This window comes from Streptomyces sp. TN58, assembly GCF_001941845.1.
Classification (GTDB): Bacteria; Actinomycetota; Actinomycetes; order Streptomycetales; family Streptomycetaceae; genus Streptomyces.
Map to the genome: position 1 here is coordinate 1,930,200 of NZ_CP018870.1, position 453,593 is coordinate 2,383,792.

A 453,593-nucleotide genomic window follows, 5' to 3' on the forward strand; every position below is an offset into this window, starting at 1 on the left:
CAAGATCGAGGTATCAGGACATGCGCAGGACCATCACCGCCGTGACGCTGTGCGCCGGGGCGGCGCTGCTGCTCGTCGGCTGCGGGGGCGCGGAGCCGAAGCCGGCCCCCGAGGGCGGGAAGCAGCAGCCTGCGGCGTCGCAGGACAAGGGCCAGGACCCCGCGCCGGCCCCGGCCGTCGGCGGTGGCGCGAAGCACGAGGTGGTCCTGGAGGTGGGTGGCACGGGCAGGACGGCCGTCATGTACAACGGCATCGGCAGCGGCTTCGAGCAGCAGACGCTGCCGTGGTCGAAGTCCGGCACCGCCGAACTCACCGCCGCGGAGCAGAAGGTGGGCTACCTGGTCAGCGTGGTCCCCGGCACGATCACGGGCGCCGACGGCAAGCTCCAGCAGGCCCCCTGCACGATCAAGGTCGACGGCAAGGTGGTCGCGGAGAGCGACGGCGTCACGAACGCCAAGGGCTGCTCCTACAAGATCAAGCAGTAGCGGGGGCTGCGGGGCCCTGCGCCGTCAGCTCCGGGAGCGGCGCAGGGAGATCCGCAGCAGGAGGGCGGTCTGGAGCAGCAGGAGGGCGGTCTGGAGCAGCAGGAGCGCGCCGTGACGGTCAGCCGCGCGCCGACGGCGGGGACCGGTCGGCCCGGCATGTACCCGGTGGGCCCGGTTCAGTCGATGGGTTTGCCGTCGTACTTCCCGTCGACGCAGATCCACGAGCCCCTGACGGACTCGTACTCCACGGTTCCGCCGCCGTCCACGCACATCTGCCCGCCGATCGCGGGTACGGCCGCCTGGGCGACGGGGAGCCCGGCACCGAGAGCGGCCAGTACGGCGGCGGCCATCAGCCCGACCAGTCGTGTACGCATCCGAACCTCCCACAAGGACGAGCGACACGGTCGCCACCACTCTCGGTCCGGACCGTGCCGAGGCGCGCACCCGGTTACTCCATTCGGGTGAAGGCTGTGCCCCCGCCATCGCACGGGAATCCCGCCTCGGACACGCCTTCCAGCGGCGTGTGCGCGGGAGCAGGCGCACGCTGGCGCCATGGACACCAAGCCCGATGTGGCCGTAGGGCCGCCGGACGACGACGGCCTGCGGAAGGTCGTGATCGACGGCAAGAACAGAGGCCGGGTCTGGAACCGCCGCGAACTGCAGAAGGTCCTGCGCCGCGCCGGTGTTTCGCCCAAATGCGACATCGACTGGCAGGGCGGAGACAGCGGAGTGTGGCCGGCTCACACCTGGGGGCGCCTCACGACGGGGGCCGTCATGGCGCTCGGCTTCCTGGCGACCGCAGCCATGTGCACCTGGATAGGGATGAAGGACTCCTTCGACGCCCTCACCTTCGCCGGTCGGATGACGGGCTTCATCTTCCTCCTCATGGCCATCGTGGAAGTGATCGCCCTCGCGGCCGGATTCGACTATTGGCGCAAGCGAAAAATGCCCTACTCCGGACCGACCCTTCTGCTCGGAGCGCTGGTCGAGTTCTTTGTCGGCGCGACACTGCTCGTGCTGTTCCTCGCCAACGAGGCCAGGTCGACATACGTGCTGTGCCTGCTGCTCTGGATAGGCCTCATAGCCTGTGCCACATGGTCCGTTTGGGTCCTCTGTCGCCGGCGGGTCTGGAAGGCGCTACGCAATCCCGGCCGCATCGCGATGGGGGCCGTCGTCTCCACCGTCCTCGTCACCACCAACTTGGCCTACACCCAGATCTACCTCCCCTCGATATCCCGGCCGCTCATGCAGGGCACGGCTGAGATCGGAACGGCGAGCCTCAACAAGGCAGGCACGAAGATGTACCTGCGGGTCCGTCTGCACCTCAAGAACTCCGGCGAGGTCCCTGTTCACATCCTCGGCAGCATCTATTGGATCCACGTCAAGCTCGCCAGCGATCCGAAGGACAGGTACAAACTGATCAAACCCGGCGAGCTGGTCAAACCACCGGGGCGGGAGTTGAGCCCGGGGGAGGAGGTTTCGACGGACGTTGTCGCCGAGATCGAAAACCCTGAGGATGTCGACTATGAAGCGGTAGCAGCCCGGGTGGAGGCGTACGCGTTCCGGCAGGACAGGATGAGACTGGACACCGATTTCGCCACCGGGAAATGGCGAGGAAAACTCAAAGAGGAAGAAAAAGACGACGACCCGCCGGGCCCGACGAAGAAAAAAGAATACTTCAGATACCAGTCAGACATATCCCAGAGCAGTGAACTCCTGAATCTGACGCGCGGGCGGGAACGTGTGACGGTCTGGTGGCTGTACCTTGGCCAACCTTTCGTCTATGTCGATGTCGGCAGTCCGGGCGACAAAAGGAAGGTCTTCATGTTCGACCAAATACGCCTGCAGCCACAGGCGATCGACCGGTACGGCCTCGCCCATATACGCGGCTCGCTGGTCCAGACTCCGTACGCGCAACTCCTCAAGGAGGCGCAGGCCAAGCGCCCGAAGTGACCGGGACCCGCGGCCTTCGGCATACCCTCGCCCCATGACGAGCAGCGCCATCAGCCTCCGCAAGGTCGAGGAGTCGGCTCCGGCCCTCGTGAACCTCTACAAGAGCGCCGGGATATCCCTGCGCAAGTACGGCCTGGAGGGCGGTCGCGCGGCGGTCTACCTGGTCCTGGACTACTCCGGGTCGATGCGCCCGTACTACCAGGACGGCAGCGTGCAGGCCCTCGCCGACCGGGTGCTGGGTTTGTCGGCACACCTGGACGACGACGCCCGTGTACCGGTGGTCTTCTTCTCCACCGAGGTCGACGCGGTGGAGGAGATCTCCCTGCCCGGGCACGAGGGCCGGGTCACCGAGATCGCCTCCCGCCTGGGGCACATGGGCAAGACGGCCTACCACGCGGCGATGGACGCGGTCATCGACCACTACCTCGACTCGGGCTCCACGGCACCCGCCCTGGTCGTCTTCCAGACCGACGGCGGCCCGATCAACAAGCTCGCGGCCGAGAAGTACCTGTGCAAGGCGGCCCGGCTGCCGATCTTCTGGCAGTTCGTGGGCTTCGGCAACACCCGCAGCACGCAGTTCGACTTCCTGCGCCGGCTGGACGAGCTGCCGGTCCCGGCGAAACGGCCCGTGGACAACGCGGGCTACTTCCACGCGGGCCTCGACCCGCGCGCCGTACCCGACGGCGAACTGTACGACCGCCTCGTCGGGGAGTTCCCCGCCTGGCTGGCGGCGGCACGCGGGGCGGGCATCGTGCGCGCCTGACCCGGGCCCGCCGGTGCCCGCGCTTTGATGGACGTATGACGCACACCAGCTGGGCAGCCTTCGAGAAGGCGGAACCGGAGTTCGCGGCGGCCGTCCAGGCCCGTTTCGCGCAGTACCCGCACCACGTCCTGGCCACCCTCCGCAAGGACGGCTCCCCCCGGGTGGCCGGGCTGAACGTCGACATCCGGGGCGGGGAGCTGTGGCTCGGCATGATGGCAGGCTCGATGAAGGCCAGGGACCTCCAGCGCGACCCGCGCTTCGCCCTGCACACCAATCCGGGCGAGGGCGAGACGATGCCGGACGGGGACGTACGGATCTCCGGGCGTGCGGTGGAGCTCGTGGACCCGCCGGAACTCCACCGGTACGCGGAGGAGACGGAGACCCCGCATCCCTTCCACCTCTTCTACGCCGACCTGACGGAGGTCGTCCGTATCACCGTGCAGGGCGACGACCTAGTGGTCCGCAGCTGGACCCCGGACCACGGCCTGCGCACCCAGCGGCGCGGCAACGACGACGAGCCGCCCAGGGAGGACCCGGCGCCGGGGGCCTGATGACGGAAGCATGGCATCCGTATGCGCGACCCGTAACGATCCCCCGTATGGCGTGAATCCGCTGCCGCACGGGGCATCCTGACCGCACCGAACCGCCACCCCACCGCACCGCACCGCACCGCACCGGACCGGACCGGACCGGACCGCAAGGGTCAGGTGGTGGAGTCGGTCGGCCGGCCACTCGGCCATTCATCCAGCGAGCCGCCACGGGGGACCACGATGCCCACTCACCGCAAGACTGCCGGACGCACCCGCACCCTCGCCTTCCTGGGCCTGACGGCCGCCGCGCTCCTCGCGACGACCACGGCCTGCGGGCCCACGGAGGAGGACGGCAAGGCGAGCGCCACGCCGACGCCGAAGCCCGCCGCCACCACGCCGGGTGCCGCCGACGGCACTCCCGCCCCCTCGGCCCCCTCCCCCTCCGCCTCATCCGTGCCCCGGCCTGGCGAGGCGGAGGGTGAGCCGGTGGGGAAGAACGGAAACTGCTCCGACGAGTACGCCCAGGTCTCCGTGGAGTGGGCCGTCCCGCCCACGAAGGACGACTCGAAGCTGCTGCTCACCGTGGTCAACACGGGCCCCAAGAGCTGCAAGCTGACCTCCTACCCGGTGCTCCGCATCAAGGACGGGAACGGCCGGCTGGTGGCCGTCTTCGAGAACTCCAGGCCCCAGACCCCGGTGGTCCTCGAACCCGGCAAGGAGGCCTACGCGGGCCTGCTCGCCCGGAAGGGCGGCAAGGAGGCCGGCACGCTCACGACAGACCTCGCGCTCGCCCCGCACGGCCAGCGCCCGCAGGAGAACACCGGCGAGGGATCACTCCTCCAACTGCCCTCCGGCGGCGTCCACATGGACGACAAGGCCCGCGTGACGTACTGGCAGAGCACATCGGAGAACGCGGCGTCGCCGCTGTTCACCCGCTGATCCCGCACGCCTGAGTACGCGCACTCAGGCGGATGTCGGTACCCCCGGGTAGCGTCACGACTGTCCGACGGACGGACGACACGAGCACCTGGGGGACGACATGAAGAAGCGCACCACAGCACTGACAGCCCTGGCACCGGTGTTGGCCCTGACCCTGGCGGCCGCGCCGGCCCAGGCCGCGCCGGCCCAGGCCGCGCCGACGGGCGAGATCATCGGCTACCCGGGCCCTGACGGCCTGATCTGGATCGCCGACCAGGCGGGCTCCAGCGGCTTCGTCTCGGGCGGCCTCTCCCCGTACCTGGACACGTACATCACGTTCGGCTGCGCCGAAGGCGGCAGCATCGAGGTGTCGTTCCGGCTCCAGGAGCACCCCGACCGCGACCCGGCCCCCTTCACCGTCGACTGCCCCGGCTCGGACCCGACGGTCGTCACGGTCCCCCTCGGCACCGGCCTGCACGGCGGATTCACCGCCTGGGTGACCGCCTCGACCCCGACCACCCACTGGGGCGCGACGGTCACCCAGCCGGAGTAGGCCCGACGCCGCGGTGCCGGAGCGGTTGCGGCGTGAGGTCAGACCTGAGCCTTCACGCCCTGCACGAATGAGGCCCATGCGGCGGCTGCGAAGGTCAGAACCGGGCCGGCGCCGGACTGCTTCGTGTCGCGGACCGGGACCAGGGCGGGGAGGAGTTCGCAGGCCACCTCTACGCAGCTGCCGCCGTCCCCATTGCTGTACGAAGACTTGCGCCAGGTCAGACCGTCCGCGTCTGCGCGCATGTCGCGTACTCCTCCGCCACCGACTCGATCAAGGTCAGGGACACTTCCGGCGACAAGGCAGCGGCCCTGGCAAGATCGTATGACCTCCAGTAGCGCTGAACCAGGGCCGGATAGTCGAGCAGCTGCCCCGCGTGGGGCCCCTCCGTAGGGGCCACGTCCGGCGCATGCCGAATGCCCGGGCCCCGCACCGCCGGTCGGAGGCCGGCGTAGCCGGGCGAAGCCCGGGAGGCCGCTCGCGGCCGAGCGGTGCGAGCACGGCGTCCGGGAGGAGTCGTACCGGGCGCTGTGCCGGCGCTCGGTTCAGCCGCTCGCGGTCTTGAACCCCGCTCGGGCAGACTTCCCGACCCCTTCGTCGCGGACCTCGAACTCGTCCGCCAGCGCCGTCACCAGCCACAACCCCCGACCTCGCTGAGCGTTGAGGTCAGCGTGCCGCACGACCGGACGGCCGGGGCCGCTGTCGCGCACCTCGATCCACAGCACCCCTTCGTCCAGCGACAGCCGCACGCAGAACTCGCGCCCCTCCGGCACCCCGTGCAGCACGGCGTTCGCCGCCAGTTCGGAGACGCAGAAGCGTATGTCGTCCCTGCGCTCGGAAACCCCCCACTCCGCGAGTGCGTCACCTGCGAACTGCCGAGCAGCGCGAACCGACGCGCGCTCGGGGAAACCGCTGCTGCCGGAAGACGGCCACCGCGCTCCACCCCTCTCACTCTGAGCTTCCGGGGACGCACAGAACGTATCGCTATTCGCGAAAAGCAGCAAGGTTGCGGGGCTGGGTTCCGTCGTCGGAGTCACTTAACGTGGGTACGGTCGGCGGGAATCCGGACGGGTGGGAGTCAGCGTGAGTGGCAGCGGGTGGACCAGCGTGTCGATGCCGTACCTGGCTCCGCGCGCGGCAGGGGCCGGAGACACGTGGGCCGAGGAGGCCGCCAGGGCGGGGCGCCGGGGCACCCAGCGCATCGTGCACGCGGGCGAGGCGGCGGCCACGGCCGGTGTCGCCGCGATGCTCGAACTGGCGGAGGGCAGCCCCGTGGTGGTGCGCCGCAGGCTCATCGAACTCGACGGCGAGCCGGTCGAGCTGACCGACACCTACTACCCCGTGGAGATCGCCGCTGGTACCGCACTGGCCGGAACGGCGAAGATCGCCGGCGGCGCTGTGACCCTGTTGGCGGCTCTGGGGCACACCGGCGTACGGGTCGTCGAGAACGTCACAGCGCGTACGCCGAGCAACGACGAACGCGAGCAACTGCGCCTCGGCGCGGGCGAACCGGTCCTCCGACTGGCCCGCATCACGTACGACGCGGCGGATCGGGCGATCCAGGCCGACGTGATGCTCATGCCCGCCGGGGGCCGGCAGTTGCAGTACGAGATCAGGATCGGATGACCGTGCCCACCCATGACACCGAGGGCGCCGACCCACGGCCGCTCCACGCCCGCATCGCTGCCGATCTCCGCGAGGAGATCATGAACGGTGATCTCGCCGTAGGAGGCAACCTGCCGTCGACGGCGCAGCTGAAGACCCGCTTCGACGCGTCCAACGCCACCATCCAGAAGGCCTTGCAACTACTCAAAGCCGAGGGTCTGGCCGTGGGACGAGCGGGCGCCGCCGTGACCGTACGCAAGAACCGGCAGCGGGCCGTGCACCCGGAGCGCTCCCTCACCCCGGCCCCGGCCGGTGCCGCGTACCCGTGGCTGGCCGAGATGGGGGAGGGACGCCCTGCCGCGCGCAGCACGTTGCTGTCTGTGGCGGAGGTCCCGGTGACTGGTGACGTGAGTGCGGCGCTCCGTCTGCCGGAAGGCCGTTCGGCGGTCTGCCGCCGTCAGTTGATCAGCATCGACGGCGAGCCGGCGGAGCTGGTGAACTCGCACTACCCGGTGGACATCGCCCGCGGCACCGCACTCGCCGAACCCCGCAGGATCAGTGGCGGGACACCCGCCCTGCTGCCGGAGCTCGGCCACCCGCCCCGGCGCAGCGTGGACCGGGTCTCGGCGCGTATCGCCACGCAGGAGCAGTACGCGGCACTGCGGCTGCCCGGCGACCTGCCCGTCCTGCGGACGCTCCGCACGGTGTACGGCGACGGCGACCGGCCCATCGAGGTCACCGTCATGGTGAAGGCGGGCCACCTCTACGAGCTGTGCTACGAGTTCACGCCCGGCACCTGACAACGAACACGCCACAGCGCCCGCCACCCCTGGTCGGGGACGTGGCGGGCGCTGTGCCGGGTGTTCCGTACGCCGTTGTACGGACCGTATGAGGGGTCCCGCCCTTCGCGAGGCGGGGGCGCTTGCCGAATGCCCGTACCCCGCACCGCCGGTCGGAGGCCGGCGCAGCCGGGCGAAGCCCGGGAGGCCGCCCGCGGCCGAGCGGTGCGAGCACGGCGTCCGGAAGGAGTCGTGGCGGGCGCTGTGCCGGGTGTTCCGTACGCCGTTGTACGGACCGTATGAGGGGTCCCGCCCTTCGCAAGGCGGGGGCGCTTGCCGAATGCCCGGGCCCCGCACCGCCGGTCGGAGGCCGGCGCAGCCGGGCGAAGCCCGGGAGGCCGCCCGCGGCCGAGCGGTGCGAGCACGGCGTCCGGAAGGAGTCGTGGCGGGCGCTGTGCCGGGTGTTCCGTACGCCGTTGTACGGACCGTATGAGGGGTCCCGCCCTTCGCGAGGCGGGGGCGCTTGCCGAATGCCCGTACCCCGCACCGCCGGTCGGAGGGGCCCCCGGCCGAGCAGTGCGGGCACGGCGCCCGGAAAGGCGGGCTACACCGTCAGCGAGCGGTCCGTCGGCTTGACCGGGTACGGGAGGGTGCTGCTGCCGGTCAGGAAGCGGTCCACGCCGCGGGCGGCGGAGCGGCCTTCCGCGATGGCCCAGACGATCAGCGACTGGCCGCGGCCGGCGTCGCCGGCGACGAAGACGCCGTCGACGTTGGTCGCGTAGGAGGCGTCGCGGTCGATGTTGCCGCGGGCGTCCAGCTCCACGCCGAACTGCTGGACCAGGCCGTTGGCCTGGTCGGTGCCCGTGAAGCCCATGGCCAGGGTCACCAGCTGCGCGGGGAGGACGCGCTCGGTGCCGGGCTTCTGGACGAGCTTGCCGTCGACGAACTCGACCTCGACCAGGTGCAGGGCCTGGACGTTGCCGTCCTCGTCGCCCTCGAAGTGGGTAGTGGAGACGGAGTAGACCCGCTCGCCGCCCTCCTCGTGGGCCGAGGTGACCTTGTACAGCATCGGGAAGGTCGGCCACGGCTGGTTGGCGCTGCGCTCCTCGCCCGGCTTCGGCATGATCTCCAGCTGGGTGACCGAGGCCGCGCCCTGGCGGTGGGCGGTGCCCACGCAGTCCGCGCCGGTGTCGCCGCCGCCGATGACGACCACGTGCTTGCCCTCGGCGGTGATCGGCGGGGTGAGGAAGTCGCCCTCCTGGACCTTGTTCGCGAGCGGCAGGTACTCCATCGCGAAGTGGATGCCCTTGAGTTCGCGGCCCGGGACCGGCAGGTCGCGGGAGACGGTGGCGCCGGCCGCGACGACCACCGCGTCGAACCGCTTGCGCAGGTCGGTGGCCGTGATGTCACGGCCGACCTCGACGCCGGTGCGGAACTTGGTGCCCTCCGCGCGCATCTGCTCGATGCGGCGGTTGATGTGCACCTTCTCCATCTTGAACTCGGGGATGCCGTAGCGCAGCAGGCCGCCGATGCGGTCGGCGCGCTCGTAGACGACGACGGTGTGGCCGGCCCGGGTCAGCTGCTGGGCGGCGGCCAGGCCGGCCGGGCCGGAGCCGATCACGGCGACGGTCTTGCCGGACAGGCGCTCGGGGGCCTGCGGGGTGACGTCCCCGTTGTCCCACGCCTTGTTGATGATCGAGACCTCGACGTTCTTGATGGTGACGGCCGGCTGGTTGATGCCGAGCACGCACGCCGACTCGCACGGGGCGGGGCACAGGCGGCCCGTGAACTCGGGGAAGTTGTTCGTGGCGTGCAGCCGTTCCGACGCCGCCGCCCAGTCGTCGCGGTAGGCGTAGTCGTTCCACTCGGGGATCAGGTTCCCCAGCGGGCAGCCGTTGTGGCAGAACGGGATGCCGCAGTCCATGCAGCGGCCGGCCTGCTTGCTGATGATCGGCAACAGCGAGCCCGGGACGTAGACCTCGTTCCAGTCCTTCAGCCGGTCGGCGACGGGACGGGAGCAGGCGGTCTCGCGGGTGGTGGTGAGGAAGCCCTTCGGGTCAGCCATGGGTCGCCGCCTCCATCATCTTCTCCGTGGTCTCGGATTCCGAGAGTCCGGCGAGCTCAGCGGCGTCCTTGGCGGCGAGCACTGCCTTGTACGTGGTCGGGATGATCTTGCTGAAGCGGTCCACCGCGACGGACCAGTCAGCCAGGAGCTTCGCGGCCACGGTCGAGCCGGTCTCCTCCTCGTGGCGGCGCACCACATCGTGCAGCCACTGCTTGTCCGCGTCGGACAGGGCCTCGACGGCGCCCGCGTTGCCGACGTTGACGTTGTTCGGGTCGAGGTCGACGACGTACGCGACGCCGCCCGACATGCCGGCCGCGAAGTTGCGGCCGGTCTCGCCCAGGACGACCGCGGTGCCGCCGGTCATGTACTCGCAGCCGTGGTCGCCCACGCCTTCCGAGACGACCAGGGCGCCGGAGTTGCGGACGCAGAAGCGTTCGCCGGTGCGGCCGCGCAGGAACATCTCGCCGCCGGTGGCTCCGTAGCCGATGGTGTTGCCGGCGATGGTGGAGTACTCGGCGAGGTGGTCGGCGGCGCGGTCCGGGCGGACCACGATGCGGCCGCCGGAGAGGCCCTTGCCGACGTAGTCGTTGGCGTCGCCCTCCAGGCGGAGGGTGATGCCCTTGGGGACGAAGGCGCCGAAGGACTGGCCGGCGCTTCCGGTGAAGGTGAGGTCGATGGTGTTGTCGGGCAGGCCCGCACCGCCGAACTTCTTCGTGACGTGGTGGCCGAGCATCGTGCCGACGGTCCGGTTGATGTTCCGGATGGCGACCTGGGCGCGGACCGGCTGGGCGGTCTCGGCGGACTCGGCGTTCAGGGCGTCGGCCGCGAGTTCGACGAGCTCGTTGTCGAGGGCCTTCTCCAGACCGTGGTCCTGCTCGATCAGGGCGTGGCGGACCGCGCCCTCGGGCAGCTCGGGCACGTAGAAGAGCGGCTCCAGGTCGAGACCCTGCGCCTTCCAGTGCGTGACGGCCTTGGTGGTGTCGAGGAGCTCGGCGTGGCCGACGGCCTCCTCGATCGTGCGGAAGCCCAGCTCGGCGAGGAGCTCGCGCACCTCCTCCGCGATGAACTCGAAGAAGTTCACGACGAATTCGGGCTTGCCGGAGAAGCGGTCGCGCAGGACCGGGTTCTGCGTGGCGATGCCGACGGGGCAGGTGTCCAGGTGGCAGACGCGCATCATGACGCAGCCGGAGACGACGAGCGGCGCGGTCGCGAAACCGAACTCCTCGGCGCCGAGCAGCGCGGCGATGACGACGTCGCGGCCGGTCTTGAGCTGGCCGTCGGTCTGGACGACGATGCGGTCGCGCAGGCCGTTGAGCAGCAGGGTCTGCTGGGTTTCGGCGAGGCCGAGCTCCCAGGGGCCGCCCGCGTGCTTGAGCGAGGTGAGCGGGGAGGCGCCCGTGCCGCCGTCGTGGCCGGAGATGAGGACGACGTCCGCGTGGGCCTTGGAGACGCCCGCCGCGACCGTGCCGACGCCGACTTCGGAGACCAGCTTCACGTGGATGCGGGCGACCGGGTTGGCGTTCTTGAGGTCGTGGATGAGCTGGGCGAGGTCCTCGATGGAGTAGATGTCGTGGTGCGGCGGCGGGGAGATCAGGCCGACGCCGGGGGTGGAGTGCCGGGTCTTGGCGACCCACGGGTAGACCTTGTGGCCGGGCAGCTGGCCGCCCTCGCCGGGCTTGGCGCCCTGCGCCATCTTGATCTGGATGTCGTCCGCGTTGACCAGGTACTCGCTGGTGACACCGAAGCGGCCGGAGGCGACCTGCTTGATGGAGGAGCGGCGCGCCGGGTCGTACAGGCGCTCCGGGTCCTCGCCGCCCTCACCGGTGTTGGACTTGGCGCCCAGCTGGTTCATGGCGATGGCGAGGGTTTCGTGCGCCTCCTTGGAGATGGAGCCGTACGACATGGCGCCGGTGGAGAAGCGCTTGACGATCTCGGAGACCGGCTCGACCTCGTCGATGGAGATCGACGGGCGGTCGCTCTTGAAGCCGAAGAGGCCGCGGAGCGTCATCAGGCGCTCGGACTGCTCGTTCACGCGGTCCGTGTACTGCCGGAAGATGTCGTACCGGCGGTTGCGGGTGGCGTGCTGGAGGCGGAAGACGGTCTCCGGGTCGAACAGGTGCGGTTCGCCCTCGCGGCGCCACTGGTACTCGCCGCCGATCTCCAGCGCGCGGTGCGTGGCGGCGACGCCGGAGGCCGGGTACGCCTTGGCGTGGCGGGCGGCGACCTCCTTGGCGATGACGTCCAGGCCGGCGCCGCCGATCTTGGTGGCGGTGCCGTTGAAGTAGGTCTCGACGAACTCCTCGTTCAGGCCGACGGCTTCGAAGACCTGGGCGCCGCGGTAGGAGGCGACGGTGGAGATGCCCATCTTGGACATGACCTTCAGGACGCCCTTGCCGAGGGCGTAGATCAGGTTCTTGATGGCCTGTTCCGGCTCCAGGCCGGAGAGGAAGGTGCCGGCGCGCAGCAGGTCCTCGACGGACTCCATGGCGAGGTACGGGTTGACCGCGGCGGCGCCGTAGCCGATGAGCAGGGCGACGTGGTGGACCTCGCGGACGTCGCCGGCCTCGACCAGCAGGCCCACCTGGGTGCGCTGCTTGGTGGCGATGAGGTGGTGGTGCACGGCGGCGGTGAGCAGCAGCGACGGGATCGGTGCGTGCTCGGCGTCGGAGTGCCGGTCCGAGAGGACGATCAGGCGGGCGCCGCCAGCGATGGCCGCGTCGGCTTCGGCGCGGATCTCCTCGATGCGGGCGGCGAGGGCGTCGCCGCCGCCGGAGACGCGGTAGAGGCCGGAGAGCGTGGCGGCCTTCATGCCGGGCATGTCGCCGTCGGCGTTGATGTGGATGAGCTTGGCCAGCTCGTCGTTGTCGATCACCGGGAAGGGCAGGGTGACGCTGCGGCAGGACGCGGCGGTCGGCTCCAGCAGGTTGGACTGCGGGCCGATCGAGGAGAGCAGCGAGGTGACGAGCTCTTCGCGGATGGCGTCCAGCGGCGGGTTGGTGACCTGTGCGAACAGCTGGGTGAAGTAGTCGAAGAGCAGTCGGGGGCGCTCGGAGAGGGCCGCGATCGGGGAGTCCGTGCCCATGGAGCCCAGGGGCTCGCCGGCCGTGCGGGCCATCGGCGCGAGGATGACGCGCAGTTCTTCCTCGGTGTAGCCGAAGGTCTGCTGGCGGCGGGTGACGGAGGCGTGCGTGTGCACGATGTGCTCGCGCTCGGGCAGGTCCGTCAGCTCGATCTCGCCGGTCTCCAGCCATTCGGCGTAGGGGGCGGCGGAGGCGAGCTCGTTCTTGATCTCGTCGTCCTCGACGATCCGCTTCTGGGCGGTGTCGACGAGGAACATCTTGCCGGGCTGGAGGCGGCCCTTGCGGACGACCTTGGCCGGGTCGATGTCGAGGACGCCGACCTCGGAGCCGAGGACGACGAGGCCGTCGTCGGTGACCCAGTAGCGGCCGGGGCGCAGGCCGTTGCGGTCGAGGACCGCGCCGACCTGGGTGCCGTCGGTGAAGGTGACGCAGGCGGGGCCGTCCCAGGGCTCCATCATCGTGGAGTGGTACTGGTAGAAGGCGCGGCGGGCCGGGTCCATGGAGGTGTGGTTCTCCCACGCCTCCGGGATCATCATCAGCACGCTGTGCGGCAGGGACCGGCCGCCGAGGTGGAGCAGTTCCAGGACCTCGTCGAAGGAGGCCGAGTCGGAGGCGTCCGGGGTGCAGATGGGGAAGATGCGGTCGAGTGCGCCCTCGCCGAAGGCGGTGGACGCGAGCTGGGACTCGCGGGCCTTCATCCAGTTGCGGTTGCCCTTGACCGTGTTGATCTCGCCGTTGTGGGCGACGAAGCGGTACGGGTGGGCGAGCGGCCACGACGGGAAGGTGTTGGTGGAGAACCGCGAGTGGACCAGGGCGAGCGCCGAGGCGAAGCGGCGGTCGGAGAGGTCGGGGAAGAAGGGCTCCAGCTGGCCGGTGGTCAGCATGCCCTTGTAGACGATGGTGCGGGCGGAGAGCGACGGGAAGTACACGCCGGCCTCGCGCTCGGCGCGCTTGCGCAGCACGAACGCCTTGCGGTCCAGCTCGATGCCCGTGGTGCCGTTGCCGACGAAGAGCTGGCGGAAGGCGGGCATGGTGGCGCGGGCGCCGTTGCCGAGCAGGTCGGGGGTGACCGGGACCTCGCGCCAGCCGAGGACCGTGAGGTTCTCCTCGGCGGCGATGGCCTCGATCTGCTCCGCGGCGACGGCCTGTGCGGTGCCGTCGGCGGGGAGGAAGGCGATGCCGACGGCGTAGGCGCCGGCTTCGGGGAGCTCGAATCCGGCGACGTCGCGCAGGAAGGCGTCCGGTACCTGGGAGAGGATTCCCGCGCCGTCACCGGAGTCCGGCTCGGAGCCGGTGGCGCCGCGGTGTTCGAGGTTCCGCAGGACGGTCAGGGCCTGCTCGACGAGGGTGTGGGTGGCCTCGCCGGTGAGGTTCGCCACGAATCCGACGCCGCAGGCGTCCTTCTCGTTGCGCGGGTCGTACATGCCCTGCTGGGCGGGGCGACCGTCCATGGGCGACCAGGCGGTGTTCAGGCCGGTCGCGGAGTGCGTGGATGCGGAACGCATCGGCTCTCCCGTCGTCGTCGTGGCATATGTGCATAGCCGAGGGACGACGTTGGCCCTCTGCGAAATTTCGTGCAGATTACATGATGACGACTATCCCGAGAAGCGGATATGCCATTCCAGCATGCGGACACTGCGCGAGGCAGAAAGAGGGGACTTTCACGGCGCTCTACGGGCGGGCTGCGGGGTGTCGCGGGGGTGTCGCGAGGTGACCCGGCTGTCGCGGCGTAGCGCGTGGGGCGAAGGTCCCGGTACAGGGCGGGCATCATTGCCCACCCGGAGTCCTGGAGTGATGCCCGGCGGACACACGATCGAAACCACCGGGTAACGGACTACTTATGTTGCGTTCTGCATAGTGTCTCACTCCCAGGCCGGTCAGCCTACGGCTCCGCCGATCCAGCTGCCCAGGATGTACGTCACACCGGCGGCCGCACCGCCGAGCAGCAGCTGGCGCAGGCCGCTGTACCACCAGGTCCGGGCGGTGACCCGGGCGACGACCGCGCCGCAGGCGAAGAGCCCGGCCAGTGCGAGCAGCACCGCGGGCCACAGGGCCGTGGCGCCGAGGAGGTACGGCAGTACGGGGAGCAGGGCGCCCAGCGCGAAGGAGCCGAAGGACGAGGCTGCGGCGACGAGCGGCGACGGCAGGTCGTCCGGGTCGATGCCGAGCTCCTCGCGGGCGTGGATCTCCAGGGCCTGCTCGGGGTCGCGGGAGAGCTGCATGGCGACCTCGCGGGCGAGCGCCGGCTCGACGCCTCGGGAGACGTAGAGCTCGGCCAGCTCCTCCATCTCGTCGACGGGGTGCTTGCGCAGCTGCTGGCGCTCGATGTCGAGCTCGGCGAGGACCAGCTCGCGCTGGGAGGCCACGGAGGTGTACTCGCCGGCGGCCATCGAGAAGGCTCCGGCGGCGAGTCCGGCGAGTCCGGTGATCACGACGGTCTGCGGGGCGACGGCTCCGCCGGCCACGCCGGTCATGAGGGCGAGGTTGGAGACGAGGCCGTCCATCGCGCCGAAGACGGCCGGCCGCAGCCATCCACCGTTGACGTCGCGGTGGGTGTGGTTGTCGCGGTGCGCGGTGTGCAGCGGTGCTTCGATGTCGATGATGGACATGCGCGGTATCTCCCCTTGTCTCCCCATTGGTGCGGGCGGACGCTGCGACACGTTCCGCTCCCCCTGGACTCCTCGAAACTACGCACGATTTTTGTCGCCCGCCAGCAAGGAAGGCCGTACTTACCTGCGGTTTTACGGGTCGGCGACCGGGTGACGCGGGCGTTCCCGGGGTGTTTCGCGGCGCGCGACAAACCACATGACATGGCACAAATCCCCCAAGGGCTCATGATGAGCACCATCCACGTGGGAGAGGCGCGCCATGGAGCCGGTGAAGCAGATTGCGTGCGATCCGCAGGTCCTCCTCGAACGGGCCAGGGGCGCACTCCTCGGACTCGCGGTGGGCGACGCGCTCGGCGCCCCCGCGGAGAACATGAAGCCCTCCGAGATCCGGGCGAGGTGGGGCCGCATCGAGGGCTTCGTGACGGAGGACCCGGCGGGCACGGACGACACCGAGTACGCGATCTTCTCCGGGCTGCTCCTGGCCCGCCACGGCTCGGCGCTCACCGTGTCCCACGTCGAGCGGGCGTGGCACCACTGGATCGCCGACCTCGACGAGGGCCCCTTCCGCGGGGCCGGGTTCTCCGAGCGCGGCACCCTGGAGAACCTCCGCCGGGGCCTGGCGGCCCCCATCTCGGCCCAGCACCGGCACGCGTGGTCGGACGGGCTGGCCATGCGGGCCGCGCCGTTCGGGGTGTTCGCGGCGGGCCGGCCCGCCGAGGCGGCGCGGCTGGTCGCCATCGACGGCACGGTCAGCCACGACGGCGAGGGCATCTACGGCGGCCAGGCGGTCGCGGCGGGCGTCGCCGCGGCCATGGCGGGCGGCAGCCCGGCCTCCGTGGTCTCCGCCGCCCTCTCGGTCATCCCGTCGGACTCCTGGACGGCCCGCTCCCTGCGCCGGGCGGTCACCGCGGCCCCGCGCGGGGAACGGGCCGTGCGCTCGGCGGTGGTCATCGGCGGCTACCCGTGGACGGACCTGGCGCCGGAGGCGGTGGGCCTCGCGTTCGGCGCGTTCGCCGCCGCCGGCGGGGACTTCGCCGCCTCCGTCCTCACCGCCGTGAACATGGGCCGCGACGCCGACACCACCGCCGCGGTGGCGGGCGCCCTGGCCGGCGCGGTGTCGGGGGCCGCGGCGATCCCCACCGCCTGGGGCTCGGCGATCGGCCCGGTGCGCGGCAGCTGCCTCCCGTCGATGCGGGGCTACCACGTCCTGGACATCGCGGACCTCCTCACCCCGGAATACGAGGCCGCCCGGTGACCCCGACCCCCGACCCCTCCCCGACCGACCCTGCCGGCAAGGGGAGCCCGCAGCCTCCGGCGACCGCCGCAGCCCCCGACACCGACCGGTCCCCCACGCCCCCGCGCCACCCGGCACCGGCAGGCCCCGGAACCGTCACCCGCCCGCCGGAACGAGCGCCGGAGCCGGTAGAGCCGCCTGCCGCTGCACCGAAGACCCGCGGCCTGCCGGCACCCGCGGACCCGGCCGCCCCGCCGGCGCCCCTGGCTGCCGCGGGACGCCTCGGGCACGTTCCCACAGGTCCGGCCGATCCGCCGAGCCCCGCCGAACGCGGCCCGGGCGCCCAGCCAGGGCCCCGAGCGGCCGCCACCGCCCTCGGCAGCGCCCCGGACGCGACCCGCCATCAGGAGATCCGGCGGCAACCGCGACCCGTACCGACCGCCCTGGCGGCCGGATCGGCGAGCCCCGGCCCAAGCCCGACCGCCCCCGGCCCCGACCGCGTGCCGGATCCCGCGCAGGCGCCCGACCCGGCCCCCGGAAGCCCCGGGCCCGTACCCCCGGGCGCGCCCGTACCGGCGGAGCGCTGGTCCGAAGCGGCCCCGGGACCACAGGCCCGGGCGGGTCTGGTCCCGGCAAGCCCGGCCGCCCTCGGCCCCGGGTCCTGGGCACCGCTGTCCGTACCGGCGGAGCTCCGGTCCGGGGCGGCTCGCGGGCCGCAGACCCGCGCAGAACCCCTACCGGCCGGCCCGGCCGTCCTCCACCCCGGCCCCGGCGCACCGCTGTCCGTACCGGCGGAGCTCCGGTCCGGGGCGGCTCGCGGGCCGCGGGCCCAGGCAGAGGCCGTACCGGCCGTACTCGGCCCGGGGCCCGGGGTGGCACACCCCGTACTGGCGAACCCCGGCTCCGCGGTCGCCCCGGCCGGACTTCACCCCGGCCCCCGGGCACCGCAGCCCGTACCGGCGGGCACCGGGGCCGAGGCCGTCCCAGGGGCGCAAGCCCGGCCGGCGGTCAGGGGGCTGCCCCTGCTTTCGGGGAGGGGCCGGGTGGGGCGGGACGACCGCCGCCCCATCGAAGGCCTCCTCCTCGGGCTCGCCGCAGGCGACGCGGCCGGCTGGCCGGCGGCCCGCCACCGCGCCAGCCGGATGCCCGAGTGGACCCGCCGCCTCACCCGCGAGCTCGACACCTTCGCCGAGCAGAACGCCACCACCACCCTCCCCGTCCCCATCGCCCTCAACCAGCCCCCGGAGCCGCTGCGCCTCGGCCCCTCCGACGACGCCGAATGGGCGGCCTTCGTGGCCGAGTCCGTACTCACCGCCGCCGGCGTCCTCCTCAGCGACCTCTCCCGCTCCCGCCGCATGCGCGCCGCCATCGACCTCGCCTGGAACGCCCTCGCCTCCGAAGTCGCCGCCGCGGCCGAACGCGCACCCGAAGTCGAGTCCGCCGTCCTGCCCCTGCGCGCACGGATCTCCGTACGAGCCGGCCTCGGCAACCTCGCCACCGGCCTGCGCCCGCCCGCAACCGGCCACGACAACCCGCACTACTTCGACGACGCCGCCTGCGTCCGCGCCTGCGTCCTCGCCGTCGTCCACCCCGGCGACGCCGGGGCCGCCGCCGACCTCGCCGAGTTCGACGCCCGCTACACCCAGGACGGCGACGGCGTGCACGGCGCCCGCGCCATGGCGGCCGCCGTCGCCACCGCCCTCACCACCGCCGACGTCGACGACGCCGTGGACGCCGCCCTCGCCCAGCTCCCCTCGGCCACCGAGATCGGCCGCAACGCCCGGCACGCCGTCGGGCTGGCCCGTGCCCACGCGGACGGAGGCGCTTTCGCCATCGTGCCCACCCTGGAACACGAGATCGTCGACCACGTCTACAGCTACGGCATCGCCGCCGCCGAGACCGTCCCCGTGGCCCTCGCCCTCGCGACCGCCGCCCGTGGCAGGGCGGCCGAGGCCGTGCCGGCCGCCGCGTGCCTGTCACGCGTCGCGGACTCCGCCCCCGCCCTCGTCGGCGCGCTCACCGGCGTGATCGGCGGCGGCGACTCGATCCCCGCCGCCTGGCGCCAGGCCTGCCGCACCCTCTCCGGCTGCGCCCTCCCCCGCCTCGCCGGCACCGACCTCGTGGAACTCGCCGCGCTCCTCGCCGGCACCGAGCTCACCTCGCCCAAGACGGCCCCGTGAACGGCGGCAGCCGGCCCCGCGAGCACGCTCGGTACGTGTCGACCGCGCCCGCGCGGGCTCCTTGGGGGCAAGGTGGTAGACCTCCCGCACGCACCGCCCGCACCGGCTGCGACCGGGGTTTCCGGACAAGGAGAGTGGCATGACGCTCACGTTGGAGGACCGGGCCTGCGGGGCCCTGGTCGGCGCCGCCGTCGGTGACGCGCTCGGCGGCCCCGTGGAGGGCTGGACCCCGGACCAGATCGTCGAACGGCACGGCGGCCGCGTCCACGGCATCGTCGGCCCGTGGCACGAGAACTGGCGCACGGCGCGCCCCATCGCCCCGTACCACAAGGGCGACGGACACGTCACGGACGACACCCTGATGACGCATGCGCTGGTACGGGTCTACGAGGCCGTGCGCGACCACCTCGACGCCTACGCCGTCGCCGAGCACCTGGTCCCCGACCTGATGTCCACCCCTCGCTGGATCCCCGAACTGGAGGCCGAGGCGCTGCCGTTGCAGCGGGTCTTCCTCGCGGAGAAGTGGATGGTGACCCGCCTGCACTACGCGCACGCCGACCCACGCGAGGCCGGCACCGGCAACATCGTCAACTGCGGTGCGGCCATGTACATGGCTCCGGTGGGCATCGCCAACGCGGGCAACCCGGCGGGCGCCTACGCGGAGGCCCTCGACATCGCCGGCGCGCACCAGTCCTCGTACGGGCGGGAGGCGGCGGGCGTGTTCGCGGCGGCCGTGGCGGCGGCGTGCATGCCGGGGGCGACGGCGGCGAGCGTGGTGGACACGGCGCTGTCCCTCGCGAAGGACGGCACCCGGACCGCGATCGCCGCCGTCCGCGAAGCGGCCCGCGCCCACCGGGACTTCGAGTCGGCGCTCACCCCGCTACGGGCGGCGGTGGCCCCGTACGACTCGGTCGGCCCGGACTACCGCAACCCCTCGCTCGACGCCCGCCGCCCGTCCCGCCTCCACGCCATCGAGGAACTTCCGATCGCGCTGGGGATGCTGCTCGTCGCGGACGGCCGGTACGAGGGGGCCGTGCTCGGAGCGGTGAACTACGGGCGGGACTGCGACTCCATCGCCACCATGGCGGGAGCGATCGCCGGTGCCCTGGGCGGCGAGGCCGCGGTCCCGGCCGTCTGGGCGAAGCAGGTCGCCGAGGCCAGCCGCCTGGACCTGCACGCCCCGGCCGTGGCGCTGGCCGCTGTGGCCCGGGAGATCTTCGCCCACGACCGTGCCCGCCGGCGCGCCCACGAGTCGGCCTTCGCCGCGATCGCCACCCCCCGATGACCTCCCCGACGCCCTCCTCCGCCGCCGGAGGGCCCTCCCGGCCCGAGCCCGCCACCACTGCCGGTCACCCGAAGCCTCCCCGGCGGGCGGCCGGCGCTCCGGCCCATGGCACCGCCCGGATGCCCGAAGGCTCGGCCCCCGGCCGCTCCGGCGCAGGCTCCCCGGCTGCCCCCGGGCCGGCCGGCCCGAACAGCACCGGCGCTCTCTCCGCCACCGGCCGGAACCCGTGCACGGGGCCGGCGGGGGCCGGTGCCGGCGCCCCCGCCCCGGGCCGGAGCCCGACACCGGCGGCCGGACCCGCCGTCGGCTCCCCCGCCGCGGAGGACCGGCCTCCCGGGCTCGTGCCGCGCGCGGCCACCGAATTCGGCGCTGCGACAACGCCTTCCGGCACGCCGGAACCGCCGATCGGAAGCTCCCCGTACGGGGCGGACCTCGTAGGGGGGTGCCGTCCGGCCGGACGGGCGGCGGAGGCGGACCGGGTGCGGCTGACCTGGGCTCAGCCCGAGGACCTGGTCGGGCACGAGTTGCGGCAGGCGGCCGAGGACGGCCGCGACCCGGGCCCCGCCCTGCGAGCCTGGACCGCCGCGGGCGGCCGGCCGGCGCCCGAGCGCGCCGGAGCCTCCCCCGCACCGGCACCCCCGCACCTGCGTGCGCTGGCGGCCCACCTGCTGGACGAACTCGCCTGCCTTCCCTCCCCGTTGACCGCCGCCGAGCCGACCTCCTGGGCCGACATCGTCGCCTCCCTGCCGCAGACCGCGGAGACGGTCGTATCCCCCGAACCACCGCACACCCGCCCCGGGCGTACGGCCACGGGCCGGAGGCCCCGGCCCGTGGGCCACGCCCCCGCCCCCTTGCCGGGCCACCCCTCCACGGGTCCGGTCCCGAGATCCGAGGCCAGGCCCGCCGCCCGCCCCGAACCGCAAAAGACCGCCCACCCCGCGCCCCAAGCCCCGCCGCACGGCATCGGCACCCCCACCGGCCCGCGACCTGCCGACCCGGGCCCGAACAGCGCCGGTCCCGAACCCAGGTGGCGACCGCAGGCCAAGGGCGAGGCCCGGCCCGCCGCCCGCCCCGGGCGGCACAAGCCCGCCGCCCCGGAGGCCCAGGTCCGTAACCAGGCGGCCAACGCCCATGGCCCGGCGCCCCAAGCCCCGCCGTGCGGCACCGGCCCGGGGCCGGACGACGCCCGCCCCGAACCCGGGTGGTGGCCGAAGGCCGGGGCAGAGCCGGCGGCAGGCCGAAAGGCAGGGACAGGGGCAAATGCGGCCTCGGAGCCCGGATCGGGGCTGCGGGAGCGGCTGGAAGCCGCATGGCTCGGCCGGGCCGTCGGGTGCCTGCTCGGCAAGCCCGTCGAGAAGCTGCCCCTCCACGGGATCCGGGCGCTGGCCCGCGCCGCGGGCAACTGGCCGCTGGACGACTGGTTCACCGCCCGTGGCGTCCCCGCGGAACTGCTGGCCGCCTACCCCTGGAACCGCCGCTCCGCCCCCACCTCACTCGCCGAGAACATCCACGGCATGCCCGAGGACGACGACCTCAACTACCCCCTCCTCAACCTCCTGCTGCTCCAGCGCCACGGAAAGGCCTTCACCACCGCCGACGTCGCCCGCCTGTGGCTCGACGAACTGCCCGCCGGCCGTACCTTCACCGCCGAGCGCGTCGCGTACCGCAACCTCCTCCTCGGCTGGGAGCCTCCCGCCACCGCCACCCACCACAACCCCTTCCGCGAGTGGATCGGCGCCCTCATCCGCGCCGACGTCCACGGCTGGACCAACCCCGGCGACCCGGCCGCCGCCGCGGCCCAGGCCTACCGCGACGCCTCCCTGACCCACACCGGCAACGGCGTCTACGCCGCCCTCTTCGTCGCCGCCGCCACCGCCCACGCCGCCACCGGGCGCGCGGACGTCCACACCGCCCTGGACGCCGGACTGGCCGCCGTACCGCGGCGCTCCCGCCTCGCCGAGGCGATCCGCTTCGGGATCCGCACTGCCACCGACGAGGCCGACTTCGACTCCGTCGTCGACCGGCTGCACGCCCGCTACGGGCACTACCACTGGGTCCACGCCGTCCCGAACACCGCACTGATCGCCGCCGCCCTTACCCACGCCGACGGCGACTTCACCCGTACCGTCTGCCGAGCGGTGTCCGGCGGCTGGGACACCGACTCCAACGGCGCCACCGCCGGCGCCCTCGCCGGACTGCTCGCCGGCTCCCCGCAGCGGATCCCGCACCGCTGGACCGCCCCACTCGCCAACCGCCTCGCCACCACCGTCCCCGGCTTCGACGGCATCGGCTTCGACACCCTGGCCCACCTCACCGCACAGGAGGCAGCACGCTCATGACGGCCATCGCCGTGCTCGGCAGTACGAACATGGACCTCGTCGCCTACGTCCCCAAGGCCCCTCTCCCCGGAGAGACGGTCACCGGCCGCGCCTTCCGGACCGTCCCCGGCGGCAAGGGCGCCAACCAGGCCGTCGCCGCCGCCCGCTCCGGCGGGAAGGTGGTGATGCTCGGCGCGGTCGGGGCCGACGAGTTCGGCGTACGGCTGCGCTCCGCGCTCACCGCCGCCGGCGTCGAGACGGCGGGCCTGCGCACCGTCGAGGGCCCCAGCGGCACCGCGCACATCACCGTGGACGACGAGGGCGGGAACCGCATCGTCGTCATCCCGGGCGCCAACGGCAGCGTCACCGGCCTGGAAGCGGGCGACGAGGCCCGGATCGCCGCCGCCGGCGCCCTCCTCCTCCAGCTCGAACTCCCCCTGCCCGCCGTCCTCGCCGGCGCCCGCGCCGCCCGCGCACACGGCGTACGTACGGTCCTCACCCCGGCCCCGGCACAGCCTCTGCCCGCCGAACTCCTCGCCGCCACCGACCTCCTGGTGCCCAACGAGCACGAGGCGGCCACCCTGACCGGCCTGACCGACCCCCGGCAGGCCGCCGAGGCACTGCTCGCCACCGTGCCCGAAGTCGTGATCACCCTCGGCGCGGCGGGGGTCCTCCACGCGGCCCGCGGCCACGAGCCACTGACGGTGCCCGCGCCCCGGGTCCGGGCCGTGGACACCACCGCGGCCGGCGACACCTTCGTCGGGGCCCTGGCCGTGGCCCTGGGCGAGGGCCGCCCGATGCCGGAGGCGCTGCGCTGGGCCTCGGCGGCGGCCGCGCTGTCGGTGCAGCGCCACGGCGCCCAGGACTCGATGCCGACCCGCGCCGAGACCGACGCCTTCGCCCTGGCCGGCTGGGAAGCGGAGCAGGCCGGAGCCACCTCGTGACCGCCGACCTACGTGCCGGGGGCGGGGGTGGGTCGGGGCGCTCCCCGCAGGGCGCCGAACGCACCACCGCCACACCTGCCGACCCCGAGAACCGTTCGGCGCCCGAGGAGACGCCCCGACCCACCCCCACCCCCACCCCCACCGAAGCCCCCGGCACGGGAACCGGCACCGCCCGGCCAGGGCCCCTGCACGGTCTGCGGGTGCTCGACCTCGCGACGCTCTTCGCCGGCCCCCTCGCCGCGACCCTGCTCGGCGACTTCGGCGCCGAGGTCGTCAAGGTCGAGCACCCGTCCCTCCCCGACCCCTCCCGCGGCCACGGCCCCGCCAAGGACGGCATCGGCCTGTGGTGGAAGCTGCTCGGCCGGAACAAGCGCACCATCACCCTGGACCTGTCCACCCCCGGCGGCCGGGCCACCCTGCTGCGGCTCGCCGCCACCGCCGACGTGGTCGTCGAGAACTTCCGCCCCGGCACGCTGGAGCGGTGGGGCCTGGGCTGGCCCGAGCTGTCCGCCGCCAACCCGCGCCTGATCCTGGCCCGCGTCACGGCCTTCGGCCAGCAGGGCCCGTACGCCCACCGCCCCGGCTTCGGCACCCTCGCCGAGGCCATGAGCGGCTTCGCCGCGGCCACCGGGGAGCCGGAGGGCCCGCCGACCCTGCCACCCTTCGGCCTCGCCGACTCGATCGCCGCGCTGACCTGCGCGTACGCGGTGATGACGGCGCTCGCCGGGCGTGACCGCACGGGACACGGGCAGGTCGTGGACCTGGCCATCGTCGAGCCGATCCTCACCGTGCTCGGCCCGCAGCCGCTCTGGTACGACCAGCTCGGCTACGTCCAGCCGCGCACCGGCAACCGCTCCGCCAACAACGCCCCCCGCAACACCTACCGCAGTGCCGACGGCCGCTGGCTGGCGGTCTCCGCCTCCGCCCAGTCCATCGCCGAGCGTGTGATGCGGCTGGTCGGCCGGCCGGAGCTGATCGCCGAGCCGTGGTTCTCGACCGGCACCGGGCGGGCCCGGCACGCCGACGTCCTCGACGAGGCGGTCGGCGGCTGGATCGCCCGCCACAAGGCGGAGGAGGTCGTCGACGCCTTCGAGGACGCCGAGGCGGCCGTCGCGCTGGTCTACGACGTCCGCGACGTGATGGACGATCCGCAGTTCGCGGCCCTGGACACGGTGACCGAGATCGAGGATCCGGAGCTGGGCCCCCTGCGGATGCAGAACGTCCTCTTCCGGCTGTCCGAGACTCCCGGCCAGATCCGCTGGGCGGGCCGCCCGCACGGCGCGGACACGGCCGAGGTGCTGACCGAGCTCGGTCTGACCGGGCCCGAGATCGCCGCGTTGCGCACCGAGGGGGCCCTGTGATCCTGACCTGGCTGTACGCGCCTGGCGACCGGCCCGCGGTGGTGGCGAAGGCGCTGGCCTGCGGGCCCGACGCGGTGATCGTCGACCTGGAGGACGCGGTGGCGGCGTCCCGCAAGGAGTACGCCCGGGCCGCCACCGTCGAACTGCTCGCGGAGCGGCCCGCGGTCCCCGTCCACGTCCGCGTCAACGCCCTGGACTCCCCGTGGGGCGGCGCCGACCTCACCGCGCTCGCCGGGCTGCGCGGCCTCGCGGGGTTGCGGCTGCCCAAGATCAGCGCCCCGGAGCAGATCGCCGTGGCCGCCGACCGCACCGGCGGGGTGGGGCTGCACGCCCTGCTGGAGTCGGCGCTGGGCGTGGAGCGCGCGTACGAGATCGCCCGCGCGCACCCGGCCCTGCGCGGGCTCTCCCTCGGTGAGGCGGACCTGCGGGCGGACCTCGCGGCCAGCGCGGAGGAGGGGCTCGACTGGTGCCGCTCCCGGGTGGTGGTCGCGGCGCGTGCCGCCGGGCTGGCGCCCCCGGCCCAGTCGGTGTTCCCCGACATCCGCGACGTGGAGGCGTTGGCGGTCTCCTGCGCGCGCGGCCGGTCCCTGGGCTTCCTCGGCCGGGCGGCTATCCACCCGCGCCAGCTGCCGGTGATCGAGCGGGCCTACCTCCCGGCGCCCGAGGAGGTGAGCGCCGCGGTGGAGGTGCTCAGCGCGGCCCGGGCCGCGCCCGGCGCACTGGCCCTGCCCGACGGCCGGTTCGTGGACCCGGCGGTCGTGGCGTCGGCGCACCGCACCCTCGCGCTCGCCGCGCGGATCCCGGTCCACTGAACCCCTGCGCCGACCGCGCGGCCACCCGCCGGAACCCGGGCGCCGGCCCCGGCGGCCGCCGCACCGCCGCGCGCTGCCGCGCGGGCCGATCCGCGCCGGGCGCCGACCCCGGCCCCGGTCCCGGCAAGCACGATCCGGCCGGTTCAGGCCACCGGCGTACCCCGCGCGCGCACCGTGGGGCGCGCACCGGCCCGCGCTCACCTCACGGGCGGATCGCTCCCGGCAGACGCGAAGGGGGTGCCGCGTGGTCCGCGGCACCCCCTCGTGACGTTTCCGCCGTCAGGCCTTGTCGGCCTCCGGGGCCTCGGCGTCTACGGCCGGCTTGCGCAGGTCGGCCTTGACGGCTCCCTCGCGCACTTCGGCGTCGGCTCGCTGTGCGCGGGTCGGCAGGGAGTCCCTGGGCTCGGCGCCGGCCTCGGCCGTGCCGTCCGACCCGTCCCCGGCCTTGTCACCGGCCTTGTCACCGGCTGCCTCGGCGGACGGGCCCTTGGTCGCGGACTTGTCCTTGCCGTCCCCGCCGGAGGCGTCCGGCTCGACGATCTCCTCGCGGCCCGGCCGCAGCTTCGCGGAGACGACGAGGTAGACGACGGCGAGCACGAACACGAAGATCGAGGTCCACACGTTCAGCCGGACGCCCAGGATGTGGTGCGCCTCGTCGACCCGCATGTACTCGATCCAGCCGCGGCCGACGCAGTACGCGGCCACGTACAGGGCGAACGCGCGGCCGTGCCCGAGCTTGAAGCGGCGGTCGGCCCAGATCACCAGGATGGCGACGCCGACGCACCACAGCGACTCGTACAGGAAGGTCGGGTGGTAGGTCCCGGCGTCCCGGTTCGGGCCGGCGCTGATCTCGACCGCCCACGGCAGGTCGGTGGCCCGGCCGTAGAGCTCCTGGTTGAACCAGTTGCCCCAGCGGCCGCAGGCCTGGGCCAGTGCGATGCCGGGGGCCAGGGCGTCGGCCCAGGCGGGCAGCGGGATGCCGCGCAGCCGGCAGCCGATCCAGGCACCCACCGCGCCCAGCGCGATCGCGCCCCAGATTCCGAGGCCGCCCTCCCAGATCTTGAAGGCGTCGACCCAGTTGCGGCCCTCGCCGAAGTAGAGCTGGTAGTCGGTGATCACGTGGTAGAGGCGACCGCCGACCAGCCCGAACGGCACCGCCCACACGGCGATGTCCGCGACCGTGCCCGGCTTTCCGCCGCGCGCGATCCAGCGCTTGTTGCCGAGCCAGACGGCGACGAAGACGCCGATGATGATGCAGAACGCGTAGCCGCGGAGCGGGATCGGTCCGAGATGGATCACGCCGGTCGACGGACTGGGGATGTAAGCAATGTCCATGGCAGACCTGACGCTACCCTGCCGGACGGTGCGTACCGCAACCCGCCCGGCAGGGTCGAAACCAAATCCAGACATGGATCGGCGGAAGTCAGTCCCCCGAGGACCCGTTCCCGGTGCCACTCCCGGTGCCGCTCCCCGGCCTGGTGCCGGAGCCGTTCGCGGTGCCGCTCACGGGACTGTCCGCGGTTCCCTTGGAGGTCGTGGACGCCGTCCTCGACGCCGACGGTGAGGCCTTCGCCCCGCCCTTCCCCGCGTCCTTCTCCCCGTCCTTCCCGGACCCCTTCTCCTTCTCCGCGTCCTTGGCGCCGGCTCCGCCGGTGCCCTTCGCGGCCGCCTCCACCCGCTGCTTCAGCTTCTGCGGGGTCAGCGGGTCGGCCTGGTCGGCGAAGATGTCCTTGCCGTCGAGCAGCACGGTCGGGGTGCCCCGGAAGTTCCCGGCGGCGAAGGCCTCGTGCGACTTGCCCACCCAGCTGTTGTGCGTACCGTCCTCGACGCACTGGCGGAACCGGGGGGTGTCCAGCCCCTCGACCTTGCCCGCCAGCTCCAGCAGCTTGGCGTTCTTGCCGAAGGCGTCGTCGACCTCCTGCGGCTGGTTCTGGAAGAGGACGTCGTGGTACTCGGCGAACTTTCCGGCGTCCTGCGCGCAGGCCGCCGCGTTGGCGCCCTTCAGGGAGCCGCTGCCGCCCATGTTCCCGTCGATGAGCGTGACCAGGTGGTAGTCCACCTTGAGCAGGCCCTTGGCCTCCAGCTCGTGGATGGTGTCCCGGTAGTTGTCCTCGAAGGACTTGCAGGCGGGGCAGCGGAAGTCCTCCCACACGGTGAGGGTGGACTTCGCCTCGGGTTTGCCCGTCTGGATGGCGAGAGCGTCCTTGCCGGTGGCGCCGGACGGGGCGACCACCGGGCCCGCCGAGTCGGACTTGTCGCCCTTGCCGGCGTTGGCCGCGATCACGCCCACGACCGTCGCCAGGCCCAGGACGCCGACCACCGCCGCCGCGACGATCAGGGTCCGCCGGCGCTTGTCCCGGCTCTTCTGCCGCTCGCGCTCCGCTTGGAGTCGCTCCCGGGCCGATCGTTTCGTCGCATCGCGGTTCGCACCGTCGTTCTTCTCGCTCACGCTCCGCCAAACGAAGCAGGGAGGCACTCGCGTGCCTCCCCGCCGACCATTCCACCCGATCGGACTACAGAACCCGATCGGGTGTCCGGTTTGTCTCAGCCTCTGCGTACGCCCTGCGCGAGTTCGCCCGCCAGCGCCCGTACGGCGTCCAGCCCGGCCGGCAGGTCCGGCGCGTCCAGCAGCAGCTTCACGAAGGCGGAGCCGACGATCACGCCGTCGGCGAAGCCCGCGACCTCCTTCGCCTGGGCGGCATTGGAGACGCCGAGGCCCACGCAGACGGGCAGCTCGGTCGTGGCCCGGGTACGGCGGACCAGGTCCTGGGCCTGGTCGCCGACCGATTCGCGGGTTCCGGTGACGCCCATCAGCGAGGCGGCGTAGACGAAGCCGGAGCCGGCCGCCGTGATGGTGGCCAGCCGCGCGTCCTTGCTGCTGGGTGCCACGACGAAGACGGTCGCCAGACCGTGCTTCTCCGCGTGCTCGCGCCACAGCGCGGACTCCTGGACCGGCAGGTCGGGCAGGATGCAGCCGGCCCCGCCCGCGGCCGCCAGCTCGGCGGTGAACCGCTCGACGCCGTAGCGGTCGATGGGGTTCCAGTAGGTCATCACCAGGATCGGGGCGCCGGTCGCCTCGTGGGCCTCGCGGACCGTGCGGAACACGTCGGCGATCTTGACGCCGCCGCGCAGGGCGATGTCGTCGGCGGTCTGGATGACCGGACCGTCGAGGACCGGGTCGCTGTGGGGCAGGCCGATCTCGACGACGTCCGCGCCGCCGGCGACGACGGCCTTGACGGCCTCGATGCCGCCGTCGACGGTCGGGAAGCCGGCGGGGAGGTAGGCGACGAGGGCCGCGCGGTCCTCGGACTTCGCCTTGGCGAGGGTGGCGCTCAGCAGCTCGATGTTGCCGCGTCCGTGCGTGGAGCTCACTTGTCGTCCCCCTCGGAGAACTCGTTGTCGGCGACTTCACCGTCGGTGTCGTACAGGCCGAAGTAGCGGGCGGCGGTGTCCATGTCCTTGTCGCCGCGGCCGGACAGGTTGACGACGAGCAGGCCGTCCCGGCCCAGTTCCCGGCCCAGGTCCAGGGCGCCGGCGAGGGCATGCGCCGACTCGATCGCCGGGATGATCCCCTCGGTGCGCGACAGCAGGCGCAGGGCCTGCATGGCGGCGTCGTCGGTGACCGCGCGGTACTCGCCGCGGCCGGTGTCCTTGAGGTAGGAGTGCTCCGGGCCGATGCCCGGGTAGTCCAGGCCGGCCGAGATGGAGTACGGCTCGGTGATCTGGCCCTCCTCGTCCTGGAGGACGTAGGAGCGGGAGCCGTGCAGGATGCCCGGCTCGCCCGCGGTCAGCGTGGCCGCGTGCTCGCCGGTCTCGACGCCGTGCCCGGCGGGCTCGAAGCCGACCAGGCGGACGTCCGCGTCCGGGATGAAGGCATGGAAGAGGCCGATGGCGTTGGAGCCGCCGCCGACGCAGGCGGCGACGGCGTCGGGCAGCCGGCCGGCGCGCTCCAGGATCTGGCGGCGGGCCTCGACGCCGATGACGCGGTGGAAGTCGCGGACCATCGCCGGGAAGGGGTGCGGCCCGGCGACCGTTCCGAAGAGGTAGTGGGTGCGGTCGACGTTGGCGACCCAGTCGCGGAACGCCTCGTTGATCGCGTCCTTCAGGGTGCGCGAGCCGGACTTCACCGCGATGACCTCGGCGCCCAGCATGCGCATGCGGGCGACGTTCAGCGCCTGGCGCTGGGTGTCGATCTCGCCCATGTACACGGTGCATTCGAGGCCGAAGAGGGCGCAGGCGGTGGCGGTGGCCACGCCGTGCTGGCCGGCGCCGGTCTCGGCGATGACGCGGGTCTTGCCCATGCGCTTGGTGAGCAGCGCCTGGCCCAGCACGTTGTTGATCTTGTGCGAGCCGGTGTGGTTCAGGTCCTCGCGCTTGAGGAAGATCCGCGCGCCGCCGGCGTGCTCGGCGAAGCGGGGCACCTCGGTGAGGGCGCTCGGGCGGCCGGTGTAGTTGACCATGAGGTCGCCCAGCTCGGCCGCGAAGGACGGGTCGCCCTTGGCCTTCTCGTACTCGACGGCGACCTCGTCCACGGCGGCGACGAGCGCCTCCGGGATGAACTTGCCGCCGAAGTCGCCGAAGTAGCCCTCGGCGTTGGGGACGTGACCCTCCGGGTCCGGGATGAAGAACTCGCTGGACATGATCCAGTGCTCCTACGGGTGCGAGATGCGGCGGGTGGTTTCACCGTATTGCGCCGCCCGCCCGTGCCGCGGACACCCCGCTGGGGATGTCGCCGCACGGTACGCGGGAACCCGCGCCCGGAGCCGGTCGGCCGGGGGCGTCAGGCTGTACGGGACCGCCTCGCGGCGCGGTACGTCTCGCGTACCGGGCCGCGGCAGCCCTCGTTACGGCGCGTCTCCGCGGCGCCATCGCATGCCGTTGACCTGGCCGGGCTCGGAGCCGATCACGTACCGGACCCGCCGCCCGTGGACGCGCCGGGCCGGTGCGCGGCAGCCGCGGGGGCGGCAGCCGCGCGCCAGGGGCGCGTACGCCGTCGGCACGCGGCGCGTGCGGACGGAGGGGCGGTCGTGGGCCATGGGACGGGTCAGCTCCGTCCGTGGCGCAGGGCGGGGTGGGCGCCGGCGGCGACGAGGTCGGCGACGGCCGCCTTCGGGTCGCGGCCGGTGACCAGGGACTCGCCGACGAGGACGGCGTCGGCGCCCTCGTTGGCGTAGGCGATCAGGTCGTGCGGCCCGCGGATGCCGGACTCGGCGACCTTGACGATGTGGGGCGGGATCTCGCCGACGACGCGCTCGAAGGTGGAGCGGTCGACCTTGAGGTCCTTGAGGTTGCGGGCGTTGACGCCGATGATCTTGGCGCCGGCGGCGACCGCGCGCTCCACCTCCTCCTCGTCGTGGACCTCGACGAGCGGGGTGAGGCCGATGGACTCGGCCCGCTCGATGAGGGAGACGAGGGCTTCCTGCTCCAGGGCGGCGACGATCAGCAGCGCGAGGTCGGCGCCGTAGGCGCGGGCCTCCCACAGCTGGTACGCCGTGACGATGAAGTCCTTGCGCAGGATCGGGATGTCCACGCGGGCGCGGACGGCCTCCAGGTCGGCCAGCGAGCCGCCGAACCGGCGCTGCTCGGTGAGGACGGAGATGACCGCCGCACCGCCCGCCTCGTAGTCCGCGGCGAGCCCGGCCGGATCGGCGATGGCGGCCAGCGCGCCCTTGGAGGGGCTGGAGCGCTTGACCTCGCAGATCACCTTGACGCCGTCGCCGCGCAGGGCCGCGACGCCGTCCTTGGCCTGGGGCGCCTTGGCGGCACGCTCCTTGAGCTCGTCGAGGCTCACTCGGGCCTGCCGTTCGGCAAGGTCTTCGCGGACCCCTTCGATGATCTCGTCGAGCACACTCACGCGAGCGGCCCCCTTCCGGGTCGATGACGGTCGGCCGCCCTGCAGACACGTACCACTGCAAGGTCGGCTATCAAATGGTATCCGGCGGAGGAGTCGCCCTCCGCACTCGGTTGACGTCGTCCCAGTAACTGGACATTCGGAATACGCCCTTCATCCCCGCTGCGTACGGGGCTCAGGGCGCCAGCGCCGACCCGAAAGAGAGATTTCGGACAACGGCGAAAACCAGTACCACCGCGCCCAGCGCCCACCACGAGGCCGGACGCAGGACGATCCTCGGGACGGGCCCGCCGCGCAAGGCGCGAACCAGCCACAGGGCCATGAACCCCGCGAAGACGAAGTAGCCGGCGACGGCCAGCGCGTTCGACCCGAAAGCGGCGGCCAGGTCCCCGTGGGCGAAGGCGTGCGCGCTGCGCAGCCCGCCGCAGCCGGGGCACAGGATGCCCGTCAGCCGCAGCAGCGGGCAGACCGGGTAGTGGCCCGGCTCGTTGGGGTCGACGGTGCCCACGTACGTGAACGCCGCGCCGGCCGCGGCCAGGTAGAGCGCCGGGGCCGCGAGCCGCCTGCCCAGGGACGCCCGCCTGGCGGACACCGCGGGTACGACCGGTCCGGCCGGCGGTCCGGACACGGCAGGCGGTCCGGACACGGCCTGCGGACCGGGCACGGCGTCGGGGGTACTGGAGGCGTCCACCTGCTGATTCTCTCCGCTCACGACAAAAGGCGCAGCCCGGCGGGGCCGCGCCTTTCGGCTCTCTTCCAGGACCGGCGCAGGTGACGCGCTCAGGCCTTGGCGGGGACCTTGTTCGCGGCGATGACCTCGGCGAGGTCCTTGTGGGCCGCCTTCGGCGCGCCCATGCCCGCGGCCTTCATCGCCAGGCCGACGACACCGCCGAGCGCGACGACGACCAGACCGGCCCAGAAGCCCAGCGGGTTCGCGAGCACCATGAAGGCGCCGGAGACGCAGAAACCGATGAAGGCGATGGTGACACCGGTCCAGGCGGCCGGGGTGTGTCCGTGGCTCGTGCCCGCCATGAGTTGCTCCTCGTTTGCTCTCTGTCGCGCTGCTGTGTCGAGCGTGCGGTCTGTGACGAACGCTCGGTGACATTGTCCCGTACCCGGCGGCTTCGCCGTCCAGGGGGGTCGGCTCAGGGGCCGGTTCGGCGGGTCCGGTCGCCGCCCGGGTCCGTGGTCGGGTCCTCGCCGCGGTCCAGAGCCTTCCACAGATCCTCCGGCCGGTCGGGATCCACCGCCGCGACGGCCCGCGGGCGGGGGCTGCCGTCACGCTCGTAGCGGCCTCCCATCGACGGCCAGCCGCGGCCGTAGCGCAGCGCCAGCAGTCCGGCGGCCAGGATCAGGGCCGCGCCGGCCGCCGTGACGTACGGCCACGTCGTCTGGGTCAGGCCGGCCACGTGGGCCGCGCTGTCCGCCGTCGTACGGGCGGCCTGCGCGTCCAGGGCGCTGCGGCCGTCGGAGCCGAAGAGCGCCGACAGCGCCGCGCCGAGGCCGCTGAGGGCGAGCAGGCCCGACACCAGCAGCCGGCCCTTGCCGCGTACGGCGAAGACGGCCACCAGGGCGGCCAGGCCCACGATGGCCAGGGCCGCCGGGAGGCCGGTCACGGCCCGCCCGTCGGCACTGAGCTGGAGCGAGTCGCTGCCGATGGCGGCGGTGCCCCGGGCCCACACCCGGCCGGAGGCGAGCAGGACGACGGTGGCGCCGAGCGCGCCGAGCAGCAGCGCGGCGGCCACGCTGCGGCGGCTGCCGCGGCTGTCGGCCGTCTCGGGCTCGGGCTCGGCGGGGGCGTCGGATCGGGGCGGGGGTACGGCACTCACGTACCCCACTATCCCCTACGCCTTCAGGAGCCGCTCAGGCGGTTCGCCGCCGCCACCGCGCGCAGCACGGCGGCGGCCTTGTTGCGGCACTCGTTGTCCTCCAGCTCGGGCACCGAGTCGGCGACGACCCCGGCGCCGGCCTGGACGTACGCCGTGCCGTCGCGCAGCAGGGCCGTCCGGATGGCGATGGCGGTGTCGGAGTCCCCGGCGAAGTCCAGGTAGCCGACGCAGCCGCCGTAGAGGCCTCGGCGGGAGGGCTCCAGCTCCTCGATGATCTGCATGGCGCGCGGCTTGGGCGCCCCGGAGAGGGTGCCGGCCGGGAAGCAGGCCGTGAGCACGTCGAAGGCGGTCCTGCCCTCGGCCACGCGGCCCGTCACGGTGGAGACGATGTGCATGACGTGGGAGTAGCGCTCGATCGACATGAAGTCGACGACCTCCACCGATCCCGGCTCGCAGACCCTGCCGAGGTCGTTGCGGCCCAGGTCGACGAGCATCAGGTGCTCGGCGCGCTCCTTGGGGTCGGCCAGCAGCTCCTCGGCGAGGTCGTTGTCCTCCTGCGGGGTCGCGCCGCGGTGGCGGGTGCCGGCGATGGGGTGGACCATGGCCCGGCCGTCCTCGACCTTGACCAGTGCCTCGGGGCTGGAGCCGACGACGTCGAAGCCGTTCTCGAAGCGGAAGAGGTACATGTACGGGGACGGGTTGGTGGCGCGCAGCACCCGGTAGACGTCCAGCGCGGAGGCCTCGCAGGAGGTCTCGAACCGCTGCGAGGGCACCACCTGGAAGGCCTCGCCGGCCCGGATCCGCTCCTTGATGTCCTCGACGGCCGCCTGGTACTCCTCGCCGCCCCACAGGGCGGAGAACTCGGGCAGCTCGGAGGCGGGCAGCGGGGCGGGAACGTAGGGCGCGGGCCGGGCCAGGTCCGCCTCCATGGCGTCCAGGCGGGCCACGGCGTCCGCGTAGGCCTCGTCGACCCCGGAGTCGAGGTCGTTGTGGTTGATGGCGTTGGCGATGAGCTGGACGGTGCCGTCCCAGTGGTCCAGCACGGCGAGGTCGGAGGTGAGCAGCATCGTCAGCTCGGGCAGCTTCAGGTCGTCGCTGCCGTGCTCGCCGATGCGCTCCAGGCGGCGCACGATGTCGTAGCCGAGGTAGCCGACCATGCCGCCGGTGAAGGGGGGCATGCCGGCCGCGAGGTCGCGGGGCGTGTGCAGGGCCTCGACGGTGGCGCGCAGGGCGTCGAGGGGGTCGCCGCCGGTGGGTACGCCGACGGGCGGGGTGCCGATCCAGTGCGCCTGGCCGTCCCGGACGGTCAGGGTCGCGTCGCTGCGGACCCCGACGAAGGAGTACCGGGACCAGGACCGGCCGTTCTCCGCGGACTCCAGGAGGAAGGTTCCGGGGCGTTCGGCGGCCAGCTTGCGGTAGAGCCCGACGGGCGTGTCCCCGTCGGCGAGCAGCTTGCGGCTCACGGGGATGACGCGGCGGTCGGCCGCGAGCTTGCGGAACGTCTCAAGATCCATTGAGGGGGTGCCCCTGACTAGTCGGCTGCGCGGAGGAGGACGTCTTCGTCGAAGCAGGTGCGGGCTCCGGTGTGGCAGGCGGCTCCGACCTGGTCGACCTGGACGAGCACGGTGTCTCCGTCGCAGTCGAGGGCGACGGACTTGACGTGCTGGAAGTGGCCGGAGGTGTCCCCCTTCACCCAGTACTCCTGGCGGCTGCGCGACCAGTAGGTGCAGCGGCCGGTGGTCAGGGTGCGGTGCAGGGCCTCGTCGTCCATCCACCCGAGCATGAGCACCTCACCGGTGTCGTACTGCTGGGCGATGGCCGGTACCAGCCCGTCGGCGGAGCGCTTGAGGCGCGCGGCGATGGCGGGGTCGAGGCTGCCGGGGCGGGGGGACGTACTCATGGAGCCATTGTGCCGGGCGGGGAGGGGCGCGTTGATCCATGTCCGCCTGATGGGCGGGCGTCCGGCGCGATCCGGCCGTAGGCTGGCTGGCATGTCTACCCATGCGAAGCGTGAACGCCTGCTGCTGGCGGACCTGTTGGAGGCGGCCGGTCCGGAGGCCCCCACGCTGTGCGACGGCTGGACCTGTCGCGACCTGGCCGCGCACGTGGTCGTCCGGGAACGGCGCCCGGACGCGGCGGGCGGGCTCCTGCTGAACGTCCTGAAGGCCCGCCTGGACAAGGCGATGGAGGAGTACACGGCCAAGCCGTACGAGGAACTCATCCAGCTGATCCGGACCGGGCCGCCGCGGATGTCGGTGTACGCGCTGAAGCAGATCGACGAGGCGGCGAACGCGGTGGAGTTCTACGTCCACGCGGAGGACGTCCGCCGCGCCCAGCCGGACTGGTCCCCGCGGGAGCTGGATGCGGTGTTCTCGGACGCGCTGTGGTCCCGCCTGGAGAAGATGGCCCGCCTGACGGGCCGCCGCTCGCCGGTGGGCCTGGTGCTGCGCCGTCCGAACGGGCAGACGGCGGTGGCGCACAAGGGCGCGCCGGTGGTGACGGTGACGGGCGAGCCGGGGGAGCTGACGCTGTTCTGCTTCGGCCGCCAGGCCGCTGCCGCGGTGTCGCTGGACGGCGAGAAGGACGCGATCGCGATGCTCACGGCTGCCGCCCTCGGCCTGTAGCAGGTACCCGTCCGCGTCCCGCTCCCGGCTGCGCCCCGGTGGCCGCGCCTCAAACGCCGGCGGGGCTGGGTCCGGTGCCCCCGGCCGGGGCCGGTCGCGGGGGCGCGGCCCCTGTTCCCCGGCTGCGGTCCGGTGGCCGCGCCTCAAACGCCGGCGGGGCTTGGTCTGGTGTCCCTGGTCGGGGTCGGTTGTGGGGGCGCTGCCCCTGTTCCCCGGCTGCGGGCCGGTGGCCGCGCCTCAATCGCCGGCGGGGCTGGGGTGGTGTCCCTGGTCGGGGTCGGTTGTGGGGGTGGGGGTGCGGGGCCGCCGGGGGGTGTCTCCTCGGCTCGCGCGGTGCCGCACCTCTCGGCCATACCCGGTGGTGCGCGCTCGTCCTGCGGGGACACCCCCCACCGTCCCCACACCCCCACCCCGGCCGCCCCGCCCGGCGTCCGGGCCGTGGGGTGGGGACACTCCGGGGGCTCCCCGCAGGCCGAGGCGCAACCACCGGGTACGACCGAGAAGTGCAGAACGCGCCGAACCGAGGAGAGCCCCCGGAGGGGCACCACCCCACCCCTGTGATCCCGATCAGGGGCACCACCCCCAAGCCCCGCCGGCGATTGAGGCGCGGCCACCCGGCCGCGCCCGGAGGGCAGGGGCAGCGCCCCGGGATCCGCCGGCCGCGCCGGAGGCGAAGGTCAGCGGACCGGGTGGCCCGCTTCGCGGAGGGCCGACTTCACTTCGGCGATCCGGAGGTCGCCGAAGTGGAACACCGACGCCGCCAGCACCGCATCCGCCCCCGCCTCGATCGCCGGGGCGAAATCGGCCAGGCGGCCCGCGCCGCCGGAGGCGATCACCGGCACGGTGACGTGCTTGCGGACCGCCGCGATCATCTCGGTGTCGTAGCCGTCCTTGGTGCCGTCCGCGTCCATGGAGTTGAGCAGGATCTCGCCCGCGCCCAGTTCCGCGGCCCGGTGGGCCCACTCGACGGCGTCGATGCCGGTGCCCTGCCGGCCGCCGTGGGTGGTGACCTCGAAGGTCCCGGCGGCGGTGCGGCGCGCGTCCACGGACAGCACGAGGACCTGCCGGCCGAACCGCTCCGCGATCTCCCGGATCAGTTCGGGGCGGGCGATGGCGGCGGTGTTCACGCCCACCTTGTCCGCTCCGGCGCGCAGCAGTCTGTCGACGTCGTCGGCGGTGCGGACGCCGCCGCCGACGGTCAGCGGGATGAAGACCTGCTCGGCGGTGCGCCGCACCACGTCGTAGGTGGTCTCGCGGTTCCCGGAGGAGGCGGTGATGTCGAGGAAGGTCAGCTCGTCGGCGCCTTCGGCGTCGTACAGCTTGGCCATCTCCACCGGGTCGCCGGCGTCGCGGAGGTTCTGGAAGTTGACGCCCTTGACGACCCGGCCGTTGTCCACGTCCAGGCAGGGGATCACGCGTACGGCGAGGCTCATGCGGGCACCGCCTTGTACGCCTCGACCTCCACCTCGACGACCATCGACGGGTCGACGAAGCCGGAGACGATGATCATCGAGGCGGCCGGGCGGACCGCGTCGAAGAGTTCCTTGTGGGCGCGGCCGACCTCGTCGACGTCGCGTGCGTGGGTGAGGTACATGCGGGTGCGGACGACGTCCTCGGGGCCGAGGCCGGCCTGGGCGAGGGCCTTGAAGGCGACGCCGAAGGCGGCGACGGCCTGGTCGTACGGGCCGCCCGCGTCGCCGGCGGTGCAGCCGGAGACGAGCACGAGGCCGTTCGGGAGCTGTACCGCGCGGGAGTAGCCGATGACGTCCTCGTAGGGGCCGCCGGAGGAGATGCGGCGTACGGCGCCGGTGTCGGGGGAGCTCATGCGGAGACCGCCTTCAGGGCTTCTTCCAGAGTGAAGGCCTTGGCGTACAGGGCCTTGCCGACGATGGCGCCCTCGACGCCGAGCGGCACCAGTTCGGACAGGGCCCGCAGGTCGTCCAGGGAGGAGACGCCTCCGGAGGCGACGACGGGCCGGTCGGTGGCGGCGCAGACGTTCTTCAGCAGCTCCAGGTTGGGGCCGGTGAGCGTGCCGTCCTTGCCGATGTCGGTGACGACGTAGCGGGCACAGCCCTCGGAGTCGAGGCGGGCGAGGGTCTCGTAGAGGTCGCCGCCCTCGCTGGTCCAGCCGCGGCCCTTGAGGGTGGTGCCGCGTACGTCGAGGCCGATGGCGATCTTGTCGCCGTGTTCGGCGATGGCCTTGGCGGCCCATTCGGGGGTTTCCAGGGCGGCGGTGCCGAGGTTGACGCGGGTGCAGCCGGTGGCGAGGGCCGCGGCGAGCGAGGCGTCGTCGCGGATGCCGCCGGACAGCTCGACCTTGATGTCCATGGCGCGGGTGATCTCGGCGACCAGGGCGCGGTTGTCGCCGGTGCCGAAGGCGGCGTCGAGGTCGACGAGGTGCAGCCATTCGGCGCCGGCGGCCTGCCAGGCGAGGGCGGCCTGGAGCGGGGAGCCGTAGGAGGTCTCGCTGCCGGAGACTCCGTGGACGAGGCGGACCGCCTGGCCGTCGCGGACATCCACGGCGGGGAGGAGTTCGAGCGTCTTCACGGTCATCAGAGGGTCTCGATCCAGTTGGTGAGGAGCTGGGCGCCGGCGTCGCCGGACTTCTCGGGGTGGAACTGGGTGGCCCACAGGGCCCCGTTCTCCACCGCCGCGACGAAGCGTTCGCCGTGGGTGGCCCAGGTGACCTTGGGGGCGCGGATCAGCGGGTTGGTGACTTCCAGGGTCCAGTCGTGGGCCGCGTAGGAGTGCACGAAGTAGAAGCGGGCGTCGGCGTCCAGTCCGGCGAAGGCCTGGCTGTCGGCGGGGGCGTCGACGGTGTTCCAGCCCATGTGGGGGACGACGGGGGCCTTGAGCGGGCCGACGGTGCCGGGCCACTCGTCGAGGCCTTCGGTCTCCACGCCGTGCTCGATGCCGCGTTCGAAGAGGATCTGCATGCCGACGCAGATGCCCATGACGGGGCGGCCGCCGGAGAGCCGGCGGCCGATGATCCAGTCGCCGCGGACGTCCTTGAGGCCCTGCATGCAGGCGGAGAAGGCGCCGACGCCGGGGACGAGGAGCCCGTCGGCGTCCATGGCCTTGTCGTAGTCGCGGGTGATCTCGACGTCCGCGCCGACGCGGGCGAGTGCGCGTTCGGCGGAGCGGACGTTGCCGAAGCCGTAGTCGAGGACGACGACCTTCTTGGTGGGGCGTGCTGTGCTCATTCCCAGATTCCTTGTATCCGCAGGACTCCGGCCGCCAGGCACATCGCGGAGGCGATGGCGAGCAGGACCACGACCGATTTGGGCATCTGCTGCTTCTGGAAGGAGTAGACGCCCCCGGCCAGGAACAGGCCGAGGACGATCAGGATGGTGTTCAGCCCGTTCACTGCTAGAGGGCGCCCTTCGTGGAGGGCAGGATGCCGACGGCCCGCGGGTCGAACTCGGCGGCGTAGCGCAGGGCCCGGGCGAGGGCCTTGAACTGGCATTCCACGATGTGGTGGGCGTTGCGGCCGTAGGGGACGTGGACGTGCAGGGCGATCTGGGCCTGGGCGACGAAGGACTCCAGGATGTGCCGGGTCATCGTCGTGTCGTAGGAGCCGATCATCGGTGCCATGTTCTCGGGCTCGGTGTGCACGAGGTAGGGGCGGCCGGACAGGTCGACGGTGACCTGGGCGAGGGACTCGTCGAGCGGGACGGTGCAGTTGCCGAAGCGGTAGATGCCCACCTTGTCGCCGAGGGCCTGCTTGAAGGCGGCGCCGAGTGCGAGGGCGGTGTCCTCGATGGTGTGGTGGGAGTCGATGTGCAGGTCGCCGTCGGTCTTGACGGTGAGGTCGAAGAGGCCGTGGCGGCCGAGCTGGTCGAGCATGTGGTCGTAGAAGCCCACGCCCGTCGAGACGTCGACCTGGCCGGTTCCGTCGAGGTTTATCTCGACGACGACGGAGGTCTCCTTGGTGGTCCGTTCGACCCGTCCGATGCGGCTCATGCGTGCTGCTCCTTCTTCAGTGCGCGAACCGCTTCCAGGAACGCGTCGTTCTCTGCCGGGGTGCCGGCGGTGACCCGCAGCCGGCCGGGTACGCCGTTGTCCCGGACCAGGACCCCGTGGTCGAGGATCTTCTGCCAGGCGGTGTGGGAGTCCTCGAACGTCCCGAACTGGATGAAGTTCGCGTCGGACTCGGTGACCTCGTAGCCGATGGCGCGCAGCTCGGTGACGAGGCGGTCCCGTTCGGCCTTGAGCTGCTCGACGTAGCCGAGCAGGGTGTCGGTGTGTTCCAGGGCGGCGAGTGCCGTGGCCTGGGTGACGGCGGACAGGTGGTACGGCAGGCGGACCAGCTGTACGGCGTCGACGACGGCGGGGTGCGCGGCCAGGTAGCCCAGGCGCAGGCCGGCCGCGCCGAAGGCCTTGGACATGGTCCGGGAGATCACCATGTTGGGGCGGCCCTCGATGAGGGGCAGCAGCGAGTCCCGGTGGCTGAACTCCACGTAGGCCTCGTCGACGATGACGAGGGAGGGCTTGGCCGCCTGGGCCGCCTCGTAGAGGGCCAGGACGGTCTCCGCGTCGACGGCGGTGCCCGTGGGGTTGTTGGGGGAGGTGATGAAGACGACGTCGGGTGCGTGCTCGGCGATCGCCCGTTCGGCCGCCTCCGTGTCGATGCGGAAGTCCTCGCGGCGGGGGCCGGAGATCCAGCCCGTGCCGGTGCCGCGGGAGATCAGCGCGTGCATGGAGTAGGAGGGTTCGAAGCCGATCGCGGTGCGGCCGGGCCCGCCGAAGGTCTGCAGCAGCTGCTGGATGACCTCGTTGGAGCCGTTGGCGGCCCATACGTTCTCCCGGGTGACCGGGTGTTTGCCCGTACGGGTGAGGTAGGCGGCCAGCTCCGTGCGCAGCTCGACCGCGTCCCGGTCCGGGTAGCGGTTGAGGGTGCGGGCGGCTTCGGCGACGCGCTCGGCGATGCGCGCGACGAGCTCGGCGGGCAGCTCGTAGGGGTTCTCGTTGGTGTTCAGCTGGACGGGCACGTCGAGCTGGGGGGCGCCGTACGGGCTCTTGCCGCGCAGTTCGTCCCGGATGGGGAGGTCGTCGATGCCGATGGCTCTGTCGGTCACTGGCCGGGCACCTTCCATCCGCTGTGCTTGTCGGGTACGGCTCCGCCAAAACGGGCCTTGAGGGCGGCGCCGTGCGCGGGCAGGTCCTCGGCCTCGGCGAGGGTCACCACGTGGTGGGTGACCTCGGCGAGGGCGTCGCGGGTGTAGTCGACGATGTGGATGCCGCGCAGGAAGGACTGCACGGACAGGCCCGAGGAGTGGCAGGCGCAGCCGCCGGTGGGCAGGACGTGGTTGGAGCCGGCGCAGTAGTCGCCGAGGGAGACCGGGGCCCAGGGGCCGACGAAGATCGCGCCGGCGTTGCGGACGCGGGCGGCCCAGGCGGCGGCGTCGGCGGTCTGGATCTCCAGGTGTTCGGCGCCGTAGGCGTCGACGACCTTGAGGCCGTCCTCCAGGCTGTCGACGAGCACGATCGCGGACTGCCTGCCGGCGAGGGCGGGCTTGATCCGGTCCTCGACGTGCTTGGTCGCGGCGACCTGCGGCTCCAGCTCCTTCTCGACGGCGTCCGCGAGCTCGGCGGAGTCCGTGACGAGGACGGCCGCGGCCAGCGGGTCGTGCTCGGCCTGGCTGATGAGGTCGGCGGCGACGTGCACCGGGTCGGCGGTGGAGTCGGCGAGGACGGCGATCTCGGTCGGGCCGGCCTCGGTGTCGATGCCGATCCGGCCGGTGAAGTAGCGCTTGGCGGCGGCGACCCAGATGTTGCCGGGGCCGGTGACCATGTTGGCGGGGCGGCAGTCCTCGGTGCCGTACGCGAACATCGCGACGGCCTGGGCGCCGCCGACCGCGTACACCTCGTCCACGCCGAGCAGCGCGCAGGCGGCCAGGATGGTGGGGTGCGGCAGTCCGCCGTGCTCCTTCTGCGGCGGGGACGCCAGCGCGACGGACTCGACGCCCGCCTCCTGGGCCGGTACGACGTTCATGACGACGGACGACGGGTACACCGAGCGGCCGCCCGGCGCGTACAGCCCGACGCGCTCCACCGGAACCCACTTCTCGGTCACGGTGCCGCCGGGGACCACCTGTGTGGTGTGCTCGGTGCGGCGCTGTGCGCGGTGCACGATCCGGGCGCGCCGGATCGACTCCTCCAGGGCTGCGCGGACGGCCGGGTCGAGCTCGTCGAGGGCGGCCTTGAGGGCCGCGGCGGGCACCCTGACCTGCTCCAGCGTCACCCCGTCGAACTTCTGCGCGTACTCGATCAGCGCCGCCGTGCCACGATGATGGACGTCCTCGCAGATGGGCCGCACCTTCTCCAGGGCGGCTTCCACGTCGAACTCGGCACGGGGCAGCAGGTCGCGCAGGGCGCCGCCCTCGGGGAGGGCGTCACCGCGCAGGTCGATACGAGAGATCACCTCACAATTCTCTCAGACCGTCCCGTGCCACCGTCCGCCCGTATCACTGGCTGATACACGCCACGGACGCCCCCGGATGTCACAGGTGCCCGTTAGCGTTCGTCTACACGTACATGACGGCGGAGGGGGCCGCGGTGGTCGAGGCGGAACCGGACGGGTGTCCGGCGGATCTCAGCGATTCCGAGCGCCGTATGTGGGACGCCTTCCGCACGGGCAGCGTCTGCGATCTCAGTGCGCGCGCCGCCGACGTGGACGATCCGCACGGCGACCACGTCTGGGGTGCGGGGCGCGGCGTCCGTGCCGGTGTGGTGGCGCTGCTGCTGCTCCACGGACCGCCGCCGGTGCCGGGCCGGGTGGCGTCGCTGAAGCTGCGCGGCGTACGGATCTCCGGGCGGCTGGATCTGTCCGGTGGGACGGTGGCTCCGTACGTGGAGCTGCAGTCCTGCCGCTTCGACAGCGAGATCCAGCTGTCGGAGGCCCGTTTCGGCACGTTGCGGCTGGTCAACTGTGCGATACCGCGGCTGGAGGCGGCCCGGCTGCACACGGAGGGGGACCTGCACCTGCCGCGCTGCCGGGTGGCGCGCGGGATCCGGCTGACCGACGCGCAGATCGGCACGGACCTGCTGGTCAGCCAGGCGGTGGTGCAGCGGGACAGCAAGGGCCGGGCGATCGCCGCCGACGGGTTGTCGGTCGCGCAGGACTTCCAGGGCGAGCTGCTGGAGACGTACGGGGAGGTGAGTCTGCGCGGCGCGAAGGTCGGCGTGTCGATGAACCTGCGCGGGGCCCGGCTGCGCAATCCGTCGGGGCGGTTCGCGCTGAACGCGCCGCAGCTGACCGTGGAGCGGACCCTGTACCTGACGGCGATCGCCATGGACTACGGGCGCGGCGGTACGGGCTCCTCCACTCCCCCGTACGGGCTGGGCCGCACGCCGGCGCGGGGCCGGCGGGCACGGCCGTTCGAGTGCCGGGGCGGGCTGCGGCTGGACGACGGCCGGTTCGGGGACGCCATCGACTTCTACGGCGCGCGGTTCGAGCTCACGGACGAGCAGGAGATATCCCTGCGCCGGATCCAGACGCCGGAGTTCCGCTTCGTCGGGGAGGGGCCGGAGCGCGGCCGGGTGGTGGTGTCGGGCGCCAAGGTGGTCAAGCTCGTCGACACGTCCACGAGCTGGCCGGGTCCGGGCGGGCTGTCCATCGAGGGTTTCGAGTACGAGGACATCGCGCCCCGCGGCCATTTCCCGCTGTCCCGCAGGCTGGCCTGGCTGGAGGCGGCCACTCCCGAGTACTCGCCGGGGCCGTACGAGCGGCTGGCGGCCGTACTGCGGGCCAGCGGCGAGGACGCGGACGCCCGCGAGGTGCTGCTGGCCAAGCAGCGGCGGCGCCGGGCCACGCTGCCGCCGGGGCCGAAGGCGTGGGGCTACCTGCAGGACTGGACGGTCGTCTACGGCTACCGGCCTGGCCGGGCCGCGCTGTGGATGGCGGTGCTGTGGGCGGCGGGGGCGCTGCTGTTCTCCCAGCTCGACCCGCCGGCGATCAAGGAGGGCGAGCATCCGGAGTGGAGCGCCCCGCTGTACGCCCTGGATCTGCTGCTCCCGGTGATCGACCTCGGCCAGCAGGGGCACTGGAAACTGGCGGGCGGCTGGCAGTGGGGGGCGGCGGGGCTCGTCGTCATGGGCTGGATCCTGGCCACGACGGTCGCGGCGGGGGCGTCCCGGCTGCTGCGGCGGGGGTGACGGGGCGCGTCTGCGGACGATTACCCTGTGCGTCGTGACCACCGTTCGCCTGCCCCTCTTCCCGCTGAACTCGGTGCTGTTCCCGGGACTCGTGCTCCCGCTGAACGTCTTCGAGGAGCGTTATCGCGCCATGATGCGCGAGCTGCTGAAGACGGGTGAGGACGAGCCGCGCCGTTTCGCGGTCGTCGCGATCCGCGACGGCCGGGAGGTCGCCCCGACCGCGCCCGGCCTGCCGGACCCGACGGCCGTACCCGAGCGGGGTCCGGCGGCCGGTTTCGGAGCGGACCCGATCCAGGCGTTCCACCGGGTGGGCTGCATCGCGGACGCGGCGACGATCCGGGAGCGGGAGGACGGCAGCTTCGAGGTCCTCGCGACCGGTACGACGCGCGTCCGGCTGCTGTCGGTCGACGCGTCGGGGCCCTTCCTGACGGCGGAGCTGGAAGAGCTCCCGGAGGACGCGGGCGACGGCGCCGGGGTCCTCGCGGAGGGCGTGCTGCGGGCCTTCCGCAACTACCAGAAGCGTCTGGCGGGTGCCCGCGAACGGTCCCTGACGGGCGCGGAGCTCCCCGACGAGCCGTCGGTGGTCTCCTACCTGGTGGCCGCGGCGGTGGTACTGGACATCCCGGCGCGGCAGCGGCTGCTGCAGGCGCCGGACACGGCGACGCGGCTGGCGGAGGAGCTGAAGCTGCTGCGCACGGAGACGGCAGTGATCCGCCACCTGCCGTCGCTGCCGGCGGTGGAACTGACCCGGGCTCCGACCAGCCCGAACTGACGAGCGAGAGCGACGGGGGACCGATGGCGAAGAAGACGAAACAGGCGGCCGGCACACCGGCGATCGTGGCGCTGACGGCGGCCGGGGTCGCCTTCACCACGCACGCGTACGAGCACGACCCGGCGCATCCCTCGTACGGCGAGGAGGCGGCGGAGGCCATGGGCGTCTCGCCGACGCAGGTCTTCAAGACGCTCGTGGCGGACGTGGACGGCGCCCTGACGGTGGCGGTGGTTCCGGTCTCGGGGTCGCTGGACCTGAAAGCGCTGGCGACGGCGGTGGGCGGCAAGCGGGCGGCGATGGCCGACCCGGCCCTGGCGGAGCGCACCACGGGCTACGTCCGCGGCGGCATCTCCCCGCTGGGGCAGCGCAAGCGGCTGCGCACGGTGATCGACGAGTCCGCCAGGGCCCACCCCACGATCTGCTGCTCGGCGGGCCGCCGCGGCCTGGAGGTCGAACTCTCCCCCACGGACCTGGCCACTCTCACCTCAGCCACCGTGGCCCCGATCGCGCGACCTTAGACCCACCCCGGCCGGGCTGGGGCTCCGCCCCAGACCCCGCGCCTCAAACGCCGGCGAGGCTTGTCTCGCAGCCCCCGCCGGCGTACGAGGCGCGGGCCGGGCAGCGCCCAACGGGGGTCCGGGGCGGAGCCCCCACCCCAGCCCCGCCGGCGTTTGAGGCGCGGGCCCGGGCAGCGCCCAACGGGGGTCCGGGGCGGAGCCCCCACCCCAGCCCCGCCGGCGTTTGAGGCGCGGGCCCGGGCAGCGCCCAACGGGGGTCCGGGGCGGAGCCCCCACCCCAGCCCCGCCAGCGTTTGAGGCGCGGGCCCAGGCAGCGCCCAACGGGGGTCCGGGGCGGAGCCCCCACCCCAGCCCCGCCGGCGTTTGAGGCGCGGGCCCGGGCAGCGCCCAACGGGGGTCCGGGGCGGAGTCCCCACCCCAGCCCCGCCGGCGTTTGAGGCGCGGGCCCGGGCAGCGCCCAACGGGGGTCCGGGGCGGAGCCCCCACCCCAGCCCCGCCAGCGTTTGAGGCGCGGGCCCGGGCAGCACCCGGCGGGGTCCGGGGCGGAGCCCCGGGAAACGGAGAAAGGGCGGGGCGGGGCCAGGCTCCGCGCAGCGGCGCAACCCGGCGGCCGACCACCCCGGAGGGGTCAGGCGCGCGGGGCCTCCGACGCAGTCGGCCCGGTGTCGGTCGGCGGCAGCGACCGCTCGGCCGACGGCGGCGCCGGCGACGACGCCCCCGCCGGCTGGTAGTACCCGCTCCACCCCGCCAGCGGATCCGGCTCCGGGTCCCGCGGCGTCCACAGCGCGGTGCACCCCAGGTGCAGCAGCACGGCGGTCATCGGCCAGACCAGCAGCGCCCCGTGCGCCACCAGCTCCAGCGGCGCGTCGAACGGCACCCCCTTGCCGGCCGCGGCCGCGGCGGCGGCCAGGTCGGACGACGACGCCCCGAGCCACAGCCCGAACCGCCACCCCGCGAGCGCGGCGAAGCCCGACCCGACGGCCAGCCCGATCACCAGCGGCACGCCGCCGGCCCGGCGCCACAGGAACGTGCCGACGGCGCTGAGCAGGCCCAGCCCCACCGACAGCAGGAAGAAGGTGCCGTCGGCGGCGATCCGCGCCTCGCTCTCGCTGTTGCGCAGGAACACCGCCTCCCCGTTGGAGACGTACTGCACGCGGGGCGCCAGCCACACCCACAGCAGTCCGAGGAGCAGCCCGGCCACCCCGACCGCCAGGGCCACGACGGCCCCGTCTCGGATGTCCGCGGGGGTGATGCCCGCGGCGGCGTCCGGCTTCTCGGGCGGCGACGACGGCGCCGGCGACGGCGGGTCGAACGGGGACTGCGGGGTCACGGCTTCGGTCACCCCCACATCGTGCCAGGTGTGTCCGGCCGCGGCGTCGCCGGACCGCGTCACGGACCGCGCCGGCGGACCGCGTCAGCGCACCGATGCCCGCCGGTACGCCCAGGTCGCGAGGGCCAGGGAGGCGACTCCGACGGCCGCGCACACCCCGAGGTCGACGGCGACGGCGGCCCAGTCCGGTTCCGCTTCGAAGGTCCGCGCGAACGCCTCCACCCCGTAGGTGGACGGCAGCAGGTCACGCGCCCACACGATGAGGGACGGCATCCGCTCGGGCGGCAGCACCCCGAGGAGCAGCGCCGCCGACATGCCGAGCTGTCCGGCGAGGGTGGCCAGCTCCTGGCGCGGTGCGAGCAGTCCCAGCGCGGCGCCGAGCCCGGCAAGCGCGGCTCCGGCCAGCGGTACGACGGCGGCCAGGATCCACAGGCCGCTCATCGGCAGGCCGAAGAGCAGGCAGCCGAAGACCGCGGTGACCAGCGTCCCCGGCAGGGTGAAGGAGGCGTACGCGGCGGCCGTGCCCAGGACCACCGAGGCGGGCGGCACCGGCAGGGTGGCGTAGTGGTCGAGTCCGCCGCCGGCCCGCAGCTGCCCGAAGTACTGGGCGAGCAGGTTCAGCGCGACGAAGGCGACGACGAGCACCGAGGAGCCGGCGACGACGGCGCGGGCCTCCGAGCCCCCGTCGACGACGCCCCGCATGAGGATCATGATGCCGACGGACTGGAAGGTGGCCACGAACAGCAGTGGTATCCGCGCGACCCGGGCCCGGGACAGCTGCGCCCGGTAGACGGCGGCCAGCGCGGGGAGGACCCGCGCGCGGGGCGCCAGCGGCGCGGGCTGGGCCTCGGGCCGGGGCTCGGGCCGGGATGCCGGGGCGCGGTCCGCGGCGGCGCCGGCCGGCGCCGTCTGCGGTGGGGACGGGGCCGCGGCGTCGGGTGCGAGCCCGGCCGCTCCCGCCGCCCCGGTCGAGCGGTCGCTCACGACTTCACCAGCCCTTTCGTCCTGCCGCCGAGGGCCAGGTACACGTCTTCGAGGCTGGGGGTGGCCAGGGTGAAGTCGTCGAGCGCTGCGAAGGCGGGCCCCCCGGTGACCGAGGCGACCGCCGCCCGCGCCTCGTCCGGCGCCAGCCGCAGTACCCAGCGGCGCCCCGACTCGGCGGCCCGGGCGTGCAGCCGGGCCACCTCCGGCACCTCCAGCGGAGCGCTGTCGCGCCACACCAGTTCCAGCCGGACCTCGCCCGAGACCTTGGCCTTCAGCGCGGCCGGTGTGTCGCAGGCGATGACCCTGCCCTGGTCGATGACGGCGACCCGGTCGAGGACGGTCTCGGCCTCGATGACGTTGTGGGTGACCAGCAGGACGGTCGCGCCGTGCTGTGCGCGGCGCCGGTCCACGGCCGCCCACACGGCCCGCCGGGCCACGGGGTCCATGCCGGTGGTGGGTTCGTCGAGGACGAGTACGGGCCGCTCCCCCACGAGTGCGGTGGCGAAGCACGCCAGGCGCCGCTGGCCGCCGGAGAGCTTCTTCAGGGGCCGGTCGGCGATGGCGGTCAGCCCGAGTTCGTCCAGTACGGCGTCCCGCGCGGTCCGGGCCGCGCGCACGTCGAGCCCGCGCAGCCGTCCGGTGGTCTCGGCGGCCAGTGCCACCGTGAGCTCGTCCAGCGCCGTGGACTCCTGCCCGAGGTAGGCGAGCAGGCGGGAGGCGCGTCCTGGGTGGCGTACGAGGTCGTGGCCGAGGAGGGTCACGGTGCCCGAGTCGGGCCGCATCAGGCCGGTGAGCTGGCGTACCAGGGTGGACTTGCCGGCGCCGTTGGGGCCGAGCAGGCCGAAGATCTCGCCGCGCCGGACGTCGAGGGTGACGCCGTCGTTGGCGCGGGTCTCGGGCAGGGCGGGGGCTCCGCGCCGGCCGCGTACCGCGGGGTACGTCTTGACCAGGTCACGTACCGCGCAGACCACGTCCGGCGCCGCTCCCGCGGCCGCCGCCGTGCTGTCCTGCGCCTGTGCTGTGCCCGTACTCACGAGGGAGCAGCCTACGGGGTTCCCGCCCCTACTCGGCCGCCGGGGTCAGCGGGGAGGGCAGGTCGGCGGGTGCGGTCGCGGGTGCGGCGGCCGGTACCGCGGCGACGTGTTCGGCGGCGGCGCGGACGTCGATCTCCCTCCAGAACCCGGCGCGGATGGCGTAGCGGTCGTGTTCGTCGATCTGGTCGTCCTTGTGCGCGAGCAGGCCGAATCGGGCGGCGTAGCGCAGCAGCTCGCCGTCGATCCGGTGCGGGATGCGCGGGTACATGGTGGCCAGTTTCTGCAGGTGCACGGTTTCGGGGAGGCGTTCCATCCAGCGCCGGGCGAACACCTGTCCCACCTCGAAGGGGTCGCCGCCGACGGTGGTGATGTCCTCCTCGCGGTCCGCCCAGCGCTGTTCGGCGCTGGTGAGCTGGGCGAGGGTGGGCAGGGAGGCGGTCTCGGCGGGTTCGCCGAGGGGTCCGGCGCGGTCGATCCAGCCTTTGTCGGATGACCAGCGCAGGGCGCTGGCGGGGGCGGGCGGGCTGCTCGCGGCGGCGTGCTGGCCGCCGTGTGCGCCGGGGGCGCGCAGGGCTCCGGCGAGGTCCTTGGGGGTGGGGACGCTCTTGCCGCCGGGGGTGGTGGGCGCCGGTACGGGGACCCCCTCGCGGTCGTCGTCCGCGGGGGCGGCGGCGCCGTTGCGGGCGGCCTCGGCGAGCGCGGCCTCGGGCAGCGGCGCCGAGAGGATGGCGGCGATGTCGGGGCGGGGTGCGGGCGGCGGGGAGCAGAGTCCGGTGAGGTCCTTGGCGCGGACGGCGCGGGTGATCCAGGCGCGGTCGAGGACGCGGCGTTCGTCGGCTTCGGCGACGAGGTCCTCGGACTGGTTGTAGTCGCCGTCGGCGGCCTGGACGGCCCACAGGTGGACGGCGACGCCGTGCTCCTTGGCGGACATCAGCCCGGGCAGCAGGTCGCCGTCGCCGGTGACGAGGACCACGTCGGAGCAGGCGCGGTTGCGGGCGAGCTCGGTGAGCTCGGCGTGCATGGCGGCGTCGACGCCCTTCTGGGCCCAGCGGCCGTCGCTGCGGGTCAGGGCGCCGAGGCGGACGGTGACGCGGGACATGACGCGCAGCCTGCGGTGTTCGGGCTGGGGCACCCGGTCGGGTGCGCCGTCGAACCAGTAGATGCGCAGCAGGGGCTGTTCGGTGTCGGCTTCGGCCCGCTCGCGCAGGCCCTGGATGAGGGCGGCATGGTCGACGGTGATCCGGGAGCGGGAGGGCTCCCCGGCGAGAAGGCTGGCGGCGGCGCCCAGCAGGTAGCCGGCGTCCACCAGGACGACGCAGCGGTCCACGCGTTCCACCCTCTTCCCTGGAGTCCCCATGGCGTTTTCCGGGGGTGCCCCGAGTCTGCCCGACCCCGTGGGTGTTGAAGGCCGGAACTCGATCATCGGCGTGGCGGATCTCACGCGGTGTCGGGCGGCCGTCTTCGGCCACGCGCAGTAATGATCCAAAATGCGCGGTTTCTGGCGCTGTGTGAGTGTGAAGGCGGTCCTGGCCCCTAGACCCTCACGGAGGCTCCCCCATGGCCAAGAACAAGAACCAGAAGCAGCCGGCGAAGCAGCAGACCCGCTCGTCCGGACAGGACGCGTCGCGCTCGTCGGATTCCCACGAGCAGACGTCCCAGGCGCCGAGTCCGATGGACCTGGCCCACAAGAGCAAGCAGAAGCGGTTCGGCCACAACTGACGCCTCCGCGTCGGTCTGTGCGACCGGAACCGGAAAGGGCCTGCCCGGCGGCATCGCCGGGCAGGCCCTTTCCGTACGCGTGGCGGCCGCGGCCGTCCCGCGAAGGCCGTGGCTATCCGGCCAGGCAGGACGGTCCGAGCAGTACCTTCAGGTCGCCGAAGAGGGCCGGGTCGGGCTGTACGCGGTGCCGGTCGAGGCGCAGCACGGTGGTGGTCCGGGGGCCCTGGAGCTTGATCCGCACCTCGGTGTTGCCCTTGTGGTGGCGCAGGATCTCCCCCAGACGGGTCACCATCGGGGGGGTGACCTTGACCGTGGGGATGGTGAGGACCACGGGTGCGTTGGTGCCGGCGGAGGAGAGGTCGGGGACCATCATCTCCATGGCGACCAGGCGGGGGACGTCCTCGCGCTTGTCGAGGCGGCCCTTGACGAAGACGACGGTGTCCTCGACCAGCTGGGTGGAGACGAGCTGGTAGGTCGCGGGGAAGAACATGCACTCGATGGAACCGGCCAGGTCCTCGACGGTGGCGATGGCCCAGGCGTTGCCCTGCTTGGTCATCTTGCGCTGGAGGCCGGAGATGATGCCGCCGATGGTGACCACGGCGCCGTCGGAGTGCTCGCCGCCGGTGAGCTGGGAGATGCCGGCGTCGGTCTTGTCGGAGAGGACGTGCTCCAGGCCGAAGAGCGGGTGGTCGGAGACGTAGAGGCCGAGCATCTCGCGTTCCTGGGCGAGGAGGTAGGACTTCTCCCACTCGACGTCGGAGAACTCCACGTCGAGGCCGAAGCCGGGTTCGTCGCCGCCGTCCTCGTCACCCATTCCGCCGAAGAGGTCGAACTGTCCCTCGGCCTCCTTGCGCTTGACGGCGACCACGTTGTCGATCATCGACTCGTGGTGGGCGACCAGGCCCTTGCGGGTGTGGCCCATCTCGTCGTAGGCGCCGGCCTTGATCAGCGACTCGATGGTGCGCTTGTTGCAGACGACGGCCTCGACCTTGTCGAGGAAGTCGGGGAAGGAGGAGTACTTCCCCTTGGCCTTCCTGGTCTTGATGATCGAGTCGACGACGTTCTGGCCGACGTTGCGGACGGCGGTGAGGCCGAAGAGGATCACGTCGTCGCCCTGGGCGGCGAAGTTCGACTCGGACTCGTTGACGTTCGGCGGGAGCACCTTGATGCCCATGCGGCGGCACTCGTTGAGGTAGATCGCGGACTTGTCCTTGTCGTCCTTGACCGAGGTGAGCAGGCCCGCCATGTACTCGGCGGGGTAGTTCGCCTTGAGGTAGGCGGTCCAGTAGGAGACCAGGCCGTAGGCGGCCGAGTGGGCCTTGTTGAAGGCGTAGCCGGCGAAGGGGACCAGGACGTCCCAGAGCTTCTGGATGGCCTCGTCGGAGTAGCCGTTCTTGCGGGCGCCCGCCTGGAAGATCGTGAAGTTCTTCGCCAGCTCCTCGGGCTTCTTCTTGCCCATGACGCGGCGCAGGATGTCGGCCTCGCCGAGCGAGTAGCCGGCGATGATCTGGGCGGCCTTCTGGACCTGCTCCTGGTAGACGATCAGGCCGTAGGTGACCGCGAGCACCTCTTCGAGCGGCTTCTCCAGCTCGGGGTGGATCGGGGTGATCTCCTGCTGCTTGTTCTTGCGCAGGGCGTAGTTGGTGTGCGAGTTCATGCCCATCGGGCCCGGTCGGTACAGGGCCGACACGGCGGAGATGTCTTCGAAGTTGTCGGGCTTCATCAGGCGCAGCAGGGAGCGCATGGGTCCGCCGTCGAACTGGAAGACGCCGAGGGTGTCGCCCCGGCCGAGGAGCTCGAAGGTCTTGGGGTCGTCGAGCGGGAGGGCCAGGAGGTCGATGTCGATCCCCTTGTTGGCCTTCACCATCTTGACGGCGTCGTCCATGATCGTGAGGTTGCGCAGGCCGAGGAAGTCCATCTTCAGCAGGCCGAGAGACTCGCAGCTCGGGTAGTCCCACTGGGTGATGGTGACGCCGTCGGTGTGCCGCACCCAGACGGGCACGTGGTCGGTGATCGTCTCGCTGGACATGATCACGCCGGCGGCGTGCACGCCCATCTGGCGGACCAGGCCTTCCACACCGCGGGCGGTGTCGATGACCTTCTTCACGTCGGGCTCGTTCTCGTACATCGAGCGGATCTCGCCGGCCTCGCTGTAGCGGGGGTGCGAGGGGTCGAGGATGCCGGAGAGCGGGATGCCCTTGCCGAGGACGTCGGCGGGCATGGCCTTGGTGAGGCGGTCGCCCATGGCGTACGGGTAGCCGAGGACGCGGGCCGAGTCCTTGATCGCGTTCTTGGCCTTGATGGTGCCGTAGGTGCCGATCATGGCGACCTTGTCCTGGCCGTACTTCTCCGTCACGTACCGGATCACCTCGACGCGCCGGCGCTCGTCGAAGTCGATGTCGACGTCGGGCATGGAGACGCGCTCGGGGTTGAGGAAGCGCTCGAAGATCAGGCCGTGCGGGATGGGGTCGAGGTCGGTGATGCCCATGGCGTAGGCGACGATCGAGCCGGCCGCGGAGCCTCGGCCGGGGCCGACCGCGATGCCCTGGTTCTTGGCCCACATGATGAAGTCGGCGACGACGAGGAAGTAGCCCGGAAAGCCCATCGAGATGATCGTGTCCATCTCGTACTCGACCTGCTTCATGCGGTCCTCGGGGATGCCCCCGGGGAAGCGGCGGTGCATGCCGCGCATGGTCTCCTCGCGGAACCAGGTGACCTCGGTGTAGCCCTCCGGGATGTCGAACTTCGGCATCAGGTTCCGGAACTTGAACATGCCCTCGGTGTCGATCTGGTCCGCGACCAGCTTGGTGTTGGCGCAGCCCTCCTGCCAGGCGTCCGAGGAGTCGATGGCGTACATCTCGTCGGTCGACTTCAGGTAGTAGCCGGAGCCGTCGAAGCGGAAGCGGTCGGGGTCCGAGAGGTTCTTGCCGGTCTGGATGCACAGCAGGGCGTCGTGGGCGGCGGCCTCGCTGGCGTAGGTGTAGTGCGAGTCGTTCGTCACCAGCGGGGGGATGCCGAGCTTCTTGCCGATCTCCAGCAGTCCGTCGCGGACCCGGCGCTCGATCTCGATGCCGTGGTCCATCAGCTCCAGGAAGTAGCGGTCCTTGCCGAAGATGTCCTGGTACTCGGAGGCCGACTTCAGGGCCTCGTCGAACTGGCCGAGGCGCAGCCGGGTCTGGAGCTCGCCGGAGGGGCAGCCGGTGGAGGCGATCAGGCCCTCGGACCACTTGCTGATGGTCTCCTTGTCCATGCGCGGCCACTTGGTGAGCCAGCCCTCGGCGTAGGCGTCGGAGGACAGCCGGAAGAGGTTGTGCAGGCCGGTGGCGTTCGCCGCCCAGATCGTCTTGTGGGTGTAGCCGCCGGAGCCGGAAACGTCGTCGCGCTTCTGGTGGGGCTGGCCCCACTGGATGCGGCGCTTGTTGCGCCGGGACTCGGGGGCGACGTACGCCTCGATGCCGATGATCGGCGTGATGCCCGCCTTCTGGGCGGAGTGGAAGAAGTCGTAGGCGCCGTGGAGGTTGCCGTGGTCGGACATGGCGATGTGCGTCATGCCCATCTCGTTGCACGCGTTGAACATGTCCTTCAGCCGCGCGGCACCGTCCAGCAGGGAGTACTGGGTGTGGACGTGCAGGTGCGTGAACGGCGTCTTGGTCACGGCGCTGGTCTCCTGGCGGCGGGGGGAGGGGGCAGCTTCGAATCCTACGTCCCACGGGTGACCAATCAGGGGCACGCGGCGGTACGGTCGGGCGTTGCAGAACCAGGGGCGCAGGTCCGGCGTCCAGTCCGGCAGAGCCCGTACCACCCGTGCACCAGGAGGAACCCGCCATGGCGGTCCCCGTGACGACCGACGAGCAGCGCGCCGAGGAGATCCTCGACGTGTTCGACACCGCGTTCGGTGAACTGCTCGCCGCAGACCCCGCTGCCTTCCAGGTCAAGTTCCGCAAGATGGCGGCCTCCGCCTTCGCCTTCTACCGAGGCACGGCCTGCCTCTTCTACTCCGACCTGGAGCGGGACCGGCACGGCGGTCCGTACCTGGACGAGCGGACGGGCCGGGTGTGGATCCACGGGGATCTGCACGCGGAGAACTTCGGCACGTACATGGACTCCAACGGCCGGCTGATCTTCAACGTCAACGACTTCGACGAGGCCTACGTCGGCCCCTTCACCTGGGACCTCAAGCGCTTCGCCGCCTCCGTGGCACTGATCGGCTACACCAAGGCGCTCAGCGACGGCCAGATAAGCGAGCTGGTGCGGATCTACGCGGGCGCCTACCGGGAGCGGATCCACCGGCTGGCCGTCGGGGGCGGGGCGCTCGACAAGGACGAGGTGCCCTCCTTCACCCTGGACACCGCCGAGGGCCCGCTGCTGGGCGCGCTGCGCTCGGCCCGTTCCCGCACGCGCTTCTCGCTGCTGGACTCGATGACGGAGATACGGGAGTACGAGCGCCGCTTCTCGTCCGGCGGCGGCTGCGTCGAGCTGGACGCGGCGACCCGCTACAAGGTGCTGGCCGCCTTCGACGGGTACCTGGAGACCCTGCCCGACGAGTCGCTGGTGCGCCCCGACTCCTACCGGGTCAAGGACGTGGTGGGCCGCCGGGGCGTCGGCATCGGCTCCGCGGGCCTGCCCTCCTACAACATCCTGCTGGAGGGGCACAGCGACGCCCTGGAGAACGACGTCGTGATCTACCTCAAGCAGGCACAGACCCCGGCGGTGTCCCGGCACATCACGGACCGGGCGGTACGGGAGTACTTCGAGCACGAGGGGCACCGCACGGTGATCTCCCAGCGTGCCCTCCAGGCGCACGCCGACCCGTGGCTGGGCTGGACCGAGCTGGACGGCACGGGCCAGCTCGTCGCGGAGGTCTCGCCCTACGCGGTGGACCTGGACTGGTCGGACCTGGACGACCCGGAGGAGATCGCGGCGGTCGTCGCGGACCTCGGCCGGGCCACGGCGACCATGCACGCGTCGGCCGACGAGGCGGAGAGCGGGCAGTCCCTGGTGCCGTTCTCCACCGAGCGGGCCATCGACGCGGCGATCGCGGCGGACGAGGCCGGCTTCGCGGAGCTGCTCGTGGACTTCGCGCACGCGTACGGGGCCCGGGCGCGCGCCGACCACCAGATCTTCGTGGACCTGTTCCGCAACGGGCGCCTCAGCCCCTGAACCGGCTCGCACAGGAACACGTGGCACACTCGCGAGGATGGATTTTTCCGGGACGGGACTCAGAGGGCTGCGGGCCGCGCTGTTCAGCGCGCTCGTCGTCCTGCTCTCGTCCGGCTCGCACGTCCTGATGTCCCAGGTCCCGCTGCCGCCCGCGCTGGTGGGCGGGGCCTTCGCGGGCGTCTTCGTGATCGCCTACGCCCTCGCGGGGCGCGAGCGGGGCTTCGGCCCCATCGCGGGGCTCCTGGTACCGCTGGAGCTGGCCGCCGACACCGTCTTCACCGCCGGCCAGCACCTCTGCTACGGCCCGGCGGGCGGCCCCGTCTCGGGGCCGCTGCGCGCCATGGGGCTGGAGGAGCTGTGCGGGGGCGCCCCGGTGGGCGGGCCGCTGACCGAGGTGGCCGGGCCCGCCGAGGCGGCCGCGCTGCTGGCCTCTCCGGGGCCGTTCACGCCCTGGCTGCTGCTCGGCGCACACGTCTCGGTGGGGCTGCTCGCCGCCGCCTGGCTGCGCCACGGCGAGCGGGCGCTGGGCCGGCTGCTGCGGGCGGTGGCGGCCTTCGCGTTCCGGCCGCTGCGGCTGGCGGCGGCTTCTGTCACGGCGGCCCGCGGTCGGGCCCGGCGGGCGCTGCGGCCGGTCCCGGCGGGCGCCGGGGCCCGTACGCGTTTCCCCGCACACTCCGTGGGACGGCGGGGACCGCCCGTGCCCGGCGCGCTCGCGCGCGCCTGACGCACGTACGGCAGTCCGTTCCCCCCGTCACACACCACGGAGACCATGATGAGTTCACGCAACAGCCAGGCGAACAAGGCGGCGGCCCGCGAGCGGCTTCGGGCCGAGCGCGAGGCGCAGGCCAAGAAGGACAAGCTCCGCCGCCAGGTCATAGTCGGCGTCGGCGTCGTCGCCGCACTGGGCCTGATCGGCGTCGTCACCTACGGGGTGATGAAGGCCAACGAGCCCGACTACTGGGAGAAGGCCGCCAAGGCCGAGCTGGTCAAGCCGAAGAACACCACCGGCGAGGACGGCACCACGGTCGTCGTCGGCAAGGCCGACGCGAAGAAGACCCTGGAGCTGTACGAGGACTCGCGCTGCCCGGCCTGTGCCTCCTTCGAGCAGGCGGCCGGCGAGCAGATCAAGAAGGACGTCGACGCGGGCAAGTACAAGCTCCAGTACGTCGGCGCGACCTTCATCGACAACGCGGTCAAGGGCGAGGGCTCGAAGAACGCGCTGAGCGCGCTGGGCGCGGCGCTGAACGTGAGCCCGGAGGCGTTCCTGGAGTTCAAGGGCGCCCTGTACTCCAAGGAGCAGCACCCCGAGGAGACCGTCGACAGCTTCGCCAAGGACGACTACCTGCTGAAGGTCGCCGACACCGTCCCGGCGCTCAAGGGCAACGCCGAGTTCAGGAAGGCCGTCGAGGACGGCACCTACGACCGGTGGGCGCTGGAGATGTCGAAGACCTTCGACAAGTCGGGCGTGAAGGGTACGCCGACCCTGAAGATGGACGGCAAGAAGATCGACACCCCGCAGACGGCGGAGCAGTTCACGGCGGCGATCGACAAGGCCCTGCAGGGCTGATCCCGAAAGGGCGGAAGTCACCCTTCCGCGCGGGCGGCCCGGCGATAGGGCGGACGAGCGGGCGAACTCCTGGAGTTCGCCCGCTCGTTGCGTTCCGACATCTGTTCCACATGCTGTACCCGTCGGTAATATGACCGGCCGTGACCAGTCATCTCATCCCTTCCCAGCCCGGGGCAACGCCCCGGCGCCGTACGGTCGTTCTCGCCGCGGCGGCCACGGCCACGCTGGCCCCCCTCACCTCGCTGGGCGCCGCGACCGCCCACGCGGCGGGCATCGCGCCCGCCTTCCTGCACGGCGTCGCCTCCGGCGACCCGCTGCCCGACGGCGTCCTGCTGTGGACCCGTGTCACCCCGACCCCCGAGGCCGTTCCCGGCTCGGGCGCCGGCCCGGCCGTCCAGGTGGGCTGGGAGGTGGCCTCCGACCGGGCCTTCTCCCGGATCGTCGCCGGGGGAACCGTCACGGCGAGCGCGGCCGCCGACCACACGGTCAAGGTTGACGTGCGGGGACTGCGGCCGCAGACGCCGTACTGGTACCGGTTCACGGCCGGCTCGGCCGTCTCCCCCGTCGGGCGGACGCTGACCACCCCCGCCCACGACGTGACGACCCCTTCGGTCCGGTTCGGCGTGGTCTCCTGCGCCAACTGGGAGTCCGGCTACTTCTCGGCCTACCGCCACCTGGCCGCCCGTACGGACCTGCACGCGGTCCTGCACCTGGGCGACTACATCTACGAGTACGCCTCCGGGGGCTATCCGGAGGCCGAGTACACCGTGCGCCGGCACGAGCCGGCACACGAGATCGTCTCGCTGGCCGATTACCGCACCCGGCACGGCAGGTACAAGACGGACGCCGACCTCCAGGCCCTGCACCACGCGCACCCGGTGATCGCCATCTGGGACGACCACGAGTTCGCGAACGACACGTGGTCCGGCGGAGCCGAGAACCACACCCCGGGCGCCGAGGGCGAGTGGGCGGCCCGCGCCGAGGCCGCCAAGCAGGCGTACTTCGAGTGGATGCCGGTACGGACCTCCACGGCGGGCACGGTCTACCGCAGGCTGCGCTTCGGCACCCTCGCCGACCTCCACCTGCTGGACCTGCGCTCCTTCCGCTCGCAGCAGGCCAAGATCGGCAGCGGCGCGGTGGACGACCCGGAGCGCACCATCACCGGGCGCGCCCAGCTGGACTGGCTCAAGGCGGGGCTCGCGGGCTCCGACGCGACCTGGAAGCTGGTCGGCACGTCGGTGATGATCTCACCGGTGGCCTTCGGCTCGCTGCCCGCGCACCTGCTGAAGCCGCTCGCCAAGCTGCTCGGCCTGCCCGAGGGCGGTATCGCGATCAACGTGGACCAGTGGGACGGGTACACGGACGACCGCAAGGAGCTGCTGGGCCACCTGAAGGAGCGCAACGTCAGGAACACGGTGTTCCTGACCGGTGACATCCACATGGCCTGGGCGAACGAGGTCCCGGTGAACATGGCCACGTACCCAGGCTCGGGCACGGCCGCGACCGAGTTCGTCGTCACGTCGGTGACGTCCGACAACCTGGACGAGATCCTGCACGTGCTGCCGGACACGCTCTCGCTGGTGGCCGAGTCCGCCATCAGGGCCGCCAACTGGCACGTGAAGTGGCTCGACATGGACGCGCACGGCTACGGCGTGCTGGACGTGACGCGGGAGCGCTCGCAGATGGACTACTACGTCATATCCGACAAGCGCCGTCCCGACGCCACGTCCGAATGGTCGCGTTCCTACCGGACGCTGAACGGCACCCAGAAGGTGGAGCGCGCCTACCAGCCCGTTCGCTGACTCACCTGACAAACGGTCAATTCTCTCGCCACAAGGGGCGTCTGGTACGTACCAGACGCCCCTTGTGCGTTTGAAGCAACAAATCTTTTACGTAAGACACTTGACCTGAATATGTCATGCACACATAAGCTTCGCGCCAGCTGAAGAAGATCCTTCAGGCCACCACCCCCCACGACCCCCCACCCGCGAGGAGCACACGTGCGCGCGAACGCCCGCATATCCCCCCTTCTCCGCCGCCGCCTGATGGGCACGGCGGTCCTGGCCGGAACCCTGGCCTTCACCCCGCTTGCCGCCCCCACCACGCTCGCGGCCGCCAAGACCCCCGCCGAGGTGTGCGCCGACCAGGCCGCCGCACCCGCCAACGCCCGCGTGACCCGCGCCCACGACGAGCACGCGGACGAGCCGAACGAGCTCACCGACGCGCAGGCCAAGGCCATGGACGCCGACCTGAAGTCGAAGCTGGACAAGGCCCTCAAGAACCAGCCGCAGCGCAGCCTCGCCGCCGCCGAGGCCGTGGTGAACATCCCGGTGTACTTCCACGTCATCCACTCCGGCACCACCGGCAAGCTCACGTCCACCGACGTCAGCAAGCAGCTCGCGGTCCTCAACGCGGCCTACGGCGGCCAGGGCACCGGAAACGTCAACACGAACTTCCAGTTCACCCTGGCGTCGACCGACTACACGGACAACGCGTCCTGGTACAACCTGGCTTCCGGCTCCCAGGCCGAGAAGGACATGAAGAACACCCTGCGCAAGGGCGGCCCCGGCGCGCTCAACTTCTACACCGCCAAGCTCTCCGGCGGCCTGCTGGGCTGGGCGACCTTCCCGACCTCCTACGCCTCCAGCCCCAAGATGGACGGCGTGGTCGTGCTGGACAGCTCGCTGCCCGGCGGCTCCTCCGCCAACTACAACGAGGGCGACACCGCCACCCACGAGGTCGGCCACTGGCTCGGGCTGTACCACACCTTCCAGGGCGGCTGTAACGGCAACGGCGACTACGTCTCCGACACCCCGGCCGAGAAGAGCCCCGCGTACGAGTGCCCGACCGGGCGCGACAGCTGCGCCAACAAGCCGGGCGCGGACCCGATCCGCAACTTCATGGACTACACGTACGACTCCTGCATGTACCAGTTCACCGCCGGCCAGGTGGCCCGCATGAGCAGCAACTGGACCGCCTACCGCGCGGGCTGACCCCAGCGACGGAAAGGGCCCGGACCGGCATCCGCCGGTCCGGGCCCTTTCCCATGCCCCGCGCCGCTACAGGCTGTCGAGGAAGCCGATCGCGGTCTTCCAGGCCTCCTCCGCCGCTTCTGCGTCGTAGTCGTCGAGGTCCGGGTCGGTGAACAGGTGCCCGGCGCCCGGGTAGCTGTGGACCTCGACGTCCGCCCCGGCCCGCTGCATCCGCAGGTACCAGGCCGTCAGCCAGTCGTGCGGCTCGAAGGGATCCGGGTCGGCGATGTGCAGCTGCACCGGGAGCTCGTCCACCGAGGCGTCCTCCTCCAGGTCCGCCGTCCCGTGCAGCAGGAGCAGCCCGCGCGCCTTCTCGTCGGCCAGCGCCAGGTGCTGGGCGAGGGAGCCGCCGAAGGAGAAGCCGGCGTAGACCAGGCCCCCGTCGGAGTGGGGGGCCGAGGCCAGCACCGCCCGCTTCAGCAGCTCGTCACGGCCGATCTCCTCCTGGTGGGCCATGCCCTCCTCGACGGTCTCGAAGGTACGCCCCTCGAAGAGGTCCGGCACCTGGACCTGGTGACCGGCCGCGCGCAGCCGGTCGGCCGCCGCGTGCACCGCGGGCCGCAGCCCGTACGTCGAATGGAAAAGCATGATGTTCATGCCTCCATCGTGCCAGCCGCCCCAGGCCCCGGTACGCCGCGACTCCTGGCGCCCGCCCCGCCCCTGTGGCGCATTTCACAGCCGGACGGCACGAGGACGGGCGCGCGACGGCGGCCCGTGCGTGACCGACACCACACACCGAGCGTCCCTTCACCGAGAGGAAGACACCGCTCATGGTGCGCGCAGGCTGCGTACGTCGAGGTGGCGCAGCACCCGGTCGACGACCTCCGGGTCGGAGCCCGGCTCGCTGCGGGCGGCCAGCACCTCGTGGCGGGCGGCCGACATCATCTCCCGCTGGATGCGCTGGACGTCGTGGAGCCGCTGCACGCGCTGCGCGTACGCCTCACGTCGCTCCTCGTCGACCATGTCCGGACTGATACGGGCGCCCATGTCGTACGCGCGCCGGCTCAGCTGCTCCAGCAGGTCCTCCGGCAGGTCCTCGGCCTCCTCGATCTCCTTCAGCCGCCGCTTCGCGGCCTTGGCGGCGCGGATCGCCAGCTGCCGCTCGGCCTCCCGCCGGGCGTCGGTGTCCTCCTCCACACCCAGGCGCCGCACCAGCCACGGCAGGGTCAGCCCCTGGCACACCAGGGTCACCATGATCACCGCGAAGGCGATGAAGACGATCTCGTCCCGGGCGGGGAAGGGCTCGCCGGAGTCCGTCTTCAGGGGGATGGCGAGGGCCAGGGCCACCGAGGCCACCCCGCGCATCCCGGCCCACCACATGACCACGCTCTCCCGCCAGCTGACCGGGATCTCCTCGTCGTAGTCGCGCCGCCGGTGCAGCTTCTTGGCGAGCCACCCGGCCGGCAGCAGCCAGACCAGCCGTACGCCGACCACCACCGCCACGACGGCCGCGGCCCATCCGACCATCTCGCCCAGCCGGTCCTGCGCCGTCCCGAAGACGTTGTGCAGCTCCAGTCCGATCAGCCCGAAGGCGACGCCGGTGACCAGCGTGTCCACGACCTCCCAGAAGGTGTGCCCGGCCAGGCGCCCCAGGACGTCGTCGGCGTCGGAGGCGTACTCGGCGAGGAACAGGGCCGTCGTCAGCACGGCCAGCACCCCGGAGCCGTGCAGCTCCTCGGCGAGCACGTACGACACGAACGGCACCAGCAGCGTCAGGCCGATCTGGAGGGTGGCGTCGCCGAGCCTGCCCATCAGCCGGTGCGTGGTCCAGCCGAGGGCCAGGCCGACGGCGACGGCCACGACGGCGGACAGCACGAACTCCGCGAGCGCGTCGGGCCAGGAGAAGCTGCCGCTGACGGCGGCGGCGATCGCCACGTGGTAGAGCACGATTGCCGTGACGTCGTTGAAGAGCCCCTCGCCCTCCAGGATCGACACCATGCGCCGGGGCAGCCCCAGCGATCCGGCGACGGCGGTGGCGGCGACCGGGTCGGGCGGCGCCACGAGCGCGCCGAGCGCGACGGCCGCGGCGAGCGGCAGCGCGGGCACCGCGGAGTAGGCGACGGCGGCCACGGCGGCCGTCGTGACGAAGACCAGGGCCACGGCCAGCAGCAGGATGGGCCGCACGTTGGCGGCGAACTGCCGCCACGAGGTCCGCTGTACGGAGGCGTACAGCAGCGGCGGCAGCACCAGCGGCAGGATGTACTCGGGCGGGACCTCGACGTCCGGCACCGCCGGCACCAGGGCGAGGACCGCCCCGCCGAGGGTCATCAGGACCGGCGCGGGCAGCCCCAGCCGGTCCCCGAGCGGCACCATGACCACGGCCCCGAGGAGGAGCACGAAGAGCAGAGCGAGCTGATCCACTCCCCCACCCTGCCAGGCCGCCTGGCCCGGCCTCGGCCGCGTCGTCGGGGCGCCGGCCGCGTGTCGGGCCGCGGCGCCCGCCCGGTGCGGCGGCCCGGGGGGCTGCTCCTACTCGCTCTCGGCGCGGATCACGTCGAGGGCGTGCTGGAGGTCGGCCGGGTAGGTGCTCTCGAACTCCACCCACTGCCCGTCCGCCGGGTGCTCGAAGCCCAGCCGGACCGCGTGCAGCCACTGGCGGGTCAGTCCGAGGCGCTTGGCGACGGTCGGGTCGGCGCCGTAGGTGAGGTCGCCGACGCACGGGTGGCGGTGCGCGGACATGTGCACGCGGATCTGGTGCGTACGGCCCGTCTCCAGCTTGACGTCCAGCAGCGAGGCGGCGCGGAAGGCCTCGATCAGGTCGTAGTGGGTGACGGACGGCTTGCCGTCCTGGGTCACCGCCCACTTGTAGTCGGCGCTCGGGTGACGGCCGATCGGCGCGTCGATCGTGCCGCTCATCGGGTCGGGGTGGCCCTGCACCAGCGTGTGGTAGCGCTTGTCGACCACCCGCTCGCGGAACTGGTTCTTCAGCGAGGTGTAGGCGCGCTCCGACTTGGCGACGGCCATCAGGCCGGACGTGCCGACGTCGAGGCGGTGCACGATGCCCTGCCGCTCGGACGCGCCGGAGGTGGAGATGCGGTAGCCGGCGGCGGCGAGACCGCCGATGACGGTGGTGCCGGTCCAGCCGGGGCTCGGGTGGGCGGCGACGCCCACGGGCTTCATGATGACGACGATGTCGTCGTCGTCATGGACGATCTCCATGCCCGGGACCGGCTCGGCCACGACCTCGACGGGCCGCGGGGGCGCGGGCATCTCGACCTCCAGCCAGGCCCCGCCGTGGACGCGCTCGGACTTCCCGACGACGCTGCCGTCGACCGACACCTTCCCCTCGGCCGCGAGCTCGGCCGCCTTGGTCCGGGAGAAACCGAACATACGGGCGATGGCGGCGTCGACGCGCTCGCCTTCGAGGCCATCGGGAACGGGCAGGGTGCGGATCTCGGGAATCGTACTCACCCGTCGAGTATGCAGGACTCGGCGCAGCGGCCGTCCCGCGATCAGTGCCGCGCTCAGTCCTTGTGGACGGTGCCGTCCGGGTCCAGGCCCTTGAAGGACAGGAGCACGATGAGGATGCCGCCGCACACGATCGCCGAGTCCGCGATGTTGAAGACGGCGAAGTGCGCCGGCGCGATGAAGTCGACGACCGCCCCGCGGAAGACTCCCGGCGAACGGAAGATCCGGTCGGTCAGGTTGCCCAGCGCGCCGCCCAGCAGCAGGCCCAGGGCGATGGCCCACGGCAGGCTGTAGAGCTTGCGGGCCAGGCGCACGATCACCACGATCACGGCCGCCGCGATGGCGGTGAAGATGATGGTGAAGGCCTCGCCGAACCCGAAGGCGGCGCCCGGGTTGCGGACCGCCTCGAACTTCAGCAGGTCGCCGATGATCTCGATCGGCGGCTGGTGCTCCAGCTTCGCCACGACCAGCATCTTGGTGCCGAGGTCCAGCAGGTAGGCGAGCACCGCCACGACGAGCAGCGCCGCGATGCGCCGGCGCCCCCTGGGCGCCGCCGACTCCGGCTGGGCGTCGTCCCCGACCTCCGGCGTACCGATGATGCGCTCCGCCTCTGCCACGTGAGTTCCCCGAACTAGCCGACCCAGGCTCCTCCTGGACCCTGACCAGACGAGGGTACGCCAGGGCCCCCGCACAGCGCCCGCGGCCGGGACCCCAGAGGTGTCTTCGACGTCCCGTCCGGGTGGCGGGGTCCGGCACCCCCGCCCTCACGGGCGGCCGACGCCGCTTCGACGACACCCCCTAGTGGCGCCGCTCCTGCTTCTGCTTGCAGTCCACGCAGAGGGTGGCCCGCGGGAAGGCCTGCATCCTGGCCTTGCCGATGGGCTGCCCGCAGTTCTCGCAGAGCCCGTAGGTGCCCGCCTCCAGGCGTTCCAGGGCCCGCTCGGTCTGCTCCAGCATCGAGCTGGCGTTGGCGGCGAGCGCCAGCTCCGACTCCCGCGTGATGTTCTTGGTGCCCGTGTCGGCCTGGTCGTCGCCGGCGCCGTCGCCCGAGTCCCGCATCAGGCCGGAGATGGCCACCTCGGAGGCGTCCAGCTCGGCGCGTAGCCGCAGCACCTCCGACGCCAGCTCCGCGCGGGCCTCCTCGACCTCCTGGGGCGTCCACGGGTCCTCCCCGGGCCGTACGGCGAGCTCGGCGGGGGCGGCGGGGGCCGTGACCCGGGTCTTGGGCAGCCCGCTCGTGGCGGCCGCAGCCGTCTTCCTCGCCGCACCGGTGCTCTTCTTGGCAACCACGTTCCGGACTCCCGTCTCCTTCGCGGCGTGCGCCGCCCCCTCGGCTCCGGCCTTCCTGGCCGTGGCCGTCCGCTTCTCGACGGCGGTCGTCTTCCTGACTGCGGTCGTCTTCCCACCGGCCGCCGACGCCTTCTCGGCCGCGGCCGTCTCGGCCGCCGACGCCTTCTTGGCCGGAGCCTTCTTCGTCGTCGCCTTCTTCGTCGTCGCCTTCGTCCTCGTGTTCGCCTGAGTCTTCTCGGCGGTCGCCTTGCGGGCCGCCGTCGCCTTCTCGGCGGGAGCCGGGTTCCCGGAGACCGCTGTCTTCTTCGCCACCATGGCCGCGGCCCCTTCACATACCGTGAGATTGCTAGCGAATCGTGCCGGAACGATAAATCGGCGCCGTCCCCGCGGCAACGGGGCACGCATCCTTCGAGGTCAACCTGCATCCGTTGTGCCCATCCGGAAGCCCGGTAATCCGCCACTCACGCCCCACCCGGTCCCACAGCGGCGCCGATGGCCCGTTCGGGTCACTCCCGCCCCGCCCCGGCCCCCGGGCCCGCGCCCCCGCCACGCCGCGGCCCCGGGCCCCGTACGGGCCCCCGTAAACCGGTCTGCCGCTCGCCCTCCCGGCCCTTACACTGGGCGCAGCGAAAGGCATGGACGGGGACGAGTAGCGTCGGACGCAGCCAGGAGCGACCCGGGGACGGTGAGAGCCCGGGGGCGAGCGCGACGTGAAGGATCACCCCTGAGCCGCCGGAAGAAAGCCGCGGGTCCCCCGCAGGGCGAGTAGAACCGGCTTCGCACCCCAATGAGGGGGCCACCGGACCCGTCCGGCGGCCAAGGAGGGTGGTACCGCGGGAGCAGCAGTCGGCTCTCGTCCCTCCGGACGGAAGTGACACCCCGCCGGAGGAAGAGTTCAGCCTCATGACCACACCGCCGCAGTACCGCCCGGTACCCGCCCAGGTCGACCTGCCTGCCCTTGAGCACGCGGTCCTCGACTTCTGGCGCGAGAGCAAGACCTTCGCCAAGACCCTGCAGCAGTCCGAGGGCCGCCCCGAGTGGGTCTTCTACGAGGGCCCGCCCACCGCGAACGGCATGCCCGGCGCGCACCACATCGAGGCCCGCGTCTTCAAGGACGTCTTCCCCCGCTTCCGCACGATGCGCGGCTACCACGTGGCCCGCAAGGCCGGCTGGGACTGCCACGGCCTGCCCGTCGAGCTCGCCGTCGAGAAGGAGCTGGGCTTCAACGGCAAGCAGGACATCGAGGCGTACGGCATCGCCGAGTTCAACGCCAAGTGCCGGGAGTCCGTGACCCGCCACACCGACGCGTTCGCCGAGCTCACGACCCGCATGGGCTACTGGGTCGACCTGGACGACGCCTACCGGACCATGGACCCCGAGTACGTCGAGTCCGTGTGGTGGTCGCTGAAGGAGATCTTCAACAAGGGGCTGCTCGCCCAGGACCACCGCGTCGCCCCCTGGTGCCCGCGCTGCGGCACCGGCCTGTCCGACCACGAGCTGGCCCAGGGCTACGAGACCGTCGTCGACCCCTCCGTCTACGTCCGCTTCCCGCTGACCTCCGGCCCGCTCGCGGGCGAGGCGGCGCTGCTGGTCTGGACGACCACCCCGTGGACCCTGGTGTCCAACACGGCCGTCGCGGCCCACCCGGAGGTCACGTACGTCGTGGCCACCGACGGGAACGAGAAGCTGGTCGTCGCCCGCCCGCTGCTGGAGAAGGCCCTCGGCGAGGGCTGGGACGCCACCGGCGAGTCCTTCACCGGCAAGGAGATGGAGCGCTGGACGTACGAGCGCCCCTTCGACCTCGTCGAGTTCCCCGAGCCCGCCCACTACGTGGTGAACGCCGAGTACGTCACGACCGAGGACGGCACCGGTCTGGTCCACCAGTCCCCCGCGTTCGGCGCCGACGACCTCGCGGTCTGCCGCGCGTACGGCCTGCCGGTCGTGAACCCGGTCCGTCCCGACGGCACCTTCGAGGAGGACGTGCCCCTGGTGGGCGGCGTCTTCTTCAAGAAGGCCGACGAGAAGCTGACCGCCGACCTCGACGCGCGCGGCAGGCTCTTCAAGCACATCGCCTACGAGCACAGCTACCCGCACTGCTGGCGCTGCCACACGGCCCTGCTCTACTACGCGCAGCCGTCCTGGTACATCCGCACCACCGCCGTCAAGGACGCGATGCTGCGGGAAAACGGGAAGACCAACTGGTTCCCGGACTCCGTCAAGCAGGGCCGCTTCGGCGACTGGCTGAACAACAACATCGACTGGGCGCTGTCGCGCAACCGCTACTGGGGCACCCCGCTGCCGATCTGGCGCTGCGAGGAGAACCACCTCACCTGCGTCGGCTCGCGGGCCGAGCTGAGCGAGCTGTCCGGCCGGGACCACTCGGACCTGGACCCGCACCGCCCGTACATCGACGACGTCACCTTCACCTGCACCCACGAGGGCTGCTCCCTCGAAGCGGTCCGCGTGCCGGAGGTCATCGACGCCTGGTACGACTCGGGCTCGATGCCGTTCGCGCAGTGGGGCTACCCGTACAAGAACAAGGAGATCTTCGAGAAGCGCTACCCGGCGCAGTTCATCTCGGAGGCCATCGACCAGACGCGCGGCTGGTTCTACACGCTGATGGCGGTCGGCACGCTCGTCTTCGACAAGTCGTCCTACGAGAACGTGGTCTGCCTGGGCCACATCCTCGCCGAGGACGGCCGCAAGATGTCCAAGCACCTGGGCAACATCCTCCAGCCGATCCCCCTCATGGACCAGCACGGCGCGGACGCGGTCCGCTGGTTCATGGCGGCCGGCGGCTCCCCGTGGGCGGCCCGCCGCGTGGGCCACGGCACGATCCAGGAGGTCGTCCGCAAGACCCTCCTCACGTACTGGAACACAGTCGCCTTCCAGGCGCTGTACGCCCGTACGTCGAACTGGGCGCCGTCCGCGGCCGACCCGGCCCCGGCGGACCGCACGGTCCTCGACCGCTGGCTGCTCTCGGAGCTGCACGCCCTCGTCGCCGAGGTCACCGACGCGATGGAGTCCTACGACACCCAGCGGGCCGGCAAGCTCCTGTCCGCCTTCGTGGACGACCTGTCCAACTGGTACGTCCGCCGTTCGCGCCGCCGCTTCTGGCAGGGCGACGCGGCCGCGCTGCGCACCCTGCACGACGTGGTCGAGACGGTGACCCGCCTCATGGCCCCCCTCACCCCCTTCATCACGGAGCGGGTCTGGCAGGACATGGTGGTCCCGGTCACCCCGGACGCCCCCGAGTCGGTGCACCTGTCGACGTGGCCGGTCGCGGACACGGCGGCGATCGACCCGGCGCTGTCGCAGCAGATGCTGCTGGTGCGCCGCCTGGTCGAGCTGGGCCGCGCCACGCGTGCCGAGTCGGGCGTGAAGACCCGCCAGCCGCTCTCGCGGGCGCTGGTCGGCGCGGCGGGCTTCGACGCGCTGTCCCCGGAGCTCCAGGCCCAGATCACGGAGGAGCTGAACGTCTCCTCCCTGGCCTCCCTCTCGGAGGTCGGCGGGTCCCTGGTGGACACCACGGCGAAGGCGAACTTCCGCGCGCTGGGCAAGCGCTTCGGCAAGGGCGTCCAGGACGTGGCCAAGGCGGTCGCCGCGGCCGACGCGGCAGCGCTGTCGCTGGCGCTCCGCTCCGGCGAGGCCTCGGTAGAGGTGAACGGCGAGCCGGTCACCCTCACCCCCGAGGAGGTCATCATCACGGAGACCCCGCGCGAGGGCTGGTCGGTGGCGTCCGACTCGGGCGCGACGGTGGCCCTGGACCTGGAGATCACCCCGGAGCTGCGGCTGGCGGGCCTGGCCCGTGACGCGATCCGCCTGATCCAGGAGGCCCGGAAGAACTCCGGCCTCGACGTCGCGGACCGGATCGCCCTGCGGTGGTCCTCCACGGAGCCGGAGGTCGTGACGGCCCTGACGGACCACGCGGGCCTCATCGCGGACGAGGTGCTCGCCACGGACTTCGCGTCCGGCGAGGCCGACGCGGAGTACGGCGACCCCTTCACGGACGACTCCCTGTCCCTGACGTTCCGCCTCCGCAAGGCGTAGCCCGACGCGGGGCGGGCCGTCCCCGCCGGCGGTCCTGGAGCGCCGCCCCTGCCCTCCGGGTGCGGGCCGGTGGCCGCGCCTCAAACGCCGGCGGGGCTGGGTCTGGTGCCCCCCGACCGGGGCCGGTCGCCGGGGCGCTGCCCCTGCCCTCCGGCTGCGGGCCGGTGGCCGCGCCTCAAACGCCGGCGGGGCTGGGTCTGATGCCCCCCGGCCGGGGTCGGTCGCTGGGGCGCTGCCCCTGTTCCCCGGCTGCGGGCCGGTGGCCGCGCCTCAAACGCCGGCGGGGCTGGTTTGGTGTCCCCGGCCGGGGTCGGTCGCGGGGGCGCGGCCCCTGTTCCCCGGCTGCGGGCCGGTGGCCGCGCCTCAAGCGCCGGCGGGGCTGGGGTGGTGTCCCTGGTCGGGGTCGGTTGGGGGGTGGGGGTGCGGGGCCGCCGGGGGGTGTCTCCTCGGCTCGCGCGGTGCCGCACCTCTCGGCCATACCCGGCGGTGCGCGCTCGTCCTGCGGGGACACCCCCCACCGTCCCCACACCCCCACCCCGGCCGCCCCGCCCGGCGTCCGGGCCGTGGGGTGGGGACACTCCGGGGGCTCCCCGCAGGCCGAGGCGCAACCACCGGGTACGACCGAGAAGTGCAGAACGCGCCGAACCGAGGAGAGCCCCCGGAGGGGCACCACCCCACCCCTGTGATCCCGATCAGGGGCACCACCCCCAAGCCCCGCCGGCGATTGAGGCGCGGCCACCCGCCCGCACCCGGAGGGCAGGGGCAGCGCCCCCAGACCTGAGGCACGGCCAGCGGGAGACGGGAACGGGCCGGGCCCGGTGCCCCCGTGGGGGAACCGGGCCCGGCCCGTGACTGCCGACTGCGCGGCGGCGCCTAGTTGTCGTCCTCGTCGATCAGGAAGCCCCGCATCGGCGACGGCGCCTGCATCGGCTGCGGCGCAGCCGGCCGCACCGGAGCCATCGGCTGGGTCATCGCCGGGGACATCTGCTGCTGGCCGCCGTAGGACGGACCGCCGCCCATCGGGGAGGGACCGCCCATGGACGGACCGCCCATGGTGTGGCCCATCGCACCGGCCGGAGCCATCGACGGAGACGGCGACGGGGGCAGCGCGGGACCGGCCGGGTTGCGCGGCGGGGCCAGCGAGTCGTCCGCCTGGGTCTCCAGCTGGCGCAGCTGCGACTCCAGGTAGGACTTCAGACGCGTACGGTACTCACGCTCGAAGCCCCGCAGGTCCTCGACCTTGCGCTCCAGCGTGGCGCGGGCGGACTCCAGGGAGCCCATCGCGACGCGGTGCTTCTCCTGCGCGTCCCGCTCCAGCGCGTCGGCCTTGGCGCGGGCGTCCCGCTCCAGGCCCTCGGCGCGCGACCGGGCCTCGCCGACGATCTTGTTGGCCTCGGAGCGGGCCTCCGCGATCGCCTGGTCGGCGGTCTGCTGCGCCAGCGACAGGACGCGGGCGGCGCTGTCGCCGCCGGGGCCCTGCTGCGGGAGCTGCGGCTGCTGCATCTGCTGCATGGGCTGGCCCATGGGCTGCATCTGCTGGCCCATCGGCTGCATCTGCTGCCCCATGGGCTGCATCTGCTGGCCGAGCGGGTTCTGGCCGCCCATCGACTGCTGCTGCTGCATCGGCTGCTGGCCCATGCCCTGCGGTCCGCCCATGGGGTGCTGCTGCATGGGTCCGCCCATGGGGCCGCCCATCGGGCCGGGGCCCTGCTGGCCCTGGCCGCCGGGGCCCGGCGGGAGCTGCGGTGCGCCGCCCGGCAGCTGGGGCGGGCCCATCTGCGGGTTCTGCTGCTGCGGCGGGCCGGATATGGCCGCGGGCACGGGGGCGCCGGGGCCGCGCTGGTCCTGGGGCTCGGGCTTACGCATGTTCTGCTGCTGCTGGTTCTGCGCGGCGGCACGCGTGGCGGCAGCCAGCTTGGCGCGCAGGTCCTCGTTCTCGCGCAGCAGGCGCGTCAGTTCGGACTCGACCTCGTCGAGGAAGGCATCGACCTCGTCCTCGTCATAGCCTTCTCGGAGGCGGACGGTCGTGAACTGCTTGTTCCGCACGTCCTCGGGAGTCAGCGGCATGTCTTCTTCACCTCTACGTAGTCGTCGGCAGTCGGCTGGACCGTATCGGGACCGTCCCCGCGCGTGCGGGGAAGCTCATCGTTCACACGCTTCTCGCAGCTGTGTTCACGAAGCTGATGAGGATGTAAACGATGATCATCAGAACGAAGAAGGACAGGTCGAGTGCCACGCCGCCGAGACGCAACGGCGGGATGAACCGCCGAAGGAGCTTGAGCGGTGGATCGGTGACAGTGTAGGTGGCCTCCAGGACGACCACCATCGCCTTGCCGGGTTGCCATGAACGTGCGAACTGGAACACATAGTCCATGACCAGTCGGAAGATCAGCACGATCAGGAAGCACATCAGCACGATGTAGACCACTTGCAGTGCGACGCCCATCCCGCGCTTCCCTCTCCCCGTTTCCCGATCTGTTCCCGGTCCCGTATCTGACGGATCGGTCTAGCTTTGGTTGAAGAACCCGCCCTCCGCGATGCGGGCCTTGTCCTCCGCCGTGACATCGACGTTAGCAGGCGACAGCAGGAACACCTTCTGTGTCACGCGTTCAATGCTGCCGTGCAGACCGAACACGAGTCCGGCGGCGAAGTCCACGAGACGCTTCGCGTCCGTGTCGTCCATCTCCGTGAGATTCATGATCACCGGAGTGCCCTCACGGAAGTGTTCCCCGATGGTACGGGCCTCGTTGTAGGTCCGGGGGTGCAGTGTCGTGATGCGGTACGGCTCCCGCTCGGAGACGACCTTGGGCATGATCACGGGGGCGTTCTTCTCCAGGTTCGTGCGATCAGGTGTGATGGATGCCACGGGGGCAATTCGCGCAGGACGTCCGTTTTCCACCGGAATTGGGATGGGTTCCCGCTGCGCCGGAGGCTGTACGGCTCGTACCGGTTCGTCCGATACGGGCGACTGGTGCACGGGCTGCTGTCGGCGATCCCGCTCCCGAGCCCGCTCCATCTCCGGCTCGGGCTCGAACTCGTCGTCGGGGTCGTACCCCGGGTTGTCGTACCGGTCGTCCTCCACGAGGCCGAGGTAGACCGCCATCTTGCGCATCGCGCCGGCCATTCTCCGAGTCCTCCGCTCTGTGGTGGATCGCCCTGTCGCAGGTGCCGCCGTGTCACGAATGTCACCAACTGCCCGCGATCCACGTGGTCTGCCCGCTCATCGGCGGGAATGACCATATTTTCTGCTGTGGTCCGACTTTCTTCGCGACGTTACCCGAGCCGGGGTCTCGCGCCGAGTACCGCAGTGCCGACGCGTACATGTGTCGCACCGGCCACAACGGCCTGTTCCAGGTCTGCGCTCATCCCGGCCGACACCATCGTGGCAGCCGGATGGTCCGCGCGCAGGCGGGATGACAATTCCATCAACCGCTCGAAGGCGGCCTGTTCGCGTCCCGCGTAGTGGCCGGACAGTGGTGCGACGGTCATCAGTCCGTCGATCCGCAGTCCGGGTGCCCCGGCGACGAGGTCCGCCAACTCCGCCAGCTGATCGGGTGCGGCGCCGCCCCGGTCCCCCCGCTCGCCCGACTCGGCGTCGAGGGCGATCTGGACGAGGCAGCCGAGTTCGCGGCCGGCGCCTGTCGCGGCCGCCGAGAGCGCGGTCACCAGCCGGGGCCGGTCGACGGACTGCACCACATGCGCGTATCCCGCCACGGAACGGACTTTGTTGGTCTGCAACTGGCCGACGAAGTGCCAGCTGAGCGGCAGATCCGCGCAGGCCGCGGCCTTGGGGGCGGCGTCCTGGTCGCGGTTCTCGGCGACATGGCGGACGCCCAGCTCCGCCAGCAGTCGTACGTCGCTCGCGGGGTAGGTCTTGGTGACCACGATGAGGGTCACCTCCTCCCGCCCCCGCCCCGCCGCGGCGCATGCGGACGAGATACGTTCCTCCACCCGCGCCAGGTTCTCGGCGAGCTCCGACTTACGGTCCGTCATTCTTCTTTTCCCCCGGGGTCCGGGGGTCCTCCCCCCGGGAAAGCTCCGTCAACCAGACATATCCGGCCAGTCGGCCGGTGACCCGGTCGCGGCGGTACGAGAAGTGGTCCCGCGACTCCAGTGTGCAGACCGGTGAACGCAGGCCGTTCACCACCCCCGCCTCTTCGAGCTGTGCGTGCACCCCCGCCACCACGTCGACCGCCGGCGTCCCCCAGCTGGTCTCGGCCCGCGCGGCGGGGACCGCCGCCGCCACCGACTCCCGCATCTCGGCCGGCACCTCGTAGCAGTGTCCGCAGACCGCGGGTCCGGTACGGGCGACGATCCGCCCCGGTTCGGCGCCGAGGGAGACCATCGCCTCCACGGCCGCGGGCACCACCCCGGCGACCAGTCCGGGCCGGCCGGCGTGGGCGGCCGCTGCGACCCCGGCGACGGGGTCGGCCAGCAGGACGGGGGTGCAGTCGGCGGTGAGGACGGCGAGGGCGAGTCCCCGACGGGCGGTCACCACCGCGTCCACGGCGGGGATCGCGGTGTCCGCCCCCCAGGGGCCGTCGACCACCGCGACGTCCCGGCCGTGCACCTGGTTCATCCAGACCACCAGGTCCGGATCGAGTCCCAGGGAACGCGCCGCCAGGGCCCGGTTCGCCAGAACGGCGGCCGGGTCGTCTCCGACCGCGCCGCCGAGGTTGAGCTCTTCGTACGGAACGGCGCTCACTCCGCCCCACCGGTCGGTGAAGGCGAAGTGGGCGCCGCCCACGTGGTGCTGCTCCGGTGTCACTTCAAGAAGTCCGGGACATCCAGTTCCTCGGCCGGGCTGTCCTGGTACGGCCGGGCCGTGGGGACCTGCGGCGCGGGGGCCTGGACCTCGACCGGGGCCGGCTCGGCGGGAGCCGGGGGCTCCTCGCGCGGCGGGACCGTGCCGAGTCCGCCGAAGGCCGGACGGACCGGCTCGGCGGCGCGGACCGGAGCCGGGGCCGGCTCCTCACGCTTGGTGGACGCGGCGCCGATGACGTTGTCCCGGCGGGCCGGGGGCTGTCCGCCGTCGAACCCGGCGGCGATGACGGTCACCCGTACCTCGTCGCCGAGCGCGTCGTCGATGACGGCGCCGAAGATGATGTTCGCCTCGGGGTGCGCGGCCTCGCTCACCAGCTGCGCGGCCTCGTTGATCTCGAAGAGACCGAGGTCCGAGCCGCCGGAGATGGAGAGCAGCACGCCGCGGGCGCCGTCGATGGAGGCCTCCAGCAGCGGGGAGGAGATCGCCATCTCGGCGGCGGCCACCGCGCGGTCGTCGCCGCGGGCGGAGCCGATGCCCATCAGGGCCGAGCCGGCCTCGGACATCACGGACTTGACGTCGGCGAAGTCGAGGTTGATCAGACCCGGGGTGGTGATGAGGTCGGTGATGCCCTGGACGCCGGAGAGCAGGACCTGGTCCGCCGACTTGAAGGCGTCCAGGACGCTGACCTGGCGGTCCGAGATGGACAGCAGGCGGTCGTTGGGGATGACGATGAGGGTGTCGACCTCTTCGCGGAGCTCGGCGATGCCGTCCTCCGCCTGGTTCGCGCGGCGCCGGCCCTCGAAGGTGAACGGCCGGGTGACCACACCGATCGTCAGGGCGCCGAGCGAGCGCGCGATGTTGGCGACGACGGGTGCGCCGCCGGTGCCGGTGCCGCCGCCCTCACCGGCGGTGACGAAGACCATGTCGGCCCCCTTGAGGACCTCCTCGATCTCCTCGCGGTGGTCCTCTGCCGCCTTGCGACCGACCGCCGGGTTGGCGCCGGCGCCGAGGCCGCGGGTGAGTTCGCGGCCGACGTCGAGCTTGACGTCGGCGTCGCTCATCAACAGCGCCTGCGCGTCCGTGTTGATGGCGATGAACTCGACGCCCTTGAGACCGACCTCGATCATTCGGTTGATGGCATTGACACCACCGCCGCCGACACCGATGACCTTGATGACTGCGAGGTAGTTCTGCGGTGCTGCCACGTCGAAGGCCTCTCGCCTCGAGTTACGTGTCGCCGCCTCGCGGGCCTGCGTTGCGACGACTGATGCCGAAATAGGGACGGTCCGAACGCGCCGACCCGAACCCTCACCCTAAAGTTTAGGGTTAGGGGTGTGTCTGTTCCCTGGACTCTTCCGAACAGGACACTAAGTCGACAAGTAGCGCGTGTTCAACGAACACGCCGAACCTCCCGTTTTTCTTTTCACCCTATGTGATCACCCGTATCGCTGGCCAACCAGGGTGCGCCGCTGTTCGACCTGACGTCAACTCCCGGCCGCGGCTGGGGCGGTGGGAACGCTCACGTCGAAGTGGGCGGCCTTCGGAGCGGCTTTCAGCAGAGCGGTCAGTGCACGCCCCTTCGCCTCGCTCTGCTCGCCGCTGCCCCACCGCACCGACCGGCCCCCGGTCAGCTCCAGCACGATGGAGTCGTAGGAACCCACCTTGACCTGCACGGTCTGCCCGGCGATCGGCGCCGGGAGGGATCCGGCGACGAGCACGGCCTCGTGCAGCAGCCGCTCTTCGTCGAAGCGGCGGGCGCTCGGAGAGCCGGCCGCGTTCAATTCGAGGACCGGAACACCCGCGGGTGCTTTCGCAACCGTGTCGAATCGCACACCCGATGCGTCCACTTCCACGAAGTTGGCGTCCTTTTTGATGAGCAGGACGGGTTTGCGCTCGGTCACCTTCAGTCCGATTCCGTGCGGCCAGGCCCGCACCGCATCAACCGAATCGATGCGGGGCAGACGCCCCCGCAGGCGGCTCTCGATCTCGTCCGTGTCGACGCTCACGAGGGGCGCGCCCACGGGCACGGCCGCGGCCGCGAGCACCTGCTCGGGGGTGAGCACGTCGGTGCCGGTGGCGGTGACCTTCTCGACGCGGAGCCAGGAGGAGCCGTAGAGGACCCAGCTGCCGCCCCCGACGAGGAGGACCGCGGCGGCCGCCCAGGCCAGCACGGGGCCCCGGCGCAGCTGCGTGCCGGAGCCCCGCGGGGCGGCCTTCTTCGGGGGCTTCGGGGGCTTGGCGGACTCGGGGCTTGCGGACGGCGCGGGAGAGCCGGCGCCCTTGCGGGGCGGCCGGCCGGGCCCGTCAGGAGACGGTGTTCCGCGCTGTGCGGTCGTCGCTCCGGCCACTGCTGTGCCTCCTGCGTCCGTGCTCCCGCGTCAGCGGGACCGGTGGGCTGCGATCGCCTCGTACACCATGCCGACCAGCAGCTCGTCGGCGTCCCGGCGGCCGAACTCACCGGCGGCGCGGGACATCTCGTACAGGCGGTGCGGGTCGGACAGCACCGGGAGGACCTGGCCGAGCACCCAGTCGGGCGTCAGTTCCGCGTCGTCCACGAGCAGGCCGCCGCCGGCCTTGACCACCGGCTGGGCGTTGAGCCGCTGTTCGCCGTTGCCGATCGGCAGCGGGACGTAGGCGGCGGGCAGCCCGACGGCGGACAGCTCGGCGACGGTCATCGCTCCCGCGCGGCACAGCATCATGTCGGCGGCGGCGTACGCGAGATCCATCCGGTCCACGTACGGTACCGGCACATAGGGCGGCATCCCGGGCATGTTGTCGACACGCGGCAGTTCGTTCTTCGGCCCGACCGCGTGCAGGATCTGCACGCCGGAGCGCTGGAGGGTCGGAGCGACCTGCTGGATGGTCTCGTTGAGGCGGCGTGCGCCCTGCGAGCCGCCGGAGACCAGCAGCGTGGGCAGGTTGGGGTCCAGGCCGAACGCGGCGCGCGCCTCGGGGCGTACGGCGGCCCGGTCGAGGGTGGAGATGGAGCGGCGCAGCGGGATGCCCACGTAGCGGGCGCCGCGCAGCTTGCTGTCGGGGGTGGAGACCGCGACGGCGTGCGCGTACCGGGAGCCGATCTTGTTGGCCAGTCCGGGCCGGGCGTTGGCCTCGTGGACGATGATCGGCACCCCGAGCCGCTTGGCCGCGAGGTAGCCGGGCAGGGCCACGTAGCCGCCGAAGCCGACGACGCAGTCCGCCTTGGTGCGCAGGAGGATCTCCTCCGCGGCCTTGATGGTGCCGCGCAGCCGTCCGGGGACGGTGATCAGCTCGGGGGTGGGCTTGCGGGGCAGCGGTACGGCGGGGATCAGCCCCAGTTCGTAGCCGCGCTCCGGCACCAGGCGGGTTTCGAGTCCGCGCTCGGTGCCCAGGGCGGTGATGCCCACTGAAGGGTCCTGCCTGCGCAGGGCGTCCGCGAGGGCGAGCGCCGGCTCGATGTGGCCGGCGGTCCCCCCACCGGCGAGTACGACATGCACCGAAATTCACCGCTCTCCGGACGGACGCTTCTTGACGCGCCGTCTCATCGACTTCCATCTCACCCCGGTCCGCCTCCAGCCGGTCTTCGGCTGTCGCATCGCGAGGGCCGCGCGCGCGGCGGGCTCCTCCCGCGCGAAGGCGATGAGCAGTCCGACCGCGAACATGGTCGGCAGCAGGGCCGACCCCCCGTAGGAGAACAGCGGGAGCGGGACTCCGGCGATCGGCAGCAGGCCGAGCACCGCACCGATGTTGATCACGGCCTGGGCCGTGATCCAGGTGGTCACGCCTCCCGCGGCAAACCGTACGAAGGAGTCCTCCGTGCGTCCGGCCACGCGGATACCCGCATAGCCTAGAGCCGCGAAGAGGGCGAGGACCGACAGCGTCCCCGCCAGTCCCAGTTCCTCCCCTGTGATGGCGAAGATGAAGTCGGTGTGTGCTTCGGGTAGTTGACCCCATTTTTCCACACTTGCGCCCAGGCCGGAACCGAACCAGCCGCCCGACGCGAGGGCGTAGATGCCGTGTACGGCCTGCCAGCAAAGGTCGTTCTTGCCCGGTTCTGTCGCGCCGATGCACTCCAGCCGGTCCATCCGGTGCGGACTGGTCTTGATGAGCAGGGCGACGATCGCAGCCGCGAAGGCCAGTACGCCGACGAACATCCGCGTCGGGGCGCCCGCGAGCCACAGCAGCCCGAACAGGATGGCGCCGAGGATCATCGCCGTGCCCATGTCCCCGCCCAGCATGATCAGGCCGAGCAGGAGGAAGGCCACGGGGACGAGCGGCACCAGGAGGTGCTTCCACTGGCTCAGCAGGCCCTTGCCGCCCTTGCGGGCCAGCAGGTCGGCGCCCCACAGGATCAGTGCCAGCTTGCCGAACTCGCTGGGCTGGAGCATGAACGGGCCGCCGAGCGAGATCCAGTTCTGGTTGCCGTTGATCGAGACCCCTATCCCGGGGACCTGGACCAGGACCATCAGGAACAGCGTGCCGGCGAGCACCGGGTAGGACAGGGCCCGGTGCAGCTTGACCGGCATCCGGGAGGCGGCCAGCAGCAGGACCCCGCCGATGAGCGCGGCCACGAACTGCTTCTTGAAGAAGTACGCGTCACCCAGCCCCAGCTGGAGCGCTTTGATCATGGAGGCGGAGTACACCATCACCAGGCCGAGCACGGTGATGAGCAGGGAACTGCCGAAAATCAGGTAATACGCCGTGAGGGGGCGGTCCCACGCCCTGCGCAACTGCTGCTGCGTACGCCGGAGACCGGCCAGCGGACCGCGCCCGGCGGGCCGCGCCGGGCGCTTCACACTCACGCCGGGGCGCTTGCGGCCCTGCGCCTTCACGGCGGACGGCCGCCGCCCCGGCAGCATCTGCTTGGCCGGCATCTGTGATCTTCCCCTCCACTCGTACGAGGCGAGCATCCGGCCGGAGGGAACCTGTCCCGGCGCCCCCGGCCTAGGCCGTGTCCGCGGCGCTCTCGGCGGCCAGTTCACGCACCGCGTCGGCGAACGCTTCCCCACGCTTGTTGTAGTTCGCGAACATGTCCATCGAGGCGCAGGCCGGTGCCAGCAGGACCGTGTCGCCGGGCTCGGCGAGCGCGGCCGCCTCCCGGACCGCTGCGAGCATCGCCCCAGTGTCGGTCCGGTCGAGGTCGACGACCGGGACCTCGGGGGCGTGTCGCGCCAGCGCCTCGGCGATGAGCGCCCGGTCGGCGCCGATCAGGACGGCGCCGCGCATCCGGTCGGCCGACTTCTGCACGAGTTCGTCGAAGGTCGCGCCCTTGGCGAGGCCGCCGGCGATCCAGACGACCTTGTCGAAGGAGGCGAGGGAGGCCTCCGCCGCGTGGGTGTTGGTGGCCTTGGAGTCGTCGACGTAGACGACGGAGCCGACCTCGTCCACCCGGGCGACCCGGTGGGCGTCGGGGCGGAAGTCGCGCAGCCCGTCGCGGACCGCGCGCGGCTCCACGCCGAAGGCGCGGGCCAGGGCCGCGGCGGCGAGCGCGTTGGCGATGTTGTGCGGGGCCGGCGGGTTGACGTCGCCGACCTCGGCGAGCTCCTGGGCGTTCTTCTGCCGGTTCTCCACGAAGGCCCGGTCGACGAGGATGCCGTCGACGACGCCGAGCATGGAGGGGCCGGGGGCGCCGAGGGTGAAGCCGATCGCGCGGCAGCCCTCTTCGACGTCGGCCTCGACGACGAGGTCCTCGGTCGCCTTGTCGGCCACGTTGTAGACGCAGGCCACCGTGTTGCCCTCGTAGATCCGGCCCTTGTCCGCGGCGTACGCCTGCATGGAGCCGTGCCAGTCGAGGTGGTCGGGGGCCAGGTTGAGGACGGCCGCCGAGTGGACGCGCAGCGAGGGCGCCCAGTGCAGCTGGTAGCTGGAGAGTTCGACGGCGAGTACGTCGTACTCCTGCTCGCCGAGGACCACGTCGATGATCGGGGTGCCGATGTTGCCGACGGCGGCGGTCCGCAGGCCGGCGGCCTTGAGGATCGACGCCAGCATCTGCGTGGTGGTGGTCTTGCCGTTGGTCCCGGTGATCGCGAGCCATTCGGCGGGCCCGGCAGGGGACCCTCCGCCGGCGTCCTGCCCCGCGGCCCGGCGGGCGGCGCGGAGTTCCGCGCCGGCTCCGCGCAGCCGCCATGCGACCTCGACGTCTCCGACGACGTCGACGCCCGCCGCGGCGGCGGCCAGGAAGAGCGGGCTCTGCGGCTGCCAGCCGGGCGAGGTGACGACCAGTTCGGTGCCCTCGGGCAGGGTCTCGCCGGCGCGGGCCCCGTCGGGCAGGTGGCCGAGGCGGACCTCGATGCCGGCTTCCGCCAGCTCGGCCGCCCTGGCCCGGTGCGCGTCACCGTCGCCGTTGTCGACGACGGTCACGCGGGCGCCCAGCGCGGCCAATGCCCGGGCGGCGCTGATGCCGCTGATGCCGAGCCCCGCCACGGTGATCCGGCCCGGCAGGCCGAACCGGCCCAGGGCGTCGGGGCCGAGCAGGCCGGCCAGGTCGGTGGCGCTCACTTGTCGGCTGCCCATCCCGCGTAGAAGAGACCGAGACCCACGATCACGCACATGCCCTGGATGATCCAGAAGCGGACCACGACCAGGACCTCGGACCAGCCCTTGAGCTCGAAGTGGTGCTGGAGCGGCGCCATCCGGAAGACGCGCTTCCCGGTCAGCTTGAAGGAGCCGACCTGGATGACGACCGACATCGTGATGAGGACGAAGAGGCCGCCGAGGAGAGCGATGAGGAACTCCGTGCGGGAGCAGATCGCGAGGCCGGCGAGCGCGCCGCCGAGGGCCAGCGAGCCGGTGTCGCCCATGAAGATCTTGGCGGGCGATGTGTTCCACCACAGGAAGCCGAAGCAGGCGCCCATGAGGGCGGAGGCGACGACGGCCAGGTCGAGGGGATCTCGCACCTCGAAGCAGGCGTTGGGGTTGGTGAGGTCGGCGGCCATCGCGCACGACTCCTGGAACTGCCAGACACCGATGAAGGTGTAGGCGCCGAAGACCATCACGGCGGCGCCGGTGGCCAGACCGTCCAGGCCGTCGGTCAGGTTCACACCGTTGGACATGGCCAGGATCATGAACAGCGCCCAGACCACGAAGAGCACCGGGCCGATCGACCAGCCGAAGTCCGTGACGAACGACAGCTTCATGGAGGCCGGGGTGAGTCCCCGCGAGTCCTTGAACTGCAGTGCGAGCACCGCGAAGGCGATACCGACGATCAGCTGGCCGGCCATCTTGGCCTTGGCCCGCAGACCCAGCGAACGCCGCTTGACGATCTTGATGTAGTCGTCGAGGTACCCGACGAGGCCCATGCCGGCCATCAGGAACAGCACGAGCAGACCGGAGAAGCTCGGCTCCTCCCCGGTGAGGACCTTCGTCAGCGCGTACGCGACGAGCGTGGCCAGGATGAAGGAGATGCCGCCCATGGTGGGCGTGCCCTTCTTCCCGGCGTGGCCGCGCGGGCCGTCGTCGCGGATGAACTGGCCGTAGCCCTTGCGGGCGAGCAGCTTGATCAGCAGCGGGGTGCCGACGACGGTCAGGAACATGCCGATGACACCGGCGAACAGGATCTGCCTCATCGGCCGGCGACCTCGCCCTCGACAGTGCCTTCGAGCAGGGCCTGCGCCACCCGCTCCAGACCGGCCGACCTGGAAGCCTTCACCAGCACGACGTCACCCGGGCGCAGTTCACTGCGCAACAGGTCGACCGCCGCCTGCGCGTCGGACACGAGCACCGACTCCTCACCCCACGAACCCTCGTTATATGCGCCCAGTTGCAGCCAGGAGGCTTCCCTGCCCCCGACCGCGACGAGCTTGCTCACGTTGAGCCGGACGACAAGCCGTCCGACCGCGTCGTGCTCGGCGAGAGCGTCGTCCCCGAGCTCGGCCATCGGGCCGAGCACCGCCCACGTCCGCCCCCCGTTCGCCCTGCCGCCACCGCCCATCGCGGCGAGCGCGCGCAGTGCGGCCCGCATGGACTCCGGGTTCGCGTTGTAGGCGTCGTTGACGATCGTCACACCGTCCGCGCGCTCGGTGACCTCCATCCGCCACCGCGACAGCGTGCCCGCTTCGGAGAGCGCGGTGGCGATCTCCAGGGCGGACATGCCCAGGACGTGGGCGACGGCGGCCGCGGCGAGCGCGTTCGACACGTGGTGCTCACCGTACAGCCGCAAGGTCACGTCGCTGCACCCGGTCGGTGTGTGCAGTGTGAAGGAAGGCTGCCCCCTGTCCGTCATGCGGACTTCCGTGGCCCGGATTTCGGCGTCGTCGGCCTCGCCGAACAGCACCGTACGGGCCTTCGTACGCCCGGCCATGGAACGAACCAGCAGGTCGTCGGCGTTGAGGATGGCGACGCCGCCCTCCGCCTCGGCCGGCAGGGCCTCGACGAGCTCGCCCTTGGCCTGCGCGATCTGCTCGCGGCCGCCGAACTCCCCGATGTGCGCGGTGCCGACGTTGAGGACCAGGCCGATCCGAGGAGGCGTCAGCCCGGTGAGGTAGCGGATGTGGCCGATGCCGCGGGCGCCCATCTCCAGGACGAGGTGCTGGGTGTCCTCGGTGACGCGCAGCGTCGTGATCGGCAGGCCGATCTCGTTGTTGAGGTTCCCGGGGGTCCACACGGTGGGGGCGTGGTGCTGGAGCACCTGCGCGATGAGGTCCTTGGTGGAGGTCTTGCCGGCGGACCCGGTGAGGGCGACGACGTCGGTGCCGAGGCGGCCGACGACGGCGCGGGCGAGCGCACCGAGGGCCGCCACCACGTCGGGGACGACGATGGCGGGGACGCCTACGGGCCGGGTCGCGAGGACGCCGACGGCGCCGGCGGCGACGGCGCCTTCGGCGTAGTCGTGGCCGTCGACCCGTTCGCCGACGAAGGCCGCGAACAGGCTTCCGGGCCGGACCTCGCGGGAGTCGTAGACGACGGGACCGGTGACCTGGAGGGACGGATCCGGTATGTCGTGGGGCCGCCCGCCGGTGATGTCGGCGATCTCGGCGAGGGAAAGGGCGATCACTGGTTCACCTCGGCCTGTCGGACCTGGGTCGTTCGATCGAGCAAGCGTTGGTGTTCGATCGCGGTGCGGAGCACCGTGCGGTCGTCGAAGGGCCGGACGACCCCTGCGGTGTCCTGGCCCTGCTCGTGGCCCTTGCCCGCCACCAGCACGGTGTCGCCGGGCTCGGCGCGCGCGACGGCGGCGGCGATGGCGGCCGCCCGGTCGGCGTCGACGAGGACGGCCGCTCGCTCGGCGGGCGGTACGGACACGGCGCCGCCGAGCATCGCCGCGAGGATCGCGAGCGGGTCCTCGGAGCGCGGGTTGTCGGAGGTCAGGACGGCCACGTCGGCGTACCGGGCGGCCGCGGCGCCCATCGGGGCGCGTTTGGTGGTGTCGCGGTCGCCGCCGCAGCCGAGGACGATGTGCAGCTTGCCGGTGGTGACTTCGCGCAGTGCGCGGAGCACCGACTCGACGGCGTCCGTCTTGTGCGCGTAGTCGACGACGGCGAGGTACGGCTGTCCGGCGTCCACGCGCTCCAGCCGGCCGGGGACTCCGGGGACCGCGGCGATGCCGTCGGCGGCGGTCTGCGGGTCGAGGCCGGCTGCGGCGAGCGTGACGACCGCGGCGACGGTGTTGGCGACGTTGAACGGGCCGGGCAGCGGGGCCTTGGCGCGCACGCGCTGTCCCTCGGGGCCGACCAGCGTGAGGGTGGAGTCCATGTGGCCGGTGACGACGTCCTCGGCGCGCCAGTCGGCGGCGGGGTCGCCCGCGGCCGAGAAGGTGACGACCGGGATCGTCGACTCCTTGGCCAGGCGGCGGCCGTACTCGTCGTCGAGGTTGACCACGCCCAGGCGGGCCCGGCGGGGGGTGAAGAGCCCCGCCTTGGCCTGGAAGTAGTCCTCCATGTCGGAGTGGAACTCCATGTGCTCGGGGCTCAGGTTGTTGAAGACGGCGACGTCGAAGACGCAGCCGTCGACGCGGCCGAGCACCAGGGCGTGGCTGGAGACCTCCATGGCCACGGCCTCGACGCCGCGTTCGCGCATGACCGCGAAGAGGGCCTGTAGGTCGGTGGCCTCGGGGGTGGTCCGCTCGGACTTGATGCGCTCGTCGCCGATGCGCATCTCGACGGTGCCGACCAGTCCGGTGCTGCGTCCGGCGGCGCGCAGGCCGCCTTCGACGAGGTACGCCGTGGTGGTCTTGCCGGAGGTTCCGGTGATGCCGATCTGGAGGAGGCCTTCGCCGGGGCTGCCGTAGATCGCCGCGGCGAGCTCGCCCATCCGGCCGCGCGGGTCGGCGACGGACAGCACCGGCAGGCCGGTGGCCGCGGCGCGCTCGGCGCCGGAGGGGTCGGTCAGCACGGCTGCGGCGCCGAGGGCCGCGGCCTGTGCGGCGAACTCGGCGCCGTGGGTGCGGGCTCCGGGCAGGGCCGCGTACAGGTCTCCGGGGCGGACCGCACGGGAGTCGTGCGTGATCCCGGTGATCTGCGCGGCGCCTGGTGACGGGATGCCCAGCAGCGTGGCCAGCTCGCCCAGCGGGCTCGGAGTGGCGGACGCGGGCCTGGGCGCTCCCGGCGGCGCTGCCGGGGCGTCTTGCTGGGTGGTTCGGGGCTGATCAGCGTGGGGCACGGCGGTGAGCGTACCGGGCCCGGCGGCCGGGCCGCGAAGTGAGGGCCCGGGCCCGGCTGGGGCGTCCGGTCGGTTCCCGGGTTTCGGGGTGATCGTTGTCACTGGTGGTGCCTCACGCTTTTCTTGCGGGCAGGCCGCGGCTTCGGGTCACCGGCCGGGCTGCGGACTGGGTTGCGGGGCGGGCGGCTGGGCGGCCTGCGGGCCGGGCTCGTAGGTGACCGGGAGCCCTGCGGGGGCGGTGCCGGTGGGGGCGATCTGGAGGGTCTTGAGGGCGAACTCCATGACCTTCTTGTAGATGGGGCCGCAGATCTGGCCGCCGAAGTAGCTGCCCTTGGTGGGGTTCTGGATGGCGCAGTAGACGGTGATGCGCGGCTTGTCGGCGGGGGCGAAGCCGGCGAAGGAGGCGGTGTAGCCCTTGTACCGGCCGGTGGCCGGATCCACCCGGTTGGAGGTGCCGGTCTTGCCGCCGACCCGGTAGCCGGGGATCTTCGCCTTGGTTCCGGTGCCCTCCTGGTCGTCGACGACGGATTCGAGCATCTCGGCGAGGGTCTTGGCGGTCTCCTCGCTGATCACACGGTTCTGTTCGGGGGCGGGGGCCGGGGTGAAGCGGCCGTCGGGGCCCTTGGTGCCGCGGACCAGCGTCGGCTCGATGCGGACCCCGCCGTTGGCGATGGTCGAGTACACGGAGGCCGCCTGCATGGCGTTGACGGACAGTCCCTGGCCGAAAGGGATCGTGTACTGCTGGGAGGTGGACCAGTCCTGCGGCTGGGCGAGGATGCCGCGGGACTCGCCGGGGTAGTTCAGGCCGGTGGGCCGGCCGATGCCGAACTTGGTCAGGTACGAGTGCAGGACCTCGTTGGACTTGGCCTGGGTGGGGCCGAGCTGGCCGGTGGCCAGGATGGTGCCGATGTTGGAGGACTTGGCGAGGACCCCGTTGAGGGTCAGGTACCAGGTCGGGTGGTCGATGTCGTCCTTGAACAGCCGGTCGCCGCGGTGCAGCCGGTTGGGGACCTCGACGCGGGTGTCGGGGGTCGCCTTCTTCTCCTCCAGCACGGCGGCCATCGACATCACCTTGGCGGTGGAGCCGGGCTCGTACACGTCCTGGAGCGCGGCGTTGCCCATGGCGGCGGAGCTGGCCCGGGTCAGGTCGTTGGGGTCGAAGCCGGGGGCGTTGGCCATGGCCAGCACCTCGCCGGTGCGGGTGTCCTGGACGATGACGTAGCCGCGGTCGGCCTCGGACTTCTGCACCTGTTCGGCGATGGCGCTCTGCGCCGCCCACTGGATGTCCCGGTCGATGGTCAGCTCGATGTCGTCGCCGGGGACGGCGGGCTTCTCGCTGGAGCCGGCCGTGGGGACCTTGCGGCCGCCGGACTGGGCGTAGGTGATCTCCCCGTCCTTGCCGGCGAGCTTCTTGTCGAGGGAGGACTCCAGCCCGCCGGCGCCCTTGCCCTCGGCGTTGACGTAGCCCAGTATCCCGGCGGCGAGGTCGCCGCCGGGGTACACGCGCTTGCTGCTGTCCTCCTTGAACACCCCGGCCAGGACGTTGGCTCCGGGGGCGTTGTTCTTCTTGTCGGCGGTCGCCTTCTCGGCGAAGACGCGCTTGAGGTCCTTGATCTGGTTCCAGACCTGGGGGGTCTGGCGCTGGGCGAGGACCACGTAGCGGCTGTTCTTGGTCCTGAGCTTGTCCGCGAGTTCCTTGGCGTCCTTGCCGAGGATGGGCGCCAGCAGCGCGGCGGCCTGCTCGGGGGCGTCCGGGGCCTTGCTCTCCTGCGGGGTGAACATCTTGGGGTCGGCGGTGATGTCGTACGCGTCGACGCTGGTGGCGAGTGCCACGCCCTTGCGGTCGGTGATCTCGCCGCGCTCGGCGGCCAGCTTGACGTTCGTGTAGCGGTTCTTGGACGCCGCCGCGGAGAAGGAGGAGGCGTCGACGGCCTGCACCTGGAGCAGCCGGACGACGAAGGCGAGCATGACGAGGGTCAGACCTACGCCGACCAGCCGCAGCCGGGGCCGGGGGCTGCCGAGCCGGATCGTGTGGGGCTTGCGGGGGCCGGCGGGGCGGCGGGTCGCCGGGCGTGTGGCCGGCCGGGCGGTGGCGCGGTTGCGGTCGCCGGGCCGCGGCGGCCTGGACGGTCCGGGCATCCGCCGTCGCGGCGGGTCCTGCGGGCTCACCCGGCCACCGTCCGCGGCGTGCCGGTGCGGGCGCCGGCGCCCGTGCCGGCACGGCGGCCGCGGTGCGGGGCCGCGGGCCCGGGCGTTCCGGGGCTCCGCCCCGGCCCCCGCGCCTCGAACGCCGGCGAGGCTGGTTCAGACGGGATCCGCGTCACGACGTCACCTTCCAGGGGTCTGGCTGGGCTGCGAACTGCCGGTGGGAGCGGGCTGGGCGGGAACCGGCGCCGGGGGCGCGGCCGGGGTCTGGCCCGGTCCGGCCTGCGCGGGCGGCGCCGCGGTCGGGGTCGGTGACGGCGGTGGCGGCGCCTCGGCCACCGAGACGCTGCCGGAGACCTTGCCGTCCGGGTCGATGAAGACGGGGCTGCCGCCCGGGACCAGGCCCAGTTCCCGGGCGCGGCGCTGGAGGGCGTCGGGCGCCGAGTGGGCGTCCACGTCGCGCTGGAGGGCCTGCTCCTCGTCGGTGAGGGTGGTGGTCTCCTTCTTCAGCCGGGTCAGCTGGAAGGAGCCCTCGTTGAGCGCGGAGTTCAGCAGCAGCAGGCTGATCAGCCCGCCGGCGAGCAGGGCCACGACCAGCAGGACGAACGGCATCCGCGCCGCCTGCCCGTCGGGGCGCGGCCCGGCCGGGCGGGCGCCGAGGGCCCTGCCGATGCGGGCCGCCTGCCCGCGGGTCAGCGTGGCGACCTTCCCGGCCTTGGTCACAGTCGCGCCTCCCGGATGCGTTCGACCCCCCGGAGTCTGGCCGGGGCGGCCCGCCGGTTCTCGGCGATCTCCTCCTCGGTCGGCAGTTCCGCGCCTCGTGTGAGCAGTTTGAGCTTCGGCTGGTACTTCTCCGGCACCACCGGCAGCCCGGGCGGGGCGGTGGAGGCGGCGCCCGCCGAGAAGACCTGCTTGACCAGGCGGTCCTCCAGCGAGTGGTACGAGAGCACCGCGATCCGGCCGCCGACCGCGATCCGGTCCACGGCGGCGGGGATGGCCCGCTCCAGTCCGGACAGTTCGCCGTTGACCTCGATCCGCAGCGCCTGGAAGGTGCGCTTGGCCGGGTTGCCGCCGGTCCGCTTCGCGGCCTGGGGCAGGGCGTCGCGGATAAGCTCGACCAGCCGGGCGCTGTTGCCGAAGGGGGCCTTCTCGCGTTCCCGGACGATCGCGGACACGATCCGCTTGGCCTGCTTCTCCTCGCCGTACTGGCGCAGGATGCGCACGAGCTCGCCCGGTGCGTAGGTGTTGAGGACCTCGGCGGCGCTGATGCCCGTCGTCTGGTCCATGCGCATGTCCAGCGGGGCGTCCTGGGCGTACGCGAACCCGCGGTCGGCCTCGTCCAACTGCATGGAGGAGACGCCCAGGTCGAAGAGGATGCCCTGGACGGCCGGGAGACCCAGCCCGTCGAGCACCTCGGCGAGGTCCGCGTAGATCGCGTGGACGAGGGTGGCCCGGTCGCCGAAGGGGGCGAGCCGTTCGCCGGAGAGCCGCAGGGCCTCCTTGTCGCGGTCGAGGCCGATCAGGCGGGCCTCGGGGAAGCGGGTCAGCAGGGCCTCGCTGTGGCCGCCGAGGCCGAGGGTGCAGTCGACGACGACGGCCCCGGGCCTCTCCAGCGCCGGGGCCAACAGGTCCAGGCACCGCTGGAGCATCACCGGGACATGTCGGGACTCGCTAGTCAAAGCGCCCTCTCAGATAACGGCGCGGCACGCGTACGCACCGCCCGCTCCCCCGGCCGGTGAGCGGAAGAGGGCCGGGCCGTACGTACGCGCCGCGCACGCGGAGTCTTCATCGGTGGCCGGCGGCCGGTCAGGGCCGGGCTCCGGCCGGTTCGCGTCACTTTAGTGCAACGGTCGCCGCGGTCAACGAACCGGCCCGCGCGCCGTACGCGCCTCTCGGACCGAAGCCGCGAATGCCCCCCGACCACCCGGACGGCCGACCTCCGCCCACCCCTGTGGATTAGCTCACAACAAGCCCCGTTGACGTTCTTTGTCCAATCTCACGCAAGGCCTTCGGCGCGCGTGACCACTAACGTCGTACCCATGACGACTTCCGCATCACTGCCTGCAGAGTCCGCGCCCGAGGCATCCGTCGGCGGATCCGTCACCGACCGGCTGGTCGAGGCGAATCAGCGCTACGCCGCCGAGTTCACCGACCCCGGCATGGACGCCCGTCCCGTCCTCCACGTGGCCGTCGTGGCCTGCATGGACGCCCGCCTGGACCTGCACAAGGCCCTCGGTCTGGAGCTCGGCGACTGCCACACCATCCGCAACGCGGGCGGTGTGGTCACCGACGACACCATCCGCTCCCTGACCATCAGCCAGCGGGCACTCGGCACCCGCACCGTGATACTGATCCATCACACCGGCTGTGGTCTGGAGAACCTGACCGAGGACTTCCGGCACGAGCTGGAGGACGAGGTCGGCCAGCGCCCCTCCTGGGCCGTCGAGGCGTTCCGGGACGTCGACCAGGACGTCCGCCAGTCCATGCAGCGGGTCCGCACCAACCCGTTCCTGCCGCACAAGGACGATGTGCGAGGCTTCGTCTTCGACGTGCACACCGGGCTGCTCCGGGAGATCGATCCCGGCTCCTGAGTGACACAAGGCCCTGACGCCGTCAAGAATGCGGGGATACACCGCCCGGGAGCCCCGGGTCCGGTGTCCGTGTTTTCGGGGTGGGCCGGTCATGCGCCAAGGGCGTCGGCCCTGGGAGATGGGCCGAGGAGAACCAGGTGACGACGTATGACGACCGAGCGAGCCTCGCGGATCTGACCAGCACGGCGGAGCGGGTCCGCCGGTCGGTCGAGAGCGTGATCGAGGGCAAGCCCGAGGTCGTCCGCCTCGCGCTGACCGTGCTCCTCGCCGAGGGGCACCTCCTCATCGAGGACGTGCCCGGTGTCGGCAAGACGATGCTCGCGAAGACGCTGGCCAAGTCCATCGACTGCTCGGTGCAGCGCATCCAGTTCACGCCGGACCTGCTGCCCTCCGACATCACGGGCGTCAGCATCTACGACCAGCAGCGCCGCGAGTTCGAGTTCAAGCCGGGCGCGATCTTCGCGCAGATCGTCATCGGCGACGAGATCAACCGGGCCTCCCCGAAGACCCAGTCGGCGCTGCTGGAGTCGATGGAGGAACGCCAGGTCACCATCGACGGCACCACCTACGCGCTGCCGAGCCCCTTCATGGTCGTCGCCACCCAGAACCCGGTGGAGATGGAGGGCACCTACCCGCTGCCCGAGGCGCAGCGCGACCGCTTCATGGCCCGCGTCTCCGTCGGCTACCCCAGCCCCGAGGCAGAGCTCCAGATGCTCGACGTGCACGGCGGGGTCAGTCCGCTCGACGACTTCCAGTCCGTCGCGCACGCCCACGACATCGTCAAGCTCATAGAGGCCGTGCGCGAGGTCTACGTCGCCGAGCCCGTCCGGCGCTACGTCGTCGACCTGGTCTCCGCCACCCGCAGCCACCCCGACCTGCGGCTCGGCGCCTCCCCCCGGGCCACCCTGCACCTGCTGCGCGCCGTGAAGGCCTCCGCCGCGCTCGCCGGCCGGGACTACGTGCTGCCCGACGACGTCCAGTCGCTGGCCGCGCCGGTCCTCGCGCACCGGCTGCTGCCCACGGCACAGGCCCAGCTGAACCGGCGCACCTCCGAGCAGGTCGTCGGCGAGATCCTGCAGCGCACTCCCGTCCCGGCCGCGCACCTCCGCGGCGAGATGCCGCCCGGCGCCGCCGCCCGGAGCTTCTGATGGGCGCCGGTGCCCCGCGCGGCGCCGGCGGCCCGGGAGAGGGCGGCGGACTGCGCGCCTCGCTGTCCGGGCTGACCACCCGCGGCCGCTCGTTCGTGGCCGCCGGGATCGCCGCGGCCGCGTGCGCCTACGTCCTCGGCCAGGGCGCACTGCTGCGCGTCGGCATGCTGCTCGCCCTCCTGCCGCTGATCTGCGTCTACGCCCTGCACCGCACCCGCTACCGGGTCTCCGGCAGCCGCCGGCTGACCCCGGGGCGGGTGCCCGCGGGCGCCGAGGCGCGGGTGCAGCTGCGCATGGACAACGTCTCGCGGCTGCCCACCGGACTGCTGATGCTCCAGGACCGGGTGCCCTACGTACTGGGCCCGCGCCCGCGGTTCGTCCTGGACCGGGTCGAGCCCGGCGGCCGCCGGGAGGTGTCCTACCGGGTCCGCTCCGACCTGCGCGGCCGCTACCCGCTGGGCCCGCTCCAGCTGCGGCTGACCGACCCCTTCGGGCTGGTCGAGCTGACCCGCTCCTTCAGCACCTACGACACCCTCACGGTGATACCGCGCACCGAACCCCTCCCGCCGGTCCGGCTGACCGGTGAGGCCAACGGTTACGGCGACGGCAGCCGCCGGTCCCTGGCCCTGGCCGGCGACGACGACGTGATCCCGCGCGGCTACCGGCGCGGCGACGACCTGCGCCGCGTCCACTGGCGCTCCACCGCCCGCTACGGCGAGCTGATGGTGCGCCGCGAGGAGCAGCCCCAGCGCAGCAGGGCCACCGTCCTGCTCGACACCCGCCGCCTCGCCTTCGACGGCGCGGGCCCGGACTCGGCCTTCGAATGGGCCGTCTCCGCGGCCGCCTCCAGCCTGGTGCACGTCCTGGAGCAGGGCTTCTCCACACGGCTGCTCACCGACACCGGGGACGCGGTGCCCGGCGAGGGCGGCGGCGGGTTCTCCGCCGGCGGGCAGGAGTCCGCGGAGGCCGCCGGGCTGATGATGGACACCCTCGCCGTGGTCGTGCACTCCGACGGTGCCGGGCTCTCCCGCGCCTACGACGCGGTGCGCGGCAGCGGCTTCGGCGAAGGCGGCGACGGGCTCCTCGTCGCCTTCTTCGGCGACCTGGACGACGCGCAGACCGAGATGGCGGCCAGGATGCGCCAGCGCACCTCGGGCGCGCTGGCCTTCGTACTGGACACCCGGGCCTGGGGCGGACAGCCCGCGCCCGGGCACGATGTCGTCCCGCTGGAGGAGCGGCTGCGCAGACTGCGCGACGCGGGCTGGACGGCGCTGGCCGCCAGGCCCGGGGAGGCCTTCGGTGAGCTCTGGCGGCAGGCCGGGGCCGGGCGCTTCGGTACGGGAACGAGCGGAGGCCGGGAATGAGCGGACGGGCGAGACTGACGGTGTTCGCGGCGCTCGCGACGCTGCTCACCGCGTGGTCGCTGAGCCCGCTGGTGGAGTCGCAGGCCTGGCTGTTGCAGGGCGCGCTGCTGCTGGCCGTGCAGAGCGCGGTGGGCGCGGGGGCCCGGCGGGTGCCGCTGGCGCGGTCGCTGACGGTGGCCGCGCAGCTGCTGGTGTCGCTGCTGCTGCTCGCGCTGCTCTTCGCCGGCAAGGTCGAGTCCACCGGCAGCGGGCCGCTGGCGTACTTCGTGACGGACTTCGGCTCGCTGTTCGCGCAGGGTGTCCACGACGTCGGCGAGTTCGCGATACCGGCACCGCTGACGGACGGCATCCAGCTGCTGCTGGTGTCCGGGGTGCTGCTGATCGGCCTGCTCGTGGACCTGCTGGCGGTGACGGCGCGCACGGCCGCCGCGGCCGGGCTGCCGCTGCTCGCGCTGTACTCGGTCGCGGCGGGCCTGTCGGGCGGCGGGGACGCCTCCTGGGTCTCCTTCCTGATGGCGGGCTGCGGTTACCTGATGCTGCTGCTCTGCGAGGGCCGTGACCGGCTCGCGCAGTGGGGGCGGGTCTTCGGCGCGGCACCGCGCGGACGCGGTGCGGCCGATTCCGGCATCAGCTCCGGCGGCGGCCGGGCCACGGCCCCGGTGCGGTTCGGCCGGCGGATCGGCGCCATGGCGCTGGGCCTGGCCCTGGTGGTGCCGGCGGCGCTGCCCGCCCTGGACGACGGGCTGCTCGGCGGTACCGCGGACGGCGAGGGCAGCGGCGGGTCCGGCGGCACGATCTCGGCGGTCAACCCGCTGGTCTCCCTGCAGAGCAACCTGAACGCACAGGACAACCGGGTGATCCTGCGGTACCGCACGGACAACCCGCAGCAGAGCGAGCAGTACCTGCGCATCCTGGCGCTGGACGAGTTCAACGGCGTCAAGTGGGAGGCGTCGGGGCGGGCGCTGACCGACGTGCCGCAGCAGATGCCCGTGCCTCCGGGCCTCGGTGACCAGGTCCGCCTCGGCGCGACCGAGGTGACCACGAACATCACGGCGTCGGACGGCTACAGCCAGCGCTACCTGCCCATGCCGTATCCGGCGACGGCGGTGGACATCCGCGGCAAGTGGCGCTTCGAGCCGGTCGGGCGGACCCTGGTCGGCGACCAGCTGGGCAGGGACAAGTACCAGACGGTCCAGGGCGCGGAGTACAAGGTGCGCAGCCTGCTGCTGAACCCGACCGCGCAGCAGCTGCAGAAGGCCCCGGCGCCGGACCCGGCGGTCCGGGAGGAGTACACGAAGGTCCCGGACAACCTGCCGGCGGTGGTCGCCGAGACGGCCCGCCAGGTGACGCAGGGGGCGAAGGACGACTACACGCGTGCGGTGAAGCTGCAGGACTTCTTCGCCGTGAGCGGCGGGTTCCGCTACGACACGCAGACCGCCTCGGGGACGGGTCCGCAGGCCGTGGCCCGGTTCCTCGCCGACAAGGAGGGATTCTGCATCCACTTCGCGTTCTCGATGGCGGCCATGTCCCGCACGCTGGGCATCCCGGCGCGTGTCGCGGTGGGCTTCACGCCCGGCGAGAAGCAGTCGGACGGCGTCGTGAACGTGTCGATGCGGGACGCCCACGCCTGGCCCGAGCTGTACTTCCAGGGTGTGGGCTGGACCCGGTTCGAGCCGACGCCCCGGTCCGGCCTCAACGTCCCGGACTACTCCCGCGCGCAGGCTCCGGCGGCCCAGCCGTCGGCGCCGGCGCCGCTTCCCTCGCAGGGCGCGGTGCAGCCGGCTCCGGCGCCGTCGGCGTCCGTGGAGTGCCCGCCGGCGCTGAAGCGGCTCGGCGAGTGCGGGCCGACGGCGCCGCAGCAGAGCGCGGCCGGCGACGGCGGGCCGTCCGTGACGACGGTTCTGGGATGGGCGGCGCTGGTGCTCGCGGTGCTGGGCCTGCCGCTGCTCCCGCTGCTGTGGCGCACCCGGCTGCGGGCGCGGCGGCTGGGCACCGGGGAGGTTCTGGCGGCCTGGCAGGAGCTGGGCGACGCCGCCTGGGACGTGGGCGTGGTTCCCGACGAGGCGCTGTCCCCGCGCCGGGCGGCGAGCCGTATCGCCGATCTGGGCCGCCTGGAGCCGGACGCCGCCGCGGCGGTGCACCGGGTGGCGGGCGCGGTGGAGCGGGCCCTGTACGCGCCGCCGGGTGCGGAGGTCTCGTACGCGGGCCTGGCCGACGACGTACGGGAGGCCCAGGCGGGCCTGCTGGCTGCGGCGGACCGCCTGCCGCGGCTGCGGGCCCTGCTGCTGCCGCGTTCGGCGGCCCGGGTCGCGTGGGCGGTCTCGTCCCGCTGGTCGGCCCTGGCCTCGACGGTCTCGTCCCGCCTCACAGCCCTCCGCCTCCGCCTCCCCCTCCGAGACCGCGGCTGATTCCAGCCCCGCCGCCCCCACCCAGCCCCGCCGCCCCATCCAGCCCCGCCGACGTTTGAGGCGCGGGGCCCGGGTCGGAGCCCCGCTCTTTTCAGCCCCGCCGGCGTTTGAGGCGCGGGGGTGCGGAGGCAGCGCCCCCGCCACGGCGCCGCACCGGCAGCGAAGACCCGCCGATCCCGCGGACGCGAGAACGCGGCGAGGCCCGATCCCCCCGGGCCCCGCCGCGTCCGCGCTTTTCCGACCGGGTCCCCCGTACGTCGTCCGTACTTCGTCCCGGTTCCGGAAGGAGGTACCCGGTCCGCTCCGCAGCCCCGTGTCGGCGGTGCGGACCGGGCCTCCTGTCCGTTGCTCCCAGTCTGGCGTCCGCGCAGGTGGGAGCCCATCCGCGTGGGTACTCATTTCCGCGCCTAGGTACGGGTACTCAGCGGCCGCGGCGGGCCCCACCAGTTGTACGGCCCGGCGCGGCCGCGCGGCACCGCCGACTGGGGGGGTGCCGCGTGTTTCAGCGGTTGCCGCTGACTCGGCCCCGCAGCAGCAGCGACAGCGCCGAGTGCACGTCGTCGAGGGACCGCTCCCGCTGGAAGGACTGCCAGTCCAGGGCGGCCACGAGCACCATGCCGACCATCGCGGCCGCGGTGAGCGGCACGTCGATCTCGGAGCTGAGTTCCCCCCGCTCGACTCCCTCGCGCAGCACCTTCTCCACGACGGTGACGGCCTCCTGGCGGACCACCATCAGGGTGGACTGCCAGGTGCGGTTGGTGCGCCACAGTTCGGCGACGTACAGCTGGGTGAAGGCGGGGTAGCGGTCGATGAAGACGAGGCCCGCCCGGATCATCGCGTCGAGCGCCTCGACGCGGGTGCCGCCGCGCGCCTCGGTCTCCTCGGCCGCCGTCCGCAGCGACGCCGTCAGCAGCCCGACGCCGTGCCGCAGGAGCTCCTCGAACAGCTCGTTCTTGCTCGCGAAGTTGTAGTAGACGGTGCCCTTCGCCACGCCCGCCCGCTCGGCGATCTCGTCGACGGTGGTCGCGGAGAAGCCCTTCTCGGCGATCAGGGTGACGGCCGCTTCGTAGAGCTTCTGCCGGGTGGCCTGGCGCCGGCCCCCGCCGGTACCGGTAGTGGTACTGCTGCTGTCCATGGCGCTGATTGTCACAGGTCGGCACATCCCTACAGGCTCAGTTCCGGGTGGAGTCGGTCCATGGTCCACACCTGCTTGCCGCGGGCGGCGAGCGCGGTCAGGGCGAGGGCTCCGACCGTGAAGGCCAGCAGGACCGCGCTGCCCTGCCAGACCGGGGTGAGGTCGCCGCCGGTGATGAGGCGGCGCAGGCTCTCCACGACGTAGGACATCGGCAGGTAGGGGTGGACGGCGTTGAAGAAGTCCGGGCTGGTCTGGACGGGGTAGGTGCCGCCGGCCGAGGTCAGCTGGAGCATCAGGACGGCGAGGACGAGGATCCGCCCGGCCGCTCCGAACTTGGCGTTGAGCCACTGGATGATCGCCGCGAAGCAGCCGGTGACCAGCAGCAGGAAGCCGATGGTGAGGGCCGGGTTGGCCATCTTGAGGCCGAGGTCCGGGGCCCAGTGCAGGACGGACATCAGCAGGGTGACCTGGGCGGCGCCGATCCCCATGACGGGCAGCCAGCCGGCGAGGGCGATCCGCCAGGGGGAGGCGCCGGAGGACAGGGCCCGCTTGTTCATCGGGGTGATCAGCATGTAGGCGACCATGGCGCCGACCCAGAGGGACAGCGGAATGAAGTAGGGCGCGAAGCCGGTGCCGTAGTTGGGCGCCTTGTGCAGGGACTGGTTGGCGAGCTTGATCGGGTCGGCCATGACCTCGGTGCGGGCGTCCCGCTGCTGCTGGTCGTAGTCGGGGATCTTGCCCGCGCCCTCGTGGAGGCCGCCGGCGAGTTCGCCGGTGCCGTCGACGAGCTTGTACATGCCGCCGTCGAGGCGGTGGGCGCCGTCGCCGAGCTTGCCGACGCCTTCGCTGAGGGCGCCGGAGCCGGTGGTGGCGGTGCCGAGGCCGGTGTGCAGTTCGGCCATGCCGGTGGCGACCTTGTGGGCGCCGGTGTTGAGGGCGTTGACCTTGGCGACGGCCGCGTCGAGGTCGGCGGCGAGGTGGGGCGCCTTGTCGGCGAGGTCGCGGGCCTTCTTCTCCAGGTCGGTCAGCTGGGTGCGGAGCTTGGAGACGTCACCGTTGGCGTTCTTGACCAGGGCGCTGACGTCACCGCTGAGTTCGGCGGCTTCCGCCGTGTCGTCCCTGACCTTCTTCAGGTCGGGGCACGAGGCGAGGTGCGGCGCGCCGCCGGGGGTGACGCAGTGCTTGGTGTAGTAGGCGTCGGCTCCGGTGGAGGCCCGCTTGGCGGCGGCCGCGGCGGCCGGGGCCTTCTCGGCGAACTTGTCGAGGTGGTTGTTGACCACCTTGGCGCTGTCGGCGACCAGCTCGGCGGCGGCCGCGAGGCTCTTGGGGTCCTTGACGAAGGGCCGGGCCTTGTCGGCCGCGCCGTTGACCTTGTCGGCGACGAGCTGGGTGCCGTTCGCGACGTCCCGCGTGCCGGTCTCCAGCTTGGCGGCGCCCGAGTTGAGCTTCTTCAGGCCGGCGGCGAGCTCGCCGCTCTTCTTCCCGGCGGTGTCGAGGCCGTCGGCGAGCTCCTTGGCGCCCTCCTGGGCCTTGCCGGCGCCGTCCTTGAGCTTGTCGGCGCCGTCGGCGGCCTCGGCGGTCTTGTCGTGCAGGTCGGAGAAGCTGACGAAAATCTTGTCGAGGAAGCCGCGGGAGGCGTTGGCGGACGCCGCCGAGCGGACCTCGGAGAAGACGCTGCGGGAGATGGAGCCGACGACGTAGTTGTTGGCGTCGTTGGTGCGGACCTGGAGCGCCCCGGTGGTGGGGTCCTCGCCGGAGCTGGAGGCGATCTTCTCGCTGAAGTCGGCGGGCATGGTCAGGGTCAGGTAGTACGTGCCGTCTTCCAGGCCCTCGGCCGCCTTCTCGGCGCTCACCTCCCGCCAGTCGAAGGTCTTGCTGTCGCGGAGCTTCCTGGTGATCTCGCCCCCCGCGTCCAGGTGCTTGCCGTCGACGGTCGCGCCCCGGTCGGAGTTGACGAGGGCGACGGGCACCTTGTCGAGGCGGCTGTAGGGGTCCCAGAAGGACCAGAGGTAGAGGGCTCCGTAGAGCAGTGGCAGCAGGAGCAGTGCGACGAGGGCGGCCCGGGGCAGCTTCCCCCGCCCGAACCGCTTCAGCTCAAGCGCGGCCAGCTTCGGCGAGCGCATCGTCCGCCCCCTTCGTGTCGTCGGTGTCGTTCTCGGTGTCGCTGTCGTTCTCGATGTCGTTCTCGATGTCGTTCGCGGCGTCGGTGCCGGTGCCCTCTTCGGCGCCGGCGGCCTCGCCGGCCTCCGCGGCCTCCGCATCCTTCTCGGCGTCCTTCTCCGGCGCGCCGCCGTCCGCCCGGGGGCCGGTCCGCACGACCACGGCGTCGGCGGGAGCCTCGCTGCACACCGCGAGGACCGTGGTCCCGCGGGCGGCGATCGAGCGCAGCAGGGCCCACACCTCGGTGCGCTCGGTGTCGGAGAGCTTGATGTCGAGGTCGTCGAGGGCGAGCAGCTGCGGGGTGCCGAGCAGGGCGATGGCCACCGACAGCCGTACGGCTTCCAGGCGTTCCAGGTCCCGGACGCTGGTGCGCTCCGCCTTGGGCAGCGTGGCGAGGTCCAGTCCGGCGGCGTCGAGGGCGGCCTCGATCCGGGCGGAGGCGGCGGCGCGGCGCTCGGCGCGGGGCCGCAGCAGGGAGCGGATCGGGGCGCCGTAGTGGCGCTGGAGCAGGGCGCCCTCGCGCAGCTGCTCCGCGACGGTGAGGGACTGGTCGAGGTCGTTGACCCCGGGGACCGGGCCGAGGGCGGCGATCCGGCGGACCGCGGCCATCTTCTTCGGCAGCCGGTGACGGCCGATCTCGGCGTGGCCCTCGGTGGGTTTCATCCGCCCGGTGAGGGCAAGGAGCAGGCAGGTCCGGCCGCTGCCGGAGGGGCCTTCGACCGCGACGAGCGAGCCGGGGGCCGCGTCGAGGCCGATTCCCCTGAAGGCCCAGCCGCGCGGTCCCTTGAGTCCGAAGTCCTCGGCCTTGACGGCCGCGCCGTGCGGGCTGTCCACGCCAACCCCCTCCTTTTGAACTGACCGGTCAGTTCAAAAACTATCATCCTCATGCGCACCAGGCGTGCAGCAGGGGGCAGTTGCTCTGCATTTGACGGAAAAGGTGCAGGTCAGGGCGATTGTCAGTGGGGCCCGTCACGATGGGGGCAACGCACGACGCATCGACAGGAGGTTCGTCATGGCCACACCGTCCCCGTCCCCTGTCCACCCCGTCCTACGGAAGTCGGCGGCCCCTCCGGCCGCCCTCGACCTCCTCGCCAAGGCACGCGGCGGCCTGGCCGAGGCCGCCCGGCTGACCCGGCCCAACGAGCGCTACGCGACGGCCCACCTCTCCGCGCTGCGCACCGCCGCGGCCGTGCTCGCCGCGCGCGGACGCCCCGAGCCGGTCTCCCCGCGGCGTCGGCCGCGGATCCGCAGCGCCTGGGAGGTGCTGCCGGAGCTGGCGCCGGAGCTCGCCGAGTGGAGCGCGCTCTTCGCCTCCGGCGCCGCCCGCCGGGCCCGGGCGGAGGCGGGGATACCGGACGCGGCGAGCGCCCGGGACGCGGACGACCTGGTGCGGGCCGCCTCGATGTTCCTGCGCCTGGTGGAGCGGATGCTCGCCGTACGGGTCCCCGCCCAGACCCTGCCCCAGCCGCGGCCGGAGCGTCCGGACGCGGGATGAGCTGCCCGGCTGCGGAAGGCAATAGGGTGGGGCACTGACCGCTCACCCTTACCGCGCCGAGGAGCCATCAGCCGTGTCGGACACTTCCCGCCCCCGTGCCTCCCTCCGCACCGCCGTGGTGTGGGAGGTCCTCAAGGAGGCGCTCGACCGCCGGGTGAAGGCGACCGGACGGGACGTGCTGGACGTGCTCGACACCGGCGGCGGCACCGGCAAGTTCGCCGTGCCGGTGGCCCACCTGGGCCACCGGGTCACCGTGGTGGATCCCAGCCCGAACGCGCTGTTCGGGCTGGAGCGCCGGGTGGCCGAGGCCGGTGTCGCCGACCTGGTGCGCGGTGTCCAGGGCGACGCCCAGGGCCTGTTGGACGTGGTGGAGCGGGGCGCCTACGACGTGGTGCTCTGCCACGGCGTCCTGGAGTACGTGGACGACCCGGCCGACGGCGTGGCCAACGCGGTGGCCGCGCTGCGCCCCGGCGGCACGCTCAGCCTGCTGGCCGCCGGCCTCGGCGGGGCCGTGCTGGCCCGTGCGCTGGCCGGGCACTTCACGGAGGCACGTACCGCTCTCGCCGACCCGGCGGGCCGCTGGGGCTCCGGCGATCCGGTACCGCGCCGCTTCACCGCCGAGCAGCTGTCCGAGCTGGTCGGCGGGGCCGGCCTGGCGGTCGGCGCGGTGCACGGGGTACGGATCTTCGCCGACCTCGTGCCGGGCGTCCTGGTGGACACCGAGCCGGGTGCGGTGGAGGCGCTGCTGCGCCTGGAGGAGGCGGCGGCGGAGCTGCCCGCCTTCCACGCGGTGGCCACGCAACTGCACGTCCTGGGCGAGAAGCAGGTCTGAACTGCAGCTCTTGCGCGCACGGAGTCTGCCGCCGACCCTCCGCTTCGCCGGTCGGCCCCGTATGATCGGGAGCAGCGACCGGCATGGCGATCGGGCCATTGGGGAATAACGGCCTCAGTGACCGCTCCCACGGCGGTACGGTTTCGCGCAGTGGCTTCACCGGCTGTTTCTTTCTGTGCTTTGTCAATTTGCAACGTACGTAGAGGGCGGGTGTCACGGGGGCGATTCCCCGCCTATCCTGAAGGGGACCCCTGGTCGCCACCCCCGCGACCGACGGATGAGGAGGACTCCCGTGCCGCTCTCGGAGCACGAGCAGCGAATGCTCGAGCAGATGGAGCGAGCGCTGTACGCCGAAGACCCCAAGTTCGCGACAGCGCTTGAGGGAAGCGGACTGCGTACGTACACCCGGCGACGGGTCTACCAGGCAGTCGCAGGCATTGTGGTGGGTATCGCGCTCCTCATGACCGGTGTGATCATTCCGAACGTGCTCTGGATCAGCGTGGTGGGCTTCCTCGTCATGCTGGGCTGCACGGTCCTGGTGGTCACCGGTTGGCGCAAGGCACCCAAGCCCGGCGAGCAGCCCGTCTCCGGAAGTACCGGCGGTTCGGCCCGCGGCCACAACCGGCAGCGTCGGTCGATGATGAACCGCATCGAGGACCGGTGGCAGCGCCGCCGTGACGAGCAGGGGCAGTAGCCCCCGGACTGCATGAGTGAGGGGACGGCCGCCGCCGCGCGGTGGCCGTCCCCTCACTGTTGTGCGCCACCCTGCGGCCCGCGGCGGCCCCCGTACGGCATGATGATCCGATGAGTGTGCTCCCCCTGGTCTTCACCAGCGGCTGGGCCAGTGGGATCAACGCATACGCCGTGGTCCTCCTGCTCGGCATCTTCGGCCGTACCGGCCTGACCGACGAGGTCCCCGCCTCGCTCCAGCGCACGGACGTGCTGATCGTCGCCGCCGTGCTGTTCCTCTGCGAGGCGGTCGCCGACAAGATCCCGTACGTCGACTCGATATGGGACACCGTCCACACGGTGATCCGTCCCGTGACGGGTGCGGTGATCGGTGCCCTGCTGGCCGGCCAGAGCGGCTCGCTCTCCGACATCACCGCCGGGGCGGTCGGCGGCACCACGGCGCTGGCCAGCCATTTCGTGAAGGCCGGCACCCGGATGGCGATCAACACCTCGCCCGAGCCGTTCAGCAACGTGGCGATGAGCATCGCCGAGGACCTGGGCGTGGCGGGCCTCGTCACCTTCGCGATCTTCTACCCGGTCGCCGCCGCCGCCATCGCGGGCTCCCTGCTGGTCGTCGGACTGGCCATACTCTTCTTCCTCTGGAGCCGGATCCGCCGCTTCCTGCGCCGGCGCGCCCAGCGCCGCGAGGAGAAGCGGCTGGCCACCGAGGCCCGTGAGGTGGCCGGCGCCCCACCCCGCTGACCGGGGGCGTCCGGTCGGGGCCATAGGCTCGCCCGCATGGCACGAATTGCGGTGATCGGCGCCGGCATGGGCGCGATGGCGACGGCGGCCCGGCTGGCAGTGGCGGGACACCGGGTGACGGTGTACGAGCGGGGCGCGACCTACGGCGGGGCCGTCGGCCGGTACGAGCGGGACGGTTTCGCCTTCGACACCGGACCCGGGCTGCTGCACCTGCCGGCCGTCTACCGCGACCTCTTCGTGAAGACCGGCAGGCGGCCGCTGGAGGACTGCGTCGAGATGACGCAGGCCGACCCGGCCGTCCGGCACGTCCTGCCCGCCCACGGCATCGACGCCACCCTGCCCGGCGCCTCGCACGGCGGGGTGGCCGCCGCCCTGGACGCCGCGTTCGGCCAGGGCTCCGGCGAGCGGTGGAACGGCGTGCTGGGCCGCGCCCGGGACGCCTGGGACCCCACCCGGCGCCCGCTGCTGGAGGAGCCCCTGCGCGAGGGGGCCCGGCAGGCGCTGGGCGGCGATCCGTACCCGGCCCTGCGGCGCAGCGGCCTGTTCCGCCGCCGTACGCCGACCCTCGCCGAGATGGCCGGGCGGGAGCTGGGCGGCCCCCTGGCGGAGGTGCTGACCGGGGTGGTCCGCGGCTACGGGGTCGACCCTGCCACGGCGCCCGCCTCGGCGGCCGTGCTGCCGTACATGGAGCAGACCTTCGGCAGCTGGTACGTGCGCGGCGGGATGCGGGCGCTGGCCACCGCCGTCCACGAGCGCTGCCTGGAGCGGAAGGTCGCCTTCGTCTTCGGGACGGAGGTGCGCGAGGTCCTGGTCCGGGACGGCCGGGCGGCCGGCCTGCTGCTGGCCGACGGCACCGAGGCGGCCGCCGACCACGTCGTCTGCGGCATCGACCCGCGGCGGCTGCCGGCCGCTTCGCTGCCGTGGCCCGCCGAGGCCGTGCCGGCCCGCGGCGACGGCGTGCCCGGCCGGATCACGCTGCTGCTCGCCCTGCGCGGGGCCCGCCCGGCGGGGACCGTCCACCGCACCCTCGTGCACTCCGCCGGGGCGCAGGTCACCGTCATGCGGCCGGACGATCCCGGCACGCGGCCCGACCCGGAGCACGAGGCGGTCACCGTGAGCGCCGTGCACGGTCCGGGGACCTCGGAGCCCGGGGAGCTGCTGAACCTCGCGGAGAAGGCCGTACAGGGCCTGCGGGAGCGGCTGTTGTGGCAGGAGGTGCGCACTCCGGCCGATGTGGAGGCGGCCACCGGTGCGGTGGGCGGCGCGGTGCCCCCGCCCGCCCTCGCGGGTGCGGGGGGCCGGCTGCTGTACCCGGCCAACTCCACGGCCGTGCCGGGGCTGTATCTGGCGGGCGGCTGGGCCCATCCCGGCGGCGGGCTCGCGCACGCCGGGATGACCGGGGCCCTGGTGGCCGGGCTGATCGTGGAGGGCGCGGACTTCCGCGGCTCCCGGTGACCCTGCGGCCGGCCCCGCTGCGGGGCCGGCGGCGGTTTCGGCGCCGGCAGGCTCAGTAGCGGTACTGCCCGTACTCCCCCTGCTGGGGGTACGGGTACTGCTGCGGCGGCTGCCCGCCCTGCCCGTCGGCCGGGTAGTGCTGGCCGGCCCCGTCGGTGGATCTCTGCTGTGGGACCCAGACGCCGCCGGGCGGGGTGTCGGTGGAGTACTGCTGCTGCCCGTAGTCGGCGTACGGGGTGTAGTCGTACGGCTGGGTCGGTACGACGCCTCCGCCGGTGCCGATGTACGGGTCGGAGTAGGCGGCGTAGACCTGCTGTTCGCCCGCCTGGTAGCCGCCGGAGTAGTCGTAGCCGCCCTGGCCGTGCTGGTCGTAGTACGCCGCGTACTGGTGGGCGTCCTGCTCGGCGGTGGTGAACGGGGAGGCGAAGGCCGCCGTCTGGCCGACCTCGGGGGCGGGCGTCGAGAAGCTCTGTATCCCGTAGGAGCCCGTGTCCTCGGGAACCGGCTCCGGGCTGTAGACCTCTTCGGCCTCGGCCCGCCGCGGACGCTCGTCCGGGGTCCCGTCCCCGTCGCCGTACTCCAGGGCGGTGACCTGGAGTGCCGGTTCCGGCGCCGCGGTACCTCCCCTGCGGCGCCTGGCCTGCCGTACGGGCTCCCCGCCGCGGCGCAGCGCCCAGCCGGCGACGAAGCCCTTGCGGAAGGAGAGCGTCACCAGGGTCTGGCCCACGGCGAACGCGGCGGCACCGGCGCCGATGACCGGCACCGAGGGCAGTATCACCCCGGCGACCACGCCGGCGAAGCCGGCGAAGGCGAGCAGGCGCCAGCGGAGCCGGGCCTTGTACTGCATCAGTACCTCGGCAAGCAGCCACAACGCGACGATTCCGAACGCGATGTAGAGGACCGTCATACCCATGCAAGGCCCCTCTCGGTACGGCCGTCACACGGGTACGGCCGGTCAGGCCCGCTGGTGCAGGCCCAGGTTCTCGTAGATTTCGAGAGTCGCCGTGGAATTGTTCAGCGTGATGAAGTGCAGTCCTGGTACACCTTCGGACAGCAGCCGCGCGCAGAACTCCGTGGCGAACTCGATGCCAATGGAGCGTACAGCGGCCGGGTCGTGCTTGACCGCGAGCATGCGCTCTTTCACGTCCGAGGGGAAGACCGCGGTGCTGAGCTGGGGCAGCCGGTCGAGCTGCTTGATGCCCACAACAGGCATGACCTCGGGGATGATCGGGGTCTCGCAGCCCGCCTTCTCGACGCTGTCACGCAGCCGCAGATAATTCTCGGGATCGAAGAACATCTGGGTGATCGCATAGTCCGCGCCCGCACGGCACTTGTCCACGAAGTGCCGGATGTCCGTATCCCAGTCGGTGGATCGCGGGTGCATCTCGGGGAACGCCGCGACGCCGACGCAGAAGTCCCCGGACTCCTTGAGCAGCCGCACCAGGTCGGCGGCGTAGTGCACGCCCTCGGGGTGGGCCACCCAGTCGGCCATCGGGTCGCCCGGCGGGTCGCCGCGCAGGGCGAGCATGTTGCGGATCCCGGCGTCGGCGAACTGGCCGATGACGTGGCGCAGCTCGGCGATGGAGTGGTCCACGGCGGTCAGGTGCGCGACCGGGGTCAGCGTGGTGTCCGCGGCGATCTCCTGGGTGGCCTTGACGGTGCCGCCCCGGGTGGAGCCGCCGGCTCCGTAGGTCACGGACACGAAGCTCGGGGATACCGCCTCGACCCTGCGCAGGGCGTTCCAGAGGTTGCGTTCGCCCTTCTCGGTCTTCGGGGCCCAGAACTCGAAGGAGTACGAGCGCCCGGACGCGAGGAGGTCGCGGACCGTGTGTGCACGGTCCGACCAGGTGGAAGCGGTACCAGAGGCCATGTGGGCAGGTTAGACGCGGCCCGGCGCTCCCCGAAGCGGCGTCCGCCTTTTGGACACGTTTTTGGACACTCGGGGTCTCACGTCTGGCCTGAAAAGGACTCCACGGGTCTGCGCGGCGCGGATTGCCAGGGGGTGCCGGGGGCGCCAGGGGTGTCCGGATACGTTCCTAGGGCCTGGCGCGGATGCGCTTGGCGAGGTCGGCGGCGGCGGCGCCGGGGTCGGACGCCTCGGTGAGCGCGCGGACGACCACGACGCGGGTGGCGCCGGCGTCCAGCACCTGGTCCAGGTTCGCGGCGTCGATGCCGCCGATGGCGAACCAGGGCCGGTCCTGCTCCCGGGAGGCGGCGTAGCGGACCAGGTCCAGGCCGGGGGCGTGGCGGCCGGGCTTGGTAGGGGTGGGCCAGCAGGGCCCGGTGCAGAAGTAGTCCACGCCCGGTTCGGCGACGGCGGCGTCGACCTCGTCCTCCGCGTGGCAGGAGCGGCCGACGATCACCTGGCCGCCGAGGATGGCGCGGGCGGCGGGGACGGGGATGTCGCCCTGTCCGAGGTGCAGGACGTCGGAGCCGATGGCGTGGGCGACGTCGGCGCGGTCGTTCACGGCGAGGAGCCTGCCGTGGCGGCGGGCGGCCTCGGCGAAGACCTGGAGGTGTTCGAGCTCCTCGCCCGCCTCCATGCCCTTGTCGCGGAGCTGGACGATGTCCACGCCCCCGGCGAGGACGGCGTCGAGGAACTCGGGGAGGTCACCCTGGCGCTTGCGGGCGTCCGTGCACAGGTAGAGCCGGGCGTCGGACAGCTGCATGGGTGTACCCCCCGTGATGGAGGCGGTGTACGGGCACGGGCCCGTACACCGCGGTGGAGCGGCTACTGCGGATCAGGTCAGAGGGCGAGCGCCTGAGCGCGGCGCTTCACCTCCGTGCCGCGATTCTCGCTCAGCGCCTGGGCGGGGGTGCCGGGCAGGGTCGGGTCGGCGGTGAAGAGCCACTCCAGGATCTCCTCGTCGGAGAAGCCGTCGTCGCGCAGGACGGTCAGCAGGCCGACGAGGCCCTTGACCACCTTGTCGCCGTCGATGAAGGGGGCCGGAACCTGCAGGGCCCTGTTCTCGCCCCGGCGTACGGCGATGAGCTGCCCTTCCTTGACCATCTGGCGGACCCGCGTCACCTCGACGTTCAGCATCTCCGCGATGTCGGGGAGGTACAGCCAGTCGGGGACGAGGGCATCGATCTTTGCGTCAATCTCGGTCACAGGCCAAGCCTGCCACCTCCCGCCGACAGCCGGTACCCGGGCGGACCGTCCGTGGCCCGCCCGGGCCGGGAGCTACGCGGTGGCCGATTTCAGGGGGGTGCCCGGGTCGGCGGCCTTCGCCGGGTCGACGGGGGCGCCCGTCTCGATGAGCTTGCGGCCCTGGGCCAGGTCCCGGGGCCGGCCGACCGCGAGGACCGCGGCCAGGGCGCCGTCCCGCAGCCAGCAAACCGACCAGGTGTCCTGGCCGGGGTCGCCGCGCCGGACCAGGGTGTCGGCCGCGGTGTGGTGGCCGGCGTACTGCACGAAGCGCCCGAACTGCTCGGACCAGAAGTACGGCACCGGGTCGTAGACCGCGGTGGGCCGCCCGGCCAGGATGTTCGCCGCGACCGTCCTGGGGCCCTGGAGGGCGTTGTCCCAGTGGTGCACGAGCAGCCGCGCCCCGTACCGCCGGGAGGGGAAGGAGGCGCAGTCGCCGACCGCGTACACCCCCGGCAGGGAGGTCAGCAGGTGCGCGTCCGCGGTGATCGAGCCGTCGGCGCCGCGTTCCACGCCGGACCCGGCCAGCCATCCGGTGGCGGGGCGGGCGCCGATCCCCACCACGACCGCGTCGGCGGGCAGGGCGCGCCCGTCGGCCAGGAGGACCCGCCCCTCCTCGACGCCGGCCACCCTCGCGCCGGTGATCAGCTCGGCGCCGGCCTGGCCGTACCAGCGCGCCATGGGCTCGGCGACCTCCGCGGGCAGTGCGCCCGCCAGGACCCGGTCGGCGGCCTCGACGACGGTGACGGCGCAGCCGGCCTCCCGGGCGGCGGTGGCGAACTCGGCTCCGATCCAGCCCGCGCCGACGACCACGACGCGGGCGGCGGCCGCCAGGACCGGGCGCAGCCGCGCCGCGTCGTCCAGGGTGCGCAGCAGGTGGACGCCGGGGACGCCCTCGGTGCCGGGCAGGGTCAGCGGCTGCGCGCCGGTCGCCAGGACGAGGACCCCGTACGGGACGGGTCCCGCCTCGGTGTCCAGCTCGTGGTCGGCGGCGCGCAGTCCGGTGACCTCCGTTCCGAGGCGGAGTTCGACGTCGAGGCCTTCGAAGTCCACGTCGAAGGCGGAGTCCTCGGCCTTGCCGAGCAGCACCGCCTTGGACAGCGGGGGCCGGTCGTAGGGCTGGTGGGGTTCGGCTCCCAGCAGGGTCACGGGGCCCGTGAAGCCCTGCTCGCGCAGGGCGACCGCGGTCTGCACCCCGGCCATTCCGGCGCCGACGATCACGACGCCGTGCTGATTGTGTTCCGTCTGCTCGCTCACGCGGCCACCCTAATCATCTGACGCTCCGTCAGGAACAGGTGCCGCCTTACCCGCCGTCCACGGCCGGGATAGTCTGGCCACCGTACCTATCGCGGGAGTCCGGCGCACCGGGCTGAGAGGGAGGCTGGCCGGCCTCCGACCGTACGAACCTGATCCGGGTCATGCCGGCGAAGGGAGGGGCTGGACGCCCATGCACTCATCTCGAAAGGGATCCGGTGGAGAGGGATCCGGCCGGGGATCCGACGTCCTCGTCATCGGGGGCGGGATCATCGGCCTGGTCACCGCGTGGCGGGCCGCGGAGCGCGGACTGGACACCGTACTCGCCGACCCGGCGCCTGGTGGCGGCGCCGCCCGGGTCGCGGCCGGAATGCTCGCTCCCGTCACCGAACTCCACTACGGCGAGGAAGCCCTCCTCGGCCTCGGCCTCGCCTCCGCCGAACGCTATCCGCGGTTCGCCGCCGAGCTGGCTGCCGCCTCGGGCGGCATGGACATCGGCTACCGCGCCTGCGGCACCCTCGCCGTCGCCCTGGACGCCGACGACCGCCTCCACCTGCGCGAACTCCACGCCCTCCAGCGCCGCTGCGGCCTGCAGTCCGAATGGCTCACCGGCCGCGAATGCCGCCGCCTGGAGCCCATGCTGGCCCCCGGCGTACGCGGCGGCCTGCGCGTCGACGGCGACCACCAGGTCGACCCCCGCCGGCTCGCGTCCGCGCTCCTCGCCGCCTGCGAAGGCGCCGGGGTCACCATCCACCGGGCGGGCGCCGAACAGCTGCTCACCACCGCGGACCGGGCGACGGGCGCCCTCCTCGACGACGGTACGGAGCTGCGCGCCGACCAGGTGGTCCTGGCCGCGGGCTCGCTCAGCGGCAGGCTGGCGGGCGTACCCGCCGAGGTGCTGCCTCCCGTACGGCCGGTCAAGGGGCAGGTGCTGCGGCTCGCGGTGCCCGCCGCGTACGCCCCCTTCCTCTCCCGCACCGTACGGGCGGTCGTGCGCGGCAGCCACGTCTACCTCGTGCCCCGCGAGAACGGCGAACTCGTCATCGGCGCCACCAGCGAGGAACTCGGCTGGGACACCACCGTCACCGCGGGCGGCGTCTACGAACTCCTGCGCGACGCCCACGAACTGGTACCCGGCATCACCGAACTCCCGCTGACCGAGACCCGGGCGGGACTGCGCCCCGGATCACCCGACAACGCCCCGCTGCTGGGGCCGACCGATCTGCCCGGCCTGCACCTGGCCACCGGCCACTACCGCAACGGGGTGCTGCTGACCCCGCTCACCGGCGAAGTGATGGCCGGGCTGCTGGCCACCGGGGAACTGCCCGAGATCGCGCGCCCCTTCACCCCCCGGCGCTTCTCCGCCGCACGTCAGGAGTCGTACGCATGACCATCTCCGTCAACGGCGAGCCGCGCGAGGTCGCGGCCGGCACCACCCTCGACACCGTCGTCGCCACGCTGACCGCGGCCCCCTCCGGGGTGGCCGCCGCGCTCAACGAGACAGTGGTCCCGCGCGGGCAGTGGCCGGCCACCCGCGTGGGCGACGGCGACCGCGTGGAGATCCTCACCGCGGTCCAGGGAGGCTGACCGGCATGGCCGACGACCTCTTCACCCTGGGCGGACGAACCTTCTCCTCCCGCCTGATCATGGGCACGGGCGGCGCCCCGAGCCTGGACGTGCTCGAACGCGCCCTCGTCGCGTCCGGTACCGAACTCACCACCGTGGCCATGCGCCGCCTGGACCCCACCGTGCAGGGCTCGGTCCTCTCCGTCCTCACCAAGCTCGGCATCGCCGTCCTGCCGAACACGGCCGGCTGCTTCACGGCGGGCGAGGCCGTCCTGACGGCCAGGCTCGCACGGGAGGCACTCGGCACCGACTGGATCAAGCTGGAGGTGGTCGCGGACGAACGGACCCTCCTGCCCGACGGCGTCGAACTGCTGGACGCCGCCGAGATCCTGGTGGACGAGGGCTTCACCGTCCTGCCGTACACCAACGACGACCCGGTGCTCGCGCGCAAGCTGGAGGACGTGGGCTGCGCGGCGATCATGCCGCTCGGCTCCCCCATCGGGTCGGGCATGGGCATCCGCAACCCGCACAACTTCGAGCTGATCACGGAGCGGGCGGGGGTCCCGGTGATCCTGGACGCCGGGGCGGGCACCGCGTCCGACGCCGCGCTGGCGATGGAACTGGGCTGCGCGGCGGTGATGCTGGCCTCGGCGGTGACCCGCGCACAGGAGCCGGTCCTCATGGCGTCCGCCATGAGGGACGCCGTCTCGGCGGGCCGCCTCGCCCACCGGGCGGGCCGCATCCCCCAACGCCGCTTCGCCGAAGCCTCGTCCCCCACGGAGGGCCGCGCAACCCTGGACCCGGAACGCCCGGCGTTCTGAGGGGGCGGGGGCTTCGGGGGGATCCGGGGGACTTCGGGGGGCCGCCGGGGCGGGGGCATCGAGAGGGGCGGCGGTGGCTTCGGGGGAGCGGGGGCCGCTGGGGCGGTGTCGGTGGGGTTCTGGGGGTTTCCCGTCAGTCCCATCGTCTCTCCGCGTCGGGCCGGTCCGTCAAGGGCGCTCCCTTCGGTCGCGTCACTTCGTGAGGGCCTTCGGCCCCCCTTGACTGACCGTCCCGCCACGGAAATCCGAAAGACTGCCGGGAAGCCCCCAGAGGAACGGGCCGGCCATCAAGAGACACCCAGGGCGGTCGGCGCCGCGCGCCCGGATCCAGGGGCGCCCCAAATCGCTACGCGCTCCTGCCAGACGGCGTCTGCGAGCCCCGTGGGCTGGGCATAGGCCGCCCCAGATCGCTACGCGCTTCTCCATCGCGCGTCCGCGAGCCTCTTGGGCTGGGCATAGGCCGCCATCGATCGCTACGCGCTTCTCGACGACGGCGTCCGGCCCTTGTTCGGGGCTGGGAGGGGCGAAATCGGGGGCGGGAAGGCGATTCATCGGCTTCGCCGAACCCAACCCCCAGCAAGGCCACGATGATATGCCACCCAGCGGCACAGACAGGGCAATTGGGGCGAAGCGAAGGGGGTCTGGGGTGCGCGCTCACCCAGACGTGGATGGGCATCACTTCAGCCGTCATCCGACGCTATTCCGGCTGCAGAGGGTGGCGCGCCGCTGCCACGATCCTCTCCAGCGCCGAGGCGTGCCGTTGGAGCGCCTGGCGCCCGTGCGGGGTGAGGCGGAGGTGTGTGTGGCGGCCCGTGGGGTTCCGCGTCTTGCGAACTTCGACATACCCGGCCTCCGCCAAGGCGGCGACCTGCTTGGACAGAGCCGAGTCGCTGGTGCCCACCGCGTCCCGGACGAAACCGAACTCCACCCAGTCCGCAGGAGCCAGCAGGGCGACGATCGACAGCCGCGCGGGAACATGCAGGAACTCGTCGAAGTCGGGGTCCATCAGCCCTGTCCGTTTCTGCGGATGATGCTCTCGACGGTCGGGCGCAAGGCGTAGGAGGCACCCACAGCCGCCAGCGCGGTGACGGCCGCGGCGAGCGTGTGCCGCGCCGACAGGCCGAGGAAGTGGGCGGCGATCGCCACTCCCCAGAAGAGTACGAGGAGGAGGACCCCCAGGGCCGCGTAGAGCAGTGCCTCCGAGCCGACGATCTTGCGGCGGACGGGAGTCCGACGCTGGTGCATGAACAGCCCGCCGAGGGTCAGAGCGTTCCCCGCCAGGACCGCGGCGGTATTCCAGGGGGTCGGCAGGTCGAAGGACGAGCAGACGGCGAACAGCCCCAGCGCCGCAAGGATCGCGTGGGGGCGCGAGTTGGCGTGGCGGAGGTACGCGTCAAGCGTCTGCTGCCGGTGGTGACGTATGGCGTCGAGGGCGGTCTGGGCGTCGTAAGCGGTCATGGGTGAGTCCTTGTCCTAGTACTTTCTCAGGAGGAAAGTACCACCTTCTTTCCGGAGAGGAAAGAAGCTTCCCCAATGGACAGCCTGTTCCCAGCCCAAGAGGCCTGCGGACGCGTGATCGAGGAGCGCGTAGCGATCGAGAGCGGCCTATGTCCAGCCCATGGGGCTCGCAGGCGCCGTCGGGCAGGAGCGCGTAGCGATTTGGGGCGCTCCTGGATCTGCCCGGGCGGCGCCGACCGCCCCGAGGGATGTCTTGATGGCCGGCCCGTTCCTCTGGGGGCTTCCCGGCAGTCTTTCGGATTTCCGTGGCGGGACGGTCGGTCAAGGGGGGCCGAAGGCCCTCACGAAGTGACGCGACCGAAGGGAGCGCCCTTGACGGACCGGCCCGACGCGGAGAGACGATGGGACTGACGGGAAACCCCCAGGACATCTCCGAACCCGCCCGAGTGGATCCCGCCCCCCGAAGCCGCCGCCGCGCCTCCCACCCCCGCCCCCGCGCCCGGCCCCCCGAAGCCCCCGCCCGCACCCCCACCCCCTGGTCACCGCCCTGCCGGCGGCAGGCCGAGGCGCCGGTTCGGTGGTCGTTCACGTCACAGCTGCGCTGCAAGGCGACCCGCACCCGCCGGGGTCCTCGCGTCGGCTCGTAGAATCGGCGGGTGGATACGACCTTGGAAGACCCTCTCGTCGGGCGCGTGCTCGACGGCCGCTACCGCATCGACGCCCGCATCGCGGCCGGCGGCATGGCCACGGTCTACCGGGCCGTCGACACCCGCCTGGACCGGATCCTCGCCCTGAAGGTGATGCATCCGGCGCTCGCCTCCGACGCCGCGTTCGTGGACCGGTTCATCCGCGAGGCGAAGTCCGTGGCGCGGCTCGCGCACCCCAACGTGGTCGCCGTGTTCGACCAGGGCACCGACGGGCCGTACGTCTATCTGGCGATGGAGTACGTCTCCGGCTGCACCCTGCGCGACGTGCTGCGCGAGCGCGGCGCGCTCCAGCCCCGGGCGGCCCTCGACATCCTCGAACCGGTGCTCGCCGCGCTCGGCGCCGCCCACCGGGCCGGCTTCGTACACCGTGACATGAAGCCCGAGAACGTCCTGATCGGCGACGACGGCCGGGTCAAGGTCGCCGACTTCGGGCTGGTCCGGTCCGTGGACTCGGTGACCAACACCACCGGCTCGGTCCTCGGCACCGTCTCCTACCTGGCCCCCGAGCAGATCGAGCACGGGACCGCCGACACCCGCGCGGACGTCTACGCCTGCGGTGTCGTCTTCTACGAGATGCTCACCGGCTCCAAGCCCCACCTCGGCGACTCCCCCGCGCAGGTGCTCTACCAGCACCTGCACGAGGACGTCCCGCCGCCGTCCGCCGTGGTCCCCGGCCTGCCCGTCGCCCTCGACGGGCTGGTGGCCTCCGCCACCGCCCGGAACCCCGAGCTGCGCCCCTACGACGCCGCCGCCCTGTTCGGCCTCGCCCGCGAGGCCCGCGCCGAGCTGACGGACGCCGAGCTGGACGCCGTACCGCCGCAGGCGCACGCCGTCGAGCGGTCGTCCGCGGAGGACCGCACCGGTGTGATCCCGCGCCCGGTGGCCGCGCAGCCGGTGAACCTCACGTCCCGGCTGGAGTCGCCGCCGCTGGACGAGCTGGATCCGCCCGCGCCGCCCGGGCGCCGCCCGGCGCCGTCCGCGCGCCCGCGCCGCGGCATGCTGCTGGTCGTCGTCGGCGTCCTGCTGGCGCTGGGGATCGGTACGGGCGTCTGGTACATCAACTCCGGCCAGTTCACCAAGGTCCCCAACATGCTCGGCAAGACCGAGGAGCAGGCGCGCGCCCAGCTGTCCGAGGCGGGGCTCGGCGTGAAGGGCGTCGACCGGAAGTTCAGCGACGCCTTCGAGCGCGGGACGGTGATGGACACCGATCCCCCGGGGGGCCGGCGGATCCGCGGCAACGGCGCGGTGACCATCACGATCTCCCGCGGCCCCGAGGTCGTCTCCGTGCCCAACCTCAAGGGCCGGACCCTGGAGGAGGCCAAGGCCGAGCTGACCCGGATCGGGCTGGCGCCCGGGATCGTCACGCAGGCCTTCAGCCAGGAGGTCGCCCAGGGCTCGGTGATCAGCACCAACCCGGCGGGCGGCGAGAAGAGGGCGCCCGACACGGCGGTCTCGATCGTCGTCAGCAAGGGCCGGCCGGTGCCGGTGCCGGGCGTGACCGGGCTCCCCTTCGAGCAGGCGAAGGCCACGCTGGAGGGTCTGGGCCTGAAGGTCGTCACGGCTCCCGACCAGGTCAACGCGCCGTCGGACCCGGGTACGGTCGCCAACCAGTCGATCGGTGCCGGCGCCCAGGCGGCGGCCGGGGACACGATCACGCTGACGGTGTCCAAGGGCCCGCGCCAGCTGCCGGTGCCGAACGTGATCGGCCAGGACGTGGACACGGCCCGCAGGACCCTGGAGGCGGCCGGCTTCAAGGTGAAGGTGGACCGGCCGCTGATCTCCTTCAGCAGGACCGTGGACGCGCAGTCGGTGCTGCCGGGGCAGACCGCCGCCGAGGGCCTCACGATCACCATCCGGACCAAGGGGCTGTAAGCGCACGTGGTACGCAATCCGGTGGGCGGACACGTCCCCGTCGCGGGCGGTCTCGCCTCGGTCGGGCTCACGTACGCCCGGGAGATGGGCGCCGAGGCCGTACAGGTCTTCGTCGCCAACCCGCGCGGCTGGGCCACCCCGGTCGGCAGTCCGGCGCAGGACGAGCGGTTCCGGGAGGAGTGCGCGCAGGAGGGCATCCCCGCGTACGTGCACGCGCCGTACCTGATCAACTTCGGCTCGCACACCGAGGCGACCGTGGAGAAGTCGGTGGAGTCGCTGCGCCACTCGCTGCGCCGGGCCCGGCGGATCGGCGCGCTCGGCGTGGTCGTCCACACCGGCTCGGCGACCGGCGGCCGCCCGCGGGAGGCGGCGTACGCGCAGGTCAGGGAGCACATGCTGCCGCTGCTGGACGAGCTGACGCATGACGACGATCCGTTCCTGCTGCTGGAGTCGACGGCCGGGCAGGGCTCCTCGCTGTGTTCGCGCACGTGGGACTTCGGCCCGTATTTCGACGCGCTGGACCACCATCCGAAGCTGGGGATCTGCCTGGACACCTGCCACATCTTCGCGGCCGGCCACGACCTGGCGGAGCCGGGCGGGACGAAGGTGATGCTGGACCTGCTGGTGGACACAGTGGGCGAGGGCCGGCTGAAGCTGGTCCACGCGAACGACTCCAAGGAGGGTGTGGGCGCTCACAAGGACCGGCACGCGAACGTCGGCCAGGGCCACATCGGCCGGGACGCCTTCGCCGAGCTGTTCTCGCACCCGGCGACGGACGGCGTACCGCTGATCATCGAGACGCCCGGCGGCAGAGAAGGGCATGCGGCGGACGTGGCGCTGCTGAAGGAGCTGCGCGGCCCGCAGTGATCCACTGATCCTTGAGGAATACCCTGGGGGGGTATACGGTTCGGTCATGTCGACGGACCGCTACCCGGCTTTTCCCATCACAGGGGGTTGTCATGGAGCACATGCACGAGGGGCACGGCCACCAGCAGCACCACAACCACGGCCCCGAGGGCGCCGGCACCGGTAGGGGCAAGGCGAGCTGGGCCATGGCCGCCCGGGCCACCCTGCACTGCCTGACCGGCTGCGCCATCGGCGAGGTGCTGGGCATGGTCATCGGTACCGCGCTGGGCTGGGGCAACGCCCCGACGATGATCCTGGCGATCGTCCTCGCGTTCTTCTTCGGCTACGCGCTCACCCTGCGCGGGCTTCTCGCCGCGGGCGTCGGTCTGCGTGCTGCCGTCCGGGTGGCGCTGGCCGCGGACACCCTTTCGATCGCCGTCATGGAGCTGATCGACAACGGGGTCATCGCGCTCTGGCCCGGAGCCATGGACGCGCACCTGTCGGACCCGATGTTCTGGATCGTCCTGGCCATCGCGCTGGCGGCCGCGTTCGTGATCACCACCCCGGTCAACAAGTGGATGATCGGCCGCGGCAAGGGCCACGCGGTCGTCCACCAGTACCACCATTGAGGGAATGACCCCGCAGAGCTCCAGGGCGTGTGGCGAAAGTGGCGCCGTCCGCCCGCAGGGCGAGCCCGACGGGACTTTCCCACACGCCTAGGGTCTGCATCGAGTTGCCCCGTGGAGCAAGGAGGTGCGTGCCGGGCGTCGCGACGCCGCGGGGCAACTCGATACAGACCCTAGAGCTCGGGGCCGTCCCCCGGCTCCTCCTGGTACGAGTAGCGCTGCTCGCGCCAGGGGTCGCCGATGTTGTGGTAGCCGCGCTCCTCCCAGAAGCCGCGGCGGTCGGCGGTCATGTACTCGATGCCGCGGACCCACTTGGGGCCCTTCCACGCGTAGAGGTGCGGGACCACCAGCCGGACGGGGAAACCGTGCTCGGCGGTGAGCAGTTCGCCCCCCTCATGGGTGGCGAAGACGGTCCGGTCTGAGGCGAAGTCGGCCAGTCGCAGGTTGGAGCTGAATCCGTACTCGGCCCACACCATCACGTGTGTGACCTGCGGCGCGGGCGGGGCGAGGGCCAGTACGTCGCGCGCGAGCACACCGCCCCATTCGGCGCCCCGCATGCTGAACTTCGTGACGCAGTGCAGGTCCGCCACGACGGTGGCGAACGGCAGGGCCGTGAACTGCTCGTGGTTCCAGCAGTGCTTGTCGCCGTCGGCGGTCGCGCCGAAGACGCGGAACTCCCAGCGGTCCGGCTTGAACTTGGGCACGGGACCGTAGTGGGTGACGGGCCAGCCCTTCTGCAGCCGCTGCCCCGGTGGAAGCTCCAGCTGCTCTGCTCCCGGAGATTCCCGGCTTTCCGGCTGACCCATGACTCCATGGTGACAGACTGGGCAGGGTGGTCATGACCAGGTCCGAGCCGATTCGGGCAAGTCACGGCAACTCCCACTAAGGAGGCACTTACTGGACGACCTTCAGCGGCGGTGCAAGGATGCGCGCAACTGCCCCGTCACATAGCTGACATTGCCTGGAAGGAGCCTCTGCGATGCAGGGCGACCCCGAGGTCCTTGAGTTTCTGAACGAGCAGCTGACCGGCGAGCTGACGGCCATCAACCAGTACTGGCTGCACTACCGCATCCAGGACAACAAGGGCTGGACCAAGCTCGCCAAGTACACGCGTGAAGAGTCCATCGACGAGATGAAGCACGCGGACAAGATCACCGAGCGCATCCTGATGCTCGACGGTCTGCCGAACTACCAGCGTCTCTTCCATGTGCGCGTCGGGCAGACGATCACCGAGATGTTCCAGGCGGACCGCCAGGTCGAGGTCGAGGCCATCGACCGGCTCAAGCGCGGCATCGAGGTCATGCGCGGCAAGGGCGACATCACGTCGGCCCGGCTGTTCGAGGAGATCCTGGAGGACGAGGAGCACCACATCGACTACCTCGACACCCAGCTGGAGCTCATCGAGTCCCTGGGCGAGGCGCTCTACATCGCGCAGCTCATCGAGCAGCCGAGCTGACCTCCGGCTCCCGGGCCGCCAGGCCGGCCGGTCCCTAGGCCGCTTCGGCCATCGCCGGCGAGCGGACCGCTTCCGTGTCGGCGGCGAGCACGGACACCGCGTCGCCCTTCTCCAGCAGCTCCCGGCGGGGGCAGGCGCCGCGGCCGAGGATGCCCTGGATGGTGCGTACGCAGGAGCCGCAGTCGGTGCCGGCCTTGGTGGCCGAGGCGATCTGGCGGGGCGTGCAGGCCCCGGCAGCCGCGTGTTCCTTGACCTGCTTGTCGGTGATCCCGAAGCAAGAGCAGACGTACACGCGGTTCACCTCCTGGCGCTGAGTGGTCCTGAGTGGTGCGGCGAGCCATCCCCTATTCGGTGAGGCTTACCTAACCGTACCCAAAGTTAGGGTGACCTAAAAGCCCCGGGAACGACAGTGGGGCGCGGATCACATCGATCCGCGCCCCACAGCCGTAGGAACGCACCTACTGATCGCGACGACTAGTCGCGGTACAGCTCCGCGACCAGGAATGCCAGGTCCAGCGACTGGCTGCGGTTGAGCCGCGGGTCGCAAGCCGTCTCGTAGCGCTGGTGCAGGTCGTCGACGAAGATCTCGTCGCCGCCGCCCACGCACTCGGTGACGTCGTCACCGGTGAGCTCGACGTGGATGCCGCCCGGGTGGGTGCCGAGGCCCTTGTGGACCTCGAAGAAGCCCTTGACCTCGTCGAGCACGTCGTCGAAGCGCCGCGTCTTGTGGCCCGAGGCCGCCTCGAAGGTGTTGCCGTGCATCGGGTCGCTGACCCAGCCGACGATCGCGCCGGAGGCGGTGACCTTCTCGACCAGCTCGGGAAGCTTGTCGCGGACCTTGTCGGCGCCCATGCGGACGACGAAGGTCAGCCGGCCCGGCTCGCGCTCGGGGTCCAGGCGGTCGATGTAGGTCAGCGCCTCGTCCACCGTGGTGGTGGGGCCGAGCTTGATGCCGATCGGGTTGGCGATCTGCGAGCAGAACTCGATGTGCGCGTGGTCCAGCTGGCGGGTGCGCTCACCGATCCACACCATGTGGCCGGAGGTGTCGTACAGCTTGCCGGTGCGCGAGTCGGTACGCGTCAGCGCGCCCTCGTAGTCGAGCAGCAGCGCCTCGTGGGAGGCGTAGAACTCGACGGCCTTGAACTCGGCCGGGTCGGTGCCACAGGCCTTCATGAAGTTCAGCGCGTTGTCGATCTCCCGCGCCAGCTGCTCGTAGCGCTGCCCGGAGGGGGAGGACTTCACGAAGTCCTGGTTCCAGGCGTGCACCTGGCGCAGGTCGGCGTAGCCGCCGGTGGTGAAGGCGCGCACCAGGTTGAGCGTGGAGGCGGAGGCGTTGTACATGCGCTTCAGCCGCTCGGGGTCCGGGACGCGGGCCTCTTCGGTGAAGGCGAAGCCGTTGACGGAGTCGCCGCGGTAGGTCGGCAGGGTGACGCCGTCGCGGGTCTCGGTGTCCTTGGAGCGCGGCTTGGAGTACTGGCCGGCGATGCGGCCGACCTTGACGACCGGCACGGAGGCCGCGTACGTCAGTACGGCACTCATCTGGAGCAGCGTCTTCAGCTTGGCTCGGATGTGGTCGGCGGAGACGCCGTCGAAGGCCTCGGCGCAGTCGCCGCCCTGAAGCAGGAACGCCTCGCCCTTGGCGACGGCTCCCAGACGGGCGCGCAGCTGGTCGCACTCACCCGCGAAAACGAGCGGAGGATACGACTCAAGGTCCGCGACGACAGCGCGCAGAGCCTCGGCATCGGGGTACGAAGGCTGCTGCGCCGCGGGAAGGTCTCGCCAGGTCGCCTTGGCGGCGGGGGCTTGGGTTTCAGCGTTCACGGTCACCTCGTACACATTACGGCGTCACGCGTGTCGTCCGGCCCCCCGCCCACAACGTGAGACGGATTTCTCGAAGGCGTCAGGGGTCCCAGCAGGCGGAATCCATGGTTCGGAGCGCGGTCTGTGGCGGAAGCGGCACCGGGCTCCCGGTCTGGGCTATGGTTCACCGCATGTACGCGCACACGAACCAGAACTGGTGGTGGCCCGCTCCCGGCGGCCCACTTCCTGCGCGTACCTGAAGACACGCACGACGCGAGAAGGCCGCCCCGAGGGGCGGCCTTTTCGCGTTCGACGGCCTCGGCGCCGGCAGCGAGAGCCGCTCCTCCCTCCGGAAGGACGCTCCGCCCATGGAACCCAGCCGCCAGGACATCCACAGCAACAGCCAGGACGGCCCGGACCACCCCCGGCACCCGCTCAGCCGGCTGCTCGACGACTCCTGCCCGCCCTTCGCCCTGCTGCGCCGGCGCACCCCCGGCCGCGACCACGACACCGTCGAGGTGCTCCTCGGGCCGGTCCACGAGGCCGGCCGCCTGGCCGACCTGCCCGTCGGCCCGCTGCCCACCCTCGCGCTGGTGCCCTTCCGGCAGATCCGCGAGCGCGGGTTCGACGTACGCGACGACGGCACGCCGCTGATCGCGCTCGTCGCCGAGGAGGTGTACGAGATCCCGCTCGCGCGGGCCCTGGCGGAGCTGCCCGCGCACGCGGTGCGGGTCGAGGGCGGCGGCTTCGACGTCCGCGACGAGGCGTACGCGGAGACGGTGGAGCGGGTGGTCCGGGACGAGATCGGCCGGGGCGAGGGGGCGAACTTCGTCATCCGGCGGACCTTCGGGGGCCGGATCGACGGCTTCGGCCGGGCGGACGCGCTCGCCCTGTTCCGGCGGCTGCTGGAGGGCGAGCGGGGCGCCTATTGGACGTACGTCGTCCACACGGGCGAGCGCACGCTGGTCGGGGCCAGCCCCGAGGTCCACGTACGGATGTCCGGGGGCACGGTCGTGATGAACCCGATCAGCGGGACGTACCGCCATCCGTCGACGGGGCCGACCGCCGAATCGCTGCTGTCCTTCCTCGGCGACCGCAAGGAGACCGAGGAGCTGTCGATGGTGGTCGACGAGGAGCTGAAGATGATGTGCACGGTCGGGGACCGTGGCGGGGTGGTCGTCGGACCGCGGCTCAAGGAGATGTCCCACCTCACGCACACCGAGTACGAGCTGCGCGGACGCTCCTCGCTGGACGTGCGGGAGGTGCTGCGGGAGACGATGTTCGCGGCGACGGTGACGGGATCGCCGGTGCAGAACGCCTGCCGCGTGATCGAACGGTACGAGGCGGGCGGGCGCGGATACTACGCGGGCGCGCTGGCGCTGCTGGGCCTGGACGCGGCCGGGGCGCAGACGCTCGACTCCCCCATTCTGATCCGGACCGCCGACATCGGCGCGGACGGGACCCTGCGGGTTCCGGTGGGCGCCACGCTGGTCCGGCACTCGGACCCGGCGGGCGAGGTGGCGGAGACGCACGCGAAGGCGGCGGGGGTGCTGGCGGCGCTCGGCGTCCGTCCGGCGGCGCCGCGGGCGGCCGCCGAGCGGGCGCGCCTGGCCGACGACCCGCGGGTGCGGGCGGCCCTCGCGGCCCGGCGGGCGGACCTGGCGCCCTTCTGGCTGCGGATGCAGGAGCGGCCGGCCGCTGCGACGGGCCGGGCGCTGGTGGTCGACGGGGAGGACACCTTCACGGCCATGCTGGCGCACGTGCTGCGGGTGGCCGGGCTGGAGGTGGCCGTACGGCGCTTCGACGAGCCGGGGCTGCGGGAGGCGGCCCTGGCCTGGGAGGGCCCGGTCGTGCTGGGTCCCGGCCCGGGCAATCCGGCGGACGGCGGCGACCCGAAGATGCGGATGCTGCGCGGGCTGGCGGCGGAGCTGCTGGCCGGGCACCGGCACGGGCTGCTCGGGGTCTGCCTCGGGCACGAGCTGCTCGCCGCCGAGCTGGGCCTGCCGCTGGTGCGCAAGGCGGAGCCGGCGCAGGGCGCGCAGACCCGGATCGGGCTGTTCGGGGCCGAGGAGGTGGTCGGCTTCTACAACACGTACACGGCGCACTGCGACGAGGCGGGCGCGGCGCGGCTGGCGCGGGCGGGCGTGGAGGTGTCCCGCGACCCGGTGACCGGAGAGGTGCACGCGCTCCGGTCGGCCGGCGGCGGCTTCGCGGGGGTGCAGTTCCACCCTGAGTCTGTGCTCACCCTGCGCGGCGCGGACCTGCTGCGCGACCTGCTCACAGCGGTCCGCACACCGGCCCCGGCGTAGCAGCGGGTGTCCTGCCGTTCGCCGCCGAGGCCCGGGCCGACCGGATCAGCTGCCAGGCCAGGACCGGGCCCGACACCGCCATCCCGCAGAGGAAGGCGGTGAGGTGGTCGGCTGCCAGGGCCACGGACACCGGCGCGCCGACGGCGGGGTCGGCGAACGCCAGCCATGCGTCCACCCGCTCTCCCGGCGCGGCCCGGAGAGCGGGTCGCAGGGCCCGGACCGCGTGCACGAGCTGCACGGCGGCCACGGCGAGCAGGAACCACCGGACTGCGGAAGGAATGTCCACGTGCCGAAGCTAGGTGGTGTCCGCGCCTCACGTGGGGCCGTCCGGTGAACTGCGGGTGAACTCGCGGTGCGAGGGCCGGGGGTCAGCCGAAGAAGACGCCGGCCTCCGCGTACAGGGCGGGGTCGACCGTCTTGAGCTTCGCCGTGGCGTCCGCGATCGGTACGCGGACGATGTCCGTGCCCTTCAGCGCGACCATCTTGCCGAAGTCCCCTTCGTGGACGGCGTCGATCGCGTGCAGCCCGAAGCGGGTGGCGAGCCAGCGGTCGAAGGCGCTGGGGGTGCCGCCGCGCTGGATGTGCCCGAGCACCGTCGTGCGGGCTTCCTTGCCGGTGCGCTCCTCGATCTCCTTGGCCAGCCACTCGCCGACGCCGGAGAGCCGGACGTGTCCGAAGGAGTCCCTGGTGCCGTCCTTGAGCACCATGTCCCCGTCCTTGGGCATCGCGCCTTCGGCGACCACGACGATCGGGGCGTAGCTGGCCCTGAACCGGGAGGTCACCCACGCGCACACCTGGTCGACGTCGAAGCGCTGTTCCGGGATGAGGATGACGTTGGCGCCGCCGGCGAGCCCGGAGTGCAGGGCGATCCATCCGGCGTGCCGGCCCATGACCTCGACGACGAGGACCCGCATGTGCGATTCGGCCGTGGTGTGCAGGCGGTCGATGGCCTCGGTCGCGATGCCGACGGCGGTGTCGAAGCCGAAGGTGTAGTCGGTGGCGGACAGGTCGTTGTCGATGGTCTTCGGGACGCCGACGCAGGGGATGCCGTACTCCTGGTGGAGGCGGGCGGCGACGCCGAGGGTGTCCTCGCCGCCGATCGCGATGAGGGCGTCGACCTCGTACTTGGCCAGGTTGTCCTTGATGTCGCGCACGCCGTGCTCCGTCTTGAACGGGTTGGTGCGCGAGGAGCCGAGGAGGGTGCCGCCGCGGGGCAGGATGCCGCGGACGGCGGGGATGTCGAGGGGGACCGTGCGCCCCTCGACCGCGCCCCGCCAGCCGTCCTTGAAGCCGATGAACTCGCAGCCGTACTCCTGGTGGCCCTTGCGGACGACGGCCCTGATCACCGCGTTGAGTCCGGGGCAGTCGCCGCCGCCGGTCAGTACTCCGACCTTCATTGCATCTCCCTTCGCCATGACGGTCACGCTAGTGGTGACCCAGGTCACATCAAGGGCTTGGAAGGCGGCAATTCAGGTGGAATCGCAGGGCGTTGCGTACGCCCCGTCACTCGTACGGGGACGTAAGTACGATCGACGCCGCGCGGGGTGGGGTCACGCGTCGTCGAGGCCCGCCTCTATGGCGTAGCGGACGAGCTCCACCCGGTTGTGCAACTGCAGCTTGCCCAGGGTGTTCTGGACGTGGTTCTGCACGGTGCGGTGCGAGATGACGAGCCGCTCCGCGATCTGCTTGTACGACAGCCCCTTGGCCACCAGGCGCAGCACCTCGGTCTCCCGGTCGGTGAGCTGAGGCGCCTTCGGCTCGTCGGAGGCGGTCGGCGCCGGGTCGGTGGCCAGCCGCCGGTACTCGCCGAGGACCAGCCCGGCCAGGCCCGGGGTGAAGACGGGGTCCCCGACCGCGGTGCGGCGGACGGCGTCGATCAGCTCCTCGGCGCCCGCGGACTTGAGCAGGTAGCCGGTCGCGCCGGACTTCACCGCCTCCAGGACGTCGGCGTGCTCACCGCTGGCCGACAGGACCAGGACCCGTAGCGCCGGGTTGGCGCCGACGAGCTCCTTGCAGACCTGTACGCCGGGCATGCCGGGGAGGTTGAGGTCGAGGACCAGGACGTCGGGGGTGACGGCGCGGGCCCGGCGTACCGCCTCGGGGCCGTCGCCGGCGGTGGCCACCACGTCGAGGCCGGCGGCGGCCAGGTCGCGGGCGACCGCGTCGCGCCACATGGGGTGGTCGTCGACGACCATCACCCTCGGCTCGCGCTGCTCCTGCGACTGCTGCGGGATGTTCACGTCGGTGTGCTCGCTCACTTCTTGTCCGTCCTGCCCCTGGGTACCTTCAGTTCCACTTCGGTGCCCTGCCCGGGGACGGACACCAGATCGGCGCTGCCGCCGAGGTCGCGCAGACGGCCCCGGATGGACAGGGCGACGCCCATCCGGCCCTCGCCCTCGGCCTGGTCGAGGCGGCCGGCCGGGATGCCGGGGCCGTCGTCGCGGACGGTCACGATCACCTCGTCGCCCCAGTCCTCCACCAGGATCCAGGCCCGGGCGCCTTCCCCGGCGTGCTTGCGCACGTTGTCGAGGGCCGCGCCGACGGCGGCGGCCAGTTCCTTCGCGGCGGGCACGGGCAGCGGTACGGGGGTGCCCGGCTCGGCGAAGCTCACCCGGGACCCGGCGTGCGGGGCGAGGAGCGAGCGCAGGTCCAGCTCGCCGTCGTCCGTGCCGGGCTCGTCGTCCTCGTACGTGTCCACCAGCGCGCCCCGCGACTCGTCGCGGCAGACCCGGGAGGGCTGCACCAGGCCGCTGGAGACCAGCGTGCGCAGCGCCACCTCCTGCTCCCCGGCCATCCTGCCCAGTTCCTCGGCCTCGCCGCCCAGTTCGGCGCCGCGGCGCTGGACCATGGCCAGGACCTGGAGGACGCCGTCGTGGATGTCGCGGGCGAGGCGCTCGCGTTCGCGGGTGGCGGCCTCGATCTCCAGGGCGCGGGCGAGGGTGTTCTCACTGGCGCGGGCGACCTCGACGACGTAGCCGATGGCGACGGAGGCGACCCAGACGAGCAGGACGTTGTGCAGGGTGTCGCGGGTGGGCTGGCCGCCGTGGATGACGATGTTGGCCATGGCCACGAAGGTGGAGGCGAAGCAGGCCCAGCGCCAGCCGCCCTTGATGGCGAAGCCGAGGACGGCGCCGGCCGTCCAGATGGTGGGGAGGGTGGGGCCGCCGGAGGCGATCCGCTCCTGGGTGTCGACGATCGGCGTGAGCAGGACACCGGCGATGGCCACGGCCAGGTCGGCGACGAGGAAGCCCTTGGTGCAGCTGGCGGCGTTGGAGACCTTGCGGAAGGTGGCGAGGGTCCACACGGCGAGGACGGTGAGGTAGCCGGCCGCGGGCCAGGGGTGCGGGAACAGCTTGTACGCCGAGGCGAACAGGAGTACCGCGTAGACCATGGTCAGCAGCCGGTACGCGGTCAGGGCGCGCCAGAGCGGCTGCTCGACCGACATGCGTACGACGCGTTCGCGTTTCGCCATCTCCCCCACCCGCCTGACGGCCGGTACCGCCCGCCGCTACTCGCTCTTGCCGCCGTTGTCGCCCTTGTCGTTCCTGGCCGCCTTGGCCGCTTTCTCGGCGTCCTTGGCGGCCTTCTCGGCGTCGGCGATCTGGCGCTTGGCCGCCGTCGCGTAGATGTCGACGTACTCCTGGCCGGAGAGCTTCATGATCTCGTACATGACCTCGTCGGTCACCGAGCGGAGGATGAAGCGGTCGTTGTCCATGCCGTGGTAGCGGCTGAAGTCCAGCGGCTTGCCGATCCGGATGCCCGGGCGCATGAGCTTGGGGATGACCTTGCCGGGCGGCTGGATCTTCTCCGTGTTGATCATCGCGACGGGGATCACGGGGGCTCCGGTGGCCAGCGCCACGCGCGCCAGGCCGCCCGGCTTGCCGCGGTAGAGGCGGCCGTCGGGTGAACGCGTGCCCTCGGGGTAGATACCGAACAGCTCACCGCGTTCGATGACCTCGATGCCGCTCCTGATGGCGGCCTCGCCGGCGCCGCGGGCGCCGGAGCGGTCCACCGGGAGCTGCCCGACGCCCTTGAAGAAGGCGGCGGTCAGCCTGCCCTTGACGCCCGGGGAGGTGAAGTACTCCGCCTTCGCGATGAAGGTGACCTTGCGGTCCAGCACGGCCGGGAGGAAGAGGGAGTCGGAAAAGGACAGGTGGTTGCTCGCGAGGATCGCCGGCCCCTCGGCGGGAACGTTCTCGATGCCCTCCACCCACGGCCTGAAGGCGAGCTTCAGAGAACCGCCGAGGGAGAACTTCATTGCGCCGTAGATCAACTCGAAAGCCTTCCTGTGTCTGTCGAACAGACCTTATCCCGTGGCCCCGCCGGTAGGAGCCCGACGACCCTGGCCGGTGCCACCCCCGTCGCGTACGGTGAAGTCACACAGAGCAACGCACCCGCCCGACGCACGTCATGATCAAGGAGACCCCTGGTGCCCGTCCTCCCTGGAGCCGAGCCGTTCCGCCACGAGGGCGGAGAGGTCGGCGTCCTCCTCTGCCACGGCTTCACCGGTTCCCCGCAGTCCCTGCGTCCCTGGGCCGAGTACCTCGCGGAGCGGGGCCTGACGGTGTCGCTGCCGCTGCTGCCCGGGCACGGGACGCGCTGGCAGGACATGCAGCTCACGGGCTGGCAGGACTGGTACGCCGAAGTGGACCGCGCCCTGCGGGAGCTGCTGGACCGGTGCGAGCAGGTCTTCGTCTTCGGACTGTCGATGGGCGGCGCTCTGACCCTGCGGCTGGCGGCCAAGCACGGCGACGCCATCAGCGGCATCGTCCTGGTCAACCCGGCGAACAAGGTGCACGACCCGCTGGCCTTCGCCCTTCCGGTGGCGCAGCACTTCGTCCGGTCGACGCCGGGCATCGTCAGCGACATCGCCAGGCCGGGCTCGGTGGAGGTCGGCTACGACCGGGTCCCGACGCGGGCCGCGCACTCGCTGCGCCGGTTCCTGCGGCTGGTGGACGCCGAGCTGCCGCAGGTGACGCAGCCGCTCCTGCTCCTGCACAGCCCGCAGGACCACGTGGTGCCGCCCGTCGACTCGGCGCGGGTGCTGGCCCGGGTCTCGTCGACGGACGTCACGGAGACCCTGCTGGAACAGAGCTACCACGTCGCGACGTTGGACCATGACGCGGAGCGGATCTTCGCGGACAGTTTTGCGTTCGTCGGCCGACTGGCGGAGAGCGTGGGCAGGGAGGGGGCGGAGGCCGGTGGCTGAGCACGAGGAGCAGTCGGGCGGTATCCCGCCGCTGGACGAGGAAGCGGCGTGGGCCGCGATCGTGGCCGGGTACGGGCAGGAGCCGCCGGACCCGCCGGGGTCCCGGCCGTTCCGGCCGATCGAGAACCTCGCGCTGCCGGAGGAGGACGTCAAGCCGCTGCCCGCGGAGCCGGGCGCGGCCCCCGAGCCGGAGCCCAAGCCGGAGCCGCCGGCCGCGCCGGCGCCGCCGCTGGGCAGCTCGGTGGTCTTCGCTCCGGGCGTGGGCATGGCGGGCCCCCGGGACCACTCGCTGGCGGAGCCCGACGACGAGGACCCGGCTGCGGCGGACGAAGGCCATTTCGTCCAGCCCGAGCCGGAGCTCCCGCCGGCGGACACCACGGCGAAGTTCGCGTGGCTCGCGGTGGTCGGCGGCCCGGTGCTCCTGCTGCTGGCGGTGCTGCTCCAGTGGGACATGACCTGGTGGCTGACGACGCTGGGCATCGGCGGCTTCCTGGGCGGCTTCGCGACGCTGGTCGCCCGCATGCAGCACGGCGACGACGAGGACGACGACCCGGGCCGCGGCGCGGTCGTCTGACAACGACCCCGGCGGGGCACCTCAGCCCCGCCGGGCACTTCTCAGCCCCGCGGGCACTTCTCAGCCCCGCCGGCGTTCGAGGCGCGGGGCCTGAGGCGGAGCCCCCGCTCTTCCGCCCCGCCGGGCACTTCTCAGCCCCGCCGGCGTTTGAGGCGCGGGGGTGCGGGGGCAGCGCCCCCGCCGCGGCGCCGCACCCGGACACCGCCCGCCGGGGCTACCCCGCAGCCGGCAGCCGCAGCACCGCCAGCACCGGCAGGTGGTCCGTCGCCGACCGCAGGTCACCGTCGGACACCCCCGCCAGCCCCGCAGGGACCCCGCAGGCCAGCACCTCCACCCCCGCCGTGGCGAACACCGCGTCGATCCGCCGGTCCGGCGCCACCGCCGGGAAGGTCCCCTCCCCGCCCCAGGGGGCGACCGCCCGGCAGTCCTGGAGCACGGCGGCGAGCCTCCCGAAGGCGGGGCCGTCCGGGCCCTCGTTCACATCCGCCGCGACGATCCCGTACGGGGTGTCCAGCGCGCTCAGCCCGTCGAGGACGAGGCCCGCCTGGGCCCGCCGCTGCTCCCGGTCCAGCGACAGGTGCGCCGAGACCACGCCCACCCGCACACCTCCGATGCGGACGACCGCGGTGGCCAGGCCCCGCCGGTGCAGCCCGGGCGTGTGCGGCAGCAGCACGTCCCGCGTCCGCTCCGCGAAGACCCGTAGCGAGCACAGCAGGAGCGGTCCGGTGGCCGTCGCGCCTCCGCCCAGCACCACCAGGTCGCACTTCCGGGCCAGCCGCGCCGCGTGCTTGCGCCACCGGAAGAACCGGGGCGCCTCCTGTACGAGGACCAGGTCCGGCTCGCAGGCCCGGATGACCCGGACCAGCGCCTCCTCGTCGTCGCGCAGCGAGCGGACGTTGTAGCCGAGGACGCGGATCACGGCAGAACCGTCGGGCTCCGTACGGGACTTCGGCAGCGGGGGCGGCAACTGGTCCATGTCCATGCACCGCAAGATACGCAGCCGCCCGCCGCTCCCCCAAGGGGCGCGACGGGCGGTACGGGTGGCGGGGTCAGCCCTGGCGGGCCAGGTCGGCCGCGCCGACGAGTCCGGCCTTGCCGCCGAGCTGGGCGGCGAGCACCTGTGCGTGGGGGCGCCAGGCGCCGCCCACGAGCCAGCGCTTGAAGGACTTGCGGATCGGGTCGAGGACGAGGTCGCCCTCGTCGGAGACTCCGCCGCCGACGATGAACGCCGACGGGTCGAAGAGGGAGGCGAGGTCGGCGAGGCCGGCGCCGGCCCAGCGGGCCAGCTCGCGGAAGGCGTCCACGGCCACCAGGTCGCCCTGTCGGGCGGCCTCGCTGATGTGCTTGCCCTCGATGCCGTCGGGGGTGCCGTCGCCGAGCGCGAGGAGGATCGTCGCGTTCTCGGGGGTGGCGTTGGCGCGCTGCTTGGCGTATCGGACGAGGGCGCGTCCGGAGGCGTACTGCTCCCAGCAGCCCTGGCTGCCGCAGCCGCACAGCAGGCCGTCCGGGACGACCCGGATGTGGCCGAACTCGGCGGCGACACCGAAGCGTCCGCGGCGCAGCTTGTTGCCGATGATGATGCCGCCGCCCAGGCCGGTGCCGAGGGTGATGCAGATGACGTCCTCGTGGCCCTGGCCGGCGCCGAAGCGGTATTCGCCCCAGGCGGCGCAGTTCGCGTCGTTCTCGACGACGACGGGCAGGCCGATGCGCTGCTCGACCTTGTCCTTGAGCGGCTCGTGGCGCCAGTTGATGTTCGGCGCGAAGAGTACGGTCGCGCGCTTGTCGTCCACGTATCCGGCGGCGCCGATGCCGACGGCCTCGATGGTGTGGTTGCTGCTGACCTCTGAGACGGCGGCGCAGATGGCCTCCGTCACTCCGTCCGCGGTCGGCGGCGTGGGCACCTTGTACGTCTCAAGGATCGTGCCCTCTTCGTCGACCACGCCGGCCGCGATCTTCGTGCCGCCGATGTCGACGCCGATGGTGAGTCCCATTAGTCCCTCGGTTTCCGGTCAAACCCCGCCACGGCCAAAGGTACCCGAGGGCGCCCGGGGTTCAGTCGAGATCGATCCGCTCGGCGGGGCCGTCGTCGGGGCCGTCCCTGCGCGGGTCGCGGTCGTCGGGGGCCTGGCGGGGTGCCCGGGGCTCGCCCCGGGTCCAGCGGCCCTCGTGGCCTTCGACGGCGGAGCGGTAGGCGGCGAGCAGTTCGGAGCCGGCTGCCGCGAGGTGGTCGAAGACCTCGGGGTTGCGTTCGACGACGGGCTTCGCCGCGGTTTTCGCCTGGTCGAAGATCTGGCGCACGGCGCCCTGTGCGGCGGCTCCGAACAGCGGGTTGTTCAGTCCGGATACCTTGTCGGCGACGGCCTCGAAGAGCTTGAACAGCTCCTCGGCCGCGGTTCCGGTGGCTCCGGTGCCGGTCCGGTCCTGTCCGCGCAGGCGCTCCTTCTCGGCGGCGAGGTCCTCGGCACAGGCCTTGGCCCAGGCGTCGTCGTCGGTGGGGCGGTCGGTGGCCTCGCTCATGGCGGACTCTCCTGCGGCGGCTGCTGGGCGTGCGTGCTGTCTACCTTCGACGGTACCCGAACGGGGGTACCGGGTTCAGCGCGTACGGGGCCACAGGCCGGGGTCCGGGGTGAAGCGGATGCGGAGCTCGCCTTCGGTGAGGGCGGCTCCGGAGACGGTGCAGCGGCGCAGCGCCGAGGGGAGGGTGACGATTCTGCGGTGGGGGCCGGCGGTGAGCAGCAGCTCGTCGCCGCGGCGGACGAGGTCGAGGTCGCGTTTGTGCGCGCCGGGCAGCGGAACCACCCAGACGAGGACCCCGTCGTCGGCGAGCCGGTCCTCGACGGTCCAGGCGCGGCGGGGTGCGGGGCGGTCCGGGAGGAGTGCGGCGGTGGCGCCGAGCCGGTCGAGGTCGTCCTGGCCCTGGGGGTCGGGGCCGAGGTGGGCGAGGGTGGTCACGGGTCCCTCGCCGGCCCATTCGGCGGCGTACTTCTCCTGCTGGGCGGCGAGCCCGGCGAGCCACGGGTCGGCGGAGCCGGGCGGGACCGTCCGGTTGGCGACGACGTCGTGGACGGGCAGCTGGTGGAGGGCGAGGCCGAGCCGTCCGAGGCGCAGGGCGTCGTCGGCGGCGGGTCCGGGCTCGGCGACGAGGCGTACCGCGGTGGTGTCGGCCTCGATGACGGCCTGGACGGCGGCGAGCTCCTGATCCCAGCGGGCTGCGGCCTCGTAGAGCCACTGGGCGGGCATGGGTACGCCGGCCAGCTGGGCCAGTACGGGGCGCAGGGCGCGGGCGGCCTGCTTCTCGGCGGGGAGCAGGCGGGCGAGGTAGCGGCGCAGCTGGGCGGGGAGGGCGAGGGTGGCGACGGCCTGGTGGATCGGGGGCAGGTCGGCGACGACGAGGTCGGCGGCGGGTGCGGTGGCGGCCCGTCGCAGGGCGCGGAGGAGGGCGAACTGTTCGGCTCCGGGCAGTTCGGTGAGTTCCTCGGCGGCGAGGGGGCGGGCGCCGACCATGGAGAGGAGGGCTGATCCGCGTTCCTGGAGGGTGACGAGTTCGTCGCGGAACTCCTGGCCGGAGTCGACGCGGGCGGTGCTCAGGCCGGGCGGGAGGGGATCGCCGAGCAGTGCGGCGAGCGGGTCGCCCGCGTCTCCGGTGAGCAGCAGCACCTGTCGGCCCCGGCGGGCGGCGGCGAGGGCGGTGGCGGCCGCCACGGTGGTCCGGCCGGCCCCGCCGGGGCCGGTGACGAGCAGGGTGTGCATGTGCGGGTGCTCCGGATCGGGGGGGGCGCGGCCGTGCGGGCGGGGTGTCGGGGCCCCGCGGGGTGCCGCGCCCGGCGGGGCGCGGCGTTCCCCGTGGTCAGACGGACTCGACGCGCTTCTTCAGGCCCGCGAGTGCGCGGTCGATGATGACCTTCTCGGCCTTGCGCTTGATCATGCCGAGCATGGGGATCTTGACGTCGACGGTCAGCTGGTAGGTGACCTCGGTGTGCGCGCCGCCGTCCACCGGGGTGAGCCGGTAGGAGCCGTCGAGCTGGCGCAGCATCTGGGACTTGTCCAGGGTCCAGCTGACCTCGTCGGTGCCCTTCCAGGTGTAGGCGAGGGTGTGGTCGTCCTTGATCGCGCCCGCGTCGAGCAGCAGCCGGACCTTCTCGGCCCGGCCGTCGGCGTTGGTGGCGAGGACTTCGGCCTCCTTCACCTCGCCGGTCCACTCGGGGTAGCGGGCGAAGTCGGCGATCACGGCCATCACGGCGCCGGGCGTGGCGTTGATCGTGATGCTTGAGCTGGTGTGTTCCGCCATCGCGGTCGCTCCTCCGGAGATTGTTCGAGGATGTGTACGGCCTCCGGCCGCCGCGTGAAGGCTACCGCGCGTGCGGGCGCCGCCACTCCAGAGGCTCCCCGGGTCCGGGGCGGGCGGTGCGGGAGCGGCTGGTTCTCACCACTCCATCGCCCAGGGGCGGCCGGTGGAGGCGAAGTGGCCGACGTTCACGCACTCGGTGGCGCCGATGCGCATCCGGCGGGTGAGGGGCTGGTGGACGTGGCCGAAGAGGGCGTAGCGGGGGCGGGTGCGGCGGATGGCGGCGAGCAGGGCCTCGCTGCCGCGTTCGAAGCGGCGGGCGACGGTGTCGTAGCAGAGCTCGGGGACTTCCGGCGGGATGTGCGAGCACAGGACGTCGACCTCGCCGAGGGCCTCGACCTTGGCGGCGTATTCCTCCACGTCCACTTCGTAGGGGGTGCGCATGGGGGAGGGCAGGCCGCCGCCGACGAAGCCGAAGACGCGGCCGGCGATCTCGACGCGTTGTCCGTCGAGGACGGTGAGGCCGTGGCGGTCGGCGTACTCGGGCCACAGGGTGGGGATGTCGACGTTGCCGTAGGTGGCGTAGGTGGGGCGGGGGAAGGCGGCGAACATCTGGGCGTACTGGCGGCGCACGGCGTCCTCGATGACCTGCTCGCGGTCGAGTCCGGCCCACAGCCGCCGGCCGAGGGCGTGGGCCTCGTCGAAGCGGCGCTGGGTGCGCAGCTCGACGATGAGGTCGGCGTTCTCGACGCCGAACAGGTCGGGGAAGATCCCGCGCGAGTGGTCGGCGTAGTCGAGGAAGAGGACGAGGTCGCCGAGGCAGATCAGGGCGTCGGCGCCGTCGCCGGCGCGCGCCAAGGCCTCGGTGTTGCCGTGCACGTCGCTGACGACGTGGACCCGTGTGCGGCTCGATCCGCTCGTGCCGTTCTTCCCGCCCCGCGTGCTGCCAGCCATGCGGACAACCCTAGGGGGGCTGGTGAGGGCTCGGTAGTGGCCTTGTGAAAGCGGGGCCTACCTGCGGTTACTTCCGCGTCCCCGAGGGGGTCGACTACTGTCGGCGCGTCGGGGTCGGACCGTGTGAGTGCAGAATGTGACGCACGGAACATCTGGCCGGTTCCCTCTATCGGGAACCCACTACCGGTGGGTAACGTCCGGTCGGTCCACATGGTGGCGATGGCGCCCAGAGGAGCAGCAGTCTTGCGCGAGTTCAGCCTTCCGGCCCTGTACGAGGTCCCGTCGGACGGGAACCTGACGGATCTCATCCGCCGCAACGCCGCCCAGCACCCAGACACCGCCGTCATGAGCCGCAAGGCCGACGGCCGGTGGCAGGACGTGACGGCGACCGAGTTCCTGGCCGAGGTGCGCGCCACGGCCAAGGGCCTGATCGCCGCCGGCGTGCGCCCCGGTGACCGGGTCGCCCTGATCTCCCGCACCCGCTACGAGTGGGTGCTGATCGACTTCGCGATCTGGAGCGCGGGCGGTGTCACCGTCCCCGTGTACGAAACCAGCTCCCCCGAGCAGATCCAGTGGATCCTCGGCGACTCCGGTGCCGTCGCCGCCGTCGTGGAGAGCCCCGGGCACTCCAAGGCCGTGGCCTCGCTGCGCGAGAGCCTGCCGGAGCTGCGCGACGTGTGGGAGATCGAGCAGGGCGCGCTGGACACGCTGAAGGCCGCGGGCGCGGCGGTCACCGACGCCGAGGTCGACGAGCGCAGCAGCCTGGCGAACGCCGACGACCCGGCCACCATCGTCTACACCTCGGGCACCACCGGCCGCCCCAAGGGCTGTGTGCTGAGCCACCGCAACTTCTTCGCGGAGTGCGGCAACGCGGTGGAGCGCCTGAGCCCGCTGTTCCGGACCGGCGAGTGCTCGGTGCTGCTGTTCCTGCCGGCCGCGCACGTGTTCGGGCGCCTGGTGGAGGTTGCGGCCGTGCTGGCGCCGATCCGCCTGGGCTGCGTACCGGACATCAAGAACCTCACCGAGGAGCTGCAGTCCTTCCGCCCCACGCTGATCCTCGGCGTCCCCCGGGTCTTCGAGAAGGTCTACAACTCGGCGCGCGCCAAGGCGCAGGCCGAGGGCAAGGGGAAGATCTTCGACGCGGCGGCGGACACGGCCATCGCCTACAGCCGTGCGCTGGACACGCCGCGCGGCCCGTCGTTCGGCCTGAAGCTCAAGCACAAGCTCTTCTCGAAGCTGGTCTACAGCAAGCTGCACGCGGTGCTCGGCGGGCGCGGCGAGTACGCGATCTCCGGTGGCGCGCCGCTGGGCGAGCGGCTGGGCCACTTCTTCCGCGGCATCGGTTTCACGGTCCTGGAGGGTTACGGCCTGACGGAGTCCTGTGCGGCGACCACCTTCAACCCGTGGGACAAGCAGAAGATCGGTACGGTCGGCCAGCCCATGCCGGGCTCCGTGGTGCGCATCGCGGACGACGGCGAGGTGCTGCTGCACGGCGAGCAGATCTTCACGGGCTACTGGAAGAACGAGGCCGCGACGGCCGAGGCGTTGACCGACGGCTGGTTCCACACCGGCGACGTCGGCACCCTCGACGAGGACGGCTACCTCACGATCACCGGCCGCAAGAAGGAGCTCATCGTCACGGCGGGCGGCAAGAACGTGGCCCCCGCGGTGATCGAGGACCGGATCCGGGCGCACGCGCTGGTCGCGGAGTGCATGGTGGTCGGCGACGCGAGGCCGTTCGTGGCCGCGCTGGTCACCATCGACGAGGAGTTCCTGGGCCGCTGGGCCGCGGAGAACGGCAAGCCGGCCGGGGTCACGGCGGCGGAGCTGCGTGAGGACGCCGACCTCGTCGCCGCCGTCCAGAAGGCGATCGACGACGGCAACGCGGCGGTGTCCAAGGCGGAATCGGTGCGCAAGTTCCGCATTCTGCCCTCCCAGTTCACGGAGGAGTCGGGGCACATCACGCCGTCACTGAAGCTGAAGCGCAACGTGGTGGCGAAGGACTACGCCGACGAGATCGAGGCGCTCTACCGCGGCTGATCCCGCCGCCGGCGTTGCACGCGTCCTCGCCGGTCCCCGCTGTCAGCGGGGGCCGGCGAGGACGCGTTCCGCGTTCCGCCCGGCGGGCGAGCGGGCGCCGCGGCCTCGTACGGCCCCGGCTACAGCAGTTCGCGCAGGCGTTCCGCCAGCAGGTCCCAGCGCCACTTCTCCTCGACCCAGGCGCGCCCGCGCTCGCCCATCCGGGCCCGCAGGCCGGGGTCCCGCAGCAGGGCCGTGATCCGGTCGGCCGCCTCCTCGGGCGCACCGCCCCGTACGACCCAGCCCGTCTCACCGTCCAGCACCGCGTCCGGCGCCCCGCCGGAGTCGCCCGCGACGACGGGCAGGCCCGTCGCCGAGGCCTCCAGGTAGACGATGCCGAGCCCCTCCACGTCGAGGCCGCCCCGCCGGGTCCGGCAGGGCATGGCGAAGACGTCGCCCGCGCCGTAGTGCGCGGGGAGCTCCGACCACGGGACCGCGCCCGTGAAGACCACCGAGCGGGCCACCCCCGTGGACGCCGCCAGCGCGCGCAGGTCGTCCTCGTAGGGGCCGCCGCCGACGATCAGCAGCACGGCGTCGGGCACGGCGGCCAGGATCCTCGGCATGGCCTCGATCAGCGTGTCCTGGCCCTTGCGCGGGACCAGCCGCGACACGCACACCACCACGGGCCGGTCCGTCAGGCCGAGCCGGGCCCGGACATCGTCGCCGCCGGACGCCGGGTGGAAGGTCTTCTCGTCGACTCCCGGGGGGAGTTGCACCATCCGCGCGGCCGCCCGGTCCGTGACCGCCGAGGCGATCCGGGAGCGGGTGTACTCCCCCAGGTACGTCAGCGTGTCCGTGCCCTCGCCGATCCGCCGCAGCAGCTGCCGCGCGGCCGGCAGCTGGGCCCAGCCCGCCTCGTGTCCGTGCGTGGTCGCCACGATCCGCCGGGCGCCCGCCCTGCGCAGCGCCGGGCCCATCAGCCCGAGCGGGGCGGCGGCGCCGAACCACACGGACTCGCAGCCGTGTTCGCGCAGCAGGCCGACGGCCCGCCGGGTGACGCGCGGGGTCGGCAGCAGCATCGTCGTACGGTCGCGGACCACCTGGAAGGGCTGCTCCGCGTCGAAGGCGGCGGTGGCCTCGCGGCCCTCCGCGCCGTGCTTCCACGTGGAGGCGTAGACGACGACCCGGTCGGGATCCAGCCGCAGCGCCATGTTGTGGAGGAAGGCCTGGATGCCGCCCGGCCGGGGCGGGAAGTCGTTGGTCACGATCAGGGTCTTGTGCATCGCCTGCCGACAGTACCCGCTCAGCGCAGCTCCTCGCGCAGGGAGTCCCGCCAGGCCTCGGTGAGCCCGGCCCGGTCCACTCCGAGGGTTTCGCGCAGTGCCGTCTCCAGGGGCTCGCGGCCCGCCCGTGCGTAGAGGTCCACCAGCGCCTTCTCGCCCCACTTCGCCGCGATCAGCCGGCACGCCAGCCATGCCCCCTCGTACGCGCGCGCGGCCGCCTCGGGGTCGCCGCCGAAGGCGAAGTCCTCCGTACCGGGCAGCTGCCCCGGCAGCGCGCCGTCCCGCACCGCCCGGGCGAGCGCCGGGGCGGCCTGCGCGGGGCTGGTGGACGCGCCCCGGTACGCCGCCCAGTCCGCGAAGCCCTCGGAGAGCCACAGCGGGGTGGCGGCGGCGGTCGCCGTGCGGGTGGCCACATGCGTGACCTCGTGGGCCAGGATGATCCGCCGGCCTTCCGCGCCGAGGCCCGCGTACCCCTCCGGATTGACCACGACCCGGTCGGCGGGGGCCGGGCCGTCGCCCACCCGGCCGGTGGTGACGGCGCCGAGGGCCCGGTAGGCGTCGGCGGGCCGGCCCAGCAGCCGCGCCATCGCGTCGAGGGAGCCGGGGACCAGGACGACGACCCGTCCCGCCCAGGGGCCGGGCCAGGCGGCGGTCGCGGCCGGTACCGCCCGGTCGGCCTCGGCGGCGATCTCCTCCAGCGTCGCCGTGCTCTGTCCGGCCCCGCCGAGGACCAGGGAGTGCGTGCCTGCGGCCACCGAGACCGCTCCCTGGTCCCACAGCTGCGGCAGGGCGCCCGGTGCGGGCCGGTCGGCGCTCACCCGCCAGGTCCCGCCCTGCCGGACCGCCTCGATCTCGCGGGCGGACTCCTCGGGGGCGGTGTCGTAGCCGGCCAGCCGGTAGCGCAGCCGGGCCCTTACGAGGGCCCGCTCGCCGTCGCGCCGGACCGAGGCGACCTCGTAGACCCGGTCGGCGAACGGGATCCCGGCGAGTGCGTCGGGCGTCTGGCGCGACCAGTCGGCGACGGCCCGGCGGACGTCCCGCTCGGCGGTGTCGGCGCCGCCGGCCGGCCCCGGACCGCATCCGGCGAGCAGCGCGCACAGCAGGACCGGCAGGACCGGCAGCAGCGGCCGGATGCGCGGCGGACGGCGGAGGCGGGGCATCCGCCGATCGTACGCAGCGCGCCGGGGGCGGCGCGGACTGCGGGGGTCAGGGGCGGGGGGTCAGGGGCGGGTGACCGCCGAGACCGGCATCATCCCGACCGGGTCGTAGCGCACCCGGGCGCCGGGGTAGGGGGCGTGGACGACCTGGCCGTTGCCGACGTACATGCCGACGTGGCTGGCGTCGGAGCGGTACGTCACCAGGTCGCCCGGGCGGGCCTGCGAGAGCGGCACCTGGCGGCCCGCGTGCCGCTGGGCCTGCGAGGTGCGCGGCAGCGACACTCCCGCCTGCCGGTAGGACCAGACCATCAGACCGGAGCAGTCGAAGCCGGAGGGGCCCGTGGAGCCCCACACGTACGGACGGCCGACGGCGGCGCGGGCCGCCATCACGGCGGCCGCGGCGCGGCCCGAGGGGGCGCCGCCGGCGTCCAGGGGGCCGAGGTCGGGCATTGCCTCGTGGCGCCCGCCGGAGCGCGAGGAGCGCTCGAAGTCGGCCCGTTCCTGGGACGGCATGGAGTTGAGCAGCCGCCTGGCCGCCGCGAGCTTCTCGGTGACGGACCGCTTGTGGCGGGCGACGTCGGAGCGCAGGGCGTCGAGCTCGGCGAGTTTGCGGGAGGCCTCCGCCCGCACCTGGCCGAGCCGGCGCTGCTCCTGGCGCAGTTCGTGGAGGTGGCGGGCCTGACGCTCGGTCAGCCGGTCGAGGGCCGCGGCCTGGGCCAGGTAGGCGTCGGGGTCCTCGGCGAGCATCAGTCCGACGGCGGGGTCGATGCCGCCGCTGCGGTACTGGGCTCCGGCGAAGGTGCCGAGGATGCCGCGCATGGTGTTGATGCGCTCCTGGCCGCGGGCCACCGCGTCCTGGGCCCGGTTGACCTCGGTGCGGAGCCTGGCGGCCTTCTCCCCGGCCTCGTTGAAGTGCTCGGTGGCCTGCTCGGCCTCTTCGAAGAGCCGGTCGACCTGGGCGCTGACACCGGATCTCGCGCCGCCGCCGGGCTCGTACGGGAGGCCCGGGGCCGCGTTGGCGGGTACGCCCGCCATGGCGACCGCGGCGGTCGCCGCGGCGGCGGTGAGGACGGTGGCCTTCGCGCTCCGGTCGAGGCCGCCGAGCCCGGACCGACGATGTGACGCCACGTGCACCGCTCCCTTCCGCTGAGCGGGGCCCGGGTCCGCCCCCCGTGGGCGGCCGTGTACCGGGTTCCGCGCTGGCAGACAGTAGCCGTGCGGCCACACATCCGACGAACGGCCGCCGGAGGGCACACACACCTGCGCCCCGCCGGAGACGCAGGTCACCGGCGGGGCGTGTGGTCAGGGCGGGGCCGCGGAATTCGCCCGGATGGGCGGTGTGCGGCGGGTCAGCCGATGCGGACGCCGAACTGGAACGGCATGTTGTCCATCGACTCGTACTTGACGCCGCCGCGCGGGTTCGAGGCGTGCAGCGTCATGTTGTTGCCGGCGTACAGGCCGACGTGGTGCAGGTCCCCGTAGAAGAAGACCAGGTCACCGGGCTGCAGTTGGCTGCGGCTGATGCGCGTGCCGTCGTTGGCCTGGGTGTAGGTGACGCGGCTGATGCTGACGTTGGCCTGCTTGTACGCCCACTGCGTCAGCCCGGAGCAGTCGAAGGAGTTGGGGCCCTCGTGGCCCGAGATGTAGGCGCTGCCGACCTTGGTCTTGGCGGCGGCCAGGGCGGCGCCCGCGCGGCCGGAGGCCTTGACGTTGCCGAGGTCGACGCGCTGGCTGTCGGCGCGGCTGGCGCGCGTCTCCTCGTCCTTGAGCGCGGCGCGTTCCTGCGCCGTGAGGGTGTTGAGGATGGCCTGGGCGGCGGCGAGCTTCTCGGACGAGACCTTCTTCTTCTCGGCCAGCTCCTTGCGGGTGGCGTCGAGGTCGGCGAGCTTGCCGGAGGCCTCCTGGCGCTGCTGCGCGAGGGTGCGCTGCTTCGCCTGGATCTTCTGGACCGCTTCGACCTGCTTGCCGCTCAGGTGCTCCAGGGTGGAGGCCTTGTCGAGGTAGCTGTCGGGGTCCTCGGAGAGGAGGAGGGCGAGCGAGGGGTCGATGCCGCCGTTGCGGTACTGGGCGCTCGCCATCGAACCGAGCGCGTTGCGGAGGTCGTTGAGCTCGCCCTGGCCGCGCGCGACCTGGTCCTGGATCTGCCCGATCTCCTTCTCCAGGGTCGCCTGGCGCTCCTTGGCCCCGTTGAACTTCTCGGTGGCCTGCTCGGCCTCTTCGTAGAGGGCGTCGACCTGGCTCTTGACCTCGTCCTTGCTCGGCTTCGCCGGCGCGGCGGAGGCGCTCTGCGCGGTGAGGGCGACGGCCGCGGCGGCGACCGAGGTGAGCACGGTCACACGAGCGCGGGTCGGCTGCTTGGGTCGACGGTGGGACGCCACGAAGGCGAGCTCCTTCTTCCTAGAGCCGCCGGAGAACGCAACTCGGCAGCACCTTCGCCGCCACCCCGAATGAGTGATCTACCGCACGAAGGTTTGAGCAGACCCTAGTGACCCTGCTGTGATCAGTTCAAATCCTGTCGGGAAAAAACTTGGCCCCCGACCAGCTTCTTTACCTTCACCGCACGCTCCGTGCCGGGTACTTGACGGTGCGTCCTCCACATGACCCACCAATTCAGGCATTAGGGCCGGGAGTTAGGAAACGCGCGAAAGCCGCTTCAGCAACAAAGCGGACGTTACGGGCCGCGCTCCGGCCTTGGCCACGCCGTCGGCGACCTCACGGTCCGTGGAGACCACCACGACCGGCCGGCCGGGCGGCTCCGCCCGCACCAGCTGGCGGATCAGCTCGTCGGCCGTCACCCCGGCCTTGGAGAACAGCACCCGCACACCCCGCGGCGGCGCGAGCAGCACGGGGGCCGCCAGCTCCGCACCGTCGAACACGCAGGTCATCTCCGCACCCGTCTGCGCGGCCAGCATCGACAGCCCGCCCAGCAGGCGCAGCCGCTGCTTCTCCAGCGGCATCGTCGGATACCCGGTCTTGGTCACGTTGTAGCCGTCGACCACGAGATGGGCCTGGGGCAGCGCCAACAACTGGTCCAGCAGAGCCGGATCCGTCTCCGACAGGGCCCGCGCCGCGATGTCCTTCGGCGTCATCCGGCCCGGCTCCACCGCGTCCACCGTGTCGGCCGGGCGGGTGTTCACCGGCGGCAGCGCCAGCTCCCGGCGCAGTCCCTGCGCCGCGTCCAGCACCGTGTCCAGCAGCAGCCGCAGCCGCATGTCCTCGATACTGCGCCCCTCACGGGTGGCCCGGCGGGACGTCTCCAGCGCCGTCTCCACCTCAGCGAGCCGGGACTTGAGCCGCCGCGTCTCGCTCTCGGCGGCCGCCACACGGGCCGCGGCCTCGCCGCGGATCCCGTCGATCTCGGCGGTCACCTTGCGCAGCGCCGCCTCACCGCGCTTGACGTCGCTCAGGGCGCTGCGCAGCCGGCGCTGAAGCGATTCCGCTTCCTTCCGCGCCGCCTCCAGCTCAGCCCGTACCTGCTCGCCGCCCGTGCGCTGCAGCTCCCGTACGTGCTCCAGCTCCTCGCGCAGCCGGTCCAGCTCGCGCCGGGTCTCCTCGCCCACCCGCTCGGCGTCGGCGCGCTGCGCCTCCTCGCCCGCCGCGGCCACGAGCTTGACCCATCCGGCGGGCCGCAGGACGAAGGCCGCGGCCGCCACGTCCAGCGGATCCGCCGCCGCCGGCGGCGCACCGGACTCCAGCGCGGCGGCCAGGTCGCTCTGCGCCTCGCGCAGCTTCTCCGCGACCCGGCTGCGGAACACCGGGTCCGTCTCGACCGCCGCGGCCATGGCGTTGCCGGCGAACTTGGCGCGCCGGGTCGGGGTGAAGCGCGCGTACTGGCGCAGCTGCGCCGGCAGGTCCGCGACCGTCAGCGCGCCGAAGGCGTCCGAGACGAGCGCGACGACCCGGCGCCGCACGCCTTCCGGCAGCGGGCGGTCGAGCGCCTCCGCGGCGTCGCCGGCCGCGTCGGCCGGCCCAGCGCCGCTTGCTGGCTCCACAATCCGTCACCCCTACCGTGATGGTCTACCTGCGTGCGGGGCTCCGTCAGGAGTCCGCGCCCGGCCTGTCCACGAGCTCGATCTGGTCCACCGCGTTGCACCAGCGGCAGCGGACCGACTCGATGGTCTCATTGACCACCTCCCGCTCCTCGACCTTGGGCTCCCCGGCGAGGTCCAGGTGGATGTACTCGACGACCTTCGACGACCGGGTGACGTCGAAGCGCGTGAGGTTGCCGCACAGGGTGCAGCGCCACCGGGTGGTGTCGGTCGGCAGGGGAACCGTCATCGGCCTGCTCACTCCTTCGTAGCTCATTCAATTAAAGCGGTCGTTCGGCTGTCCGCGTCGGCCCTCCGGACCGCAGCTCGTAACCCTACGGCCTGCCACCGCTTCAGGTGGGGCACGTTGCGTCATGCTCTGTCACATGATCGTAAGGTGGCAGGCTGTGCGCGAGGCCGCCCGGGGACCGGTGGTCACCCACGCGCTGATCGCGGGCTGCGCGGTGGTGTTCGTCCTGAGCCCCGCCTCCGGGCTCCATCCCGGATACGGGACCGGCGAGGAACTGCTGAGCGCGGGCACCGCGTACTTCCGGCGCTGGGGCGTGGTCCCCGACGAACTCCTCAGCGGCACCCCGCGCGCCTGGCTGACGCCGCTCACCGCGCTGTTCGTCCACGGCAGCTGGCTGCACCTGCTGGGGAACATGCTCTTCCTCTTCGTCTTCGGCGCGATGGCCGAGGAGCGGATGGGCCGTCCGGCGTTCCTCGTCTTCTACCTCTGTACGGGGTACCTGGCGCTGGCGGCGTACGCGGCGGCCAACGCGGAGTCCGCGCAGACGCTGGTGGGAGCGTCCGGGGCGATCTCTGCCGTCCTGGGGGCGTTCCTCTACCTGTTGCCGCGGGCGAGGGTGACGAGCCTGTTCCCGTTCCTCTTCTTCCTGCCGCTGCGGTTTCCGGCGTGGATGGTGCTGCTGTTCTGGTTCGCCCTCCAATGGGTGGCGGCACACCGCGCCGACAGCGGGCCCGGGGTCGCCTATCTGGCCCATCTGGTGGGGTTCTCGCTCGGCTTCCTCTACGCGTGGGCCCGCTATCGGGGTACGACTAGAGTGAGTCGACCAGCGACGGCCACCGAGGGAGACAGCCAGCCGTGATCACCGCGATCGTGCTCATCAAGACCAGCGTGGACCGCATCCCCGAGATCGCCGAGTCCATCGCCGCGCTGGACAGCGTCAGCGAGGTCTACTCCGTGACGGGGACCTACGACCTGATCGCGCTGGTCCGCGTGAACCGCCACGAGAACCTGGCCGACATCATCCCCGGCCGCATCAGCAAGATCCCGGGCGTCGAGGCGACGGACACGCACGTGGCGTTCCGCACGTACTCGCAGCACGACCTGGAGGCGGCGTTCGCGATCGGCCTGGACGCCTAGCGCTGGCTTCGGCGGGCCCCCGGTGCGTTGCCGGGCTCTGCCCGGCAACGGCGGCGAGCCAGCCGCCCGCAGGGCAACCCCGCGCGGGTCCGGGCGGAGCCCGGCAGCGGCGGCGAGACCTAGCCCTGCGGGACGCAGCGGCCTTGCTCCGTGCGGTACTGCCACTTCGCACCGTTCGCGACCAGTTCGCGCACCGCGCCCACGAAGCGGTCCACGTGCTCGTCCGGGGTGCCCGCGCCGAAGCTGACGCGGATCGCGTTCAGGGAGCGCTCGCCCGGGGCGGCCTCGGGGGCCCCGCACTCGCCCTGGGCCTGCGGCTCGCCGCCCAGCAGGGTCCGCACCAGCGGGTGGGCGCAGAACAGCCCGTCCCGTACGCCGATCCCGTACTCGGCGGAGAGCGCGGCGGCGAAGTGGGAGCTGTTCCAGCCGTCCACGACGAAGGAGATGACGCCGACCCGCGGGGCGTCGTCCCCGAAGAGGGACAGGACCCGGACGGCCGGGACCTCGGCCAGGCCTTCCCGCACCTTCGCGACGAGGCGCTGCTCGCGGGCGACGAGCGTCTCGAAGCCCGCTTCGGTCAGGGCCCGGCAGGCCGAGGCGATGGAGTAGACGCCGATGACGTTCGGGGAGCCGGCCTCGTGGCGGGCGGCCGTGGTGTGCCACTCGACGTCGACGCCGCCGTCCTCGCGCCGGGAGACCTTGCGGGAGGCGCCGCCGCCGGCCAGGTACGGGTCGGCCTGCCGGAGCCAGTCGGCGCGGCCGGCGAGGACTCCCGAGCCGAAGGGGGCGTACAGCTTGTGGCCGGAGAAGGCGACCCAGTCGACGTCGAGGTCCCGCACGGAGACGGGGTGGTGCGGGGCCAGTTGGGCGGCGTCCAGGACGATCCGCGCGCCGTGGGCGTGTGCGGCGGCGGCGAGTTCCTTCACCGGCCACAGCTCGCCGGTGACGTTGGACGCGCCGGTGACGCACACGAGCGCCGGGCCGTGGCCCTCTTCGATTGACGCAGTGCGGTCGGCGAGGGCCCGCTCCAGGACGGCGACGGCCTCGTCCGGGGTGCGCGGCGCGTCGAGGTAGGTGACGTGCGCGTTCGTCCACGGCAGGAGCGAGGCGTGGTGCTCGGTCTCGAAGACGAAGACCTGGCAGCCGGCCGGGAGCGCCGCGGCGAGCAGGTTCAGGGAGTCGGTGGTGGAGCGGGTGAAGACGACCTGGTCGTGGGGGCGGCAGTCGAGGAACTCGGCGACGGTGGCCCGGCTCTGCTCGAAGAGGTCGGTGGACAGCTGGGAGAGGTAGCCGGCGCCGCGGTGGACGCTGCCGTAGTACGGGGCGTAGGCGGCGACGTCGTCCCAGACCCGCTGGAGGGCGGGGGCGCTGGCCGCGTAGTCGAGGGCCGCGTAGCTGACCTCGCCTCCGGTGACCAGCGGGACGGTGACGTCGCGGCCGAGGACGGCGAGCGGTTCGGTGCGGGCGGGGTCCTGGGCGGTGGCGGTGGCGACGGCGTTCAGGGATGCGGACATGGCGGTATCTCCCGGCAGGCAGGGCTGAATGGCTTCGGTGTGCCCGTACGCGGGTACGGCGGTGCGGCCGTCCGGGGTACGGGAGGGGCCTCGGACGGGGTGCCGCGGTACGCGGAGGTGACCCTGGTCCGAGGGGGTGAAGTCGGGGCGTCGGTCGCCCTATCGCATTCGCTTGCTCACGGAAAACGCTCCTCGAAAGACCAGGACCCCTGGTGTCGAGGGATCCGCGCTTGCCGTAGGCCTTGCCGCCTACGACCTGGTCATCACCCGGGGCACCCCGCCACGGAAGGAGGGTTGCCGGACAGCAAGCCGGGGCCTGAACGCTGTCACTCGTGACCTTGCGAGCATCCTGCCACACGATGCGCCGCGCACAAGACCCCGGTCCGCCATGCGGACCGGGGTCTGGCGTGAACCGTGTGCCGGGTCAGGCGTTGCTGGCGCTCACCCAGCGCTCCAGGGCGGCCCGGGCGGCGCCCGAGTCGATGGACTCGGCCGCGCGGGTGATGCCGGCCGTGATCTGCTCCTCCAGGCTGCCCGTGCCCGGGTCGAGGGCGACGAGGGCGGCCGCGGAGTTCAGCAGTACGGCGTCGCGTACGGGTCCGGTCTCGCCGGCCAGCAGGCGGCGTGCCACGTCCGCGTTGAAGGAGGGGTCCCCGCCGGCCAGGGCGGAGACGTCGACCAGGGGGATGCCGACGTCGCGCGGGTCGAAGGACTGCTCGGTGACCTTCCCGTCGCGGACCCACCAGACGCGGGAGGTCGCCGTGGTGGTCAGTTCGTCGAGGCCGTCGTCCCCGCGGAAGACCAGCGCGGAGGAACCGCGCTCGGCGAGCACGCCGGCCACGATGGGCGCCATCCGGGGATCGGCCACGCCGGTGGCCTGGGCGCGTACGCGGGCCGGGTTGGTGAGCGGGCCGAGGATGTTGAAGGTGGTCCGGATGCCCAGCTCGCGGCGGGCTCCCGCGACGTGCCGCAGGGCGGGGTGGAACTTCACCGCGAAGCAGAAGGTGATGCCGGCCTCCTCGGCGACCTCGACGACGCGCGCGGTGCTCAGGTCGAGGTTGACGCCGAGCTTCTCCAGGACGTCGGAGGATCCGCTCGCGGAGGACGCGGCCCGGTTGCCGTGCTTGACGACCTTGGCGCCGGTCCCGGCGACCACGACCGCGGACATCGTGGAGATGTTGACCGTCTTGGCGCCGTCACCGCCGGTGCCGACGATGTCGACGGTGCGGCCGGGGACCTCGATGAGGTTGGCGTGCCCGTACATGGCCCGTACGAGGCCGTTGATCTCGGCGACCGTCTCCCCCTTGGCGCGCAGCGCGACCACGAAGCCGGCGATCTGGGCGTCGGTGGCCTCCCCTCGCATGATCCGGTCCATGGCCCAGGCGGTGTCGTCGGCGCTGAGGTCCTGGCCGGTGAGCAGGGCGTCGAGGACGCCCGGCCAACCGCGGGCCGCCACGCTGTCGCCGCCTGCCGGGGTCGCAACGTTCATGGTCCGCTCCTGCTGTTGATGGGGGTTCCACGTCTCATGGGTCGGAGATCAGCCTATCCAGCCCCGGTTACGGCAAAGAGCCCCGTCCGGACAGTGGACGGGGCTCTCGCCGTGGCGACACCAGGACTGACCGAAATCAGTCCCTCATGCGGTGGTGCGGGGGATCAGTGGTGGCCGTGGCCGGACTGGATCTCCTTGTACTCCTCCACCGTGGGCTTCGTGATCTGGTTGCCCTCGGCGTAGAAGCCCTTGCTGAGCTTCGCGCGCAGCTTCTCCATGGCCTTCACCTTGCGCTCGACGCCGTTCTCGTCGACCGTCGGGCCGATCTCGATCGGCTTGTACTGCTCGTGCGCGGTGAGGGTGTGCAGCTTGCCCTGCGGGAGCGGCTCGTGGACCTCGACGAACTCACCGTGCGGCAGGCGCTTGATGATGCCGGTCTCGCGACCGTGCAGCACCTTGTCGTGGTCCCGGCGCTGGAGGCCGAGGCAGATCCGCTTGGTGATGATGAAGGCGAGGACCGGGACGACGAAGAAGCCGATCCGGACGAACCACGTGATCGCGTTGATCGACAGGTGGAAGTACTGGGCGAACATGTCGTTGCCGCCGCCGATGAGGAGCACGATGTACTCCGCGATCCAGGCGACACCGAAGGCCGTACGGGTCGGGACGTTGCGCGGGCGGTCCAGGATGTGGTGCTCGCGCTTGTCGCCGGTGACCCAGGACTCGATGAACGGCCAGACGGCGATCGCGCCGAGGACCAGCGGGAAGAGGATCAGCGGGATGAACACGCCCAGGACGAGCGTGTGGCCCCACAGGTTGATCTCCCAGCCGGGCATGGCACGGATCAGGCCTTCCGGCATGCCCATGTACCAGTCGGGCTGCGCACCGGTGGACACGTGGTCCGGGCGGTACGGGCCGAGGGCCCAGATCGGGTTGATCGAGGCGACCGCGGCGACGACCGAGATGACACCGAAGACCAGGAAGAAGAAGCCTCCGGCCTTGGCCATGTAGACCGGCAGCAGCGGCATGCCGACGACGTTGTTGTTCGTCTTGCCGGGGCCCGCGTACTGGGTGTGCTTGTGGTAGAAGACCAGGATCAGGTGGGCCACGAGGAGGCCCATCATGATGCCGGGCAGCAGCAGGATGTGCACCGAGTAGAAGCGCGCGACGAAGTCGCCGCCCGGGAACTCCCCGCCGAACAGGAACATCGACAGGTACGTGCCGACGACCGGGACGGACAGGATGGCGCCCTGCATGAAGCGGACACCGGTACCCGAGAGCAGGTCGTCCGGCAGCGAGTAACCGGTGAAGCCGGTGAACATGCCGAGGACCAGCAGCAGGAAGCCGAAGATCCAGTTGACCTCGCGCGGCTTGCGGAACGCGCCGGTGAAGAAGACGCGCATCATGTGCACGATCATCGCCGCGACGAAGATCAGCGCCGCCCAGTGGTGGATCTGGCGGATCAGCAGGCCACCGCGGACGTCGAAGCTGATGTCGAGCGTCGAGGCGAAGGCCTCGGACATCAGCACGCCCTGCATCGGCACGTACGAGCCGTGGTACTCCACCTCGTTCATGCTCGGGTGGAAGAACAGCGTCAGGTACACACCCGTGAGGATGATGATGATGAAGCTGTAGAGGCAGATCTCACCGAGCATGAAGGACCAGTGGTCCGGGAAGATCTTGCGCATGTTGGCCTTGGCGAGGCTGTAGATGCCCAGGCGGCCGTCCGCCCAGTCCGCTACGCGCTCTCCGGCCGGCGCTTTGCGCGCCTTGGTGTCAGTGGCGGTGCTCATCCGCGCTCCCAGAATGCAGGACCGACGGGCTCTTCGAAGTCGCCGAGCGCTTCGAGGAAGCCTTCGTCATTCACGCCGATCCGCAGCTGCGGGAGGGCGTGACCGGCCGGGCCGAAGATGACGCGGGCGCCGTCGGAGAGGTCGAAGGTGGACTGGTGGCACGGGCAGAGCACGTGGTGCGTCTGCTGCTCGTACAGGCTGATCGGGCAGCCGACGTGGGTGCAGATCTTGGAGTAGGCCACGATTCCGTCGTGGGACCACTCCAGCTCCTGCTTGTCCTTGATGTCCTCCGGCTGGATGCGGACGATCATCAGGGCGGCCTTGGCGATCTGCGTCTGGAAGTCGTGCTGGTGCTCGTCCAGGCCCTCGGGCATGGCGAACGTCAGCGAACCGACGAGCACGTCCTCGGGACGCAGCGGCTCCATCGTGTTCTGGTTGATGAGCAGCTTGCCCTTGGCCCACATGGTGTGCCGGAGCTTCTCCTCGGGCAGCGGACCCAGGTCGCGCATGATCACGACGGCGGACAGCGGCAGCATGGCCAGCGCGCCCAGCATCGTGTTGCGGATCAGCGGACGGCGGCCGATGCCGGACTCGTTCGCGCCGTCGGCGAAGTCCTGCAGGACCTTCGCCTTGACCTCCGGCGAAGCGGCGATCTCGTGGCGGTCGTCGGCGACCTCGACGTCGGACATCAGGGTGCGGGCCCAGTGGACCGCGCCCGCGCCGATGCAGAAGAGGGCCGTGCCCAGCGTCATGCCCAGGGCGAAGTTGAGCGCGCTGACCTTCCCGAGCGGGAAGATGAAGACGATCTTGTCGACCGGGAAGATCACGTACGAGGCGATGAAGCCGATCGTGGCCAGCATCGACAGCGTGAACAGCATGGCGACGGTGCGCTCGGAGCGCTTCGCCGCCCGCTCGTCGATGTCCTGGATGCGCGGCTTGTGGACCGGCAGGCCCGGGTCGGCGAACGGGTCGTCCGCCACTGCTACGCCACCGTGGTGGGCGTCGCCCTGCTCGCTCGGCAGGTGCTTCTCTTCGGGAATCTCTTGGCTACTCATGACTTCTTGGCCTTAGCGGTGTGGGCCGCGACCCAGACGGCGACAGCGATCAGCGCACCCAGAGCGAAGATCCAGCCGAACAGACCCTCGGAGACGGGGCCGAGGCCGCCGAGCTTGAGACCACCGGGGTTGGTCGACTTCTCACCGTTCACGTTCTGGAGGTACGCGATGATGTCCTTCTTCTGCTTCTCCGGCATGGTGCTGTCGGGGAAGGAGGGCATGTTCTGCGGGCCGGTCTGCATGGCCTCGTAGATGTGCTTCGGCGAGACGTCCTCAAGGTTGGGGGCGTACTTGCCGTTGGTCAGCGCGCCGCCTTCACCGGTGAAGTTGTGGCACTGCGCGCAGTTGTTGCGGAACAGCTCACCACCGTTGGCGATGTCGGCGTCGGCCGGGTCGTACTGCTTCTCGGTCGGCGTGATCGGGCCGGCGCCGAGGGAGGCGATGTACGCGGCCAGCTGGTCGATCTGCGCCTGGGTGTAGATGACCGGCTTCTTCGGCACCTGGGCGCCGGGCTGCTGGGCGGGCATGCGGCCCGTGCTCACCTGGAAGTCGACGGCCGCGGAGCCGACGCCGACCAGGCTCGGGCCGTCAGAGGAACCCTGACCGCCGGTTCCGTGGCAGCTTGCGCAACCCACGGCGTAGAGCTTCTTGCCCTCCTCGATGGCGAGGGACTGGGCGGTTTCATCGGCCTGCGCCTTGCCCGCGGGAGCAAAGGCGGCGTACAGCCCCCCAGTGGCCGCCAGCGCGAGGAGTAGAACGACGACCGCCGCCAGCGGATGGCGTCGTCGTGCGGAGAGCTTTTTCACGGATTACCCCGGTGTCAGGATCTTCTGCGTCGGTGTGTCTGGATGGAGTGCCGGGTCGGACCCGGTGACGTGTTCGCTACTTGATCAGGTAGATCGTGGCGAAGAGGCCGATCCAGACGACATCGACGAAGTGCCAGTAGTAGGACACGACGATGGCCGACGTGGCCTGTTCGTGGGTGAACCTCTTGGCCGCGTACGTCCGGCCGAGGACCAGCAGGAAGGCGATGAGACCGCCCGTCACGTGCAGACCGTGGAAGCCGGTGGTCAGGTAGAAGACCGAGCCGTACGGACCGGACGAGAGGCTCATGCCCTCGTGCTTGACCAGCTCGGTGTACTCGAACACCTGGCCGCCAATGAAGATCGCACCCATGACGAACGTGATGATGAACCACGTCCGGAGCTTCTTCACGTCACCGCGCTCGGCGGCGAAGACGCCGAGCTGGCAGGTGAGGGAGGAAAGCACCAGGATCGTGGTGTTCGTCGCCGAGAAGGGCAGGTTCAAGGCCGAGGCCTGCTCTGTCCAGTACTCGGGACCCGTCACGGATCGCAGGGTGAAGTACATCGCGAAGAGGGCCGCGAAGAACATCAGCTCGGAACTCAACCAGATGATGGTTCCGACGCTGACGAGGTTCGGCCGGTTGACCGTCGGGTGCGCGTGCCCGGTATCTACTGTCGTTGCTGTCGCCACGACCGACATTATGTCGGTCGCTTATCCCGCCCTCACCCCGGGGGGTGCCGTTCGGAGTGTCAGGGGCGTGTGCAAGGCCCGAACGGCCCATCAGATCACCTCTCCGAACGGCCTCGCGCACATGTCCGAACCGATGTTGACGGAGCGGCGGGAGGAGTAGCATCCCGCGCAACATCAACGTGATTCATGGGACACGTGGAGGATCGATATGCGGGCGACTGCGCGGGTTCTGGTCTACAGCGACGACGCGGGCACCCGGGAGCAGGTGAGACTGGCGGCGGGCCGCCGCCCGGCCGCGGATCTGCCGCCGGTGGAGTTCCTGGAGTGCGCGACCCTGCCGGCGGTCCTGTCGGAGCTGGACGCGGGCGGCGTCGACGTGTGCGTGCTGGACGGCGAGGCGGTTCCGGCCGGGGGCATGGGTGTGTGCCGGCAGATCAAGGACGAGATCTTCCGGTGTCCCCCGGTGCTGCTGCTGATGGGGCGCCCGCAGGACGCCTGGCTGGCCACGTGGAGCCGCGCCGACGCCGCTGTGACCCTTCCGGTGGATCCGGTGGAGTTCGCGGACGCCCTGGCGGCCCTGCTGCGCGCCCGGCTGTCCTCCTCGGCGGCCTGACCGCCGCCCGCGGCAGGGCCCCCGGACCGGGTCCGGGGGCCCTGTACGCCCGGGCTTCAGACGGTGGGCCTGAGGCGGGCCTGGTCGATGTGGCTGCGGCCTTCCCGGGTGCCCTTGAGGAGGGCGCTGCCCTCGCGCCAGTCCTTCCAGTCCATGTTCCAGTCTCCGAACCCGTTGCCGAAGATGTCCATGTCGTCGCCGATGCTGTTGATCACTTCGACGATGTCGCCCTCGGTGATGTTCTCGTAGAACCAGGCGGCGTTGCCGGTGCTCATGCCGGTGCAGCCGTGGCTGACGTTCGCATATCCGTGGGAGCCGACGGACCACGGTGCGGCGTGGACGTATTCACCACTCCAGGTGACGCGTGTGGCGTAGTAGACGGGCAGGTTGTAGTACTCGCTGCCGCCGATGCCGACGGTGTCCCCGCGCATCTGTACGTAGTACTGCTTCCCCAGCACCACCTTGATGCCGTTGCGGGTGGAGAACCCGGGCTTGCCGGTGGTGACCGGGATGGAATTGATCACTTCGCCGTTGCGCTTGAAGGTGAGCCAGTGCGAGGCGGCGTCGGTGGTGACCTCGACGCGGTCGCCGATCTCCAGCTTCAGCGGCTTGGCGGCGGCTCCGTGGAGCTCGTCGGTGATCTTGATGCCCTCCAGGTTGCTCCGTACGGAGACGGTGGTGTTGGCGGGCCAGTAGTCCTTCGGGCGGTAGTGCAGGTTCTTGTCGTCGACCCAGTGCCATGCGCCCTCGACCCCGGGCGGGATGTCGACGACCAGACCGCGCTCGACGACGGCGCGGGCGGCCTTGTCCTTGACGGGCTCGTTGAGTTCGGCGGTGATGGGCTGTCCGACGCCGTACTTGCCCTCCTCCGGGCCGAATTCGACCTTCAGGACCCCTTTGGACGGTGTGGTGTCGAAGGCCATCGTGCGCCGGCCTGGCGTGCCCCGTTCGTCCTCCGTGCTCACGGTGACGGTGTAGCGGACGCCTGCGGCCATGGGGGCGGTGCTGTGCCAGCGGTCCCCCTTCGCGCTGAGTTCGCCCGCCAGGCGGCGGCCGCGGGTGTCGACGGCCATGACGTCGGTGATCCGGCTGCCCTTGGCCTTGGCGGTGATCTCCAGGGGCCGGTTGGGGTCGACGGGGCGGCTGCCTGCGGTCTGGTTGAAGGCGACCTGATCGCCCGCGTCGACCGGGCGGGCTGACAGCGGGTTGTCGCCGGACCCGCATGCGGTGGCGCCGGCCCCGAGGGACGCGACCAGCAGGGAGCAGCTGAGTACCGTCCAAAGACGCGGTGAGTGCTTCATGAGGCCAACGCTATGAAGATATGACAATTACGGCGCGCGGGGTGACTGCAAACGAGGGGCCCGGACTCCTCCGAAGAGGTGTCCGGGCCCCACGTGGTGCGCGGCCGGGGCCGCGCGGGTACCGCTTGTGTGCCTACTGGTTCGCGTTCTCACCGCGGTAGTACTCGTACACCCAGCCCCACAGGCCGATCAGGATGATCGGGGCCGAGAAGTACATGAGCCACCAGCCGAAGATGACGCCCATGAAGGCGAGCGCACCGCCGATGCCGAGCGAGAGCGGCTGCCAGCTGTGCGGGGAGAAGAACCCCAGCTCGCCCGCCTCGTCGGCGACGTCGGCCTCCAGGTTGTCCTGGGCCATCTCGTCCACGCGCTTGGCCGTGAAGGCCAGGTAGTAGCCGATCATGACGCTCAGGCCGAAGGCCAGGAAGAGCGCGGTGGTTCCGACGGGCTCCTTCGACCACACGCCGTACACGACGGCCATGATCAGGATGAAGAGGGAGAGCCAGAGGAACATCTTGCCCTGGATCTTCACTTGCCGGCCTCCTTGCCACCGGTGACGGCCGCCTTGGCGCCGTGGTCCTCAAGGTGGTCGAGCGCCGCGATCTCCGGGTGGTGGAGGTCGAAGGCGGGCGACTCGCTACGGATGCGCGGCAGCGTGAGGAAGTTGTGCCGCGGCGGCGGGCAGGACGTCGCCCATTCGAGCGAACGGCCGTAGCCCCACGGGTCGTCGACCTCGATCTTCTTGCCGTACTTGGCCGTCTTCCAGACGTTGTACATGAACGGCAGCATCGACAGGCCCAGCACGAAGGAGCTGATCGTGGAGATCGTGTTCAGCGTGGTGAAGCCGTCGGCCGCGAGGTAGTCCGCGTAACGACGCGGCATGCCCTCGGCGCCCAGCCAGTGCTGCACCAGGAAGGTGCCGTGGAAGCCGATGAACAGCGTCCAGAAGGTGATCTTGCCCAGACGCTCGTCCAGCATCTTGCCCGTGAACTTCGGCCACCAGAAGTGGAAGCCGGCGAACATCGCGAACACCACGGTGCCGAAGACGACGTAGTGGAAGTGCGCGACGACGAAGTACGAGTCGGAGACGTGGAAGTCCATCGGGGGCGAGGCCAGGATGACGCCGGTCAGACCACCGAAGGTGAAGGTGACCAGGAAGCCGATCGTCCAGAGCATCGGGGTCTCGAAGGACAGCGAGCCCTTCCACATGGTGCCGATCCAGTTGAAGAACTTCACACCGGTCGGTACCGCGATCAGGAAGGTCATGAAGGAGAAGAAGGGCAGCAGCACACCGCCGGTGACGTACATGTGGTGGGCCCACACGGTCACCGAGAGGCCGGCGATCGCGATCGTCGCGGCGATCAGGCCGATGTAACCGAACATCGGCTTGCGCGAGAAGACCGGGATGATCTCGGAGACGATGCCGAAGAACGGCAGCGCGATGATGTACACCTCTGGGTGTCCGAAGAACCAGAAGAGGTGCTGCCACAGCAGGGCGCCACCGTTGGCGGCGTCGAAGATGTGCGAGCCGAACTTGCGGTCGGCCTCCAGCGCGAAGAGCGCGGCGGCCAGCACCGGGAAGGCGAGCAGGACCAGGACACCGGTCAGCAGCACGTTCCAGGTGAAGATCGGCATGCGGAACATCGTCATGCCCGGAGCGCGCATGCAGATGATCGTGGTGATGAAGTTGACCGAGCCGAGGATCGTGCCGAAGCCGGAGAAGGCCAGACCCATGATCCACATGTCGGCGCCGATGCCCGGCGAGCGGACCGCGTCCGACAGCGGGGAGTAGGCGAACCAGCCGAAGTCGGCGGCGCCGTTCGGCGTCACGAAGCCGGCCACCGCGATGGTCGAGCCGAAGAGGTACAGCCAGTACGCGAACATGTTCAGCCGCGGGAACGCCACGTCGGGCGCGCCGATCTGCAGCGGCATGATCCAGTTGGCGAAGCCCGCGAACAGCGGGGTGGCGAACATCAGCAGCATGATCGTGCCATGCATGGTGAACGCCTGGTTGAACTGCTCGTTCGACATGATCTGCGTGCCCGGACGGGCCAGCTCGGCACGCATGAAGAGCGCGAGCAGACCGCCGATGAGGAAGAACACGAACGAGGTGACCAGGTACATCGTGCCGATGGTCTTGTGGTCGGTGGTGGTGAGCCACTTCACGACCACGTTGCCCGGCTGCTTGCGCCGCACCGGCAGCTCGTTCTCGTACGAGTCGGCTGCGGCGGCACCCTGGGATTCGTTGAGGATGCTCACAGTTTGTTCACTTCCGCATTCCGGGCCGGGTCGGTCTGCTGGATGCCGGCGGGGAGGAAGCCGGTCTGACCCTTCTCCGCCAGCTCCTTCAGGTACGCCTTGTACGCCTCGGGGGAGACGACCTTGACGTTGAAGAGCATCCGGGAGTGGTCGACGCCGCAGAGCTCGGCGCACTTGCCCATGAAGGTGCCCTCTTGGCTCGGGACGACCTCGAAGACGTTGGTGTGGCCCGGGATGACGTCCTGCTTGAACAGGAAGGGGACCACCCAGAAGGAGTGGATGACGTCGTTGGACGACAGGATGAAGCGGACCTTCTCACCCTTGGGGAGGACCAGGGTCGGACCCGGGTTGCCCGTCTGCGGGTTCCGGTCGCTCGGGACGCCCTTCTCGTAGACGCCCTCGGCGCCCGCCGGGAAGTCCTTGGTGAAGCGGTCCGGGATGGAGGCGAGCTCCTTGGGAACCGCTCCGGCCTTCGGGGTCGCCGCGTCGCCGTCGACGTTCTCGATGTAGTTGAAGCCCCAGCTCCACTGGAAGCCGATCACGTTGATCGTGTGCGCCGGCTTCGGGGTGAGGGCGAGGAGCTTCGACTCGTCACGCGCGGTGAAGTAGAAGAGCACCGAGACGATGATGAGCGGGACCACGGTGTACAGCGCCTCGATGGGCATGTTGTACCGGGTCTGCGCGGGGACCTCGATCTTCGTCCGGCTGCGCCGGTGGAAGATGACGCTCCAGATGATCAGGCCCCACACCAGGATGCCCGTGACGAGCGCGGCCGCCCAGGATCCCTGCCACAGGGAGAGGATGCGCGGCGCCTCCTCGGTTACCGGGGTCGGCATTCCGAGGCGGGGAAAGTCTTTCCATGTATACGAGCAACCAGTGGCGGTCGCCAGGACCACGCCCGCAGTCAGCGCCTGCAGCAGCTTCCGCCGCATCGGGCGCCGCGGCGAGCGGTCGGAGCCGTAGGGACTCACGTAGCGCCTTCCCGAGAGTCTCGGCCCGCGCGGCCGGCCGCGGCCGTGTTCGGGTCGGTCGCCGGCCCTGACGCAGGCAGGGGTTTGGATGTTTATGCGGACCAAACCCTACTGGACGCTATTTGGGGTCGCGCGGGGAGGGTGCCCAACGCGCCGCTACTGTCCCCGAAGGGATGGATCCGCCGTACGGGGGACGGTGGACAAGGCCCTGAACGGCGCGCTCCGGGGCGCATCTGACGCCCCCTGACCTCGAACGCGGCGGGGTCGGCGTTAGCGTGGCCGGATGCCGTACTTCGACAGCGCGTCCGCCGCTCCCCTGCACCCCGTGGCCCGGCAGGCGTTGCAGGCCTCCCTGGACGAGGGCTGGGCCGATCCGGCCCGGCTGTACCGGGAGGGCAGGCGCGCCCGGCTGCTGCTGGACGCCGCGCGGGAGGCCGCCGCGGAGGCGGTGGGATGCCGTGCCGACGAGCTCGCGTTCACTCCTTCGGGGACGCACGCTGTTCACGCGGGCGTCGCGGGCGTCCTCGCCGGGCGCCGGCGCGTCGGCGGCCATCTGGTCGTATCGGCGGTCGAACACAGTTCTGTACTCCACGCGGCGGCGGCGCACGAGGCGCACGGCGGAAGCGTCAGCGAGGTCCCGGTGGACCGGTTCGGCGCGGTGTCCGCCCCCGGGTACGCGGAAGCGCTGCTCCCGGCGACGGCCCTGGCCTGCCTGCAGTCGGCCAACCACGAGGTGGGCACGGTGCAGCCGGTGGCCGAGGTCGCCGAGGTGTGCGGGGCGGCCGGGGTGCCGCTGCTGGTGGACGCGGCGCAGTCGCTGGGCTGGGGTCCGGTGGAGGGCGCCTGGTCGGTCCTGGCGGCGAGTGCGCACAAATGGGGCGGCCCGCCCGGGGTGGGGCTGCTGGCGGTCCGCAAGGGGGTGCGCTACTCGCCCCAAGGCCCGGCGGACGAAAGGGAGTCGGGCCGCTCCCCCGGCTTCGTGAACCTTCCCGCGATCGTGGCGGCGGCGGCCTCGCTGCGGGCCGTACGGGCGGAGGCGGACGCTGAGGCGGCCCGGCTGCGGGTCCTGGTGGACCGGATCCGGCGGCGCGTGGTGCGGCTGGTCCCGGACGTGGAGGTGGTCGGCGACGCGGACCGGCGGCTGCCGCACCTGGTCACCTTCTCCTGTCTGTACGTCGACGGGGAGGCACTGCTGCACGAGCTGGACCGGGCGGGCTTCTCGGTCTCCTCGGGCTCCTCCTGCACCAGCTCTACGCTGACCCCCAGTCACGTGCTGCGGGCGATGGGGGTGCTGTCGGAGGGGAACGTACGGGTCTCCCTGCCTCCGGGCACCCGCGCCGAGGAGGTCAACGCCTTCCTTGAGGTGCTGCCGGGTGCGGTGGCGGGCGTACGGGAGCGGCTCGGCGTGGCGGAGGCACCGGCGGCGGCTCCGGAGGCGGACTCCCTGGAGCTCGACGCGCTCGGCCTGCGGTGCCCCCAGCCGGTGATCGAGCTGGCCCGGGCCATCACCCGGGTCCCGGTGGGCGGCACGGTGACCGTCCTGTCGGACGACGAGGTGGCGCGGCTGGACATCCCGGCGTGGTGCGCGATGCGGGGCCACGACTACCTGGGCGAGTCCCCCCGCCCCACCGGCACCGCCTACACGGTCCGCCGCCAGTCGTAACTCCCACACCCACCCGGCTGCACCGGCAACCCCAGCCTCGCCCGTTCCCGGCCCCGCCTCTTCCCGGCTGCGCCGGCAACAACTCCAGCCTCGCCCGTTCCCGGCCCCGCCTCTTCCCGGCTGCGCCGGCAACAAATCCAGCCTCGCCGGCGTTTGAGGCGCGGGTCCGGGCAGAGCCCGGTGCCCGGCGGAGCCGGGTTTCCTGGGGCGCCGCCCCAGACCCCGCGCCTCAAACGCCGGCGAGGCTGGACTTGCCGGCGCAGCCGGGAAGGGACCGGGCGCAGCCCCGGAAGGGGCCGGGCGCAGCCCCGGAAGGGGCCGGGCGCAGCCCGGGAAACGGAGAAAGGGCGGGGCGGGGAGAAAGAACCGCCCCGCCCCGGAAGGCGGCGTCACGCCAGGTGGGCACGGACCTCCGCCGCCGCGTCCTCGCCGTAGGCCTTGGTGAAGCGCTCCATGAAGTGGGCACGGGCCAGGGTGTACTCCTGCGTGCCCAGCGTCTCGATCACCAGGGTGGCGAGCATGCAGCCGACCTGCGCCGCGCGCTCCAGGCCGACGCCCCAGGCGAGCCCGGTCAGGAATCCGGCGCGGAAGGCGTCACCGACACCGGTCGGGTCGACCTTGGCGTTCTCCTCGGGGCAGCCCACGACGATCGTGTCCTCGCCGGCCCGCTCGATCTTGACGCCGCTGGAGCCCAGCGTGGTCACGCGGGTGCCGACCTTGGAGAGGATCTCCTCGTCCGACCAGCCGGACTTGGACTCGATGAGGCCCTTCTCGTACTCGTTCGAGAAGAGGTAGGTCGCGCCCTCCATCAGGGTGCGGATGTTCTCGCCGTCCATGCGGGCGATCTGCTGCGAGAAGTCGGCGGCGAAGGGGATCCCCCGCGTCCGGCACTCCTCCGTGTGGCGCAGCATCGCCTCGGGGTCGTCCGCGCCGATGAGGACGAGGTCGAGCCCGCCGACGCGGTCGGCCACGGACTTCAGCTCGATCAGGCGGGCCTCGCTCATCGCGCCCGTGTAGAAGGAGCCGATCTGGTTGTGGTCGGAGTCCGTGGTGCACACGAAGCGCGCGGTGTGCAGCACCTCGGAGATGCGGACGGAGTCGGTGTCGACGCCGTGGCGCTCCAGCCAGGCGCGGTACTCGTCGAAGTCGGATCCCGCGGCGCCGACGAGGATCGGGCGGCTGCCGAGCTGGCCCATGCCGAAGCAGATGTTCGGGCCGACACCGCCCCGCCGGACGTCGAGGTTGTCGACGAGGAAGGAGAGGGAGACCGTGTGCAGCTGGTCGGCGACCAGCTGGTCGGCGAAACGGCCGGGGAAGGTCATGAGGTGGTCGGTGGCGATGGAGCCGGTGACTGCGATGCGCACGGCGTGGACGCTCCTGCTGAGGACGGCGAGGGACAGTCAAAACTACCCGGTAAGTGGCTCCTGGCCGAACCCCGGAAACTACCCCTTAGTAGGTCTTTCTTCGCGAGAGCTCCGATGTCTACGGTGCCTCCATGACCTATACCGACGGTTACGGCTACTGCGAGTACACCGCTCAGGGGCGCGCGGCGGAAGGGCCGGGACGGCCCGGTTTCGCCCGCCTGCTCGGGGACTGCGCCCGGATGGCCCCGCACTGGGGCGTCGAGGAGGGTCCCCGGCCGGTCCGGGTGGCGCCCTCGCAGATCCACGGGGTACGGGTGCCGGCCGCCTCGGCGCGGCTGATCGCCTCCACCGCCGCCTACGGAGACCTGTAGGGGACCTGGCCGAGGCCGGGGGAACCGGCGGCGCCCCTGTTCCGTCACACCCGCATCAGGCACTGCGGGACCAGTGAAGGAGCGATGCGGTGACCAGCGAAGAACCCGGCACGACAAGCGGCACACGACGGCGGCCCGCGTGGGTCGTCGGCTCGATCGCGGCCGCCGTCCTCCTGGCGGGCGGCGGTACCGCCTACTGGGCGTCCGCGGCCCAGGGCGACGGCGCCGCGGCCCGGCGTACGGGCGACAGCGCGGCCTCCGCGCCCCGTGACGCGGGAGAACCCTCCGGTCCGGGCATCGCGCCCGGGGAGCCCGACCCGTCGGGCTCGGGCGTGGTCTACCGGGCCGACGTGAAGCTGCCCGAGGCCCCGGCGGCGGCGCCCGCCTACCGCGTGACCGGTGAGGTCGCGGAGGCCGACGTGGCCCGGCTCGCGGCGGCTCTGGGCATCTCGGGGACGCCACGGCTGGAGGGGGACGTCTGGCTGGCCGGGGAGGCCGCCGACGGCTCCGGGCCGCGCCTGACGGTGGCCCGTACGGCGCCTGGCACCTGGAACTTCAACCGCTTCCAGGCGGGCGGCGACGGCGCGGGCAGCGGCGCCGGGGACGACTGCGTACGGGGCAAGGACACCTGCGGCCCGGCCACCCTGCCCCGCGACGGGGGCGGTGCGGGAGGGAGCGGCAAGCCGGTGTCCGAGGAGGCGGCCAAGGCCGCCGCGGGCCCGGTGCTGGCCGCCCTGGGGCAGGGCGGCGCGAAGCTGGACGCGCGGCTCACCCAGGGATCGGTACGGGTGGTGACCGCGGACCCGGTGGTGGGCGGGCTGCCCACGCAGGGCTGGTCCACCAAGGTGAGCGTGGGCGCCGACGGCTCGGTGGTCGGCGGCAGCGGCGAGCTGAAGGCGCCGGTGAAGGCCGCCGATCAGCCGGTGGTCGGGGCCGTGGAGGCGCTGGCCCGGCTGAACGCGCGGTCGGGCGGCCAGGGCGGCAGCCCCGAGCCCAGCGGCTGTGCGAGCGCGGTGCCGCCGGCGGCGGACACCGCCGCGGGGGATGCCGTGGCGGGGGCCACGGACACGGTGCCGTGCAATCCGGAGCCGCGGCCCATGAAGCCGCCGCGTACGGAGACGGTGAAGGGCGCGGTGCTCGGACTGGCCCCGGGGACGGTCGAGGGGGCGCGGGGCCTGGTCCCGGCGTGGCTGTTCGAGGTGGCGGGCCGGAGCGGCGGGCCCGGCCACACGGTGGCCGAGCCGGCGTCGGCGGAGCAGGGCACGCCGGGCCCGAAGGACGGCCGTACGGTGCCCGGCTTCTCCTACAAGGAGGATGACCGGAAGCTGACGGTGAACTTCTGGGGCAGCGTGTGCAGCACCTACGCCGTGGAGGCGCGGGAGCAGGCGGAGTCGGTCATGGTGAAGATCACGGACACTCCGAACAAGCCCGGTCAGGCCTGCATCATGCTGGCGGAGGAGCGGTCCCTGTCGGTGACCCTGAAGGAGCCGCTCGGCGACCGGAAGGTGCTGGACGCCACGACGGGCAAGCCGCTGCCCCGGCAGTAGCGGCCCCTGGGGGGCGGAGACGGGCGAGGGCCCGTCCCCGGTCGGTAGCGACCGGGGACGGGCCCTCGCCGTGCGGGTGGTCCAGGCTTAGCTGAACGAGTCGCCGCAGGCGCAGGAGCCCGTGGCGTTGGGGTTGTCGATCGTGAAGCCCTGCTTCTCGATGGTGTCGACGAAGTCGATGGAGGCGCCGCCCAGGTACGGGGCGCTCATGCGGTCCGTGACGACCTTCACACCGTCGAAGTCCTTCACGACGTCGCCGTCGAGGGAGCGCTCGTCGAAGAAGAGCTGGTAGCGCAGGCCGGAGCAGCCGCCGGGCTGGACGGCGACGCGGAGCGCCAGGTCATCGCGGCCTTCCTGCTCCAGCAGGGTCCTGACCTTCTCGGCGGCGGCGTCGGACAGGAGGATGCCGTCGCTCACAGTGGTCTTGTCGTCCTGTACGGACATCTGCATTCACTCCCGAAGTGGGCGGCTCCCCGCCGGGGGCGGGGAAACGTCGGACTCTTGCCGTCGGTGGCAACGAGCGGGACCGCGGATTCATTCCGGGACCCGACGCTTGTTTCAGATATTCATGCTCGCACACCGCGCGCGGGCCCGGGCCCGGCGAATCGAGTGCTGATGCGTCACATTGACACTATCGGCATCGTCAAACTGACGTGAACCGGTTATGATAGATAGCGTCAAGTAGACGAGAAGTGTCGAAGCGATGATCCTTAAATCCCTCGTCGCAGAACAGAAAGGGTGCGTGTCGTGACCACCGCCCAGCCGTTGGACGTCCAGCCGACGCCCCTTGCCCTGCTGCTGCTCGGCCGTGAGGCCGACCCCAAGAGCGAGCGCGGGGTGGAGTGCCCCGGCGACCTGCCCTCGCCGTCGGACCCGGATCTCGTGGAGCGCGCCCGCGCGGCCAAGGAGAAGCTCGGGGACAAGGTCTTCATCCTCGGCCACCACTACCAGCGTGACGAGGTCATCGAGTTCGCCGACGTCACCGGTGACTCCTTCAAGCTGGCCAAGGACGCGGCCGCCAAGCCGGAGGCCGAGTACATCGTCTTCTGCGGCGTCCACTTCATGGCCGAGTCCGCGGACATCCTGACCTCGGACGACCAGAAGGTGGTCCTGCCGGACCTGGCCGCCGGCTGCTCGATGGCCGACATGGCCACCGCCGAGCAGGTCGCGGAGTGCTGGGACGTGCTGACCGAGGCGGGCGTGGCCGGCTCGACGGTCCCCGTCTCGTACATGAACTCCTCCGCCGACATCAAGGCCTTCACCGGCAAGCACGGCGGCACGATCTGCACCTCGTCCAACGCGAAGAAGGCCCTGGAGTGGGCGTTCGAGCAGGGCGAGAAGGTGCTCTTCCTCCCGGACCAGCACCTGGGCCGCAACACGGCCGTCCGCGACATGGGCATGTCCCTGGACGACTGCGTGCTCTACAACCCGCACAAGCCGAACGGCGGCCTGACCGCCGAGCAGCTGCGCGACGCCAAGATGATCCTGTGGCGGGGGCACTGCTCGGTCCACGGCCGGTTCTCGGTCGACTCGGTCAACGACGTCCGCGCCCGCATCCCCGGCGTGAACGTCCTGGTCCACCCCGAGTGCAAGCACGAGGTCGTGGCCGCCGCGGACTACGTCGGCTCGACGGAGTACATCATCAAGGCGCTGGAGGCGGCCCCGGCCGGCTCCAAGTGGGCCATCGGCACCGAGCTGAACCTCGTCCGCCGCCTGGCGAACCGATTCGCCGCCGAGGACAAGGAAGTCGTCTTCCTCGACAAGACGGTCTGCTTCTGCTCGACGATGAACCGCATCGACCTCCCGCACCTGGTGTGGACGCTGGAGTCCCTGGCCGAGGGCACCCTCGTCAACCAGATCCAGGTCGACAAGGAGACCGAGAGCTTCGCGAAGCTCGCGCTGGAGCGCATGCTCGCCCTCCCGTAGCCGGTAGGGAGCGGGACACGCGAAGAAGGGGCGCCCCCAGGCGGGGGCGCCCCTTCTTCGCGCTCCGGTTCTTCGTGTTGCGGCCGCCGGACGGCGCGGGCCCCGAGGGGCCCGCGCCACCGGTCAGACCTTGGCCGGGGACTCCTCCGCCGGCTCCTGCGGCGGGACCACCGTCAGGCGGGCGGCGCGCTTCGCGGAGCGCTTGGCCCGGCGGCGCTCCTTGCGCAGCTCCACCATCGTGTAGAGGGTCGGCACCAGGAGCAGCGTGAGCAGGGTCGAGCTGACCAGGCCGCCGATCACCACGACCGCGAGCGGCTGCGAGATGAAGCCGCCCTCGCCGGTGACGCCCAGCGCCATCGGCAGCAGCGCGAAGATCGTCGCCAGGGCCGTCATGAGGATCGGCCGCAGACGGTGCCGGCCGCCCTCGACGACCGCCTCGACGACGCCGAGGCCCTGGGCGCGGTACTGGTTGACGAGGTCGATCAGGACGATCGCGTTCGTCACGACGATGCCGATGAGCATCAGCATGCCGATCATCGCCGGGACGCCCATCGGGGTGCCGGTGACGAGGAGCAGGCCGAGCGCTCCGGTCGCCGCGAACGGGATGGAGACCAGCAGGATCAGCGGCTGGACGAGCGAGCGGAAGGTCGCCACCAGCAGCATGAACACGATCGCGATGGCCGCGAGCATGGCGAGGCCGAGCGAGCCGAACGCCTCGTCCTGGTCCTCGGAGACGCCGCCGATGGAGGCGGTCGCTCCCGCGGGCAGGTCCAGGGCCTTGAGCTTCGTCTGGAGCTCGGCGCTGACCGCGCCCGTGTTGTCGCCCTGCGGGCGCGCGGTGACGGTCGCGGCGCGGGCGCCGTCGATCCGGGTCATCGCGACCGGGCCGGGGACCTCCTTGACCTCGGCGATGTCGCCGAGCCTGACCGGGCCGACCGGGAGCGCCTGCAGTTCGGCGAGGGTGGTGGCCGGTTGCGCGGACCGGATGACGATGTCCCGCTCGGTGTCGTCCAGTACGGCCTTGCCCGCCGGGTTCCCGCGGACGGCCTGGGCGACGAGTGCGCCGAGCGCGGCCTGGTTCAGGCCCGCCTCCGCCGCCTTGGGGGTGGCGGTCACCGAGATCCGGGGCACGGACTGCGACAGGTCGCTCTGCACGTCGGTGACGTTGTCGAGCTTGGCCACCTCGGCGCGGACCTGCTCGGCGGCCTTGGCGAGGACCTCGCCGTCGCCGGCCTTGACGACCACGCTGAGGTTCTGGCTGCCGAAGGCGTCGCCCGCGGCGATGCGGGTCTCGCCGATGCCGTCGAGGGCGGCCAGCTGGTCCTCGATCCGCTTCTTCACGGCCTCGCCGTCGCCGGCGTCCGCGAGCGTGACCTGGTACGAGGCCTGGTTGGAGCCGGTGCCGCCGCCGAAGGCCGCGAGGAAGCCGGAGGAGCCGACGGTGACCTGGTAGCTCTTGACGCCGTCGACAGAGCCGAGGACCTTCTCGACCTTGCGGCTCGCCTCGTCGGCGGCGGCCAGCGAGGTGCCGGGGGCCAGTTCCTGCTTGACCGTCAGCAGGTCCTGCTCGCCCTGGTCGAAGAAGTTGGTCTTCAGCATCGGCGTCATGCCGAGGGTGCCGAGGAGGACGACCACCGCGATGGCCACACTGGTCAGGCGGCGCCGGGTGGCGAAGCCCAGGACGCGGACGTAGGCGCGCTGGAGGCGGCTGCGGGACTCCTTCTCCTCGGCCTCGCGCCGGACCTTCGCGGCGCTCTCGGCGTCCCCGGCGGTGATGCCCTTGGGGGCGCTGAGGAACCAGTACGACAGGACCGGAACGACCGTCAGGGAGACCAGCAGCGACGCCAGCAGGGCCGCGGTGACGGTGAGCGAGAAGGACCCGAAGAGCTCGCCGATCATGCCACCGGTGAGGCCGATGGGCAGGAACACGGCGACGGTGGTGAGGGTGGAGGAGGTGACCGCGCCGGCGACCTCCCTGACCGCGGCGATGATCGCGGCCTCCCGCTCCTCGCCGTAGCCGAGGTGGCGCTTGATGTTCTCCAGGACCACGATCGAGTCGTCGACGACGCGGCCGATGGCGATGGTCAGCGCGCCGAGGGTCAGCATGTTGAGCGACAGGTCGCGGGTCCACAGCACGATGAGCGCGAGGACCACGGACAGCGGGATGGACACCGCGGTGACCAGCGTCGAGCGCAGCGAGGCCAGGAAGACCAGGATCACGATCACCGCGAAGAGCAGGCCGAGCATGCCCTCGGTGGTGAGGCTGGAGATGGACTTCGCCACGGCCGGGCCCTGGTCGCTGACGACGGTCAGGTCGGCGCCGGAGCCGAGCGTGGAACGCAGCTCGGGCAGCTTGTCCTTGACGGCGTCGGAGATGGCGACGGCGCTGCCGTCCTTGTCCATGGTGAGGACGAGGGCGAGGCTGGGCTTGCCGTTGGTGCGGGTGATGGAGACGGCCTTGGCCGGCTCCTGCTTGACGGTGGCGACGTCGCCGAGGCGGACCGCGGGCCTGCCCGGGCCGGGGCTCAGCCGCAGGTCCTCGACCTGGGCGAGCGAGGTGAAGCCGTTGCCCACGCGGACGGTGCGGTTCTTGCCCGCCTCGTCGAAGGAGCCGGCGGGGACGGCGGCGCCGCCCGCCTGGAGGCCCTGTGCGAGGGCGGCGCCGTCGAGACCGGCGGCGGCGAGCTTGGCGTCGTCCGGGGTCACGGTGACCTGGAGCTCCTGGACGCCGTCGACGCTGACCTGGCCGACGCCCTCGATGTCCGACAGGACGGGCACGACGGACTTCTCCAGCTGGTCGGCGAGCGCCTGCTGGTCCTTGTCGGAGGTGACGGCGAGGATGACCGTCGGGATGTCGTCGGTGGAGCCGGCCACGACCTGCGGGTCCACGTCGGCGGGCAGCCGGACGCGGGCCCTGTTGACGGCCTGCTGGACGTCGGCGACGAGCTGCTTGGTGCCGCTGTCGCCGTAGTCGAAGGTGGCCATGATGAGGGCGTTGCCCTCGCTGGCGGTGGAGGTGATGCCGGTGATGCCGTCGACGCCCTTGAGCATGGCCTCGATCGGCTCGACGACCTGCTTCTCCACCACGTCGGGCGAGGCGCCCTGGTACGGCGCGAGCACGGACACCATCGGGAGTTCGATGGAGGGCAGCAGCTGCTGCTTGAGCTGCGGGATGGCTATGGCGCCGAAGAGGAGCGCGACGATCGACACGAGGCCGACCAACGCCCTTTGGGCAAGGCTGAAGCGGGACAGCCACGACATGGGTATGGGATCTCTCTGCAGTGACGAACGCGAGGGCACTCCCACCCTGTCCCACGGCGGCGGCCGGTTTCGTCGCTCGCAGGTCCTGTCCTTATGTGCGGCATACCGCGTCCGTAGTACGCGGTACTACTCCGCGGCTACTCCACGCGGGGCCGGACGAGTCCCGATTCGTAGGCGATGACCACCAGTTGCGCCCTGTCGCGGGCGCCGAGCTTGGCCATGGCCCGGTTCACGTGCGTCTTGACGGTGAGGGGGCTGACCTCCAGCCGGGCGGCGATGGCGTCGTTGGACAGGCCCGCGGCGACGTGTACGAGGACCTCGCGCTCCCGGACGGTCAGCGCGGCGAGCCGTTCCGCGTGGATCCCGGCCGCGGCGCCGGCCGCGGCCGGGTCGGCGCCGCCGCCCTGGGCGAGGAAGGTGGCGATGAGCCCCTTGGTGGCGGTCGGCGAGAGCAGGGCCTCGCCGGCGGCGGCGACGCGGATTGCGTTGAGCAGCTCGTCGGGCTCGGCGCCCTTGCCGAGGAAGCCGGAGGCGCCCGCCCGCAGGGCCGAGACCACGTACTCGTCGACCTCGAAGGTGGTCAGCATCACCACGCGCACGGCGGCGAGTTCGGGGTCGGCACTGATCATCCGGGTGGCGGCGAGACCGTCGGTGCCGGGCATCCGGATGTCCATCAGTACGACGTCGGGCCGCTCCCGCCGGGCGACGGCGAAGGCCTGCGCCCCGTCGGCGGCCTCCCCGACGACCTCCATGTCGGGCTCGGAGTCCACCAATACCCGGAAGGCGCTGCGCAGCAGGGCCTGGTCGTCGGCGAGCAGCACCTTGATGGGCGCGCCGGGCCCGGTGGGCGTCGCGGGGGGCAGGTCCGTCGGAGTGTGGTCCACGGGGTGAGGGTACGCGGGCCCGCCGGCGGCTCTGGCGGCCCCGGTGGCGCCGGCGGGCAGGACGGTCCTCAGCCGAGGGCGAGGACGACGAGGGCGGCGGTGGCGGCCACCTCGGCGAGGGCGCCGAACACGTCGCCGGTGACCCCGTCGAAGCGGCGTACGCAGCGGCGCAGCAGCACCTCCGCGGCGAGCAGGGCCGCGAGGACCGCCGCCGCGGACCGGGCTGCGGCGGGCAGGCCCGCCGGGAGGGCGGCGGCCGCGGCGGCCGCGGCGACGAGGATGGCGAGGGCGGCGGCCGCGGGGCGGGGGACGACACCGGCGACCGCGGCTCCGAGCCCTTCGGGGCGGGCGGCCGGGACGCCTTCGCGGGAGGCCAGGGTCATGGCGAGGCGGGCCGTGACGGCGGCGGTGACGGCGGCGAGCGCGCCGCGGATCCAGCTGTCGGCGTAGATCTCGCCGAGGGCGGCCGTCTGCACGAGCAGGACGACGACCAGGGCGATCACGCCGAAGGGTCCGATGTCGGACTTCTTCATGACGCGCAGGGCCTCGTCCGCCGGTTTGGCGCTGCCCAGCCCGTCGGCGGTGTCGGCCAGTCCGTCCAGGTGCAGGCCGCGGGTCAGGGCGGCCGGTACGGCGGCGGTGACGGCGGCGGCCAGCAGGGGACCGGCGCCGAGCAGCAGGAGCAGTACGCCGGGGGCGGCCGCGAGCACGCCGACGGCCAGTCCGGCGAGCGGGGCGCAGGCCATTCCGGTGCGGGCCGCGGGGCGGTCCCAGCGCGTGATGCGGGCCGGCAGCACGGTGAGGGTGCCGAAGGCGAAGCGCACGCCGTCGCGGAACGAGGCGCGTTCCGTGGGCGGCGTGGGGAGCGGATCGTCGAACGAATCTGTCATCGGCGCGAACGCTACCCGCTCGGAGTGGGCGGTAAATTACCCATTACCGTCCAAACAGGGAGTCAGTGGGATGGGTCACTGGTGGTATCGGAACATCCTTGAGCCGGGGAAGCTGCCCATGCTGCTCGCCCTGCTGTCCTTCGTGACGTCGTTCCTGGTCACCCGTGTGATCACCCGCATGATCCGGGCCGGCCGCGGCCCCTTCAAGAACGTCACTCCGGGCGGCCTGCACATCCACCACGTGGTGCCGGGCGTGATCCTCGTGATCATCGGCGGTTTCGGTGCGATCGGCAGCGCCCAGCACGGCTTCGGATCGGCCCTCTCGGCCGTGATCTTCGGTCTGGGCGCCGGCCTGGTCCTGGACGAGTTCGCGCTGATCCTGCACCTCGACGACGTCTACTGGAGCGAGCAGGGCCGCAAGAGCGTGGAGATCGTCGTCGTGACGGCCGCGGTGGTGGCCCTGGTCCTGGGCGGGTTCGTGCCGTTCGGGGTGAACGACCTGACGCCCGAGGAGCGTCAGAGCCGCGGTCTGGTGGTGATGAACGCGGCCGGCAACTTCTGCCTGGCCCTGATCGCCCTGTGGAAGGGCAAGGCGCGCACCGCGCTGTTCGGTGTCGTCATCCCCTTCGTGGCACTGGTCGGCGCGATCCGGCTGGCCCGGCCCGGCTCCCCGTACGCGAAGCGGTTCTATGCGAACCGGCCGCGCGCCCGGGCCAGGGCGGGGCTGCGGGCGTTCCACCACGACCGGCGCTGGACGCGGCGTCGGCGCAGGTTCGAGGAGTTCATCGGTGGCGCCCCGGATCCGCGGCCGGTGTCCATGGAGAAGCCGCCGCTGCCTCTGGAGAAGCCGCCCGAGCCGCGGGAGTGAAGGCGCGGGCCGCGAGCCCGGTACGCGCGGCCGCGAGCCCGGTACGCGACGGCGGGCCCTCCCCCTGCCCGGGGAAGGGCCCGCCGCGGTGTCGGCAACCGGTCTCGGGTCCGTCTGCTGCTCAGCCCGGGATCAGGCCGTCGTCGCTGAGCATCTCCCTGACCTCCTCCAGGCTCGCGTCGGGCGCCGGCAGGATCAGCTCGGACGGTTCCAGCGCGTCGTCCGGCAGCGGCGTACCCAGCCGCCGTACGGCGTCGAGGAGCGCACCCAGCGTCCGCCGGAAGCCCGCCTCGTCACCGGACTCCATCTCCGCGAGCAGTTCGTCGTCAAGCCTGTTCAGCTCGGGAAGGTGGCCGTCGGCCACCTCCACCTGGCCTTCCCCCATGATGCGGACGATCATGACGGGCCCCGTCCTACTGCTTGTCGAAGCGGTGCCGGCTCTGCGGCTGCTGGGCGTCGCCCTGGGCGCCGCCTTCGATGGCCTGCTGCTGCGCGGACGGGCCGCCGGCCAGCTCCGCCTTCATCCGCTGGAGCTCCAGCTCCACGTCCGTACCGCCCGACAGGCGGTCCAGCTCGGCCTGGATGTCGTCCTTGGAGCCGAGGCCGCTCTGGTCGTCGAGCGCGCCGGAGGCCAGCAGCTCGTCGATCGCGCCGGCGCGGGCCTGCAGCTGGGCGGTCTTGTCCTCGGCCCGCTGGATGGCCAGGCCGACGTCGCTCATCTCCTCGGAGATGCCGGAGAACGACTCCGCGATCCGGGTCTGGGCCTGCGCCGCGGTGTAGGTGGCCTTGATGGTCTCCTTCTTCGTGCGGAAGGCGTCCACCTTGGCCTGGAGGCGCTGTGCGGCCAGCGTCAGCTTCTCCTCCTCGCCCTGGAGGGTCTGGTGCTGCACCTCCAGGTCGCTCACCTGCTGCTGCAGCGAGGCGCGGCGGGACAGGGCCTCGCGCGCCAGGTCCTCGCGGCCCAGGGCGAGGGCCTTGCGGCCCTGGTCCTCCAGCTTGGCGGACTGGCCCTGCAGCTGGTTCAGCTGCAGTTCGAGGCGCTTGCGGGAGGTCGCCACGTCGGCGACGCCGCGCCGCACCTTCTGCAGCAGTTCGAGCTGCTTCTGGTACGAGTAGTCGAGGGTTTCGCGCGGGTCCTCGGCCCGGTCAAGGGCCTTGTTCGCCTTCGCGCGGAAGATCATCCCCATACGCTTCATGACACCGCTCATGGGCTTCGCGCGCCCCCTTCTAGACGGACTGTGCTCCAGGTCACCGACAGGACCCACAGTACGGGCCCTGTCTCCATTACCGCACTGTTCGAGGACGGATGCGCTCCTCCTCCAGGACGACTACGCCTCCGCCGTGTCAGGCGTGAGGAGTAGGTGGGTCCCCGACCGCGCGGAGGGGTGGCCGCCGCACGGACCGTGCACAGGGAAGGACGCCCGCCGTTGCCGGATCGTTCCCCGCCGGGGTGGGGGGCCGTGCCCGCAACCACGTAGGCTTGGGTTTTGTGTTTGGTAGCCGCTCCTCCAAGGAAGAGAAGGCCGCCGCCACCGACAAGGTGAGCGCCGACCTCTCGCAGCCCCGTGACCCGCAGGCCCCCAAGGGCCGCCCTACGCCGAAGCGCGCCGTGGCACAGTCGCAGCGCAGGTCCGTCGTGGCCTCGACCGGCAACCGCAAGGAGGACGCGAAGCGAGCCCGTGAGCGTCGCCGTGTGGAGATGGCCAAGCAGCGCGAGGCGCTGGCCAACGGCGACGAGCGCTATCTGCCGACCCGGGACAAGGGCCCCGTCCGCAGGTACGTCCGTGACTTCGTGGACTCCCGCTTCTCGGTCGCCGAGATGTTCCTGCCGCTGGCCGTCGTCATCCTCGTGCTCAGCATGGTGCGGCAGCCCGCGATCCAGAACATCGCGCTGCTGCTGTGGCTCGCCGTGATCGTGCTGATCGTCCTCGACTCCGTCGGCCTGGGCTTCCGCCTGCGCAAGGCGCTCAACCAGCGCTTCCCGAACGAGCCGCGCCGCGGCGCCGTCGCGTACGGCATCATGCGCACCCTGCAGATGCGCCGGCTGCGCCTGCCGAAGCCGCAGGTCAAGCGCGGGGAACGGCCCTGAGCGGAGGGACGCCCGGCGCGTCGGGGGAAGGCTTCGCCGAGGGGGCAAGGCTCTGGCTGGAGGGCCTGGGCGGACTGCGCAACGCGGTCCGTCAGGAGCTCGTGGGCCGTCAGGTCGACGAGCAGATCGCGCAGCGCTTCCCCGTGGGGCAGCGGCTGCGCGTCCTCGACGTCGGCATGGGCCAGGGAACCCAGGCGCTGCGCCTCGCGCGTGCCGGGCACAAGGTGACGGGCCTGGAGCAGGACCCGGGCATGCTGGCCGTCGCCCGTGAGGCGCTGGCCGCGGAGCCCGCGGGGATCCAGGACCGGGTCGAGCTGCGTGAGGGGGACGGGCGCGAGACCGGCGCCCACTTCCTCCCGGGCAGCTTCGACGTCGTTCTGTGCCACGGGGTACTGATGTACGTACCCGAGCCGGACGCCATGCTCGCCGGGCTGGCCCGGATGCTGGCCCCTGGCGGACTGCTGTCCCTCCTGGTGCGCAACGGCGACGCGCTCGCCATGCGGCCGGGCCTGGACGGCGACTGGAAGGCGGCACTGGCCGCCTTCGACAGCACCGACTACACCAACCGGCTGGGCCTGGACGTACGCGCCGACCGGCTGGCCGGGCTGACCGCGACGCTGTCGGGGATCGGTGCGCCGCTGCAGTCCTGGTACGGCGTACGCGTCTTCACCGACGGCACCGAGGCCGGCGAGACCCTGCCGCCCGACGAGGAGCTGGAGCGGCTGCTGGCCGCCGAGGACCGCGCGGGCCGCACGGACCCCTACCGGGGTGTCGCCGCGCTGCTGCACCTGTGCGGAGTCCGGGGCTGACAGCCCGGCCCGTGCGGCCCGCCGGAGGTCCGGCGGGCCGCACGGCCGTCAGGGCCGGCCGCCCCGCGGGGTCAGGCCTCCAGTGCGGAGCGCAGGCTCATCGTGTAGAGCTCGGTGCCGCTGTCGTCGGACAGCTTCACCTGTTCGGTACCGCCTTCCAGCAGGTCCTTCCAGTACTCGCCGATCCAGGACTCCGCGTCGCCCTGCGTGGTGAACTCCTCGGGTACCACCGACGGGCTCGCCTCCGCGCCGTCGGCCGTCTCGAACCGCCACGTCCACGCCATGTCCGCCTCCGTTGCTCGTCCGCTGCTCACACGCTTCTCGCCTTGAGTGTGCCCGCAGAGTAACCGGGCGCGCAGCAGTCTCCGCGACGCGGGAGGATCATCCTGTGGAACTCACTCTGCTCGGCACCGGCACCCCCGTGGGCCTGCCCCGCCCCGGCTGCCCCTGTGCGGCCTGCGCCGTCTCCGTCGGTCCGCGCTCCCGCGCGGCGACCGCGGTCCTCGTCGACGGCGCGCTGCTGCTCGACCTGACCCCCGGCGCGGTGCTGGCCGGCGCCCGGGCGGGGCATTCGCTGTCCGGGGTGCGGCAGGTGCTGCTGACCCACCCGCACGACGGGCCCGCGGTGGAGCTGCCGCCGGGGCTGCCGACCGCGGGGCGGGTGCCGGACGGGCAGGAGCTGTCGGTGATCTCCGGGCACCGGGTGCGTGCGGTGCCGATGGACGCGCCGGGCACCGGGTACGAGGTGGTGGGGCCGGACGGCGCCCGCCTGCTGTACCTGCCGCCGGGCGGGGCGCCCGCCGGGACCTCCGGGCAGAACGGGCAGCGCCCGTACGACGTGGTGCTGGCCGACGTGCCGGGCCGGCCGGAGGCGCTGGCGCGGCTGCGGGCGAGCGGGGCCGTCGGCCCGGCCACCGACGTGATCGCCGTCCACCTCGACCACGACGTGCCGCCGGGCCCGGAGCTGGCGCGCCGGCTGGCGGCCGCCGGGGCGCGGGCGGTGCCGGACGGGACGACCGTGCTCGTCGGGGAGTACGACGCGGTACCGGACCTGCCGCGGCGCACGCTGGTGCTGGGCGGGGCCCGCTCGGGCAAGTCGGTTGAGGCGGAGCGGCGGCTGGAGTCCTTCCCCGAGGTGGTCTACGCGGCCACCGGCGGCACCCGGGACGGGGACGCGGAGTGGGCGCGGCGGGTCGGTCTGCACCGGGAGCGCCGGCCGGCGGGCTGGCGGACGGTGGAGACGTGCGACCTGGTCCCGCTGCTCGCCGCCGACGGGCCTCCGCTGCTGGTCGACTGCCTGGCGCTGTGGCTGACCGACGCCATGGACCGGGCCGGGGCGTGGGACGACGAGGTGTGGGCCGAGCGGGGGCGGCGGCAGCTGGACGAGCGGACGGCCGATCTGGTGGCGGCCGTACGCGCGACCCGCCGCCAGGTGGTGCTGGTGAGCAACGAGGTCGGGTCGGGCGTCGTACCGGCGACCGCCTCGGGGCGGCGTTTCCGTGACGAGCTGGGCCGGCTGAACGCGCGGGTGGCGGGCGAGTGCGAGCACGTCCTGCTCGTCGTCGCGGGGCAGGCGAGCGTGCTGAAGGGGTAGGGAGTGTTGCGACAGTGGCGTCGTCCGCCCGCAGGGCGGTGCTCGCGGTCTCTGGTGCGGTGCCTCGCAGGGCGGAGGGTCGTCCGCGTACCGCGGTGGTACGCGGGCGACCCCGACAACGCCGCGAGGTGCCGTGCCAGGCGCCGCGAGCCGGACGGGACTTTCGCAACACGCCCCAGGCGACGCCGACTTCGCCCGGCCCACGACGCCCCCGAGGGGCCGGGTGCGGGTGGAGCCGCTGAGGCCTGAGGGAGGGCTTCACCGGCTGTACTCTCTGGCAGATGAGCACGCTGAATCTCGACGACTTCTCCGATCTGATCGAGCGCCCCGACGGGGGCGTCCGGCGTGACGCCGAGGAACACCGTCAGCGCCTCGCCGTGCCGCCCGGCGCGCTGGGGCGGCTCGACGAGCTCGCCGAGTGGCTCGCCGCCGCGCAGGGGCAGGTCCCGGTCAGGGCCGTCGAGCGGCCCCGCGTGGTGCTTTTCGCCGCCGACCACGGGATCGCCGCCCAGGGGGTGTCCGCCCGGGCCGCGTCCACCGCCCACGAGCTGGTGCGGTCCGTGCTCGACGGGTCCAGCCCGGTCGCGGTCCTGGCCCGCCGGTTCGGCGCCACGATACGGATCGTCGACGCCGGGCTCGACTGCGATCCGGGGCTGCTGCCCGAGGACGTGGTGGCGCACCGCGTGCGGCGCGGCAGCGGCCGGATCGACACCGAGGACGCGCTGACGGTCGAGGAGGCGCAGGCCGCGCTGCGGCTCGGCATGAGGATCGCCGACGAGGAGGCGGACTCCGGGACCGACCTGGTCGTCCTGGGCGACCTGAGCGTCGGCGGGACGACCGTCGCCGCGACCCTCGTCGCCGCCCTGTGCGGAACGGACTCGTCGGTGGTGACGGGCCGTGGCGGCCGGCCCATCGACGACCTGGCCTGGATGCGCAAGTGCGCCGCGATCCGCGACGCGCTGCGCCGGGCCCGCCCGGTGCTGGGCGACCAGGTCGCGCTGCTGGCCGCGGTCGGCGGCGCGGACGTGGCCGCCATCACCGGATTCCTGCTCCAGTGTGCGGTGCGCCGTACGCCCGTCATCCTCGACGGTGTTGTTTCGGCCGCGTGCGGACTGGTCGCGCAGCGGGCCGCGTTCCGGGCTCCTGACTGGTGGCTGGCGGGTCAGGCGAGCGGCGAGCCGGGTCAGGCGAAGGCACTTGACCGAATGGCGCTCAACCCCGTGCTCGATCACGGCGTCACAGTGGGTGAAGGCACCGGGGCATTGCTGGCTCTCCCCCTCGTCCAGGCGGCCGCCGCACTCGCGGCGGAGCTTCCTGAACGGGCGGCGGAGGAGCCGACGGAATGAGCCGCCGGGGGCCGCGGCCCTGACCAGGCCGCGGCCCCCGACCGCACCATCACGGACAGCGACGCCCCATATGATCGCTTTTTATGGGAGAGGTCCGTTTGACCAGCGCAGAGACCGACCGCACCGCCGCACCGGCGACCGGTCCGTCATCCGGCAGGAAAGAGACCGGCGGGGACTCCGCCGGCAAGGCGGCGGGGGGCGGCCGGGAGACCGGTCGGGGGAGCGCCCGCTCACAGCGCGGAGCCGCGTTCGCGGTCTGGTACCTGCGCGTCGTCACCTTCGTCAACTTCCTCAGCGCGGTGTGGGTTTCACTCGGGCAGGACCTGCGGCGCCACAACATCGAGGACTTCTACACCCCGTACATGCTCACCGCGGGCTTCGCGTCGGGCCTGTTCACGATGCTGCTGGCCGTCACCCTCGGCCGCCGCAAGCGGGCCTCCTGGATCCTCAACCTGGTCCTGAGCGGCCTCCTCGCGCTGCTGCTCGCCTACGCCCTCTTCGCGTACGAGGAGATCCGCGAGCACCCGCAGAACTGGGTCTCCCTGGCCCTGACCGCGGCCTTCACCGGCGCCCTGCTGCTGGGCCGCCGCGAGTTCTACGCCAAGGGCGACCGCTCGAACCCGGCGTTCGCCGCCGCCGTCGCCGCCGTCGGCCTTCTCGTCACCTCCCTGGTCGCCGCCCTCCTCGTGGGCGCCGCCAACACCTCCCCCGACAGCGCCCGCGTCTCCTTCCCGGAGCGCTGGAAGTACGGCGTGATGCGGCTGATCACCCTGGCGCCCGACGACCGGGCCTCCGCGGCGATCACCACACCCGGCTGGGTGGACGTCGTCGTCAACGTCATGTCGATGCTGCTGCTGCTCGCCGTGCTGTTCGCGGCGTTCCGCTCCCGCCGCGCCGTCGACCCGATCAGCGAGGAGGACGAGGAGCGGCTGCGGGCGCTGCTGGCCCGGCAGGGCGACCGCGACTCGCTCGGCTACTTCGCCCTGCGCCGCGAGAAGTCCGTCATCTGGTCCCCCACCGGCAAGGCCGCCGTCACCTACCGCGTCGTCGGCGGCGTCTCCCTCGCCTCCGGCGACCCGATCGGCGACCCGGAGGCCTGGCCCGGCGCCATCGACCCGTGGCTGGCCGAGGCCCGCGAGCACGGCTGGGTTCCGGCCGTGATGGGCGCGAGCGAGGAGGCCGGGCAGATCTACGCCCGGCACGGCCTGGACGCCCTCGAACTCGGCGACGAGGCGATCGTGGAGACCGCCGAGTTCACCCTGGAGGGCCGTGCCATGCGCACCGTCCGGCAGGCCTACAACCGCGTCAAGCGGGCCGGTTACACGGTCCGCATCCGCCGCCACGCCGACATCCCGGCCGAGGAGATGGCCGAGCTGGTGCGCCGCGCCGACGACTGGCGCGACGGCGCGACCGAGCGCGGCTTCTCCATGGCGCTGGGCCGCCTCGGCGACCCCGCCGACGGCCAGTGCGTGATGCTGGAGTGCACCGACGGCAACGGCGATCTGCGGGCCGTGCTGTCCTTCGTGCCGTGGGGGGCCAAGGGCCTGTCGCTGGACCTGATGCGCCGTGACCGGGACTCAGAGAACGGCCTGATGGAGTTCATGGTCATCGAACTCCTCGAACGGTCCAGGGAGATCGGGGTCACCCAGGTCTCGCTGAACTTCGCGATGTTCCGGTCGGTCTTCGAGCGCGGGTCCAGGCTCGGAGCGGGTCCGGTGCTGCGCATGTGGCGCTCGCTGCTGAGCTTCTTCTCCCGCTGGTGGCAGATCGAGTCCCTCTACCGGGCGAACGCCAAATACCGGCCGATCTGGGAACCGCGGTTCATGCTCTTCGAGAAGAGTTCGGACCTGCTGCGGATCGGTGTCGCGGCCGGACGGGCCGAAGGCTTCCTGGAGGCCCCCGGCCTTCCGAAGTGGCTGCACCGCAGACACCTGGAGACCCGCCGTTGACAGCGCGGAACACCACCCCACTGCGGCGGTTCGCCCGCCGCGAGTGGGGCCCCATGTTCTGGACCGTCCGTGACGCGCTCGTCCACGACACGTGGCGGGCCATCCCGATGACCCTGGGCGCGGTCTGCCTGACCGCGCTCTTCCAGGTCGTCCAGAACACCTCGTGGGGGTTCCGGCCGGTGCAGGACCTCGGGTCGGTCAAGGCCGCCGACCCGTTCTGGCTGGCCCTGCTGCGCACTCCCCTGTCGCTGTTCGTCCCGGCCCTCGACCTGCCGGTGTGGGGGGCGCTCGCCCAGATCCTGCTGGTCTTCGGCATCGCGGAGATCTGCATCGGCCGGCGGCGCACGCTGGTGATCGGCTACGTCGCCACCCTCGCCGGGACCACGTACGCGCGGGTCGGCCTCGCCCTGGGCCCGGAGCACCCGCTCGGCCTGCCGGTGTCCGACCGCGTCGTCAACGACACCGGGCCCTCGGCGGCGGTGGTCGGCCTCGCCGTCTACCTCTGCTGGCGCCACCGGGCGTACCTGACCGGCGCCCTGGTGATCCTCGCCATGATCGGCGAGGTGCTGGTCAAGAACAACCTCGCGGGCAAGGAGCACCTGGCGGCCATCGCCGTCGTCATGGCCGGGTGCGTGGTCCGGGCGCAGTGGGGCCCGGTGCGGTCCGGTGTTCCGCTAGGTCCTGTCCGGAGTTCCGGCGCGGGAGAAGGAGCCGCAACGCCGCGGGGGAATTCCAGACAGGACCCAGGGCAGGGCCCTCCGCCCTGATCCGCCGGACTGATCCGCCGGACGCGGCCCGGGGCCCGTCCCGGCAGGCCGTACCGTATCCGGGTGACGACAGACCTCGGGCGGTTCGCCCCCACCCGGCAGTGGATGCGGACCCATCCGCTGGCCACCGACGCCGTGCTGGCGTTCGGCGCGCTCGTCGCCATGGTCGTCGGCTCCTTCGCCGACCCGCATGGTCCGCACGGGCCGACCTTCGGGACGCGCACCCCCGATCCCTTCTCCCTGCTCCTGATGCTCCTCGGCTCGGCCGCGCTGGTGTTCCGGCGCCGACAGCCGCGGGCCGTGCTCGCCGTGACCTGCGGGCTGTCGCTGCTGGAGCTGACCACCGGGGAGCCCCGGGCGCCCGTCGCGATGTGCACGGTGATCGCCCTGTACACGGTCGCGGCTCTCACCGACCGGCCCACGACCTGGCGGATCGGCCTGCTCACCATGGCGGGCATGACCGGGGTGGCGATGCTCGCCGGGCCGCTGCCCTGGTACGCGCAGGAGAACATCGGGATCTTCGCCTGGACGGGCATGGCCGCGGCCGCCGGGGACGCCGTACGCAGCCGGCGGGCCTTCGTCGACGCCATCCGGGAGCGGGCGGACCGGGCCGAACGGACCCGCGACGAGGAGGCCCGCCGCCGGGTCGCGGAGGAACGGCTGCGGATCGCCCGGGACCTCCACGACGTGGTGGCCCACCACATCGCGCTGGTCAACGTGCAGGCGGGGGTGGCCGCGCACGTCATGGACAAGCGGCCCGACCAGGCCAAGGAGGCGCTGGCCCACGTACGGGACGCCAGCCGGTCCGCGCTGAACGAGCTGCGGGCGACCGTCGGCCTGCTGCGGCAGTCCGGCGACCCGGAGGCACCGACGGAGCCGGCGCCGGGACTGGCGGTCCTCGACGAACTGGTGGACACCTTCCGGCACGCCGGGCTGCCGGTGGAGGTGATCGTCCAGCTGGACTGCGGGACGGGGCCGCTGCCGGCCGCGGTGGACCTGGCGGCGTACCGGGTGATCCAGGAGGCGCTGACCAACGTACGCAAGCACGCGGGGCCCGACGCGCGGGCCGAGGTGAGCGTGGTCCGGGTCGGCCCGTCGGTGGAGGTGACCGTGCTGGACGACGGGGGCACGGAGCCCGGCGCCACCGAGCCGGGGGGAGGGCACGGGCTCCTCGGCATGCGGGAGCGGGCCTCCGCCCTGGGTGGCTCCTGCTCCACGGGCCCCCGCTTCGGCGGCGGCTACCGCGTCCACGCCGTCCTCCCCTGGTCCTGACCGCCGCCCCTCTCCCGGACTCCGCCCGACCCCGTCACCCCGGCTGCGCCCGACCCCCCTCTCCCGTCTCCCCGGCTGCGCCACATTGACCCTGGGGGCACATCCAGCCGGGGCCAGGCAACTCCAGCCTCGCCGGCGTTTGAGGCGCGGGGTCTGGGGCAGCGCCCCAGGAATCCCGGCTCCGCCGGGCACCGGGCTCCGCCCGGACCCGCGCCTCAAACGCCGGCGGGGCTGGAATTGCCGGCGCAGCCGGGAAGCAGGCGGGGCAGCCGGGAAGGCGCCGCGGCAGGCGGGCAGGCCGGAAGCAGGCAGGGCAGCGGCGCAGGCGGGCAGCCGGGAGCTCGGCGGGGTGCCGGCGGGGCTAGGGGCAGGTTTTGCGCCAGGCGTCCAGGTCGTACCTCTTCCGCAGCGAGCTCAGCCCCAGCTCGCGCGAGCGTTCGCAGAAGCGCGACGGGGACAGTTCGTACTCCGCGTGGAAGACCGCCTTGCCCGCTTCGACGAAGGGGGTCAGGCGCTCGCACTCCTCGTACTGCGCGCACTGCTCGTTGACCGCGAAGTCGAAGTCCCCGACGAGCTGCGGGATCTGGTCGAGGTCGTTCTTCAGGCCGACGGCCATGCCCCGGTCGTGGGCGAGTTTCGCGATCAGCCGGTTGTAGCGGAGCTGGTCGTCGGCGGTGAGCGGGAAGCCGGAGGTGTTCTGGTAGCCGTCCATGTTGTCCGGTTCGACCGCGTCGAAGCCCTTGTCCCGGCACATGTCGAACCGCTTGGCCATCAGCGGTTCCAGCTCCGCCGTCCGCCGGATGTCCAGCCAGCGCTCTCCCTCCCAGCCGTTGCCCTTGCCCAGCAGGTCCCGAGGGAACGCTTCTGCGTCGGGCCGCCAGTCCTCCCACGCCCCGGTCGAGAGGTAGCAGATGGTCTTGCGCCCGGCCTTCTTCAGGACCGCCACCTGCTCCTTGGTGGTGTTGAAGCCGTCGACGTCGTAGACGGGCGCCTTGACCGAGGTGTCGAGCCTTCCGGTGAGCTGCCACTGCCAGCCGGTGCCGGGCGGGGGCTGCCAGCGCTGTCCGGGGGCGAGTTCCGGCCAGCGGTACGGTTCGTCGTCGTCCTCACCGTCCGGTCCGGCCGTACAGGCGGCGAGCAGCAGCAGCGGCAGGACCAGCAGGAGCCGTAGCGGCCGCGGCGCCCTCATCCCGCCGCCTCCAGGGCGTACGGGAGGGTGCCCCACGGGTGCGGTCCGGTGCCCGGAACGGCGCAGTGCACGCCCGCGCCCCGCTCCGCCGCCAGCTCCCCGGCCAGCCGGGCGGCGAGTTCGCCGGGCGGGACGGCGTAGACGAGGTGGCAGAACCGCTGGGCCGGGTGGTCGGCCGTCCAGGGCGGCGGCGGCTCGGCGTCCCGGTAGGCGTCCCAGGGGCCCTCGAAGGTGACGAGCAGGTCGGCGAGTTCGGCGTAGCCGGGATGCGGGTGGGCGCCGTGGTTGAGGACGAGGGTCTGGGCGCCCGCGGCCCGGGCGGCGACCGTGAGCCGCCGGTAGTGCGGGAGGAGTTCGGGGTCGGCGCAGGCCTGGTCGAGGAAGGCCCCGTCGGTGGCGTACCAGTCGCGGTGGCGCAGCAGGTCCTGCACCACCGCGGCGTGCGGACGCCTTCCGTAGTCGGTGTCGGCGTAGCCGAGTACGGGTACCCCGGCCTCCCGGAGCCGCTCGGCGACGAGGGCGAACCGCTCGTCGCGGGCGGCGCCGGGCCCGCTGTCGGGGTTGAGCACCACCGAGTGCAGCCGGTCCGCGCAGCGGATGAGCCGCTCCCAGGCGTCGGGCCGGTCGGCGGGATGCTCGTAGAGGGGCACCAGCAGCATGGGGTCCTTCTTCTCGTCCGTGTCGTGCGTCTCGTGCGTCATCGGTGGGCGGTCGCGCGGCCGAGGAGCAGGCAGACCAGGGCGGCCAGGGCCGCCGCGGCGGTGCCGGCCACGGCCAGCTGGACGGCGCGGGGCTGGCCCAGCCCGGTCAGCAGGGCCACGCTCTGGGCGACGGCGGCCGAGGCGCAGACCACCGCCGCGGGCCGGACGGCTCCGAAGGACTGCAGCAGCAGTCCGCTCCACATCACCGCGCCGAGCAGCAGCAGGGTCGCGACGCGGACTCCGGTGAGCCCCGGGGCTCCGGGCCACAGCAGGGTTCCGGCCAGTCCGAGGGCCAGCAGCACCACCAGGTAGGTGCTCAGGCAGCGGGTCAGCGTGGTGAGCATCCTGGTCCGGAACTGCCGGGGCGAGCGGGCTCCCTGGAGTCCGGAGAGGCTGCCGCTGCGGAAGCGGTGCAGCAGCCACTCGGCGGGTCCCATGCTGAGGGTGAGGGCCACCGCCGACGGTGCGGCGACGGCCTCCGCGGGGCCTCCGGCGAGCACCTCGCCCAGGGCGGCGTAGAGCACGAGCAGGCCGGTGCCGAGGCCGAAGACCCCGAAGGGCACCGAGTCCCCGAGCCGGGGGCCGCGGGGGGTGTACTCCTCCTCGGCTCCGCGGAGCATCTGCCAGCGCACGGGTCCGACCCTGGCGGGCCGGCGGGTGGCCCGGCCCCGGATCCGGTGCGCGGCGCTCCGCAGGCCGTCGGCCAGCGGCAGTTCCCGTACGGCGAGGGTGCAGGCGGCCAGCAGGGACGCCACGAGCAGGGTCACCCGAACCGGCACGGGCAGGTCCACGAAGAGCACCGCCAGGGCGCCGGCGGCCATGGGGGCGAGGGCGGCGAGGAGCAGCCGCTCCCGGCCGAGGACCAGCAGGACGGTGGCGGCTCCGACGTAGAGGGCCTGTCCGGCGGCGAAGGCGTAGGAGAACGGCGGCCCGCCGGGCACGGCCAGGGCCGCGGCGGTGCCCAGTACGGCTCCGGCGGGGGCGCCGACGAGCAGGGTCCGCCCGGCGGCGCCCCGGTCGCCGAGGCCGAGCCAGGAGTAGGCGCGGTGGGACAGGGCCTGGTCCCAGACCCAGCCGATGAGCGCCCCCGCGAGCAGGGTCAGCGTCCCGGCGGGCAGGCCGAGCCGGTCCTGGGGGCCTTCGAGGAGGGGCGCTCCGAGGAGGTAGGCCAGGCCGGGCAGCGCGAAGATGACCCCGCGCAGCAGGCAGGCGGCGAGGGAGACCTTCCAGGGGTCGGGGGCGGGCCCCGGGTCCGGGAAGGAGCGGGGCACGCGGGCGTAGAGATCCTCGGCGAGGGCGAAGGAGTCGTGGCGGCCGTAGGTGAGGCGGATGTACTCGTCCGTCATGCCGTCGGATTCGAGGACGGCGGCGATCTCGTCGGGGTGGACGGCGGAGGCGATGAACACGTCGAGGCGTTCGGCCAGTTCGTCCATCGGGTCGGCGGCGGGCCCGGGGCCCCCGGGACGCGGCCGGGGGATCGCCGGGAGCGTGCCGGAGCCGGAGCCGGAGCCGGAGCCCGGGCCGGGGCCGGGCGGTTTGAGCCAGAGGGATCCGCTCACCACAGGCTCCCGTCGGCGGCGAGTTCGCGGTACCAGGGGTCGGCGAGCCGCTGGGTCCAGGCGTCGCCCGCGTGGACGGGCAGGACGGGCTGGCCGGCGAGTTCCCGGTAGATGTGGCGGAAGCCGTCCACGGACTGGTGGAGGGTGAACTTCTCCACCACCCTGCGGCGGGACATCCGGCCGAGCTCGGCGCGGCGCCGGTCGTCGCGGAGCAGGGCGAGGGTGGCGCGGGCCATGGTCTCGGGCTCTCGCGGGGGGACGACGAGACCGGTGTCGCCGACGGCCTCGCGGACTCCGCCGACGTCGGTGGAGACGGTGGTGCGGCCGCAGGACATGGCTTCGATGATGCTGAAGGGGAAGCCCTCGCTGATGGAGGAGAGCATGACGACGCTGCCGGCCGCATAGGCCTTGGCCACCTGTTCGATGCGGCCCTCGTAGGTGATGCCGTCGGTCACGCCGAGTTCGGCGGCGAGTTTCTCCAGGCGGAGCTTGTAGTCCTCGCAGCCGGCCGGCACGGGGCCGAAGAGGCGCAGCCGCAGGGCGGGCAGTTCCTCGCGCATGAAGGCGTAGGCGCGGATCAGGGTTTCGAGGTCCTTGATCGGGTCGATGCGGCCGCACCAGCTGAGGGTGGGCACGTCCGGTTCGGCGCCCGCCTCCGGGAAGGCGTGCGGGTCGACGCCGTTGTAGACGGTGCGGATCCGGGTCGAGTCGGCGCCGCCGCGCTCCTCCCACCGGCGGTTGTACTGGTTGCAGGGGGTGATGAGGTCGGCCTGGCGGTAGCCCTCGGTGTTGAGCTCCCGGTAGAAGGCGAGCATGAGCGCCTTGACGGGCCAGCGCTGCTCGGCGGTGCGGTAGCCGAGGTAGCGCTCGCGCAGGTAGATGCCGTGCTCGGTGAGGAGGAAGGGCACGCCGTCGAGGTGTTTGGCGGCGAGGGCGGGAAGGGTGGCGAGGCCGCTGCTGACGGCGTGCGCGACGCTGTCGGGCGGGATGCGTACCGCGAGCGGGCGCAGTGCGTGTTCCAGCAGGTCGGTCGCGGTGAGCGCGTCGTGGATGGTGGGCGCCGCCTGGGCGGTGGAGAGTCCGGGCCGGGTCCAGACGTTCATCAGGAGGCGCAGGACCGATTCGGAGCGCAGGGCCGGGGCGAGTTTCCCGGCGCGGGCCAGGACGGCCAGTTCGCGCAGGGCCTCGGAGAAGGTGCGGTCGGCGGGGTCGGCCGACGGGTGCAGCAGGGAGAGCAGGAAGCTCTCGTAGACCTGGGTGAAGCGGCGGTGGGCCCGGCCGCGTAAGGCCGACCGGCGTCCTCGTCCCGGCGGCGGGCCCCAGAGCGGGACGGCCGTGTGCCGGTAGACGTTGCGGGGCAGGTCCCAGGTGACCGGCTCGCGTCCGGAGCCGGTCAGGGCTATGACGTTGAAGTCGACCTCCGGCATGCCGCGGACCAGTTGGTCGCACCAGGTGCTGACGCCCCCGTGGACGTGTGGATAGGTGCCTTCGGTGAGCATGGTGACGTGACGCCCATGACTCATGCGGTGTGTCCCCCCAGGACGGAAAAGGGGCCGGCGCCCGTGGTTCGCGGAGCGCCGGCGCTGGGTGCTACTCGGTGGTGTCGAGCTGGACGGTCAGCTGGGCAGCGTGAGCTTGACGGCGCTCTGCAGCAGCTCGGGGGCGGTCCAGGTGGAACGGCTGCCGGCGTAGGCGGTGCCGAAGTCCGCCGAGCCGAGCAGCATCTGCTTCCTGGTGCCGTTGGGGGCGGTGACCGGGGCGACGACCCCGGACGGCGCCTTGATCGTGACGTCCTTGCCGATGCGGTAGGCGGTGACCTTGCCGTCGGCGAGGGCCTTGTCCCAGGCCGCGCGGCGCTGGAGCTCCACGCCGGTGTCCTTCATGGACTGGTTGACGATCGGCGCGCTGGGAGCGTAGAGGGCGCGGTAGGTGTCGAGGACCTGGTTGAGGACGGGGTAGAGGGTGCGGTCCTCGGCGAGGTTGGCCTGGTGGACGTAGTGCGGGCGGGGGTCGTTGGCCAGGACGTGGCGCAGGGCGGTGCGGGCCTCGGCGGGGACGATGTAGTCGAGGTAGCCGGTGTTGACGTCCAGCGGGGCGGGCAGGCAGGTGGAGGTCGCCGGGTTGTCCTCGCAGGCGCCGCTTCCGCCGTGGGCGCGGCTGGTGTAGATCCAGTTGTACTCGTCGGCCATCTCGGCGTTGGTGCCCGTGTTGTAGTAAACGTTCATCGGGTGCCGGGGGACGGTGAGGGCCGAGCCGACCGGCCGCTGGGCGGGTTCGCGGGAGTTGTCGCTGCCGGCCCACCTGACCCCGTTGTCGGCGAGGGCGCCCGCCAGGTTGGGGTTGTCCACGGGCTGCTGCGGAGCGGTCTTGAGGCCGGAGTGCTCGCCGGTGACGAGCTCGCTCCTGTCGAGGGTGATGCCCTTGGACGCGGCCCAGTTGTTGTTGTCGCGGATCTGGGCGGAGATCTCGGCGCGGCTCATGTACTGGATCGCGCCCTGGGCGTTCTTCGTGCAGGTCCACGGGATGACGGCGGCGTTCTGGACGCAGCCGAGGAACGGGTGGGTGTAGGTGTGGTTCATCCAGCGGTACTTGGCGCGGTCGGCGACCAGCTGGGCGGTCAGGTCGTCGACGCCGCCGTTCTCGGCCTTCCACTCCTCGCCGGCGCCGCCGTTGAAGAGCATGTCGAGCTTGAAGTTCTTGGAGGTCTGCCACTGCGCCGCGTACACGGCGTCGGCGGCGGACATCCGGATGGTGCTCTCCTTGCCCTCGCCGCCCTCGCAGGCGTAGTCGCCGGGCGTGCAGTTGAGTTCCTTGTTCCAGCGGGCGTCGGGGGCGAAGACGTCGTCGACGTGGACCGCGAAGTAGTTGCGGCTCTGGCCGAGGTGGATGCCCTGGGTCAGCCAGTCGACGATGCCGCGGGCGAGCAGCCGGAACTGCTGCTGGTGCTGGTTGTAGCCGAAGGTGACGACCAGTTCGCTGCGCCCGTCGTGCGTGTACTCGCCGACGAGGGAGGCACGTCCGGAGCCGACGGGGGCGTCGACGTAGCTGGTGTATCCGGCGCGGGGCTTGCCCATGTACCCGTAGCTCTCGGGGACCAGGGCGGAGTTGTCCTCGAAGGTGACCTGGCCCCCGAGGTAGGCGAACGGGCCGGCCTTGCCGGCGGTGGTGACGGCGGCCTGGGTGCCGTCGAGCTGTCCGCTGTAGCCGCCGTTGTCGGTGTACTCCAGCCCGACGCCCGGGTGCGCCCAGGTGTAGGCGTCGACCTGGCGGATTCCGTACGTCGTCTCGTACGCGGCGAGCGCGGCCATCTCGGCGGAGCCCTCGCCGAAGGGGTTCTCGTTGGGCAGGACCACGCCCTGGTACTTGGCGCGCGGCCGCCCGTCGACGGTGTCGCTGAGGAACGCCGCGTTGATGACCGGGCGGCCCGCGCTGCCCAGCTGGACGCGGGTGAAGGGCACTCCGGTGTCCCGGAGCTCCGCGGTGATCGCCTCGACCGAACTGCCGCCGTCGTCGACGACGAGCACCTTGAGGTCGATCCTCGGTGTCGTCACGGCCGCCTGGGCGGACGCGACGGGTACTGCCACGGACACCAGGGCGGCGGCCGCCATGACGGCGGCCAGCCTGTTCATCCGGTTCTTGTTGACCATTTCGGCCTTTCCCCCCGCAGGCGTCCCTCGACACGGCCCTAGGCGGTCGGCCGGGCCGGGGAGGCTCTGTGGAAATCATGCAAAAGGACCCCGCGTCCCCTTGCGAGAGTGGACCGAGTCTTTCGGACATCGTCAGGTCTACGGGGCAAACCTGGAGCAGAGTCCACGGATGGGTGAACCCGACGGCTGCTTGATCGAACAACTTGCCAAACCTTCGATTGGCGTACGGGCGAGTGGGTGCGCGTAGGCTCCCTTCAGGCGGCCGTCGGGCCCCGAATACGATCGCTACGGACGGCCGTCCACCCACTCGGCCCACACACACAAACGGAAGCGAGACTTCACCACCGTGACTGCTCTTACTCTCAGCACTGCCGGCGCGGCGACGCTGCGCGCCGACGCCCTCGTCGTCGGTGTCGCCAAGGGCCCCAAGGGCGCGATCGTCGCCGCGGGCGCCGAGGCCGTGGACAAGGCGTTCGACGGCAAGCTCGCCGGCGTCCTCGACGCGCTCGGCGCCTCGGGTGCCGAAGGCGAGGTCACCAAGCTGCCGGCCCCGGCGGGCCTCAAGGTCCCGGTCGTGCTGGCGGTGGGGCTCGGCTCCGTCCCGGAGAAGGACGAGTCGTTCGACGAGGAGGTGCTGCGCCGCGCCGCCGGCGCCGCCGCCCGCGCGCTGCACGGCAGCAAGAAGGCCGGCTTCGCCCTCCCCCTGGAAGACGCCTCCGCCGTGACGGCCGTCGCCGAGGGCGCGCTGCTGGGGGCGTACTCCTTCACCGCGTACCAGGGCGGCGAGAAGAAGGCCGGCAACGGCAAGGACTCCGGTCCGAAGCAGCCGCTCGCCGAGGTGGCGCTGCTGGGTGCCAAGCCGCGCGACAAGGAGCACAAGGCCGCCGCCGAGCGCGCCGCCGTCGTCGCGGCCGAGGTCAACGTCGCCCGTGACCTGGTGAACACCCCGCCGAACGACCTGACCCCCGAGGCCTTCGCCGCGGTCGCCTCGGCGGCCGCGAAGGAGAACGGCGTCAAGGTCCAGGTCCTGGACGAGAAGGCTCTGGTCAAGGGCGCCTACGGCGGCATCATGGGCGTCGGCAAGGGCTCCGAGAACCCGCCGCGCCTGGTGAAGCTCACCTACACGCACCCCAAGGCGGAGAAGACCCTCGCCTTCGTCGGCAAGGGCATCACCTACGACTCGGGCGGCATCTCCCTGAAGCCGGCCGGCCACAACGAGACGATGAAGTGCGACATGGCCGGCGCCGCCGCCGTCTTCGCCTCCGTCGTCGCGGCCGCGAAGCTGGGTCTGCGCGTCAACGTCACCGGCTGGCTCGCGCTCGCCGAGAACATGCCGTCCGGTTCCGCCACCAAGCCCGGTGACGTCCTGCGCATGTACAGCGGCAAGACGGTGGAGGTCCTCAACACGGACGCCGAGGGCCGCCTGGTCCTGGGTGACGCGCTGACCAAGGCCTCCGAGGACAACCCGGACGCGATCGTCGACGTCGCCACCCTGACCGGCGCGATGGTGCTGGCCCTCGGTGACCGCACCTTCGGGATCATGTCGAACGACGACGCCTTCCGTACGTCGATCCACGAGATCGCCGAGGAGGTCGGCGAGTCCTCCTGGCCGATGCCGCTCCCGGCGGAGCTGCGCAAGACCATGGACTCCCCCACCGCCGACATCGCCAACATGGGCGTCCGCATGGGCGGCGGCCTGGTCGCCGGCCTCTTCCTCCAGGAGTTCGTCGGCGAGGGCATCACCTGGGCGCACCTCGACATCGCCGGCCCCGCCTTCCACGAGGGCGCGCCGCACGGCTACACCCCCAAGGGCGGCACCGGCTCGGCCGTGCGCACCCTGGTGCGGCTGGCGGAGCGGACCGCCACGGGCGACCTGGGCTGACGCCCGCGGTGTGACGCGTACCGCACCCCGTGGCCCGACCGGGTCCCGGGGTGCGTTCTGCCGACGACGAAATCCGTAGGTTTCTACGCAGCGGTAACCCTCGCTTCGGAGAGAACGCCCTCTCACAACGTGGGCCCGGCGTCCCGCGTTCCCCCGACAAATGCGAAGATGGGTTCTCGGCAGGACAGGGCCCCCACCACAGGGCCGAAGAAACAGCGGCCGAATACCAGCCGCCGCCCGGTCACAGAGGACCGGTGCCCGGCGCACATGCATGGAGGACGTGACGTGGCGAACGACGCCAGCACCGTTTTCGACCTAGTGATCCTCGGCGGTGGCAGTGGCGGTTACGCCGCGGCGCTGCGCGCATCCCAGCTGGGTCTGGACGTTGCCCTGATCGAGAAGAACAAGCTCGGCGGCACCTGCCTGCACAACGGCTGCATCCCCACGAAGGCTCTGCTGCACGCGGGTGAGATCGCGGACCAGGCGCGCGAGGCCGCCCAGTTCGGTGTGAAGGCCACCTTCGAGGGCATCGACATCGCGGGTGTGCAGAAGTACAAGGACGAGGTCATCTCGGGCCTGTACAAGGGCCTGCAGGGCCTGGTCGCCTCCCGCAAGGTGACGTACATCGAGGGTGAGGGCCGCCTCTCCTCGCCGACCTCCGTCGACGTGAACGGCCGCCGCATCCAGGGCCGCCACGTCCTGCTGGCGACGGGCTCCGTGCCGAAGTCGCTGCCGGGCCTGAACATCGACGGCAACCGCATCATCTCCTCGGACCACGCGCTGGTCCTGGACCGCGTGCCCGAGTCCGCGATCGTCCTGGGCGGCGGCGTCATCGGCGTCGAGTTCGCCTCGGCGTGGAAGTCCTTCGGCTCCGACATCACCGTCATCGAGGGCCTGAAGCACCTCGTTCCGGTCGAGGACGAGAACAGCTCCAAGCTGCTGGAGCGGGCCTTCCGCAAGCGCGGCATCAAGTTCAACCTCGGCACCTTCTTCGACAAGGCCGAGTACACGGAGAACGGCGTCCGCGTGACGCTGGCCGACGGCAAGACCTTCGAGGCCGAGGTGCTGCTGGTCGCCGTCGGCCGCGGCCCCGTCTCGCAGGGCCTGGGCTACGAGGAGCAGGGCGTCGCGATGGACCGCGGCTACGTCCTGGTCGACGAGTACATGCAGACCAACGTGCCGACGATCTCGGCCGTGGGCGACCTCGTCCCGACCCTCCAGCTCGCGCACGTCGGCTTCGCCGAGGGCATCCTGGTCGCGGAGCGTCTGGCCGGTCTCAAGACCGTCCCGATCGACTACGACGGTGTCCCGCGCGTCACCTACTGCCACCCCGAGGTCGCTTCCGTCGGCATCACCGAGGCCAAGGCCAAGGAGATCTACGGCGCGGACAAGGTCGTGGCCCTGAAGTACAACCTGGCGGGCAACGGCAAGAGCAAGATCCTGAAGACCGCGGGCGAGATCAAGCTCGTCCAGGTCAAGGACGGTGCCGTGGTCGGCGTCCACATGGTCGGTGACCGGATGGGCGAGCAGGTCGGCGAGGCCCAGCTGATCTACAACTGGGAGGCCCTGCCGGCCGAGGTCGCGCAGCTCATCCACGCGCACCCGACCCAGAACGAGGCGCTCGGCGAGGCCCACCTGGCCCTGGCCGGCAAGCCGCTTCACTCCCACGACTAGTTCGTCCCGGGCGCGACGACCACTTCCGCACTTTCGTAAGGAGCAACAGAAACCATGTCGGTTTCCGTAACCCTTCCGGCGCTCGGCGAGAGCGTCACCGAGGGCACTGTCACCCGCTGGCTGAAGGCCGAGGGCGAGCGCGTCGAGGCTGACGAGCCGCTGCTCGAAGTCTCGACCGACAAGGTCGACACCGAGATCCCGTCGCCCGTCGCCGGCATCCTGGCGTCCATCAAGGTCGCCGAGGACGAGACCGTCGAGGTCGGCGCCGAGCTGGCCGTCATCGACGACGGCTCCGGTGCCGCGGCTCCGGCCGCGGAGCCCGCCGCCGCGGCGGCTCCGGCCGCCGCCGAGGCCCCGGCCGCCGAGGCCCCGCAGGCCGCCCCGTCCACCGAGGTCCCGGCCGGCGCCGAGGCCCCGGCGCCGACCGCCGACGCCGCCGCCGGCGGCGGCTCGGCCGAGGGCACCGACGTCGTACTGCCCGCCCTGGGCGAGTCCGTCACCGAGGGCACCGTCACCCGCTGGCTGAAGGCCGTCGGCGAGTCGGTCGAGGCCGACGAGCCGCTGCTTGAGGTCTCCACGGACAAGGTCGACACCGAGATCCCCGCGCCGGTCTCCGGCACCCTGCTGGAGATCCTGGTCGGCGAGGACGAGACCGCCGAGGTCGGCGCGCGTCTGGCCGTCATCGGTGTCGCCGGTGCCGCCCCCGCCGCCGCTCCGGCCGCCGCCCCGGCTCCGGCCGAGGCCGCTCCGGCCCCGGCCGCCGCCCCGGCTCCCGCCGCGGCCCCGGCTCCGGCTCCGGTGCAGCCCGCTCCGGCCGCTGCCGCTCCGGCTCCGGTCCAGGCCGCCGCCCCGGTGGCCGCTCCGGCTCCGGTGACCCCGGCTCCGGCCGCTGCCCCGGCCGCTCCGGCCGCCGCCCCCGCGTCCGCCGGTGACGAGGCCGCGTACGTGACCCCGCTGGTGCGCAAGCTCGCCTCGGAGTCCGGCGTGGACCTGTCCGCGGTCTCGGGCACCGGCGTCGGTGGCCGTATCCGCAAGCAGGACGTCCTGGCCGCCGCCGAGGCCGCCAAGGCCGCCGCCGCCCCGGCTCCGGCCGCCGCCCCGGCCGCCGCGAAGGCTCCGGCCGCCGCGGTGTCCGAGCTGCGCGGTCAGACGGTCAAGATGACCCGCATGCGCAAGGTCATCGGCGACAACATGATGAAGGCCCTGCACTCGCAGGCGCAGCTCAGCTCCGTGGTCGAGGTGGACATCACCAAGATCATGAAGCTGCGCGAGAAGGCCAAGGCCGGCTTCCTCGCCCGCGAGGGCGTCAAGCTGTCCCCGATGCCGTTCTTCGTCAAGGCCGCTGCCCAGGCGCTGAAGGCCCACGCGGTCGTCAACGCCCGGATCAACGAGGACGAGGGCACCATCACCTACTTCGACTCGGAGAACATCGGCATCGCCGTGGACTCCGAGAAGGGCCTGATGACCCCGGTCATCAAGGGTGCGGGCGACCTCAACCTGGCGGGCATCTCCAAGGCGACCGCCGACCTGGCCGCCAAGGTCCGCGGCAACAAGATCACGCCGGACGAGCTGTCGGGCGCGACCTTCACCATCAGCAACACCGGTTCGCGCGGTGCGCTGTTCGACACGGTCATCGTGCCGCCGAACCAGGTCGCCATCCTGGGCATCGGTGCCACGGTGAAGCGCCCGGTGGTCATCGAGACCGCCGAGGGCACCAACATCGGCATCCGCGACATGACGTACCTGACCCTGTCCTACGACCACCGCCTGGTGGACGGTGCGGACGCGGCCCGGTACCTCACCGCGGTCAAGGCGATCCTCGAAGCCGGTGAGTTCGAGGTCGAGCTCGGCCTCTGAGCCGAACGGCTTGTAACCAGCCTCACTGTCGGCGCCCCCGTCCGGGATACTCCCGGGCGGGGGCGCCGCCGTATTGTCTACGCATCAGGCCCCGCCGTGTCCCTGCACATCCACCAGGAGATGAAGCCCCGATGATCACCCCACCCGTCGTGCACTCGCTGCGCGAGCAGATCCGCGAGCACATCGTGGAGGGGATCGTCAGCGGGCGCTGGAAGCCCGGTGAGCGCATCGTGGAGCGGCGCATCGCGGTGGAGCTGGAGGTCAGCCAGACCCCCGTACGGGAGGCGCTGCGCGAGCTGGAGACGCTGCGGCTGATCGAGTCGGCGCCGAACAAGGGCGTGCGCGTGCGGAACCTCTCGGCCGCCGACCTGGAGGAGATCTACCCGGTCCGGGCCGGTCTGGAGCAGATCGCCGCCGAGCTGGCGGCGCCGCGGCTGGCGGCGGACTGCTCGGCGCTGGAGCCGCACGTGGCGGCCCTGTGGGAAGCCGACCGCAGCTCGGACGGCACGGCGCAGGTGCGGCACACGGTGGGCTTCCACCGGGAGATGGTGCGGGCCGCCGGGAACAGCGTGCTGCTGCACACCTGGGAGAGCCTGGGCATCGAGGTGTTCACGGCGCTGTCGATCCGCTGGCTGGGGACCGTGCAGAAGTCCTACGCGGAGGAGCACGAGGCGCTCGTCCAGGCCTTCCGCAGCCGGGATCCGGACATCGGCGTACTGGTGAAGCGGCACGTCCTGGGGTGCGCGCCCCGCGCCTGAGACCGCAGCTGAGTGACCGTTTCACCCCTATTTGACCGGCACCGCGTGCCCGTTTTACTGGCACGCGGTGCCGACTTTTGTCGGATCGACGTTTCTTCGTCACTTTTATTTGATCGATCATCGATCAGGGTTTTACAGTCGTCGCGGACCCAACCAGGTCCTTCGACCCTGTCCTGCCCGTCAGGGATCTTCTTCACCACCTCTCCTTTGTCCGGAAGGCGGCGCACAGCGATGTCCGACCCCGTAGGAAAGCTTCCGAGCGAGCTCGACCAGCTCCCGGACCGCGACACCGAGGAGACCGCCGAATGGGCGGCCTCCCTCGACGCCGTCGCACAGGCCGCCGGTACGCGCCGCGCCGAATACCTGCTCCGCCGCACGCTCCAGCACGCCGAGGCCGCCGGCCTCGCCCTGCCGAAGCTGCTGGAGACGGACTACGTCAACACCATCCCCACCGCCGCGGAGCCCGAGTACCCGGGTGACGAGGCGATGGAAGCCAGGATCACCGCCTGGAACCGCTGGAACGCGGCCGCCATGGTGACCCGCGGCTCCAAGTACGGCGTCGGCGGCCACATCGCCACCTTCGCCTCCGCCGCGTGGCTGTACGAGACCGGCTTCCAGCACTTCTTCCGCGGGAAGGAGGCCGACGGATCGGGCGACCAGCTCTACATCCAGGGCCACGCCTCCCCCGGCATCTACGCCCGCGCCTTCCTCGACGGGCGTGTCTCCGAGCAGCAGCTCGACAACTTCCGCCAGGAGTCCGGCGGCAACGGCCTGCCGTCCTACCCGCACCCGCGGCGCCTGCCGTGGCTGTGGGAGTTCCCCACGGTCTCCATGGGCCTCGGCCCGCTCTCCGCGATCTACCAGGCGCGCTTCAACCGCTACCTGCAGAACCGGAACATCAAGGACACGGCCAACTCGCACGTCTGGGCCTTCCTCGGCGACGGCGAGATGGACGAGCCCGAATCGACCGCCGCCCTGGCCCTGGCCTCGCGCGAGCAGCTCGACAACCTGACCTTCGTCATCAACTGCAACCTGCAGCGCCTCGACGGTCCGGTCCGCGCCAACTTCCGCGTGGTCCAGGAGCTGGAGGCCCAGTTCCGCGGCGCCGGCTGGAACGTCGTCAAGACCCTGTGGGGCTCCGCCTGGGACGAGCTGTTCCAGCTCGACACCTCCGGCGCGCTGGTACGCCGCCTGCGCGAGGTACCCGACGCGCAGTTCCAGACGTACGCGACCCGCGACGTGGCCTACATCCGCGAGCACTTCTTCGGCGTCAACGCCGAGCTCGTGCAGCTGGCCGGCGTGCTCTCCGACGCGAAGATCGCCGAGTGCTTCCACACCTCGCGCGGCGGCCACGAGCCCCGCAAGGTCTACGCCGCGTACAAGGCCGCCCTGGAGCACAAGGGCGCGCCGACGGTCATCCTCGCGCAGACCGTCAAGGGCTACACGCTGGGTGCCGGGTTCGAGTCGAAGAACGCGAACCACCAGATGAAGAAGCTGACGATCGACGAGTTCAAGAGCATGCGCGACAAGCTCGGACTCCCGATCCCGGACAGCGCCTTCGAGGGCGGCCAGGTCCCGTACGGCCACCCCGGCGCCGACAGCCCCGAGGTGCGGTACCTGAACGAGCGCCGCGCGGCCCTCGGCGGCCCCGCCCCGGCGCGCAAGGTCCACCACGTGGCCCTGCCCGCCCCGGCCGACCGCTCCTTCGCCCCGCTCATCAAGGGCTCCGGCAAGCAGGAGATGGCCACCACCATGGCCTTCGTCCGCCTGGTCAAGGACCTGATGCGGGACAAGGAGACCGGCAAGCGCTGGGTGCCGATCGTCCCCGACGAGGCCCGCACCTTCGGCATGGAGTCCCTCTTCCCGTCGGCCGGCATCTACTCGCCGCTGGGCCAGACGTACGAGCCGGTCGACCGCGACCAGCTGATGTACTACAAGGAGGCCAAGGACGGCCAGATCCTCAACGAGGGGATCACCGAGGCCGGCGCCATGGCCGACTTCATCGCCGCCTGCACGTCGTACGCGACGCACGGCGAGCCGATGATCCCCTTCTACATCTTCTACTCGATGTTCGGCTGGCAGCGCACCGCCGACCAGATGTGGCAGCTCGCCGACCAGCTCGGCAAGGGCTTCATCGTCGGCGCCACCGCCGGCCGCACCACGCTGACCGGTGAGGGCCTGCAGCACGCGGACGGCCACTCGCACCTGATCGCGTCCACGAACCCGGCGTCGCTCAACTACGACCCGGCCTTCGCGTACGAGATCGCGGTGATCGTCAAGGACGGCCTGCGCCGCATGTACGGCGAGACGCCCGAGGACGTCTTCTACTACCTCACGGTCTACAACGAGCCGAAGGTGCAGCCCGCGATGCCGGAGGGCGTCGAGGAGGGCATCCTCAAGGGCCTCTACCGCTTCAACACTGCGGCGGACCTGGCGGAGGCGGCCCCCGCCGCGGACGCCCCGAAGATCCAGCTGATGGCCTCCGGTACGGCGATCCACTGGATCCTGGAGGCGCAGAAGCTGCTCGCCGCCGACTGGAACGTGGCAGCCGACGTCTGGTCCGCCACCTCCTGGGGCGAGCTGCGCCGCGACGCGCTGGAGTGCGACGAGGCGCTGCTGCGCGGCGAGGTCCGCACCCCGTACGTCACCCGCGCGCTGGAAGGCGCGGCCGGCCCGGTGCTCGCCGTGTCCGACTGGATGCGCCAGGTCCCGGACCAGATCAGCCAGTGGGTGGAGCAGGACTACACCTCGCTGGGCACGGACGGCTTCGGCCTGTCCGACACCCGCGAGGGTGCCCGCCGCCACTTCGGCGTCGACGCCCAGTCGATCGTGGTGGCCGCGCTGGCCCAGCTCGCCCGCCGCGGCGAGGTCCCGGCCTCCGCGGTGAAGGAGGCCCGGGAGCGCTACGGGCTGTAGGCCCCGGAGCGCTACGGGCTGTAGGCCCGGCAGACCGCCGAAACCGCCCGTGGGGCGGCCCGCCCAGGAGGGGACGGGCCGCCCCACGGCGTTTGCGGCCGCGGATGTGCGGCCGGGTGGGGGCGATCAGCGGCCTTTGGCCGTATGAGCGGTGGCGGTGCGGGGGTGCAACCGTGATGCTTGATCCCGTGATGGACGAGACGGAGTTCTGGGAGATCGTCGACCGTACGCGCGAGGCCGCCGACGGCGACGCCGAGGAGCATGCCGAGCTGCTCGTGGAGCGGCTGGTACAGCTCGATCCGGACTCCGTCCTGGACTTCGCCCGGCACTTCGAGTCCCGGTACAACCGGGCGTACACCTGGGACCTGTGGGGCGCGGCGTGGGTGCTGCTCGACGGGGCGAGCGACGACGCCTTCGACTACTTCCGCTGCTGGCTGATCGGGCAGGGGCGGGAGGTCTTCGAGGGGGCGGTGCACGACCCGGACCATCTCGCCGAGCTGCTGGGCGACTTCGACGAGGAGATCGACGGGGACGGCGAGGAGCTCGGGTACGCGGCGGACGAGGCGTACGAGCAGCTGACCGGGGCGGTGGCTCCGGATCTGGGCATTCCGCTGCAGGCGGCGGAGCCGGAGGGCGCTCCGCTGGACTTCGAGAACGAAGCCGTGCTGGCGGAGCGCTTCCCCCGGCTGTGGGAACGGTTCCGCGCCTGAGCGGCGCGGCTGTTCAGTGGTGCGTGCCGCCGTCGATGCGGATCTCGGTGCCGGTGATGAAGGCGCCGTCCTCGGAGCCGAGCATGGCGACGACGCCGGCGACGGCCTCCGGAGGGGCGAAGCCCTGACCGATGGCCGGGGCGAGCTTGGCGAAGAGGGACCAGTCGGTGTCCTCGGGCAGCCCGGGCCCGTCGCCGGTGGTCATGCCGCTCTCGATGGAGCCGGGGGCGACGCTGACGAAGCGCAGGCCCTGCTTGCTGTACTCGGCGGCCAGGGCGTGGGTCATGGACTGGATGCCGCCCTTGCTGGCCGCGTAGGCGGACATGTAGGGGTGGGCGAAGGACGCCGAGGTGGAGCTGAAGTTCACGACGACCGGCTTCTCGCCCGCGAGGAGCGCCGGAAGGGACTCGCGGATCATCAGGAAGGTGCCGGTCAGGTTGACCGCGATGACCTGGTTCCACAGGTCGAGCGTGGTCTGGTGGGTGTGCGCGGAGCGCAGGATGCCCGCCGCGTTGACGAGTACGTCGATCCCGCCGAGGGCCCGGGCCGCGGCGCCGACGCCCTCCCTGACGGCGTTCTCGTCGGATATGTCGAGGAGCGCGGTGGTGAGCCGGTCCCCGTGGCCCGCCGCGGCGGCGTGTTCGGCGGTGGCCTTGAGGCCGGCCTCGCTCACGTCGACCGCGTGGACCCGGCCGCCCTCGGCGAGAAGGCGCTGGACGGTGGCGCGGCCGATGCCGGACCCGCCGCCGGTGATGAGTACGCGTCGTCCTTCGTATCGGTTCATGGCGTGAGCGTACCGAAAGGGTGGCACGTTTTGTCAGACTGGCAGAGATTGCCTGCTGCGGGGCGGGTGAACGGTAGGCTCGGCCCGTGAACTCCCCTCGCCCGTACGCCCCCCAGGCCGGCCCCGGAGCCCCGTCGCTGACCGAACGCCGCAAGGCGGCGACCCAGCTCGACATCGCCCGCGCCGCCTGTGAGCTGTTCGCCGAGCACGGCCCCGACGCCACCACCGCCGAGGACATCGCCCACCGTGCGGGCGTGGCGCTGCGCACCTTCTACCGCTACTTCCGCAACAAGCAGGAGGCAGTGGCCCCGCTGCTGGCGGGCGGCGGCGACGCCTGGCGCGCGCTGCTCGCGGAGGAGGAGCCGGGAGCGCCCCTCGCCCCAGCACTGGAACGCGCCGTCACCCGGTCGCTGAGCGCCCCCCAGGCCGTCGAGGAGGGCCTGGAGGTGACCCGCGGCCTGCTGCGCGCGGCGGCGGACGACCAGGCGTTGCGCGCGGTCTGGTACCGCGTGAACCAGGAGTCCGAGGAGGGCCTGGTGCCGGTGATCGGCAGGCTGGCGGGGCCGGGCGCGGACCCGCGGCAGGTACGGCTGCTGGCCGCCGCGGCCACGGACGCGATCCGGGTGGCGCTGGAGCTGTGGGCATCGACGGACGCCCCGGTCTCGGGACCCGGCTCCCCCGCCGAGCTGGCGGTCCTGTGCCTGCGCGACCTCACAGCGGCGATGCCCCTGCTGCGCTGAAGCGGCGCAGCAGGGGCATCGGCCCGGATCCACGGTCCTGCGTGGTCAGACGGGTGTCGGGGATATCAGGGGTGTCGGGGGTGTCGGGGTCTCAGCGGCCGCCACCCCAGCCTCCGCCGCCGTTGCCGCCACCGCCGTTGCCACCGCCCCAGTCGCCGCCGTTGCCGCCGCCACCACCGCCGCGGCCGCCCCAGTCGCCGTTGCCGCCGCCACCGTTGCCACCGCCCCAGTCGCCGTTGCCGTTGCCGCCCCGGCCGTTGCCCCAGTCACCCCAGTCGCCGTTGCCGCCCCGGCCGTTGCCCCAGTCGCCGTTGCCGCCGTGACCGTTGCCCCAGTCGTTCCAGTTGCCGTTGCCGCCGCGCCCGGAGTCGTTCCAGTTCGCGTCGTAGCGGTGGTTGTGGCGCCAGTCGGAGTCGTTCCGGTTGCCGTCGCGCCAGTAGCCGCGGTCGCCGCCGACGCCGGCGTTGTCCCAGCACCAGCTGGGCCGGTCGCGCCAGTCGCGGTTGCAGCAGTAGTCCCAGCGGGCGTCGGAGCGGTTCGAGGGGTACCGGTAGCAGTCGTAGCCGCCGTTCCCGCCGCCACTGCCGGTGACGGTCGCGGCCGAGGCGGCGACGGGCAGCAGACCGATGGCTATGCCTGCGGCTCCGGTCATGGCTGCCGCGAGGATCTTACGGCGCATTCTCATGCACCTCCGAACATGTGTCGCTTATGAGGCCTTTAGGTCATTTCCACCCTCACTCCGCCCGAGCGGCCTGTCAAAGCGGAAAGGCCCCCCGCCTCGCTCCGTGGAGCGTGGCGGGGGGCCTCCCATCAGGCATTTCTAGAGGTCGAAGTACAGCTCGAACTCGTGCGGGTGCGGGCGCTGCGCGATCGGGGCGATCTCGTGCGTGCGCTTGTAGTCGATCCAGGTCTCGATCAGGTCGGGGGTGAAGACACCGCCGGCCAGGAGGTACTCGTGGTCCTCCTCCAGGGCCTTGAGGACGTCCTCCAGGCTGGTCGGGACCTGCGGGACGTTCGCGTGCTCGTCCGGGGAGAGCTCGTAGAGGTCCTTGTCGATCGGCTCCATCGGCTCGATCTTGTTCTTGATGCCGTCGAGGCCCGCGAGGAGCAGGGCCGAGAAGGCCAGGTACGGGTTCGAGGACGGGTCCGGCGCACGGAACTCGACGCGCTTGGCCTTCGGGTTCGAGCCCGTGATCGGGATGCGCATGGCGGCGGAGCGGTTGCGCTGCGAGTACACCATGTTGACCGGCGCCTCGAAGCCCGGCACCAGGCGGTGGTACGAGTTCACCGTCGGGTTGGTGAAGGCGAGCAGCGACGGGGCGTGCTTGAGGATGCCACCGATGTAGTAGCGGGCGGTGTCCGACAGGCCCGCGTAGCCGGCCTCGTCGTAGAAGAGGGGCTCGCCGCCGGCCCACAGCGACTGGTGGACGTGCATGCCCGAGCCGTTGTCGCCGAAGATCGGCTTCGGCATGAAGGTCGCGGTCTTGCCGTTCTTCCAGGCGACGTTCTTCACGATGTACTTGAAGAGCATCAGGTCGTCGGCCGCGGCCAGCAGCGTGTTGAACTTGTAGTTGATCTCGGCCTGGCCGCCGGTGCCGACCTCGTGGTGCTGGCGCTCGACCTGGAGGCCCTGGGCGTCGAGCTCCAGGGAGATCTCGGCGCGCAGGTCCGCGAAGTGGTCGACCGGGGCGACCGGGAAGTAGCCGCCCTTGTAGCGGACCTTGTAGCCGCGGTTGTTCTCCTCGGAACCGGTGTTCCAGGCGCCGGCCTCGGAGTCGATGTGGTAGAAGCCCTCGTTCGCGGTGGTCGCGAAGCGCACGCTGTCGAAGATGTAGAACTCGGCCTCGGGACCGAAGAACGCGGTGTCGGCGATGCCGGTGGAGGCGAGGTACGCCTCGGCCTTCTTCGCGATGTTGCGCGGGTCGCGGCTGTAGGCCTCACCCGTGATCGGGTCGTGGATGAAGAAGTTGATGTTCAGCGTCTTGTCGCGGCGGAAGGGGTCCAGGCGCGCGGTGGTGATGTCGGCGCGCAGCGCCATGTCGGACTCGTGGATCGCCTGGAAGCCGCGGATCGAGGATCCGTCGAAGGCGAGCTCCTCCGCCGGGTCGAATGCCCGCGCCGGGATCGTGAAGTGCTGCATCACACCAGGCAGGTCGCAGAAGCGGACGTCGACGAACTTGACGTCGTTCTCCTCGATGTACTGCTTGACTTCGTCGGCGTTCTGGAACATCCAACTCCTCCTACTCCCGGCCCCGGGGGAGGGACGGGCTTTATAGCTCGTGGTGCGTCAGTGCGGTGCCGCACGCTGACCCGACCATAAGCAGACGGGATTTCCCAAGCATGACCCATTTGTTTCGCACAAGTTAACCAGGGTCCGGCCGGAGGGCCGTGAGGCGCCACCGGTACCGTGGTCGGGTGGACAACAGACAGGCAATCGGATCCTGGCTCTCCGGCCCCAAGGCGGCCGCCGAGGAGATGGGGGTCGAGTTCGGCTATCCGGGCCAGCGGCTCGGCCTGCCGCAGGAGGGGCCCGGCTCGGTGGCGCGCTTCGGGCGCCGGATCGCAGCCGTGGCCCTCGACTGGATCGGCTGCCAGCTCATCGCGTACGGGCTGATCACCGGCGGGAACCTGGGCGCGGCGGGCAACTGGACCCTCGGGCTCTTCCTGGCCCTGACGATCCTCACGGTCGGCACCGTGGGCTTCACCCCCGGAAAGCGGGCCCTGGGCCTGCGGGTGGTCGCGGAGGACGGCGGCCGGCTCGGCATCGTCCGGGTGGTCGTGCGCACGCTGCTGCTGGCCCTGTTCATCCCGGCGCTGATCTGGGACCGCGACGGCCGCGGCCTGCACGACCGCCTCGCGCGCGCCGTCCAGGTCCGTATCTGACCCGTTTACGAGCAGACACAGGGGTGCCCCCGAGCCGGCCGGCTCGGGGGCACCCCTGTGTCGTATACGGAAATCAGCTGAGCGCGTCGCCGCCGTCAGCGCATCTTTCCGCCGCGCGGCATCCTCATGCCCTTCGGCATGGGGCCCTTCGGCAGCGGCATGTTGCTCATGAGGTCGCCCATGGCCCGCAGCTTGTCGTTGACCTGGGTGATCTGGGGGCCCGACAGGACGCGCGGCAGCTTGAGCAGGGTGGTGCGCACCTTCTTGAGCGGCACCTCGCCCTCGCCCGTGCCCACGATGAAGTCGTGGACCGGCACGTCCGGCATGATCCGGGCCATCTTCTTCTTCTCGTTCGCGAGCAGCGGCTTCACGCGGTTCGGGTTGCCCTCGGCGATCAGCACGACACCGGCCTTGCCCACGGCGCGGTGGACGATGTCCTGCTGCCGGGTCATCGCGATCGCCGGGGTGGTGGTCCAGCCACGTCCCACGTTGTCCAGTACGGCCGCGGCCGCTCCCGGCTGTCCCTCCATCTGCCCGAAGGCAGCCCGCTCGGCCCGTCGCCCGAAGACGATCGCCATCGCGAGGAACGCCACCAGGAAGCCCAGGATGCCCAGGTAGACCGGGTGGTCGATCAGGAAGCCGATCGCAAGGAAGACACCGAAGGTGACGATTCCCACGCCCGCGACGATCAGACCGACCTTCGGGTCGGCCTTGCGCGTCATCTTGTACGTCAGGGCGATCTGCTTCAGTCGCCCGGGGTTCGCAGCAGTCTCTGCGTTTGACTTCCTCGCCATAAAGCGAAGTTTACGTGGCCTGCGGGGTCCGGGTAGCCGCGGCCTCAAGTACGTGTTCGGTTTCGACCCGGTCCCTGGCCCTCTTGCGGTCCTCCAGGACGGCCGTCCAGGCGTTGCGGCGGGCCCCGCTCATGAGGAGGGACTCGATGCCGCGGAAGGCGTCGGAGAGCGTCGGGATGGCGATTGCGCGTACTGGCGCGGCCTGCATGATGTCGATCCCTTTCGCGATGCCCACGTCTGGGGGAGGTGGGCGGTGTGTACGGTGCGTGGACCAAGCGTCACTGACTGGTGTTACCAGCGCATGACCGGGCGGTCAAATGTGATGGACACGTTGCATATGCCGACGCGGCCCACCGGGTTCCTTCCCTCGGGAAAGAGCCTAGGGGCCGCGTCGATGCGGAATTACCCGTTGGTAGCAGTTTGTGCGCGACTTCACACGCACGGTGGCACCCCGCGCTTCACGCGGTTGCGCCGGTGGCTGTGCCCTACGCTACGGCTCCGCTGCGCTTCCACGGACTTCGGTCGAGCTACGCCTCGCCACCGCTCCGGCCGCGTGCCCGCCCTCGTACCTCGGACGGATCCGCAACCTACGCTACGGCTCCGCTGCGCTTCTCCATCGCCTGCTGGTACAGGCGGCCCGCCCGGTAGGACGAGCGGACGAGCGGACCGGACATCACACCCGAGTAGCCGATCTCCTCGGCCTCCTTCGCCAGCTCGACGAACTCGGCGGGCTTCACCCAGCGCTCGACGGGGTGGTGCCGCGGCGAGGGCCGGAGGTACTGCGTGATGGTGATGAGCTCGCAGCCGGCCTCGTGCAGGTCCTTGAGGGCCTGCGAGACCTCCTCGCGCTCCTCGCCCATGCCGAGGATCAGGTTCGACTTGGTGACCAGGCCGTAGGCGCGGGCCTTGGTGATCACTTCGAGCGAGCGCTCGTAACGGAAGCCGGGGCGGATCCGCTTGAAGATCCGCGGCACCGTCTCGACGTTGTGCGCGAAGACCTCGGGGCGGGAGGCGAAGACCTCCTCCAGCAGCTCCGGGACCGCGTTGAAGTCGGGGGCCAGCAGCTCGACCTTGGTGTGGCCGGCCTCGCGGCCCGCCGTCTGCTGGTGGATCTGGCGCACGGTCTCCGCGTACAGCCAGGCACCGCCGTCGGCGAGGTCGTCGCGGGCGACACCGGTGATGGTGGCGTAGTTCAGGTCCATCGTGACGACGGACTCGCCGACGCGGCGCGGTTCGTCGCGGTCCAGCGCCTCGGGCTTGCCCGTGTCGATCTGGCAGAAGTCACAACGCCGGGTGCACTGGTCACCGCCGATGAGGAAGGTGGCCTCGCGGTCCTCCCAGCACTCGTAGATGTTGGGACAACCGGCCTCCTGGCACACCGTGTGCAGTCCTTCGCCCTTCACCAGGGCCTGCATCTTGGTGTACTCGGGACCCATCTTCGCCCGCGTCTTGATCCACTCGGGCTTGCGCTCGATGGGGGTCTGGGCATTCCGGACCTCCAGGCGCAGCATCTTGCGTCCGTCGGGTGCGACTGCGGACACGACCGGCTCCCTGTGACTTCGATTGTTCGGGCGCCCACCAGGGTACGCCCGTAATTTCGTACGCTCTTACGTCGCCCAACCTGCGAGCGGCCGGACTCATTCCCGTCGCCGGGAGGTCTCTATGCGGTCTCGATCTCGCGGGGCCGCAGCTCGGCGTGCTCCAGTACGTCCTTCAGGTGGCGTTCGGCGACCGGAAGCACTTCGGCGATGGTGATCTCGCGGCCCAGTTCGTACGAGAGCGAGGTCACACCGGCGTCCCGGATCCCGCAGGGGATGATCCGGTCGAACCAGGTGCTGTCCGGGTTCACGTTGATCGCGAAGCCGTGCATCGTGACGCCCTTGGCGACCCGGATCCCGATGGCGGCGAGCTTGCGGTCCTCGCGGCGCTGGCCGGCGTTGGAGGGTGCGTACTCGGGGCCGTTCAGCCGCGCGTCGAACTCCTCGTCGTGCAGCCGGGGGTCGAACTCCAGCGACAGGCCGCCGATCTTCGGACGCTCCTCGACCGGGTCGCCCAGGACCCAGACGCCGGAGCGGCCCTCGACCCGGGTGGTCTCCAGGCCGAACTCGGCGGCGGTGCGGATCAGCGCCTCCTCCAGGCGGCGGACGTGCGCCACGACGTCCACCGGGCGGGGCAGCTTCATGATCGGGTAGCCGACCAGCTGGCCGGGTCCGTGCCAGGTGATCTTGCCGCCGCGGTCGACGTCCACGACGGGGGTGCCGTCGAGCGGGCGCTCGCTGGGGTCGGTGCGCCGGCCGGCCGTGTAGACGGGCGGGTGCTCCAGCAGCAGGCAGGTGTCCCCGATCTCGTCCGCGAAGCGGGCCGCGTGCACCCTGCGCTGCTCTTCCCAGGCCTGGGTGTACTCGACGGCTTCCGCGCCGAAGCCCAGACGGACAAACCCAAGCTCAGCCACCGCAGCGCCTCCTCATTGAACCTGCTGTGTGCACGTACTTCCCCGAGCAAGGGTACGACTGCCCCCGCGGGTCCCCTCAGGGCCCCGCGTCCCGCCCGCCGCGCGGCCCCTCCCGGGGCTCCGGCTCCGGCTCCGGCATGCGCCACGGCAGCTGCTTCGGCCGCCGGCGCCCCTCGGGCGGGCGGTCCGGGTCCTCGTCCGCGCGCGGCAGCCGCCGGTGTCCCTCCGAGTGGTCGTTGACCCAGCCGCACACGCCGCACGCGTAGCGCCCGTCGAGCCCCGCGATGTAGGTGCCGCAGCGCCGGCACTCGGCCTCGGTGAGCTCGGGCGGAGGCAACGGAGCTGTGGAGTCGGGCCGCTCCTGAGGCAGGTGCGGCCGGTGGGGCCGGCGGGTCATGGCCCGCAGCGTACGCGGGCGGAAGGCGCGAGTCCGTAAAGAGCCCTACCGATTCTGCACACGATCGGATGAATGTGGGGCAGAGAGGGCGGCGCGGGCGAAGTTCGCCGCTACATTCACGCCGTTCAAGGGCCGGGACTCCGGTCCGTCACGTCAGGAAACCGTGGAGCCGATGACGGAACGACCTGCCCAGCGTGTCCCCAACCGGCAGCTCGCGGCGCTGATCGCCGAAGCCGGGTTCTCCAACGCCGGGCTCGCCCGCCGCGTCGACCAGCTCGGTCTGGAACACGGTCTCGACCTGCGGTACGACAAAACGTCCGTGACCCGCTGGCTGCGCGGCCAGCAGCCGCGCGGGACCACCCCGGCGCTGATCGCCGAGGTCTTCACCCGGCGCCTGGGCCGCCGGCTCTCCGCGCAGGACCTGGGCCTCGACGCCTGCGCCCCGGTCTACGCCGGCCTGGAGTTCGCGGCCACCCCCGAGGAGGCGGTGGACATCGCGAGCGGCCTGTGGCGCAAGGACTCCGGCTCCCACGCGGAACTGCGGAAGATCGCCTTCACCCCGGCCGGCCTGGTCGTGCCCAGCCGGGACTGGCTGATCGGCCGGCCCGACGAGCGCGTCGCCCGGGGCGCGGAACCCGCGGCCGCCCGCGTCCCGCTCCAGGGCCGCGCCACGGTGCCGCGGCAGCGGCAGATCGACCGGTCCCCCGGGCAGCGCGTGACGGCCGGCGACATCGGCGCGCTGAGGTCGGTGGGCGAGCTCTTCCGGACCCTCGACCACGCATACGGCGGCGGGCACGCCCGCCAGGCACTGGTGCGGTACCTGGAGCACGAGGCCGAGCCCATGCTCCGGGGCACCTACGGCGAGACGACGGGGCGGAGGCTGTTCGCGGCGGCCGCGGACCTGACCCGGCTCGCGGGCTGGACCTCCTACGACATCGCCGCGCACGGCCTCGCACAGCGGTACTTCGTCCAGGCGCTGCGGCTGGCCCAGGCGGCCGGGGACCGGCCCTACGGCTCGTACGTGCTGGTCACCATGAGCCGGCAGGCGGTCTACCTCGGGCACGGCCGCGAGGCGGTGCAGCTGGCCCGGGTGGCCCAGCAGGGCGTCGGGTCCGGCCCGCCGCCGGTGGTGCAGGCGATGCTGCACTCGGCGGAGGCACGGGGGCACGCGGTCCTCGGCGAGGTCCGGGCGGCGACGGCCTGCCTGGTGCGGGCCGAACGCGCGCTGGGCGCCGCCCGGCCCGGGGACGACGTACCGCACTGGGCGCGTCTGTTCGACGAGGCGCAGCTGGCGGACGAGTTCGGGCACTGCCACCGGGACCTCCAGCAGTACCGGGCCTCGGCGCAGCACGCGGAGCGGTCGTTGCAGCTGAGGGCGCCGGGGTTCGCGCGGTCTCGGCTGTTCTGCCGGGTGGTGCTGGCCACGGCCCGGCTGGGTCTGGGCGAGCTGGACCAGGCGTGCGCGCTGGGCGCGGAGGCGGCGCAGCAGGCGATGGAGATGCGGTCGGTGAGGGCGGTGGAGTACGTACGGGACTTCGAGCGGCGGCTGGAGCCGTACCGGGACGCGGCGGCCGTGCGGACGTACCGGGACCGGGTGGCCGCGCTGTCCTGAGGCCGTCCCGTGGGCCGGGGTTGGGCGTGGCAGGGGCCCGGTCCCGAGGCGGTGGACCGGGCCCCTGTGGCTTCTGTGGTTCTCAGGCCGCCACCGGGAGTGCGGGCTCCGGAGCCACCGGGAGCGGGATGCCGAAGTCGCGCAGGATCGCGCCGGCGGCGCGGCGGGCCGAGTGCAGGGCGCCCTCGGCGGTGTTGGTGTCGCGGTGGTCGCCGCACACGTAGAGCCCGGCCAGGACCCGGACCGGGCGGCGCCGGTCGTGCGGCGGAGGCATGGCGGGGACGGCCTCCGGGGTGTGGTGGACGGCCAGCAGCTCCCATTCACGGGTGGGGGTGTCGTAGAGGCGGGCGAGGCGCGAGGCGACGGTGCGCACGGGCGGCGGCGGGCCGAGCACGGTCGTGGTGACCAGGCTGCGGCCGGCCGGGGCCCGCGTCGGGTCGACCGCGCTCATGACGGCGGTGTGGGAGACGGGCCAGTTCGGGTCCCCGTCCAGGATCAGCGAGCCGTCCCGGGGCAGGGTCCCGGCGGTGGCGTGGTGCAGGACGGTGACCTCGTGGAACGCGGGCACGCGCAGGCCGGGCAGGAGCTCGGCGGCGGCGCGGGCGCCGGTGGCGAGCAGGACGGAGCGGCAGCGGAAGTCCCCGTGCTCCTCGGTGGTGACCAGGTTGGTGGCCACCGACCGGACCCTGATGCCGGTCCGTACGGTGCCGGGGGGCAGCCCGGAGGCGAGCAGGTCGGGCAGGGCCCCGGCGCCGCCCTCGGGCACGGCGAGGCGGCCGCGGGCGAAGGTGCGCAGGGCGAGGTCGGCGACCCGGCTCGACGTGGTGAGGTCCGGGTCCCGGAGCAGGGCGGCGAGCAGGGGCCGCAGCACGCCGCCCAGGGTGCGCTGCGGCAGGCCGCGGGTGCGCAGGGCGGCGGAGGCGGTGCGTTCGGGCCGGGCGAGCAGCTTGTCCTCGGGCAGTGCGGCGAGCCTGCCGAGGGCGGCGCTGAGCCGGGCCTGGTCGAGGGATCCGCTGGCCAGGGCGCGGGCGGGGGTGAGGGACCCGGCCCGCAGCTGCCTGCCGTCGGTGTGGACGAGGACCCCCGGTGTGAAGGGGCGCAGGACCAGGGCGCGCAGTGCGTGGGTGCGTTCGAGTTCGCTGTACGCGGTGTTGAGCAACGGCGCGGTCCGGTCGAGCCGGAACCCGTCGGCCGTTTCGGTGGCCATCCGCCCGCCGGGGCCGTCCGCGGCCTCCAGGACGGTGACCGTGACCCCCGCTGCGATCAGGTGGTGCGCGGCCGCGAGTCCTGAGACTCCGGCTCCTACGATGACGACGTCCGCATGGTGTGCGGCATTGGGTGCGCTGCTGAGCACGTGCCCCTCCCCGAGGTCGGCGCGGCTGTGTGGGGATCCTCCTTCCCTCAACCGGCTGTGGGGGAACCCGAGTTCGGCCGGGTATTACGGACAACTCCGGTCGCACAGTGGTCGCATCCGGGTCACGAACGGTCGCACACGGTCGCACGCGGGCTGTCACAGTGCGGCGCGGATGGCCTGCTCGATGCCGGGGTCGCGGAAGACGAAGCCGGACTCCAGCAGGCGGGCGGGGCGGGCCCGCTGACCGGCCAGCACGTCCTCGGAGAGCTCCCCGAGCACGACGCGCAGTGCCACGGCCGGTACGGGGAGCACCGCCGGCCGGCGCAGCACCCGGGCCATGGCGGCGGTGACCTGGCGGTTGGTCAGCGGTTCGGGGGCGGTGAGGTTGACGGGACCGTGGAGGTCCGGGGTGTCGATGATGTGGCGCAGGGCCGCGACCTGATCGTGGAGGGAGATGAACGGCCAGTACTGGCGGCCGTCGCCGAGCCGGCCGCCGACGCCGGCCCGGAAGAGGGGGAACATCCGCCCCCATGCCCCGCCCTCCTTGGCGACGACCAGTCCGGTACGGGCGTACGCGGTGCGGATCCCGGCCTCCCGGGCGGGGGCGGCGGCGGCCTCCCACTCCACGCAGACCGAGGGCAGGAAGCCCTGTCCGGCGGGGGCGTCCTCGTCCACGACGCGGTCGCCGGTGTCCCCGTAGTAGCCGACGGCGGAGCCGCTGACGAGGACGCCGGGCGGTTCGTCGAGGCCGGCGAGCGCGTGCGCGAGCGCGGCCGTGCCGAGCACCCGGCTGTCGCGGATCTTCCGCTTGTAGGCGGCGGTCCACCGGTGGTCGCCGATCCCGGCCCCGGCCAGGTGCACGACGGCGCCGCAGCCGGCCAGGGCGGCCCGGTCGACGTGGCCGCGCTCCGGATCCCACCCCGCCTCGCCGGCCCCGGCCGGCTCCCGCCGTACGAACCGCACCACCTCGTGTCCGTCGGCCCGCAGGGACCGCACGAGTGCACTGCCGATGAGCCCGGTCGACCCGGTGATCGCGATGCGCATACCCCCATCCTGCCGGGTCGCTGCGCCGGCTTCGGCGGATTCAGGGGTGCGTCGCTGCCCTTCGGCGGAGCGCCGCGCGCCGGCGCACGTCACGGCACGGCGCTCCGCGCCCGCGCCTCGATCGCCGGCGAGGCTGCTACAGCCGGCCCACCCACGAAACGCACCCGGCGGCCACACCCACCCCCGCCGCCACTTGAGACCCTCCACCCCCGCCGCCGCTTGCGCCCCTCCAGCCCCGCCAGCCCCGCCGACGCTTGAGGCGCGGGGCCCGGGGCGGAGCCCCGCTCTTTCAGCCCCGCCGGCGCTTGAAGCGCGGGGCCCGGGCCGGAGCCCCGGGGGGGCGGGGCGGAGCCCCGGTCAGGCCGTGGCTGCGCCGAGCCAGGTGCCCACCGCATAGGTGACGGCCATGGCCAGCGCACCACCGGCCACGTTGCGAGCCACCGCACGCGCCACCGGCGCCCCACCCAGCCGCGCACTGAGCACCCCGCACAGCGTGAGCGCCCCCAGCACCGCCACCACCGTCACCGGCACCCGCGCCGACGGCCCCGGCAGGACGATCGCCAGCAGCGGCAGCAGCGCCCCCACCGTGAAGGCGACGAGGCTGGCGAAGGCCGCGTGCCACGGGTTGGCCAGCTCGTCCGGGTTGATGCCCAGCTCCACCCTGGCGTGGGCCCGCAGCGCGTCGCGTTCCGTGAGCTGCTCTGCGGCCTCCCGGGCGACGTCCCGGCTCAGGCCCCGCTGCGCCAGCAGGTCGGTGAGCTCGTCGAGCTCCGCCTCCGGCTCCTCGGCCAGCTCACGGCGTTCCATGTCGAGGGCGGCCCGTTCGGAGTCCCGCTGGGAGCTGACCGAGACGTACTCCCCCGCCGCCATGGACAAGGAGCCCGCCAGCAGCCCGGCGACACCCGCCGCCAGGATCGTCGCGCGCGAGGTGGTGGACCCGGCCACACCGACCACCAGACCCGCGGTGGAGATGATCCCGTCGTTGGCGCCGAGCACCCCCGCGCGCAGCCAGTTGAGCCGGGTGCTCATGCCCGCACCGCCCACCGCGCCGTCACCGCCGCCGTGCGCCTCGACGTGGGCGCGGCCCGGCACCCGTCCCGGGCCATCGTTTCCCGTCACGCCACCACTGTCGCGGCCAGGGGCGTACGGAGCCACCCGGCGGACCGGTCCGGGGTGCGCGGGCCGGGCCCCCGTACCAGGGTGGAGGGGTGAGACGCGTACGCGATGCGCCGGGCGGGCTGCGCACCGAGCCACCGCCGCGCTGGGCCCGGATCGCGCCCGCTGCGGCCCTGCTGGCGCTCGTCCTGGCGCAGGCGCTCACCTCCGACGTGGAGCTGGGGTTCTTCCTGGCGGGTCTGCCGCCGGTGGCGGCCTTCGCGTACGGGGCGGCCGGGACCGCGGCCTTCGCGGCCATCGTCCTGCTGCTGCTGGGGGTGCACGACATCGGCGTCGCCCAGGCCCGGGGCACGGACCTGGCGACGGTCGCGGTCGTCGGGCTGCTGAGCGTGGTCATCGCCTGGGTCCGTCAGCGTCGGGACGAACAGCTGGTCAGCGTACGGACCGTCGCGGAGGCCGCCCAGCTGGCGGTGCTGCCCCCGGTGCCGGACCGGGTGGGTGCGGTGCGCTGCTCGGGCCTCTACCGGGCGGCGCAGCGCGGCACGCTGGTGGGCGGCGACCTCTACGACGTACGGGTCGGGCCGTTCGGGGTACGGGCGCTGGTCGCGGACGTGCAGGGGCACGGCCTGGCGGCGGTGGCCACGGTGGCGGGGCTGCTCGGGGCCTTCCGCGAGGCCGTGCTCGACGACACGGAGCTGGCGGCGGTCGTGGCACGGCTGGACCGGCGGCTGCTGGCGGACACGGCGGACGCCCATGCGGACCATCCGGAGCTGTTCGCGACGGCGGTGCTGGTGGAGTTCCCGCCGGGGCTGGACGTCGTGCGGTTCGTGTCGTGCGGGCATCCGCCGGCGCTGAGGCTGCGCGGGGCGGCGGTGGAGGAGGTGTCGGTGGAGCCGGGCCCTCCGCTGGGCCTGGGGCTGGCGGGACCGGACCCGCCGAAGGTGGTGGAGCTGCCGGTGCTGCCCGGGGACCGGTTCCTGCTGCACACCGACGGTGCGACGGAGGCCCGGGACACGGCGGGGCACTTCTATCCCCTGGCGACCCGGGTGCCCGTCCTGGCCCGGGACCCGGCGGGCTTGGTCGGGGCGGTGTGGCGGGACCTGTCGGCTTTCACCAAGGGCGGGCCGGGTGACGACGTGGCTCTGCTGCTGCTCTCCCCGGACGGCCGCCAGTGACGCGCGCGGGCCCCGGCCTCGCCCCCGGCGCCCGCCCGCCGGCCCCCCGCCCGTGGTCAGGTACGGGGGCGGGGGGCGGCGGGGCACCGGCCGGGGCCGGGCAGGCGGTGACGAGCCGTCACGACTCCTTGATGAAGGCGCGCACCATCTTGCAGGTGACGTTGGACGGCCGGTGGATCCCCGTCCGGACGGCCATCGTCCGGATCTTCCGGTTGGTGGCGCGCTTCGCGTCATACGTCCCCGAGTCGAGCAGGGATATGGCCAGCCGCATCGCCTTCAGACGGCGGTTGTGGCTCTCGTACCACTCGCGGGGCAGGCCCGCCGGCAGCGGCTTCTTCTGGACGGGCCGGACGGTGCTGGCAGTGGCCATCTACAGCCTCCCAAACGGTAGTTGGCTTCCTGTCGTTCTCCCTCGATTTTACCGGGGGCCACTGACAGAAGCCCCTGGCCAGACGGCCCTGGGTAGGGTGGGGGGAATGGAGATCTGGATCAATCCCGCCTGTTCCAAGTGCCGCAGCGCGCTCACGCTTCTGGACGCGGAGGGTGCCGAGTACACCGTGCGCCGCTACCTGGAGGACGTCCCGTCCGAGGACGAGATCCGCGAGGTGCTGGGCCGTCTCGGGCTGGAGCCGTGGGACATCACCCGCACGTCGGACCCGCTGGCGAAGGAGACCGGCGTCCGGGACCTGCCGCGCGAGGAGACGGACGCGGCGCGCGCCCTGTGGATCTCCCACCTGGCCGCGCACCCGAAGCTCATCCAGCGCCCGATCATCACCGCCGAGGACGGCACGGCCGTGGTCGCCCGCTCCGAGGAGGCCGTCCGCGACGCCCTCTCCCGCAACGCCTGAAGGCCGGGTTCAGAGGGCGGCGGGACTCAGGCGCGGCGGGCGATGACCTCCATGCAGGCGCGGTAGCGCTCGCTGACCGCGTAGTGCAGGGGCTCGAAACCGTGCTCCTCCATCAGCTGGTAGAGGCGCCGGCGGCTGAAGTTGTGGAAGTGCTCCAGCTCCCCCCAGTAGGGGTTGGCCTCGCCGGCGTCGAGCAGGCGCCACACGGAGCAGTCGTAGTTGGGCATCGACGCGAAGACCACGCCGCCGTCGCGCAGCAGGCGGTGCGCGGCGGCCAGCCCCTGGCCGGGGTACGGCATGTGCTCCAGTACGTCGGCCAGGCTGATCACGCTGTAGCGGCCGGGCGCGTCGAGCGCCGTGAGGTCGGCGCAGTGCGCCTCGATGCCGAGTCGGCGCAGCCCCTCGGCAGTGGAGGGCCGCAGATCCAGGCCCTGCGGCTCGAAGCCCCACTCCTCGGCGGTGAACAGCAGCGAACCGTTGCCGAAGCCGACGTCGAGCCAGCGGCCGTCCGGGACGTGGCGTGCGACGCGTTCGACGATGCGCGCCGAGGTGTAGCGGTTCTGCTCGAAGCCGGCGCCGGGCTGCTGGTTGGGGTTGGTCGCGGAGAAGATCTCGGCCGAGACCTCGTCCGAGAAGTAGCCGTCGGTGAAGACGTGGCCGCAGGCGGCGCAGCGCATCCAGGTCATGACCGGTGCGACGACGGGCTTGTAGAGCGGGTGCCGTGAGCAGTCCCCCGTCCTCAGGACGGAGATGTCGCCGTCGGAGCAGAGCGGGCAGGCGTCGTACAGCAGGCGCGGCTGGGGGGACGCGAGCGGGACGGTGGCGGAGGGGGCCGCGAAGGCCGGACCGGCGGACATCTCAGGAAAATAGCGGTCTTTTCGGCTGTTTCGGTGTGGGCGCGCTGGTCTCAGCCCGCGAGCAGACGGGCGATCTCGGGGGCGGCCGCCAGGGGCAGGGAGTGGTGCGAGACCCCGGGCAGTACGTCGACGCGCGCGTCCGGCAGTGCCTCGCGTGCGGCGCGGGCGGCCCGGTGGGGGTCGTGGCAGCGGGCCCGGCCGGCGAAGAGGACGTCCACCCGGACCCCCGCCCGCCCGGTCGGCGGCTGCGCGAGCCGCCCGAGGTCCGGGCGCGGGCCGGTGACGGGCCGGGCGGCCGGGAAGCGGGCGGTCTCGTCCTGGAGCCGGAGCCAGGCCGGATCGAGGGCCGCCCCGCCGGTCTCCCAGGCGAGGAAGGAGCGGATGCGGCGCGGGCTGGGCCGCAGCAGCATGGGCAGGGCGCGCAGGACGTAGCCGGGCCGCAGCCCCGCGAAGACCTGGGTCGGGTCGAGCAGGACGAGGCGGCCGAGCCCGGCGGCGCCCCGGACGGCGTGGTGGGCGGCGATCCAGGCCCCGTACGAGTGCCCGCACAGGGTCACCGCTCCGCGCGGGTCGATCCCTTCGAGTACCGCGTCGAGCCAGCCGGTCAGGTCGTCGGCGGTCCGCGGGGGCCGCTCGGGGTCCGGGGCACTGAGCCCCGGTTCGCCCGGCAGGTCCACGGCGTGCACGCGGTGGGTGCGGGCCGCCCCGGCGGCGGCGCAGGCACCCCACACGGCGGAGGTGGCCCCGCCGCCCGGCAGCAGGACCAGCGGCGGGGCGTCGACCGGGCCGCAGCTGTTGACGCGGGTGACGCCGCAGGGGGTCGGCAGGTCGACGGCCTCGACCGGTCCGGGCCATCCGCCGAGCACCTGGTCGTAGGCGGCACGGAAGGAGGCGGTGGCGCAGTGGCGGGTGGACCGGAAGGAAGAGGAGGAGGGAGAGGGGGAGGACACGGCTGCTCCAATGTCTCGCCAGGCGATAATCTCGCTGAGCGAGATATTAGCCAGGAGGCGATGTGCACGACAACCACGGCCCGGATCAGCCGCGCGAGCCGGACAACCTGCAACTGGTGCACCTGCTGCGGGCGGTGAGCGTCGACTTCGGCCTGCGCCAGGCGGAGTTCGCCACCCGCAACGGCATGCACCCCACCGACGTCCGGGCCCTGATCTGCCTGCTGGACGCGGACCGTGCGGCCGAACCCGCCACGGCGGGCCTGCTCGGCGCCCGGCTCGGGCTCAACTCCGCGGGCACCACCGCCGTGATCGACCGACTGGAGCGGCTCGGCCACGTCGCCCGGATCCGCGACGAGCAGGACCGGCGCCGGATCCTGCTGCGGGTGGAGCCGGCGGCGATCCGCCTGGGCCGGGAGTTCTTCGGACCGCTGATCGACGGGGTGCTGAGGGTGCTGGACTCCTTCGACCCCGCCGAACGCGACACCGTCCGTCGTTTCCTGACGGCCACCCACGCCGCCTTCGCGTCGGAGCCGCACCGGTGACCCCCTCCGGCCCCGGCCTCGTGGGCGGTCCGGCCCGCTCTCTTCATCTCGTCCCCACCTCGCACCTCGTAGGGTGACCGGAGCACCAAAGTAGGACGTACCGCACCAAAGGACTCGCCGTGACCGAGCAGCAGCCGCAGGAAGCCACCGCCGACGCACACCGGTTCCCCCCGTCCCGGCGGCGGGCCGACTGGATGTTCGGCGGGGTGTACGGGACGATCCTGGCCAGCGGGCTGCTGGCCGCTCTCGATCAGAAGGGCGACGACTTCACCCCGTACTACGACGCCAGCTGGGTGATCGTGACGGCGGCCACGGCCGGGCTCGCCCACGGCTACGCCCACCACATGGCGTCCCACGACCAGGGTTCCGCCGGGCACCGGTGGCGGCTCCTGGTCGTGGCGCTGTGGAACGAGTGGCCGCTGATCGTGGCCGCCCTGCCCACCGTCCTCCTGCTGGTCGTCTCCGGGATCTTCGACTGGGACTCGTACGGGGTCACGGCCGTCGGGCTCGGCCTGAACACCGCCCTGCTGTTCGCCTGGGGATCGGTGGTGGCGCTGCGCGTGGGCTACCGGTTCGGTTCGGCCCTGCTGATCGGCTTGGCCGACGCCACCATCGGCCTCGCCATCATCGTCGCCAACGCCCTCATCAAGTAGGGGCCGCGCCTCACACGGGGAGCTGCGCCTCGGCCTGCGCGAGGATCTCCGTCAGCCGGGCCCCGAACTCCGCTCCGCGCGGATCCGGTACGCCGGTCCGGGCGGCGGTCAGCAGCGCGTCGAGGGCACGCCCGTAGGCGCCAGGTACGTCGCTCCAGCCGGGCAGTTCGTGCACGCCCTCGGTTCCGCGCAGTTCCAGCCCGACCCCGGCGGCCGCCTGCGGGGCGCCCAGGCTGAGCACGGCGGTGCTGGCCGCGCCGGACGCGTGCCGCAGCGCCAGCTGGACGACGTCGGACGGGCCGCGGGTGGCGCTGACCTCGGTGACGTCGCCGAGGATCGGGATCAGGACGGACAGGGCGTGCGGCCCGACGTCCCACAGTCCGCCCTTGTCCTTGCGCCAGGGCGAGTCGGCGTAGGCGCTGGGTGAGCCGTCGGGCGGGAAGACGGCGCCGAGCCAGTGCGCGGCCGCGGTGAACCAGCCGGCGCGGGCAGCCTGCTCGGCGACCCAGCCCGCGGTGGGCTCGGCGAAGCGCAGGGTGAGGAAGACGACGGAGGCGACCCCGTGGCGGGCGACCGCGTCGGCGACGGCCCGGGCGTCCTCGGACGTGGTGGCGACGGGCTTGTCGAGCAGCAGGTGGCATCCGGCGGCGGCCGCGCGCAGGGCGAGCGGGGCCTGGACGTCGGGCGGCAGGGCGAAGGCGGCGACGTCGCAGTCGGCGAACAGCGCGTCGGGGTCCTCGTACACCTTCACGCCGTACGCGTCCGCCAGCTCCGCGGCGGCTTCCGGCCGGCGTCCCCATACGCCGGCGAAGTCGGAGCCCGTGTGCGCGGCGAGGGCGGGGGCGTGGGTGCGGTGCGCCCAGGGGCCGGTGCCCAGCAGGCCGACGCGGGGGCGGGGGGCGGCGGCGGCCGGCTCGGCGGGGTCTCCGGCGGGGCTCAAATCAGACGAAATGCTCACGCGGCAAGTGTGCCCCACCCGGACGGGTGCTCGACCGCCAACCCGCACATGCCGCCCCACCAGCGGCGTAAACCTCGGTAACACGGGGTTCACACACGGGCAACGGAAGAGAAATCGCGGGCGGGCACGCTGCGGTCAACACCGCAGCGATGAAGCAGCGTCCAGCAGCACCCGCAGAGTCTGAGGATGGGGCCCGTGAGCTACAAGGCTGAATACATCTGGATCGACGGCACCGAGCCGACGGCGAAGCTTCGCTCCAAGACGAAGATCCTGGCCGACGGCGCCGAGCTGCCGATCTGGGGCTTCGACGGATCGAGCACCAACCAGGCCGAGGGCCACGCGTCCGACCGGGTCCTGCAGCCGGTGTTCTCCTGCCCGGACCCCATCCGCGGCGGGGACAACGTGCTGGTCCTGTGCGAGGTCCTGAACATCGACATGACCCCGCACGAGTCGAACGCCCGCGCGCTGCTGCGCCCGGTCGCCGAGAAGTTCGCCGGCCAGGAGCCGATCTTCGGCATCGAGCAGGAGTACACCTTCTTCGACGGCGCCCGTCCGCTGGGCTTCCCGGTGGGCGGCTTCCCGGCCGCGCAGGGCGGCTACTACTGCGGTGTCGGCTCGGACGAGATCTTCGGCCGCGAGATCGTCGAGAAGCACCTCGACCACTGCCTCGCCGCGGGTCTGAGCATCTCCGGCATCAACGCCGAGGTCATGCCCGGCCAGTGGGAGTTCCAGGTCGGCCCGGTGGGCCCGCTGGAGGTCTCCGACCAGCTGTGGATCGCGCGCTGGCTGCTCTACCGCACCGCCGAGGACTTCAACGTCTCCGCGACGCTGAACCCGAAACCGGTCAAGGGCGACTGGAACGGCGCGGGAGCGCACACCAACTTCTCCACGAAGGCGATGCGCGAGGACTACCGCGCGATCATCTCGGCGTGCGAGGCACTGGGCGAGGGCAGCAAGCCGCTCGACCACGTGAAGAACTACGGCGCCGGCATCGACGAGCGCCTGACGGGTCTGCACGAGACCGCCCCCTGGAACGAGTTCAGCTACGGCGTCTCGGACCGCGGCGCCTCGGTGCGCATCCCGTGGCAGGTGGAGAAGGACGGCAAGGGCTACATCGAGGACCGCCGCCCGAACGCCAACGTGGACCCGTACGTGGTGACCCGCCTGATCACGGACACCTGCTGCACCGGCCTGGAGAAGGACGGCCTGGCCTGACGGCCCCGCCTCCCCCGGACCCCGACGCCCGCCGCGCCTCCCCAGGCCCGGCGGGCGTTGTCGGTGCGGGGTGGCACGCTGTCCCCATGTCGGAGATCAGGATCCACACGGAGCGCGGCGAGTCCCACGACCGGCCCGCACTCGGCACGCTGTCCGAACTCGTGGGGCGCATCGGCGCGGACGGGGACCACTTCGTCATCGCCGAACGGCTCACGGATCCGGACGCCTACTACATTCAGGTCTGGCACGACGCGGGCGACGACTACCAGTTGGAGTACCGGGACGGGTCCGCCGAGCGGCACTTCCAGGCGTTCCTGCCCACGGCGGCCGAGGTGGTGGCCGTCATGGAGCGGTGGGCCCGTCAGGAGAAGGGCTGGGACGCCGGGCCGGCGTGGGAACGCCTCGACTTCCCCTCGGACCCGGCCCCCGACGACACACCGGCACTCGACCCGGAGGTGGAGCGGGAGTTGGCGGAGGCGGTCCGCGGATGGCTCCGGTGCGGCTATGACGGGCGGGACGCGCTGACCGAGTCCGCCGAGGAGTACCTCGTCCGGGGCGACGTCCGGCCGGTCTCGCGCGAGCAGGCCGCGCGGCTCGTGGACCGGCTGTGGCGGGAGCGGCTGGCCGAACAGGCCGACTGGACGGGCACGACGGATCCCGAGCGCATCACCCGTGCCTTCGCCGCGCTGGAGGCGTCGGGCATCACGGCGCGGGAGGACTTCACGTGCTGCCGCAACTGCGGTCTGGGCGAGATCCGGGGGGACGGCGCGCAGGACGCGCGCGGGTTCGTGTTCTTCCACCGGCAGGCCGCCGAGGGTGCGGCCGCCGGCCACGACCTGTTCCTGATGTACGGCGGGTTCGAGCCCGGCGAATCCCTCACGGTCTCGGTCGGCCGGGAGGTCGTCGCGGCGCTCGACGCCGAAGGCCTGGGCTGGACATGGGGCGGGGCCGCCCACGATGCGATACGCGTGACGGGACTGGACTGGCGCAAGCGACTGACCGGTTGACGGATTGTGTCCCGGTTTGCCGGATGGTGCGATCGGATGGTGAGACGGTGATCCGGGATGCAAGACGCGACCTGCCCCGGGAACGGCCCTTCTGCTTGAATGGGGCCATGGCCAGCCCTTCGCACACCTCGTCAGGTCGCAGCGACCTGGAGCCGTTCTGGCCGTCCCGTCAGGACCACGACTTCGATCGTGAGTGTCGCCGCGCGAAGAACGCGCCGGCCCTCTAAAGCCTCCGGGACCCGCCCTCCGGACATCCCGAGGCCTTCGGTCTGCGCGGTACGACATCGATGACGCACGCACGCATCCTGCCGGCCACTCCGCGTGAAAGAGCTGACCACTCATGGCGAACACCCGCTCCCTGACCTCCGCCGCGACTGCCTCCGCCGCAACCGCCGCCTCCCCGGCCCATCCGCCCGGTCCCCGCCACCGGCTGCGCGCCGTGGACCGGGACGAGGTGGCCCGGGTCGCGGACTTCCTCCCGCCCGGCGCCACCTGGCTGCCGGCGCCCCCGCACACCCTGCCCGCACTGCCGGGCCAACCGCCGATGATCGGCTACCTGGTTCTCGTCCCGGCGGACCGGCAGCCTCCGCTCGCCTTCACGCCGCAGGCCGTGGCCGCCCCGGTGCAGCCCGCTCCCGGCCCGGCCGGGAGCCAGGGCCAGGACCAGGACGACGACGCCCTGATCCGGATCGACGCGGCGCAGCGCACGGCCGAGGTCGACGGGCGCGTACTGGACCTGACGTACCTGGAGTTCGAGCTGCTGGCGCACCTCGTGCAGCACCCGCACCGGGTACACAGCCGGGACCAGCTGGTCACCACGGTCTGGGGCTACGGCCACGTCGGCGACGGCCGGACCGTGGACGTCCACATCGCCCGGCTGCGGCGCAAGCTGGGCGGGACCCACCGCGATGTGATCCAGACGGTCCGCCGGGTGGGCTACAAGTACGCCCCCTGACCGGTGCCGTGAACGACGGTGGGCCGTACCCGGGGGAGTACGGCCCACCTCGTGCACCGGTCCCGCGCTACGCGGCGGAGGCCGCCGCCGCCCGGCGGCGTGCCACGAGGCCGAGCAGCAGGTCAACCGCCAGGAAGGCGGCCAGGCTGATCCCGAGCAGCGGCACGAACCAGCCCACCAGCGCCGTCACCGCGGCCAGCGGCAGCACCACGGTCACGGGCAGCTTCCGCCAGGCGCCGCGCGGCTGCGCGCGGCCCGCCGACAGCGCGCGGTCCTTCGTCGGCCGGCGCAGCCACCACATGCGGTAGCCCCAGAAGACGAGCAGCATCAGGGCGACGGCGAGCGCGGCGAGCACGATCTGGTTGGCGAGGCCGAAGGTCTGGCCCATGTGCAGGTCGATGCCGAAACGGGTCATCTTCGCGAGCAAGGGGTAGTCGGCGAAGCGCAGTTCGTCCATGATCCGGGCGCCTGCGGGGTCGACGGAGACGGTGTCGAGGTGCACCGGCACCTGCTTGTCGTTCTCCTTGATGACGTACCCCTTGCCCTGGGCGGGCAGGGTCACGCGGATCGCCTCGGTGACGCCGGCGTCGCGTGCGGCGGCCACGGCCCGGTCGATGCCGACGTCTGCGGTGGGTGCGGGCGGGGGCGTCGGCGTGCCCTCGGGCATGTGGTGGCCCGCGTGCTCGTCGGCCCCGCCGGGCTCCGCACCCGGGTTCAGCTTGGCGGAGACGGCGGGAGTGGCCCCGCCGAGGCTGTCCTGGAGCTGCCCGATGTTCTCACCGGCGTACTTCGACCAGGTCAGGCCGGTGGCCGAGAGCACGACGAGTCCGGCGGCGGACCAGAGGCCGACGGCCCCGTGCCAGGACAGGGTCCGGCGCCGCCCGGTGGCCTTGCGGTCCGGCAGGACGAGCTGCGCCCTGCGCCTGCGGCGGCGGCCGATCCACAGGGCGAGGCCGCCGAGCGCGACGACCCACATCCAGCTGGCGGCCATCTCGCTGTAGTTGCGGCCGAACTCGCCGAGCTGGAGGTTGGAGTGGAAGGTGCTGAGCCACGCCCGCAGCGGCAGTGCGTCGCCGACGGTGGTGAGCTGCCCGCGCACCTCGGCGGTGTACGGGTCGACGAACAGGGTGAGGGTCTCGCCCTCCGCGAGGCCTGAACTCTCCATGATCACGCGGGTGGTGGCCTCGGCGTCGGGGCCGGGCCACACGGACACGACCTGGCCCTGGGGTGCGGCGAACCTGGCCGCTTCGACCTGGGCGCTGAGCGGCAGGGCACCCTCGCCGACACGGGCGACGGTCAGCTCGTCGGCGTAGACGATCTTCTCGGCCTGCCATGAGGCGGCGTACAGCAGCCCGGTGGCGGCGGCGAGGAACAGCAGCGGGGCGATGAGCAGGCCCGCGTAGAAGTGCATGCGCAGGAGCAGCGGGCGTACGGCCGCCCAGTTGCCGCGCCTCGCGGCGGTGTCGGGCGGGTCGGAGTCCGGGGTGCGGACGTCCTGCATCTCGTCAAGTGACATGGCAGTCCTAGGGGTTGGCGAAGGCATGGGGACTGCGGCCCCGGACCTCGCCTCCCTCGCACGGCTGCGCCGTGGGGTGCGCCTGATCAGGCGCGGGCAGGACGGCCGGGGGCCGTGAAACGGTGTGCGCTGCCGCCCCCGGGCGGCCCGCGCCGCACCACGGCGTGGGCGTGGACGGCGCCGCGCCGCCGGCGCGGCCTGCGGTCCGGGGACGGGGTGTGGAAGGCGGGCGGTGCATCGGCTGCCGCCACCCGGGCCCGCACCAGGTCGAGCGCGCGGGAGAGCGGCCGGGCGGCGTGCAGGGCTGCGGCGCCAAGGACGCGGGCCAGCCGGAAGACGGCGGTTTCGCCCCGGGCGAGCCAGGCGGCGCAGAACAGCCCGGCCAGCACGTGCGCGGCGATCATCCCGGCGCCGCCGTGGCCGGCCATGCCGGCCGTACCGGCCGCGCCCCCCGCCACCGCGTCCGCCACCGCGTCCGCCATGCCCGCGTCGGCCGCGGACAGGTGGTGGTGGTGCGTCGCGGCGGGCCCGGCGGCGCTCTCCGCCGCCTGGCTGCCGGAGAAGACGAGGTGCAGCACGCCTTGTACGGCGAGTACGGCCACGGCGATCCCCACGGGTCCCCGCCGCCGGCCGGCGGCGAGCCAGGCGAGGCCGAAGGTCACCGCGAATGCGCCCATGAGTCCGGAGGCGGGGATGTCCGCGCCGGACATGTACGCATGCCCCACCGCGCCCAGGGCCGAGCACACCGCCGCGAACATCGCGGCTCGGGTGGCGCGCAGCGGCGCGGAGGATTCGAACATGGCCGGGTCATGTTCGCACGACGCCCCTTGGCTTCCGCCAGAGGCTTATCCGATCATGAGCATGTGAATCCGATTCCATGGGGTGCGGTGTACGCCGGCGGGGTCCAGCTCGGGGCGTACGCCCTGGAGCGCTCCGGGCCGGCCGAGCGGGAGCGGCTGCTCCGGGACTGCTCGACGAACGTCGACAATCTCGCCGCTGGGCGCTGGGAGACGCTGCTGAGCAGCGCTCTCGTCGTGGAGGAGCCGATGCCCCTGCCGTACGCGCTGCTGCTGGTCGCGGTGCTGGGCTACGCGGAGTACGCGTACGGGGCGTGGTGGACCGCCGCGGTGTTCCTCTTCGGGCACGCCTCGGCGACCCTCCTCGTGTACGGGGCGCTGCGCGGGACCGCGGACTGCGCGACCCGGCGCGCCCTGGACGTGGGGACGAGCTACGGGTTCAACGCCGTACTCGGTGCGCTGACCTCGGCCCTGCCCCGCGGGGCCGTCCGCACGGCCGTCCGGGCCGGTCTGCTGGCGGTCGCGGCGGCCCCGGTCCTCAGGCGGGGCCGGAACTTCACCGACGCGGGGCACCTCGCGGCGCTCGGGATCGGGATAGGGGTCTCGGTGGCCCTCGATTGCCTCACCGGCGCGAAACATCAGAAAATAGCCTGAACCTCGCACTCGAACCGACCACGCGAGCAACTCGCACACCGCTGGAGCCGCCACGATGACCGCCACCCCGTCCACCACCGTCGCCAACCTGCGCGACCTCGGCGGCACCCCGCTCTCCGGCGCCCGCACGGTCCGCAGCGGCCTGGTCCTGCGCTCCGGACAGCTGGACCGGCTCGATCTCGACGCCGACCCGGTGGTGGCGGCCTTGGGTGTGCGTACCGTCATCGACTTCCGCACCGACGCGGAGCGCGCCGACCACCCCGACCGCATACCGGCCGGCGCGCGGCTCCTGATCGGCGACGTCCTCGCGGACAAGCTGCGGGAGGCGGGCAGGAAGCCCGCCGCCGCGCAGCTCAAGGACCTGCTCGCCGACCCGGTCGTGGCGGAGGAGCACCTGGGCGGCGGCCGGGCGCAGGCCCTCTTCACCGACACCTACCGGTCCTTCGTGCGCTCCGGCTCCGCGCAGGCCGCCTACCGCATGCTGCTGACGGAGGCCGCCGACCCGGAGGCGGGCCCGCTGCTGTTCCACTGCACGGCCGGCAAGGACCGCACCGGGTGGGGCGCGACCGTCATCCTGTCGCTGCTCGGTGCGGACGAGGACACCCTGATGGCCGAATACCTGTCCGTGAACCCGGCGGTCAAGCAGGCCTTCGCCCCGATGATCGAGGGCTTCACGGCGGCCGGCGGCAACCCGGACATCGCGCTCGCGCTGATCGGGGTCTTCCCGTCCTATCTGGAGGCCGCCCTCGACGAGGTCGAGACGCGCTACGGCTCCATGGAGAAGTACGTGCGCGAGGGGCTCGGCGTCCCGGACGGGACGGTCGAGGCGCTCCGGTCCCGCCTGGTGGGCTGAGCCCGACCGGAGTCGGGCAGGGGGTGACCATCCGACGATTCGCTCGTTCTGCTGAACGTGACTGCGCCGGACACCGCCACCCGCTCCCTGCCCCCCGTGGGCCCCGTGCCGCCGGACGTCGAGCAGGCCGAGGCCGCCATCGTCGAGCACTACCCGCGGCTGGTGCGGCTCGCCTATCTGGTGCTGCCCCCCGCCCTCGGCCGCAACCGCCGGGTGCTCACCGCGCACTCGCTGGTCCAGCGGGCGCTGCCGCGCGGGCGGCGGGACGCGGCGGCCGGCGCCGCGGCCGTGCAGGGCGGGGTGCCGGGGCAGCGGGGCGGCCCGGAGGACTCCGGCTACGCCTACGTCCGGCTGCGGGTGCTCCGCGCGGCACTGGAGGCGGGGCTCCCGCTGACGTTCCGGGCGCTGCCCCGGCGTGCGCAGCTCCCGCCTGCACTTCCCCAGGTGTGGGGGCTTCGGCTGTTCCCCCGCTCGGGCGGGGCCGAGGAGCTGGCCCTCGACCAGTGGCTGGCCACCCTGGACGGTCCCGGGCGGGCCGCCTGTGTGCTGCGGGCGCTGGAGCGGCTGTCGGAGCCGGAGGTGCTGCGGGTCCTGGACGAGGCCGGCGTCCCGGACCCGGCCGCCGCGGTACGGGAGTCGGGGGATCCTTCGAACGACGGGCTGTTCGCCTCCCCCGAGTTCGACCCGTGCGTACTGCAGGCCCGGCCCACCGACCTGCTGCGGCGCCGCCGCCTGACCCGGGCCGCGCTGGCCGCCGCGGCCGCCCTCGCCGTGTGCGGGGCGCTCCTCGCACTGCCCGGCGGGGGCTGGGGCGCCGACGGGGCCGCCGCCCCGCCGTACGCTCGCAACGCCGCGGCCGAACTGGCCCTGGATCCGGCGAAGCTGGTACGGGCAGCGCCCGCGCTCTGGCACACGTCCTCCCGTACGGACTTCTCGACCTGGCCGGCCCGCGGGGACCGCGCTGACGACACGGCGCTGCTGCGCCGGGCGCTGGCCGTGTGGGCGCGGCCCGGCTCGTCCGTGGTCGTCTCGGCCACCCCTGGGACCCCGTCGGGGCCGCCGATGGGGCCGGCGCAGCTGCTGTTCGCGGGCGCCGTCGACCAGGCCGTGGTGGTCCTGCTGTACGACGGCCTGCGCGTGGTCCGCTACGCCGAACCGCGCTCCGGGTCCGCGGGCGCGGCTCTGGACTTCGCCCGGACCGACGGCGCCTCGGCGGACACCGCGACCGCGCTGGTCGTGAGCCGGGTCGACGGCAACGTCCGCTATCTGACCGCGCCTTGGGTGACGGGGGCGGCCCTGCGGGACCTGCTCAAGCCCGGCGTCCCCGCGACACCGCTGAAGCCGAACCAGGACGGCGTGACTCCCCCGGTGTCGGGTCCGGCGCCGACGGGCGACTGTACGAGCTGGAACGCCCTGTCCCTGACCGGGGACGGGGCCACGCGGCTGATCACCGACCTGGGCGAGCTGACCCCGGCCCGCCTCACCTCGGGGGCGCCGGGGGCCGAGCGGAACGTGACGGAGGCCGCGGAGTTCGCGGACTGGTCGAGGATCGCCTGCCTGCTGCCGTCGGTCCGCTCGCACGGGGTCCGTACGGTCAACGCCTGGACGTACGCGAAGCAGCCGCTGCCGGAGGGCGACGGGACGGCGACCTGGCTGTGCACGCGGGCCGAGACCTGGCAGGGCGCGGCGGACCGCGTGCAGGCCCAGTTCCTGGCGCCGGGCTCGGCCGCGGCGGCGCAGGCGGCGGCCGCGGAAGGGTCCGCGTCGTGCGGGCCCCGGGAGCCGCGGGTGCTGGCGGGCGTGCTGTGGAAGTCACGGGCGGGCCAGTGGTACGTCCTGGCGGCGGGCAGCGCGCAGTTCGCCTCCCTGTCGGTGTCGGGCGGCGGGGTGAACGGCTCTGCGAACGGCAACCGCCTGGCGGTCAAGGCCCCGGCCGGCGCCCAGGTCGACCTGTCCGGAAAGCTCACGGACGGCACGAAGGCAGGCGTACTGCGCTGACGGCGGGACCGCGACAACGGGGTGCGGCGCGGTGTCGGACCCCGGGCCCGGGCCGGCTCAGCCGATGTCCCTGCGGGTGAACCTCCACAGGGCGGTGGCGGCCACGGGCAGAAGGTGGCAGCCCAGCGCGAGGAAGGCCTGGGTCGCCGGAGTCCCCTCCCGCATGGCGGCGCAGGCGATCTCACCGACGCACTCGGTCCTGTCGCTCAGCATCAGGAGCCGCTCGTTGAGCACGGCGAACGCGATGCCGGAGAAGTGGTACTCCGTGAGGGACGGCACGTAGTCCCGTACGAGCCGTTCTGCCAGCACGAGATAGGCCAGCGTGATCCCGAACGCCACGGTCAGGCTCCGGGTCAGCATGGCCAGGCAGTAGCCCAGCAGGGCCACCATCGCGACGAAGGCCGCGCCTCTCAGCACGATGACGGCCAGCACGGTCCAGAAGTGTGCGTCGGCGTCGGCTGTGGTGCCCCTCAGGTGGGCCGTCACCCACAGCAGGGGCACGAGGACGACCGAGACGGCCAGGGCGGTCACCGCGGCAACGGCGGCGACGAGAACACCACGCGTGACGAACAGCCGGGTGCGGCGGGGCTCGGCGGCCACCAGGTTGAGGATGACGCGGGAGGACCAGTCCGTGCCTCCGCTCACGAGGCCGAAGGCGAGGGCGGCCACCGCGACACCGGACAACACGGTCCGCAGGTCCACGAACGATGCCTTGGTCAGCTGGTAGCGCGGATCGTCGAAGAAGTACTGCGCCGACAGAGGCGGTCCACCGGTGCCCGGTCGTCGGGCGGCCTCCGCGAGGTACTGCCGGTATGCCACCTCCGCCTCGCGCCACGCGGTGGCCATGTCGGTGTCGTGGCCGAGGTACGTGGTCAGAGCGAACGCGCCGACGAGCAGCGGCAGCGCGTACAGGGCCCAGCGCACCGGCTTGGGGCTGAGGATCCGGCGCAGCTCCGAGCGGGCGAGTCGGTGCAGGGGCCTGGGCCGCGTGCGGTCCGCGTGCGGCTCGGCGGTGTGGGCGCCGTACGGGGGTAGGGCTTCCGTCGTCATCAGGTGATGTCCGTTCGGGTGAAGCGCCACAAGGCCGCCAGCAGCACCGGTACGAGATAGAGCAGTACGCCCAGGAACCCGTCCGCGGCGGTGAGGTCGACGTGGACCGCCTCGCAGGCCGGTCCGGCGATGCAGTCGGACTCGGCCATGGGAATCACGGGCTTCTCGTTGAGCACGGCGAAGACCAGTCCGTCCATGGCGTACTCGGCACCCCGTGGCCCGCGGTCGGCGAAGATCCGGTCCGCGGCGGCGAGGTAGAGGAACCCGATGGCGAGCGCTGCGGACGCATTGCGGGTCAGCATGGCCAGGCCGTAGCCGAGCAGGCAGAGCAGCCCCACGAGGAGCACGCCCCGCGCGTACTGGCTTGCCAGGGCCGCCCAGTAGACGCCGTCGAGGCCGGCGGTGCTGCCCCGGGTGAGCGCCGCGAGCATGAGCAGGGGCGCGAGGAGCAGCCCGGTGGCCGCTGTGACGGCCATCGACAGGAGGGTGACGAGCAGGGCCCGGGTGGCGAAGAGCCGGAATCGGCCCGGTTCGGCCGCTGCCAGGGTGAGCATGACGCGTGAGGACCAGTCGGCGCCTCCGGCGACCATCCCGAAGACGACGGCGGCGGCGGCCAGGGCGGTGACGACGGTGCGCAGGTCACCGAAGGAGAGGGTGTCCATGAGGTAGCGCGGGTCCCGGAAGTAGTTCCTCGCGCTGAGGCCGGACCCGACGGGCAGGCCGTGGACCTGGGCGTCGGCGAGGAAACCGGCGTACCGCTCTTCTGCCGTGCGCCAGGCCGCCGCGGTGTCGCGGTCGTGGAGCAGAAGCTTGGACAGCCCGAACGCGACGACGGCCAGGGGCAGGGCGATCCCCGCGTACCGCATGGCGCGCGGCGCCCTCAGCCGCATCAGTTCGGCCCGGGCCAGCCGGCGCCAGGGCAGGGGCTTGCCGTCAGTGGCCATGCCGCGTCTCCCGGCCGGCCGGGGCGGCATCCGCCGCGCGGACGGCGGCGACGTAGATGTCCTCCAGGGACGCCGACTCCACGATCAGCTCGTGCGGGTAGACGGCGCAGTCGGTGAGCAGCCGGAGTACGTCCGAGCCGTCGGAGGGCGTCGGACTGCCGGCAAGCGGCTCGACCTGGAGTTCGACGCCGGTGGTACCGGCGGCGGTGACGGCCTTGTACCCGTGCTCCGCCAGGACGGACCGGGCCGTCCCGGCGTCGTGGACGCGTACGACCAGACGCGAGGTGCCCCGGGCGAGCAGGTCCGGAACGCTCGCGTCGCAGATGACCCGGCCGTTCCGGACGATCGTGACCCAGTCGCTGACGAGTTCCACCTCGGCCAGGATGTGCGAGGAGACGACGACGGTCATGCCCCGCTCGTCCCTGAGCCGCTTCAGCAGTTCGCGCATGTGCCGGACGGCCTCCGGGTCGAGGCCGTTCATCGGTTCGTCCAGGACCAGGAGTTCCGGCTGGGAGATGAGCGCGGCGGCGACCCCGAGCCGCTGCTTCATGCCGAGGGAGTATCCGGAGTACGAGCGCCGGGCGGCACCGTCCAGGCCGACGAGGTCGAGCACGTCCGCGACCTCGTCGCGGCCTGCGCCGTGCAGTTCGGCGAGCAGGCGCAGGTTGTGTTCGCCGGTGAGCGAGGCAGTGAAGGCGGGCCCTTCGATGAGCGCTCCCATCCGGCGCGCGACGAAACGCTGTTCGGCAGGCAACGGCCGGCCGAACGCGGTGATCGTTCCCCGGTCGGGGCGGACGAGGCCCAGGAGCGCTTTGAGTGCCGTGGTCTTACCGGATCCGTTGGGGCCCAGCAGCCCGACGACGGCGCCCTTCGGGATGGACATGGAGAACCCGTCGAGCGCGGTCTGGCGCCGCCCACGCGAGGTCCGGAACGACTTGAAGAGCTGGTCGAAGCGGACCAGGACCTCCGGTGCGTCTCCCCCGTCACCGGTCGCGGTCGTACTCACGGCCGGCCGCCGGCTTCGGCGAGGCTGCCCGTCCTGGGTGCGGCGTAGGCGATGCCACAGTGCCCGAGCCGGTTGCCCGCGTCCCAGGACTTCTTGTTCATGGGGGCCAGGTAGAGGCTGATGAGTGCGCCCCGCTGGGATCCGATCAGCGGCGCCAGTTGCGGCTCGCAGGCGGTACGCATCCGGTCCATGACCCCCCGGTCTCCGGGGAACTCCGCGGCATCGCCGTCCGGCAGCGTCACCTGGGAGACCACTTCGAAGAAGTGGGGGGTGCCGCAGTCGACGGTGCCGACGGTCTGGTCGGACTGGACGTCTCCCCGGTGGTTGGAGCACATGCCGGCCTTGAGGTCCTTGAAGGCGACGGGCGTGCCCTGCGGCAGGTCCTTGAAGGGGTCCGCCGGCCGCGGGCCGGACGGCTGTCCGTCGGCCGGGGCCGAGCCGGCGGGCTTGTCCCCGGTCGTGGCGCAGGCTGTGAGCGTCAGCACGCCGAGGGCCGCCGTCGCCAGTAAGAGGGTGGGGGAACGACGCATGCCTACTCGCCTCCGGTAGTGCGGGAACCCGCTGCCCCCTGCGCTGATTGTTGCTTCTGCACAGAGAACAGCGGGTCGGTCAACGATCTGAATCAGCAGGCGCGGGTGCCGTAGTACGTGTCTGCCGTGTCGCCATCATCGCCGCCGTTGTTGTCGGCGTACCAGTCCACCAGGCCGTTGGCGTAGGCGCCGACGTAGTGGTTGCCAGTGCGGTGACTGTGACCGGAGGCCCAACTACCGGCCTCTGCACCCGGGTTGCCATTGATGTAGACCGAGCCCCACTCGCAGCGGGTGTCGGCCTGCGCCACCGTGGCACCTCCGCCGACCATCACCAGCCCACCCAGCACCGCGGCGGCTGCCCCCATGGCACCGATGCGTCGCACATTCTTCACGATCTTCCCCCTCATCGATTCGTGTTGCGTTGGCGATTTGCTTGATCAGCTTTCATGACCGCACTCCAGAAGGTCAACGATGTTCAGGGGGCTGTCCTGAAGTCGGTCATGACGCAGCCTTGGCGGCGCGGCGTCCACCAGGGACACCCCCGCTCGCTCTGCGTCACAGCGCCCCCATCCGTACAGATGGAGCGCCCACGCACATACCTGGCGGTCACCACGCTCGGTGAAACAGGCTGAAAGAGCGAGTAAACATTCCGCTAAGGACCCGGACCAAGTTGGCGAGAAGACGCGGAGGGGACCGGCCAGCAGGCCGTCGAAAGTTCAACCGTCTTTGCCCGTTGGCGAGTTGGCGGGATTGGGGCATGACGGTCACTGCGCACACATGGCATGATCGGGTTCCGGTTACCACTCGGTAATCCCCCACACCCCTGCCCCATTTGAAGGTCCACCACGTGCGCACGCTTGCCCGCAGCCTCCTCCTCCCCGGTCTGACCGCCCTCGCGCTCACCGCCACCGGCTGCGCATCGACATCCCACACCGGCGCCGCCGACCCGGCCGCGCCCGCCCCCCTCACCCCGTCCGCCGTCGGCACGTCGCAGCAGCTCGACGTGGCCGCCGCACCCCAGGGCGAAGCCACGCCCGCGGCCGTCGCCCGCGGCGGGACCAAGGGGCGGACCGAGAAGTCCACGCTCAAGGTCGCCTCGTACGACGCGGCCAGCGGGCGGGCCGTCATAGCCAAGGCCCCGCCGAAGGGGCCCTCCCAAGCACCCTCGAAGGACGCGTCGCCCGAGGCCGAGAAGCCCGTCGCGCCCGGCGACGTCATCGCCAGCGCCCCCGCGCCCGGTGCCCCGAACGGCCTGCTCGCCAAGGTCACCGAGGTCGTCGGCAAGACCGACCGCGGCACCGAGGTCAAGACCGCGTCCACGACGCTGGCGGCCGTACTCAACGACGACAAGGCCGACGGCAAGGTGCCCGTCGACCCGTCGGCGGTCGTCGTCGAGCCCCTCATGAAGGGCGTCACCTTCTCCTGGGCCAAGGGCGACGGCCTGAAGTTCGGCCCCGAGGGCGGGAAGCTGCCGCTCGGCAACCTGCGGCTCGACGTGAACGCCTCCGTCGACACCGCGCCCGACGCCCCCGCCTCGGCCGGAGCCTCGGTCTCCGGCTTCGTCCAGCTCGCCCCGCAGGTCGAGTTCTCCTACGACGGCACCCAGGGCGGCGGCTCCGGCCCGCGCGGCGCGTTCCTCGGGATGAGCGGCGACTGGTCCTCGCAGTGGAAGCTCCAGGGCCGCGCCGCCGCGAGCACCGGTGCGCCCAAGCGGATCCCCTTCGCCAAGCTGCACACCTCGCCGGTCATCCAGGTCGGCCCGGTGCCGGTCGTCGTCAACCTCGGCCTGACCTGCTACATCCAGGTGGAGGCCGACGGCAAGGTGACCCTCGACGTCCAGCAGGACGTCAAGGGCGACTTCAAGGTCGGCGGCAGCTACGCCTTCGGCAAGGGATGGACCCCGGTCAGCTCCTCGAACGTGAAGAGCACGCCGATCCAGGCGACCGTCACCGCCGCCGGCAAGGTCAAGGGCGCGCTCGGCGCCGAGGCGTCCGTCGGCCTCTACGGCACCGTCGGCGTCACCGGCGACTTCGCCCCGTACCTGCGCGGCGAGGCCGACGTCAAGGCGACCGCGTCCAGCGACGGCAAGTCCTCCGTCAGCGGCGCCTGGGCGCTGTACGGCGGCTTCGACCTGAGCGGCCAGCTCCAGCTCCAGCTGTCCCTGTTCGGTACGCCCGCCTTCGAGCGCAAGATCCCGCTGGGCTCGCTGAACCGCGAGTGGGCGCTGGCGAGCGGCAGCACCGGCCGCTAAGGCGCGTTGCCGGACAGGCCCGGACGCCGCCGGACGGCGCGGCGGGCGCGAGAAGTGGGCCCGGGGGTCTTCTCACCCCCTGTACCCATCAGTACATTGACGCCATGTCTAATACGCCGCTCGCGCCCGCCCCCGTGGCGTCCGAACACGTGGACCTCAGGCCCCGCAACGTGTCCTTCGGCTGGGAGGACACCCCGCTGCACTGGCTGCCCGGCGAGCCCTTCGCCGGGCACATGATCAACGTGCTGCACCTGCTGCTGCCCGCGGGCGAGCGGTGGTTCGTGCACGTCTACAAGCAGGCGCTCCCGTACATCGAGGACGAGCGGCTGCGCGAGGACGTCGTCGGCTTCATCGGCCAGGAGGCCATGCACGCCGCCGCCCACGACGACGTCCTCCCGCACCTGAAGCGGCTGGGGCTCGACCCGACCCCCTACACCGCCCAGGTGGACTGGCTGTTCGAGAAGCTGCTCGGCGACCGGACCCTGCCGCCGGGCCGGGCCCGGCGCTGGTGGCTGATGGAACGGGTCGCGATGATCGCGGCGATCGAGCACTACACGGCGTTCCTGGGCGACTGGGTGCTGGGCGCCGACGAACTCGACCGGCGGGGCGCCGACCCCGTCATGCTGGACCTGCTGCGCTGGCACGGGGCCGAGGAGGTCGAGCACCGCTCGGTGGCCTTCGACCTCTTCATGCACCTCGACGGGGGCTACCGCCGCCGGGCCCGGACCTGGGCGACGGCCTTCTCCGCCCTGGTCTTCCTGTGGCAGCGAGGGGTCCGCTTCTTCATGGAGAACGACCCCCACCTCGTCGACGGCAAGGCCTCCTTCGGGCAGTTCCTCCGGGCCGGCCGGCAGGGGGTGCTGCCGTCCGCGGGCTCCATGCTGAAGTCCGTCCCGAAGTACCTCTCCCGTGCGTACCACCCCTCGCAGGAGGGCTCGACGGCCCGGGCGGTCGCCTATCTGGCCTCCTCCCCCGGCGCGAACGGCGGGGTGCGGGCATGAGGCGCGCCCTCGCGGTCACCACGGCCACAGCGGTCGCCGGTGCGGCCTGGGCGGCGCGGCGGGCCCTGAACCGCCGCATCGGGAACTCCCCGCTGTGGCCGCTGCCGGCCCTGGAGGTACCGGTCTCGGGCCACTCCCCGCGCCGTCCGCTGCGCGCGCTGATCGTCTCCCGTGTCCAGCCGGCGCAGGACGTACTGGAACTGACCCTGGAATCCCCCGAGCTGCCCGCCTGGACGCCGGGCGCGCACGTGGACGTCACCCTGCCCTCCGGACTGGTCCGCCAGTACTCCCTGTGCGGCGACCCGGCGGACACGGGCCGCTACCGGATCGCGATCCGGCTGGTCGAGGACGGCCGCGGCGGCTCCCGCGAGGCCCATGCGCAGCTCGTGGAGGGCGCGGAGCTGCAGGTGCGGCCCCCGCGCAACCGCTTCGAGCTGCTCCCGGCGCCGTCGTACGTGTTCGTCGCGGGCGGCATCGGGATCACCCCGATCCTGCCGATGCTCCGCGCGGCCACCGCGGCGGGCGCCGACTGGACCCTGCTGTACGGGGGCCGCTCCCTCGACTCGATGCCCTTCCTCGACGACCTGGCCGTCTACGGCGACCGGGTCACGGTCCTGCCCGAGGACGAGGTGGGCCTGCCCGACCTGGCCCCGCTCGCGCGGACCGCGCCCGGCACCCTGGTCTACTGCTGCGGGCCGGAACCGATGATGCTGGCCGTCACCGAGGCCGCCCGGGAGCCGGCGGCCGTGCACCTGGAGCGCTTCGCGCCGTCGGCCGCGCCCGCTCCGGCACGGGCCTTCACGGTCGAACTGCGCCGCTCGGGACGGGTCGTGGAGGTCGGCGCCGGGGAGAGCACGCTCGCCGCGGTGCGCAGGGAGCTGCCGGGCACCCCGTACTCGTGCGGGCAGGGCTTCTGCGGGACCTGCCAACACCGGGTCCTCGCGGGCGAGGTGGACCACCGCGACGACCTGCTCACCGACCCGGAGCGGGCGGATTCGATGCTGCTGTGCGTCTCGCGCGCCAAGGGGGACCGCCTCGCCCTGGACCTGTGAACGCTCCCCAGTAGGGTGTCCGCATGACGACCGGAGTGCGGCGCAGGATGGGTGTCGAGGAGCGGCGGCAACAGCTGATCGGGGTTGCCCTGGAGCTGTTCAGCCACCGGTCGCCCGACGATGTGTCGATCGACGAGATCGCGGCGGCCGCGGGGATATCCCGGCCGCTGGTCTACCACTACTTCCCCGGCAAGCTCAGCCTGTACGAGGCGGCGCTGCGGCGGGCCGCCGACGAGCTGGCGCAGCGGTTCGTGGAGCCGCGCGAGGGGCCGCTCGGGGCGCGCCTGCTGCGGGTGATGGGGCGGTTCTTCGCGTTCGTCGAGGACCACGGGCCGGGGTTCTCCGCCCTGATGCGGGGCGGTCCCGCGGCCGGCAGCAGCCGTGCCAACGCGATGATCGACGAGGTCCGGCAGGCGGCGTACGAGCAGATCCTCACGCACCTGGGCCTCGGTCTCGACGAGGTGCCCGCCCGGCTCGAACTGGTGGTGCGCTCCTGGGTGTCGCTCGCCGAGTCCACGGCGCTGATCTGGCTGGACGGGCGCCGGATCCCGCGGGCCGAGCTGGAGCTGCAGCTGGTGCACGACTTCGCGGCGCTGGCCGCGGTGAGTGCCGCGTACGACGAGGAGATGGCGGGGATCCTCGTACGGATCCTGGCCGGCGAGCCCGCCGACGGGCCCTTCGGGGATCTGGTCGGGCGCCTGGTGGGGCTGGTCCCGGGTGGAGCGGCCCCGGCGGTGTGAAAGGGCTCGCATACCGCGCCCTCTCTTGATCACCACCGGTGGTGATCACCGATAATGCCCGCGTGATCATTGACGACGGGATCTTGTTCCGGCCGGCCGTGGAGAAGGACGCCGGCACCCTGGTGCGGCTGTACGACGAGGCCGCCCGCTGGATGGTGAAGCACGGGATCGAGCAGTGGAAGCCCGGCGACAAGGACGCCGCGCACTTCCGGTCGAAGATGCACGACGGAGAGGTGTGGCTCGCCGGGGACGCCGAGGGGCGGGTGTGCGGGGCCTACGAGTTGTGGTGGTCCGACGAGGAGGCCTGGGGGATCCAGCCGCCGGTCGCGGGCTATGTGCACCGGCTGATGGTGTCACGCGAGACCGCTCCCGCCGGAGCGGGGCGCCGGCTGCTCGAACATGCCGAGCGGCGGACGGCCAGGACCGGGCGGGAGCGGGCGCGACTGGACTGCGTCTCCACCAACCCCCGGCTGCTCGCGTACTACCAAGGTGCGGGCTACCGGGTGGTCGGGGAGCTCCCCGACAAGCGGGGGAAGGACGGCAGGACCTACGGGGTGATCCTGCTGGAGAAGCGGCTGGACCGGCTCACCGTCGTGTGAAGACGGCCACGGTGCGCGCCGGGACGGTGAACTCTCCTGTCCTCGCGTCGTAGGCGGACTGCTTGACGGTGGCGTCGGAGCCGGCCGCCTGCACCGGGTGCAGGCGGTAGGCGGTGCCGGCGAGGGCGGTGACGCGCTGGGGCTGGGCGGTGGGGGTGGCGTTGAAGACGACCACGAGGTCGCCCAGGGTCATGGTGATCACGCCCGGGGTCTCCTGCGGGCCCGAGAGGGGGAACGCCAGCCGGGACTGGACGGCCTGCGCGGTGGTGAGGGCGAACTCCGGCTCGGTGGTGCGGATCTTCAGCATGTCGCGGTGGGCCGCCGCGGTGGCGTTGATGTCGGTGCAGGTGGGGGCCGGCCCCGTCAGCAGCGGCTTGGCGTAGGGCCACTTCGGGGCGTTGTCGGCGGCCGGGGGCAGGCCGCGGCCGAAGCCGTTGCCGGCGCGGCAGTCCCACTGGATGGCGTTGAACCAGTCGCCGCTGTCGTAGGAGTTGCGGTCCAGGGACTTGGAGCGCAGCAGGTCGGTGCCGGCCTGGGACAGGGACGGGCCCTGGGAGAGGGTGGCCGTCGCCATGGCCAGGACCTGCATGCGGGCCTTGTCGGCGTTCCCGGTGGCGGGCGGGAGCTTGAAGGTCAGGGCGTCGGCGAGGGTCTCGTTGTCGTGGGCGTCGGAGTAGGCGAGGGCGTCGCCGGGGGCGGCCGCGTAGCCGGCCGGGGCGCCGTTGTAGTCCACCTCGGAGCCCTTGACACGGCGCCCGGAGGTGTCGGTGAAGGTGTACGAGGCGAGGTTGCCGGAGAGGCCGACCTTGATCAGGTCCTGGTCGTGCAGGAGGCGGGCCTTCTGCTCGGCCGGGGTGCCGTTGGCGGGTGACCCGTTCGGGGCGGTGAACAGGCCCGACGCGAAGCCCTGGACGCGCGGGTCCTCGTCGAAGGGGCCGCCGCCGCGGACCGCGTCGCGCGCCCGGTCGGAGAAGGTGGCGATGCCGGTCCCGGCCATGTTCTTCTGCGTGGCCTGGACGAAGCGGGCGTCGTCGGCTATCTCGCCGAAGTTCCAGCCCTCCCCGTAGAGGACGATCTTCTTGCCGTCGACGCCGTCCTTGGCGGGGGTCAGGGCGTCGAGGGCGGCGCGGACGGCCAGGATGTTGGCCTTGGGGTGGTGGCCCATCAGGTCGAAGCGGAAGCCGTCGACCTTGTACTCCTTCGCCCAGGTGACGACGGAGTCCACGACGAGGCGGCCCATCATGGCGTTCTCGGGGGCGGTGTTCGCGCAGCAGGTGGAGGTGGCGACGCTGCCGTCGGCCAGCAGGCGCTGGTAGTAGCCGGGGACGATGCGGTCGAGGACCGACTTGTCCGACTGCCCGGCGGCGACGGTGTGGTTGTAGACGACGTCCATCACCGTGCGCAGCCCGGCCCCGTTGAGGGACTGGACCATCCTGCGGAACTCGACGGTGCGGGCGGTGCCGTTCGGGTCGCTGGCGTAGCTGCCCTCGGGGACGGTGTAGTGCAGCGGGTCGTAGCCCCAGTTGTAGGAGTCCTTGGCGGCGGCCGCCGCCACGCACGCCTGCTGCTCCTGCGAGTCCGGCGCGTACACCGTGAGGTCGCAGGCCGGCTCGGTGCGGTCCGCGGGCTTCTCCGGGATGGTGCCGATGTCGAAGGCGGGCAGGAGGTGGACGTAGGAGGTGCCGGCGCCGGCCAGGCCGCGCAGGTGGCGCATGCCCGCCGAGCCGGTGTCGGTGAAGGCCAGGTACTGGCCGGGGTGGCCGCTGGTGCGGTCCGCGACGGAGAAGTCGCGGATGTGCAGCTCCTGGATCTGCGCGGAGGTGAAGGGCACGGCGGCGGGCTTGCGCAGCTGCTTCCAGCCGGGCGGGGCGAGCTTGGGGTCGGCGAGGTCGACGGCCAGGCTGTGGGTGGAGTCGGCGGTCAGGGCGGTGGAGTAGGGGTCGGTGACGAGGTTGCGGACGACCTGGCGGGTGCTGGGGGCCCACACGGTCACCGCGTAGCGGTAGGGCTTCCCGGTCCAGGAGCGCTCGCCGCGCACCGACCAGACGCCGGTGGCGTCGTCGCGGCGCATGGCGACGGTGCGCCCGTCGAGTTCGAGGGAGACCTGCTGGGCGGTGGGCGCCCAGACGGACAGGGTGGGGCGGCCGTCCTTGAAGACCGGGCCGAGGGCGGCGGTCGTCGCGTACAGGTCGTCGAGGACGCCGGCGAGCTGGACGCCGGTGGCGGCGAGCACGGCGCCGTTCGCGGCGCGGGCGGAGGCGACGAGCTGCCCGCGCAGGGCTTCCCGTACGCGGTCGCGGTCGCGCGGGTCCACGCTGTAGGCGGTGTACGCGGCCAGGTGCGGGAACTTCTGCTTCTGGGCGGCGGTGAGCTCGGTGCGGCCCAGCCGCAGCCACTGGGCCGGGCCGGTCAGGGTGCCGTTCTCGGCCTTGACGGCGCCGTCGCGGGAGGCGAGGAGCTGTACGGAGGCGGCGGTCGCGGGGGCGTTCCAGGCGACGGTGTCGCGGTCGATCCAGACGGCCTGGGACTTGGTGAGGTCCAGGGCGGCGGAGGAGCCGGCGGGCTGCGGCAGGAGGTACTTCTCCTGGCCGCCCAGCATCCACACCTCGTGGCCGGTGGCCTTCAGGTCCAGGGACTGGTCGGTGGGCAGGTCCTTCTCGTCGCCCTTGTGCAGGATGTAGCTGAGGCTGGTGGCGCCGGCGGCGAGGGGAACCTCGTAGACCGCGCCGTAGGAGTCGATGCGGGTCGGGAGCAGCGGCTTGGACCAGTCGGTCGGGGTCGCGGCCCCGGTCCAGACGTGCAGGCCCCAGCCGTCGTAGGCGCCGTCGGGGCGGTGGTGGTGCAGTACGGCCTTGGTCTGGTCCTGCGGCGGCTGGGCGGGGCGGTCGGTGCGGGCGGGTTCCTTGCCCTGCTCCAGCCAGATCTCGCCGGTCTTCGCCAGGTCGATGGTGCGGTCGGCGGCGACGTCCTTGTTGCCGTCCTTGTCGATGACGAGGTAGCCGACCGAGGAGGCGCCGGGCTTGAGCTTGACGTACGCGAAGGCGCCGTAGGCGTCGCGGCCGGTGAAGCCGTGGCCGGCCGGCCACGGAGTGGCCTCGCCGTCCGCGATGTCGCCCCACGCGTACAGCCGCCAGTCGGTGTAGTCGCCGTCGGGCCGGTTGTAGTGGACGACGGCGTAGTCGCGCTGGGTGGCGGTGGGCGCCTCGACGGGCGGGGCCTGGCCCGCGACGGACGCGGCGAGGGCGCTCGCGGTACGGCCGGCGGAGTCGACGACGACGGCCTTGTAGCGCAGCGGGGTCCCGGCGGGCGCGGTGACGTGCTGGGTGACCTTGTAGGGGGCGTGGTCGGCGGAGCCGAGGACCTGCCACTTGTCGTTGCCGGTCTGCGCGGCGAAGACGACCCGGTTGAGGCCGCCGCCGGTGACGTCGGCGGACAGCTCGACGGTGCCGGAGGCGCCGGGGGCCGGGGCCTTCAGCGTCAGGGCGGGCTTGGCGGCGGGGGCGGCGAGGGGGGCGACGGCCTGGAGGACGACCGAGCCGAGGGCGGGGACGACGACGGTGAGCTTGCCCGCGGCGGAGGCGCGGATCAGGGCGGTGCCGCCGTACAGGGTGCGGTACTGGGCGCCGGCCGGGGCGTCGATCTCGACGGTGCGGGACTCGGCGCCGTTGTTGGCGGCGACCAGGTACTCGGTACGGGAGCGGGCGTCGGTGCGCGCGAAGGCGTAGACGCTGCCGTCGGAGAAGCGTTCGCTCTGGATGCCGTCGCGCAGGGCCGGGTGGGCCTTGGTCAGCTTCGAGAGAGCACTGATCTCCTTGTAGAGGGGGTGCTCCGTGTCGTAAGCGTCGCTCGCGTGCGTGCGCGCCGTTCCGAGCTGGTCGTCGTCCAGGTAGTCGGCGGTCTTCGACGCGAACAGCGGCTGGCGCGCGTCCTTGTCGCCGCCCGCGCCGGTGTAGCCCTGCTCGTCACCGGAGTAGACGACCGGGTTGCCGCGGGAGAGGAACATCAGCTCGTTGGCGAGCCGGTAGCGGGCCAGCAGTTCCTGCTCGGTCGCGTCCGGCCGGTCCTGCTTCAGGAAGGTCCCGAAGCGGCCCATGTCGTGGTTGCCGAGGAAGGTCACCTGCTCGTAGGCGTTGGCCTTGCCCGAGGTGTAGCGGTAGTCGTCGGCGAGGACGGAGCCCAGCCGGGAGGCCGCCGCGCCCTGGGAGGCGTACGCGCGGATCGCGTCCTGGAGCGGGAAGTCCAGGGTGGCGTCCAGGCGTCCGCGCGTCACGTACGGGGAGGTGACGGCGGTGTCGGCGGAGTAGACCTCGCCGAACATGAAGAAGTCCTCACGTCCGCGCTTGGCCGCGTAGTCGTCGAGGGCGGTCGCCCACTGGGTCCAGAACTCCGTGTTGACGTGCTTGACCGTGTCGATGCGGAAGCCGTCGATGTCGAAGTCCTTGACCCACTTCTGGTAGATCTTCTCCATTCCGCTGACGACCTCGGGACGTTCGGTCCACAGGTCGTCGAGGCCGAAGAAGTCGCCCTGCTCGGAGGACTCTCCGGCGAAGGTGGAGTCGCCCCTGTTGTGGTACATCGTCGGGTCGTTGAGCCAGCCCGGCACCTTGAGGTTCTTCTTCGCGTCCGGGACGAACGGCGTCCTCGGGAAGGACTCCCCGTCGGTCTTCGGGAACTTCTTCTTCCCGTCGGCGTAGTCGCTGTCGTCGAACGGCACGCCGTCCTTCGTCAGGTAGGGGAACGCGCCCTTCGACAGGTACGAGTAGGAGGCCTGCCGGTAGTCCACGACGTCGGCGGTGTGGTTGGTGATGACATCGAAGAAGACCTTCATCCCCTTCGCGTGCGCCTTGTCGATCAGCCGCTCCAGGTCCGCGTTGGTGCCGAAGTGCGGGTCGACCTGGGTGAAGTCGGTGATCCAGTAGCCGTGGTAGCCGGCGGAGACGTCGTCCCCCTTGCCCTGCACGGGCTGGTTCTTGAAGATCGGCGCCATCCAGATGGCCGTGGTGCCGAGCCCCTTGATGTAGTCGAGCCGGTCGGTGAGCCCCTTGAGGTCGCCGCCCTGGTAGAAGCCCTTGTCGGTGGGGTCCAGGCCGGTATCCAGGCGGGAGCCGGTCAGTCCGCCCCGGTCGTTGCGCGGGTCACCGTTCGCGAACCGGTCCGGGAGCACGAAGTAGAACTGCTCGCGGGTCAGGTCGTTGCGGGCCGGTTCGGCGGCCAGTTTCGCGTCCGAGGGCGGCGCGGGCGCCTTGGCCTCGGCGGCCGAGGCGGGGAGGGCGGGCAGGAGCGTCACGGCCAGGGCGGCGGCGATCACTCCTGCGGCAGGGCGTATCAAGGCGGGTCTCCTTGTGTACGTGTCGCAGGATTGAGGGCCGCCCGGCGGGCGGGGGCAGGAAGTGCCGGGCGGCCCTGGTCTGTGGGGCGGGCGGCTCAGCTGCGCCAGGTGTCGTTCAGCGTGACCTTGCCGCTCGCGGGGACGGTGGCCGTACGGTTGGCGCCGCTCTCCCAGGTGACGTTCCCGGAGGCGTCCTTGCGGACGTACTTGTACGCGAAGGACGTGCCGGCCGGGAGGGTGGCGTCGAGCTTCCACACGGGGTAGGCGGCGGGGTCCAGCTTGAGGGCGGCGCCGGTGTTCCAGTTGCCGAGCTCGGCGCGGTCGCCGGTGACGTAGATGTTCTGTCCCGGCACGGTGGTGGCGTTGACGGCGAAGGAGGCGCCGGCGGGGCCGGACGGGGTGCCGGCGCAGGTCCGGGCGTTCACGTGCAGGGCGAGGGCGGTCCCGGCGCCGAGGGTGGCCGTGAACCGGCCGTCGGAGCCGACGGTGACGGTGCGCCCGCTCTGCACGTCGCAGTAGTCGCCGGCGGAGAGGGAGGTCTGGAAGGTCCGGGTCAGGGCGGAGCCCTCGTGGTTGATCGCGACGTACGCCTTGGAGCCGCGTCCGAAGGCGATCTGGTCGCCGCCGTTGTCCCACCAGTTGCCGACGGCCTGGCCGCGGGCGGCGTTGCGGAAGCCGACCATGGAGGAGATCTCCCGCCAGGCGTGCTGGCACTTCCACCCGTCCGAGTAACAGGCGTTGACGGTGCCGCCGTTCGGCGGGCCGGCGTCCTTGTCCGTCCACTCGTAGCCGGAGTGCACGTCGGGGGAACCGTAGGGCCAGGCCAGCGTGAAGACGGTGGCGAGGGTGTAGGCGGAGCCGTCCTTGTAGGACAGCGTGTCCCCGACGCGTTCGGTGTCGTGGTTGTCGACGAAGACGCCGCTCCGGGCGGAGGGCATGTACCCCCAGGCCTCGCCGAAGTTCTTCAGGTAGGCCAGGTTCTCGCTCTGGAAGACCCGCTTGAGGTCCCGTGCGTGGCGGAACTCCTGCACGTCGCCGCTGCCGAGGTATTCGCTCGGCTGGACGGCTTCCCCGGCGCCGTGGATGGCCTCCAGCTTCCAGTAGACCCCCGGGTTCGTCAGCCGGGACTTGATGTCGGCGAGGTCGGCGGCGGGCATGTGCTTGGCGGCGTCGATGCGGAAGCCGTCGACGCCCAGCGACAGCAGGTCGTTGAGGTATCCGGCGATCCGGCCCCGCACGTGCTCCTCGCCCGTGTCCAGGTCCGCGAGCTGCACGAGCTCGCAGTTCTGGACGTTGCCGCGGTCCTGGTAGTTGGAGATCGTCGCCCGGCAGTCGTCGAGGTCGGCGCCGGAGTAGATCCCCGGGTAGTTGTACTTCGTGTACGAACTCCCGCCCGTGCCGGTGTGGGTGGCGCCCGCGTCCGCGGGGCCCGCCATGTGGTTGACGACGGAGTCGACGACGACCTTGACGCCCGCGGCGTGGCAGGTGTCGACCATGGACTTGAAGGCCGTACGGTCGCCCAGCCGCCCGGCGATCTTGTAGCTGACGGGCTGGTACGAGGTCCACCACTGGCTGCCCTGCACGTGCTCCTGTGGGGGCGACACCTGGACGTACCCGTATCCGGCGGGGCCGAGGCTGTCGGTGCAGGCCTTGGCCACCGAGGCGAAGCGCCACTCGAAGAGAACGGCCGTCACGTCCTTGTCGCCGGGGGGCGTGGCGGCGGCCTGCGGCGCGACGGCGGTGAGCGCGGCGGCGAGTGCGGTGGTGGCGGCAAGTGCGGTGGCGGTACTGAAAAGGGTTGCAGCTCTGACGGCTCCGGCAGGCATGCGGGGTCCTCCTGGGGGGAGAGGTGGGGATTGCAGCGACGGTAGGTGCCAGGTAGGAGGCCTGCAAGAGTTTGCGCAAGAGATTGCAGAATTGTTTCCGAGGTGTGTCCCGCCTGACGGCGCCCCGACTGGCCTCTACGGGGCGCGAGTTCACCGCTCAGAGGGCCTTGGGGGCCGATGCTCGCCGATTATGGGATATCAATTCCTGCTAAATGCTGCCGAGATGGGCGAAAGGAGTGGGTTTACCGGGCCTGCCCGGCGCGCTGCGGCGGCAGCCCGACGACCGGCGATATGCCTGGGGCACACGGGGCGTCGCAGGAGGGCTGAAACGATGGTCGGACGACGGAACTTCCTCATGGCCGGAGCGTTCGGGGGTGCGGCCGCGCTCTCACCCGGCGGCCCGCAGGCTCTCGCCGCCACGGGCCCGGACCCCAGACCGAAACCCGCGCCCGGCGGCCACGGCCACGGCCGTCGGGGGAACCCAGGGGACACCCCCATCCCGAGGACGCCCCCGCTGGAGAAGTACGTGGACGCGCTGCCGACTCCGGTGACGGCCGTCCCGGACCCGTCGGTCTACCCGGGAGCCGACTACTACGAGCTCACGATGCGGCCGGGCTCGTGGCGCTTCCACCGCGACCTCGGCCCCGCGGACGTATGGGGCTACTGGGCCACCGACCCGCACAGCCCCCGCAGGCCGATCGGCATGGGCTATCTCGGGCCGACCATCAGCGTCGCCAAGGACCACCCGACGGTCGTCAAGTACCGCAACCACCTCCCGACCACCCACCTGTTCCAGTTCGTGATCGACGCCATCCGCAACGGGGACCCCCAGCTCACCCCGACTCCCCCGCCTCCCTACCAGCCGATGCTGCCCTTCCCCGACAACGTCAACGTGTGGAACGTCGTGCACCAGCACGGCGGTCTCACCGCACCGCAGTCCGACGGCATGCCCCTGCACTCGTTCAGCCCGGACGGCATCCACGCCGAGTCCTACACCACGCTGGACCCGGACCGGGTCAAGCCCAACGAGGCGATCTGCGCCTACACCAACCGTGAGCGCTCGTCCCTGCTCTGGTACCACGACCACGGCATGGGGATGACGAGCCTGAACGTCTACGCGGGACTGGCCGGCCTCTGGGTGGTCAACGACCCCGCCGACCAGGAGCTCAACCTGCCGCGCGGCGAGTACGAGGTCCCCCTGATCCTGCAGGACCGCACCTTCCACCCGGACGGGTCCCTCGCCTACACCATGACCTTGCAGGAGGGCGAGGACACCCCGGTCGTCAACGGGAAGGCGTACCCGTACCTGGAGGTCGAGCCGCGCCGCTACCGGCTGCGCCTCCTCAACGCCTCCAACGAGCGTTTCTGGCGACTGCGGTTCGCCGTGCCGGAGAGCCTGGCGACCCAGCCGTCACTGCCGTTCTGGCTGATCGGCACGGACGGCGGCTTCCGCCCGCCTCTGCAGATGCTGAACTTCCTCATCGGGCCGGCCGAGCGGTACGACCTGATCGTCGACTTCGGGCAGGTCCCGCCGGGCACCGACGTCACCCTGACGAACTACCACGCGCCCGTGCACTACCCCGGCGTCCCCGGGGCGGGACCGCAGATCTCGGAGATCATGCAGTTCAAGGTCGCCAAGCGCCCGACGGGGGGCGTGGACCGGACCACACCGCCCGCGTCCCTCAGGCTGCCGGCGGTCGCGCCCGTCGCGGTGAAGCCGGAGACCCGCCGCCGCCAGTGGGTCGTCTACCAGCACAAGCTCTTCGGGACGATGACGTTCAACGCGGTGCCGTTCATGGAGCCGTCCGCGGACTTCGTCGAGGCCGGGTCGACGGAGGTCTGGGAGTACGTCAACCCCAACCACGACGCCCATCCGATGCACGTCCACCTCGTCAACTTCCAGGTGCTGAACCGGCAGCCCATCAACGCTGCCGCCTATCAGGCGGACTACGAGAAGTGGATCGACGGCGGCCGCAAGCCGGCGGACCTCCCGGTCCTGGACAGGTACCTCACCGGTCCGCCGATCCCGCCGGAACCGGACGAGGCGCACTCCGACAAGGACACGGTCAAGTCCTATCCCGAGACCGTCACCAGGATCATCTGCCGCGAGTTCACCCCGCCCACGGACACCATCGCGTCGATCCCGGACAGCGGCACCGCATACCCGGCCACGTACGTCCACCACTGCCACCTGCTGGAGCACGAGGACGACGACCTGATGCGGCCCTGGACGATCGTCGCCCCGGGCACCGAGCCGGCCGCCGGGGGCGGCGGCCACTGAGCGGGCGGGGGGGCGGGTCGGGGCGGCCGTATCCAGCGCCCGTACCGCCCCGCCCCCCTACCCCGGTACCTGGCCCGTCGAGCCGCGCACCACCAGTTCCGGCTGGAAGACGTACTCGGTGCGCTGGACCGGGGTTCCGGAGACCGCCTCCAGCAGGGCGCCGACCGCGGCCGTCGCCATCGCCCGTACCGGCTGGCGGACCGTGGTCAGCGGCGGGTCGGTGAAGGCGATCAGCGGCGAGTCGTCGAAGCCGACCACCGACACGTCCTGCGGCACCCGCAGGCCCCGCTCGCGCACGGCCCTTATCACCCCGAGCGCCATCGGGTCGCTGCCGCACACGATGCCCGTGCAGCCGCGGTCCAGGAGCGCGCCGCCCGCGGCGTGCCCGCCCTCGACGGTGAAGAGGGTGCGCTGGATCCGCCCCTCGGCCTCCGCGTCCGGGACCACGCCGCGGAAACCCTGCTCCTTGCGGGCCGAGGGCACGTAGCGGGTCGGGCCGATGGCCAGTCCGATCCGTTCGTGCCCGAGGTCCTGGAGGTGCCGTACGGCCATCTCGGCGGCCGCGCGGTCGTCCGGGGAGATGAAGGGGGCGTTCACGTGCTCGTTGAAGCCGTTGATCATCACGAACGGCAGGCCGCGGGAGGCGAGGCGCTGGTAGCGGGCGGGGTCGGCGTGGGCGTCCGCGTGCAGCCCCGACAGGAAGACGATGCCGGTGACGCCCCGCTCCTCCAGCTGTTCCACCAGCTCGTCCTCGGTGGCCCCGCCCGGCGTCTGGGTGCACAGCACGGGGGTGTAGCCGTGCCCGGCCAGGGCCTGTTCGATGACCTGGGCGAACGCCGGGAAGATCGGGTTGGTCAGCTCGGGAATGAGCAGGCCGACCAGCCCGTTGCTGCGGCGCTTGAGCCGGACGGGCCGCTCGTAGCCGAGCAGGTCCATCGCGGCCACCACCTTGTGCCGGGTGCCGGCCGCGACGCCCGCCTTGCCGTTGAGCACACGGCTGACCGTCGCCTCGCTGACCTGGGCCTGCGCGGCGATGTCCGTCAGCCGGAGAGGGGAGGTCACCCCGACGTCACCTGCCACCACACCGTGGTGTCGGCCGGCAGCACGCCGTCCTCGACCGTCGCGCCACTGGACAGCAGGACCTCGCCGGTGACGGGGAACCGCACCGCCGTGCCGGTCGTGTTGGCCGCGCAGAGGAAGTCCCCGCGGCGGAAGACCAGCACGCCCGCGGGGGCGTCCTGCCAGTCCACCGACTCGCCCTCGCCCAGGTCCGGGCGCTCGCGGCGCAGCCGCAGCGCGGCCCGGTACAGCTCCAGGGTGGAGGACGGGTCGCCGGTCTGCGCCTCCACGCTCAGCCCCGCCCAGGAGGCCGGCTGCGGGAGCCAGCTGCCGCCGGTGCCGAAACCGTACGGGGCCTGCGTACCCGACCACGGGATGGGGACGCGGCAGCCGTCGCGGAAGCCGTCCTGGCCGGCCGCGCGGAAGAACGACGGGTCCTGGCGGACCTCGTCCGGCAGGTCGGTGACGTCGGGCAGGCCGAGCTCCTCGCCCTGGTAGACGTACGCCGAACCGGGCAGCGCCAGCATCAGCAGGGTCGCCGCGCGGGCCCGCCGCAGACCGAGCTCGCGGTCGCCCGGCTCGCGCAGCTGGGTGCCGAGGCCGGCGGGGTTGGCGTAGCGGGTGGCGTGGCGGGTGACGTCGTGGTTGGACAGCACCCAGGTGGTGGGGGCGCCGACCGGGCGCATCGCGGTCAGCGAGCCGTCGATGACCTCGCGCAGCGCGTCCGCGTGCCAGTCGGCCGTCAGGTACTGGAAGTTGAAGGCCTGGTGCATCTCGTCGGGGCGCACGTAGCGGGCGGTGCGCTCGACGGTGGGGGTCCAGGCCTCGGCGACGAGGACGCGGTCGCCTTCGTACTCGTCGAGGATCCGGCGCCAGGAGCGGTAGATCTCGTGGACGCCGTCCTGGTCGAAGAAGGGCATGACGTCGTTGCCGAGCAGCTTGAGCTGGTCCTTGGCGCCGAGGTCCGGCAGGCCGGGGGCCTTGACCAGGCCGTGTGCCACGTCGACGCGGAAGCCGTCGGCGCCGAGGTCGAGCCAGAACCGCAGGATGGAGCGGAACTCGTCCTGGACGGCGGGGTGCTCCCAGTTGAAGTCGGGCTGCTCGGGGGCGAAGAGGTGCAGGTACCACTCGCCGTCCGCGACCCGGGTCCAGGCGGGCCCGCCGAAGATCGACTCCCAGTCGTTGGGCGGCAGTTCGCCGTTCTCGCCCTTGCCGGGACGGAAGTGGAACCGCTCCCGCAGCCGGGAACCGGAGCCTTCGCGCAGTGCCTGCTTGAACCATTCGTGCTGGTCGGAGCAGTGGTTCGGGACGAGGTCGACGATGATCCGCAGACCCAGGCCGTGGGCTTCGCGGATCAGGGCGTCGGCGTCGTGCAGGGTGCCGAACATGGGGTCGATGGCCCGGTAGTCGGCGACGTCGTAGCCGGCGTCGGCCTGCGGGGAGGCGTAGAAGGGGCTGAGCCAGACGGCGTCGACGCCCAGCTCCTTCAGGTAGGGCAGGCGGCTGCGGATGCCTTCGAGGTCCCCCATGCCGTCCCCGTTGGAGTCGGCGAAGCTGCGCGGATAGACCTGGTAGATCACCGCGTCTCTCCACCAGCCGGGCGTGGTGCCGGTGGCGGTGGGAAGTGCGTCGGCGAGGTGCTGGGTCATGTCGTCCTTGAAGAAGTCGGGCCGGGGGGTGGAACGGGCAGGCTCGGGTGGTCAGCCCTTGGTGGCGCCTGCCGTCATCCCGGCGACGAGGTGACGCTGGGCGAATACGAAGAAGATCGCCGCGGGGATGGCGATGAGGACCGAGGCGGCGCTCATGGCACCCCAGTTGGAGGTGTACTGGGTGACGAAGGTCTGCAGGCCGCCGGCCAGGGTGAGGTTCTCCTCGCCGACCATGAAGGCGGAGGCGTACGCGACCTCGCCCCAGGCGGTGATGAAGGCGTAGAAGCCGGTGACGGCGAGGCCGGGCTTGGCGAGCGGGAGGATCAGCCGCCAGAAGGTGCCGAAGGGGTTGAGTCCGTCGACCCGGCCGGATTCGTCGATCTCGACGGGGATGGTGTCGAAGAAGCCCTTCATCATCCATGCGCAGAACGGCACGGCGATGGTGAGGTAGGTGATGATCAGGCCGACGGGCTGGTTGAGCAGCCCGAGCTGTCCCATCAGGTTGTAGAGCGGGACGATCAGGATGGCCATGGGGAACATCTGCGTGATGAGCAGGGTCCACATGAGCGGCTTCATGCCGGGGAACTTGAATCGGCTGACCGCGTATCCGGTGGTGGCGGCGATGAAGACACCGAGGACGGTGGTGACGCCGGCGACCAGGACGGAGTTGAGGAACCAGTCGAGGAAGTGGCTCGACTCCAGCAGGTACGTGTAGTTGCCGAGCGTGGGTTCCTTGACGAAGTCCGTGGTGATCGCGTGCTGCGCGGGCTTGAGCGAGGTCAGCAGGATCCACAGGACCGGGAAGACGGCGACGACGGACGCGACGACGAGGGTCGCGTGCAGGCCGACGGAGGCGAGCGGGGAACGGCTGCCCCGGGTACGCGTGCTGGTCATGGTCACCACACCTCTCCCTGCTTGCGCAGCGAGCGCCGGTAGACCAGCGCGAACATCATGAGCAGCAGGAGGATCAGGACGCCCCACGTCGCGGAGACGGCGAAGTCGCGCGGGCTCGTGATGAAGGCCTCCCGGAAGGCCTGGGTCACCAGGATCTCCGTGGAGTCTCCCGGTCCGCCGCGGGTGAGCAGGAAGATCACCGGGAACATGTTGAAGGTCCAGATGGTGGAGAGCAGGATCACGGTCATGCTCACCGTGCGCAGTCCGGGCAGGGTGATGTGCCGGAAGCGCTGCCAGGCGGTGGCGCCGTCCATCTCGGCGGCCTCGTAGAGCTCGCCGGGGATGGACTGCAGGCCGCCGAGGAGGGCGACCATCATGAAGGGGATGCCCAGCCAGACGTTGACGGCGATGACCGAGAACTTGGCCCAGGTCGGGTCGTCGAGCCACGGCACGGCTGCGATGCCGCCGCCGTCGAGGACCTTGTTGAGGATGCCGTTGTCGCGGTTGAAGAGGAACCGCCAGGCGAAGACGGAGACGAAGCCGGGCACGGCCCAGGGCAGGATGAGCGCCATGCGGTAGGCGGCGCGGCCCCGGAACTGCCGGTTCAGCATGTTGGCGAGGGTCAGTCCGAGCACGAACGTGATGGACACGCACGCGACGGTCCAGACCACCGTCCACACCAGCCGCTGCAGGAACACCGGGTCGCCGAGCACCGCCGCGTAGTTGTCGAGTCCGATGAACTCGTACGTGGCGTCGATGTGGCGGGCGCCGATGTCACGGGCGACGTTGCGCTCGTTGGCGTCGGTCAGCGAGAGGTAGATGCCGCGGACGAGCGGCCAGCCGATGATCACGCCGAGGACGAGCACGACCGGGGCGATCATGGCCCAGGCGTACCAGTGGGTGGCGAGGGCGCGCCTCAGGCCACCGCTGTTACGGGTGTTCCCCGTCTTCCCTGTGTTCCCTGTGTTCCCGCTGTCAGTCCAGCGGCTCCGGCCGCGGACGGCGGAGTCGTTCCCGACTCCGCCGGCCGCGGCCTTCACCACCGACTGGCTGGTGTCAGCAGCCATCGTTTCGTTACTTCCAGCCCTTGAGGATCTTGCGGAACTCGATGCCGGCCGCCTTGGCCGCGTCCTCCGGGCTCGACGCCCCGGTGATCGCCTTGGTGTATTCGACCTTCAGCGGCTCGAAGAGGGAGCCGTTCTCCGGGATCCAGGCGCGCTCGACGGCCTTGTCCACGGCCGGCTTGAAGAACTGGACCATCTCGCTGCTCTTGACGTCCGGCTGCTCGTAGGCGGCGGTACGGGTCGGCAGCAGGCTCAGCTCCTTGGCGGACTGGACCTGGACCTCCTGGGAGGTCATGTACTCGACGAAGGCGTGCGCTGCGGCGCGGTTCTTCGAGCCGGCGTAGACGCCGAGGTCGTGGCCGCCCTGCGGGGCGCCGGCCTTGGCCGAGCCGGCCGGGACGGCGGCGATGCCGAGGTTGGCCTTGTCCTTGAACTGGTCGCCGGCGTAGGTGTCGGCGACGGCCCACGGACCGTTGATCATCATGGCGGCCTCGCCGGTCTTGAAGGCCGTCTGCATGTTGGCGTAGCCGTCGGTGGCGTTGGTGACCGCCGCACCGGAGGCGACCAGGTCGCGGGCGGTCTTGAAGGCCTTGACGCCGGCCTCGTTGTCGACGGTGACCGTCTTGTTCTTCGCGTCGACGAGGTCGCCGCCCTCGCCGTAGATCAGCGGGAGGAACCAGTAGGAGTCGTCGCCGCGCAGGTAGAGGGCGGCCTTGCCGGTCTTGGCCTTGATGGCCTCGGCGGCCGTCTTCAGCTCCGCCAGCGTCTTGGGGGGCTCGACGCCGGCGTCGGCGAGCATCTTCTTGTTGTAGAAGAGGCCGAGGGTGTCGATGACCTGCGGCACGGCGTAGGTCTTGCCCTCGTACTTGCCGCTGGCCGCGGCCTGCGGCAGGAACTCGGCGTCGACCTTCTTCGCCATGTCCGCCGGGACCTCGTCGAGGTAGCCGAGGGAGGCGAAGTCCGCGACCCAGCCGACGTCGGCGCGGATCACGTCAGGCGCGTCGGAGCCGCTGCTGAAGGCGTTCTTGACCTTGTTCTGCGCGTCACCGTACGGGACGTTGACGTACTTGACGGTCACCTTCGGGTGCTTCGCGGTGAACGCCTCGGCGATCTTCTGGAAGCTCGCCTTCTCGGCGTCGTTCGCGGTGTCCCACCACGTGACCGTGCCCGAAAGCTCGCCACCGGCGTCGGTCCCGCCGTCGCCCTTGTCGTCACCGCCGCAAGCCGTCGCCGCGAGCGCCAGGGCCGCGACCAGCGCGGTGGCCGCTATGCCACGCCGCATATGAACTCCTTCGATGATCCCGGCCGCGCCCTCGCGGTCCCGAGTTGCCAGGAACGTAACAAGACTGAAAGACGACCGAAAGGGCTTGCGCAAACTTTCTGCAAGCGGAGGGGATCGTTACATCCGTGTGTCCGTACGGTTGCCGCCCCTTGCTGTTAGTTCGAGTCACCTTCGACTGTCCGGGCCCGCAACCAGGGGGCATGTCGCCGCGTTGACCCCGTTATGACCCACGAGTCGACGGCCGTCGGCCTTGCAAGCGCTTACAGCAACGCGACGACTGCGAGCGGTGACTGGTGGCGCGATGCCGTCATCTACCAGGTGTACGTGCGCTCCTTCGCCGACAGCGACGGCGACGGGATCGGCGACCTGCGCGGCGTCCGCTCCCGCCTCCCCCACCTCGCCCGTCTCGGGGTGGACGCCGTGTGGCTCACCCCGTTCTACGTCTCCCCGCAAGCGGACGGCGGCTACGACGTCGCCGACTACCGGGCCGTCGACCCGCTCTTCGGCGACCTCGCCGACGCCGACGAGCTCGTCCGCGCCGCGCACGGGCTGGGGCTGCGGATCATCGTGGACGTGGTGCCGAACCACACCTCCGAGCAGCACCCGTGGTTCCGGGCCGCGCTCGCCGGGGAGCCCGGAGCCCGGGAGCGCTACCTCTTCCGCCCCGGGCGGGGTGCGGACGGCGGCCTCCCGCCGAACGACTGGGAGTCGGTGTTCGGCGGCCCGGCCTGGACCCGCGTCGCGGACGGCGAGTGGTACCTGCACCTCTTCGCGCCCGAGCAGCCGGACCTCGACTGGACGCACCCGGAGGTCAGGACGGAGTTCGACTCGGTCCTCCGCTTCTGGCTCGACCTGGGCGTGGACGGCTTCCGCGTCGACGTCGCCCACGGCATGGTCAAGGCCGACGGCCTGCCGGACATCGGTCGCGGCGCCCAGGCCACGCTGATCGGCACCGAGCCGCTGCCGTTCTTCGACCAGGACGGGGTCCACGAGATCCACCGCTCGTGGCGCCGGCTCCTCGACTCGTACGAGGGCCAGCGCATCGGGGTCGCCGAGGCGTGGGCCCCGTCCTCGGAGCGGCTCGCCCTGTACGTGCGCCCGGACGAGCTGCACCAGGCCTTCAACTTCCGCTTCCTGAACTGCCCGTGGGACGCGCCGGCGATGCGGACCGTGATCGACGAGTCCCTGGCCGCCACCACCTCGGTCGGCGCCCCGACCACGTGGGTGCTGTCCAACCACGACGTGGTCCGGCACGTCACCCGCTACGGCGGCGGGGCGCAGGGCCTGTCCCGGGCCCGGGCGGCGGCCATGCTGATGCTGGCCCTGCCCGGCTCGGCCTACCTCTACCAGGGCGAGGAACTGGGCCTCCCGGAGGTCACCGCCCTCCCCCCGGAGTCCCGCCAGGACCCGGCCTTCCGCCGCGTCCGCCGCCCACAGCTCCCCGTACCGGTACCGGCGTCCCCCAACCCGGTCCCCGACCCACGACCCGCCCCGGAGGCGACCGGCCGAGCCCGACCGGAGGCCGAAGCCGAAGCCGGGGCCGGGGCCGGGCTCGCGCCCGGAACGCAGGCCGCGCCGCAGGCGCCCCAGTCCCCCCGACCGGAGGCCGGAACCGGGGCCGGGCCGCAGGCCCGAGCCGGCTGCCGGGCGAAGCCCGGGTACGGGGCCGGGGCCGTCCCCGATCCGCAGACCGCGCCGGAGGCGGACGGGCGAGCCAGGCCGGAGGCCGCAACGGCCGGTCGGCCGCAGGCCACCCTGCACATCACCCCGCCTGCAGCCGACCTCACCCGGCCGGAGGCCGAAGCCGGGGCCGGGCCGCAGGCCCGAGCCGGCTGCCGGGCGGAGCCCGGGTACGGGGCCGGGGCCGTCCCCGATCCGCAGACCGCGCCGGAGGCGGACGGGCAGGACGGGCTGCGCGACGGCTGTCGCGTACCCGTCCCGTGGGCGGGGGCGGAGCCCCCGTACGGTTTCGGGCCCGCCGGCAGCTGGCTGCCGCAGCCGCCCGAGTGGGCCGGCCTCAGCGTCGCCGCCCAGACCGGCGACCCCCACTCCACGCTGGAGCTCTACCGCGCCGCCCTCGAACTGCGCCGCGCCCTCCCCGGCCTGGGCGCCCCCGAGGCCGGCGGGCCGGCCGACCCCCGCGGGATGCGCTGGCTCCCCGCCCCCGACGGAGTCCTCCTCTTCACCCGCCCCGGCTTCGCCTGCACCCTCAACACCCGCCCCGACCCCGTCGAACTGCCCGCGCCCGGCCGCCCCGTACTCTCCAGCGCCCCCGTGGAAACGGACGGCCGCACCGTCCGCCTGCCCCCTGACTCCTGCACCTGGTGGACCCCGTGACGGCCCCGCCCCGCCCCCGCCGCACCTCACCCGGCCCCGTACGGAGACCCGTACGCAAATCCGGACGTCTCACTCTCCGCACCCAGGTTCCTACGTGACACGGCGACCGGTAGAGTCCAATCCCGTGACCGCACGGCTAGCCGACATCGCAGCCCAGGCGGGGGTCAGCGAAGCCACAGTCAGCCGCGTGCTCAACGGCAAGCCCGGTGTGGCCGCGGGCACCCGCGAGTCCGTGCTGGCCGCGCTCGACGTCCTCGGCTACGAGCGCCCCGTGCGGCTGCGCCAGCGCAGCGCCGGTCTCGTCGGACTGATCACGCCCGAGCTGGACAACCCCATCTTCCCCGCGCTCGCCCAGGTCATCGGCCAGGCGCTGACCCGCCAGGGGTACACCCCCGTGCTGGCCACGCAGACGCCCGGCGGGTCCACCGAGGACGAGCTGACCGAGATGCTGGTCGACCGCGGGGTCTCCGGGATCATCTTCGTCTCCGGCCTGCACGCCGACACCACGGCCGACATGGGCCGATACGACCAACTCCGCGGACAGGGCGTCCCCTACGTCCTGATCAACGGCTTCTCCGACAAGGTGCAGGCCCCCTTCGTCTCCCCGGACGACCGCGCCGCGATGCACCTCGCCGTCACCCACCTCGCCGCCCTCGGCCACACCCGGATCGGCCTCGCGGTCGGACCGAAGCGGTTCGTGCCGGTCCTGCGCAAGATCGAGGGCTTCCGCGCCGGGATGAAGGAACGCCTCGGACTCGACGAGGCGGAGACCGAGGAGCTGATCCAGCACTCCCTCTACTCCCTCGAAGGCGGCCAGGCCGCCGCGTCCGCGCTGATCGCGCGCGGCTGCACGGCGGTGGTGTGCGCGAGCGACATGATGGCGCTCGGCGCGATCCGCGCCGCCCGCCAGCAGGGGCTGCGGGTGCCGCAGGACGTGTCGGTGGTCGGCTTCGACGACTCCCCCCTCATAGCGTTCACCGATCCGCCGCTGACCACCATCCGCCAGCCCGTGCAGGCGATGGGGCAGGCGGCGGTACGGACCCTGCTGGAGGAGATCGGCGGTACGCCGGCCCCGCACAGTGAGTTCGTGTTCCTGCCGGAACTGGTGGTGCGCGGCTCCACGGCGTCGGGCCCCGGGCAGCGCCGCAACCCCGGTCGTACCTGAGTCGGACCTGCGTCGGACCTGAGTCGGACCGGCTGCGCCGAAGACCGTACCCACGGATGATCGGAGGCGCGGGCTCATCTGGCAGACTCTCTCCCCATGGGTGAACCGAGCGTGAAGACACTGGAAACCCGGACGGACGTCTCCTCACCCGAAGTGGTCGAGCCCGAGACCCGCCCGGCGTCCGAGCGCGCCCTGCTCGCCCGGCTGCGCGTCCCGCGCCGGCCGCGGATCTGGTTCGAGATCCTGCTGATCGCGGTCAGCTACTGGATCTACTCCCTGATCCGCAACGCGGTGCCCGAGCAGAAGTCGATCGCCCTCGCGAACGCCGACTGGATCTGGGGGGTCGAGAAGACCCTCGGCATCGCCGTGGAGCAGTCGGTCAACCACGCCGTGAACTCCGTGACGTGGCTGATCGTGGGCATGAACTACTACTACGCCACGCTCCACTTCGTCGTGACCATCGGCGTGCTGGTGTGGATCTACCGCTTCCATCCCGGGCGGTACGCCGCCACGCGCCTGGTCCTCTTCGCCACCACCGGCGTCGCCCTGGTCGGCTACTACCTCTACCCGCTCGCGCCGCCCCGGCTGATGAACGGGCAGAACTTCATCGACACCGTGCTGGTCCACCACACCTGGGGTTCCATGGCCTCGGGCAACCTCAAGCACATGTCGAACCAGTACGCCGCGATGCCGTCCATGCACATAGGGTGGTCGCTGTGGTGCGGGCTGACGATCTTCGCGGTCGCCTCTGCCCCCTGGGCCCGGATCCTGGGCCTGCTCTACCCGACGGCGACCCTCGTCGTCATCGTGGCCACCGCCAACCACTTCTGGCTCGACGCCGTCGGCGGCATGATCTGCCTGGCCTTCGGCTACACCGTCTCGCGCACCTGGTACGGCTCGATGCCGCACCGCCTGCCCCGCCACCCCGAGCACACGGGCCCGCACCCCGCGGCGCAGGCGCTGAACCGCTTCCGCACGCGCAGCTAGTGCTGCGACCGTAAAGGTTTGCCGGGTCACGGCACGAGGGTCTGTATCGAGTCGCCCCGTGGAGCAAGGAGCGGCGTTCGGCTCGTGCGCCGAGGGTGCGTGCCGGGCATCGCGACGCCGCGGGCAACTCGATACAGACCCTAGGACTGCCCGGGGCTCGTGCGCTCGTACTCGACCTGGGTCAGCGGCCGCCCGTCGCCGAAGTCGTAGGTGCGGGTGGCACCGCTCTCGGTGAAACCGGCCTTGGTGTAGAAACGCCGTGACTGGTGCGTGTCGCGCAGCGTCCACAGGTGGGCCCGGGCGAACCCGGCACCCCGCAGGTCCTCCAGCGTTCCCCTCATGAGCGAGGCGGCGGCGCCGCTGCCCCAGCTGTCGGGGTGGCTGTAGAAGGACAGGATCTCGGCCTGGCCCGGCCTGGTCGACGACGCGCGGTAGACGGACATGGCCACGGGCCGGCCGTCCTCCCTCTCGACCAGCAGAATCGCGGAGTCCTGCTGCGCGAGCCGTGCGTGCCAGCGGGTACGCCTTCCGTCGGGGCGCGTCGTGACCAGCACGATCTCGTACAACAACCCGGCCACGAGGGCCGACGCAACCGGGGAGCGGCCGCTCGCGCCCCGGCGGTCCGAGCCGAAGCCCCACCCTCGACCGGCCCCTGACCGGACCCCGGAGCCCGAACCGGACCCGGAACCCGATCCCGAGCCGCATCCTGAACCGGAGCCCTCCCCGGAAACCGCGCCGGAGCCCGAATCAGCCACGTCGGGTATGGAGTTGGAGGCGCGCGAACTCCTGGCCCGGCTGCGGCTGCGCGATCCGCGGCTGCTGTTGTCCGAGCGCGACACGGTACGGCTGGCGCCCGCAGCGGCCGAGTGGCTGGAGCGCGGGCTGACCCCGAGCGCCGTCGTAGCGGCCCTCACGCGCTCGCTTCCCACGGTGCCGATCCACTCGCCCGCCGCGCTGCTCGCCCACCGCCTACGGGACCTTCTCCCGCCCCGCCTGGCGGACGCGCAGGCACCCCCGCCGACGGGCCCGGACCGCACCGTCCACCCCCTCCGCACCTGCGACGGCTGCGACCTCGCCTTCCGCTCCCCCACCCCCGGCCTCTGCCTCAACTGCGCCCCACCCCCGACGGCGACCACCGCCGCCGCCTGAGCCGCGTCGCGGGCTGTGGCGGCTAGAACGCATTCGCGACGTACCATCCCTGCACGGTTCTCCGGCCGATGCTTCCCAACCTCCGCAGTGGCGTGGTCGGACGGAGACATCCCTGTGGAGGGGGCAGAGGGCGATGAGGGTGACTGAGAGTTGGTCGCGTGTGATGGGTCTTCTTCGGGAGCACGCGCCGGCCGATCACGCGGATCTGCCAGGGCCCGCTACGGAGCAGATGCTCGCGGCAGCCGAGGAGCGGATGGGGATCTCCCTGCACGGGGACCTGCGGACGTGGCTGTTGCAGAACAATCTGGATCTGCCGGAGGAGGATTTCGACGACGACGTGATGTGCTGCGGCTTCGACGGGTTCCCCGACGAGGGAAGCTTCTTTCTGGGCCTCCGGGCGATGGAGAGGCTCTACGCGAACCGCTCCACGTCCTGTGGATTCGACCCGCCGGACCAGCCTGACCACCCGTTCTGGCGTAACGAGTGGATCCCGTTCCTGTCGGACCAGGACGGCTGGACGGGAAAGTTCATCGATGTGCGAGACGGGCGCGTCGGCAGATGGTTCGTGGGAGGCCCCACGGTTACGGGCGAGTACGAGTCGATGGCCCGGTATTTCGACTCCGTGGCGGAGACGCTGGCGAGGATCGCCGAGGGAAGCTTCCCGGTCTGCCGGTTCACCGAAGGTCGACTTGTCTGGTCGTGAGACCGCAGCAGACCGGGTGCCCGGCGGGACAGGTGATCGACGACGGCCGTGACGTACGGCGTGGGCGCTGCCGGCGGATATGCCGAAGCCGGCGGCGATCGGCGTGAGCGTGCTGTGCCGGCGCAGGTGAACCAGGCCGACGCGGCGCGCGCTGGGCAGGCGACATTCCCTAGAGGGACTGGTCGGCGGCCCGGTCCAGGAAGGTCTGCAGGGCAGCCAGCTGCGCCCGTACCGCCTCGGCGAACTCGGCGTCGGCCTTCGCCACGTCGACGCCCTCGGGGCCCTTGGCGTACCAGTCCGTCGCCAGCTCCCCCACCCGCCCGGAGCGGGTGTCGATCGCCGCCAGGTCCCGTCGCCCGTCGGGCGGTGCCACGAGGCGCGCCGTCGTGACGGCCCGGGCGAGGTCCGTGTTGGCCGGTGCGTATCCGTTCTCGAACTGGCGCCGTCTCTCCTGCGGCGTCTTGACGGGGTCGAGGCTGACGCTCAGCAGCTGGGTGGACTGCTGCACGTACGTGTTGACGGCCCCCGCGAGTTCCACGTAGGCGGCCCGGCGGATGTCCGAACGGCGGGCGTGGGCCTCCTCGCGGCGGGTGTCCTTGGCCTCGAAGTAGGCGAGCGTGCTTCCCGTCAGACCGGCCAGGGCGCCGATCAGCGCTCCCGCGAGTGCGGCGGTCGTGGCGCTCCCCCGCCCCGGTCGGCCGCCCGTACCGTCGCCGCCGGCCTGGTCCTTCTTCTCCGTCTCCGTCATGCAGTACCCGTACCGCGGCCGGAGCGGCCCGGCACCTGCAACCACCTGTAGGCACGAACACGAACACGACCGCATGGGGCTGCCCGGAGGGAATTGGCGCGGAGGGACACGACCGCCCGCCGTCCTGATCCCTTTCCGCCTCGGCAATTCCTCCGAATGGGTCGCGGATAATGCGGGCAGGTTCTCGCCGACCCCCGCCGGCCCCCGCACCGTGGCCCCACACCGAGCCCCCTCGCGGCGCGGGCCCCGACGCCGCGAACCGGGAGCCGGTTGCGTGACATGCGTCACGGCGGGAACTTCGGCATCGGACGACCTTCCGGGCGCGCCAGCCCGTCGACATTTCGATATTTGTCCGTTTTGGATTCGACATTCCCCTCTCCTGCGGGAACGGAATCGCCGCTACCGCCTTACTCGTCCCCTACTTCCCAGGTCACGGCTACTCCTGAAAACACATCACATGGTTGTGCAAGTGACCTGATCGTGACCATGCACGATCAACGGCCGGTTTCAAGCCGCGAGCCAAATGCTTCGGGTGAGCGCGAAACGGAAACTTGCCAGGCCAATGGCGGGCTTCTAAGAATGTCGACCATTCCGGCGTCCCGCAGTTCCGGCGCCGGAGGCTTCGCGATCACCGAATGAGGTCACGCATGCAGAAGCATCGGAAGAAGAAGCAGTACCGGAAAATAGTCATCGGGGTCAGCGCTCTGGGAATCGTGGGCGTTCCCACGGCCGCCATGGCCTGCTACGACTCGTACGGCGGCGGCGACGACACCCGCCGGACGCGTACCGTGAGCCACCAGGCGCAGCGCCCGTGGCAGTACGTCCCCACCGCCGTCCCGAGCACCTCGGTGCCGGTGGACGTCGCGACGACGCCGAGCGGCACCCCGGCGCCCGAGCAGCCGGCCGCGGAGCCCTCCGAGCCCGCCGCCCAGCCCTCGCAGGCCCAGCCGCAGCCCGTGAAGCCGCAGCCCGCGAAGCCGCCGGTCACCACGAAGCCGCAGGCGCCCCGGCCGCCGCAGACCTCGCCCGCGCCCGCGCCGACGGCCTCGGGGGCCGTCGCCGCCGTCCTGGCCCTGGTCAACCAGGAGCGCGCTGCCGCCGGATGCCCCGCAGTGACGCTGAACGCCAAGCTCACGAAGGCCGCGCAGGACCACAGCGCGGACATGGCCGCCACCCGCAACATGTCCCACACCGGCTCCGACGGCTCGGACCCGGGCGCGCGCATCACCCGCGCCGGCTACGCGTGGCGCACATACGGCGAGAACGTCGCCTACGGCTACAGCACGCCCGAGAAGGTCATGGAGGGCTGGATGAACAGCCCCGGCCACCGCGAGAACATCCTGAACTGCTCCTTCAAGGAGATCGGCATCGGCCTGGCCCAGCCGAACAACTACTGGACCCAGGCCTTCGGCACCGCCCGCTGACGCCCCCACCACCCCGTGGCAGCGGGCCGCGAACCCCAGGGTCCGCGGCCCGCTGCCACGGGGCGGCCGGTCCGGGCCCGGCCAGGCCAGCGCCTCAGAGCCGGTACGCCACGCCGCGCCAGGTCCACCCCGCGCCGAGCACCGTGTCCCTCAGCGGGTTCTTCATGTCCCGTGAGTCGAAGCGGAACGTTTCGACCTTCCGCCGCCGGCCGTCGGACCCCTTCTCGTACGTCCACTCCCGGGAGACCGTCATGGACGGCCCGGAGCCGGACGCACGCGTCACGGCCAGCCGGGTGCCCGTGTACTTGTCCCAGAGACGCCCCACCCTCAGCTTCCTTCCTCATTGTCCGGACGCACCGAGCGGACGAAGTCCGGGAATTGCTCCAGGGCTTCGTCGTGCTGTGCGACGGTGGCGGTCAGGGCCGGCCGGATCAACGCCCGCTCCGGCGACGGCCGGGAAGCGTGTGCATGATGCCGGTCAGCCTCCGTAGAACAGCTCCTCGACGACCGCGCGGGCGCGGCGCGTGATGCGGCGGTAGTCGTCCAGCAGCTCGCCGACCGTGCCTTCGGCGTAGCCGAGGTAGCGGCCCACCGCTCCCAGTTCGCGGGCCTCGGACGGGAAGGTGTCCCCGGCGCGGCCCCGCACCAGCATCACGGCGTTGCGGACCCTGGTCGCCAGGACCCAGGCCTCGTCCAGGATCTGCGCCTCGTCGGTCGGGATCAGCCCGGCCGCGTGGGCGGCCGCCAGGGCTTCGCGGGTACGGGTCGTCCGCAGGCCCGGTTCGGCCCAGGCGTGCCGCATCTGGATCAGCTGCACGGTCCACTCGACGTCGCTGAGTCCGCCGCGGCCCAGCTTGGTGTGCAGGGTCGGGTCGGCGCCGCGAGGCAGCCGCTCCGACTCCATCCGCGCCTTCAGCCGGCGGATCTCCCGTACGGCGTCCTCGCCCAGCCCCTCGGCCGGATAGCGCAGCGGGTCGATCAGCTCGATGAAGCGGCGGCCCAGCTCCTCCTCGCCCGCCACCGGCTCGGCCCGCAGCAGCGCCTGGCTCTCCCAGGTCAGTGACCAGCGCCGGTAGTAGGCGGCGTACGAGGCCAGGGTGCGCACCAGCGGGCCTGAGCGGCCCTCGGGGCGCAGGTCGGCGTCGATGAGGAGCGGCGGGTCGGCGGTGGGCAGCTGGAGCAGCCTGCGCATCTCGGCGACGACGGTCTGGGCGGCCTTGGCCGCGTCCTGTTCGTCGACGCCCTCGCGGGGTTCGTGGACGAAGAGGACGTCGGCGTCGGATCCGTAGCCGAGCTCGTGGCCGCCGAAGCGGCCGACGCCGATGACGGCGAAGCGGGTGGGCAGGGTGTCGCCGAAGTGCGACTGGACGGCGGCGCGCAGGGCGCCCGCGATGGTCGCCGCGGTGAGGTCGGAGACGGCCCCGCCGACCCGGTCGACCAGGGCTCCGTGGTCCTCCTCGGCCGGGCTGTCCTCCGTACCGTAGGAGCCGATGATGTCGGCCGCGGCGGTACGGAACAGCTCGCGGCGGCGGACGCCTCGGGCGGCGGCGACGGCGGTCTCCGGGTTCTCGGCGCGGCCGACGGCTGCCAGGACCTCCTGGACCAGGGCCTCGTGGCTGCGGGGCGCCAGGCCCTCGGGATCGCCGAGCAGGGCCACCGCCTCGGGGGCCCGCATCAGCAGGTCGGGGGCGAGGCGGCCGGCGGACAGTACGCGGGCCAGGTTCTCGGCGGCGGCGCCCTCGTCGCGCAGCAGGCGCAGGTACCAGGGGGTCTTGCCGAGGGCGTCGGAGACCTTGCGGAAGTTCAGCAGGCCGGCGTCCGGGTCGGCGGAGTCGGCGAACCAGCCGAGCATCACCGGCAGCAGGGTCCGCTGGATGGCGGCCTTGCGGGTCACGCCTGAGGCCAGGGCTTCCAGGTGGCGCAGCGCGGAGGCGGGGTCGGCGTAGCCGAGGGCTTCGAGGCGCTGGCCGGCGGCACGCGGGGAGAGCCGGGTCTCGCCGGGGGCGAGCTGGGCGACGGCGTCGAGGAGCGGCCGGTAGAAGAGCTTCTCGTGGAGGCGGCGTACCACGGAGGCGTGTCGGCGCCAGGCCTTGTTGAGCTCGGCGACGGGTTCGGTGCGCAGGCCCATGGAGCGGCCCAGGCGCCGCAGGTCGCTCTCGTCCTCGGGCACGAGGTGGGTGCGGCGCAGCCGGTAGAGCTGGATGCGGTGCTCCATGGCGCGCAGGAAGCGGTACGCGTCGTGCAGCTGGGCGGCGTCGGAGCGGCCGACGTAGCCGCCGGCGGCGAGGGCGTGGAGGGCGTCGAGGGTGGTGCCGGAGTGCAGGGTGGCGTCACTGCGGCCGTGGACGAGCTGGAGGAGCTGGACGGCGAACTCGACGTCGCGCAGGCCGCCCGGGCCTAGCTTGAGTTCGCGGTCGACCTGCGCGGCGGGGATGTTGTCGACGACACGGCGGCGCATCTTCTGGACGTCGGGGACGAAGTTCTCACGTTCGGCCGCCTGCCAGACCAGGGGCGTTATGGCGTCGACGTAGTCGGCGCCCAGGGCCGCGTCGCCGGCGACGGCGCGGGCCTTGAGGAGGGCCTGGAACTCCCAGGTCTTGGCCCAGCGCTGGTAGTAGGCCAGGTGGGAGGCGAGGGTGCGGACGAGGGGGCCGTTGCGGCCTTCGGGGCGGAGGTTGGCGTCGACGGGCCAGATGGTGCCCTCGACGGTGGTCTCGGAGCAGATCCGCATCAGGTGGGAGGCGAGGCGGGTGGCGGCCTGGAGGGCCTTGCCCTCGTCGGCTCCCTTGACGGCGTCGCCGACGAAGATGACGTCGACGTCGGAGACGTAGTTGAGCTCGTTGCCGCCGCACTTGCCCATCGCGATGACGGCGAGGCGGCAGAGCGCCGCGTCCTCGGGGGCGGCTGCGGAGGCGATGCGCAGGGCCGCGCGGAGGGTCGCGGTGGCGAGGTCGGCGAGCTCGGCGGCGGTCTGGGCGACGTCGATGGTGCCGCAGACGTCGCGGGCCGCGATGGAGAGCAGGCAGCGGCGGTAGGAGACGCGCAGGGCGACGGGGTCGTGGGCGTCCGCGAGGCCGCGCTCGAACTCGGGGAGCCCGGGGTGCAGGTCGGCCGCCTCGTACGTGACGAGGCCGAGCCAGTCGCGGGGGTGGCGGGCGAGGTGGTCGCCCAGGGCCTCGGAGGCGCCGAGTACGCCGAGGAGCCGGTCGCGCAGCGGTTTGGCGCTGACGAGGGTGTCGAGGAGCCCGGGGAGTTCGCCGGACGGCTGCGCCTCGGCGAGCCGGACCAGCCCGCGCAGGGCCAGGTCCGGATCGGCGGTCGCCCCGAGGGCGTCGAGCAGCACGGGATCGGCTCGGACGGCGGCGAGCGCGTCGGAGTCGAGCAGCCGGGCGGCCGCGGAGGGGTCGGTGAAACCGCTGCGGAGCAGCCGGATGAAGGTGCTGCTCCTGCGTCCCGGGACCGTCATCCCGCCGCCTCCCGCGGTCGTCTCTGCCACTGCCTCGGCCCTGCGTCGCACGGCCCTGACCTGCCTGGGTCGAGCCTACGGGCTGTCGGCGCGAAGCTCACCGGGCCACGGCGCCCGGCACGACACCTCGCCGGGTTGCCGGGTTGCAGGGTTGCCGGACCGCGTACGTACGGGCGGAGCCTTCGGCTCACCCCGACGTACCATGGCACGCATTATCGGATTATCTGAATACTTAACGCGAGATGGGGCTCGCTCCCCGCCGACCGGCCACGAGGAGCCCCATGTCCGACGGACACCACCGTCCCGGCCCCACGGCGGGCGGAGCGCCGGGCCCGACCCCGGATCCGGCGCACTGGTACGGGGGTTACGAGCCGCACGGGCAGTACGCGGGGAGCCTGGAGCACCAGCAGTACCACCAGACGCACCTGCCCCACCAGCACCAACACCCCGGGTCCGTGGGTGACTTTGCCCATGCCCCGCAGTCCGACTGGAGCGGCTGGAGCGGCCGGTCCGCCGGGGACGGCCTGCCGCCGCCCCAACTTTCCGAGGCCGGTGCGCCGTTCGTGCCACAGCAGTCGCAACAGACCGAGCAGCACCGGCAGTACGAGCCGCACCCCCGCCACCCGGCCGACGCCGAACCCGCCCCCGCCCATGGCGATCCCGCCCACGCCCACGCCCACGCCGACACCACCGCCCACTTCCCCACCCACGGCGATCCCGACGCCGCCGCCCGGCCCGCCCATGCCGGGAGCAACGACCGCGAGGCGGAGGTACCGCCAGGCGCGCGGCAGGGCCGCAAGGCCCGCCGGTCGGCCCGCGAAACCACACCCCGGCCCCGGCGCGCCCGCAAGGCCGGGGCTTCCGGAGCGCCCGTACCGGCGGCCGCCGCACCCCGGGACCCGGCCGGTACAGCCGAGGGCGTACCGCGGGCGCAGCGGCGGGGCGGCGGGCCGCAGGCGCGGCGACGCAGCCACCGTTGGGCCGGCCTCGTCAAGGGCGTCGCCCTCTGCGCGGCGGTCGCCGCCGCCGGGATGCTCGTACTCCGGGCCGGCACGGCCGTCGACGGCCTGGGCGGCTCCCCCGCGGCCCCGGCAGGCCCGGACCCGGCGGTCGTGGCCGCCGACGCCGTGCCGGACCCCGGCCGCGTCGTCCAGATCGTCGCGCACCCCGACGACGACCTGTACTTCATGAATCCGGACCTGCGGTACTCCATATCCGCCGGCCATCCCGTGACCTCCGTCTACCTCACCGCGGGCGAAGCCGACGGCGTCAACGCCACCCCCTCCAAGGGCGCGAGCGCCGCGCCCGACAAGCCCGCCTACGCCGAGGCCCGCCAGAACGGCATCCGCGCCGCCTACGCCCAGATGGCCACCGGCGACCGCAGCAGCGCCTGGAAGCGGACCGTCGTCCCGACAAGGGGCGGCGGCCACGCCGAGGTCGACGTCCTCGTCGCGAACCCGCGGGTCAACCTGGTCTGGCTGCAACTGCGCGAGGCCGGCCACGGCTACGCCGACGTGCCCGACAGCCTGCACGGCCTATGGGACGGCAAGGTCGCCCGCCTGGAGTCGATGCTGTCCTCCGGCACCCCGGTCAAGCAGCGGTTCGCGTACTCGAAGGACCAGGTCGTCCAGACCCTCGTCGGCGTCCTGGAGCAGTACACGCCGACCACCGTCCGCTTCCAGGACCCCACGCCCGGCCGGTACCCGGGCAACAGGCAGTACACCGACCACCAGGACCACTTCTACGGCGCCCGCTTCGTCCAGCTGGCCACCGCCGCCTACGCGAAGGCCGTGGACGCCAAGGACCGCCCGCACTTCGCGGTGCAGAACTACGTCGGCTACTTCAACGGCTCCCTCCCCAGCGCACTGGACCCGCGGGAGGCGAGGGAGAAATTGGACAGCCTCGACACCTACGCCTGGCTCGACCGGCAGAACCACTGCGGCAGCGACGCCGGCTGCGGCGACCTCAAGGTCGCCGACCGCCCGGCGGGCAACCGCTGGACGGACTCCATCAACTACGCCCGCGGCACCGGCACCAACTGGCTGACCTCCGACAAGGACCACGGCCTGTGGGCCTTCAAGGTCCTCGACGGGCAGGTCGCCGTCTGGCACCGGCCCGGCCCCGTCGGCCCCTGGCGCGGCCCGGACCTGCTGCCCGGCACCGGAATGGACCCCAGCGCCTCCGCCGTGACGCTGGCGGACGGCCGTATCGCGGTCTTCGGCACCCGTACCTCCTTCGGGGCGCGGCCCGCCGACTACCGGCGCGACGTCGTCTACGCGGTCCAGAAGGCTCCCGGCGCGGACGCGTTCGGGGAGTGGCAGTCGCTCGGCACCCCCGAGACCGCGGACGAGGCGTGGACCTCCGACATCAGCGCACCGGCCGTCTCGGTCGACGGCACCGGCCGGCCGGCCGTGTACGTCCGCGACGGCGCGCACAGCCTGCGCGGCCGGGTGCAGCGGGCGGACGGCGGCTGGGGACCCTGGGAGAACCACGGCGGCGAGGACCTGCACGGCGCCCCGGTGACCGCGACCGACGGCTCGGGGCGGCGCATCGTCCTCGCCGCCACGTCGAAGACGGTCGTCGGCTGGGCGCAGCCGGAGCCGGGTGGCCCGCTGGGCCGGGTCACGGCCACCGGGCTGCCCGACACCACGCTCCCGCTGACGGCGGAGGGCCGCGAGGGCGGCGTACGGCTGTGGTTCCGCAAGCCCGGATCGGGCAACGTCCGTACGGCCCTGATGACCGCCGACGGCGGGCTGAAGGTCAACCACATGACCGACCTCGGCGGGTTGAACGGCTTCGGCTCGGTGACGGCGAGCGGGCACGTGCTGGCGGGCCGCACGGCCGGCGGGCAGCTGGGCGCCGAGGTCGGGCCGGGACGGCCGTGGGGGCGGTCGCCGCTGATGTTCGTCGGCGCGCCCTCGTCGACGATGACCGGCAGGAACGTGGTCAGCCTGGCGGTGGTGGGGCTCGACGCCCGGCTGTACGTGACCTCGTCGGCGGACGCCCCGGACGCGTACCTGGCGCCGTGGCAGCCAGTGGGCCCGCGCAACGCGAAACCCTGAGGGCCGGCTGTACACGCAGGGCCCCGCACGGCAGGAGTCATCGGCCGCGTCGGTAAACCAAGTTCACCGATTCGGACTCTCTCTGACTGCTCAGCGTTTTCTCCTGCCCGGACGAACCCAAGGCGTGCCGATGCCCGTGACCCGTCGCCGCTTCGCGGCCCTGCTCACCGTGCTGACAGCCGGCGCCACCGGCGTACTCTCCATACTCTCGGTGGCCTCCGGCCGGCAGACCTCCGGCGGGGCCGCCCCGGGGAAGAACCCCGCCGCCGTCCAGCCGGCGAGCGTCACCTCCGGGTCGGTCGTCCAGGTCGTCGCGCACCCCGACGACGACCTGTTCTTCATGAACCCGGACCTCAGCCGCTCCCTGGCCTCCGGCACCCCGGTCACCACCGCCTACCTCACGTCCGGCGAGGCCGACGGCCGCAACGAGGCGCACGGCGACGCCGCGGAGGATCCCGAACAGCCCGCCGACCGCGCCCACTACGCGGAGGCCCGGCAGAACGGCATCCGCGCCGCGTACGCCCAGATGGCCACCGGCGACCGCGCCGGCGCATGGCGGCGTACGGTGGTGCCCACCGCCGGCGGCGGCCGCGCCGAGGTCGACGTCCTCATCGACAAGCCGCAGGTCAGCCTGGTGTGGCTGATGCTCCGCGAGGCCCGCAGCACCGGCGAGGACACTCCCGAGAGCCTGCGCGGCCTGTGGAACGGCCGAATACCCGTGCTGGAGTCCCAGCTGACCACCGGGACTCCGGTCAAGCAGGGCTTCACGTACACGAAGGACCAGCTGACACAGGCCGTGGCGGGAATACTGGAGCAGTACCGGCCCACGACGATACGGATGCAGGACCCGACGCCCGGCCGGTACGGCGACAAGGGCCGCTACACCGACCACCAGGACCACATGTACGGCGCCCGGTTCGTGCAGGCCGCCACCGCCGCCTACGCCCAACAGGTCCAGCGCCGCCCGCACTTCGCGGTGCAGAGCTACCTCGGCTACCACAACAGCACGCTCCCGCACTCGCTGGACCCGCAGACCGCCGAGACGAAGACCGGTTACCTGCGGACCTACGCCTGGCAGGACCGCGAGGACCACTGCGGCAGCCCCTCGGGCTGCGGAGACCGCAAGGTCGCGGGCAACCCCACCGGGCGCAACTGGGCCCAGTCGCTGCGCTACACGCGCGCCGACACCACCTCCTGGCTGGTGGAGGGGACGCCCGGCCGCCTCTGGGCGTTCACTGTGCTCGACGGCCGCATGGCGTACTGGACGCGCGCCGCCGGCGGCGTCTGGGAGAGGCCGGTCTTCCTCCCGGGCGCGGGCATCGACCCGGGCGCGACCGCCGCCCGGCTGCCCGACGGCCGCGTCGCCGTCCTCGCCACCCGCACCGTCCTCGGCCCGGCCCCCTCGGACTACCGGCGCGAGGTCGTGTACGCCGTCCAGGCCGCGCCCGACGGCACGTTCGGGGCATGGCAGTCGCTCGGTACGCCCGAGAAGGGCGACGAGGACGGCACCTCGGCGATCAGCGCGCCCGCGGCCGGCGTGGACGGGCGGGGCCTGCTCACCGTCTACCTGCGCGACTCCCGCCGCACGCTGCGCGCCGCCGTCCAGCAGCCGGACGGCGGCTTCTCGCCCTGGCAGCGCCTCGGGGGCGAGGACCTGCAGGGCGACCCGGTCACGGCGGTCGACGCCGCCGGGCGGCGCCACGTGTACGCGACGACCACGGCATCGGTGCCGGCCTGGACCCAGGCCGACGCGGACGGCACCCTGCGCGGCCCCTCCCCCACGGGCCTGCCGGCCACCACCATCCCGCTGACGGCGGCCCCGGACGGCGCGGGCGTCCGCCTGTACTTCCGGCGGCCCGACTCGGGGGTGGTGCGCACCGCCGTGGTGACGGCGGGGCCGGCGGCCAGGCCCCAGGTCTCAGCGGTCACGGAGGCCGGCGGACGGGCCGGATACGGAGCGGTCGGCGCGGCGGGCCGCCATGTGGCGGGCCGGGCGGACAGCGGCACGGTCAGCACCTCGGGCCTGGGCGGCCCGCCGGCCTGGGCGGAATCCGGCATGCTCTTCACGGGCGCCCCGGCGGCCGTGGCGGAACCGGGCGGCACGACCACGACGGCGGTCCTCGGCCTGGACGCCGAACTCCACACCTCCCTCACCCCCGCCACCCCCGCCCGTCCGGCGTGGCATCGCGCGGTCCGCTGACTCCGCTGAGTCCGCTGACGCTGCGGCCTCAGTGGCCTCGGTGGCCTCGGTGGCCTGCGGCCAGGAGGGTGTGGATCCGGTCGGCGGTCCAGGTGCCGGCGGCGCCGGGGCAGGCCGACAGGTACGCGGCGGTGTCCTGTGCCGTCCAGGGGCCCGAATCCAGCAGGCCGGCGGCCAGGTGGCGCAGGTAGGCGGCGGACGGGGTGCGCAGTTCGACGTCCCCGAGGGTCCAGGGCGCGGTGAAGGTCACCACGGGGATCCCGTCGATCGTGCCGGGGCAGACGAGGGTTTCGTACCGGCCGGGGCCGAGGGCGTGCCGGCCGTCCCGCAGGACGGTGGCCAGGTCGAGGTCCGCGCCCGGTTCCCGGCCCATCTCCTGTGCGGCGATGTCGGACAGCTGGCCGGTGGTCACCAGGTGTGCCCGCCCGCGGGTCCGGCCGGGGGCGGTGGGGTCGTAGTAGCCGCGTCCGCCGGTCCACACCAGGGACTCGGTGGCGAAGTACAGGCGGCCGTCCAGCTCGACCGGAACCGACCGCTCGGGCGCCCGCCGGTCGCGGCAGCCCGGGTGCGTGTGCGTCGCCCCGGGCGGGGTGCCGCCGGCGATGTAGGCGGTGAGGCGGTCCATGTGCATGTTGGAGCCGTAGGAGGCGTACCAGACCCGCCCGGGGGCGGGGATCGCCCTGGTGAGCGGTCTGACGGCGTGCACGGCCATGCGGGGTCCTCGGGGTGCGGGGGCAGGTCCTCCTGTCCGCCTGCACGCGTCGGGCCGACGATCGCATACGGCGGATCGGGCAATTCTACCCAAGGGGTCCGGAACGCCGCGGGGGCGGCCGACGTCACGGTCGGTCCGCCCCCGGGCACGGGCCGCCGGATCAGGCACCCAGGTGGCTGCCCTTCGCCCACTCCAGCTCGCCGTCCTTGAGGCAGTTGGAGGTGTAGACCGGACCCGTGAACGCCGGCTTGCTGGCGGGCACCGCAGCGAGCGAGGAGCAGTTCGACGAGAAGCCCGCGCGGCCACCGGAGAAGTAGTCGATGTCGAGCCCGTCGTTGGCCAGAGCGGCGCCGGCCCCGCCCAGCAGGATGCCGGCGGCCAGGACGGACGCGGTGACAGCAGAACGAATACGCATGACTCCCCTAAGGATCTGTGGAACGACGACGCGCTGTTCGATGTGCGCGTCGGCCGGTCCAACGCCCGGGGCCACCGACGGGAACGGCAGTTCACTCCAATGCCCGCGGCTGTATCGTTTCCACACTTCCCGCCCCCTGTGCGCTCCCCTTGTGCGCTCCCCAGCGCCCAGCGCCCAGGGGCGCAGCGGGTGGAGGGCCACGGGCAGCCGGTCGAGCGCGGCACCGGCCACCGCCCGCCCCGCCGAGTCGTCGTACGCACGACACCGTCCCGTACTGGTCCGTACGGGACGGTGCGCCCGCCGCTACCTCTGGTCGCTGCGCAGCATGGCGATGTAGTGCGTCGCCTCGGCGTAGGTGGTGACGGTGGCGCCGCCGATGTCGGTCGGCGTCGGACGAGAGCCGTTGCGCTCCTGGTAGATCCACCGGGAGCCCCGCCCCCAGTCGTTCTCCTCGGCGGCTTGCTGGGCGGTCAGGGAGGTGCCGCCGCCGAGGGCCTGGCGCACCGTGCTCTCGATGTTGCGGAAGCGGGCCGACTCGGAGGTCAGGGCGATCGCGGCGACCAGGTCGTCGCGGATCTCGTTCGCGTTGCCGCCTTCGCGGGCGAACTCCCACAGGACGTTCATGTTGCCCCATATGCCGTTCGGGGTGAGCCACAGTTGCCTGCTCTGGGTCGAGCCGTGCTCCAGGCTGTGGTTGCCGCCGTAGCGCCCGCTGTAGGGCAGCACGATGGCGTTGCGGCCGAGGGCGTGGCCGAGGTCGAAGGGCTGCTGCTCCCCGACCTGGCTGAACTGGACGACGTTGCCGGCGTTGCCGGTGGAGAAGCCGCGCAGGTAGAGGTCGCTGGCGGTGAGGTAGAGCGTGACCGTCCGCCTGACGTTCTGTCCGTCCTCCGGCCACATGTAGGCGACGTTGACCGCGATGACCTCGTTGCCGCGGCTGGTCTCCCAGACGGCGCTCGAACCGGAGCCGCCCACCATGGAGCCGGTGTTGCGCAGCGATCTGATGAAGTCCGAGTGGCGGGCCCGCAGGGTGTTGGCATGAGTGGAGGTCAGGTCCCAGCTGACCGTGCGCACAGGGACCTGGAGGGCGGAGACGGGGGCGGCCTCGGGCCGGTGGTCGGCGGCCTGGGCCGCGGGAGCGGCCACGGCGAGCAGTGGCAGGCACAGGAGTGCCGCGACGAGGGGCTTGCGCATCGGGGTGTTCCTCATTCTGGTGGATGCCGGTGACGTGAGGGGCGGGGACAACGGTCGGTCCGGTCGGTCGGTCGGTCGGTCAGCTGACCGTGAAGACCACCTCGGCGTTCTTGCCGCCGCCGCCTGCCCGGGCGCAGGAGTGGCCCGCGGGCACCTGGCAGTCGTAGGAGTTGCCGCCGGCGAAGGGGTTGTTCCAGCGGAAGACGACCTTGCCGCCGCCGGACATCTGGTACTCGGCCGAGCCCTCCGTCCCGGTGGCGAAGCCGTCGGACTCGCTCTGCCAGCGCGCCACCGCACCGTTGTTCATGACCGAAGGAGGCAGGTTGTTGCCGCTCCAGATGCCGTGGTCCAGGCCCGCACCGGTCCGGGCCAGCAGGGCGCCGGACTGGTTCACGACCGTCACGCGGACGCTGCGCACGGGGGTGACCGCGAGGGATTCGGCCTGGGAGAGGGCCGCGACCCGGGCGGTGGACTTCGCCGTCAGGGCGAAGTTGACGGTGGCGTTGTTCCCGCCGCCGCCCGAGCGGCTGCACTCATAGCCCTCGGGAGCGTCGCAGCTGTAGGAGTTGCTGCCCGCGTAGGGGTTGTTCCAGCGGATGGTCACGTCCTTGGCCGTACCGGCGATGTTGTAGGTGACGTGGCCCTCGGTACCGGTGGCGAAGCCACAGGACTCACTGCTCCAGGAGGCGGAGACCGTCTTGGCGATGGCGTCCGGCGGCAGACCGTCCCGGGACCAACAGCCGTGGTCCAGGCCTGAGCCGGTGCGCAGCAGCTGACGGCCCGTGCTGTTGGCGAAGATGACGCTGGTGCTGCGCTCGGCGGACTGGACGGAGGCGCCACCGGGGGCGGGGGCGGCCTGGGCGGCGGGGGCGAGTGCGGTGGCGCCACCGGCCAGAGCGGCCAGGAGGGCGGCCGAGGCAGACCACCGGACACGGGCATTTTTTGACATGTACACGACAAGACATCCTTTGGCGCGAGGGGCGTAAGGGGTGGGGTGGTGTGAGGCGGCGGGGGCCGGGCGGGCGGTCCCTCAGTCGACGTACCAGAGGAGGTAGCGGCTGGAGCTGTCGTTGGGGTTGCACTCGTAGCGGCTGTACAGGCCGAGGCCCACGGTGAGCGAACCGGCCTGGTTGCACTGGGCGTAGCTCGCGTACGAGCCGCCGTAGATCCGGTACTCCTCGGCGCTCGCGGCGCCGGAGGAGACGGCCGCGAGGGCGGCGGCGGCACAGAGACTGGCGGCCAGTCTGCGAGGGGTGGTTCGGGGCATGGCGAAGCGCACGGGGAACACCTTTCCGTTGGTTGATCGAAGCCGTGGGCCGCGTACGGCGGCCCACGGGAGACCGGACGCGTCCTTCGACGCGCCCCTCTGGCGACCGGGTCGGGCCCACAACCACCCAACCGGCAGCGGATGGAGCCCGCTGCCCCCGCACCCGGTCTCCCGGGCGGCTCAGTCGAGCGGCTTGCGGGGGCACCAGGAGTCGCCCCACGCCGTCGTCACGAGGCACTGCCTGTTGTCGTGCCCGCCGCCGGACGGGGCGTCGACCGTCGTCCGGCGCACATCGGCGGTGGCCGCGGCAGCGCCGCCCCACACGATCCCCGTGCTCAGTACGACCGCGAACAGTGTCCGCACCACGATTGCGCGCATGGCGTCGATTCCCCTCGTTTCGGCGACAGTCCGGCCACGGCGGGCGGTGCTCCTGGTCGGGAAGCCCGTCCCTGCCGTGGTCACCACCCTGCCAGTGGGTGGATGGCACATGCATCGGCGAAGAGGGATCATGATCCTGCCAGGCACGTTTAGGAGGCATGCGATGGAGATGGAAAGCGGACCCGGCGCGCCGGCCCAAGTGCCCGGCCTCGACAGCCCGGCCGTCCTGCTCTACCGGTGGACGGTCGTCCACGAACGCCTCACCCCGGCGACCCTCGCGCAGGCCGCCGCCGACACCGGAATGAGCCGGCAGGCCTGTTCGGCCGCCGTACGGTCACTCACCGACTCCTGCCTCCTCACGGAACTCCCCGCCCCCGACGGGGCGGAGGAGCCGGCCGGCTGGCAGCCGGTGAGCCCCCAGGCCGCCACCGCGCAACTGCTGTCGGACCGCGACACCGCCCTGCGCGCACAGGAGGAGGCCCTGCGGGAACAGCGTCGGCGCATCCAACTGCAGCGCGACGGACTGGCTGCGCTGACGCCGCTCTACCTCCAGGCCCGCCAGCACGTCTTCCCCCAAGGGACCATCGACCACCTGCCGGACAAGCTGGCGGTGCGCTCGCTGCTGTCGGACGTGATCGACTCCTGCCGCAGCGAGGTGCTGGTCTCCAAGCACGGCGGCTCGTTCCCGCCCGCGGCGCTGCGGGAAGCGCTGCCCCGCGACCTGGCACTGCTCGGGCGCGGCATCCGGATGCGGAGCCTCTACCAGCACGCGACGCGATTCGACAAACCCACGCGGCTGCACGCGGAGCAGCTCATCGGGGCGGGTGCCGAGATCCGGACGCTGCCGGAGGTGCTGCCGCAGATGATCGTGGTGGACGGGGCGCTGGCCCTTTTACCGGCCAGGTCGGGCGGTGCGCTGCTGATCCGGGAACCGGATCTGCTGGCCTATCTGCTGGACGTCTTCGAGCGGGACTGGGAGAACGCCGCGCCGTTCGCGACGGGGCCGCAGGCCGCGCACGACGTGTCCAAGACGATGAAGCGGAGCATCCTCGTGCTGCTCGCCAAGGGGCTCAAGGACGAATCCATCGCGCGCCGCCTGGGCATCTCCCTGCGCACCTGCCGCCGCCACGTCTCCGAGCTGCTGGACGGGCTCGGCGCGCACAGCCGCTTCCAGGCGGGGGTCATCGCCGAACGCCAGGGCCTGACCGACCACCCGGACCGCCCCGCCCAGGCCGACACGGCAGCACCCGCCCCGGCCGCACCCGCCCTGGGCATACCCGCGCAGGCCGCACCCGCCCCGGGCGTGCCCGCGCAGGCCGCACCCGCCCCGGGCGTACCCGCGCAGGCCGCACCCGTCGCCGGTGGGCTCGCGGTCGGCCCCGGGTGCCCCGGCTGTGGCGGGGCGATGCCCGTGCCCGCCGCGGGTCCGGGCCGGGCAGGAGGGCGTCCGCCCCGCCATTGCTCACCCCGCTGCCGCTCGCGCGCCTACCGGGCCCGACGCAAGGACCAGAGGTCCGGTCCAGGTGACGTCGCCGCCGCTGCGGACCGTACGGACGTCACGAAACCACCGACCACGTCACGTAACCCCTAGGGGTTGTCGTCAAAGTCCCGTCTGGGTGGCGGGGCCCGGCACGCACGACTCCGGGCCGGTGGTCGTCGACCACCGGCCCGGATGCCGGATGCTCTGCCCTTACAGGACCGGGAGGTTCTTGCGGAGTTCGAAGGCGGTGACCTCCGAGCGGTATTCCTCCCACTCCTGCTTCTTGTTGCGGAGGAAGAAGTCGAAGACGTGCTCGCCGAGGGTTTCGGCGACCAGTTCGCTGCGCTCCATCAGGGAGATGGCCTCGCCGAGGTTCTGCGGGAGGGGTTCGATGCCCATCGCGCGGCGTTCGGCGTCGGAGAGGGCCCACACGTCGTCGTCGGCGCCCGCCGGGAGTTCGTAGCCCTCCTCGATGCCCTTGAGGCCGGCCGCCAGGAGGACGGCGTACGTGAGGTAGGGGTTGGCGCCCGAGTCGATCGAGCGGACCTCGATGCGGGAGGAGCCCATCTTGCCCGGCTTGTACATCGGGACGCGGATCAGGGCCGAGCGGTTGTTGTGGCCCCAGCAGATGTACGAGGGGGCCTCGCCGCCCGCGCCGGCGCTGCGGGAGGAGCCGCCCCAGATGCGCTTGTAGGAGTTGACCCACTGGTTGGTGACCGCCGCCGTCTCCGCCGCGTGGCGCAGCAGGCCGGCGATGAAGGAGCGGCCGACCTTCGAGAGCTGGTACTCGGCGCCCGACTCGTAGAAGGCGTTGCGGTCGCCCTCGAAGAGGGAGAGGTGGGTGTGCATGCCCGAGCCCGGGTACTCCGAGAACGGCTTCGGCATGAAGGTGGCCTGGACGCCCTGTTCGAGGGCGACCTGCTTCATGACCAGGCGGAAGGTCATGATGTTGTCGGCCGTGGAGAGGGCGTCGGCGTAGCGCAGGTCGATCTCCTGCTGGCCGGGCGCGCCCTCGTGGTGGCTGAACTCCACCGAGATGCCCATGGATTCGAGCATGGTGATCGCCTGGCGGCGGAAGTCCATGCCGACGTTCTGCGGGGTGTGGTCGAAGTAGCCGGAGTTGTCGGCCGGGACGGGACGGGTCCCGTCCAGGGGCTTGTCCTTCAGCAGGAAGAACTCGATCTCCGGGTGGGTGTAGAAGGTGAAGCCCAGGTCGGAGGTCTTGGCGAGGATGCGCTTGAGGACGTAGCGCGGGTCCGCGAAGGACGGGGAGCCGTCCGGCATGAGGATGTCGCAGAACATGCGGGCGGTCCCGGGGGCCTCGGCGCGCCACGGCAGTATCTGGAACGTGCCCGGGTCCGGCTTGGCGATCATGTCGGACTCGTAGACCCGTGCGAAGCCCTCGATGGCGGAGCCGTCGAAGCCGATGCCCTCGTCGAAGGCCTGCTCCAGCTCCGCGGGGGCGACCGCGACGGACTTGAGGAAGCCCAGTACGTCGGTGAACCACAGGCGCACGAAGCGGATGTCGCGCTCCTCAAGCGTCCGGAGGACGAATTCCTGCTGCTTGTCCATGCCTTCATCCTCGCAGTTCAGACGGCCTGTGCACCACCGCCTCAAGGGTCGCGGCACAGTCGGGTCGACCCAGTATCGCCAGTGGTGGTTTCCGCCACATTACGCACCCGCGAAAGCTCGCGGCACCCCCGCACTGACCGCGGGCCGGTCATGAGCATTACCATCTGCGCCCATGGGGGGCCGGCAGTACACGCAGCGGGGGCGTCGGGCACGTTCCGCGGTCCGCCGCGCCGTCGTGCTGACCGTGCTCGGAGTGCTGGCCGGCGCGCTGTTCCTGTGCGCGCGGACCGGTGAGCCTCACGCCTCCTCCGAGGTGCGGGCGCACGGTACGGAGCACGCCGTCTGCGTGTCCCCGTACGACCCTCCCGGCTGTTCCCCGCTCGCGCACGTGACCCCGGCCGAGCTGCCCGTGCCGCCGCCCGCCGTGACCGTGGCGGACGGAGGGGCGCTGCCCGCCGCCCGTGCCACGGCCGCGGGGCGGCTCCGGCCGCCCGAGCCGCTGGCTCGCGCCCCCGACCTGCATGCTCTCCAGGTGCTGCGGACCTGACGGGTCCGGTTTCGCGTTCCGTCCACCCCCCTCATTCAGAAGAAGGAACCAGGGCACATGGCCAGCAAGTCCGGCAGCACCCCCCAGCACACCGACCCGAACTCCCGCCAGGCGCGCATAGCCCAGATGCGCCGCGCCGAGCAGGCCCGGGAGCGGCGCAACAAGGCGATCGCGATCACCCTCTCGTCGGCGGTCGTCGTCGGCCTCGTCGGTTTCGGCGCCTGGGTGCTGATCGACCAGAAGCGGACCGAGCAGCGCAAGCAGGAGGCCGCGGAGCAGCTCCGCAGGGAGGCCGAGGAGATCCGTAAGAAGCCGGTCGAGGGCGAGCAGCTGTGGGACGTGAAGAACCTCGGCCGCAACCACGTCGAGACCCCGGTGAAGTACGAGATGAACCCGCCGGTCGGCGGTGACCACCACCCCCGCTGGATGAACTGCAACGGCGACGTCTACAAGACCCCGCTGCCCGAGGTGAACGCCGTCCACTCGCTGGAGCACGGCGCCGTGTGGGTGACGTACAACGAGAAGGCCGCCCCGGCCGAGGTCGACAAGCTCGCCGCGACCGTCGCCAAGACCCCGTACACGCTGATGAGCCCGGTCAAGGAGCAGACCGGCTCGATCATGCTGAGCGCGTGGGGCAAGCAGCTCACGGTGGACAGCGCGGACGACCCCCGGGTCAAGCAGTTCTTCACCAAGTACGTGCAGGGTGAGCAGACCCCCGAGCCGGGCGCGGCCTGCACGAACGGGCTGGCGGCCAAGTGAGCCGGACGATCCCCCGTACGTACTGGGTCGCGGGCACGGCCGTGCTGCTGGCGCTGCTGTTCGCGGCGGCTGCCACGGTCGCCGCCGCGGGCGGCGGGCCGGCGGCCCCGGCCGCGGCCGCGCCCCGGACGCCGGGACTGCACTCCGCCGACGCCGGCTTCGCCCGGGACATGGCGGTCCATCACCAGCAGGCGGTGGAGATGTCCTTCATCGTGCGGGACCGCACCCAGGACGAGGCCGTACGCACGCTGGCCTACGACATCGCCAACACACAGGCCAACCAGCGGGGCATGCTGCTGGGCTGGCTGGACCTGTGGGGGCTGCCGAAGGTGGTGGCCGGCGAGCCGCCGATGTCGTGGATGGGGTCCTCCGGAGGCCACGGCGGACACGCCGGACACGGCCCGGCCAAGCCCGGCGCGCTGATGCCCGGCATGGCCACCAAGGAGGAGCTGGAGCAGCTGGGCGCCGCCTCGGGGCGGGACGCGGAGGTGCTGTTCCTGCAGCTCATGACCGACCACCACCAGGGCGGCGTGGCGATGGCGCAGGGGTGCGCGCAGCAGTGCGTGACCCCCGTCGAGCGGGATCTGGCGCAGGGGATGGTCGACGCGCAGCGCTCGGAGCTCACCCTGATGGCGGACATGCTGAAGCAGCGCGGAGCCACACCGCGCGGGTGAGGGGACACGCTCGTACGGTGGGGGGAGGCGCCCTCTCACCCGTACGGGCGTGTTCCGGCGCCGTCCGGGGGTCGTCGCGTGGGCCGAAGAGCCGCGGCGCGGCGGCGCACCGCGATGGGGACGCCCGGCCGGGCGCGTCCGCACCCGGCCGTGAACGGCGTGCTCAGGAGGTATCAGTCATGACCACCGCCGCAGACATCATGCACCCCGGGGCCCAGTGGATACCGGCGCACGAGACGCTCGACCGGGCCGCCGAGCTGATGGCCCGGCTCAATGTGGGCGCACTGCCCATCAGCGACACCGATGAGCGTTTGTGCGGGATCGTCACCGACCGCGACATCGTCGTGAACTGCGTGGCCAAGGGCCTGGACCCGGCGAAGACGACGTGCGGGGACATGGCCCAGGGCACTCCGCGCTGGATCGACGCCGGCGCGGACGTGAGCGACGTGCTCGACGAGATGGAGAGCCACCGCATCAAGCGGCTGCCCGTGATCAAGGACAAGAGGCTGGTCGGCATGATCAGCGAGGCCGATCTGGCCCAGCACCTTTCCGAGGACCAGCTGGCGGGCTTCGTCGAGAAGGTCTACGCCCGGAGCTGACCCGACCCGGGACAGGCCTGCCGGTGTTCACCCCCGGTGTTCAGCCCCGGTGATCACCCGTCCGGCGGCCCCGCCGGTGTTTCACCCGCGCGGTCAGCCGGTCACTCCCGCCGCTGCCGCTCGCTCGTCTCCACGACCGCCCGGGCCACCTGGTCCGGGCGGTCGTGCATGACCAGGTGGCCGGCCGGTTCGGCGACCTCGAAGCGGGCGCCGATCCGGTCGGCGAGGTCCGCCTGGCGGCCCAGCCAGCGCAGTGCGCCGCGGCCGGCGGACCCGTCGTGGCCGGCGAGGACGGTGGCGGGCGCCGTCAGCGGCCGGGTCCGGCGCAGCGCCGCCAGCTCGGCGGCCATGTCCAGGTAGCGGGAGTTCTCCAGCAGGGCCCCTTGCCAGACGCGGCCGGTGCGGTAGCAGCGGCGTACGAGGTCCCGCGCGGCCGGGTCGCCGCCGCCGGTGCGGGAGGCCCGTACGGTGGCGCGCCGGACCGCGGGGCCCAGCGCGGCCGGCAGCCCGGCGGCGGTCACGGCCCGGCCGAGGGCGCGGGCCGCGCCGGTGCGCAGCGCGGCGGGCAGGAGCGGGCGGGGGTCCTCCTCGACGCTGGCGTCGAGGAGGACGAGGGCGGCGGTGCGCCGCGGGTACAGGCGGGCGAAGCCCTCGGTGTGGAAGGCGGCGATCGAGTGCCCGACGACGGTGACCGGGGCGGCGGCAGGCCCTCCGTGGCCCAGGGCGTCGAGCAGGCCGGCGATGCGGTGGGCCTCCCCGGCGGTGGTGGGCGGTGCGGTGGCCGGGCCGCTGAGGCCGTGTCCGGGGCGGTCGAAGCGGACGACGGTGCGGCCCGCGGCGACGAGCTGCGCGGCGACCTCGTCCCAGTCGAACCAGGCCATGGCCAGTCCGGCGCTGAGGACGCAGACGGGTCCCCGGCCCTCGACGCGGACGTGCAGCGGTGTCCCGTCGACACGCACGAACAGGCCGGCTCCTCCGCTTCCCGGGTACGACGGGTCGCGCGGGTAGAGCGGATCGCGCGAGCCGCGTGAGACGCGCGGGTCGCGCCGCACACGCGGGTCGTGCCGCTCGTGCGGCTCACGCGGCTGGTGCGACCTGTGCGGCTCGTGCGCGGTCATGTGCGGCGTTCCCTGTGGACGGAGTAGGCGAGCAGACCCAGCCAGACTGCCACGAGCAGGACCTGGAGGCGCTGACCGGCGCCCAGCGCCCAGGTGCCGCGTCCGGCGGTGAACATCGCGATGGCGGACAGGGTCCACGCGGTGGCGAGCAGTTCCAGGGCGACCAGCGCGGGCCCGTAGCGGGCGATGGGCGCGAACCAGCCGTAGCGGCGGGCGGCGACGGTCAGCGCCACCAGCCCCACCAGCGCCCCGGTCATGGCGAGGGTGCTGCTGACGGCGTGGGCCTGGTGGGTGGCGGGGACGAGACCGGCGGTCTCGCGGGCCGCGCACTCGGGGTCCGCGGTGGGCGTGCAGCTCAGCGGGAGCCAGGCGTCGGCCGCGGTGGCCGCCCCGAACAGGGTGAGCCCGGCCCAGCCGACGACCGCCCAGAGGCGGCGGGACTCGGCGTATTTCAGCAGCCGTATCAGGGCCAGCAGGCCTCCGGTGAAGGCGAGCATCCCGGCGGTGAAGTCGGTGGCCCGGAAGAGGCCGCCGAGCGGCTGGTCCTGGGCGGCGAGTTCGCTGACGTACGTCTCGATGGGGTTGAGGCCGGTGGAGAGGACGACTTCGAGCACCCACGCGGTGTAGGCCGCGCCGGCGAGGCCGATCAGGAGGGCGACCGGCCAGGCGGTGCGCGCAGTGAGCCCGTGGGCGGACACGGCGTGACCGGCCCCGGGCAGGCTCGGGGTCGCCGCTCCTCCGATCGCATACCCTCCCCGGGTAGGGTTCCGGCCATGACGCGCAGCGCTCGGCGAGCGGCCACGGGGGCCCCGCTTCTGCTGCTCGCCGCGCTGCTGCTGAGCGCAGTCACCATGCTGTCTCCGGGCCGTCCGAGTGATTCCCACGCCATGGAGGACGTGTACGCCCACCGGTGCGTTGCCTCTGCCGGGGCTCCGGGTGCCGCGGTGCGCGGTGGTGCTCACCACACTCCGGCCTCCCCGCCGCAGCGGCGGGGTCCGGCCCGGGAACCCGCTCCCGAGCCGGCGCCGGGCGGCGCACCGGCCGCGCCGTCCGGGACCGGTACGGGTGCCGGGTGCGGCCGCGCCGCCGTGTGCGCCTCGGCCGCCGCCGGCGATCTCCTCGGGCGGCCCGCCGTACTGCGCATACAGGGGGCCCCGGCGTCGCCGCAGCCCCTCCCCGTCCACCTCCGCGCGCCCGGCTCTCCGGCGTGGGGTGACGCCGTACCGCCGCGGTCGTCCTGCCGGGCGGGCGGCTGACGGCGGACTTCGACGCCGACAAACTGGGGCTGTGGATGGTGCACTGCCACAACGTCTACCACTCGGCAGCCGGGATGATGACGGTGGTCGACTACCGGCTGTAGGACCGGGTGGAGGGCCGGTTGGGGCAGTGACGGAATTCGTAAGGGCGTTCGCCACCGGCATGGCACTCTTGCTCTGATCACGACAGCCGCGACAAAGGACGCTTCCGCCGGTATGACCACCCCGCCGAACCCGCCCAGCACCCCCTCCGGCCCGCCGACGGAACCGGCGGGCACGCCCGTTCCCGAAACGGCCCCGATACCGGCGCCCGCGCAGCCGCTCTCGCTCGACAAGACCCCGGCCGCCGAAGCCGCCGAAGCCCCCGCCGAACCGGCCGAACCCGCCGCCGAACCGGCGGCCGAGGACGCCGCGGACCCCGTCCCCGGGCCGGAGGCGGCCCGGCCCGCCGGGGCCGTCGCCGCCGAACCGGCTCCGGCTCCGGTTTCCGATCCGGCTCCCTCGTCGTTCGCCCCGCCCACCCCGGTTCCGGCCGCCCCGGCCGCGTCGGCCGCCCCGCTCGGCGCGCCCGGCGCCGCGTTCGCTCCCGGCCCCGGCGGCCCCGGCATCCCCGGCGACCCGTGGGGACAGCACACCGCCGGCTTCGGCGCCGGCCCGTACCCCGGCGACCCGCAGGCCGCCGCCCCGGCCACCAACGGCCTGGCCGTCGCCGCCGTGATCGTCGGCGGTTTCGCCGTCGTCTTCGGCGTCACACCCCTGCTCTTCTGGCTCGGCGGCATCCTCGCCCTGATCGGCCTGGGCCTCGGCATCGGCGCCGTCGTCCGCGCCAACAAGGGCGCCCCCGGCAAGACGACGGCCATCGTCGGCACCGTCCTCGCCGGGGCGGGCGTCCTCGCCTCGGTCGGCGGCTTCTTCCTGACCGTCGCCTTCGTCGAGCGGGCCACCGACCGCGTCGAGGCGGGCATCGAGGAGGAGCTGGACCTGGACGGCCTGTACCCCAGCGGTGAGCCCTGGCCGACGGCGTCCCCGTCGCCCTCCCAGGTGCCCGGCCTGACCAGCGCGCTGCTGTTCGGCGAGACCTTCACCTACCCGAACGGCATCAAGGTGAGCCTGTCGACGCCGACGAAGTACGAGCCGAAGGGCATCATCGCCCGCGAGCAGGTCAAGAACGCCATCCAGATCACCGTCACCATCACCAACGGCTCGAACGCCCCGCACGAGGTGATCTACGCCGTGCCCAACGTCCGCGACGACAAGGGCATGACGGCCGAGATGGTCTTCGACAGCGGCGGCGGCGCCAGCGTCCCGAAGATGGTGAAGGGAACGATCCTGCCGGGCGAGACAGCCAGCGGCGTCGTGGCGTTCGAGATCCCCGAAGGCACCAAGAGCATCACCGCGGACATCGCCGCCGGCACCCTGCTCGACGACGTGAAGTACGTCGGCCCCATCGGCTGACGGGGCCGCACGGCGGACCCGCGCGGCACGCCGAAACCCCGGGAAACGCACGGGTCCCAGGACATCGCGTCAGAAAGACGATTAGACTGGGCTCCGTGCCTCAACTACGCCTCGCTCTGAATCAGATCGACTCGCACGTCGGCGACATCGCCGCCAACGCCGACTCGGTCGTCCACTGGACCCGGCACTCCGCCGAGCAGGGCGCCCACCTGGTGGCGTTCCCGGAGATGGTGCTGACCGGGTATCCCGTCGAGGACCTCGCCCTGCGCGGCTCCTTCGTCGAGGCGTCCCGCAGCGCGCTGCGCGGACTCGCGGAGCGCCTGGCCGCCGAGGGGCTGGGCGAGCTGCCGGTCGTCGTCGGCTACCTCGACCGGACCGAGAAGGCCACGCCCCGCCTCGGCCGCCCGGCCGGCTCACCGGAGAACGCGGCGGCCGTCCTGTACGGCGGCCGGGTGGTGCTCCGCTTCGCCAAGCACCACCTGCCCAACTACGGCGTGTTCGACGAGTTCCGGTACTTCGTGCCGGGCGACACGCAGCCGGTGATCCGCGTGCGCGGCGTCGACGTGGCGCTGGCCATCTGCGAGGACCTGTGGCAGGAGGGCGGCCGCGTCCCGGCCACCCGCTCCGCCGGGGCCGGGCTGCTGGTCTCGATCAACGCCTCCCCGTACGAGCGCAACAAGGACGACGTACGCCTCGAACTCGTGCGCAAGCGCGCCCAGGAGGCCGGCTGCACCCTCGCCTACCTGGCGATGATCGGCGGCCAGGACGAGCTGGTCTTCGACGGCGACTCGATCGTCGTCGGCGCCGACGGCGAGGTCGTCGCGCGCGCCCCGCAGTTCTCCGAGGGCTGCGTCCTGGTCGACCTCGACCTGCCGGCCGCGCGCGCCGACGCCCCCGAGGGCGTGGTGGACGACGGGCTGCGCATCGACCGCGTCGTCCTGTCCGAGGAGCCGGTCGAGGCGTACGAGCCGGTCGTGCCCGGCGGCTACGCCGACCGGCTCGACGACGACGAGGAGGTCTACGACGCGCTGGTGGTGGGCCTGCGCGCATACGTACGGAAGAACGGATTCCGGTCCGTCCTCGTCGGGCTCTCCGGAGGCATCGACTCGGCTCTCGTCGCCGCCATCGCCTGCGACGCGATCGGCGCACAGAACGTGTACGGCGTCTCGATGCCGTCGAAGTACTCCTCGGAGCACTCCAAGGGCGACGCGGCCGACCTGGCCGAGCGCACCGGCCTGAACTTCCGCACCGTGCCGATCGAGCCGATGTTCGACGCCTACATGGGCTCGCTGGGCCTCACCGGTCTGGCCGAGGAGAACCTCCAGTCCCGGCTGCGCGGCACCCTGCTGATGGCGGTCTCCAACCAGGAGGGCCACCTCGTGCTGGCCCCCGGCAACAAGTCGGAGCTGGCCGTCGGCTACTCCACCCTGTACGGCGACTCGGTGGGCGCGTACGGCCCGATCAAGGACGTCTACAAGAGCGACGTCTTCCGGCTGGCCCGCTACCGCAACCGGGCGGCCGCCGAGCGCGGCGAGACCCCGCCGATCCCGGAGAACTCGATCGTGAAGCCGCCGAGCGCCGAGCTGCGCCCGGGGCAGGTGGACACCGACTCGCTTCCGGACTATCCGGTGCTCGACGCGATCCTCGCGCTGTACGTGGACCGGGACCAGGGGCTGGACGAGATCGTGGCCGCCGGCTTCGACGCCGAGCTGGTCGCGAAGACGCTGCGGATGGTCGACACCGCCGAGTACAAGCGCCGCCAGTACCCGCCGGGCACGAAGATCTCCGCGAAGGGCTTCGGCAAGGACCGCCGGCTGCCCATCACGAACGGTTGGCGCGAGCAGGCGTAGCAGGGCCGGGGGACGCGCGGGGCCCCACCGTGGGGGCGGGAAGCGCGCAGGGCCCCACCGCGTCGGCGGTGGGGCCCTTGGCGCGCCCGTGTCCGCGCCGCTACTTGACGACCGTCAGGCGCGCGGCGACCGGGAGGTGGTCGCTGCCCGTGCGGGGCAGGGTCCAGGAGGCCTCGGGCCGGATCCCGCGGACCATGATCTGGTCGATGCGGGCCATCGGGAACTGCGCCGGCCAGCTGAAGCCGAAGCCGTCGCCCGCCGCACCCTGGGTGGAGCGCATCTGCGAGGTGACCTCGGACAGCGAGCGGTCGTTCATGGTGCCGTTCAGGTCGCCGAGGAGGACGACCTTCTTCACGGGCTCGGCGGCGAGGGCGGCGCCCAGCGCGTCGGCGCTGTCGTCGCGCTGGTTGGCGGTGAAACCGGCCTTCAGCTTGACCCGGACCGAGGGCAGGTGGGCGACGAAGGCCGCGACGTCGCCCTGCGGGGTGGCGACGGTGGCCCGCATGGCCCGGGTCCAGCCCATCCTGATGTCGACGGGTGCGCTGCCGCTCAGCGGGTACTTGCTCCACAGCCCGACGGTGCCCTCGACCGAGTGGTACTTGTAGGTGCCCGCCAGGGCCTTCTCGTAGACGGGCACGACACTGCCCTTGAGCTCGGTGAGGGCCAGGATGTCGGCCCCGGAGCGGGCGACCGAGGCGGCGGTGCCTCGCGGGTCGGGGTTGTCGGCGTCGACGTTGTGGGTGGCGACGACGAGGTTGCCGCCGGTGCCGGACTTGTCGAAGACCAGGCCGCCGAAGAGGTTCAGCCAAACCACCGCGGGCAGCACCACCGCGATCAGCGCGGTGGCAGACCGGCGCAGGACGGCTGCGCCCAGCAGCACCGGGACGGCCAGGCCCAGCCAGGGCAGGAACGTCTCGGTGAGGCTGCCGAGGTTGCCGATGTCGTTGGGCAGCTCGGCGTGGAAGATCATGACCAGCGACAGCAGTACCGCGACCCCCGCCAGGACCAGCCCCCGCCGCCAGATCCCGGGGTCGCTGCGCAGTTCGGCCAGTCGGCGCCGGAGGCGGGATTCGGAGGGCTCGGGCTCCGAGCCGCCGTTCCCCGGTTCCGTCCTGTACGCCTGTGCCATGCCGCTGCCCTCACTGCCGTGCTCGCGCTCCGTTCCCGCCCCTTGACCCTAGGCGATGAAGCGGAGCCTTCCGTGCCGTACGTCACGACCGTCCGTCACGGTCGTACGTCCGGAAGGACGAACGCCTGAACGCAAGGGGTTCCGCTTGTCACGAAACGCGCACATTGGCGCCCCGGGGCCGTCGGGGCCGCCCTCGCGGCGCCGCACCACTTCCGCCCACGCCCTCCGGGATGCCACCATGGTGGGTGAGTCCGGGGACACCGTGAGGGTGCCTCGAGATGACACAAGGAGCAGTTGCAATGACGCACGCCGTTTCGCCTGCCCGCGAACCCGCAGCCGCCGCCTCCCCCACCCTGTACGGAGGCACGGGCACCCGGCGCATCACCGTCCGCGACCTGACCCTCGCCAAGGAACGCGGCGAGAAGTGGCCCATGCTCACCGCCTACGACGCGATGACCGCCTCCGTCTTCGACGAGTCCGGCATCCCGGTCATCCTCGTCGGCGACTCCATGGGCAACTGCCACCTCGGCTTCGACTCCACCGTCCCCGTGACGATGGACCACATGACCATGCTGTCGGCGGCCGTCGTACGCGGCACCAGCCGTGCGCTGGTCATCGGCGACATGCCGTTCGGCTCGTACCAGGAAGGCCCCGTGCAGGCGCTGCGCAGTGCGACCCACCTGGTCAAGGAGGCCGGAGTGGGCGCCGTGAAGCTGGAGGGCGGCGAGCGCTCGCTGGCCCAGACCGAGCTGATCGTGCAGTCGGGCATCCCCGTCATGTCCCACCTGGGTCTGACCCCGCAGTCGGTCAACGCCATGGGCTACCGGGTGCAGGGCCGCGGCGACGAGGCCGCGCACCAGCTGCTGCGCGACGCGAAGGCCGCTCAGGACGCGGGCGCCTTCGCGGTGGTGCTGGAGCTCGTCCCGGCCGAGCTGGCCGCCGAGGTCACCCGGTCCCTGCACATCCCGACGGTCGGCATCGGCGCGGGCGCGGAGTGCGACGCGCAGGTGCTGGTGTGGACCGACATGATGGGCCTGACCGGCGGGAAGATGCCCAGGTTCGTCAAGCAGTACGCGAAGCTGCGGGAGACGATGACCGACGCGGCGAAGGCCTTCGCCGAGGACGTGGTCGGTGGAACGTTCCCGCAGGAGGAGCACGCGTTCCACTGACATGTGACGCGTACGCCGGTGTGACAGGTACGCCGGTGTGACCTGCACCGCTCCGACAGCCCGCCGACCGTTGCACCGGCGGGCTGTCGTATTTCTGTCGTACCTTTGTCGGTCGCCTGTCGGTGCTTTGTCAGTGGCGGCTGCTCCCATGGGGGCATGACGCGAAACGACAACAACCCCAACGCCGTGGAGGTGCGGGGGCTGGTCAAGCACTACGGCGAGACCAAGGCCCTCGACGGTGTCGACCTGGACGTCCGGGAGGGCACGGTCCTCGGGGTCCTCGGGCCCAACGGCGCCGGCAAGACCACGCTGGTGCGCTGCCTCTCCACCCTGGTCGTCCCGGACGCGGGGACCGCGACCGTCGCCGGCTTCGACGTGGTCCGCCAGCCGCGGCAGCTGCGCCGCACCATCGGCCTCACCGGCCAGTACGCCTCGGTCGACGAGAAGCTCTCCGGCTGGGAGAACCTCTACATGATCGGGCGGCTGCTCGACCTCTCCCGCAAGGACGCCCGCCTGCGCGCGGACGAGATGCTGGAGCGGTTCTCCCTGACCGAGGCGGCGAAGAAGGCCGCCATGCACTACTCCGGCGGCATGCGCCGCCGACTCGACCTGGCCGCCTCGCTGATCGGCCGCCCGGCCGTGATCTACCTGGACGAGCCGACCACCGGTCTGGACCCGCGCACCCGCAACGAGGTGTGGGACGAGGTCCAGCGCCTGGTCGCCGAGGGCGCCACCGTGCTGCTCACCACCCAGTACATGGAGGAGGCCGAGCAGCTGGCGAGCGAGCTGACGGTCATCGACCGCGGCAAGGTCATCGCCAACGGCAAGGTCGACGAGCTGAAGGCCCGCGTCGGCGGCCGCACCCTGAAGATCCGCCCCGTGTCCGCCTCCGACCTGCCGGGCATGGCCCGCTCGCTGGCCGAGGCCGGACTGGACGGCGTGGCCGGCTCCCAGGCCGTGCCGGACGAGGGCGTGCTCCTCGTACCGATCCTGAGCGACGAGCAGCTGACCGCCGTGGTCGGCCTGCTGGCCGCCCGCGGGTACGCGATCGCCGACCTCGGCACCTACCTGCCCAGCCTCGACGAGGTGTTCCTGGCCATCACCGGTCAGAAGCCCTCGCTCGTCGAGGACTCCGTCCCCACCGAGAAGACCGAGGAGGTCGCGGCATGAGCACCGTAACCACGACGAAGCCCGCTCCGACCGCACCCGGTCGGCCCCCGGTGGCCGCCTCGCGCGGGGAGGGCCGGATCGGCCTGCGGGGCAACCTGCGGCACATCGGCGCGCTGGTTCGCCGCAACGCCCTGCAGATCAAGCAGGACCCGGAGTCGATGTTCGACGTCCTGTTCATGCCGATCATCTTCACGCTGCTGTTCGTGTTCGTCTTCGGCGGTGCGATCTCCGGCAAGGGCAACCAGGCCGACTACGTCAACTACGTGGTGCCGGGCCTGATGGCCATGATGGGCATGAACATCGCGATGGCGGTCGGCACCGGGGTCAACGACGACTTCAAGAAGGGTGTGATGGACCGGTTCCGGTCCATGCCGATCGCCCGCTCGTCCGTGCTCCTCGCCAAGATCGTCGTCGAGCTCGGCCGCATGATGGTGGCCATCGCCATCCTGCTCGCCGTGGGCTTCATCCTCGGCCTGTCGATCAAGTCCTCCGTGCTGGACCTGTTCCTCGCCATCGGGCTGTCCGCGGTCTTCGGCAGCGCCCTCATGTGGATCTTCATCCTGCTCGGTCTCACCATGCAGAGCGCGCAGGCCGTCCAGGGCATGGCGATGCTCGTCCTGATGCCTCTGCAGTTCGGCAGCTCGATCTTCGCCCCGCCGTCCACGATGCCGGGCTGGCTCCAGTCCTTCACGGACTACAACCCGCTGTCGAACCTGGCGGACGCCGCCCGCGCCCTGATCAACGGCACTCCCGTCGGGGACTCGGTGTGGATGACGCTGGCCTGGTCGCTGGCCATCACGGCGGTCACCATGCCGCTCGCGGTGCGTAAGTTCCGCCAGAAGACCTGACCCGCGGACCGGTCCACTCCGGATCGCGTCCCGGACGGGCACCGGCCGGGAGCCGGGTCAGACGAGGGCGGTGGCCTCCTCCATGGTGAGGCCGCCGCCTTCGGCGTACGCCTTCTCGTAGGCGGTGTCGCCGAGCGCCGACCGCGCCAGCTTCTCGGCGAAAGCGAAGTCCTCGCGCTCCGTGGTCACCGGGAAGTGGGCGGGCGGCAGCAGTGCGCGGTAGGCGCCGAGCAGCCGCGCGCCGTCGTACTCCCGCCGCGGGCCGCCGGGAGACACGAGGGAGACGGCCGCCGTCAGCAGGAAGGTGGCGGGCAGGTGCGGGGCGACCATCAGCGCCAGCGGGTGCCGGAAGGCGGCCACGGCCTCACGGATGGCCCGCAGGGCGTCGTCATGGCGGCCGTCCTGGTTGTCCAGCCAGGCCGTCGTGGCGAGCAGGAACACGTCGAAGATGGCGTAGGCGCCGTAGGCGAACTCCTCGCGCAGCACCTGGATCTGGGCGCGGGCCTCCGCGATCCGGCCGGTCCGGCCGAGGATGCCCGCGAGGAACATCCGGGCCGCGGGAATCGCCTCGTTGCCGAACCGCTGCACCGTGGCGGTGATCTCGGTGAGGATCCGCTCGGCCTCGGCCATCTCGCCGTTCTCGGTGAGCGTGCCGGCCATCCGGACGCGCAACACCGTCACCTGGGCCTTCGCGCCGAGGCGTTCGGCGTACGCGATCGCCTCGCGGTAGTCGCGGGCGGCCAGGGCGTACTCCCCGCGCCGCTCCCGCGACTCGGCGCGGGCGGACAGCGCCTCCGCGCAGCCCCAGTCGTCGCCGAGCTCCCGGAAGAGTTCCAGGCTCTCGTCGGCGTCGCGGGAGGCGTCGCCCGCCCAGTCGGCGCGGTTGGCGAGGATGTTGGCGCGCAACTGGAGCGCGGAGGCGAGCTCCCAGCGGTAGCCGAGGGTACGGGCGGTGGCCACGGTCGCGTCGACGACCTCTCGGAGCAGCCCGGCCTCGCCCGCGATCATCACGGCGTAGATCCACAGGGAGGCCGGGGTGCGGCAGGTCTGCGGGAGGCCGGGCCGGTAGGTGGCGATCACCCCGTCGACCATGGCGCGGACCTCGGGGTCGTCCCAGTCCTTGTTGGTCTGGTCCCGGGCCGCCAGCCGGACCAGGTGCAGGGCGCGCCAGGCCTCGGCGAGCACTTCGCCGCTGTAGGGCGGGGGCGCGTCCACGAGCTGCCCGTACACCGGCTCGGCGGGGACGACGGGGGCCGCGAAGGGGTCGGGGCCGAGCGCGGCGACCGCCTCCGCCCAGTGGCGGGACTCGGTGCGCTGGTCGTGCAGGTGCCAGTACCAGCCCAGGGAGTGGACCAGGCACAGTGCCTCGCCCGCGTCGCGGGTGGTGACGGCCCGGCGCAGGGCGGTACGCAGGTTCTCGTATTCGGTGGCGAGCAGGTCCGCCGCCTCGCGCTGGCGGTGCCCGCGCAGCAGGGGGTCGCTGGTGCGGGCGAGTTCGCGGTAGTGGACGAGGTGGCGGCGGGCGATCTCCTCCCGGTCGCCGGCTTCGGTGAGGCGTTCGGCGGCGTACTCGCCGACGGTCTCCAGGAGGCGGTAGCGCATGCCGGAGCCGCCGGGGCCGGGGGCGGCGACGACGAGGGACTTGTCGACGAGGGAGCCGAGGGTGTCGGCGACGTCGAAGGCGGCACCGCCGGGGCCGGTCCCGGCGCCGGCCCCGGCTTCGGCGGCGCAGACGGCTTCGGCGGCGGCGAGGTCGCAGCCGCCCGCGAAGACGGACAGGCGGCGCAGGACGGTCCGCTCGGCCTCGTCGAGGAGGTCCCAGGACCAGTCGACGACGGCCCGCAGGGTCTGCTGGCGCGGCAGGACGGTACGCGCCCCGCTGGTCAGCAGCCGGAAGCGGTCGTCCAGCCGGTCCGCGATCTGGCGGGGCGTCAGAAGCCGCAGCCGGGCGGCGGCCAGCTCGATGGCCAGCGGCAGCCCGTCCAGCCGACGGCAGATCTCGGCGGCGGCGGCCGGGTCCTCCTCCACGGTGAACCCGGCCCGGGCGGCCGCCCCGCGGTCGCCGAGCAGCCGCAGCGCGATCGGGTCGGGCAGGGGCTCGACGGGCCGCAGGGACTCCCCCGGTACGCCGAGGGGTTCGCGGCTGGTGGCCAGGATCTGGACGCCGGGGCAGTGTGTGAGAAGCCGCTCGGCGAGCTCGGCCGCGGCTTCGACGACGTGCTCGCAGTTGTCCAGCACCAGCAGCAGGCTGCGGCGTGCGCAGTGCTCGACGAGGCGGGTGGCGGGGTCGTCGCCGTTGCGGTCGGTCAGCGCCCGCAGTTCCTCGGCGGCGGCGCCGCGCAGCTTGGTCTCCCGTGCGCCGAGCGCGGCGAGGGTGGCTTCGGCGACGTCCTCCGGGTCGTCGACGGGGGCCAGCTCGACGAGCCACACGCCGTCGGGCCAGCCGCCCCGGGCCTCGTGCGCCTCGGCGGCCTCCTGGGAGAGGCGGGTCTTGCCGGCGCCACCGGGTCCGAGGAGCGTGACGAGCCGGGCCCGCGCGAGATCGTCCCCGATGACGCGGATGTCGTCCTCCCGGCCGACGAAGGTCGTCAGCCGGGCCCGCAGGTTGCCGTTGCCGTGGGCGCTGCCGGAGCTGCCGTTGCTCCGGCCGGCGGAGGCGGGGAGGGGCGGCGTGGGGGCCGGGGTGCCGGAGGCCGGGACGGCCCGGGCCACCGGGGCCTCCGGTTCCAGGAGTTCGGCGTGCAGGGCGCGCAGGGCCGGGCCGGGGTCCGTACCGAGCCGGTCGGCCAGGTTCCGGCGTACCTCGTCGTAGGCGGACAGGGCCTCCGCCGGACGGCCGGCGTCACGCAGCGCCCGGATCCGCAGCGCCTGGAACGGCTCGTCCAGAGGCTGCCGCGCGCACAGCGCGGTCAGCTCCGGCAGGCACTGCTCGGCCTGGCCCAGGGCCAGGGCCGCCGTGAGCCGGCCCCGGCGCGCGTCCATCCGTACGGCCTCCCAGCGCGCGGCCTCGGCGGCCGGGTCGGGCAGGTCCGCGAGGGCGGGGCCGCGCCACAGGGCAAGGGCCTCCTCGTACAGGGCGGCCGCCTCGGCCGGGTCCGGTGCCTCGGCGCCGGCCCGGGCCAGCCGCTCGAAGCGGTACAGGTCGACGTCCTCGCGACCGGCGGCCAGCTGGTAGCCGCCCTCGACGGACAGCACGGCCGTGTGCCCCAGCGCCCGCCGCAGCCGGCCGACCAGCGCCTGCAGCGCGGCCACCGCATCGGCCGGGGGATCGGCGTCCCACACCTCGTCGACCAGCAGCCGGACCGGCACCATCCGCCCCGGGCGCAGTGCGAGCGCCGTCAGGAGCGCACGCAGGCGCGCCCCGCCGACGGCTACGGGGGTCCCGTCGTCGCGGAGGGCCTGGGCGGAGCCGAGAATCGCGTAACGCACCGGCCCATTGTCCCCGCACCCCTGCCCTACCCCGAACCGTTTTCCGTCCGCGGCCCGGGATAGGTTTCCCGGCATGTCTCATCAGGGTGCCCGCCACGAGCGGCGGATCAGTTCGGTGTTCATCGGCATCTTCGCCGTCATGGCCGTCACGGGCTGGGCGGTGTGGACGGGGTACTCGACGAGCACCGGGCTCGCGGTGTTCCTCTTCGTGACGTCGGCGTGGATCGTCTCCCTCTGCCTGCACGAGTACGCGCACGCCCGTACGGCGCTGCACGGCGGTGACCTCACGGTCGGCGCCAAGGGCTACCTGACGCTGAACCCGCTCAAGTACACGCACGCGCTGCTCAGCATCGTCCTGCCGGTGCTCTTCGTCATCCTGGGCGGGATCGGCCTGCCGGGCGGCGCGGTCTTCATCGAGCGCGACCGGATCCGGGGCCGCTGGAAGCACAGCCTGATCTCGGCGGCCGGACCGCTCACGAACGCGGCCTTCGCCCTCGTCTGCACGGCCCCGTTCTGGCTGGACGCGCTGGACGGGGTACCGCTCGCCTTCCGCTACGCCCTCGGCTTCCTGGCGATGCTCCAGGTGACGGCGGCGATCCTGAACTCCCTGCCGGTGCCGGGCCTCGACGGCTACGGGGTGATCGAGCCCTGGCTTTCCCACCGGGTGCGGCGCGAGGTGGAGCCGCTGGCGCCGTTCGGCCTGCTCGCCGTGTTCGCGCTGCTGTGGATCCCGGGGGTCAACGCGGTCTTCTTCGACGCGGTGGACGGTGTGCTGTCGGCGCTGGGCGTGTCGGGCCTGGAGACGGACTGCGGTCGTGAGCTGTACCGCTTCTGGCAGGAGGGCAGCGGCTTCTGCGAGGTCCCGCAGGACTGAGGCCCTGCCGCCGGCCGAGCGGCCGCGGCCGGTCAGGCGTTGCGCGCGGTGGCGGCCTTCTCGGCCTTGGCCTTGCGCATGTAGTACCAGGCCATGTTGGACGTGAGGCCCGCCAGGAGCACCCACACGATCCCGAGGAAGCTGCCCTCCACGAAGGCGACGACGGCCGCGGCCACGGCGAGGGCGCAGACGACTACGGCGAAGACGGCAAGGCGGGGCATGGGAGAAGCTCCTCGGAAACACTGAAGGCGGTCGAGCCCCTCCAGTGTCCCCCATGCCCCGCAGTGCTGCCGTAAAGGCGGCGCGCACGCGCGCCCCGCCGGTACGGGGCGGTCAGACGTCCGTGGTGCGCAGGCCCGCGTGGGCCTTGTAGCGGCGGTTGGTGGAGATCAGGTTCGCGACGAGGGCCTCGACCTGGTGGGCGTTGCGCAGGCGGCCCGCGAAGATGCCGCGCATGCCCGGGATGCGGGCTGCGAGGGCCTGGACGATGTCGGTGTCGGCGCGGGATTCACCGAGGACCATCACGTCGGTGTCGATCTCGTCGATCGACTCGTCCTGGAGGAGGACCGCCGAGAGGTGGTGGAAGGCCGCGGTGACGCGGGAGTCCGGGAGCAGGGCGGCGGCCTGCTGGGCGGCGCTGCCCTCTTCGACCTGGAGGGCGTAGGCGCCCTGCTTGTCGAAGCCGAGCGGGTTGACGCAGTCCACAACGAGCTTGCCCGCCAGGTCCTCGCGCAGCGCTTCGAGGGTCTTGGCGTGGCCCTCCCACGGCACGGCGACGATGACGATGTCGCTGCGGCGCGCGCACTCGGCGTTGTCCGCGCCCTCCACGCCGAGCCCCAGTTCACCGGCGGCGCTGCGGGCGCGGTCGGCGGCACGGGAGCCGATGATCACCTTCTGGCCGGCCCGGGCGAGCCGGTAGGCGAGGCCCCGGCCCTGGTCGCCGGTGCCGCCGAGAACGCCGACGACGAGGCCGGACACGTCCGGCAGGTCCCAGGGGTCCCTGGCCGGCGGCTTCTGCGTGCTGTCTGAGGAAGTCATGCAGGTGAGGGTACTGCCGGGTAGCTCGCAGTCGAAGAGCGGCGAAGCGCCCCCCGCGGCGCTGTGATGCGGCAGGATGCCGCCATGGATGCCGTCAGGGTCGCCCTGCTGCGCGAGGTGCTCGCCGGTACGCAGTGGCCGGGCGAGGCGCGCCGCTTCGCCGGCTCGCTGCGCCGGTCCGTCGTTCCGGCCGGCGGGAAGCTGCTGCTGGTGGGGACCGAGGCCTACGAGCCCTGGCACCTGGCGGCGCACCTGGTGGACGAGGCCGCCTGGTCGGGCAGCCCGGAGCTGGCTCCGACGCTCGTGCGCCACCGGGTGCGGCCCGGGCAGCCGCCGCACCTGTCGGTGGGGCTGGGCCGGCTGGCCGCGGCCGGGCGCGGGCACACGGTGCTGGTGGTGGCGCCCCGGGAGCCCGGCGAGGGGCTGCTGGAGCGCGTGCACGACGCCCGGCGGGCGGGGGCGACCGTACTGTCCCTGGACGGCGGGGACCGGGATCTGGGCGCTGTCGCGCACGACGCGCTCTCGGTGCCGGAGGGTGGCGCGGAGCTGGACCTGGACACCGTGCAGCACCTGGTCAGCGCGGCCGCCGGGGAGAACGGCCCGCCGGCGCCGCGCGGGTCCCGGCGGTGGCGGGACCGGCTGGCGGGGCTCGCCGACCGGCTGACGGCGCCACCGCCCCCGCGCTGGTAGCCGCCCACCCGCCGGCAGCCGCCCCCGCCTGCCGGCCGCGGACTGCCGGATACGGGGCCTGCCGCCTGTCAGCCGGCCGTGGCCGTGCCGCCCGGGCCGCCCTCTTCTTCCTCTTCCTCGCGGGTCCTGTCGTTCCACTTGGGGTCGTTCTGCCACTCCAGGTTGCGCTCCTGCGCCGTCTCCATGGCGTGGGCGGCCTCCGCGGGCGTTCCGTACGGCCCGAACCGGTCCTTGGCCGGGCACTCGGGGCCTTCCTCGACCTTCTTGTGGACCAGGCAGTAGTACCACTCGCCGGGTTTGCCCACCTGCCGCTTCTTGAACAGGGCCATCGCCGTCAGGCTCCTCTCGATGCCTTCGCAAGCCGCTGTGTGCCGCTCCGTCCCGCCATGCTGCCCCATCCCCGCTGGATACACTCGCTTGCATGTCCGGTCAGTCGCTGCTCGTACCAGGCGAGCTCTCTCCCGCCCGTTCCGTTCCCGGAAACATCCGCCGGCCCGAGTACGTCGGCAAGCCCGCGCCCACTCCGTACACCGGACCGGAGGTGCAGTCGGCCGAGACCATCGAGGCCATGCGCATCGCCGGCCGGATCGCCGCCCAGGCGATGGAGGAGGCCGCCAAGCTGATCGCTCCGGGGGTGACCACCGACGAGCTCGACAAGGTCGCCCACGAGTACATGTGCGACCACGGCGCCTACCCCTCGACGCTCGGCTACCGGGGCTTCCCGAAGTCGCTGTGCGCCTCCGTCAACGAGGTCATCTGCCACGGCATCCCCGACTCCACCGTCCTGCGCGACGGGGACATCGTGAACCTCGACGTGACGGCGTACATCGGCGGGGTGCACGGCGACAACAACGCCACCTACCTGTGCGGCGAGGTGGACGAGGAGTCGCGGCTGCTGGTGGAGCGCACCCGCGAGGCCCTCAACCGGGCGATCAAGGCCGTCAAGCCGGGCCGCCAGATCAACGTCATCGGCCGGGTCATCGAGTCGTACGCGAAGCGCTTCGGCTACGGCGTGGTCCGGGACTTCACCGGCCACGGCATCAACTCGTCCTTCCACTCCGGCCTGATCATCCCGCACTACGACAGCCCGCACGCGACCACGGTCATCGAGCCGGGCATGACCTTCACGATCGAGCCGATGCTGACCCTGGGCACCCACGACTACGACATGTGGGACGACGGCTGGACGGTCGTCACGAAGGACCGCAAGCGGACCGCGCAGTTCGAGCACACCCTGGCGGTGACGGACTCCGGGGCGGACATCCTGACCCTTCCGTAGCCGTCCGCCGGGCGGCCGCATTTTTTACCGACAGGACGTCGGGAACTCATTGACTTAGGCAAGCCTAAGTAGGACTATCAGGCGTGGCGGCAGTGCCGCCACGCCTGTTTCCTCTTTCTGGAGGTCCGCCTTGGACGCCTTCTCTACGGTCATCCGCGTCGCGTCGCACGAGCAGCACACCGAGGCCGAGACGTCGAGCTTCATGAGCGACCTGCTGGGCGGGCGGCTCGGCGTGGACGCGTACACCCGGTACACCGAGCAGCTGTGGTTCGTGTACCGGGCCCTGGAGGAGGCGGCCGAGTCCCTCAAGGACGACGCGGTGGCGGGCCCGTTCATCCGGCCCGAGCTGATGCGCGTCGCGGAGATCGAGCGGGACCTCGCGCACCTGCTGGGCCCGCGGTGGCGCGAGAGCGTGACGGCGCTGCCCGCGACCGAGGCCTACGCCGCACGGGTGGCCCAGTGTGCCGCCGAATGGCCGGGCGGCTACGTCGCCCACCACTACACCCGCTACCTGGGCGACCTCTCCGGCGGGCAGATCATCCGGGACAAGGCCGAGCGCACCTGGGGCTTCGAGCGCAAGGGCGACGGCGTCCGCTTCTACGTCTTCGCGGACATCTCCAACCCGGCGGCCTTCAAGCGGACCTACCGCGAGCTGCTGGACGCGATCGCCGCGGACGACCTGGAGAAGCAGCGCATCATCGACGAGTGCAAGCGCGCCTTCGACTTCAACGGCGCGGTCTTCCGCGAGCTGGGCGAGGAGTTCCCCCTCAGCGCGTAGCGCCACGGGCGGCTCCGCGGGCCGCTCAGGAGCCCGCCACCGCCCACCCGTGCCGTCACGTCACTGGAAGGTCTGGGCGAAGCGGACGCGGCCGCCGACCTCGATGGTGCCGTCCGCGCCGGGGGCGGTGAGGATCTGGGACCCGGCGCCCTGGGTGATGTTCAGGGCGCGGTTGAGCTCGGCCGTCAGCAGGATCGCCGCCGAACCGGTGGCCTCGTCCTCGGCGATGACGCCGTCGGGGCGCCGCGGGAAGCCCCGGGCCCGTACCCGGCCGGCGGCCTCGTCCTCCCACGCCCAGGCGTACAGCCAGCCCTCGCCCGGCGGCGGGGCGGGCAGCGCCTCGACCTCGGCGACGCTCTCGTACTGGCAGGTGCGCTTGCCCTCGACCCACTCGGGCCGGGCCGTGATCCAGGTGAACTCCCCGTCGTCACGCGCCCATACGGACCCGACGGGCGGCTGGAGCTCTTCGATGTCCAGCAGCCAGGCCAGCCCGACCAGCGGGTGTCCCGCGAAGGACATCCGCGTGCCCGGGGTGCGGATGTCGACGACCCCGCGCTCGGGGTCGTCGACGAACACCGTCTCGCTGTAGCCGAGTTCGGCGGCCAGGGCCTGCCGGGACGCGTCGTCGGGGCAGGTCCGGCCGTCGCGCACGACACCGAGCAGGTTGCCGTACCGGCCGTCACCCGCGCAGAAGACCCTCAGCACATCGAGATCGTTCACGCGGGAATTCAAGCACGGTTCAGACCTGCGCCGTACGCCGCCTGCGCGCGAGCGTGAGCGCGCCCGCGCCGGCCGCGATCACGACGGCGGAGGTGGCGAGCAGGGCACCGGCCGGAACCTCGGCGCCGGTGGCGGCCAGGTTGCCGCCCACGGAGCCGCCGCCGGCCGAGCCGCCGACCGAACCGCCGCCCGCGGCGCCGCCCGTACCGCCGGCGCTGCCGCCCGCCGAGCCGCCTCCGCCGCTGCCGCCCGTGGCCCCGCCCGTGGCGGGCAGGGTGGCGTCCTTGTCCACCGCCACGGAGAGGGTGAGCGGGTCGATCGCGTCGCCCGCCTTGTACGGGGAGCCGGTGGTGTCGTTGGCGAAGGCGGCCGCGCCGTCGGCGGTGAAGGCCGCCGGTACGGCGTTCAGCGCCAGAACGCCGTTCCTGGTCTTGTAGTCGGTCTTCGACAGGTCGAGCGTGGCGAAGGCGACTCCCGCCTTGCTGCCGGCGGCGTTCTTGACGTCGACGTACAGGGTGCCGGTCCTGCCGGTGGCGTCGACGCGGGGGTTGGCGAAGGTCATGTCGATGCCGTGGGCGGCGTACTGGAAGCGGAGGTTGCCCTGGAAGGAGGCGTTCAGCTTCTGCTTCTTCACGTCCAGCTCGCCCTTGCCGAAGGCGAAGTCGTAGAGGTCGCCGTTCCCGGCCGCGCCGCCGGCCGGGGTGATCGAGCCCGCGCCCAGCACGTACCGGCGGAAGGACTCCTTCACACCCCAGGTCAGCTTGCCGTTGAGGACCTTCTGCGTCTCGCCGGCGGGCGGTGTGGGGCCTTTGGTGGGGGTGGGGTCCAGGCTGGGCTTGGGATCCTGGCTGGGGGTCGGCTTCGTGGGGGTCGGCTCGGGGGCGGGGGGCTCCTCGAACTTCAAACTCGCGCTGAGCGGGTCGCCGGCCCTGCCCTCGTAGCCGGGGGAGCCGAGCGCGTCAGCGGCCTCCTTGGTGAGGGTCGTCGCGAGCCCGGTCATCGACTGGCCGGCGAAGGCCACCGTGGCCAGCGGCACGTCCTGGGCCGTGGCACCGGACTTTGTGACGTCCGCGGTCAGCTTCCTGGTACCGGTGTCGATCCGGATGTCCGAGAGCTTGACCTCGAAGCCGTGGCCGGTGGGCGGCGCGGGCGAGGAGAAGGTGACGCTGCCCTTGAAGGCCGCTTTCACGACATGTCCGCCGGCCGGGTCGTACTGGCCGGTCGGCTCGACGAACCGCAGGGTTCCGTCCGCGTTCTGCGTGGCGCCGTCGGCGACGGTGACGGTGCCCTTGGCCATGCCGGTCACATAGGCGCGGTAGCTCGCGAGGACACCCCAGTCGAGGGAGCCTCCGACTATCCTCACCGGCCCGGTCGGGGGGCCGCCCGCGGCGGTGGCCGGCAGGGCGAAGGCGGTGGCGCCGAGGGCGGCGGCGGTCAGGACGGCGGCCGCGAGGGAGATCGGGCGGCGGATGGACGACATGGCGGGAATCTCCTGGGAGAGGGAAGGGGAAAGGGGGTTGTGGCTCAGCGGGGCGCGCCGGTGTCGGCTGCGCGGCGCCTGCGGATGACGAGGAAGGCCCCGGCGCCGGCCGACAGCAGAACGGCCGCGGCCAGCGCCGCGTAGAGCCCGGTGTGCGGGGACGTGCCCGACTGCGCGGCGGCGGGCGCCGCCGACGGTGTGGGCGCGGGTGTCGCCGACGGCGGGGCGGTGGAGCCGAGGTCGGGCAGGGCCGGCAGCTTCGCCGTCGCGTCGAGGGCCACGGCGAGCGAGACGGGGTCCATCTCGGTGCCCGCCTTGTACAGGGAGCCGAAGGCCTGGGAGCCGCCCTCGGTCAGGGTGGCCGGGGCCTCGGTCAAGGTCACCAGTGCGCCCTCGGCCTTCAGCCCCCCGGCGTCGAACTCGACCAGCGGGACGGCGCTCTTGGTCGTGCCGGCAGTGGTCACGTCCGCGGACAGGACGCCCTTGCCGTTCTCCACCTTCACGCCCACCCGGCCCAGCGTCAGGTCCAGCTGGGCGCCGGTGAACCGGACGGTGCCGGCGAACGCGGCGTCCAGGGTGCCCTGCCGGCCGTCGTACGCGCCCTTGCCCTGCGGGAAGCGGAACAGGGCGCCGCCGTCCTGGGCCCCGTCGGCCAGGGTCCACCCGCCCTGGCCGATCGAGCCGGTGACGTACTCGCGGAAGGTACGGCGCACCCCCCAGTCGACGGCGGCGTCGCTGAATCCCCCGGGCGCTTGCGGTGCCTGGGTGGTGGCGCTCGGCGGCGGGGCCGCCGCCGGCGGCGAGGGCTGCGGTTCCGGCTTCACGTCGGCCGACAGGGACAGGGGGTCGAGCTGCGCGCCGGCCGGGTAGTAGCCGGCGAAGGCCCGGGCGCCCTGGGCGGTAAGGGTGACCGGGATGTTCGTGAGGGTCAGCGGGGTCCTGCCGCCCTTCATGTCGATCCCGCCGACGCCCAGTGTCGCGAAGGGCACCTGCCTCTCGCTGCTGACCGTGCCGGTGTCCTTGGCCTTGCTGGAGACGTCCACGTACAGCGTCCCGCTGCCACCGCTGATCCTGACGGTCGGACGGCTGACGGTTATGTCCAGCTCGTACACGCCGTCGGGCTTGCGGTGCCCCTGGAAGGTGACCCCGCCGGAGTACGAGGCTTCGAACGCTCCGGTCCTGGCGTCGTAGGAGCCGGCCGCCGAATGGAAGCGGAACAGGCTCCCGCCGACCGTGGCGGCTCCGTTCTTCAGCTGGAAACCGCCTTTCGCCACCGGGCCGGTGACATAACTCTGGAAGGACGACTTGACGCCCCAGTCCAGCCGACCCCCCTGTACGGCGCCCGCATGAGCGGAGGCCGCCGGGAGCAGGGCCCCCAGCAGGCCCGCCAACAGGGCGACGGTGAGCGTACGGACGGGTCTCGCGGGCATGAATGCCCCTTCCAAAGATCCAGCAAGCAAGGTTAGGCTAACCTAAGCTAGACCTCGGCCGGATGAAAACCCCCCGGCCCCAGAACCTCAGTCGGACGATCAGGACGGTGCCTTCGTGCCTACGCCCGCCGCGTCACACCGCTTTCCCCGTCTCGCAGTTGCCGTGGCAGCACTGGCATTCGCGCTGACGGCCTGCGGAGGTACGGCCACCCCTGCGGCCCCACCGGCCCACGCCGCCGCCCCCGACCGGGTGGAGCCACTGGCCACGACGCCGCAACCCGCCCTGCCGGTCACCACGGCCTCGGCCGACGGCACGCAGGTCACCGTCACCTCCACCGACCGGGTCATCCCGCTGACCGGCGGCCTCAACGAAATCGTCCACACCCTGGGACTCGGCAGGCAGGTGGTCGCCCGGGACATCACCGCCACCTTCGAACAGGCCGCCGGGCTACCGGTGGTGACACGCGGCCACGACGTCTCCGCCGAGAGCGTGCTCTCGCTGCGCCCGACGCTCGTCCTGGCGGAGACCACGACGGGCCCCGCCGAAGCGCTCCAGCAGATCCGCGACGCGGGCGTCCCGGTCCTCGTCGTCGCTCCCGCCAAGGAACTCGCCGACGTACCGAAGCGGATCGACACCGTGGCCGCCGCCCTCGGCGTCAAGGACGCCGGCACCCAGCTGAACCAGCGCACCACCGAGCGGATCGCCGCCGCCCGCAAGAACGTTCCGGCAGCGGGCGAGCACCCCCGGGTGGCCTTCCTCTACCTCCGCGGCACCGCCTCCGTCTACCTGCTGGGCGGCTCGGACTCCGGAGCGGCCTCACTCCTCGAAGCGGCGGGCGCGGTCGACACCGGCAAGGAGTCGGGCCTCGGCAAGGACTTCACCCCGATCACCAGCGAGGCCCTGGCGGCAGCAGCCCCCGACGCGATCCTGGTCATGACCAAGGGCCTCGAATCGGTCGGCGGCATCGACGGCCTGGTGAAGATCCCGGGCGTCGCCCAGACCCCGGCCGGCATGGACCGCCGCGTGGTCACCATCGACGACGGCGTACTCCTCAACTACGGCCCCCGCACTGACCAGGTGCTCTCCTCCCTGATCACCCAGCTCTACGCCGGAACCTGACATGACCCTCCCCCACGACGCCGAACCCCCCAAGCCCGCCATGACCGGGGGCGTGTCGAGACGCTCCTCCCAGGCGGCCGAACTACTCACCGGGGCCGCGGAACCACTCGCCGGGGCCGGCGGTGTGTCGGGGCGCTCCCCGCAGGGCGCCGAACGCACCACCGCCACACCGTCCGACCCCGAGAGCCGTTCGGCGCCCGAGGAGACGCCCCGACGCGCCCCCGGCCCCACCGAAGCCCCCGCCCCCGGCGAAGCCCCCGGCACGGGACCGGCCCCCGGCGCCAGGAGCCGCAAAGCCCTGTGGCTCGCCCTCGCCCTCCTCACCACCCTGCTCCTCCTCGCCCTGCTCTCCGCCGGCACCGGCGCCTACCGCATCCCCACCGCCGACGTACTCGCCTCCGCCCAGCACCGCCTGGGCCTCGGCGGGACACCGCTCGACCGCGTCGGCGAGAGCGTGTTGTGGAACGTACGGCTCCCCCGCGTCGTCCTCGCACTGCTCGTCGGCGCGAGCCTCGGCTGCGCGGGCGCGCTCATGCAGGGCGTCTTCGGCAACCCCCTCGCCGAGCCCGGCGTCATCGGGATCTCGGCGGGCGCCGCCGCCGGCGCTGTCGCCGCCATCGGCCTCGGCCTCACCTTCCTCGGCAACTGGACCATCACCGTCTGCGCGTTCGCCGCCGGGCTGATCACCGTCAGCGCGGTCTACCTCCTCTCCCGCAACGGCGGGAAGACGGAGGTCGTCACGCTCATCCTCACCGGCATCGCCGTCAACGCCTTCGCCGGCGCCCTCATCGGCCTGTTCGTGTTCTTCGCGGACAGCGGCCAGGTCAACCAGATCACCTTCTGGCAGCTGGGCTCCCTCGCCCAGGCCACCTGGCCCAAGGTGCTCGCGGTCCTCCCCTGCGCCGTGGCCGGCCTGCTCGTCGCCCCCTTCTACGCCCGCCGGCTCGACCTCCTCTCCCTCGGCGAGCGGCCCGCCCGCCACCTCGGCGTAGACGTCGAACGCCTGCGCCTCGCCCTGATCCTGGTCGTCGCGCTGCTGACGGCGGCGGCCGTGGCCGTCGCCGGTGTCATCACCTTCGTCGGCCTGCTCGTCCCGCACCTGCTGCGCATGGCCAACGGCCCCGGCCACCGCTTCCTGGTCCCCGGCAGCGCGCTGGCCGGCGCAGTCGTCCTGGTCGCCGGCGACCTCGCCGCCCGGACCGTCGCCCAACCCGCCGAGCTGCCCCTCGGCGTGCTGACCGCCCTGATCGGCAGCCCGTTCTTCTTCTGGCTGCTGCGCCGTACCCGCCGTAAGCAAGGAGGCTGGGCGTGACCCGCCGACGCCCCACCGGACCCCGGCTCGTCGCCCGCGCCGCCACCCGAGCCCTCGCCCGAGCCCGCGGCAGCGGCCGCCGTATCGTCCCGGCCCGGCCGGCCCCCGGCGCGGCCGTCGCCCAGGCCGTCGGCCTGCACGTCCGGCTCGGGCAGCGCGACGTGCTCGCCGGCATCGAACTGACCGCGCGTGCCGGGGAGGTGCTGGCGCTGGTCGGCCCCAACGGCGCGGGCAAGTCCACGCTGCTGAGCGCCCTCGCCGCCGACCTGCCGGCCGCCTCCGGCGAGGTACGGATCGACGGCCGCCCGGCGGCCGGCTGGAGCGCGCCCGACCTCGCGCTCCGCCGCGCCGTCCTGCCCCAGTCGGCCGCGCTGTCCTTCCCCTTCCCGGTGGAGGACGTCGTACGGATGGGCCGCGCGCCCTGGGCCGGCACCCCCCTCGCCGACGCGGACGAGGAGGCGGTGGCCGCCGCGATGGCCGCCGCCGAGGTCGCCGAGTTCGCCGCGCGCCCCTTCTCCGCGCTCTCGGGCGGCGAGCGGGCCCGGGTCGCGCTGGCCCGCGTACTGGCCCAGCGGGCCCCGCTGCTGCTGCTCGACGAGCCGACCGCCGCCCTCGACCTGCGCCACCAGGAACTCGTGCTGCGCGTCTGCCGGGAGCGGGCCGCGGCCGGTGACGCGGTCGTCGTCGTCCTGCACGACCTGGGCCTGGCCGCCGCCTACGCGGACCGGGCCGCCGTCCTGCACGGCGGGCGGATCGCCGCCGACGGACCGCCCGCGGAGGTGTTCGACGGCGCCCTCCTCAGCCGCGTGTACCGGCAGCCCGTCGAGGTGCTGCCGCACCCGCGCACGGGAGCCCCGCTCGTCGTCCCCGTACGGGCCCCGGAAGGCCCGCGCACACCAGGCTCTTCGACCGCGACGGCCAAGGCCGCGGGCATGCCTTCCGAAGCGTCGGACGCCGCCCCCGCCGCCTGACGGTTCACCAGAGCCGGTCGATGCTCCCGGGGTGCAGGGGGACGCGTACGCCGGTGAAGGCCTCGCGGTCCTCGGCCGGGGTGTCGGTGAAGAAGGCCGCCGGCACCACTTTGTCGAAGCCCGGGGTGTCGGTGGCCAGCGGCTCCTCGGGGGTGCCGCCGACGAGGACCGTGCCGGGCAGCGGCGCGAAGCCGGCCGCCTCGTAGAACGGTGCCAGGGGCCGGTCGCAGCTGAACAGCGCCAGGTCGACGGCCGGGTCCGCCGCGAGTTCCGCCCGGGCGGCGGCCACCAGCCGGCCACCCAGGCCCTGGCCGCGCACCGCGGTCCGTGTGACGACGGCGCTCAGCCCGGCGGCGCGGTAGGTGCGGGCGCCGAGCCGGATCTCCTTGTACAGCAGCGACAGGGCGGCGCCGACCGTTCCCTCGTCGTCGACGAGCAGGAGGGTGCGCGGCGTGAGCGCCGGGTCGTGCCCCGGGGTGGAGCCGGGCCAGGCCTGCGCTTCCAGGTCGGCGACCTGGGCAGCCAGCGCGGCGGGTACGCCGGCCTCGGCGAAGCCGGCCACCCGCGGGCCCGCGTCCCGCCCCGGGCCCCGCTCCTCGAACGCCGGAGGCGCCGCGTCGGCGCTCACGGGATGCGGACCGCGGTGCCGCCGACGCGGACGCGGGGGTCGCCCGCGCGCAGCTCCACCGTGAGGACGCCCGGACGGCCCATGTCCGTGCCCTGGTGGAGGGTCAGCACGGCCTCCTCGGGGACCAGGCCGAGCTCGCGGGCGTACGCGCCGAAGGCGGCCGCAGCGGCCCCGGTCGCCGGGTCCTCGACGACGCCGCCGACCGGGAACGGGTCGCGTACGTGGAACTCCGCCGGGCCGGCGCGGTGGACCAGCTGGACCGTGGTGAGGTCCAGGCGCCGCATCAGCGCCTCCAGCCGGGCGAAGTCGTAGTCGAGGTCCGCGAGGCGGACCCGGGTGGCGGCGCCGAGCACCAGGTGGCGGGCTCCGGCGTAGGCGATCCTCGGCGCGAACGCCGGGTCGAGGTCGGCCTGCGGCCAGTCGAGCGCGGCCAGGGCCTCGGCGAGGTCGGCGGCGCCGATCTCCTCGGTGTGCGGCTCGACGCTGGTCAGCGTGGCCCGCAGGCGGCCGCCCTCGGCGGTGACGGACACCGGTACGGTTCCCGCGCGGGTGGCGAGGAGCAGTTCGCCGGGGCCGATGCGCTCCGCGAGCGCGACGGCGGTGGCGACGGTGGCGTGGCCGCAGAAGGGGACCTCGGCCTTGGGGCTGAAGTAGCGCACGGTGAAGGACCGGCCCTCCTGTCCGCCCAGCTCCTCGGGCGGGCCGGTGAGGAAGGCCGTCTCGCTGTAGCCCAGCCCGGCGGCGATCTCCAGCATCGCGGCGTCGTCCAGCCCTGAGGCGTCGAGCACGACCCCGGCGGGGTTGCCGCCGTCGGGGTCGCCGGAGAAGGCGGTGTAGCGCAGTACCTCGGTATCGGTCATGCGGCCATGATCGGCGCCCGTCCCGCGCGGTCGCAACGGAGATCCGCAGGGGGCGGGCAGGAGGCGGGGAGCAGCGGGCAGGAAGCGGGGGCCGGGGGCTCAGCCTCGGCCGATGTACGGCATGGACGTGGCCATCACCGTCGCGAACTGCACGTTCGCCTCCAGCGGCAGCTCGGCCATGTGCAGGACGGTGCGCGCGACGTCGGCGGCGTCCATGACCGGTTCGACGGCCAGCTGCCCGTTGGCCTGGAGGATGCCGGTCTGCATCCGCTCGGTCATCTCCGTCGCCGCGTTCCCGATGTCGATCTGGCCGCAGGCGATCCGGTACGGGCGCCCGTCCAGCGACAGGGACTTCGTCAGGCCGGTCATGGCGTGCTTGGTGGCGGTGTAGGCGATCGAGTGCGGGCGGGGCACGTGGGCGGAGATGGAGCCGTTGTTGATGATGCGGCCGCCCTGCGGGTCCTGCCGCCTCATCTGGCGGAAGGCGGCCTGTGCGCAGAGGAAGGCGCCGGTCAGGTTGACGTCCACGACGGAGCGCCAGGCCTCGTAGGTGATGTCCTCCAGCGGCACCCCGCCTGGCCCGAAGGTGCCCGCGTTGTTGAAGAGGAGGTCGAGGCGCCCGTACCGGTCGCGCACTGACTCGAACAGCCGAGTCACGTCGTCCGGGTCGGACACGTCGGCGCGGGCGCACAGCACGTCGGCGTCGGGCCCGGCCGCGGCGGCGGTCTCCTCCAGCGGCTCGGCCCGGCGGCCGGCCAGGGCCACGGCCCATCCGGCCGCGGCCAGGGCCAGGGCCACGGAGCGGCCGATTCCGGAGCCCGCGCCGGTCACCACGGCGATCTTCTTCGTGCGTTCGTCCATGGGGCCGCAGGGTACGTCACAGCGCGCTCCGGTCCCCGGACGTTCCGATTGCTGAGAGCATGGGTCGGTCGGGGTGCATAAGAGCAGATGAGAAGACTGGAGTACCGCATGTCGGAGAGAGGCCCCGCGACGGCACCCCCGCACGGCCCGTCGCCCGAATCGCCCTCCGCGTCCGTCTCCGCGCCCCTGAAGGCAGCACGCCGTACGAGCCTGCTCGTGACGTTCGTACTCGGCGGGCTGACCGCCCTCCCGCCCCTCTCCATGGACATGTACCTGCCGGCTCTGCCACAGGTCACCGAGTCCCTGCGGAGCCCCGCCGCGACGATCCAGCTGACCCTCACCGCCTGCCTCGCCGGCATGGCCCTGGGCCAGCTCGTCATCGGCCCGATGAGCGACAGGTGGGGCCGGCGCCGGCCGCTGCTCGCCGGGATGGCCGTCTACGTCCTGGCCACCGCGATCTGCGCCCTCGCCCCGACCTCCGAGCTGCTGATCTCCTTCCGGCTGCTCCAGGGACTGGCCGGCGCCGCCGGGGTCGTCATCGCGCGCGCCGTCGTACGCGACCTGTACGACGGCGACGAGATGGCCCGTTTCTTCTCCACCCTGATGTTGATATCCGGGGCCGCCCCGATCGTCGCGCCGCTGATCGGCGGCCAGGTGCTGCGCTTCGCCGACTGGCGGGGCGTCTTCGTCGTCCTCACCGGCGTCGGCACCGTCCTGACCCTGATGGTCTGGCGCGGCCTCGCCGAGACCCTGCCGCCCGAGCGGCGGCACACCGGCGGCGTCGGTTCCGCACTGCGGACCATGCGCGGCCTGCTCGGCGACCGGGTCTTCACCGGCTACACCCTGACCGGCGGCTTCGCCTTCGCCGCACTCTTCTCCTACATCTCCGCCTCCCCCTTCGTGGTGCAGGAGATCTACGGGGCTTCGCCGCAGACCTTCTCCCTGCTCTTCGGCCTGAACTCCGTCGGCCTGATCCTCGTCGGCCAGATCAACGGCAAGCTGCTGGTCGGCCGGGTCAGCCTGGACAAGGTGCTGGCCGTCGGGCTCGCGGTCGTCGCGGCCGCCACGGTGTCCCTGCTGCTGATGGCGACGGGGGCCTTCGGCGAGGTCGGGCTGACCCCCATCGCCACAGCGCTGTTCGTCCTGATGTCCGCGATGGGCATCGTGCTGCCGAACACCAACGCGCAGGCGCTGATGCGGACCCCGCACGCGGCCGGATCGGCCTCGGCGCTGCTGGGCACCTGCTCGTTCCTGGTCGGCGCGATCGCGTCGCCGCTGGTGGGCATCGCGGGTGAGGACACGGCCGTTCCGATGGCGCTGGTGCAGCTGGTGTGCGCGGTGCTCTCGGCGGGCTGCTTCCTGGCCCTGTGCCGGCCGTGGCGGAAGCCGGGCGCGCAGGCCGCGCCCGCCCCCGCCGGGGAGTGAGCCGAGAAGCCCGGCCCTCGCGGACGGTCCCGGCCCCGGCCCGCCGTAAACTCGGCAGGTGAACGCCTCCGCCCCCACCACCGCCGAAACCCTCCGCAGCACGCTCGGCGGGCTGCTCGACGGACTCCCGCCCAAGCAGGCCACCGCCGCCGTCGAGCGGCTCATCGCCAACTACCGGGGGCGGACCCCCACCGACGCACCCGTACTGCGCGACCGCTCGGACGTCGCGGCGTACGCGGCCTACCGCATGCCGGCCACCTTCGAGGCCGTACGGGCCGCCCTGGACGCCCTCGCCGACGCGGCGCCCGACTGGGCGCCGGAGTCGCACGTGGACGTGGGCGGCGGCACCGGCGCCGCGGCCTGGGCGGTGGACGCCACCTGGGACGGTCCGCGCCGGACCACGGTCCTGGACTGGGCCGAGCCGGCGCTGGCCCTCGGCCGGGAGCTGGCGGCCGCCTCCGCCTCGCCCGTGCTGCGCGGCGCCGAGTGGCGGCGGGCCGTCATCGGCACGGGGATGGCCGTCCCCGACGCCGACCTGGTGACGGTGTCGTACGTACTCGGCGAGCTGACCCCGCAGGCCCGTACGGCCGTCGTCGCCGAGGCGGCGCGGGCGGGCCGCGCGGTGGTGCTGATCGAGCCGGGCACACCGGAGGGCTACCTGCGCATCCGCGAGGCCCGCGAGCAGCTGATCGCGGCCGGAATGCGGGTCGCCGCGCCGTGCCCGCACGACGGGACCTGTCCCATCGAGGTCGGCCAGGACTGGTGCCACTTCTCGGCGCGGGTCAGCCGCTCCTCCCTGCACCGGCAGGTCAAGGGCGGCTCACTCCCCTACGAGGACGAGAAGTTCAGCTACGTCGCCGCGACCCGCTTCCCGGTGGAGCCGGCCGCATCCCGGATCACGCGCCGGCCGCAGATCCGCAAGGGGCTCGTCCTGCTGGAACTGTGCGGCCCCGAGGAGGGCGACGGGGCAGGCCTGACCCGGGTCAACGTGACCAAGCGCCACGGCGGCCTGTACAAGGCCGCTCGGGACGCCGACTGGGGCCAGGCCTGGCCGCCGCCCTCGGACGACGACACCCCCTAGGGGCGCAGCTCCTGGGTGCAGCACTTCACGCTGCCGCCGCCCTTGAGCAGTTCCCCGAGGTCCATCGGTACCGGTTCGAACCCCCGGTCGCGCAGCGGTCCGAACAGCCCGGTGGCCCCCTGCGGGAGCAGGACGTGTCGGCCGTCCGACACCGCGTTCAGGCCGAGCGCGGCCGCGTCGCGGCCGTCGGCGATCAGCGCGTCGGGGAAGAGCCTGCGCAGCACGCCCTGGCTGCCGGGCGAGAAGGCGTCGGGGTAGTACATGACCTCGTCGCCGTCCAGGACGCTGAGCGCGGTGTCCAGGTGGTAGTAGCGCGGGTCCACCAGGTCGAGGCCGATGACGGGCCGGCCGAAGAACTCCTGGGCCTCGGAGTGCGACAGCGGGCTGGAGCGGAAGCCGCGGCCCGCGAGGATGAAGCTCGCGGTGACGGCGAAGTCGCCCTCGCCCTCGTTGACGTGGGCGGGCTCGTGGACGTCCTGATAGCCGCTGTCGCGGAACCAGTCGAGGTGGATACGGGCCTCGGGGCCGCGTTCCGGGTAGGCGAACCGGGCCCCGAGGACCCGGCCGTCGACCACCAGCGCCCCGTTCGCCGCGAACACCATGTCGGGCAGCGCGGGATCGGGTACGAGGGTCTCGACGGTGTGGCCCAGGGACAGGTACCGGTCCCTGAGGTCCTCCCACTGCGCCTGGGCGAGGGGCAGGTCCACCGGTTTCGTGGGATCCATCCACGGGTTGATGGAGTACGTGACCTTGAAATGTGCGGGTGGGCACATCAGGTAGCGCCGGGGTGTGGCGTCTCTGCGCAAAGAAGGCTCCTCACGACTTTCACGACTCGGGACGAGTGCTGGAAGGAATCGTCTCCCCTGGGACGGGTACGCCGCAGTGGACCGATGGGGTGGTTTACGAAATCGATGAACTCCGGGGGCTGCGGCGGGGCTCGGGGCGATGGGGGCGGCTCCGGCCGTGGCTGAGGCTGAGGAGACGAGACGTCTCGCTGCGATACTCTCGGGCATGACCAAGACCCCTGACGCCACGCGCCGCAGCGACCGCTCCCGGCGCGCCATCCTCGACGCCGCGCTCGCCCTCGTCGGGGAGGTCGGCTACAACAAGCTGACCATCGAGGCCATCGCCGCCCGCGCCGGCGTCGGCAAGCAGACCATCTACCGCTGGTGGCCGTCGAAGGCGGCCGTCCTCCTCGAAGCCTCCCTCGCGCTCGCCGGGGACGCGGAGACGGACGCCGAGTGGACCGGCTTCCCCGACACGGGGGACCTCGCCGCCGACCTCAAGCACGTCCTGCGGGCGACGGTCGACGAGTTCAACGACGAGAAGTACGAGGCCCCCGCGCGCGCCCTGACCGCGGCCGGAGCCACCGACCCCGAGCTCGGCGCCCGGTTCACCGAGCAGCTGCTGGAGCCGCAGCTCGCCCTGTACGAGGCCCGGTTGCGCACGGCCCGCGAGGCCGGCCAGCTCGCACCCGACACGGATCTGCGGCTGACGGTGGAGATGCTGCTCGGACCGCTGACGTACCGCTGGCTGCTGCGCACCGCGCCCCTCACGCACGCGTACACCGACGCACTGGTGGACAGAGTGCTCGGCGGGGTGGCAAACGTCACCGCCCGCTAGCCGCAGGACAACCTGCGTTCACCCGGGAATGTTTGCCCTGATTCTGTGGATATGTTGTGGTTGGCGCTCACCCATCCCCGGCCCCCCGGTCATCGAGAGCGGTCACCCGGGGCGCAGGATGGTGGGACCATGTGAAGGTCTGCCGGGGCAACGGTGAGGTGAGGGGATAGATGGGGTCTGAGTCCGGCCGCGTCAAACGCGGCGAGCAGAGCAGGATCTCCCAGTGGCTGCGCCGGCGGCAGAAACCCACCGCCGAGGACCCCGCACGAGAGCGCGAGGCGCTCCTCCTGGCCGTCGCCGCAGCGGGTCTCCCGCTCGCCCCGGCCGCCCATCCCGCCGGCTACCGGTGTTCGTGCGACCGCATCGGCTGTCCGACCCCGGCCCGACATCCGGTCTCCTTCGCCTGGCAGACGCAGTCGACCACCGACCGCGCGCAGATCGAGCGGTGGGCGCGCAACGAGCCCCAGGCCAACTTCGTCACCGCGACCGGCATGGTCCACGACGTACTCGACGTCCCGTTGGAAGCCGGTGCCGCCGCCCTCGCGCGGCTCCTGGAAACCGGCGTCAAGGTCGGCCCCGTCGCCGAGTCGGGCGGCAGCGGCGACCAGGCCCGGATGCTCTTCTTCACCGCCACCCGCGGCACCCCCGAGGACGAGGACGAGTGGTGGCCGTGCGCGCTGGACTGCCACCCCGAGACGATGGACGAACACCCGGGGCTGCGCTGGCACTGCCGCGGCAGCTACGTCCTGGTCCCCCCGGCGGCCCTCCCCGGCGACCAGGCGGTGACCTGGATCCGCGGCATGGAGCACCCTCTCCCCGACCCGCTCACCCTCCTGGAAGCCCTGACCGACGCCTGCGCCGCGTACGCGGACACCTCCGAGCGCACCCCGGCGACGGTGGCCTGGCCGCTGGGCCGCTGACCCGTACGCCGCTGGGACGTTGACGACGTACGGCGCTGGGACGTTGACCCGTACCGCACGGGGACGCCAGGCGCCGGAACGTGAAGCGCCGGGGGCCGTGCCCCGGCCACCGCCACGGGCGCGCCGTCGGCGGCGCCGCCGGGCCGGGATCCGTCCGTCAGTGGTGGATCTGCGTGACGACCACGTCGAGGGACCAGGCGCGGCCGGCCTTCGCGGGGGCTTCCGCCTCGACGGCGTAGCCCAGGTCCCGCAGCGCCGTCACCAGCTCCGCCGGCGAGCCGGGCACGGCTCCGGCCACCAGCAGGTCCCGGACCAGGCGGCCCTTGGTGGCCTTGTTGAAGTGGCTCACCACGGAGCGCTTCTCCACGCCGTCCACCATCTGTGAGTGCAGCACCCGCACGGTCGCGGTCCGGCCCGCCACCTCGCCCTTGGGCTTCCACGCCGTCGCGTACGCCGCCGAACGAAGGTCCAGTACCAGCCCGTCCCCGGCGGCCGCGGGCAGCACCTCGGCCAGCGGGCCGCGCCAGTACGCGCCGAGCGCGCCCAGCGCGGGGAGCTTCACGCCCATCGAGCAGCGGTACGAGGGGATCCGGTCGGTGATCCGCACCGCGCCCCACAGCCCCGAGAAGACGAGCAGCGCCTCCTCGGCGGTCGCCCGCGCCGCCGCGGGCAGGTCGGCCAGTCCCAGCGCGTCGTAGAGCACGCCGGTGTAGATCTCCCCCGCCGGGCGGGCCGCCGCCGAGCGCAGCCGCGCGTTCTTGGCTACCTCGCCGCGCAGACCCTCGCTCAGGCCCAGCACCTCACGCGCCTTGAGCTCGTCGCCGGCGCACAGTTCGACCAGCTCCTCCAGCACCGCCGCCCGGGCCGGCGCCAGACCGGGCAGCGACAGCTCCTGCGGCCGGAGCGGTGCGCCGGAGCCGTCGGCGGCCTTTCCCTCGGAGGGCGGCAGCAGCACGAGCACGGTGGTTCTCCTTCTGTACGGCACGACGCAGGGGTGCGGCCCCCCGAACAGCGTAGGGGGTGCCGGGGAGGGACTTACGCCGGGCGGCGGAGGGTGGTGACCAGGGCGCGGGGATCGTCGGCGTGGAAGCGGATCGTGCGGGCCGCCGCGCGGGCGCCGAGCGGGCGGACGAAGGTGAGCGGGCGGTTCAGTTCCAGCGTCACCGTGGTCTGGCTGCCGACGGCGAGGTCGAGCACCCCGTCCTCGGAGAGCGTGACCAGCCGCCCTTCGGGGTAGCGGCGGTCCACCCGTACCGAGGCCACCGCGTCCGGCGGGACGGCAAGGTCGAAGAGGGCGCCGTAGCGGATGCGCAGCGAGCCGTCGGCTCCGACCACGTGCGGCCGGGTGACGCAGGAGGCGTGAAGGCCGAGCAGGAGCACGATCCCGTACACGTCCAGTACGAGCACCGCACGGTGCACCGCCGGCCAGGGGATGAGCAGGGCCAGGGCGAAGGTCTCGACGACCGACACGAAGACCATCCCGTACATCATGGCCGTCTGCGGTCCGGTGTAGCCGGCGGCCAGGTCCCCGGGGCGCACCCCGTGTTTCCTGCGCAGGACCCACCGGCCGAGCGAGGCTCCGGCGCGCAGCTCGTGCCGGAGCAGCCGCCGGACCTGGACCGGCACCACGGCCCGCACGGCCGTCCGCAGGGCCGCTCCCCGCCCCTCACCGGCGGCCCGGGCAGCGGCGTACAGCCTGTGGAGCGCCCACGCCTCCAGCAGCAGCACCGCCGACACCACCGCCTCCGCCGCGGTCAGAACGGCCCCGGGCAGCCGTACCCCGGCCGCGACGCACGCCACGAGTGCCAGTTCGGCCGGCAGCACGGCGGCAGCGGCGATCCGTGCCGCCCGTGTCGTGCGGGTCATCCCCGTCCCCTCTCCATGAAGGCTTCCATGACCCGGCGGACGACCTCCGCCTGCGCGGGTGCGTAGTCGGCGAGCAGTGCCTCTTTGAACCCGGGCACGACCACCCCGTCCCGCGGGATCGCCGCGAACACCTCCTCGGGGACGGCCGCCACCAGCTCCGCCGCGAGGCCCGGGATCCGCGGATCGTCCACGGCGGCGTCGGCGAGTTCGTCCAGCCGCTCGTACAGGGCGAGCACTCCGGGGTCGGCGGCCAGCGGCCCGAGTGCGGCGTAGACCTCCTCGCCGCCGACACCGGTCGCGTCGAGGAGCGTCAGGTGTTCGCGGTCCTTCGCGGCGGTCGGGGACGTGGTCCGCGGCGCCTTCTCCAGCAGTGCGGCGAGCGCGGGCGAGAGCGGTTCGCCCGCTCCCGGCCCGGCGGCCAGCAGTACGGCGAGCCGTCGCCGCCGCTCCTGGATCTCGGCCTCCTGGCGGGCGAGGTCGGCGTCGAGCTCCTGAAGTACGTCGGCCAGGTCGCGCCCGGCGTCGTCCGCGAGGACGTCGCGCACCTCGTCGAGGCTGAGGCCGAGCTCGGTGAGCCGGCGTACGCGGGCCAGCAGGACGGCGTCCCGGACGGTGTAGGCCCGGTATCCGTTGGGGCGCCGCTCCGGTTCCGCGAGCAGGCCGACATGGTGGTAGTGCCGGATCGCCCGGGTGGTGACACCGACGACCGCGGCGATCTCTCCGATCCGCATGCCCTCAGTAGAAACCCTGCCGTTGCGGCAAGGTCAAGCGGTGACGGCACAGCCGGTAACATGGTCGCCACGGCAGACGAGTCGGCCGGGCGGCCGCGTCGGGATCCCAGGATCCCGCCGAGGAACGTCCGGGCTCCACAGGGCAGGGTGGTGGGTAACGCCCACCCGGGGTGACCCGCGGGACAGTGCCACAGAAAACAGACCGCCGGGGGCTTCGGCCCTCGGTAAGGGTGAAACGGTGGTGTAAGAGACCACCAGCGCCTGGGGTGACCCAGGCGGCTAGGTAAACCCCACCTGGAGCAAGGTCAAGAGGATCCGTCCCCGGACGGGTCTGCGCGAACGCCTGAGGGCTGCCCGCCCGAGTTCGCGGGTAGACCGCACGAGGCCGGCGGCAACGCCGGTCCTAGATGGATGGCCGTCTCCCCGGCGACCGCGAGGTCACCGGGTGACAGAACCCGGCGTACAGGCCGACTCGTCTGCCCCCATCCGCCCCGTCTTGGGCGGAGCCCCGATCAGGTCGACCGTTCCCCGTTCCGGGGAGTTTCTGGGGAGTCTGACATCACCGGGGCGTCCCGAATGCCCTGTGCCGTCAGTCCGTGGCGCCCGTGCGGCGGGCGTAGGCGCGGGCTGCGCGGACGCGGTCGCCGCAGCGGGTGGAGCACCAGTGGCGCCGGCCGTGGGTGCGCATGAGGAACCGGTCGCAGGGGGCGGCGCCGCAGGCGGCGAGGATGTCGGCGTCCGGGCCGGTGAGCAGGTCGGCGGCGTCGGCGGCGAGGATCGCCAGCGCGTGGTTGACGGCCCGGTCCGTGGGGTGCGCCTGGACGCGGCGCGGGCCCCGGGCTTCGTCCCAGGCGAGGAGGGGCGCGGTGGGGACCGCCGTGAGGGCTTCGTTCACCGCGCGCAGGGACGCCTCGGGCGGGGTGGTGCCGTCGACGCGGGCGGCGAACAGGGCGCGCACGTGTCCGCGGAGGGTACGCATCCGCTGCGCGCACATCTCGTAGAGCTGCACGTCGGGGGTGGTCAGCTCGTGGGCGGCGAGCCAGCGCATGGCGGACTCGGGTGCGGCGAGCAGGTCGTAGCCGTGGCCTGCGGGGAGGTTCGCGGTGGTGTCGGCGAAGTCCAGGGACCGGTACCGGTCGGCACCCGGCGGCGGGGGCAGCGGGGTCTGCCCGGTGTCGGGGGCGGCCGGCTTCTCATCCATGCCCTCATGTTAGCGCTTGCGTTTTTCCGTGACACCTGCCTAGCCTTCCATCACGCCAAAAGCGGCGGTTTTTCGTGAGAATCAAGGGAGACGCGATGTCCCAGCTCCACGCCGGCCAGTTCCCGGTCCGCACGTTCGGCGGTCCGACCGCCCTGTTCGAGTACGGCGGCCTGCGTTTCCTGACCGACCCGACCTTCGACGGCCCCGGTGACTACCCCTCGCAGGGTCCGACGCTGACCAAGACCGCCCCCGCCGCGGCCGCCCCCGCCGACCTGGGCCTCGTCGACGTGGTCCTGCTCTCCCACGACGAGCACGCCGACAACCTCGACGTCGCCGGCCGCGCCCTGCTCGCGGAGGTGCCGCTCACCCTGACCACCCCCGGCGGCGGAGACCGCCTCGGCGGGAAGGCCAGGGGCCTGGCCGACTGGGAGACGGTCGAGATCGAGCGCCCGGGCGGCGGCACCGTCACCGTCACCGGCGTCCCCGCCGTCCACGGCCCGGGCCGGCGCGAGGAGGTCGAGCCCTACACCGGCCAGGTCGTCGGCTTCGTCCTGACCGGCGAGGGCCTGCCGACGGTCTACGTCAGCGGCGACAACGCCTCCCTCGACGCCGTCGGAGCGATCGCCGAGCGCTTCGCCCCCGTGGACACCGCCGTCCTGTTCGCCGGCGCGCCGCGGTTCCCCATGCTCTTCGGCGGCGAACCGCTCGTCCTGGACAGCGTGCAGGCCGCCGAGGCAGCCCGGATCCTCGGCGCACGCCGTGTCGTCCCGGTCCACCACGACGGCTGGGCCCATTTCACCGAGGGCCGCGAGGAGTTGGAGGCCGCCTTCACCGCCGCGGGCCTGGCCGACCGCCTGGACCCGGACTGGGCGCGGCGCGCCTGACGGGCGGCGCCTGCCCTGCGGGACGCCGGGCAGGCGCCCGGTCCCCGCGCCACGAATCGAGGCGCGGCCGGTGCCGATGCCTGTCGGTGGGCCGGAGGATGCGGCACTCTCAGGTTCATGAGCGACCACCCCGCACGCGCGGCCGCGGCTGCCGCGCACATACGCGACCTCGCCCAGGCGACGACCGACCCCCGCAGCGCCTACGCCGACCCCGCCCAGCTCGCTTCCGTGACCGGGAGCCTGCTCGACCTCGCCCGCCACCTCGAAGACGCGTTGGACCACCTGGAGCGCGGTGTCCGGCACACCGGGGACGGCGACTGGGCCGCTGCGGACGGTGGGGCACCCCGCCGGGCCGAGCACGCCGTCCAGTCCGCCCGGGCCGAGGCGCGGAACATGTCCCGCGCCCTCGCCCGGGCCGTCGAGGCCCTCGGCCGGCTCAAGTCCGCGCCCTGAGGCTGCCCTTACGGCCTTACCGACCGTACCGCCCCTACCGCAGGTGGGAGGTGTCGTTCAGCAGGCGGACCGAGGCGTTGCCGTCCGCGTAGTAGGCCACGGCCGACAGGGACGCCGCCGAGAGTTCCATGCGGAACAGGGACTCCGGCGGGGCCCCGAGGGCGAGGCGGACCAGGATCTTGACCGGGGTCACGTGAGTGACCAGCAGGACCGTGCGGCCCGCGTGCTCGGCCAGCAGCCGGTCGCGGGTGGCCGAGATCCGGCGGGTGGCGGCAGCGAAGCTCTCGCCGCCGCCGGTGGGGGCGGCCTTCGGGGAGTCCAGCCAGGCCTGCAGGTCGTCCGGGAAGCGCTCCCGCACCTCGGCGAAGGTCAGACCCTCCCAGGCGCCGAAGTCCACCTCGCGCAGGCCCTGTTCGACGGTCACGTCGAGGCCGAGGCGGTCGGCGACGACCTGCGCGGTCTCGCGGCAGCGCAGCAGCGGGGAACTGACGACCGTCTGGACGGTGCCGCGGGCCGCAAGGGCCTCGGCGACCGCCGCCGCCTGGCGGCGGCCCGCCGGGGACAGCTCGGGGTCGCTTCCGCCGCTGCCGGAGAACCGCTTCTGCGGGGTGAGCGCGGTCTCGCCGTGGCGCAGCAGCACGAAGGTGGCCGGGGCGCCCATGTCGGGGGCCCAGCCCTGCCCGCCCGCGGGGGCGGTGGCCGTCCGGTCCCGATCTGCCCGGCCGGGCGCCGGCGCCGCCGGCGGGACGGCTCCGCCCGTAGCGGAGGCGGGCTCCGCGAAGAGCGTGTCGGCCCCTGCCTCCGCGGACACCGGCGCGGTGGCCGGCGTACGGGCGGACACGGCCTCGCCCGTCGCCGCGCGGCCGGCCCGGGCCTCTTCGGCGCCGCCGATGCCGCGGGCGGCCGCGGCGTCGGGGCCGGACCGGGCGGCGGCCAGGGCCGCCCGCGCCGCCGCCGCACCCGCGGCGGCGTCACCGGGCGGACCCGACGGGGCCGGCGCGGCCGACGGGGTCGTGAAGGCGGCCGAGGAGGCCGACGGCTCCCACTGCCCGCCGCGCCTGCCCGCGTCCATCGCCTCGTTGGCGAGCCGGTCCGCGTGCTTGTTGCGCTCGCGCGGGATCCACTCGTACGTCACCTGCGCGCGCGGCAGGATCCGCGCGGCCTCGGCCGCGAGCGGCTTCATGTCCGGGTGCTTGATCTTCCAGCGGCCCGACATCTGCTCGACGACGAGCTTGGAGTCCATCCGGACCAGGACCTCCGCGTCCGGCGCGAGGTCACGGGCCGCCGTGAGCCCCGCGATCAGGCCCTTGTATTCCGCCACGTTGTTCGTCGCGACGCCGATGTACTCGGCGCGTTCGACCAGCGTCTCGCCCGAGGCCGGGTCGAGGACGACCGCGCCGTAGCCGGCGGGCCCCGGGTTGCCCCGGGATCCGCCGTCCGCCTCCACGACGACCCGGACGAGTCGCTGCATCAGATGCCCGAGTCGGCCGTACGGACGAGGATGCGGCCGCAGTTCTCGTGGCGGACGACCTGGTCGCGGGCCGCGGCCTTGATCTCGTTGACCTCGGCCATGTCGAGCTCCAGTCGGCAGCCCTCGCAGCGGCGCTGGTAGAGGCGCGCCGCGCCGACGCCGCCCTGCTTGACGCGGATCTTCTCGTACAGGGCCATCAGGTCGGCCGGCATGGAGGCGACGATCACCTCGCGGTCCTTGGTGACCGTCGCGACCTCGGCGTCGATCTCGGCGGTGGCCGCGTCACGGCGGGCGGTGGCGTCCGCGACCTTGGCCTCCAGGGCGGAGACGCGCTCGGTCAGCTCGGAGACGCGCTCCTGCGCGGCCTCCAGGCGCTCCATGACCTCCAGGACCACGTCCTCCAGGTCGCCCTGGCGCTTGGCGAGGGAGACGACCTCGCTCTGCAGGTTCGCCAGGTCCCGGGCCGAGATGCCCACGCCGGAGTCGAGCCGCTGCTGGTCGCGGACCGCGCGCTGGCGCACCTGGTCGACGTCCTGCTCCGCCTTGGTCTGCTCTCGCGCCGTGTCGCTCGCCTGGGTCTGGGCGGCGACCAGCAGGTCACGCTGCTGCGCCAGGTCCTTGGTCAGCGTGTCGAGCTCGGCGTGCTCGGGCAGCGACTTGCGCTTGTGGGCGAGCTGAGACAGCCGGACGTCCAGCGCCTGGACGTCGAGAAGTCGGATCTGGTCGGCGGGCTCGGCGTTCAGTTGGGGGCTCCAGAGATAGAAGGGGAGGGTACGGACGGCGCGTGCACCGTCCACGGGTCGGTGACGGTGCGCGAGACGTGGGTGCGCAGACCCCAGCCGTGCCGCTCGGAGATCGCGTCGAGCTGCGCTGCGGCCTGTTCGCACCAGGGCCATTCGGTGGCCCAGTGGGCGGCGTCGACGAGGGCCAGCGGGCTCTGCTCGCGGGCCTCGGAGACCGGGTGGTGGCGCAGGTCGGCGGTGACGAACGCGTCCACGCCGGCGGCGCGGACCTCCGCGAGGAGGCTGTCGCCGGAGCCGCCGCTGACGGCCACCCGCCGGATCATCGCGTCGGGGTCGCCCGCGACGCGGATGCCCTGGGCGGTCGGCGGCAGCCAGGCCGCGCAGCGGGCGGCGAACTCCCGCAGCGGCTCGGAGCTGTCCAGCTCGCAGATCCGGCCGAGGCCGCGGCGGCCTTCGGGGTCGCTCGGGTCCGGCACCAGCGGGCCGGTGATCCGCAGGTCCAGGGCGCCGGCGAGGGCGTCGGAGACGCCGGGGTCGGCCGTGTCGGCGTTGGTGTGGGCGACGTGCAGCGCGATGTCGTTCTTGATCAGGGTGTGCACGACGCGGCCCTTGAACGTGCCGGCCTCGACCGTGGTGGTGCCCCTCAGGTAGAGGGGGTGGTGGGTGACGATCAGGTCGGCACCCAGTTCCACGGCTTCGTCGGCGATCTCCTGGACGGGGTCCACCGCGAAGAGGACCCGGCCGACCTCGGCTTCGGGGTCGCCGCATACGGTTCCGACCGCGTCCCACTGCTCGGCCCGCGAGGGGGGCCAGAGAGCGTCCAGCGCGGCGATGACTTCAGAGAGACGGGGCACGGGCCAAGGCTACCGTCCGTGGCGCCCGGTCCGGTCAGCGCCGGTACCTGCGAAGCGGCCCGCCGCCGGCCCGCGGGGCCTGCCTTTCGATGCCGCACAGCACAGTCGCACCGCCCGTCACAGACGAATCGCCGCCCGGACACCCTTACGTGTGAAGCCGCCTTGGTCGTGTTGTTCGGCGGGAATCCCGAAAACTAGCTTCCTCACCGGAGGTGACGGCCCGGATGACTGTCTGTGCCATCGAGATGACGACCACGGCCCCGTTCACGATCTCCGCGGACGGGTCCTACGCCGCCCGGCTCGCCGGGGACGGTGAGGCGCGCTTCGCGGAGCGCTGGACCCTCGCCGGTCCCGAGCCCTACGCGGTGCCGCTGCCCCTCGCACAGCCCGAGGAGGCGGACAGCGAGCTCCTCCCGCTGGCCGACGGGCGCGTGCTGATCCACCGCCGGGTCGCGGACCGGCACGCCTTCGCCCTGCTCTACCCGACGGGCGCCGCGGCCGGGCCGCGCACCGGGGAGCTCCAGCTGGGCGGCGTGGACGCGGAGGAGGGCGTACGGGTCTTCCTGCTGCCGCCGGCCCCGGACGGCTGCGGGGCCTTCGCCGTGGCGGCGTCGGACTCCGTGACCACGTTGTGGCAGGTGGCCGGAGGCGCGTTCGGGCCGCAGCGGGTGGCCCGGATCCCCGGTCGCTGCTCGGGCGGGGTGTGGCTGGACCGGACGGGCCGGCTGCTGGCCCTGGACCGCGAGCTGGAGGGCACCGCCAAGGCCGTCACCGTGGATCTGGGCGGCGACGCCGGGATCACCCCGCTGCTGCAGATCACCGAGGACAGCGACGACCGGCTGCTGCTGGCCGACCCGGACAGCGGACTGCTGCTGATCCGCTCCGACGCCCCGGGCGAAGCCCGCCTGGGCTGGGGCGTGCTGGGCAGCTCGCGTCCGGTCCGCTTCCCCGAGTGCCTGCGGTTGGGGGACGCCGCGCCCTTCGCCGTCCAGCCGGGCCAGGCCCTGATGCCGGAGACCTGCGGGGTGGCGCTGCGGCTGCCCGAGGGGGACATCGGCCTGTGGCGCCCCGCCGACCGGTACGTCTTCCGGCTGGCCGCCCCGGCGGGGTGGCTCGGCGGGGCGGGCCTGTGGAGCCCGCAGGGCCGCCTGCACCTCCCGTACGCGCTCCCGGACGTGCCCTGCGGGATCGCCGGGATGACCCTCCCCGCCGCCCCTCCCCCGCCGGTGCGGGTGGACCCGCCGGCCATGGCCCCGCCGGCCCGCCCGTCGGGCCATCCGCCGGCTCATCCGTCGGCCCGTACGGATGCGTCGGCCCGTAGGGATCCGGGGCCGCCGCCCTCGCCGCGGCCGGTCCCCCTGCAGCAGGCTCCGCTGGCCGGGCGGTAGGGCAGGGCCCCGCCGGTCAGCCGTGCCTGAGGCCCAGGACCTCCGGCGCGGCGAAGGTCTCGTTCGCCGGGCGGGAGTCGTAGTGCGGGGTGAGGACCGCGTCGAGCTCCTCGTAGGAGAAGGACTCCTTGCCCGTGTCGAACTTGGCGGCGACCTTCGGGCGTTCCATGACGACCACGATGCCGCCGTGGACGACGAAGAGCTGCCCGTTGGCCCTGGCGGAGGCGGGTGACGCCAGGTAGCCGACGAGCGGGGCGACGTGCTCGGGGGCGAGGGCGTCCAGCCGGCCGTCCTCCGGGACCTCGAAGCCGGCGAAGACGTCCTCCGTCATACGGGTGCGGGCGCGCGGGCAGATGGCGTTCGCCGTCACCCCGTACTTCGCCAGGGCCAGGGCGGTCGAGGTCGTCAGACCCACGATGCCGCCCTTGGCCGCGGCGTAGTTGGGCTGGCCGGCCGAACCGCCGAGGAATGCCTCCGAGGAGGTGTTGACGATCCGGCCGTACACCGGCCCGCCCGCGGCCTTGGACCGTTCGCGCCAGTGCGCCGAGGCGAAACGGGTGGTGTTGAAGTGGCCCTTGAGGTGGACTCGGATCACCGAGTCCCACTCCTCCTCCGACATCGAGAAGACCATCCGGTCGCGGAGGATGCCCGCGTTGTTCACCAGGACGTCGAGCTTCCCGTAAGTGCTCACCGCCAACTCGACCAGCTCGCGCGCCTGCTCGAAGTCGGCCACGTCGCCGAGGTGCGCGACGGCCTGCCCGCCCGCGGCGCGGATCTCCTCGGCGACCTCCTGCGCCGGGGCGGCCGAGGCCTCGCCCGAGCCGTCCCGGCCGGGCTGGCCGAAGTCGTTGACGACCACGCTCGCGCCCAGCCGCGCGAGCTCGATCGCCTCGGCCCGGCCGAGTCCGCGGCCCGCGCCGGTGACGACGGCGCAGAGCCCCTCAAGTGGGAGTGACATCGGTGGCGTTCCTCTCAGAGCAGGTCGGAGACGGTCGGAGACGGTCGCGGAGGTCGCGGAGGTCGCGGAGGTCAGAGCTCGATGCAGGTGCGCAGGGCGACGCCCGTGCGCATCTGGTCGAGGGCGTCGTTGACCTCGGCCAGGCTCACCCGGTGTGTGATCAGGTTCGCCAGGTCGATCCGGCCGGCCCGCCACAGCGCGATGGTGCGCTCGTAGGAGCGGAGCACGTCCCCGCCTCCGTACATCGAGGGCAGGATCCTCTTCTCGTCGAAGAACAGCGAGAACATGTTGATCTGGAAGTTGTCGTCGAGGGCGCCCGCCCCGACCACGACGACGGAGCCGCCGCGCCGCGTCATCTCGTACGCCTTCTGCACGGTCGCGGACCTGCCGACGACCTCGAAGACGTAGTCGAAGCCCTCGCCGGCGGTGATCCGGTTCCTGGCGTCGGCGAACTCCTCCGGGGAGACCGCCTCGGTGGCCCCGAACCGCAGGGCCGCCTCGCGGCGGGACGCGACGGGGTCGACGGCGACGATCTGGGCCGCGCCCTGCACCTTGGCGCCCTGGACGACGGATATGCCGACGCCGCCGCAGCCGATGACGGCCACCGAGGAACCGGCTTCCACCTTGGCGGTGTTGACGGCCGCGCCGAGGCCGGTGGTGACGCCGCAGCCGATCAGCGCCGCGATGTCGAAGGGGAGGTCGTCGGGGATCGGGACGGCGCAGGCGGCGGGGACCACCATCTCCTCGGCGAAGGTGCCGGTGCCGGCGAAGCCGAAGACGCCGCCGTCGCCCCGCCTGAAGTTGGGGGTGGCGACGTTCCCGAAGGCCTCCAGGCACAGATGGCCCTGTCCGCGTACGCAGGACGGGCAGTGGCCGCACGGCGGCAGCCAGCAGACCAGGACGCGGTCGCCGACGGCGTGGCCGGTGACGCCGTCGCCGACGTCGGTGATCACTCCGGAGCCCTCGTGGCCCGGTACGAAGGGGGCGGGCTGCGGCAGCACGCCGCTCATCGCGGACAGGTCCGAGTGGCACAGGCCGGTGGCCTTGATCCGGATTTTCACCTTGCCGGGACCGAAGCCCACGGCCTCCATGTCGTCGACGACTTCCAGCTTGTCCTGGCCGATCTCGCTCTGCAGTGCTGCGCGCACGGTGCGGCTCCTGTCGGTGCTGTCAGGGGGCGGAGGTTCATGCGTGTTCGACGACGGTGTCGGCGAGGACCGGCGCGTCGCCGCGTTCGACGGCGGTCACCGACACCAGGACGCGGCCGGTCTCCTGCCACATCCGGATGCGCAGCGTCTCGCCCGGGAAGACGATCCCTGCGAAGCGCGTGCGGTAGGCGCGGACCCGGGAGACGTCCCCGGCGAGGGCCGTGTCGACGACGGCCTTGAGGGTCATCCCGTACGAGCACAGGCCGTGCAGGATCGGCTGGTCGAAGCCGGCCAGCTTGGCGAACTCCGGGTCGGCGTGGAGCGGGTTCCAGTCGCCGGACAGGCGGTAGAGGAGTGCCTGGTCCTCGCGGATGTGCCGCTCCTCGACCCGGTCGGGTGCGCGCCCGGGCAGCTCCTCCCGGGCGGAGGGTCCGCGCTCGCCGCCGAAGCCGCCTTCTCCCCGTACGAAGATCTGCGCGTCGCTGGTCCACAGCGGCCCGTCGGCGTCGGCGACCTCGGAGCGCAGCACGATGACGGCCGCCTTGCCCTTGTCGTAGACGGCGGCGACCTTGGAGCTGGAGGTGGCGCGCCCCTTGACGGGGATGGGCCGGTGCAGCTCGATGGAGTGGCCGCCGTGCAGGACGTGGGCGAGGTTGACGTCGATGCCGGGCTGGCCGAGGCCGCCGAGCATGGCCATGCCCGCTCCGGCGACGGTCGCGAAGCTGGGCAGGACGTGGAGCTTGGATTCGAGGGTGTAGCGCAGCTCGTCCGGGTCCGTCGCCGGCAGGCCCGCGCCGAGGCCGAGGTGGTAGAGCTGGATGTCCTTGTGGTCCCAGCCGATGTCCCCCTGGCGGGGGTCTGCGGCGAGGGCCCTGGCGGCATCGATCGGCATGAGGACGCGGCTCCCTGTCGTCGGAGATCGGAAATGCGCTGCCTGGAAGACCTCGGCGCGGTCGTCCGCACCGTCGGCCGCACCGAGGTCGTATGCGGGACGGCCGGTTCTAGAACGCGTTCTAGGCTCGGCCGGTGAGGGAATGTATAACGCACGCCCCCGCACTTGGGAAGACTCTTGACTCTCCGTCAGATAGGCTGGGCGCGTGGACGAAATGCCCGTGGAACACCGCCAGGCCCGCGCCCTGCGGGTGCTGCTGGACCCGCACAATCCGGCCCTGGCGCTCCAGCTCGGCCTCCAGCCCGGCATCGAGGTCGTCCGGGACCCGATGGCCCGCCCGGAAGTGGCCCTGGTGGAGGAACTCGCGACGGTGACCGCCCTGCTGGCAGACGATCCGGAGTGCCGGATCCTCGTCCTGACCGGCTCGGCGCACCCGGGTCTGCGGGAGGCGGCGCTCGCCGCCGGCGCGGCCGGCCTGGTCCTGCGGGACGACCGCGTGGAGGATTTGGCGGAAGCGGTCCGGCGCGCCTCGACGGGCGAGACGGTGGTCGATCCGGCCCTGGGGTGAGTCCCGGCCGGGGCGAATCCCGGCCTGGGTGAATCCTTTCGGGGCTCCCGCGCCTCCTGTGTATGTTGCCGACGCAGAGGTCGGCACCTGACCCGGAGGTTTTCGACATGATCACAGTCATCGCGGTGGCCGGCGCGGCCGTCCTGCTCTGCGCGTGCACCGTCGCCGTCCTGCGCCGCCGGGGCCGGGCCCGTGGCTGACCGTACGGACTGGCCGGACGAGGCGCTGATCGTCGCGGCGCAGGCCGGTGACCTCGATTCCCTCACCGCGCTGGTCGCCGGGTCGCATCCGAACGTACGGCGCTTCGCGCACTCCCTGTGCGCGTCGCGCGAGGACGCCGAGGACGCGGCGCAGGAGGCGCTGATCATCCTGTACCGCAGGATCGGCATGCTCAGGGCGTCCGGGGCGCTGGCGTCGTGGATGTTCCGCATCGTCCGCAACGAGTGCCTGCGCCGGGCCCGGCTGATGCCGAGGGAGCGGCCGCCGCTGCCGGACACGGCCGTCATGTCGGCGGAGGACGAGGTACTGCGGCGCCTGGAGGCGGGCCGGGTGGCGGAGGCCATCGCCGACCTGCCGGCGGACCAGCGGCGCGTACTGATCATGCGGGACGTGCAGGGCCACAGCGGCCGGGCCGCCGCCGAGGCCCTGGGCCTGAGCACCGCCGCGATGAAGTCGCGCCTCCACCGGGCCCGCGCGGCCCTCCAGCTCACCCTGGGAGACACCCGTGCCCACCACTGACACCGTCTCCGGCTTGGCACCCGGCTCCGGCTCCGGTTTCGCGAGCGCGTCCGTGCCACGGCACCTGGCGCGCGGCGCGGTGGGCTTCGGCGCGCTGATCGCGTCCTTCGCCCTCATCCCGTTCCTCGGCCCGGTCACCCTGCTCCTCGCCCCGGTCGGCGTGATCGCCCTGCGCGGCTGCCCGATGTGCTGGGCGATCGGCCTGGCCGAGACCGTCTCCCGCGGCCGGCTCCGCCGCGAGTGCACGAACGGCAGCTGCGAACTCAAGGCAGCCGGAAAGCAGTCCGGCGTCGGGGAGGGGGTCTCGTAGGCTGACCCGATGGGCCTCTTCGACCGACTGACCGGCACCCGGCACCCCGAACCCGGTACGCCGGCCCGCTCCGCCGCGGAGCTCCGCGCCGCACTGCTGGCGCTCGACGGCCCGGACGCTCCGTTCGTCCTGCGGGAGGGCACCGCCCGGGAGGGCGCAACCCTGGTGGCGGTGTGGCGGATCCCGCCGGGCCCCTGGCACCCCGAGCGCGGCCGCACGCTGCTGCGCCTGGACGCCAGTGCCCGCGAGGTCCGCACCCTCGACGAGCGGTGGGAGCGGCTGGAACGCGGGGAGAGGTCCTTCGACGGCTCGGGGCTCAAGTACATCCGCGGGCCGGTCGACCACACCTCCAAACAGTGGAAGTTCGGGCGGGACTCCGAGGGCCGGCGGCGCCTGGTACCGGAGACCGGCTTCAGCTCCGATGCGGTGAAGGCCCCGCTCCGCGAAGCGGTGCTGACCGCCGGCTGGACCTGGCGCGGCACCTTCCGGTTGTGATTCTCCGCTGCCGGATCCAGCCCCGTCTGGGTTCGAGGCACCGTGGCAGCCGCCTGGCACAGCCCGGCCCACGGCGCCGCACCCGGCACCCGACGGCCGGCGCCCGGCACTTTCAGCCCCGCCGGCGTTTGAGGCGCGGGGGTCGGTGGCGGGCCCCCGCAGCGGCGCCGCGCCCGGCGGCGTGCGGTCAGCGGCGCAGCAGGGTCACCACCGCCGCGCCGCCCAGGCCGATGTTGTGGGCCAGGCCGACGCGGGCTCCCGGCACCTGCCGCGGACCCGCCGCGCCCCGGAGCTGCCAGACCAGTTCCGCCGCCTGCGCCAGCCCCGTCGCGCCCAGCGGATGCCCCTTGGAGATCAGCCCCCCAGAGGGGTTGACGACCCACCGCCCGCCGTACGTCGTGGCCCCGCTCTCCACCAGCTTGCCCGCGGCCCCGTCCTCGCACATGCCCAGCGCCTCGTACGTCAGCAGCTCGTTGATCGAGAAGCAGTCGTGCAGCTCCACCACGTCCACGTCCTCGATGCCGAGCCCGGACGCCTCGTAGACCTGCCGCGCCGCGGCCGCCGTCATCGGCTTGCCGACGACATCGACGCAGGAGCCCGACGCGAAGGACTCCTCCGTGTCCGTCGTCATCGCCTGCGCGACGATCTCCACCGCCTTGTCGTGCAGCCCGTGCGCCACGAGGAACCGCTCGGACACCACCAGCGCCGCCGCCGCGCCGTCGGAGGTCGGCGAGCACTGGAGCTTCGTCAGTGGCGCGTGGATCTCCTTCGCCGCCAGGACCTCCTCGACCGAGTACACGTCCTGGAACTGCGCGTTCGGGTTGTCCGCCGAGTGCCGGTGGTTCTTCGCGCCGACCGCCGCCAGCTGCGCGGGGGTGGTCCCGTAGCGCTCCATGTGCTCGCGCGCCGCGTTGCCGAAGATCTGCGCCGTGGGCGGGGACATCTCGAAGCCGTGGCCCGCCGCCATGATCCCGTAGTGCCGGGCCACCGGGGACGTGGAGAAGTCACCGCCGTCGGCACCGCCCCCGAGCGCGCCGCGCTTCATCTTCTCGAAGCCCAGCGCCAGCACGCAGTCGCTCAGCCCGCCCTCCACGAACTGCCGCGCCATCATCAGCGCCGTCGACCCGGTCGCGCAGTTGTTGTTGACGTTGTAGACCGGCACTCCGCTCAGCCCCAGCTCGTACGCCGCGCGCTGACCGGCGGTGGAGGCCTGGAAGCAGTAGCCCACCGGCACCTGCTGCACCAGGCCGTAGTCCACGCCCGCGTCCGCGAGCGCCGCCGACCCGGCCTCCTTCGCCATGTCCCAGTACTGCCAGTCCCGCGACTCGGGCTTCTCGAACTTCGTCATGCCGACGCCCACGATGTACGACTTCATGCCCCTGGTGTCCCTTCAGTCCCTCGGGAGGCCGAGAATCCGCTCGGCGACGACGTTGAGCTGGACCTGCGTGGTGCCCCCGGCGATGGTCAGGCAGCGGGACATGAGCATCCCGTGCACCGCCCGCTCCCCCGCCCCCTCCCGCACCGCGCCCGCCGGCCCCAGCAGTTCGAGCGCCAGCTCGGCGGTCCGCTGCTGGTGCGGGGTCTGGACGAGTTTGCGTACGGACGCACCCGCGCCCGGCTCCAGCCCCGACACCTGCTGGAGCGTGGTGCGCAGCCCGATGCAGGCCAGGGCGTGCGCCTCGGCGGCCAGCGCGCCCAATCGCACCCGGTGGGCGCCGTCAAGGTCGGCGGCGCGCGCGAGCAGCGCCTCCAGGCCGGTGTCGAAGGTCATCCGGTCGGCCATGTGCACGCGTTCGTTGCCGAGGGTGTTGCGGGCCACCTGCCAGCCGCCGTCTGCCGTGCCGACCAGTGCGTCCGCCGGGAGTTCGACGTCGTCGAGGTACACCTCGTTGAACAGGGCCTCCCCCGTGATCTCCTTCAGCGGCCGGACGTCGATGCCGGGGGTGTTCTTCATGTCGACGACGAAGTAGCCGAGCCCCTTGTGCTTGGGCGCGTCCGGGTCGGTGCGGGCGAGCAGGATCCCGAAGTCGGCGCTGTGCGCGGAACTCGTCCACACCTTCTGCCCGTTGACGATCCAGGAGCCGTCCGCCCGCCGCTCCGCCCGCGTCCGCAGCGAGGCCAGGTCGGAACCGGCGCCCGGTTCGGAGAAGAGCTGGCACCAGGTGATCTCGCCTCGCAGGGTGGGGAGCACGTAGGTGTCGCGCTGCGCCCGCGTCCCGTAGGCCAGCAGGGAGGGCACGATCCAGGTGGCGATGCCCAGGTCGCAGAGCGTGACCCCGGCGGCCGCGAGTTCCTGCTGGACGACGAGCTGTTCGACGGGCCCGGCGCCGAGTCCGTAGGGCGGCGGCAGGTGGGGGGCGGCGTAGCCGGTGGGGGCCAGGATCCGCCGGGCGGCGGCCGGGTCGAGTCCGCGCGCGTCCTCGATGGCGGCCCGGGCCTTCGCGCGGTACTCCTCGGCCCGAGCCGGCAGCTCCACACGCAGCCCGCGCCGCGCCCCGCCCGCCGCGCACCGCACGGCCCGTAAGCGGTGGCCGTCGCCGGGTCCGAGCAGCTGGCGGGCGACGATCGCCCGCCGCAGGTGGATGTGCGCGTCGTGCTCCCAGGTGAAGCCGATCCCGCCGAGGATCTGGATGCAGTCCTTGGCGCAGGAGTACGCGGCGTCCAGGGCGGTCCCGGCGGCCAGGGCCGCCACGAGCGAGCGCACGTCGGGGGGCTCGTCCATGGCCCGGGCGGCGTCCCAGGCCAGCGCCCGGGCCTGTTCCAGCCGTACGAGCATGTCGGCACAGAGGTGCTTGACGCCCTGGAACCGCCCGATGGGCCGGCCGAACTGCTCGCGCACCTTGGCGTACTCGGCGGCCGTGTGCAGCGCCCAGGCGGCGGTACCGCAGGCGTCGGCGGCGAACAGCGTACAGGCGAGGTCGCGTACGAGCACCACGTCGAGCTCCAGCAGCCGCCCGGCGGGGACGACCGCACCGCGCGCCCGTACCTCGGCGGTGGGGCGGGTCGGGTCGGCGCTCTCGTGCGTACGGATGTCCAGCGCGGCGGCGTCCACGGCGAACCAGCGGGTCCCGTGCGCGGCCTCGGCGGCGAGCAGCACGAGGTCGGCCTCGCCTGCGCCGAGGACGGGCGGCGCGAGCCCGTCCAGCAGGTGCCCGCCGCCCTCGGTGGCCACGGCGGTCAGGGTCCCGGGCCCGAGGGCGACCGCCCCGACCCGCCCCGCCAGCGGCTCGGCCCCGGCCCGGTCCAGCAGTACGGAGGCCAGCGCGCTCGGCAGGTACGCGCCGGGCAGCGCCCCCCGGGCAGCCTCCTCGACGACGACGGCCAGATCGAGGAGGGTCCCGCCCTCCAGGTGCGGCTCCAGGAGCCCCGACGCGGTCAGCGCGTCCCAGTACCCGGGCCGCACCCCGGTCCGCGGCGGGGAGTCGAGCAGCTTGCGCACCTCTTCGGGGGGCGAGACCCGCGCCACCCAGCCGCGCACGGCCTCGGCCAACTCCCGCTGCTCCTGCGTGATTCCGATGCCCATGCGCGGCAGACTAGAACACGTTCCAATCTGACGGAAGGTCAGATCGAGGTGTTTTCCCCGACCCGCGCGGACGGCGAGGACCCGGCGGGGCGGAGCCGTCCCGGCGAACTCCGTTGCCGCTCTCCCCGTCGGCGGTGCATACTCCGCTGCGCCCGCAGGGCGCCCAGCCACGTGCAAGAAGCGACAGGAACAACGGACAACGTGCTCGTACTCATCGCCCTGGGCTCACTCGCGGCCTTGGTCTGGATCCGCTACGGCCTCCTGCCCCTGCGGCCGTTGAACTCCCGACTGGCTGGGCCCGACCCGCTGCTGGAGCGCACCCTGAAGGCGGCCGTCGCCGGCGAGTGGAAGCCCGCGGCGCAGCTCCTGACCGATGCGGGCAAGGACTGGGACCGACGCGACTACTACGTCCAGCACCTGTCCCGGTCGGCCGCATGGGACGGCGCCGCCTGGCTGGACACCTGGGACACGGCCCGCCCCCAGGACCCGGACGTGGCCCTCATACGCGCGTGCACGCAGGTGGAGCTGGCATGGAAGGCGCGTGGCGCCCGCCGTGCGAGCGCGACGTCCGAGGCGCAGTTCGAGGCGTTCCACCAGGCCCTGGGCGACGCCCGGTACGACCTGGCCCACGCCGCGGACCTGAACCCCGAGGACCCCACTCCCCACTCGAAGGAGATCTGGGTGGCACTCGGGCTGGGCTACTCCCCGGACATGACGCGCGCCCTGTGGGACCGGGTGACCGAGCGGGCCCCCCACCTCATGGCGGCGCACCACGGCATGCTGCAGTACCGGTCGAGGAAGTGGCGCGGGTCCCACACCGAGGCGAGGGAGTTCGCCGCCCGGGCCGCGCAGGACGCCCCGCCGGGCAGCCTGCTCACGGTGCTGCCGCTGGCCGCCTGGTACGAGGAGTTCGCATGCTTCGCGGAGGAGCGCCTCCACCCGGAGGTCTTCCGCACCCCGCACCTGATCGCCCTGGTCGACGCCGCGATCGAGGACGCGGAAGCCGCCGACGGCCACCCGGAACTGCCGTGGATGCGCCACGTGCTCGGCTACTTCCTCTACCGCCAGGGCCGCTACAGGGCAGCCGTGGCCCAGTTCCGCCACGTCGACGGCTACATCGGCGCCGCCTTGCCCTGGCGCTACTCCGCGTTCCCGAAGCTCCACTACCGGCTCGTTCGCACGCGGACGATGTGGGGCGCCCTGCTCCGACGCCGCTGAGGGTCGGCTGGGGTCCGCTGGGGGTCCGCTGGGGGTCCGCTGAGGTGACCGTCAGTGCGACGCGGCCTTGAGCGCGGCGCGGGCGGCTTCCTTCGCCTTCGTCTCGCAGGCACCCTTGGCGTACGGCGTCGCCCTGAGGCTCACCCGGACCGAGAGGTTGCCCTCCCGTACGGCGAGGACGCAGGTCCAGTCGCCGCCGGAGGACTGCCAGTAGGCCTCGGTGCCGAAACCGATGCGGGACGCGGAGCGCTGACCGGCCGCCTCCGACTGGAAGTGCCGCCTCCGCGTGACCATGTCGGTCTCCGCGCTCCCGCCGAGGCTCAGGTCCCAACGGACCGTCGCGGTCGGCGAGGCAGCTGTACCACCCCCGCCGCCGCACGTCGTCTGGACGCCGTCGGCCGTCCCGGACAACGTGTCCGCGCTCGACGACCGCAGGTCCAGCGGCAGCCTCTCGCGCGCCTCCCGGCAGCTGGGGACGGACGTGTAGGCGATGGGGGCGTTCATGCGGTCGCGTACGTACAGGGCGGTGCCGGTGCCTGCCACGAGGAGAACGCCCGCCGCGACCAGCGCGGTGACCCTGCGCCGCCGTGGGCGCCGCGGACCGCCGGGACGGGTGTCCTGCGGCGGCACGGCCGGTGACGGCGGCACCTTCGGAGCGGGCGCCGGCGTGCCGTGCGCGGGAGCAGCAGGCGGCTCAGCCTCGGGCACGGGGGCGGGCTTGGGCTCCGGGTCGACGCCTACCGGACGGCCGGCCAGCAGGCCGTCGATCTGCGCCCGCTGCGCGGCGAGCATCCCGTACACGGCCGACGGCCACTGCCGGCCCGCCGGGGTCACCGGGCCGATCAGCTCGCGCAGCTCCGCCGGGGACGGCCTGGCCGCCGGGTCCTTGGCCAGGCAGCGCGCGACGAGGTCGCGCAGCCCGGCCGGGACCCCGGCGAGGTCCGGTTCGGTGTGCACGACGTCGTACAGCGTCTTGAGGGTGGAGGTCCCGGCGAAGGGGCTGCGGCCGGTCAGCGCCATGACCAGCACGGAGCCGAGGGAGAAGACGTCGCTCGCGGGCGTGAGCACATGGCCCTCGGCCTGCTCGGGCGACATGTACGCCGGCGATCCGGCGACCCACCCCGTACGCGTCAGCCCGGTCTCGCCCTCCGCCTCACCCTCGGTGGCCCGGGCGATACCGAGGTCGATGACGCGTACGCCGTCCTCGGCGAGAAGCACGTTGTCGGGCTTCAGATCGCGGTGCACGAGCCCGGCCCGGTGGATCTCGGCCAGCGCCGACGTCAGACCGGCGGCGAGGCGGCGTACGACCTCCTCGGGCAGCACCCCGACCGCTTTGACCACGGCGCCGAGGGAGGGGCCGGGGACGAAGACCGAGGCCAGCCAGGGCGTCGGGGCGTCCGGGTCGGCGTCGATCACGGCCGCCGTGTACGCACCGGACACCTTGCGCGAGGCGGTGACCTCACGGCGGAAACGGGCCCGGAAGCCCTCGTCGTCAGCGAACTGGGCGAGTACCTGCTTGACGGCGACGAGCCGCCCGTCCGGCCCGGCCCCCAACAGCACCCGGCCCATCCCGCCCCGCCCGAGCACACCGACGACCTCGAACGGCCCCACCCGCGTCGGGCCCCCCGGCTCCACCTGCTCCATGTCCCCCGCCCCCTACTCCCCCAGTCGGGAGCGGATCATACAGAGACGGCCTTCACGAACGCGGCGAACGCGGCGGGTCGGACGGTGAAGACGGGCCCTTCCGCATTCTTGGAGTCCCGCACGGCGACGAGGCAGAGCTGCGCGGCGACTTCGACGCAATCGCCGCCGGTGTCACCGCTGTACGAGGCCTTCTGCCAGGTCAGGGACCCGAGCGGGGCGCACTCGACGCACTGACCGCCGGTGTCACCGCTGTACGAGGACTTACGCCACTTCGCGCCCGTCAGGTGCTGGTTGGTCTCCATAGCGCTCCTCCAATACGCGGGCGATCAGCGCCGCCGAGTCCTCCAGGGAGAGCGCAGCGGCCTGCAAATGATCGTATCGGAGCGAACCCTCCCTGAGAGCTTGCGGATTGGCCGTCATATGGCCCTGCACGAAGTCCTCGGTATAGACGAGGTCATGCTCGTCTTCGAGTCGCAGGAGCGTGAACGAGCCCATCTGCCCCGCGTGAGCACCCGCCTCGAACGGAAGGATCTGCACCTGCACCCACCGTCGCCTCTGCATGGCCAGCAAGTGCGCAAGCTGTTCCCTCATGACCTCGCGACCACCGATCTCCTGGTGCAGCACAGCCTCACTCAGCACCGCCCAGCTCAGTGGCGGGTTTTCGCGGTCCAGGATCCGTTGCCGTTCCATCCGGGCCGCCACCTTCGCGTCGAGGTTCTCCTCGCTCCACGCCGCGAGCACCGACCGCGCGTAAGCCTCGGTCTGCAGCAAGCCGTCTACCAACTGCGCCTGGAAGGAGGAGATGTACGCCGCCCGCGCCTCCATCTCCGCGTACGCCTGGAACCACGTCGGCAACTGATGCCGCAGCACCAGCCCCACCAGGCGGGAGAAGACCCCGCCCGTCCCCAGCGCCGCGTCCACCCGTTCCGAGAAGTCCCGCGTCGGGACCCTCCGCGTGGTCTCGACCTGGCCGATCAACGAGCCCGTGCAGAAGACGATGCTGCCGAGCTGCGCCTGGTTGAGGCCCGCGTCCTCTCTCAGGCGGCGCAGTTCGGAGCCGTAGTAGTCCAGCGGTGAGGCGCTGGGATCGAGATCGCGCACGCCGACCATGGACGGTCACCCCCATGCCAGTTGCCACTTCCGTAGCCGAGCGTAGCCATCCGATTCGCGCCCGGTGACCGATTCGCTGTGCCGGTGAGGCTTTCGGCGATAATGCACGCGTGGGGGAACTGATCGAAAACCGGTACGCACTGGAGGAGTTGCTCGGGCGGGGCGGCTTCGGGGAAGTGTGGCGGGCCGGGGACAACCGCGTGGGGCGGCAGGTCGCCGTCAAGATCGGCTATCCGCAGACGTCCGAGGAGACCCGCCGCTTCGAGCGGGAGGCCAGCCTCGCCGGAAACCTCGCCCACCCCGGCATCGCCACCATTCACGACTTCGGCCGTGTCGAACGCCACGGGCGCGATGCGGTCTTCCTCGTGATGGAGCTGCTGGGAGGCCTCACCCTCGCCGATGTCCTCGCCGACGGTGTGCCACCCCTCACGGACGCCCTGGAGTGGGCCCGGCAAATCGCGGACGCGCTCGGCGCCGCCCACGCAGCCGGAATCGTCCACCGGGACGTCAAGCCCGCCAACGTGATGGTCACCGAGAGCGGTGCTGTGAAGGTCCTCGACTTCGGGATCGCCAAGGCCTGGTCTGGGGCGGGGGCCCGGGCCGGAGCCGGGGCTGCCACGGATCTGACCGGCACCGGCATGGTCATCGGCTCGTTCCCGTACATGGCCCCCGAGCGCTGGACCGGCGGGTCGAATGGAGTTCCGGTCGACGGCCGAGCCGACCTGTACGCGCTGGGCTGCGTCCTGATGGAACTCCTCACCGGAGACCGGCCGTTCACCGCCCGCGAGATGCACGAACTGCTCGCTCAGCACCTCACCGCCGAGCCGCCCTCGCCGAGTTCGCTGCGGGCGGGGCTGCCGACCGCGCTGGACACCCTCGTACGGGACCTGCTCGCGAAGGACCCTCGCCAGCGGCCCTCGGAGGCGGCGGAGGTCTCGCGCCGCCTCGCCGACGTCGCCCGCGGGGTGGGCTCCGCCCCGTCGGCGGCCGCGTCGTTCCCGCCTCCGCCTGCGTACGCCCCCACCGTGCACACCGCCGCCGACGACGCGGTCCGCCGGATGCTGGAGCGTCGGCTGACGCAGGTGTTGGAGGACTCCCCGGCCGATGTCGTCGAACGGCTCGCCATGCTGGTCGACGATCTCACCGACGAACTGGGCGCACAGGACGCGCTCACGGTCCGCGCCGCCTATCACCGTGCGGTGCGGGTTCGCCGGCAGTCCACGACCGACCTGGAACGCATCCTGCCGCGCTTGGTGCGGGTGCTGGGCCTGGAGCATCCGGACACGATCACCGCCCGCGCCACCTGCGTCGGCGAAGCCGCCGCGTTCGGGCCCGGTGACGGCCGCCGCCACGAGGAGGAGCTGCGCGAGCTCATCGGGCAGGCCGGGCGGGTGTTCGGCGCCCACGGCGTCGTCACGCTGACCGCCCGGTACCACCTGGCCTCGGCCATGCATCGGGGCGCCCGCGACCGCGACGGCCAGTGGGACGCGCGCACGCGGGAGCGGGCGGAGAGCGAACGGGCATGGCTGGGGCCGCTGCTGCCCGACCTGGAGTGGGCGCTGACCGCCGACAGCCCCGTCCTGCTCGACGTCCGGCGCCGGCTGGCCCACGATGCCTGGCTGGTCGGCGACTTCGCGGGGGCCGCGCAGCTGTACTGGCGACTCTTCCCCGACCTGGCGGAACTGGCCGAGTACGGCGATCCCGAGGTGGCCCACCGCGTCCTGCGCAGTATCGGTGAGGCGGGGGATCCCGTGAGTGCGCTCGCGCACATGGACCTGCTGCTGCACCGGCTGCCCTTCTTCAGCGGCGGCCAGCGGCTGGCACAGGAGGTCTCCGATACCCGCGCCGCCTTCCGGCGGGATGTACGGGAGCGCCGGCGCGCGGACGGCTCCGGTGGGGCGGGCGGCGGCCTGTCCCGGCTGTTCGGCCGCTGAGCCTCCGCCGCCGCTCACCCGCCGGGCGCCTGCGGCGACCCCGGCCGTGGCGTCCTACCGGCCGGTAGGGCAGCATGGGCCGCCACACGCAGCTCAGCAGGAGGAACACCATGGCCACGCCCAAGCCGGAGACCCTTGCCGCCTTCGAGACGGCCAAGGGGTTCATGCCCGTACGGGAGGGCCTCGCCCTGTACGAGGCGGCCGCCGCGGCGGGGGCGCTCGGGCTGCCGCTGCTGGAGGTCGGCACGTACTGCGGGCGCTCGACGATCCTGCTGGCCGACGCCGCCCGCGAGGCCGGGGTGGCCGCGATCACCGTGGACCACCACCGGGGCAGCGAGGAACAGCAGCCTGGCTGGGAGTACCACGACCCGACGGTGGTGGACCCGGAGATCGGCCTGATGGACACCCTCCCCACGTTCCGCCGGACCCTGCACCGGGCCGGTCTGGAGGAGCACGTGATCGCGATCGTGGGGCGGTCCCCGCAGGTCGCGGCCACCTGGGGCGGCAAGCTCGGCTTCGTCTTCATCGACGGCGGCCACACCGACGAGCACGCCACCGGCGACTACGAGGGCTGGGCGCCGCACGTCGCGGAGGGCGGCACGCTCGTCATCCACGACGTGTTCCCGGACCCGGCGGACGGCGGGCAGGCCCCGTACCGGATCTACCTGCGCGCCCTCGCCTCGGGCGCCTTCGAGGAGGTCTCGGTCACCGACTCGCTGCGCGTGCTGCGCCGCACCGGCCCGGGCATCTGACGCCGCCCCACCGGACGACAGACCCGCCGTTCATATAAGCGCACCACGCCCCCGGATGGCGCAGTCCCGGTCGGGCGGGCAGGCGGCGGTCTAGCATCGCGGACGTGCGCTACGACGACAGCCCCCCGCCCCCCGAGTCCGGTTCCTCGGTGAATCCGGACCGGCACTGGTTCACCCGACGCTCCACGCTCGTGGTCGGGATCGCCGCGCTCGCCCCGGCCTGCCTCGCCGGCTGGGTCCTGACGCAGGCCCTGTCCGGCGCCGGGCCGGACGCGAACCGGCCCGGCTCGGCCCCGCAGCCCGCCTCCCACTCGACCGTCCCGCCGGGCCAGCGGGACGCGAAGCCGGGAGCCACCCCGAGCGGCAGCCCGAGTACGGAGGCCGGTACGCCCGCCGCGGCCCCCGTACCGGCGGCGCCCGTGAAGGGCCCGCTGACCGGGAAGACCGTGGTCGTCGACCCCGGGCACAACACCGGCAACTTCAAGCACACCGACGAGATCGACCAACAGGTCGACATCGGGACGAACCGCAAGGAATGCGACACCACCGGGACCACCACGAACTCCGGCTACATGGAGGCCGAGTTCACGATGGACGTGTCGAAGCGCCTGCGAGCCGCCCTGGAGGCGCAGGGCGCGAAGGTGGTCCTCACCCACGAGACGGGCGCCCGCGCCTGGGGTCCGTGCATCACCGAGCGGGCCCGTATCGGCAACGAGGCGAACGCCGACGCCGTCGTGTCCGTCCACGCCGACGGGGTCTCGGCGGGCAACCGCGGCTTCCACGTCATCCTCCCCGCCAAGGTCAGGAGCGGCGCCGCCGACACGGCGAAGATCGTCGAACCCTCGCGCGAACTGGGCGAACGGATCGCCGGGAACTTCGCCCGCACCACCGGCTCGGCGCCCGCCAACTACCTGGGAGGCGGCACCGGTTTGGTGGTCCGCGACGATCTGGGCGGACTGAACCTGTCAACTCGCCCCAAGGTGTTCATCGAATGCGGCAACATGCGTGACGCCAAGGACGCGGCGCAGTTGACGAGTCCGGAGTGGCGTCAGAAGGCGGCCCAGGGCATCGCCGACGGCATCGTGGGCTTCCTCGGCGGGTAGTCCCTCTCGGGCGTCCCGCCGGGACGCCCCGCCGCCCCGATCCTCTCGGCCGCGGAGAACGTCCGTACCATGGTGCCGCCCGCCTTGCTGCAGGCACGATCTGCGCTGCGACCGCGGCACCACGAGACGACCGAGACCGAGAAGGACACCTAAGACGTGAACATCCGCTCCCTCACTCGAGGCGACGGCGTGGTGATCGGAGCAGCGGCGCTGCTGTTCATCGCCTCGTTCCTCGATTTCTACTCCACCACGGGTGGCGACCTGCCGAGCGCCTGGGACACCGACGCCTACCGCCTGGTGCTGCCCAGTGTCTTCCTGCTCGGGTTCATCGCCGCGGGTCTGCTCGTCGCCGGCCGCTTCCTGCCGGAGAGCCGCAAGGTCATCGGCATGCCGCTGTCGGCGTGGGGCACCGTGCTCGCCGTCTCGGCCGCCTGGTCCGCGCTGTGGGCGCTGATCACCTGCCCGAGCACGCTCGACCTGGGCGCGGGCGCCGTCATCGCGTTCCTCGCCACCCTGGCCCTGGCCGGCGTGGCCGTCTTCGGCGCGAAGGTGCCGGCGCTCGCCGGTTCGCTGGTGCCGGAGGCGCGGCCCGCCGCCCCGCAGCCGTACGGCGGCCAGCCGCAGCCGGGTGCCGGGTACGGCTACCCGGGCGGGCAGCAGCCCTACGGTTCCACGCCGCAGCCGGTCCCGCCGTACGGCGGTACGCCGACCCCGGCGCCCGGTCCGCAGGATTCCGTCGGCGGCCACCAGGGGGCCGCGGCGCCCGCTCCGGCGGGGGACTTCAGCCCCTTCTGGTTCGCGGTGCCGGTGGCCCGGCCCCTCTTCGCGGAGGACGGCTCGCCGACGCAGATCGCCGAGCTGGCGCCGGGTACCTGGTACCTGGCGGTCGAGCAGCGCGGCGCGACGGCGCTCGTCGCGCAGACCCAGGACGGCCGGCGCGGCGTCCTGAGCGACACCTCGGGGATCCAGCGCGGCTGATCCGCATACGTCCCCTCCTGTTCCACCACGACGCCCCACCGGCTGCCGCCGGTGGGGCGTCGTGCGTTCGAACCGCGTTCGGACCTGTCGGTGCGGGTCAGTAGCATCGGCCCAACCAGTACTCATATTCGATGAGTTGCGAACGGGTGGGGAACTACGTGATAGCAAGTCGCATGCGCGGGACGGCACTTGCCGCCGCGCTCGGCGTCGTCGCGACGCTGTGCCTGCCGGGGGCGGCCGTGGCCGCCGGGCCCGGTCCGGACCGGGCCGGCAGCACTGCGTCCGCCGGCACGAGCGGTCCGGTCGAGGGCAGCGTCCGCAGGCTCGCGCTGGAGCCGAAGAGCGCCACGGAGGCGTCCGTCTCCGCGCGCGGCACCGAGCGGTTCGGCCTCATGGGCGTGTCCTGGAAGGACGCCGCCGCCGAGGTACACGGGAAGATCGAGGCCCGCAGCCGGAACGCCGCGACCGGGGCGTGGACGCCGTGGGTGACGCTGGAGCCGCTCAAGGCGGGACTCGACGGCGACCGGCCGGGAGCGCGCGGTGCCACCGAGCCGGTGTGGGTCGGCGCCGCGGACGGCGCCGAGGTACGGGTGAGCGGCGGCTCGGCCGCGCTGCCCGCCGGCCTGGAGCTGGACCTGGTGGACCCGGGTACGGCCGGCCGCGGCGGAGCGGCGAAGTCCGCGCCGGCCCCGGGCGCGCGGACGACGGCCGGGGCGGCCGTCGGGGCGGCGGCGCCCGGCCCGGAGTCGACGGCTCCGCGCCCGGACGTCGTCTCGCGCGCCCAGTGGGGCGCGGACGAGTCCCTGAACGACGAGGGCCCGATCTACCTCGCGGGCGGGAAGATCAAGGCCCTGTTCGTGCACCACACGGCGGCGACCGCCCCGTACGAGTGCACCGACTCGGCGGCCATCGTCCGCGGTCTGCACGTCTACCACGTGAAGACCAACGGCTGGCGCGACCTCGGCTACAACTTCCTCGTCGACAAGTGCGGCACCCTTTTCGAGGGCCGCCAGGGCGGTGTGGACCAGCCGGTGATGGGCGCCCACACCTACGGCTTCAACTCGGAGTCGACGAGCGTCGCGGTCCTCGGCGACTACACGAACGCCGGGGCCTCGCCCGCCGCGCTCGAAGGCATCTCGAAGATGGCGGCGTACAAGCTGGGCCAGTACGACGTCGACATGGACGGCTCGACGACGCTGACGGCGGGCGCCACGCAGAAGAACTACGCCGGCACCAGCTTCACCGCCGGCCAGGCGTACCCGTTCAGGACGGTCTCCGGCCACCGGGACGGCTTCAACACCGAGTGCCCGGGCCACCAGCTGTATCCGCAGCTGGACACGATCCGCAAGGCGGGTCCCGCGGCCCGGCTGAAGGTCGTCTCCGTGAACGGCGAGCCCGTCGCGCCGGGCGGGACCGCGAAGACCCCGGGTCAGCTGGTGGTCGGCTTCTCCACCAGCACGGCCGCCCAGCTGGTGAGCTCCTTCGAGCTGCTGGTGGACGGCGCCCCGGTCGCGACGGTCGCCGGTGACGCCACGAGCGTCGCGACGATGCTGGGCCTGGGCAGCCACCGGATCCAGATCCGGGCGACCGCGAAGAACGGCAAGGTGTCCACGAGCCTGCCGGTCACCGTGGTGGCGGACGTCTCGGACGTCAAGTACGTCCCGGTCCTCCCCAAGCGCCTGATGGACACGCGTACGGGTGTGGGCGTGCCGCAGGCCAAGGTCGGACCGGGCGGTGTGGTGCCCCTGAAGGTCGCGGGCGTCCAGGGCGTCCCGGCGTACGGGGTCACCTCCGTGGTGCTGAACGTGACGGCGACCAACCCGACGGAGGCCGGCCACGTGTCGGTCTACCCGAACGGCACGGTGCGCACCAGCGCCTCGAACCTCAACTTCACTCCCGGGCAGACCATCCCGAACCTGGTCGTCGTGCCCGTCCACGACGGGATCATCCAGTTCTACAACAGCGCGGGCAGTGTCGACCTGATCGCCGACATCACCGGCTACTTCCTCGCGAGCGGCGAGGGCTCCACCCACATGAACCTCGGCCCGAAGCGGGTCCTGGACACCCGTGACGGCACGGGCGGCGTGCCGACCGCCCCGGTCGGCCAGGGCGGGGTGCTGGACCTCGACCTCTCGGCCGTCGACGGGCTCCCCACGTCGGACGGCCTCACCGCGGTGGTGCTCAACGTGACGGCGACCAACCCGACCACGTCCAGCCACGTGTCGGTCTTCCCGAGCGGCACGACGCGCACCAGCGCATCGAACCTCAACTTCACCGCCGGCCAGACCATCCCCAACCTGGTCGTCGTCCCCGTGGTGAACGGCAGGGTCAGCTTCTACAACAACGCGGGCAGCGTCGACCTGATCGCCGACATCACCGGCTACTTCACCACGTCGAGCGCGGGCGCCAAGCACTCCAACCTCGGTCCCAAGCGCCTGATGGACACCCGTTCCGGGCTCGGCGCGGCCAAGGCTCCGGTCGGCGAGGGCGGCGTCGTCACCCTGGCCGTCGCGGGTGTCGAGGGGGTGCCGGCCACCGGTGTCACCGCGGTGATCCTGAACGTGACGGCGACCAACCCGACCACGTCGAGCTACGTGTCGGTCTTCCCGAGCGGCACGACGCGCACCAGCGCGTCGAACCTCAACTTCACCGCCGGCCAGACCATCCCCAACCTGGTCGTCGTCCCGGTCGTGGACGGCAAGGTCAGCTTCTACAACAACGCGGGCAGCGTCGACCTGATCGCCGACATCACCGGCTACTTCAGCAAGTAGACGCGGCCCCCGGCCCCTACGGCGTCGGTCGTGACGGCTCCGGCCCCCCGCCCTTCCCGGCGGGGGGCCGTTGCCCTACAGTCGCCTGACGCATCGTCAGTTCCGGTTGGAGGGATCCGTTCATGCGCCTCGGACTCGCACTCGGCTACTGGGGCCGCGGCCCCTCCTCCGACCACCTGGACCTCGCCACCGAGGCCGAGAGGCTCGGCTACGACTCCGTGTGGACCGCCGAAGCCTGGGGCTCCGACGCCTTCACCCCCCTCACCTGGATCGCCGCCCACACCTCGCGGATCCGCCTCGGCACCGCCATCGCGCAGATGGCCGCCCGCACCCCGACCGCGACCGCCATGCACGCCCTGACCCTGGACCACCTCTCCGGCGGCCGGATGATGCTCGGCCTGGGCCTGTCCGGCCCGCAGGTGGTCGAGGGCTGGTACGGGCGCCCCTTCCCGGCGAGCCCGCTGACCGCCACCCGCGAGTACGTCGACGTCATCCGCCAGGTGCTGCGCCGCGAGAGCCCGGTCACCCTGGACGGCCGCTTCCACAGCCACCCGTACCGGGGCGGGGACGGAACCGGCATCGGCAAACCCCTGAAGCCGATCACCCACCCGCTCCGCGCCGACCTGCCGCTCCTGCTCGGCGCCGAAGGCCCGAAGAACATCGCCCAGACCACGCGGATCGCGGACGGCTGGCTGCCGCTGTACTGGTCGCCGACCCGCACCGACGTCTACCAGGCCTCGCTCGCGGACCTCCCCGACGGATTCATGATCGCCCCGATGGCCCGCGCGAAGGTCTGCGACGACGTCGCCGAGGGGCTGCTCCCCGTCAAGGCCATGCTGGGCTTCTACATCGGCGGTATGGGCCACGCCGCCCGCAACTTCCACGCCGACCTGATGGCCCGCATGGGCTACGAGGAGGAGGCCCGCCGTATCCAGCAGCTCTTCCTCGCGGGCCGCAAGGAGGAGGCGGTCCTCGCCGTCCCCGACGCCTTCGCCGACGAGATCTCCCTGACCGGCCCCCGCGAACGGATCGCGGAACGGCTCGACCTGTGGCGCAAGGGCCCTGTCACGGACCTCCTCGTCACCGCCCCCGACCCGCACACCCTGCGCGTCCTGGCGGAACTCAACACCTGAGCGCGGCGGGCGGCGCCGCGCCCCGCGAGGCCGGTCACCGCACCGCGGCCGTGCGCCCGCGGGCCGGTCACTCCGCCTGCGGCAGTGCCTCCAGCAGTTCGCGGACGTCCAGCGGCATCACCGCGATCTCGATGCTGCCGCCGCCTTCGTAGGAGCAGGTCACGATCCGCGATCCGGGGTTGATGGAGATCCCCTCCTTCATCGACGGGACCCGCAGCCCCGTGGCCCGCCCTCCGGGCAGTGCCACGGTCTCCCCGCGTGCCGGAACCCAGCGGGCCGCGCCCCCGTCGGCGTACACCCGGCCCGGCCGCCACCGGCCCTGCCCGGCCGGCATCCGCGCCATACCGGGGATGCCCGGCACCGGCGCGGCCCCCGCCCGCGCCAGGTGCTTGCGCCGCACCAGCCACCCGACCCCGGCGACCCCGCCGGCAAGCAACACGTACTCGATCACGTGCCCCATTGAAACAGCCCCGCGGCCGAGCGGGCCGTGACGCCCGCCCCGACCGCGGGGCTGCCGAAGAACGTCGGCCGTCAGAGTCCCGTCTGGGTGGCGGGGCCCGGCACGCACGCCCTCACGGGCGGCCGACGCTACTTCGACGACACCCCCTAGCCGCCGAGCTGGGAGGTGCTGGGGACCTTGTCGGTCACCGTGGCGCCGGCGCTCTTGCCGGCCTCCTTCACGCTGCTGATGACGTCGTCGAAGGAGGAGATGTCGGCGTCACCCGCCTGGCCCTTGCGCAGCTTGGTGCCCAGCCCCTTCAGCGACTCGATGCCCGCCGTCAGCGGGGCCATCGCCTTCGACAGCAGCGGGTCGCCCTTGGCGTTCTCGGCGGCCGCCTTCAGCCGGTTGTACGCGAACGCGCCCGCCAGGCCGGCCTTGATGAGCGCGAACGTACGTCCCTTCGCGCCCTTCTTGAACTTGCCCTCCCGGTACGGCTTGACGATCCACTGGTACGTCGCACCCGCCGCGAGGCCCGCGTTGGCGACGAAGCGCGTCTTGGCGAACTTCTGCTTCTCGGCGGACGTGCTCGGCGACGGCGTCGCGGCCGCCAGCTCGTCCGCCTCCGCCGCCGCCGGCTCCGCCGCGGCGAGCGCGGCCAGCTCGCCCATGGAGGCGGCGGACAGTTCCTCCCGCGGACTGCCGCCGCCACCGCTGCCGCAGGCGGTGGCACCGGCGAGCAGCGCGGTCGACAGGACCACCGCCGTGAGGGCGCGACGGAATCGGACGGTCGTGGGTACGGACACGGTTTCCTCCGGGGACTCAGGCGTCCCCCGCAGCCTCACCCCGCCCCCGGAGAGCCGCCACCCGGCAGACCCGTTCGGGTTTGCGGCGCGCCCGGGCGGCAACACGCGCGGCATGACCTCACACACGCGAGTACGCACCCGAGGAAGCAGTCAGGCAGGCCGGGCCGTCGCTCTGGTGGCGGACGTGCTTGCCTTCGTGATCGTCCTGTGGATCCTGCTCTACTTCCTGGACGCCAACCAGGGCAACGAACTCGTCGCCTTCGTGCACGACGCCGCGACGTGGCTGGCGGGCTGGTCCTACGACCTGTTCACCTTCAGTCGCGAGTGGGTCCAGGTCGTCGTCGGCTACGGCCTGGCCGCCGTCGTCTACGTCCTGGTCGGCCATGCCGTGGCCGGCCGGCTCTACCGCCGCTGACACGCGCGGCGAAGACACGGGGCCCCTCCCGCCGCCGGCGGGAGGGGCCCGTTCGTTCGCGTCCCGGGGTGCGGCTCAGCCGCAGCAGTCCGGTTCCAGGCCGACCGGGAGCGAACCCCCGCCGAACACCTCGGTGGTGGCCTCGTCCCCGCCGAGCGCCGCGACGGCCAGCAGCAGCGACCCGGCGGTCCACGTCGTCTGCTCCACCGGCCACACCGCCCGGTCCTGGAAGACGTATCCCGTCCAGTACATGCCGTTGTCGGCGCGCAGGTGCCCGATCGACCGCAGGATCTCCAGCGCCCGGTCCGACTCCCCCGTCGCCCACAGCGCCAGCGCCAGCTCGCAGGACTCGCCGCCCGTCACCCACGGGTTCGGCAGCACGCAGCGCACCCCCAGGTCGGGTACCACGAACTCGTCCCAGCGGGCCTCGATCCGCGCCGTCGCCTCCGCACCCGTCAGCGCGCCCCCGAGGACCGGGTAGTACCAGTCCATCGAGTAGCGGTCCTTGTCCAGGAACCGCTCCGGGTGACGGCGGATGGCGTGCCGCAGCGCGCCCGCGGCGAGTTCCCAGTCCGGCTGCGGCTCCTCGCGGTGCTCGGCGATGGCCAGCGCACAGCGCAGCGCCTGGTGGATGGAGGACGACCCGGTCAGCAGCGCGTCGGTGACGGCCGTGCCGTCCGCCTCGCGCTTCCAGCCGATCTCGCCGCCGGGCTGCTGGAGCGACAGGACGCATTCCACGGCCGCGTACACGCACGGCCACATCCGGTCGAGGAAGGTGTCGTCACCAGTCGACAGGTAGTGGTGCCACACCCCGACCGCTATGTACGCGGTGAAGTTGCTCTCGCGGCTCGCGTCCTGCGGCTCGGCGGTGTCCACACCGTCGGGCCGGTCGGCGTAGGCCGCGTACCAGGAACCGTCCTCGTTCTGGTGCCGGGCCAGCCACGCGTACGCCCGCTCGGCGGCCTCGTGCTCCCCGGCCGCGTCCAGCGCCATCGCCGCCTCGGTGTGGTCCCACGGGTCGAGGTGGTGGCCGCGGAACCACGGGATGGCGCCGTCGGCGCGCTGCACCGCCAGGATCCCGGCGACCGTCTGGGCCGCCTGCTCCGCGGTCAGTACGCCGTCCAGGACGAGGTGTTCGGTACGTCCCGGCGAGCTCACTGGGTCGCGCCGACGGGAAGGTGGGGCTTCGTCGCGTACGCCACGAAGCTCTTGCCGATGAGCGGGTTGAGGGCCTGCTCCGCCACGCGCGTCGCCAGCGGCTTCTTCATGATGTCCCAGACCAGGAGCTTGTGGTACGCCTTCACCGGCAGCGCCTTGTCGTTGTCCACGCCGAAGGCGCACTTGAGCCACCAGTACGGCGAGTGCAGGCCGTGCGCGTGGTGCGTGCCGTACGGCTTGAGGCCCGCGGCCCGCATCTTGCCCAGCAGCTCGTCCGCCTTGTAGATGCGGATGTGGCCGCCCTCGACCTCGTGGTAGGCGTCGGACAGTGCCCAGCAGATCTTCTCCGGGCCGTAGCGCGGCACGGTCACGGCGATGCGGCCGCCGGGCTTGAGGACGCGGACCATCTCCGCCAGTACGCCCTTGTCGTCGGGGATGTGTTCCATCACCTCGGAGATGATGACGACGTCGAAGGACTCGTCGGGGAAGGGCAGCGCCAGCGCGTCGCCCTCCATCGCGGTGGCGGTGGCGCCGACCGGGGCCTCACCGGCCTCCTTCATCGCGGCGAACCACTTGGCGACCTCGCGGATCTCCTCGCCGTTGCGGTCGACGGCGACCACCTGGGCGCCTCTCCGGTAGCACTCGAAGGCGTGCCGGCCTGCGCCGCAGCCAAGGTCGAGTACGCGGTCGCCTGCGGCGAGCGGGAACCGGGAGAAATCGACGGTCAGCACGGGGTCCTGCCTTCGCGGTCGCGGGGGTGTACGGGGGTGTGGACGGGCTGTACGGGGGTGTGGGCGGGGCGGAAGGTCACCGGGTGCGGCGGGCGCGGGCGGCCTGCTCGACGGCGGCGCGGTAGTGCGCGGCGGTGCCCTTGGCCGCCGCGGCCCAGGTGAAACGGGTCAGGACCCGTTCGCGGCCGGCTGCGCCGAGGCGGGCCCGCAGCTGCTGGTCGCCGAGCATCCGGCCCAGCGCGGCCGCCAGGGCGCCGGCGTCGCCGGGCGGCACGGCCAGGCAGGTCTCACCGTCGGTGCCGGCGACCTCGGGGATCGCCCCGCCGGTGGTGGCGACCAGCGGGGTGCCGGTGGCCATGGCCTCGGCTGCCGGGAGCGAGAAGCCCTCGTACAGCGACGGCACGCACGCCACCTGCGCGCTGCGCACCAGGTCGACGAGCTCGGCGTCGGTGATGCCCTTGACGAAGCGGACGGCGTCCTGGAGGCCGTACGTCTCGATGGCGCGGGCGACGGGGCCCTGTTCGGCGCGCTTGCCGACCACGACGAGGTGGGCGTCGGGCTGCTCGGTGCGCAGCTTCGCCAGCGCCTCGACGAGGAAGACGAGGCCCTTGAGGGGGACGTCGGCGCTGGAGGTGGTCACGATCCGGCCGGGGACCTCGGCCACGGACGCGTCGGGCGACCACAGGTCGGTGTCGGCGCCGATGTGCACGACGTGGATGCGGTCGCCCTGGACGCCGAGGTGGTCGGCGATCTCCTGCTTGGAGGAGCCGGAGACGGTGAGCACGGACGGCAGCTTGCGGGCGACGCGGCCCTGCATGCGGGTGAAGGCGTACCAGCGGCGTACGGAGGCGCGCTTGACGCGGCCCTGCGCGGCGTCGAGGTCGAGCTTGCGGTCGACGGTGATGGGGTGGTGGATCGTCGTCACCAGCGGCGCGCCGAGGTCGCCGAGCAGGCCGTAGCCGAGGGTCTGGTTGTCGTGGATGACGTCGAACTCGCCCGCCCGCTCCCGCAGATGGCGGCGGGCGCGCAGGGAGAAGGTCAGCGGCTCGGGGAAGCCGCCGGTCCACATCGTGGCGACTTCGAGAGCGTCGATCCAGTCCCGGTACTCGTCGCGCTTCGGCGTGCGGAAGGGGTCGGGGCTGCGGTACAGGTCGAGGCTGGGCAGCTCGGTGAGCGTGGCGCCCGTGTCGAGCACCGGGTAGGGCTGGGCGCCGATGACCTCGACGGAGTGCCCGAGGCGGACCAGCTCGCGCGAGAGGTGCCGGACGTAGACGCCCTGGCCTCCGCAGAACGGGTTCCCCTTATAGGTGAGGAGGGCGATGCGCAGCGGACGCCCGCCGTCGTCGGCGGAACCCGCGAAAGGGCTCGTCACCACGGCCTCAGCGGTCACTCTCGGCCCCCTTCTCGCTGCACTTTCGCCGGAGCGTAACCGCTCGCATAATGTAGAACAAGTTTCAGACTTGATCCGTCCAAGAGCATTGAATCTACCGGCCGGAAACCCCACCGTAAGAGGTGGAGCAGGTGATTCACGCCACGACGCGGCACCTGCGATGCTGGTCGCGGATCACCCCGGAGCCAGCCCGCGCAACGACACGGAACGGGACACATGAGTGCGGAAGTGAAGGCCGTCACCACACCGGCGTCGCCTCCCCTGACGGAGCGCCAGGAGGCCCGCCGCCGCCGGATCCTGCACGCGAGTGCCCAGCTGGCCAGCCGCGGAGGCTTCGACGCCGTCCAGATGCGCGAGGTCGCGGAGGCGGCCGGCGTGGCGTTGGGCACGCTCTACCGCTATTTCCCGTCCAAGGTGCACCTGCTGGTCGCCACCATGCAGGACCAGCTCCAGCACATGCACACGACGCTGCGCAAGCGTCCGCCCGCCGGGGAGGAACCGGCGGCCCGGGTCGCGGAGACCCTGATGGGCGCCTTCCGCGCGCTCCAGCGGGAGCCGCAGCTGGCCGACGCCATGGTGCGGGCGCTGACCTTCGCGGACCGCAGCGTGAGCCCCGAGGTGGACACCGTGTCCCGCCTGACCACGGCGATCATCCTGGACGCGATGGGCCTGGAGCACGCGCCCACCGCGGAGCAGCTGTCGGCGGTGCGCGTCATCGAGCACACGTGGCACTCGGCGCTGATCACCTGGCTGTCGGGGCGCGCCTCGATCGCCCAGGTGAAGATCGACATCGAGACGGTCTGCCGCCTGATCGACCTGACGTCCCCGGAAAAGTCCTGAAGCAGCTGCCCCGCTGCGGCAGCGGGGCAGCCGTCGATGGCGTGGCTGCGGTACTGATCTTTCCGCCAGGGTCCATGTCCGGTCCGCCGCGGCCGCCGCGACTCCTGAAGGCAAGCCCACCGGCGCCCTTCCCCATGGGCCGGGCGTCGTGCGTCGTGTCGGCCACCGATCGACACTGAAGGCGATGGATGATCGGGCAACTGAAATCGGCACTCTTGTCGCATTAATCACCTTAAATCAGGTGGCTACAAATGCTGGCGCACCTGGACGATGACACACGAACCGGTCGGGAACATTTTGAGCCAGATGCTCAATATTCCTTTGTCGGCCGAAGCGGGCCCGTGAAGGATCTCTCCCGTTCCCAACACGGGGAATCAGGGGAGGGAATTCCATGAAGATTGCCGGTAGATCCGCCAGTTTCGCCGTCGCTGGCGCAGCCATTGCGACTTTAGGCCTCACGACGCCTGCCACCGCTGATGCGGCTGCAACCGCCAGCGCCTCCGCAGCCACCGTCACCGTCCACCACCGCGGCGACGGCACCCAGCCGCCGGCAGAGCTGGGCAACCCCTCGGAATGGGGAGTGGTGACGTTCAAGACGGACGCTTCGACGGGCTCCTTCAGCCCGCTGTCGCGGACATGCATCAGCCCATCAAGCGGCGGCACCTGGTGTTACGGCTGGTACGCCCGAGAGGTTAGCCCCGGGGTGATCAACAAGTACTGCTACTCGAATTATCAGCACCAGACGAAGGGGCACTCGTCCACGGTGAAGCTCGCGGGCAACACACGTCGCGCCTGGGCCGCAGCCGGTGGCACCTCCAACGCCAACCTCACTGCAGGTCTCGCCTACACCTGCTCCACCTACTACAGCGTGGACTAGGTTCAGATCGCGCACCGAGCAGCAACTCCTCAGAGGGTGCGGTAGGTTGGTGAGCCCGCTCCGGGACCGTTCGGCTGTCCGTGCAGCCCCGGAGCGGCGCCACCTCCACGTCGGGCCCACCCATCGAACGGGGGAAGACAATCACCCGCTTCACTCGTGCTCGCCTCGCACCGGTCGCCGCGGCTCTCGGAGCGGGCCTTCCACTCGGCCTCGTGGGCCCCATCGCCGGGAAATGGGACAATCCATTCTGCGTCGCCGTGAGCATTGTTTTCTCCAGCGGCTGGCCGTGGGCCTGCTACGCATTCATGGTGGGCTACTTCCGTCGTTCCAAGATCGATTCGGCTTTGCTGGCATCTTTGGGCTTGGCCATCGGCGTCGTCACTTACTACGTATTCAAGGACATGAATCCCACCATTCCCGCGGGAATGGAAGAAGCCACCGCCGTGCCGGCCGGAATGGAGCCCGACACGTCCGGCCAAGGGCAGATTCTTCTGTGGGGAACAGCGGCTTTCGTCCTCGGCGCGCCCGTGGGGATCATGGGGAACGTAGCCCGAACGCCCGGAGTCGGCGGCCTTCTGTTCCGTCTCATTGTCCCTTTCACCGCCTTCTTCGAGGCGACTCAGCGATTGAGCGTGGAAGCGGACTCCGAGGGGGCCGTTTTCGCTCTGACCTGGAACGTCACTCGCGTCGCGGCATGCGTCGCCGCCGTGGCTCTCGTCGGACACACGGTGTGGAGCTGGCGCGTTCGGCGTGGCCGAGCCGACGGACCGCCGGAATCCGCCGCACCCATACGGCACCTGTGACCCCCGGTCCGCCGGGAGGGCCCGTGGCTTCGGGCGCCGGCCCGCTATCTCGGTGGACGGGGGTCGTCGGACTGTTCGATAGTGCGGGCCATGGCTTCTCTCGTACGACACATCACAGTTGACTGTTCCGACGCCTATTCACTCGGCCGGTTCTGGGCCGCCGTGCTGGACGGCTCGCTCGCCGACGACGACCTGCCCGGGGACCCCGAGGCGCTCGTCACGGCTCCCGGATCGGCGCTGCTCTTCGTGACCGTTCCCGACGCCAAGAGCGTCAAGAACCGCGTGCACGTGGACCTGCAGCCGCAGGACCGCACGCGCGACGAGGAGGTGGAGCGCATCGTCGCCCTGGGTGCGACGGTGGTCGGCGACCACCGCCGGCCCGACGGCACCGGGTGGGTGACCCTCGCCGACCCCGAGGGCAACGAGTTCTGCGTCGAGCGGAGCGCCGCCGAGCGGAAGTGACGCCCGGCGGGGGCGGGGCCGGTGGCCCCGCCCCCTCGGACCGCTACTCCTCCGGCGGGAAGACCGGTTCGCCGGTGGCGGCCAGGGTGATCATGATGGCTTCGACCGGGCAGCCCTCCGCCGCCGTGAGGACCGGTTCGTTCGCGTCCGACTGCGGGCTGCGGGGGTGGGACTGGCGGGCCGAGTCCAGGACGAAGCCGTCCGGGGCGTGGTTGACGCACATGCCCGAGCCGATGCACACCGCCCGGTCGACCTCGACCTGCCAGCGGTCGCCCATCAGGCGCCCGCCTCGTAGCCCGCGGGCAGGTGGATCATCTTGTGCTCCAGGTACTCGCTCAGGCCCTCCGGGCCGAACTCCCGTCCCAGCCCGCTGTTCTTGTAGCCGCCGAACGGCCCCAGCATGTCGAGGCTGAAGGTGTTCACGTTGAAGGTGCCGGTGCGGATGCGGCGGGCGAAGTCGATGCCGTGCTCGACGTCGCCGGTCCAGACGCTGCCGCTGAGGCCGAAGTCGGAGTCGTTGGCGACGCGTACGGCCTCGGCCTCGTCGCCGTACGGGATGAGGCAGACGACCGGGCCGAAGATCTCCTCGCGGGCGATGCGCATGCTGTTGTCGACGTCGCCGAAGAGCGTGGGCTCCACGTACCAGCCCTGGTCGAGGCCGGCCGGGCGGCCGCCGCCTGCCAGGACCTTCGCGCCCTCCTCCTGGCCTATGCGGATGTAGTCCAGGGAGCGCTGCTGCTGGCGTTGCGCGACGAGCGGGCCGAGCTGCGTCGCCGGGTCGAGCGGGTCGCCGACGACGAGCGCGCCGGCCGCGGCCGCGAGGGCGTCGGCCACCTCCTCGTACCGGCTGCGGGGGGCGAGGATCCGGGTCTGGGCCACGCAGGCCTGGCCGTTGTTCATCCAGGCTGCGGGAGCGATCCCGGCGACGGCGGTCTCGATGTCGGCGTCCGGGAGGACGACGGCGGCGGACTTGCCGCCCAGTTCGAGGGTGACCCGGGTGAGGTTGCGGGCGGCGACCTCCATCACGCGCTTCCCGGCGGCGACCGAGCCGGTGAAGGCGACCTTGTCGATGCCGGGGTGGCCGACGAGGTACTCGCTGACCTCGCGGTCGGCGGGCAGGATCGACAGGACGCCCTCGGGCACCCCGGCCTCGCGGGCGATGTCGGCGAGGATGTAGGAGTCCAGGGGCGCCTCCGGGGAGGGCTTGAGGATGACCGTGGAGCCGGAGAGCAGCGCGGGCGCCAGCTTGGCGGCGGCGACGAACTGCGGGACGTTCCAGGGGATGACGGCGGCGACGACGCCCACGGGCTCGCGGCGCACCAGGATCGGGCCGAGTACGCCCTGTCGGTGCTCCTCGTAGGGGTAGTCGCGGGCGACGGTGATCGCGGCGTCGTAGACCATCATCGGGCCGAGGGCCTGTGCCAGGACGCTCCAGGAGTAGGGGGAGCCGTTCTGGGAGCTGATCGAGCGGGCGATCTCCTCGTGGCGGACGGCGATGGCGTCCTTGATGCGGGAGACGACCGCGATGCGCTCCTCCAGGGTCATGCGCGGCCAGGGCCCTTCGTCGAAGGCCTTGCGGGCGACGGCGACGGCGCGGTCGACGTCCGCCTTCGACGCGTGCGGGACGGAGCCGATGACCTGCTCGGTGTGGGGGGAGACGATCCGGATCGTGTCGGTGCCCAGCGGATCCGTCCACTCACCGCCGATGAACAGCTTTCCGTGTTGCACGAGCTCCGTCATGGCTGAGGCCTCCTGCGGCTTGGCGTTGCCGAACTGATACCAGTTCTAGTTCCAGGAGTCCACGGCCAGGACGGAAGAGCGGGGAAGACCCGACGACTGGTCAGAAGGCTGCGAAGATGGTCGACTTGGGCTACTACTGGAACGGGTTCTCGTCGGAGGGCGGCGGGGCGGTCGACAGGCGGAGGGCTCATGCCGCAGGACGCGTCACAGGTCACCGATCACGGCGGAGGCGTGTGGGGGATCAAGGTGCCCATCCCCGACAACCCCCTCGGACACACCCTCGTCCACGTCCTCGACACCGGCCGCGGCCCGGTCCTCGTCGACACCGGCTGGGACGACCCGGAGTCCTGGGACACCCTCGTCGCCGGCCTCGCCGTACTCGGCATCGCGATCGGCGACGTCCACGGCGTGGTCATCACCCACCACCACCCCGACCACCACGGCCTGTCCGGCCGGGTCCGCGAGGCGTCCGGCGCGTGGATCGCCATGCACGCCGCCGACACCGAGGTCGTCGTCCGCACCCGCTCCTCCGAGCCCGGCGTGTGGTTCGACTACATGAGCGCGAAGCTCGCCGCCGCCGGAGCGCCGGATGAGCACATCGCCCCGCTGCGCGCCGCCCGTGCGGGCGACCGCGCCCGGACCCTGCCCGGGCTGCGCGCCGCCGTCCCCGACCGGGAGATCGTCCCCGCCGAGCTGCTGCCCCTCGCCGGCCGCCGACTGCGGGCGATCTGGACCCCGGGCCACACCCCCGGCCACGTCTGCCTGCACCTGGAGGAGGAGCATCCGGCGAACCTCCCCGGCAACGGCCGCCTCTTCTCCGGCGACCACCTGCTGCCCGGGATCTCCCCGCACATCGGCCTGTACGAGGACCCCGAGGACACCCGTGTCACCGACCCCCTCGGCGACTACCTCGACTCCCTCGAACGCGTCGGCCGCCTCGCGCCCGCCGAAGTCCTCCCCGCCCACCAGCACGCCTTCACCGACGCGCCCGCCCGCGTACGGGAACTGCTCGACCACCACGAGGAACGCCTGGCCGGGCTGTGGGCGCTGCTGGCCGAGCCGCTGACCCCGTGGGGGCTCGCGGAGCGCATGGAGTGGAACCGGCCCTGGGCGCAGATCCCCTACGGCTCCCGCAACATCGCCGTCTCGGAGGCGGAGGCGCACCTGCGGCGGCTGGTGAAGCAGGGCCGGGCCGAGGCGGTCCCGGGCACGGACCCGGTGGCGTACCGGGCGGTCTGAGCGGCGGCCCCGCCGGGCCGTGCGGGCCCCGGCCGCCCGGCGCGACCGGGCGCGGGCCGCCCGACGCCCGGGCGGGCTCCCCGCTCCGGCCCTCCCCGCGGGGCCGGGCGTGATCCAGCCGACACCCCCCGGGCCCGGCGGCTACGGGCCGGTACAGTGAGGCGGTCGTCCACACCCCGTACGGGGGGAAGCCGGTGCGATTCCGGCGCTGACCCGCAACCGTGACCCGCCCCCGGCACCATCCGGGCGGGGAGCCGGAATGCCCCGTACCGGAGTGCGCGGCTCGTGCCGCCGGTACTTCCGGCGGCCGGCACCGTCGAGGAAACACGGAGCCGGAGCCCGGTGCCTGTGCGTGCCTGCCCCGGTTTCCCCAGCAGGAGAGGCACCCTCCCCATGACCGTCCGCCGCAGCGCCGCAGCGCTCGCCGCCTCCGCCGTGCTCTGCGTGGGTGTCGCCCCCGCAGCCCTCGCCGACACCGCGCCGCCCTCCCCCGCCGCACCGCCGGTCATCCCCTCGGGGCTCTACGGCAAGAAGGACCCCACCTACGACGGCGTGTGGCGGCAGTCCTTCGCGCTGCTCGCCCAGGACACCGTCGGCGTGAAGCCCGCCGCGCAGGCCGTGGACTGGCTGGTCGGCCAGCAGTGCGCGAACGGCTCCTTCCCCGCCTTCCGCGCCGACACCGGCAAGGACTGCGACGCGACGGCGTACATCGACTCGAACGCGACCGCCGCTGCCGTGCAGGCGCTGGCCGCGCTCGGCGGCCACGACGAGAGCGTGAAGAAGGCCGTCGGCTGGCTGAAGTCCGTCCAGAAAGAGGACGGCGGCTGGAGCTCCAACCCCGGCGGCGCCATGGACAGCGGCACCGACGCCAACTCGACCGCCATCGTCATCAGCGCCCTGACCGCGGCCGGCGAGAAGCCGGCCGAGACGAAGTCGAAGACCGGCAGCTCCCCGTACGAGGCGCTGCTCTCCTTCCAGCTGGGCTGCGACGCCGAGCCGGCCGCCGACCGGGGTGCCTTCGCGTTCCAGCCGGTCGAGGGCAAGCTGCTCGCGAACGCCGACGCCACGGCCGCGGCGACGCTGGCCGGCCTCGGCACGGGCACGGCCGTCGTCCCGTCCGGTACGGACACCCCCGCCGCCCCGCTGACCTGCCCGCCCGCGAAGCCCGCCGACCCGGCGGCCGCCGCCGGGGCCGCCGCCCAGGGCGCCGCGGGCTACCTGGCCGAGGCCCTCAAGAAGGACGGCCACCTGACGGCCGTCACCCCGGGCGCGGACCAGCCGACCCCGGACACCGGCAACACCGTCGACGCGGTGATCGCCCTGGCCGCGGCCGGGCACAAGCAGTCGGCGGCGGGTGCGCTGGAGTGGCTGAAGGCGAACTCCGCCGAGTGGGCCAAGGACTCCCCGGCGGGCCTGGGCACTCTGGTCCTGGCCGCGCACGCCACGGGCACCGACCCGAAGTCCTTCGGCGGGACCGACCTCGTGGCCGCGCTGAACGCGACGGGCCCGGCCCCGCAGGGCGCGGCCACCGACGCGACCGAGGTGGAGAGCGAGAAGGACGAGCCCTCCGGCGGCCAGAACCTCTGGTGGATCATCGGTGCGGGCGTCGCGGCCGGAGCCGGCATCGGCATCCTGCTGAGCGGCCGCCGGAAGAAGAACCAGCTCTGATGCGCCGCCGCCTGCCCGCCGCGGCTCTCGCCCTCGCCCTCGGCGCCGTCCTGGCCCTGCTGGCCGCCGCTCCGGCGCTGGCGGCCGGCTACCGCTACTGGTCGTTCTGGGACGGCTCGGCAGGCGGCCAGTGGTCGTACGCCACGCAGGGGCCGTCGCTGGCCCGCCCCGCTGACGGCTCCGTGCAGGGGTTCCGCTTCGCGGTGAGCAAGGACGCCGCGGTCGAGGCGGCCAAGCCGCGGGCCGCGGCCGACTTCGACGCCGTGTGCGGAGCCACCGCCGCGGTGGAGGGCCGCAAGCGGGTCGCCCTCGTCATCGACTTCGGTGTGCAGGCGGACGCCCCGTCGGGCGAGGTGGTCCCGCAGGAGGCTCCGCGCACCGCCTGCGCGCAGGTGGCGCCGGAAGCGACCACCGCGGAGGCGCTGGCGGCGGTCGCGAAGCCGCTGCGCTACAACAGTGCGGCGCTGCTGTGCGCGATCTCGGGCTATCCGCAGCACGGCTGCGGGGAGCAGATGGCGGAGACCGGCGCGGCGCAGGCGTCGGCCGAGCCGTCCGGGTCCGCGCCGGGCGGCGGGGGCGGCGGCCCGTCCGGGGGCCTGCTGGTGGGTCTCGCCGCGGTCGCCGTCCTGGCCGCCGCGGCGGTCTGGCAGTCCCGCCGCCGGGGCCGATGACGCACCCCGTGACCGGCCGCCCCTCCGCGGCACCCCGCTCCGTGTCGTCCACGGGAGCGACCACCGAAGCCGCACCCGCCCCGGTGCCCCCGGCCCGCCGGAGCGGGCCCGGGGCGGCGGGCTTCCCGCGCCGGTCGACGTACGAACGATTCAGGGCGCCGCTCGGCAGCCGTGCCACCGCCCTGCACGCGGGTGCCTGGTGGCTGTGGGCCCTCGGCCTGGCCACCGCCGCGTCGCGCACCACCAACCCGCTGCTGCTCGGGCTGATCGTCGGCGTCGCCGGTTTCGTGGTCGCGGCCCGCCGCACGGACGCGCCCTGGGCCCGCTCCTACGGGGCCTTCCTCAAGCTCGGCCTCTTCGTCGTGGCCCTGCGCCTGCTCTTCTCCATGCTCCTGGGCTCGCCCATCCCCGGCACGCACGTCCTCTTCACCCTGCCCGAGGTGCCACTGCCCGCCTGGGCGCAGGGCATCCGGTTCGGCGGCAGGGTCACCGCCGAACAGCTCGTCTTCGCCTTCTACGACGGTGCGAAGCTGGCCGCGCTGCTGGTCTGCGTCGGCGCGGCGAACGCCCTCGCCAATCCGGCCCGGCTCCTGAAGTCCCTGCCGGCCGCCCTGTACGAGGCCGGGGTCGCCGTCGTCGTCGCCATGACCTTCGCGCCGAACATGGTCGCCGACGTCGTACGCCTGCGCACCGCCCGCCGGCTGCGCGGCCGCCCCACCGGCGGCGTCCGGGCCGTCCTCCAGATCGGCCTGCCGGTGCTGGAGGGCGCCCTGGAGCGCTCCGTCGCCGTCGCGGCGTCGATGGACGCGCGCGGCTACGGCCGTACGGCGCAGGTCCCGCCGGCCGTGCGGCGCACCACCGCCGTCCTCACCCTGGGCGGCCTGATCGGCATGTGCGCGGGGACGTACGGTCTGCTGGCCGCGCAGGGCGCCGCGTACGGGCTGCCCGTGCTCGGCATCGGCGCGGCGTCGGCCCTGGCGGGCCTGCGGCTGGGCGGGCGCCGGTCGGTGCGCACCCGCTACCGGCCCGACCGGTGGGGTGTGCGCGCCTGGCTGGTCGCCGGCTCCGGGGCGGCGGTCGCGGCCCTGCTGATCCGGGCGGGCGCGGTCGACCCGGCCGGTCTGCACCCGGGTGTGGTGCCGCTGGTGGCCCCCGAACTGCCGTTGTGGCCGGCGGCCGCGGTCCTGATCGGCCTGCTGCCCGCCTTCGTGGCCCCCGTACCGCCGAAGGAGGCGTCGCAGTGATCCGTTTCGAGCAGGTGTCGGTCACCTATGACGGTGCGGCCGGCCCGTCGGTGCAGGGCGTCGACCTGGTGGTCCCGGAGGGTGAGCTGACGCTGCTGGTCGGCCCGTCCGGGGTCGGCAAGTCCACCCTGCTGGGGACGGCCTCCGGACTGGTCCCGCACTTCACGGGCGGCACCCTGCGCGGCCGGGTGACGGTCGCCGGCCGTGACACGCGTACGCACCGGCCGCGCGAGCTGGCGGACGTGGTCGGCACGGTGGGGCAGGATCCCCTCGCGCACTTCGTGACGGACGTGGTGGAGGACGAGCTGGCCTACGGGATGGAGTCCCTCGGCCTGCCGCCGGCGGTGATGCGGCGCCGGGTGGAGGAGACCCTCGACCTGCTGGGCCTGAACGAGCTGCGCGACCGGCCGATCGCGACACTGTCCGGCGGCCAGCAGCAGCGGGTCGCGATCGGCTCGGTCCTGACCACACACCCGAAGGTGCTGGTCCTGGACGAGCCGACGTCCGCGCTGGACCCGGCGGCGGCCGAGGAGGTCCTGGCGGTCCTCCAGCGCCTGGTCCACGACCTGGGCACCACCGTGCTGATGGCGGAGCACCGGCTGGAGCGGGTGGTGCAGTACGCCGACCGCGTCCTGCTGCTGCCCGCCCGCGGCGCGGCCCCGGTCCTCGCCTCCCCGGCGGAGGCGATGGCCGTCTCCCCGGTCCACCCGCCGGTGGTCTCCCTGGGCCGCCTGGCGGGCTGGTCCCCCCTCCCCCTGTCCATCCGCGACGCCCGCCGCCAGTCCGCCCCCCTCCGCGCCCGCCTCGCCCCCGCGGCGATCCCCGCACCAACCCACCCCGCACCCAACCCAACCCCGCCGCACCCCCCAACCCCGCCGGCCAACCCAACCCCGCCGCACCCCCCAGCCCCGCCGGCCAACCCAGCCCCGCCGGCGTTTGAGGCGCGGGGCACGGGGCGGAGCCCCGATCTTTCAGCCCCGCCGGCGTTTGAGGCGCGGGGGTCCGGGGGCAGCGCCCCCGGCAACGGTGCCGCACCCGCCGGCTGGATCGCCCGCCTGCTCCGCCGCGCCGGCAAGCCGACCCCGGCCCGGCCCGCCGAGTCCGCCGAGCCCGCCGCAGGCGAGCCCGCCCGCACCCGAAACCTCGGCGTGCGCCGCGCCCGCGCCGACGTGCTCCGCGCCGTCGACCTCGCGGTGGCGCCCGGCGAGACCATCGCCCTGATGGGCCGCAACGGCGCCGGCAAGTCCACCCTGCTCGCCGCCCTCGTCGGTACGCTCGCCCCCGCCACCGGCGAGGTGACCGTCGGTGGCCGGACCCCGCACCGCACGCCGCCGCCCGAGATGGTGCGCCACGTCGGCCTCGTCCCACAGGAGCCGCGCGACCTGCTCTACGCCGACACCGTGGCCGCCGAGTGCGCCGCCGCCGACTCCGACGCCGGCGCGCCCCCCGGCACCTGCCGCGAACTGGTCGCGAGCCTCCTGCCGGGGGTGCCCGACGACGTCCACCCCCGGGACCTGTCCGAGGGGCAGCGCCTGGCGCTGGCCCTGGCACTCGTCCTCACGGCCCGGCCCGCCCTGGTGCTCCTGGACGAGCCCACCCGCGGTCTGGACTACGCCGCCAAGGCCCGCCTGGTCGAGATACTGCGCGGCCTGGCAGCGGACGGGCATGCCGTCGTCCTGGCCACCCACGACGTGGAGCTCGCCGCCGAGCTGGCCGACCGTGTGGTGATCCTGGCGGGCGGGGAGGTCGTCGCGGACGGCCCGACGGCCGAGGTCGTGGTGTCCTCGCCGGCGTTCGCGCCGCAGGTGGCGAAGGTGCTGGCGCCGGGCCACTGGCTCACGGTGGGCCAGGTCGCCGAAGCCCTCGCCGCGGAGGGCACGCGATGAGCCGCACGACGAGCCGCCCGGCGAACCGCCCGGTGAACCGCCCGGTCCGGATCGGCCCCCGGGCCGCCGCCGCCCTGATCCTCGTATCCCTCATCGGCGTCGCGGCCTTCGGGTGGCCGCTGCTCGCCGACCGGCAGTCGGGGCTCGCCCACTCCCAGGACGCCCCGTGGCTGTTCGCGGCGCTGCTGCCGCTCCTCGTCGCCGTGGTCGTGGCGACGATCGCGGACAACGGCATGGACGCGAAGGCGGTGGCGATGCTCGGTGTGCTCGCGGCGGTCGGGGCGGCGCTGAGACCGCTGGGTGCGGGCACGGCCGGGCTGGAGCCGATGTTCTTCCTGATGGTCCTGGCCGGGCGGGTGCTCGGCCCGGGCTTCGGTTTCGTCCTGGGCTCGGTGACGATGTTCGCCTCCGCGCTGCTGACGGGCGGGGTCGGGCCGTGGATGCCGTTCCAGATGCTGGCGATGGGCTGGTTCGCGCTGGGGGCGGGGCTGCTGCCCGGCCCGGAGCGGATCCGGGGCCGGGCGGAACTGGCGATGCTGGCGGCGTACGGCTTCGCGGCCGCTTTCGCGTACGGGCTGGTGATGAACCTGCAGGGCTGGGTGATCATCCAGGGCATGGCTCAGGGCATCTCCTTCCACCCCGGGGAGCCGCTGGCCGCGAACCTGGTGCGGTTCGGCGCGTACTACCTGGCGACGTCGCTGGGCTGGGACCTGGGGCGGGCGTCGCTGACGGTCGTACTGACCCTCGCGCTCGGCGGCACGCTGCTGCGGGCACTGCGGCGGGCGACCCGCAGGGCGGCGTTCGACGCGCAGGCGTCCTTCGCTCCGGAGGCCGCGGACGCCCGTGGAACTGCCACACAGCGGTGTGCGCCCGGCCACGGAGGGTGAGTTTCCCGGGCCTGGCCGGTGAGGCGGCCCACAGGACGCAGGTCACATACGAGGCCGGCTAGTAGACCTCGTAGCGACTGGAAAGGCCGCGTTTTTCCGGTTCGGGCGGTGATCGGTGCGTCCCGGTGTGCGAGGCGGGCTAGTAGGCGGGGCCTTTGCCAGGGCGTCGGGGCGTCTGTAGAACTGGATGAGTCGCAAGGCGGCAGGGGCACCTCGCCCGCCGCCGACGAACCCCTCTCCCTCGCGTGAGTGGCTCACGCATGTCCTCGGCATGCCCGCGACCGCCCTTGTCCCCTTCGGAAGGTTCATCCGTGTCCAACGCCGTCATCCGCCGCATCGCCGCCTCCAAGAAGACCCTCGTCGGTTCCGTCCTCGCCCTGGGCGTCGCCGGTTCCATGCTGGCCGCGGTTCCCGCGCAGGCCGCTCCGACGGGTGCGAAGGCGATCGCACAGCAGATGATCAAGGACCCGGCGCAGTTCGCGGCCTTCGACAAGATCGTCTCGCACGAGAGCGGCTGGAACCCGTCCGCGACGAACGCCTCCTCCGGCGCGTACGGCCTGGTCCAGGCCCTGCCGGGGTCGAAGATGGCTTCCGCGGGCGCCGACTGGAAGACGAACCCGGCCACCCAGATCAAGTGGGGCCTGGACTACATGAACTCCCGCTACGGCAGCCCGGTCGAGGCCTGGAACTTCTGGCAGGCCAACCACTGGTACTAAGCCGCTGGTACCGAGCTGCTGATACCGAACCACCGGCACTGAGCCGCCCGCGGCGCAGCGCATTCGAAGGCCCCGGTGGCCGGCCTCCCCAGGTCCGGCCGCCGGGGCCTTCTGCATCCCATCCCACGGGATCGCGGGCGCCTGCGCGCGGGGGTGTGCGCGCGGGCGCGGTCAGAGGCGCTGGATGATCGTCCCGGTCGCCTGTGCGCCGCCGGCGCACATCGTGATCAGGGCGAACTCCTTGTCGCGGCGTTCCAGCTCGTGCAGTGCCGTGGTGATCAGGCGGGCACCGGTGGCGCCGACGGGGTGGCCGAGGGCGATGCCGCCGCCGTTGACGTTGACCTTCTCCAGGTCCTGGTCGAAGACCTTGGCCCAGCTGAGGACGACGGAGGCGAAGGCCTCGTTGATCTCGACGAGGTCGATGTCCTTGAGCGACATCCCGGCCTTGCCGAGCACGGCCCGTGTCGCGTCGATCGGCCCGTCGAGGTGGTAGTGGGGGTCGGCGCCGACGAGTGCCTGGGCGACGATCCTGGCGCGCGGCTTGAGCTTGAGGGCGCGGGCCATCTTCCGTGAGGCCCACATCACCGCGGCGGCGCCGTCGGATATCTGCGAGGAGTTGCCCGCGGTGTGCACGGCGGTGGGCATGACCGGCTTGAGCCGGGCCAGGGCGTCCATGCTGGTGTCGCGCAGCCCCTCGTCCCGGTCGACCAGGCGCCACATGCCCTGGCCCGCGGCCTGTTCCTCCTCGGTGGTGGGCACCTGCACGGCGAAGGTCTCGCGCTTGAACCGCTCCTCGGCCCAGGCGGTCCGGGCCCGCTCCTGGGACTGCAGCCCCAGGCGGTCGACGTCCTCGCGGGTCAGGCCGCGGTTGCGGGCGATGCGTTCGGCGGCCTCGAACTGGTTGGGGAGGTCGACGTTCCACTCGTCGGGGAAGGGCTTGCCCGGGCCGTGTTTGGAGCCCGAGCCCAGCGGCACCCGGCTCATGGCCTCGACGCCGCAGGCGATGCCGATGTCCATGACGCCGCCGGAGATCATGTTGGCGACCATGTGGTTGGCCTGCTGGGAGCTGCCGCACTGGCAGTCCACGGTGGTCGCGGCGGTCTCGTACGGGAGCCCCATGGCGAGCCAGGCGTTGCGGGCGGGGTTCATGGACTGCTCGCCGGCGTGGGTGACGGTGCCGCCGACGATCTGCTCGACGCAGTCGGGCTGGATTCCGGTACGGGCGAGGAGTTCGCGGTAGGTCTCGCCGAGCAGGTAGGCGGGGTGGAGGTTGGCGAGCGCGCCTCCGCGCTTGCCGATGGGGGTGCGTACGGCTTCGACGATGACGGGTTCCGCGGCCATGAGCTCGTCCTCTCCTGCGCAGTGCCGGCGCGGCGGGCCGTCCCGGCGCCCCGCCCGAACTAGTACGCGTTCTAGTTCCATCCGCAGTCTTATGACCTGGGCCCCCGGCACGCAAGGGTCTTGCACGCGGCCTGCACGGATTCCACACGCAACAGTTGGCGCTCCGGCTCTTGTCACTTCTGGAACTCGTTACTACCTTCGAGCCAACTTCTGATGGTCCGTCAGACTTTGGAGTCGCCCGATGTCCTGCCCCGCGCTCCCCGACGGCTTCGACGCCACCGACCCCGACCTGCTGCAAAGCCGGGTCCCGTACCCGGAGTTCGCGCTGCTGCGGCAGACCGCGCCCGTGTGGTGGTGCCCGCAGCGGCGGGGGGTCACCGGCTTCGACGACGAGGGCTACTGGGCCGTGACCCGGCACGCGGACGTCAAGTACGTCTCCACGCACCCCGAGTTGTTCTCCTCGACGACCAACACCGCGATCATCCGCTTCAACGAGCACATCCAGCGCGACGCCATAGACGCCCAGCGCCTGATCATGCTGAACATGGACCCGCCGGAACACTCCCGCGTACGCCAGATCGTGCAGCGCGGCTTCACCCCGCGGGCCATCCGCGGTCTGGAGCACGCCCTGCGCGACCGGGCCCGGAACATCGTCGAGGAGGCCTCGGCGGCGGCGGCCGACGGCAGCTTCGACTTCGTCACGCAGGTGGCGTGCGAGCTTCCGCTGCAGGCCATCGCCGAGCTGATCGGCGTACCGCAGAAGGACCGCGCCAGGATCTTCGACTGGTCGAACAAGATGGTCGCCTACGACGACCCCGAGTACGCGATCACGGCCGAGGTCGGCTCCGACGCCGCCATGGAGCTCATCGGCTACGCGATGACCCTGGCCGCGCAGCGCAAGGAGTGCCCGGCCCAGGACATCGTCACCCAACTGGTGGCGGCCGAGGGCCAGGGCAACCTCGGCTCCGACGAGTTCGGCTTCTTCGTGCTGCTGCTGGCCGTCGCGGGCAACGAGACCACCCGCAACGCCATCAGCCACGGCATGCACGCCTTCCTCACCCACCCCGAGCAGTGGGAGTTGTACAAGGCGACCCGCCCGTCGACCGCCGCGGAGGAGATCGTCCGCTGGGCCACCCCGGTGGTGTCCTTCCAGCGGACCGCCACCCAGGACACCGAGCTGGGCGGCCAGAAGATCAAGGCAGGCGACCGGGTGGGGCTGTTCTACTCCTCCGCCAACCACGACCCCGAGGTCTTCGAGAACCCGGACGTCTTCGACATCACCCGCGACCCGAACCCGCACCTGGGATTCGGCGGCGGCGGCCCGCACTTCTGCCTCGGCAAGTCCCTCGCCGTGATGGAGATCGACCTGATCTTCAACGCCCTGGCCGACGCGCTGCCCGACCTGCGGATGGCAGGGGAGGCTCCGCGCCGCCTGAGGGCGGCGTGGCTCAACGGCATCAAGGAGCTCCGGGTCAGCCACGGCTGACCCGTGGCCCAGGGCGGCTGGGGCCGCTCATCCCACGCCCCGGCCCCTGCCGCCCCCCGGCCGCCGCGTTCCGCCGTTCGAGTGGCGGACCCGCCCGAACCGGGTGATCCTTGCTGACAGCGGCGATCCGGCCGAAGGGGCGCCGGGGCACGACACGCCCCGACGCCCCTTCGGTCCCGCCCGACCATCCCAGCCTCAGCTGTGGCGTGCCGGTACGGGTAGGGCCGCGGGGGGCGCACCGGGTGCGGGTGCGGCGGAGGCCGCCTCCGCTTCCGTGCCGTCGGCGTCGGCGCGCTGTGCCGGGAGGCTCGTGCGCAGGCCGCGCGGGCCGGACAGCACGTGGACGAGCCCGAAGCCGGCGGTGACGACGGCCGCTCCGCCCACCGCGTCCAGCACCCAATGGTTGGCGGTGGCGACGATCGCGCACACGGTGATCAGCGGGTGCAGCGCCCCCAGCAGTTTCTGCCAGCCCTTCGGGGCCAGCACCACGATCACGATCCCGCACCACAGCGACCAGCCGAAGTGCAGCGAGGGCATCGCCGCGTACTGGTTGGAGATCGCGGTCATGGCCCCGTACGACGGGTTGGCCAGGTCCTGCGGTCCGTGCACGGTGTCGACGAAGCCGAGGCCCGGCATCAGGCGCGGCGGGGCGAGCGGGTACAGCCAGAAACCGGCGAGGGCCAGCACCGTGGCCAGGCCGAGGGAGGCGCGGGCCCAGCGGTAGTCGCCGGGGCGCCTCCAGTACAGGACCGCCAGGATCGTCAGCGGGACCACGAAGTGGAAGGAGGTGTAGTAGAAGTCGAAGAAGGCCTCCAGCCAGGGCGTGGCCACCACGGCGTGGTTCACCGCGTGTTCGATGTCGAGGCCCAGCGCCCGCTCGATCCCCAGGATCTGACCGCCGTTGCCCTCGGCGAGGGAGCGGCTGGCGGGGGCGGCGGCCCGGATGTGGGAGTAGAGCGAGTAGCCGACCCGTATCAGCAGCAGTTCCAGCAGGAGGTTCGGGCGGGACAGCACGCGCCGCCAGAACGGCAGCAGCGGCACACGCGTCCAGCGGGCCTGCGCCGGCCGTCCGTAGTCGGTGGGTACGGGATCACGCCAGTACGGGGACGAGCGCGCCAGGAACGGCACCGCGCAGGCCGCCGCGACGGCGGTGAGCAGCAGCACGTTGTCGCGTACGGGGGCCAGCGCGCCCAGGTTCGGCAGGAGGACCGCGCTCGGCAGGGTCACGGCGAGGATGACGGCGACCGGCCACACGCGCCGGTCGGCGGCGCGCTTGCCGGTCTTCCCGGCGACGGCGAGCAGCACCCACAGCAGCTGGTGGCGCCAGCCGACCGGGGACACGGCGACGGCCACGCAGCCGGTGAGGGCGACGGCGAGCAGGAGTTGGCCGTCGCGGGCGTAGCGGACCGCGCGGCGCAGGCCGAGCCAGACGATGAGCCCCGCGAGGGCGGCGTAGAGCAGGACCTCCACCGGGCCGGTCAGGCCGAGGCGGAGCAGGGCGCCGTGCACGGACTGGTTGGCGAGGCCGTCAGGGGCGCCGCCGAGGCCGGTGCCGGCCAGGTGGTGGACCCAGTACGTCCAGGAGTCGCGGGGCTTGGCCGCCCACGACAGCGCGGTGACGGCGGCGAAGGCCGCGGCGGCGGTCCGCGCGGCGGGGCGGCGTCCGGTGAGCCACAGCAGCGGGGCGAAGAGCAGCAGGGCCGGCTGGAGCGCGGCGGCGAGGCCGACGAGGAGGCCCGCGGGCCGGTCGCCGGGTACGCGGAGGGCCGCCAGGAGCACCAAAAGGACGGGAACGAGGGCGGTCCGGCCGGGCGAGGCGGCCTCCCGGACGGGCAGCGAGACCATCATCAGGGCCGTCAGGGCGGGCGCGGCGAGCAGCGCGGTGCGGCGTGGCACGGGGTCGGGCAGGGCGCGGGCGGCAACGAGTCCGATCGCGGCGACGGACAGCAGCGTCACGCAGGTCCAGGCGACCTCCAGGGAGGGGGAGGCGAGGCCGGCGAGCGGCTTGAGAACCAGTCCGGCGAAGGGCGTGCCGGCGAACTGCCCGGTGTCGTAGAGCGAGGCGACCGCACCGCCGAAACCGCCGTAACCGCCGCCTGAACCGCCGAATCCGCCGGAGCCGGGCAGGTGCAGGCCGCCCAGCCACTCCGCGGGCGGCACGCGCAGCACCGCGGCGGCCTGTCTGACGGCGAGGGCTCCGGCCAGGGCCCACAGGAGGAGGCGCGCCGCACCGAGCCTGCCGGCACCGTCTATGACCCCGGCATGTCCGTCCGCTGTGCTGTGCTCTGCCGCGTTAGCCACGCCTCGCCGGCCTCCCGCCGTGTTGACCGCAGCCCCGACCGCACCTGGCTGCCGCGCTCCATTACGCGCACGACGATATCCCCCGCGGGGCTCCCTAGGATGGCTCCCATGAGCATCGTGAAGATCAACGCACTGACGGTTCCCGCGGAGCAGCGGGAGGTCCTGGAGCGGCGCTTCGCCTCGCGCGCCGGGACGGTGGAGAGCTCGGACGGCTTCGAGTGGTTCGAGCTGCTGCGGCCGGTGGAGGGCACCGACCAGTACCTCGTCTACACGCGCTGGCGTTCGGAGGAGGACTTCCAGGCGTGGATGGAGGGGCCGATGAAGGCCGCGCACCAGGGTGGCGGCGGCGAGGGCGGGGCGGCGGGCGCGGAGCGGCCGAAGCCGGCGGCCTCGGCTTCGACGGTGTGGTCGTTCGAGGTCGTGCAGCAGGCGGCTCCGAAGAAGGCCTGACGCCTACGGCGCGTGCCAGGGTCCCCGGGGGTGCGGGCCCCCCGGGGTCCTGGTACGTCGGGGCGCAGGCCGTCAGGGCGAGCCGGTCGGGGCGCGGGCCGTCGAGGCCGGGCGTCGAGGCACGGCCGTCAGGCGGTCAGGCGGTCAGGCGGTCAGCTCCAGAAGGCGTCTTCCTCGTCGATGTCCGCGGTGCACTGGTCGATGTCGGTGATCTTGTGGCCGACGATCGTGAAGAAGAGCCCTTCGCGGATCTCGATACCGCGGTCGCCTCGGTCACCGCGCGCCGTGTGGAAGCTCATCACGTGCCCTCGGCCGTCCGCGAGCACCGATTCCAGGTGCACCTGGAAGGTGCCCTTGGTCTCCTCGCCGAGGCGGCGGTAGAAGTCGAGGACCTGCTCCCGGCCCTTGTGGTGTCCGGACATGGGGTTGTTGCCCGGCACGTGGTGGATGACGTCGGCGGTCATGAGCGCGCCCAGCGCGTCCATGTCGCCGTTGCCGAAGGCCTCGTAGCCGCGGCGGATCAGGGCACAGTCCGGATGCTCTGCCATGGCGTTTCACACCCTCCGGGTCAGCGGAATTGCCGTTTTTCCTATCATCAGCCCGCCATTGTGGATATTCCACGCGGGAGTTCGCGCACGAACTCCACAATGACGTCATGAACACTCACAGCGAACACGGACACCGCACCTCGTCACCGTCCCCGTCCCCGTCCCCGTCCCCGTCACCCACCTGGACCGTCTCCCCCGAACCGTTCGGCACGAGCGATGCCACCAGGCTGCGCCGCGCCTATTACGCCGAGGTCGCCGGCCGGTACTGGAAACGCGAGGTCACCGAGGCCGAGATCGACCAGGGGTTGCTGGACTTCCCCGACGACGGGCTGGAACCGCCGACGGGCCGGTTCGTCGTCGGCCGCCTGGACGGCGAGGCCCTGGCCTGCGGCGGCATCCGCCTGCTCGACGCGGTCACCGCCGAGCTCACCAGGGTGTACGTCGACCGGCGCGCCCGCGGTACCGGCGGCGGGGCGGCCCTGCTCGGCGCCCTGGAGGCGCAGAGCCGGGCGCTGGGCGCCGAGCGGATCCGGCTGGACACCCGGTCGGACCTCGTGGAGGCCCGCGCACTGTATGCGCGCCACGGCTACGCCGAGATACCGGCGTACAACTCCGGCCCGTATGCGGAGCACTGGTTCGAGAAGCGCCTGGTCTGAGGCCGCGGGTGCTGCCGGGTCGCGCGGTTCACGGAGCGGCGCGCTCGCGCCGGTTCACGGAGCGGCGTGGTCGCGCCGGGGCTCGGCGTCGTAGGGCTCCTCGGTGTCGGATCCGCACAGTTCCGCGTTGATCTCCTCGACCAGTTTGACCAGGTCGGTCGGCCGGTCGGGGCCCCACCAGTCGCCCAGCAGTTCGGCGAGGGAATCCTGCCGGGCCTTGCTGAGCCTGGCCGCGGCCTCGCGGCCGCGATCGGTCAGGACCAGTGGGAGGCCCTCCCGGACGGCGAGTCCGCGCTCCTCGATCTGCCGGCCGGCGTCCGTGATGACCTTCAGCGGCACGTTGACGCGCTCGGCGAGCAGGGCCGGTTCGGCCGAGCCGTATTTGTTGATCCGCAGCAGCAGCCAGCTGGAGGCGGGCAGCAGGTCGTAGCCGGCCTTCTCGGTGATCTTCTCGTAGACGTGGCGTCGGCCCTCGCGGGTGCCGAGGACGGTCAGCGCGCGGGCGACCTCCTCGTGGGAGGAGCGGTGGACGGGGTTGGAGGCGAGTGTCTCGGTGACGTCGGGTGCGGTGACGGAGGCGCGCAGCTTGTCCTCCCTCAGGAACCAGGAGAGCAGGAAGGCGATCAGGACGACGGGGACGGCGTAGAGGAACACGTCGGTGATGGCGGTGGCGTAGGCGTCCAGGACACGCGGGCGGAGATCGGGGGGAAGGGCACCGATGGCCCGGGGGTCCGCCTCCAGCTGGGCTGTGCCGGCGTCTGCGGGCAGGGTGACGCCGGCGAGGGAGGTGGCCAGTTCGTCGTCGAGCTGGTTGGTGAAGACCGTGCCGAAGATCGCGACGCCGAAGGCGGCTCCGATGGAGCGGAAGAAGGTGGCACCGGAGGTGGCGACGCCGAGGTCGGCGTAGCTGACGGCGTTCTGCACGACGAGGACGAGCACCTGCATGACCAGGCCGAGTCCGGCGCCGAACACGAAGAAGTAGACGCTCATCTCCCAGGTGGAGCTGGTGCGGTGCAGTTGGTGGAGGAGGAGCAGGCCGATGGCGGTGACGGCGGTTCCGGCGATGGGGAAGACCTTCCAGCGGCCGGTCCGGCTGACGATCTGGCCGGAGGCGGTGGAGGAGATCAGCATGCCGATGACCATCGGCAGCATGTGGACGCCGGACATGGTCGGTGAGACGCCCTGGACGATCTGGAGGAAGGTCGGCAGGTAGACCATCGCCCCGAACATCGCGAAGCCGACGACGAAGCTGATCGCCGAGCAGAGGGTGAAGGTGCGGATGCGGAAGAGTCCCAGCGGCAGTACGGGTTCGGCGGCCTTGCGTTCGACGAGCAGGAAGGCGGCGAGGAGCAGGACGCCGAGGACGGCGACGCCGATGATCCGGGTCGAGCCCCAGCCCCAGGTGGCGCCGAGGGACGCGACGAGGACGAGGCAGGTGGCGACGCAGGCGATGAGGAAGGTTCCGAGGTAGTCGATGGTGTGCTTCGAGGGGCGTGCCGGAATGTGGAGCGCGGCGGCGATGACGACGAGGGCGACGAGACCGATGGGGAGGTTGATGTAGAAGACCCAGCGCCAGGAGAGGTTGTCGACGAACAGGCCGCCCAGCAGCGGGCCCAGCACGCTGGTCGCGCCGAAGACGCCGCCGAAAAGGCCCTGGTATCTGCCGCGTTCGCGCGGCGGGACGATGTCACCGACGATCGCCATCGACAGCACGATCAGTCCGCCACCGCCCAGGCCCTGCAGGGCGCGGAAGCCGATGAGCTGGGGCATGTCCTGTGCCAGGCCGCACAGCGCCGATCCGATCAGGAAGAGGACGATGGCGTACTGGAAGAGCTTCTTGCGTCCGTACTGGTCGCCGAGCTTGCCCCACAGGGGGGTGGCGGCGGTGGCGGCGAGCATGTAGGCGGTGACCACCCAGGCCAGGTGGGCCATGCCGCCGAGGTCGCTGACGATGGTCGGCAGGGCGGTGGAGACGATGGTCTGGTCGAGTGCCGCGATCAGCAGGCCCAGAAGCAGTGCGCCGATGGGGACGAGCACCTCGCGGGCGCTGTGCTCGCCGGCGGGGCCCGCCTTCTGCGGGCCTTGAACGGGGGCCCCTGCTCCTTTGGTCGCATCCTGAGCCATCGATTCCTCCTCCGGCCGGATCAACATCTCCATCCTGAGCGGTGTGTCCGGATATGGCCTCTCGGGCGGTTGGGAGGGGTGCTGTGGGTCTGCATAATCGCAGGCAACAGCCAGGGAGGGAGTCCCAGTGAACGGTGAGCGCTGTCCAGATTGCGACGCTGCCGGCGCCGCCTGCCGGTGTGCGCCGGGTGTGGGGTTCAATCCACTGCGCATCCGTCCGTATGTGACGTTGTCCGACCCCGGCGAGCTTTCCGGGGCGGCCGAGCCGCTGCCGCCGCAGCCCGTGGCGGGTGTGGTGGCTCCCCCGCCTGCCCCCGCACCGCAGCGGGCGGCGGAGGCGGCGTCGGAGGCGGACACTCCGGCGTACGGGATACCCGTGACGCCTGCGGCCGGGCCGCAGGCGGCGCAGGACGGCCCCTGGCAGGCGGACCCGGCGCACGCGCCGCAACCGGCGGAGACGATGCAGCTCCGCGCGGTCCCGGGTGCGGGCCCCGCGTCCGACCCGGCCCACGGCCTGACGTCGGGTCCGGCATCCGGTTTCGCGCACGGCGGAGAACGACCGGCAGGGGGAGGGGGCGGGGGCCGGGAGGGGCGGTCCGGTTCCGCTTCCCGCCGGCGGCCCCTGGCGCTGCTGATCGGGGCCGCGGCGACAGTGGCTCTCAGCGGTACGGCTGTGGCGGTGTGGGTGCTGCCGGCTTCCCCGGACGGCGATGCGGCGCTGCTGGACGCGAAGGCGTCGGCGCCGTCCGTGAGCGCTGCTCCGGTCGCGCCGTCCGGTAGTCCGACCCCGGGCAGCGCGTCCCCGTCGGCCTCCAAGTCGCCGACCGCCTCGAAGTCGCCGTCACCGTCCGCGTCGCCGAGCCCGTCCCGTTCCGCGTCCTCCGCGCCCCCGTCGCCGAGTGCTTCGCCCAAGCCCAGCCGTTCCTCCAGCCCGCCGCCGCCGGCACAGGCGCCCACCCTGCGCTACGGGGATTCCGGCCCGGAGGTGGAAAGGCTCCAGCGGCTGCTGGCGGCGCAGGGCCTGTACCGGGGCAAATTCCACGGGCGGTTCGACTGGAGGGTCGAGGACGCACTGCTGGACTTCCAGTACGACCGTGGGATCGACCCGCAGGAGTGGGGCGTCTACGGACCCCTGACCCGCAAGGCGATGGAGGGGTAGGCCGGCAGACGGGGCCGGGCGTGCGGCAGGCGGCCTGCCCGGATCGAGGCGACAGGGGTCACACACCCATGAGTGGCACAGACCGCCCCGAGTTTTGTATCGTGAGGGAACAAAGTGGTTCCGTCCTCATTCCCTGACCGGTGGACGGAACCACTTGTTCTTTTTCTCCCGTCCGTCTGGAGCCCCGTCGATGCCGGCCAGCACCATCACCACCACCGCACCCGCAGTCCTCACCGCCAAGGCCCTGCTCCTCGACATGGACGGCACGATCGTCAATTCCGACGCGGTGGTGGAACGCTGCTGGCGTGACTGGGCGGTGTCCCACGGGCTGGACCCACAGGAGGCCCTGAAGGTGGTCCACGGCCGCCAGGGCTACGCCACCATGGCCGTCCTGCTGCCGGACCGCCCCATGGAGGTCAATCTCGCCGAGAACGCCGAGATGCTGGCGCGCGAGACGGCCGACACCGAGGGCGTGGTCCCCGTCGTCGGCGCCCCGGCCTTCATGGCCGCCATCGCCGGCCTGCCGCACGCCCTGGTCACGTCCGCCGACGCCGCTCTCGCCACCGCCCGGATGGCGGCCGCCGCGCTCCCCATGCCCGCGGTACGGGTCACGGCCGAGTCCGTCGCGGCCAGCAAGCCGGACCCCGAGGGCTTCCTCAAGGGTGCCGCCGCCCTGGGCGTGGACCCGGCCGACTGCATCGTCTTCGAGGACTCGGCCGCGGGTATCGCCGCCGGCCGGGCGGCCGGCATGCGCGTGATCGGCGTGGGCCCCCGCGCCGCCGCGCACGGCCCGACGGTGCACGTTGCGGACCTCGCGTCCCTCGCCGTCACGACCGGCCCCGCCGGCTCGATCCGCATCACGGTGCAGCCGGAGCCCGAGGACTCGCCCGCGCGGTAGCGGCGCCGCTCCGCGCGGGAACGCGGCCGCGCCGCACTACTGCCCCACGCGGCCGTCGATGCACTCCCGCAGGAGGTCCGCGTGGCCGTTGTGGCGCGCGTACTCCTCGATCATGTGGACCAGTACCTCGCGGAGCTCTGTCGGCTCACCACCGCCCTCGCCGGTGACGTCCATCCCGGGAGCCTGCGCGACGAGCCGTTCCGCGAAGGCGACCTCGGCCCGCCAGGTCGCCCACGCGTCCGCGACCAGCGCCGGGTCGGCGGCCGCTCCGGTGAACTCGCCGGCCGGTTCCGCGTCCGAGCGGTAGTGGCGGCGTATGTCCTGGCCCGCCATGACCTGCCGGAACCAGTACTGCTCGACGCCCGCGAGGTGGCGTACGAGTCCCAGCAGGGACAGGTCGGAGGGTGCCACCGACCGCCGGGCCATGGCTTCCGCGTCAAGGCCCGCGCACTTGAGCTCCAGCGTGATCCGCTGGTCGCGCAGGTAGCCGGCGAGTACGTCCCGCTCGCCCCGGAACCCTCCGTCGGTGCGAGTGTCCTCGTCTGGCGGGACGAACATGTTGGACCAGCCGAAACGGCGGTCCTGTGCGGGCACGGGAGCCGGGCCGGAGGCGGGGCCGGAGGGGGAGGTCGGGTCGCTCACCCGCCGAGCGTGCCCACCCGCCCCGGCTTCCGCAACGCGGTTTTCCACCGCCGGCACCCGGCGCCCGGCATCCGGCCCCTGGCCCCCTGGCCCGGACCGGGGTGCGTCAGCCCGCGATCGCCTCGTACAGCGAGAACACGGCCAGCGCCGCCATCACGGCTGCCGCGATCTTGGTGATCAGGCACAGTGGCACGTACTTCATCAGCGTGCGCCCGCCCAGGATGCCGATGCCCGCGACCGCCCACAGGGCCAGTACGGCTCCGATGCCGACGGAGACGGGGTCGTCGTAGCGTGCCGCCAGGTTGGCGGTCATGATCTGGGTCAGATCGCCGAACTCCGCGACCAGGATCAGCATGAAGCCGGCCCCCGAGACCTTCCAGAAGGACTGGTCGGCGGGCGGCTTGATCTCCTCGTCGCCGTCGTCCTTCTTCAGGAGCAGCATGGCCGCGCCCAGGAGGAAGAGGACGCCGACGACGGCCTGGACGAGGCGGTGCGGGAGGAGGGTGAGCACGCTGCCCGCGGCGATGGCCAGGGCGACGTGTACGGCGAAGGCGGCGGCGACGCCCGCGAAGACGTAGGAGGCGCGGTAGCGCGTGCCGAGCATCAGGCCGGCGAGGGCCGTCTTGTCGGGGAGTTCGGCAAGGAAGACGACGCCGAAGGCGATCGCCGTGATGCTGAAGCTGAACACGGGGGTGGAACCTCAATCGGTCGGGCAGGGCGCCATCGGTACCGAGAGACCTGGGGTGAGTCAGGGGTCGCTTCGGCTCGGCGGCACCCTGGCTTGCGCGTGCGCGTACGGAACGCGCCCACGCCGGGACAGGACACTGCGGCCGAAGGTCTCGCTGGCGGGCCGCTGTGCGTGGTCCGCCTCCGGGCGCCGGCTGGGTGACCCAGCAGTATGTCGACGTTCCGGCGAAGAGCTACTCCCCTTCTGCTCGGACCAGAGTACGCGACGCGTGGGGCGAGCCGGAATGGGGCTTTGGTCCCGCCGCGCCCCGGCCTGCCCCGGTCTTGCCCGCTGCCGTGTACCGCTTGAGGCACCCCGTCGCAGCGGAATCTCAACTTCCACTTAAACCGGGGCCCTTGAGTGGCTTGATGTGACGTGCCCATGTCGACACGCTGTCACCTGGCGCCCATCCCCCGGCAACCCGATGGCGCCAGCATGGCCACGCCCCGCCGGGGCGACCCGGCCGAACCCCCCGCACCCAGGGAGCCCCCTCATGGCACTCATACCCACCGTCTACGCGCGTCGAATTGGCGTGCTCGCGTCAGCAGCCGCGCTGGCCGCGCTGACCTCCCTCCTCAACGCCCCGACCGCCGCGGCCGCCCCGCCCACGCCCATGAGCGCCTCGGCCGCCCGCGCGTACCTGGCCACGGTCACACCGAGGACGGAAGGATCCACCAGCGGGTACAGCCGCGACCTCTTCCCGCACTGGAGCACCGTCTCGGGCACCTGCAACACCCGCGAGACCGTGCTGAAGCGCGACGGCGTGAACGTCGTCCAGGACTCCGCCTGCGCCGCTGTGAGCGGAAGCTGGTACTCGGCGTATGACGGCGCCACCTGGACGGCCGCCTCCGACCTCGACATCGACCATGTCGTCCCGCTCGCCGAGGCCTGGCGTTCCGGCGCCTCCTCCTGGACCACGTCCAAGCGACAGCAGTTCGCCAACGACCTCACCCGCCCCCAGCTCATCGCGGTCACCGACAACGTCAACCAGGCCAAGGGCGACCTCGACCCCGGCAAGTGGATGCCGCCGCGGACCGCCTACCGCTGTACGTACGCGCGGATGTGGGTCAACGTGAAGCAGTACTGGGGCCTGAGCATGGACTCCGGCGAGAAGACGGCGCTGGTGAACGTCCTGAACGGCTGCTGACGGACCGCTCCGGCCTGCCGGCCGACAGCCTGGCCGCCCGACGACCCGCCCGCTGACCGCCCACCGACCGCCCGCAGCGGGCGCCGCCGTGGATCTCTCCCCCGCCAGGGGGAGGCGGCGCTCCCCCTCCCCGTCGTACCGTGATCGAAGGGGCTATGGAGGAGGGGGAGTTGCATGGCCGGGTTGCGTCTGGGGCCGCTGCTGCGCCACGTCGACTGGGAAACGGGCGGAGCGGCCACCATATGGGTCGAGGCGGACCGCCCGTGCACGGCGGAAGTGCGGTGCACGGGCGGTGCCGGCGGCAGCACGCGTACCTTCCAGATAGCCGGACACCACTACGCGCTGGTGACGGTGACCGGCCTGACCCCTGGTGCCACGACGCCGTATGAGGTGCTGCTCGACGGACGGCAGGTGTGGCCGCCGGCCGACAGCGGCTTCCCGCCGAGCACGATCACCACACCGGCCGTGGCCGCAGCGGGCCGGCCCGCCCCCCGGCTACGCGTCACCTTCGGTTCCTGCCGTCAGGCCGCGCCGCCCGCCGGCAGACACGGGCCGCACGGCGCGGACGCGCTGGACACCCTCGCGGCGCGGCTGGCCGCGGATCCGGAGTCGGAGCGTCCCGACCTGCTGCTCCTGCTGGGCGACCAGGTGTACGCCGACGCCCTGTCGCAGGAGACCCGGCAGTGGCTCGCCGCCCGCCGGGACCTGCGGGAAGCGCCCGGCGCCCAGGTCGCGGACTACGAGGAGTACACCCGGCTCTACTACGAATCGTGGCTCGACCCGGAGATCCGCTGGCTGCTCTCGACCGTGCCGAGCCTGCACATATTCGACGACCACGACGTCATCGACGACTGGAACACGAGCGCGGCGTGGCTCGCGGAGATGCGGGCGACCCCGTGGTGGCGGGAGCGTGTGCTCAGCGGCCTGATGTCGTACTGGGTGTACCAGCACCTGGGCAACCTCTCGCCCGCCGAGCTGGCAGCCGACGCGCTGTACGGGGCGGTCCGCGCGGATCCCGACGGCACCGACGCGCTACGGGCGTTCGCGTCCGCCGCCGACGCCGACCCGGCCACGGTGCGCTGGAGCTACCGGCGCGACTTCGGGCGCACCCGGCTGCTGATGGTGGACACACGCGCCGCGCGCGTACTGGCCGAGGACGGCCGCGCGATGCTCGATCCGGCGGAGCAGCAGTGGCTGCGCGAAAACGCCCTCGCCGGGCACGGGGGCTATGACCACCTGCTGATCGGGTCCTCACTCCCCTGGCTGATGCCGCAGCTGATCCATGACGCGGAGACGTGGAATGCGGCGCTGTGCCGCGGGGAGCGCGGGCCCCGGTGGGCGCGGATCGGTGAGAACCTGCGGCGGCGCAGCGATCTGGAGCACTGGGCGGCGTTCCCGGCGTCGTTCGCCGCGCTGACGGATCTGATCGAGGAGGTGGGTACGGGGCCGCGGGCGCCGGCGACCGTGTGCGTACTGTCCGGGGACGTGCACCATGCGTATGTGGCCGAGCCTCTGATACCGAGCACGGCGCGGGTGTTCCAGCTGACCTGCTCACCTGTTCACAATTCCATCCACACCGTGGTGAAGTGGGGCTTCCGGCTGGGCTGGTCGCGCCTGGGCCGGTGGCTGGGGCGCGGCTTCTCCCTCCACGGGCGGACGGGGCGGCCGCCGCTGAACTGGCGGCGTACGGACGGCCCCTGGTTCGGGAACCAGCTGATGACGCTGGCGCTGTCCGGGCGGACGGCGCGGCTGCGGCTGGAGCAGGCACGCAAGAAGCGGGAGGGGGCCCGCCTGGTGACGGTGCTGGACCGGGACCTCACGGCGGCGGAGTAGGGGGATCCCTCTGGCTCGGCGGCAGGTTGGGGGGCTCGTCGGCCGGGTGAGTGGCGGTGAAGCGGACACAGTGCGGCGCACCGGCCGCCCCATGAGGTGCGCGGTCCGCCCCGGGCTCCCGGGGCGGGAGCGCCGGGCGTACGCTGTATGGCTGTCAGCCGCCCCTGCCGCTCCCCCGCGACGTCGCGGCGCTTCATGCCGCAGCACGTCAACCGGACTGGGGAGTCCCGCTTTGTTTGAGACTTTGGGGTCGCTGACCGCGAGCCCATGGATCTACGCCCTGGTGGCGGTGTCCGTCGTGCTCGACGTCTTCCTTCCGGTGCTGCCGAGCGGGGTTCTGGTGATCACCGCGGCGGCGGCAGCGGCGGCAGCCGCCGGGACGGCCGGCCCCGTGCCGGTCCGGGTGCCCGAGCAGGTGCCGGACATCCTGCTCCTGCTGGTGATCGCGACGACGGCGTCGGTGCTGGGCGACATGGCCGCGTTCCGGCTTGCCCGGAACGGCGGGGCCCGGCTGGACCGGGCCATCGCCCGCTCGCGTCGCCTGACGCGCGCCCAGGAACGCCTGGGTGCGGCCCTCGCGCGCGGTGGCGGCGCCCTGGTGGTGATCGCCCGCTTCGCCCCGGCGGGGCGCTCCGTGGTGTCCCTGGGCGCGGGCAAGACGCAGCGCAAGGCGGCGGAGTTCCTGCCCTGGTCGGTCCTGGCGGGCATGGCGTGGGCCGGGTACAGCGTGGCTCTGGGCTACTTCGGCACCCAGTGGCTGGGTACCCAGTGGCTCGGCACGGCCGTGTCGATCGTCGCGCTCTTCGCCGCGGGCGCCCTCGCGGCGTTCCTGGTGCGCCGGCCGCCCCCGGCCGCGTCCGGTAGCCCGGCGGCGTAAGCCCGCAGCGGGGTCCGGGGCCGGGCTGCGGGGTCCGGGCGGCGGACTGCGGACTGCGGACGGCGGACTGCGGACTGCGGGCCGTGGGCCGTGGGCTCCCCCGGGTGGAGCAGTGGCTCACCCGTTCGCCCGGCCCCGATCGCCGCCTCCGGGACGCGGTCCTAGCGTCCAAGGACGGCGTGCAACCGAATCCGCGTCACATCCGTGGCCTGGCCGCGCCGTTTCGAGGAGTCGAGGAGTTGTCTCCATGCCCGCCACGCCGCTCGCCCAGCCGCCGGCCACCGTGCCCCGCTCGCGGTCCGCCGCTCCGCGCCGTCTGATGACCGCCGCGGCCGCCGCCCTCATCGTCGCCGCCACACCTGCCACGCTCGCCCACGCCGCCCCTTCCGCCACCGTCTCCCCGACCACGGTCGCGCCGGGCGGCCGGGTGGCCCTGAACATCGCGGGATGCGGCACCAAGGTCGCCAGGGTCACGTCGACCGCGTTCAGCGAGGTCCGCCTGGCCCCCGGAAACCTCGCGGCCGACAACCTCTCCGGCAACGCCACCGTCTTCAACGACGCCGTCCCGGGCACGCACCGGGTCCTCTTCGAGTGCGGCGGCCCGGGCGGCCAGCGCGTCACCGTCTCCCTCCAGGTCACGCCCGGCGCTGCGCGCGGCGGTACGGGCGGCAGCGTCGGCTCGATGAGCACGACCCAGATCGCCGTCGGCGGCACCCTCGCCGCGTGCGCCCTGATCGGCGGCGTGTGGGTACTGCGCCGGCGCGCGGCCGCGTAAGCGGGTAGGCGGGGTAGGGCGGTCCCGGGGTCACGCCGGGGCGGCCTGCCCCCTTACGTGCACGCCGTCGAGCAGGGCCGCGGTCGCCTCGGCGACGGCGTCCACCGCCTCGTCGAACACCTCGCGGTTGTGCGCGGCGGGCACCCGGAAGCCGGAGACCTTCCGCACGTACTGCAGCGCGGCGGCCCGGATCTCCTCCTCGGTCGCCTTCTCGGGGATGGCGGGCGGACGCAGGGTCTTAATCGATCGGCACATGTCTCCACTATCCCGCTTACCGGGGCAGCTCGGCCCCGGAAAGCTTCATGATCAGTCCGGCCTGGAGGCGGGCCCGCAGCTCCGGGTCGTCGACCGTCTCCAGCAGCCCGATGGCCTGCCGGGTCGTCTCGGCGGCCCGGCGGTCGTCGCGCAGCGCGGCGCTCTGGTCGGCCATGTGCCGCAGTGCGATGTCGGCCCGTCGGTGGAAGAGCTGCCCGATCAGGGTCGTGACCAGGCCCGTCGCGGCCATGACGACGCCGAGGTAGAGCTCCCCGCCGGTTTCGGCCTTGCGGACGGCGAGCCCGAGCCCGACGAGCAGGATCGCCGCCCCGGCGCCGGCGAACCGCTGGCTCGTCCCGAAGCTGCTGCGCGCCTGCGCGAGCCCGTAGGCGTAGTACTCCACGAGGATGGGGGTGAAGTCGTCCCGGCTGCCGCCGAGTTGCGTGTGTGCGCTCCTGCCGCCCCCGACGTCCTCGAACTTCCGCTGCCCCGGCACGGCGGTCGGCTGCGGGTCGCCTTCGGCCGTGTCGGCGAGCCGGTCGAGCAGCCGAGCCCGCTCCGCGTCCCGCCTCCGCTCGAAGCCCGCCCCCAGGAAACGCTCCGTCATCGCCAGGAGCACCACGGCCCCGACCACCGCCGCGCCCACCGCGCCCCATGCGAGCCAGTCGCCCATCCCCCGACGATCCCACGCCGGGCCGCACCGGCCAAGAGGCCCTGATGCGGCCGCCCCGGCCCGCGCCTAGACTGGCGGCGTCGTGAAGGTCACCGAGAGTAGGGAGACTGTCACCATGGCCAAGCGAGGCAACAAGAAGCGGGCCCGCAAGAAGAAGAAGGCCAACCACGGCAAGCGTCCCAACGCCTGAGCCGTCCGAAAGACCCCCGACCCCCACCGGGTCGGGGGTCTTCGCATGTCACGGACGCCCGCGTCACGAGACCGCGTGTCACGTGATCCCGTGGCATGACGCGCATCCGGGTCCTGGGGCGCAATGGCGGACAAGCAGTCCCCTTCCCCGCCCCCGTGCGAGAAACGATGTGACAGCCATGCTTTCCACCCCCTCCTATCCCCTGCGCGTCCAGGCCACACCGGACCCCCGGCTCACACGATGGATGTGGCTGGTGAAATGGATCTTCGCGATCCCGCACTACGTCGTCCTGTTCTTCCTGCAGGTCGGTTTCCTGCTGGTGAGCGTCGGCGCGTTCTTCTGCATCCTCGTCCGCGGCCGGTATCCGCAGCCGCTCTTCGATTTCAGCGTCGGCGTCATCCGCTGGCACACGCGCGTCCACTACTACTGCTCCATGGTGCTCGCCACCGACAGATACCCGCCGTTCACCCTCAGGGACGTTCCGGAGTACCCGGTCCGCGTGGACGTCGTATATCCGCAACGGCTTTCCCGCTGGCTGGTCCTCGTCAAGTGGCTCCTGGTCGTCCCGCAACTGCTGGTGGTCGGCATGCTGGTCACCAGCGGCTGGAGCGCCTACCGCTACGTGGAGGAGTACAGCCCGTTCTCCGGCCTCATCGGCCTGCTGTCCCTGGTCGCGGTGGTGATCCTGGCGTGCACGGGGCGCTACCCCCAGGGCCTGTTCGACCTCCTCATGGGGCTGGTCCGCTGGACCCTGCGGGTACTCGCCTACGCCTTCCTCCTGACCGACGTGTACCCGCCGTTCCGCCTGGACCTGGGCGGCCCCGAGCCCGCGCCCGCGCCCGCGACCGGCGCCTGACCCGCCCGACGGCGTGCACTACCTTGTGCTGCACACCATCCGACCGGCGAAACCGAGTGAGGTCGCTGCTCCGTGACCATGACGGGCCTTACGAAGACGCTCGTCGGCGCGGCGTGCGCACTGCCCCTCGCCCTGCTCGGCACCGTGGTCTACGTGCTCGCGTCGGAGCTCATCGGCGTCGAGGGGACGTGCGAAGAGCCCGAGGGCGTGCACCGCCTGGCGCAGGTCTCGGCCGTCCCCACCCCGCCCGCACCGCCCGGGGCGACCGTCGTACCGGGCGGGAGCGGCGCCGAGTGCCTGGACGACAGCGGCACCGAGGTCTGGCTGACCGCCTGGACGTCCTACGCGTACGACGGCACCCCCGAGCAGGTTGTCGACCACTACGGGACCGCGGCCCGCACCGCCGGCTGGCAACCCCCCGAGAGCCGCCCGAAGACCATCCCCGGCCTGCTGCTGGATGACGTCTGTTTCCGCAAGGAGGTGGACGGCCACCCGACGCTGCTGAGCGTCACCCAGTCCGGCCGGCACGAGTACGCGGTCACGGTGAACGCAGTCCTGGACGGCTCCCACCCGACCTGCTGAAACCCCCGACCACGGCACGCCGCAAGAGCACTCGAAAGCCCCCAACCAAGATCGGCTGGGGGGCCCTCCGCCGTGTGGGCGCAGACGGTCGAACCGCAGAGCCTTTCAAGTGGTCGCCCTGTTACGGCCGTTCTAGGCTCGGTATGGGCGCGCGAAGGAGACCGAGATGGTAGATCCGGACTGGCAGCACACGGAGGAGCCGCTGCCCGCACCTCCGCCGCCTCCGCCTTCACCGTGGCGCGCTCCCCCTTCAGCCCCGAGCCCTGAGCCGGCCCCGTCGCACTTGCCAGGCGCCAAGTGGCAACGTCGGGTGGAGGGCGGGGGTGACCTTGTCGAACTGGGATACGAAGCGGCGAAGGCGAGGCTGGCGAGCCAGACAAGCGCATTCGAGAGCCTCAGAACACGCGCATCGGGCATCCTCGGCGTGGCCACTCTTGTGACTTCATTCTCCGCCGGACTGGGGCTGATCAACGTAGACCCGTACAAGGGAAGGCTGCTTCCCGCTTGGGCCCCTTGGACCCTGATGGGACTACTCCTTTCTGTGGGATGGTGCGCCTTCATGATCCTGCTGCCCACGCGTCAGTGGATGCATGGGCCATCAGCTCGGATCATCATGGAGAAGTGGGCTGACGGGGTGGCTCGCACGGATGCGTTGGTACTCCTGACAGGGGCGATGGTCGATGCCCAGACCCAGAACAGCAAGGAGCTGGGTAGGCGTGCCCGGGCGTACCGGGCGGCTGTCCTCATTCTGTTGGCCCAGGTACTGACGCTCGTAGCCGCGATCTTCCAGTCCTAGGCGGCACAGAAGCCACCGATGCGGCCCGGCACTTGATACCGAACCCGCCCCCCTCGACACTCCGTCCGGCAATGCTCTGAACGCCCCTACAGAGGCACAGGCCACGTCGCTTTGTCCCGGTGCGATACTAAGGACCCGATCGCGCACGAGGCCGGGAGGCACTGGGATCAGCTACTGAGGAGTCGTCCCCGGTCGTGACCGACTGTCCCCGTTGCCGTCAGATGTGGATGCAAAAGGCCCCCCGCCATGATCGGCGGGGGGCCTTTTGACCGGTGGGCGCGGACGGTTTCGAACCGCCGACATCTGCTTTGTAAGAGCAGCGCTCTACCCCTGAGCTACGCACCCGTGGATGAGTGGACAGCCTACATGCCGGGCAGGCCCCCCACGCAAACCGGTTCCCGTGGGAGAGAATGGACCGGGGCATGGCGGACACGTACGGGAGAGGGACTGTGACGACGGCATCCCGGCGGTGGTTCGGTGGGCGGGACGAGAGTCGGCGGGCGGATGCGCAGGCGGCCAAGGATGCCGCCGCGGCGGCGTTCTACGAGCTGGACACGGCGCAGCGGGATCTGCGGATCTCGATCGAGACCATCGCCGCCGCGGACGGGTCGCCCGCGGCGCGGCAGGCGACCGAGGGGTTCGCCGCGCTCGGGCGGCGGATCGACCAGGTCAGCCAGGTCTACATCGAGGCCGTCGACGCGTACGACCTGGACCGGGCGGAGTTGGAGGCCTCTGTGGCCACGCGTGCGCGGGACGAGTTGACCCGCGCCCGCGACGAACTCCTGCGGGTCAAGGGGGAGCTGGAGCGGTTCGCGCAGGGCCTGCAGCCGTTGCTGGACAAGGCCGAGACGCAGCTCGCGCGGGTCGCGCCGGCCCGGGAGCGGGCCAGGGCGGCGCTGATCGGAGCCAGTGACGCGCTGGACGCCGTACGGGCCAAGGGGATGCGGGCCGACGACCTGGCGGCGCGGCTGGCGGCGCTGGGGCCGGAGCTGACCAAGCTGAACCAGGGCGCGGCGCACCACGGGGTGCAGGAGACGGTGCAGCGCGCCGACCGGATCCTGCGGGACGCGGAGGCCATACGGGCCGAGGCGGCGCGGCTGCCCGAGCGGGCGGCGGAGATCGACCGGCGGCTGGTCAGCCTGCGGACGCGGGCGCAGGCGTTGCGCAACCGGGCGGACCGGGTGGATCCGGTGCTGAGCGAGCTGCGCCGGCGGTTCAGTGCGGCGTGCTGGCAGGACCTCCAGCAGGTGCCCGACGAGGCCGTACGGGATGTCGCGGAGGCCGAGGAGCGCCTCGCGCAGGCGGGCCGGGCCCGTGAGGAGCAGCGGTGGGCGGACGTGGGGACGCTGATCGAGGCGGTCCGCGGTGCGCTGGACGCGACGGACGAGGCGGTGTCGGCGGCGCAGGACCGGCTGACGCGGCTGGAGGCGGTGGCGCGGGACACGCAGGCGGAGGTGGACCGGACGCGCTTCGCGATCCGGGACGCGCAGCGGCTGGCGATGGCGGGGCGCAGTGTGCCCGATCCGCGGCACGCGCGGCCGCTGGACGACGCGGTGGCGCGGGTGGGCAGGGCGCTGGAGGGGCTGGAGGGGCGGCATCCGGACTACTGGGCGTTCCTCCAGGAGATGGAGGCCGTACGGGTGTCGGTGAACCGTGTGGTGACGGGGATCCGGGAGGAGCGCGGCCAGGGTTGAGGGGTGGTCCGGGCAGGTTGTCGTGGGGCGGCCGGCGGCGGATGCTGGGGGGGTACGGGACGGAGTAGAGGAGGCCTCCATGGCTGCCCACACCTTCCACAGGGCGCGTGCGTCCCAGGCACCACCTGCGTCCCAGGCGCCGGTCGGGTCGCATGCGCCGCGCGGGTCGCATGCGCCGTACACGCCCCATGCGCCGTACGCGCCCCACGCGGCGTACGGGTGCACCGAGCCCCATGAGCACTACGCGCCGTACGTGGCCCACGAGCCCTACGGGACGGGCGAGGAGCCGGACCCGCACCCGATCGGGCGGCGTGTGCAGCGCGCTCTGCATCCCGTCAACGCCCGGCTCGACGAGCACCTGCCCGTCGATCACAAGCTCAGCCAGGTGTACCGGGTCGGGGCGGGGCTGACCGGCCTGCTGCTGGTGGTGTTCGGGATCCTGGGCCTCGTCGACCGGATCGGCTTCTTCGACACGGGCGGCGACACCGTGCTGGCGCTGAACACCAACGGTGCGCTGAGCGTTCTGTCCATCTTCATCGGCGGACTCCTCATCACCGGGATGGTGGTGGGCGGGACCTTCGCCTCGACGCTGAACATCGTGCTGGGCGTGCTGTTCATCGCGAGCGGGTTCGTGAACCTGGCGCTGCTCGACACCGGGCTGAACTTCCTGGCCTTCAAGATCCAGAACGTGCTGTTCAGCTTCGTCGTCGGCGTGATGCTGATGTGGTTCGGGATGTACGGGCGGGTGGGCAGTGCGCTCCCGCACGACAATCCGTACTGGCGGGCCCGCCACCCCGGGCAGGCGGCCCGGGAGGACCGGGCTCGCGCCGCGCGCCGGCGGCTCGCGTGGCCCGACTCGTTCTAGAGCCCGACTCGTTCCGGACAGGGCCCGACTCGTTCCGGAGGCGTAGCGGACGGGCAGGTGGCCCGCTTAGCCTGTGCGCATGCCTCGTTACGAATTCCGCTGCCGGACCTGCGACGACACCTTCGAGGTGAGCCGCCCCATGGCCGAGTCCTCCGCTCCCGCCGACTGCCCGGCCGGGCACGCCGACACCGTCAAGCTGCTGTCCGCTGTCGCCGTGGGCGGGTCGGGCAGCGCCCCCGCGCCCGCGCGCCCCATGGGCGGGGCTGGCGGCGGGGGCTGCTGCGGTGGCGGCGGCTGCGGCTGACGACCGGCTGACCGACCCGGCTGACCCGGCCGCCGAGCGGCCGGACGTCCGGTTGGACGTCCGGTTGGACGTCCGGCCCCTGCGCTACCGCTTGCGCGAGAGCGTCAGGCCGTCCGAGATCGCCAGCAGGACGGAGTCCATGCGCGGGTCCGCCGCCACGTGGTCGTTGAAGGCGCGCACGCCCGCCGCCGACCCGGTGGCCGACTCGTCGAGGACCGTGCCGTGGAACAGCGTGTTGTCGGTGACGATCAGGCCGCCGGGGCGGAGCCTCGGTACCAGCTCCTCCCAGTAGGAGATCTGGCTCTCCTTGTCGGCGTCCACATAGGCCATGTCGATGTGCGGCTCGGAGGGCATGGCGCGCAGCGTCTCCAGGGCCGGCGCGATGCGCAGGTCGATGCGGTCCGCCACGCCGGCCTGCGCCCAGGCCTCCTTGCCGTACGCCGTCCACTCCTCGGAGACGTCGCAGGCGATGAGGCGGCCGTCGGCCGGCAGGGCCTGGGCCATCGACAGGGCCGAGAAGCCGGTGAAGGTGCCGACCTCGACGATGAGGCGGGCGCCGGTCAGGCGGACGAGGAAGGCCAGCAGCGGCCCCTGCTCCTCCGCGGACTGCATTCCGGCGACGTCGGGAAAGGTGGCGTACGTCTTCGCCACGAGCCCCCGCTGGACGTCGTCCAGCGGGGGGTTGTGGTCCAGCATGTACCGGTACAGCTCGTCCGTGATCTTCGTGCTGTTGCCTTTGCTCATGCGTCCAGTCTGCCGAGCCGTCCGGCCTCGCGGGCGAATGCGCGCACGATTTCCTCACCCGCCAGGACACCCGCCTCGGTCAGCGCGGTCACCGAGGGCGCCGTCCAGGCCGCGTCGGCCAGTTCGCCGTGGCCCGGGCGCCAGGCGGCGTCCGCGGCCAGCAGCAGGTCGGCGTCGAGGAGCGAGTCCCCGGCGGCGAGGGCCGTGGTCGCGCCGGTGCGGCGGGCGACCTCGTGCATCGCCGCGCTCTTGGTGAGCGGCCGGGGCACGGCGTAGATCTTCCGGCCCTGGAGGGAGACCGCCCAGCCGCGCGCCCCGGCCCACTCGGCCAGGGTCTTCAGCCATTCGTCGGGGACCAGGGCCCGTTCGACGACGAGGTACGCGAAGAGGTCCTCCGCGAGCCGTGCCTTGCGCAGCCACGCCGCGTCGGCGGTGGCCAGCAGGTGCGCGTGGACCTCCTCCAGCGGGGCGCACTCCTCGGCCAGGCGCGCCGCGACCTGTCGGCGCCAGTCGCGGTCCGGGACGCCGTCGACGAGGAGCTGCCCGCCGTTCGCGCAGATCGCGTACCGGGCGGGTCGGCCGGGGAAGCGGATGCGCTGGTACTGCTTGCGCGTGCGGGTGGTGGTGGGGACGAAGACGACGGACGGGTCCTCGGTGAGCTCCGCCAGCAGCGCCGCGGCCGTCTCCGTCATGTACGACAGGGGCCTGCTCTCGTGGACCTCGACGCACAGCAGCCGCGGGGCGACCGGGTCGGGCATGGTCAGACCGAGGGCGGCCGCCGAGTAGATGAGCGTACGGTCGAGGTCACTGGCTACGAGGACAGTCACTTGGAGGCCACAGCCTTTCCGTCGGCGCCGGTGGCGCCGCGCGTGTATCGGGGGTGGATGAGGCCGACGCAGGTGTAGGGCAGGCCGTCGACCTCCTCCACCGGGACCCCGCGCTGCTCGGCGAGCAGCCGTACGTGGTCCAGGTCGGCCCCGGCGCCGCGCTGCGCCAGGATCTTCCACGGCACCCGGCGCAGCAGTACGCGGGTGGTCTCGCCGACGCCGGGCTTGACGAGGTTCACGTCGTGGATGCCGTACTCCTCGCTGATCCGCTCGACCGCCGCCCAGCCCTCCCAGGTCGGCGTGCGGTCGGCCGCGAGGAGCTCCTTGACCTCCTCGTCGACGGCGTCCGCCACGTCGTCGAAGTGGGCGGCGACGGCGTCGACGAACTCGACGGAGACGTCGGCTCCGGCGAGCTCGCGGTAGTACTTCGCGCCGTGGAAGTCGGCGGGTCCGACCAGGTCGGACCTGAGAACCGTACGTGAGATGAGGCCGGACACGGTGGAATTGAGACAGGCGGAGGGGATCAGGAAGTCCTCCCGGGTGCCGTACGTGGGCACGCACGAGCCGGGGTCGGCAAGGACGACGATCTCCGGGTCGAAGCGGGGGAACTCGGCGAGGGCGGCCTTCAGCTCGCGGGTGATGGCGCCCTTGCCGGTCCAGCCGTCGACGAAGACGACGTCCGCGGGGTCGTGGTGGGCGGCCAGCCAGCGCAGGGCGTTGGCGTCGATGCCGCGGCCGCGGACGATGGAGACGGCGTAGTGCGGCAGGTCCAGGCCGTGGCGGGCGCGGGCCCAGCGGCGCATCAGCACGCCCACGGGGGTGCCGGCGCGGGCCAGGGAGACGAGGACCGGGGAGGGGGAGCGCTCGGCGAGGACGGTCTCGGTGACGGTGCCGACGGCGCGGGCCACGCGGGCGGCCGAGGCGGCCAGGGCGCTGCGGTAGAGCTCCTGGTACTGGGGCGTGGGCTGGTACTCGACGGGCAGGGACTCGGCGTAGTGCGCGCCGCCTGCCTGGATGGCCTCCTCGCGCTCCTCGGTCGGGGCTTCGAGCTGGACGCCGGAGAGGTCCTGGAGCAGCCAGCCGACGTCCTCGGGGGCGTAGGAGGAGAAGGCGGGGCCGCGCAGGGGCTCGGTCATGGTCGGCTGCTCCTGCCGGTGGGGTGACGTACGGGAGGGTATGGACGCCAGGGAGGCCAGGGACGCCGTCGGCGGTGTGTAGGACGGTACGACGGCCAGGACGAGGCGGCCGGTGTGCGGGGCGAGGGCCGCGAGGAGTCCCGAGTGCAGCTCGGGGGTGTCGCCGGCCGAGTCCACGACGGCGACGACGGTGTCGAAGCCGTCGCCGCCGGCGGAGCGGGCCACGTTGTAGGCGTAGCGGTCGCCGGGGCCGTCGGCGGGGGTGTCGTGGGCGGGGAAGACGAGCCGGGTGCGGATGGCGTAGCCGGGGACGTCCACGGCGAGCACCGGGGAGCGGGTGGTGGTGGAGAAGCGGACCTCGCGGGCCGCGCCGGCCTCCTCCAGCGCCTTCGCGAGGCGCAGCGGCGCGTACATCAGCTCCTCGTTGCCGAGTACGAGGACGCGTCCGGGCTCGGGGCCGAGCGCGGCCGTGAGCTGCGCGGCGAGGTCCGGCAGGGCGGCGTCCAGACGCCGGCGGTGGGCGGGGGTGAAGCCGTGGCGGCCGCCGTCGGGCAGCCGGTGCGGCCAGTGCAGGTCGACCCGGTCGACCGGCTCCGGGCCCGCGGCGGAGGGCCCCGGCTCCGCCACCGCGGCGGGGGCTGCGCGGGTCGCGCCGGCGGCTGCCGACTCGTACTCCTCCACCAGGGCCTGGCCCTTGGCCAGGATGCCGTCCGGGAGGGACACCGTGCCCGAGGCGAGGGCGATCAGGTCCACCCGCGCGCCCAGCTCGGCGGCGAAGGCCGTCAGCCGCGCGCGGTCGGCCGGGGAGCGCATGTCGACGAGGGCGACGACAACGTAGCGCGACCGGGGGTGGCGGTCGTGCAGGTCGCGGATGGTGTTCAGGACCGTGTTGCCGGTGGAGAACTCGTCGTCGACGAGCACCAGCGGCCCGTCGCCCGCGAGGAGGTCGGGGTCCTCGGGCAGCAGCAGGTGGGAGGTGGCGTGCGAGTGCGCCTCCTCGAAGCCGCCGGCCGTCGCCACGCCCGGCACGGGCCGACGGGTCGAGTGCAGGTAGGGGGCGGCACCCAGGCCGTCGGCGACGCAGTGGCCCAGGCCGGTGGCGGTCTCGGCGTAGCCGAGTACCACGGCCGCGGCCGCTCCCTCCTCGCCGAGCAGGGCCCGTACGCGGGTACCGAGCCCGAAGCCGGCCTCGTACACCGTGCGCGGGGACTGCGGGACGTGCTTGCCCAGCACCTGCGAGACCAGCAGGTGGGCGCGCTTGGGGTTGCGCCGCAGGGCCAGTCCGAGCAGTTCGGTCAGCCGCGGGCTGAGCCGCGGGCCCGGCCGACGGCCCCCTTCGGAGTCGTGCAGGCTGACGCCCAGCCGGTCCGCGACCCACGTACCCGACCACACCTCGTCGATCGTCTTGCCCTTCCTCGTCGTCTGCTTCTCCACCGGCCCGCTCACACCTGGAGTCCGGCCGCGAGCAGGTCGACGAAGCCGACCTGCTCCTTCGCCACACCGAAGACCTCGGCGCGCAGCATGGTGCGCTCGGCCCAGGCCCGGTGGGGCTTCACTTCGTTCATTTTGTTCGTGTAGGCGGAACGCATCACTCCGCCGCCGCCGCGCTCGGGCCGCAGGATGTCCTGGGCGTCGCAGAACTCCTCGTGGGAGACGACCGACAGGGCGTGCACGGGCGTCACGTGGCCGGGGTGGATGCAGGTCTTGCCGAGCAGGCCGTTGGCCCGGTCGAGCTCGATCTCGCGCAGCAGTCCGTCCAGGTCGTGCTCGATCAGCGCGGTGCGCAGGTCCTCGACGCCTTCCTCCAGGAAGGGGCTGCGGCGCAGCTGGGGCTTGAAGAGGCGCTGCTGGCTGCGGAAGTACTCCCAGACGGGGCCGGTCACGGTGAAGCCGGTGCCGTCGGCCCTGCTGAGGACGTTGACGACGTCCGCGATGACGCCGGCGACGATCTGTACGTCGTAGGCGGTCATGTCGGGGGTGCGGCGCAGCCCGTAGGCGGAGCAGAAGTCGGTCACGCCCAGGCGCAGCGCCAGGACCCGGTCGCGGTGGCTGTTGACCGTGCGGGAGATGCCGGCGAGGGTTTCGACGCGGGTTTCGAGATGGAGGAGTTCCGGGGTCTCCAGGACGGGCATGGCGTACAGCCGGTCCCGTCCGCTCGCGGCCTCCGCCTCGGCGACGGCTTCGAGGAAGGGGACGCCGCGCCGCTCGTCGAACTTCGGGAGTACGAATCCGGCCAGGTGCCGTACGGAGCGGCCGAGGCGGCGCGCCAGGTCGGGGATCTGTTCGGGCGTGCGGACGCGGATGAAGAGCAGCGGGAGCTCCGCACCGTCCTGCGCCCCGCCCGCTTTGTCCCCGTCGAGGTCGGCGAACTGGCGGACGAGGTTCTCCTCGGCTCCGGTGACGTCGGAGTCGCTGATGGAATCCTCCAGGCAGAGGACCATGGAGACGACTCCGCGGGCGGCCTGCTTGCGGATGTCCGCGGCCAGGGCGGGGCGGGTGGCCGGGCTGTAGAGGGTGGCTCCGAGGGCCGCCGCCAGGACGCGCGAGGGCGAGGCCCCGGTGAATTCCGCCGGTTCCTGGTGGAAGAGATCCTTACGGACCGTGGGCGATACGTGCCCGAAGTGACGCATGTGCTTCCCCCGTACTGCCTCGGCGGCCCAATTTGGCATGGCCGGTAATAGTACGTACGAACGTGAGTGATGAGCTCGTCGAGCACATGAAGTTCCGGTAACCCTCCTGCACGATGCCTACCCGCCGCGATCGGTACAAGGCCCTACGGGGGGCCGCATTGTCCCGCTCCACCCCGGGAGGGCAGGATGACGTGCATGACGCACGCGATGCAGAAGGGCTCGAACATCCCGGTGGCCCCCGTGGCGGTCCGGGCGGTGCTGCGCTGGACCGGCGGCCCCGAGGTGCCGGACGTGGACGCCTCGGCGCTGCTGGTGGGCCCGGACGGCCGGGTGCGTTCGGACGAGGACTTCGTCTTCTACAACCAGCCCCGGCACCCCTCGGGGGCCGTGTGGCGCCTCGGCAAGAAGCAGATCGGCGACGCGATCACCGACGCCGTCCAGGCGGACCTGCGGACGGTGACCCCGTCCGTGGACCGGATCCTGGTGGTCGCCTCCGCCGAGGACGTCCCCTTCGAGCGGGTGCGCGACCTGCGGATCCTGCTGTACGACGCCACCGCGACCGGTGGCGCCGAGCCGCTGGCGTACTTCGACGTGCGGCCGGAGACGGGCGCGGAGACGGCTCTGATCTGCGGCGAGCTGTACCGCAGGGGCGACGGGTGGAAGTTCCGGGCGCTCGGCGAGGGCTACTCCGACGGCCTGGTGGGCCTGGCGACCGACCACGGGATCTCGGTCGACGAGAGCGCCGCCGAGGCCGACGCGGGTACGGACGCGGCCTCCGGCCCCGCGGCCCCTTCGGCGGGGTCGGCCTCGGAGCAGACGACCGCGATGGCACCGCCGACGCAGGCTCCGCCGGCTGCCCAGCCCGCCTACGGGTACCCGCAGCCGGTGTCCCCGGCTCCGGTGCCCGGGCCGGGCGGGGACCCGTCCTTCCGGCTCCCGGTGCAGGGCCCGCAGTTCATCCGGCGCTGACGGCGCGGGGCGGCGGCGGGGCGGTGGGGCGGGACCGTTCAGGGCATCCGGGGCAGGGCTCCCGCCGTCACCGCTTGGTGCTCTTGTAGCCCCGCCCCCACTGGAGCCCCCAGCCGTACAGCCGGTCCAGCTCGGACTGGAACCCGTACACGAACTTCACCTCGCGCTTCACGACGAGCTCGCCCTTGACCTTCTCCAGGGAGACGACGGCGCAGGAGCGGGCCTGCGGGTGCCGCTCGTCCAGCGGGATCTCGATCCGCGGGCCGGTCACCGGGTAGAGGGTCACCATGGCGTGCGTCCGGTCGAAGGCCGGCGTCTGGTCGTAGATGTAGACGAACACCAGCAGCCGCTTGATCTCGTCGGCGTGGTCGAGATTGATGTAGAGGGTCTCCCCCGATCCCGATCCGAAGCGGTCGTCCCCGCTGAGCTTGACGAACGGCGGGTCGTTGAGATCGCCCAGCAGGTTGCCCAGCGGCTGGACGGCGCCGCGGGTCCCGTCGGCCATCTCGTACAGGCAGCCCATGTCGAGGTCGACGTTGACCATGCCCTGAGTGTGCGCCTGCACCATGTCCGGCTTGAACAGCTTGAACGGGTGGCGGAAGAGCTGGCCGCTCTGGCCGGAGCGGCCGCCGATGTCCGAGGTGCGCATCCGCCAGGACAGGTTGACGCGCAGGTTGCCGTGGACGGCACCCTGCCTGGTCAGCGACACCGTCGCATGCCGTTTGGTCAGCTCGATCGCGTTCGACGAGGCGTTGCCCGACTGGAACTGCACGGCCCGGCTGCCCAGGATGCCGTCGAAGAAGCCCATCCCCCTACCCCCTGATCCCCTGATCCCCTGGTCCCAGTCCCTGTCCCTGGTCCCCGCGAAGCCTATGGAAACGGGGCGGCCCGCCGGGTCCGTGAACCCGGCGGACCGCCCCGCATTGGAGCGTTCCGCATTAACGCCGCGGTCATGCCTCGGCGGTGGAACCCTCCAGTTCCATGCGCTTGTTGCGGCGCACCGAGGACCAGAAGGAGGCGGCGATCAGCACCACGCCGATGAGACCGGTGATGATCTCGCTGATCTCGTGCTGGATGGTGACCAGCAGGATGACGGCGAGCGCGCCGATCGCGTAGTGCGCGCCGTGCTCCAGGTAGACGTAGTCGTCGAGGGTGCCCTGGCGGACCAGGTAGACCGTGAGCGAACGGACGTACATCGCTCCGATACCGAGGCCGAGCGCCATCCAGAAGATGTGGTTCGTGATGGCGAAGGCGCCGATGACACCGTCGAAGGAGAACGAGGCGTCGAGGACCTCAAGGTAGAGGAAGAGGAAGAACGCGGCCTTGCCGGCGAGGCCGACGGCGGAGACGGGCTTGCCCGCGGCCTTGGCCTTCTCCTCCTCCTCGTGCTCGCGCTCCTCTTCCTCCTCCAGCTTGTCCTCGAAGTACGAGGACAGGCCGCCGACGATGAGGTAGGTGATCAGGCCGGCGACACCGGCGAGCAGCACGGTGGCGGACTTGTCCTGGTGGCCGGTGCTGGTGTGGGCGTTGACGGCGAAGGTCATGGCCGAGACCAGCAGCGCGATCAGGGCGACGCAGACCGACAGCATGTCGACCTTGCCGAGCTTGGCGAGCGGACGCTCCAGCCACGCGAGCCACTTGTGGTCGCGCTCCTCGAAGATGAAGTCGAGGAAGATCATCAGCAGGAACATTCCGCCGAAGGCGGCGATGGCCGGGTGGGCGTCCGTGACCAGGGCCTCGTACTGCTCGGGCTGGTCCAGGGCCAGTTCGATCGCCTCGATGGGACCGACCTTCGCACTGATGGCGACGATCGCCACCGGGAAGACCAGCCGCATTCCGAAGACGGCGATCAGGATGCCGATCGTGAGGAAGATCTTCTGCCAGAAGGCATTCATCTTCTTCAGGATTCCGGCATTGACGACCGCGTTGTCGAACGACAGTGAGATTTCGAGGATCGACAGGATCAGCACGACCCCGAACGCCTCCCACCCCCACTGCCACGCGGCAAAGGCAAGGCCGAGCGCCGTGATGGCGAACGACCAGCCGAAGGTTTTCAGAACCACTGGCACCTGGCACCCCATGCGTCTGTGTACGGCTTTACGAAACGTTGACCCCGAAGTCTAGAGCGATGCCCCGGAGCCCCGACGCGTACCCCTGCCCCACCGCCCGGAACTTCCATTCGCCCCCGTACCGGTAGACCTCGCCGAAGATCATCGCGGTCTCGCTGGAGGCGTCCTCGGAGAGGTCGTAGCGGGCCAGTTCCTGGCCGTCGGCCTGGTTGACGACACGAATGAAGGCATTGCTGACCTGGCCGAAGCTCTGCCGACGGGAGTCCGCCTCGTGAATAGAGACAGGAAAGACGATCTTGTCCACATTCGCCGGCACCCGGGTGAGATCGATGATGATCGACTCGTCGTCGCCGTCGCCCTCGCCGGTGAGGTTGTCCCCCGTGTGTTCGACGGAGCCGTCGGGGCTCGTCAGGTTGTTGTAGAAGACGAAGTACTCGTCCCCCAGCACCCGGCCCCCGTTGCAGAGCAGCGCGCTGGCGTCGAGGTCGAAGTCGGCTCCCGTGGTCGAGCGCGCGTCCCATCCGAGACCGATCAGAACCCTGGTGAGGTTCGGTGCGGCCTTGGACAGGGAGACGTTGCCCCCCTTGGCGAGTGTGACGCCCATGTTGTGGTCCTCCCCGGACGACGGTGTGGCGATGTGACGGTGGTGCGGTGCAGCGGGCGAAGCAGGTCCGGCGCCGTACACACAGTGCACGGCGCCGGACGGATGCTGCTCTCAGGCTCAGACGTTGACGCCGAAGTCCTGCGCGATGCCGCGCAGGCCCGAGGCGTAGCCCTGGCCGATGGCGCGGAACTTCCACTCCGCGCCGTTGCGGTAGAGCTCGCCGAAGACCATGGCGGTCTCGGTCGACGCGTCCTCGGAGAGGTCGTAGCGGGCGAGCTCGGTGTTGTCGGCCTGGTTCACCACGCGGATGTAGGCGTTGCGGACCTGGCCGAAGCTCTGCTGGCGGGTCTCGGCCTCGTAGATGGAGACCGGGAAGACGATCTTGGCGACGTCGGCCGGCACGCCGGCGAGGTTGACCTTGATCGCCTCGTCGTCGCCCTCGCCCTCACCGGTGGTGTTGTCACCGGTGTGCTCAACCGAGCCGTCGGGGCTCTTCAGGTTGTTGAAGAAGACGAAGTTCGCGTCGCTGGCGACCTTGCCCTGGTCGTTGGTCAGGATCGCGCTGGCGTCGAGGTCGAAGTCGACACCGGTGGTGGTGCGAGCATCCCAGCCCAGACCGACGATGACCGCCGTCAGGTTAGGCGCGGCCTTGGTCAGCGAGACGTTGCCGCCCTTGCTGAGGCTGACTCCCACGGGTCCTCCATTGGGTTCTGTGTGGGGCGGTGCCCCGTCGTGCGGTTGCTACCGGATCAACGTTTCGATCCTAGTGACGGGTTCCCGCCTGTAAGCGGTTTTCGCAGGGAACTGCGCGGAACGGCCCGCGCGGACGCACTCAGAGGCTGTCGAGCGCCTTGATGTACTCGTTCAGGTCACGCGCGTCGGGCAGTCCGTTGACGACAGTCCAGCGCACCACGCCGTCCTTGTCGATGATGAAGGTGCCGCGGACCGCGCAGCCCTTGTCCTCGTCGAAGACGCCGTACGCGCGGGAGGTCTCGCCGTGCGGCCAGAAGTCCGACAGCAGCGGGTACTCCAGGCCCTCCTGCTCGCCGAAGACCCGAAGGGTCGGCACGGAGTCGTTGGAGACGGCGAGGAGCTGGACGTCGTCGTTCTGGAAGCGCGGGAGCTGGTCGCGCAGCTCGCACAGCTCACCGGTGCACACACCGGTGAAGGCGAACGGGTAGAAGAGCAGCACCACGGCCTTCTCCCCCCGGAAGTCGGAGAGCCGCACGGTGGCGCCGTGGTTGTCCTTGAGTTCGAAGTCCGGGGCCTTGTGGCCGACCTCGATCGCCATCTCTCGCATCCCTTCGTTCCCGCATCCCCGCGTTGGGCTGTTCGGGTGAGTCAAAGCCTATGGGGTGTCCTGCCCGTCCTGCCCCCGGTCCCTCCCGGCGTGCCCGGGGTGTGGAACGCGCACACCCCGCCGACCGGGGTCTTCCTGGTCAGCGGGGTGTGGAAGCGTTGTCCGCTCGGCAGCGGGCGCGGCTCAGCGCTTGGACTTGGCGGCCGTCTTGGGCGTCACCAGCTTGGTGGCGGCCCACTCCTTGCCGACGCTGACGCTCCTGGTCTGCGAGAGACCGGCCGTCTCGGCCGCCTCGCTGATGTCGCTGGCCTCCACGTAGCCGTCACGGCCCGTCTTGGGGGTCAGCAGCAGGATCAGTGCGCCGTCCTCGACCAGCTCGGTGGCATCGACCAGCGCGTCCGTCAGATCGCCGTCGTCCTCGCGGAACCACAGCAGCACCGCGTCGGCGACGTCGTCGTAGTCCTCGTCGACGAGTTCGCCGACCAGCTCCTCGACGAGGTCACGGAATTCCTGATCGACGTCGTCGTCGTAGCCGATCTCCTGGACCACCTGTTCGGACTGGAAACCCAGCCGGGCGGCCAGGCTCTCCGCGTGGTCCGCGGTCGCGCTCACGGGGTGCCTCCTGCTCATGTTCGGTGAATGTTCTTCGGCGGCGCGCGTACGCGCAGCATTGGGCGTAGTCCACACGGGCGCGGCGGATCGCGCAAGTACCCGGCCGCCGAGACCGTCGAAACGGTGACGATTGCGGCCGTCTCGCCGCAACTTTCAGGGTGCCCGTGTGCACCTGTGGTGATTCATCCCACACCATTCCAGCTCATTCGCATCGCATGAGGACTTTCCTACCTGTTTGAGGGACGAACGGCCTCCCGGGGCGGCCGACCGGCTTGGGCGTAAGGTTGCGTTTCGGTCGCACCCGCCACCCCCGCACCGCGGAACCGGACCCCGTCCGCACCTGCCGGGTCCCCCGCCGACCGCGGGGATTACCCAGTGGTACGGATGACGATTGGGGCCGGGCGTAAGACCATGGGAGGCGGCACCCCCCGGTTACGGCCCCGGCACGACTCCACCGACAGCGAAGGAACAGCGTGGCTTCCGCATCCGATCGCAATCCGATCATCATTGGCGGCCTCCCGAGTCAGGTCCCGGACTTCGATCCGGAGGAGACCCAGGAGTGGCTCGACTCCCTGGACGCAGCGGTCGACGAGCGGGGCCGGGAGCGGGCCCGCTATCTCATGCTGCGCCTGATCGAGCGGGCCCGCGAGAAGCGCGTGGCCGTGCCCGAGATGCGCAGCACGGACTACGTCAACACGATCGCGACGAAGGACGAGCCGTTCTTCCCCGGCAACGAGGAGATCGAGCGCAAGGTCCTCAACGCCACCCGGTGGAACGCGGCCGTCATGGTCTCGCGCGCCCAGCGTCCCGGGATCGGCGTCGGCGGCCACATCGCCACGTTCGCGTCCTCGGCCTCCCTCTACGACGTGGGCTTCAACCACTTTTTCCGTGGCAAGGACGAGGGCGACGGCGGCGACCAGATCTTCTTCCAGGGCCACGCCTCCCCCGGCATCTACGCCCGCGCCTACCTCCTGGACCGGCTCACCGAGCAGCAGCTCGACGCGTTCCGCCAGGAGAAGTCGAAGGCGCCGCACGGCCTGTCCAGCTACCCGCACCCGCGGCTGATGCCGGACTTCTGGGAGTTCCCGACCGTCTCGATGGGCCTCGGCCCGCTGGGGGCGATCTACCAGGCGCGGATGAACCGCTACATGGAGGCGCGCGGGATCGCGGACACCTCCAGGTCCCACGTTTGGGCGTATCTCGGCGACGGTGAGATGGACGAGCCGGAGTCGCTCGGCCAGCTGTCGATCGCCGCCCGCGAGGGCCTGGACAACCTGACCTTCGTCGTGAACTGCAACCTGCAGCGCCTCGACGGCCCGGTGCGCGGCAACGGCAAGATCATCCAGGAGCTGGAGTCGCAGTTCCGCGGCGCCGGCTGGAACGTGATCAAGCTGATCTGGGACCGGTCCTGGGACCCGCTGCTGGCGCAGGACCGCGACGGCATCCTGGTCAACAAGATGAACTCCACCCCGGACGGGCAGTTCCAGACGTACGCCACCGAGTCGGGCGCGTACATCCGTGAACACTTCTTCGGCGGTGACCAGCGGCTGCGCGCCATGGTCGAGAACATGAGCGACTACCAGATCCAGCACCTGGGCCGCGGCGGTCACGACCACAAGAAGGTCTACGCGGCGTACGCGGCGGCCAAGGCGCACAAGGGCCAGCCGACGGTGATCCTGGCGCAGACGGTGAAGGGCTGGACCCTCGGCCCGAACTTCGAGGGCCGCAACGCCACGCACCAGATGAAGAAGCTGACGGTCGACGACCTCAAGCGCTTCCGTGACCGCCTGCACATCCCGATCACCGACGCGCAGCTGGAGAGCGGCGCTCCGCCGTACTACCACCCGGGCCGCAATTCGCCCGAGATCCAGTACATGCACGACCAGCGCAGTGCGCACGGCGGCTACGTGCCGACCCGTGTGGTGCGCGCGAAGCCGCTGCAGCTGCCGGACGAGAAGGCCTACGCGGCCGCGAAGAAGGGCTCGGGCCAGCAGTCGATCGCCACGACGATGGCCTTCGTCCGCATCCTGAAGGACCTGATGCGGGACAAGGAGATCGGCAAGCGCTTCGTGCTGATCGCGCCCGACGAGTACCGGACCTTCGGTATGGACGCCTTCTTCCCCAGCGCCAAGATCTACAACCCGCTGGGCCAGCAGTACGAGGCGGTCGACCGCGACCTGCTGCTCGCGTACAAGGAGTCCCCGACCGGCCAGATGCTGCACGACGGCATCTCGGAGGCGGGCTGCACGGCCTCGCTGATCGCCGCGGGCTCCGCGTACGCGACGCACGGCGAGCCGCTGATCCCGGTCTACGTCTTCTACTCGATGTTCGGCTTCCAGCGCACCGGTGACCAGTTCTGGCAGATGGCCGACCAGCTGGCGCGCGGTTTCGTACTGGGTGCGACCGCCGGCCGGACCACCCTGACGGGTGAGGGCCTGCAGCACGCGGACGGCCACTCCCAGCTGCTGGCCTCGACGAACCCGGGCTGCGTGGCCTACGACCCGGCCTACGGGTACGAGATCGCGCACATCGTGCAGGACGGCCTGCGCCGGATGTACGGCCCGGAGGCGGAGGACGTCTTCTACTACCTGACCGTCTACAACGAGCCGATCCAGCACCCCGCGGAGCCGGCGGACGTCGACGTGGACGGCATCCTCAAGGGCATCCACCGGGTCTCCCAGGGCACCTCCGGCACCATCCCGGCCCAGCTGATGGCGTCCGGTGTGGCCGTGCCGTGGGCGCTGGAGGCACAGCGGATCCTCGCCGAGGAGTGGAACGTCAGGGCGGACGTGTGGTCGGCGACCTCCTGGAACGAGCTGCGGCGCGAGGCCGTCGAGGTGGAGGAGCACAACCTGCTGCACCCGGAGGAGGAGCAGCAGGTGCCGTACGTGACGCGGAAGCTGTCGGGTGCGGAGGGGCCGTTCGTGGCGGTGTCGGACTGGATGCGTTCCGTTCCGGACCAGATCTCGCGGTGGGTGCCCGGTGCGTACACCTCGCTGGGCGCGGACGGCTTCGGCTTCGCGGACACGCGCGGTGCGGCCCGGCGGTTCTTCCACATCGACGCCCAGTCGGTGGTGCTGGCGACGCTGACCGAGCTGGCCAAGGCCGGGAAGGTGGACCGCTCGGCGCTGAAGCAGGCCGTCGACAGGTACCGGCTGCTGGACGTGGCGGCGGCGGACCCGGGCGCGGCCGGCGGGGACGCGTAGGCGGGCACGGTGTGAGGGGCGCGGGTCCCGGCTTCGGCCGGGGCCCGCGCCCTTTTGCCTGGCGCGGGGTTACCTCTCCCACACCTTGAAGGCGCGTACCTGGTAGGGGGACTGGGGCAGCCAGACCCCGTCGCCGGGATAGGTCTGGAACTCGCCGGTCTCCGCGCATTCGGCCGACTGGTACGTGGTGACGGGGCGCCCGGTGCGGTTGGTGAGCGACTGGGCGCTGGTGCCGGCGGGCAGGGCGGTGCAGCTGTTGATGTCCAGGGTGCTCAGCTCGTGGGTCTGCCGGGCGCCCTTGAAGTCCGGTTTGGCCCACAGGCACAGCTGGCCGCTCGCGCAGGCCCCGAGGCCCGGCGGGCCCGCGGCGTGCGCGGTGCCGGCGGTGCTCGGGACGAGGGCGCACGCCGCCAGGGCGATCGCGGCGAGGGTGGTGGTGGCGCGGGTGGTTCCACACGTACGCATGACGGGTCAACTCCTTGTGGACGGCGGGCACCCGGACCGCTTCCGGTGCTCCGCTGACACCACGCTGACCTGCGGTGACGGTCGGGCGGAAGGGGAGCGTGACGGGTCCACCCTGATAGGCGACAGCCCTGGTGGAACGGTCCGGACGGCCTTTCACCCGTACGGAGTTGACCCCTCCGGAAGGCGGCGCGGCGGTCCCGCGCCCGCCCGCGTGGAGCTGCGGACACGGCCGGCGGCCGACCTGAACGTGTGATGCGCGGCCCGCCGTTCGCGTGGACGGCCGCGGCCTCGCGGCTCCTCGCAAACGGCTCAACGGATCGGCCGCGGCGCCGCCGGTCACGGGTAATCTGACCGCCCACCCGCCGTCAGGAAGGAGCCCGGCGGTGACGATCGAGGAGCGGAGGGCGCCCGCCGCGCCGGTGGACGGACTGCGCGAACGCAAGAAACGGCGCACCCGGAGCGCGCTGCTGCGCGCCGCCCTGGTGCTCTTCGTCTCCCAGGGGTACGAGCGCACCACCGTCGACGAGATCACCGCGGCCGTGGCCGTGTCCCAGCGCACCTTCTTCCGCTACTTCGCCAACAAGGAAGAGGCCGTCTTCGCCGTCCAGGACCTGATGGAGTCGCACTTCGTCGCCCAACTGCACGCGCGGCCTGCCTCCGAGGGCCCCCTGGAGGCCCTGCGGGGCGCCGTGCTCGCCACATGGGACACCGTCGACGACGCCCTCCACGAGGTGGTGCCGGTCGACCTGTACATGCGCAGCTACCGGCTGATCGAGTCCACGCCGGCGCTGCTCGCCGTGCACCTGCGGCGTTCCACGTGCCTGGAGGAGCGGATCTCCCGGCTGATCGCCGCCCGCGAGGGGCTGGACGTGGACGCTGACCCGCGGCCCCGGGTGGCGGTCGCGGCGTTCTTCGGCGTGATGAGGGTCACGGGGCGGCTCTGGGGGCAGGGCGACGACACGGGTGTGGAGGCGATCCGCCGGCTGACGGACGCTTACCTCGACGGCATCGGCCCAGCTCTTGCGGGGCGCTGGCACTGAACCGGCCCCGAAACGGGGCATTATGGATCTTTCGCCCGGCTTTCGGAGGCCGCCGGTTCGCCCGGGCCGGGGTCCCACGGTCGGGCGTGAACCGCGTCACCTGGCGCGCCATGCGCGGAATCGGTCTCCTAGGCTGGTCCCAGTGAATCTGCCCGGCCTCGCCCACCCCACCGTTCCCGGCGCCGACCCGCGCCCGGCCGCCCTGCGCACCCTGCTCGCGCTGGCGGTCGTCTTCATCATGCTGGCGACCACCGGCTGGACGGCCGTGCACCGGCCCCAGGGCGGCACGCCGCTGCGGGCCGCGGCCCTCGACGCCTGGTCCAAGGCCCTGTTGAACGGCCGTCCGGTGCCACCCGCGGACGCTCCCGTGCGGACGGTGGCCCGCTTCTTCGCCGGCCTCGACGGCGCGCAGCGGGCCCGGCTCGCCGACGGCTACCCGCTCGTGGTGGGCAACCTCGACGGGGCGCCGGTCGCGACCCGCTACCGGGCCAACCAACGCGGCCTGGAGAAGGCCCGCCTGGTCGAGGAGGTCCGCAGCCGGGACGTCGCGCTGACCCCGGCCGACCGGGCCGAGGCCACCCGGCGGGCCCACCGCTTCGCCTCGCTGGCCGAACCGGGGCGGCAGATCCTCGCGTTCGACCCGACCGGCGGCGGCCGCGTGGCCGAGGTCTTCGGCGACCTCGTCGGCGCCGAGCGCGTCTCGGTGATCGTTCCCGGCGTGGACACCGACCTCCTCACCTTCGAGCGCACCCAGCGCCGGCTGACCTCCCCGGTCGGCATGGCCGAAGCGCTGTACGGGGCCGAGCGGGCGGCCGCGCCGAACAGCCGGACGGCGGTCATCGCCTGGGCCGGCTACACCGCCCCCACCGGGGTCGGCATGAACGCCGCGACGGGCCGGATGGCCTTCGACGGCGCGGTCCGGCTGAAGGCGCTGACGGTGTCCCTGCCGGGGAATTCGAGCGTGGCGCTGTTCTGCCACAGCTACGGCTCGGTGGTGTGCGGGGTGGCCGCGCGCGAGCTGCCGAAACGGGTGACGGACGTGGTGGTGGCGGGCAGCCCCGGCATGCGGGCGCAGAACGTCGCGGGGCTGCGCACCTCGGCGCGGGTCTGGGCCACGCGCGACGAGGGCGACTGGATCGCGGACGTGCCGCATCTGGAGGTCGGCGGGCTGGGGCACGGCGCCGATCCGGTGTCCCCGGGCTTCGGGGCGCGGCTGCTGTCCTCCGCCCGGGCCCGGAGTCACACCGGCTATTTCGCGCCAGGTACGGACTCGGTGGCCAACTTCGCCAAGATCGGAACCGGCGCGTTCGGTTCCGTTGTGTGCGCTACCGGCGACGACGCGTGCCGGCGCGGGATTTCCGGGTCAGAGCGGGACTGACGCGCGTAGAGGCGCGGAAAACGGCTCACTCACCGAGGGGGACGCGCGGGGGCGGCGCCCTTTACCATGTGGCGCATGGGTGACGTACTGGCCGGAAATCATGCCGTCTGGGAGTTCGACTCGGACTCGGTGCTCATCCGCTTCGCTCGGGGGATGCGAACGCCGAGACTGTGGCAAGCGCTGGGGTCGCGCCGGATCCCCCTGGAAGCGGTGTCCGCCGTGACCGTGACCGCCGGACGGCGGGACACGGTGGTCCTGCGCGCCGTCCCGCGCCCTGGCGCCGATCCGCTGATGGAGGCGGCCGCCGGGCAGCTGAAGGACGCCTGCGACCCGTACCGGATGGTGCTGCCGCGCGAGCGGGCGACCTCGGCCTCCGCGTTCGCCGCCGACCTGCGCTCCCGGCTCGGGCCCGACGCCGCCGAGCCCGCTCCGCGCTTCCTGGTCGACGTACCGCAGCCGCCGCTCCAGCTGAAGGCGTACGACGCCCGCGTGGGCTTCGACGGCTCGTCGGTCGCCTTCCAGTGGTCCCGCACGGGCGCCACCGGCACCAAGTGGAAGGCGGGCGACCAGCGCTACCCGCTGGCCGAGCTCACGGGCGTCGAGTGGCGCTCCCCCGGCGGCACCGGGGGCCACCTGCGGCTGCTGCTGCGGGATCCGCGCCAGACCCCGGCCGACCCCCGCCCCGACCACGACCTCGCGACGGCCGTCTTCAGCGTCGGCTACGGCGCGGTCCACGAGTCGCTGCCGTTCGCCGCGGCCCTCCTCGCCGCCACCCGCAGCCGCACCCCGGTCGGCGCCGCCCGGGGCCGCTCCGGCGACGAGCGGCTGCGGCACCTGGGCGAGCTCTACTCGGCCGGCCTGCTGACCGACGGCGAGTACGCCACCCTGCGGGACCGTTTCACCGCCGAGTCCCGCTAGGTCATCTCTTTGGGCGGCCCCTGCGCCAACACGCCCGGCCAAGCCACCCGTTGACATCCGGTAACCACGTGCAGCACCCTTTCACTACTCAACTAGTGAAAGGGTGCTGCACGTGCTGGAGTACCGCATCGACCGGCGCAGCGGCATGGCCACCTACCTGCAGATCGTCCACCAGACGAAGCAGGCCCTGCGCCTGGGACTGCTGGAGCCGGGCGACAAGCTGCCCACCGCGCGTGAGGTCGTCGAGGCGACCGCCATCAACCCGAACACCGTGCTCAAGGCCTACCGGGAGCTGGAACGCGAGGGCCTCGTGGAGGCACGCCGGGGCATGGGCACTTTCGTGCGCAGGTCCCTGGGGGGCGCCCGGGCCGACTCGCCCCTGCGCGGGGAACTGGCCGACTGGGCACGGCGCGCCAGCGCCGCGGGGATGGAGCGGGACGACGTGGCCGCGCTCTTCACTGCCGTACTGGACCAACACTTCAAGGGGGACGACACATGACGGACGATCCGGTGATCGAGGCGACCGGGCTGGGGGTGCGCTACTCACGCCGACGCGGCTGGGCCCTGCGCGACTGCTCCTTCAGGCTGCCGGCCCACGGCGTGTGCGCGCTGGTCGGCCCCAACGGCGCGGGCAAGTCGACCCTGCTGGCGCTCGCCGCGGGACTGATGCGGCCCACCGAGGGCGCCATCAGCGCGCCGCCGCGCGAGGAGACGGCGTACGTGGGCCAGGACAAGCCCCTGTATCCGCAGTTGACCGTCGCCGAGACCCTCCGCATGGGACGCGAGCTCAACCCGGGCCGCTGGGATGCCAAGTGCGCCGCGCGGATCGTGGAGGAGGGCGGGCTCGACGGCGGCGCCAGGATCCGCTCCCTCTCGGGCGGGCAGCGCACGCGGGTCGCCCTGGCCCTCGCCCTCGGCAAACGCCCCCGCCTGCTCTTGCTGGACGAGCCGATGGCCGACCTCGATCCGCTGGCCCGGCACCGGCTCATGGGGGCGCTGATGGCCGACGCCGCCGAACACGGCACGTCCGTGGTGATGTCCTCGCACATCGTCGCCGAGCTGGAGGGGGCCTGCGACCACCTGCTGCTCCTCGACAGCGGCCGCGTCCGCCTCTCCGGCCCCGTCGACGACGTCGTCGCGGCACACCGGCTGATCACCGGGCCGGCGGCCGCCGCCGCCGACCTGGCCTCCCACACCATCGTCGAGTCACGGACGACCGGCCGCCTGTTCACCGCGCTCGCGAGGCCGCACGGCCCGCTCGACACCGGCACCTGGCAGACGGCCCACCCCTCACTGGAAGAACTCCTGCTCGCCCACCTGCGCTCCCCCGACGCCCCGGCCCTCGCCATCGGCCCCCGCACCGCCGGGGCGGTGGCGGCATGAGCATGCTGACCCTCAAGGGCCCGCGCTGGGTCACCGTCCGCCAGCACCGGCGCGCGCTGTGGACGCTGTCCGCCGCGGTCTCCGCGAGCCTCGCCGCCGTGACCGCGCTGCGCTGGTGGGCGTCGTACGCCGCCGACCCCTACGAGGTCGGCGCGGGCTGGGCGCTGCGGGAGGGGATGGGACACGCCGGCACCGCCATGCTGTTGCTGCCGCTGCTGGTGGGCGCCTTCACCGCCGGCCCGGTGGTGGCCCGTGAACTGGAGAGCGGCACCTACCGCCTCGCCCTCACCCAGTCGACGACGCCCAGGGCCTGGCTCGCCTCGAAGGCCGTGCTGGCGGCCGCGGCCGCCACAGCCGGCTCGGCCGCCCTGGTCGGGGTCTACCGCCTCGGCCATGCCCCGCTCGCCGACAGCCACCAGTTCACCTGGGCCGACCGCGGGCCGTACGAGTCGACCGGCACGGTGGTGGTGGCGTACTGCCTGCTGGGCGTGGCCGTGGGAACCCTCGTGGGCCAGCTCGTACGGCGCACACTGCCCGCCATGGCGGTCACCGGACTGGTCACCGGCGTGGTGATGCTGGTCCTCAGCAGTCTGCGCTGGTCCATCCTGCCGATCCGGACGCTCACCGCGCCCGTGGCGGCCGGGCCCCCGAAGCTGTCGACCGGCGACTTCATGACGGACCTCGGACTCACCACCGGCTCGGGCGGGCGCCTGTCCGAGGGTGCCTGCTTCGAGCGCACCCGCAGCATGAGCCAGTGCCCCGCAGACCTGGACGTGACCGGGTGGTACCTGGAATACCACCCGGTCAGCCACTACTGGCCGACCCAGTCCGTCGAGACGGCCGTCGTCCTGGTCCTGGCCGCACTCTCCCTCTGGGGCGCCTTCGCGGTGCTGCGGAAGCGGCACCCCTGAGGGGGCCGCCGTCACTCCTCCCGGGCCGCCGCGGTGAAGGTCATGTCCGGGTAGCGGTCGCCGGCGACCTGCGCGGCGATCGGTTCCAGCAGGGACAGCTGCGCCGGCGTCAGCGTGATCCGGGTGGCCGCGATGTTCTCGTGCAGCCGCTCCGCCCGACGGGTGCCCGGGATCGGAACCACCGTCAGCCCGTGCACCGCCGCGCGCTGCTGGACCCAGGCCAGGGCGATCTGCGCGGGGCTCGCGCCCAGTTCCCGCGCGATCTCCCGGACCGGGTCCAGCAGCGCCGCGTTCGCCCTGGCGTTGGCGCCCGTGAAGCGCGGCTGGAAGCGCCGGAAGTCGCTCTGCGACAGGTCCGCCGACGCGTCCGCGAAGGTCCCGGTCAGGAAGCCCCGGCCGAGCGGGGAGTACGGCACGAAGGCCACCCCCAGATCCGCCGCCGCGGCCACCGCGCTGCGCTCCACGTCCCGGCTGAACAGCGACCACTCCGACTGGAGCGCCGCGATCGGGTGCACGGCATGCGCCTCGCGCAGCTCCGCGCCGGTGACCTCGCTCAGCCCGAGGTGGCGCACCTTGCCCTCCCGCACCAGCTCCGCCATGGCACCCACCGACTCGGCGAGCGGGACGGCCGGGTCGCGCCGGTGCATGTAGTACAGGTCGATGACGTCCACCCCGAGCCAGCGCAGGCTGCCCTCCACAGCGCCGCGCATGTAGGCGCGGTCGTTGCGGATGCCCCGGTAGGCGGGGTCGTCGGTGCGCTCCAGGGCGAACTTCGTCGCCAGGGTGATCTCGTCCCGGTGCGCGGCCACGAACGGGGCGAGGAACTCCTCGTTGCGGCCCCGGCCGTAGGCGTCGGCCGTGTCGAAGAGGGTGACCCCGGCGGACAGCGCCGCCTCCAGGGTCTGCCGGGCGGCCGCCTCGTCGGTGTCGCCGTAGAACTCGCTCATGCCCATGCAGCCCAGGCCCTGGACGCCGACCCTCGGGCCGCCCCTGCCGAGCTCGATCCGGTCCAGGGTGTGGTCGCCGTACTCCGTCATCGCTGTCCCCTCCGCGAGGCCGCCCTCATCGGGTCCCCGCATACATGTCGATCTTGTAGTCCAGTACGGCCAGTGCGTCCGTCAGCTCCGTGATCCGTGCCCGCACCTCGCGCCGCGTGTGTTCCAGCAGCTCACGGCGTTCCCCCCGGGTGTGCTCGCCCTCCCGGACCAGCTCGGCGTAGCGGACCATGTCCGCCACCGACATCCCCGTGGCGCGCAGCTTGCCCACGAAGCACAGCCAGTCGAGGTCGGCGTCGGTGAAGCGGCGCTGGCCCGAATGCGAGCGGTCCACCTGCTGCATCAGCCCGATCCGCTCGTACCAGCGCAGGGTGTGCTGGCTCAGACCGGTCCGGGCCGCCACCTCGCTGATGGTGTACCGCGTCTGCGTCAGGCTCAGGCTCTGGCTCATGGCCCCCACGCTAAAACCCTTGAGCGCACTCCAAGCAAGTAGGCTCGGCCGCATGGACAGCAAGGAGGCCGTGAGCGGCATGGAAAGCCTGCGGATCATCGAGACCTGGCCGGTGGACACCGCCGCGGCGGCCGTCGTACGCGCCGACGGGAGCCTCGCCGGCTCGCACGGCCCCGTCGGCCACCGCTTCGCGCTGGCGTCGGTCACCAAGCCGCTCGCCGCGTACGCCGCCCTCGTCGCGTACGAGGAAGGCGCGATCGAGCTGGACGAGCCGGCCGGACCCGAGGGGTCGACGGTCCGTCACCTGCTGGCGCACACCAGCGGCCTGGCCTTCGACGAGCACCGTGCGATGGCGGCGCCCGGTACGCGCCGGCTGTACTCGAACGCCGGTTTCGAGGTGCTCGGCGACCACATCGCCAAGGCCACCGGCATCCCGTTCGCGGAGTACGTGCACCAGGCCGTCTTCGAGCCGCTGGGCATGGCGTCGACCACCCTGGACGGCTCGCCCGCCAAGGACGGCGTCTCCACCGTCTCCGACCTGCTGCGCTTCGCCGCGGAACTGCAGGCTCCGCGGCTGCTCGACGCCCGTACGGTCGCCGGGGCCACCTCGGTCGTCCACCCCGGGCTCAAGGGCGTCCTGCCGGGCTACGGCAGCCAGTCCCCCAACGACTGGGGGCTCGGCATGGAGATCCGTGACGGCAAGTCCCCGCACTGGACGGGCCTGACCTCCTCGCCGCGCACCTTCGGCCACTTCGGGCAGGCCGGCACCTTCCTGTGGGTCGACCCGGACGCGCGCGCCGCGTGCGTGGCGCTCACCGACCGGCCCTTCGGCCCGTGGGCGGTCGAGGCGTGGACGCCGTTCACCGACGCGGTCCTCGCCGAGCTCCGCTCCGCCTGACCGCCGAGCTCCGCTCCGCCTGACCGGCTGGGCGGTCCCGGCCCTCAGGCCGGCAGTTCCCAGATCAGCAGTTCCCCCGGGGACCCGGCGATGATCTCCAGCCCCGTCTCGGCGGTGATCCGCGCCGAGTCCCCGGGGCCCAGCTCCGCCCCGTCCAGGCGCAGGTCGCCGTGCACGACGTGCAGGTACACCCGCTCGGCGGCCGGTACGGCGACCCGCTCGCCCGCGCCGGGGCGCCGTACGTGCAGGGCGGAGCCGGCCGCGGGGATCCCGTAGGGCGAGCCGTCGGGGACGCCGCGCAGCACCTCGTACGAGGGATCGCCGCCCGCGGCGAGCGGCGAGAGCCACATCTGCACGAAGCGCAGCGGCCGGTCACCGTCGTTGCGCTCGACGTGCCGTGCCCCGGAGCCGGCGCTGAGCCGCTGGACGTCGCCGGGCAGGACGGTGCTCTTCTCTCCGGTGCTGTCCTGGTGGGTGAGCTCGCCGTCGATCACCCAGGTCACGATCTCGGTGTGGCTGTGCGGGTGCTCGTCGAAGCCGGCGCCCGGTGCGAGGGTCTCCTCGTTGCAGGCCAGGACGGGGCCGAAGCGCAGGTTGTCCGGGTCGTAGAAGGACCCGAAGGAGAAGGCGTGCCGGGTGGTGATCCCGGCCGCCGGGTCCCCTCCCTCGTACCGGTCGGCGCCGCGGCGTACATCAATCATGAGGGCCACGGTAGCGGCCGGGCGGGGGCCCGGCGCGGGACCGGACTCGGCGCAGCCTTCCCGATAAGGCAGTCTTGTCCCGTGCCTCAACCCGAACGTGAGCATTCCCCCGCCACACACGCCGCGCATCCCGCTCCCGTGCATCCGCACGCCGCGACGCTGCGCCGCCTGGAGAAGTCCTCCGGCCGGCTCGCCGCCAACGCGATCGCCCGCATGGACGAGACCCTGCCGTGGTACCGGGCGATGCCACCGGAGAACCGGTCGTGGATCGGCCTGGTCGCGCAGGCCGGTATCGCCGCGTTCACCGAGTGGTTCCGGCATCCGGAGACTCCGCAGGCGATCTCCACCGACGTCTTCGGTACGGCTCCGCGCGAGCTGACCCGGGCGATCACGCTGCGGCAGACCGTGGAGATGGTCCGCACCACCATCGAGGTCATGGAGACCGCGATCGAGGAGGTGGCGGCCCCCGGTGACGAGTCGATCCTGCGCGAGGCGTTGCTGGTGTACGCGCGGGAGATCGCCTTCGCGACCGCCCAGGTGTACGCGCAGGCGGCGGAGGCGCGCGGGGCGTGGGACGCGCGGCTGGAGTCCCTGGTCGTCAACGCGGTGCTGTCCGGTGAGGCCGACGAGGGCGCGCTGTCACGGGCGGCGGCGCTCGGCTGGAACTCCCCGGAGCACGTGTGCGTGGTGCTCGGCACCGCCCCGGAGGGCGACAGCGAGCTGACGGTCGAGGCGATCCGGCGTGCGGCCCGGCACCACAAGCTCCAGGTCCTCACCGGGGTGCTCGGGGACCGCCTGGTCGTCATCGCGGGCGGCAGCGACAACCCGATGCAGGTGGCGAAGTCCCTGATCGGGCCGTTCGCGGCGGGGCCGGTGGTGGCCGGCCCGGTGGTGTCCGACCTGCTGAACGCGACGAAGTCGGCGCAGGCCGCGGCGGCCGGGCTGAAGGCCTGTACGGCGTGGCAGGACGCGCCGCGGCCGGTCCTGGCGGATGATCTCCTGCCGGAACGCGCGATCGCCTCCGATCCGGCAGCCAGGGAACAGCTGGTGGAGGAGATCTACAGACCGCTTGAGGAGGCGGGGTCGGCACTGCTGGAGACGTTGAGCGTCTATCTGGAGCAGGCGAGCAGTCTCGAAGGGGCTGCCCGGATGCTGTTCGTGCACCCGAATACGGTGCGCTACCGGCTGCGACGTGTGACCGACGTCACCGGTTGGTCGCCGTCGGATGTCCGATCGGCGTTCACGCTGCGGATCGCCCTGATCCTGGGGCGTCTGGCTGACGGTGATACCCAGTCCTGACCTTTTGTGGGACATCAACAATTACCCCGACCGTTCTTGGTCCCTGTCCCCACGGGCGGCAGGGTCCATCCACAAGAGAGAGTGTGAGGGTGCTCGTACTCGTCGCTCCCGGCCAAGGCGCTCAGACGCCCGGCTTCCTGACTCCCTGGCTCGACCTCCCCGGCGCCGCCGACCGCGTCGCCGCCTGGTCCGACGCCATCAAGCTGGACCTCGCGCGCTACGGCACGACGGCCGACGCCGAGGAGATCCGCGACACCGCGGTCGCCCAGCCCCTGCTGGTCGCCGCCGGTCTGCTGTCCGCGTCCGCGCTGGGTTCCACCTCGGTCTTCGGTGCCGTCGCCGGCCACAGCGTCGGTGAGATCACCGCCGCGGCCATCGCCGGCGTGCTGCCCGAGCAGGACGCGCTGTCGTTCGTCCGGACCCGCGGGCTGGGCATGGCGCAGGCCGCCGCCGTCACCGAGACGGGCATGGCCGCGGTGCTCGGCGGGGACCCCGCCGCTGTCGTCGCACACCTGGAGAAGCTCGGCCTGACCCCGGCCAACATCAACGGCGCGGGCCAGATCGTGGCCGCCGGCACGATGGAGCAGATCGAAGCCCTGCAGGCCGACAAGCCCGAGGGTTCCATGAAGGTCGTTCCGCTCAAGGTGGCGGGCGCCTTCCACACGCACCACATGGCCCCCGCGGTCGCCGAACTGGAGAAGGCCGCCGAGGCTCTTTCCCCGGCCGACCCGGCCCTGAAGTACGTCTCGAACAAGGACGGCCGCGTCGTCACCACGGGCGCCGACGTCGTCGCCCGCCTGGTGGGCCAGGTCGCGAACCCGGTCCGCTGGGACCTGTGCATGGAGACGTTCGCCGAGCTGGGCGTCACGGGGATCATCGAACTGTCCCCCGGTGGCACCCTGACGGGTCTGGCCAAGCGCGCGCTGAAGGGCGTACCGAGCGTGGCGCTGAAGACCCCGGACGATCTCGAAAAGGCCGCGGCGCTGGTCGCCGAACTGACGGCCTGAGAGAAGGAGCCCACACAGCATGTCCAAGATCAAGCCGGCCAAGGGCTCCCCCTACGCCCGCATCCTCGGAGTCGGCGGCTACCGCCCGACCCGTGTGGTGCCCAACGAGGTCATCCTCAAGACCATCGACTCGTCCGACGAGTGGATCCGCTCCCGCTCCGGCATCGCGACCCGGCACTGGGCCTCGCCCCAGGAGACCGTCGCCGCCATGTCGGTGGAGGCCTCGGGCAAGGCGCTGGCCGACGCCGGCGTCGCCCCCGAGCAGATCGGTGCGGTGATCGTCTCCACGGTCTCGCACTTCAAGCAGACCCCGGCCGTCGCGACCGAGATCGCCCACCGGGTCGGCGCGGTCAAGCCCGCCGCCTTCGACATCTCCGCGGGCTGTGCCGGCTTCGGCTACGGCCTGACCCTCGCCAAGGGCATGGTGGTGGAGGGTTCCGCGGAGTACGTCCTCGTCATCGGCGTGGAGCGGCTTTCGGACCTGACGGACCTGGAGGACCGCGCGACGGCCTTCCTGTTCGGCGACGGCGCCGGCGCCGTGGTCGTCGGCCCCTCGGACGAGCCGGCCATCGGCCCCACGGTGTGGGGTTCGGAGGGCGACAAGTCCGACACGATCAAGCAGACCGTGCCGTGGGACGAGTACCTCGGCAAGGACGCCGGAGAGAAGTTCCCGGCCATCACGCAGGAGGGTCAGGCGGTCTTCCGCTGGGCCGTCTTCGAGATGGCCAAGGTGGCCCAGCAGGCGCTCGACGCGGCCGGGATCACCGCCCAGGACCTGGACGTCTTCATCCCGCACCAGGCGAACATGCGGATCATCGACTCGATGGTGAAGACTCTCAAGCTGCCGGAGCACGTCACGGTCGCCCGCGACGTGGAGACCACCGGCAACACGTCGGCCGCCTCGATCCCGCTCGCCATGGAGCGGCTCCTGGCGACCGGAGCGGCGAAGAGCGGCGACACCGCGCTCGTCATCGGCTTCGGGGCGGGGCTCGTCTACGCCGCGACGGTCGTTACCCTCCCCTAGGGCCGGGATCCACATCCCGGTCTTCCTACCCAGTTACCCACAGAAGGAGCGCCACATGGCCGCCACGCAGCAGGAGATCGTCGAGGGCCTCGCCGAGATCGTCAACGAGATCGCGGGCATCCCGGTCGAGGACGTCGAGATCGACAAGTCCTTCACCGACGACCTGGACGTCGACTCGCTGTCCATGGTCGAGGTCGTCGTCGCCGCCGAAGAGCGCTTCGACGTCAAGATCCCGGACGAGGACGTCAAGAACCTCAAGACGGTCGGCGACGCCGCCGAGTACATCCTGAAGCACCAGGCCTGAGCCTGACGAGCGTTTGTCGCCACCCCGCGGTGGCGCCGTGACAATTCAGCACCCCCTGAGACGTGGAGAAAGAATTCCTGTGAGCCCGACCAATCGCACCGTGGTCGTCACCGGTATCGGCGCAACCACTCCGCTGGGTGGCGACAGCGCTTCGACCTGGGAAGGTCTGCTCGCCGGCCGTTCCGGCGTCAAGCCCCTGGAGGGCGAGCGCTTCGCCGAACTCCCGGTACGTATCGCCGCCCCTGTCGCCGTGGACCCGAGTGAGGTCCTGCCCCGGCCGCTGGCCCGCAAGCTCGACCGCTCGGCGCAGTTCGCCGTCATCGCGGCCCGCGAGGCGTGGGCCGACGCCGGCTACACCGCTCCGGCCGGCGAGGACGAGCAGATCGCGCCCGACCGGCTCGGCACCGTGATCGCTTCCGGCATCGGCGGTGTCACGACGCTGCTCGACCAGTACGACGTACTGAAGGAAAAGGGTGTGCGCCGGGTCTCCCCGCACACCGTCCCCATGCTCATGCCGAACGGCCCGTCGGCCAACGTCGGCCTGGAGGTCAACGCCCAGGCCGGCGTGCACACGCCGGTCAGCGCCTGCGCGTCCGGCGCCGAGGCCATCGGCTACGCCGTCGAGATGATCCGCACCGGCCGCGCCGACGTGGTCGTCGCGGGCGGCACCGAGGCCGCGATCCACCCGCTGCCGATCGCCGCCTTCGCCAACATGATGGCGATGTCGAAGAACAACGAGAGCCCGCAGACGGCCTCCCGTCCGTACGACAAGGCCCGTGACGGCTTCGTCCTCGGCGAGGGCGCGGGCGTCGTCATCCTGGAGTCGGCCGAGCACGCCGCGCGGCGCGGCGCCCGGGTCTACTGCGAGGTGCTGGGCCAGGGTCTCTCCGCGGACAGCCACCACATCGCACAGCCGGAGCCGACCGGCCGCGGTGTCGCGGCCGCGGTGCAGAACCTGCTCGACAACACGGGTCTGGACCCGGCCGAGCTGGTCCACGTCAACGCGCACGCCACGTCCACCCCGCAGGGTGACACGGCCGAGATCAAGGCCCTGCGCAAGGTCCTGGGCGACGACCTCGACCACATCGCGATCTCCGCGACCAAGTCGATGACCGGTCACCTGCTGGGTGGCGCGGGCGGTATCGAGACCGTCGCGACCGTGCTGGCGCTCCACCACCGGCTGGCCCCGCCGACGATCAACGTCGACGCGCTCGACGACGACATCGACGCGGACATCGTCGTCGGCGAGCCGCGCAAGCTGCCGGCCGACGGCCCGATCTCCGCGATCAACAACTCCTTCGGCTTCGGCGGCCACAACGTCACGCTGGCGTTCCGCACCGTCCAGTAGCCGTCCGAGACACGGCAGAAGGCCCACCCGGGTGACCGGGTGGGCCTTTCGCATCGGGCGGGGGTGCCGCTCAGACCACCTGGTGGAGCCAGCGGACGGGCGCGCCCTCGCCCGCGTGCCGGAAGGGCTCCAGCTCGTCGTCCCAGGGCTTGCCGAGCAGTTTGGCGATCTCCGCCTCCAGCTCGGTCTCACCGCGTGCCGACCGGGCCAGGGCGGCGCGCAGCCGGTCCTCCGGGATCAGGATGTCGCCGTGCAGTCCGGTGACGGCGTGGAAGATGCCGAGCTCCGGGGTGGAGCTGTAGCGCTCGCCCTCGGCGGTCGGACAGGGATCCGCGGTCACCTCGAAGCGCAGCAGGTGCCAGCCGCGCAGCGCGGAGGCGAGTTTCGAGGCGGTGCCCGCTTCGGCCTGCCAGGAGAACTCGGCTCTCCACGTGCCCGGGGAGGCGGGCTGCCTGATCCAGTCGAGGTTCACCCGCACCCCGAGCACGCCCGCTACGGCCCATTCCACATGCGGGCAGAGCGCGCGCGGTGCGGAATGCACGTACAGAACTCCACGTGTCGTCACCGGGACCTCCAGTGGTGGACGAGGTCGGGAATAAACTCCAGAAAACGGACAGTTTGTGACGTGATGTAATGTAACGGAAATTATTTGACATTGCGCTGCGGGGGCCTGCGGCCGAAACGCCACGGGGAAAAGCTACCGTGCGTCAGGGGTCCCGGTGTGACGTACGGTCGCTCCGAGGCAGGTAAACACAGAGCTTTCACTCAGCAGGACCCCCGCTCGGCCCGGGGGCCACAAGGAGGGGTCCTTCCCATGCGCACCACCGCCGCCGCCCGCCGCGCGCACCGTACTCTCGCGGGGGCGGGCACGGCGGTGGCGCTGCTGGCCGGGGTTCTGAGCGGGTGTCAGTCGGGTGGCCCCTCGTCCGACCGCGGCGAGCGCGGAGCGCAGTCGGGGCCCCGCTGGAACACCGCTCCCACCTCGGTGGCGGCCGTCGGCGACTCCATCACGCGCGGCTTCGACGCCTGTTCGGTCCTGGCCGACTGCCCCGAGGTCTCCTGGGCCACCGGCAACGACCCGGCGGTCCGCTCCCTCGCCAGCCGGCTGCTCGGGGACGCGGCGGTGCCCGAGCGCAGCTGGAACCACGCGGTGACCGGCTCGCGGATGGCCGACCTGCCGGCCCAGCTGGCGGCGGCCGCCGCGCACAAGCCCGACCTGGTCACGGTGATGGTGGGGTCGAACGACGCCTGCCGCCCCACCGCTTCGTCGATGACGCCGGTGGCGGAGTTCCGGTCGGGTTTCGAGCAGGCCCTCGCGCAGTTGCGGGCCGCGTCCCCGGCCTCCCAGGTGTACGTCTCCAGCGTGCCGGACCTGCAACGGCTGTGGGAGCAGGGCAAGGACCTCCCGATGGTGCGCCAGGTGTGGAAGCTGGGCATCTGCCAGTCGATGCTCGCCGATCCGCTGTCGCTGGCCACGGGGGCCACGGCCCGGCGCGAGCAGGTGCGGGCTCGGGTGGTGGAGTACAACGAGGTGCTGCGCGAGGTCTGCGGGAAGGACCCGCTGTGCCGCTACGACGGGGGCGCGGTCTTCCAGTACCCCTTCGCGGCGGAGCAGTTGAGCCGCTGGGACTGGTTCCATCCGGGCAAGGACGGCCAGGCGAGGCTGGCGGAACTGGCGCACCGCCAGGTGACGGCCGCCGAGCCGCCGCGTTGACGTCCGCATGCGCGCGGGGTCCGGGAGCGGGTGCCGGGGCCCGCTCCCGGACCGGCTCTCAGGGGTGACTTCCGGCCATACGGCGTGTCACGCGATGTGGAGCGTCGCGGTCAGCCGGGTGTCGCCGTGCGCGTGGCTCGCGCGGACCTCGTAGGCACCGCCGACCCGCCGCCAGCCGCGCACCTCCTCGTCCCAGATCTCGAAGGCCCTGGCGGGCAGCGCGATCTCCGTCTCGACGCTCTCGCCGGGGCCCGCGGCGACGCTCGCGAAGCCCGCCAGCCAGCTCGCCGGGCGCTCCGCGGTGTCCCGGACGGGCGCCAGGTAGACCTGGACGACCTCGCGGCCCGGCCTGGTGCCGGTGTTGGTGAGGCGGACCCGTACGGTGTCGCCGGCGGCCTCCAGGGACTCGTACGCCCACTCGGTGTAGCCGAGGCCGTGCCCGAAGGGGTAGGCGGGGGCGATGCCCCGCCGCTCGTAGGCCCGGTACCCGATGTAGAGGCCCTCGCCGTACTCCAGGCGGCCGTCCGCGGGGACGACCTCGGTCACGGGCGCGTCGGCGAGCCGCGCGGGCCAGGTCGTGGGCAGCCGGCCGCCCGGCTCCGCGTCCCCGAGGAGTACGTCGGCCAGCGCGGCCCCGCCCTCCTGCCCGGGGAACCAGGTGAGCAGGACGGCGGCGACGTCCTCGCGCCAGGGGAGTTCCACCGGGGAGCCGGCGTTGACGACGACCACGGTGTTCGGGTTGACGGCGGCGACCGCCCGCACCAGGTCGTCCTGGCGGCCCGGGAGGGCGAGGTCGCCGCGGTCGAAGCCCTCGGACTCCACCCGCTCGGTGGTGGCGACGACCACCACGGCGGTGTCGGCCGCGCGGGCGGCCGCGACCGCCTCCGCGATCAGCTCGTCGGGGTCGCGCCGCGGGCCGAGGTGGAGCAGCGAGAACACGATCGCCCTGAGCGGCAGCGCACTCATGTCGGGGACCTGGAAGGTCAGCGACACCTCGACGGGCTCGCCCTCGGCGAGGGTGACGCGGGCGCGCTCGGCGGGTACGCCGAAGAAGGCCTCGAAGGGGTCGGCCTCGTCGCCCATCCCCTGGACGCCGCCCCACAGCCGCCGTCCGCCGACGGTGAGGGCGAACGCGCCGAGTCCGCGGGTGCCGAAGGCGTGCTCACCGCTCTCGCGCGGCACGAACGTACCGCGGACCTCGATGCTCGCCATGGTGTCGTAGGTGGCGCCCGCGGGGAGGTCGTCACCGATCCACTGGACCTGGCCGGTGGGCAGGCGGCCCTCGCCGAGGACGGCCCCCGAGGCGTCACGGCACACGGCGACGAGCTCGAAGCCCTGGGCGGCGGGGACGAGTTCGTCGGAGGGGTCGGCGCCGACCGCGTAGGACAGGGTGCCCTCCGCGAGGACCGCGGAGAGCGCGTCGAGCGGGGAGACGACCCGCTCGGGGAAGACGGCGGCGCTGCCGCCGCCGAGGACCCGGGCGTCGCGCGCGGCGGCCCCGAGGAGGGCGACGGTGCGGCCGGCGGAGGCGTCCAGCGGCAGGGCGCCGTCCTCGTTGCGGACGAGGACGGACCCCCGCACGGCGAGCTCACGGGCCAGCGCCCGGCCGTCGACGGGGGCCGGGACGGTCTCGACGACCGCGGGCGCGCCCTCCAGGGCCCCGACGCGGGCCGCGAGGCGCAGGACGTTGCGCACGGCGTCGTCGACGGCGGACTCGGGGACCCGCCCGGCGCGCACGGCCTCGGCGAGGGCGGGTCCGTAGACGGTGGCCGGGCCGGGCATGGCCACGTCCAGGCCGCCGAGGATGGCGCCGGTGGTGGAGCGCGCGGCCGTCCAGTCGGAGACGTTGACGCCGTCGAAGCCCCACTCTCCGCGCAGGACCTCGCCGACGAGGTACCGGTGCTCGGTCATCGTGGTGCCGTTGACCTGGTTGTAGGCGGTCATGACGCCCCACGGGCGGGCACCGCCGACGACGGCCTCGAAGGGGGCCAGGTACAGCTCGCGCAGCGGGCGCGGGGCGATGACGCTGTCGACGGTGAAGCGGTCGGTCTCGGCGTCGTTGCCGACGAAGTGTTTGACGGTGGTGGCGACGCCGCCGTCCTGGACGCCGTTGACGTAGCCGGTGCCGACGGCCCCGGTGAGGTACGGGTCCTCGGAGTAGCACTCGAAGTGCCGGCCGCCGAGCGGGGAGCGGTGCAGGTTGACGGTGGGGGCGAGCAGCACGTGGACGCCCTTGCGGCGGGCCTCCTGCGCGAGGAGCCGGCCGGCGCGGCGGGCGAGGCCCGGGTCCCAGGCGGCGGCGAGCGAGGTCGGGGAGGGCAGGGCGATCGACGGGTCGTCGGCGCTCCACCGCACGCCGCGGACCCCGACGGGGCCGTCGGACATGACCAGGGAGCGCAGCCCGACGGCGGGTACCGCGGGCAGGGACCACATGTCCTGGCCCGCCAGCAGCAGGGCCTTGGTGTCGAGGTCGAGCTTGTCGAGCGCCGCCTCCACGGCGTCGTCCCGTAGCTGGTCGCGGACCTGATCGTCATCGGTCACGGCCGGGCCTCCTCGTCGAGAGCGGTGCGGTCGCGCGGGCGGCGCGGTGCGGGTGCCCCCATCGTGAACCTGCGCCTGTCGGTCGGTAGGCTTTGTGATCCTTTCGTGATGTTCGGATGCCGTACGGTCCTCCTACGGTCCTGGGGACGGGAGTGGACGGAAGGGGTGCCATGGCGATGGCCAGGGCGAGGAGCGAGGAACGCCGCGGGGAGATCGTGCGTGCGGCCGTCGAGGTGATCGCGGAGCGGGGCTACCGGGGCGCGTCCCTGGGCGCGGTCGCCGAGCGCGTGGGCCTGACCCAGCAGGGGCTGCTGCACTACTTCCCGACCAAGGAGGCGCTGCTCGTCGCGGTGCTCGAAGAACGCGACCGGTGGGACACGGGCGGCGGCTCGCGCGCCGCGGCGGACACCTGGCGCCTGGACCTGCTGGCCTCGCTGGTGGACTACAACGCCATGCGCCCGGGCATCGTGCAGACCTTCTCGGCGCTGCTGGGCGAGAGCGTCACCGAGGGGCACCCGGCCCGGGAGTTCTTCACCGAGCGCTACGCGCAGGTCCGCGGCGAGATGGCGGCGGTGCTGCGTGCCGAGTTCGGCGACCGCCTGCCCTCGGGGCTCACCCCGGAGCAGGCGGCCCCGCTGCTGACGGCGGTCATGGACGGCCTCCAGTACCAGTGGCTGCTGGCCCCCGCGTCCGTGGACATGCCCGCCGCCTTCCGCGCCTTCCTGACCCTGCTGCGGGGCCCGGGGCGATGAGGGGGCGCGCTGAGGGCCTGAGGACCGCCCCTGGGGTCAGTCGATCTGAAGTTCGCCCATCCGGCTCCAGCCGTTCGCGCCCTCGATGGTGGTGCTGACGATCTCGGGCGTACGGGTCACCATCGGCCGCATGGTCTCCAGCGCGGCCTTGAAGTGCTCGGAGGTGACGTGCGCCTCGGCGGCGCCGTCCTGGAAGGCCTCGACCAGGACGTAGGTGTCCGGCTCCTCCAGGCTGCGCGACCACTCGAACCAGAGGTTGCCCGGTTCGGCGCGGGTGGCGCGGGTGAAGGGCGCGACCTTGGCGGGCCACGCGTCGACGTATTCGGGCTTGACGGGGAATTTCACCACAATGAAGATCACACCGGCATTTTATGCAGGTTGATCCACACGGCGGGGGCGTGGCCGCCTTCCGCGGCCCCGCCCGCCGCCCCCGCGGGTCAGCCGCGCAGGGCGGAGAGGTCCCGGTCGGCGAGGTCCGGCCGGGAGGCCAGCACGGCGTGGACCGACTCCAGGACCGGCAGTGCCGCGTGGCCGGTGGCCAGCGCGACGTCCTTCGCGGCCAGGGACACCGGGAAGTGCGCGGCGTCGGCGTACGCACGGGCCACCGCTCCCGCCAGCGGCCCGCGGGCCAGCTGCCCCCGGACCAGCTCCTCCGGCAGGCCCAGCGCCCCGCCCAGCCGCAGCGCCTCGGCCGCCAGGGCCACCCCGCCGATCGCGGCGTTGATCAGCACCAGTTTGAGCGCCGCACCGGAGCCTGCCGGTCCGCATTCGGTGACCTCGCCGAGGTCGTCCAGGACCCGCCGCACCGGCCCGGGCAGCGGGTCGCCGCCGGCCAGCACCCACAGCTCCCCGGCGCCCGCCCGGTCGACGCTCCCCATCACCGGAGCGTCCGTCAGCGTCACCCCCGCCGGCAGCCGGCCGGCGAGCTCCCGTACCGCGTCCGGCCCGACCGTGGAGGTGTCGACCCAGTGGGTACCGGGCCGCAGCGCGGGAAGCACGTCCCGCGCGACGGCCCGCAGCGCCGCCGGGTCCGCCAGCATGGTGAGGACGAGGCCGGTGCCGCGGACGGCCTCGGCGGGGGTCGCGGCGACCGCCGCGCCGGCCCGCGCCAGCGGCCGTGCCTTCTCGGGAGTCCGGTTCCATACCGTCAGCTCATGGCCGAGCGCCAGCAGGTGACGGGCCATCGGAGCCCCCATGCCGCCGAGCCCGAGGAATGCGATCTTCAGTGTCTTGTCCATCACCACGACGCTAGGCGCGGCCCACCCATGCGACAAGCGACTGTCTAGCATGGCCGCCATGCCGATTCCGCAGAGCTTGTACGAGGTCTTCCTGCACGTGGCCCGCCTGGGCTCCCTCACCGCCGCTGCCCGTTCCCTCGGCTACACCCAGTCCGCCGTCTCCCGGCAGATCCAGACCCTTGAGGACGAGTGGGGCGCTCCGCTGTTCGACCGCCTCCCGCGCGGTGTGCGCCTCACCGAGGCCGGACGTGTCCTGCTCCCGCACGCCGAGGCCGTCGCAGAACGTCTGCGCACCGCCCGCGCCGAGTTCGACGCGCTGCGCACCCTGGGCGCCGGACGGCTGCGGATCGGCTCCTTCTCGACCGCGGACGCCGCGCTGCTGCCCCGCGCGCTGGCCGCCTTCCGCGCCCGCCATCCCGCCGTCGCCCTCGCCCGTACCGAGGGGCCCTCCGCCAAGCACCTCGCGCTCCTCGCCGCCGGGGAGCTCGACATCGCCGTCGTCGCCGACACCTCCGGTCGCCCGCCCCGGGGCTGCACCGCGCACCACCTGCTCGACGAGCGGATGTACGTGGCCCTGCCCCGCGGCCACCGGCTGGCCGGGCGGGCCGGGCTTCGGCTGGCGGAACTGGCCGACGAGGAGTGGATCGCCGCCGGCACCCGTCCCCAGGAGACCCTGATGCACTCGGCGCTGGCGGGCGGCTTCCGCCCCCGTACGGGCTTCGTCGCCGCCGACTGGATCGCCAAGCAGGGCTTCGTGGCGGCCGGGCTCGGCGTCACGCTGGTCCCGCAGCTCGCCGCCTCCGCGGTACGGCCCGACCTCGCGCTGGTCCCCCTGCACCCGGACGACGCCCCCCGCCGCGGGGTCTACGCGGCCCTGCCGCGCGGGACCGCCCCCTCCCCGGCCGCGGCGGCCCTGCTGGCCCTGCTGAAGGAGGCCGCGGACGGGCTGGCATCCTGAGCCGGTGAGGATAGCCGCCGCGCAGATGACGTGCGTACCCGCCGATGTCCGGTCGAACGCCGAGCGGGCCGCGGCCCTCGCCGTGACGGCCCGTGAGCTGGGCGCCGCGCTGGTGGTGTTCCCCGAGTTCACCCTCACCGGCTACGAGCTGGAGGCGCTCGCCGCCGACCCCGGCCTGTGGACCGCCGCCGACGACCCCCGGCTGGACCCGCTGCGCGCCGCCGGGATCGCGACCGCGGTCACCGTGGCCCTGCCCGGCGAGGGCCCGCGGCCCGCCATCGCGACGCTGGTGCACGACGCGGACGGCGCGCACGTGACGACGTACCGCAAACAGCACCTGTTCCGGCATGAGCAGGACCTCTTCGAGGCCGGTACGACCGACGGCCGCTTCGAGCTCCTCGGGGTTCGCTTCTCGCTGGGCGTCTGCTACGACAACCACTTCCCCGGGCTACCGGGCCGGGGCGCCGCCGACGGCTGCCGGGTCCACCTGGCGAGCTCCCTCTACGGAAGCGGCGACGGGGTGCGCGAGCGCGCCGCGGTGCACCGGGGAATCGCCGAGCGGCACGGCCTGTACGTCGTGCTCGCCAACCACGTCGGCCCGGCGGGCCCGTGGACCGGCTGCGGCGGCGCGGCCGTATGGGCCCCGGGCGGCGTACTGCTCGCCGAGGCGGACGACCGCACCCCGTCGGTGGTGACCGCCGGGATCGGCCCCGCCGCCTGACGCGGCGGGGGCCTGCGTCAGGCGGGCTCCGGCACCCGAGGGCGCCGCTCCGGACGCGGCGTGCGGTCCGGGTGCCGTGCGGTGGTGTCCTCGCGGTCGGGAAGCAGGGCCGGCAGCACGACGGCGACGGCGGCCACCGCGTACACGCAGGTCCACAGGGCCCAGCCGCCGGGCGGCGCCCAGTGCGCCGACGTCGCCACCCACGAACCCTTGGTGCCGACGGCGAAGCGGCGCAGCGTCCAGTAGAAGGCCGCCACGTCGGCCAGAGCGAGACCGGCGACGGCGAAACCCGTCAGCCGCCGCCAGCGGAAGCCCTGCGCGGGGGCGCGCGTGGCACAGATCAGCACGGCCATCAGCGGCAGGCCGACGGCGAAGGGCAGCAGGTAGCGGCCCTGCCACACCATGCCGATCCGCTCCGCCTGGGAGGCCTGCGCGGCGACCGGCACCATCACGACGGCGACGAGCATGCCGAGCACCGCCACCACGTCGCGTCCGCGGCCGTACACGAGCGCCAGCGCGACGACGGTCGCGAGGACCGCCATCCACACCAGGTACATCAGGGACGGGGCGGGGGTGTCGAGCCAGCCGAAGAAGCCGAGCATCTGCTTGATGTAGACCTCGGTGTTGCCGAGGGTCCTCTTCGCGGCCACGCCCGTGGTCAGCGAGTCGGGAATGTCGATCTTCGAATTGTCGGGGTGCCCGGCCGCCCAGAGCAGCGCACCGGCCGTCGCCAGGCCCAGCAGGCCCGTCCAGAGCCACAGCGCCTTGCGGCGCAGCACCTGTCCCAGCACCCCGCGCCGCTGCGTGAGCAGCAGGCAGAAGAAGACCGCGCCGCCGAACCAGATCAGGCCGAGGGGCCGGATGTTGATCAGCACGAGGCCGCCGACGCCCAGCCTGGCCAGGCGGCGGTTCAGCAGGACCGGGTCGGGCGACAGGACGATCGACAGCAGGGCCGTCCACACCAGGATCCCGGCGGCGATCTCGCCCCCGCTGGGGTTGACCATGCCCGCCATGTAGAGCGTCATCGGCGTGGCCGCGGCGAACACGCCGAGCATCGCCAGCGCCCGCCGCCGCCACTCGGCGGCCGTGACCACCGCGCTCGCCAGGAGCGCCGAGCAGAGCAGCGCCGACATGAAGCGCATGAGGTACAGCCCCTTGGGGCCGTCGACCAGCAGGCTCGGCCAGCCGGTCACCAGGTAGTAGCCCGGGTGGTAGCGGCCGGCCGCCGTGGTGGCCTGCGCGGTCTTCTCGGAGTTGCCGAGCGACGGCGTGCAGGACGCCGGCTGGGCCTGCCGCCACGAGTAGCACTCGTGCATGGTCGGCAGGTTCCGGTACCACTCCGGGAGCTGCACCCCGGTCTCGGCGAAGTGGCCCTCGATGCCGGCGACCGTGTGCGGCACCATCACCTCGGTTCCGCCGATCTGCCCCCTGGCGACGGCGGCGGCACGGATGAAGTGCGCGTGCTCGTCGGGGGAGCTGCCCAGCGGACTGGCGGCCGCCCACGCGCCCGTCAGCGTGAAGAACAGCGCGAAGGAGATCAGCCAGAGCCGTTTGGGTGTCCTGGCCGACCAGTCGGCCGGCCGCGTCAGCGCGGAAGTCATCGGTCCCCCGGGGTCATCGGATGAAGCTGAGCCAGCTCTGGTCGCCGTCCTTGGAGCACGTGCCGCCGGGCGCGTACTTCGGGCAGCTGCCGTCCTGCTCCGTGATGGTGTGCGACACCCACGGCAGGATCCGGTACGTGTTCTCCTTGGCCGGCATGTAGCGGTCGGCCATCGAGGAGGAGACGGTGCCCAGGAGCAGCAGCAGGGCGCACATCGTCCCGATCACCGCGCCTTCGCGTCCGGGGAAGCCGGTGCCCGGACCACCCGGCAAAACGGCCGGGGCCGCCGAGGGCTCTTCGGCCGCCGTGGCCTGCGGGCGGCGCGCGGCCATCCGCTGCGACACCAGGTGGACGACGAGCGCGCACAGCAGCAGTCCGCAGTAGAGCAGCTGGTTGTTCGTGCGGGTGTAGAGCTGGACGGTCTGCGTCTCGTACATGTTCGAGGCGATGTACATGCGCATCACCCACGCGCTGATGAACATGGCGGCGATGGTGACCACCATCGGCTTGCGCAGGCCCAGCCAGATCGCGGCGCCGAGGCCGGCGAAGGTGACCAGGGCGAACAGCCCGACCCCGCCGTACTCGCCGGGCAGCGGCCATTCGCCGACCTTGCCGGGCATGTCCGTGCGCCACATGAGGTAGTAGGCCGGGTCGGTGAAGTTGTCGAACCGGAAGTTGTAGTCCTTCGTGGTCTGGCCCTCGGTCAGCATGACCATGAGGTAGCGGCCGGCGACCACCAGGAACGCCGCGAGGGACGCGCCGAGGAAGGCGGCGCCCTTGAGCCGGCCCTCCCTCCACGGGAAGTACAGCAGCGCGGCGAACAGCACACCCGCCGCGCTCCACAGGAACCAGCCCGAGTAGGTGAGGAAGAGCACGCCGAGCAGCGCGCCGAATCCCGCGCCCTTGAGCAGCAGCGGGCGCCAGCCCTGCGTACCGCTGCGGCTGAGCGAGACCACCATCGCCACCAGGACGGGGACCAGCACCACGAGGACGGTCTGGCTGTACGGCTTGTACGCGTCGATCAGCGCGAAGGCGGGGGCGACGCCGAAGGCCAGGGCCCGGACGGGGCCGAGCAGCAGGCGCCAGGAGAGGTAGACCAGCGGTCCGAACGCGGCGGCGCCGAGGATCTGGAGGTCCTTGAAGGCGTACGCGGTGTTGCCGCCGCGGAACCACTCGGCGTAGTAGCCGAGGGTGTGGAGGGGGGCCGGCGGGTAGACCGGCGAGCCCGAGGGGCGGCCGTTGGCGACGGCGTGGGCCCACTCGACGATGCGGCCGCTGTCGCCGTTGAGGCCGAACATCGGCCACGGGGTCCCGTGGAGGGCGACGACCGCGCCGGCGGCGACGAAGCCGCTGGCCAGGCCGGCGAGGCCGGCGGCGGCGAAGCGGGTGGCCAGGTCGAAGTGCCGGCCCCCTCGCAGTCGTACGGCCAGCGCCACCGCGCCGATGAGGACCAGGCCTATGAGCGCGAACCGCAGCTGGATCGCGGCGAGGCCGCTGACCTGCGCGATCCGGTCGAGCGGATTGAAGTTGAAGCCGCGCGCCAGCAGCGGCAGCACGAGCGCCGCGGCGAAGGCGACAGCCGCTTCGAGGAGCAGGAGCACGCCACGTGAGAGCCCGCGCCGGGCGGCCGGTATCGGGCGGGCGGGCGCGGCCGGTCCGCCCGGGGGCAGCACTCTCGCGGTGCCCTCGGTACTGACTGTCACTGCTGTTTCCCTACTGCTGGTCGGTCCTCGGCCCGGTGGCCGGTCGTGGCTCGGCAAGCCGCCGCGCGACTGGCGGCCCCCACCGGAGCTCCGGCCAGGGCGAACTCAGGAGTGGTGAGAGACAGCCTTGGCACTTGCTGCCCTGCATCCTACGGGGCCGGGATCTTACGCCGAATCCGGGAGGAGGTGCTTGGCGCCCCACTCCCCGAGCGGTTCCAGGGCGGCGTTCAGGGCCTGGCCCAGCGGGGTCAGGGAGTACTCGACACGCGGGGGGACCTCGTCGTACACCTCGCGGTGCACGATGCCGTCGGTCTCCAGCTCGCGCAGCTGGGCGGCGAGCACCTTCTCGGAGACACCGGGGACGAGCCTGCGCAGCTCGCCGAAGCGGCGCGGGCGCTGCTCCAGCTCCCACAGGAGCGACACCTTCCATTTCCCGTCGATCACGGACATCGCCGCGGCGATCCCGCAGTGATCCGCACCGGGCCTTCTCGCCCCCGCCATCGCGCACCCTCCCGACCTGCTCGCTCACCTCGGGGTAACCACCCACTCCGAGGTGCGTACTTGAGCTCCCCACTGCCTGCCACCAGGCTAAACGCCATGACCGACACCACACCGACGAAATCCCTCACCCTGCTCGGACTCGGTGACATGGGCACCTCCCTGGCCCGCACCTGGCTCGCCGCCGGGCACCGCCTCACCGTCTGGAACCGCACCCCCGCCAAGGCCGCACCGCTCGTCGCCGAGGGCGCCGTCGCCGCCCCGAGCGCCGCGGCGGCCGTCGCGGCGAACGACCTGGTCGTGACCTGCCTGCTGGACGACGCCAGCGTCCGCTCCACCCTGGAGGGGATCGACCTGACCGGCAAGGACCTCGTCGACCTCACCACCGGCACCCCCGCCGAGGCCCGTGCCCGGGCCGCCTGGGCCGAGGCCCGCGGGGCCCGGTACACCGACGGCGGGATCATGGCCACACCCGACATGATCGGCGTCCCGGAGACCGGCGGGTACGTCTTCTACAGCGGCTCCCGATCCCTCTTCGACGCCCGTCGCGCCACGCTGGAGGTCCCGGCCGGGGCCCGCTTCGTCGGGGAGGACCCCGGACACGCCGCCCTGCACGACGTCGCGCTGCTCAGCGCGATGTACGGACTGTTCGCCGGCATCTCTCACGCCTACGCCCTGACGGAGGGCGAGGACATCGCCCCGAAGGACCTGGCCCCGCTGCTGTCCGAGTGGCTGGGCGCGATGGGCTTCTTCGTCGGCAACGCCGCCGAGCGCCTGACCTCGCGCGACTTCACCAGCGGGGTGGTGTCCAACCTCGCCATGCAGGTCGCGGCGAGCGGCACCCTGCTGCGCACGGCCGAGGAGCAGGGCGTCAGCGCGGAGCTGATCTCCCCCTACCTGGACCTGATGCGCCGCCGGCTGACGGCGGACCCGGCCGCCCACGGCGGGGAGGACACGGCGGGGGCCGTCCTGCTGCTGAAGCGGTAGGGCCCGCGGGGCGGGCGGTTACGGGAAGGCGGGCGGGGGCGGGCCGAAGCCCGCGGGGGTGGTCTCGGCGGCCGGGGACTCGTCGGTGCGCATCAGGTCGCGTGCCATGAGGGTGGCTCCCGCCACGGCGCCCGGCATCAGGAACACCGCGACGAGCGGCACCAGGAACGCCAGGACCAGCGGCACTCCGAAGCCCAGCACCAGCATCCGCCGGGAGCGCAGCAGCACCAGCCGCTCGGGCAGCTCCATCTTGCGGCGCTGGAGGGCGACGGAGGTGAGCTCCTGGGTGAGGAAGTAGCCGGAGACGCAGAACCCGATCACCGGCACGACCGTCTGGCCGATCACCGGGACGAAGCCGAGGACGAAGAGCCCGATGCCGTAGAGCAGCACGCGGGCGAGCACCTTGACGCTGTCCCGGGCGGAGATCCACAGCTCCCGCCACAGCGGCAGGCCGGACTGCGGGACCTCGCCGCCCTCGCCGCGGTCGACCTGCTCGGAGAGGGACTCGTAGAAGGGCTGGCCGATCAGCAGGGTCACCGCGGTGAAGGTGATCACGGCGAGGAAGAGTCCGAGGCCGAAGAACAGGGCGGTGAGGAAGCCGCGGAAGAGTCCGAGCCAGGGCGCGGACCAGTCGTCGGCGAAGGGGGTCGCCCAGGCGGTCAGGTCGTCGGCGCCGTAGCCGAGGCCGATGAGGGCGCCGGCGTACAGGGCGAGCGAGACCAGCCCCGGCAGCAGCCCGAAGCCCAGCCATCGCCCGTGGCGCAACACCCATCGCTGTCCGGCCAGCAAGTACCGGAAGCCCCCCGCAAGATCGTGCATGGCGCCAGTCTACGGCGAGGGCCGCACCCCGGTCGGGGTGCGGCCCTCGCCGTGCGGCTGCCGGATCAGACGGCGAGCTCGACGGTGATGTTGCCGCGGGTGGCCTTGGAGTACGGGCAGACCTCGTGGGCCTTCTCGATGAGCTCCTTGGCGGTGGCGGCGTCCACGTTCGGGATCACGGCCGAGATCTTGACGATCAGACCGAAGCCCTCGTCGTTCTTGCCGATGCCGACCTCGGCGGTGACCGTGGAGCCGGAGATGTCGGCGTTCACGTTCTTGGCGACGACACCGAGGGCGCCCTGGAAGCAGGCGCTGTAGCCGGCGGCGAAGAGCTGCTCCGGGTTGGTGCCGGCGCCGCTGCCGCCGAGCTCCTTGGGCGGGTTCACGACGACGTCGAGCCGGCCGTCGCTGGTGGCGACGCGGCCGTCACGGCCGTTCTCGGCGGTGGCCACGGCGGTGTACGCGACGTCGGACTGCTGGATGGACATGAAGAATGTTCCTCCTGGTAATCGCCGCGACTCGCGCCCACGGTCACGACGGTTGTGGGGTGAGCCTAACCGGTGAAGGAAACGATCATCTTCCCGGTGTTCTCTCCGCGGAGCATGCCGAGGAAGGCGGAGGCGGCGTTCTCGACGCCCTCGACGACCGTCTCGTCGTAGCGCAGCTCACCGGAGCGCAGCCATCCGGCGACGTCCTGGACGAACTGCTGCTGTAGACCGGCGTGGTCGCTGACGAGGATGCCCTGCAGGCGCAGGCGCTTGCCGATGACCTGCATGAGGTTGCGCGGGCCGGGGGCGACCTCGGTGTCGTTGTAGTGGGCTATCGCACCGCAGAGGGTGGCGCGGCCGCCCACGTTCATGGAGGAGATGGCAGCCTCCAGGTGGTCGCCGCCGACGTTGTCGAAGTAGACGTCGACACCCTCGGGGGCGGCCGCGGGCAGCTGCTCGGCGACGGGGCCGTTCTTGTAGTTGAAGGCGGCGTCGAAGCCGTACTTCTCCGTGAGGAGCGTCACCTTCTCGTCGGAGCCGGCGGAGCCGATGACGCGGGACGCGCCCTTGATCTTCGCGAACTGGCCGACGAGGCCGCCGACCGCACCCGCGGCGCCGGAGACGAAGACGGAGTCGCCCTCCTTGAAGGAGGCGACCTCGAAGAGGCCGGCGTAGGCGGTCAGGCCCGGCATGCCGAGGACGCCGAGGTAGGCGGAGAGCGGGGCGAGGGAGGCGTCGACCTTGGTGGCGTGCTGCGCGTCGAGCTCCGCGTACTCGCGCCAGCCCAGGCCGTGCAGGACGTGGTCGCCGACGGCGAAGCCCTCGGCGTCGGAGACGACGACCTCGCCGACCGCGCCGCCGTCCATGGGCCGGTCGAGCTGGAACGGCGGGATGTAGGACTTCACGTCGTTCATCCGGCCCCGGATGTTGGCTGAGTGACAAACATGCGCTAGGCTCTGACCAGCACAGAGACACAGGGAGCGAGCACACGGGGCGCTGCGGCAAGCAGCGAAGGGGAGGGACCGAGATGCGGCGGGTACTGCTGGCTGAGCGGATCTCAGACGACAAGGGCGAGCGGTCCGAGTCTGTAGAGGCTCAGGACATGAAGCTCCACACGAGGGCCGTGGCAGAGGGGAACGTGACCATCGTCGGCACGGCAGTTGATCTGTCCGTATCCGGCGGCGTGAACATGTTCGACCGCCCTAAGCTGGGACAGTGGCTGACGCCGGAAGGGCTCTCCCAGTGGGATGAGCTTTGGGTAACCACTCAGGACCGGCTGAGCCGTGACGACATGCACTTCATGGCCTTTGTGTTCCGTGTCATCGAGTGGCAGAAGACTGTCATTGTGCTTGATGATCCTCAGTTCAACGAGCAGATGCACACCGCTGAGGGAAGGCTCATCCTTCACGCAAAGGCCCTTGGCCCTGCGAAGGAATTGGAGCGGATCAAGATTCGCAACAAGGAATCACACGAGCGTAGGCGGTTCACCAACCGTTGGCCGGGCGGTATCGCTCCCTTTGGGTACCGCGTCGTCAAGCTATACGAGGACGGCAAGACAGCCGCATACCTTGAACGTGATGACGACATGGCCGCTGAACTGCGGAACATGCGGGAACAGGTCATCGGCGGAGAGACCTTTGTCGGTCTGGCCAAGGCTCTCAATGACCGGGGTGTTCTGACTGCCAGGGATAGGGCACGTGTCGCCAAGGGAAAGCCTGTAAAGGCCCGTGGCGGGGAAGAAGGAACCCCGGAACGCTGGTCCGAGACTTCTGTAAAGAAGCTACTTACTGACGAATCCACCATGGGACGAAAGAAGCACGGCCGAGAGATCATCTATGGCATGGACGGGCAGCCTATTCAAATGGCTGACCCTGTGTTCACTCAGGATGAGTGGGAGTCGTTGCAGGCTGCCGTACAGAAGCGGACGCACACCAAGGAACGGCGCATCAACGGCACTAGCCCCATGTACGGCGTTGTCCATTGCGGTGAGTGCGGCTCCAAGGCAACCCACAAGGTATCGCGACTCAGGGGAACGACGTACCGCTATTACCAGTGCGGCGCATGGCCGAAGGAATCCCGTTGCGTAGGCATCTCATGCCGGGCAGAGGCCATTGAAGAGATGGTGGAAATCCACTTCCTTCAGAAGTTCGGCAATGCACGCGTAACCAAGCGGGTATGGGTCCCTGGTTCGGACAGCACCAAGGAACTTGCCGACATCACCAAGCGCATGGAGCGTCTGCGCAAGCAGGATGAAGAAGGAGACTGGGACGACGACCAAGATGGCTACCGATTCCGCATGAGCCAGTACAAGGCACGTAAGAAGGAATTGGAGTCTCAGCCGGTCGTACCTGCCGGGTGGCGGGATGAAGACCAGGGCATGACCTTTGGTGAACTGTGGCCCAAGCTCGATTTGGAGGGCAAGCGGAAACAACTCATCGAATCCGGCTACAAGGTCATGGTGGGTAAGAAGACTTTCGCTGTAAGCCCTCAGCCGGACACCCCGGAGGAGCGACAGGCAAAGCGGGATAACTTGACTCCTGAGGAAACAGAGCGCGTAGAGGCTTTCCACACCGCCAAGGCAAGCGACCCTCTCGGCCTCACCCCTCGGGCTTGAGCTCTACCCGAGAACGCGAATATTTCCGCTTCTGCATAGACACCCGACACCGCGTCTCGTACGGTCATGGTCACCAGCCCAACCGGGCTGCACACAAGGGGGTTTCATCATGGCTCGTGAGGAACTGACTCGACTTACCGGCAACGTCGGCGGACCCAACTGCGACGATGACGACTGCCCGAACATCTACAAGACCGCGTCTGGCTCCATCGTCGTCCAGGGCGACGTATCGGATGCCTTCCAGCCCCCGGCGGGGGAAGGGCTCGTGGAAATCCCTGAGAGCGTGCTGAGGGAGGCTTTCCGTGCTCTTGGATGGTGAGGACTGGCGAAGGTTCTTCGACGCCTTTGAGCGGGAAGCGTGGCGCTTCGAAGCGCAGCCCACGTACACCATGCCCAAGGAACAGGAGAATGTGGCCCGATTCCTCCGGGGCGAGAACAAGCCTGCCGAACACAATGCCCGCTGGCACGAACGGGTCCGTGGATACGTAGGGTCTGGAAAGACTATCGGGCGTGTCAGGATCGTTCGCCAGCCGCTCACGGACTATCAGCGGTATCAATTCGCTTGGGGAATCCCGGGGAACATCGCTGCCGGAGAAGACATCCGCATCCTGGATGCGACGCGGGAGGATTACGGCTTGCCGATTTCCCTCCGGGACTGGTGGATGTTCGATGGGGCCAGAATTGCTCACCTGAACTTCCGCCCGGACGGAACTCAGATCAACCGTGAGAAGTACGAGGGAGATCCGGCCCCGTACAGGGAGTGGCAGAGAATCGCCCTGGAACATGCCGTGCCTTTCGAGGAGTACGTGAAGGGCCTTGACACTTGATCCCGGGCAGCTAGGCCAGTCAAAGGCTGACCTAGCGGAAAGACTCCGTGAGATGCGCAAGCGAGCCGGGCGTACTCAAGTCTGGCTCGCTCAGCGCTGCAACATTTCCCAAACGAAGCTGAGCAACATTGAGACGGCTCGGATCACACCCGGCATTGTCGATGTCGAGTTGATCCTTAGGGCGCTCGATGCACCACAAGAGCTCGTGGCGGAAGTAACGGCCCTAGCACGTCTCGCAAATACAGAGTGGCAGGGAAAGCGGTCATCTTGGCGCAGAGGCTTGGAGAAACGACAGGCGGAACTGGCGGGCTTGGAGAAGGAGGCTAGAGCACTTCGGTATTTCCTACCCGCCATGGTCACCGGATTGCTGGCTACCCCTGAATACATCAGAGCCAGCCTTGGCCACTCCCCCGTAGATACGTCAAAGACCGTGGCACGTAAGCTTGAACGTCAAGCGGTTCTCTATGACACCACTAAGCAATTCACCTTCCTGCTAACGGAGCAAGCAGTAAGGTGGGGGATCGTTCCCCAAGTAGCATTGGCCGTTCAGATTGACCGGCTCACATCCCTATCCCATCTGCCCAATGTGCGCATCGGAGTAATCCCCGTAGGTGCACCCGTGAGCCGTGGCCCTATGAATACCTTCACTGTGTACGACCAGCGGCTAGCAACGGTTGAGACATTCACTGGGAGAATCGTCTTCCAGGATGCCAGGGACATCACTGAACACCTTGAAGTATTCGCCCTCTACGAACGACACGCACTATTCGACAATGAAGCGCGCAGCCTACTAACACAGTGGGCACACTCCTGCCGCTCATGATCGTCTACCCGACAACGGGAATATTGCTTGGATCGACACTCATCCCATAGGACCATTGGTTGTCGATTCCCAAAGCGGTGAGGGGTGCGTAATGGCAACCGGGACAGACAGGTTCGAGTATGCGACGTACACGGCGAAGCGCGAGACCTGCCCGTCATGCAACATGCCCATCCCCCTTCACCAGATCGCCCGGCGGGGAATGCTCGCCAGCAAGGAAGGTCCGCCGAAGGTGGCCTACTGGCACACCCGGTGCGTCAAGGCGGACGGGTCCCGCCGATGACTCGTTCAGTCATCCGATATGTCGAGCACCGAATCTTCAGAGACCCAGAGTCCATGCCCACGGTGGTTGCGAGTTGCCTTCATGCAGACTGCGAATGGTCTGCCGTCCCTGGGCCGGACGTGGCCGAGGTCGATCGACAGTGCATGACGCACACCGGCCTGAACAGTGGCCACGGTCGCTTCCTCCGAGGGTTTGAAGACGTTGCCCTCGTTCACCGGGTCGATACCCCAGGAAGACCCTGACTCGTAGTCGAAGAGAACGAACATGCCCCGGCTCTAGTGGCCGGGGCTTCTTCATGTTCAGAAGTGGGTTACCTACAGATGGCATCCCTTTGAGGGGATGCCTCTAAAGACTCAAAGAATGGGGGGTATATAAAACCCCCCACAAAATTAATGTACGTGTCCTCCGAGGGAAACCAAGACAACCAGCCAAAGAAGTGAGACCGGAGTCACAGGCCGGGGACATCCTGACAGCCTTAGCCGGTAGCGATGTCGGCACCAAGGCAGGGGAAGCCCTGTATGGCCACCTAACGGCCTCTAGGGCCAGATGGCCACAGGAGGCCAAAGGTCGAGTGAAAGCCTCTGAGGGGTCCCGTGGAACCTCTGGAACCCGTACAGGATGAGAGGAAGGCTCCCCCGGCGGTCCTCACGGAAAGAGCTGTAGGCATTACCCCCAGTCCATACACAGTCCGTAGTGAGCTGTGCACAGGCTGCGAACAACACTGTCACTCTGCGTAGAAGTTGTCAGAGTGCCGTTATCCGGCCGCGCATGTACGGGTCGACGGACATGTGCAGGTTGCGCACGAGGATCCGGCCGGCGGCGGGCTCGGCGGACACCGGCACCTCGCGCAGGGCGAAGTCCTCGGCGACGGGCCAGCCCTGCGGGCGACGGACGAGGTGCCACTCGCGGCTCACGGCGGGAATCTCAGACATTGCGGCGCTCCTGGTCAGAACGAATTGCTTCACTGGGTGAAACAACCATGCGCCTGGATATTTCAGGTTGTCAAGTAAAGGGGTACGCTGGATCCATGCCCAGTCGTCGTGTAGACCCAGTGACCGTCGAGGTCGTCGAACTCATCGGTGACGTCGTGACCCGGTACCACATGGAGTACGAGCACGCGGCGGCCAGCCACCAGCTGACCGGCGCCCAGGCCAAGGTGCTCAACCTGCTCGCGACGGAGCCGACACCCATGCGGCGCATCGCGCAGAAGCTGCGGTGCGAGCCCTCCAACGTGACGGGCATCATCGACCGGCTGGAGGGCCGGGGCCTGGTCGAGCGCCGCCCGGATCCCGCCGACCGGCGGGTCAAGCTGGCCGCCCCCACCGAGGAGGGGCTGCGGACGGCGGAGCGGCTGCGCGAGTCGCTGGACTTCGCGCGCGAGCCCCTGGCCGGACTGTCCCCGGCGGAGCGGGCCGTGCTGCGCGACCTGCTCAGGCGGATGCTGGCCTGACCGGCCGATGCCTGGGGACACCCCCGGAACTAGAACCAGCAGAAGAGCCAGCAGTCCTTCGTCGGCGTAGGCGTGGGCGCGGGGGTCTTGGACCCGGCCGGCGACGGGCTCTGGCTGGCGCCGGTGCCACCCGGCGAGGGCGAGCCGGAGCCGCCGCCCTGTACGGAGGTCTTCGGACCGGGGCTGCGGGAAGCCCGCCCGGAGGCGGTGGGGGCCGGTTCGGAGGCGGCCTCCGTCGGCCCCGGCTGCCCGGCGCTGCCGGAGGGCGCCGCCGACCCGGACTTCTTCGCGGCCGTGCCGCCGGACTTCGCGGTGGCCTTGCCGGAGCCCGTGGGCACCCCGGCCGTCGCCGCCTCCGGCAGCGGGGCGGGCTCGCGGGGCCCGTCGTCGGTCAGCACCACCGTGGAGGCACGGTCGGTGGTCTCCCCGTCGGCCGCCATGCCCGCCACCAGCAGGGAGCCCGCGGCCGCGAGCAGTACGCCCAGCGAAAGGGAGACCGTGGTGCGGCGACGGCGCCGGCCGGCGGCCCGCCGCCGGGCGCCGGCCCGGCGCTCGTTCGGGGCGGAGAGCACCACGAGCGAGTCCGCGAACACATCGGCGAGCGCGGCCGGCGGATCCGCGGCGGGCCCCTCCACCCTGGGCGGCTGGGGCGGCCCGGCGGCGGGAGCGGCGGGTATCAGGTACTCGGCAGGCGTTCCGCATCCGGCGCACGCCAGTGCGCCGTTGAGGTGCCTCCGGCAGGCGTGGCAATAGTTCATGGCGCCCGCAGGCTATGCCGTATGCGGCCACATCCGGATCCCGAGAACGTAAGGATCCTGTGTGGAATCGTTTCCTCCGTGACAACTTTCGGGCCGGCCGCGTTCCAGCTGGTGCTGCTGCGGCGGATGGCCGACTTCCAGCCCGGCCTCGCCGACGAGGCCCGCCGCCGACTGGGCGCCTCCCTCGCGGACCAGCGGGAGGCGAACAAGCGCTGGCAGGCGATGGTGCGCTCGCCGCGCGCCCGCGGGGCGCTGGCCCGGTACCGCTCGGTGCTCGGGCCGCCGGAGTCGGCCGAGCACCGCACCATCGGCGATCTGGAGTGCGAGGCCCTGCTGTGGCCGCTGCCGCTCTGGCCGGACCTGCGCTTCGAGGTGCTGGCGGCTGCGGACGGGGCGGTGTGGAACGAGTGGCTCGTACGGGCCCCGGGCGCGCGGGGGCCCGTACTGGACTCGCCGGCCGATCTGCTGCCCTGGTCGGCGACGGTGGACGAGGTGGCGCGCGCCTTCGCGCCGGTACGGCCGATGGAGGGCACCGCCCCGACGCGCTGGCGCCTCGCCTTCACCACGCAGGGCCGGCCGTGCGTGGCCGAGTTCACCTACGGCCTCCTCCAGCGCGTGGCCTGGCCCTGACGGCAGGCCACGCGGGCGCTCCCGCACGGGACGCGCTACGAGGTGAGGAAGGCGCGGACTCCGGCCGAGGTCCCGTCGTCGCCGAGCAGGTCGTTGTGCGCCAGGCATCCGACCGCGGCGTTGGCGGCGCCCGTGAGCGGGACGCTGTCGTCGGGGTTGACCACCTCGTCGCAGCCCGACCAGAAGGTCGCGTACTTCACGGCGCCGGGGGTGGGGTCCCCGTCGCCCAGGTTCCGCACGACGTACGACCCGGGGGTCATGTCCCGGCACGCCTGGTCCCACAGGGCGCAGGCCCAGGCGGTGGAGGTGCCCCGGTTGGGGCCGGCCAGCGAGACCCAGTGGTCGACGGCGGCCGCTCCCCCGCCGAACTTGACGTACCAGCGGCTGACCAGCGAGCCGAAGGAGTGCGACACGATGTCGACCTTCGCGGCGCCGGTCTCCCGGCGGACCTCCTCGACGTAGGCGGCGAGCCGGCCGGCGAGGACCTCGTTGACGGACCGGTGGGTGTCGTAGCCGAAGGAGTGGAGCTCCGCGTCGGCGTAGCCGTCGGCCCGCAGGTCGGCTCGCAGCGACCCCCAGACGCCGGGGTCGGCGTTGTATCCGTGCACGAAGACCACCGGGGTGCGCGGTGATACCGGGTCAGAGGCGGGGGCCGGGCCCGGGCCGGCGGCACGAGCCGCGGCGGGCGCCGTGATGGCCAGGCTGAGCGCCAGGCAGAGCGTCAGGAGCGCGACCAGTCCCTGTCGGGCCGTCAGCATCGGTCCCCCCTTACCTTGTTACGCGCGAGTAGCGCGTGTGGTGCGGGCATGCTGCTGCCTGTCGGTACAGAAATCCACCCTCATGCAGCCGCGACACTCCCACGGCCGGAGCATTCCAACGGGCGAACAGGGCGAAATGCCCGAGATGATAGGACAAGCGACCGGCACTTCCGCCGGTCCTCTTGCGTCAGCGCTCTCGGGAGGTTCTGCCGTGACCGTCAGTCTTGAGCAGTTGCGCCGCTGCCACGTCGCCGTCGACCTGGGGGCGGCGAGGACCCGCGTGTACGTCAAGGGCGCCGGCCTCGTGGTCGACGAACCCAGCGTCGCCGCGGTGAACACACGTACCGGCGCGCTCATCGCCGTCGGAACCTTCGCCGAGCGGATGACCGGCCGCACACCCGACTACATCAGGGTCGTACGCCCCGTCTCCGGCGGCACCGTCGTCGACATCGAGATGGCCCAGCGGATGCTGCGCCACCTCCTCGGCGAGAAGCTGCGGCGCGCCCTGCGGCGCAAGCCGCGACTGCGGGCCGCCGCCTGCACGCCGCACGACGCGGACCCGCTCGCCCAGCGGGCGGCCGTGGAGACCCTGGTCGGACTCGGCGCCCGGCGCGTCGAACTGGTCGACACCCTGATCGCCGCGGCCGTCGGCTGCGGACTGCCCGTGGAGCAGCCGACCGCGACGATGATCATGGTGTGCGGGGCCGCTGCCACCCAGGTCGCCGTCCTCTCCCTCGGTTCGATCGTCACCGCCCAGCGGATCCCCGTCGGCGGCGAGGCCATCGACCACGCCGTCGTCCAGCACCTGCGCCACGCACACGAGCTGATGCTGCCCAGCCAGGCCGTCCGGCCGCTGCAACTTGCCCTGCACGGCAACGGCCTCACCTCCGGCGGGCCGGCCTCCACCCTCATCCACGGCCGTGACGTCGCCACCGGACTGGCGCGTTCCGTACATGTGGACACCGCCGCCGTACGGGACGCCATCCACACGCCGCTGACCGCCGTCCTCGACGGGATCGGCAAGGTGCTGCGCGACTGCCCGCCCGACCTGGTCGCCGACCTGACGGACCGGGGAATCATGATGGTCGGCGGCAGCGCCCTCCTGCCGGGCCTGGACCAGATGCTGCGGGACGCCACCGGCATGCCCGTCGCCATCGCCGAACGGCCCGACGTGTGCGCCGTGATGGGTCTCGGCGCCATGCTCGAAGGGAAGATCGCTCCCATGGTCCTCAACCCGCTGGCCGGATGACGGACGCCGCACAGGCAGCGGCCGGCGAACCGGAACACGGGGCGCGGGGCGCGGGGCGCGGGCCACGGCGGTGACGCGGGAGCCGGCGCTCTGCCGTCGGCCCCGCCTCAGAGCCGGTCGGGGCGGTTGGCGGCACGCAGGGCGATCCGGGTGTTGGACTGGGCCACCCCCGCCTCCCGCTTCAGGCGGCGCAGCAGCCCGTCGAGGGCGGCGGGATCGGCCGCCCGGGCGCGTACGAGGTAGTCGTGCGCGCCGGTCACGTGGACGACCTCGGTGATCCCGGGGAGCTTGTCGACCTGCCGCTCGAACTCCTCGTTCGTGGTGTCCTGGCGCAAGGTGACGTCGATGAAGACGACGAGGCCGCCGGCCGTGTCGGCGGCCGGGTCCACCACGACGGTGAACCCGCGGATCACCCCCTCCCGGCGCATCCGCCGCACCCGGTCGGCGGTGGCGTTGGCGCTGAGGCCGACGCGGACTCCGAGGTCGCGGTAGGAGATCCGCGCATCCTGCTGCAGGATGCCGAGGATTTCCCTGTCGAGACGGTCCATGCCGCGATTCTCGCAGTCGGCGCCGGTATTCGCGCTCCTGGCGCGAGCCGTCAGGCCGACGCTGCCCCGCATGAGCGAACTGATGACGCCCGCTCTCGCGGGCGCCGCCGCCGGCCTGGGCGTGGCGATGCCGATGGGTGCGATGAGCGTGCTGCTCCTCCAGGAGGCCATACGGCACCGCCGCACCGCGATGGCAGCGGCCGCCGGCGTGGCCGTGGTCGACCTCGGCTACGCGGCCCTCGCCACCGCCGTCGGCCCCTGGGTGGCCTCTCACATCTCCCCCGTGGAGGCCTGGGTCCGGCTGGCCTCGGCGGTGATCCTGCTGGCCATCGCGGCCCACGGCCTCGCCGGAGCCCGCCGCGGAGCCCCGGCCCCGCCGCCCCCGGGGCAGGAGGGTCCGGGCGCGGCCGCCGGGGCGGGGGGAGGCACCCGCACCGCCACCGACGTGCGCCCGGCCAGGGCCTTCGCCCGCTTCGTGGCCCTGACCGCGATCAACCCCACCACCGCCCTCTACTTCGCGGCCCTCACCACGGCCCAGGGTGCCGTCCTCGGCTCCGGCCCGGCGGGGGCCGCCTTCCTCGTCGGCGTCGGCCTCGCCTCCCTCCTGTGGCAGCAGTCCCTCGTCGCCCTCGGCTCCCTCGCGGGCGCCCGCATCTCCCCGACGGCCCGCCTCTGGACCTTCCGCCTGGGCTACGGCCTGGTCGCCGCCTATGCGCTGAAGATCGCCTTCCCTCTGCCGTGACGGGCTGTTCACACGCCCTTCCTGGACCGTGACCGCCGGCCGGGCGAGCCTGGGTCGGTACGGGCCGGGCGGAGGTCCTTCCAGGAGGCGGGCATGACGTGCAGTGTGCCGAGCCCGGCGGTGACGCCACCAACCTCCTCCACGACGTCGTGACCGGTCCGGCGCGCTGCTGCGCCACCACCGGGCGGGCGGCCTGAAGGCCCCTCACCCGCCTGCTCGTCGCCGGCACCGTGCCCGCCGTGGTCCTCGACGCGGTGATCCGCGTGTTCGCCGTCCCCGGCCCGCACGTCGGGGCTGCTGCTGCGGACCCTGCGCCCGGCGCCGGCCCGCACGACCCGCCCGCCCTCGCCGCGCGCGGACCTTCGTCCCCTCGGTCGTCGGCGCCGCCACCTACGCGCCGGCGGCCTGGTCGGCCGGCACCTCGGCGCCCGGCTCCAGCCCCGCCTGCCCGAGAGGCGCTGCGGCTGCTGCTCGCCGCCCTGGCCACGTCCGTCGGGGCGCTGCACGCCGTCCGGTTCGCGGGCTGACCGCCGCAGCCCGGCCGAAGTACTGTCGCCCACAGACCATTTCGCTGGTCCACACTGCCGACACTGATCCGACACCGATCCGACCTGGGGTGAACCCGTGACGACGACCCGGCTCTCGGCCCGCGCGGCCATCGCCGCCGTGAGCGACACCGGCAGCTTCACCGAACTGCCCGCACCCCTTGGGGAGTCCCCCGCCGACGGCCCGCTGGCCTGGGCCGGCTACGACGCCTCCCGCGCCCGCGCCACCGAGCGCACCGGCGAACACGAGTCCGTCGTCACCGGCACCGCCCGCATCGGCGGCCGCGAAGCCGTCCTGGTCTCCTTCGAGTTCGGCTTCCTCGGCGGCTCGCTGGGCCGACGCACCGGAGACCGGCTCGAAGCCGCCTACACGCACGCCCGCGAGCACCGCCTCCCGCTGGTCTCGCTCATCGCCACGGGCGGCTCCCGCATGCAGGAAGGCATGCTCGCGCTCGGCCAGCTGCAGCGCGTGGCCCGCCAGAGCGTCCTGACCCGGGCCGCCGGACTTCCCCAGCTCGCCGTGCTGCGCGATCCGACCACCGGCGGCGGCTGGGCCACCCTCGGCGCCGGCGCCGACGTCGTCCTCGCACTGCCCGGCGCCCAGGTCGGCTTCGCCGGGTCCCGGGTGCGCCCGGCGGACGCGGACCCGGCGGCGTACACCGCCGAGGGGCAGTACGCCGCCGGTCACGTGGACGCGGTGGTCCCCGCCGCGCAGCTGCCGGGCACCCTCGCGGGCTGGCTCCGCGTCCTCGCCGCGCCCCGCTCCGGCGAGCCGGTCGAGCCCCCGGCCGCACTGGCCGGCGTACGCCCGCCCGCCACCGGCTGGGACGCGGTACGGCAGGCGCGCGACCCCGGCCGACCGCGCGCCGAGGCGTACCTGGACGCGTACTTCGAGCTCCGCCTGCACCTGTCCGGGGACCGGGCGGGCGGCACGGACCCGGGCATGCTGTGCGGATTCGGGCTGCGGGAGGGCCGGGCCGTGGCCTACGCCGCCCAGTGCGGCACCGCCACCCGCCCGGCGGGATACCGCACGGCCACCCGCGTGGTCCGCCTCGCGGACCGGCTCGGCATCCCCGTGCTCACCCTGGTGGACACTCCGGGCGCGGCCAACGACGCCGCCGCCGAGCACGCGGGCGCGGGTGCCGCCATCGCCGACACCTTCGCGGCACTGGCGGCGGCCACCGTGCCCGTCACCACCCTTCTGATCGGCGAGGGCGGTTCGGGCGGCGCCCTGGCGCTGGCCGCGCCGGGGAACACCTGGGTGACGCCGGACAGCTACTTCTCCGTCATCGCCCCGGAACTGGCCGCGGCCATCCTCAAACGTCCCCCGTCGGCCGCCCCCGCCACGGCGGACCAGCTCCGCATCCGCCCCCAGGACCTGGTGGCCCTGGGCGTGGCCCGCGGCATCGTCACCCCGGCCGGACCGGACGGCACCGCAGGGGCGTAGGGGCGGCGGACTCGCGGGTGCGGCCGCCGTTTCGCACCCCGCGGGCCGTCGTTTCACACCCCGCGTGACCGGGCGAACCTGGCCGGGCTGGTCCCGACGTGCCGTGCGAAGTGCCGCGCGAGGTGGGCCTGGTCGTAGAAGCCCGCCTCCACCGCCGCATGCGCCGGCCGCGCCCCCGCGAGCAGCAGACCTCGTGCCACCGCCACCCTCCGCCCGGTCAGGTAGGCGTGCGGCGGCAGCCCGTAGGCCGTCCGGAAACTGCGGATGAGGTGGGTGGGATGGACATGGCCGAGCCGGGCCGAGGCCTCCTCCAGCGTGATCCCCTCCACCAGCCGGGCGTCCAGCAGCTCGCGCAGCCGTACGGCCAGCCGCCGCCCGCCCGTCCCCGCGCCGGCCGCCCCGGCCGCACCGGCGGGCGGCTCTCCCCGGCCCGCCAGCCACCCGCGCAGCCGCTCCTGTACGAAGGCCAGCCGCGACTGCGCCTCCAGGGGGTCCCGCCCGCGCTGCCCGAGCGCCAGGTGCAGCCCGTGTACGCGCTCGCGCAGCGCGGCGTCGACCAGCAGCGGCGCGTCCACGGCAGCTCCGGTCAGCCGCTCCGGCAGGACCGAGGTGTCCAGGTACAGGACGCGCTTGCGGAAGCCCGCCTCCGTGACGGTCCGTCCGTCGTGGACCACCCCGGGCGGCAGCAGGACCACCGCGTCCGACACCCCGGCGCCGTGGCGTTCCCGGTCGAGGGCGAAGTCCACCCGCCCGCCGTCCACGATCATCAGCGCCCAGGTGTCGTGCACGTGCGCCGGATACGCGTGCTCGGTGAAGCGGGCGTGGAAGACCTCGGCGATGCCCGGCACCGGAGGCCGCCAGGCGTACACCGTGCTGCGCGGCGGTGGTATCGCGGCCATGTCAGGAACGTACAAGACGGGCCGCCCGCCCGGCGCCAGGCTGTCCGCATGACGACACAGAAGATCGACGTCGCCGGGAAACTGGCCGGTTTCACCGAGCACTGGGCGCCGCGCCGCATCGCCCGCGTCAACGACTACGAGGTCAAGGTCGCCAAGGTCCGGGGCGAGTTCGTGTGGCACACCCACGAGGACACCGACGAGCTGTTCCTCGTCGTCTCCGGCACCCTGACGATCCGCCTGCGCGAAGGGGACGTAATCCTGGGCCCGGGCGAGATGTACGTCGTCCCGCGCGGGACGGAGCACTGCCCGGCGGCGGACGAGGAGGCCCACATCCTGCTCTTCGAACCGGTCGGCACGGTCAACACCGGCGGCGTGGGCGGCGAACGCACCCGCGAGCCGGTGGACGCGTAGGCGGCCCCGGTACGGTCCTGCTACGCCTTCGGGGAGCGCGCGTCGTAGCGGGCGAAGTCGCGCCAGCGCAGGGCGAGCAGGCCGACCACCACGACGCAGCCCAGCCCGCCGCACGTGACGGCGACGGCCGGGGAGGTCAGGTCGGCGGCGGTCCCGGCGAAGAAGTCCCCGAGCCGGGGCCCGCCCGCGACCACCACGATGAAGACGCCCTGGAGGCGTCCGCGCATGTCGTCGGGGGTGGCTGCCTGGAGCATGGTGGTGCGGAACACCATCGAGACGGTGTCCGCGTACCCGGCGAGGGCCAGGAAGAACAGCCCGAGCCACAGGTTCCGCATGAGGCCGAACACCGCGATGGCCAGCCCCCACGCGGCCACGGCCAGCAGGATCGCCAGCCCGTGCCGCCTGATGCGGGACTGCCAGCCGGAGAACAGCCCGCCGAGCAGCGCCCCCGCGGCGATCGCGGCCACCATCAGGCCGACCGTCTTCGCGGTGTCCCCGTACCAGAGGACGGCGATGGCGGGGAACAGCGCCTTCGGCTGGGCCAGCACCATGGCGGCCATGTCGGTGAAGAACGTCATCCGGATGTTGGGCCGGGTGCCGAGGAAGCGCAGTCCGTCGGCGACGGATGCCCTCCCCCGCGCGCCCTCGGCCCGGTCCGGCTTCATCGACGGCAGCCGCCACATCGCGTAGAGGGCGGCGGTGAAGGTGACGGCGTCGACCAGGTACGCCCACTCGTACCCCCCGACGGCGACGATCAGCCCGCCCAGGGCGGGACCGACCATCGTGCCGAAGGTCATGGTCACGGAGTTCAGGGCGTTGGCCGCGGGCAGCTGTTCCGCGGGCAGCAGCCTCGGGATCATCGCCGAGCGCGCCGGCCCGGTCAGCGCCCCGCAGGCGGCCTGGAGCGCGACGACGGCGTACAGGAACCAGACGCGGTGGTAGCCGACCAGTGCGGCCGCGGCGAGCGCGACCGACAGCGCGGCGGCGCCGAGGGAGCTGTAGAGGCCGAGCTTGCGCCGGTCCACGGTGTCGGCGATGGCCCCGCCGTAGAGGCCGAAGACGATCAGCGGGACGAGGGAGAAGAGCCCCACCAGCCCTACGGCGAAGCTGGAGCGGGTGATGTCGTAGACCTGGAGCGAGATCGCGAGGGCCGTCATCGCCTGGCCTACCCAGGAGATCGTTCCCCCGAACCACAGCCTGCGGTAGTCCGCGGACGTGGACAGCGGTGTGAGGTCGGCTAATATCCGCCGCTGCGGGCGGGTCGGCGCACTGGTACGAGTCACATCGGATCATAACCACGGGCAACAGTCGCCCCACGCTGCTCCGGACTCCCCTCCCGGGCGGGCGGTTGCCGGTAACCCGCCACTGTCACGGGACATTTGACTGATTCGCCGCACGCTCCCGCCTCGTGTTCGGCTCATGATGAAAAGACTCGTATGTCCAGGGAGGCGTAGTGATCGAACCTGGCAACAGCACCACGAGCACCGGCACCGCGCAGAACACGGTGCACCCCACCGTGCCCCTCACCGTCGGCGTCGAGGAGGAGTTCCTGCTCGTCGACGCCCGCACTCTCCGGGTGGTCCCCGCCGCCCCGATGGTCCTGGCGACGGCCGCCGGGATGCCGGGCGAGATGCACCCGGAAGGCACCCGCTACCAGGTGGAGATATCCACCCCGGTCGCCGACTCGGCCGCCTCGCTGCGCGCCGAACTCGTCGCCCTGCGGCGCACCCTCGGACGGGCCGCCCGCGCCCACGGCTGCCGGCTCCTGGCCGCGCCGTCGCCGGTCGTCGCGGTGGAAGGGCCGCTGCACCTGACGGACGACCTGCCGCGCCAGCGCGAGCAGCACCGCCGCTTCGGCGCGCTCACCGACACCCTCGTCAGCTGCGGCCGCCACGTCCACATCGGCACGCTCGACGTGGACACGGCGGTCGCGGTCTCCAACCGGATCAGACCATGGCTGCCCACGCTGATCGCGCTGGCCGCCAACTCGCCGTTCTGGGGCGGCCGTGACACCGGCCACTCCAGCTGGCGGGCGATGGCCTGGTCCGGCTGGCCCTCGGCGGGCCCGCCTCCGCACTTCACGTCCACGGCCCACTTCCGGCGCTCGGTGCAGACCCTGCTCGGGTCGGGAGCGGCCCTGGACACCAAGATGGTCTACTGGGACCTCCGCCCCTCCGGCCACTGGCCGACGCTGGAGTTCCGCGCGCCGGACATGTCCGCGGCCGTCGACTCGGCGGTCCTGCAGGCCGAACTGGCCCGCGCACTCGTGGCCACGGCGCTCCGCGAGATCGGCGAGCAGCGCCCCGAGCCGGCCCTGCGGGACGACGTACTGCACCTCGCGCGCTGGCGGGCGGCCCACGACGGCCTGGAGGGCTTCGGCCTCGACCCGTACACGGGCGCGGAACTCCCGGCGGCCGACCTCGCGGAGGCCCTGCTGGACCTGGTCGCCCCGGAACTGGCCGCCGCGGGCGACCTGGACCACGCGGCCAAGACCCTCGCCGGCCTCCTGCGCGACGGCTCGGGCGCCCACCGCCAGCGAGCGGCCTACGCCCGCCGCCAGGACCTGTCGGACGTCCTGCGCCTCCTCGTGGACGAAACGGAGGACTTCTGACGGCCCACTCCCCGGAAAACGCCGAAGCCGCAGGTGCGATCGTTTCTGCACCTGCGGCTTGCGGTGGGGCGGGTGGGACTCGAACCCACGGCCGACGGATTATGAGTCCGCTGCTCTAACCGGCTGAGCTACCGCCCCTTCACGGCGTGGCGCGTACATCTGTGCGCGCCGTCTGCCGCAGCATAGCCGCTCATACGATCTCCTGCCTCGGATGCCTCGCATGATCGGCTTCGCCTGTTCAGAGAGACCGCGCTGAGGGCTGCCCGGTTCCCGAAAAGGCCGACAAAGAGAAAAGAGGACCCCGTAGGGTCCTCTTCTCTGCCTTGCTCCCCCGGCTGGACTCGAACCAGCAACCCTCCGGTTAACAGCCGAATGCTCTGCCAATTGAGCTACAGGGGACTGCGCTCCCCCGACTGGACTCGAACCAGTAACCTGCCGGTTAACAGCCGGCTGCTCTGCCAATTGAGCTACAGGGGATTGCTGCGGTGCATCGAACAGCCCACCTCCGGCCTTGCCGGGGGGCGAGCGCTCGCTGCGAGACATAGATTAGCGCAAGCAGGGGGGTGCTCCGCCAATCGGTATCGACAGCAGGCCGGGCACCACACGACGAAGGGTGACAGGCATGCGGTACAAGGTCACGTTCGTGGTCGGACTGGCTCTCGGGTACGTGCTCGGAACGCGGGCCGGACGCGAGCGCTACGAGAAGCTGAAGAAGTCCGCCCGCCAGGTCGCGCAGAATCCCGCGGTGCGCAACGCCGCCGAGACCGCGGGACATACCGGGCGGGAGTACGCCGGGAAGGCCTTCGCCGTGGTGAGCGAGAAGGTCGGCGACGCCGTACCGGGCTCGCTCGCGGACCGGGTACGCGCACTGCGCGGCCACAGCAACGGCCAGGCCGCCGATGACGACTGGGGCACCAGCAACACCTGACCCGTCAGAGGCGGCACCGGGAGCCCCTGGGACCCATGAGGTTTCAGGGGCTCCGGGACGGTCGGGAGCGCCCCGCGTGCGGCAGAATTCTCCGCATGGGGATAGTCGCCGGGCTGGACAGCTCTTCCGCCTTCACACGCATCGTCGTCTGTGACACCGACACCGGCGCCGTGCTGCGCCAGGGGTACGCACCCCATCCGCAGCCCGCGGGCGAACCCGACGGCGCCAGCCCCCACGAGACCGACCCCCAGGCCTGGCTGCTCTCCCTCGGCGAGGCCGCCGGCGGCGGGATCCTGGAGGGGGTCCAGGCCATCGGGGTCTCCGCGCAGCAGCACGGCCTGCTCCCGCTGGACCCGCAGGGCGCCCTGGTGCGCCCGGCCCTCGTCGGCAACGACAAGCGCGGCCAGGCCGCGGCCGCCGACCTCACCGAAGCCCTCGGCGGGCGGCACGCCTGGGCCGAGGCGGTGGGCTCGGTCCCGCACTCCGCGCAGCCCGTCGCGAAGCTGGCCTGGCTGGCCCGCACCGAGCCCGAGGCGGCCCGCCGGGTGGCCGTGCTGATGTCCCCGCACGACTGGCTGGTCTGGCAGCTGCTGGGCCGCCCGGCCCGGCGGACCACCGACCGCGGCGGCGCCTCCGGAACCGGCTACTGGTCGGCGGCCGCCGGAGCCTGGCGGCCCGACCTGGTCGAGCTGGCACTCGGGCACCGGGCCCTGCTGCCGGAGGTGCTCGGCCCCGCCGACGCGGCCGGAACCACGCCCGAGGGGCTGCTGATATCCGCCGGCACCGGCGAGACGATGGCCGCGGCGCTGGGCCTGGGGCTGGGCCCCGGCGACGCGGTGGTCTCCCTCGGCGCCTCCGGGTCGGTGATGGCGCTGCACCACGAGGCGCTGTCGGAGCCGGGCGGGCTGATCACCTCCCTGGCCGACGCCACCGGCATGCATCTGCCCGTGGTGAACACCTCCAACGCCGTACGGGCCCTGCGCGGCACCGCCGAGCTGCTCGGCACCGACCTGGAGGGCCTGTCCGCGCTCGCGCTGAAGTCGACCCCGGGCGCGCACGGCCTCGTACTGCTGCCGTATCTGGAAGGTGAGCGGACGCCGAGCCTGCCGCATGCCGCCGGAACCCTCAGCGGGCTGCGCCGGGACTCGATGAAGCCGGAGCACCTGGCCCGGGCGGCCTTCGAGGGCATGCTGTGCGGCCTGGTGGACGCCCTCGACGTGCTGCGCTCGCGCGGGGTCGAGATCCGCCGGGTGTTCCTGCTGGGGGCGGCCGCGGAGCTGCCCGCCGTGCAGGTGGCGGCCCCCGGGCTGTTCGGCACGCAGATCGTCGTACCGGCACCGGCCGACTACGCGGCGCTGGGCGCGGCCCGCCAGGCGGCCTGGGCGCTCGGTGTGGCGCAGGGCACACTGGCTCCGCACACCCCGCCCCACTGGCCGGCCCCCGCGGCGCAGGTCTTCGAGCCGGGCGAGGAGTTCGCGGCCTGGCAGGGCGTCCGCCAGCAGTACGTCGCCACGCGGGAGCAGATCCACCCCGGGGCGTTCTGACCGCTGCCGGATCAGGGCGGGCGCGGGGTCGTAGGACCCGCGCCGCGCCGCTGGTCCTTTTGACCGGCCTTTGCGAAATCCGATGGGGATCGGTGGGCCGATTGGCCGAAGATGGGTTGAACCCCTCGATCGTGCCGACCGGAGCCTGCGCGTGCTCATACGACTTCTGCGGACCCACCTGGGCCCGTACCGCAAACCCATCGCGGCGCTGGTCCTGCTGCAACTGCTGCAGACCAGCGCCAGCCTCTACCTGCCCACCCTGAACGCCGACATCATCGACAAGGGTGTCGTCAACGGCGACACCGGCTACATCCTGCGCTTCGGCGCACTGATGCTGGGCGTCTCGCTCGTCCAGCTCGTCTGCAACGTCGGAGCCGTCTACTACGGCGCCCGCACGGCCGCGGCCGTCGGTCGCGACATCCGTGGCGCCGTCTTCGACCGGGTGCAGAGCTTCTCCGCCCGGGAGCTCGGCCAGTTCGGCGCCCCGTCACTGATCACCCGTACGACGAACGACGTCCAGCAGGTCCAGATGCTGGTGCTGATGACCTTCACCCTGATGGTGTCGGCCCCGATCATGTGCGTCGGCGGCATCGCGATGGCGCTCTCGCTGGACGTGCGTCTGTCGGGCGTCCTGCTGGCCGTGGTGCCCGTACTCGGGATCTCCGTCGGCGCCATCGTCCACCGGACGCGGCCGCTGTTCCGCCAGCTGCAGGACCGCCTGGACACCGTGAACCGGGTGCTGCGCGAGCAGATCACCGGCAACCGGGTGATCCGCGCCTTCGTCCGCGACGACTACGAGAAGGAACGCTTCCGGGAGGCCAACGCCGACCTCACCGGCGTCTCGCTGGCCTCGGGCCGGCTGCTGGCTCTGATGTTCCCGACCGTGATCGTGGTCGTGAACATCTCCAGCGTCGCCGTCATCTGGTTCGGCGCGATGCGCGTCGACAGCGGCGGTATGGAGGTCGGCCAGCTCACGGCCTTCCTCGCCTACCTGATGCAGATCGTCATGTCCGTGATGATGGCCACCTTCATGTTCATGATGGTGCCGCGCGCCGAGGTCTGCGCCGAGCGCATCCAGGAGGTGCTGGACACCGAGTCCAGCGTCGTCCCGCCCGCCGAACCGGTGCGCGAACTCACCCGCCGCGGGCTCCTGGAGCTGCGCGGCGCCGACTTCGGCTACCCGGGCGCCGAGTCCCCCGTCCTGCGCGGTGTGGACCTGGTGGCCCGTCCCGGCGAGACCACGGCGGTGATCGGCTCCACCGGAAGCGGCAAGTCCACGCTGCTGGGCCTGGTCCCGCGGCTGTTCGACGCGACCGGCGGCGAGGTACTGGTCGACGGCGAGGACGTACGCCGACTCGACCCGGAACTGCTGGCGAGGACGGTCGGCATGGTGCCGCAGAAGCCGTACCTCTTCTCCGGCACCATCGCCTCCAACCTGCGCTACGGACGCCCGGACGCCGGCGACGAAGAGCTGTGGCATGCGCTGGAGGTCGCCCAGGCGAAGGAGTTCGTCTCGGCGCTGGAGGGCGGCCTGGAGGCCCCCGTGACCCAGGGCGGGACGAACGTCTCCGGCGGCCAGCGCCAGCGACTGGCCATCGCCCGCACGCTGGTCCAGCGCCCCGAGATCTACCTCTTCGACGACTCCTTCTCGGCCCTGGACTACGCGACGGACGCGGCGCTGCGCGCGGCGCTCGCCCGCGAGACCGAGGACGCGACCGTGGTCATCGTCGCCCAGCGGGTCGCGACGATCCGCGACGCCGACCGGATCATCGTCCTGGACGAGGGGCAGGTCGTGGGCGAGGGACGCCACCACGAGCTGATGGCCGGCAACGAGACCTACCGGGAGATCGTGCTCTCCCAGCTGACGGAGGCGGAGGCCGCATGAGCGGGCCCGGAGGACGGATGATGATGGGGCCGGCCCAGCGGTCCCTGGACTTCAGGGGATCGGGCAGGCGGCTGCTGGCCCAGCTCGCGCAGGACCGGGCCAAGCTGTGGGGCATGGTCCTCGCCGTTGTCGGCAGCGTCGCCTGCGCCGTCGTCGGACCGAAGATCCTCGGCGAGGCGACCGACCTGGTCTTCGCGGGGATCGTGGGCCGGGAGATGCCGGCCGGCGTGACCAAGCAGCAGGCGCTGGAGGCGATGCGCGCCCGCGGTGACGAGGGCATGGCGGACATGCTGTCCGGCACCGACTTCACCCCCGGACAGGGCATCGACTTCGGCGCCGTCGGGGTCGTGGCGATCTGGGCGCTGGTGGTCTTCACCCTGGCCGGCCTGCTGATGCTGGTCGCGACCCGGCTGTCGAACCACGTCATGAACGGCACCCTGTACCGGATGCGCGAGGAGCTCCAGGCAAAGCTGTCGCGGCTGCCGCTGTCGTACTTCGACCAGCAGAAGCGCGGCGAGGTGCTGAGCCGGGCCACCAACGACATAGACAACATCGGCCAGACGCTGCAGCAGACGATGGGTCAGCTGCTGAACTCGCTGCTGACGATCGTCGGCGTGCTGGCCATGATGTTCTGGATCTCGCCGCTGCTGGCGCTGGTCGCGGTGGGGACCGTACCGGTCTCCGTCTACGTCGCCGCGAAGATCGGCAAGAAGTCGCAGCCGCAGTTCGTGGAGCAGTGGAAGACGACCGGCACGCTCAACGCCCACATCGAGGAGATGTACTCGGGGCACAACCTGGTCAAGGTCTTCGGCCGGCAGAAGGAGTCCGCGGCGGTCTTCGCCGAGCAGAACGAGGCGCTGTACCGGGCCTCCTTCAAGGCCCAGCTGGTCAGCGGCATCATGCAGCCGGTGATGTTCTTCATCTCGAACATCAACTACGTGCTGATCGCGGTGGTCGGCGGGCTGCGGGTCGCCTCCGGCAGCCTGTCGATCGGTGACGTGCAGGCCTTCATCCAGTACTCGCGGCAGTTCTCGATGCCGCTGACGCAGGTCGCGTCGATGGCGAACCTGGTGCAGTCCGGTGTCGCCTCGGCGGAGCGGGTCTACGAGCTGCTGGACGCCCCGGAGCAGGAGCGCGACGCCGACGTGCCGGAGCGCCCCCGGGAGCTGCGCGGACAGGTCACCTTCGACAAGGTGGCCTTCCGCTACGAGCCGGACCGGCCGCTCATCGAGAACCTGTCGCTCTCGGTGGAGCCGGGCCACACGGTCGCGATCGTCGGCCCGACGGGTGCCGGCAAGACGACCCTGGTGAACCTGCTGATGCGGTTCTACGAGGTCACGGGCGGCGAGATCGCCCTCGACGGGGTGGACATCGCCAAGATGACCCGCGAGGAGCTGCGCGGCGGCATCGGCATGGTGCTGCAGGACACCTGGCTGTTCGGCGGCACCATCGCGGAGAACATCGCCTACGGTGCCTCGCGCGAGGTGACGCGTGCCGAGATCGAGGAGGCGGCGCGGGCGGCGCACGCGGACCGGTTCATCCGGACGCTGCCGGACGGCTACGACACGGTGCTGGACGACGAGGGTTCGGGGGTCAGCGCGGGCGAGAAGCAGCTGATCACCATCGCCCGGGCGTTCCTGTCGGATCCGGTGATCCTGGTCCTCGACGAGGCGACGAGCTCGGTGGACACCCGTACCGAGGTGCTGATCCAGAAGGCGATGGCGCGGCTGGCGCACGGCCGTACGTCCTTCGTGATCGCGCACCGGCTCTCCACGATCCGCGACGCCGACGTGATCCTGGTGATGGAGAGCGGTTCGATCGTGGAGCAGGGCACGCACGAGGAGCTGCTGGCGTCGGGCGGTGCCTACGCTCGGCTGTACGCGGCGCAGTTCGCCCAGGCGGTCGCCGAGGTCGACTGACGGCGGCGTGAGCGGGTGGGGGCGTCCTTCGGGGCGCCCTTTCCCGTTGCGGCGGGTGTCGGTGGGTGTCGACGGGTGTCGGTGGGTGTCCGCTTCAGTCGAGGTAGCCGCGCAGCTGGTCGGCGAAGGCGTGGTCGCGCAGCTTGTTGAGGGTCTTGGACTCGATCTGGCGGATCCGCTCGCGCGTCACGCCGAAGATCCGGCCGATCTCCTCCAGGGTGCGGGGGCGTCCGTCCGCGAGGCCGTAGCGCAACTGCACGACCTTGCGCTCACGTTCGCCGAGGGTCGACAGGACCGCCTCCAGGTGCTCGCGCAGCAGGAAGAAGGCGGCCGACTCCACGGGGGAGGCTGCGTCCCCGTCCTCGATGAGGTCGCCGAGGGCGACGTCGTCCTCCTCGCCGACGGGGGCGTGCAGGGAGACCGGCTCCTGGGCGAGGCGCAGCACTTCGAGTACGCGCTCGGGGGTCAGCTCCAGGTGGTGGGCGACCTCTTCGGCGGTGGGCTCGTAGCCGCGTTCCTGGAGCATGCGGCGCTGGACGCGCACGACGCGGTTGATCAGCTCGACGACGTGGACGGGCACGCGGATGGTCCGGGCCTGGTCGGCGAGGGCCCGGGACATCGCCTGCCGGATCCACCAGGTGGCGTAGGTGGAGAACTTGTACCCGCGGGCGTAGTCGAACTTCTCAACGGCCCGGATCAGCCCGAGGTTCCCCTCCTGCACCAGGTCGAGCATGGTGAGCCCGCGGCCGACGTACCGCTTCGCGACGGAGACGACGAGGCGCAGGTTCGACTCGATGAGCCGGCGTTTGGCCATGCGACCCATGACGACGAGCCGGTCGAGGTCGAGGGCGAGCTGGGAGTCGAGGTCGGGGGTGTTGCCGAGCTTCTCCTCGGCGAACAGTCCGGCTTCGACGCGCCGTGCCAGGTCCACCTCCTCCGCGGCGGTGAGCAGCGGGATCCTGCCTATCTCGCGCAGGTACTGGCGGAACAGGTCGGCGGAGGGTCCGGATCCGCCCCCGCTCCCGTCGCTGTCCCGCCTGCGCTGCACAGGTACCGGCTCGATGAGCTCCAGTACCTCGGGCTCTTCGTCCACGGCGACGGCCTCCGAGGACTCGCTCGCGTTCACGGTCAGGGTCCGGGTCTGCACGGGGGCGACCTCCAGGGCTCCGAGGACGGGGGCTCCGCATTCAGTGTGGGGTAGGACACATCGCTGCCACGAGGGGCGTGCGGGCACTTTCTGAGTCCGGTGCGTGACCGATGGTTACCCCCCTCGGGGAACCCCGATGCGGATCGGACTCATGTCCGAGACGATCGGCTCCACGTCGGAGTACGAAGCCCACGTGACGGTGCGCCGTCCGGGCGCGGCGGAGCTGGCGCGGCGGAGCTGGCGCGGCTCGACGTCTGGCCCGGAGCGCGGAGTTGGGGGCGCCCCCCCCATCGTCCGGCACGGGGTCGGACGGCGTCGCCGCCGATACGCCCTTCGGCAGGCGGGCGGGGCTCCGTAGCCGGACACGCGGAAGCACCTGGAAACCCTCGGCATCGCGCGCATCGGATCCGACGGCTACGTGGGCGCCGAGTGGCAGCACTGCGCGGCGGATTAGCCGGAGTTGGCCGAGGACAGCCTCAGGCCGGTTCGACGCGGACCGCGCAGACCTTGAACTCCGGCATGCGGGAGGTGGGGTCGAGGGCCGGGTTGGTCAGGGTGTTGGCGCGGCCCTCGCCCGGCCAGTGGAAGGGCATGAAGACCGTGTCCGCGCGGATGGCGTCGGTGATGCGGGCCGGGGCCACGGCGCGGCCGCGGCGGGAGGTGACCGCGAGGGGGCTGCCGTCGACCGCGCCGATGCGGGCGGCGAGGCGGGGGTGCAGTTCGACGAACGGGCCGGGTGCGGCCTCGTTGAGCTCGTCCACCCGGCGGGTCTGGGCGCCGGACTGGTACTGGGCGACCACACGGCCGGTGGTGAGCAGGAGCGGGTACTCCGCGTCGGGGACCTCCGCGGCGTCGCGGTGGGCGACGGGGACGAAGCGGGCCCGGCCGTCGTCCGTGGCGAAACGGTCCAGGAAGAGGCGCTGGGTGCCGGCCGATCCTTCGGGGCAGGGCCAGAAGACGCCCTGCTCGGACTCGATGCGGTCGTAGGTGATGCCCGAGTAGTCCGCCGGGCCGCCGGCCGAGGCGCGGCGCAGTTCGTCGAAGACCTCCTCGGGGGCGGTGGGGAAGCCCTTCTCGACGCCGAGGCGGGCGGCGAGCCCGTGCAGGACGTCCAGGTCGCTGCGGACGCCGGGGGGCGGGGTCAGGGCGCGGCGGCGCAGCAGGACGCGGCCCTCCAGGTTGGTGGTGGTGCCGGTCTCCTCCGCCCACTGGGTGACGGGGAGGACGACGTCCGCGAGGGCGGCCGTCTCGGAGAGCACGACGTCGGCGACGGCGAGGAAGTCCAGTGAGCGGATGCGGTCCTCGATGTGTGCGGCCCGGGGGGCGGAGACCACCGGGTTGGAGCCCATCAGCAGGAGCGACTTCACGTCGGTGCCGAGGGCGTCGAGGAGTTCGTAGGCGCTGCGGCCGGGCCCGGGCAGGCTGTCGGGGTCGACGCCCCAGACCTCGGCGACGTGTGCCCGCGCGGCCGGATCGGTGAGCTTGCGGTAGCCGGGGAGCTGGTCGGCCTTCTGCCCGTGCTCGCGTCCGCCCTGGCCGTTGCCCTGGCCGGTGAGGCAGCCGTAGCCGGACAGCGGGCGGCCGGCCCGGCCGGTGGCCAGGCACAGGTTGATCCATGCGCCGACGGTGTCTGTGCCCTTGGACTGCTGCTCCGGGCCGCGGGCGGTCAGGACCATCGCGGACTCCGGTGCGCAGAAGAGGGAGACGGCCTCGCGCAGGGCCGGGACCGGGACGCCGGTGATCCGTTCCACCAGCTCCGGCCAGTGGGCCATGGCGGCGGCCCGGGCCTCCTCCCAGCCGGTGGTGCGGGCGGCGATGAACTCCTCGTCGGTGCGGCCGTCGGCGACGACGAGGTGCAGGAGGCCCAGGGCGAGGGCGAGGTCGGTGCCGGGGCGCGGGGCCAGGTGCAGGTCGGCCTGTTCCGCGGTGCGCGTGCGGCGCGGGTCGATGACGATGAGGGTGCCGCCGTTGGCCTTGAGCTCGGTGAGGTAGCGCAGGGCGGGCGGCATGGTCTCGGCCAGGTTCGAACCGACGAGGATCACGCAGCCGGTGCGGGGGATGTCCTCCAGCGGGAAGGGCAGGCCGCGGTCGAGCCCGAAGGCCTTCTGGTGCGCGGCGGCGGCCGATGACATGCAGAAGCGGCCGTTGTAGTCGATCTGCGAGGTACGCAGGGCGACGCGGGCGAACTTGCCGAGCGCGTACGCCTTCTCGTTGGTCAGCCCGCCGCCGCCGAAGACGCCGACCGCGTCCGGCCCGTGCTCGCGGGACGTGCGGGTGAGGCCCGCGGCGACGGCGTCCAAAGCCTCCTCCCAGGTGGCCGGTTCGAGCCGCCCTGCGTGGGTGCGGACGAGCGGCTCGGTCAGGCGCACCCGGGAGGAGAGCACGGCAGGGGCGGTGCGGCCCTTGCCGCACAGTGCTCCCCGGTTGACCGGGAAGTCGGCGCGCTCCTCCACCGTCACGCCCGCGCCGCCGGGCTCGGGGCGCAGGTTCATCCCGCACTGCAGGGCGCAGTAGGGGCAGTGTGTGGCGGTGGCGGTGGCGGAGGTGCTCATGGCCCCAGCCTGCGCCGCCGGTGTTACACGGGCAGCCGCGCCGCGTTACGGCTCGGGATGCTCCACCTCAGCGCGGCCCGGCGCCCCCGGTGAGGGCGGCGTCGAGGGCCGGCCGCAGCTCGGGTCGGCCGAGGACCTCCACGAACATGATCCGGCCGTCGACGACGTCGAGGATCAGGTCTCCACGGGCCGGGAGCAGTGCCACGTTGCGGTGGCCCGGCCCGTAGGGCGTCCCCGGTGGGTGGGACGCGGTGTGGAAGCTCTGGCAGAAGTCGTCGCCGCAGCCGCAGTCGGCGAGGACGCGGAGGTCGTGGGCGCAGATGGCGAGGTCGCCCTCGCCCTCCTCCTGCAGCAGCCGCACGAGTTCGGCGCTCAGCCCCGGGAGGACGTCACGCAGCAGGGGTGCGGTGGTGTCGTCGTCCTGTTGCACAGGGCGGACCGTAGCCCGGCTCTCCCGGCGGAGGCACCCGATTATGCGGGCCGGCCGCGCGTACGGCGGGCGCGTACGACGGACCGTACGACAGGCGGCTGTGACCGGGCCGTGCAGGACGGGCGACTGCCGCGCCCGCCGGCGGTGCGTCACCTCGCCGAAGCCGCCAGGGCCTGCGATATGCCCTGTTCCTTCGGGCCCAGGAAGTGCGGGGCCGGCTTGAAGGCCGCGTCCACGGCCGCCTTGCCGGCCGCGAGGAACTCGCGCGCCTGCCCGTAGCGCCAGGTGGCGTCGTGCACGTCGGCGACCCCGACGCCGTACGAGTCCAGGCCCGCCGCCTGGCACAGGGCGACGGCCCTGCGTATGTGGAAGCCCTGGGTGACCAGCACGGCCCGGTCGACCCCGAAGATCTCCTTGGCCCGCACGCAGGAGTCCCACGTGTCGAAGCCCGCGTAGTCGCTGACGATCCGCCCGTCCGGCACCCCCTTCCCGGTGAGGTAGGTGCGCATCGCGTCGGGCTCGTCGTACTCGCGGCGGCTGTTGTCCCCCGTGACCAGGACGACCTTGACCTTGCCGGTGCGGTACAGCTCGGCAGCGGCGTCGAGCCGGTCGGCGAGATAGGGGGTGGGCCGCCCCCGCCACAGGCCGGCCCCGAACACCACCGCCACATCGGCGGCGGGCGCGTCGGCCGTGGTCCGCAGCCGGTCGGCGGCCGACGCGTGGGTCCACGCCGACGGGAGCAGCGCCAGCACACAACCCGCCATGACGGCCCGCACCGCTCGCCGTCTGCCCCTGACTCCCCGCAGCCGCCTGGGCCACCCCGCCCGGTAGCCCACCGTCCTCACCGCCACAGCCGCACGCATCCTCACCCGCCCCCTCAGCCTCGCCGTCGTCATAGCCATCGCCGTCGCCCAGCCCTTGATCCTCATGACCGCCCCTCCCGCGCACCCACCGGCACACACCGTTCGCACACATTGACGATCACCACCCGGCCGCGAGTTCCGCCCCCGCCCTCTTTCACTCGTACGAACGACCGAGTGAGCACCCCGCAAACACCCGTCACCCCGGCGCAACGCACCCGCAACGTCCGACCCGCAGGATCGGTGCATGACGGAGCCGGTGCACCCTCCCGACAGCCCCTCCCTCCCGGTCGGCAGCGCGGCCGAGCTGCTGACCCGGATCACGCCCAACTCGGCACGCAGCTCCGCGGACTGCGACCGCCCCGCACCCGCCCCCTCGGAGGCCGCCCATGCAGCAGCCCACCCTCGTCGCCGTGGCCCACGGCAGCCGCGACCCGCGCGCCCTGCGCACCGCCCTCGCCCTCCTCGAACGGGTCCGCGAGCTCCGCCCGCGCCTCGACGTCCGGCTCGGCCACATCGAGCTGAACGAGCCGCTGCTCGACTACACCCTGCGCGCCGCGTCCGGCGCCGCGGTGCTCGTCCCGCTGCTGCTCGGCCGCGGCCACCACGTCAAACGCGACCTCCCCGCGGCCGCCGCCCGTGCCACCCACCTGGACACCCGCGTGGCCGCTCCGCTGGGCCCCCACCCGCTGCTCGTCGAAGCGCTGTACGAGCGGCTCACGGAGGCCGGGTGGACCGCCGGCACCGCCGTGGTCCTCGGCGCCGCCGGCTCCCGCGACCCCGACTCGGCAGCCGACACCCGGCGCACCGCCTCGCTGCTCTCCCGGCGCCTCGGCGGCGTCCCGGTGGTGCCCGCCTACGCCTCGGCCGCCGCGCCCGACGCCCCCGGGGCCGTCCGCGCCCTCGCCGCCCGCGGCCACCGCCGGATCGCCGTGGCCTCGTACTTCGCCGCTCCCGGCCGGTTCGCCACCCAGACCGCCGCGGCCGCGCCCGACCTCGCGGCCGCCCCGCTGGGCGATCACCCCGCCCTGGCCCGGCTGTTGCTGCACCGCTACGACGAGGCCCTGGCCCGTCCCGCCGCCCGCCCCCTGCCGGAACTCGTCTCCGCCTGATCCCGGTTTGTCAGTCGTTGCGGTTACCGTCTTGTCATGGAAGGCACCGCGCACGCCCCCGCAGACGACCTCTACTCGCCCTACGACCCGGCCGACACCGAGCGCTTCGCCGCCGAGCCCGACAAACGGCCCGGGCGCACCGCCTTCCAGCGCGACCGCGCCCGCGTGCTGCACTCCGCCGCGCTGCGCCGCCTCGCCGGGAAGACCCAGGTGGTCACCCCCGGCACCCGCTCGTACGACTGGGACGCCAGCCCCCGTACCCGCCTGACGCACTCGCTGGAGTGCGCCCAGGTGGGGCGGGAGCTCGGCGCGGCGCTCGGCTGCGACCCCGACCTCGTCGAGGCCGCCTGCCTCTCGCACGACATGGGCCACCCGCCCTTCGGCCACAACGGCGAGGAGGCGCTGAACGAGTTCGCCAAGGACTGCGGCGGCTTCGAGGGCAACGCCCAGTCGCTGCGCCTGCTGACGCGGCTGGAGCCGAAGCGGTTCGTGCCCGGCCCGGCCGGGGGGCAGCCGGTCAGCGTCGGCCTCAACCTCACCCGGGCCTGCCTGGACGCCGCCACCAAGTACCCGTGGGCCCGCGGCGGCCACCCGACCGATCCCGGCTCGGTGAAGTTCGGGGCGTACGAGGACGACCTGCCCGTCTTCCAGTGGCTGCGGCGCGGCGCGCCCGCCGACCGCAAGTGCTTCGAGGCCCAGGTCATGGACTGGGCGGACGACGTCGCCTACTCCGTCCACGACTTCGAGGACGGGCTGCACGCCGGGCATCTCGACCCCAACCTGCTGTTCGCCGAGCCCGAGCGGGCCGCGATCTGGCAGGTCGCCATCGGACGGTACGTCCCCGCCGACACCTCCCCGGAGGAACTGCGCGCCGCCCTGGACCGTTTGATGGAGCAGGAGTGGTGGCCGCACGGGTACGACGGCTCCGCCGTGGCCCAGGCCCGCCTGAAGGACGCCACGAGCCAGCTGATCGGCCGCTTCTGCCTGGCCGCGGAAGGAGCCACCCGGGAGGCGTACGGCTCGGGCCGACTGACGCGGTACGGGGCCGAGCTGGTGGTGCCGCGCGAGGCGCGCAACGAGTGCGCGGTCCTCAAGGCGGTCGCCGACCTGTACGTCATACAGCGCGACGAGCAGGAGCGGATCCGCGCCGACCAGCGCATCGTCCTGGCCGAACTGGCCGAGGCGCTCAGCGCCCGCGCACCCGAGGGCCTGGACCCTCAGTTCCGCGCCATCTTCGACGCGGCCGCGGACGACCGGGCCAGGAAGCGGGCCGTCGTCGATCAGATCGCGTGTCTGACCGACGCTTCCGCCCGTTCCCTGCACGCACGCCTCACCCGGCGCACCCGACGCGCCGAAGGGTGAGCTGATCGAGCCACTCCCTCTTCACGCGGCAGGCTCGGTGCGGGACGCTCGCATGTGGTCGCATGTGGCGCAGAGGTTATGAGGAGGCATCAGGTGGTCGACGCACACCGGACGTTCGTCATCGTCGGCGCGGGGCTCGCCGGGGCGAAGGCGGCCGAAACGCTGAGGTCGGAGGGGTTCACGGGGCGGGTGATCCTGATCGGCGACGAGCGTGACCATCCCTACGAGCGGCCCCCGCTGTCCAAGGGGTACCTGACGGGCAAGGAGGAGCGCGAGAGCGTCTTCGTCCACGAGCCGTCCTGGTACGCGGCCTCCGACATCGAACTGCACCTCGGCCAGCCGGCCGTCCACCTCGACCGGGAGGCCAAGCGCGTGGTCCTCGGGGACGGCACGGTCATGCACTACGACAAGCTGCTGCTGGCCACCGGCGCCGAGCCGCGCCGCCTGGACATCCCCGGCACCGGGCTGGCCGGGGTGCACCATCTGCGCCGGCTCGCGCACGCCGAGCGGCTGCGCCACGTCCTGGCGGGCCTCGGCCGGGACAACGGCCACCTGCTGATCGCGGGCGCCGGCTGGATCGGGCTGGAGGTCGCCGCCGCGGCCCGCGGGTACGGCGCCGAGGTGACCGTCGTCGAACCGGAGGCCACCGCGCTGCACGCCGTGCTCGGTCCCGAGATCGGCCGGCTCTTCGGCGACCTGCACGCCGATCACGGGGTGCGCTTCCACTTCGGGGCCCGGCTGACCGAGATCGTCGGCCAGGACGGGATGGTGCTGGCGGCCCGTACGGACGACGGCGAGGAGCACCCCGCGCACGCGGTGCTCGCCGCGATCGGGGCCGCGCCGCGGACGGCGCTCGCCGAGACCTCCGGGCTGGCCCTGGTCGACCGGGAGCACGGCGGCGGCATCGCCGTGGACGCCTCGCTGTGCACGTCCGACCCGGACGTCTACGCGGTCGGTGACGTGGCGGCCGCCCACCACCCGGCGCTCGGCACCCGGCTGCGGGTCGAGCACTGGGCCAACGCGCTGAACGGCGGCCCGGCCGCCGCCCGGGCGATGCTGGGACAGCCGGTCGCCTACGACCGGGTGCCGTACTTCTTCTCCGACCAGTACGACGTGGGCCTGGAGTACTCCGGTTACGCCCCGCCCGGCGGCTACGACCAGGTGCTGATCCGCGGTGACGCCGGCAAGCGGGAGTTCATCGCCTTCTGGCTGTCGGAGGGGCGGGTTCTCGCCGGAATGAACGTGAACGTGTGGGATGTCACCGAGCACATCCAGGCCCTGATCAGGTCCAAGGCGCCGGTGGATCGCGAAGCCCTTGCGGACCCGTCTGTTCCGCTTGCCTCGCTGGTTCCGGCGGAGGGGGCCTGACGGGTTTGTCCGCGCCCGGCCGTAGACTTCACGGGTGGCAGGACGGATCAACGACGACGACGTGAAGGCGGTACGGGACGCGGTCCCGATCGACGCCGTGGTCTCCGACTACCTCCAGCTGCGCAACGCGGGCGGCGGCAACCTCAAGGGCCTGTGCCCCTTCCACGACGAGAAGTCCCCTTCCTTCCAGGTCAGCCCCAGCAAGGGCCTATACCACTGCTTCGGCTGCCAGGCGGGCGGGGACACCCTCGACTTCGTCATGAAGATCGACCACCTCTCCTTCTCCGAGGCGGTCGAGCGCCTGGCCGGCCTGGCCGGGATCACCCTGCGGTACGAGGAGGGCGGCTACACCGCCGGCACCAGCGGCCGCGGTGAGCGCATCCGGCTGGTCGAGGCACACAGGGCGGCCGCCCAGTTCTACGTCGACCAGCTGGACGGCCCCGAGGCCGAGATCGGCCGCAGGTTCATGGCGGAGCGCGGCTTCGACCAGGCCGCGGCGGCCCACTTCGGCGTGGGCTACAGCCCGGCCGGATGGGACCACCTGACGCGCTTCCTGCGCGGCAAGGGCTTCACCGACAAGGAGCTGATCACCTCCGGGCTCGCCCAGGACAGTCGCAGCGGCAAACCGATCGACCGCTTCCGCGGCCGGCTCATGTGGCCGATCCGCGACATCAGCGGCGAAGTGGTCGGCTTCGGCGCGCGCAAACTGCGCGACGACGACAACGGGCCGAAGTACCTGAACACCCCCGAGACTGCGATCTACCGCAAGTCCCAGGTCCTCTACGGCATCGACCTGGCGAAGAAGGAGATCGCGAAGACCTCGCGGGCCGTCGTCGTCGAGGGCTACACGGACGTGATGGCCTGCCACATGGCCGGTGTCACCACCGCGATCGCCACCTGTGGCACCGCCTTCGGCGGCGACCACATCAAGATCCTGCGCCGTCTGCTGATGGACAACGCCACCGCCGAGGTGATCTTCACCTTCGACGGCGACGCGGCGGGCCAGAAGGCCGCCCTGCGCGCCTTCGAGGACGACCAGAAGTTCGCCGCCGAGACCTCGATCGCGATCACCCCGGGCGGGATGGACCCCTGCGACCTGCGCCTCGCGCAGGGGGACGCGGCGGTGGCCTCCCTGGTGGAATCCCGCACTCCGCTGTTCGAGTTCGCGCTGCGGCACATCGTCGCCCGGCACAATCTGGAGAATCCGGCCGGGCGGGCCGCCGCCCTGGACGAGGCGGCTCCGGTCGTCGCCAACATCAAGAACATCGCCATCCAGCACGAGTCCGCGGTCCAGCTGGCGGGCATGCTCGGCATCCGCGACGAGCAGTTCGTGGTCAAGCGGGTCGCACAGCTCGCCCGATGGGCGCGCGAGCGCGGCCAGGGCGGCGGGCCCCAGGGCGGGCAGCCCGGCGGACCTCAGCGGGGCGGTCCGCAACGCGGCGGTCCGCAGCGGGGCCGACCCTCCTACGAGGCCATGGAGGCGCCCGCCGCCCAGCCGGCCGGCGGCCCCGCGCTGAACCTGCGCAGCCCCGCCCACCGCACCGAGCGCGAGCTGCTGAAGCTGGCCCTGCAGCGGCCCGCCCTGGTCTCCCCGGCCTTCGACGCGTACGGGATGGACGAGTTCACCGCCCCGCCCTACGCCGCCGTGCGCCAGGCGATCCTGGACGCGGGCGGCGCCGCGCTCGGCACCGACGACTATCTGGCTCGGGTGCGCGAGGCCGCCCCGAACGACACGGTGCGCGCCCTCGTCACCGAGCTGGCGGTCGAGGCCATCCACGCGAAGACGGTCGACGAGGTCTACGCCGGGGTCCAGCTGGTCCAGGTGCGGCTGCGCGCGGTCGACCGCCGGGTGCACGAGATCCAGGGCACGCTGTCCCGGCTGGGCGCACAGGCCCCGCCGGAGCAACTGGCGGCGGTCCAGGAGGAGCTGTGGGTCCTGCAGCAGTACGGCCAGCGCCTGCGCAATCGCGGCGCCGAAGGGCTCTAGGTGTATTGATCACGAGCGTTGACAACGCTCGTGACCAATGCGCCTAGAGGGTGTTGTCCAAGTGGCGTCGGCCGCCCGCCACCCAGACGGGACTTCGACGACACCCCCTAGCCGGGCTCGGGGGTGCGCCGGAACGGCCCGCCCGAGCGGTTGAACCAGTCGCCGCCGGGTATCTCGGTGCCGCGCGCCCGCAGGTCGCCCGCGATCAGCGGGGAGGCCAGGTAGACCCATGCGCGCACGGACGTGCCGTCGGGGCGCAGGGCCTCGCGGGCGATCCGGTCGTAGACGTTCCCGGGCCGGCCGGGGCCCTCGTACTCCTCCAGCCGGTCCAGCGCGGCCAGGAGTGCCCGGTAGCCGCCCGGCGCCGCGGTGATCAGCTCTCCGACGATCGTCGCGCCCGGCCGGTGGACCGCATAGGGATAGCCCGGTCCGTCGTAGAGGACCGCGTCCTGCAGGGTGGCGGGCTCCTCGGAGGCGGTGCGGCCGCGCAGGAACAGCTCGTGGTTGACCTCGCCGGGGCGCAGGGTGCCGTACACGAAGAACGGGAGCGC

General features: G+C 72.5%; 418 protein-coding genes, 4 tRNA genes, 1 other RNA gene, 5 pseudogenes and 3 riboswitches (1 of these 431 only partly in view). Of the genes and pseudogenes, 198 read left to right on the forward strand and 230 right to left on the reverse strand.

Features of this window, described 5'->3' with window-relative positions:
• Positions 1-20: 20 nt before the first annotated feature.
• Positions 21-485 (forward strand): hypothetical protein, encoded by a 465-nt coding sequence (locus BSL84_RS08770; protein WP_075970126.1) that lies wholly within the window; start codon positions 21-23, stop codon positions 483-485.
• A gap of 176 nt (positions 486-661) precedes the next feature.
• On the opposite strand, the gene BSL84_RS08775 is transcribed toward BSL84_RS08770, so the two are convergent.
• Complete coding sequence (locus tag BSL84_RS08775) at positions 662-859, reverse strand: hypothetical protein (protein ID WP_075970127.1); 198 nt, start codon at positions 857-859, stop codon at positions 662-664.
• Positions 860-1,037: 178 nt separating this feature from the next.
• Between BSL84_RS08775 and BSL84_RS36455 the strand changes: the two genes are divergently transcribed.
• From BSL84_RS36455 to BSL84_RS08800, 5 genes are all read left to right on the forward strand, one after another.
• Positions 1,038-2,438, forward strand: a complete 1,401-nt coding sequence (locus BSL84_RS36455) for a US12 family protein (protein ID WP_075970128.1) — start codon at positions 1,038-1,040, stop codon at positions 2,436-2,438.
• 34 nt (positions 2,439-2,472) lie between these two features.
• Complete coding sequence (locus BSL84_RS08785; protein ID WP_030026626.1) at positions 2,473-3,201, forward strand: VWA domain-containing protein; 729 nt, start codon at positions 2,473-2,475, stop codon at positions 3,199-3,201.
• 35 nt (positions 3,202-3,236) lie between these two features.
• Entirely contained in the window at positions 3,237-3,752 is a 516-nt protein-coding gene (locus tag BSL84_RS08790; RefSeq protein ID WP_030026627.1) for a pyridoxamine 5'-phosphate oxidase family protein, read from the forward strand.
• Between the two features lie 219 nt (positions 3,753-3,971).
• On the forward strand, positions 3,972-4,670 hold the full coding sequence (locus BSL84_RS08795; RefSeq protein WP_075970129.1) for a DUF4232 domain-containing protein: 699 nt from the start codon (positions 3,972-3,974) through the stop codon (positions 4,668-4,670).
• A gap of 100 nt (positions 4,671-4,770) precedes the next feature.
• Positions 4,771-5,202, forward strand: coding sequence for a hypothetical protein (locus BSL84_RS08800; RefSeq protein WP_075970130.1), 432 nt, complete (start codon positions 4,771-4,773; stop codon positions 5,200-5,202).
• A gap of 38 nt (positions 5,203-5,240) precedes the next feature.
• Here the strand turns inward: BSL84_RS08800 and BSL84_RS08805 are convergent, their stop codons facing one another.
• From BSL84_RS08805 to BSL84_RS08815, 3 genes are read right to left on the reverse strand one after another with little or no spacing between them, the layout of a single operon-like run.
• On the reverse strand, positions 5,241-5,444 hold the full coding sequence (locus BSL84_RS08805; RefSeq protein ID WP_075970131.1) for a DUF397 domain-containing protein: 204 nt from the start codon (positions 5,442-5,444) through the stop codon (positions 5,241-5,243).
• Positions 5,420-5,779 carry a Scr1 family TA system antitoxin-like transcriptional regulator gene (locus BSL84_RS37615; RefSeq protein WP_324616564.1) on the reverse strand — a complete coding sequence of 120 codons (360 nt, stop codon included), beginning with the start codon at positions 5,777-5,779 and terminating at the stop codon, positions 5,420-5,422. Before BSL84_RS37615 ends, BSL84_RS08805 begins: the two co-directional genes overlap by 25 nt.
• Positions 5,745-6,236 carry an ATP-binding protein gene (locus tag BSL84_RS08815; RefSeq protein ID WP_234363427.1) on the reverse strand — a complete coding sequence of 164 codons (492 nt, stop codon included), beginning with the start codon at positions 6,234-6,236 and terminating at the stop codon, positions 5,745-5,747. Before BSL84_RS08815 ends, BSL84_RS37615 begins: the two co-directional genes overlap by 35 nt.
• A 46-nt stretch (positions 6,237-6,282) precedes the next feature.
• Here BSL84_RS08815 and BSL84_RS08820 point away from each other — a divergent pair, with 46 nt between their 5' ends.
• Together BSL84_RS08820 and BSL84_RS08825 are read left to right on the forward strand one after the other, a co-directional pair.
• Positions 6,283-6,825 carry a UTRA domain-containing protein gene (locus BSL84_RS08820; RefSeq protein ID WP_075972019.1) on the forward strand — a complete coding sequence of 181 codons (543 nt, stop codon included), beginning with the start codon at positions 6,283-6,285 and terminating at the stop codon, positions 6,823-6,825.
• Positions 6,822-7,604 (forward strand): GntR family transcriptional regulator, encoded by a 783-nt coding sequence (locus BSL84_RS08825; RefSeq protein ID WP_075970133.1) that lies wholly within the window; start codon positions 6,822-6,824, stop codon positions 7,602-7,604. Before BSL84_RS08820 ends, BSL84_RS08825 begins: the two co-directional genes overlap by 4 nt.
• A gap of 583 nt (positions 7,605-8,187) precedes the next feature.
• On the opposite strand, the gene BSL84_RS08830 is transcribed toward BSL84_RS08825, so the two are convergent.
• The 3 genes from BSL84_RS08830 to BSL84_RS08840 all read right to left on the reverse strand — a co-directional run bounded on the left by BSL84_RS08830 (position 8,188) and on the right by BSL84_RS08840 (position 15,337).
• The gene (locus BSL84_RS08830) at positions 8,188-9,648 is read right to left on the reverse strand and encodes a glutamate synthase subunit beta (RefSeq protein ID WP_075970134.1); all 1,461 of its coding nucleotides are present in this window, start codon (positions 9,646-9,648) and stop codon (positions 8,188-8,190) included.
• Positions 9,641-14,179: a glutamate synthase large subunit gene (gene gltB / locus BSL84_RS08835; protein WP_199838784.1), complete on the reverse strand. Its 4,539-nt coding sequence runs from the start codon at positions 14,177-14,179 to the stop codon at positions 9,641-9,643. Before gltB ends, BSL84_RS08830 begins: the two co-directional genes overlap by 8 nt.
• A 426-nt stretch (positions 14,180-14,605) precedes the next feature.
• Positions 14,606-15,337, reverse strand: coding sequence for a VIT1/CCC1 transporter family protein (locus BSL84_RS08840; protein ID WP_030026637.1), 732 nt, complete (start codon positions 15,335-15,337; stop codon positions 14,606-14,608).
• A 259-nt stretch (positions 15,338-15,596) separates the two neighbouring features.
• Here BSL84_RS08840 and BSL84_RS08845 point away from each other — a divergent pair, with 259 nt between their 5' ends.
• From BSL84_RS08845 to BSL84_RS08880, 7 genes are all read left to right on the forward strand, one after another.
• On the forward strand, positions 15,597-16,592 hold the full coding sequence (locus BSL84_RS08845; protein WP_045324311.1) for an ADP-ribosylglycohydrolase family protein: 996 nt from the start codon (positions 15,597-15,599) through the stop codon (positions 16,590-16,592).
• 1,022 nt (positions 16,593-17,614) lie between these two features.
• Positions 17,615-18,751: an ADP-ribosylglycohydrolase family protein gene (locus BSL84_RS08855; protein WP_420718779.1), complete on the forward strand. Its 1,137-nt coding sequence runs from the start codon at positions 17,615-17,617 to the stop codon at positions 18,749-18,751.
• Positions 18,752-18,890: 139 nt separating this feature from the next.
• Positions 18,891-20,036 carry an ADP-ribosylglycohydrolase family protein gene (locus BSL84_RS08860; RefSeq protein ID WP_045324308.1) on the forward strand — a complete coding sequence of 382 codons (1,146 nt, stop codon included), beginning with the start codon at positions 18,891-18,893 and terminating at the stop codon, positions 20,034-20,036.
• A 962-nt stretch (positions 20,037-20,998) separates the two neighbouring features.
• Positions 20,999-22,375, forward strand: a complete 1,377-nt coding sequence (locus BSL84_RS08865) for an ADP-ribosylglycohydrolase family protein (protein WP_079273430.1) — start codon at positions 20,999-21,001, stop codon at positions 22,373-22,375.
• On the forward strand, positions 22,372-23,298 hold the full coding sequence (rbsK, locus tag BSL84_RS08870; RefSeq protein ID WP_075970137.1) for a ribokinase: 927 nt from the start codon (positions 22,372-22,374) through the stop codon (positions 23,296-23,298). The genes BSL84_RS08865 and rbsK overlap by 4 nt, the downstream gene beginning before the upstream one ends.
• Before the next feature lie 185 nt (positions 23,299-23,483).
• Complete coding sequence (locus tag BSL84_RS08875) at positions 23,484-24,659, forward strand: CaiB/BaiF CoA transferase family protein (protein ID WP_075972021.1); 1,176 nt, start codon at positions 23,484-23,486, stop codon at positions 24,657-24,659.
• Positions 24,656-25,471 carry an HpcH/HpaI aldolase/citrate lyase family protein gene (locus tag BSL84_RS08880; protein ID WP_045324075.1) on the forward strand — a complete coding sequence of 272 codons (816 nt, stop codon included), beginning with the start codon at positions 24,656-24,658 and terminating at the stop codon, positions 25,469-25,471. The genes BSL84_RS08875 and BSL84_RS08880 overlap by 4 nt, the downstream gene beginning before the upstream one ends.
• A 279-nt stretch (positions 25,472-25,750) precedes the next feature.
• On the opposite strand, the gene lgt is transcribed toward BSL84_RS08880, so the two are convergent.
• The 11 genes and pseudogenes from lgt to hisI all read right to left on the reverse strand — a co-directional run bounded on the left by lgt (position 25,751) and on the right by hisI (position 35,051).
• On the reverse strand, positions 25,751-26,806 hold the full coding sequence (gene lgt / locus BSL84_RS08885) for a prolipoprotein diacylglyceryl transferase (protein ID WP_079273151.1): 1,056 nt from the start codon (positions 26,804-26,806) through the stop codon (positions 25,751-25,753).
• 319 nt (positions 26,807-27,125) lie between these two features.
• Positions 27,126-27,920 (reverse strand): annotated as a pseudogene (locus BSL84_RS08890) (DsbA family protein); the annotation flags it as partial.
• Positions 27,921-28,015: 95 nt separating this feature from the next.
• A complete protein-coding gene (trpA, locus tag BSL84_RS08895) occupies positions 28,016-28,843 on the reverse strand; it encodes a tryptophan synthase subunit alpha (protein ID WP_030030450.1) in 828 nt (275 codons plus the stop codon).
• Positions 28,840-30,111, reverse strand: coding sequence for a tryptophan synthase subunit beta (gene trpB / locus BSL84_RS08900; protein ID WP_030030451.1), 1,272 nt, complete (start codon positions 30,109-30,111; stop codon positions 28,840-28,842). Before trpB ends, trpA begins: the two co-directional genes overlap by 4 nt.
• Before the next feature lie 204 nt (positions 30,112-30,315).
• Positions 30,316-30,507, reverse strand: a complete 192-nt coding sequence (gene trpM, locus BSL84_RS08905; protein ID WP_045324077.1) for a tryptophan biosynthesis modulator TrpM — start codon at positions 30,505-30,507, stop codon at positions 30,316-30,318.
• A gap of 8 nt (positions 30,508-30,515) precedes the next feature.
• Positions 30,516-31,325: an indole-3-glycerol phosphate synthase TrpC gene (gene trpC, locus BSL84_RS08910; RefSeq protein ID WP_030032547.1), complete on the reverse strand. Its 810-nt coding sequence runs from the start codon at positions 31,323-31,325 to the stop codon at positions 30,516-30,518.
• A gap of 172 nt (positions 31,326-31,497) precedes the next feature.
• The gene (locus BSL84_RS08915) at positions 31,498-32,013 is read right to left on the reverse strand and encodes a DUF2752 domain-containing protein (RefSeq protein WP_234363428.1); all 516 of its coding nucleotides are present in this window, start codon (positions 32,011-32,013) and stop codon (positions 31,498-31,500) included.
• Positions 32,014-32,102: 89 nt separating this feature from the next.
• Entirely contained in the window at positions 32,103-32,354 is a 252-nt protein-coding gene (locus BSL84_RS08920) for an HGxxPAAW family protein (RefSeq protein WP_030032551.1), read from the reverse strand.
• Positions 32,355-32,467: 113 nt separating this feature from the next.
• A complete protein-coding gene (locus BSL84_RS08925) occupies positions 32,468-33,160 on the reverse strand; it encodes a TIGR02234 family membrane protein (RefSeq protein WP_045324078.1) in 693 nt (230 codons plus the stop codon).
• A 14-nt stretch (positions 33,161-33,174) separates the two neighbouring features.
• Entirely contained in the window at positions 33,175-34,665 is a 1,491-nt protein-coding gene (locus BSL84_RS08930; RefSeq protein ID WP_030031521.1) for an anthranilate synthase component I, read from the reverse strand.
• A gap of 17 nt (positions 34,666-34,682) precedes the next feature.
• Positions 34,683-35,051, reverse strand: a complete 369-nt coding sequence (gene hisI / locus BSL84_RS08935; protein WP_030031522.1) for a phosphoribosyl-AMP cyclohydrolase — start codon at positions 35,049-35,051, stop codon at positions 34,683-34,685.
• Between the two features lie 91 nt (positions 35,052-35,142).
• On the opposite strand from hisI, the gene BSL84_RS08940 reads away from it, so the two are divergent.
• Complete coding sequence (locus BSL84_RS08940) at positions 35,143-35,775, forward strand: TIGR03085 family metal-binding protein (protein WP_030031523.1); 633 nt, start codon at positions 35,143-35,145, stop codon at positions 35,773-35,775.
• Between the two features lie 677 nt (positions 35,776-36,452).
• Here the strand turns inward: BSL84_RS08940 and hisF are convergent.
• Genes hisF through hisD form a run of 8 tightly spaced genes read right to left on the reverse strand, consistent with a single transcriptional unit; the run spans position 36,453 to position 42,199 of the window.
• Positions 36,453-37,208 (reverse strand): imidazole glycerol phosphate synthase subunit HisF, encoded by a 756-nt coding sequence (gene hisF / locus BSL84_RS08945; RefSeq protein ID WP_030028115.1) that lies wholly within the window; start codon positions 37,206-37,208, stop codon positions 36,453-36,455.
• Positions 37,205-37,600, reverse strand: coding sequence for a RidA family protein (locus BSL84_RS08950; RefSeq protein ID WP_030028114.1), 396 nt, complete (start codon positions 37,598-37,600; stop codon positions 37,205-37,207). Before BSL84_RS08950 ends, hisF begins: the two co-directional genes overlap by 4 nt.
• Positions 37,597-38,322 (reverse strand): bifunctional 1-(5-phosphoribosyl)-5-((5-phosphoribosylamino)methylideneamino)imidazole-4-carboxamide isomerase/phosphoribosylanthranilate isomerase PriA, encoded by a 726-nt coding sequence (gene priA / locus BSL84_RS08955; RefSeq protein ID WP_107069754.1) that lies wholly within the window; start codon positions 38,320-38,322, stop codon positions 37,597-37,599. The genes BSL84_RS08950 and priA overlap by 4 nt, the downstream gene beginning before the upstream one ends.
• Positions 38,323-38,327: 5 nt before the next feature.
• The gene (gene hisH, locus BSL84_RS08960; RefSeq protein WP_045324318.1) at positions 38,328-38,978 is read right to left on the reverse strand and encodes an imidazole glycerol phosphate synthase subunit HisH; all 651 of its coding nucleotides are present in this window, start codon (positions 38,976-38,978) and stop codon (positions 38,328-38,330) included.
• Positions 38,975-39,142 (reverse strand): hypothetical protein, encoded by a 168-nt coding sequence (locus BSL84_RS36460; RefSeq protein ID WP_030028108.1) that lies wholly within the window; start codon positions 39,140-39,142, stop codon positions 38,975-38,977. Before BSL84_RS36460 ends, hisH begins: the two co-directional genes overlap by 4 nt.
• Before the next feature lie 2 nt (positions 39,143-39,144).
• Positions 39,145-39,738: an imidazoleglycerol-phosphate dehydratase HisB gene (gene hisB / locus BSL84_RS08965; RefSeq protein ID WP_075970139.1), complete on the reverse strand. Its 594-nt coding sequence runs from the start codon at positions 39,736-39,738 to the stop codon at positions 39,145-39,147.
• On the reverse strand, positions 39,735-40,853 hold the full coding sequence (locus BSL84_RS08970; RefSeq protein WP_234308603.1) for a histidinol-phosphate transaminase: 1,119 nt from the start codon (positions 40,851-40,853) through the stop codon (positions 39,735-39,737). Before BSL84_RS08970 ends, hisB begins: the two co-directional genes overlap by 4 nt.
• Positions 40,850-42,199 (reverse strand): histidinol dehydrogenase, encoded by a 1,350-nt coding sequence (gene hisD / locus BSL84_RS08975; RefSeq protein WP_075970140.1) that lies wholly within the window; start codon positions 42,197-42,199, stop codon positions 40,850-40,852. Before hisD ends, BSL84_RS08970 begins: the two co-directional genes overlap by 4 nt.
• A 113-nt stretch (positions 42,200-42,312) precedes the next feature.
• On the opposite strand from hisD, the gene BSL84_RS08980 reads away from it, so the two are divergent.
• Genes BSL84_RS08980 through ybaK form a run of 3 tightly spaced genes read left to right on the forward strand, consistent with a single transcriptional unit; the run spans position 42,313 to position 45,222 of the window.
• Entirely contained in the window at positions 42,313-43,932 is a 1,620-nt protein-coding gene (locus tag BSL84_RS08980; RefSeq protein ID WP_037661693.1) for a hypothetical protein, read from the forward strand.
• A gap of 34 nt (positions 43,933-43,966) precedes the next feature.
• Positions 43,967-44,704, forward strand: coding sequence for an LON peptidase substrate-binding domain-containing protein (locus BSL84_RS08985; RefSeq protein WP_030028102.1), 738 nt, complete (start codon positions 43,967-43,969; stop codon positions 44,702-44,704).
• A 23-nt stretch (positions 44,705-44,727) separates the two neighbouring features.
• On the forward strand, positions 44,728-45,222 hold the full coding sequence (gene ybaK / locus BSL84_RS08990; protein ID WP_030028101.1) for a Cys-tRNA(Pro) deacylase: 495 nt from the start codon (positions 44,728-44,730) through the stop codon (positions 45,220-45,222).
• 628 nt (positions 45,223-45,850) lie between these two features.
• Here ybaK and BSL84_RS08995 read toward each other — a convergent pair.
• From BSL84_RS08995 to BSL84_RS09010, 4 genes are all read right to left on the reverse strand, one after another.
• Complete coding sequence (locus BSL84_RS08995; RefSeq protein ID WP_234308576.1) at positions 45,851-46,564, reverse strand: hypothetical protein; 714 nt, start codon at positions 46,562-46,564, stop codon at positions 45,851-45,853.
• Between the two features lie 72 nt (positions 46,565-46,636).
• Positions 46,637-47,383 (reverse strand): ABC transporter permease, encoded by a 747-nt coding sequence (locus tag BSL84_RS09000; protein ID WP_045323872.1) that lies wholly within the window; start codon positions 47,381-47,383, stop codon positions 46,637-46,639.
• 149 nt (positions 47,384-47,532) lie between these two features.
• Positions 47,533-48,570: an ABC transporter ATP-binding protein gene (locus BSL84_RS09005; protein ID WP_075970142.1), complete on the reverse strand. Its 1,038-nt coding sequence runs from the start codon at positions 48,568-48,570 to the stop codon at positions 47,533-47,535.
• A gap of 28 nt (positions 48,571-48,598) precedes the next feature.
• A complete protein-coding gene (locus BSL84_RS09010) occupies positions 48,599-49,906 on the reverse strand; it encodes an NYN domain-containing protein (protein ID WP_234308575.1) in 1,308 nt (435 codons plus the stop codon).
• A gap of 221 nt (positions 49,907-50,127) precedes the next feature.
• Here BSL84_RS09010 and BSL84_RS36465 point away from each other — a divergent pair, with 221 nt between their 5' ends.
• Positions 50,128-50,289 (forward strand): hypothetical protein, encoded by a 162-nt coding sequence (locus tag BSL84_RS36465; RefSeq protein WP_199816333.1) that lies wholly within the window; start codon positions 50,128-50,130, stop codon positions 50,287-50,289.
• 112 nt (positions 50,290-50,401) lie between these two features.
• Here the strand turns inward: BSL84_RS36465 and dnaE are convergent, their stop codons facing one another.
• Entirely contained in the window at positions 50,402-53,944 is a 3,543-nt protein-coding gene (dnaE, locus tag BSL84_RS09015; protein WP_030029216.1) for a DNA polymerase III subunit alpha, read from the reverse strand.
• A gap of 170 nt (positions 53,945-54,114) precedes the next feature.
• Here dnaE and BSL84_RS09020 point away from each other — a divergent pair, with 170 nt between their 5' ends.
• From BSL84_RS09020 to BSL84_RS09040, 5 genes are all read left to right on the forward strand, one after another.
• Entirely contained in the window at positions 54,115-55,449 is a 1,335-nt protein-coding gene (locus BSL84_RS09020) for a DUF2252 domain-containing protein (RefSeq protein WP_045323868.1), read from the forward strand.
• 37 nt (positions 55,450-55,486) lie between these two features.
• Positions 55,487-56,173 carry a hypothetical protein gene (locus BSL84_RS09025; protein WP_045323867.1) on the forward strand — a complete coding sequence of 229 codons (687 nt, stop codon included), beginning with the start codon at positions 55,487-55,489 and terminating at the stop codon, positions 56,171-56,173.
• Positions 56,174-56,221: 48 nt separating this feature from the next.
• The gene (locus BSL84_RS09030; protein WP_030033744.1) at positions 56,222-57,016 is read left to right on the forward strand and encodes a DsbA family protein; all 795 of its coding nucleotides are present in this window, start codon (positions 56,222-56,224) and stop codon (positions 57,014-57,016) included.
• 140 nt (positions 57,017-57,156) lie between these two features.
• The gene (locus BSL84_RS09035; protein WP_420711223.1) at positions 57,157-58,818 is read left to right on the forward strand and encodes an alkaline phosphatase D family protein; all 1,662 of its coding nucleotides are present in this window, start codon (positions 57,157-57,159) and stop codon (positions 58,816-58,818) included.
• Positions 58,819-59,061: 243 nt separating this feature from the next.
• Positions 59,062-60,009 (forward strand): zinc metalloprotease, encoded by a 948-nt coding sequence (locus tag BSL84_RS09040; protein WP_030030507.1) that lies wholly within the window; start codon positions 59,062-59,064, stop codon positions 60,007-60,009.
• Between the two features lie 66 nt (positions 60,010-60,075).
• Here the strand turns inward: BSL84_RS09040 and BSL84_RS09045 are convergent, their stop codons facing one another.
• The 5 genes from BSL84_RS09045 to BSL84_RS37620 form a co-directional block, all read right to left on the reverse strand.
• Positions 60,076-60,645, reverse strand: a complete 570-nt coding sequence (locus BSL84_RS09045) for a dienelactone hydrolase family protein (RefSeq protein ID WP_030030508.1) — start codon at positions 60,643-60,645, stop codon at positions 60,076-60,078.
• 171 nt (positions 60,646-60,816) lie between these two features.
• The gene (locus BSL84_RS09050; RefSeq protein WP_045323866.1) at positions 60,817-62,409 is read right to left on the reverse strand and encodes a Na+/H+ antiporter; all 1,593 of its coding nucleotides are present in this window, start codon (positions 62,407-62,409) and stop codon (positions 60,817-60,819) included.
• A 108-nt stretch (positions 62,410-62,517) separates the two neighbouring features.
• Positions 62,518-63,459 carry an RluA family pseudouridine synthase gene (locus BSL84_RS09055; RefSeq protein WP_030031675.1) on the reverse strand — a complete coding sequence of 314 codons (942 nt, stop codon included), beginning with the start codon at positions 63,457-63,459 and terminating at the stop codon, positions 62,518-62,520.
• A gap of 53 nt (positions 63,460-63,512) precedes the next feature.
• Positions 63,513-64,073 (reverse strand): signal peptidase II, encoded by a 561-nt coding sequence (gene lspA / locus BSL84_RS09060; RefSeq protein WP_030031674.1) that lies wholly within the window; start codon positions 64,071-64,073, stop codon positions 63,513-63,515.
• Between the two features lie 181 nt (positions 64,074-64,254).
• The gene (locus BSL84_RS37620; RefSeq protein WP_324616520.1) at positions 64,255-64,746 is read right to left on the reverse strand and encodes a TraR/DksA family transcriptional regulator; all 492 of its coding nucleotides are present in this window, start codon (positions 64,744-64,746) and stop codon (positions 64,255-64,257) included.
• On the opposite strand from BSL84_RS37620, the gene BSL84_RS37625 reads away from it, so the two are divergent.
• Both BSL84_RS37625 and ileS read left to right on the forward strand, forming a co-directional pair.
• Positions 64,736-64,975, forward strand: coding sequence for a hypothetical protein (locus tag BSL84_RS37625; protein WP_037664581.1), 240 nt, complete (start codon positions 64,736-64,738; stop codon positions 64,973-64,975). The genes BSL84_RS37620 and BSL84_RS37625 overlap by 11 nt on opposite strands.
• A 674-nt stretch (positions 64,976-65,649) precedes the next feature.
• Positions 65,650-68,796 (forward strand): isoleucine--tRNA ligase, encoded by a 3,147-nt coding sequence (ileS, locus tag BSL84_RS09070; protein WP_075972023.1) that lies wholly within the window; start codon positions 65,650-65,652, stop codon positions 68,794-68,796.
• An 873-nt stretch (positions 68,797-69,669) separates the two neighbouring features.
• Here the strand turns inward: ileS and BSL84_RS09075 are convergent.
• The 16 genes from BSL84_RS09075 to rsmH all read right to left on the reverse strand — a co-directional run bounded on the left by BSL84_RS09075 (position 69,670) and on the right by rsmH (position 87,927).
• A complete protein-coding gene (locus BSL84_RS09075) occupies positions 69,670-70,863 on the reverse strand; it encodes a DivIVA domain-containing protein (protein ID WP_045323427.1) in 1,194 nt (397 codons plus the stop codon).
• An 82-nt stretch (positions 70,864-70,945) separates the two neighbouring features.
• Positions 70,946-71,242: a YggT family protein gene (locus BSL84_RS09080; RefSeq protein ID WP_030031799.1), complete on the reverse strand. Its 297-nt coding sequence runs from the start codon at positions 71,240-71,242 to the stop codon at positions 70,946-70,948.
• Between the two features lie 60 nt (positions 71,243-71,302).
• Positions 71,303-71,920, reverse strand: coding sequence for a cell division protein SepF (locus tag BSL84_RS09085; protein WP_030031797.1), 618 nt, complete (start codon positions 71,918-71,920; stop codon positions 71,303-71,305).
• A 149-nt stretch (positions 71,921-72,069) separates the two neighbouring features.
• On the reverse strand, positions 72,070-72,789 hold the full coding sequence (locus BSL84_RS09090) for a YggS family pyridoxal phosphate-dependent enzyme (RefSeq protein WP_030031795.1): 720 nt from the start codon (positions 72,787-72,789) through the stop codon (positions 72,070-72,072).
• Entirely contained in the window at positions 72,776-73,543 is a 768-nt protein-coding gene (gene pgeF / locus BSL84_RS09095; RefSeq protein ID WP_078849176.1) for a peptidoglycan editing factor PgeF, read from the reverse strand. Before pgeF ends, BSL84_RS09090 begins: the two co-directional genes overlap by 14 nt.
• A gap of 17 nt (positions 73,544-73,560) precedes the next feature.
• On the reverse strand, positions 73,561-74,766 hold the full coding sequence (gene ftsZ / locus BSL84_RS09100) for a cell division protein FtsZ (RefSeq protein WP_030027896.1): 1,206 nt from the start codon (positions 74,764-74,766) through the stop codon (positions 73,561-73,563).
• A gap of 279 nt (positions 74,767-75,045) precedes the next feature.
• A complete protein-coding gene (locus BSL84_RS09105) occupies positions 75,046-75,909 on the reverse strand; it encodes a cell division protein FtsQ/DivIB (RefSeq protein WP_045323426.1) in 864 nt (287 codons plus the stop codon).
• A gap of 30 nt (positions 75,910-75,939) precedes the next feature.
• The gene (murG, locus tag BSL84_RS09110; RefSeq protein ID WP_030027892.1) at positions 75,940-77,034 is read right to left on the reverse strand and encodes an undecaprenyldiphospho-muramoylpentapeptide beta-N-acetylglucosaminyltransferase; all 1,095 of its coding nucleotides are present in this window, start codon (positions 77,032-77,034) and stop codon (positions 75,940-75,942) included.
• Between the two features lie 6 nt (positions 77,035-77,040).
• Positions 77,041-78,411, reverse strand: a complete 1,371-nt coding sequence (gene ftsW / locus BSL84_RS09115; RefSeq protein WP_030027891.1) for a putative lipid II flippase FtsW — start codon at positions 78,409-78,411, stop codon at positions 77,041-77,043.
• 70 nt (positions 78,412-78,481) lie between these two features.
• The gene (murD, locus tag BSL84_RS09120; protein WP_234308532.1) at positions 78,482-80,050 is read right to left on the reverse strand and encodes a UDP-N-acetylmuramoyl-L-alanine--D-glutamate ligase; all 1,569 of its coding nucleotides are present in this window, start codon (positions 80,048-80,050) and stop codon (positions 78,482-78,484) included.
• Positions 80,032-81,102 (reverse strand): phospho-N-acetylmuramoyl-pentapeptide-transferase, encoded by a 1,071-nt coding sequence (gene mraY / locus BSL84_RS09125; RefSeq protein WP_030027888.1) that lies wholly within the window; start codon positions 81,100-81,102, stop codon positions 80,032-80,034. Before mraY ends, murD begins: the two co-directional genes overlap by 19 nt.
• Positions 81,099-82,529, reverse strand: coding sequence for a UDP-N-acetylmuramoyl-tripeptide--D-alanyl-D-alanine ligase (locus tag BSL84_RS09130; RefSeq protein ID WP_030027887.1), 1,431 nt, complete (start codon positions 82,527-82,529; stop codon positions 81,099-81,101). Before BSL84_RS09130 ends, mraY begins: the two co-directional genes overlap by 4 nt.
• Complete coding sequence (locus BSL84_RS09135; RefSeq protein WP_045323425.1) at positions 82,526-84,235, reverse strand: UDP-N-acetylmuramoyl-L-alanyl-D-glutamate--2,6-diaminopimelate ligase; 1,710 nt, start codon at positions 84,233-84,235, stop codon at positions 82,526-82,528. The genes BSL84_RS09130 and BSL84_RS09135 overlap by 4 nt, the downstream gene beginning before the upstream one ends.
• Before the next feature lie 45 nt (positions 84,236-84,280).
• Positions 84,281-86,272, reverse strand: coding sequence for a peptidoglycan D,D-transpeptidase FtsI family protein (locus BSL84_RS09140; protein ID WP_045323424.1), 1,992 nt, complete (start codon positions 86,270-86,272; stop codon positions 84,281-84,283).
• 189 nt (positions 86,273-86,461) lie between these two features.
• Entirely contained in the window at positions 86,462-87,001 is a 540-nt protein-coding gene (locus BSL84_RS09145) for a hypothetical protein (RefSeq protein WP_234308531.1), read from the reverse strand.
• Complete coding sequence (gene rsmH / locus BSL84_RS09150; protein WP_030031210.1) at positions 86,998-87,927, reverse strand: 16S rRNA (cytosine(1402)-N(4))-methyltransferase RsmH; 930 nt, start codon at positions 87,925-87,927, stop codon at positions 86,998-87,000. The genes BSL84_RS09145 and rsmH overlap by 4 nt, the downstream gene beginning before the upstream one ends.
• A gap of 327 nt (positions 87,928-88,254) precedes the next feature.
• Here rsmH and BSL84_RS09155 point away from each other — a divergent pair, with 327 nt between their 5' ends.
• The 4 genes from BSL84_RS09155 to BSL84_RS09170 all read left to right on the forward strand — a co-directional run bounded on the left by BSL84_RS09155 (position 88,255) and on the right by BSL84_RS09170 (position 93,789).
• Entirely contained in the window at positions 88,255-88,869 is a 615-nt protein-coding gene (locus tag BSL84_RS09155) for a beta-class carbonic anhydrase (RefSeq protein ID WP_075970144.1), read from the forward strand.
• Positions 88,870-89,006: 137 nt separating this feature from the next.
• Positions 89,007-90,017, forward strand: coding sequence for an AAA family ATPase (locus tag BSL84_RS09160; protein ID WP_030031212.1), 1,011 nt, complete (start codon positions 89,007-89,009; stop codon positions 90,015-90,017).
• Positions 90,017-91,381 (forward strand): DUF58 domain-containing protein, encoded by a 1,365-nt coding sequence (locus BSL84_RS09165; RefSeq protein ID WP_045323423.1) that lies wholly within the window; start codon positions 90,017-90,019, stop codon positions 91,379-91,381. The genes BSL84_RS09160 and BSL84_RS09165 overlap by 1 nt, the downstream gene beginning before the upstream one ends.
• Complete coding sequence (locus BSL84_RS09170) at positions 91,378-93,789, forward strand: transglutaminaseTgpA domain-containing protein (protein ID WP_075970145.1); 2,412 nt, start codon at positions 91,378-91,380, stop codon at positions 93,787-93,789. The genes BSL84_RS09165 and BSL84_RS09170 overlap by 4 nt, the downstream gene beginning before the upstream one ends.
• Positions 93,790-94,291: 502 nt before the next feature.
• Here BSL84_RS09170 and BSL84_RS09175 read toward each other — a convergent pair.
• The 3 genes from BSL84_RS09175 to BSL84_RS09185 are packed head-to-tail and all read right to left on the reverse strand — an operon-like array spanning position 94,292 to position 97,918.
• Positions 94,292-94,924, reverse strand: a complete 633-nt coding sequence (locus tag BSL84_RS09175; protein WP_075970146.1) for a TetR/AcrR family transcriptional regulator — start codon at positions 94,922-94,924, stop codon at positions 94,292-94,294.
• Between the two features lie 29 nt (positions 94,925-94,953).
• A complete protein-coding gene (locus BSL84_RS09180; protein WP_030036848.1) occupies positions 94,954-97,047 on the reverse strand; it encodes a YhgE/Pip family protein in 2,094 nt (697 codons plus the stop codon).
• Positions 97,019-97,918, reverse strand: coding sequence for an ATP-binding cassette domain-containing protein (locus BSL84_RS09185; RefSeq protein WP_075970147.1), 900 nt, complete (start codon positions 97,916-97,918; stop codon positions 97,019-97,021). The genes BSL84_RS09180 and BSL84_RS09185 overlap by 29 nt, the downstream gene beginning before the upstream one ends.
• A gap of 178 nt (positions 97,919-98,096) precedes the next feature.
• On the opposite strand from BSL84_RS09185, the gene BSL84_RS09190 reads away from it, so the two are divergent.
• From BSL84_RS09190 to BSL84_RS09210, 5 genes are all read left to right on the forward strand, one after another.
• Positions 98,097-98,579 carry an SAV_6107 family HEPN domain-containing protein gene (locus BSL84_RS09190; protein ID WP_045323418.1) on the forward strand — a complete coding sequence of 161 codons (483 nt, stop codon included), beginning with the start codon at positions 98,097-98,099 and terminating at the stop codon, positions 98,577-98,579.
• 73 nt (positions 98,580-98,652) lie between these two features.
• On the forward strand, positions 98,653-99,411 hold the full coding sequence (locus BSL84_RS09195) for a class I SAM-dependent methyltransferase (protein WP_045323417.1): 759 nt from the start codon (positions 98,653-98,655) through the stop codon (positions 99,409-99,411).
• Between the two features lie 292 nt (positions 99,412-99,703).
• Positions 99,704-100,105 (forward strand): DUF3040 domain-containing protein, encoded by a 402-nt coding sequence (locus BSL84_RS09200; RefSeq protein WP_030663992.1) that lies wholly within the window; start codon positions 99,704-99,706, stop codon positions 100,103-100,105.
• Between the two features lie 110 nt (positions 100,106-100,215).
• Positions 100,216-100,842: a DUF4126 domain-containing protein gene (locus BSL84_RS09205; protein ID WP_030031786.1), complete on the forward strand. Its 627-nt coding sequence runs from the start codon at positions 100,216-100,218 to the stop codon at positions 100,840-100,842.
• A gap of 36 nt (positions 100,843-100,878) precedes the next feature.
• Positions 100,879-102,297, forward strand: a complete 1,419-nt coding sequence (locus BSL84_RS09210) for a phytoene desaturase family protein (RefSeq protein ID WP_075970148.1) — start codon at positions 100,879-100,881, stop codon at positions 102,295-102,297.
• 52 nt (positions 102,298-102,349) lie between these two features.
• Here BSL84_RS09210 and BSL84_RS09215 read toward each other — a convergent pair whose 3' ends face one another.
• The 5 genes from BSL84_RS09215 to BSL84_RS09235 all read right to left on the reverse strand — a co-directional run bounded on the left by BSL84_RS09215 (position 102,350) and on the right by BSL84_RS09235 (position 106,702).
• Positions 102,350-103,210, reverse strand: a complete 861-nt coding sequence (locus BSL84_RS09215) for a hypothetical protein (RefSeq protein WP_075970149.1) — start codon at positions 103,208-103,210, stop codon at positions 102,350-102,352.
• Between the two features lie 42 nt (positions 103,211-103,252).
• Complete coding sequence (gene metF / locus BSL84_RS09220; RefSeq protein WP_030029693.1) at positions 103,253-104,167, reverse strand: methylenetetrahydrofolate reductase [NAD(P)H]; 915 nt, start codon at positions 104,165-104,167, stop codon at positions 103,253-103,255.
• A gap of 166 nt (positions 104,168-104,333) precedes the next feature.
• Positions 104,334-104,966, reverse strand: a complete 633-nt coding sequence (thiE, locus tag BSL84_RS09225) for a thiamine phosphate synthase (RefSeq protein WP_030029692.1) — start codon at positions 104,964-104,966, stop codon at positions 104,334-104,336.
• Between the two features lie 77 nt (positions 104,967-105,043).
• Complete coding sequence (locus BSL84_RS09230; protein WP_030029691.1) at positions 105,044-105,409, reverse strand: Rv2175c family DNA-binding protein; 366 nt, start codon at positions 105,407-105,409, stop codon at positions 105,044-105,046.
• A 72-nt stretch (positions 105,410-105,481) separates the two neighbouring features.
• Complete coding sequence (locus BSL84_RS09235) at positions 105,482-106,702, reverse strand: NAD(P)/FAD-dependent oxidoreductase (protein ID WP_075970150.1); 1,221 nt, start codon at positions 106,700-106,702, stop codon at positions 105,482-105,484.
• An 81-nt stretch (positions 106,703-106,783) separates the two neighbouring features.
• Positions 106,784-106,895, forward strand: a riboswitch (TPP riboswitch).
• Here BSL84_RS09235 and thiO point away from each other — a divergent pair.
• The 3 genes from thiO (at position 106,893) to BSL84_RS09250 (ending at position 109,086) form a co-directional block, all read left to right on the forward strand.
• On the forward strand, positions 106,893-108,089 hold the full coding sequence (gene thiO / locus BSL84_RS09240) for a glycine oxidase ThiO (protein ID WP_075970151.1): 1,197 nt from the start codon (positions 106,893-106,895) through the stop codon (positions 108,087-108,089). (Overlaps the previous riboswitch by 3 nt.)
• On the forward strand, positions 108,086-108,286 hold the full coding sequence (thiS, locus tag BSL84_RS09245) for a sulfur carrier protein ThiS (RefSeq protein WP_030033166.1): 201 nt from the start codon (positions 108,086-108,088) through the stop codon (positions 108,284-108,286). The genes thiO and thiS overlap by 4 nt, the downstream gene beginning before the upstream one ends.
• A gap of 5 nt (positions 108,287-108,291) precedes the next feature.
• A complete protein-coding gene (locus tag BSL84_RS09250) occupies positions 108,292-109,086 on the forward strand; it encodes a thiazole synthase (protein WP_075970152.1) in 795 nt (264 codons plus the stop codon).
• Positions 109,087-109,783: 697 nt separating this feature from the next.
• Here the strand turns inward: BSL84_RS09250 and BSL84_RS09260 are convergent.
• Together BSL84_RS09260 and BSL84_RS09265 are read right to left on the reverse strand one after the other, a co-directional pair.
• On the reverse strand, positions 109,784-110,092 hold the full coding sequence (locus BSL84_RS09260; protein ID WP_030033706.1) for a winged helix-turn-helix domain-containing protein: 309 nt from the start codon (positions 110,090-110,092) through the stop codon (positions 109,784-109,786).
• Positions 110,092-110,544 (reverse strand): hypothetical protein, encoded by a 453-nt coding sequence (locus BSL84_RS09265; protein WP_045324438.1) that lies wholly within the window; start codon positions 110,542-110,544, stop codon positions 110,092-110,094. Before BSL84_RS09265 ends, BSL84_RS09260 begins: the two co-directional genes overlap by 1 nt.
• A 656-nt stretch (positions 110,545-111,200) precedes the next feature.
• Between BSL84_RS09265 and pknB the strand changes: the two genes are divergently transcribed.
• The 3 genes from pknB (at position 111,201) to BSL84_RS09280 (ending at position 114,598) form a co-directional block, all read left to right on the forward strand.
• Positions 111,201-113,123 (forward strand): Stk1 family PASTA domain-containing Ser/Thr kinase, encoded by a 1,923-nt coding sequence (gene pknB / locus BSL84_RS09270; RefSeq protein WP_045323324.1) that lies wholly within the window; start codon positions 111,201-111,203, stop codon positions 113,121-113,123.
• 6 nt (positions 113,124-113,129) lie between these two features.
• On the forward strand, positions 113,130-113,990 hold the full coding sequence (locus BSL84_RS09275; RefSeq protein ID WP_030037298.1) for a deoxyribonuclease IV: 861 nt from the start codon (positions 113,130-113,132) through the stop codon (positions 113,988-113,990).
• 92 nt (positions 113,991-114,082) lie between these two features.
• A complete protein-coding gene (locus tag BSL84_RS09280; RefSeq protein ID WP_030037300.1) occupies positions 114,083-114,598 on the forward strand; it encodes a DUF4396 domain-containing protein in 516 nt (171 codons plus the stop codon).
• Between the two features lie 170 nt (positions 114,599-114,768).
• Here BSL84_RS09280 and BSL84_RS09285 read toward each other — a convergent pair whose 3' ends face one another.
• Positions 114,769-115,401, reverse strand: a complete 633-nt coding sequence (locus BSL84_RS09285; protein ID WP_030037301.1) for a sulfite oxidase-like oxidoreductase — start codon at positions 115,399-115,401, stop codon at positions 114,769-114,771.
• A gap of 173 nt (positions 115,402-115,574) precedes the next feature.
• On the opposite strand from BSL84_RS09285, the gene bfr reads away from it, so the two are divergent.
• The gene (gene bfr, locus BSL84_RS09290; protein ID WP_030037303.1) at positions 115,575-116,051 is read left to right on the forward strand and encodes a bacterioferritin; all 477 of its coding nucleotides are present in this window, start codon (positions 115,575-115,577) and stop codon (positions 116,049-116,051) included.
• Between the two features lie 34 nt (positions 116,052-116,085).
• On the opposite strand, the gene BSL84_RS09295 is transcribed toward bfr, so the two are convergent.
• Entirely contained in the window at positions 116,086-116,352 is a 267-nt protein-coding gene (locus tag BSL84_RS09295) for a (2Fe-2S)-binding protein (protein ID WP_030037306.1), read from the reverse strand.
• A 173-nt stretch (positions 116,353-116,525) separates the two neighbouring features.
• Positions 116,526-117,887, reverse strand: coding sequence for a class II 3-deoxy-7-phosphoheptulonate synthase (locus BSL84_RS09300; RefSeq protein ID WP_376504363.1), 1,362 nt, complete (start codon positions 117,885-117,887; stop codon positions 116,526-116,528).
• 332 nt (positions 117,888-118,219) lie between these two features.
• On the opposite strand from BSL84_RS09300, the gene BSL84_RS09305 reads away from it, so the two are divergent.
• Positions 118,220-120,160, forward strand: a complete 1,941-nt coding sequence (locus BSL84_RS09305; RefSeq protein WP_078849159.1) for an anthranilate synthase family protein — start codon at positions 118,220-118,222, stop codon at positions 120,158-120,160.
• Here the strand turns inward: BSL84_RS09305 and BSL84_RS09310 are convergent.
• The 5 genes from BSL84_RS09310 to BSL84_RS09330 form a co-directional block, all read right to left on the reverse strand.
• Entirely contained in the window at positions 120,129-120,446 is a 318-nt protein-coding gene (locus BSL84_RS09310; protein WP_045323319.1) for a hypothetical protein, read from the reverse strand. The genes BSL84_RS09305 and BSL84_RS09310 overlap by 32 nt on opposite strands.
• An 82-nt stretch (positions 120,447-120,528) precedes the next feature.
• The gene (locus BSL84_RS09315) at positions 120,529-121,557 is read right to left on the reverse strand and encodes a 6-phosphofructokinase (protein WP_030036861.1); all 1,029 of its coding nucleotides are present in this window, start codon (positions 121,555-121,557) and stop codon (positions 120,529-120,531) included.
• Between the two features lie 153 nt (positions 121,558-121,710).
• A complete protein-coding gene (locus BSL84_RS09320; RefSeq protein WP_045323321.1) occupies positions 121,711-122,355 on the reverse strand; it encodes a response regulator in 645 nt (214 codons plus the stop codon).
• Positions 122,356-122,414: 59 nt separating this feature from the next.
• Positions 122,415-123,632, reverse strand: coding sequence for a MacS family sensor histidine kinase (gene macS, locus BSL84_RS09325; RefSeq protein ID WP_030036858.1), 1,218 nt, complete (start codon positions 123,630-123,632; stop codon positions 122,415-122,417).
• Between the two features lie 36 nt (positions 123,633-123,668).
• Complete coding sequence (locus BSL84_RS09330) at positions 123,669-124,418, reverse strand: lysophospholipid acyltransferase family protein (RefSeq protein ID WP_030036856.1); 750 nt, start codon at positions 124,416-124,418, stop codon at positions 123,669-123,671.
• A gap of 171 nt (positions 124,419-124,589) precedes the next feature.
• Between BSL84_RS09330 and BSL84_RS09335 the strand changes: the two genes are divergently transcribed.
• Positions 124,590-125,369, forward strand: coding sequence for an alpha/beta hydrolase (locus BSL84_RS09335; protein ID WP_045323318.1), 780 nt, complete (start codon positions 124,590-124,592; stop codon positions 125,367-125,369).
• The gene (locus BSL84_RS09340) at positions 125,362-125,943 is read left to right on the forward strand and encodes a hypothetical protein (protein ID WP_030036852.1); all 582 of its coding nucleotides are present in this window, start codon (positions 125,362-125,364) and stop codon (positions 125,941-125,943) included. Before BSL84_RS09335 ends, BSL84_RS09340 begins: the two co-directional genes overlap by 8 nt.
• A gap of 214 nt (positions 125,944-126,157) precedes the next feature.
• Here BSL84_RS09340 and BSL84_RS09345 read toward each other — a convergent pair whose 3' ends face one another.
• The 6 genes from BSL84_RS09345 to BSL84_RS09370 form a co-directional block, all read right to left on the reverse strand.
• A complete protein-coding gene (locus tag BSL84_RS09345; RefSeq protein ID WP_075972024.1) occupies positions 126,158-126,919 on the reverse strand; it encodes an endonuclease/exonuclease/phosphatase family protein in 762 nt (253 codons plus the stop codon).
• Positions 126,920-126,992: 73 nt separating this feature from the next.
• Positions 126,993-127,934 (reverse strand): ROK family glucokinase, encoded by a 942-nt coding sequence (locus BSL84_RS09350; RefSeq protein ID WP_030028980.1) that lies wholly within the window; start codon positions 127,932-127,934, stop codon positions 126,993-126,995.
• 61 nt (positions 127,935-127,995) lie between these two features.
• A complete protein-coding gene (locus tag BSL84_RS09355; protein WP_030028981.1) occupies positions 127,996-128,460 on the reverse strand; it encodes a DUF5304 domain-containing protein in 465 nt (154 codons plus the stop codon).
• A 75-nt stretch (positions 128,461-128,535) separates the two neighbouring features.
• Entirely contained in the window at positions 128,536-129,693 is a 1,158-nt protein-coding gene (locus tag BSL84_RS09360) for an ArsA-related P-loop ATPase (protein WP_075970154.1), read from the reverse strand.
• Between the two features lie 97 nt (positions 129,694-129,790).
• A complete protein-coding gene (locus BSL84_RS09365; protein ID WP_075970155.1) occupies positions 129,791-130,231 on the reverse strand; it encodes an SRPBCC family protein in 441 nt (146 codons plus the stop codon).
• 135 nt (positions 130,232-130,366) lie between these two features.
• Positions 130,367-131,182: a metallophosphoesterase family protein gene (locus BSL84_RS09370; protein WP_030029670.1), complete on the reverse strand. Its 816-nt coding sequence runs from the start codon at positions 131,180-131,182 to the stop codon at positions 130,367-130,369.
• A gap of 243 nt (positions 131,183-131,425) precedes the next feature.
• On the opposite strand from BSL84_RS09370, the gene BSL84_RS09375 reads away from it, so the two are divergent.
• Positions 131,426-133,222, forward strand: a complete 1,797-nt coding sequence (locus tag BSL84_RS09375; protein ID WP_030029669.1) for an AMP-dependent synthetase/ligase — start codon at positions 131,426-131,428, stop codon at positions 133,220-133,222.
• Between the two features lie 119 nt (positions 133,223-133,341).
• Here the strand turns inward: BSL84_RS09375 and BSL84_RS09380 are convergent, their stop codons facing one another.
• The 6 genes from BSL84_RS09380 to BSL84_RS09405 form a co-directional block, all read right to left on the reverse strand.
• A complete protein-coding gene (locus tag BSL84_RS09380) occupies positions 133,342-134,484 on the reverse strand; it encodes a glycosyltransferase family 4 protein (protein WP_030029668.1) in 1,143 nt (380 codons plus the stop codon).
• Between the two features lie 20 nt (positions 134,485-134,504).
• Positions 134,505-135,644: a hypothetical protein gene (locus BSL84_RS35365; protein WP_075970156.1), complete on the reverse strand. Its 1,140-nt coding sequence runs from the start codon at positions 135,642-135,644 to the stop codon at positions 134,505-134,507.
• Between the two features lie 60 nt (positions 135,645-135,704).
• Positions 135,705-136,769: an NlpC/P60 family protein gene (locus BSL84_RS09390; protein WP_075972025.1), complete on the reverse strand. Its 1,065-nt coding sequence runs from the start codon at positions 136,767-136,769 to the stop codon at positions 135,705-135,707.
• Between the two features lie 221 nt (positions 136,770-136,990).
• The gene (locus BSL84_RS09395) at positions 136,991-138,019 is read right to left on the reverse strand and encodes a C40 family peptidase (protein ID WP_030031358.1); all 1,029 of its coding nucleotides are present in this window, start codon (positions 138,017-138,019) and stop codon (positions 136,991-136,993) included.
• Positions 138,020-138,271: 252 nt separating this feature from the next.
• The gene (locus BSL84_RS09400) at positions 138,272-139,636 is read right to left on the reverse strand and encodes an NYN domain-containing protein (protein WP_075970157.1); all 1,365 of its coding nucleotides are present in this window, start codon (positions 139,634-139,636) and stop codon (positions 138,272-138,274) included.
• Positions 139,637-139,679: 43 nt separating this feature from the next.
• On the reverse strand, positions 139,680-139,919 hold the full coding sequence (locus tag BSL84_RS09405) for a hypothetical protein (RefSeq protein WP_030036330.1): 240 nt from the start codon (positions 139,917-139,919) through the stop codon (positions 139,680-139,682).
• 136 nt (positions 139,920-140,055) lie between these two features.
• On the opposite strand from BSL84_RS09405, the gene BSL84_RS09410 reads away from it, so the two are divergent.
• Positions 140,056-140,778 carry a rhomboid family intramembrane serine protease gene (locus tag BSL84_RS09410; RefSeq protein ID WP_037666112.1) on the forward strand — a complete coding sequence of 241 codons (723 nt, stop codon included), beginning with the start codon at positions 140,056-140,058 and terminating at the stop codon, positions 140,776-140,778.
• Entirely contained in the window at positions 140,775-141,056 is a 282-nt protein-coding gene (locus BSL84_RS09415; protein ID WP_030036325.1) for an Lrp/AsnC family transcriptional regulator, read from the forward strand. Before BSL84_RS09410 ends, BSL84_RS09415 begins: the two co-directional genes overlap by 4 nt.
• Before the next feature lie 119 nt (positions 141,057-141,175).
• On the opposite strand, the gene BSL84_RS09420 is transcribed toward BSL84_RS09415, so the two are convergent.
• From BSL84_RS09420 to BSL84_RS09445, 6 genes are all read right to left on the reverse strand, one after another.
• Complete coding sequence (locus BSL84_RS09420; RefSeq protein WP_030036324.1) at positions 141,176-142,570, reverse strand: aminotransferase class V-fold PLP-dependent enzyme; 1,395 nt, start codon at positions 142,568-142,570, stop codon at positions 141,176-141,178.
• 221 nt (positions 142,571-142,791) lie between these two features.
• A riboswitch (SAM riboswitch) is annotated at positions 142,792-142,908 on the reverse strand.
• An 86-nt stretch (positions 142,909-142,994) separates the two neighbouring features.
• Positions 142,995-144,059, reverse strand: coding sequence for an anthranilate phosphoribosyltransferase (trpD, locus tag BSL84_RS09425; protein ID WP_075970158.1), 1,065 nt, complete (start codon positions 144,057-144,059; stop codon positions 142,995-142,997).
• A gap of 164 nt (positions 144,060-144,223) precedes the next feature.
• Positions 144,224-145,852, reverse strand: coding sequence for a cytochrome b (locus BSL84_RS09430; protein ID WP_030036320.1), 1,629 nt, complete (start codon positions 145,850-145,852; stop codon positions 144,224-144,226).
• Positions 145,849-146,907, reverse strand: a complete 1,059-nt coding sequence (locus BSL84_RS09435; protein ID WP_030036318.1) for a ubiquinol-cytochrome c reductase iron-sulfur subunit — start codon at positions 146,905-146,907, stop codon at positions 145,849-145,851. The genes BSL84_RS09430 and BSL84_RS09435 overlap by 4 nt, the downstream gene beginning before the upstream one ends.
• Entirely contained in the window at positions 146,904-147,713 is an 810-nt protein-coding gene (locus BSL84_RS09440) for a c-type cytochrome (protein ID WP_030036316.1), read from the reverse strand. The genes BSL84_RS09435 and BSL84_RS09440 overlap by 4 nt, the downstream gene beginning before the upstream one ends.
• A 76-nt stretch (positions 147,714-147,789) precedes the next feature.
• On the reverse strand, positions 147,790-148,410 hold the full coding sequence (locus BSL84_RS09445; RefSeq protein ID WP_030036314.1) for a cytochrome c oxidase subunit 3: 621 nt from the start codon (positions 148,408-148,410) through the stop codon (positions 147,790-147,792).
• Positions 148,411-148,609: 199 nt separating this feature from the next.
• Between BSL84_RS09445 and BSL84_RS09450 the strand changes: the two genes are divergently transcribed.
• Positions 148,610-149,014 (forward strand): hypothetical protein, encoded by a 405-nt coding sequence (locus BSL84_RS09450; RefSeq protein WP_030036312.1) that lies wholly within the window; start codon positions 148,610-148,612, stop codon positions 149,012-149,014.
• A 56-nt stretch (positions 149,015-149,070) separates the two neighbouring features.
• Here the strand turns inward: BSL84_RS09450 and BSL84_RS09455 are convergent, their stop codons facing one another.
• From BSL84_RS09455 to coxB, 4 genes are all read right to left on the reverse strand, one after another.
• Entirely contained in the window at positions 149,071-150,315 is a 1,245-nt protein-coding gene (locus BSL84_RS09455; protein ID WP_030036310.1) for a L,D-transpeptidase, read from the reverse strand.
• A 133-nt stretch (positions 150,316-150,448) separates the two neighbouring features.
• Positions 150,449-150,847: a cytochrome c oxidase subunit 4 gene (locus BSL84_RS09460; RefSeq protein ID WP_030036308.1), complete on the reverse strand. Its 399-nt coding sequence runs from the start codon at positions 150,845-150,847 to the stop codon at positions 150,449-150,451.
• A complete protein-coding gene (ctaD, locus tag BSL84_RS09465) occupies positions 150,844-152,574 on the reverse strand; it encodes a cytochrome c oxidase subunit I (protein WP_030036306.1) in 1,731 nt (576 codons plus the stop codon). The genes BSL84_RS09460 and ctaD overlap by 4 nt, the downstream gene beginning before the upstream one ends.
• Positions 152,571-153,545 carry a cytochrome c oxidase subunit II gene (gene coxB / locus BSL84_RS09470; RefSeq protein ID WP_030036304.1) on the reverse strand — a complete coding sequence of 325 codons (975 nt, stop codon included), beginning with the start codon at positions 153,543-153,545 and terminating at the stop codon, positions 152,571-152,573. Before coxB ends, ctaD begins: the two co-directional genes overlap by 4 nt.
• A 283-nt stretch (positions 153,546-153,828) precedes the next feature.
• Between coxB and BSL84_RS09475 the strand changes: the two genes are divergently transcribed.
• Complete coding sequence (locus BSL84_RS09475; RefSeq protein WP_045323309.1) at positions 153,829-155,208, forward strand: cysteine desulfurase/sulfurtransferase TusA family protein; 1,380 nt, start codon at positions 153,829-153,831, stop codon at positions 155,206-155,208.
• A 389-nt stretch (positions 155,209-155,597) separates the two neighbouring features.
• Here BSL84_RS09475 and BSL84_RS09480 read toward each other — a convergent pair whose 3' ends face one another.
• Complete coding sequence (locus BSL84_RS09480) at positions 155,598-156,572, reverse strand: carbohydrate kinase family protein (protein ID WP_030036301.1); 975 nt, start codon at positions 156,570-156,572, stop codon at positions 155,598-155,600.
• 131 nt (positions 156,573-156,703) lie between these two features.
• On the opposite strand from BSL84_RS09480, the gene BSL84_RS09485 reads away from it, so the two are divergent.
• Together BSL84_RS09485 and BSL84_RS09490 are read left to right on the forward strand one after the other, a co-directional pair.
• Positions 156,704-156,943 (forward strand): hypothetical protein, encoded by a 240-nt coding sequence (locus BSL84_RS09485; RefSeq protein WP_030036299.1) that lies wholly within the window; start codon positions 156,704-156,706, stop codon positions 156,941-156,943.
• Between the two features lie 89 nt (positions 156,944-157,032).
• Positions 157,033-158,490 carry a hypothetical protein gene (locus BSL84_RS09490; RefSeq protein ID WP_045323308.1) on the forward strand — a complete coding sequence of 486 codons (1,458 nt, stop codon included), beginning with the start codon at positions 157,033-157,035 and terminating at the stop codon, positions 158,488-158,490.
• A gap of 87 nt (positions 158,491-158,577) precedes the next feature.
• On the opposite strand, the gene BSL84_RS09495 is transcribed toward BSL84_RS09490, so the two are convergent.
• Positions 158,578-158,934, reverse strand: coding sequence for a HesB/IscA family protein (locus BSL84_RS09495; protein WP_030029080.1), 357 nt, complete (start codon positions 158,932-158,934; stop codon positions 158,578-158,580).
• A gap of 294 nt (positions 158,935-159,228) precedes the next feature.
• On the opposite strand from BSL84_RS09495, the gene nadA reads away from it, so the two are divergent.
• Complete coding sequence (nadA, locus tag BSL84_RS09500) at positions 159,229-160,416, forward strand: quinolinate synthase NadA (protein ID WP_030029079.1); 1,188 nt, start codon at positions 159,229-159,231, stop codon at positions 160,414-160,416.
• Positions 160,417-160,539: 123 nt separating this feature from the next.
• Here the strand turns inward: nadA and BSL84_RS09505 are convergent, their stop codons facing one another.
• The 3 genes from BSL84_RS09505 to BSL84_RS09515 form a co-directional block, all read right to left on the reverse strand.
• Entirely contained in the window at positions 160,540-163,677 is a 3,138-nt protein-coding gene (locus BSL84_RS09505; RefSeq protein ID WP_075970159.1) for an efflux RND transporter permease subunit, read from the reverse strand.
• A 137-nt stretch (positions 163,678-163,814) separates the two neighbouring features.
• Positions 163,815-164,561 carry a response regulator gene (locus BSL84_RS09510; RefSeq protein ID WP_234308525.1) on the reverse strand — a complete coding sequence of 249 codons (747 nt, stop codon included), beginning with the start codon at positions 164,559-164,561 and terminating at the stop codon, positions 163,815-163,817.
• A gap of 68 nt (positions 164,562-164,629) precedes the next feature.
• A complete protein-coding gene (locus tag BSL84_RS09515) occupies positions 164,630-165,451 on the reverse strand; it encodes an adenosylcobinamide-GDP ribazoletransferase (RefSeq protein WP_045323303.1) in 822 nt (273 codons plus the stop codon).
• A 70-nt stretch (positions 165,452-165,521) separates the two neighbouring features.
• On the opposite strand from BSL84_RS09515, the gene BSL84_RS09520 reads away from it, so the two are divergent.
• Positions 165,522-166,319 carry a hypothetical protein gene (locus tag BSL84_RS09520; RefSeq protein ID WP_075970160.1) on the forward strand — a complete coding sequence of 266 codons (798 nt, stop codon included), beginning with the start codon at positions 165,522-165,524 and terminating at the stop codon, positions 166,317-166,319.
• A gap of 121 nt (positions 166,320-166,440) precedes the next feature.
• Here the strand turns inward: BSL84_RS09520 and pspAA are convergent, their stop codons facing one another.
• Both pspAA and BSL84_RS09530 read right to left on the reverse strand, forming a co-directional pair.
• Positions 166,441-166,719, reverse strand: coding sequence for a PspA-associated protein PspAA (gene pspAA / locus BSL84_RS09525; protein ID WP_030031238.1), 279 nt, complete (start codon positions 166,717-166,719; stop codon positions 166,441-166,443).
• A gap of 13 nt (positions 166,720-166,732) precedes the next feature.
• The gene (locus BSL84_RS09530) at positions 166,733-167,527 is read right to left on the reverse strand and encodes a PspA/IM30 family protein (RefSeq protein ID WP_075970161.1); all 795 of its coding nucleotides are present in this window, start codon (positions 167,525-167,527) and stop codon (positions 166,733-166,735) included.
• A gap of 242 nt (positions 167,528-167,769) precedes the next feature.
• Here BSL84_RS09530 and BSL84_RS09535 point away from each other — a divergent pair, with 242 nt between their 5' ends.
• The gene (locus BSL84_RS09535; RefSeq protein ID WP_075970162.1) at positions 167,770-168,408 is read left to right on the forward strand and encodes a DUF3043 domain-containing protein; all 639 of its coding nucleotides are present in this window, start codon (positions 167,770-167,772) and stop codon (positions 168,406-168,408) included.
• A 56-nt stretch (positions 168,409-168,464) separates the two neighbouring features.
• Entirely contained in the window at positions 168,465-169,217 is a 753-nt protein-coding gene (locus BSL84_RS09540; RefSeq protein ID WP_045323304.1) for a class I SAM-dependent methyltransferase, read from the forward strand.
• A 71-nt stretch (positions 169,218-169,288) separates the two neighbouring features.
• Here the strand turns inward: BSL84_RS09540 and BSL84_RS09545 are convergent, their stop codons facing one another.
• Entirely contained in the window at positions 169,289-169,501 is a 213-nt protein-coding gene (locus BSL84_RS09545; RefSeq protein WP_030031233.1) for a hypothetical protein, read from the reverse strand.
• A 104-nt stretch (positions 169,502-169,605) separates the two neighbouring features.
• Here BSL84_RS09545 and BSL84_RS09550 point away from each other — a divergent pair, with 104 nt between their 5' ends.
• The 5 genes from BSL84_RS09550 to BSL84_RS09570 all read left to right on the forward strand — a co-directional run bounded on the left by BSL84_RS09550 (position 169,606) and on the right by BSL84_RS09570 (position 176,145).
• A complete protein-coding gene (locus BSL84_RS09550; protein WP_075970163.1) occupies positions 169,606-170,811 on the forward strand; it encodes a bifunctional adenosylcobinamide kinase/adenosylcobinamide-phosphate guanylyltransferase in 1,206 nt (401 codons plus the stop codon).
• A 290-nt stretch (positions 170,812-171,101) separates the two neighbouring features.
• Positions 171,102-172,157 carry a nicotinate-nucleotide--dimethylbenzimidazole phosphoribosyltransferase gene (gene cobT, locus BSL84_RS09555; protein WP_199816276.1) on the forward strand — a complete coding sequence of 352 codons (1,056 nt, stop codon included), beginning with the start codon at positions 171,102-171,104 and terminating at the stop codon, positions 172,155-172,157.
• Between the two features lie 83 nt (positions 172,158-172,240).
• The gene (locus BSL84_RS09560; protein WP_030029999.1) at positions 172,241-174,106 is read left to right on the forward strand and encodes a phosphatidylglycerol lysyltransferase domain-containing protein; all 1,866 of its coding nucleotides are present in this window, start codon (positions 172,241-172,243) and stop codon (positions 174,104-174,106) included.
• 53 nt (positions 174,107-174,159) lie between these two features.
• On the forward strand, positions 174,160-174,873 hold the full coding sequence (locus BSL84_RS36015) for a hypothetical protein (protein WP_234308509.1): 714 nt from the start codon (positions 174,160-174,162) through the stop codon (positions 174,871-174,873).
• Between the two features lie 105 nt (positions 174,874-174,978).
• Positions 174,979-176,145, forward strand: coding sequence for a sensor histidine kinase (locus BSL84_RS09570; protein ID WP_030029995.1), 1,167 nt, complete (start codon positions 174,979-174,981; stop codon positions 176,143-176,145).
• 361 nt (positions 176,146-176,506) lie between these two features.
• On the opposite strand, the gene BSL84_RS09575 is transcribed toward BSL84_RS09570, so the two are convergent.
• The 5 genes from BSL84_RS09575 to BSL84_RS09595 form a co-directional block, all read right to left on the reverse strand.
• Positions 176,507-177,334, reverse strand: coding sequence for an endo alpha-1,4 polygalactosaminidase (locus BSL84_RS09575; RefSeq protein ID WP_030033992.1), 828 nt, complete (start codon positions 177,332-177,334; stop codon positions 176,507-176,509).
• Positions 177,331-178,035: a spherulation-specific family 4 protein gene (locus tag BSL84_RS09580; protein WP_234308508.1), complete on the reverse strand. Its 705-nt coding sequence runs from the start codon at positions 178,033-178,035 to the stop codon at positions 177,331-177,333. Before BSL84_RS09580 ends, BSL84_RS09575 begins: the two co-directional genes overlap by 4 nt.
• Entirely contained in the window at positions 178,032-179,594 is a 1,563-nt protein-coding gene (locus tag BSL84_RS09585) for a hypothetical protein (RefSeq protein WP_079273154.1), read from the reverse strand. The genes BSL84_RS09580 and BSL84_RS09585 overlap by 4 nt, the downstream gene beginning before the upstream one ends.
• A complete protein-coding gene (gene pelF / locus BSL84_RS09590) occupies positions 179,591-181,117 on the reverse strand; it encodes a GT4 family glycosyltransferase PelF (RefSeq protein ID WP_030028078.1) in 1,527 nt (508 codons plus the stop codon). The genes BSL84_RS09585 and pelF overlap by 4 nt, the downstream gene beginning before the upstream one ends.
• Positions 181,118-181,210: 93 nt before the next feature.
• Positions 181,211-183,241 carry a hypothetical protein gene (locus BSL84_RS09595; RefSeq protein ID WP_045323177.1) on the reverse strand — a complete coding sequence of 677 codons (2,031 nt, stop codon included), beginning with the start codon at positions 183,239-183,241 and terminating at the stop codon, positions 181,211-181,213.
• A gap of 346 nt (positions 183,242-183,587) precedes the next feature.
• On the opposite strand from BSL84_RS09595, the gene BSL84_RS09600 reads away from it, so the two are divergent.
• The 6 genes from BSL84_RS09600 (at position 183,588) to BSL84_RS09625 (ending at position 193,038) form a co-directional block, all read left to right on the forward strand.
• Positions 183,588-185,123, forward strand: coding sequence for a leucyl aminopeptidase (locus tag BSL84_RS09600; RefSeq protein ID WP_075970165.1), 1,536 nt, complete (start codon positions 183,588-183,590; stop codon positions 185,121-185,123).
• 285 nt (positions 185,124-185,408) lie between these two features.
• Entirely contained in the window at positions 185,409-186,797 is a 1,389-nt protein-coding gene (gene lpdA, locus BSL84_RS09605; RefSeq protein WP_030028073.1) for a dihydrolipoyl dehydrogenase, read from the forward strand.
• Between the two features lie 54 nt (positions 186,798-186,851).
• Positions 186,852-188,654 (forward strand): 2-oxoglutarate dehydrogenase, E2 component, dihydrolipoamide succinyltransferase, encoded by a 1,803-nt coding sequence (gene sucB, locus BSL84_RS09610; RefSeq protein WP_075970166.1) that lies wholly within the window; start codon positions 186,852-186,854, stop codon positions 188,652-188,654.
• Positions 188,655-188,788: 134 nt separating this feature from the next.
• Positions 188,789-189,412 (forward strand): GntR family transcriptional regulator, encoded by a 624-nt coding sequence (locus tag BSL84_RS09615; protein ID WP_045323182.1) that lies wholly within the window; start codon positions 188,789-188,791, stop codon positions 189,410-189,412.
• A 231-nt stretch (positions 189,413-189,643) separates the two neighbouring features.
• Positions 189,644-192,328 (forward strand): pyruvate dehydrogenase (acetyl-transferring), homodimeric type, encoded by a 2,685-nt coding sequence (gene aceE / locus BSL84_RS09620; RefSeq protein ID WP_030029060.1) that lies wholly within the window; start codon positions 189,644-189,646, stop codon positions 192,326-192,328.
• A 191-nt stretch (positions 192,329-192,519) separates the two neighbouring features.
• Entirely contained in the window at positions 192,520-193,038 is a 519-nt protein-coding gene (locus BSL84_RS09625; RefSeq protein ID WP_045323174.1) for a DUF4240 domain-containing protein, read from the forward strand.
• A gap of 13 nt (positions 193,039-193,051) precedes the next feature.
• On the opposite strand, the gene BSL84_RS09630 is transcribed toward BSL84_RS09625, so the two are convergent.
• On the reverse strand, positions 193,052-193,822 hold the full coding sequence (locus tag BSL84_RS09630) for an SDR family NAD(P)-dependent oxidoreductase (RefSeq protein WP_045323173.1): 771 nt from the start codon (positions 193,820-193,822) through the stop codon (positions 193,052-193,054).
• Between the two features lie 86 nt (positions 193,823-193,908).
• Between BSL84_RS09630 and BSL84_RS09635 the strand changes: the two genes are divergently transcribed.
• On the forward strand, positions 193,909-194,562 hold the full coding sequence (locus tag BSL84_RS09635) for a TetR/AcrR family transcriptional regulator (protein WP_045323172.1): 654 nt from the start codon (positions 193,909-193,911) through the stop codon (positions 194,560-194,562).
• A 91-nt stretch (positions 194,563-194,653) separates the two neighbouring features.
• Here the strand turns inward: BSL84_RS09635 and BSL84_RS36470 are convergent, their stop codons facing one another.
• Positions 194,654-195,241: a hypothetical protein gene (locus tag BSL84_RS36470; protein WP_158880078.1), complete on the reverse strand. Its 588-nt coding sequence runs from the start codon at positions 195,239-195,241 to the stop codon at positions 194,654-194,656.
• A 141-nt stretch (positions 195,242-195,382) separates the two neighbouring features.
• Positions 195,383-196,792, reverse strand: coding sequence for a type I glutamate--ammonia ligase (gene glnA, locus BSL84_RS09645; protein WP_030030925.1), 1,410 nt, complete (start codon positions 196,790-196,792; stop codon positions 195,383-195,385).
• 185 nt (positions 196,793-196,977) lie between these two features.
• On the opposite strand from glnA, the gene BSL84_RS09650 reads away from it, so the two are divergent.
• Positions 196,978-197,445 (forward strand): RDD family protein, encoded by a 468-nt coding sequence (locus BSL84_RS09650; protein WP_030030926.1) that lies wholly within the window; start codon positions 196,978-196,980, stop codon positions 197,443-197,445.
• 95 nt (positions 197,446-197,540) lie between these two features.
• On the opposite strand, the gene BSL84_RS09655 is transcribed toward BSL84_RS09650, so the two are convergent.
• From BSL84_RS09655 to BSL84_RS35375, 5 genes are all read right to left on the reverse strand, one after another.
• The gene (locus tag BSL84_RS09655) at positions 197,541-198,239 is read right to left on the reverse strand and encodes a DUF4191 domain-containing protein (protein ID WP_030030927.1); all 699 of its coding nucleotides are present in this window, start codon (positions 198,237-198,239) and stop codon (positions 197,541-197,543) included.
• A 10-nt stretch (positions 198,240-198,249) separates the two neighbouring features.
• The gene (locus tag BSL84_RS09660) at positions 198,250-198,447 is read right to left on the reverse strand and encodes a hypothetical protein (RefSeq protein ID WP_030030928.1); all 198 of its coding nucleotides are present in this window, start codon (positions 198,445-198,447) and stop codon (positions 198,250-198,252) included.
• A gap of 379 nt (positions 198,448-198,826) precedes the next feature.
• Positions 198,827-199,780, reverse strand: a complete 954-nt coding sequence (gene lipA / locus BSL84_RS09665; RefSeq protein WP_037927122.1) for a lipoyl synthase — start codon at positions 199,778-199,780, stop codon at positions 198,827-198,829.
• 119 nt (positions 199,781-199,899) lie between these two features.
• On the reverse strand, positions 199,900-200,691 hold the full coding sequence (gene lipB, locus BSL84_RS09670) for a lipoyl(octanoyl) transferase LipB (protein WP_030031245.1): 792 nt from the start codon (positions 200,689-200,691) through the stop codon (positions 199,900-199,902).
• A gap of 76 nt (positions 200,692-200,767) precedes the next feature.
• Positions 200,768-201,088: a hypothetical protein gene (locus tag BSL84_RS35375; protein WP_234308507.1), complete on the reverse strand. Its 321-nt coding sequence runs from the start codon at positions 201,086-201,088 to the stop codon at positions 200,768-200,770.
• Between the two features lie 172 nt (positions 201,089-201,260).
• Here BSL84_RS35375 and BSL84_RS09680 point away from each other — a divergent pair, with 172 nt between their 5' ends.
• Complete coding sequence (locus tag BSL84_RS09680) at positions 201,261-202,700, forward strand: regulator (protein WP_075970168.1); 1,440 nt, start codon at positions 201,261-201,263, stop codon at positions 202,698-202,700.
• A gap of 82 nt (positions 202,701-202,782) precedes the next feature.
• Here the strand turns inward: BSL84_RS09680 and BSL84_RS09685 are convergent, their stop codons facing one another.
• The 3 genes from BSL84_RS09685 to BSL84_RS09695 all read right to left on the reverse strand — a co-directional run bounded on the left by BSL84_RS09685 (position 202,783) and on the right by BSL84_RS09695 (position 206,127).
• Complete coding sequence (locus tag BSL84_RS09685; RefSeq protein WP_030031546.1) at positions 202,783-204,054, reverse strand: NAD(P)/FAD-dependent oxidoreductase; 1,272 nt, start codon at positions 204,052-204,054, stop codon at positions 202,783-202,785.
• 156 nt (positions 204,055-204,210) lie between these two features.
• Complete coding sequence (locus BSL84_RS09690; protein WP_030031547.1) at positions 204,211-205,098, reverse strand: TIGR01777 family oxidoreductase; 888 nt, start codon at positions 205,096-205,098, stop codon at positions 204,211-204,213.
• Positions 205,099-205,455: 357 nt separating this feature from the next.
• A complete protein-coding gene (locus tag BSL84_RS09695; RefSeq protein WP_045322294.1) occupies positions 205,456-206,127 on the reverse strand; it encodes a VIT1/CCC1 transporter family protein in 672 nt (223 codons plus the stop codon).
• Positions 206,128-206,306: 179 nt separating this feature from the next.
• Between BSL84_RS09695 and BSL84_RS09700 the strand changes: the two genes are divergently transcribed.
• Positions 206,307-207,389: a PP2C family protein-serine/threonine phosphatase gene (locus BSL84_RS09700; RefSeq protein WP_234363430.1), complete on the forward strand. Its 1,083-nt coding sequence runs from the start codon at positions 206,307-206,309 to the stop codon at positions 207,387-207,389.
• A 118-nt stretch (positions 207,390-207,507) separates the two neighbouring features.
• On the opposite strand, the gene BSL84_RS09705 is transcribed toward BSL84_RS09700, so the two are convergent.
• The gene (locus BSL84_RS09705; protein WP_030032818.1) at positions 207,508-207,759 is read right to left on the reverse strand and encodes a hypothetical protein; all 252 of its coding nucleotides are present in this window, start codon (positions 207,757-207,759) and stop codon (positions 207,508-207,510) included.
• A gap of 106 nt (positions 207,760-207,865) precedes the next feature.
• On the opposite strand from BSL84_RS09705, the gene BSL84_RS09710 reads away from it, so the two are divergent.
• Positions 207,866-208,237 carry an ArsC/Spx/MgsR family protein gene (locus BSL84_RS09710; protein ID WP_030032820.1) on the forward strand — a complete coding sequence of 124 codons (372 nt, stop codon included), beginning with the start codon at positions 207,866-207,868 and terminating at the stop codon, positions 208,235-208,237.
• Positions 208,238-208,263: 26 nt separating this feature from the next.
• Here BSL84_RS09710 and BSL84_RS09715 read toward each other — a convergent pair whose 3' ends face one another.
• Complete coding sequence (locus BSL84_RS09715; RefSeq protein WP_079273155.1) at positions 208,264-209,094, reverse strand: class I SAM-dependent methyltransferase; 831 nt, start codon at positions 209,092-209,094, stop codon at positions 208,264-208,266.
• Between the two features lie 50 nt (positions 209,095-209,144).
• A complete protein-coding gene (locus BSL84_RS09720; RefSeq protein WP_107484760.1) occupies positions 209,145-210,044 on the reverse strand; it encodes an alpha/beta fold hydrolase in 900 nt (299 codons plus the stop codon).
• 62 nt (positions 210,045-210,106) lie between these two features.
• On the opposite strand from BSL84_RS09720, the gene BSL84_RS09725 reads away from it, so the two are divergent.
• Together BSL84_RS09725 and BSL84_RS09730 are read left to right on the forward strand one after the other, a co-directional pair.
• The gene (locus BSL84_RS09725; RefSeq protein ID WP_234363432.1) at positions 210,107-210,586 is read left to right on the forward strand and encodes a MarR family winged helix-turn-helix transcriptional regulator; all 480 of its coding nucleotides are present in this window, start codon (positions 210,107-210,109) and stop codon (positions 210,584-210,586) included.
• A gap of 119 nt (positions 210,587-210,705) precedes the next feature.
• Positions 210,706-211,239, forward strand: coding sequence for a hypothetical protein (locus BSL84_RS09730; RefSeq protein WP_234363433.1), 534 nt, complete (start codon positions 210,706-210,708; stop codon positions 211,237-211,239).
• A 10-nt stretch (positions 211,240-211,249) separates the two neighbouring features.
• Here BSL84_RS09730 and BSL84_RS09735 read toward each other — a convergent pair whose 3' ends face one another.
• Positions 211,250-212,179 carry a Gfo/Idh/MocA family protein gene (locus BSL84_RS09735; protein WP_045322285.1) on the reverse strand — a complete coding sequence of 310 codons (930 nt, stop codon included), beginning with the start codon at positions 212,177-212,179 and terminating at the stop codon, positions 211,250-211,252.
• Positions 212,180-212,392: 213 nt separating this feature from the next.
• Between BSL84_RS09735 and glnII the strand changes: the two genes are divergently transcribed.
• From glnII to BSL84_RS09750, 3 genes are all read left to right on the forward strand, one after another.
• Positions 212,393-213,412: a glutamine synthetase gene (glnII, locus tag BSL84_RS09740; RefSeq protein ID WP_030030019.1), complete on the forward strand. Its 1,020-nt coding sequence runs from the start codon at positions 212,393-212,395 to the stop codon at positions 213,410-213,412.
• Between the two features lie 86 nt (positions 213,413-213,498).
• Positions 213,499-214,419, forward strand: coding sequence for a DUF6891 domain-containing protein (locus BSL84_RS09745; protein ID WP_075970169.1), 921 nt, complete (start codon positions 213,499-213,501; stop codon positions 214,417-214,419).
• Positions 214,420-214,759: 340 nt separating this feature from the next.
• On the forward strand, positions 214,760-215,374 hold the full coding sequence (locus BSL84_RS09750) for a winged helix-turn-helix domain-containing protein (RefSeq protein WP_075970170.1): 615 nt from the start codon (positions 214,760-214,762) through the stop codon (positions 215,372-215,374).
• A gap of 67 nt (positions 215,375-215,441) precedes the next feature.
• Here BSL84_RS09750 and BSL84_RS09755 read toward each other — a convergent pair whose 3' ends face one another.
• Positions 215,442-216,890, reverse strand: a complete 1,449-nt coding sequence (locus BSL84_RS09755) for a PepSY-associated TM helix domain-containing protein (protein ID WP_075970171.1) — start codon at positions 216,888-216,890, stop codon at positions 215,442-215,444.
• 86 nt (positions 216,891-216,976) lie between these two features.
• Positions 216,977-217,690, reverse strand: coding sequence for a hypothetical protein (locus tag BSL84_RS09760; RefSeq protein WP_045322281.1), 714 nt, complete (start codon positions 217,688-217,690; stop codon positions 216,977-216,979).
• Positions 217,691-217,753: 63 nt separating this feature from the next.
• Between BSL84_RS09760 and BSL84_RS09765 the strand changes: the two genes are divergently transcribed.
• Genes BSL84_RS09765 through BSL84_RS09775 form a run of 3 tightly spaced genes read left to right on the forward strand, consistent with a single transcriptional unit; the run spans position 217,754 to position 221,192 of the window.
• Entirely contained in the window at positions 217,754-218,341 is a 588-nt protein-coding gene (locus BSL84_RS09765; RefSeq protein WP_234308428.1) for a rhomboid-like protein, read from the forward strand.
• Between the two features lie 55 nt (positions 218,342-218,396).
• Entirely contained in the window at positions 218,397-219,194 is a 798-nt protein-coding gene (locus BSL84_RS09770) for a tyrosine-protein phosphatase (RefSeq protein ID WP_030032651.1), read from the forward strand.
• A 57-nt stretch (positions 219,195-219,251) separates the two neighbouring features.
• The gene (locus BSL84_RS09775; protein WP_107484764.1) at positions 219,252-221,192 is read left to right on the forward strand and encodes a hypothetical protein; all 1,941 of its coding nucleotides are present in this window, start codon (positions 219,252-219,254) and stop codon (positions 221,190-221,192) included.
• 57 nt (positions 221,193-221,249) lie between these two features.
• On the opposite strand, the gene BSL84_RS09780 is transcribed toward BSL84_RS09775, so the two are convergent.
• The 5 genes from BSL84_RS09780 to BSL84_RS09800 form a co-directional block, all read right to left on the reverse strand.
• Positions 221,250-222,242, reverse strand: a complete 993-nt coding sequence (locus BSL84_RS09780) for a hypothetical protein (protein WP_052680568.1) — start codon at positions 222,240-222,242, stop codon at positions 221,250-221,252.
• On the reverse strand, positions 222,242-223,186 hold the full coding sequence (locus BSL84_RS09785) for a hypothetical protein (RefSeq protein WP_075972032.1): 945 nt from the start codon (positions 223,184-223,186) through the stop codon (positions 222,242-222,244). Before BSL84_RS09785 ends, BSL84_RS09780 begins: the two co-directional genes overlap by 1 nt.
• Positions 223,176-224,192: an ABC transporter ATP-binding protein gene (locus BSL84_RS09790; RefSeq protein ID WP_075970173.1), complete on the reverse strand. Its 1,017-nt coding sequence runs from the start codon at positions 224,190-224,192 to the stop codon at positions 223,176-223,178. Before BSL84_RS09790 ends, BSL84_RS09785 begins: the two co-directional genes overlap by 11 nt.
• Positions 224,189-224,722, reverse strand: coding sequence for a septum formation family protein (locus BSL84_RS09795; RefSeq protein ID WP_075970174.1), 534 nt, complete (start codon positions 224,720-224,722; stop codon positions 224,189-224,191). Before BSL84_RS09795 ends, BSL84_RS09790 begins: the two co-directional genes overlap by 4 nt.
• Before the next feature lie 92 nt (positions 224,723-224,814).
• The gene (locus tag BSL84_RS09800; RefSeq protein WP_234308427.1) at positions 224,815-225,114 is read right to left on the reverse strand and encodes a hypothetical protein; all 300 of its coding nucleotides are present in this window, start codon (positions 225,112-225,114) and stop codon (positions 224,815-224,817) included.
• A gap of 455 nt (positions 225,115-225,569) precedes the next feature.
• On the opposite strand from BSL84_RS09800, the gene BSL84_RS09805 reads away from it, so the two are divergent.
• The 5 genes from BSL84_RS09805 to BSL84_RS09825 all read left to right on the forward strand — a co-directional run bounded on the left by BSL84_RS09805 (position 225,570) and on the right by BSL84_RS09825 (position 230,365).
• Positions 225,570-226,973 (forward strand): hypothetical protein, encoded by a 1,404-nt coding sequence (locus BSL84_RS09805; protein WP_079273156.1) that lies wholly within the window; start codon positions 225,570-225,572, stop codon positions 226,971-226,973.
• Between the two features lie 104 nt (positions 226,974-227,077).
• Positions 227,078-227,974, forward strand: coding sequence for a metal-dependent hydrolase (locus tag BSL84_RS09810; protein ID WP_045322277.1), 897 nt, complete (start codon positions 227,078-227,080; stop codon positions 227,972-227,974).
• Complete coding sequence (locus tag BSL84_RS09815) at positions 227,971-229,026, forward strand: PDR/VanB family oxidoreductase (RefSeq protein WP_030026094.1); 1,056 nt, start codon at positions 227,971-227,973, stop codon at positions 229,024-229,026. The genes BSL84_RS09810 and BSL84_RS09815 overlap by 4 nt, the downstream gene beginning before the upstream one ends.
• A gap of 23 nt (positions 229,027-229,049) precedes the next feature.
• Positions 229,050-229,766, forward strand: coding sequence for a TetR/AcrR family transcriptional regulator (locus BSL84_RS09820; protein WP_030026092.1), 717 nt, complete (start codon positions 229,050-229,052; stop codon positions 229,764-229,766).
• Positions 229,767-229,828: 62 nt separating this feature from the next.
• Complete coding sequence (locus BSL84_RS09825) at positions 229,829-230,365, forward strand: GNAT family N-acetyltransferase (RefSeq protein WP_030026090.1); 537 nt, start codon at positions 229,829-229,831, stop codon at positions 230,363-230,365.
• On the opposite strand, the gene pulA is transcribed toward BSL84_RS09825, so the two are convergent.
• On the reverse strand, positions 230,352-235,694 hold the full coding sequence (pulA, locus tag BSL84_RS09830) for a pullulanase-type alpha-1,6-glucosidase (protein ID WP_075970176.1): 5,343 nt from the start codon (positions 235,692-235,694) through the stop codon (positions 230,352-230,354). The two genes, BSL84_RS09825 and pulA, sit on opposite strands and share 14 nt — an antisense overlap.
• 95 nt (positions 235,695-235,789) lie before the next feature.
• Entirely contained in the window at positions 235,790-237,520 is a 1,731-nt protein-coding gene (locus BSL84_RS09835; protein WP_075970177.1) for a carbohydrate-binding module family 20 domain-containing protein, read from the reverse strand.
• Positions 237,521-237,851: 331 nt separating this feature from the next.
• Between BSL84_RS09835 and BSL84_RS09840 the strand changes: the two genes are divergently transcribed.
• Complete coding sequence (locus BSL84_RS09840) at positions 237,852-239,801, forward strand: multicopper oxidase family protein (RefSeq protein ID WP_234363434.1); 1,950 nt, start codon at positions 237,852-237,854, stop codon at positions 239,799-239,801.
• A gap of 57 nt (positions 239,802-239,858) precedes the next feature.
• Here BSL84_RS09840 and BSL84_RS09845 read toward each other — a convergent pair whose 3' ends face one another.
• Genes BSL84_RS09845 through BSL84_RS09865 form a run of 5 tightly spaced genes read right to left on the reverse strand, consistent with a single transcriptional unit; the run spans position 239,859 to position 245,749 of the window.
• Positions 239,859-240,863 carry a LacI family DNA-binding transcriptional regulator gene (locus BSL84_RS09845; protein ID WP_234308425.1) on the reverse strand — a complete coding sequence of 335 codons (1,005 nt, stop codon included), beginning with the start codon at positions 240,861-240,863 and terminating at the stop codon, positions 239,859-239,861.
• On the reverse strand, positions 240,860-242,509 hold the full coding sequence (locus BSL84_RS09850; protein ID WP_075970178.1) for a glycoside hydrolase family 13 protein: 1,650 nt from the start codon (positions 242,507-242,509) through the stop codon (positions 240,860-240,862). The genes BSL84_RS09845 and BSL84_RS09850 overlap by 4 nt, the downstream gene beginning before the upstream one ends.
• Positions 242,510-242,560: 51 nt before the next feature.
• On the reverse strand, positions 242,561-243,403 hold the full coding sequence (locus BSL84_RS09855) for a sugar ABC transporter permease (protein WP_030026080.1): 843 nt from the start codon (positions 243,401-243,403) through the stop codon (positions 242,561-242,563).
• Between the two features lie 2 nt (positions 243,404-243,405).
• Positions 243,406-244,470 carry a carbohydrate ABC transporter permease gene (locus BSL84_RS09860; protein WP_075970179.1) on the reverse strand — a complete coding sequence of 355 codons (1,065 nt, stop codon included), beginning with the start codon at positions 244,468-244,470 and terminating at the stop codon, positions 243,406-243,408.
• A 7-nt stretch (positions 244,471-244,477) separates the two neighbouring features.
• Positions 244,478-245,749 carry an extracellular solute-binding protein gene (locus BSL84_RS09865; RefSeq protein ID WP_030026076.1) on the reverse strand — a complete coding sequence of 424 codons (1,272 nt, stop codon included), beginning with the start codon at positions 245,747-245,749 and terminating at the stop codon, positions 244,478-244,480.
• Between the two features lie 222 nt (positions 245,750-245,971).
• Between BSL84_RS09865 and BSL84_RS36940 the strand changes: the two genes are divergently transcribed.
• The 3 genes from BSL84_RS36940 to BSL84_RS09885 all read left to right on the forward strand — a co-directional run bounded on the left by BSL84_RS36940 (position 245,972) and on the right by BSL84_RS09885 (position 250,238).
• A complete protein-coding gene (locus BSL84_RS36940) occupies positions 245,972-248,086 on the forward strand; it encodes a glycoside hydrolase family 13 protein (RefSeq protein ID WP_079273158.1) in 2,115 nt (704 codons plus the stop codon).
• A 124-nt stretch (positions 248,087-248,210) separates the two neighbouring features.
• Positions 248,211-249,251: a LacI family DNA-binding transcriptional regulator gene (locus BSL84_RS09880; RefSeq protein WP_030032128.1), complete on the forward strand. Its 1,041-nt coding sequence runs from the start codon at positions 248,211-248,213 to the stop codon at positions 249,249-249,251.
• 96 nt (positions 249,252-249,347) lie between these two features.
• The gene (locus BSL84_RS09885) at positions 249,348-250,238 is read left to right on the forward strand and encodes a phosphatase PAP2 family protein (RefSeq protein WP_078848951.1); all 891 of its coding nucleotides are present in this window, start codon (positions 249,348-249,350) and stop codon (positions 250,236-250,238) included.
• A 140-nt stretch (positions 250,239-250,378) separates the two neighbouring features.
• Here the strand turns inward: BSL84_RS09885 and BSL84_RS09890 are convergent, their stop codons facing one another.
• Positions 250,379-250,816, reverse strand: a complete 438-nt coding sequence (locus tag BSL84_RS09890) for a GNAT family N-acetyltransferase (protein WP_079273159.1) — start codon at positions 250,814-250,816, stop codon at positions 250,379-250,381.
• Positions 250,817-251,000: 184 nt separating this feature from the next.
• Here BSL84_RS09890 and BSL84_RS09895 point away from each other — a divergent pair, with 184 nt between their 5' ends.
• Entirely contained in the window at positions 251,001-251,387 is a 387-nt protein-coding gene (locus BSL84_RS09895; RefSeq protein WP_075970181.1) for a hypothetical protein, read from the forward strand.
• Between the two features lie 163 nt (positions 251,388-251,550).
• Complete coding sequence (locus BSL84_RS09900) at positions 251,551-252,090, forward strand: SMI1/KNR4 family protein (RefSeq protein WP_267886685.1); 540 nt, start codon at positions 251,551-251,553, stop codon at positions 252,088-252,090.
• On the opposite strand, the pseudogene BSL84_RS36945 reads toward BSL84_RS09900, so the two are convergent.
• Positions 252,090-252,261 (reverse strand): annotated as a pseudogene (locus BSL84_RS36945) (transposase family protein); the annotation flags it as partial. The gene BSL84_RS09900 and the pseudogene BSL84_RS36945 sit on opposite strands and share 1 nt — an antisense overlap.
• Complete coding sequence (locus BSL84_RS09910) at positions 252,260-252,838, reverse strand: hypothetical protein (RefSeq protein ID WP_030029493.1); 579 nt, start codon at positions 252,836-252,838, stop codon at positions 252,260-252,262. The pseudogene BSL84_RS36945 and the gene BSL84_RS09910, both read right to left, overlap by 2 nt.
• Positions 252,839-253,485: 647 nt before the next feature.
• Between BSL84_RS09910 and BSL84_RS09915 the strand changes: the two genes are divergently transcribed.
• Positions 253,486-254,262, forward strand: coding sequence for a CAP domain-containing protein (locus BSL84_RS09915; RefSeq protein ID WP_075970182.1), 777 nt, complete (start codon positions 253,486-253,488; stop codon positions 254,260-254,262).
• 94 nt (positions 254,263-254,356) lie between these two features.
• Here BSL84_RS09915 and BSL84_RS09920 read toward each other — a convergent pair whose 3' ends face one another.
• Together BSL84_RS09920 and BSL84_RS09925 are read right to left on the reverse strand one after the other, a co-directional pair.
• Positions 254,357-254,587, reverse strand: coding sequence for a hypothetical protein (locus BSL84_RS09920; RefSeq protein ID WP_075970183.1), 231 nt, complete (start codon positions 254,585-254,587; stop codon positions 254,357-254,359).
• A gap of 153 nt (positions 254,588-254,740) precedes the next feature.
• On the reverse strand, positions 254,741-257,728 hold the full coding sequence (locus BSL84_RS09925) for a bifunctional [glutamine synthetase] adenylyltransferase/[glutamine synthetase]-adenylyl-L-tyrosine phosphorylase (protein WP_075970184.1): 2,988 nt from the start codon (positions 257,726-257,728) through the stop codon (positions 254,741-254,743).
• A 281-nt stretch (positions 257,729-258,009) separates the two neighbouring features.
• Here BSL84_RS09925 and BSL84_RS09930 point away from each other — a divergent pair, with 281 nt between their 5' ends.
• Together BSL84_RS09930 and BSL84_RS09935 are read left to right on the forward strand one after the other, a co-directional pair.
• Positions 258,010-260,790, forward strand: a complete 2,781-nt coding sequence (locus BSL84_RS09930; protein WP_234363436.1) for a PIG-L family deacetylase — start codon at positions 258,010-258,012, stop codon at positions 260,788-260,790.
• A gap of 130 nt (positions 260,791-260,920) precedes the next feature.
• Positions 260,921-262,990: a PIG-L family deacetylase gene (locus BSL84_RS09935; RefSeq protein ID WP_075972035.1), complete on the forward strand. Its 2,070-nt coding sequence runs from the start codon at positions 260,921-260,923 to the stop codon at positions 262,988-262,990.
• A 28-nt stretch (positions 262,991-263,018) separates the two neighbouring features.
• Here BSL84_RS09935 and BSL84_RS09940 read toward each other — a convergent pair whose 3' ends face one another.
• The 6 genes from BSL84_RS09940 to BSL84_RS36020 form a co-directional block, all read right to left on the reverse strand.
• Positions 263,019-263,702, reverse strand: a complete 684-nt coding sequence (locus BSL84_RS09940) for a histone deacetylase (RefSeq protein ID WP_075970185.1) — start codon at positions 263,700-263,702, stop codon at positions 263,019-263,021.
• Positions 263,703-263,862: 160 nt separating this feature from the next.
• On the reverse strand, positions 263,863-264,117 hold the full coding sequence (locus tag BSL84_RS09945) for a hypothetical protein (protein ID WP_234308399.1): 255 nt from the start codon (positions 264,115-264,117) through the stop codon (positions 263,863-263,865).
• 303 nt (positions 264,118-264,420) lie between these two features.
• The gene (locus BSL84_RS09950; protein WP_045321985.1) at positions 264,421-265,311 is read right to left on the reverse strand and encodes a ribosome-inactivating family protein; all 891 of its coding nucleotides are present in this window, start codon (positions 265,309-265,311) and stop codon (positions 264,421-264,423) included.
• A 79-nt stretch (positions 265,312-265,390) separates the two neighbouring features.
• Complete coding sequence (locus tag BSL84_RS09955) at positions 265,391-266,260, reverse strand: hypothetical protein (RefSeq protein ID WP_045321988.1); 870 nt, start codon at positions 266,258-266,260, stop codon at positions 265,391-265,393.
• 81 nt (positions 266,261-266,341) lie between these two features.
• On the reverse strand, positions 266,342-266,590 hold the full coding sequence (locus tag BSL84_RS09960; protein ID WP_107069602.1) for a hypothetical protein: 249 nt from the start codon (positions 266,588-266,590) through the stop codon (positions 266,342-266,344).
• A 168-nt stretch (positions 266,591-266,758) separates the two neighbouring features.
• Positions 266,759-266,956: a hypothetical protein gene (locus BSL84_RS36020; protein ID WP_030029687.1), complete on the reverse strand. Its 198-nt coding sequence runs from the start codon at positions 266,954-266,956 to the stop codon at positions 266,759-266,761.
• A 163-nt stretch (positions 266,957-267,119) separates the two neighbouring features.
• Here BSL84_RS36020 and BSL84_RS09970 point away from each other — a divergent pair, with 163 nt between their 5' ends.
• Positions 267,120-268,547, forward strand: a complete 1,428-nt coding sequence (locus BSL84_RS09970) for a helix-turn-helix transcriptional regulator (protein WP_075970186.1) — start codon at positions 267,120-267,122, stop codon at positions 268,545-268,547.
• Positions 268,548-268,646: 99 nt separating this feature from the next.
• Here BSL84_RS09970 and BSL84_RS09975 read toward each other — a convergent pair whose 3' ends face one another.
• Positions 268,647-270,008, reverse strand: coding sequence for a glutamine synthetase family protein (locus tag BSL84_RS09975; protein ID WP_030037474.1), 1,362 nt, complete (start codon positions 270,006-270,008; stop codon positions 268,647-268,649).
• A 172-nt stretch (positions 270,009-270,180) separates the two neighbouring features.
• Between BSL84_RS09975 and BSL84_RS09980 the strand changes: the two genes are divergently transcribed.
• The 4 genes from BSL84_RS09980 to BSL84_RS09995 all read left to right on the forward strand — a co-directional run bounded on the left by BSL84_RS09980 (position 270,181) and on the right by BSL84_RS09995 (position 272,587).
• Entirely contained in the window at positions 270,181-270,555 is a 375-nt protein-coding gene (locus BSL84_RS09980; protein WP_075970187.1) for a hypothetical protein, read from the forward strand.
• Positions 270,556-270,612: 57 nt separating this feature from the next.
• Positions 270,613-271,314: a DUF3105 domain-containing protein gene (locus BSL84_RS09985; protein ID WP_030034289.1), complete on the forward strand. Its 702-nt coding sequence runs from the start codon at positions 270,613-270,615 to the stop codon at positions 271,312-271,314.
• Entirely contained in the window at positions 271,311-271,988 is a 678-nt protein-coding gene (locus BSL84_RS09990) for a DUF305 domain-containing protein (protein ID WP_045321991.1), read from the forward strand. Before BSL84_RS09985 ends, BSL84_RS09990 begins: the two co-directional genes overlap by 4 nt.
• 179 nt (positions 271,989-272,167) lie before the next feature.
• Positions 272,168-272,587 carry a CBS domain-containing protein gene (locus BSL84_RS09995; RefSeq protein WP_030033417.1) on the forward strand — a complete coding sequence of 140 codons (420 nt, stop codon included), beginning with the start codon at positions 272,168-272,170 and terminating at the stop codon, positions 272,585-272,587.
• A gap of 101 nt (positions 272,588-272,688) precedes the next feature.
• Here BSL84_RS09995 and BSL84_RS10000 read toward each other — a convergent pair whose 3' ends face one another.
• On the reverse strand, positions 272,689-273,705 hold the full coding sequence (locus BSL84_RS10000) for an alpha/beta fold hydrolase (RefSeq protein WP_079273160.1): 1,017 nt from the start codon (positions 273,703-273,705) through the stop codon (positions 272,689-272,691).
• On the reverse strand, positions 273,702-274,403 hold the full coding sequence (locus BSL84_RS10005; RefSeq protein WP_030033056.1) for a DUF998 domain-containing protein: 702 nt from the start codon (positions 274,401-274,403) through the stop codon (positions 273,702-273,704). The genes BSL84_RS10000 and BSL84_RS10005 overlap by 4 nt, the downstream gene beginning before the upstream one ends.
• A gap of 518 nt (positions 274,404-274,921) precedes the next feature.
• Here BSL84_RS10005 and BSL84_RS10010 point away from each other — a divergent pair.
• From BSL84_RS10010 to BSL84_RS10020, 3 genes and pseudogenes are all read left to right on the forward strand, one after another.
• Positions 274,922-275,065: pseudogene (locus tag BSL84_RS10010) on the forward strand (multicopper oxidase domain-containing protein); the annotation flags it as partial.
• 112 nt (positions 275,066-275,177) lie between these two features.
• Positions 275,178-276,416: a DUF4352 domain-containing protein gene (locus BSL84_RS10015; RefSeq protein WP_075970188.1), complete on the forward strand. Its 1,239-nt coding sequence runs from the start codon at positions 275,178-275,180 to the stop codon at positions 276,414-276,416.
• Positions 276,417-276,511: 95 nt separating this feature from the next.
• Entirely contained in the window at positions 276,512-278,266 is a 1,755-nt protein-coding gene (locus tag BSL84_RS10020; RefSeq protein ID WP_075970189.1) for an NAD+ synthase, read from the forward strand.
• A gap of 100 nt (positions 278,267-278,366) precedes the next feature.
• On the opposite strand, the gene BSL84_RS10025 is transcribed toward BSL84_RS10020, so the two are convergent.
• Complete coding sequence (locus BSL84_RS10025) at positions 278,367-279,395, reverse strand: endonuclease/exonuclease/phosphatase family protein (RefSeq protein WP_030027270.1); 1,029 nt, start codon at positions 279,393-279,395, stop codon at positions 278,367-278,369.
• A gap of 299 nt (positions 279,396-279,694) precedes the next feature.
• Here BSL84_RS10025 and panB point away from each other — a divergent pair, with 299 nt between their 5' ends.
• The 3 genes from panB (at position 279,695) to BSL84_RS10040 (ending at position 282,582) form a co-directional block, all read left to right on the forward strand.
• Positions 279,695-280,564, forward strand: coding sequence for a 3-methyl-2-oxobutanoate hydroxymethyltransferase (panB, locus tag BSL84_RS10030; protein WP_075970190.1), 870 nt, complete (start codon positions 279,695-279,697; stop codon positions 280,562-280,564).
• 156 nt (positions 280,565-280,720) lie between these two features.
• The gene (locus BSL84_RS10035) at positions 280,721-281,734 is read left to right on the forward strand and encodes a daunorubicin resistance protein DrrA family ABC transporter ATP-binding protein (RefSeq protein WP_030027274.1); all 1,014 of its coding nucleotides are present in this window, start codon (positions 280,721-280,723) and stop codon (positions 281,732-281,734) included.
• A complete protein-coding gene (locus BSL84_RS10040) occupies positions 281,731-282,582 on the forward strand; it encodes an ABC transporter permease (protein ID WP_030027276.1) in 852 nt (283 codons plus the stop codon). The genes BSL84_RS10035 and BSL84_RS10040 overlap by 4 nt, the downstream gene beginning before the upstream one ends.
• 57 nt (positions 282,583-282,639) lie before the next feature.
• Here BSL84_RS10040 and BSL84_RS10045 read toward each other — a convergent pair whose 3' ends face one another.
• Complete coding sequence (locus tag BSL84_RS10045; RefSeq protein WP_075970191.1) at positions 282,640-286,011, reverse strand: AfsR/SARP family transcriptional regulator; 3,372 nt, start codon at positions 286,009-286,011, stop codon at positions 282,640-282,642.
• A gap of 73 nt (positions 286,012-286,084) precedes the next feature.
• Here BSL84_RS10045 and BSL84_RS10050 point away from each other — a divergent pair, with 73 nt between their 5' ends.
• Complete coding sequence (locus BSL84_RS10050) at positions 286,085-286,885, forward strand: site-2 protease family protein (protein ID WP_030027279.1); 801 nt, start codon at positions 286,085-286,087, stop codon at positions 286,883-286,885.
• Positions 286,886-286,917: 32 nt separating this feature from the next.
• Here the strand turns inward: BSL84_RS10050 and BSL84_RS10055 are convergent, their stop codons facing one another.
• Both BSL84_RS10055 and npdG read right to left on the reverse strand, forming a co-directional pair.
• Positions 286,918-287,106 (reverse strand): hypothetical protein, encoded by a 189-nt coding sequence (locus BSL84_RS10055; protein ID WP_030027280.1) that lies wholly within the window; start codon positions 287,104-287,106, stop codon positions 286,918-286,920.
• Between the two features lie 112 nt (positions 287,107-287,218).
• Complete coding sequence (gene npdG / locus BSL84_RS10060) at positions 287,219-287,923, reverse strand: NADPH-dependent F420 reductase (RefSeq protein ID WP_030027281.1); 705 nt, start codon at positions 287,921-287,923, stop codon at positions 287,219-287,221.
• A gap of 84 nt (positions 287,924-288,007) precedes the next feature.
• On the opposite strand from npdG, the gene BSL84_RS10065 reads away from it, so the two are divergent.
• The gene (locus tag BSL84_RS10065) at positions 288,008-288,613 is read left to right on the forward strand and encodes a hypothetical protein (protein WP_045321996.1); all 606 of its coding nucleotides are present in this window, start codon (positions 288,008-288,010) and stop codon (positions 288,611-288,613) included.
• Positions 288,614-288,681: 68 nt separating this feature from the next.
• Here the strand turns inward: BSL84_RS10065 and BSL84_RS10070 are convergent, their stop codons facing one another.
• Positions 288,682-288,942 carry a hypothetical protein gene (locus BSL84_RS10070; RefSeq protein WP_030031634.1) on the reverse strand — a complete coding sequence of 87 codons (261 nt, stop codon included), beginning with the start codon at positions 288,940-288,942 and terminating at the stop codon, positions 288,682-288,684.
• Between the two features lie 92 nt (positions 288,943-289,034).
• Between BSL84_RS10070 and map the strand changes: the two genes are divergently transcribed.
• Together map and BSL84_RS10080 are read left to right on the forward strand one after the other, a co-directional pair.
• Positions 289,035-289,892, forward strand: coding sequence for a type I methionyl aminopeptidase (map, locus tag BSL84_RS10075; RefSeq protein WP_030031633.1), 858 nt, complete (start codon positions 289,035-289,037; stop codon positions 289,890-289,892).
• 130 nt (positions 289,893-290,022) lie between these two features.
• Entirely contained in the window at positions 290,023-290,670 is a 648-nt protein-coding gene (locus BSL84_RS10080) for a heme oxygenase (biliverdin-producing) (RefSeq protein WP_030031632.1), read from the forward strand.
• A 60-nt stretch (positions 290,671-290,730) separates the two neighbouring features.
• Here BSL84_RS10080 and BSL84_RS10085 read toward each other — a convergent pair whose 3' ends face one another.
• From BSL84_RS10085 to BSL84_RS10095, 3 genes are read right to left on the reverse strand one after another with little or no spacing between them, the layout of a single operon-like run.
• Positions 290,731-291,390, reverse strand: coding sequence for a PhzF family phenazine biosynthesis protein (locus BSL84_RS10085; protein ID WP_107484769.1), 660 nt, complete (start codon positions 291,388-291,390; stop codon positions 290,731-290,733).
• A gap of 19 nt (positions 291,391-291,409) precedes the next feature.
• Positions 291,410-292,870, reverse strand: a complete 1,461-nt coding sequence (locus tag BSL84_RS10090; protein ID WP_045321999.1) for an HtaA domain-containing protein — start codon at positions 292,868-292,870, stop codon at positions 291,410-291,412.
• Between the two features lie 44 nt (positions 292,871-292,914).
• A complete protein-coding gene (locus BSL84_RS10095; RefSeq protein ID WP_075970192.1) occupies positions 292,915-294,300 on the reverse strand; it encodes an HtaA domain-containing protein in 1,386 nt (461 codons plus the stop codon).
• 115 nt (positions 294,301-294,415) lie between these two features.
• Between BSL84_RS10095 and BSL84_RS10100 the strand changes: the two genes are divergently transcribed.
• The 3 genes from BSL84_RS10100 to BSL84_RS10110 all read left to right on the forward strand — a co-directional run bounded on the left by BSL84_RS10100 (position 294,416) and on the right by BSL84_RS10110 (position 297,703).
• The gene (locus BSL84_RS10100) at positions 294,416-295,420 is read left to right on the forward strand and encodes a heme/hemin ABC transporter substrate-binding protein (RefSeq protein ID WP_045322001.1); all 1,005 of its coding nucleotides are present in this window, start codon (positions 294,416-294,418) and stop codon (positions 295,418-295,420) included.
• A gap of 1 nt (position 295,421) precedes the next feature.
• A complete protein-coding gene (locus tag BSL84_RS10105; protein WP_234363437.1) occupies positions 295,422-296,732 on the forward strand; it encodes a FecCD family ABC transporter permease in 1,311 nt (436 codons plus the stop codon).
• A gap of 83 nt (positions 296,733-296,815) precedes the next feature.
• The gene (locus tag BSL84_RS10110; protein WP_107484899.1) at positions 296,816-297,703 is read left to right on the forward strand and encodes a heme ABC transporter ATP-binding protein; all 888 of its coding nucleotides are present in this window, start codon (positions 296,816-296,818) and stop codon (positions 297,701-297,703) included.
• A gap of 4 nt (positions 297,704-297,707) precedes the next feature.
• On the opposite strand, the gene BSL84_RS10115 is transcribed toward BSL84_RS10110, so the two are convergent.
• From BSL84_RS10115 to BSL84_RS10125, 3 genes are all read right to left on the reverse strand, one after another.
• Positions 297,708-298,331, reverse strand: a complete 624-nt coding sequence (locus tag BSL84_RS10115; protein ID WP_234308401.1) for a GNAT family N-acetyltransferase — start codon at positions 298,329-298,331, stop codon at positions 297,708-297,710.
• On the reverse strand, positions 298,328-299,191 hold the full coding sequence (locus tag BSL84_RS10120; RefSeq protein WP_075970193.1) for a PhzF family phenazine biosynthesis protein: 864 nt from the start codon (positions 299,189-299,191) through the stop codon (positions 298,328-298,330). Before BSL84_RS10120 ends, BSL84_RS10115 begins: the two co-directional genes overlap by 4 nt.
• A gap of 99 nt (positions 299,192-299,290) precedes the next feature.
• Positions 299,291-300,052 (reverse strand): SDR family oxidoreductase, encoded by a 762-nt coding sequence (locus tag BSL84_RS10125; protein WP_045322003.1) that lies wholly within the window; start codon positions 300,050-300,052, stop codon positions 299,291-299,293.
• 108 nt (positions 300,053-300,160) lie between these two features.
• On the opposite strand from BSL84_RS10125, the gene BSL84_RS10130 reads away from it, so the two are divergent.
• Together BSL84_RS10130 and BSL84_RS10135 are read left to right on the forward strand one after the other, a co-directional pair.
• A complete protein-coding gene (locus BSL84_RS10130) occupies positions 300,161-301,477 on the forward strand; it encodes a Bcr/CflA family multidrug efflux MFS transporter (protein WP_199838714.1) in 1,317 nt (438 codons plus the stop codon).
• Between the two features lie 58 nt (positions 301,478-301,535).
• Positions 301,536-302,558, forward strand: a complete 1,023-nt coding sequence (locus BSL84_RS10135) for a small ribosomal subunit Rsm22 family protein (protein ID WP_045322004.1) — start codon at positions 301,536-301,538, stop codon at positions 302,556-302,558.
• Here BSL84_RS10135 and ddaH read toward each other — a convergent pair.
• Positions 302,555-303,382: pseudogene (gene ddaH, locus BSL84_RS10140) on the reverse strand (dimethylargininase); the annotation flags it as partial. The gene BSL84_RS10135 and the pseudogene ddaH sit on opposite strands and share 4 nt — an antisense overlap.
• Before the next feature lie 187 nt (positions 303,383-303,569).
• Between ddaH and BSL84_RS10145 the strand changes: the two are divergent.
• Together BSL84_RS10145 and BSL84_RS10150 are read left to right on the forward strand one after the other, a co-directional pair.
• Entirely contained in the window at positions 303,570-304,181 is a 612-nt protein-coding gene (locus BSL84_RS10145; RefSeq protein ID WP_030030520.1) for a TetR/AcrR family transcriptional regulator, read from the forward strand.
• 170 nt (positions 304,182-304,351) lie between these two features.
• Complete coding sequence (locus BSL84_RS10150) at positions 304,352-305,101, forward strand: bifunctional DNA primase/polymerase (RefSeq protein ID WP_075970194.1); 750 nt, start codon at positions 304,352-304,354, stop codon at positions 305,099-305,101.
• Between the two features lie 157 nt (positions 305,102-305,258).
• On the opposite strand, the gene yaaA is transcribed toward BSL84_RS10150, so the two are convergent.
• The 3 genes from yaaA to BSL84_RS10165 all read right to left on the reverse strand — a co-directional run bounded on the left by yaaA (position 305,259) and on the right by BSL84_RS10165 (position 307,698).
• A complete protein-coding gene (gene yaaA / locus BSL84_RS10155; RefSeq protein ID WP_030030517.1) occupies positions 305,259-306,062 on the reverse strand; it encodes a peroxide stress protein YaaA in 804 nt (267 codons plus the stop codon).
• 74 nt (positions 306,063-306,136) lie between these two features.
• Positions 306,137-306,967, reverse strand: coding sequence for a hypothetical protein (locus BSL84_RS10160; RefSeq protein WP_075970195.1), 831 nt, complete (start codon positions 306,965-306,967; stop codon positions 306,137-306,139).
• On the reverse strand, positions 306,964-307,698 hold the full coding sequence (locus tag BSL84_RS10165) for a MerR family transcriptional regulator (RefSeq protein WP_030032932.1): 735 nt from the start codon (positions 307,696-307,698) through the stop codon (positions 306,964-306,966). The genes BSL84_RS10160 and BSL84_RS10165 overlap by 4 nt, the downstream gene beginning before the upstream one ends.
• 77 nt (positions 307,699-307,775) lie before the next feature.
• Between BSL84_RS10165 and rnpB the strand changes: the two genes are divergently transcribed.
• An RNA gene (gene rnpB, locus BSL84_RS10170) (RNase P RNA component class A) lies at positions 307,776-308,177 on the forward strand.
• 110 nt (positions 308,178-308,287) lie between these two features.
• Here the strand turns inward: rnpB and BSL84_RS10175 are convergent.
• Entirely contained in the window at positions 308,288-308,899 is a 612-nt protein-coding gene (locus tag BSL84_RS10175; RefSeq protein ID WP_045322008.1) for an ABATE domain-containing protein, read from the reverse strand.
• 95 nt (positions 308,900-308,994) lie between these two features.
• On the opposite strand from BSL84_RS10175, the gene BSL84_RS10180 reads away from it, so the two are divergent.
• Positions 308,995-309,783: an MBL fold metallo-hydrolase gene (locus BSL84_RS10180; RefSeq protein WP_075970196.1), complete on the forward strand. Its 789-nt coding sequence runs from the start codon at positions 308,995-308,997 to the stop codon at positions 309,781-309,783.
• Positions 309,784-309,900: 117 nt separating this feature from the next.
• Positions 309,901-310,236 (forward strand): hypothetical protein, encoded by a 336-nt coding sequence (locus BSL84_RS10185; RefSeq protein ID WP_037664819.1) that lies wholly within the window; start codon positions 309,901-309,903, stop codon positions 310,234-310,236.
• A 34-nt stretch (positions 310,237-310,270) separates the two neighbouring features.
• Here the strand turns inward: BSL84_RS10185 and BSL84_RS10190 are convergent, their stop codons facing one another.
• Genes BSL84_RS10190 through BSL84_RS10200 form a run of 3 tightly spaced genes read right to left on the reverse strand, consistent with a single transcriptional unit; the run spans position 310,271 to position 313,304 of the window.
• A complete protein-coding gene (locus tag BSL84_RS10190) occupies positions 310,271-311,707 on the reverse strand; it encodes a bifunctional RNase H/acid phosphatase (protein ID WP_075970197.1) in 1,437 nt (478 codons plus the stop codon).
• Positions 311,707-312,450 carry a zinc ribbon domain-containing protein gene (locus tag BSL84_RS10195; protein ID WP_199816153.1) on the reverse strand — a complete coding sequence of 248 codons (744 nt, stop codon included), beginning with the start codon at positions 312,448-312,450 and terminating at the stop codon, positions 311,707-311,709. The genes BSL84_RS10190 and BSL84_RS10195 overlap by 1 nt, the downstream gene beginning before the upstream one ends.
• Positions 312,447-313,304 carry a Nif3-like dinuclear metal center hexameric protein gene (locus tag BSL84_RS10200; RefSeq protein ID WP_030031352.1) on the reverse strand — a complete coding sequence of 286 codons (858 nt, stop codon included), beginning with the start codon at positions 313,302-313,304 and terminating at the stop codon, positions 312,447-312,449. Before BSL84_RS10200 ends, BSL84_RS10195 begins: the two co-directional genes overlap by 4 nt.
• Before the next feature lie 224 nt (positions 313,305-313,528).
• Here BSL84_RS10200 and BSL84_RS10205 point away from each other — a divergent pair, with 224 nt between their 5' ends.
• Positions 313,529-314,692, forward strand: coding sequence for a hypothetical protein (locus tag BSL84_RS10205; RefSeq protein ID WP_075970198.1), 1,164 nt, complete (start codon positions 313,529-313,531; stop codon positions 314,690-314,692).
• 16 nt (positions 314,693-314,708) lie between these two features.
• Here the strand turns inward: BSL84_RS10205 and BSL84_RS10210 are convergent, their stop codons facing one another.
• The 3 genes from BSL84_RS10210 to BSL84_RS10220 all read right to left on the reverse strand — a co-directional run bounded on the left by BSL84_RS10210 (position 314,709) and on the right by BSL84_RS10220 (position 317,690).
• Positions 314,709-315,650 carry a 3-oxoacyl-ACP reductase gene (locus tag BSL84_RS10210; RefSeq protein WP_030030094.1) on the reverse strand — a complete coding sequence of 314 codons (942 nt, stop codon included), beginning with the start codon at positions 315,648-315,650 and terminating at the stop codon, positions 314,709-314,711.
• A gap of 71 nt (positions 315,651-315,721) precedes the next feature.
• A complete protein-coding gene (locus BSL84_RS10215; protein WP_045322012.1) occupies positions 315,722-316,798 on the reverse strand; it encodes a Zn-dependent alcohol dehydrogenase in 1,077 nt (358 codons plus the stop codon).
• Positions 316,799-316,835: 37 nt separating this feature from the next.
• Positions 316,836-317,690 (reverse strand): MaoC/PaaZ C-terminal domain-containing protein, encoded by an 855-nt coding sequence (locus tag BSL84_RS10220; protein ID WP_075970199.1) that lies wholly within the window; start codon positions 317,688-317,690, stop codon positions 316,836-316,838.
• Positions 317,691-317,904: 214 nt separating this feature from the next.
• Here BSL84_RS10220 and BSL84_RS10225 point away from each other — a divergent pair, with 214 nt between their 5' ends.
• The 4 genes from BSL84_RS10225 to BSL84_RS10240 all read left to right on the forward strand — a co-directional run bounded on the left by BSL84_RS10225 (position 317,905) and on the right by BSL84_RS10240 (position 319,801).
• On the forward strand, positions 317,905-318,258 hold the full coding sequence (locus tag BSL84_RS10225) for a hypothetical protein (RefSeq protein ID WP_045322013.1): 354 nt from the start codon (positions 317,905-317,907) through the stop codon (positions 318,256-318,258).
• 192 nt (positions 318,259-318,450) lie between these two features.
• Positions 318,451-318,996 (forward strand): RNA polymerase sigma factor, encoded by a 546-nt coding sequence (locus tag BSL84_RS10230; protein ID WP_030030103.1) that lies wholly within the window; start codon positions 318,451-318,453, stop codon positions 318,994-318,996.
• Positions 318,983-319,306 (forward strand): hypothetical protein, encoded by a 324-nt coding sequence (locus BSL84_RS10235; protein ID WP_045322014.1) that lies wholly within the window; start codon positions 318,983-318,985, stop codon positions 319,304-319,306. Before BSL84_RS10230 ends, BSL84_RS10235 begins: the two co-directional genes overlap by 14 nt.
• 9 nt (positions 319,307-319,315) lie before the next feature.
• Complete coding sequence (locus BSL84_RS10240) at positions 319,316-319,801, forward strand: hypothetical protein (protein ID WP_045322015.1); 486 nt, start codon at positions 319,316-319,318, stop codon at positions 319,799-319,801.
• Between the two features lie 187 nt (positions 319,802-319,988).
• Here the strand turns inward: BSL84_RS10240 and BSL84_RS10245 are convergent, their stop codons facing one another.
• On the reverse strand, positions 319,989-321,176 hold the full coding sequence (locus tag BSL84_RS10245) for a lipid-transfer protein (protein WP_045322019.1): 1,188 nt from the start codon (positions 321,174-321,176) through the stop codon (positions 319,989-319,991).
• A 15-nt stretch (positions 321,177-321,191) separates the two neighbouring features.
• Positions 321,192-323,324, reverse strand: a complete 2,133-nt coding sequence (locus tag BSL84_RS10250; protein ID WP_075970200.1) for an acyl-CoA dehydrogenase — start codon at positions 323,322-323,324, stop codon at positions 321,192-321,194.
• Positions 323,325-323,525: 201 nt separating this feature from the next.
• Between BSL84_RS10250 and BSL84_RS10255 the strand changes: the two genes are divergently transcribed.
• On the forward strand, positions 323,526-324,542 hold the full coding sequence (locus BSL84_RS10255) for a hypothetical protein (protein ID WP_075970201.1): 1,017 nt from the start codon (positions 323,526-323,528) through the stop codon (positions 324,540-324,542).
• A 51-nt stretch (positions 324,543-324,593) separates the two neighbouring features.
• On the opposite strand, the gene BSL84_RS10260 is transcribed toward BSL84_RS10255, so the two are convergent.
• The 3 genes from BSL84_RS10260 to BSL84_RS10270 are packed head-to-tail and all read right to left on the reverse strand — an operon-like array spanning position 324,594 to position 327,296.
• A complete protein-coding gene (locus BSL84_RS10260; RefSeq protein ID WP_075970202.1) occupies positions 324,594-326,186 on the reverse strand; it encodes a serine/threonine-protein kinase in 1,593 nt (530 codons plus the stop codon).
• A gap of 35 nt (positions 326,187-326,221) precedes the next feature.
• Entirely contained in the window at positions 326,222-326,488 is a 267-nt protein-coding gene (locus BSL84_RS10265) for a DUF397 domain-containing protein (protein WP_045322023.1), read from the reverse strand.
• Positions 326,448-327,296, reverse strand: coding sequence for a helix-turn-helix domain-containing protein (locus tag BSL84_RS10270; RefSeq protein WP_075970203.1), 849 nt, complete (start codon positions 327,294-327,296; stop codon positions 326,448-326,450). The genes BSL84_RS10265 and BSL84_RS10270 overlap by 41 nt, the downstream gene beginning before the upstream one ends.
• Positions 327,297-327,406: 110 nt before the next feature.
• On the opposite strand from BSL84_RS10270, the gene BSL84_RS10275 reads away from it, so the two are divergent.
• From BSL84_RS10275 to BSL84_RS10300, 6 genes are all read left to right on the forward strand, one after another.
• On the forward strand, positions 327,407-329,230 hold the full coding sequence (locus tag BSL84_RS10275) for a serine/threonine-protein kinase (RefSeq protein ID WP_075970204.1): 1,824 nt from the start codon (positions 327,407-327,409) through the stop codon (positions 329,228-329,230).
• Positions 329,231-329,340: 110 nt separating this feature from the next.
• Positions 329,341-329,982: a class I SAM-dependent methyltransferase gene (locus BSL84_RS10280; RefSeq protein ID WP_030029855.1), complete on the forward strand. Its 642-nt coding sequence runs from the start codon at positions 329,341-329,343 to the stop codon at positions 329,980-329,982.
• 104 nt (positions 329,983-330,086) lie between these two features.
• On the forward strand, positions 330,087-331,085 hold the full coding sequence (locus tag BSL84_RS10285) for an N-acetylmuramoyl-L-alanine amidase (RefSeq protein WP_030029857.1): 999 nt from the start codon (positions 330,087-330,089) through the stop codon (positions 331,083-331,085).
• Between the two features lie 156 nt (positions 331,086-331,241).
• Positions 331,242-332,063 carry a DUF5336 domain-containing protein gene (locus tag BSL84_RS10290; RefSeq protein ID WP_030029859.1) on the forward strand — a complete coding sequence of 274 codons (822 nt, stop codon included), beginning with the start codon at positions 331,242-331,244 and terminating at the stop codon, positions 332,061-332,063.
• A 173-nt stretch (positions 332,064-332,236) separates the two neighbouring features.
• Positions 332,237-334,834, forward strand: coding sequence for a peptidoglycan recognition protein (locus BSL84_RS10295; protein WP_075970205.1), 2,598 nt, complete (start codon positions 332,237-332,239; stop codon positions 334,832-334,834).
• Positions 334,835-334,956: 122 nt separating this feature from the next.
• The gene (locus BSL84_RS10300; RefSeq protein ID WP_075970206.1) at positions 334,957-335,967 is read left to right on the forward strand and encodes an LLM class F420-dependent oxidoreductase; all 1,011 of its coding nucleotides are present in this window, start codon (positions 334,957-334,959) and stop codon (positions 335,965-335,967) included.
• 67 nt (positions 335,968-336,034) lie between these two features.
• Here BSL84_RS10300 and BSL84_RS10305 read toward each other — a convergent pair whose 3' ends face one another.
• Both BSL84_RS10305 and BSL84_RS10310 read right to left on the reverse strand, forming a co-directional pair.
• Positions 336,035-336,418, reverse strand: a complete 384-nt coding sequence (locus tag BSL84_RS10305) for a hypothetical protein (RefSeq protein WP_158879932.1) — start codon at positions 336,416-336,418, stop codon at positions 336,035-336,037.
• A gap of 155 nt (positions 336,419-336,573) precedes the next feature.
• Positions 336,574-337,212, reverse strand: coding sequence for a hypothetical protein (locus BSL84_RS10310; RefSeq protein WP_045322030.1), 639 nt, complete (start codon positions 337,210-337,212; stop codon positions 336,574-336,576).
• A gap of 112 nt (positions 337,213-337,324) precedes the next feature.
• Here BSL84_RS10310 and BSL84_RS10315 point away from each other — a divergent pair, with 112 nt between their 5' ends.
• Complete coding sequence (locus tag BSL84_RS10315; protein WP_075972037.1) at positions 337,325-337,627, forward strand: hypothetical protein; 303 nt, start codon at positions 337,325-337,327, stop codon at positions 337,625-337,627.
• A 75-nt stretch (positions 337,628-337,702) separates the two neighbouring features.
• Here the strand turns inward: BSL84_RS10315 and BSL84_RS10320 are convergent, their stop codons facing one another.
• From BSL84_RS10320 to BSL84_RS10330, 3 genes are all read right to left on the reverse strand, one after another.
• Complete coding sequence (locus tag BSL84_RS10320; protein WP_030037394.1) at positions 337,703-338,785, reverse strand: prenyltransferase/squalene oxidase repeat-containing protein; 1,083 nt, start codon at positions 338,783-338,785, stop codon at positions 337,703-337,705.
• The gene (locus BSL84_RS10325) at positions 338,782-339,516 is read right to left on the reverse strand and encodes a class I SAM-dependent methyltransferase (protein WP_030037395.1); all 735 of its coding nucleotides are present in this window, start codon (positions 339,514-339,516) and stop codon (positions 338,782-338,784) included. Before BSL84_RS10325 ends, BSL84_RS10320 begins: the two co-directional genes overlap by 4 nt.
• Before the next feature lie 76 nt (positions 339,517-339,592).
• Positions 339,593-340,906, reverse strand: coding sequence for a glycosyltransferase family 4 protein (locus BSL84_RS10330; RefSeq protein WP_045322032.1), 1,314 nt, complete (start codon positions 340,904-340,906; stop codon positions 339,593-339,595).
• A 216-nt stretch (positions 340,907-341,122) separates the two neighbouring features.
• Here BSL84_RS10330 and BSL84_RS10335 point away from each other — a divergent pair, with 216 nt between their 5' ends.
• From BSL84_RS10335 to BSL84_RS10350, 4 genes are all read left to right on the forward strand, one after another.
• On the forward strand, positions 341,123-341,746 hold the full coding sequence (locus tag BSL84_RS10335) for a TetR family transcriptional regulator (protein WP_030028879.1): 624 nt from the start codon (positions 341,123-341,125) through the stop codon (positions 341,744-341,746).
• Positions 341,747-342,137: 391 nt separating this feature from the next.
• The gene (locus BSL84_RS10340) at positions 342,138-342,623 is read left to right on the forward strand and encodes a lactococcin 972 family bacteriocin (RefSeq protein ID WP_075970207.1); all 486 of its coding nucleotides are present in this window, start codon (positions 342,138-342,140) and stop codon (positions 342,621-342,623) included.
• A gap of 212 nt (positions 342,624-342,835) precedes the next feature.
• The gene (locus BSL84_RS10345) at positions 342,836-343,426 is read left to right on the forward strand and encodes a hypothetical protein (protein WP_234363438.1); all 591 of its coding nucleotides are present in this window, start codon (positions 342,836-342,838) and stop codon (positions 343,424-343,426) included.
• A gap of 90 nt (positions 343,427-343,516) precedes the next feature.
• The gene (locus tag BSL84_RS10350) at positions 343,517-343,888 is read left to right on the forward strand and encodes a VOC family protein (protein ID WP_030028876.1); all 372 of its coding nucleotides are present in this window, start codon (positions 343,517-343,519) and stop codon (positions 343,886-343,888) included.
• Positions 343,889-343,931: 43 nt separating this feature from the next.
• Here BSL84_RS10350 and BSL84_RS10355 read toward each other — a convergent pair whose 3' ends face one another.
• Positions 343,932-344,165, reverse strand: a complete 234-nt coding sequence (locus tag BSL84_RS10355) for a ferredoxin (protein ID WP_030028874.1) — start codon at positions 344,163-344,165, stop codon at positions 343,932-343,934.
• Positions 344,165-345,628: an aldehyde dehydrogenase gene (locus tag BSL84_RS10360; RefSeq protein WP_030028873.1), complete on the reverse strand. Its 1,464-nt coding sequence runs from the start codon at positions 345,626-345,628 to the stop codon at positions 344,165-344,167. Before BSL84_RS10360 ends, BSL84_RS10355 begins: the two co-directional genes overlap by 1 nt.
• 189 nt (positions 345,629-345,817) lie before the next feature.
• Between BSL84_RS10360 and BSL84_RS10365 the strand changes: the two genes are divergently transcribed.
• The 7 genes from BSL84_RS10365 (at position 345,818) to BSL84_RS10395 (ending at position 353,939) form a co-directional block, all read left to right on the forward strand.
• Positions 345,818-346,867, forward strand: coding sequence for an MBL fold metallo-hydrolase (locus BSL84_RS10365; RefSeq protein ID WP_075970208.1), 1,050 nt, complete (start codon positions 345,818-345,820; stop codon positions 346,865-346,867).
• A 184-nt stretch (positions 346,868-347,051) separates the two neighbouring features.
• Positions 347,052-347,132, forward strand: a riboswitch (cobalamin riboswitch).
• A gap of 128 nt (positions 347,133-347,260) precedes the next feature.
• Positions 347,261-348,535 (forward strand): prenyltransferase/squalene oxidase repeat-containing protein, encoded by a 1,275-nt coding sequence (locus BSL84_RS10370; RefSeq protein ID WP_045322033.1) that lies wholly within the window; start codon positions 347,261-347,263, stop codon positions 348,533-348,535.
• Positions 348,535-349,206 carry an SCO2322 family protein gene (locus tag BSL84_RS10375; RefSeq protein WP_075970209.1) on the forward strand — a complete coding sequence of 224 codons (672 nt, stop codon included), beginning with the start codon at positions 348,535-348,537 and terminating at the stop codon, positions 349,204-349,206. The genes BSL84_RS10370 and BSL84_RS10375 overlap by 1 nt, the downstream gene beginning before the upstream one ends.
• A gap of 8 nt (positions 349,207-349,214) precedes the next feature.
• On the forward strand, positions 349,215-350,450 hold the full coding sequence (locus BSL84_RS10380; RefSeq protein ID WP_420711162.1) for an energy-coupling factor transporter transmembrane component T: 1,236 nt from the start codon (positions 349,215-349,217) through the stop codon (positions 350,448-350,450).
• Positions 350,447-352,336 carry an ABC transporter ATP-binding protein gene (locus BSL84_RS10385; protein WP_075970210.1) on the forward strand — a complete coding sequence of 630 codons (1,890 nt, stop codon included), beginning with the start codon at positions 350,447-350,449 and terminating at the stop codon, positions 352,334-352,336. Before BSL84_RS10380 ends, BSL84_RS10385 begins: the two co-directional genes overlap by 4 nt.
• A complete protein-coding gene (locus BSL84_RS10390; protein WP_075970211.1) occupies positions 352,333-353,223 on the forward strand; it encodes an ECF transporter S component in 891 nt (296 codons plus the stop codon). Before BSL84_RS10385 ends, BSL84_RS10390 begins: the two co-directional genes overlap by 4 nt.
• Positions 353,224-353,483: 260 nt before the next feature.
• A complete protein-coding gene (locus BSL84_RS10395; protein WP_051873272.1) occupies positions 353,484-353,939 on the forward strand; it encodes a transglycosylase SLT domain-containing protein in 456 nt (151 codons plus the stop codon).
• Positions 353,940-354,110: 171 nt separating this feature from the next.
• Here the strand turns inward: BSL84_RS10395 and BSL84_RS10400 are convergent, their stop codons facing one another.
• On the reverse strand, positions 354,111-355,280 hold the full coding sequence (locus tag BSL84_RS10400) for a steroid 3-ketoacyl-CoA thiolase (RefSeq protein WP_030030181.1): 1,170 nt from the start codon (positions 355,278-355,280) through the stop codon (positions 354,111-354,113).
• A 241-nt stretch (positions 355,281-355,521) separates the two neighbouring features.
• Here BSL84_RS10400 and BSL84_RS10405 point away from each other — a divergent pair, with 241 nt between their 5' ends.
• Positions 355,522-356,766, forward strand: coding sequence for a cytochrome P450 (locus BSL84_RS10405; RefSeq protein ID WP_045322037.1), 1,245 nt, complete (start codon positions 355,522-355,524; stop codon positions 356,764-356,766).
• A gap of 195 nt (positions 356,767-356,961) precedes the next feature.
• Here BSL84_RS10405 and BSL84_RS10410 read toward each other — a convergent pair whose 3' ends face one another.
• A complete protein-coding gene (locus tag BSL84_RS10410; protein ID WP_075970212.1) occupies positions 356,962-359,067 on the reverse strand; it encodes a bifunctional glycosyltransferase 87/phosphatase PAP2 family protein in 2,106 nt (701 codons plus the stop codon).
• Between the two features lie 108 nt (positions 359,068-359,175).
• Between BSL84_RS10410 and BSL84_RS10415 the strand changes: the two genes are divergently transcribed.
• Positions 359,176-359,517, forward strand: a complete 342-nt coding sequence (locus BSL84_RS10415; RefSeq protein WP_045322038.1) for an antibiotic biosynthesis monooxygenase family protein — start codon at positions 359,176-359,178, stop codon at positions 359,515-359,517.
• Positions 359,518-359,669: 152 nt separating this feature from the next.
• Here the strand turns inward: BSL84_RS10415 and BSL84_RS10420 are convergent, their stop codons facing one another.
• Entirely contained in the window at positions 359,670-360,065 is a 396-nt protein-coding gene (locus BSL84_RS10420; protein ID WP_030027430.1) for a nuclear transport factor 2 family protein, read from the reverse strand.
• Between the two features lie 107 nt (positions 360,066-360,172).
• Here BSL84_RS10420 and BSL84_RS10425 point away from each other — a divergent pair, with 107 nt between their 5' ends.
• Positions 360,173-360,721 (forward strand): GNAT family N-acetyltransferase, encoded by a 549-nt coding sequence (locus BSL84_RS10425; protein WP_079273165.1) that lies wholly within the window; start codon positions 360,173-360,175, stop codon positions 360,719-360,721.
• Positions 360,722-360,775: 54 nt separating this feature from the next.
• Here BSL84_RS10425 and BSL84_RS10430 read toward each other — a convergent pair whose 3' ends face one another.
• On the reverse strand, positions 360,776-362,845 hold the full coding sequence (locus tag BSL84_RS10430) for an MFS transporter (RefSeq protein WP_037661203.1): 2,070 nt from the start codon (positions 362,843-362,845) through the stop codon (positions 360,776-360,778).
• A gap of 985 nt (positions 362,846-363,830) precedes the next feature.
• Here BSL84_RS10430 and BSL84_RS36025 point away from each other — a divergent pair.
• Complete coding sequence (locus tag BSL84_RS36025; protein WP_159393510.1) at positions 363,831-364,004, forward strand: peptidoglycan-binding domain-containing protein; 174 nt, start codon at positions 363,831-363,833, stop codon at positions 364,002-364,004.
• 190 nt (positions 364,005-364,194) lie between these two features.
• Positions 364,195-364,902: an HAD-IA family hydrolase gene (locus tag BSL84_RS10440; RefSeq protein ID WP_075970213.1), complete on the forward strand. Its 708-nt coding sequence runs from the start codon at positions 364,195-364,197 to the stop codon at positions 364,900-364,902.
• A 36-nt stretch (positions 364,903-364,938) separates the two neighbouring features.
• Here BSL84_RS10440 and BSL84_RS10445 read toward each other — a convergent pair whose 3' ends face one another.
• Positions 364,939-365,460 carry a DinB family protein gene (locus BSL84_RS10445; protein WP_078848964.1) on the reverse strand — a complete coding sequence of 174 codons (522 nt, stop codon included), beginning with the start codon at positions 365,458-365,460 and terminating at the stop codon, positions 364,939-364,941.
• Positions 365,461-365,650: 190 nt separating this feature from the next.
• Positions 365,651-366,232, reverse strand: a complete 582-nt coding sequence (locus BSL84_RS10450; RefSeq protein WP_075970214.1) for a TMEM165/GDT1 family protein — start codon at positions 366,230-366,232, stop codon at positions 365,651-365,653.
• Positions 366,233-366,764: 532 nt separating this feature from the next.
• Between BSL84_RS10450 and BSL84_RS10455 the strand changes: the two genes are divergently transcribed.
• From BSL84_RS10455 to BSL84_RS10470, 4 genes are all read left to right on the forward strand, one after another.
• The gene (locus BSL84_RS10455) at positions 366,765-367,418 is read left to right on the forward strand and encodes an HNH endonuclease family protein (RefSeq protein ID WP_030027440.1); all 654 of its coding nucleotides are present in this window, start codon (positions 366,765-366,767) and stop codon (positions 367,416-367,418) included.
• Between the two features lie 174 nt (positions 367,419-367,592).
• Positions 367,593-369,251 carry an alkaline phosphatase D family protein gene (locus BSL84_RS10460; RefSeq protein ID WP_045322047.1) on the forward strand — a complete coding sequence of 553 codons (1,659 nt, stop codon included), beginning with the start codon at positions 367,593-367,595 and terminating at the stop codon, positions 369,249-369,251.
• Between the two features lie 232 nt (positions 369,252-369,483).
• A complete protein-coding gene (locus BSL84_RS10465) occupies positions 369,484-370,128 on the forward strand; it encodes a DedA family protein (protein ID WP_075970215.1) in 645 nt (214 codons plus the stop codon).
• Positions 370,129-370,375: 247 nt separating this feature from the next.
• The gene (locus BSL84_RS10470) at positions 370,376-370,903 is read left to right on the forward strand and encodes a hypothetical protein (protein WP_234363439.1); all 528 of its coding nucleotides are present in this window, start codon (positions 370,376-370,378) and stop codon (positions 370,901-370,903) included.
• A gap of 30 nt (positions 370,904-370,933) precedes the next feature.
• Here the strand turns inward: BSL84_RS10470 and BSL84_RS10475 are convergent, their stop codons facing one another.
• The gene (locus BSL84_RS10475; protein WP_030029371.1) at positions 370,934-371,158 is read right to left on the reverse strand and encodes a DUF2277 domain-containing protein; all 225 of its coding nucleotides are present in this window, start codon (positions 371,156-371,158) and stop codon (positions 370,934-370,936) included.
• A gap of 16 nt (positions 371,159-371,174) precedes the next feature.
• A complete protein-coding gene (locus tag BSL84_RS10480) occupies positions 371,175-371,831 on the reverse strand; it encodes a TRADD-N-associated membrane domain-containing protein (RefSeq protein ID WP_107069611.1) in 657 nt (218 codons plus the stop codon).
• A gap of 115 nt (positions 371,832-371,946) precedes the next feature.
• Here BSL84_RS10480 and BSL84_RS37760 point away from each other — a divergent pair, with 115 nt between their 5' ends.
• The 4 genes from BSL84_RS37760 (at position 371,947) to BSL84_RS10495 (ending at position 374,255) form a co-directional block, all read left to right on the forward strand.
• The gene (locus tag BSL84_RS37760) at positions 371,947-372,021 is read left to right on the forward strand and encodes a 50S ribosomal protein bL37 (RefSeq protein WP_099895366.1); all 75 of its coding nucleotides are present in this window, start codon (positions 371,947-371,949) and stop codon (positions 372,019-372,021) included.
• Between the two features lie 178 nt (positions 372,022-372,199).
• Positions 372,200-372,877 (forward strand): DUF4389 domain-containing protein, encoded by a 678-nt coding sequence (locus tag BSL84_RS10485; protein WP_075970216.1) that lies wholly within the window; start codon positions 372,200-372,202, stop codon positions 372,875-372,877.
• 78 nt (positions 372,878-372,955) lie between these two features.
• Positions 372,956-373,459 (forward strand): hypothetical protein, encoded by a 504-nt coding sequence (locus BSL84_RS10490; RefSeq protein WP_159393511.1) that lies wholly within the window; start codon positions 372,956-372,958, stop codon positions 373,457-373,459.
• Positions 373,460-374,018: 559 nt separating this feature from the next.
• Positions 374,019-374,255 carry a hypothetical protein gene (locus BSL84_RS10495; RefSeq protein ID WP_158879938.1) on the forward strand — a complete coding sequence of 79 codons (237 nt, stop codon included), beginning with the start codon at positions 374,019-374,021 and terminating at the stop codon, positions 374,253-374,255.
• A 273-nt stretch (positions 374,256-374,528) separates the two neighbouring features.
• Here BSL84_RS10495 and BSL84_RS10500 read toward each other — a convergent pair.
• Positions 374,529-374,600, reverse strand: a tRNA-Val gene (locus BSL84_RS10500).
• Between the two features lie 65 nt (positions 374,601-374,665).
• Between BSL84_RS10500 and BSL84_RS10505 the strand changes: the two genes are divergently transcribed.
• From BSL84_RS10505 to BSL84_RS10515, 3 genes are all read left to right on the forward strand, one after another.
• Positions 374,666-375,949: a hypothetical protein gene (locus BSL84_RS10505; protein WP_075970218.1), complete on the forward strand. Its 1,284-nt coding sequence runs from the start codon at positions 374,666-374,668 to the stop codon at positions 375,947-375,949.
• A 301-nt stretch (positions 375,950-376,250) separates the two neighbouring features.
• The gene (locus BSL84_RS10510; RefSeq protein WP_075972040.1) at positions 376,251-376,814 is read left to right on the forward strand and encodes a DUF4383 domain-containing protein; all 564 of its coding nucleotides are present in this window, start codon (positions 376,251-376,253) and stop codon (positions 376,812-376,814) included.
• A gap of 79 nt (positions 376,815-376,893) precedes the next feature.
• Positions 376,894-377,118, forward strand: coding sequence for an FmdB family zinc ribbon protein (locus tag BSL84_RS10515; RefSeq protein ID WP_045320761.1), 225 nt, complete (start codon positions 376,894-376,896; stop codon positions 377,116-377,118).
• 84 nt (positions 377,119-377,202) lie between these two features.
• Here the strand turns inward: BSL84_RS10515 and BSL84_RS10520 are convergent, their stop codons facing one another.
• The 4 genes from BSL84_RS10520 to BSL84_RS10535 are packed head-to-tail and all read right to left on the reverse strand — an operon-like array spanning position 377,203 to position 382,455.
• Positions 377,203-377,862, reverse strand: coding sequence for an O-methyltransferase (locus tag BSL84_RS10520; protein ID WP_075970219.1), 660 nt, complete (start codon positions 377,860-377,862; stop codon positions 377,203-377,205).
• Positions 377,859-378,689: a hypothetical protein gene (locus BSL84_RS10525; protein ID WP_030031320.1), complete on the reverse strand. Its 831-nt coding sequence runs from the start codon at positions 378,687-378,689 to the stop codon at positions 377,859-377,861. The genes BSL84_RS10520 and BSL84_RS10525 overlap by 4 nt, the downstream gene beginning before the upstream one ends.
• Positions 378,686-381,259 carry a phosphoribosyltransferase gene (locus BSL84_RS10530; protein ID WP_234363440.1) on the reverse strand — a complete coding sequence of 858 codons (2,574 nt, stop codon included), beginning with the start codon at positions 381,257-381,259 and terminating at the stop codon, positions 378,686-378,688. Before BSL84_RS10530 ends, BSL84_RS10525 begins: the two co-directional genes overlap by 4 nt.
• Before the next feature lie 8 nt (positions 381,260-381,267).
• Positions 381,268-382,455 (reverse strand): HpcH/HpaI aldolase/citrate lyase family protein, encoded by a 1,188-nt coding sequence (locus BSL84_RS10535; RefSeq protein ID WP_030026003.1) that lies wholly within the window; start codon positions 382,453-382,455, stop codon positions 381,268-381,270.
• Positions 382,456-382,650: 195 nt separating this feature from the next.
• Here BSL84_RS10535 and BSL84_RS10540 point away from each other — a divergent pair, with 195 nt between their 5' ends.
• Positions 382,651-383,424: a TerD family protein gene (locus BSL84_RS10540; RefSeq protein WP_030026005.1), complete on the forward strand. Its 774-nt coding sequence runs from the start codon at positions 382,651-382,653 to the stop codon at positions 383,422-383,424.
• A 67-nt stretch (positions 383,425-383,491) separates the two neighbouring features.
• On the opposite strand, the gene BSL84_RS10545 is transcribed toward BSL84_RS10540, so the two are convergent.
• The 6 genes from BSL84_RS10545 to BSL84_RS10570 form a co-directional block, all read right to left on the reverse strand.
• Positions 383,492-384,232, reverse strand: a complete 741-nt coding sequence (locus tag BSL84_RS10545) for a TerD family protein (RefSeq protein ID WP_030026007.1) — start codon at positions 384,230-384,232, stop codon at positions 383,492-383,494.
• A 142-nt stretch (positions 384,233-384,374) separates the two neighbouring features.
• Complete coding sequence (locus BSL84_RS10550) at positions 384,375-385,487, reverse strand: DUF475 domain-containing protein (RefSeq protein WP_030026009.1); 1,113 nt, start codon at positions 385,485-385,487, stop codon at positions 384,375-384,377.
• A gap of 34 nt (positions 385,488-385,521) precedes the next feature.
• Complete coding sequence (locus tag BSL84_RS10555) at positions 385,522-386,097, reverse strand: TerD family protein (RefSeq protein WP_030026011.1); 576 nt, start codon at positions 386,095-386,097, stop codon at positions 385,522-385,524.
• Between the two features lie 117 nt (positions 386,098-386,214).
• Positions 386,215-386,790 (reverse strand): TerD family protein, encoded by a 576-nt coding sequence (locus tag BSL84_RS10560; RefSeq protein WP_030026013.1) that lies wholly within the window; start codon positions 386,788-386,790, stop codon positions 386,215-386,217.
• Positions 386,791-386,929: 139 nt separating this feature from the next.
• Positions 386,930-387,388: a peroxiredoxin gene (locus BSL84_RS10565; protein WP_030026014.1), complete on the reverse strand. Its 459-nt coding sequence runs from the start codon at positions 387,386-387,388 to the stop codon at positions 386,930-386,932.
• Positions 387,389-387,580: 192 nt separating this feature from the next.
• On the reverse strand, positions 387,581-388,009 hold the full coding sequence (locus BSL84_RS10570) for a DUF3052 domain-containing protein (RefSeq protein ID WP_030026015.1): 429 nt from the start codon (positions 388,007-388,009) through the stop codon (positions 387,581-387,583).
• A 473-nt stretch (positions 388,010-388,482) separates the two neighbouring features.
• On the opposite strand from BSL84_RS10570, the gene aceE (BSL84_RS10575) reads away from it, so the two are divergent.
• A complete protein-coding gene (gene aceE / locus BSL84_RS10575; RefSeq protein ID WP_030026016.1) occupies positions 388,483-391,215 on the forward strand; it encodes a pyruvate dehydrogenase (acetyl-transferring), homodimeric type in 2,733 nt (910 codons plus the stop codon).
• 69 nt (positions 391,216-391,284) lie between these two features.
• Here aceE (BSL84_RS10575) and BSL84_RS10580 read toward each other — a convergent pair whose 3' ends face one another.
• On the reverse strand, positions 391,285-391,680 hold the full coding sequence (locus BSL84_RS10580; protein ID WP_045320711.1) for a peptidase inhibitor family I36 protein: 396 nt from the start codon (positions 391,678-391,680) through the stop codon (positions 391,285-391,287).
• A 383-nt stretch (positions 391,681-392,063) separates the two neighbouring features.
• Here BSL84_RS10580 and BSL84_RS10585 point away from each other — a divergent pair, with 383 nt between their 5' ends.
• The 6 genes from BSL84_RS10585 to BSL84_RS10610 all read left to right on the forward strand — a co-directional run bounded on the left by BSL84_RS10585 (position 392,064) and on the right by BSL84_RS10610 (position 397,310).
• Positions 392,064-392,720 carry a TetR/AcrR family transcriptional regulator gene (locus tag BSL84_RS10585; protein ID WP_234308279.1) on the forward strand — a complete coding sequence of 219 codons (657 nt, stop codon included), beginning with the start codon at positions 392,064-392,066 and terminating at the stop codon, positions 392,718-392,720.
• A 238-nt stretch (positions 392,721-392,958) separates the two neighbouring features.
• Complete coding sequence (locus BSL84_RS10590) at positions 392,959-394,098, forward strand: alpha/beta hydrolase (RefSeq protein WP_079273434.1); 1,140 nt, start codon at positions 392,959-392,961, stop codon at positions 394,096-394,098.
• A gap of 75 nt (positions 394,099-394,173) precedes the next feature.
• Positions 394,174-395,016: a DUF4429 domain-containing protein gene (locus BSL84_RS10595; RefSeq protein WP_030026020.1), complete on the forward strand. Its 843-nt coding sequence runs from the start codon at positions 394,174-394,176 to the stop codon at positions 395,014-395,016.
• A 145-nt stretch (positions 395,017-395,161) separates the two neighbouring features.
• A complete protein-coding gene (locus BSL84_RS10600; protein WP_075972043.1) occupies positions 395,162-395,515 on the forward strand; it encodes a GntR family transcriptional regulator in 354 nt (117 codons plus the stop codon).
• Entirely contained in the window at positions 395,512-396,399 is an 888-nt protein-coding gene (locus tag BSL84_RS10605; protein WP_045320713.1) for an ABC transporter ATP-binding protein, read from the forward strand. The genes BSL84_RS10600 and BSL84_RS10605 overlap by 4 nt, the downstream gene beginning before the upstream one ends.
• Positions 396,396-397,310, forward strand: coding sequence for a hypothetical protein (locus BSL84_RS10610; protein ID WP_075970221.1), 915 nt, complete (start codon positions 396,396-396,398; stop codon positions 397,308-397,310). The genes BSL84_RS10605 and BSL84_RS10610 overlap by 4 nt, the downstream gene beginning before the upstream one ends.
• A gap of 11 nt (positions 397,311-397,321) precedes the next feature.
• On the opposite strand, the gene BSL84_RS10615 is transcribed toward BSL84_RS10610, so the two are convergent.
• Positions 397,322-398,347, reverse strand: coding sequence for an aldo/keto reductase (locus tag BSL84_RS10615; RefSeq protein ID WP_075970222.1), 1,026 nt, complete (start codon positions 398,345-398,347; stop codon positions 397,322-397,324).
• Between the two features lie 25 nt (positions 398,348-398,372).
• On the reverse strand, positions 398,373-398,756 hold the full coding sequence (locus tag BSL84_RS10620) for a MerR family transcriptional regulator (protein ID WP_037660545.1): 384 nt from the start codon (positions 398,754-398,756) through the stop codon (positions 398,373-398,375).
• A 79-nt stretch (positions 398,757-398,835) separates the two neighbouring features.
• Here BSL84_RS10620 and BSL84_RS10625 point away from each other — a divergent pair, with 79 nt between their 5' ends.
• Positions 398,836-399,654: a serine hydrolase domain-containing protein gene (locus BSL84_RS10625; protein ID WP_045320763.1), complete on the forward strand. Its 819-nt coding sequence runs from the start codon at positions 398,836-398,838 to the stop codon at positions 399,652-399,654.
• Between the two features lie 44 nt (positions 399,655-399,698).
• Here BSL84_RS10625 and BSL84_RS10630 read toward each other — a convergent pair whose 3' ends face one another.
• Positions 399,699-400,355 (reverse strand): pirin family protein, encoded by a 657-nt coding sequence (locus BSL84_RS10630; protein WP_199838715.1) that lies wholly within the window; start codon positions 400,353-400,355, stop codon positions 399,699-399,701.
• 81 nt (positions 400,356-400,436) lie between these two features.
• Between BSL84_RS10630 and BSL84_RS10635 the strand changes: the two genes are divergently transcribed.
• The 5 genes from BSL84_RS10635 to fabF all read left to right on the forward strand — a co-directional run bounded on the left by BSL84_RS10635 (position 400,437) and on the right by fabF (position 405,337).
• Positions 400,437-401,654, forward strand: coding sequence for a PucR family transcriptional regulator (locus BSL84_RS10635; protein ID WP_030026026.1), 1,218 nt, complete (start codon positions 400,437-400,439; stop codon positions 401,652-401,654).
• Between the two features lie 89 nt (positions 401,655-401,743).
• Positions 401,744-402,661: an ACP S-malonyltransferase gene (locus tag BSL84_RS10640; RefSeq protein ID WP_030026027.1), complete on the forward strand. Its 918-nt coding sequence runs from the start codon at positions 401,744-401,746 to the stop codon at positions 402,659-402,661.
• A gap of 19 nt (positions 402,662-402,680) precedes the next feature.
• Complete coding sequence (locus tag BSL84_RS10645; protein ID WP_030026029.1) at positions 402,681-403,685, forward strand: ketoacyl-ACP synthase III; 1,005 nt, start codon at positions 402,681-402,683, stop codon at positions 403,683-403,685.
• Between the two features lie 55 nt (positions 403,686-403,740).
• Complete coding sequence (locus BSL84_RS10650; protein ID WP_030026030.1) at positions 403,741-403,989, forward strand: acyl carrier protein; 249 nt, start codon at positions 403,741-403,743, stop codon at positions 403,987-403,989.
• A 79-nt stretch (positions 403,990-404,068) separates the two neighbouring features.
• Entirely contained in the window at positions 404,069-405,337 is a 1,269-nt protein-coding gene (gene fabF / locus BSL84_RS10655) for a beta-ketoacyl-ACP synthase II (RefSeq protein WP_030026032.1), read from the forward strand.
• Positions 405,338-405,407: 70 nt separating this feature from the next.
• On the opposite strand, the gene BSL84_RS10660 is transcribed toward fabF, so the two are convergent.
• The gene (locus BSL84_RS10660) at positions 405,408-405,902 is read right to left on the reverse strand and encodes a DUF3145 domain-containing protein (protein WP_030026033.1); all 495 of its coding nucleotides are present in this window, start codon (positions 405,900-405,902) and stop codon (positions 405,408-405,410) included.
• Positions 405,903-406,151: 249 nt separating this feature from the next.
• Here BSL84_RS10660 and BSL84_RS10665 point away from each other — a divergent pair, with 249 nt between their 5' ends.
• Complete coding sequence (locus BSL84_RS10665; RefSeq protein ID WP_045320717.1) at positions 406,152-407,051, forward strand: SGNH/GDSL hydrolase family protein; 900 nt, start codon at positions 406,152-406,154, stop codon at positions 407,049-407,051.
• A gap of 87 nt (positions 407,052-407,138) precedes the next feature.
• Here BSL84_RS10665 and BSL84_RS10670 read toward each other — a convergent pair whose 3' ends face one another.
• Positions 407,139-409,592, reverse strand: coding sequence for a beta-glucosidase family protein (locus tag BSL84_RS10670; protein ID WP_075970223.1), 2,454 nt, complete (start codon positions 409,590-409,592; stop codon positions 407,139-407,141).
• Positions 409,593-409,768: 176 nt separating this feature from the next.
• On the opposite strand from BSL84_RS10670, the gene BSL84_RS10675 reads away from it, so the two are divergent.
• Complete coding sequence (locus BSL84_RS10675) at positions 409,769-410,344, forward strand: TetR/AcrR family transcriptional regulator (RefSeq protein WP_075972045.1); 576 nt, start codon at positions 409,769-409,771, stop codon at positions 410,342-410,344.
• A 36-nt stretch (positions 410,345-410,380) separates the two neighbouring features.
• Here BSL84_RS10675 and BSL84_RS10680 read toward each other — a convergent pair whose 3' ends face one another.
• Entirely contained in the window at positions 410,381-410,704 is a 324-nt protein-coding gene (locus tag BSL84_RS10680; protein WP_045320719.1) for a putative quinol monooxygenase, read from the reverse strand.
• Positions 410,705-410,781: 77 nt separating this feature from the next.
• Positions 410,782-411,582, reverse strand: coding sequence for an NAD(P)-dependent oxidoreductase (locus BSL84_RS10685; protein WP_075970224.1), 801 nt, complete (start codon positions 411,580-411,582; stop codon positions 410,782-410,784).
• Positions 411,583-411,631: 49 nt separating this feature from the next.
• Here BSL84_RS10685 and BSL84_RS10690 point away from each other — a divergent pair, with 49 nt between their 5' ends.
• Entirely contained in the window at positions 411,632-412,540 is a 909-nt protein-coding gene (locus BSL84_RS10690; RefSeq protein WP_075970225.1) for a LysR family transcriptional regulator, read from the forward strand.
• 4 nt (positions 412,541-412,544) lie between these two features.
• On the forward strand, positions 412,545-413,261 hold the full coding sequence (locus tag BSL84_RS10695) for a carbon-nitrogen hydrolase family protein (protein WP_075970226.1): 717 nt from the start codon (positions 412,545-412,547) through the stop codon (positions 413,259-413,261).
• A 17-nt stretch (positions 413,262-413,278) separates the two neighbouring features.
• Here BSL84_RS10695 and BSL84_RS10700 read toward each other — a convergent pair whose 3' ends face one another.
• The 3 genes from BSL84_RS10700 to BSL84_RS10710 form a co-directional block, all read right to left on the reverse strand.
• Positions 413,279-414,862, reverse strand: coding sequence for a DUF2142 domain-containing protein (locus BSL84_RS10700; RefSeq protein ID WP_030027702.1), 1,584 nt, complete (start codon positions 414,860-414,862; stop codon positions 413,279-413,281).
• Between the two features lie 13 nt (positions 414,863-414,875).
• Positions 414,876-416,564, reverse strand: a complete 1,689-nt coding sequence (locus tag BSL84_RS10705) for a hypothetical protein (RefSeq protein ID WP_158879724.1) — start codon at positions 416,562-416,564, stop codon at positions 414,876-414,878.
• A 165-nt stretch (positions 416,565-416,729) separates the two neighbouring features.
• Complete coding sequence (locus tag BSL84_RS10710; protein ID WP_324609991.1) at positions 416,730-417,014, reverse strand: helix-turn-helix domain-containing protein; 285 nt, start codon at positions 417,012-417,014, stop codon at positions 416,730-416,732.
• A 147-nt stretch (positions 417,015-417,161) separates the two neighbouring features.
• On the opposite strand from BSL84_RS10710, the gene BSL84_RS10715 reads away from it, so the two are divergent.
• A complete protein-coding gene (locus tag BSL84_RS10715; RefSeq protein ID WP_075970227.1) occupies positions 417,162-418,049 on the forward strand; it encodes an NAD(P)-dependent oxidoreductase in 888 nt (295 codons plus the stop codon).
• 18 nt (positions 418,050-418,067) lie between these two features.
• Here the strand turns inward: BSL84_RS10715 and BSL84_RS10720 are convergent, their stop codons facing one another.
• The 3 genes from BSL84_RS10720 to BSL84_RS10730 form a co-directional block, all read right to left on the reverse strand.
• Positions 418,068-418,868 (reverse strand): EI24 domain-containing protein, encoded by an 801-nt coding sequence (locus BSL84_RS10720; RefSeq protein WP_030027706.1) that lies wholly within the window; start codon positions 418,866-418,868, stop codon positions 418,068-418,070.
• Positions 418,869-418,933: 65 nt separating this feature from the next.
• Positions 418,934-419,356 (reverse strand): organic hydroperoxide resistance protein, encoded by a 423-nt coding sequence (locus tag BSL84_RS10725; RefSeq protein WP_030027707.1) that lies wholly within the window; start codon positions 419,354-419,356, stop codon positions 418,934-418,936.
• A 65-nt stretch (positions 419,357-419,421) separates the two neighbouring features.
• Complete coding sequence (locus BSL84_RS10730; protein ID WP_075970228.1) at positions 419,422-420,417, reverse strand: NADP-dependent oxidoreductase; 996 nt, start codon at positions 420,415-420,417, stop codon at positions 419,422-419,424.
• A 41-nt stretch (positions 420,418-420,458) separates the two neighbouring features.
• Here BSL84_RS10730 and BSL84_RS10735 point away from each other — a divergent pair, with 41 nt between their 5' ends.
• The 4 genes from BSL84_RS10735 to BSL84_RS10750 all read left to right on the forward strand — a co-directional run bounded on the left by BSL84_RS10735 (position 420,459) and on the right by BSL84_RS10750 (position 423,620).
• Positions 420,459-421,970, forward strand: a complete 1,512-nt coding sequence (locus BSL84_RS10735; protein ID WP_234363441.1) for a recombinase family protein — start codon at positions 420,459-420,461, stop codon at positions 421,968-421,970.
• Between the two features lie 109 nt (positions 421,971-422,079).
• Entirely contained in the window at positions 422,080-422,289 is a 210-nt protein-coding gene (locus tag BSL84_RS10740; RefSeq protein WP_075970230.1) for a hypothetical protein, read from the forward strand.
• The gene (locus tag BSL84_RS10745) at positions 422,273-422,797 is read left to right on the forward strand and encodes a DUF6879 family protein (RefSeq protein WP_075970231.1); all 525 of its coding nucleotides are present in this window, start codon (positions 422,273-422,275) and stop codon (positions 422,795-422,797) included. The genes BSL84_RS10740 and BSL84_RS10745 overlap by 17 nt, the downstream gene beginning before the upstream one ends.
• Entirely contained in the window at positions 422,787-423,620 is an 834-nt protein-coding gene (locus tag BSL84_RS10750; protein WP_075970232.1) for a helix-turn-helix domain-containing protein, read from the forward strand. The genes BSL84_RS10745 and BSL84_RS10750 overlap by 11 nt, the downstream gene beginning before the upstream one ends.
• A gap of 285 nt (positions 423,621-423,905) precedes the next feature.
• On the opposite strand, the gene BSL84_RS36030 is transcribed toward BSL84_RS10750, so the two are convergent.
• Positions 423,906-424,166 carry a hypothetical protein gene (locus tag BSL84_RS36030; RefSeq protein WP_159393512.1) on the reverse strand — a complete coding sequence of 87 codons (261 nt, stop codon included), beginning with the start codon at positions 424,164-424,166 and terminating at the stop codon, positions 423,906-423,908.
• A 489-nt stretch (positions 424,167-424,655) separates the two neighbouring features.
• Positions 424,656-424,832, reverse strand: a pseudogene (locus BSL84_RS10760) (NADP-dependent oxidoreductase); the annotation flags it as partial.
• Between the two features lie 95 nt (positions 424,833-424,927).
• On the opposite strand from BSL84_RS10760, the gene BSL84_RS10765 reads away from it, so the two are divergent.
• Positions 424,928-425,350, forward strand: coding sequence for a MarR family winged helix-turn-helix transcriptional regulator (locus BSL84_RS10765; protein WP_030027710.1), 423 nt, complete (start codon positions 424,928-424,930; stop codon positions 425,348-425,350).
• A 29-nt stretch (positions 425,351-425,379) separates the two neighbouring features.
• Here the strand turns inward: BSL84_RS10765 and BSL84_RS10770 are convergent, their stop codons facing one another.
• Positions 425,380-426,108 carry an SCO2400 family protein gene (locus BSL84_RS10770; RefSeq protein ID WP_159393513.1) on the reverse strand — a complete coding sequence of 243 codons (729 nt, stop codon included), beginning with the start codon at positions 426,106-426,108 and terminating at the stop codon, positions 425,380-425,382.
• 126 nt (positions 426,109-426,234) lie between these two features.
• Between BSL84_RS10770 and BSL84_RS10775 the strand changes: the two genes are divergently transcribed.
• Entirely contained in the window at positions 426,235-426,738 is a 504-nt protein-coding gene (locus BSL84_RS10775) for a hypothetical protein (protein ID WP_234308286.1), read from the forward strand.
• 35 nt (positions 426,739-426,773) lie between these two features.
• Here the strand turns inward: BSL84_RS10775 and BSL84_RS10780 are convergent, their stop codons facing one another.
• Positions 426,774-427,496, reverse strand: coding sequence for an esterase/lipase family protein (locus BSL84_RS10780; protein WP_075970235.1), 723 nt, complete (start codon positions 427,494-427,496; stop codon positions 426,774-426,776).
• Between the two features lie 211 nt (positions 427,497-427,707).
• Between BSL84_RS10780 and BSL84_RS10785 the strand changes: the two genes are divergently transcribed.
• Complete coding sequence (locus tag BSL84_RS10785) at positions 427,708-428,745, forward strand: rod shape-determining protein (RefSeq protein ID WP_030037471.1); 1,038 nt, start codon at positions 427,708-427,710, stop codon at positions 428,743-428,745.
• 107 nt (positions 428,746-428,852) lie between these two features.
• On the opposite strand, the gene BSL84_RS10790 is transcribed toward BSL84_RS10785, so the two are convergent.
• A complete protein-coding gene (locus tag BSL84_RS10790) occupies positions 428,853-429,293 on the reverse strand; it encodes an Lrp/AsnC family transcriptional regulator (RefSeq protein ID WP_045320727.1) in 441 nt (146 codons plus the stop codon).
• 70 nt (positions 429,294-429,363) lie between these two features.
• On the opposite strand from BSL84_RS10790, the gene BSL84_RS10795 reads away from it, so the two are divergent.
• Both BSL84_RS10795 and BSL84_RS10800 read left to right on the forward strand, forming a co-directional pair.
• The gene (locus tag BSL84_RS10795; protein ID WP_158879730.1) at positions 429,364-430,035 is read left to right on the forward strand and encodes a LysE family transporter; all 672 of its coding nucleotides are present in this window, start codon (positions 429,364-429,366) and stop codon (positions 430,033-430,035) included.
• A 624-nt stretch (positions 430,036-430,659) separates the two neighbouring features.
• Positions 430,660-432,027: a carboxyl transferase domain-containing protein gene (locus BSL84_RS10800; RefSeq protein WP_234363442.1), complete on the forward strand. Its 1,368-nt coding sequence runs from the start codon at positions 430,660-430,662 to the stop codon at positions 432,025-432,027.
• A gap of 53 nt (positions 432,028-432,080) precedes the next feature.
• On the opposite strand, the gene BSL84_RS10805 is transcribed toward BSL84_RS10800, so the two are convergent.
• On the reverse strand, positions 432,081-432,926 hold the full coding sequence (locus tag BSL84_RS10805) for a helix-turn-helix domain-containing protein (RefSeq protein ID WP_075970236.1): 846 nt from the start codon (positions 432,924-432,926) through the stop codon (positions 432,081-432,083).
• Between the two features lie 48 nt (positions 432,927-432,974).
• Here BSL84_RS10805 and BSL84_RS10810 point away from each other — a divergent pair, with 48 nt between their 5' ends.
• Entirely contained in the window at positions 432,975-433,337 is a 363-nt protein-coding gene (locus tag BSL84_RS10810) for a cupin domain-containing protein (RefSeq protein WP_030030459.1), read from the forward strand.
• Between the two features lie 20 nt (positions 433,338-433,357).
• On the opposite strand, the gene BSL84_RS10815 is transcribed toward BSL84_RS10810, so the two are convergent.
• On the reverse strand, positions 433,358-434,620 hold the full coding sequence (locus BSL84_RS10815) for an MFS transporter (RefSeq protein WP_030030458.1): 1,263 nt from the start codon (positions 434,618-434,620) through the stop codon (positions 433,358-433,360).
• 170 nt (positions 434,621-434,790) lie between these two features.
• On the opposite strand from BSL84_RS10815, the gene BSL84_RS10820 reads away from it, so the two are divergent.
• Positions 434,791-435,948, forward strand: coding sequence for a carboxylate-amine ligase (locus BSL84_RS10820; protein WP_078848757.1), 1,158 nt, complete (start codon positions 434,791-434,793; stop codon positions 435,946-435,948).
• A gap of 64 nt (positions 435,949-436,012) precedes the next feature.
• Here the strand turns inward: BSL84_RS10820 and BSL84_RS10825 are convergent.
• The 3 genes from BSL84_RS10825 to BSL84_RS10835 form a co-directional block, all read right to left on the reverse strand.
• Positions 436,013-436,086: transfer RNA gene (locus BSL84_RS10825), tRNA-Ile, on the reverse strand.
• 188 nt (positions 436,087-436,274) lie between these two features.
• Positions 436,275-436,347 (reverse strand) — tRNA-Asn (locus BSL84_RS10830).
• Between the two features lie 5 nt (positions 436,348-436,352).
• A tRNA-Asn gene (locus BSL84_RS10835) sits at positions 436,353-436,425 on the reverse strand.
• Between the two features lie 145 nt (positions 436,426-436,570).
• Between BSL84_RS10835 and BSL84_RS10840 the strand changes: the two genes are divergently transcribed.
• The 4 genes from BSL84_RS10840 to BSL84_RS10855 all read left to right on the forward strand — a co-directional run bounded on the left by BSL84_RS10840 (position 436,571) and on the right by BSL84_RS10855 (position 442,224).
• Positions 436,571-436,876: a hypothetical protein gene (locus tag BSL84_RS10840; RefSeq protein WP_030030456.1), complete on the forward strand. Its 306-nt coding sequence runs from the start codon at positions 436,571-436,573 to the stop codon at positions 436,874-436,876.
• Positions 436,877-436,971: 95 nt separating this feature from the next.
• Complete coding sequence (locus BSL84_RS10845) at positions 436,972-438,420, forward strand: FGGY family carbohydrate kinase (protein WP_075970237.1); 1,449 nt, start codon at positions 436,972-436,974, stop codon at positions 438,418-438,420.
• Between the two features lie 151 nt (positions 438,421-438,571).
• Entirely contained in the window at positions 438,572-440,305 is a 1,734-nt protein-coding gene (locus BSL84_RS10850; protein ID WP_075970238.1) for an ABC transporter ATP-binding protein, read from the forward strand.
• On the forward strand, positions 440,302-442,224 hold the full coding sequence (locus BSL84_RS10855) for an ABC transporter ATP-binding protein (RefSeq protein WP_045320741.1): 1,923 nt from the start codon (positions 440,302-440,304) through the stop codon (positions 442,222-442,224). The genes BSL84_RS10850 and BSL84_RS10855 overlap by 4 nt, the downstream gene beginning before the upstream one ends.
• Positions 442,225-442,318: 94 nt before the next feature.
• Here BSL84_RS10855 and BSL84_RS10860 read toward each other — a convergent pair whose 3' ends face one another.
• From BSL84_RS10860 to BSL84_RS10875, 4 genes are all read right to left on the reverse strand, one after another.
• The gene (locus BSL84_RS10860; RefSeq protein WP_030027846.1) at positions 442,319-443,371 is read right to left on the reverse strand and encodes an RNA polymerase sigma factor; all 1,053 of its coding nucleotides are present in this window, start codon (positions 443,369-443,371) and stop codon (positions 442,319-442,321) included.
• Positions 443,372-443,847: 476 nt separating this feature from the next.
• On the reverse strand, positions 443,848-445,923 hold the full coding sequence (locus BSL84_RS10865; RefSeq protein WP_030027845.1) for a molybdopterin oxidoreductase family protein: 2,076 nt from the start codon (positions 445,921-445,923) through the stop codon (positions 443,848-443,850).
• 67 nt (positions 445,924-445,990) lie between these two features.
• A complete protein-coding gene (locus BSL84_RS10870; protein ID WP_234363443.1) occupies positions 445,991-446,353 on the reverse strand; it encodes a hypothetical protein in 363 nt (120 codons plus the stop codon).
• 149 nt (positions 446,354-446,502) lie between these two features.
• Complete coding sequence (locus BSL84_RS10875) at positions 446,503-447,216, reverse strand: SanA/YdcF family protein (protein WP_045320743.1); 714 nt, start codon at positions 447,214-447,216, stop codon at positions 446,503-446,505.
• A 386-nt stretch (positions 447,217-447,602) separates the two neighbouring features.
• Here BSL84_RS10875 and BSL84_RS10880 point away from each other — a divergent pair, with 386 nt between their 5' ends.
• The 4 genes from BSL84_RS10880 to dnaG all read left to right on the forward strand — a co-directional run bounded on the left by BSL84_RS10880 (position 447,603) and on the right by dnaG (position 453,042).
• Positions 447,603-448,325 carry a sirohydrochlorin chelatase gene (locus tag BSL84_RS10880; protein ID WP_075970239.1) on the forward strand — a complete coding sequence of 241 codons (723 nt, stop codon included), beginning with the start codon at positions 447,603-447,605 and terminating at the stop codon, positions 448,323-448,325.
• A 36-nt stretch (positions 448,326-448,361) separates the two neighbouring features.
• Positions 448,362-449,687, forward strand: coding sequence for a deoxyguanosinetriphosphate triphosphohydrolase (locus BSL84_RS10885; protein WP_030030724.1), 1,326 nt, complete (start codon positions 448,362-448,364; stop codon positions 449,685-449,687).
• A 93-nt stretch (positions 449,688-449,780) separates the two neighbouring features.
• On the forward strand, positions 449,781-451,055 hold the full coding sequence (locus BSL84_RS10890; RefSeq protein ID WP_030030723.1) for an NAD(P)/FAD-dependent oxidoreductase: 1,275 nt from the start codon (positions 449,781-449,783) through the stop codon (positions 451,053-451,055).
• Between the two features lie 34 nt (positions 451,056-451,089).
• Positions 451,090-453,042 (forward strand): DNA primase, encoded by a 1,953-nt coding sequence (gene dnaG, locus BSL84_RS10895; protein ID WP_075970240.1) that lies wholly within the window; start codon positions 451,090-451,092, stop codon positions 453,040-453,042.
• Between the two features lie 107 nt (positions 453,043-453,149).
• Here dnaG and BSL84_RS10900 read toward each other — a convergent pair whose 3' ends face one another.
• Positions 453,150-453,593, reverse strand: partial view of a gamma-glutamylcyclotransferase family protein gene (locus tag BSL84_RS10900; protein WP_078848759.1) — the 3' portion only. Its footprint extends 39 nt past the window's final position; the window shows 444 of its 483 coding nt (coding positions 40-483); its start codon lies off the right edge, out of view — the gene reads right to left on this strand; its stop codon occupies positions 453,150-453,152.

Coding starts and splice junctions, on each gene's coding strand:
- BSL84_RS09530 (WP_075970161.1), bottom strand. CDS start 167,527: ATGAGCGGTGTCATGAAGCGTATGGGGATGATCTTCCGCGCGAAGGCG.
- BSL84_RS10645 (WP_030026029.1), top strand. CDS start 402,681: ATGTCCAAGATCAAGCCGGCCAAGGGCTCCCCCTACGCCCGCATCCTC.
- BSL84_RS10490 (WP_159393511.1), top strand. CDS start 372,956: ATGACGGGCCTTACGAAGACGCTCGTCGGCGCGGCGTGCGCACTGCCC.
- BSL84_RS36940 (WP_079273158.1), top strand. CDS start 245,972: ATGACCCACGAGTCGACGGCCGTCGGCCTTGCAAGCGCTTACAGCAAC.
- thiE (WP_030029692.1), bottom strand. CDS start 104,966: ATGCAGCTGTCCGACGCCCGGCTCTACCTGTGCACGGACGCCCGCAAG.
- BSL84_RS10620 (WP_037660545.1), bottom strand. CDS start 398,756: ATGAGCCAGAGCCTGAGCCTGACGCAGACGCGGTACACCATCAGCGAG.
- BSL84_RS10735 (WP_234363441.1), top strand. CDS start 420,459: ATGAAGCTCCACACGAGGGCCGTGGCAGAGGGGAACGTGACCATCGTC.
- BSL84_RS09190 (WP_045323418.1), top strand. CDS start 98,097: ATGGCCACACCGTCCCCGTCCCCTGTCCACCCCGTCCTACGGAAGTCG.
- BSL84_RS10145 (WP_030030520.1), top strand. CDS start 303,570: ATGACCAAGACCCCTGACGCCACGCGCCGCAGCGACCGCTCCCGGCGC.
- BSL84_RS10700 (WP_030027702.1), bottom strand. CDS start 414,862: ATGACTTCCGCGCTGACGCGGCCGGCCGACTGGTCGGCCAGGACACCC.
- BSL84_RS10370 (WP_045322033.1), top strand. CDS start 347,261: ATGACCGTCCGCCGCAGCGCCGCAGCGCTCGCCGCCTCCGCCGTGCTC.
- BSL84_RS10245 (WP_045322019.1), bottom strand. CDS start 321,176: ATGAAGTCGTACATCGTGGGCGTCGGCATGACGAAGTTCGAGAAGCCC.
- BSL84_RS09625 (WP_045323174.1), top strand. CDS start 192,520: ATGGACGAGACGGAGTTCTGGGAGATCGTCGACCGTACGCGCGAGGCC.
- BSL84_RS10545 (WP_030026007.1), bottom strand. CDS start 384,232: ATGGGCTTCTTCGACGGCATCCTGGGCAGCCGGGCCGTGCAGTTCCAG.
- BSL84_RS10565 (WP_030026014.1), bottom strand. CDS start 387,388: ATGGCGATCGAGGTCGGCCACAAGGCCCCGGACTTCGAACTCAAGGAC.
- BSL84_RS09080 (WP_030031799.1), bottom strand. CDS start 71,242: ATGGGCGTCGCACTGCAAGTGGTCTACATCGTGCTGATGTGCTTCCTG.
- BSL84_RS10675 (WP_075972045.1), top strand. CDS start 409,769: ATGGCCAGGGCGAGGAGCGAGGAACGCCGCGGGGAGATCGTGCGTGCG.
- BSL84_RS09350 (WP_030028980.1), bottom strand. CDS start 127,934: ATGGGACTCACCATCGGCGTCGACATCGGCGGCACGAAGATCGCGGCC.
- sucB (WP_075970166.1), top strand. CDS start 186,852: ATGTCGGTTTCCGTAACCCTTCCGGCGCTCGGCGAGAGCGTCACCGAG.
- BSL84_RS10790 (WP_045320727.1), bottom strand. CDS start 429,293: ATGGACCGTCTCGACAGGGAAATCCTCGGCATCCTGCAGCAGGATGCG.
- BSL84_RS09575 (WP_030033992.1), bottom strand. CDS start 177,334: ATGAGGGCGCCGCGGCCGCTACGGCTCCTGCTGGTCCTGCCGCTGCTG.
- BSL84_RS10630 (WP_199838715.1), bottom strand. CDS start 400,355: ATGATTGATGTACGCCGCGGCGCCGACCGGTACGAGGGAGGGGACCCG.
- BSL84_RS09445 (WP_030036314.1), bottom strand. CDS start 148,410: ATGTCGGTCGTGGCGACAGCAACGACAGTAGATACCGGGCACGCGCAC.
- BSL84_RS10495 (WP_158879938.1), top strand. CDS start 374,019: ATGATCCTGCTGCCCACGCGTCAGTGGATGCATGGGCCATCAGCTCGG.
- BSL84_RS09985 (WP_030034289.1), top strand. CDS start 270,613: ATGGCCAGCAAGTCCGGCAGCACCCCCCAGCACACCGACCCGAACTCC.
- bfr (WP_030037303.1), top strand. CDS start 115,575: ATGCAGGGCGACCCCGAGGTCCTTGAGTTTCTGAACGAGCAGCTGACC.
- npdG (WP_030027281.1), bottom strand. CDS start 287,923: ATGACTTCCTCAGACAGCACGCAGAAGCCGCCGGCCAGGGACCCCTGG.
- BSL84_RS10225 (WP_045322013.1), top strand. CDS start 317,905: ATGCCCGTGGAACACCGCCAGGCCCGCGCCCTGCGGGTGCTGCTGGAC.
- BSL84_RS10180 (WP_075970196.1), top strand. CDS start 308,995: ATGTCCCAGCTCCACGCCGGCCAGTTCCCGGTCCGCACGTTCGGCGGT.
- BSL84_RS09450 (WP_030036312.1), top strand. CDS start 148,610: ATGCGGGCGACTGCGCGGGTTCTGGTCTACAGCGACGACGCGGGCACC.
- BSL84_RS10725 (WP_030027707.1), bottom strand. CDS start 419,356: ATGTCCATCCAGCAGTCCGACGTCGCGTACACCGCCGTGGCCACCGCC.
- BSL84_RS09655 (WP_030030927.1), bottom strand. CDS start 198,239: ATGGCGAGGAAGTCAAACGCAGAGACTGCTGCGAACCCCGGGCGACTG.
- BSL84_RS10355 (WP_030028874.1), bottom strand. CDS start 344,165: ATGGGCGACCGCTGGCAGGTCGAGGTCGACCGGGCGGTGTGCATCGGC.
- BSL84_RS10445 (WP_078848964.1), bottom strand. CDS start 365,460: ATGTTCGTCCCGCCAGACGAGGACACTCGCACCGACGGAGGGTTCCGG.
- BSL84_RS08825 (WP_075970133.1), top strand. CDS start 6,822: ATGACCGTGCCCACCCATGACACCGAGGGCGCCGACCCACGGCCGCTC.
- BSL84_RS08860 (WP_045324308.1), top strand. CDS start 18,891: ATGACGCTCACGTTGGAGGACCGGGCCTGCGGGGCCCTGGTCGGCGCC.
- BSL84_RS08980 (WP_037661693.1), top strand. CDS start 42,313: ATGACGGCGGAGGGGGCCGCGGTGGTCGAGGCGGAACCGGACGGGTGT.
- BSL84_RS10185 (WP_037664819.1), top strand. CDS start 309,901: ATGAGCGACCACCCCGCACGCGCGGCCGCGGCTGCCGCGCACATACGC.
- BSL84_RS10685 (WP_075970224.1), bottom strand. CDS start 411,582: ATGGACAAGACACTGAAGATCGCATTCCTCGGGCTCGGCGGCATGGGG.
- ybaK (WP_030028101.1), top strand. CDS start 44,728: ATGGCGAAGAAGACGAAACAGGCGGCCGGCACACCGGCGATCGTGGCG.
- BSL84_RS09980 (WP_075970187.1), top strand. CDS start 270,181: ATGGGGGGCCGGCAGTACACGCAGCGGGGGCGTCGGGCACGTTCCGCG.
- BSL84_RS10475 (WP_030029371.1), bottom strand. CDS start 371,158: ATGTGCCGATCGATTAAGACCCTGCGTCCGCCCGCCATCCCCGAGAAG.
- BSL84_RS09835 (WP_075970177.1), bottom strand. CDS start 237,520: ATGCCTGCCGGAGCCGTCAGAGCTGCAACCCTTTTCAGTACCGCCACC.
- BSL84_RS10480 (WP_107069611.1), bottom strand. CDS start 371,831: ATGGGCGACTGGCTCGCATGGGGCGCGGTGGGCGCGGCGGTGGTCGGG.
- BSL84_RS09210 (WP_075970148.1), top strand. CDS start 100,879: ATGGCACGAATTGCGGTGATCGGCGCCGGCATGGGCGCGATGGCGACG.
- BSL84_RS10440 (WP_075970213.1), top strand. CDS start 364,195: ATGCCGGCCAGCACCATCACCACCACCGCACCCGCAGTCCTCACCGCC.
- hisB (WP_075970139.1), bottom strand. CDS start 39,738: ATGAGCCGCATCGGACGGGTCGAACGGACCACCAAGGAGACCTCCGTC.
- BSL84_RS10015 (WP_075970188.1), top strand. CDS start 275,178: ATGACCACCCCGCCGAACCCGCCCAGCACCCCCTCCGGCCCGCCGACG.
- BSL84_RS10335 (WP_030028879.1), top strand. CDS start 341,123: ATGAGTGCGGAAGTGAAGGCCGTCACCACACCGGCGTCGCCTCCCCTG.
- BSL84_RS10000 (WP_079273160.1), bottom strand. CDS start 273,705: ATGACCGCGCACGAGCCGCACAGGTCGCACCAGCCGCGTGAGCCGCAC.
- BSL84_RS09780 (WP_052680568.1), bottom strand. CDS start 222,242: ATGACGACGGAAGCCCTACCCCCGTACGGCGCCCACACCGCCGAGCCG.
- BSL84_RS10395 (WP_051873272.1), top strand. CDS start 353,484: ATGTCCTCGGCATGCCCGCGACCGCCCTTGTCCCCTTCGGAAGGTTCA.
- BSL84_RS10095 (WP_075970192.1), bottom strand. CDS start 294,300: ATGCCCGCGAGACCCGTCCGTACGCTCACCGTCGCCCTGTTGGCGGGC.
- murD (WP_234308532.1), bottom strand. CDS start 80,050: ATGGGCAGCCGACAAGTGAGCGCCACCGACCTGGCCGGCCTGCTCGGC.
- BSL84_RS08830 (WP_075970134.1), bottom strand. CDS start 9,648: ATGGCTGACCCGAAGGGCTTCCTCACCACCACCCGCGAGACCGCCTGC.
- pspAA (WP_030031238.1), bottom strand. CDS start 166,719: ATGATCGTCCGCATCATGGGGGAAGGCCAGGTGGAGGTGGCCGACGGC.
- BSL84_RS35375 (WP_234308507.1), bottom strand. CDS start 201,088: ATGACCCGCCGGCCCCACCGGCCGCACCTGCCTCAGGAGCGGCCCGAC.
- BSL84_RS10165 (WP_030032932.1), bottom strand. CDS start 307,698: ATGCGGATCGGAGAGATCGCCGCGGTCGTCGGTGTCACCACCCGGGCG.
- BSL84_RS10050 (WP_030027279.1), top strand. CDS start 286,085: ATGTCTCATCAGGGTGCCCGCCACGAGCGGCGGATCAGTTCGGTGTTC.
- trpD (WP_075970158.1), bottom strand. CDS start 144,059: ATGAACGTTGCGACCCCGGCAGGCGGCGACAGCGTGGCGGCCCGCGGT.
- BSL84_RS10205 (WP_075970198.1), top strand. CDS start 313,529: ATGACTGTCTGTGCCATCGAGATGACGACCACGGCCCCGTTCACGATC.
- BSL84_RS10035 (WP_030027274.1), top strand. CDS start 280,721: ATGACGCGAAACGACAACAACCCCAACGCCGTGGAGGTGCGGGGGCTG.
- BSL84_RS10415 (WP_045322038.1), top strand. CDS start 359,176: ATGAGCATCGTGAAGATCAACGCACTGACGGTTCCCGCGGAGCAGCGG.
- hisI (WP_030031522.1), bottom strand. CDS start 35,051: ATGAGTACGTCCCCCCGCCCCGGCAGCCTCGACCCCGCCATCGCCGCG.
- BSL84_RS36030 (WP_159393512.1), bottom strand. CDS start 424,166: ATGTTCGTTCTCTTCGACTACGAGTCAGGGTCTTCCTGGGGTATCGAC.
- BSL84_RS10280 (WP_030029855.1), top strand. CDS start 329,341: ATGGCCACGCCCAAGCCGGAGACCCTTGCCGCCTTCGAGACGGCCAAG.
- BSL84_RS10090 (WP_045321999.1), bottom strand. CDS start 292,870: ATGTCGTCCATCCGCCGCCCGATCTCCCTCGCGGCCGCCGTCCTGACC.
- BSL84_RS09280 (WP_030037300.1), top strand. CDS start 114,083: ATGGAGCACATGCACGAGGGGCACGGCCACCAGCAGCACCACAACCAC.
- BSL84_RS09750 (WP_075970170.1), top strand. CDS start 214,760: ATGGCGAACACCCGCTCCCTGACCTCCGCCGCGACTGCCTCCGCCGCA.
- BSL84_RS10070 (WP_030031634.1), bottom strand. CDS start 288,942: ATGGCCCTGTTCAAGAAGCGGCAGGTGGGCAAACCCGGCGAGTGGTAC.
- BSL84_RS09475 (WP_045323309.1), top strand. CDS start 153,829: ATGCCGTACTTCGACAGCGCGTCCGCCGCTCCCCTGCACCCCGTGGCC.
- BSL84_RS09025 (WP_045323867.1), top strand. CDS start 55,487: ATGGATTTTTCCGGGACGGGACTCAGAGGGCTGCGGGCCGCGCTGTTC.
- BSL84_RS09040 (WP_030030507.1), top strand. CDS start 59,062: ATGGGCACGGCGGTCCTGGCCGGAACCCTGGCCTTCACCCCGCTTGCC.
- BSL84_RS36455 (WP_075970128.1), top strand. CDS start 1,038: ATGGACACCAAGCCCGATGTGGCCGTAGGGCCGCCGGACGACGACGGC.
- BSL84_RS09895 (WP_075970181.1), top strand. CDS start 251,001: ATGGAGTTGGAGGCGCGCGAACTCCTGGCCCGGCTGCGGCTGCGCGAT.
- BSL84_RS09315 (WP_030036861.1), bottom strand. CDS start 121,557: ATGAAGGTCGGAGTACTGACCGGCGGCGGCGACTGCCCCGGACTCAAC.
- BSL84_RS09855 (WP_030026080.1), bottom strand. CDS start 243,403: ATGACCAGCACGCGTACCCGGGGCAGCCGTTCCCCGCTCGCCTCCGTC.
- BSL84_RS09285 (WP_030037301.1), bottom strand. CDS start 115,401: ATGGGTCAGCCGGAAAGCCGGGAATCTCCGGGAGCAGAGCAGCTGGAG.
- BSL84_RS09045 (WP_030030508.1), bottom strand. CDS start 60,645: ATGAACATCATGCTTTTCCATTCGACGTACGGGCTGCGGCCCGCGGTG.
- BSL84_RS10845 (WP_075970237.1), top strand. CDS start 436,972: ATGGGGATAGTCGCCGGGCTGGACAGCTCTTCCGCCTTCACACGCATC.
- BSL84_RS10405 (WP_045322037.1), top strand. CDS start 355,522: ATGTCCTGCCCCGCGCTCCCCGACGGCTTCGACGCCACCGACCCCGAC.
- BSL84_RS10485 (WP_075970216.1), top strand. CDS start 372,200: ATGCTTTCCACCCCCTCCTATCCCCTGCGCGTCCAGGCCACACCGGAC.
- BSL84_RS10460 (WP_045322047.1), top strand. CDS start 367,593: ATGGCCGGGTTGCGTCTGGGGCCGCTGCTGCGCCACGTCGACTGGGAA.
- BSL84_RS09695 (WP_045322294.1), bottom strand. CDS start 206,127: ATGAGCACCCGGCTCAACTGGCTGCGCGCGGGGGTGCTCGGCGCCAAC.
- BSL84_RS10360 (WP_030028873.1), bottom strand. CDS start 345,628: ATGACGGAGCTCGTGCAACACGGAAAGCTGTTCATCGGCGGTGAGTGG.
- BSL84_RS10665 (WP_045320717.1), top strand. CDS start 406,152: ATGCGCACCACCGCCGCCGCCCGCCGCGCGCACCGTACTCTCGCGGGG.
- BSL84_RS10430 (WP_037661203.1), bottom strand. CDS start 362,845: ATGGCTCAGGATGCGACCAAAGGAGCAGGGGCCCCCGTTCAAGGCCCG.
- BSL84_RS08940 (WP_030031523.1), top strand. CDS start 35,143: ATGTCTACCCATGCGAAGCGTGAACGCCTGCTGCTGGCGGACCTGTTG.
- BSL84_RS10690 (WP_075970225.1), top strand. CDS start 411,632: ATGGCCGCCATGCCGATTCCGCAGAGCTTGTACGAGGTCTTCCTGCAC.
- BSL84_RS10295 (WP_075970205.1), top strand. CDS start 332,237: ATGCGCGGGACGGCACTTGCCGCCGCGCTCGGCGTCGTCGCGACGCTG.
- BSL84_RS09710 (WP_030032820.1), top strand. CDS start 207,866: ATGGAGATCTGGATCAATCCCGCCTGTTCCAAGTGCCGCAGCGCGCTC.
- trpM (WP_045324077.1), bottom strand. CDS start 30,507: ATGGCCCACGACCGCCCCTCCGTCCGCACGCGCCGCGTGCCGACGGCG.
- BSL84_RS09455 (WP_030036310.1), bottom strand. CDS start 150,315: ATGAAGCACTCACCGCGTCTTTGGACGGTACTCAGCTGCTCCCTGCTG.
- aceE (WP_030029060.1), top strand. CDS start 189,644: ATGTCCGACCCCGTAGGAAAGCTTCCGAGCGAGCTCGACCAGCTCCCG.
- BSL84_RS09680 (WP_075970168.1), top strand. CDS start 201,261: ATGACGGAACGACCTGCCCAGCGTGTCCCCAACCGGCAGCTCGCGGCG.
- BSL84_RS10770 (WP_159393513.1), bottom strand. CDS start 426,108: ATGAACTATTGCCACGCCTGCCGGAGGCACCTCAACGGCGCACTGGCG.
- BSL84_RS36465 (WP_199816333.1), top strand. CDS start 50,128: ATGGCCAAGAACAAGAACCAGAAGCAGCCGGCGAAGCAGCAGACCCGC.
- BSL84_RS10605 (WP_045320713.1), top strand. CDS start 395,512: ATGACGGACGATCCGGTGATCGAGGCGACCGGGCTGGGGGTGCGCTAC.
- BSL84_RS10590 (WP_079273434.1), top strand. CDS start 392,959: ATGCTGGCGACCACCGGCTGGACGGCCGTGCACCGGCCCCAGGGCGGC.
- BSL84_RS10375 (WP_075970209.1), top strand. CDS start 348,535: ATGCGCCGCCGCCTGCCCGCCGCGGCTCTCGCCCTCGCCCTCGGCGCC.
- thiS (WP_030033166.1), top strand. CDS start 108,086: ATGACCATCTCCGTCAACGGCGAGCCGCGCGAGGTCGCGGCCGGCACC.
- BSL84_RS10470 (WP_234363439.1), top strand. CDS start 370,376: ATGCCCGCCACGCCGCTCGCCCAGCCGCCGGCCACCGTGCCCCGCTCG.
- BSL84_RS09970 (WP_075970186.1), top strand. CDS start 267,120: ATGGAGATGGAAAGCGGACCCGGCGCGCCGGCCCAAGTGCCCGGCCTC.
- BSL84_RS09770 (WP_030032651.1), top strand. CDS start 218,397: ATGACCGCCACCCCGTCCACCACCGTCGCCAACCTGCGCGACCTCGGC.
- BSL84_RS10520 (WP_075970219.1), bottom strand. CDS start 377,862: ATGAGCAAAGGCAACAGCACGAAGATCACGGACGAGCTGTACCGGTAC.
- BSL84_RS09660 (WP_030030928.1), bottom strand. CDS start 198,447: ATGCAGGCCGCGCCAGTACGCGCAATCGCCATCCCGACGCTCTCCGAC.
- BSL84_RS10130 (WP_199838714.1), top strand. CDS start 300,161: ATGTCGGAGAGAGGCCCCGCGACGGCACCCCCGCACGGCCCGTCGCCC.
- BSL84_RS10220 (WP_075970199.1), bottom strand. CDS start 317,690: ATGCCGATCGATGCCGCCAGGGCCCTCGCCGCAGACCCCCGCCAGGGG.
- BSL84_RS09570 (WP_030029995.1), top strand. CDS start 174,979: ATGCGGACCCATCCGCTGGCCACCGACGCCGTGCTGGCGTTCGGCGCG.
- BSL84_RS10615 (WP_075970222.1), bottom strand. CDS start 398,347: ATGACGGAGTACGGCGACCACACCCTGGACCGGATCGAGCTCGGCAGG.
- BSL84_RS09360 (WP_075970154.1), bottom strand. CDS start 129,693: ATGCACACCCTGCTCGTCACCGGCCCCGGCGGGGCCGGCCGGACCACC.
- BSL84_RS09940 (WP_075970185.1), bottom strand. CDS start 263,702: ATGGCCGTGCACGCCGTCAGACCGCTCACCAGGGCGATCCCCGCCCCC.
- BSL84_RS10055 (WP_030027280.1), bottom strand. CDS start 287,106: ATGCCCCGCCTTGCCGTCTTCGCCGTAGTCGTCTGCGCCCTCGCCGTG.
- BSL84_RS09975 (WP_030037474.1), bottom strand. CDS start 270,008: ATGGACAAGCAGCAGGAATTCGTCCTCCGGACGCTTGAGGAGCGCGAC.
- BSL84_RS09485 (WP_030036299.1), top strand. CDS start 156,704: ATGACCTATACCGACGGTTACGGCTACTGCGAGTACACCGCTCAGGGG.
- BSL84_RS09595 (WP_045323177.1), bottom strand. CDS start 183,241: ATGGTCAACAAGAACCGGATGAACAGGCTGGCCGCCGTCATGGCGGCC.
- BSL84_RS10795 (WP_158879730.1), top strand. CDS start 429,364: ATGAGCGAACTGATGACGCCCGCTCTCGCGGGCGCCGCCGCCGGCCTG.
- BSL84_RS09495 (WP_030029080.1), bottom strand. CDS start 158,934: ATGTCCGTACAGGACGACAAGACCACTGTGAGCGACGGCATCCTCCTG.
- BSL84_RS08800 (WP_075970130.1), top strand. CDS start 4,771: ATGAAGAAGCGCACCACAGCACTGACAGCCCTGGCACCGGTGTTGGCC.
- macS (WP_030036858.1), bottom strand. CDS start 123,632: ATGGCGAAACGCGAACGCGTCGTACGCATGTCGGTCGAGCAGCCGCTC.
- BSL84_RS09030 (WP_030033744.1), top strand. CDS start 56,222: ATGAGTTCACGCAACAGCCAGGCGAACAAGGCGGCGGCCCGCGAGCGG.
- BSL84_RS09250 (WP_075970152.1), top strand. CDS start 108,292: ATGGCCGACGACCTCTTCACCCTGGGCGGACGAACCTTCTCCTCCCGC.
- BSL84_RS09020 (WP_045323868.1), top strand. CDS start 54,115: ATGGCGGTCCCCGTGACGACCGACGAGCAGCGCGCCGAGGAGATCCTC.
- BSL84_RS10740 (WP_075970230.1), top strand. CDS start 422,080: ATGGCTCGTGAGGAACTGACTCGACTTACCGGCAACGTCGGCGGACCC.
- BSL84_RS09900 (WP_267886685.1), top strand. CDS start 251,551: ATGGGTCTTCTTCGGGAGCACGCGCCGGCCGATCACGCGGATCTGCCA.
- BSL84_RS09885 (WP_078848951.1), top strand. CDS start 249,348: ATGGGTGAACCGAGCGTGAAGACACTGGAAACCCGGACGGACGTCTCC.
- BSL84_RS10625 (WP_045320763.1), top strand. CDS start 398,836: ATGGAAAGCCTGCGGATCATCGAGACCTGGCCGGTGGACACCGCCGCG.
- map (WP_030031633.1), top strand. CDS start 289,035: ATGTCCGGTCAGTCGCTGCTCGTACCAGGCGAGCTCTCTCCCGCCCGT.
- BSL84_RS09405 (WP_030036330.1), bottom strand. CDS start 139,919: ATGACGGTTCCCCTGCCGACCGACACCACCCGGTGGCGCTGCACCCTG.
- panB (WP_075970190.1), top strand. CDS start 279,695: ATGACGCACGCCGTTTCGCCTGCCCGCGAACCCGCAGCCGCCGCCTCC.
- BSL84_RS09745 (WP_075970169.1), top strand. CDS start 213,499: ATGTCGGAGATCAGGATCCACACGGAGCGCGGCGAGTCCCACGACCGG.
- BSL84_RS10650 (WP_030026030.1), top strand. CDS start 403,741: ATGGCCGCCACGCAGCAGGAGATCGTCGAGGGCCTCGCCGAGATCGTC.
- BSL84_RS10780 (WP_075970235.1), bottom strand. CDS start 427,496: ATGCTGACGGCCCGACAGGGACTGGTCGCGCTCCTGACGCTCTGCCTG.
- BSL84_RS10810 (WP_030030459.1), top strand. CDS start 432,975: ATGACGACACAGAAGATCGACGTCGCCGGGAAACTGGCCGGTTTCACC.
- BSL84_RS10340 (WP_075970207.1), top strand. CDS start 342,138: ATGAAGATTGCCGGTAGATCCGCCAGTTTCGCCGTCGCTGGCGCAGCC.
- BSL84_RS10855 (WP_045320741.1), top strand. CDS start 440,302: ATGAGCGGGCCCGGAGGACGGATGATGATGGGGCCGGCCCAGCGGTCC.
- BSL84_RS09420 (WP_030036324.1), bottom strand. CDS start 142,570: ATGTCCGCATCCCTGAACGCCGTCGCCACCGCCACCGCCCAGGACCCC.
- BSL84_RS09370 (WP_030029670.1), bottom strand. CDS start 131,182: ATGGCTGGCAGCACGCGGGGCGGGAAGAACGGCACGAGCGGATCGAGC.
- ileS (WP_075972023.1), top strand. CDS start 65,650: ATGACCACACCGCCGCAGTACCGCCCGGTACCCGCCCAGGTCGACCTG.
- BSL84_RS36470 (WP_158880078.1), bottom strand. CDS start 195,241: ATGCGCCGTAAGATCCTCGCGGCAGCCATGACCGGAGCCGCAGGCATA.
- BSL84_RS10710 (WP_324609991.1), bottom strand. CDS start 417,014: ATGTCCGTGATCGACGGGAAATGGAAGGTGTCGCTCCTGTGGGAGCTG.
- BSL84_RS09860 (WP_075970179.1), bottom strand. CDS start 244,470: ATGGCTGCTGACACCAGCCAGTCGGTGGTGAAGGCCGCGGCCGGCGGA.
- BSL84_RS10555 (WP_030026011.1), bottom strand. CDS start 386,097: ATGGGCGTCACACTCGCCAAGGGGGGCAACGTCTCCCTGTCCAAGGCC.
- BSL84_RS09955 (WP_045321988.1), bottom strand. CDS start 266,260: ATGTCAAAAAATGCCCGTGTCCGGTGGTCTGCCTCGGCCGCCCTCCTG.
- BSL84_RS09930 (WP_234363436.1), top strand. CDS start 258,010: ATGTCCGACGGACACCACCGTCCCGGCCCCACGGCGGGCGGAGCGCCG.
- BSL84_RS10775 (WP_234308286.1), top strand. CDS start 426,235: ATGGCCGACTTCCAGCCCGGCCTCGCCGACGAGGCCCGCCGCCGACTG.
- BSL84_RS09260 (WP_030033706.1), bottom strand. CDS start 110,092: ATGGACCCCGACTTCGACGAGTTCCTGCATGTTCCCGCGCGGCTGTCG.
- BSL84_RS10600 (WP_075972043.1), top strand. CDS start 395,162: ATGGCCACCTACCTGCAGATCGTCCACCAGACGAAGCAGGCCCTGCGC.
- BSL84_RS09630 (WP_045323173.1), bottom strand. CDS start 193,822: ATGAACCGATACGAAGGACGACGCGTACTCATCACCGGCGGCGGGTCC.
- BSL84_RS09760 (WP_045322281.1), bottom strand. CDS start 217,690: ATGTTCGAATCCTCCGCGCCGCTGCGCGCCACCCGAGCCGCGATGTTC.
- BSL84_RS36015 (WP_234308509.1), top strand. CDS start 174,160: ATGTTCTGGACCGTCCGTGACGCGCTCGTCCACGACACGTGGCGGGCC.
- BSL84_RS10840 (WP_030030456.1), top strand. CDS start 436,571: ATGCGGTACAAGGTCACGTTCGTGGTCGGACTGGCTCTCGGGTACGTG.
- BSL84_RS09175 (WP_075970146.1), bottom strand. CDS start 94,924: ATGGACAGCAGCAGTACCACTACCGGTACCGGCGGGGGCCGGCGCCAG.
- BSL84_RS09915 (WP_075970182.1), top strand. CDS start 253,486: ATGCAGAAGCATCGGAAGAAGAAGCAGTACCGGAAAATAGTCATCGGG.
- BSL84_RS10040 (WP_030027276.1), top strand. CDS start 281,731: ATGAGCACCGTAACCACGACGAAGCCCGCTCCGACCGCACCCGGTCGG.
- BSL84_RS10150 (WP_075970194.1), top strand. CDS start 304,352: ATGGGGTCTGAGTCCGGCCGCGTCAAACGCGGCGAGCAGAGCAGGATC.
- BSL84_RS09865 (WP_030026076.1), bottom strand. CDS start 245,749: ATGCGGCGTGGCATAGCGGCCACCGCGCTGGTCGCGGCCCTGGCGCTC.
- BSL84_RS10300 (WP_075970206.1), top strand. CDS start 334,957: ATGCGCCTCGGACTCGCACTCGGCTACTGGGGCCGCGGCCCCTCCTCC.
- BSL84_RS08920 (WP_030032551.1), bottom strand. CDS start 32,354: ATGGCGGGCACGAGCCACGGACACACCCCGGCCGCCTGGACCGGTGTC.
- BSL84_RS09995 (WP_030033417.1), top strand. CDS start 272,168: ATGACCACCGCCGCAGACATCATGCACCCCGGGGCCCAGTGGATACCG.
- BSL84_RS09355 (WP_030028981.1), bottom strand. CDS start 128,460: ATGAGCGAGGCCACCGACCGCCCCACCGACGACGACGCCTGGGCCAAG.
- rbsK (WP_075970137.1), top strand. CDS start 22,372: ATGACGGCCATCGCCGTGCTCGGCAGTACGAACATGGACCTCGTCGCC.
- BSL84_RS09785 (WP_075972032.1), bottom strand. CDS start 223,186: ATGGCCACTGACGGCAAGCCCCTGCCCTGGCGCCGGCTGGCCCGGGCC.
- BSL84_RS09205 (WP_030031786.1), top strand. CDS start 100,216: ATGAGTGTGCTCCCCCTGGTCTTCACCAGCGGCTGGGCCAGTGGGATC.
- mraY (WP_030027888.1), bottom strand. CDS start 81,102: ATGAGGCAGATCCTGTTCGCCGGTGTCATCGGCATGTTCCTGACCGTC.
- BSL84_RS09140 (WP_045323424.1), bottom strand. CDS start 86,272: ATGCCCGGACCGTCCAGGCCGCCGCGGCCCGGCGACCGCAACCGCGCC.
- BSL84_RS10455 (WP_030027440.1), top strand. CDS start 366,765: ATGGCACTCATACCCACCGTCTACGCGCGTCGAATTGGCGTGCTCGCG.
- BSL84_RS10350 (WP_030028876.1), top strand. CDS start 343,517: ATGGCTTCTCTCGTACGACACATCACAGTTGACTGTTCCGACGCCTAT.
- BSL84_RS10210 (WP_030030094.1), bottom strand. CDS start 315,650: ATGTCACTCCCACTTGAGGGGCTCTGCGCCGTCGTCACCGGCGCGGGC.
- BSL84_RS09505 (WP_075970159.1), bottom strand. CDS start 163,677: ATGTCGTGGCTGTCCCGCTTCAGCCTTGCCCAAAGGGCGTTGGTCGGC.
- BSL84_RS09345 (WP_075972024.1), bottom strand. CDS start 126,919: ATGGACCAGTTGCCGCCCCCGCTGCCGAAGTCCCGTACGGAGCCCGAC.
- BSL84_RS09935 (WP_075972035.1), top strand. CDS start 260,921: ATGCCCGTGACCCGTCGCCGCTTCGCGGCCCTGCTCACCGTGCTGACA.
- BSL84_RS10160 (WP_075970195.1), bottom strand. CDS start 306,967: ATGACCCGCACGACACGGGCGGCACGGATCGCCGCTGCCGCCGTGCTG.
- BSL84_RS09410 (WP_037666112.1), top strand. CDS start 140,056: ATGATCGTAAGGTGGCAGGCTGTGCGCGAGGCCGCCCGGGGACCGGTG.
- rsmH (WP_030031210.1), bottom strand. CDS start 87,927: ATGCTCCAGCGGTGCCTGGACCTGTTGGCCCCGGCGCTGGAGAGGCCC.
- BSL84_RS09435 (WP_030036318.1), bottom strand. CDS start 146,907: ATGAGTAGCCAAGAGATTCCCGAAGAGAAGCACCTGCCGAGCGAGCAG.
- BSL84_RS10120 (WP_075970193.1), bottom strand. CDS start 299,191: ATGACCGATACCGAGGTACTGCGCTACACCGCCTTCTCCGGCGACCCC.
- BSL84_RS10865 (WP_030027845.1), bottom strand. CDS start 445,923: ATGAGCACCTCCGCCACCGCCACCGCCACACACTGCCCCTACTGCGCC.
- glnA (WP_030030925.1), bottom strand. CDS start 196,792: ATGTTCCAGAACGCCGACGAAGTCAAGCAGTACATCGAGGAGAACGAC.
- BSL84_RS09820 (WP_030026092.1), top strand. CDS start 229,050: ATGACGACCGGAGTGCGGCGCAGGATGGGTGTCGAGGAGCGGCGGCAA.
- BSL84_RS09840 (WP_234363434.1), top strand. CDS start 237,852: ATGGTCGGACGACGGAACTTCCTCATGGCCGGAGCGTTCGGGGGTGCG.
- BSL84_RS10105 (WP_234363437.1), top strand. CDS start 295,422: ATGACCCTCCCCCACGACGCCGAACCCCCCAAGCCCGCCATGACCGGG.
- ftsW (WP_030027891.1), bottom strand. CDS start 78,411: ATGCCGGCCAAGCAGATGCTGCCGGGGCGGCGGCCGTCCGCCGTGAAG.
- BSL84_RS10265 (WP_045322023.1), bottom strand. CDS start 326,488: ATGGAGACCAACCAGCACCTGACGGGCGCGAAGTGGCGTAAGTCCTCG.
- BSL84_RS10400 (WP_030030181.1), bottom strand. CDS start 355,280: ATGGCCGCGGAACCCGTCATCGTCGAAGCCGTACGCACCCCCATCGGC.
- BSL84_RS09850 (WP_075970178.1), bottom strand. CDS start 242,509: ATGACCCAGCACCTCGCCGACGCACTTCCCACCGCCACCGGCACCACG.
- BSL84_RS08785 (WP_030026626.1), top strand. CDS start 2,473: ATGACGAGCAGCGCCATCAGCCTCCGCAAGGTCGAGGAGTCGGCTCCG.
- BSL84_RS08845 (WP_045324311.1), top strand. CDS start 15,597: ATGGAGCCGGTGAAGCAGATTGCGTGCGATCCGCAGGTCCTCCTCGAA.
- pelF (WP_030028078.1), bottom strand. CDS start 181,117: ATGAGTCATGGGCGTCACGTCACCATGCTCACCGAAGGCACCTATCCA.
- BSL84_RS10315 (WP_075972037.1), top strand. CDS start 337,325: ATGACCTCACACACGCGAGTACGCACCCGAGGAAGCAGTCAGGCAGGC.
- BSL84_RS10390 (WP_075970211.1), top strand. CDS start 352,333: ATGAGCCGCACGACGAGCCGCCCGGCGAACCGCCCGGTGAACCGCCCG.
- BSL84_RS10270 (WP_075970203.1), bottom strand. CDS start 327,296: ATGGTCGGCGTGCGCGATCTCGATCCCAGCGCCTCACCGCTGGACTAC.
- BSL84_RS10715 (WP_075970227.1), top strand. CDS start 417,162: ATGACCGACACCACACCGACGAAATCCCTCACCCTGCTCGGACTCGGT.
- BSL84_RS09265 (WP_045324438.1), bottom strand. CDS start 110,544: ATGACCGCTTACGACGCCCAGACCGCCCTCGACGCCATACGTCACCAC.
- BSL84_RS09090 (WP_030031795.1), bottom strand. CDS start 72,789: ATGACGGACCGTAAGTCGGAGCTCGCCGAGAACCTGGCGCGGGTGGAG.
- BSL84_RS09580 (WP_234308508.1), bottom strand. CDS start 178,035: ATGACGCACGAGACGCACGACACGGACGAGAAGAAGGACCCCATGCTG.
- BSL84_RS08950 (WP_030028114.1), bottom strand. CDS start 37,600: ATGAGCTCCCCCGACACCGGCGCCGTACGCCGCATCTCCTCCGGCGGC.
- metF (WP_030029693.1), bottom strand. CDS start 104,167: ATGGCCTCTGGTACCGCTTCCACCTGGTCGGACCGTGCACACACGGTC.
- BSL84_RS09520 (WP_075970160.1), top strand. CDS start 165,522: ATGGGTCACTGGTGGTATCGGAACATCCTTGAGCCGGGGAAGCTGCCC.
- BSL84_RS09925 (WP_075970184.1), bottom strand. CDS start 257,728: ATGACGGTCCCGGGACGCAGGAGCAGCACCTTCATCCGGCTGCTCCGC.
- BSL84_RS09430 (WP_030036320.1), bottom strand. CDS start 145,852: ATGAGCACCGCCACTGACACCAAGGCGCGCAAAGCGCCGGCCGGAGAG.
- BSL84_RS10765 (WP_030027710.1), top strand. CDS start 424,928: ATGCCCAGTCGTCGTGTAGACCCAGTGACCGTCGAGGTCGTCGAACTC.
- BSL84_RS10250 (WP_075970200.1), bottom strand. CDS start 323,324: ATGGGCATCGGAATCACGCAGGAGCAGCGGGAGTTGGCCGAGGCCGTG.
- BSL84_RS10875 (WP_045320743.1), bottom strand. CDS start 447,216: ATGCGTGCGGCTGTGGCGGTGAGGACGGTGGGCTACCGGGCGGGGTGG.
- BSL84_RS09715 (WP_079273155.1), bottom strand. CDS start 209,094: ATGTCCGCCGGTCCGGCCTTCGCGGCCCCCTCCGCCACCGTCCCGCTC.
- BSL84_RS10125 (WP_045322003.1), bottom strand. CDS start 300,052: ATGGACGAACGCACGAAGAAGATCGCCGTGGTGACCGGCGCGGGCTCC.
- BSL84_RS09560 (WP_030029999.1), top strand. CDS start 172,241: ATGGGAGAGGTCCGTTTGACCAGCGCAGAGACCGACCGCACCGCCGCA.
- BSL84_RS10880 (WP_075970239.1), top strand. CDS start 447,603: ATGCAGCAGCCCACCCTCGTCGCCGTGGCCCACGGCAGCCGCGACCCG.
- BSL84_RS08840 (WP_030026637.1), bottom strand. CDS start 15,337: ATGTCCATCATCGACATCGAAGCACCGCTGCACACCGCGCACCGCGAC.
- BSL84_RS10190 (WP_075970197.1), bottom strand. CDS start 311,707: ATGCAGCGACTCGTCCGGGTCGTCGTGGAGGCGGACGGCGGATCCCGG.
- BSL84_RS10240 (WP_045322015.1), top strand. CDS start 319,316: ATGGGCCTCTTCGACCGACTGACCGGCACCCGGCACCCCGAACCCGGT.
- BSL84_RS09380 (WP_030029668.1), bottom strand. CDS start 134,484: ATGCACAAGACCCTGATCGTGACCAACGACTTCCCGCCCCGGCCGGGC.
- BSL84_RS09330 (WP_030036856.1), bottom strand. CDS start 124,418: ATGAAGTTCTCCCTCGGCGGTTCTCTGAAGCTCGCCTTCAGGCCGTGG.
- BSL84_RS09950 (WP_045321985.1), bottom strand. CDS start 265,311: ATGCGCAAGCCCCTCGTCGCGGCACTCCTGTGCCTGCCACTGCTCGCC.
- BSL84_RS09810 (WP_045322277.1), top strand. CDS start 227,078: ATGTCTAATACGCCGCTCGCGCCCGCCCCCGTGGCGTCCGAACACGTG.
- BSL84_RS08770 (WP_075970126.1), top strand. CDS start 21: ATGCGCAGGACCATCACCGCCGTGACGCTGTGCGCCGGGGCGGCGCTG.
- BSL84_RS09180 (WP_030036848.1), bottom strand. CDS start 97,047: ATGCGCTCGCCGAAGCTGGCCGCGCTTGAGCTGAAGCGGTTCGGGCGG.
- BSL84_RS10580 (WP_045320711.1), bottom strand. CDS start 391,680: ATGCGTACGTGTGGAACCACCCGCGCCACCACCACCCTCGCCGCGATC.
- BSL84_RS10595 (WP_030026020.1), top strand. CDS start 394,174: ATGGGTGACGTACTGGCCGGAAATCATGCCGTCTGGGAGTTCGACTCG.
- BSL84_RS10535 (WP_030026003.1), bottom strand. CDS start 382,455: ATGCGTCACTTCGGGCACGTATCGCCCACGGTCCGTAAGGATCTCTTC.
- BSL84_RS10505 (WP_075970218.1), top strand. CDS start 374,666: ATGGACCGGGGCATGGCGGACACGTACGGGAGAGGGACTGTGACGACG.
- trpB (WP_030030451.1), bottom strand. CDS start 30,111: ATGTCCAGCGAGTTCTTCATCCCGGACCCGGAGGGTCACGTCCCCAAC.
- BSL84_RS10365 (WP_075970208.1), top strand. CDS start 345,818: ATGCCGCAGGACGCGTCACAGGTCACCGATCACGGCGGAGGCGTGTGG.
- BSL84_RS10515 (WP_045320761.1), top strand. CDS start 376,894: ATGCCTCGTTACGAATTCCGCTGCCGGACCTGCGACGACACCTTCGAG.
- BSL84_RS09215 (WP_075970149.1), bottom strand. CDS start 103,210: ATGGGTATGACGGTCCTCTACATCGCGTTCGGAATCGTCGCGTTGTGG.
- BSL84_RS10540 (WP_030026005.1), top strand. CDS start 382,651: ATGACGCACGCGATGCAGAAGGGCTCGAACATCCCGGTGGCCCCCGTG.
- BSL84_RS08930 (WP_030031521.1), bottom strand. CDS start 34,665: ATGGATCTTGAGACGTTCCGCAAGCTCGCGGCCGACCGCCGCGTCATC.
- BSL84_RS09545 (WP_030031233.1), bottom strand. CDS start 169,501: ATGGCGTGGACGTGGCGGTTCGAGACGGCCGACGGCGCGGAGGCGAGC.
- BSL84_RS10260 (WP_075970202.1), bottom strand. CDS start 326,186: ATGGAGCAGGTGGAGCCGGGGGGCCCGACGCGGGTGGGGCCGTTCGAG.
- BSL84_RS10425 (WP_079273165.1), top strand. CDS start 360,173: ATGAACACTCACAGCGAACACGGACACCGCACCTCGTCACCGTCCCCG.
- BSL84_RS09515 (WP_045323303.1), bottom strand. CDS start 165,451: ATGACAGATTCGTTCGACGATCCGCTCCCCACGCCGCCCACGGAACGC.
- BSL84_RS09795 (WP_075970174.1), bottom strand. CDS start 224,722: ATGCGTCGTTCCCCCACCCTCTTACTGGCGACGGCGGCCCTCGGCGTG.
- BSL84_RS35365 (WP_075970156.1), bottom strand. CDS start 135,644: ATGCCCCGCCTCCGCCGTCCGCCGCGCATCCGGCCGCTGCTGCCGGTC.
- BSL84_RS09910 (WP_030029493.1), bottom strand. CDS start 252,838: ATGACGGAGACGGAGAAGAAGGACCAGGCCGGCGGCGACGGTACGGGC.
- hisF (WP_030028115.1), bottom strand. CDS start 37,208: ATGAGCCTCGCCGTACGCGTGATCCCCTGCCTGGACGTGGACAACGGC.
- BSL84_RS10805 (WP_075970236.1), bottom strand. CDS start 432,926: ATGGCCGCGATACCACCGCCGCGCAGCACGGTGTACGCCTGGCGGCCT.
- BSL84_RS09705 (WP_030032818.1), bottom strand. CDS start 207,759: ATGGCCACTGCCAGCACCGTCCGGCCCGTCCAGAAGAAGCCGCTGCCG.
- BSL84_RS09755 (WP_075970171.1), bottom strand. CDS start 216,890: ATGTCACTTGACGAGATGCAGGACGTCCGCACCCCGGACTCCGACCCG.
- BSL84_RS10720 (WP_030027706.1), bottom strand. CDS start 418,868: ATGCACGATCTTGCGGGGGGCTTCCGGTACTTGCTGGCCGGACAGCGA.
- BSL84_RS08805 (WP_075970131.1), bottom strand. CDS start 5,444: ATGCGCGCAGACGCGGACGGTCTGACCTGGCGCAAGTCTTCGTACAGC.
- BSL84_RS09075 (WP_045323427.1), bottom strand. CDS start 70,863: ATGCCGCTGACTCCCGAGGACGTGCGGAACAAGCAGTTCACGACCGTC.
- BSL84_RS09085 (WP_030031797.1), bottom strand. CDS start 71,920: ATGGCCGGCGCGATGCGCAAGATGGCGGTCTACCTCGGCCTCGTGGAG.
- BSL84_RS10065 (WP_045321996.1), top strand. CDS start 288,008: ATGGATGCCGTCAGGGTCGCCCTGCTGCGCGAGGTGCTCGCCGGTACG.
- BSL84_RS09305 (WP_078849159.1), top strand. CDS start 118,220: ATGGAACCCAGCCGCCAGGACATCCACAGCAACAGCCAGGACGGCCCG.
- BSL84_RS10610 (WP_075970221.1), top strand. CDS start 396,396: ATGAGCATGCTGACCCTCAAGGGCCCGCGCTGGGTCACCGTCCGCCAG.
- lgt (WP_079273151.1), bottom strand. CDS start 26,806: ATGGACATTGCTTACATCCCCAGTCCGTCGACCGGCGTGATCCATCTC.
- BSL84_RS10175 (WP_045322008.1), bottom strand. CDS start 308,899: ATGGATGAGAAGCCGGCCGCCCCCGACACCGGGCAGACCCCGCTGCCC.
- BSL84_RS10420 (WP_030027430.1), bottom strand. CDS start 360,065: ATGGCAGAGCATCCGGACTGTGCCCTGATCCGCCGCGGCTACGAGGCC.
- BSL84_RS09945 (WP_234308399.1), bottom strand. CDS start 264,117: ATGCGTATTCGTTCTGCTGTCACCGCGTCCGTCCTGGCCGCCGGCATC.
- BSL84_RS36020 (WP_030029687.1), bottom strand. CDS start 266,956: ATGCGCGCAATCGTGGTGCGGACACTGTTCGCGGTCGTACTGAGCACG.
- BSL84_RS09320 (WP_045323321.1), bottom strand. CDS start 122,355: ATGGTCGTCGACGACCACCCCATGTGGCGCGACGCGGTCGCCCGCGAC.
- BSL84_RS09690 (WP_030031547.1), bottom strand. CDS start 205,098: ATGCGCATCGCGATCACCGGGTCGACCGGGCTCATCGGCAGTGCACTC.
- BSL84_RS09815 (WP_030026094.1), top strand. CDS start 227,971: ATGAGGCGCGCCCTCGCGGTCACCACGGCCACAGCGGTCGCCGGTGCG.
- BSL84_RS10025 (WP_030027270.1), bottom strand. CDS start 279,395: ATGGCACAGGCGTACAGGACGGAACCGGGGAACGGCGGCTCGGAGCCC.
- BSL84_RS10885 (WP_030030724.1), top strand. CDS start 448,362: ATGGAAGGCACCGCGCACGCCCCCGCAGACGACCTCTACTCGCCCTAC.
- BSL84_RS08795 (WP_075970129.1), top strand. CDS start 3,972: ATGCCCACTCACCGCAAGACTGCCGGACGCACCCGCACCCTCGCCTTC.
- BSL84_RS08790 (WP_030026627.1), top strand. CDS start 3,237: ATGACGCACACCAGCTGGGCAGCCTTCGAGAAGGCGGAACCGGAGTTC.
- BSL84_RS09165 (WP_045323423.1), top strand. CDS start 90,017: ATGGGCGCCGGTGCCCCGCGCGGCGCCGGCGGCCCGGGAGAGGGCGGC.
- hisH (WP_045324318.1), bottom strand. CDS start 38,978: ATGAGCACAGCACGCCCCACCAAGAAGGTCGTCGTCCTCGACTACGGC.
- BSL84_RS08775 (WP_075970127.1), bottom strand. CDS start 859: ATGCGTACACGACTGGTCGGGCTGATGGCCGCCGCCGTACTGGCCGCT.
- gltB (WP_199838784.1), bottom strand. CDS start 14,179: ATGGACGGTCGCCCCGCCCAGCAGGGCATGTACGACCCGCGCAACGAG.
- thiO (WP_075970151.1), top strand. CDS start 106,893: ATGCACTCATCTCGAAAGGGATCCGGTGGAGAGGGATCCGGCCGGGGA.
- BSL84_RS09170 (WP_075970145.1), top strand. CDS start 91,378: ATGAGCGGACGGGCGAGACTGACGGTGTTCGCGGCGCTCGCGACGCTG.
- BSL84_RS09365 (WP_075970155.1), bottom strand. CDS start 130,231: ATGGCGGAACACACCAGCTCAAGCATCACGATCAACGCCACGCCCGGC.